The following is a 461,373-nucleotide window of genomic DNA, read 5'->3' as shown; positions in this document are numbered from 1 at the left end:
TTGATAGCTCCCGGCGCCACCGCCTGTCTTCTCGGCCGGTGCCGAGACCAGGATGGCGATAACCGCGCAGATGGCTGCGATCGGGACAAGAAGGGCGAGCACGCCTGAGCGGAGGAAGAGTATTCCGCACACGATGGCGCCGCTCAGGTAGACCACCCAGATGAGGCCGTTGCGCCAGGGTAGGCGGTCAGGCGGATGTTTTGCGTCGGACTCGGCCGGCCGGGTCCGGGGACGGCGGTGTCGAGCGGCGCGGATCCAGCGGACATATCCGGTACTGAAGGTGGCCAGCATTCCGGTAATGTAGGTGGTCGAGGGACCCTGCAGCCGGAGTACGGCCGCGCTTTGGACCCCCATGGCCAATGCGCCAAGCGCGACCACGGCGATTGCGGAGCGGCCGGTGACGGGCTCGGCCGGCAACCAAAGCATGAGGAGGGAGATCAGGAGGAGGATCTCGATCAGCAGCGCCGGAAGGATGCCAGGTTCGCGCCGATGGCCCGATGTGGACCAACCACAGAGAACCTCCCCTGCAACCGCACCCGCAACGAAGGCAGCGACCGAGACGGCGGCACTCAAGCCCGTCTCGGCATCTCCGCGCGCAACGGCAACCGCCAGCAGGACGGTGTTTCCCGTCTGGGCCGCGGTGAGGACATTGAAGCCGAGGATGACCATGGCGTCCACGCCGGCTGCGGCCAGGGTCAGCAACAGGGGGGAGATCTCGGAGCGCCAATTCATGTGCATTCCAAATCCTGTGCGCCTAAACCGCGTCCTGAGCGACAGGCGTCGTTTTCATTGTGCGTTTGGCTTCGGAGATATCCTCGACTCCAGTTAGACGCGGTTTAGACTTTTATATTTTTTAATACATTAAACCGCGTCCAGAGCGAGACGCGTATTTTCGAGTGAGTTGGACGTCTGGTGCTTCCACGGCCCTTAGCGGGGACGCGGTTTAAAATGACATATTTTTCGATATCTTAAACCGCGCCAACTCCACTGGCCGTCAAGTCTGCCGGGGCCGATCCCATCCGAAAAGATCGCATACCGCGCTGGGCGCGGTTTATCTCGGCGATCCGATCGAGCTGTTGCTTCTGAAGCCCGACGGAACCCACGATCGCGTCGTGATCGGCCCGGCCCTGGCCGACGGACAGCACATGCAGTTTCCGATTCCGGGGGACGCCTTTCACACGGCCCGGCTCCTGGGCAACGGTCATTGGTTTCTCGGCGGCAGCACCGAGTGGCTTGGGGTGATCCCGTCCGATGTCGAGATCGGCGACGTGGAGCAGCTTGCTCGGACCTATCCCGATGCGGCAGACATGATCCGATCCATCGCCCGGTCCGTTGTCTAGGCAACGCCGCGCGTTTCCCGAGGCCATTCGAGCTTGGGTCGACGACGGACTGAAGTCCGCCTCCCCCAGGTGCCGACTGAAGTCGGCGTACTCGGGAGGCGGTATCGAGACTTCCGCGGTGCTGCACTCGCCCCGTTCCGGCTCAGGCTCCTTCGGGTTCACCCATCAAGCACGACGTCTTCGTAAAGATCGGCCACGGACAGGCGCACCTCGAGTCCGCCGCAGGTGAAGGTCAGCTCACCCTCCTCGAGGATCTCGTGGCGCCAATCCCCCGCCTCCGTACGCCGAAACCGTTCCACGCGGCGGCTGTCCTGTGCCACCAGCAGATAATCGCGCAGAGACGGCAGGGTCCGGTAGGCGATCAGCTTCTCGCGACGGTCGATGATCTCGGTCGAGGGCGAGAGCACCTCGGCGATCAGACAGGGCGATGTCTTGTAGAGCGATTCCCGGTCGTGCGGGTCGCAGGTCAAGAGCACGTCGGGGTAATAGAATGCCTCGTGTGCCGCCACCCGCACCTTCATGTCGCTGATGAAGACGCCGCAGGGCGTGCCGCGGGTGGATGCACGCAAGTGAAAAAACAGGTTTCCGGCGATGCGATTATGCGACTCGCCGGCTCCGGCCATGGCGAAGACCTGACCGGCGACATACTCGTGGCGGACGTCGCTGGCCAGCTCGCCTTGCAGATAGTCGTCGAGACCGATGTGAAGAAGCGCCGCGGGTTGGGTCATGAGGATTGTCCTGTGCCGGGATGTGCTTGCTCACCGTGAGCTTACGCCACCGCGCCCGCGGCGTCTCGCAGCAAGGCCCCTTGCGTGGCTTCCGGGATGACGTTGGAATCGCCGCGTGCGACCTCGCGCCCGTTGTCGAGAACGAGGACGCTATCCACCCAGTCCAGCCCGGCGGGCCGGTGGGTGATGAGCAGCACGGTACGCCCGACCATGAGCCGGTCGAGCGCCTGCATGAGACTGCATTCGGTCTCGGCATCGAGGCCCTCGGTGGGCTCGTCCAGCAGCAGGATGGGGGCATCTTTGAGCAGGGCGCGGGCGACGGCGATGCGCCGCGCCTGTCCACCGGAGAGACGCACGCCGGTCTCCCCCACCCAGGTGCCGTAGCCGTCGGGCAGCTCGCTGATGAAGTCGTGGATCTGGGCAACGCGGCAGGCGGCCTCGATCGCCTCCTGCGTGGCCTCGGGCGCGGCGATCTGCAGGTTCTCGCGGATGGTGGTGTCGAAGAGATAGGTCTGCTGGCTGACCACCGCGATATGGCTGCGCAGGTCGTCCCCGCGGAAGGTGGTGATGGAGTGACCGCCGATACTGATGTCTCCGGCATCCGGCTCCCAGAAGCGCAGCAGCAGGTTGAAGAGCGTGCTCTTGCCCGAGCCGGTAGCGCCGACGACCGCGGCGCGGGTGCCTTGCGGGACATCGAGATGGATGTCGGCGACCGCCGGTGTTGCGGCCCCCGGATAGCTGAATCCGACACCGCTGAAGCGGATGTCGAAACGCTCCGGGCGAGGCGAAGGTGCGGTCGGCTCGACGACGGGCGGATCGGTATCGACGATGGCGAAGATCCGCCGCGCCGCGGCCAGGGTCCGCCCAAGGAGCTGGAAGGCATGGGGCAAGGGGGCGACGGCCTCGAAGCTCGCCAGCGTGAAGAGTGCGAGCATGGCCAGCTGCGGGGGCATCAGGGTGCCGTCGTGCACCATGGGAATGCCCAACCAGAGCAGCACCCAGAGGCTCAGGCTCGCACTCAGACCGACCGCCGCTTGGGTGACGCCGTGATCGCTGCTCAAACGGGCCTGATCGGCGATCAGGCGCCGCCCCAGGGCGTCGACGCGCTCGGCCTGGCGCGCGTTCGCTCCGTAGATCGTCAGCTCGGCCATGCCCTGAACACCGTCGATGACAGCCGCACGCAGTTCGGCCTCGTCCTCGGCAAGCCGACGCCCGGGGGCCCGACCACGCCCTTGCGACCAGACAGGCAAGACGACGCCGGCGATCAGCAGGAAGGCGAGCCCGGAAAGCGCCAGCAGCGGGTCGTGCAGCAGCAGGAAGACAAAGAAAAGCACCGTGCTGATGGCGGCGACCGCAACGGGCACGATGACCCGAACATAGAGGTTGTCCAAGGCGTCGATGTCGGCACGGATACGGCTCAGCAGGTCGCCGCTGTGATACTGCTGCAGACCCGCGGGGGCCAGCGGCTCGAGATGGCGGTAGAACCAGACCCGCAGCTCGGCGATCAGCCGGAAGGTGGCCTCGTGGTTGACCAGGCGCTCGGCGTAGCGGCCGGCGGTGCGCACGATGGCGCTGAGCCGAATGAGCGCGGCCGGCGCGAAGTAGTTGATGGCGACCCCGGCGACACCGGCCACCGCCATGGCGGTGATGAACCAGCCCGCCAAGGCCATGAGCGCGACGTTGGCGATCAGGGTCAGCAGGGCGATCAGGGTGCCGGCGATCATCCATCCGCGATAGGGCCGAAACAGGCTCCACAGACGCAACAGCTCCTTCATCGGTCGTTCTCCTGCCCCGGATTCCAAGGGTCGGCCTGACCGGGGGCGGTCCGGCCGTAGGCCGCGATCATACGCGCGTAGATCCCGTTCGATGCGGAGAGGGTCTCGTGCGTCCCGGACTCGGCCACCCGGCCCGACGCGAGCACCAGGATTCGATCCGCCCGGCGCACGGTCGCGAGCCGGTGGGCGACCACCAAGAGGGTGCGACCCTTGGCCAGCTCCTCGATGCCCTCCTGCACCAAGCGCTCGCTCTGGGGGTCGAGGTTGGCGGTCGCCTCGTCCAGGATGACCAGCGGGGCGTCGCGCAGGAAGGCGCGGGCGAGTGCGATGCGTTGGATCTGACCGCCCGAGAGACCGGCGCCGCGCTCGCCGACCAGGTTGTCGTAGCCCGCGGGCAACGCCTCGATGAACTCGGCGGCACGGGCGCGACGGGCCGCCGCGCGGACCGACTCGAGATCCGCATCCGGGCGACCGAGCCGGATATTGTCGCCGATCGTCCCCTGAAAGAGACGCGGCTGCTGCGGAACCCAGGCAAGGTGGCTGCGCCATTCCTCGAGATCGAGGTCGGCGAGCGCCTGCTCGCCGATCAGGATCCGCCCCGAGGTCGGCGAGAGAAAGCCCAGCAGGAGGTTGATCACGGTCGTCTTGCCGGCCCCGCTGGTCCCGACCAACGCGACGCGGGCACCGGCCGGAACCTCGAAGTCCATGCCGCGCAGTGCATCGCGGCCCGCCTCGTAGCTGAAATGCACGTCTTGAAAACGCAGACCGAAGGGGCGCGGGGCCTGCAGCAGGGCATGACCGGACGCGGACCGATCGGGCGCGTTCGCATCGGGTGCGGATCGCGCCTCCGGCTCGGCATCCAGCACCCGGATCATCTGCTCGGCGGCAGCGGAGGCCGCCATGCGCGCGTGATACTGGACCCCCATATTGCGCAAGGGGGCATAGAACTCGGGCGCCAGCATCAGGATGAAGAGTCCCTGCAGATAGGTGATCTCGGGGAGCGCCGTCAGCCAATCCGGCAGCGGCATCACCAACCCGTAGAGCCGAAAGCCGACGAACACCGCGATGATGGCGATGCCGATGGCGGCGAAGAACTCCAGCACGGCGGAGGAGAGAAAGGCGACCCGCAAGACCTGCATGGTGCTGGTGCGGTAGGCGTTGGAGATGCGTGCGACCTCGTCCGCCTCGCGAGCACTCGCCCCGAAGAGCTTCAGTGTAGTCAGGCCCTGGATGACGTCGAGGAAGTGCGAGCTCATGCGCGCGAGCTCCTTCCATTGGCGCTGATTCTTGGACTGAGCGCTCGATCCGATGAGGATCATGAAGAGCGGAATCAAAGGCGCGGTGACCAGCATGACCACACCCGCAACCCAGTCCGCCGGAAAGACCACGACCAGGATCACCACGGGCAGTATCATCGTCAGGGTCATGGCCGGAAGAAAGCGCGCGTAATAGCCCTCCAGGTCATCGATCCCCTTGGTAAGCATTTCGACCAAGGCACCGCTGCGCTCGTTGGCCAGATAGCGCGGGCCGAGTCGTTGCAGGTGGCGGAACACCTGATCGCGCAACCCGGCGCGGACCAGTGCAGCGGCTTCGAAGGCCGAGCACTCGCCCAGCCAGACGGTGAAGCCGCGCAGCAAGAAGAGCCCCAGCAGGACCGCCATCAAGAGCCCGATCTCGATCAGGCCCGCCCCCTCGAAGATCACGGCGTTCAGGATCAAGGCAAGCAACCAGGCTTGTGCGATGGCGAGCAGGCCCTGCCCCACCCCGAGCCCGATTGTGCGCTTCAGCGCCGCACCGGCGAGCGGACGATGAGACTTGAGCCAAACGTTGACGGACATGATGCGATCTGCCTGGAGGCGGGTCGGTCGACCCGAATCGAGGGAGGATAAGGAAGGGACGACCGGCAGGGCAACGAAAAAACTCACATGACAGTTAAACCGCGCCCAGCGGGGTATGGGATGTTGCTGAATGGGATCGGCCCCGGCAGACTTGGCGACCGTTGGAGCCGGCGCGGTTTAAGCATGCGTCAGTTGTGGAGAAGGCTCGAATTTTTGCGCCGGCCCACACGTTAAACCGCGCCCGGTGCGGTATGCGTCATGTGTTGGAATGGCTTGGCCGCGCCAGCTCCGACGACTGTCGGAGCTGGCGCGGTTTAAAGGATTAAAAAAATTAAATTTTAAGCCGCGTCTCGCCGAGATCGAGGAAACCTCCGACGCCGAACACAAAGTGAAAATCACCCATTTCGCTCTGGACGCGGTTTAGCACTCATCCGCGAGCCGGATTGAGCCGTCAAGCGCATTGCCGGAAAGCGGTGTGCGGGAGGTCGCAACAATCCCCCGCACGTGTCTCACTCGCCAGGCATCTCACCCACCAGGACGCTGCGGCACCTTCTCGATCTTGGTCGTGTCGTAGCCGAGCCCCCCGAGGAAGGCGACGATCTCGTCGTATTTGTCCTGCGGGATCTCGGGCTCGCGGGCCATGACCCAGACATAGTCGCGCTTGGCCCGGCCGATAACGGTGATGCTGTAATCGGGCTCCAGCCAGACGATGCGGAAGTCCGCCTTGAAAGGCCAGATGAACTGCATCCACCAGAGGGCGTTGGTGTCGGTATCGCGCACGAAGCCTTTCGGATTGTGCGTCTTCAACGGCCCGTCGAAGCCGTCTTTGTTGAAGGTGAAGGTGGTGGCGATGGTGCCGTCCGGGTTCAGGGCATAGGACTCCACCGCGTTGTGGGCGCCCTTCTCCACAAAGGTCGGGATGTTGGCGATCACGTACCACTTGCCCATGAAGCGTTCGAGATCGACCTGCTTGACGGTATCCATTGGCGCGCCTCCTTCTTCGGTGCAGCCGCTCGCAAAGGCGAGCACGAGTGTGGTGAGCAAAATTGCCGAGAGTCTTTTCATGTCGGCGCCACCCGCTGGTAACGCAGCGTCTTACCCCTGCCGGTATCGCTTTCCAGCCCGATCCATCCGTGCTCGTCCGAGTACCAGAGGATCAGTTCGAGCTCGTCGGTACTGAGCTTGTAGCGCGCCGCAGCGACCTCTTCGCTGCCGAAACTGACCGAGTCCGTTCCTTGCGGCTGAACACGCACCGGCACCAGCTCGCCGGTTTGAGGGTTCAGGAGACGGTCCTGCTCCAGAAAATCTCGGTCCCAATAGGCGAAGGTCATGACGCAGCCGGGCAGACGACGCGACTCGCCGTTGACCGACAGGGCAAGCGCCTCCCCGCTTCCCTCACCCCGAACACGATAGTCCTTGCCGTTGTCGTCCGTGCTGGCCTCGATCCTCTGCAGACAGCCGTTGCGCCAGGTCTCGCGACTCTCGTGACGGTAGCTGTAGGCGGTGAAGATCCAAAAATTGATATCGAAGCTGGCGCGGCTCGACACCTGCGCCTCCTCGCCGAGCGCGCGGATATCGAAGCTGTGCTCGCCGATGGGATCCTGATCGAGGAAGACCTTGAACCTCAGATTCTCCGACTCGGTACTGGCGGAGACCCACGGTGCGGCTCCGACCATCAGGGCCACCGCGGCAGCCGGCCACCAGCGACGGCGGGCGGGCACCTGCGGCTCCGTCGCGGGTCGCGACCGCAACCGGCGTTGTTCTGTTTTCATCTTCATCTCTCCCGATAGACCTTGTTCAAAAAGCAGGCCGGTAGGGTGGATAAGCGCAGCGCAGTCTACCAGCGACGGCGCTGAACTCGGTGGACTTCGCTGTCGCTCGTCTACCCTACGACGCTTGTCCACCCGGCCCTTGACGTTCTAAACCGCGCCAGGTGCGTTATGCGTCATTTGTTGGAATTACTTGGAATTACTTGGCCGAGCCAGCTCCGACAGTTGTCGGATCTGGCGCGGTTTAAGGAATTGAAAAAATTAATTTTTTAAACCGCGTCTCGCCGAGATCGAGGAAGCCTCCGACGCTGAACACAACGTGAAAATGACGCATTTCGCTCTGGACGCGGTTTAAATATTCGAATCACTCCCGGTCCGCCGCGGCGGCCCCGGAAAGAAGGCGTTGGTGCGCGCGATGTAGTCGCGGTAAGCCGGGCGGCGCTCGCCGATATCCTTCTCCAACAAGGCCACGCCGGACACGCGCAGCAGCAGGAAGGTCATGAGCACCGGGGAGACGATCGTCCACCAGCCGCCGGCCGCGAGCGCGAACAGGAAGTAGCCCCACCAGATGCACGCCTCGCCGAAATAATTGGGATGACGGGTGTAGCGCCAAAGCCCCTGATCCATGACCTTGCCCTTGTTCTCGGGCCGGGCCTTGAAGTCGGCCAGTTGTTGATCGCCGACGGCTTCGAAAAAGAGCCCGACCAGCCAAAACGACAGTGCCGCGTAGTCGAGCCATCCGAGCGGGCTGGTGCCGAGTGTCGCCGCCAACAGCGGAAGCGCAATGATCCAGGCCAGGATCGCCTGCAGACCGAAGACGATGTACAGGCTCTTCCAGCGGAAACCCGGCTCGTTCTCCGCCCGAATGGCCTGGTAGCGCCGGTCCTCGCCGTGGCCCCAGTTGCGTTTGGTGATGAAGACGCTCAGCCGCACCGCCCAGAGGGTCACCAGGAAGAAGACAAGATAGGCGCGCTCACCCACCTCGGGCGCCCCGAGCAGGAAGACCGCGGCCATGAGCAGGAAGAAGAGCGACCAGAGCGAGTCGACGATGCTCACGTCGTTCAGCTTCAAGCTGACGAGCCAGGCGCCGAGACCCATGCCGAGCGCGGCGCCCAAGCCGGTGAGATAGAGATCGAGATCAAACACCTGCGCTGTTCTCCGTGAGTGTGGTCAAGGCAGCCGTCTTGGGAAAGCCGGCGCCGTCGAATCGCTGCGCCAGCCAAGCGCTCAGCGGCATCAGGAACGACCAGCCGCCCGCAAGCACGGCCATCGCCACAAAGGTGTCCGGGAAGGCGACTGCGCCGAGCTTGTGCCCGCCGTAGAAGGCGAGCGGCCCGCCGATCGCGCCGAGCACGACCGCCAAGGTCCAACGCCCCTTCAGCCAGCTCAACGCGACGTTCAGGGTCGTCGCAAACGCCACCCACATGGCGATGATCCAGATCGGGGCAAGCCAGGGCAGAAGCATGCCGGATGAATACTCAAGAAACCCGAAGCGCACCAGGAAGCCGTCCCATACGGCGCCGATGGCGCCGACGAGCGTCAACAACATCGCCTCGCGACGCGGCGCGGCGGACATCCGAAGGTGCAAGACAACGACCAGCGCGGCCACGCCGACCCCGAGCCAAGGCCATCCGTGCGCACCGCCCAGCACGCAGGCAAACCAGGCAATCTGGAACGCGACAAGGTTGACGACAAGTCTGAGCATGGTTCGCGTGTCCCGCGATTGGCGTTTCGTTCGGGAACATGTTGTGTCGCTCCGTCCCGAGACAAGCGTAGCCACCGATTCACACCCATTCGCAGCGTGTGAAGGATCACATGAGCGATGAGCGCCGACACGCTGACGACGCAGCATGAAAAGAGGCCATTTCAGCCATGCCTCCCCGACACGAGCCGCACGCGTCTCTGTTATGATCGCCTGTTGGAATCTTCGACCCCTAAACCGCGCCGACTCCAGCGGCCGTCACGTCTGCCGGGGCCGATCCCATCCAAAAACATCGCATACCGCGCTGGGCGCGGTTTAAATTCGAATCGCCTCGGGAGACCCCAGATGACAGCACGTCCGTTGAACCGCCTCGCCGCGTCCGCCCTTGCCGCCGTTCTCGTCGTGGGCTGCGCCGCCGACGGCTCCGGCCTGACCGAGACCGGCGCGGGAGCGGCGCTCGGCACCGCCGGAGGGGCAGCCGCGGGTGCGATCATCGGCTCGCTCAGCGCCAACGCTGGACGCGGCGCCCTGATCGGCGCGGTCGGCGGTGCTCTAGTCGGAACCGCCGTCGGCGCCTACATGGAAAACCAACGCAAGGACTTCGAGGCGGCCCTCGCCGACGAGATCGCCAGCGGCATGATCAGCGTGCAGAAACTGCCGAACGATCAACTGCTGGTGCGCATGACCGGGGCCACCACCTTCGAGATCGATTCCGACCGCATCCAGCCCGGCTTCTACAGCACGATGGATAAGATCTCCGCCATCGTCAAAAAATACGGCAAGACCGAGCTCTTGATCTCCGGACACACCGACAGCACTGGCTCCGCGCAGCACAACCAACTCCTCTCCCAACGGCGCGCCGGTGCCGTTCAGTACTATATGGAGGGCGACGGCGTGTTGCCGCAGCGCATCATCGCCACCGGCTACGGCAAGAATCAGCCGATCGCTTCGAACGAGACGGAAGCGGGCCGACGGCTCAACCGCCGGGTCGATATCACCATCGTGCCCATTACGGCCTGATCCGAGCAGTCAGTATCCGAGCAGTCAATCCGGCAAGTCGCTCGATCGGCCGATTCACGATCCCCGCAGGCCGGTCGAGCGGAGCAACCCCTGAGCCATCGAGCCGGAAGGATCGGGCCGAGACTCGGCTTTCGGCGTGGTCCATTCGAAGGACGCAGGATCGCGGGAGCCGAGATCCGACACGGCGCCTCGCACGATGACGCGATGACGCGATGACCGAGGTGGGCCGGTCCTTACTCGCGGCGCGGAACACACCGACATGGCCGACAAGCCGACGATCCTGATCGTCGATGACGCCCCGGAGAACCTGAGCGTCCTGAGCGGGTTGCTGTTGCCGGATTAGTCGGGTGCGGGTCGCCAACTCAGGCGCGCGCGCACTGAAGGTCGCCGCAAGTGCGCCGATCCCGGACCTCATCCTGCTCGATGTCATGATGCCGGACCTCGACGGATACGAGGTCATCAAACACCTCAAGGCGGACCCGCAGACCCACGACATCCCGGTCATCTTCGTCACGGCCCTGAGCGCGAACGAGGACGAGCACCGTGGTCTTGCACTCGGTGCCGTGGACTACATCGGCAAGCCGGTGAATCCCGCCACCGTACTCGCGCGGGTCCGCACGCATCTCGAACTCAAGCAGGCACGCGACAGAATGCGCGACGAGAACGTCCGACTCGAAGCCGAGGTCGAGCGTCGCGGCGGGAGATGGCCCGCACGGTGCTCGCGACCATCAGCCTGCCGGTGATGATCATCCATCCATTGTTCACTGTGGTGCTGGGTCTGCTGCTGGTCGAGCGTTTACGCCGCCGCCGCGATCTGGACGCCCTGCGTGCGAGCGAAGAGCGCTTTCATGGAACCTTCGAGCAAGCGGCGGTCGGCATCGCCATGGTCGCCCCGGATGGACGCTGGATCAAGGTCAACGCGCGCCTCTGTCACATCCTCGGCTACGACGTCGGGAGCCTGCTCGGATCGAGTCGGGAAAGTTGATCCTCGAATCTGCCCCGTTCGCTCTCGGCGCGCTGCTGCGCGATTCAGCGGCGCTGATGGCCGAGCGCGCGCGGGTGCGTGGACTCGCGCTGGCGGTCGAGCAGGATCCCCTGCTGCAGCGCGAGCCGATCGTCATCGGGGATGCCACACGGCATGCGGGTCGATGTCGTCGACGACGGAGCGCAGACAGGTCTTCCATGACTGGGCGGGCGTGATATTTGTTCACGGACATCGCCATCAAGCAGCAGCGCTCGGCCGAATGACGGGCGGCGCACCAAACTCCGAGCGCTGCAGTCCTGCTACGCGGCTGCCGCAAGCGGCTCGTGCGAGAGACACTTCTTGGGACAGACCCGCGAGCACGCCTGACAGCCGATACAGTCGAGCGCGTCTTTGAGATTCATCACCATCCCGGGCGCCTCGTCGAAATCGTCGTCGCCCTCGTCGTCGAGCTCTTCCAGATCGAGATCCTCGCGGTCGACCAGCTCGAAGACATCGCGCGGACAGACCTTATAACAGCGGCCGCAGCCGATGCAGTTGTTCTGGTTGATGCTCTCGATGAACGCAGGCGTCCATTCGACGCCTCCGCGGGTAATGCCGGTGACGATACTCATGGGTGTTTCTCCAGGTTCGGAAAGTGGGTTTGTTCAGGCGCTTTCGGCCTGAGCCGCCTTGAGCGCGGCATTGGCCTGCGCCCAGGCAAGGCAAGCGTCGTAAGTCGCCTGAGCGATGCCCGGAATCTCCTCGTAACCTGCAGGCAATCGGTCCTCGACCAGGTCATGCAGCTCACCCGCCCGCTCGGTAGCGATCCGTTTCGCCTTGCTCACGGCCTTCTCCAAGGCGCGAATCTCATCACCTGTCATGCCCCCGACCTCCTACGTACGCCTGAATGTTTTGAATCACCTCAATCGCGCCCGCGAAGGTCGAGGACAACCAGGAGTCCCAAGTCCTACGCGGACAACGCAGATCACAGCCGCGCGATTTAGAGGCCGGCCACCTTGGAATGCTCGCCGATCAGCTCGAGCGCGACCGACAGCACCTTGTCGGCCTCGTCCTTCATCTTCGAAAGGGTCGGAAAGCCGAAGCGGTGCACGTCGCGCAGCGAGCGGTCCAGCACGACCAGCTTGCCGACCGTGATGACGACACGCCCGAACCCTTCGTGGCTCAGGTGGACCAGCGGCACGGCCATCAGTCCGCATTCGGATTCGATCATGGCCGAGATAGCGTTGTAGTACGCCTTGATCCGCGCCACGACGGTCTCGTCGGGATCACCCACCAAGGGGATCTGCTGGCGCTTCTCCTTGGTCAAGATGAAGGGCTCCAGGAGCTGCTCGGAGGAGAGTGCGTCGAATTCGCCGTAGGGATCGATCGCGCGCATCTGGCGGTCCATCTCAAGCACGAATTGGGACTGCATCAGGCCCTCGTTGTTGGCGATTCCGGCAAGTGCCTCGGTCATGGTGATTTCCTCTTCTAAGTGACTGTCCATCTTGGACATGTGGTGTGTGCAGCGTGTGATTCAGAACGGCATCGGAACATCGGCGGAGGCCCCGCGGCGCACCAGGACCGGGCTGTAGCGCTCGCGGGCGGATTGCCCGCCGGTCAATCGGCCGCTCAGCCAGAGGCCGATCCCGAGACCGGCGATACCGAGCAGGGCCACGCTCCCCTCGCCCGCGCCGAGGTGCGTCGCCACGCCGGCGACCGCGATTAGGAACACCAGCGGCAGCAGGTAGGCGACGAACGACGCGCGCACGAGAGTCCCGTCGGGGATGCCGATCACGACCTGCTCGCCGACCCACAGCCCCTGCGCGTCGTCGATCCGCAAGCGACTCCGAGGCGCACCGAACACCTTTGCAAGCACCGAGGTGCCGCAACTGCCGGCACTTTCGCAGTGTCCGCAGGCGCTCTGCCGAACGGTTTCGACCCAGGCAACGCCCGGCTTCACATCGACGACGGTCGCGGGCGTCTCGATCATTCGCTCCAGCCCTCCGACTCCATCGCATCGAAGCGCCGGTTGCGCCCCGGGGCCCGGCCGGCGAGCGCGCGCGCAAGCCAGGCGCTCGGGCCGTCGCGCAGCTCGCCCTGCAGGTCGCGGATCAAACGGCTGACCGAGGTCCCCGGACTGACCTTCATCGGCTGGATTCCCTTGGCGCGAAGCTGGCTCACGGCCGATGCCCCGACCGCCTCGCAATAGACGACGTCGCAGCCCTCGAGCGCCGCGATCTTGGCGGCGAGCTTGTCCTCGTTGCCGTCCATCGCAAGGCGTGCGAACTGGATCGCCTCGAGCAAGTGATACTCGCGCGGGTCGATCGAGTAGACGACGAAGGACTCGGCCGCGCCGAAGTGCTGGTCGATCTGCTTCATGTCCGAGGAGGCGAAGGCCGCCTTGATGCGTGTCTCGGTCTCCATCGATGTCGCCTCGTCGCTCATGCACAGGACCTTCAGTCGTCGTTCCATTCCCACAAGGAACCTCCCTTAAAGCGCTTTTTTGGCCGCAGCTTGCGTGTCTTTCATGGGCTGTGGTCCGGTTGCCGACGTCGCGGTCCATGACTGCCGCGCTTTAAGATGAATGAATCGAGACCGCTTCATGCCAAGACCATCGTTTCGAAACGCGGCTTGGACTCGCGACGCCATGACGCTGCGTCAGTGCGGGCGTGGTTCCGCGCAGACGTCGTCCGGGCGCTGCTTGAGCGTCGAGCGATAGGGATGGATTTCCCCGCGCTCCTCGCCGAGCAGCAGATTGGCCAGATCGAAAATGGCGTCGCGCGTGCCGCGATAACCGATCCAGGTCCGCCGAAAGCCGCCGACCCGGTCGTACTGCGGGAAACCGGCGCGCAACATGGGGATGCCCAGTCGCTCCGCGGAGTGGACCGCATGCGAGTTGCCGATCAGGATCTCGGCGCCGCGCTCGCGCGCGGCGATCTCGAGATCTTCCAGATCGCCGATCTTCACCTGCTCGGCGACAACATCCTGCAAGGCCGGGGCGTTGGCCGGGGCCACGGCGGCGACCACCTCGGCCCCCACGCTTGCGAGCATCCGACTGAAGCCGACCAAGAAATCCGGCTCCGCGGCGATCGCAAAGCGCGACATGCCGAGCATGAAGTGGCAGTCGAGCAGAGCGTCCTGGAGCTGTGCGCGCTGGCGCTCGATCTTAGCCGGGACCGGGCGCTCGGCGATCTGCGCAAGCGTCATCACGAGCCCGTCGACGGCATCGATGTCCATCAGATGCGCGAAGCGATAATCCGGAACGCCGGTGCGCTCCGCCAAGGCATCGGCCGCCGCGTCCATCGAGGCGCCGATCACCAGGGTCGCCAGGGCATCGCCGACGCTCGCCAAATCACTCACGCGGGTCCCGCCGATGGTCAGGGGGTTGTAGTCGGTCTCGGGCAGATGGCCGTCGAGCGAGTCCGAGAGATCGGGAAGCACCATCGGGGACAGACCGAACGCCTCGATCAGATCCTTCAGATACTCGATGTCGCCGGGCGTCAGATGCGATCCAGGCAGGACATTCACCTGACGCTCGCGACGCCCCGGCCGAGTGCCGGCCTCGGCGCGGGTCGGGACGAGCGTCTCGATGATCGCCTTGGTCGTCTGCGCGTAGCCGGACTCCATGCAGCCGGTGAAGTCCGGCGTGGACACCGGCACGACGGCGATCCCCGCGAACTGCGGCCAGGTCTCGCGAAAGACCCGCACCGCCATCGCGATGTCTGCGCCCTGGGTCTCGACCAGGCCCGTGGTCGGCAGACCGATCAGGTCCGGCGCACTTTTCTCGCAGATGGTCTTCAGCCCTTCGACGACCTGCGCCTCGCTGCCCATGATGGCGCTGACCTGATCGATCGCCGTGGTCTGCAAGGGGATCGGCTCGCGGAAATGACGCACGAAGAAGATCTTCCCGAAGGCCGTACAGCCTTGGGATCCGTGCAACATCGGGATGGTCCGGTTGAAGCCGAGGAAGGCGAGCGCCGCGCCGACGGTCGAGCTGGCCTTCAGCGGGCTGACCGAAAGGGCCTTGTTGCGTTTGATAATCTCAGGCATGGGACTGCACCTCGACAGGGGCGCTTTCGCTTGCGGCAAGCCCTAGGGACTTCGCCGGCATCGGATGGGTTTGCCCCTCTGCCGCCGCCCAGGGCGCCGGACGCCGCACCGCATCCCAGATCGGACTCTCGACCGTCAAACAGAGCTGGCGCGCCAGCTCGACCATGCCGACATAGCCGGCATAGCCGAATTCGCGCTCCTGATTGATGTCGAGGAAGGGGATACGGGCCTTGAGCGCCGTGTAGAGGTTGCGCCCCCCGGCGATCAGGATGTCGACGTCGTTTTCTCTGACCCGATCGATTAGGCCGCGCGGGTTGCCGTCCTCGATCATGACCGCGTCCTCGCCCATCAGCGCACGGATGCGCGCCTTGTCCTCCTCCGTGGACTTGCGGGTGCCGGTCGCGACCACCGTCATGCCCAGATCCTGCAGGGCCGAGATGATCGACCAAGACTTGACCCCGCCGGTGTAGAGCAGGACCTTGCGGCCCTGGAGACGCGCCCGATAGGGCTCGAGTGCCGCGTGGATCTTGGCCTCCTCGCGGGCGACGAGCGCTTCGGTACGGCGGGTGAGATCCGGGTCGTCGATGATCCGCGCGAAATCACGCAGCGCCTGCGAGACGTCCGCGACCCCGTAGAAGCTGCCCTCAAACCAAGGGGTGCCGTAGGACTCCTTGAGCTTGCGCGCGACGTTGATCATGGCCTTGGAGCAGACCATCATGTTGACCTCCGCGCGGTGCATGGTCTGCACCTCGTGGAAGCGAGCGTCCCCGGACAGGCTGCAGAGCACACGCAGACCCAGCTCGTCGAGCAGGGGCAAGACGTTCCAGAACTCGCCGGCGATGTTGTACTCGGCGACCAGATTCACATCGTGGACCTTGAAACCCTCGTGCTCGATCCCCGGCGGGACCGGATCGGGCTCGCGGGTGCCGCAGACCTGGGCGACCATGGTCTCGCCGGCGATCCGGTTGCCGAGATTCTTGGTGCCGTAGAAGCCGGCGGCGTCGACCGACACCACGGGCGTGCCCCACCGCTTCTGCGCCTCCCGACAGACCGCACCGACATCGTCGCCGGTCAGGGCGGGCACGCAGGTGTTGTAAACGAAGACCGCCGCGGGCTTGTAGCTGTCGATCGCCTGCTTGATCCCGAGGAACAGCCGCTTCTCGCTGCGGCCCATGATGACGTCCTGCTCGGTGAGGTCCGTCGTCATGCCGATCTTGTAGAGGCTCGGACCGCTCGAACGCGCACCGCGGTTGTCCCAGGAGTTGCCCGCACAGGCGATGGAGCCATGCACGATGTGCGCGACATCCGCGATCGGTAGAAGCGCGATCTGCGCCCCGTCGAAGGAGCAGCCGCCGGCCGTCGCGCCGGGCTTGAGCTTGGCGCAACCCGACTTTTCCTTCGTGTTGTGCGCACACGCCGGCTCGTCGAGCAGCGCGGCGATCTCTTTTTGTTTCATGAAGGCTCCAAGGGCGTTCGCTTTGGAGCTTCTTAAGCAGGCGCTATGCCAATCGCTATACTTTTGTTTTAATGAGAGAAGAGCATGTGTCTGTCGGTTTCCCGACACGATGGATGTCTGAAATCCCCGCAATCCTTTATGGTGATTTCACGGGCACGGAGCAGCCATTACGCACGTGAACGAAAACGCCGGGGTTACACCATGCCGGGATGGGACACCGGCCACGTGTGTCGCGATCAGCCGGGGAACTCGGGTCAGCGATCGCCACCGGCCATCGCGCAGGCAACGATGCGCCGGAGCAGATCGGCTGCGAAGGCGTGTTCGTCCGGGCTTCCGCTGCCCTCGCGGGCGATATACACCTCGACACCGACATAGCGGGGCGTGGCACGGTCCCACACCATCGGCGGCAGATCCGGTCGCGCGAGCGGGAACGGGAACGGGCGAACACCGGCCAAATCGGCGAATGCGCCGCCGGTGTCGGCCACGAGCTGGATGCCTCTGACCGGGTCGCCGTCGAGGGGACCCGCGGAGGCGATGCGCGCAAGCAGGCTCTGGGCGGCGCAGAAGACGTCGGCCGAGCGACGCAGCTCATCGATCCCGGTATGCAGGTCGATGATCAGCTGCTGGCCGGGCTTTACGCGTTCGAGGATCTGCAAATACAGCTCGCCGTGGCGTCGCCGCCAGCTCGCCAGCTCGTCGGGCAGCGGGCGCTGGCCGGACAGACCGAGCGGGATTCGCAGCACGGCGAAGGTGGCCGGATCGAGACGCGCAGCAACCTGCTCGCCGAAACCCAGCTCGCCGCGGTGCGCGCCGATGACGAGCAGCACCGGCGGAGCCCCGCGACCCGGACGGGGATGACTGTGGTCGGTGGCCCGTGCACGTGTGTTGGGCATCGCCGGGTTGAATACGCGTTAAGCCCGACCGCCCGGAGGCCGGACCGCCGGCTTCGCGACAAGGTGCCGCTCGGACGAAGTCCCGCACTGCACCTGCGGATCCCGCGCGGCGAGCATCCCCGCGGCCCGGAGACACACCTTCATCGGGCCTCGCGAGTCGGAGGCTTTCGAGGAATTGCCACCGGTACCGCATGCGACGACCGGGACTTGTCCGCCACCCGATCGACGACGCCGCACGCACCCTTGCCGCAGCCGTCGCAGCGACCGCCACGGCGCCACAGCTTTCCGTAGAGATAGACCAGCGCGACGGCGACCACCGCTGCGACAACGGCCAGATCGAGCCAGCCGACGGGCTGCTCGGCCGAGATGTCGATCGCAGGCGTGCGATCGACCGCCATCTCGGAGGCCATGGACTGGAGCTGCGCGGATGCCTTCACCTCCCCTGTAACCGATGGCGCGGCGGAATCGGCCGGATGCCCGAGCTGCTCGGTGATCTGATCGGTCATCGGATACTCGTCGGGTTGACCATGAGGGTGGTAGGGAACGGCAAGAAAATAAGTCAAACAACTCGACGATGGAAGACCTTTCCCGCCCTTGTCGTTGTCGTAATCGATCGCCGCCACGCCCACGGATCGGAGACGCAGTCCAGTCATCGCCTCGTGACCCGAGTCTCCCTCAGGCGGGCAGGCCTCGGCGGATGGTGCGCCGCCCGCCGATCAAGCCGACCACGATCAGCAGGGCCAACGCGCCAAGGTAGACTGCGGTCATCACCTGGATGCCGCTCGCCCCGATCGCAGTGCCGATACCGTAGACCAGGCTGGCGACGGCGAGCCCGAGCAGCGTCGGGAAGACGATCGAGAACAGCATCCATTTGTACGAGCCGGTCTGGACCTTGACCATGATGGTGGTCGCGAGACACGGGGGATAGAGCGCGAAGAACAGGATGAGCGCGACGGCCATCAGCGCGGTCGCCCCGCCGGCCGCGGTCTCGGCGCCCATGCGCTGCTCCAGGGTCTGGTTGGTGTCGTCGTCCTGCTGAAACAGCACGCCCAGCGTTGCGACGCTGCTCTCGCGCGCGGCGAACGACGCCAAGAGCGCGACATTGATCTTCCAGTCGAAGCCCGCGAACTGCGTGACCGGCTCGAGCCCGCGACCGATGCTGCCGAGCACGGAGTGGGTGATGCGCTCCTCGCGCATCTCGCGTCGCAGCGTCTGGCGCACCCTGGCGAGATCGCGCAGGGCGCGGCTGGCCTGCCTCGCGTCCTGGTCGGCGGAGGGCGGCCTGACCAGCGCATAGAAGCTCGGGTTGCGTGTTTCGAAGCGCTCGGCCACCGCCTTGGAGCCGGCCTCGCCCTTGGCGTTGAGCCGTGCCCGCTTGTAGTCGGTCTCGAAGTTCAGCAGGTCGACCAGCGACTCGGCACCGCCGCCGAGGACGGCTTCATGATAGGCGTTGCCGGCCAGCGCCTGCTCGAAACGCGCGACCGCCGCCTGCCCTTGCTGCTCGAAATGGGCGCTGCGCTCCGCCGGCAAACCCGGCACATGCAGCAAAGTGAACACGACCACGGCGACCGCAAGCACGACGGTGCCGACCTTCTTCACGTACTGCCAGGTGCGCTCCAACGAGCGGCGCAGCACACCCCACAGGGTCGGCAGGTGGTAGTGCGGCAGCTCCATGACGAACGGCGAGGTCTCCTGCCCGCGCAGCAGGGTGACCGTCAGGAGCTTCGACACCAGGAGCGCAAAGATGATGGTCATCGTCGAGATGTAGAACATCATCAAGGTCTTATCCTCGACGAAGAAGATACCGAGCAGGAGCGTATAGAGCGGAACCTTGGCCAGGCAGTTCATGTAGGGCACGGCAAAGATGGTCGCCATCCGCGCCCGGTGGTCCGGGATCCCCTTGGTCGCCATGACGCCGGGCACCGCACAGCCGCCGGCAAACACGCCGCCTAAGATCAGCGGCAGCGTACTTTGCCCGTGCAGCCCGAAGCGATGCAGGATCTTATCGAGAATGAAGGCGATGCGGGCCATGTAGCCCGTGTCCTCGATGATGGCGATGGCCGCGAACAGGATCAGGAAGATCGGCACGTAGTTGAGCAGCGTATTGGCCGAGTCCACGAGCCAGAGCCCCATAGCGCGCGTGTAGGGATCGTTCAGGAACCCGGCGGCCGGCAGCAGCCCGGCGATCAGCTCGCGCAGGCCGGCCAGGAGCGGCCAGGTGTAGGTGGTCAGCTCGTAGCCCCAAACGATCGAGACCTGGTAGATCATGAAGACCGTCAGGACCAGAAAGAAGGGCGCCGCAGCGCGATTCAGCACCACGCGGTCGATCCGCTCGGTCAGCGTCGGACGACCGCCGGCCGCACCGCTCAGCACGCCGGCGAGCAGCGCGGTGACGGCGCGGTCGCGACAGGCGACGACGTGGTCCCCGACCGAGCGCCCTTGCGCCGCCGCGAAGGCCGTGCGCAGGTCCGTGGCGCGCGTGAGCAACGGCTGCGCGATCGCATCGCCGACGCTGCTCGCGAGCAGGCGGTCGGCCTGGAGGTCGCCCTCCAGAAGCTTCAGCGCCAGCCAGCGGCGAGGCGTGTCGCCGAGGCTATCGAGCGCGTCGAGCGCGGTGCGAAGCTCGGTGATCGCCGGCTCCAGCGCCCCGTAGTCCACCGGAGGCGCCGTGCCGACGGCGGGCTCGTTCGCCGCGGCCCGCTCCCGGATGGCCTGTCGCAGCGGCTCGCGGCCCTGATTCTTGCGCCCGACCGTCGGCACCACCGGCAACCCGAGCCGCCGCGCGAGTGCGTCCTGGTCGATGCGGATGTCGCGCCCTGCGGCCACGTCCATCATGTTCAGGGCCAAGACCGTCGGCAGGCCCATCTCCAGCAATTGAAGCGTCAGGTGCAGCGAACGCTGAAGATTCGACGCATCCACGACATTCACGGTCACGTCCGGGCGCTCGGCGAGCAGGAAGTCTCGTGCGACCCGCTCCTCCAACGAGAACGAGGTGAGGCTGTAGGTCCCGGGCAAGTCCACCGTCCGGACCGCGCCTTCGGCATCCGCGTACTGGCCGTACTTCTTGTCGACGGTCACGCCCGGATAGTTCGCAACGTGCTGCCGCGCCCCGGTCAAGAGGTTGAAGAGTGTGGACTTTCCGGCGTTCTGCTGACCCGCGAGGGCCACCAGCAGGGGTTTGCTCGCGCTCATCGGCGAGACCCCTCGGCGGGCGGGCTTGCAGATGGACCGGCGTCGGTGCCTTCCGGCCGCGGGTCATCGCCCGCGTCGGGTTCCTCGACCTCGACGGTCGCCGCCTCCTGTCGGCGCAAGGTGATGCTGCCGGCCGCAAGCCGAATCTCGATCGGATCGTTGAGGGGGGCGCTGCGCACCATCGTCACCACCGTGTTCGGCATCAACCCCAGGTCGAGGAGGCGCTGGCGCACCGCCCCGGCGGAGCGGTGGCCACGGATGCGCACGCGCTGCCCCGGTGGGATGTCGTTCAGCGTGCGGGACGGGGGATCGGGGATGCGGGACATGGGAGGACTCGAGTTGAGAGTAGACGCACGAACTGAAAGGTGTTGTCAGTGTAAGCGCGGCCGACTGCAAACGGCAACAAGAATGATTGTTATTTATTCTCTGGCGATGGCTCCGCAGGCGGAAACAGCGCAAGGGCAAGGAGCCCGTAAAAGCCCGTGAACGCGACCAATGCGAGGGCCGGGAGCATCCCCGGGCGTGTCGGACCGCGGCGTCGCACGAGCCGAATTGCGATCCACATCGCGGCGGCGATGCCGAGCAGCGCCGTCGGTCCGTGCAGGTGCAGATCGAGTGTCAGGTCACGACGGTTCGGGTCATGCAGATCGATCCCGAAGGGGACGAATGCGCGCCAAAACCGATCGATAGGCCGGGACACCGCCATACCCATCTCCCGCTCATAGAGGTCGATCGGCTGGAATGCGGGGTCCATGACAACGGACTTGATCTGCACGTCGTCGGAATAGACCGCGGTGCGATGGAGGGGGTCGAACAGGACCTTGAGCGCCATGCGATCCGGGTCGTAGCCGGGCAGGTCGAGCGGCGTCAAGCGGAAGTCCGTCTGGCCCAGCAGGAACAGCCGGCCGTCCTCGCCGAGCAGCAGACCCAGATGCTCGCCGCGCTTGTTCTCGGCCACCTTCAGATGACGCACGGCGAGCCCGTCCGGCAGCGCTACCGGATCGACGGCGGGCTCGCCCCGGACGCGTCGGAGCCGGAACAGCGCCCCATCGGCATCGAGCAGGAACAGACCGGCGTCGAAAGGCTTCAGAATCGAGACGCGGCCGAAGATGGCCCGCACCGGAAAGGCAAAGCCGGCGTCCGCGAGCGCCGTCGTAAAGAGATCGGTCAATGCCGGATCGAGGCGGTTGGCGTCACTACCGATGAACGTCAGCCGCTCGCCCGCACGCAGGATGTCCTCCGGGAAGGTCAAGCCGGCGCGGCCCGGCGCGGACTCCAACAGGGGAAACAGCGGGATGCGCGGGGCATGGCCGGGCAGTTCGGCGGGCGTCAGCTCCAGCACCTGGCGCTCGGCTTGGATCGCGGCCTTGTCGAAGCTCCGGCCCGCGAGCGTAAGCGGCAGCTTGCCCCAGAGTTCCATGTTCTTGTAGTAAATGAAGGGGAGCAGGCTCTCGAACTCCTCGCGCGCGTAATCCTTGCCGTCTTGATCGCGGTAGACGAATTGGTGGCCCTCGCCGATCAGCTCGGTATAGACGAAGCGCTCGATGACCGGGCTGTAGAACAGCGCCGTCTTGCCGTAGCGATGGGGGAACAGCAGGTCCTTGGCGAGCGGCAGCCAGACCGCGAGCAGAAAGACGGTCAGCAGCATCAGCGACCAGCGGGCAACGCGGGCGGTCATCATCCTAAACCGCGTCCAGGGCGATATGCGTCATTGTCACTTTGCATTTGGTTTCGGGGATATCCTCGATCTCGGTGAGACGCGGTTTAGATCCGGTGGCGATAGCGATGCGCCGGCAGGATCACGGCCGGCACGAACAAGAGCGCAACGCCGATCAGCACGGGCATGATCCCGTCGTACTCCTGATAGCCGCGGTGCCGGTACAGCAGCGCCAGAAAGGCGACGGCGAGGCCGAGGTAGAGCAATCGCCGCAACGGCACCGGCTCCAACAGCGCCAGCGTCGCGCCGAAATAGGCAACCCATCCGCCCAACAGCCAGGGCAGCGCCGTGAGCACCGCACTGACTGCCGCCTCGGCCGGAAAAAAGCGCGTGACGATCCAATAGAGTCCGGCCAGGTCCAGCGCCGCGAGCACCGCCCCCAGCGCGGCCCCGAAGCCGACCCAGCCGAGCAACAGCAGGTCGCCGCGCACCGGCAGGTGCAGCGAGAGCCGTAGGCGTCCACCGATCATCTCGGGGCCGAATTGCGCAGCGGCGAGGACCGTGCCGCTCAGCAGCGGCAGGAACAGGATCGACTCGTAGAGCAAGCGCCGCAGCTCGAAGGCCCAGTACCAGATCATCTCCGAGTGCTCGACCTGGAACTGGTGGCGCAGACTCAGGAACAGAAAAGCCAGAACGAGAAGGTGCAGCACCAACAGCCCGAGCCAGGCCCAGCGCAGCTTGAGCCATTCCTTCAGGACGATGGCCCCGATCAACCCGGCACGCATCAGTACTTCCCGGTCAGGCCGATGAAGGCGTCTTCAAGCGTCATCGTCCGCTCGGCGCCGAGGCGGACCTGCGGCCAATGGCGGGCCAGGTGCCCGGCGAGCACCTCGGGGTCGGCGAAGGTATAGAGCAGCGGCTCGCGCCCGTGCAGGTCAACGTTCTCGATGACGCCATCGGGCCGCGGCGACTCGCCGCGCTCGAGCGCGAACGCGTAGCAGCGGAAGCGGGCGCGCAACTCGGCGAGCGGCATCTGCACCAAGTCGCCGCCACGTTGCAGCACGATCACCTCGTCCACCAGCGTCTCCATGTCCTGCACCACGTGTGAGGTGAGGAAGACGGTCTTACCGCCCTGGTCGAGGAAGCCCTTCAGATAGTCCAGAAACAGCCTCCGGTAGCCCGCGTCCAGCCCCATCGAATAGTCGTCCAGGATCATCAGGTCCGGGTCTTGCGCAAAGATCAGCCCGAGCACCACCTGCGAGCGCTGGCCGCAGGACATCCGGCCAATCCGGTGGTTGTGGGGCAGCTCAAGGCGGTCCACCAGCTCGTAGTACAGCTCGCGGCGCCAGCGTGGGTAAAAGGGGCGATAGAAGCGCTCGATGCCGGCGATGGACATGAAGTCATAGGCAAGATGACCCTCGAACAGCAACCCGATGCGCGCACGGGTGGCCGGCGACAGATCGTGCGAATCCCCCCCGAGCACCCGGCAACAGCCGCCGGCCGGGCGAAGATAGCCCATCAGCAGGCGAATCAACGTGGTCTTGCCCACACCGTTCTTGCCGAGCAGCGCGACGACCTTGCCCTCCGGTACCGCGAAATTGAGGTCCCGATAGAGATAGCGCCCGCCATAACGGTGGGACAGATGGCGGACTTCGATGGCCGGCGCGGCTGCGGTCATCGGAGTACCGGGGTGCGTTTGCGGCACCGTCTCATGACTCACGATCGGTCTCCGCTGAAGGTTAAACCGCGCCGGCTCCGACGGTTGTCGGAGCCGGCGCGGCCAAGCCAATCCAATCCAAGCGGCAGTCTACGCCGATGGAACCTCGAATACAAACGCGAACGATTGCTATTTACTTGCCTGTCCAAAGCCTGATAACCTGTCCGTGAATTGCACGTTGCCCGGGCAAGACACGCGGTCCCTTGCGGGCCGCGGGGACCTGCGAGCCACGGCGACGCGCCCTGATCCGCCCCGATTTCAATAGGAGAAACCTGTGCTCAAGTCCCCGATGCTCGCGGTCCCCGCCGCCGCCCTCCTGCTCATCGGCTCCGTCGCTCTCGCCCACACCCCGCTCTGTTCCTGCTACGACAACGGCGACGGCACCGTGCTGTGCGAAGGCGGGTTCTCCGACGGCTCGTCCGCATCCGGGGTCGCGATCCGCGTGCTCGACGCCTCCGGCAACGTCGTGCTCGACGGCGCGATGAGCGAGGACAGCGAGTACGAGTTCCAGAAACCCGACGGCGGCTACAAGGTCGTCTTCGACGCCGGCCCGGGCCACCAAATCGAGATCGCGGGCACGGACATCGTCGAGTAGCGACCCGCGTCCTGCGATCACGCATCGGTCCATCGCCGACGAGCGACCGATGCGGGCCACCCGACCACATCGGTCCGGTGGTCGGCCGTCGACATTCCCCGACCCCCTGTTGTTAAGGAGTAAGACCAACATGACGCAAATCACCCGGGGCGCCGCGCTCGCCCCGCTCGCAGCCCTCATTGCCGCCGGACTGACCGCGCCGGTCCACGCGCATTTCCAGCTCGTCTACACCCCCGAGGTCATGCTCGCGGATCCAGCCGACGTCGCGTTGAAGCTGGTCTTCGGCCACCCGATGGAGAACGGCCATGTCATGGACATGGGCGAGCCGGAGCGGTTCGTCGTCGTCTTCAGAGGCGAGGAGACCGATCTGAAGGGCAGCCTCACACCCATCACCTGGAAAGGTCCGCACAACGAGGCTAAGGCTTACGAAACGACCTACAAGGTCAGGCGCAACGGCGACTATGTCTTCGCATTGGTTCCGGCGCCTTACCTGGAAGAGGCCGAAGACGCCTATATTCAGCAGATCACCAAGGCGGTCGTGAACAAAGGCAGCATGCCGACCGGCTGGGGCGAGCCATTGGGCCTGCCGACCGAGATCGTGCCGCTGAACAAGCCCTACCAGGTCTTCGCCGGCGGCACCTTCAGCGGTCAACTGCTCAGCGAGGGTACGCCCGCCGCCGGCGTCGAGTGCGAAATCGAGTACATCAACACGGATATCGACATGGCCGCGAACGCCTTCGGCAAGGACAACCAGGGTCCGGTGCCGGAGACCGCCGTCGTCGCCGTCACCGATCCCAACGGTGTCTTCACCTTCGGTATCCCGCGCCCCGGTGTCTGGGGCTTCGCCTGCCTCGGCTCCGGCCCGGTCAAGGAGCACGAGGGCAAGGAGCTGTCGCAGGACGCGGTGCTCTGGATCAACGCGACCGAGCTGAAGTAGGACCGGCATCGGTGCAGGCGCCGGCACCGCCGGGTGCCGGCGCTCGGCTAGTGGAGCAGAGATTCAGAGAACGTCCGAGATCGTTGTCGTTGTCGTTGTCGTTGTCGTTGTCGAATCGATGGTCGATTACGATGACGACAACGACAACGACAACGAACGGGCTCGACACCTCTGACGTGCTGCACGATACGCGGTTTAAACCGCGTCCCCGCGAAGGGCCGTGGATGCACCGAACATCGAACTCACTCGAAAGTGAGCATCTCGCTCTGGACGCGGTTTAGGCGGTCAAGACCCTTCGGTCGCAACCTCGCCCGAGTCGGCCACGACCTGCCAGCGGTCATCGAGACGCAGTCTAAGCGGACCTGAGACGGCCTCGTTGCTTGCGATCGGCCGTGTCCGCCCGTGCTCGATCAGGTCACGGATGTCCGTCTCATCCAGATCCCGGCCGTCGTAGGTCTTCCAGACCACGAAGTCGCATCCCTCCCGAAAGCGGTTGCAGCCGAAGCCGCGTCGGCCTTCGATGATCTTGCCTTGGCCGCATTTCGGGCAGACGGGGGGTTGGTCGCGCATCGAGGGGGTCCGCGCGCGGCTGTCCGTCGCATGTTCCAGGGTTGCCGGGGCCGTCGGTCTGCCTCGGTTGGATCGAGTGGCCCCGCGAGTCCCCTGCCCGCTCTCGACGGCCGCCTCCGCTGACCCGGTGTCGGTCGCCTCGGCCTCGGCCCCGAAATCGAACACGACTTTGCCGGCCGTATCCAGCCGCAACCCGGCGCTGAAGGGTTTGCCCGCCTTCGAGGTGAAGCCCTCTAGACGCGGAAGTCGACCCTGCGCGATGAGGCGGCGCACCTGATCCTGCGCCAGCGTCAAACCCGCGACCGTCTTCCAGACGGTGAAGCCGCAGCCCTCGCGATAGCGGCTGCAGCCGTAGGCGCGGGCGTTCTCGGTCACCTCGCCCTCGCCACAGATCGGACAGGCGCCGAGTCCGCCCGCTGCCGCTTCGCCCGCTCCACCGGAGGCTCCAGCGGAGGCTCCACCCCGGCGCGACCGCCCGGTCTTGCGCACACCCCCTGCCCGCCCGGCCTTCGCACCCTTTCCCGTCGGGCGTTCGGCACGCTCCGCCGCGACCTGCTCAGCCGACATCGCCGGGCCTTGTGCGATCTGCGGCACCAGCTCGCGCAGGAAGGCGACGATGTCGCGATCGAAGACCTCGACGGGCAGCTCGCCGTGCTCCACGTCCTTGAGGCGCTGCTCCCACTCGGCGGTGAGTTCCGGGCTGCGCAGCGCCGGGGCGACCAGACCGATCAGCGCCGTCCCCTTCGGCGTGGCATGCAACTGCTTGCGTCGACGCTCGACATAACGGGTGCGGATCAGCTTCTCGATGATCTCGGCACGCGTCGCCGGCGTGCCCAGACCGGATTGCTTCATCGCCGCAGCCAAGGCATCGTCCTCGATCTCGCGACCGGCGTTCTTCATGGCGGCCAAGAGGGTCGAATCGTCGTAGTGGCGCGGCGGCTGGGTCTCCTTCTCCTGCACCTCCAGGCTGTCGACCTGGAGCTGCTGGCCCTCGACGAGCCGCGGCAGGACCTTGGGCTCGCCCGTCTGGTCCAAGCCGGACTCGTCGGTGCCGCTCGATTCGGCACGCCCGCCGGTCTCGGCACGCTTCCAGCCCGACTCCAGCACCACCGCACCCCGCGCGAGGAAGGTCCCATCCCCGATCGCGATCTCCACGCGTGTCTCCTCGATGCGCTGATCCGGCAGGAAGACCGCGACGAAGCGCATGACCGCCAGATCGTAGATCTTGCGCAGCGCGGGGGGCAGATCGGGAGAGGGTGTCTTGCCGGTCGGCAGGATGGCGTGATGGTCGGTCAGCTTGGTGCGGTCCACGTACGCCTTGCTCAGCCGATGGCCCGCCTGAAGCCGGTCCAATGCCTCGGCGGCGAGCGGATGCTGCAGCCCCTTCAGGATGCCCGGCAGCTCGGGCAGCATGTCCTCGGAGATGTGGCGGCTCTCGGTGCGCGGATAGCTGATGAGCTTGTGAGTCTCGTAGAGCGACTGGGCGTGCTCGAGCACCTGCGCGGCGGTAAACCCGAACCGCCGGTTGGCATCGCGCTGCAGATTGGTCAGGTCATAGAGCGGCGGCGGGCGGACGGTGCGGATCTTCTTCTCGACCTTGGTCACCGTGCCGGTGCGCTGCGGGCTCAGCTCGCGATGCAGCCGCTCGGCCTCCTCCTTCTTCTCGATTCGGGTCTCGCCGTCGCGGATATAACGGGCGTCGAAGTGCGCCGCATCGGCGGTCGTCAGATGCGCGACCAGCTCATAGAAGAATGCCTTGGTGAAGCTCGCGATCACCTGATCGCGTGCGACGATCATCGCCAGGGTCGGGGTCTGCACCCGTCCGATCGTGCAGAGGACCCGATTGTGCACCGTGTAGGCCCGCGTGAGATTCATACCGATCAGCCAATCCGCCTGCGCACGGGCACGCGCCGCATCGGCGAGATAATCGTAGGCTTGGCCCGGACGCAGCGCGCGAAAGCCCTCGCGGATCGCCTCGTCGGTCAGGCTGGAGATCCAGAGCCGGTCGAACGGCTTTCTGCAGCGGGCGTGCTGATAGACGAGACGAAAGATATGCTCGCCTTCGCGGCCGGCATCCGTCGCGCACACCAGACGCTCGGTGTCGGGTGCCGTGATGAGCGCCCTGACCAGCTTGAACTGGGCGGCGGTCTGCTTCGCGGTTTTGAGCTTCCAGGCTTCGGGGATCATCGGGAGCTGATCCGCCGACCACCGCCCGGCCCAGTCGACACCTTGCACCTCGCCGTACTCGTCCGGCTCGGCGAAATGGATCAGATGCCCGATCGCCCAGGTCACCCGATAGCCGTTGCCCTCCAGAAACCCCTCGCCCTTGCGGCGCGCACCCAACACCCGCGCGATATCGCGGGCGACGCTCGGCTTTTCCGCAACCACCACGATCGTCATCCCGATCTCCCTTCCAACCCGCCACGTAGGTCGGATAAGCGCAGCGTAATCCGACAACCGGCCTCGCGGCAAACCGCCGAACGTCGGGTTAAACCGCGTCCAGACGGAGATGCTAACGTTCGAATGAGTTCGACGTTTGGTGCATCCACAACCCTTAGCGGGGACGCGGTTTAAAATGATATATTTTTTAATACCTTAAACCGCGCAGGCTCCAACGGTCGTCAAGTCTGCCGGGGCCGATCCCATCCAAAAACAGCGCATACCGCGTCAGGCGCGGTTTAGCCTACTTCTGCGTCAACGCCACCACCCCGAGCAGCATAACGGCGGCCCCGATCAGCTTGATGACGACATGTCTCTCGTTGAAGAACCAACGCCCGAGGACGACTGAGAAGATCCCGGCGGTGCGCTTCACGGCCATGGCGTAGGAGGCCAACGTGAGGCTGAGCGCGATCTGATCGGCGACCCGCATGAGCGCGAACAGCGCCCCGAGGACCAGCAGCGGCCGGATTCGCCGACGGGCCTGCGACGTGAAGATCTGCCGATAAAAACCCCGGTCGCGGAAGCTGAAGAGTACGAAGATGACCAGCGGGTTGACGATGGCGACGATTACCGCGAACGAGAGCGGATCGCTCAGCTGAATGCCGATCCGCCCGACCACGCTCGCGGCGCCGAAACAGGCGGCAGCGGCGAGTCCGAGCACGCTGCCCGGGTCCGTCACCAGCCGCTTGAAGGGAAGATACCAGCGCACCTCGTGGTCGCCGAGACTCAGGATATAGCCCCCGCCCACCAGCAGGAGAACGCCGATCAGCCCGACCGATGCGGGCAAGGCGCCGGTGAGCAGCCATTCCATGAGGATTGCGAAGCCGGGGGTGAGGGTCATCAAGGGCCCGACGAGAGAAACCTCGGTCTTGTGCAGGGCCGCATTCAACGCCCAGCCGCCGAAGGCCGACAAGATGCCCCCGCTGAGGACGGCCATGAGGTAGGCCGGCTCATGGAAAGGGAAATCGCGATACCAGAGGATCAGCGGCAGGGTGATGAGCAGGCTGCTGAGGTTGACGTAAAACGTCAGGACCTCTGTCGAGAAGTCGAGGCTCAGATGTTTGGTGACCGCCAGGCGAGAGGCGTGAAAGAAGGCCGACGCCAGCGAGAAGAGGATCCAGAGGTGGGCGAAATCGGAGAAATCCATACGCGATCACGCCCAACCGGTGCTCGGGTCGACGAACCGCTTGAGCGGCCCGAAACGGATGTCCGGATCATCGCCCTGGAGGCACTGGTTGAACTCGGCGAATTCGCGTTGAAAGTCGCCACGACGATGCCAGCTCTCGACGCTCAAGCGACCCTCGCCGCGCAGGATGCGCACGCTGGGGACACCGCCAAGCCCGAGCAGACCGGCCCCGCCGATGCCCGAGAAGAGCTTCGGCTGGATGGTCAGGTGCACGACCCCGGCGTCGTTGAGCACCGCCCCGAGGCGGTTGCGCGCGGGGGCATGGAGATTCAGTGCGTAGCAGGGCTGATTCAGCGTCATGAGATCCATGCGGCGACGTGCATCGCTCCGTTCCAAGCGGCGGGCGGTCGACACGGGAAGGTCTCGGAGCGCCAGGGACAGCTCGCGCAGCCCGGCCCGAATCCGGGCGGACACCGGCAGCGCGCCGAGACCGCGCGCGATGTCGGCATGAGGGCGCAGCGCATGGCGATGCCAGGGCGACGGCGCGCGGCGCTGCCCGGTGAAGACCTCGAGCAGATCCGCCGCGATCGCCTCCAGGCGCAGATGCAGGCGCCGGATCAGATCCTCGAACGCGGGATCGCCGAGCACCTGCCAGCCGGGCAGCTCGATCAGGCAACCGAGCGGCCGTTCGCCTCGGATCGTCAAGCGGTCGTCCGGCGTCGCCAGCCGGGCACCCGGGATGCCCAGGTCGAATCCTGCCAGCGACGCGTGAATCAGTTGCGCACCTAGGAAGGCGAGCGGATCGATGGCTTGACGGCGCAGCCGGGCATCCGCGACGGCACCGAATCGCCCCGCGCTCTCCAACGGCTTCAACGCCTCGCCGCCCCAATAGAGCAGATGGAGATGAAACTGTTTGGCCGCCTGCACGCTCTCGCGGTCGTGCGTATTGGGGTCGCAGTTGAGCGCGAGATGCAGCTCGCCGTCGGCCAGATCGAAACGACGCATGACCTGCGGGTCGGAGACGAAGCGCACGAAGGCGAGCCCGGTCCGCCAGAGGACGCCGCCGGTGACGGGCGCGACCGCACAGGGTGTCGCCTTCGGAGGATCCGAGATCTCCGACACCATGAGGTCGAAGAGACTGTGGGGCGACGCCTTGTCGATCAGGGCCAGTCGATCGCCGTCGCAGAGGATCTCTCCAATCGTGCGGCGGGCGAAGCGTCGCTCCGGGTCGGGGTGCTCGACCTCGGTCCGGGTCAGGGCATACTCGGCCGGCGGCCCCGGGATACGCAGATGCTCCCAGGCGACGCGCATCCGATCCAGACCGCGGGGATAGAGGGCCGCAAACCGATCAGGTCGCATCGACACCGTCCGGGGAGACACACAAGACCAATCCCATCGCGCCGATCATGGGGTCACCGAGGAGCGCGTGGCTCCGGGCAGCGTTCGAAGGTCGCGCACCACATCGGCGACCAGCAGTGCCGCCAATCGGTTGAATGCCTCGGCCATGGCGTCGGGCGTGTCGCCCTGCACCTCGACCTCGCGCCGATAGCTGCGGTCCCAGACGGAGCGACGGTCGTCGGCGCGCACCAGCGCCAGGTTGAGCGCGCCGCCCACCCGCGGCGGCGTCGCTGTCGGCAGATGCTCGAAACGTTCCACCTCGCCGCCGAGCAGGTAGTCCGCAAGGGCACGGTCGGCCGGGATCAAGGCGAACTCGAAGACCTGCGCATGCCGTAAGGCACGGACCAGGTTACTTGAGAGGGCGCGCGGTACAGGGTCGGCCCAGAGGAGGTCGTCGTAACGCTGCACCTGCAGAGGCTCGGCCTCGGTGCGGAAGACGATCTGCCGCCCGCCGAGGAAGCCGCGGGCGGCCAGATCCGAGACCAGCAAGGTGCCCGGCAGCGGCGCGCCGACCGGAGCCTCCAACGGCTCGGGATCGAGCGAATAGAAGAGGTCGGGCCGCATGGGCGCGGACGAGCCGCAACCGCCCGCGAGCAGCACGACAATCAGCGCGGGAAGGACAGGGGGCAAGCGGCGGATAGCGGTCTTATCGGACATAGAGCCTTGAAATAACAACAAACGATGACTCCGGGATCAGGCGAGAGACACAAGACATCAGGTGAGGCGTAACCATCTTTGGACTATTCTTTGGATCGTTTCAGCGACCGGCTCGAGCGCGTCGAAAGGCGGCTCGAGATCGTCGACGCCTGACACGAGCCACCGACCCTCAACGGAACCATGGCGTCTGCTCCTCTTGCTCTCGACCCTTGATGATCAAGGCGGGATTCCCGCGCAGGTCCCGCGCGAGGGCCGAGAGGTTGCGGCTCGCGTCTTCGATGTTGGTCAAGATGGGGGTCAATGCCGCGGATAGAGACTGCAGGAGGAACTGGGTGTCGTCGAGCGAGCGCTGAATGGCCGGCCGGTTCTCGTTGACCAAGCCCCGGATGTCCACCGCCAGATCGCCGTAATCCGCCACCGCGCGCCGGATGTCCTCGGTGCTGCCGGTCATGTCGCCGGTGATGAGCGCAAGACTGGCCGACATCTCCTCCACCGAGCCGAGGATGGCGCCGATCGCATCCGGATCGACCGCAGTGACGAGGTTCTCGGACAGCAGCCGGAGATTCTCGAAGGCGCCCGCAAGCCGATCGCGATTCTCGCCCTGGTCTTCCCCGGTACCGATCAGCAGCTCGATGGTCTTGACCTGGTCACGGATGCTCGCGAGCGTCGGGGCGATGCTGTCCTCGACCACGCGGCGAACCGTCTCGGTGAGCACCGCGAGCCGTTCGGTCAAGTCGGCATCGGGTGCCTTGCCCTCGATCACGGCACCGTCGGCATAGAGTTCCGCGGAGCTGCCGGGACGGATGCTGATGGCCTGGCCCTTGAGCAGACCCAATGGCGCCAACTGCGCCTGACTGCCCTGCGGAATCGGCCAGTTGTCGCGGATCCGCAGGGTCGCTCGGAAACAGGGCAGGGCCGGCGAGCGCGCCGGCATGTCGGCAGACGGCGCCGGGCAAAGCCGATGGGCATCGGCGCTCGGAAAAACCGGCTCGACCCGCTCGACCAGACCGATGACATAACCTTCCTGCACGACTTGGAGCCCGGCATCGAGCCCGTCGGCGTCGGGGAAATAGGCCTGCAGCCGGTAGGTCTTTCCGAACAGACCGGGTAGCACCAGTGTGAACGCCGCCACGGCGAAGGCCGCCATCGCAATGACGAAGATGCCGGCAAACAGCAGGTCACGACGCTCGGCCCGCGCGCGACGCTTGCCCGGCGCACCGATCTCGGGCGGAGAGTAGAGCCGATCCAGCCGGCGATCAGCAGGACCCGAGGGCTCGGTCATGGATGTCCCCACAGGGCTGCGCGCAGATCCAGACGGGTCGCGCCGGCGGATTCGAGCTCCTGCGGCGTGCCCTCGAACAGCAGTTGGCCGCGCTCCATCACGGCAACCCGATCGGCGGCTCCGGCCAAGGCATCCGGGACGTTGTCGGTGGCGATCAGGCTCAGGTTGCCGTTCTCCCTCAAAGTGCGCAGGACCCCCAAGGTCTCGCGGGCGACGGTCGGGTCGAGCCCGTCGGAAAGGCCGTCCCAGACCAGCAGCTTCGGGCGATGGATCAGAGCACGTGCCAGCTCCACGCGTCTTTGTTGGCCCAAGGAGAGTCCGCGCGGCATATGATTCTCCAGTCCGTCCAGCCCCAACAAGGTCATCACCAAGCGCGCGGCCCGTGCCATGTCGTATCGGGTCATGGGGGCGTTGCGCAGTGGCAGCAGGAGGTTGTCGAGCACGCTGTAGTCGGAGAGCAGCGAGCCGCGCTGCAGCACCGCCCCGATGTCGCCGCGCAGACGCACCATCGCGGCCTCGCCGAGCCGACTCAGATCTTGTCCCAGAACCTCGATTGTACCCGCCGAGGGTCGGTCCAGTCCCAAGATCAATCGGGTCAAGAGGCTCTTGCCCGCGCCGTTCGGACCGCAGATCAGCAACCAAGCACCTTCGGGCAACGCGAGCCGGATATCGTCGAGCGCCATGCGCCCGCCGACATGCTGGTAGACCCCGTCGAGCACCAGAGCCGCAGTCATGGCGCCCACCGAGGCCGCCGGCGGCGCGCAAGGCCACGGCCGGTGTTGTCGGCACAGCGCAGGATCCGGCTGCAGACCGGAGGCCTGAGGCTGGTCGCTGGAGGCCGCTGCATCACACCCGCAAGAACACGATATACAGAAGGTCCATCACCAAGATCGCCGAGACCGCCCCGATCATGGTCCGCGTCGCGGCGCCCGCGATACCCTCCGGGTTGCGCCCTGCGCGGGTCCCGTTGACGGTGGCAATGAGGGCGATCAAGAGCGCGAACAGCAAGGGCTTGATCAACGCCTCGATCAGGGCACCGACGCTGAGCGCTCGGATCAACGACTCGAAGAGCAGCGCCGGCGAGATCCCGGCCATTGTCCACAACCAGGCGCCGGCTGCGGCGAAGGTGACCAAGGTCCCCCAGACCATGAAGGCGAAGCTCATCAGCAGCATCGCAAGGAGCACCGGACCGACGGTGAACTGAATCGGGTGGATCCCGCTTGCGAGCAGGCCGTCCATCTCGCCGGTCACCGTCAACGTCGCCTGTCGGACCGCGAGCGCGACACCGGCTCGACCGGCCACCAGGATCCCGACCAGGATCGGCACGATCTCCATGACGGTCGCATAGGTCAGCGACAAGACCACGAGCCCGGGCAGATCGAGGTCCGTCAGGACGGCATCGATCTGGTGGCCGAGGATCAGACCGAGTGAGGCGGTGACCAAGGTGATCGCCGGTAGAATGGAGAGCCCGGCCTGACGCAACGATGCGGTGAAGGCCGGCATGTCCAGGCGTGCTCGCCCGAGCACGATCTTCAGATACAACGCCAGACAGCTTGCGAGGGCCATCGCGGCGAAGCCGATCTCCTCGATCCAACCGGTCGGCCCGCTGAAGGGACCTCTGTGTCTGTCGTCGACTCCCATCACGCCTGACCGTGTCCCCCTGCAGATTGGTCGCAGATTGGTCGCAGATTGGTCGTTCATCTTAAACCGCCGGCGCCGCAGCGCTCCATTCCAGACGCGCCCCGCAAGCGCCGGGCGCCTTCGGTATATACTCGCGGCTTCATTTGAACGCGCTTCGCAGACGGCGACACCATCATGCTGGATAAGAACTACGACCCCCAAACCCTCGAGAAAAACTGGTATCGCCTCTGGGAAGAAAAGGGCTATTTCGTCCCGGCCGACCAGACCGGGAGCACCCGGGACGAAGGCACGGGGGGCGGAGCCTATTGCATCATGATCCCGCCGCCGAACGTGACCGGCAGCCTGCACATGGGTCATGGGTTCAACAACACCATCATGGATACGATGGTGCGCTATCACCGCATGAAAGGCGATCGCACGCTCTGGCAGCCGGGAACGGACCACGCCGGGATCGCGACCCAGATGGTGGTCGAGCGCCAACTGGAGGCCGCCGGCCAAACCCGTCACGATCTGGGACGTGACGCCTTCATCGAGCGCGTCTGGGCGTGGAAGCAGGAATCCGGCGGCAACATCACAACCCAGTTGCGCCGTCTGGGCTCCTCGCTCGACTGGCAGCACGAGCGTTTCACCATGGACGCGGGTCTGTCGAACGCGGTGCGCGAGGTCTTCGTGCGGTTGTTCGAGGAGGGGTTGATCTATCGCGGGAAACGCCTGGTCAACTGGGACCCGGCACTGCACACGGCGGTCTCCGATCTGGAAGTCATCTCGGAGGAAGAGTCCGGCCACATGTGGGACATCCGCTACCCATTGGCGCTACCGCCGGGCGCCACGGGACCGGCGCATCTGGTCGTCTCCACCACCCGTCCCGAGACCCTGCTCGGGGACTGCGCCGTGGCCGTCAACCCGGAGGACGAACGCTACAGACATCTGATCGGCGAATTCGTCGAGCTGCCCCTGACCGGCCGGCGCATCCCCGTCATCGCCGACGAGCATGCCGACCCGGAGTTCGGGACCGGCTGCGTGAAGATCACGCCCGCGCACGATTTCAACGACCATCAGGTCTGGCTGCGCCACCGCGACGAGAACGCGATCGCCGATCAGCCGCACGGCGGTCTGATCAACATCCTCACCCCGGATGCCGCGATCCGCGACAACCAGTCCGAGGAGGGCGCACTGCTGCCCGCGGCCTACGTCGGGCTCGACCGTTACGAGGCCCGCAAGCTGATCGTTGCCGATCTCGACTCGCTCGGCCTGCTTGCCGCGGTGAAGGAGCACCGGCTTCAGCAGCCGCGCGGCGATCGTTCGGGTGCGGTCATCGAGCCCTATCTGACCGATCAGTGGTACGTGCGGGTCGCCCCGCTGGCGGAGCCGGCCATCGCCGCGGTCGAGGACGGGCGGATCCGCTTCGTCCCGGACAACTGGAAGAACACCTACTACGACTGGATGCGCAACATCCAGGACTGGTGCATCAGCCGTCAGATCTGGTGGGGGCACCGGATCCCGGCTTGGTACGACGTGGAAGGAAACGTCTATGTCGGCCGCTCGGAAGACGAGGTCCGCGCGCGCCACGGCTTCGGCCCCGAGGTCGTCCTGCTCCAGGACCCGGACGTGCTCGACACCTGGTTTAGCTCCGCACTCTGGCCCTTCAGCACGCTCGGCTGGCCCGAGCAGACCGATCGCCTGAACGCCTTCTATCCGACCTCTGTGCTGGTCACCGGATTCGACATCATCTTCTTCTGGGTCGCCCGGATGATCATGATGGGGCTCAAGTTCATGGGCGATGTCCCCTTTAAGGACGTCTACATCCACGGCCTGGTGCGCGACGCCCACGGCGACAAGATGTCCAAGTCCAAGGGTAACGTACTCGACCCCATCGATCTGATCGACGGGATCGAGCTCGAAGCCCTGGTCGAGAAGCGCACCAAGGGCATGATGCAGCCGCATCTGGCCGAGAAGATCGCCAAACAGACCCGCAAGGACTTTCCCGACGGCATCCCCGGCTTCGGCACCGACGCGCTGCGCTTCACCTTCGCCGCACTCGCCACCACCGGCCGCGACGTCAAATTCGACCTGGGTCGGATCGAAGGCTACCGCAACTTCTGCAACAAGCTGTGGAACGCCTCGCGCTACGTGCTCATGAACACGGAGGATCAGGATTGCGGCCAACACGGCGGCGAGTTGGAGCTGTCCGCGGCAGATCGCTGGATCCGCGCCCGTCTCAACGCCACCACCGCCACGGTCACCGACGCCATCGAGGGCTACCGCTTCGACCTCGCCGCCCAGGCGATCTATGACTTCACCTGGAACGCATTCTGCGACTGGTACCTGGAGCTGTCCAAGCCGGTGCTGACCGGATCGAGCGCCAGCGAGGCCGCCAAGCGCGGCACCCGCCGCACCCTGGTCGAGACGCTGGAGACCCTGCTGCGGCTCGCCCACCCGATCATGCCCTTCATCACGGAGGAGATCTGGCAGAAGGTCGCGCCTCTGGCCGGCGTCCAGGGCGAGACCATCATGCTGGCGCCCTACCCCGTCGCCGACGCGGGCGCGGATGATCCCGAGGCCGTCGCCGAGATCGAGTGGGTCCAGCAGGTCATCCTCGGGGTACGTCGCATCAAGGGCGAGATGAACATCGCGCCCGGCAAACCGCTGCCGGTGCTGGTCGCCAACGCCTCCGAGCAAGACAAGACCTGGCTCGCCATCGCCCGGCCCTACCTGGATTTTCTCGCCCGCATCGAATCCGTCACCCTACTCGACGACGAATCGACCGCGCCCGAATCCGCGATTGCACTCGTCGGCACCATGAAGCTCCTCATCCCGATGGCCGGCCTGATCGACAAGGACGCCGAGCTCAAACGTCTCGACAAGGAGATCGGCCGCCTGACCGACGAGATCGCCCGCATCGGGCATAAGCTCGCCAACCCGAGCTTCGTCGACAAGGCCCCGGCAGCCGTCGTCGACAAGGAGCGCGCACGTCTGGCCGAGCAGTCGACGGCGATCGGCAACCTGCAGGCGCAGCGGGAGAAGATTGCGGCGCTGTGATCGGTTCGGTTGTCACAACGAGGAATGCAAACGTGCCGATGACGCCATCGTCGCTGCTTCGGAGCCCGAAGATTTCATGAAGATCGACTGGCCCGGAACGCTGGAGTTCAGTCACTTGGTAGGCGGGTAGGATCAGCGACTCGATGAAATCCGACGCCTCCGCGACAGATCACCGCTTGACCCGGCTCGCCTCAAACGGAGCAGCATGACGTGAATGCATCGGGCTTTCTCACCCGCGTGGTGCTGCGCAACTACAAGAGCATCGCCACCTGCGATGCCCGCCTCGGCCCGTTGACCTACCTGGTCGGGGCCAACGGATCGGGCAAGAGCAACTTCATTGACGCCTTGCATCTGGTGCGGGACGCCTTGACGGGCTCGCTGGACAATGCCTTGAGCGAACGTGGCGGACTGTCGGAGGTGCGCCGCCGATCGAGTGGCCATCCAACACATTTCGGACTGCGACTGGAGTTTCGCTTGCGCGACGGCCGCTCAGGCCACTATGCGTTCAATGTCGGTGCGCTCTCCGGGCGCGGATACGAGGTACAGACCGAGGAGTGCGTGCTCGATGGTGTCGGCAAGGGGCCTTACTTCCGACTCGAACGCGGTGAGCTGAAGGCCAGCAGCGAGGCCACTTTCCCCTCGGTGACGTCGGATCGCTTGGCACTGGTCAGTGCATCGGGGCTCTCGGTATTTCGCCCGGTCTTCGACGCATTGACGGCAATGGGGTTCTACAACCTGAATCCGAAGCTGATCCGTGAGCTACAGAAACCCCAGGATGGACGATTGCTCAAACCCGCGGGAGAGAACATCGCCAGTGTCATCGGCCATCTCGAGCGCACGGCACCGGATGCCCTCGGCGTCATCCAGGAATACCTCCAGACCGTCGTGCCGATGGTGCACGGTGTCGAGCGAAAGGCCATCGGTCCGATGGAGACCTTGGAGTTCCGCCAGGACATGGCCGGCGCCAAGCACCCTTGGCGGTTTCTTGCCCAGAACATGTCGGACGGGACACTCCGCGCACTGGGCGTCTTGACGGCGCTGTTTCAGGGGAATCGGGACTACTCGCCAACGGTGATCGGCATCGAAGAGCCCGAGACGGCACTCCATCCCGCTGCTTCGGCCGCGCTGCGGGAGGCGCTGCAGCGGGCTTCGGAGAAGACCCAGGTGATCGTCACCAGTCATAGCCCGGACCTGCTCGATGACTTGAGTCTGTCGGCAGACGCCTTGCTGGCCGTCGTCTCTAGAGCCGGCGAGACACGCATCGCCTCGCTCGACGCGGCGTCACGTTCCGCATTGAGGGATCGGCTGTTCACCGCCGGAGAACTTCTTCGGCTTAACCAACTGATGCCGGATGATGAGGTCCTCGCGGCCGAGGATCGGCGCCAGGCCGATCTGTTCGGCGATCCACAGACATGACGACCGTCGTCTCGATTGTCGAAGGGGACGGAGAAGTTGCAGCCCTGCCGATTCTGCTGCGCCGCATCTGCGCTTGGCTGACACCCGACGTTCACGCCGCCGTTTCCCAGCCGATCCGCGTCCGGCGCGATCGATTCTTGAACCGAGACGACGAGTTTCGTCGCCACCTGCTGTTGGCTGCCGCCAAATCGGGCGAAAAAGGCTGGATATTGGTGCTGCTGGACGCCGACGACGACTGTCCGGCAGAGTTGGCAGCGCAGGTTCTGGAGCGCGCTCGCGCGGTTGTTCCGCACCGGGCCGTCTCGGTCGTGCGCCGGGCAATCTGTCGACCGCGGCGCTCCATCCTGAATCTCGCAGATCACCCGGTAGTCTCCGACGCGATAGCGCCACAAATCACTCAGGGGGCCGGTCAATGCCTTGCCGGTGCTCCGCGGGTTCTCGCGTGTCGCGATGCGCCTATCCATGTAATCGACGATGCGCCGAGCCATTTGTCGATCAAGCTTCCTTAACTGCTCCTTGGCCGTGTCGGTGTACTCAATCGTCCAGGCCAAGGTCTCTCCTCACGTCGGCGGAGGAATGCACCGCTTCTTCCCCCTTGCGCACGCGTTCCAGAACAGACGCAGCCAGGTAGTAGTCCTCTGCCTCGTCCAGTCCATTTCTGATGAATTCCTGCAGATATTCGGTCTTGGTGCGACCGGTCTTGGCGGCGAGGAGATCCAGCCGTTGCTCGGTATCTCGTGGAAGATGGATTGCAATTGTCATGGGTTGGAGTCCGCCTTCATGCTGCGTTACGTGTCATCCTATACTCGGCTCCCGAGTAAAAGGAAGTCAGGGGCTGTCCGCGCGATCCACGATGCCTTCGGCTTCGACGGCTTGCTCACCCACCGATCCTGATCCCCGAGAGTTGATGTTCTTCATCGGTCGATGCGATCCAGCCTCAAACTCCAAACATTCGCGACCTTGCTCGGCGAGCAGCGCATATGGTCCCGCGCGCCCTCGACGGAACCTCAAGCGTTGGATAACAAGACCGGACCCGCGCGCTTCCCCTGCACTTCGGACATAGCCGTCACGGCTCCCCCGCCCGACTTTTATGCACCTGCCGAATCTCGTCGTTGCGCCGCTCGATCTCGCGCCGGAACTCCCGCCGCAGGGCCGCGCTTTCGTAGCGGCGACGCTCGTTGGGGGTTTCGATCTGCAGCGCGGGCACCTTCACCGGGCGGCCCTGGTCGTCGACCGCGACCATCGTGAAGTAGGAGGTCATGGCGTGGCGGGTGGTCTTGTGGATGATGTCCTCGGCGATGACCCGGATCCCGATCTCCATCGAGGTGTTGCCGGTGTAGTTGACCGAGGCCAGGCAGGTGACCAGCTCGCCCACGCGCAGCGGCTGACGAAAGAAGACCTGATCCACCGAAAGCGTGACCACGTAGTGGTTCGAATAGCGCGCGGCGCAGGCATAGGCGACCTGGTCGAGCAACCGCAGGGTCGCCCCGCCGTGAACATGACCCGAAAAGTTGGCCATGTCGGGCGTCATCAGAAGGGTCATGGTTAGGGTCTTGTGTTGTTGTTCCATGTAAAACCCTCTTGGCGCTTGATGAATCCGCTAGTATCGTGTGCAGCGCCGTCGGCGCTCGGAGGTTTGCAGCCTGTCGTATCTGGCGACGGCGCTTGCGGCGCAGGACGGCCGACGCAGACGCTCTGAGGATAAACCGCGCGGTCGACTTTAACACCGACGCGCTCGCCCGCGGCTCCGACACCTTACCCCAGCAGGATTCATGATGACGCGTGCCTTTCGACGCCTTTCGCTTGTGCCCTTCATGGGGCTTTCTGCACTGCTCGTGCCGGGCCTTGCGCTCGCGGCCGAATCGGGGCAGTGGATCGACCTGACCGCGCATACCGTCGGCTACGCGGCCCTGATCATCTTCGTCCTCGCCTACTTGCTGGTGATGGCCGAGGAGTTCCTGCACCTGCGCAAGTCCAAGCCGGTCATCATCGCGGCCGGACTCATCTGGGCGCTGATCGCTTACGTCTATTCCCAGAACGGTCTCACCCACGAGGCCGAGCAGGCGGTGCGGCACAACCTGCTCGAATACTCGGAGCTGATGCTCTTCCTGCTCGTGGCGATGACCTACATCAACGCCATGCAGGAGCGTCAGGTGTTCGATGCCTTACGCTCCTGGTTGATCCGCAAGGGCTTCGGTCTGCGTGCGCTCTTCTGGTTGACGGGCGGACTGGCGTTCGTCATCTCGCCGGTGGCGGACAACCTGACCACGGCGCTCTTGATGTGCGCGGTCGTGATGGCGGTCGGCGGCGACAACACCCGTTTCGTGACCCTGGCGTGCATCAACATCGTGGTCGCGGCGAACGCGGGCGGGGCCTTCAGCCCCTTCGGCGACATCACGACCCTGATGGTCTGGCAGAAGGGGATCATCGATTTCTTCGGATTTTTCGATCTCTTTATCCCGGCGCTGGTCAATTTCCTGGTACCCGCTCTCTTCATGCACCACGCCGTACCCGACATCAAGCCCAACGTCAAGCCCGAAACGGCGCCGACGAAACCGACTCGACGGGTCTCCTTCTCGTACCACAGAGCCGCCGAGGACAAGGCCGAAAACGCGCCGGTGGATGTTCATATGCGGCGCGGCGCCAGACGCATCATCCTGCTGTTCCTGCTGACCATCGCAACAGCGGTCTCCTTCCACAACTTCCTGCACCTACCGCCGGTCATCGGCATGCTGACCGGGCTCGGGTATCTGCAATTCTTCGGCTTTTATCTTCGGATGAGCCACCACGGCTGGCAACAGCGCAACGGCGAGCGCGCGAATCAGATCGGCGACATCACGCCCTTCGATGTCTTCAACAAGATCGCGCGGGCCGAGTGGGACACACTGCTGTTCTTCTACGGCGTGGTGCTCTGTGTCGGCGGACTCGGGTTCATCGGCTATCTCGGCATGGCCTCGGATGTCATGTATGAGCAATGGGGACCGATCGCAGCCAACGTCGCCGTCGGTCTTCTATCGGCCGTGGTCGACAACATTCCGGTCATGTTCGCCGTCCTGACCATGAATCCGGACATGGACCAGGCGCAGTGGCTCCTGGTCACCCTGACCGCCGGGGTCGGCGGTTCGCTGCTCTCGATCGGGTCGGCGGCCGGCGTTGCGCTGATGGGACAAGCCCGCGGTACCTATACCTTCTTCGCGCATCTGCGATGGACGCCCGAGATCGCCTTGGGGTATTTCGCGAGCATCGTCGTGCATTTGTGGCTCAATGGCTGACGGCGGGATCCCGCGGCGGGCGCGCCGATGAGGCGATGGCGGCGCGGGCGGCGTTCAGCCGTCTCGAGCCTTTTGATCGCGCTGGCCGTGACCGGCGCTTGGATGATCGAACGCTGGGGACCGGGCCTGATCCCGATCGACTGGTCATTCGCCGGGGCGGGTCGACTCTGCACCATGGATCAGGTGCTGGATGGAGATTCGCTGCGGCTGACCTGCGGCGGCACGTCCGTCGAGGTCCGCCTGTACTGCATCGACGCGCCCGAGAAGGGCCAAAAGCCCTGGGGCAACCGATCCCGAGCACACCTGAAGCGGATCGCCACGGACACGGTCGAGATGCGGCCCATCGAGACCGACCGCTTCGGACGGACGGTGGCGGAGGTGTACACCGCCAACGGCGAGCGAGTCTCGCTGAATCTCGAGCAAGTCAAGCAGGGGCAGGCTGCGGTCTATCCTCGCTTTTGCGACGAGTCGCGATTCTTCCGCGCCGAGCGCAAGGCGCGGGCAGCTTCGGTGGGGATCTGGGCGACGCCGGGGGACCACCAAACACCTTGGACCTTCCGACAGCGACGTTGAGGCTTCTCACTCGCGGGTTGCCTCGCCTTCGGCGCGACTCCGGCCTGCGTCTCGCTGCCGTCGTCGGACCGGCGGCCTCTTTTTGGATGCTGTCCGCAGGGCCATCGCGCCTGCCCTTGGCCGATCAGGCCCTCAGCATTCGCCCCGTCCGACCGTCGCGGATACAGGACGGCTGATTCGAGCCCACACAGGCCCCGGCCAGGATCATATCCGGAGGCTCGTCGAGCGCCAAACGGACCTGCAAGGCCGTCCGGGCCGGTCGTCGGCTGGCTTGATTCGCACTCGTTGAGACAATGGCGCCGCCGTAGATGCGGCACAGCGCGGCGGCGAGCGGATGTCGCGTGACCCGGACGGCCAGGGTGTCGAAACGCCCGGTGAGCCAACGCGGCGTCTCGGACCGCGCCGGCAGCAACCAGGTGTTCGGACCCGGCCAGCTGGCTCGGATCTCCGCCATCCGGTCGGCGGCGAGCGGCAGGACGAAGGGTTCGAGCTGGCTGGGATCCGCGGCGATCAGGATCAACCCCTTGGCGACATCACGGCGCTTCATGCCCAGAATCCGCGCGACTGCGTCGCCGTTGAGGGGATCGCAACCCAGACCGTACACGGCCTCGGTCGGATAGGCGACCACGCCACCCCCTGCCATGATGCGGGCGGCACGCCGAAGCCGCTGGCTCGGAGGAGACGCCGAGGTCATCGGGGAACCAAGCACTGCGCCGAGGATCCCACAAAGGCATCGTAAGCTTGCGCAAGACCACGACCGCAGGGCGATCGTCGGCAGCTATTGCCGGATCGCAACGAATCCCGCGGCCGGGAATAGGTATACTGTATCGGTTCCCGCCGAAGGTACCCGATGCAGGAGCGGCCGAGCCACACGGGCGAAACCATCGGGAACAGCCTCGGAATTCCCGCACCATCGGCGAAGCCCGGCGCACGCTCGCTCTCTTTTTCCCTTTTACAGAATGGAGTTGACTTCATGACCCTGATCAAAAATGTTGGTAAGACCGATCGTAACATCCGACTGGCTGCCGGCGGCGTGCTGGTGTTCCTGGGCATCGTCACCAACACGGTGCTCTTCTCGATTATCGGCTTGGTCGTGCTCGCGACCGGCGCGGTCGGCACCTGCCCCGCCTACATGCCGCTGAAAATCAACACCAACAAGGACGACAAGGCCTGATCGAGGCCGCAGTCGCCGGCCCGCCGATCACACGCCTTTCAAGGGCGGTGACCGGCGGGCCGGTCTCAGGCCGGACGCTCGAACAAGTAGTGGCTCACGTACCACTCCTGCCCCTTTCGATACCCGAACAACTCAGCGCAGGCCATGAAGAAGAGCCGCCAGCGCATCCACCAGACCCCTGCTTGATCCTTCCCGTAGGTCTCTTCCAGGATTGGCCAGATACGATCGCGCGCGGCATCCATCCGCTCCAGCCAGGCATTGAGCGTACGCTCGTAATGCCGGCCATCCCAGCGCCAGCGTGTCACCAGCTTGAGATCCTCCTGAAAGTGCAGCGGTAGATCGTCGCTCGGCATGATACCGCCTGCGAAGAAATAGTGACTCATCCAGTCGCTCGGGCCGACGTCCTCGAAGGGATAGGGATGCTCTCGATGGACGAAGATGTGCATCAGGAAGCGTCCGCCCGGCTTGAGCCAGTCATGCACCCGCGCGTACAGCTTGCGATGATTGCGCATGTGCTCGAACATCTCCAGCGAGACGATTCGATCGTACGGGCCGTCGGCCTGAAAATCATTCATGTCCGCGGTCACGATCTCCAGATTGGTCAGGCCCCGTCGATCGCGCTCCGCCTCGATGAAGGCACGTTGCCCGCTTGAGTTCGAGACCCCGGTGATCCGGGAGCTCGGGAACCGCTCGGCCAGGTACAGGCTCAAGGCGCCCCATCCGCAACCCAACTCCAGCACCCGATCGCCGTCTTGGATCCCGGCCCGCTCCGCCGTGATCCGCAAGGATGCCTCTTCCGCCTCTTCCAGCGACCTGATGCTCTCGGGCCAGTAACAAGAGCTGTATTTGCGACGCGGCCCCAACACCAGATCGAAAAAGGATGCCGGCAGCTCGTAGTGCTGCTCGTTCGCACGTTCGGGCACCTGGGCGATCGGCGAGGCATCCATCATGGCGATGAAGTCGCGCTTCTCGCGCATCGCCGCCTCGCAATCCTCCGTCGGCAAGGTCGCCAGACGTCCGCGCAGCAAGGCACGAATGCCGCTGCGCGTCACGCTGTCGGGAACCTTGCCTTGCTCCACCCAGCGGATCGCCGTCTCTGTTGCACGCACCATCGTTGTTTTCCTCGTTCGTCCCGTGATACCGCGTTGACACGGAGGTATTGGCGACGAACCCCGAGGGCAAGACGGCCCGGAGCACAAATCGCGACGGGCATTCTCGTCGCTACCCTGGCGACAATTGCTCCAACGCGAGCTTCAGGGCAGACTCGCGATCCTCCACCCAGCGATCCTCGCGCATGGCCCCGCGCAAACCCAGGTGCTCCAGACGCTCGCGCGGCTGGCCGTGCACACCGGCCATGTAGACCGCGTGACCTTGCGCGAGCGCATCGCGGACCGTGGACTCCACCGCAACCGCAGTGGTCACCCCCATGTGCGGGACCTGACTGAGATCGATGACAATCGACTGTGCGCCTTCGAGTTTCGGGCTCTGCCGACTGATGGCGGCCGCGGCACCGAAGACCAGCGGGCCGCTGAGATAGAGGATCTTCACCCGACCGCGCCCTTGAGCCAGCAACGAGCGCTCCTCGCACGACAGACCGGCACAGGGCGCCTCGTCTTGCTTGCGCCGTGCCGGGAGTACACACACCGACTCTTCCTGTACGTCGGCAAGCCGTCGAATGGTCAGGACATTGGCGACGAAGAGGCCGATCGCCACGGCGGTAATCAGATCGACGAACACCGTCATCACGATCACGCCGTAGGTGATCAAGGCGCCTTTCATCGACACGCGATGGGCGCGGGCGAGGAAGCTCCAGTCGATGATGTCGATACCGACCTTTACGGCGATACCCGCAAGCACCGCCAGAGGGATGTTCGCGGTCAGTGCACCCGCCCAGATCACCACCACGGCCAGGATCGCCGCCCGAGTCAGACCCGAAAGCGCGGTCCGTCCGCCGGCTTGGATGTTCACCACCGTCCCCATGGTCGCCCCGGCACCCGGAAGACCGCCGAACAACCCGGAGGCCAGATTGCCGATACCCTGCCCCACCAGCTCCTTGTCCGAGTTGACCTGTTTGCGGGTCAAGCTGCCTGCGATCACCGAAGTCAGCAGGGCGTCCACCGAGCCGAGCATCGCCAGGACGAGCGCATCGATCAGAATGGTCTGCCATTGCGCAGCGCTGAACACCGGCATCTGCAAGGAGGGCAGGCCGCTCGGGATCTCACCGATGCGCCGAATGTCTTGATCGCCCAACCAGTAGACCGCGATCAGGGTCCCCACGACCAACACCACCAGTTGCGGCGGCAGGATCCGTTTGACGCGCGCCGGCATGAGGAAGAGGACAGCGAGCGTCATCCCGGCCAAGGCGGCCTCCCGCGGATCGATCGATGCGATCAGATCGGGTAGCGCCCGCAAGGTTCCGATTACCCCGCCGCCCGGCGTCGGCTGTCCGAGCAGTCCGGGAAGCTGAAGAATGACGAGAATGATGCCGATCCCCGACATGAAGCCGGAGATGACGGTGAAGGGCATCATGGTGACATAGCGCCCGAGCTTCATCGCCCCGAACGCGATCTGGAAGAGACCCGCAAGCATCACGACGGTAAAGGCCATCGCCATGCCTTGCTCGGGATTGGCTGCGATCAGCGAGGCAATCACCGCGGTAAACACGACGGTCATGGGTCCGGTCGGCTCGGAAATGAGTGTAGGTGTGCCCCCGAACAGCGCGGCGAACAGACCGATCAGCACCGCGCCGTAAAGTCCGGCTTCGGCGCCCGCCCCGGAGGCGACCCCGAACGCGAGCGCCATCGGCAGGGCGATGACGGCGGCGGTGACGCCGCCGAAAAGATCACCGCGAAGATTGTCGAAACGGATCTCGTTGAGTACGCGCATGCACTACTCCGAAGTCATCTACTGTAGACGCAGCCTTAGTATCCGGCCCGAGTCAGGTAAGCGATAATCGAAGTTTCTCAAGCGCGACATCGAGAAAGATCTATGATTCGCGGAGGACGAATCGATTACCCTATCGGCAACAGGTAATACACTGCATTTCGCATCGCGGTGACGGCATTGGGAAACACATAGACGATCGTCGATGTCACCGATAGAGACAATTGAATATTTTCTATACCTCGCCCTAGAGTAAGGTTACATCCAGAGTTCGAAACGGCCTCCGCAGGCGAGGCGGATCAGGCACAGACCACAGGAGCTGACGATGAGCGTGAAGACCTACGATGCCGGTGTCAAAGAATACCGGGCCATGTACTGGACGCCGGACTATGTCCCCCTCGACACCGACCTCTTGGCCTGTTTCAAATGCACCGGACAGCCCGGCGTGCCGCGCGAAGAGGTCGCCGCCGCCGTGGCCGCGGAGTCCTCGACCGGGACTTGGAGTACGGTGTGGTCGGAGCTCCTGACCGATCTCGAGTTCTATAAGGGTCGCGCCTATCGCATCGAAGACGTGCCCGGCGACAAAGAATCCTTTTACGCCTTCATCGCCTATCCGATCGATCTGTTCGAAGAAGGCTCGGTCGTCAACGTCCTCACCTCGCTCGTCGGCAACGTGTTCGGATTCAAGGCGCTGCGTCATCTGCGCTTGGAAGACATCCGCTTCCCCATCGCTTACGTCAAGACGTGCATGGGACCGCCGAGCGGCATCCAGGTCGAGCGCGACAAGCTCAACAAGTACGGTCGTCCGCTCCTGGGCGCAACCATCAAGCCCAAGCTCGGTCTGTCGGCCAAGAACTACGGTCGCGCGGTCTACGAGTGCTTGCGCGGCGGTCTGGATCTGACCAAGGACGACGAGAACGTCAACTCCCAGCCCTTCATGCGCTGGCAGAATCGCTTCGAATTTGTCGCCGAGGCCGTCTCCGCGGCGCAGGCCGAGACCGGCGAGCGCAAGGGCCACTATCTGAACGTGACCGCCCCGGATCCGGAGCAGATGTACGAGCGCGCCGAGTTCGCCAAGGAGCTCGGTCAGCCGATCATCATGCACGACTTCCTGACCGGCGGTTTCACCGCCAACACCGGTCTTGCCAAGTGGTGCCGCAAGAATGGCATGCTGCTGCACATCCACCGCGCCATGCATGCCGTCATCGACCGTCACCCCAAGCACGGTATCCACTTCCGCGTGCTGGCCAAGTGCCTGCGTCTGTCGGGCGGCGACCATCTGCATACCGGCACGGTCGTGGGTAAGCTCGAAGGCGATCGCGGCTCCACGCTCGGCTTCGTCGACCTGCTTCGCGAGTCCTTCATCCCGGAAGACCGCGCTCGCGGCATCTTCTTCGACCAGGACTGGGGCTCCATGCCCGGCGTCTTCGCCGTCGCCTCCGGCGGTATCCACGTCTGGCACATGCCGGCGCTGGTGACGATCTTCGGCGACGACTCGGTCCTGCAGTTCGGCGGCGGTACTCAGGGTCATCCCTGGGGCAACGCGGCCGGCGCCGCGGCCAACCGCGTCGCCCTCGAGGCCTGCGTGAAGGCCCGCAACGAGGGTCGCGAGCTCGAGAAGGAGGCCCGAGAGATCATGACCGGCGCGGCCAAGCACAGCCCGGAGCTGGCGATCGCGATGGAAACCTGGAAAGAGATCAAGTTCGAGTTCGATACGGTCGACAAGCTCGACGTGGGTTGAACAAAGCCTCCTGCCGCCTGCCTCCGGCCTCCTGCTCGAGCCGGCCGGGGCCGTGAGATCCAAGTCTCCCAAAGCGATGTCGTCAATCGACTCCCGGCGCGGCGGGAAGGACTCAACCCCGCCAGCAGCTAATCGCTGGAGGCAGGAGGCTGGAGGCCGGAAGCTCTGACACTCGAACCCAACGCATTCGCACAACGAGGACCGAAACCATGCCTTTCCAAAGCACCACGGGCGACTACCAGACCAAGCACACCCTGGAGACCTTCGGGTTTCTGCCGCCGATGACCCAGGAGGAGATCTTCGATCAGATCGCCTACATCATCGCGCAGGGCTGGACCCCGGGTATCGAGCATATTCACCCCAGCAAGTCCATGAACCACTACTGGACCATGTGGAAGCTGCCCTTCTTCGGGGTAACCGACCTGGCCCAGGTGGTGAGCGAACTCGAGGCGTGCCACCGCTCCTATCCGGATCACCATGTCCGTGTCACCGGCTACGACAACTACACCCAGAGCCAGGGCTCCTGCTTCGTGGTGTTCGAGGGCCGCGGCTGATCGCAAGGCTCACGGCAGCGAGGTCGAGCGTTGCTTCCAGGCACCGCCCGACCGAACGGTGCCGAGCACCCGAGATCCAGTGTTTCAACACCGAGCGAGCGGCGCGATCGCCGAGCCGGTGATGCGAGCGGAGTCAGGGATCCGTCCCTGCGTCGCGGTCACTGCTCAAGCGCTCCACGTCCAAGGGAACGACCATGCCCAGCAAAGCGAATCTGAGATCGAGCGGCCGCGAGGCGGCCCTGGCACGACGCCGTGCCTTGTCCACTCAGGGCAAGCGAACCAGCGCCGCCGCAGGGGCGGCCGAGCGCAGCCGCGCAGTCGAGGTCGGCACAGCCCGGCGTCAGGCGGCTCCGCAGGCCGCTCCGGCAGCCGCGGCCGAGTCGATGTCGAGCACGATGTCGATCGGCGCTGCCTCGCCTCTCTCGACATCCAGGGTCGTCTCCCCTGCTCGGCGCGTTCAGGCGCCGGTGTCGCCCTCCGGCTCCAGCCGGGCGGAGGCTAGGGCTCGGCGCGAAGCACTGTCGAAGGCCGGCAAACGGGCGGACCGCAGGGCGGACCGCACGCGCGTCCCGACACCGAAAACGCAGCCCCAGGCCGCTCGCAAAGACGGATCCGACTGCGGCTGTGGTTGCGGCGGACACCCCGAGACGACGGAGGAAGGCGGCTCGATGACAGATGCGGCGCGCCTCTCGTCGGATCGCCGGGGCGCATCGTCTCTCGGCTACTCGACCCATCCATCGACCAACGGGTCGCGACGCAACGGCAAGCGCATCACCGCCATCAAGCCCACGGGGCGGATGCTGGCGCTCGCCCGACGCTCCGCCACCTCGGGGCGCGGCAAGGCCGCGGTCAATACGCCGGCCACCACGGCGAGTCTCGCACGGCAGGCCAACCCACAGCTGTCCGGGCGCGATCTAGCCCAGACCGTCCGCGCCCATCGCAGCGCCGCGGGCTCGGCCGGAACGCGCAAGGTCCAAGCCACGGGCCGGGTCAGACCGGGGCGCGAGCGTCCGGTCGGCGGGGCGGAAGATCAGCCCTGGAAGGTCGGTTTGAGCGAAACCGCGCAAGGGCAATTCGTGACCGGCACCCGGGTCGGGCGCAGTCGCTCCGTGACGGGCGACGAGCCGAGCGTGTGTCGCGAGGTCACGGGTACCGAATACATGGGAGCGGAGATCTTCCGCGAGTTCTGCCAGACCGAACCGCCAAAACAGGCGCCGAAGGTCCACGTCACCACCACGAGCCACGGTAATTCAGTGACCGGCAACGAGGTGGGGCGCTCAAGCCGGGTGACGGGCGACGAGCCCGGGACCTGCAAGAGCGTGACCGGCACGGAGTATCTGTCGGCCGAGCAGGCAAGCGCATTCTGCGGGACCCAGTTGACGCCGAACCCGCGTCAGACCGGGCGCACCCAAACCACCGGCGGTCGTGCCGTCTCGGGTGTCCTGCCGGGACTCTCGTCCAAGGTCACGGGCAACGAGCACGGCGCGGGGATCCAGCCGACCGGTAGCCAGTACATGTCCTCGGCCAACGGCGATCTGCCCGATCTGAAAAAGGCGCCGCCGAAGGTCAACCTGACGCAGACGCTCGGCGGCGGCGCCGTGACCGGCACCCGGGTCGGGCGCAGTGCGAAGCTGACCGGCGACGAACCCGGCAGCTGTCGGATGGTGACCGGCGACGAGTATGTCGGCGCCGAGCAATACAAGGAGTTCTGCGGCATCCAGCCGGCCCCGATGGAGGCGCCCAAGGTCGGGCTGTCGTCGACGCCGAAGGGGTTGATGGTCTCCGGCACCCAGACCGGGCGCTCGGGTCGGGTCACGGGTGACGAACCCGGCACCTGCAAGGTGGTGACCGGCACGCCCTATGCGGGACTGGAGCAGACGGCGACCTATTGCGCCCCGGAGCAGCAGCGCCTGATCGCCGAGCGGATGCGCCCGATGGCATCGGCCATGGCGGCGCGCATGACCGGCATCCAGCCGGGGATCGGCGGGGCCATGACGGGTGCGTCCAGGGGCGCTTGCGAGGGGATCAGCGGGACGCCCTACATCGGAGTCGACCAGCTCGAGGATGCCTGCGGAAGCGGTGCTCTGCCCGGGCACAGCGATTTCCCACAGCCGCTCCCCCAGCCAATCGAAGCCGCGCCCTGGCAAAGCTTCAGCGTCGCCTCGCCGGCACGGCAGGCGTTTCAGGCGAATCAAGGAAGCGGCGTGACGGGCACGCTCTATGAGCAGGAGGGGAGGATTACCGGCCCTTTCGGGATGGGCACGGGCAAGATCACGGGCACTGAGCAGTTTCGCTTTGACCGTGGCTCGTCCGTGCCGGGAAACCTCCTGCAGATGGAACCTGCCGAGACGACAGCAGCCGACATGGCTCCGGCCGCGGTCCGCTCCCGTGTGACGGGCGAGGGTCAAACCGCCGGAACCAAGGTCACGGGTGACGATTGGGAGCGTGGCGAGCGTGTCACCGGGACCGAGGGTCCCTCGGCACGGCGCCGCAACCCGACCCGCCCGGGTCCGACGGCTGCGATGGCGACCGTCAAGCCGAAGCGCAACGAGGAGCTTCCTGCGCCGGTGAGTCGTGTGACCGGGGCCAGCGGAAACACGGACCGCGGGTCACTCATCACCTACTCGGGCGGCGCGCGGGGCTGAGCCCCGCGCGAGCGACCGGCACCAGGGATCGGGCCTGCCCGACCGAACCGAATGAAAGCCAACACCGGAATCTGACGAGACAACGAGGTCATGTCGAGCCAACGCCGTCCAACCCGAGCGAGCCTGATCTGGGCATCCGCACCCGCGACCGCCGCGCCGCCCTACCGGCCGCGTTCGCGAGGCGAGTCCGGTTCCGGTGCGCCCGCAGCGACGCCGGAGCCGGTGACGGCCGAATCGGCTAAGCCCACACCGGCCACGACCGAGCCGTCGACGCAGGCTCGGGGTCAACGGATGCGTCCGCGGCCTCCGTCTCGCACAGCCGGCGCCGATGCCGCCAAGCGCTCGGCACGCCAGCCCAAGCGGGCCGTCGTTCCGGCAGCGGAACCCCGACAGGCTCGGGATCCGAGCGGGCAACACCCGCTGACCGACCGCGACGGCAACGCGAGGTTGCAGCGCTACGAGGAGCGGATCAAGACGGCGTTCGATCGGATCGTACCCGTGCTCAAGCGGATCTCGGCACTCCAGCACGCGTCCGACTTCGAGCGGCAGGCCCAGTCGATCGCCCGGGACGCGTTGGGCTTCGACCTGCCCGAGCACATGCTCGCGGATGCTTGGGTCACCCAGCTCGATCTGCGGCGTCTGTTCGCCTGGTGCGTGTTCGAGACCTACCGTCGGATGACGGATGACTTCTTCGCGAACGACCCGCTCGGCGGGCACGAGATCCGAGACTTCGACCGTTTCCTCCAGGACTGCGGCTTCCATCAGCTGGATGTCACGCCCTGTGCAGACGGGCGCTTGGCCCACGCGATCAGCTACGTGCTGCGTTTGCCCTGCGGCGCGGTGCGGCGCAAGCCCTACGCCGGCGGATTGTTCGATGTCGAGAACACGGTCTCCAAGTGGGGCGAGGTCGAGCTCGGGCGATTCCGTGAAGGGATACCGAACACCGCGGATGCACCGACCCGCTATCTCAAGTCGGTGATCTATCACTACAGCTCGGTCGATCCGCATCATCAGGGCTGCGCGGCCCACGGATCGGACGATGCGGCGGCGGCGCAGGGCGCCTTGGATCGGCTTCTGGCGTTCCGCCAATCGGTCGAGAACGGTTTCTGCTGCGGTGCCTCGGTGGCGCTGCTGCTGATCGGCTTGGACACGGACACGGACGCGATCCGGGTCCACGTGCCCGACGGCGAGGGCCACATGGACCTGACGCAGTCGGTCGATGCGCTCAAGGTCCACGCGATCACGCGTGACCTGGAGCCGACCGCGGCGCGCGCTCGGGTCGCCGAGCTGGTCAAGGCGCACGCACCGGCAAGCGCCGATCCGGGCATGCTCCGGCTGGTCGCACGGCTGATCGAGAACAACCTGTCGCAGATCGACTATGTGCGCCAGGTGCACGGCGGCCACTATGCGGATGTGGGTCACGCCGAGCATTTCATGGGTGTCGGCATCGGGTTCGAGGAGATCCAGCTGCGCAACCTGACCTACTTCGCCTACCTGTACACGGTCGAGGAAGGGGCCGCGGATCTGGACGTCGGGCGCAAGATCTTCAGCGGACTGAATGTCTCGCGCGGTCTGCCGATCCCGATCGTCATCCGCTTTGATTATCACGGCGGTGTACCGGGTGCGCGCGAGCGCGCGGTGACACGCTGCCGGCGGCTCGATGCCGCGCTCGCCGGCCGATTTGCCGATCTGGCAGACCGGGGCCTGCTTCACCGATTGCTCGTCGTGCGCGACAGCGACGCGGGCGCCGGCATCGAGGTCGTCGGATGCTCGCTGACCGCCCCGACGGCGGGAGGCCACTGATGAAGATCTGTCAGGTGGAGCGCCCGCTGGTCTCGACCAACCGGATCCCGGGATTCGAGCACAAGCATCTCTTGGTGGTGCGCGACGGGAGCACACAACAGGTTGCGGTCGATGCGGTCGGCTGCGTACCGGGTGACTGGGTGATCTGTGTCGGCAGCTCCGCGGCGCGCGAGGCGGCCGGCAGCAAGGAGTATCCGAGCGATCTGACCATCGTCGGCATTATCGATCATTGGCCGCCCGAGACGGAGGCCGCCGGGCCGCGAGGTGCAGGCTGATGGAGATCAGGCAGGTGATCGGATCGCTGGTCTGCACGCACCGGATCACCGGGCTCGGGCACTGGGATCTGCGGCTGCTGCAGGACACGAAAGGCAAGCAGTACGTCGCCACCGACCCGGTGGACGCCCGACCCGGCGACTGGGTCTTCGTGGTCAGCGGCTCGGCGGCGCGTTATGCGATGGGCAACGCCGCCATCCTGACCGATTTGACGATCGGCGGGATTATCGATCACTGGGAGGCGCATGACGTAGCGGCGGCTCGGCCGACCGCGGCCCTCGCCGCGAAGGCGGCCTGAGTGCATCCGCCGGCCCTTTGAGCGACAGCGGATCCGCTGTCGCTGTCCGCACCGGCGGACGGCCTTGAATCCGGATTGAAGATGATCGGGCAGCATCGCCCGCGGCGACTTGGTACACAGAGGAGACACGAACGATGGCAAACGAAAAATTCGGAATCGCGCTCGGGATGATCGAGACCCGTGGACTGGTCCCCGCCATCGAAGCGGCGGACGCCATGACCAAGGCCGCCGAGGTGCGCCTGATCGGGCGCGAGTTCGTCGGCGGGGGCTACGTGACCGTGCTGGTACGCGGCGAGACGGGCGCGGTGAACGCCGCGGTGCGTGCCGGTGCGGATGCCTGCGAGCGCGTCGGCGACGGCCTGGTCGCGGCCCACATCATCGCCCGCCCGCACCGCGAGGTCGAGCCGATCCTCCCCGTCGGCGGCCCGGCCGTCGACTAATTCAAGGTCAGCAATACGCGAGGAGCAATCAGCTGGAGGCTGAAAGCTGGGGGCTGAAGGCTGAAAGCTGGAGGCTGGAGGCTGGAGGCTGGAGGCTGGAGGCTGGAGGCTGATAGCTGATAGCTGATAGCTGACAGCTGACAGCCGATAACCACCCGCCGAGAGCAAATCGCGACACACTTAATCAACGATCAACACGACACTTAAGATTGGAGAGCACAGATGGCCAGTGAAAGCTACGGGATTGCATTGGGGATGATCGAGACGCGCGGACTGGTGCCCGCAATCGAAGCGGCGGATGCCATGACCAAGGCCGCCGAGGTGCGCCTGATCGGACGCGAGTTCGTCGGCGGCGGCTACGTGACCGTGCTGGTGCGCGGCGAGACGGGTGCGGTGAACGCCGCGGTGCGTGCCGGTGCGGATGCCTGCGAGCGTGTCGGCGACGGTCTGGTCGCCGCGCACATCATTGCCCGTCCGCACCGCGAGGTCGAGCCGATCCTGAACCGCACCCTGCCGGCGGCCGCCGACTGATCAAGCGGCGTTCAGCCATGAGCCGCTCGATACCGGCGGCAAGGGGTTGAATCTAGGTTGAAGCATGAGACACGCACGCATTCATCCTCGTACCCTTGGCTATCTCGGTCGCGCCTTGAGCTTGGAGCTGTCCGCAGTCCAGCAGTACATGACCCAGGCCTCACTCGCCGAGGCCTGGGGCTTGCCGGAGGCGGCGGTCCGTCTACGCGAGGAAACGGTCGAAGAGATGCAGCATGCCGAGCGCATCATCCAGCGGATGTTGGCGTTGGGCGTTGCGCCGAACGGATCGCAACTGCGTCCGGCCGGCGTCGCGCGCACTCTGGTCGAACTGCTTCTTCAAGACGCGGTGCTCGAATCCGAGATCGTCGCCCTCTATCGCGAGGCGGTGATCTTCTGTCGACGCGTCGGGGATCGGGAGAACGGTGACTTCTTCGAGGCACTCCTGAACGAGGAGTCCGCTCACGCTCGCGAGATCGATGACTGGCTGGCCTCGCTCGGAGTCCCGCGCTATCGTGACCCCTCGGAACGTGCCTACTTTTAAGGGATCCCCGTCATGAATCAAGGCTGGACCGAGCGTCAGCGTCCCGTACGCCTCGAACGCCGCCTGGAGTTTGCCGATTACGAGGCTACCCGCGATTTCCTGGATCGGGCGGCGAGCCTCTCGGAGCGCGTCGGCATCTATCCGGACATGAGCTTCGGGCGAACCTACGTGAACATCACCCTACATGCCGAGGACGATGCGACCGCGTTGGGAGAGCCGCTCCGGCACTTCGCGCGCGAGATCGATGCGCTGCTCGCAACCGAGAAGACCCTCGATGAGTGATCAGCCCACCAAAGACAACACGCCCGAAGGCGTCAAGATACCGACCGGCGCAGCGCCTGTGCCGGCAGCGCCGCGACGCGCATCCGCCAAGCCAAAATCGGCACCTCGATCGACCACGGACGTCGCCGCATCCGCATCGACCGCCGGCAAACGCGCGGGGAAGAGCCCGTCCGGGCCCCGCTCCGCGATCGTCTCCGACACACGAGCCACCTCTCGAAACCCCGCCCAAACGACTGCACAGCCGACAATCACGGCACCGCGATCCCGCAGAGTCTGGCCGGACTAAGCCGTCACCAGCCCATCACGCTAAGACCCGGCCGCTGACCGCTTCGTGGTCCATTCAAGGGTTCCACAGTGCTGACGATCGCATTCGTCCGATCGCTCACCGGTCGGGTGAAGGCGGTTTCGGCTGCCTGATCCGGGTTCAATCGCAAGCAGGACAAAAGGATGAACACGTCGAGCCAGACCCCGAAAGGGTTGCCCCAAAGCGAGGCAACCGGTCGTTTCGTGCGACATGCCACCTTGCGTCAGCTTCAACTTCTCGAGGCCATCGTGCGTCTCGGCAGCTTCACGCGTGCCGCCGAGGAGATGTTTTTGACCCAGCCCACCGTCTCGATGCAGATCAAGAAGCTGACCGACACGGTCGGAACACCCCTATTCCAGCACGTGGGACGCAACGTCGAACCGACCGATGCCGGACGCGAGGTCTATGCCGCGTGTCGCACCATCCTGCGCTCGCTCACCGATCTCGAAATCAAGCTCGCCGACCTCAAGGGCCTGAAGAGCGGGCACTTTCGCCTCGGCGTCATTACGACCGCAAAATACTTCGCGCCCGAGATACTCGGTGCCTTCTGCGACCAGTTTCCCGGCATCGACGTCTCGCTGAAGGTCACCAATCGCACGCGAATCATCGAGCGGATGGCCGCTCACGACGATGATCTCTACATTTTCGGCGAGCCCGCCCGCGCCGGACTCGATGTCGAGGCGACCTTTCTCGCACCCAATCCACTGATCGTCCTCGCGCGAACCGATCACCCCCTGGTCGGTCAATCCGGGATCACCATGGAACGTCTGGCACAGGAGCGCTTCCTTCTGCGCGAGCCCGGCTCGGGCATCCGCGACTCGGTCGTGCGCCGCTTCGCCGAGCGGGGCCTACGCCCGAACGTGCGCATGGAGCTCGGCAGCAACGAGGCGATCAAGCACGCCATCATCGCCGGCCTCGGGATCTCCGCACTCTCGCTGCATACCCTCACGCTCGACGGGGGTGCGGGACGTCTGGCGATGCTGGACGTCGAGGGCTTCCCGATCGAGCGCACCTGGTATCTGGTCCACCCGAAGGGGCGCGATCTTTCGACCATCGCCAAGGCATTCCTGGCCTTTGCCGTCGACCGCGAGCGCGAGATCACCGCCTCGCTCGAGCGAACCTACGACATCTTGCGCGCTCGGTCGGCAGGCTAAACCGCGTCCAGAGCGAAATGCGTCATTTTCATGTTGTGTTTAGCGTCGGAGACGTCCTTGATCTCAGCGAGACGCAGTTTAAAATTTAACGTTTTAATGCTTTAAACCGCGCCAGCTCCGACAGTCGTCGGGAGCTGGCGCGGCCAAGCCATTCCAACAAATGACGCATACCGCACCGGGCGCGGTTTAGTACCCCGTTCCACCTGAGTTTGCATGCTCAGAGCCCCCCAAAGGGCGATAGACAACCAGACGTCGCCCCAGCCGCATGCGCAGCTCAGGATCGACCCTCGCGCGCGTGACCCAGAGATAAGCAGCGGCCTCGCCCGCTTGAGCCCAGGATTTAACCGGGTGGAGGTTGACGGGAAGCGCTCGCTCCGACGGCCACCACTCGCGCCCGCACGCCTCCTCGATGACGACGACACGCTCGCCGTTCACGACAGCCGCCGCGGCATGCAGAAGGGCCTCGCGATCGGCCTCGACCCGCCAACCCAAGTCACGCCCCAGGAGATCGACGGCGATTGTGCCCTGGACATCGGACGACGTGGTCAGCACGGCCGTCGCTCCGAGCAGGTCGGCGATCCACTGCGCGCTCGCATTGGCACCGCCGAGATGACCTGACAGGAGAGGGATGACGAAGCGCCCCGCCTCGTCGATCACCAGGACGGCCGGATCGCGTGTCTTGTCCACCAGCAAAGGCGCGATGAGCCGCACCACGACACCGGCCGAGGCGATGAACACGAACTCGGCGCGGTCGACGAAAAGCCGAGACACGAGCGCGGAAAGCGGTTCGTCGATCGATTCGATGCGTACGGCATCGTTCGGACCGAGCGCCTCTCGGAACCTCTCGGGAACATGCATCTCGACCAAACCGGAGCCGACCTCGCAGACCGCCATCCGAGACGCAAGACGCCCCGCCAGCACAGTGCCGCCCCGGGTCAGCGCCAGAATCACAGTTCCGCTCCGATGCAACGCCGGCCTCCTTATGGGCAAGAGTGACTCACAAAGAAGCACTTAGAAACACAGGGAGATACCCTCCGAGTGGCGATTCAACAACCACCGAAACGCGTAGGATGGGTAGAGCGCAGCGAAACCCATCCTCACAGCTCAAACGCCCAATCCTAGCGGCACCACCCGTGAATCGTTGCCCGCCGGACGGGATTCAACCGGACCCGACCCGACAGAGCATCTCGCCCCTGGCATCCTGAAACCAAGCCCCCTCGCCGCTCGGCAGACCGACACGATAGGCCCCTGCAAACGCCGCCCGGGGCAGCACGACGCGCCAGCCCGAGCCTTCGATCGCAATGCTGTCCGGATCGGCCTGGACCCGAGCATTCGCGAGACTCAGCTCGGCGACCCCGCCGCCCGGCGATTGCATGCGCAGTGTCGTGTTGTGCCAGCCGAGCGCCTCGTCCAACAGCACTTCGGGCGCTTGGTGAGCGACGACACGCCAGGGCGCGATCTGCGCCTCGGACAAGGCATCCAGGATCTGGCTCGGGTTCGCATCCAGCACCCGACAGGCCGCCTCGATCCCCTCGCTCAGCGCGGTCTCGACCAAGGCGCGACGCCAACCCTCGAGCCCGCTCGACAAGGAGACCCGCGCCGTCTCGCCGGGATGCGCCGCCCCGTCGGCCAACCGATATTTGAGCCCGTAACCCCGCGGCGTGACCATGAGGCCCGCGCGCACGAAGGTGCTCGCATTGCCGATGATGAGGTTGGTCAACATGCTGACCTCACCCTCGGCGATCTCGGCCAAGGTGGTCAGACGCACGTCCTGGCGTTGGCGATAAGCGGCGCGCACGACCGCAACCGGCGTCTGCGGATCGCGATGGCGCAGAAACAGATCACGCGCCTCTTGAAGCTGGTCCGGTCGGCGGCTGCTCTTGGGGTTATAAAGCGCCGTGACGAAGTCGGCCCGCGCCGCAGCCTCCAGACGCCGGGCGATCACCGGCCAAGGGGTCAGCATGTCCGAGAGCGAGATGGCGCAGAAGTCATGCGTCAGGGGCGCACCGACCAGGGAGGCGCAGGAGGACGCTGCCGTCACGCCCGGTACCACCTCGACCTCGATCCCGGTGTCCGGCGTCCATCCCTGCTCGAACAGCAGCTCGAACAGTGGGCCGGCCATCCCGAACACGCCCACGTCGCCGGACGACACCAGGGCGACGGTCTGCCCCGCCTGCGCCAACGCCACGGCCTCGCCGCAACGGTCCAGCTCCTCGGCCATCTCTCGCGCGATGACCTGCTTGTCCTTCACCAGATCGGCGATAAGCCGGACATAGGTCCGATAGCCGACGACCACGTCTGACGCCGCGATGGCCGCGCGCGCGCGGCCCGTCATCTCGGCGATATCGCCGGGACCCAAGCCCACCAGGTAGATCTTTCCGTTGCTCATCGTCGTTTCTTCGCCGCCTTCTCGGCCGGGGTGCGCTTGCGTTTTTGTTTGGCCATCGCAGTTCGTCGGATGCTTCGACAGGGTCCGGCCATCCTATCCGATCACCGATCCTTCTACCCGCCGCACGGCTGTGCTCGGATCAAGGCCGCACGCACCGGCGCGGAGACCCACTCGCTGACGATCACGGTGGCGAAGGCCAGCACCTGTGCCGGCCCCGCCCCGGTCGCCCGGATCACCTCGACCTGCCGCAGGTCGATCTCCGCCTAAACCGCGTCCGGAGCGACATGCGTCATTATGTTGCGTTTGGCTTCTGAGATGTCCTCGATCTCGGCGAGACGCGGTTTAAAATTTAAAATTTTTCAATTCTTTAAACCGCGCCGACTCCGACGGCCGTCGGAGCCGGCGCGGCCAAGCCAATCCCACAAACGACGCATACCGCACCGGGCGCGGTTTCGAGGAGTTTAACGCCGAGTGCCAGGTGATTTCCGGAAAAGGATCTACCGGAAGCGCCGCAACCAGGAAAAGTGGTCGAACGCTCTACCCGTTGTCGTTGTCGTTGTCGTATCAAGCTGAGAGCCGAGGCGATGTCCCGGAAAGAAACGAACAGCGTGTAGGTGCGAATCTATTTGTACGCACGTCCGGATAGAAAAAGGCGGACGCCGCCTCCACCAACAGCATCATGGGGGCGATATAGGCCCGGCATGGACTGGCGCTCTCATGCGCGCGCACCAAAACAGCCACGTTTAAACCGCGTCCAGAGCGAAATACGTCATTTTCATGTTGTGTTTAGCGTCGGAGACGTCCTTGATCTTGGCGAGACGTGGTTTAATTTTAATTTTAATTTTATTAATACCTTAAACCGCGCCAGCTCCGACAGTGGTCGGAGCCGGCGCGTCCAAGCCATTCCAACAAATGACGCATACCGCACCGGGCGCGGTTTAGCGCAATCGAAGAACCAACTGAGCGACAACCATGCCGACACGACTTTTCCTGGTTCGCCACGGTGCGACTGAGCTGACCGCCGAGGATCGCTTCTCGGGTGCGACCGACGTACCGCTCTCCGAGGAGGGACGCAAGCAGGTCGAAAATCTTGCGAGCCGCCTCGCCGGCGAGCCGCTTGATGCCATCTATGCGAGCCCGATGGGGCGCACGGTGGAGACCGCGCGAATCCTGGCCAAGCCTCATGGCGCTGGGGTTCGCGTCGAGACGGAGTCGGCGCTGCGCGAGATCGATTACGGACACTGGGAAGGAAAGACCCGAGCCGAGGTCGAGGCCCAGTACGGCGACGAGTACGAAAATTGGCAGGAAGACCCGCTCACGATCGCGCCGCGAGATGGTGAATCCGGCGTGCAGGTGCTCGCGCGGGCGTTACCGGTGGTGCGCCGAATCGTGGAGCAGCACCATCAAGGCTCGGTGCTGGTCGTCTGTCACAAGGGCACGAACCGCCTTCTGATCAGTAGCCTGCTGGGATTCGACGCGCGCGGCTACCGCGATCGGTTGGATCAGAGTCCGGCGGCGTTGAATATCCTCGATTTCGTCAGCCCGGTGCGAGCACGCCTCAGGCTCTTCAACGACGTCTCGCACTACGAAGGCGTCCCCGATCGCACCTTCTCACAACGCCTGTCGCGTTGGTGGTCGCCGCGCAGTTGATCCTTGCCCACTCTGGCGGACAAGTCGACGGCTGCAGGACATCGTAAGCGTTGGGGATCAAAAGGAACCAAGGTGCTCGTAAAAGCCGCAATGTCCCCCTAAACCGCGTCCAGAGCGACATGCGTCATCTTCATGTTGCGTTTGGCTTCGGAGATGTCCTCGATGTCGGTGAGACACGGTTTAGAATTTAATCTCTTTTAATACATTAAACTGCGCCGGCTCCGACAGTCGTCGGAGCCGGCGCGGCCAATCCGTTCCAACACATGACACAGACCGCACCGGGCGCGGTTTAATTCCGAGGACGATATGACTGAGGCTGACGCAGACACCGGTGAATTCATCCGCTGGGAATCCGGCTTCCGGAACTGGGTGACGCCGGACGGCAGCCCGGGTCCGTGTGGCGAGGGCGGCTTCAAGGCCGAGCCCGGACGGTATCACCTTTACGTGTCCTACGCCTGCCCATGGGCCCATCGCACGCTGATCTTCCGAGCGCTGAAGGGCCTGGAGGATGCGATCTCGGTATCGGTCGTGCATCCGCTGATGCCGCCGGAGAGCTGGGTGTTCGGCGACTATCCCGGCGCCACGCCGGACCAGGTGCACGGCTTCGACACGCTGCACCAGCTCTATGCGCACAGCGCGCCGGACTTCGATGGCGTCGTCACCGTGCCGGTGCTGTACGACACGCAACGTGACGTCATCGTCAACAACGAATCGGCAGAGATCATCCGCATGCTGAACAGCGCCTTCAACGCTTGGGGACGCGCCGACCTGGACTTCTATCCGGCGGAACTGCATGAGGAGATCGACGCCGTCAACGCGTTGGTCTACGAGAACGTCAACAACGGCGTCTACCGGACCGGCTTCGCAACAACGCAAAGCGCCTACGAGGCGGCCTTCGATCGGCTATTCGAGACGCTCGACGAGCTCGAAGCCCGGCTCGCACGGCAGCGCTATCTGGTCGGAGACCGGATCACAGAGGCGGACTGGCGCCTGTTCACGACCCTGGTGCGCTTTGACCCCGTCTACCACGGCCACTTCAAATGCAATCAGCGGCGCCTGGTGGACTACCCGAACCTCTGGGCCTACACGCGCGAGTTCTATCAGGTGCCCGACGTTGCGCAGACGGTGAACATGGACCACATCAAGCGGCACTACTACGGCAGCCACAAGCAGATCAACCCGAACGGCATCCTGCCCAAGGGTCCGGCCCTCGACTTCGCGGCGCCCCACGGGCGCGACCGGCTCGGCGCCGGAGGCAAACCGGATGGGGAAAAAGGGGGAACGTGAAAAGACGGGAAAGGGATGCGTGTGCGGGCGGGGCATGGGGAAAAGCATCGCGGCAGAAATTGAGCGCCATTTTCGCCGTCATTCTGCTGCGGCTCCAGCCCTTGACGACATTGAACAGTCCGACTGCTATCCTGTCCGCTCAAAGATCTTCGCGAGCCAAATGTCGAGGTCAGCCATGGACATTGACCGAATCACCTTGGATCCGGCTGTCATGGGTGGTAAGCCCTGCATCCGAGGCCTGCGGGTCACGGTCGGAACGGTGCTCGGACTCATGGCCGAGGGTGTCAGCAGGGAGAGCATCCTTTCCGCGTACCCCTATCTTGAGCCCGAGGACCTGGATGCAGCGCTGGCCTACGCCGCCTGGCGTCTGGAGGAACGTGAAGAGGACCTCACGGCGGCATGACCCTGCGGCTGGTCATCGATGTCAGTCTCTCGCCGGAGTGGGTACCTGTTCTGACCGAAGCGGGATTTGCGGGCAGCGCCACCGTGCAGTTCAGCTTCACTGCCCATGAAGACCACGACACGGCACCGCTGTAATAGAGCCGCCGGTAACCCAACGGTCCGACCCGTCGCTTAAGACCCTCAGGTCGCGGCCGCCCAGGGGAAATGGCGTCAGGTTCCATTGATCTGAAATTGAGCCTGGCCGCTGCCGGCGTGCACACGCCGTTGAGCTGGCGCATGCCCTCGGAGAGGTTGGCATCCGGCGTCTCCAACAACAGATGGTAGTGGTTCGTCATCAGGCAATCGGCGCGACAGATCCAGTTGAATCGGTCGCAGGTCTGTCCCAGGATGCCGAGAAACGCTGCCCGGTCACCATCGCTGCGCCGCTCGTGACCGCGTGCCGTCACGTGATAGAGTGCGCCGGCAAATTCCAGCCGGAGGTGTAATCTAAGGCCTATGGCTCGCCCCGGGAGGACACCACCCATGATTGCAACCGCCAAGATCCGCTCCACAGAGCACCAACAGACAGTGCAGCTTCCTCCAGGGTTCGAGCTCGCCGCGGACGAGGTATGGGTCCGCAAGGATGAGGCAACCGGCGAGATCATCCTGACCCCCAAGGCCCCAGGGCCCAATTCCGACGGGCTGCAATCGCTGTTCATGCTGCTGGACGAGGCGCCCCTGCCCGCAGATTTTCTGTCGGAACGGTCGAATCCGGTCAAGGTGCCCCGCAACCCGCTGGAAGACTGGTCGGCATGATCCGTTACCTCATCGATACGGACATCTCGAGCTATTTCCTCAAAAAGCGCTATCCGTCGCTTGATCGGCGGATGCGGGCGGCCTTGATGGCAAACGCGGTCGCGATCTCCGCCATCACCCGGGCCGAGCTGCGCTACGGACAAGCCTTGCTGCCGAGCGATGCCGCAAGCGCCACGCGCTGATCGATGCCTTCATCGCGGAGGCCTCCAGTCCTCGACTGGGGCAGTCGGGCCGCTGACCGTTACGGTGCGGTCGCTGCCGACCTGCGCCGCAGGGGCCTGCCGATCGGCTGCATGGACACCAAGATCGCGGCCCATGCTTTGGCGGAAGGGCTGATTCTCGTCACCAATAACGCCGACGATTTCGGGCGGGTTCCCGGACTTACCTTGGAGAATTGGATCGAGGCGGCGGCAGGGGTATGACTGGCTACTGAACCGCGTCCAATCGATCCGGTTCGTGGGCCGCAGCCTGCGGAGGACCGAGCCTAGCTCCTGGCTACAGCGGGACCAGGAAAGCAGAGCTTCTCGAACCGAGTTACCAAGCTCCGCTTGGAAACCAAGGACGAGAAAGGAAGACGGCGGCGAAGCGAAAAACGTGGAAAAACGGACCAGACTCGAATGGCACGACTGCTACCGCTAAGACATACCCATTAGGAAGGAACAGGGTCGGGTCTTGGCAAGAGTCAAGACCCGACCCCGAATCCGCTGAAGGCAAGGCGCTGGCGTTTCGGGATCTCGCACAGCGGTCGCTTCGGGTCGATCAGCGCCTGCATGCGCTCGACAAATTGCTCGGATCCCAGGTAGATCTGGCCCTTCAGCCCCGACCAGGGACCGGCGGCGCCGATGCCTTCGGCGACGAACCGCCGGTAGCCGGCCATCGCTTCGGCCCTGCGCTCGGCGAACGCCCGCAACACCCAATCCGTCTCCAGGAATGCCGGCACGGCGATTTCCTCTCCGACCGTCGCACGGTAACTGCTCCACGGCCAGTCGCCCGGCGCTCCCACCATCCCGGCGCGGACGGGATTCAGCACCACATAGCGGGCCAGCTCCAGCAGGTCACGCTCACTCCACCAGGATAGCCTCGAAACGGCCCTGAAACAGGTGCCCGACGTGCCCGGGGGCGCGGTTGACATACTGCGTGTAGACACCGTTGATCTCGCGCATCCCCTTGGAGAGATTGCCATCCGTCGTTTCCAACAACAGGTGGTCGTGGTTCGTCATCAGGCAGTAGGCGTGACAGATCCAGTTGAATCGCTCGCGGGTTTGCCCCAGGACGCCGAGAAACGCCACCCAGTCGCCATCGGCGTCGCCGAGAAAGATGCTGCGCCGCTCGTTGCCGCGTGCCGTAACGTGATAGAGCGCACCGGCAAATTCCAGCCGGAGGGGCCGCGCCATCGTTTTCCTCGTCGCCGCGAAAACCTACGGCACACCATAAGATCAAGCCCGCAGGATGTTCAATGTGGTGATCCGGGCTTCCCGGCCCTCTCAACGAGCCTAGTGCTGCAGAGTGAAAATCCTGATACCGCTCGTGAGGTGTACACGGTGACATAACGGCCATGTTCATCATCTCTCGTGTCGACGCGTTCGCCATGGTTCGCTGTTGTGTCGCTGCCCCCATTGACGTGACGAACAAGCCCCGCCGCCGTCTCGAGGCCATCGTGCGCCGGCATAGCGCGCCGCAGAGCCTCGTGATGCGGGCGCGGATCATTCTGCTCGGCGCGGCCGGCGCGGGTGTGCGCGAAACCGCCGAGCAATTGGGCCTCGGGCGTGCCACTGTCCAGCGTTGGCGCGCACGCTGGATGGCCACCGCGGGCCGGCCGTTCCAGTCACGCACTGGACCCACGCCGCCCTCGCCGAGGAGGTGATCGCGCGCGGCATCGTCACGGAGATCTCCGCCCACTCGATCGGTCGCTTCCTTCGCGAGGTCGATCTGAAGCCGCATCGCACCCGCGGCTGGATCAACAGCCCGCGCGATGCGCAGTTCGAGGACAAATGCCGCGATGTCTGCGAGACCTACTGTTTGGCGCCCGAGCGTGCGGCCGCCGGGATCCAGACGCGCAACATCGATGAAATGACCGGGGTGCAGGCCCTCGAGCGGGCAGCCCCGACCCTGCCGATGCGCCCGGGTCGGACGGAACGACGCGAGTTCGAAGACATCCGTCACGGCACCTTGACCCTCATCGCCTCCTTCGATGTCGCCACCGGCCGGGTCACCTATCGGCTCGGGCCGACCCGCACCGAGGCCGATTTCGCCGAGTGGCTCGTCGAGCTGCTCGCCAGCCGCGATGCCGCCACACACCGGCACCTGATCATGGACAACCTTGGACGGTGCGGGCGTCGTTTAGGCACGCTCGAACAGACATCCCACGCTGGCCCCCATCTGCGGGAACATGTCGGAGCATCGCTCAGGGTCGAGCTTGTGACCGAGGTCAGGGTTCGTGATGGGTAGAGAATGACCGACAATGCTACCCTCGCGACAGTGTTCGAGTTCCATTAACAGCTGACGCGCACCATTGGACGGCCGCGCGCCATGAGCGGATAGTCATGGATCTGGGCGGGCAGGTCGAGCCGGATACCTCTTCAAGTCGCGCCCATATCGAACACCCGATGAAGACGGCAATACACCTCGACCGTCTTCGCTCCAATGCATCGCCCGCAACAACCGGTACACATAGAGGATTTCAGTGAGCAGTAACGCATGCCCCGAGTGCAGTACTCCGAAGCATCCACTCTTGCGCTGTCCCGAGTGCGGATTCACTCACCGGTTGGCCGCTCAAAGCGCCGTGCCGGACGCCATTGATTCGAGTCCGGCGGTAGCATGGCGACCACCAACAATCGCCGATCAGACCAAGGCCAGTTCAGCACCGATCATCAGACACAAGCGTCGTCGCCTCACCGCCGTGGCCGGTTCATCGGTCCCCCGTTGCGCGGTCTGCGACAGCCCGGCCGTGCCCGGCGAGGCGCTGTGTGCGCAGCATAGCGAGGATGTGGGCTTGGTCGACTAGCCGACCCGGCGATACGGTCGCGGATCCGTTGCTGTGCACAAAAAACGGGGCACGCGGCCCCGTTTGAAATGATTGGGCGCGGCCGGAGCCGCGCCGCAGAGGCATCAGGAACCGCCGAAGATGGCGTATGGAACAAGGGGCACCAGACAAATCGCCACAGCCGTCCAAAAGGCCCAGCGGTTACCCGAACGCAGTGCTTCATCGCTCATCGTTGGTGCGCAAGGGAATGCCGATTACCGCAACCAGCGTGGCCCGCGACGAGCGAAGGAACAGAAGCATGCGTGACACCGCAGACCGGGCATCGCGAGCCCCTTTATCCTAGGTTTATGGTTTAGTTGGCCGGTCGAATGAGCAGGACTCGTTTAGGGTGGCGGCCAAGGCGTCCATCAACGCGGATGATCCGCCGTCGCGTGCGTCGAGCTTGGCGTTCAGTCGTGCGCAGCGCCGCTGTTTCAGCGGGCCCGGCGGAAGCTCGCGGGCGAGCGCGAGGGCGCAGTGCAGATCGCGGGTGCGGTGCTCGTGATACTTCGCCAGTTCCGTGCGCGCCTCGGCATCACCTTGCGCCGCGAGTTGCTCCCAGATCGCACGGGCCTGATCCCAATCGCCACGTCGACGATGCAGGCGGGCCAGATCCAGCAGGCCAGCCGGATCCAGGCGGCAACGCTCGGACCGAAGCAGCTCGAACGCGCGATCGGATCGACCCTGCGCCTGATGGTAGGCGGCGACCGCTCGGACATCCGCATCGAACGCACCCGGATCCGCGAAGACCTCGCCCAGACGCGGGATCAAAGCCGCGAGCGAGAGCAGATCCCAGCGGTTGTGCCGCAGCACGCCGGCCAACGGGGTCACCTCTCCTGCGCGCAACCAGGCGAGCCAAGCCGCCGGGGCTTCTGAGCCCGGCAGGTCGTCCTTGCGCTTGAACCCCAAGAGGCGCTGCTCGACGCTCGCGAGTCGGCAATCGGGCCAGACCCGACCGTAGGCACGTCGCACCGGCTTCAACAGATCCAGATGCGGCAACGCCGGGAGCGGATCGGCTTGGCCGGACAGGCGAAAGCGCGTGGTGAGCAGCGGGATGTCGAAGGACAGGCCGTTGTAGCTGACGAGCAGGCCGGCGCTCACCAACTCGGCGGCGATCGCCTCCAGATAGGCGGACTCCGAGTCGAGACGGGTCAGCAGGAACTGGCGGAGCGTCCAACCGTCGTCCCGTGCGCGCAGCAGGCCGGTCATGAAGGCCCAGGTCCCCGTGCCGCCGGCCAAACCGCTGGTTTCGGTGTCCAGGCAGATGAGATCGGCCACCGTCGGGAAGGGTGCCACAGGTTCGGATTCGGGCCGAGGGGCGAGATGCGAGGCCGCGGTTACCCAGCCGCGATCGATCGATGCGTCAATGCAGGCGTCGCCGCACGGCCCCATCGACACTTGGCCGTGTCGGCGGTGTCCGACAAACCTCCGCTCGAGGCAGAGGACGCCGGGCGCGATCTCGACCGCTCCGACCGCTTCGGCCAAGACATGGGTTTGCGGTCCAAGGGCACTGGCTGCGTGCGACTGTCCAACCGACATCCGCCGGAGCCTCTCGGCAAGCGAAGGGCGATCGACCGACGCGGACGAGCCGGCGTCCGCTCCCTCCGCAGCGGGAGCCGGACCACGCAAGCGTCGAAGGCGCTCGTTCAGCTGCATCCCGCGCGACACCACCATTCAGCTTTGTAATCGAATGTCAGGCACACCATTGCAGCTCCGGGTCCGCCAGGTTTCGCTCCGACGTTAATCTCGAACTGACGCGGGGTCAACGCAACAGCTCGACACCGCGCCGCGAGCCTAACCCGACCTACCGATGAACCCCGAAACGCTCAATAGATCAAGCACCGCCAAGGCCGCCTGACGCGGCGTGACAGCAAGATCTTCATCGCCGCGCAAGACCGGCCCGACACAGGCGGGACAGCCGGCGGTACAGCCGCAACTTGCGACCAGATCGCGTGCATCGCTCACCAGCAGCGGGGCATCGTCGTAGAGCGGCGCGGAGAGCCCGACGCCACCCGGATAGTTGTCGTAGAGAAAGAGCGTCGGCTCGAAGCGCTGGCCCGACATGGGATCCAAGGGCGTGTTGTCGGGTCCGCGCATCTGACCGCGACCCTCGGCGCCGACGATGGCGAACCAGGTCCCCTGCCCGTCTCCGACCGAGCGGCCCAGGTCATGGATCTCGGCCATCGAGCGCAGCGCGGCGACATGGTGCAGGGCGTAGGCGGCGCCGAGAAAGCCGTCGATCGCCTGTTGGCGATCCGGCAGCGCGGCTTCCAGCGCGGCCGGCTCGACCTGCCACCAGAGGGCAGTGGTATGCATCTCCTGATCCGGCAGGTCGATGTTGCCGTAGCCGATATTGTCGTGGCTGTAGTAGCGGATCTTCTTGTAGCCGGGATAGCGTCGGACCAGGTGGACCTCGCCTTGCGCCGTCGCGCCCTGGCCTTGAGCGCGGCCGTCGAACCGGGCGAGGATTTTCAGCCGGGTGTAGTCGATGGCGTCCGTGTAATAGTCGGCGCGGGTGCGGGTCACGAACGCCTTGCGGCCGGTCCAGTCCAGACGCTCCACCTGATAGGGCTGGGACTGGATCATGTAGATGGCGCCTTCGTAAAGCGTGCCGGGGGCGCTGCTGTAGTCGACCTCGGCGATGACCGTTTGGGCGCCGCCGGTGGTGTCGATCACCACGAAGTTGCCCTCGGCGACCGAGCGCAGGGAGACGGCGTTGGCGGGATAGCTGTCGGCGACCCAGAACCAGCGGTCTCCCTGATGCTGCAGGACGCCCTCGTCGCGCAGATAGCTCAGCATCTCGCCGAGATCCTCCGCGCCGAAGGACTCGCCGTCGCGAAACGGCAGCTCGAAAGCGGCGCAGCGCACATGGTCCATGAGGATCAAGAGCTGGTCCGGATGGATGCGCGCGTGCTCGGGGGATGCGCCGAAGAAGAACTCGGGATGGCGCATCATGTATTGATCGAGCGCGTCACTGGTCGCGACCATGACTCCCAGGCTGGGCTTGAGCCGCCGCCCCGCCCGCCCGAGGCGCTGCCAGGTCGCGGCCACGGTTCCCGGATAGCCGTTCAGGATGGCGACATCCAAGGCACCGATGTCGACCCCGAGCTCCAAGGCCGAGGTGCTGACCACCAGATCCACGGCACCGGCGCGCATGGTCTGCTCGGCACGGCGGCGCTCGCTCGGCAGATAGCCGCCGCGATAGGCCAAGACACGGGCAGGCTTGCGCGGGTCGCGATCAAAGACATCCTTCAGATATTTGGTGATGACCTCGACCATCAGGCGCGAGCGGGCGAAGACGATACTTTTCAGCCCCAGCTTGGCCGCCGTTCGCGCGATGCGCGTGGTCTGGGAGCGGGCCGATGCACGGATGCCGAGATCCGGGTTGATGACCGGCGGGTTCCACAGCAGGAGATGACGCTCGCCTTGCGGCGCGCCGGACTCGGTGATGGCCGCGACCGGCGCGCCGCAGAGACGCTCGGCCAGCTCGGCGGGATTGGCGATAGTCGCCGAGGCGAAGATGAAGGTCGGCTCCACACCGTAGAAGCGACAGACCCGCAACAGGCGCCGAAAGACATTGGCGACATGCGAACCGAAGACGCCGCGGTAGGTGTGCAGCTCGTCGACAACGATGTAAGCCAGCCCCTCGAAGAACTGCGCCCACTTGGTGTGATGCGGCAGGATCGCCTGATGCAGCATGTCCGGATTGCTGAGCACGATGTCGCCACGCGTGCGCACCGCCTTGCGCGCATCGCCCGGCGTGTCGCCGTCGAAGGTGAATGCCTTCACACCCGGCCCGCCGGCCGCCTGGATGGCGCGACTCAGTTCCATCAGCTCGGCGGCTTGGTCCTGAGCGAGCGCCTTGGTCGGGAAGAGATAGAGCGCCTTGCGGCCTTGCGCCAGCACCGCATCGAGCACGGGCAAGTTGTAGCAGAGCGTCTTGCCCGAAGCGGTCGGCGTGGCGACCACGAAGTGCCGCTTGGCGCGGGCCAGATCCCAGGCCGCGCGTTGATGGCTGTAGAGGCGCGCGCGACCTCCCGACCTCAGCGCCTCGGCCAGCGACGGTGCGAGGTTGTCCGGAAGTTCAAGCCAGCGCGCGGGCCGCGCGGCCTGAGTCGACTCGCCGGCGATCCGTCCCCGATAGCCCTTGAGTAGATGGGCCTTCAGACGTGTGACGGGCTGAGACGCGTTCGGCGCGGTCTCGATGATCGTCTCTTCGCGGGCAGCGCGGGTCAGTGGATCAGAAAGAGGCACGCTGTGGATTCCGCTCACGGGGTGTTGGCTGATGGGATGAGTCGGTCTTGTTCGTAAGACCGACAAGTAGGGTGGACGAGCGAGAGCGAAGTCCACCGAGTGCTGCGCGGGCGCTGGTGGACTGCGCTGCGCTTGTCCACCCTACGGCGCTTGTCCATTACCCGACTGCGCTGCTCCACCCGCTCCGTCCAACCGGGATGGTTCGGATAGGGCGCGGGATGCAATGAGCCGCGATCATCACCCGGACATCCTGATCCTGCAACCTCGCTGTTCGGGTCGCTGGCGATGCAGACACGGCGACCATGGAAACTGCTAACCTGTTGGACATGCGAAGATGATCGCTTTGGCAGAGGTCGATGTCACCATGTCCACGCGCGCAGCCGCTCGAGCCGAGCAGCACACACCGACAACTGAAACAGACAGCGTTCAACCCGTCTCGCAGGCGGGTCGCTTGGTCACGGAGGAGGAGTACTGGCGCGACTACTACTTCGAATCGGACATCCATTACGAATGGAACAACGGTCGCTTGGAGGAGAAACCCGTGTCCGATTACGGCACCTATCTGGTCTATGCCTGGTTCACGCTACTCCTGCAACACTTCCTGCGCGCCCGGCCAATCGCGAAGATGGTCGCACTGGAGATGGGGTTCAGGTTGCCGCTGCCGACCGGGACGGTGATCCGCAAGCCGGACTTCGGCGTCGTGCGCAATGACAACCCACAGCCGCTGTTGTATTTCGACGCCTCCTATCACGGCGTCTTCGATCTCTGCGTGGAGGCACTGTCCGAGAGAAAGCCCGCAGGTATCGTGCGCGACACGGTGACCAAGAAGGCCGAATATGCCGCAGGCGGTGTCAAGGAATACATCATTCTGCACCGCGAACCCGAGCGTCAGGCCTTTTACACACTGACGACTGCGGGTGTCTACGTCCCCATTGCACCCGAGGAGGGCGTGATCCACTCCCGCGTCCTGCCCGGCCTTGGGTTCCGGTTGGACGATCTGATCGCGCAGCCTTCGCTTGAGGAGATGCGTCGAGATCCGGTCTACGCCGCATTCGTGCTGCCGGGCTGGCGCGAGGCCGAGGAACGAGCCGAGGCGGAGGCTCGACGTGCCGAGTCCGAAAGCCAGGCACGCATGGCGCTCGAGCAGCGTCTGGATGAAGAGATTCGGGCGCGCCAAGAGGCCGAGGAGGCGCTCGCGCAACTCCGCGCGCAACGGCCCGGGCGCTGACCGTCCGAACCGGCCATTTCGCAACCCCGCGCTGGGTTTATGGCAAGACCGGAAAACCCTATACTGCCGATTGCTTAAAAGCGCTCGACGCAACTCAACCGCGTCCAGAGCGGGAGGCTAGATTTTCGAGTGAGCTCGACGTTTAGTGCATCCACAGCCCTTAGCGGAGACGCGGGTTAAAATGATATATTTTTTAAAACCTTAAGCCGCGCCGGCTCCAGCGGTCGTCAAGGCGGCCGGGGCCGATCCCATCCAAAAACATCGCATACCGCGCTGGCGCGGTTTAAAACCCAGAGGACACCCATGCACAACGGCACGACCATCACCCAGTTCATCATCGAGGAGCAGCGTCACGTGGCCGGCGCCACGGGCGATTTCACTTCCCTGCTCAACGATATCGTCACGGCCTGCAAGGTCATCAGCAACATGGTGAACCATGGTGCGCTGGTCGGCGTGCTCGGGAGCGCCGAGAGCGAGAACATCCAAGGCGAGACTCAGAAGAAGCTCGACATCCTCACCAACGAGGTCTTCATCAAGTCCAACGAATGGGCCGGTCATCTGGCGGCCATGGCGTCCGAAGAGATGGACACCATCTACGACATCCCGGCCAAGTACCCTCGCGGCAAGTATCTACTGACCTTCGACCCGCTCGACGGCTCCTCGAACATCGACGTGAACGTCTCGGTGGGCACCATCTTCTCGATCCTGCGCATTCAGGGCGGCGACGGCGCGCCGACCGAGCGTGATTTCCTCCAGGCCGGCACCCAACAGATCGCCGCCGGATATGCGCTCTATGGACCCTCGACCATGATGGTCCTGACCACCGGCAACGGCGTGAACGGCTTCACCCTGGATCAGAACATCGGCGAGTTCATCCTCACCCACCCGAACATGACGATTCCGGCCGACACGCGTGAGTTCGCGATCAACGCCTCGAACATGCGTTTTTGGGAACCGCCGGTCAAACGCTATGTCCAGGAGTGCCTGGACGGCAAAGAAGGCCCGCGCGGGGAGGACTTCAACATGCGCTGGATCGCCTCCATGGTCGCCGAGGTGCATCGCATCCTCACGCGCGGCGGCGTCTTCATGTACCCCATCGACAGCAAGATGAAGGACAAGGGTCAAGGCGGCAAGCTGCGTCTGCTCTACGAGGCCAACCCTATGTCCTTCATCGTCGAGCAGGCCGGCGGCGGGTCCATCACGGGCACCCAGCGCATCATGGATCTGCAGCCCGAGTCCTTGCATCAGCGGGTCCCGGTCATCCTGGGTTCCAAGAACGAGGTCGAGCGCATCCTGGGTTACCACGACCAAGCCTAAAGGCCCGTTTGCCGGATCCTGTTTGCAGTCCTCGACGCGACTCAGTACGGCGATCCGGCAACACGCGCCTTAGCACTTCACCGCAGATTCGCCGAGACCGCTCGTTGTCGTTGTCGTGATCGTAATCGATTGTCGACAACGACAACGATTCCGGATGGTCCCGGAATCTCGACACAGCAACGCTTGCCTCAAGCCAGCTCGATTTCGACCGCCCCCGCAACACGCCGAGCCTTCTCCCGAGCCTCCTCCAGCGTCTCTCCGCGCGCCAGCGCCACACCCACGCGACGCTTGCCGTCGACCTCAGGTTTACCGAACAGGCGCATGGCGGTGTCCGGCTCCGCGAGTGCACGATCCAGACCGCCGAAGCGCAGATCCTGCGACCGCCCCTCCGCCAAGAGCGCCACCGATGCCGAAGGGCCGAGCTGCCTGATCTGCGGCACCGGCAGACCCAGGATAGCGCGCACATGCAGCGCGAACTCCGAGAGATCCTGCGAGATCAGCGTCACCAACCCGGTGTCGTGCGGGCGCGGCGAGACCTCGCTGAACCAGACCTGATCGTCGCGCACGAACAGCTCCACGCCGAAGATGCCGGTGCCACCCAACGCATCGGTCACCGCACCGGCGATCTCCTGCGCACGGGCCAGCGCGCATGCCGACATCGGGTGCGGCTGCCAAGATTCGCGGTAGTCGCCGTCGATCTGCAGATGGCCGATCGGCGCGCAGAAGCTGGTCCGGTCCCCGTGACGCAGGGTCAGCAAGGTAATCTCGTAGTCGAAGGCGACGAAGCCCTCCACGATCACGCGGCCCGACCCCGTGCGCCCGCCCTGCTGCGAGTAATCCCACGCACCCTGCACCTGCTCCGGACTGCGCACGGTGCTCTGACCCTTGCCCGAAGAGCTCATGACCGGCTTGACCACGCAGGGCAGACCGATCGCCTCGACGGCGGCACGGTAGCCGGCGTCGTCATCGGCAAACCGATAGGGCGAGGTTGGCAGGCCCAACTCCTCCGCGGCCAGCCGACGGATGCCCTCGCGGTTCATCGTCAGATGCGCAGCCCGCGCGGTGGGCACGACATGACGGCCCCCGGCTTCCAACTCCAGGAGCGTCGCCGTGGCGATCGCCTCGATCTCGGGGACGATCAGTGCCGGATCCTCTTCGGCAACCAGTGCCGCCAGTGCGTCGGCATCCAGCATGTTCATGACATGGCTGCGATGCGCGACCTGCATCGCCGGCGCGCCCGGGTAGCGATCCACGGCGATCACCTCCACCCCGAAGCGCTGCGCCTCGATGGCGACCTCCTTACCGAGCTCGCCCGAGCCGAGCAACATCATGCGGGTCGCGCCTGCGGCGCCGGGTGTTCCGATCCTGGTCATGCGGGTGCTCCGGGTTTGGCTTCGGCGGGATGATATACCGAGGGGACCTGAAATTTAGCCGCATGGAACAAAACACCCGGAGGATCGGGGCACGCGCGGCAGGCGACCCGGCGATCGCTGCATCCACAACCCTTAGCAGAGACGCGGTTTGAAACGATATATTTTTTAATATCTTAAACCGCGCTGACTCCAGCGCTCGTCAAGTCTGCCGGGGCCGATCCCATCCAAAAACATCGCATACCGCGCTGGGCGCGGTTTAAGCGGACACGTCGACGAGCTGCAACGGCCGGCTCACGACCAAGCGAAAACGCCCTCGGCCGGTCTTCTCGATGGCCAGCAATGGACAGCGCTCGGCGAGCCTTCGCTGCAGCAGGATCAGGCGCGCGTCCAGGTTGTCGGTGACCTCGGGCAGGCGCAGCGACGTATCCAGGCGCAACTCGCGGTTGGTGAAATCCGCCCGCCCGGACGCGGTGTGCTCGCGCAGCAGCTTCCAGCAGATCGCCCCGGCGACGCCTTTGATCAGGTATTCGTTGTCGACGAACAGACTGTGGTCGTGGGGGAAGTGCCGGATCTGGATCGGCCCGCCCGGCGTCCCGCCCGTGGTCCCTGCAGCGGACGCAGCTATCGATTGAGTACCCGGCGGGGTTGCGGGCGCACGGGGCATGATCGACGCCGAGACGGACACGGGTGGCTCGCAGGCCTGGTCCACGGCCCGCGCGAGCCCATCGATGGAAAGGGCCAGATGGGACGCCAGGACCACGAAGGCGTCCTCGTCATGATAGGTAAAGCGTTCCTCGACGGGGCTCTCGACATACAGTACGCCGAGCAGCCGATCGCCGCTGAGCAAAGGCACGGCCAACTGGCTGCCGGCATCCGCGAGACCGGGGAACGGGATCTCGGTCTCCAGCACACCGCCGTCGGCGCTGTCGGCGAAGTGTCGGCGGGTCGCCTGGCTGTAGCGGTATTCCTGGACCACGTAGCCGATGCGAATCGGGGTTCGGGCCCCGGCGGCGACGCCGACGATGCCCTCGCCGACGCGCACCTCGGAGCCGACGCCCGACTCCGGGTAGCCGCGGCTGGCGACGGTATAGAGACGCCGCTGATCCGGGTCGAGCATCAGCAACATGGCATGGTGGACATCCCAGTGCTGCGCGAGGCCCGCCAGCGTGACCTCGAGCAATTGGGCCAAGTCGGTACAGCGGGCCAGGGAGGCGACACAGGCCCGCAGTCCGGCCAGCAGATCTGCCGGCGGGGACGGCTGCAGGAGCGCATCGCCGGGCATGGCATCGACGCGCAGCACCCGAAACAGGTCCGCACCGAGCAGGCGGAACACCTTGCTCATACCGGTGTGGGAGGCGATGGCGGCGAGCCGCGCCTTCATGTATTCGAACAGCGGCCCTTCGGTCTCGGTGCGCAGATACTCGAGGTGCAGGTGGTAGATGGCGGCACTCAAGGGGTCGATCACCTCCACCGTCGCCCGGCGCCCATGCAGCAGGTTCTCGCGGGTCTTATTGAAGAACTGGTAGGACAGGGCGACGTGCCGGTCGTCGACGAAATGAACCTGCGACAGCTTGGCGACATTGGGCGTGCCGTCCGCGGCACAGGTGGCAATGGTCGCCGGCACGGCGCCTTCGAAGCAGGCCCGCAGTGCGCTCAGCGGCACTGTCATGACTGCGGCTCCAGGCGCCTGCCGGCTCGCGGCCCGGGAGTTTGGTCGAAGAGCAGGGTCGGGGAGAAGGCCACAGCCACCGCGTCCTCGTTACTCGGCGCCACCAGGGCATGGGAAAAGACCGCCGAATATCCCAGGGCGATGAGTTCGGCGGCGAAGGCACTGCCGCTCGCGCGCATGCGCTGCCGATCGGTCGGTCCGAGCGGTTCGAGACGCGCCGCCGGGGCCTTGAGCTGGAGGGTCTCGTGGGTCTTGGGGCGACTGAACACCACCGCGATCGGTGCGCCGGCGGTCACATCACGCAACAAGGCTTCGGCCGTCCGCGTCGGCACGAGCACGGCGACCTCCAGGCGATCCGCGGTGACCCGGCAACCAAAGGCGCGGGCGAGGGACGGCACCCCGGCTGCATCGCGTGACGCCAGACAGATCGAAACCGGGCCGAGCAGGAACTCGACCCGGGCCTGATCGAGCAGCGGGCAGTCGGACGACGACGGAGCAGTCACCATCTGGGACATCGACATGGGCCGGTCACCAAACGCGGCGGGTATTCCGGGATTCTACAAGCTTGGCGATGACTTGCCAGCGCCTGCCTCGCAGCCCGTCTCCGGGCCATCTCCCGAACCCCGGATCCGCGAGCATCCGCGGGTTAAGGAACTTTTAGCAATCCGTTAGCGAAGACTTAGCAACGCGCCGCGGGCCTGGGGACTAGCCTCTCATTGTCCCTATTCCCCGCCATTCACCGCTGGAGATAATCACGATGAACGCTCGCAGCATCGCCCTGCCCATCCTCGCCCTGATTGCCCACGCAGTCACCGCCGACCCGCGGGGCGTCAACGCCGAGCCATTCGCCGATTCGACGGCTTCGCTCATCGAGCCCGCTGCGAGTCCGTTTACCGACTCGGGCATGTCGGACCTGAACGACCCGGCTTCGCTCATCGAACGCGGCCGCTACCTGGTCAAAGTAAGCGGCTGCAACGACTGCCATACCGAAGGTTACATGCAAGGCAACGGCGAGATCCCGACCGAGCAGTGGCTCACCGGCAGCGCGGTCGGCTTCCAAGGCCCCTGGGGCACGACCTACCCGACCAATCTGCGGCTCCTGCTCAATGAGCTGACCGAGGCCGACTGGCTGGTGCGGGCGCGGGAGCCGAAGCGTCCGCCGATGCCTTGGTTCAACCTGAGCGCGATGACGGACGCGGACCTGGTCGCGATACATCGGTTCGTGCGATCTCTGGGGCCAGCCGGCGAGCCGGTACCCGTCGCGGCGGCCCCCGGCGAGGTGGTGGCCACACCCTACTTCGACTTCGTCCCGAAGGCCCACTCCCTGGTCGTTACACGGTAAGTCCAACCTGCAGGGCACCCATAGCCAAGAAACCCTGACCGATGAGCCATCCTCGGCTGGACCCGCGGCCTCGGGCCGCCCTGCGGGGCAAGTGAACGCTTGCACGGTCTCTGAAGCGCGGGTGCTGGAGGAACGCGTCTGCGACATCGCGATCCGCTCGGCTATGACCTATGCTCGAAGCTCCAAGGCATCCATTCGCGATGCGTCCGGCGGAGGGGCCATGACCACCACGACCCTGAGCTTTACCCCCAATTTGTCGCGCCACCTGGAGTGTTCGCCGATCTGCGTCGAGGGGAGCAACCTGCGAGACGCACTGGAGCATTGCTTTCGCACGCGTCCCGACATGCGCGGTTTTGTCCTGGACGACCAGGGTGCGGTACGCCGACATGTCGCCATTTTCATCAACGAGACACTGATCCGGGATCGTCGTGGCTTGTCGGACCCGATCCAGGACGGCGACACGATCTTCGTCGCTCAAGCCCTATCCGGAGGTTGAGATGAGCGAACGTCTGCTGGTCGGAACCCATAAGGGCCTGTTTCGGATCGAGCGGAGCGATCGAGGGCGCTGGAGTATCGCGCGAAGCTGGTTCCTCGGCGACCCGGTATCCATGTTGCTCGTGGAGCCCGGCGGGCGTCGTCTGCATGCCGCGCTCGACCTGGGGCACTTCGGGGTCAAGCTTCAGCGCTCCGAGGATGCGGGCGAGACCTGGACGCTGGCTCCGGTGCCCGTGTTCCCGCCCAAACCCGAGGGACTGGAGGACAAGGATCCGATGCGCGGGGTTGAAGTCCCGTGGAGTACCCTGTTGATCTGGGCCTTGGAGTGCGGGGCGCCGGGCGAGCTCTGGTGCGGCGTGATTCCCGGGGCCTTATTCCACTCGCGCGACGAAGGCGACACCTGGGAGATCGCCCGCACGCTCTGGGAGGATCCGCGTCGCAGCCAATGGACGGGCGGAGGGTACGACTTCGCCGGGATTCACTCGATCCTGGTGGATCCGCGCGACCCGCGTCATGTCACCGTCGGCGTCTCGGTCGGAGGCGTCTGGACCACCCGAGATGCGGGCGCGACTTGGTCGCTGATCGGGTCGGGTTTGCGCAACGCCTATCTGCCGGCAGCGCTGGCCGACGATCCCATCACCCAGGATGCGCACCTCATCGTCCAGTGTCCGGCGCACCCCGAGCGGCTCTGGATGCAGCACCACAACGGCATCTTCCGCAGCGACGACGCCGGGGCGGCTTGGACGGAGATCACCGAGGTCGCGCCTTCCAGCTTCGGTTTCGCCGTGGCCGTCCATCCGCGTGACCCCGACACGGCCTGGTTCGTACCCGCCACCAAGGACGAGCAGCGGTTTCCGGTCGACGCGCGTCTGGTGGTCACACGCACGCGCGACGCCGGTGCGAGCTTCGAGGTCCTGAGCCGGGGGCTGCCGGACGAGCCGGCCTACGACCTGGTCTACCGCCACGCCTTGGCCTGCGCCGAGGACGGCGAGCGACTCGCGTTCGGCAGCACGACAGGCTCGCTCTGGGTCAGCGAAGACCAGGGCGACTCCTGGCAGAGCGTCAGCCATCATCTGCCGCCGGTACTCTGCGTGCGGTTCGAGCATTAAGGTGATTTCCGGGAATCGTCATCCTGACAGCGAGTGCCTGGAAGGCATCGAGTCCCTGATGCCGTCAGACGTAAGCAAAGCGTCGCAGAATTTTTCGTTGTCGTTGTCGTTGTCGTTGTCGTTGTCGTTGTCGTGTTCGTCCGGAATCCGATGACGACAACGAGTAGTAACCGTTCAAAAACAAGTTAAACATCTTAACAAGCGAACCCATTCGGATCGACGAGGTAGTTCCATTGTCCGTTCACGCAGTCATGGCGAATGAACCGATCCTTGACGTCGCGGAACGTGTCGGAGCACGTGCGCCCGATCTCGTAAGTTGCATCGAGGATCCGCGCGGTCACGCTCAGACCGGTCTGGGTGCGTGTCTGTTCGACGGTGCGCAGTGCCGTCTCCGGGCTGTCGAGCATGACCCCGCGCCAGGCGCGCTCGACCTGGCTGAACAGGCGGTGCTCGATGGGGTTCCACTTGGAGGTATAGGGCGGATAGTGGGCGATGCGCAGACGCACGCCCAAGCGCCGGGCCAGGTCGATCAGGTCCTCCTTGAAGCGCAGCGAGCGCGCGGCATTGGCCCCGCCGCAGTCCAACAGCAACAGCAGTTCGGTCGCGTTGGGATACATCGCCCGGAACAGCACCGTCCAGGCCAAGGCGATGGCGTCGCAGACGAAGGCGCTGGTCTCGCGCGAGGTGCCGAGCGTGATGAAGCCGACGTTGGCGCGCACGTCGTAGACGCCATGCGGCACCAGCACGCCGTCGGCGAGGTGGCGAAAGTCGTGATCGAAGACCGTTTGCGGTGCGGTGCTGTAGGACTGTCCCGGCCGATGCAGGGTGCCGAGCAACTCCTTCTTCTTGGTGTCGATACTGAACACGGGAATACCGCGCCGACGCGCCAGACGGCGCAGCGCGGCGATGTGGCGGAACTGCTCGTCGCGCGCCTTCGGGTCGACCACGCCGGTGATCAACTCCTTGCGCAGGGCGCGGCGACGAAAGCCGGCCCGATCCAGCAACGCGGCGGCCGTATTGCGACTGATCTCGAACCCGTGCTCGAGCAGGCGATGGGCCAACTGCAGCGGTTTGAGATCGGTCCAGCGCACCCGCTCGTCGGTCGGACTGCCGGCGCTGTGGGCATCGAGCACCTCGTGCAGCGTCGACTCCAGTTGCGGTTTGCGTTCGGTGATCGGCGGACGGCCGCCGCCGGGGCGGCGCACCCGCTTGGCATCGCCGCTCGGGCGCCGCGGGTGGTTCGGGTCGCCTTCGCGCAACTGCTCCAACTCGCGAATCCCGGTGTAGAGCGTGCGTCGACTCATGCCCAGCACGCGCGCCACATAGGTGATGCCGCCGAAACCGATCTTCAGCGCCTCGATCGCCGCGTAGCGGCGGCGATGGTCCTCGTCCAGAGTGCGCGAGAACATCCGCATCGTCTCCTCGTGCGCTGCGCCGTAACCCGGAAATGCGTTCATGGTGCGATCGCTCCCGTTCGGATCATCGCCAGCGATGCTCGCAGCAGGTCGATTGTTTTTCAAGTGGGTGACGCTCTTCGTATACAAATGGCCCGAGATGAAATGCGTTACTTGTTAGTGAATCGTTCCGTAGAGCGTTCGACCCCTTTTTCTGGTTGCGGCGCTTCCGGTAGATCCTTTTCCGGAAATCACCTAAGCGGGCGGGTCATGCTCCGGCGTCCGACACCTTCGCGATGAGTTCCTGACCCTCGTTGCGGACATTTCCCACCGCTCGGGTGACCGGGTGCATCGCAAGTTGCTCCTCTGGAGAGGGCACCAGCAGCCCCGAGAGCCGAGCCGGACTGGCCGTGCGATCGAGCCAGAGGTCCACAACCTCGGGCGCCAGGATCACCGGCATCCGGTCGTGCAGCGGTTGGAGTCGGGAACTGGCCTCGGTCGTTACGATGGTGAAGCTGTCGATCACCTCTGCGTCGTCGGGGCGGGTCCAGCGCTCCCAGAGGCCGGCGAAGGCAAGGACGGTACCGTCCGCTGCATGGATGAAATAGGGCTGCTTGCCGTCCGGGCGTTTTGCCCATTCGTAGAAGCCGTCGGCGGGAACGATGCAGCGCCGCGTCCGGTAAGCCGCCCGAAAGGCCGGCTTCTCGGCCAAGGTCTCGGCGCGGGCATTGATCAATCGGGCGGCCATTGTTTCGTCCTTCGCCCAACTCGGGAGCAGGCCCCAACGCAGGGTGTGGAGGACGCGCTCCCCGCTCGGGCGCTGCCGAATGACCGGCAGCCATTGCATCGGGGCTGCGTTGTAGCGCGGCGCGAGATCCGCGCTTTCGAGGATGGCACCGAAGAGGTCAGCGATGGCGTCGGCCGGGGTGAACTGCGCGTAGCGTCCGCACATGGACGGGGCCTCCTCCGATCGGGTATCGGGTATCGGGTTTTCGGACGACCGCGCTGCCGACCGGTCGTTCGAGATATTCGGTCGACTGCCCTTCTCCCGACGACAGTCTCCGAAGAGGATTCGGCGGCCGGAGCAGGTCGGCGTTCTCGGGTGATGTCCGGCCAAGGCACAACCACGGTGTAGGGGCGACTTTAGTCGCCCATACCTGTCCGAGAGGCGCGTCAGGACCGAAGCAACTCCCGTGCACGCACAACGGCAGCGTTGTACGGCGTCCCCGGTCCATTCAGATCATAGACGCTGACCGCGAGATACCGGGCTTGCCAGGGCGCCTCGAGATGGCGGGCGTTCTCGAGCATCGCTTCGATGAGCTTGTAGTCGTGATACCCGAGGTTGCGGTCCACGGTGTAATGCCGCGCGAGATCGCGGAAGGCGGCCTGCTCCCCCGTGCCTTGGAAATAGGCCAGCGCCTCGCGTGCGGCAACGTCTCGGTCAACGCCGATGGCGGCAAAGATCTCCCCGAGCTGCTGATCCGGCTCGGCCGCGGAGTCCGCGGGCTCCAATCCGTCGATCGTCAAGGCGCGCATCCCGCGGCCGAGTTGATCGCGAAACAGGGGCATGAAGGCGGCCGCCTGTAGCATCAGCATCCTGCGCGTGTGGTCGTCCCCGCTGCGGCGGTAGCCTTGGTGCAAGGCTTCGGCGGTCGTATTGGCGTGGATCGCGACGATGCCCGGTCGCCGCAGGAGCAGCTCGCCGGCGGCGAGGATGATCACCGTCCAGAGGGTCTGCGGGTCGACGCCCTGCCGAAACGCCGCGGCGGTCGCCCGCGACGTGTCCGTGGCGGAACCCTCTCGAAAGATCGCGAGCAGATCCGGGATCGCCGCCGGCGTTGGCGTTCCCGTCTGCCAGTCCGACGGGAGATCCTCGGCCAGCGCGAGATTCTCCCGCCAAGGCCGATCGGCGGCCAAATCGTTCTGCGCGGGGTTGGGCTCGTCGGCGTGGTTCTGCAGGGCGTAGGTCAAGGATCGCAAGAGGGGCTCGGCACCCGACCAACCCGGGGTTTGCAGCAACCGATGGCAGTTGGTCGCCGTGATCGCCTTGTGTCCGATGCTGCGAAAATCGCGTGCGGAATAGCGAAACAGCAGATCGAACAGACGTTCCTTCGGAACCGCTCGGTACAGTCCGATGACGGCCCGGTCCGCCGCCTCGGGATCCCAGCGCTCCATCGCCGCGACGAATGCGTCCTCGGCCTGCCCCGGCGCCGGCACGCGATCCATGTCGACCATTTCCATTCGCCAGCCGTTTTGACGCACTTCGGTCGCTTGGCTGGCCTTGAGCACGTCGGCCGCCCACAGCAGGGACGGCCAACGATCCTCGTCGCGACCCTGCGTGACGGTGCGCTGAACGGCATGCAGCATCATGAAGGCGTGGTACTTGAATCCCACCACCGGATAGGGTGAGACGGCGCGGGCTGCCGCCTCGGCGATGGCACCGAGCAGCGCCTGATCTTCGAGCCCGGCATGGATGTGCTTCACCAGGTGTTCGGGCAACCGCTCGCGATCGGAGTCCAGGAGCAGCGCGACCAGCTCATCATGCCGAAGACCGGCGCTCGGTCCGGCGCTGGCGGTCGTCTCAATGGCCCGGGCAACGCGACCGGACGTCAAGGTTGTCGCCAAGGTGCCGATCAGGAATGTCCGTCGATTGGTCGTCATATAGGATCACCTCGCGTCTGAGGGTGCTGACGACGGATGTCGTCTCGGGCCTCGTCGCGCCGATTTGGATCGCCGATGGGCTCCGATCACGCCGTCGGGCGTGACGCTCGACGGCAAGACGGGCCATCCGGTCGCGCCTTGGTCGGGCGGGGCATGGCGAGGCGTTCTCTGTGTCATCCATATCCGACAACGGTCGGCGGATTTGGATCGTTGCCGTTGCGGTTCAAACCGAAAAGGGTCCATTCTCGGGCCGAACCGACCGGAACGGAGGAGACGCCCCGATGCCATTGCAATCCATCAACCCCTACACCGGCGAGCCCCTGGAGAAGATCGAGACGATCGACGAGACCGCGCTGGAGGCCGCCCTCGATGCGGCGGCGCGGGCCGCATCGGCTTGGGGCGCCCAAACCGTCGCCGAACGCGCGCGCCTCCTGCACCAGGTCGCCGAGCTGCTCCGGGCCAGAACACGGGAGTTGGCACGTTGCATGACGTTGGAGATGGGCAAGTTGATCGGCGAGGCCGAGGCCGAAATCGGCAAATGCGCGCTGGTCTGCGACTACTATGCCGAGAACGCCGAACGACTGCTTGCCGATGTGCCGATCGCCTCGGATGCATCGCGCAGCATGGTCATCCATCAGCCGCTGGGGCCGTTGCTTGCCGTGATGCCGTGGAACTTCCCCTTCTGGCAGGTGTTTCGCTGCGCCGCACCCGCACTCGCGGCGGGTAATCCGGTCCTGCTCAAACATGCCTCGAATGTCCCGCGCTGCGCCCTGAAGATCGAACGACTGTTCGAGGACGCGGGCGCCCCGGACGGTGTCTTCAGCACGCTGCTGATCGACGCCCATCGCGCGGAGGCTGTCGTCGCCGACCCGCGCGTGCGCGGCGTGAGCCTCACGGGCAGCGACGCGGCGGGCCGACGCGTCGCGTCCATCGCCGGCGAGCACCTGAAGCGGACGGTGCTCGAGCTCGGCGGCTCCGACGCCTTCGTCGTGCTGGAAGACGCCGACCTCGACGAGGCCGTCGCAACCGCCGTGCGCTCGCGTTTCACAAATGCCGGCCAGAGCTGCATCGCGGCCAAGCGGTTCATCGTCGTGGATGCGATCGCGGAGACGTTCGTCGCACGCCTACGCACCGCAATCGAGGCACTGGTACCGGGCGATCCCCTCGACCCGAAGACGACCTTGGCACCGCTTGCGCGTAAGGATCTTCGCCACTCCCTCCATGAGCAGGTGCTTGCGAGCCTCGACGCCGGGGCACGCCTGGTCCTCGGCGGACAGCCTTTGGATTGCCCCGGCTGGTTCTACGCGGCGACCTTGCTCGACGCCGTCGGCCCCGGCATGCCGGCCTACGACGACGAGCTGTTCGGTCCCGTAGCGGCCGTCCTGCGCGCGGCCGACGAGGGCGAGGCGCTCGAGATCGCCAACGACACCCGATTCGGGCTCGGCGGCAGCGTCTGGACCCGCGACAGCGATCGCGGCGAACGCTTTGCACGCCGGATGGCATGCGGATGCACCTTCGTCAACGGATTGGTGAAAAGCGACCCCCGCCTGCCCTTCGGCGGGATCAAGGAGTCGGGCTACGGACGCGAGCTCGGCGCGCTCGGCATCCTCGAGTTCGTCAACGCCAAGACCTTGTGGATTCGCTAAACCGCGTCTCACCGAGATCCAGGAAGTCTCCGACGCTGAACACAAAACAAAAATGACGCATGTCGCTCTGGACGCGGTTTAGAAGCCGCAGGCAGAAACCACGACGCCCGTCTGCGCTTAGAGCCGAAAATATAGGATAACAAGATCGGACCTCGAGGTCGTGACCCCGAGGTCCGGGCTCTAGGGCGGCTGGCGGCGCGCAGCGGTGATGCTCGGCCGCCGCCCACCCGAGATGCGATGCCCGAAGCGTCGTCCTCAGGGCATCATTGTGCCTCGGCACTCGCCGTCATCACCGCGTGGAACTGCTCGGGCTTGAGGATGGCGCGGAACCGATTCAGGGCCTCGATACGAATGTCGGTGGCCTCGCGCTTCAGTTGCACTAACTCGTCGAGCTGCTCCGCGACTGCGGCGCTGTCTTTTCCTTGTTCGAGCACGGCACGCCGAATCGCTCGCTCGAGCGACCAAGCCGCTTGCACGCGCTCATGCAGCTGGGGCGGATAGACGTCCATCACTTCGCGGCGCAGGCTCTCCATCTGCTCGGGACTGACCCCGAAGCGCTGCGGGTTCTCACGGATCAGCCGCATCGGGTGTGGCAGCGTCACCAGCTCACTGACAAGGAAGCCCGGACGCTTGGATGCGGGACCGGGACTGGCCGTAGGCTCGGCCTGAGTCGTGCCGATGGTCAGGAGCAGCGGGAGTGCGAGCAGGGGTGTCGAACGAATACGCATGGTGCGAGATGCCTCCAATCGAGATGTTGCGGGGAAGGATCGACGGCGCGGGTTGGCCGCCGTGTTTTGGACTGGCGCTCAATACCGGTAGCGGACGCCGAGATAACCAAAGGGGCCAGGGTTGGAGCCGATGCCGGTGTCGACGGCTTCGTTGAGCAGGTTGTCGATGCCCGCATACAGCTCAAGTCCTGCGACGGCGGTGGGCTGGTAGCTTGCCTTGAGGTTGACGAGCGTGTAGCCGGCGGCGGTCTCAATGCCGTCGGTGCTGGAATACCGCTGCTCGCCGGTGTAGGTGGTGATGAGCTGCAGCAGCCACTCGCGGCCGGGGCTGAAATAGAGCGTCAGATTGGCGAGTGTTTCCGGCGTCCGCAGCAATGGTTCATCGGTGTCTAGGTTCTCGGTCGAGAAGCGCGTGGCCGAAGCGCGCACGCGCAAGGTGTCAGTCAATTGCACGGAGCCTTCGGCCTCGATGCCTTGGATGCGCGTCTCGCCGACGTTGCGGAAGGTGTTGTAGCTTTGCAGTCCTTGCCCCTCACGGACCATCTGGATGCGGTCTTCGACCTGGGTGTGGAAGAGCGAGACTTGGTAGCCCAGGATCGCGGTGTCGCCGGCAAGGCCGAACTCGATCGTCTCGCTTTTCTCTGGATCGAGATTCTGCGCGCTGGTCTTACCGAATTCGGGCGCGATGACCTCGGAACCGAGCATTGGGAAGCCTTGCGGATTGACCTGATTCACAACGAGGTCACGATCCTGCGGCGCCTTGAAGCCCTGCGCGTAGTTGGCGCGCAGGCGCGCAAGCGGGGCGAGGCGGTAGACACCGCCCGCCTGGAGCGAGAGGTTCGAGCCGCCCACCGAGTCATCGTCGTAGCGGCCACCGTAGACCAGATTCAGCTTTGGCAAAATTTGCCATTGATGCTGCAGGAAGGCCGAGCTGAAGCTGCGGTCGGCAAAGAAGGCTGTTGAGTCGATATCGTTGTCTCGGTGCTCCAGGCCGGCCGTGACAGTTTGCCCGTCGCTTGGCCGCCAAACGGCGAGGAGATCGTTGACCCATTGCGTCTTACGGGTCTTATTGATCGAACTGACCGACTCACTTCGAGTCGCGTAGCCGAGGTCCGCGTAGGGTATGGCGAAGATCTGACGATCCTTGTCATAGTAGCTATAGTGCAGGCGATAGCTGAATTCGAGGCGCGCGCTCGGCGACCAGTCCAGAGTGGTAGCGGCATCGATGCGATAGTTGTCGTTCTCCTGTTGCGCCGGCACGTTGGCGACCATGACGGGCCTGCCTTGCTGCTGGAAGTTGCTCTGATAACGACTGTTGATGAAGTCGTCCTTGCGCGTTTCCTGCATGTAGTTGAGGGTCAGGCCGAGTGCGATCGCGTCGTTGACCTGCCAATCCAGCGTGCCGTCGAGAGTGTCGATGCGTGCCTGATCGCGGTAGTCGACATTGGCCTGGTAGCTGTCGGTGCGTATTCCGGCGAAAGTGGCCACCCGGTCCGAAGGAAAGTGGCCACTGGTTCTGATTCAATCCAGCCAGTCAGTCCGAAGGAAAGCGGCCGGTCCGAAGCGGCCCCGCGACACGGGATGGGTGTAGTTACGCGAGGGCGGGATCGTCTGTCAACCCGGTGGAGTGTTTGCGCATCGAGTCTCCGGTCAAATTGATCTTGTAGGCGCAGTGCACGAGGCGATCGAGGATGGCGTCGGCGAGGGTCGGATCGCCGAGGTAGTCATGCCAAAGGGCGACCGGGAGTTGGCTGGTGACCAGGGTGGCGCGCGTCTTGAAGCGGTCGTCGAGGATTTCGAGCAGATCGCGCCGCTGCTCGTCGTTCAAAGGGGCCAATCCCCAGTCATCCAGGACCAGCAGCTCAGTGCGCGCCAGTTCGGCGAGCAGCTTGGTGTAGCGGCCCTCGGCGCGGGCCATCGCCAGATCCTGCAGCAGCCGGGGCAGGCGCAGATAGCGCACGGTGAAGCCGTCGCGGCAGGCCTTGTGGGCCAGTGCGCACGCGATCCACGTTTTTCCGACGCCGGTCGGCCCGGTGAGGATGACGTTGAGGTGCTCGCCGATCCACTGACCGGTCGCCAGGCGGCTCATCAGGGCTTTGTCCAGGCCGCGGTGCGTGCGGTAGTCGAGATCTTCGATGGCGGCCGGCTCACGCAGCTTGGCCTGTTTCAGCCGGGTCTTGAGGCGTCGATTCTCGCGCGTGCTCAGCTCGCGATCGAGCAGCAGGCCGAGGCGCTCCTCGAAGCTCAGGGTTTGAATCTCCGGCATCTCGAGTTGTTCCTGCAGAGCCTTGAGCATGCCGTCGAGGCGCAGTTGCGCGAGGGTCTCCAGGGTGGGGTGAAGCAACATGGCGCTGGTCTCCGTAACGGGTGAGGACCCCGTCGTTCGACGGGGTCATGGTGACGGTTAGTGGTAGTAGTCGGCGCCGCGCAGATTGGCGTGATCCAGCGGCAAACTCTGCTGATCGGGGGTCGGCAAGGGCCGCTGATCAAGCCCTTTCTCCAGGATCGTGGCGAGGCTTTTGTAGCTGACGGTGCCGAGGGTGAGCGCGCGTGCACAGGCCGCCTCCAGGCGGGCCTCGCTGTAGGCCGTGCTCAGGCGCAGCACCCCGAAACAGGCATTGAAGGCCTGTTGTGGATGGCGCCGCGCGCCGAGCAGTTGCGTGGTGACGGCAGCGGTGGCCGGGCCGATGGTGTGCGCCCAGCGCTGCAGGCGTTCCGGGGTCCACTCCAGGGCGCGTTGATGGCGCTCCGGCATGTGGTCGGTCACCGTGGTATAGCCGCCCCGACGGGCGCTGCGGACATGGCTGGCGACCCGCTGGCCTTGGTGCATGACCTCCACTGTGGTGGTGGTCATGCGCACGTCGACCTGGCGCTTGACCAGGGCGTGCGGGACCGAATAGTGGTGCCCGTCGACCTCGATGTGAATGTTCGGCGCCACCCGTGCCTTGCGCCATTCGGCGTACTCGTAGGGAGTTGCCGGCAGCGCGCGCAGGGCCGGGCGATCGATCGCCTCGAATTGGCTCAGGCGCGAGCCGTCGAGCTTTTTGAAGGGACGGGTATTGAGCGCCTGCAGGTGGGTGGCAATGACCCCGTTGAGCTCGGCAAGGGAGAAGAACTCCTGATGGCGCAGGCGCGCCAGGATCCAACGTTCGACCAACAGCACGCCGCCCTCGGCCTTGGCCTTATCCCGAGGTTTGCGCACCCGTGCCGGGATCACCGCCAGCCCGTAATGGGCGGCGAAATCCTGGTAGGTCGGATTCAGATCCGGCTCGTAACGGTGGGCCTTGCTGACGGCGCTTTTCAGATTGTCGGGAACGATGATGTCCGGGCAACCGCCGAGAAAGTTCAGCGCGCGCACCTGCGCGCCGATCCAGTCGGGGAGCGTCTGCGTCCAGGTCGCCTCGGCATAGGTGTAGTTGGAGGCCCCGAGCACCGCCACGAAGATCTGCGCGGTGCGGATCTCCCCGCTGTCGGGGTCGATCACCGCCGCCGTCTGCCCGGCGTAGTCGACGAAGAGCTTCTCCCCGGCCCGATGGGTTTGGCGCATGACCACATCCACCCGACCCTTCCAGACGCTGTAGCGGGCGCAGAATTGGCTGTAGGAATAGCCCTCGGGATGGCGCTCGCGGTACTCCTGCCAGAGCAGGAACAGCGTGACGCCTTTGCGCCGCAGCTCCCGGTGAACGACATCGAAGTCGGGCTCGACCAGCCCGCGCTCGGCGGGGCGCCCGCCCGGCTTGAACAGCCGCCGCTCCAACTCGCCCGCACTCAGACCCTCGGGCAACGGCCAGGACAGCCCTGCCGCCTCGGCCCGATCCAAGTACTCCGACACCGTTGTTCGCCCGATACCGAGCGCACGGGCGATCTCCCGCACCGACCGCCCGGAACCCCATTTCAACCGCAACACCTCTTCGACTTTTCGCATGGATAACCTCTGTCTTGGCATCTGAGCACCTCCTGAAAAGAGGAGGCACCCTACGCAGGGTTATCCCGTGTGGCGAGACCCCGGCCGGGGTGGCCGGATCAACCGGAATCGGTGGCCGGATTCAGCCGGAATCGGTGGCCGGTTTGAACCAGAATGGGTGGCCGCTTTCAATCAGAATGGGTGGCCGGATTGGGCCGGAATACGCACTGTCGGGCAACGAGCGCCGGATCTCCGGATCCGAAGACCTGGACGGTGGCGTGAGAACGCCGGCCCGCGGAACCCCCACGACCGCGATCTCCTGCTCGCTATAGGGCTGACTTTGGATATGGCTGGCAGAGAGACTGTAGCCAAAGATCCCATCACCACCGCGCAGATTGCCGGCGATCATGCCGCGCTCGGCCCGGCCCCGGTCGTTGGCGCCGTACTGAACGTCCAAATCGACCTCGAAGCCGTCGACGGGCTGCTTGGTGATGATGTTGACGACGCCGCCGAGCGCATCCGAGCCATAAAGCAGACTGGCCGGGCCACGGATGATCTCGATGCGCTCGATCATCGCCGCCGAGAGGCGATTGAGCTCGAAGGCGTTACTGGACTCGCTGGTGATGCGGCGGCCGTCGAGCAAGAAGAGGGTATCTTCCTGCCCGAGCCCGCGGATTTGCAGGGTGCGGCCGTCTGGGCTGACGTAGAGGTTCGGTGCGATATCGAGGATGTCACGCAGGGTGGTGGCCTGCGCGGCCTCGACCTCGGCCTCGTCGATCAGTTGGATCGGGGCCGGGGAATTCATGATGTTCTCTCGGGTGCGCGTGGCGGTGGTGACATAAATCGGCTGCAGCTCGACCACAGTGCGGATGTCAGCTCCCATCGCATTGGGAACACTGGCATCTGCCTGGTCGGCACGCGCGGCGCTGATGCAGGTGCTCATCACTGCCAACAGGGTCAGCGTTGGTGACAAGCAATGGTGGTTGGGTGGCCGTTTGGCTGGATTCATAGTCAGGTTTCTCAGTCAAGCTTGCATAACGACGACGATTGAGCCGAGCCCGCCGTGGCTGCCGATGCACTGAGGTCACCTGGTCGCTGGACGAATTCAGCGAGAGGGGTTCGGGACGCTGCGCAACACGGTTTGTCGCTGACATTCGAGCGGAGCTCATCGGCGTTTGGCCAGCCGGAATCACAGCAATCACAACGATAATGATAATACGAACGATTCGTGTTTGCAAATTTGCGCTGTTGCGCCGGACACGAAGTGGCCGTGTCGCGTAGTCACACGTCGCTTCCGGCGGGCACGGCAAGCTCTCGATTCTAAAGTTCGGTTCGGGTGATCAGCGGGCGCTCGGGCACGCTCACGCTCACGCTCACGCTCACGCCCGGGCCCAGGATGTGCTCGCCGGTTCGGCACACGCCGAAATGGTCGTCGGAGCATTATTCGTAACTTCGGCCATCGCGGCACTTGGTGCAGAGCGCCTCGCGCATGCGTGACACCGCAAAGCGGTGTCACGCGTTCTTGGGTGTCACGCGTTCTTGAGGGTTCTTGGTCAGGGTGAACACGCCCTCGAAGGCGAACGCATAGACCACGACGCCCATATGCGCTCCGAGCCGAGAATGCGGGATGAGAAGACCTGACGCTGCGCGCTCTCAACTCCTTGTTTACTCGTCAATTCGTCAGCGCTTTTCACTCCCGTTCGGTCATCGCGGCAGCATGGGTTATATCAATGAAATGTCACTCGTATGCGATGCGCACATATTAGGAGTTGCCTATATCATGATATTCCCATGTGCAAGTGAGAAACGTCAGCGCCTTGTCATCCCGCGCGTCAGTTTTCACCCCAACACTTGACCAAGGCCACTTTAACGCTTCGCATGACGCGTAATAGTCTTCACTATCGTGAGGTCAACGCCTACTCGGCGCGGAACCCCAAAACCTGGTCCGTTGGCAAAACGCCAGTGGCGCACGCGGGTCGACAACAAGAGAACAGGAGGAGTGCGATGAGAAGTTCCATGCTGTGGCTGGTACTGGCCCATGTGGTGGGTTGGTCCGGGCTGGCCCAGGCCCTTACCGGTGATGTCGAGGTCGGTGAGGCATTGGCGAACCAGCACTGCGTGGCCTGTCATGGCCCCGGTGGGGTGGGGCTCGGACCGATCCCATCACTCGCCGGGATGCAGGCGGAGAGCTTCCAGGAGACCATGAAGCTACTGCGTTCGGGGAAACGCGAGAGCACCACCATGGGTCAACTGAGCGCGGAGATGACGGATCAGCAATTTGCCGATCTCGCCGCCTACTTCAGCGGACTCGAGCCGGTCACCGACCCGCTTGAGGTACAACGTCTGCATCATGTCTCCGCCGCAGCCTGTCAATGGTGTCACGAGGACATCTATCGGCAATGGGCCGGTTCGATGCACGCGAAGAGCACGGCATTGCGCGATCCGATCCACGAGATGATGTATCGCCAAGAAGTGGGTGATCCGCGCGAGGAGGGTCAACTGCATCAGCGCTCGCAACGCTACCCGGTTTGTCTGCAATGCCATGCGCCGAACGCAGCGAAGGACGGATCCACCAAGCTCGATGCCATGGCCGCCTACTCCGAAGGCGTGAACTGCGTCGCCTGCCATCAGATCTCGGGCTACAAGGGGGTGCGCGGCGAAGGCGGTGCACTGCGCCTGGGGCTGCCGGCTTACGAGACATCCAGCGTCCTTCAGGGACCGACGGGGTATCCGTTCGACAAGGTCAGAGCCTTCGAGGGGTCGGACGACGCAGGCAACCCCCATTTCGACAAGCTCGACGCCTTCGGCCAGCGCGTCTCGGCAACCCTGCCGTTGCAGGGCAACCCAAGCATGTTGCGCGGAAACGACCTCTGTCTGGGCTGCCATCACTTGCGGCCCAATCCGCAAGGTGTGCCGCTGTGCGCCACCGGCGACGAGTTCGAGGCGAGCGGCGCTCAGGTCACCTGTCAGTCTTGTCACATGCCGATCGCCGACGGGGTCGCGCACCACGGGATGGCTGGCGGCCATGATGTCGCCCAGCTCGCGCGCGCGGTGCAACTCATCGTCGATCTTGAGCCGATCGAAAACGGCGTGCGCGCAAACGTCGTGATGCAGAATCAACTGCCACACAAGATGCCCACCGGCGCACCCTTCCGGAATGTCCAGGTCAAGGTGACCGCGCTCGACGAGAACGGCAAGGTCCTCTGGGAGAACTATACCGATGACCCCCAGAAAGAGGCGCCCGACGCCTACCTCTTCTATCAACTCGCCGATGACGAGGGCAAACCGGCGATGCCGCCGGTTGCAACTCAGGTTGGGGTCGATTCACGTCTCGGGCCGCACGAACGGCGCGTGCTGACCTATGAGATTCCGGTCAAGCCCGCCGTGGTTCGCGCCGAGATGTTTTATAACCTCGTCTTCAAGGGGATGAAGCCAAACGTCATGAAATATACCGACGACGAGACCTTGCTGGAGCCGAAGCGCATGGCCTTCTTCGAGGCGCGTGTCACGCCCTGAGTTTATCGCCTGAACCCATTGCACGGCTTAAAGAACGCCTGGAGAGACGGCCCGATCCGGGTCCTCCCAGGCGCGATCGGGCAGGACCAGCGGATCGGTCAATCCGGAAACAGAAATGCGCTCGATCGCTTTTCCATCCACTGCCACATCAGCGCGGGAATCTGAGCAAAAAAAGGCCCGGGAGGACCGGGCCGAAATGTCTCCCTAAGGAGGAAACGAGGAGGACTCAGGGGGCCGAGTCAGCCGTGCAGCGTTCGCGCGGGGCGTTTGCCGGACAGGGACCGACTCGGCGTTGTTGGGGCGTCGATGCTGCTCACTTGGCCGTCACGCCTGCGACGAGCGTGGGCTTGAGGATCAGCAAGGCAACCGTCGTCAGAATCGTTCCGACGGCGAAGGTGTAGGCGGCCTTGTTGACCGGGCCGCCCATGTCCACGGCCATCATGCCGCTGAGGATGAGGCCGGGGGATACCAGGGACAGACCACGGCATTAAGTGCCCACACCGGGCTGGGGTCGAGTCAAGGAATAAAAGGGGACATCACCGGTAACTCAGTCACAAGGTCGGCTTGAGGCACATGTTAGGGCCTATTTGATTGGCTTTACGCCAAGGTCTTTGCAGATTTTGACCGCAAGAATGTCCTTGATCTCGCTGTGCCGTGGTATGGATGAGCGCTTGTTCTGAGCGGGATTGACCCACCAAGAATGACTCCCGCCTTCTCGGAGTAGCTCGCAGCCTTGCAAGCGCAAATATTTCAGAAAAGCGCTCCGCTTCATACCGCTATTTTTTCTTCTATGTAGTTCGAGCCCGCGGCAGAAATCGCATCATCACGGTTGAACTGCAAAGCTTCTTGAAGAGTGATACGAAGAGAGCTCAGCAGTTCTTCGTGCGTCCTTTCTTGGCAATTCACGCCGGGGACTTCTTCTATCCAGCCGACCCACCAATCATCATCTTGCTTCACGATGGCAGTGTAAACGGGGTTCATTTCTACCTCATTATGAAGCAAAAGGGAGAGAGATACTTCCCAAATGATCCGACCTAGACCGGGCAGCCTGGCGCCTTGGCGATGAGAGGAAAGCTCTCCGGCGTGCGGATCGACTCAACCAAGAGATCAACATCGCGTGCCGGCCAATAAAGATGGTTCTCGGTTGGTCGTTCAACGTCGGAAAGTTCTTCGATCGTCGCAGACGTGAGCCACGGGAAGTCCGAAGCCGGCACCACAAGCTTACTGCGAATCCAAGAACGGCGACACCGATACCGCAAAGCCAACGCATTCGACTCCCGCCCCCAAAAAAGGCCCGGGAGGACCGGGCCGAAATGTCTCCCTAAGGAGAAGACGAGGAGGACTCAGGGGGCCGAGTCAGCCGTGCAGCGTTCGCACGGGGCGTTCGGCGGACAGGGACCGACTCGGCGTTGTTGGGACGTCGATGCTGCTCACTTGGCCGTCACGCCTGCGACGAGCGTGGGCTTGGGTTCATTCAGCGAGGGCTTGAGGATCAGCAAGGCAACCGTCGTCAGAATCGTTCCGACGGCGATGGCGAACGCATACCAGGCCAGGTGGCTGACGGCGTTCGGGATGGCGAGGACGAAGACGCCGCCGTGGGGTGCGCGCAGCCCGACGCTGAAGTACATGGAGAGTGCCCCGGCGGCGGCGGAGCCGAGGACGGCGGCGGGGATGACGCGCAGCGGATCCTTGGCGGCGAAGGGGATAGCGCCTTCGGTAATGAAGGAGAGTCCAAGCACGCCGGCGGCCTTGCCTGCTTCGCGCTCGGCCTGGGTGAAGCGGTTGCGGCCGACGAGGGTGGCGATCGCGATCCCGAGCGGCGGGGTCATGCCGGCGGCCATCACGGCGGCCATGGGCATGAAGCTGTCGCTGGTCAGCAATCCGACCGCGAAGGTGTAGGCGGCCTTGTTGACCGGGCCGCCCATGTCCACGGCCATCATGCCGCCGAGGATGAGGCCGAGGATGACGGCGTTGGTGGTGCCCATGCCCTGCAGGAAGGCGGTCAGGCCGTCCATGATCAGCTTCACCGGGCCGCCGACGACATAGATCATCAGCAGGCCCACGGCCAACGTGGACAGCAGCGGGATCACCAGCACCGGCTTCAGCCCTTCGAAGTTCTTGGGCAGGTTGACGTGGTCGCGGATCACGAGCGCGATGTAGCCGGCCAGGAAGCCGGAGACGATGCCGCCGAGGAAGCCGGCCTCGAGGTTCATGGCGAGCATGCCGCCGACCAGTCCCGGGGTCAGGCCGGGCCGGTCGGCGATGGAGTAGGCGATGAAGCCGGAGAGGATCGGGATCATCAGCTTGAAGGCGGCACCGCCGCCGATCTCCATCAGGGCCGCGGCCAACGAGCCTTCGACCTTGAACGCCTCGATGCCGAAGACGAAGGAGAGCGCGATGCAGAGTCCGCCGGCAACCACGATGGGCAGCATGTAGGAAACGCCGGTCAGCAGGTGCTTGTAGACGCTTTCGAAGTGACGCTTGCCGGTGCCCGATCCGGCGCCCGATCCGGCTCCGGCGCTCGGCGCGGCAGCGACCGGTGCGGTCCCGCCGGCGACGGTCGCCTCGGCCTTGGCGCGATCGATCAGGGCCGCCGCGCCCTTCACCGCGGCGCCGACCGAGGTCGTGTAGACCGGCTTGCCGGCAAAGCGACCCGCGTCGACATGGGTATCGGCGGCGATGATGACCAGGTCCGCCGCGGCGATCTGCTCGGCGCTGAGCTGGTTCTTCGCACCCACCGAGCCCTGGGTCTCGACATCGATGCTGTCCCCGGCGGCGACTGCCGCCTTCTTCAGCGCGTCCGCGGCCATGAAGGTGTGGGCGATTCCCGTGGGGCAGGCGGTGATGGCGACGATGCGCCGACCGGCCTTGGCCGCCGGCGGGGCTTCAGCGGTTGGTGCCTTCGGCGGTGCCGTCGCCACTTTCGAGTCGGGACTCGGAGCCAGCCCCGGCACCAGCGCCAACAGCTCCTCGATGACGGCTCGGCTGTCGCGAATCGCACGGCCGGTGGAGACCGTCAGCGTCGGCTTGTCGCCGAAAGGCTCGAGCTCGACATGGATGTCCGCGGCGATCAGCAACGCATCGGCGGCAGCGATGGTCTCCTCAGAGAGCCGATTGGTGGTGCCTTCGGCGCCGTGGATCTCGACCTGGATCTCGTGACCCATGAGGGCCGCGGTCTTCTTGATGGCCTCCGCCGCCATCAGGCTGTGGGCGATGCCCGTCGGGCAGGATGTCACTGCAATGAGTCTGGCCATGGTGTGCTCCGGAATCGGCTGGTCGGCTTGCGTAGGGTTGGCATCTCAGGCCCTAGGGCACTGTTAAAAATGAGAAAAACTCAACGAGAGAATGCCTTTGCCACGGTTGCCGTCATCGTTGTCGTTGTCGTTGTCGTTGTCGTAATCGAAGAACGACAACGAAAGTTTCGGTGCTCGACTTGTTTCCGACGCGTTACGAGGATGCCTCGAATGCGCTCACCTGCACCTGAGCGGCGAAGGATTCGACGACCTCCGCGCCGGGCAGGTTGGGACCCAGCTCGCCGAGCGCGCCGAGCGAGAAGGCGGTCGCCAGGCGCGCGCGTCCGGCCAGGTCCAAGGCGTGCAGCGTGCCGATGACAAGCCCGGCCACCATCGCATCGCCGGCCCCCACGGTGCTCTTGACCTTGACGGCCGGCGGGGTCGCAACGACCGCCCCGTCGCGCTCGACGAAGAGCGCACCGGCGGCCCCCATCGAGACGGCGACCAGACCCACGCCCTGCTCGACCAACAATCGGGCGGCGGCCAGCACCTCGGCGCGTCCCTTCAACGGCCGACCGACCAGCTCGCTCAGCTCCTCGATATTCGGCTTGATGATGTCCGGGCCGCAGCCGACGGCCTCGGCGAAGGGCGCGCCGCTCGCGTCGAGCACCACGCGCTTGCCACGCGCCTTGAGCCGTGTCACCAGGTCTGCGTAGAGGGTCTCGGGCACCCCGGCCGGAACACTGCCCGAGAGCACGAACCAGTCGGTATCCGCACAGAGGCTGTCGATCGTCTCGGTCAGACGCAGCAGATCCTCCGGGTGCGGCTCCAAGCCGGGAAAGTTGATGTCGGTGACCTGATCCAGGATCGGATCGACAATCTTCACGTTGACTCGGGTGCGTCCGGGCAGCCGCACGAAGCGATCCTCGATCCCCTTGCGGGCGAAGAGCGCGACGAAGGGCTCGGCGTTGGCGGCGCCGAGCAAGCCGGTGACGGCGACCTGCCCGCCGAAGTCGGCCAGAAAGGAGGCCACGTTGACCCCTTTGCCGCCGGCATCGGACTGTTCCTGCTCGACACGGTTGACGCGCCCGGCAGTGAATTCGGGCACCCGTGCGGTCTGGTCGATAGCCGGGTTCAGGCTGAGCGTGGCGATCTTGATGCGGTTGGTCATGGTCCGGGTCTCCATCAGCGCAGTCCGCGCACGGCGGCGGAGGTGGAGCAGGCCAGGGCACGACGGGCGAGACCGCGTGCCTGCTCCATCGAGAGGCCCCGGATCTGCGCCTTCACGGCCGCGATGCTCGGGATGCTGACCGAGAGCTCGCGCACGCCCAGACCGGTCAGGATGATCACGCCGCGCGGGTCGCCGGCGATGCCCCCGCAGACCCCGACCCAGATCCCGGCCTTGTCCGCAGCGCGCACGGTCGCGTCGATCATGCGCAGCACGGCCGGGTGTAGACCGTCGGCTTGACGCGACAGCACAGGGTGCATGCGGTCCACCGCCAGGCAGTATTGGGTGAGATCGTTGGAGCCGACCGAGAAGAAGTCCGACTCGGCGGCCAGCTCCTCCGCCATCATCACCGCGGAGGGGACCTCGATCATGATGCCGATCTCGACCGGGGCGGCGCCGACCTCCAGACGGACCTCCTCGGTCAGGGCCTTGGCGCGCTTGAGCTCCTCCAAGGTCGAGATCATGGGGTACATGATGCGCACCGGGCCGTGTGCTGCGGCCCGGAAGATGGCCCGCAACTGGGTGCGGAACAGCTCGGGGCGGTTCAGACAGAGCCGGATCCCGCGCTCGCCGAGGAAGGGGTTCTCCTCCGCCGGCATGGACATGTAGGGCACGGCCTTGTCGCCGCCGATATCCAGGGTGCGGATGATGATGGGCAGTCCGTTCAGGGCGCGGACCATCTCGGTATAGGCCGCGGTCTGCTCGTCCTCGGTCGGGGCCTGATCGCGGCCCAGGAAGAGGAACTCGGTGCGCAGCAGGCCGACGCCCTCCCCGCCCGCCTCGACCGCTCGACCGGCCTCCTCGGGTGCGGCGATGTTGGCGACGACCTCGATGCGTGCCCCGTCGGTCGTGATGGCGGGCTGATAGCAAGCGCGACGCTCGGCCTCGCGCTGGGTCGCCATGTCGGCGCGGGCGCGCTCGGCGTTGGCCCGGTCCGCGTCGGTCGGGATCAGGACCAGGGTGCCGCTGTTGCCGTCGAGCACGATCGGGCTGCCGTCCGCGATGTCGAGCACAGAGTCACCCGCCCCGACCACGGCCGGAATGCCGAGCGACCGGGCGATGATGGCGGTGTGCGAGGTCGGCCCTCCGGCGGCGGTGCAGATTCCGAGCGCCAAGGCCGGGTCCAGCCGGGCGGTATCGGATGGACTCAGATCGTCGGCGATCAGGATCACCGGCGTGTCCGGCAGCTTCGGCTCGTCCTCGATGCGCTCGGCCAGCATGCGCAGCACGCGCCGACCAACGTCGCGTAGATCCAAGGCGCGGGCGGCGAGGAGCGCGTCCTGCTGAGCGGCCAGCGTCTTGGCCTGCTCGCCGATACTCTGCTCCCAGGCATAGCCCGCGGAGCGCGCGTCCTCGCGAATCAGCACCTTGGCGCGATCGGTCAGACCCTGATCCGCCAGGAACTCGGCATGAGCGAGGAAGATGGCGGCCTTGCCGGCGCCGGTGCGGGCCTTGACCTCGAGGTAGAGTTCGGCAAGCTCGCGCTTGGATGCCTCGATGGCCCTGTCCAGGCGCGTCAGCTCCGCGGCAGGATCCCGCGCGGTCGCAGCCACTACGATCTTGCCGCGTTGATACTGCCAGACCGGCCCGAGCGCCAACCCGGGCGACGCGGCCACCGCGGCGATGCTCGGTCCTTCCCAGTCGATCCGCGGCAGCTCGGCGGAGCCGGCCGCGCTCGCGGTCTCCTCTTCTTCCTCGAGCCCGGTGTCGATCGCCTCGCGCAGGGCGGCGAGTGCGGCATCCGCATCGGCGCCTTCGGCCATCACGCGAATGGTCGCGCCGGACTCGACCCCGAGGTTCAAGAGCGCGATCAGACTCTTGGCATCACCCGCACGGTTGCCGTGACGCACCCGGACAGTCGCCCCGAAGCCCTTGGCGATATCGACCAGTGCCGTCGCCGGACGCGCATGCAGGCCGTGCGGGGAGGTGATGACGGCATCGAAGTGATTCGGCAGATCATCCGGCAGGGGCTCCGGAGCCGGTTTGGCCGGTGCGGCTCCGGTGGACAGCCGTGTGCCGATGTCCGCCGGATTGGTGGTGTGGGCAAGACGCGCGGCCTCGGCCGGATCGCCGAGGACATCGGTCAGGTTGGTCAGGATCTGAAGATGCTCGTCGGACTTGGCCGCGATCCCCACCACCAGATGCACGCGATCGCCCGGGTTCCACTCCACCCCGTCCGGCACCTGCAGCACGGCCACGCCGGTCTGCTTGATCATCCCGCGGTCCTTGGGCACCCCGTGGGGGATGGCGATGCCGTTGCCAAGGAAGGTGTTGGCCACCCGTTCACGCGCCAACAGGCTGTCGACATAGCCCGGCTCGATGTAGCCCGCCTCGACCAAGATCCGGCCGACCTGACGGATGGCGTCGGTCTTGTCGACTGCGGTCGCGCCGAGACGCACCGCGGAGAGGTCTAAAGAGATCATGTCGGTCCTCCTCAGTGTTTTTATGAGAGCCTCCTGCCTCCTGCCTCCTGCCTCCTGCCTCCTGCCTCCTGCCTCCTGCTCCCTGCCTCCTGCCTCCTGCCTCCTGCCTCCTGCTCCCTGCCTCCTGCCTCCTGCCTCCTGCTCCCTGCCTCCTGCTGCGGGGCCATGGTCGACGCCATTCGGGAGATCAGGAACCGATCAGCGCTGATGGCTGGTGGCTGATGGCTGATGGCTGGTGGCTGATGGCTGGTGGCTGATGGCTGATGGCTGGTGGCTGATGGCTGATGGCTGATGGCTGATGGCTGGTGGCTGATGGCTGATGGCTGATGGCTGGTGGCTGATGGCTGATGGCTGATGGCTGATGGCTGATGGCTGATGGCTGATGGCTGGTGGCTGATGGCTGATGGCTGATGGCTGATGGCTGGTGGCTGGCGGCTGGCGGCTGGCGGCCGGCGGCGGGCGGCTTCCCCTACAACGAAACGCCGAACTGCATGCCGATCACCGTGGCATCCGGGATGTCGCCCGTCCCTCCGGGCTGTACGATGTATTGAATATCGGGTTGGATGTAGGCGAACTTGGTGAGCTGGATGCGATAGCCCAGCTCAAAGACCCATTCGTAATCCGGGTCGCCTTTGCCGAGCGACACCTGCTCGGCGGCGTAGTCGTCGCCCAGCTTGCCGAATGTCGTCCCGAAGATCAGACGATCTTGGTTGCGCCCGGCGAAGGGGCCGACGTATTGGGCGCCGAAGCTGGTCTGGAAGGGCACGAGCGCCGGTTGCTGTTGGTTGGTATAGGCGAGTGTGCCGAAGAGATAGAGTCCCTGCTCGGAACCTGCGCGCTCCTGCGTGACCTGCTGATCGAGTTGGGCGTAATAGCGAATGAAGGTGTCCGTGGTGGTGTCCGAATTGAAATCAGGCATATCGAAATAGACGTTGTTCAGGCCGAGCGCGAAGTGACCGGGTTTGGAGCCCCAGCGCCAATCCCACTCGAGCTGAGCCATGATCGAGACACCGTCGCTGGAGCGGAAGGTAAAGTCCGTGCCGTGCAGATCCGGATCCCACATCCGCTCGGTCAACTGGTAGACGCCGATCTTGGCGCGGAAATCATCGGTCGGCGCGTATTGGAAGCGGGTCCCCCACACGGCGAAGGGATAGGAGGTCATGACGCCGTCGAGCAGCACGGCCCGGATTTGGCCATTGAAGCTGTTGGAGAGGTAATAGCCGTAGAAGGGCGACCCGGCGAAATCATCGGTCGCCGTGATGCGGCCGAACTTGAGTGCGTACTGTCCGTCGGCCCAGCTCTTTTCCAGGCTGAGGTTGTAGAGGAAATAGGTCTGGCCGCCGACGAGTTGCATGACGCTGTAGATGCTGCCCACGTCCTCGTCGATGCTGGCGCCGGCCCGGTCGATACCGCTCAGATTGAAGGTCCAGCCGTCCAAACCGGCCGCTTTCTGAAGGTCGACCGTCATTCCCATGTAGAGATCCCCGGCCAGGGCCGTGCCTTGCTGGATCCCGCCGCCGACGTTGCTCGCGACGATGGCGTTGTAGTAGGCGAAGAAGTCGAAGCCCTTGGCCGCAAGCTCGTTGCGTTTGCCGCCCCAATCGCCGGTAAGATAATTGCCGTTCAACCAACCGCCCGATGCGTCCGAAGGGCTACTCGGCGGCAGAGGCACTTCGTCGCCCACGTTGCCGTCTTCGGCCATAGCCGTGTTGGCGGCGATCATCGCAAGGGTCAGGGCGGCGAGACCCAAAGTGGTGTTGGTGGTTTTCATCGTTGTCCTCTCGTAGGGTCGGGTTTCGGCATCGACGGGTCCCTCCGATTCGCTTCGATCGAGCGCTTGGCCTGTCGCGTATCACAACTCTGCGGGATGAACGAACGATGACACGACTCCATGGCCTTTTTGTCATCTTTGTCATAATTGCCCTGCCGTCTGTCGCGCTGTGGGCGACGGATGCCGACGGAGATGACCGGAGCGCGCGGAACAGGAGCGGGGCGAGTCTGCAGGTGATCACCCGCGATACCACCGCCATCGGCGGTCCGGCCGAGCGGCACGGGCGAGCCTTCGAGAGCGCGACCGGAATCGCCGTGGAGGTGACTCGGGTCCCCTTCGCAGACCTCTACGAGCGGATCATGCTCGGCTTCGTCACCGGCGACTTGCCCTTCGATGCCCTCATGATCCCCTCCGCCTGGCTGCCGGATTTCGCGCCCTATCTGTCGCCGGTCCCGGACCGGATCATCGCCGGCCCCATCGCCGGCGACATCCATCCGCTCTATCGCGACGCCTTGATGCGCTGGGACAACCGCTGGATGGCATTAACTATAGATGGCGATCTGCACATGGGGGCCTATCGCCGGGATCTATTCGAGGACTCGCCTACCCGCGCCGCCTTCGCCGAGGAATACGGTCGTCCCTTGCAGCCGCCACAGACGTGGTCGCAATACCGGGACATCGCCGCATTCTTCAGCGGCCGTCGCCAAGCCGACGGCAGCGCACTGGCCGGCACGCTGGAGGCCTATGCCCGTGACGGGCAGCGCATCTGGACGCTCTTCAGTCACGCCGCGGCCTACACCAATCACCCGGACCATCCCGGTGCCATGTTCTTCGACCCGGACACCATGGTTCCGGCCATCGACAATCCCGGCTGGGTGCGTGCATTGAATGAGATGCTGGAGCTGCGTCGATTCGGTCCAGCCGATGCGGACCGGCTGGACAGCGAGGCCGTGCGCACCCGTTTCGCCGCAGGACAGGCCGCGATGAATATCGACTGGGCCGATACAGGCGTGCTGGCGGGTGCGCTGGGCGGGGGGCAAGACGGCGCGGCCGGGCCATCCGCCATCGCCGGCGATGTCGGCTTCTTCGTTCTGCCCGGCAGCCGCGAGGTCTGGAACCCCGCGGGCGGTGCTTGGGAGACACTGCCGGCCGTCCGCTCGGTGAGCTTCCTGGCCTTCGGCGGCTGGATCGCCGTGGTCCCCGCCGCCAGCGCCGAGCGCGAGCGGGCCTGGGCCTACGTCGCCCGGTATGCGAGCCCGGAGCACAGCGCGCGCGACATGCTGGACGGCAGCTCCGGGATCAACCCCTACCGTCTGTCGCACCTCGAAGACCCGGCACCCTGGCGGGGCCTGCTCGGAGAACGGCAGGCCGAGGACTACCTGCACGTGCTGCGCGCCAGTCTCTCGGCACCCCAGATCGCACGCGACCTGCGTCTGCCCGGCTATCGTGCCTACATCGCCGCCCTCGAAGACCAGCTCGACCGCGTCATGACCGGCAGCGCGACGCCCGAGGAAGGCCTGCGCGCCGCCGCCGCGGACTGGGAGGCCCTCACCGACCGCCTGGGTCGCAACAGCCAGCGACGACATTATCGGGAGGCGATGGGGTTGGCCGAGAAGTGCGAATGATCCTGCCTGGGTGTTGCCTCACCGGTACGATCCCGGCGGTCGGAAGGGATCTGCACGACCCCAAATCCTGGTTGACCTGGAGCGTTGCGGTAGACTACAGATGGTTGGCGGTGGCTTCGGCGAGGGATTCACCATGGATGATCGAGCTGCCGCCATTCAATCGATCGCAAATCGAAAACGACCGTAGACTAAACATCTAAACATTTAGCACACCACGGCGGAGGAGGAAGCCAACGATGCCGACATTACCGGAAGCCATTTACGAGCACAGTCTGAGGTTGCCGGAATCCGCTGCTCGGGAAGCCTTGGCCTTTATTCAGCAGCTGGAGAAGCGCTATCACAATGAACAGGTTGCGCCGGCGCGCTCATCCAAGGAAACCGAATCCTTCTTGGCAGCGGTGGCCGGCACCCTCGGCAATGATTTCCCGGACGACATCGACAATGCCGACCTTGGCATCGATGCGCCGCGGGAGTCACTCGACTAATGGCCTACCTGCTCGATACCAACACCGTCATCGCTTTGATGAAGAACAATGCGGACGTCGTGACCCGGGTTCGCGAGACCGGGCTCGCCGAGCTGCGGATATGCGTCCCTGTCGAGGCGGAGCTTTGGTTTGGTGTCGCCAAAAGCGCCCGGCCCGATGAAAACCGCCAACGCCTGCTGGTTCTGCTGTCCTGGTTGCCCAGTCTGCCGTTCACCAGCGACGCTGCGCCGTATTTCGGGGATATTCGGGCGTACCTCGCAAAAAAAGGTACGCCGATCGGGCCCTATGACCTGCAGATCGCAGCGATCGCACGTGCGCGGGGATTGGTTCTCGTCACTCACAACACGGATGAGTTTTCCCGCGTACCACTGCTGGCCCTAGAGGATTGGATCGGGTGAGGGACGCGGGATCGTCGAGTTGAACTCGATCCGCTGGTCGCCCGGTGAGCGCAAGAAGACGACTACACGTCGGCGATCCCGAGATAGCAGCGCTCCCCTTTCCAGCCCTTCTTGTATGTTTTCGCACACCGTGCACCCACCCCGATGTTGTCCGGCATCCAAGCCCGCCTATTGCTGATCCTAGGCCTCGCGGCCCTGGCGATCACGCTCGCGAGCGCCATGGCCCTGATGGCGCTGCTGCAGACCCGTGCCGGGGTGGCGACGGTCATGGAGCGCGAGCTGCCGGCGTCCAACGCTGCCCTGGTGCTGGCGCGTGTCGGCGAGCGGCTGGAGGATCGCGCGCCTGCGCTGCTGGCCGCGAAGGACGCCGAGGCGCGTCAACGCCAGACCGCACTGATCAACCGTGACCTGCGCTCCCTGGCCAGCGAGACCGAGCGGCTGCGCGACCTGCATCCGGCCGGCAGCGACGGGGTCGCCGACATCGCCCGACTGGCGCCGCAGCTGGCGGCGAACCTGCGTGATCTGGCCCTGGCGCTGGAGCAACAAGCAATGCTCGGTGTCGCCCTGCAGGACCAGCGCGAGCGGCTGCTCGCCCTACGCGAGCGCGTGCAGCAGACCCTGGTGCCGTCGATCCTGCTGGTAAGCGATGTGGTGGGACGGGATACGGACGTCGACCCGGGACTCTTTCGCCGCGCGGCCGGTGCCCAGGGACCCCTGCTGGATGCGGAGCGGCTGGCGGGCTCGGCCTTCAGCGATCTGCTGCTCGCGGCCGAGTCGCCGAGCCTCGACCAGGTACGGGTGTTCCGTGGCGCCTTCGAGCGCACCCGCGGTCAGCTTGCGGGCCTAATCCCGAGGATTCCGTCGGGACTGCGCCCGGAGCTGGCACAGGCGATCGCCGACCTGGAGGTCCAACTTCAGGCCGACGGCGTCTTCCGATTGCGCGAGCAGGAGATCGCGACCATCGAGGGCGCGGAGTCCCTGGTGACGGCGAGCCGCGACATCGCCGCCGCGCTCAAGACGCGAGTGGATGCGCTGGTGCACTCGGCCAGCGAGACCATCGCCCGAGCCGCGGGCGCCATGGGCGACACCCTGCTGACCAATACGCTGATCTTCGTCGCCGTCAGTATCGCAGTGGTGCTGCTCGCAACCCTCGTCTCCTACCGGTTCCTGGTGCGCGACATCAGCCTGAACCTGCGCGCGGTCACCCGTGCCATGCAGCGGCTGGCCGGCGGCGAGCGCGACGCGCGGGTGCCGGCGATGGATCGGCGCGACGAGATCGGCGACCTGGCCCGCGTCTTCAACGTCTTCAAAGACAACGCCTTTCGCATGGAAACGGTGGAGGGTCAACTGCGCCAAGCCCAGAAGATGGAGCTGGTCGGGCAGCTCACCGGCGGTATCGCCCACGACTTCAACAACATCCTCGCCGCCATCCTCGGCAATCTGACCTATCTGGAGCCCAAGCCGGAAGACGACCCCATGCTTCGCGAGCGCTGGCAGCGGGCGATGGGAGCGACGGATCGCGCGGTGCGCCAGGTGGAGCGATTGCTTGCCTTCTCCCGGCGCCAACGGCTCGCACCCGAGGTCGTGGACATCAACGCGCTGGTCGACGGCATGCTGGATCTGCTCGAGGTGAGTGTCGCGGAGGGCACCGAGCTGAGTGCCGTGCTCGCTCCCGATCTGCCGCGGGTGCGGGTCGACCCGGGGCAGCTCGAAAACGCGCTGATGAATCTGGTCATCAACGCCCGCGATGCCTTGGACGGCGACGGTCGGATCAGCATTAAGACCGCGGCTGCCGGTGACGACGCCGTCGAGGTCTCGGTCGAGGACACGGGTCGCGGCATCCCCGCGGATGTCCTCGAACGCGTCTGTGAACCCTTCTTCACCACCAAGGCGCCCGGCAAAGGCAGCGGACTCGGGCTCAGTATGGTGTATGGCTTCGCCCGCCAGTCCGGGGGCGAGATGCGGATCGAGAGCCGCGTCGGTGGAGGCACGACCGTGCGCATCCGGCTTCCGGTCGCCGCGCCCTCCGCGACGCTGGTCGAGCCGATCGCAGAGCCCGTCCGGGACGCGCCGACGCCGCGGGGCCAGGGCGAGTGGGTGCTGGCGGTCGACGACGACAGCGAGGTGCTGGCGACCACGGCCGACCAGCTCCGAGGTCTCGGCTACCGCGTCCTGACCGCGGGCGACGGGGCGACGGCGTTGGCCCTGCTGGAGCAAGAGCCGGCCATCCGCCTGCTCTACACGGACGTCGCGATGCCGGCCCCGTGGGACGGGGTCACCCTGGCCCGCGAGGCGCGCTCACGCCGACCGGGCCTGGCGCTTTTGTTCACGTCCGGCGAGACGCGCGAGATCCGGGATCCGGCCGCCGCGCTGCTCCGCAAGCCGGTCACCATCGAGCATCTGGCACACGCGGTGCGGCAGGCGCTCGATGGCGAATAGCGGCGTAGGTCGGGTTAGGCGCGCCCGGTATACGTTCTCGTGCTTGCTCCGAGGCTTGCGGCGCGCCGTAACCCGACGTGACGGCGGAGAGCGTCGGATTACGCTGCGCTAATCCGACCTACGCTGCCCCGTCCGTTCCACATCGGCATCGAAGACATAGCCTGCGCCGCGCTCGGTTCGGATGAGCCTCGGGGCGTGGCTGTTGGATTCGATCTTTCGTCGCAGGCGCATGATGAGGACGTCGATGGTGCGATCGAAGACATCGGCCTCGAACGAATGGGTGCGCTCGAGGAGGTGCTCCCGACTCAAGACCCGCCGCGGAGCATCCAGGAAGGCTTCGAGCAGCAGAAACTCGGCGTTGGTCAGGGACACCGGATTGCCGTCGGGGTCGGTCAGGAGACGGGCGGAGAGGTCCAGCATCCAACCGGCGAAACGCCTGCAATCGTGTCGGGGAGATGACGTCGGCGCGGGCATCATCGCGCCGGCGGAGGTGCGTCGCAGCACCGCCTTGATACGGGCGATCAGCTCGCGCGGGTTGAAGGGCTTGACCACATAGTCATCGGCGCCGATCTCCAGCCCGACAATCCGGTCCACATCCGAGCCCATACCCGTCAGCATGATGATCGGGATCGTCGAGGCGGCACGCAGACGCCGCGCAATCGTCAGACCGTCCTGATCGGGCAAGCGGATGTCGAGCAGGATGATGTGGGGCGTGTGCTGCCGCAGCAGCACCGTCAGCTCCTCGTCGCTGCCGGCCTGGAGCACATTCCAGCCTTGCTGGCGCACCTCATGGGAGACCAAGTCCCGGATATCCGAATCATCGTCGACGATGAGCACCTGGATCATGCGAGCACAAAGGCGCAGACAAAGATCAACGGCGTATCACGGCATCGGCAGGTGCTGGACGAAGCGATGCTCGAACCCGAACGCAGCAACGGATCAAGACCGTCGTGCGGCAGCGGTTTCTGCCGCCGTCTCGGGATCAATAGCGCCCGCCGGTCTTGTGCATGTAGTTCGCCAGCTCGGTGCGCTCGAGGTTGACCCGCATCAGGTTCGTGTGGGTGATGCGGAAGATCGCACGCATGACCTTGTAGACCAGCCGCGGATGGGTGTCGACCAGTGCCTCGAAATCATCGGGCTCCAGGGTCAGAACGCTGCTGTTGTCCTCCGAGCGCAAGGCCGCCTTGCGCGAGGAGCCATCGACGAAGGCGCGGGTCCCGGCGCACTCGCCCGGACGCATCCGATAGAGAGACTCCTCGACCCCGCCGACCGTCTTGCAGACGCACAGACGCCCCTCCGCAAGGAGGAACAGGGTGCGCCGCTGCTCGTCCTCCGAGACCAGCAACTCGCCGTTGGTCAGCCTGACGAGACCCATGCACTCCGCCAGAATCGACGCTTCCTTCTCGTCCAGCTCGGTGCCGAGCACCGAGCTGCTCACGATTGCCGCCCGATCCATCTGTTTCATCGACCGATCTCCCGTTTCTTTCCGACACGAAGGACAGTGTGCAGTCATCGTCCGCGAGCGCAACCGGTGCGCACGCGGATGAATGTCCCGTCAGTTTAGCGCGTCGGGTCGGGATGCGCCCCATCGGCGAAGCACACAGGGGCGCGGTCACGGGGCGTCGAAATCATTTCCAACCAGCAAATTGACCTCTGTCTGCGGGACGTGGCACTGGGTACAGAAATAGCGTGCCCCGATGATCTTTTTCTCGATCGTTTCCGGATCTCTGCGCAGGCTCACGTAGTGACTTTCCGGCATCGGGGATGGCTCGGCCGCGTCCTTTTCCTGATCCCAGAGATCCTGGTCGTGATGACATTTCAGACACTTGTTGCTCCTCAGCGTAATCAGGCCGGACTCCTCGATGCTGTGCGGGATCAAGGGCGGCGCATCCTCGAACGCCGTCGGCAGGGTCGAGTCGGCATCCTCGGGATCGATCGAAAGGTAGTCGAAGCTCACCGGGTCGGGGGAATCGAAGACGGTCCCGGCAAGATCTTCGTCGATCCAGGACAGATCTTGTCCAAGCGCAAAGCCGCCGGCCATCACAACCCCGACGACGACCGCGAGGAAACGGGGAAGCATGATCATGGGTTATCCTCCTTCATTATGAGCTTAGGATGCACCGGGACCGAGCCGGAATCCGGTTTCTGCAGACGCCACCCGAATGCCAAGCTCTTCTCCGGGCAGATCGGGATACAACGCGCGCAATTGGTGCATTCACCCGACAGGACCTGGCCATCCTGTACCAGACGTTTGAGGTTCAAGACCTGAGGCTCCGGGCAAATCGCTTGGCAGGCCCCGCAGCCGGTGCAGGTGGATTGATCGAACTTGACCCTGATCTGGGCCGTATGACGCCCGACCAATGAATAAAAGGCGCCGAGTGGACAGAGGTGGCCGCACCAACCTTGCTTGACAACCAACCAATCGAATAAAAAGAGCCCGACCAATGCGGTCCAGCCCAAACCCAAACCCAAACCAAAGATGATCTCGCGGTGCATGGCCCCGATCGGGCTCACCCATTCGAATGCCGGCAGCCCGATCAACACCGACAGGAGAAGTGCGAGTGCCAGCACCGCGTAACGCAGGTGACGGGGAATCCCGAAGAGGTTCTTGCGCCAGGTCTTGCGATGCAGAAAGCCCGCAAAATCGGTGACCGGATTCACCGGACAGACCCAGGAGCACCAGACCCTGCCGCCCAAGACCAGGAAAACGCCCAGGACGAGCGCAGCGCCAAAGAGCACCTCGGACTGAAGGACGTGTCCGGTCAGCAGGATCTGAAGCGTCGCGAAGGGATCGGCGAGCGTCACCTCGCCGAGGACCTCCGACGCGCTGAGGTTTCCGCTCAACAAGGGGAGACCGAACAAGGACCAGCCCCAGTGCAGCGTACCGAAGAACAGCAACAAGACCCCGATCTGAACGACCCGCCGCAGGATCAAATAGCGCCAGTTCCAGAGTCGAGTCGACGTTGAGTTATTCATCGGGTTGCCGAACCGAGACGTGGCGCGGAGCGCCGGGAGATGCGTGACACCGCCGGAGCGGTGTCACGAGTAAGCGCGCCTCGGCGAATCGGGTAACGCGTTTTACCGTATTGTTCGACGGATCGGCCGGTTGAGTGGACGAGCGCGAGCACAGTCCACCGAGCCCTGCGCCGGCCCTTCAGTCGCTCGTGACACCCGCTCTGCGGTGTCACGCATGCCCCGTGGCGCTCTGCGCCACGCGCCACGATCGCCGCAGTGACGAGCGAGGCCGGCGTTGGTTGTCGATTTCTCGGCATCTAATACTCCGGCTCATTCAGATAATCCAACCCAGGCGCCTGACCCTGCGCCGGTGCGGAATCCAGTTGTCCCTGCCAAGTGTCGCCTGGTCCCAAGCCGGGCGTCGCGCCGTCTGCTTGTTTCCAGCCCATCCTGAAATGATCCCCGATCTTGCCTTGAATCAACTCGGAGGGGAGCACCTTGATAGCAGCAATCTCGGTCGGACAGGCATTCTCGCAGATGCCGCAACCCGTGCAGCCCTCGCTTAGGACCATGGGCAGGAGCATCGCGTGCTTGCTCAATTCACGCCGTCGTGTTTCGACGCGAATCGCCGTGTCCCGAAGCGGGCAGACCCGATAACAGATCTCGCAACGCAGGCCCTGCCAGGAGAGACAATGCTCGGTGTCGATAATGGCGAGACCCATCCGCGAGTCCATGACATCCTCCAGTGCCGGGGAAAGCGCACCCGTCGGACAGGCGACCTTGCATGGGATGTCGTGACACAGGTAGCAGGGGATCTGCCGCGGCTCGAAATAGGGCGTGCCCAGCGGGGCACGGTCGGCCAATGCGGCCAGGGTCAAGGTGTCGTAGGGACAGGCGACGACGCAACGTCCGCATTTGATGCAGAGCGCATTGAAGTCCGCATCCGGGAGCGCACCGGGCGGGCGCAGAGCCAATGGCTCGGCGCGGGCGTTCTGAATGACGAGATACGACCAGAGCATGCCGCCGCTGGTGGCGACGGCCGCGCCTTGGATGCTCTTCTGTATGAAACCGCGCCGCGTGGTCATGATCGTTGTGTCGCCGGACGTGATGAAAGCACTCGGCTCGCTCGGATGCATGCGACACATCCGAGCACTGTCGATGATGCCGATGAGGGCGCTTTACACCTTGTAGATCTTGATGGCGGTCTTTTTGAAATCCTCCTCCTTGGAGATCGGACAGGTGGCGTCAATGCAGAGCTTATTGACGAACACCGACTCGTCGAAAAAGGCCATGAAGCTATAGCCGCGCGGCGGACGATTACGGCCCGTCGTCTCGATCACCGCCTTGATCTTGCCGCGGCGCGATTCGATCCAGACCGCATCCTGACGTTTGAGACCGCGCTCCTCGGCATCCTTCTCGTTCATATCCAGGACCGCGGCCGGCATGGCCCGGTGCAGCTCGGGAACACGTCGCGTCATGGTTCCGGTATGCCAGTGCTCGAGCAGCCGCCCGGTGCAGAGCCAGAGGTCGTAGTTCCCGTCGGGCGATTCCACCGGTGCGGCATAAGGCCGGAAGAAGATCTTCGCCTTGCCTGGGAATTTGGTTTTCTCCTCGGTGGTTGGCCCCGTCAAATTGCCGGTCACCAATTCCTTCATGGCACCGCCGTAGAACTCGATCTCGCCGTTCTTGACATAGGGATCGTATTTGGCGTTGAAGCGCCACGGCGTCTCTTTGCCGTCGACGACCGGCCACCGCAGGCCGCGAACGTCGTCTTGATAATAGACATCGAAAGGCGCCAGATCGTGGTGATGACCGCGCCCGAAGGCGGCGTATTCTTCAAATAGCGCCTTCTCGACAAACCAATCGACACCGAGATGCTTGACCGTGTGATTGTCGTGCCCCTTGGCGACCGGATCGGGCCAGGCGAACGCCTTGTTTTCCGGTGTCTCGAAGAGCGCCTCGTAGAGGGTCATCTCGGGTTGGTAGCCCATCTCCTGCGCAGCCGCCATCACGTCCGGGAGCTTCCCGTCCTCGAATCCCTCGTCCTTGAGACCGGGAATCGACTGCTCCTTCCAGACCTCCGCCAGGGTGATGTGTTTGGAAAATTCCAGAATCTGCCAAAGGTCGCTGCGTGCGTCACCCGGCGGCGCCACCTGCTCGCGCCAGACCTGGGTACGACGCTCGGCGTTCCCGTAGCCGCCCCATTTCTCGAAGATCATGGCCACCGGCAGGATCAGATCGGCCACCTTGGCCGAGATGCTCGGATAGGCATCGGAGACAACAATGAAGTTGTCCTGCTCGCGTGCCGCCTTCAGCCAATGGTTGGCATTGGCGACATGCTGGAAGGGATTATTGACCTGCACCCAAACCCACGACATGGAGCCGTCTTCCAGATCACGCATGATCTTGGTGATGTGGCTCCCGGGCTTCGGGTTGAGCGTCTTGGGAGGCAACTTCCAGGTCTGCTCGGTGATGTCCCGATGCTTGGGGATGTTGACGACCATGTCGGCCGGCAGACGGTGGCTGAAGGTGCCGACCTCGCGCGCGGTCCCGCAGGCTGAGGGCTGGCCGGTCAGGGAGAAGGGGCTGTTTCCGGGCTCGGCGATCTTCCCCAGAAGCAGATGCACGCTGTAGATCTGCTCGTTGACCCAGGTCCCGCGCACATGTTGATTGAAGCCCATGGTCCAGAAGCTGACCATTTTTCGATTCGGGTCGGCGTAGAGATCCGACAGCCTTACGAGCTTGGTCTTGAAGGCATCCAAGGACTCTTCGGCGTCGCCTTTGGCCAGCTCCGCGACAAAATCCAGGGTGTAGGGCTCGACCCCGGCCTTGAAGTCCTCGAAGCCGACCAGCCAGTGTCGGTCGGCCGTGGCCGCGTTGTCCTGCTTGACCTTATGAACCTGCTCGGGATCAAGCCCGAGCCCGATCGCCTCGTCCCGAGTCAAGGTCACCTCGATCTCGCGGGCCTGGATATCCTTCTCGGCCTCGAAGGCGAACTTGTCCGTCGCACGCATCCCGTAACCGATATCGGTCGGGCCGGCGCAGAAGACACAGTGCGCGTCGACGAAGGCTTGATTGACCGCATCGCGGTGAATGATCTCGCGCGCCAGGTAATTCAGCAGCGCCGTGTCGGTATTCGGCTTGATGATGATCTCGAGATCGGACCCCTCGGAGGTCATGTTCCGCAGGGTCGTGATATTGACGATCTTCATCTCGGGGTGGCTGAGGCGCCGGTCGATCACGCGTTGCCAGAGGACCGGATGGGCCTCGGCCATATTCGCGCCCCAGGCGACGGCCGTATCCGTGTATTCGATGTCGTCGTAATTGCCGGGCGGCTCGTCGATGCCGAAGACCTGCATGAATGCAGCCACTGCGGATGCCATGCAATTGCGCGCATTGGGATCGATGTTGTTGCTGCGAAACCCGGCCTTCATCAGTTTGGTCATGGCGTAGCCTTCCTGGATCAGCCATTGACCCGAGCCGATGACGCCGATTCCGGTCGGCCCTTTTTCTTCGTATGCCTTCTTGAACTGGCTCGCCATCTCGTCGAAGGCCTGATCCCAGGTGACCGGGGTGAACTTGCCCTTCTTGTCGAATCGGCCGTCGGTCATCCGCATCAAGGGCTGAGTCAGGCGGTCTTTGCCGTAGAGGATCTTGCTGTTGAAATAGCCCTTCACACAGTTCAGACCTCGATTGACCGGGGCGTCGGGATCGCCCTTGGTCGCGACGATCTTGCCGTCTCGGGTGGCGATCATGATCCCGCAGCCCACGCCGCAGAAGCGGCAGACGCCTTTATCCCATCGCCAGTCCTGCTCGGTCTCGGCCGCCGCCACGCTGGCGACGCGGCTCACGGGGATTCCGACGGCCATGGCTGTCGCGGCGGCGACGCCCGATTTCAGAAAGTTGCGGCGGCTGAGCTCCATGATTCCTCCTCGGTCTCGTTGTATTTTTCGAGCGCTCACCCGCACGGGTCGGGTGAGGTTGTGGCCTAGGATTCGGCCATCTCCGCGGGGATCGCATCCCATTCGGGCGGCGTCTCGTCGAAGACGTGGTAGACCATCTCGGCCAGCATCACGCCGGACAACGCCTTGATGCGGCAGAGCGCGGCGACCTCCTGGTCGACCGTTTCGGCCTCCTGCACGACCACGATCCGCCCGGTCGCAGGCTCGGTGTGATGGACCTCCACACCGGGGAGCGCGTTGAGCGCGAGCGTCGCGTCTTCGATTCGGGCGGGTGGGACGACGACCAGGATTCCTGAGATATTCATCGGTGAGTGTCCGGGGTCGGATCGGCTTTGTCAGTCCCGACGCTAGCGCCGCCGTTGTCGAGGAACCTTGATTCTCATCAAGAATCGCGAGCGATTGGTCCGAGCGTCCGGAAGCGGACACGGCGAGGGCAATCGGAATAGAATCTGCGTAGATGTGAGCCCGTGACGGCGGCACCTCGATCGTCCGGCCGGACTCAGCGCCTTGATAAGGAGAGATCAGTGTCCGAAGTGCAAGAAACCGCGGCTCAACCCGCCATCGTACAAGCCGTGCTGCGTCTTCCCCCGGCCGAGCAACAACGGCTTCTGAGTTGGTCCCGCGGACTGGGAGAGATTCGTTACGGAACCTTGCGCGGCTTCAAGAAGGCGGCTGCCATGCTGGCGCTAACCCGCGATCGCAAGGCCGCGTGGCCACTCCTGAAGGTATTGGCTCTGGCCTTGAAGCATATCGTCTGGGACGCGCGCTCCTGGACATTCCGACTTGGCGTGGGCGCAGTCATTGCCACCTTTGTCGCGGCCGAGAACGGGGGCGCCGGTATCGTGGCTCTGGGAGGCGGGATCGGGCTCCCGCTCTGGATGTTGATCGGCGCCGGCGGCGTCTTGATCGGTCTGGTGGCGGACAAGATCAAGGCGCATAGGACGACGCGTCGCAAGGGCTAGCTCGACCGGCAATCCCGGTCGCCGACTACCTGGCGATACGCGAGCGTCCGGTTACGGGCCTCGGGGGCAGCTAAGCGGAGACCCTGACACCCCTCAACCCCGCCGACCCGAAGGTCGTGAAAATCACCGAGGCGAACCTGACCCATGTCGCGATGGACCTTGAGGGCAAGCCCCGAACCTTGCCGCCGCGCTGAACCCCACCCACGCAACCGCAGGAGGAATCATGGTCACGCATCCCGATCACGTCACCGTTGCCGTGCACGACCCGATCGCCGCGCTGCAATTCTTCGCACTGCTGGGCTTCAAGGAGGTCAAGTCGGTCGTCATCGCCGGCCAGACCTTCGCCGACTACATGGGTGTGCCCGGCATCGAAGCCGAGCACCGCACGCTGGTCCTGGCCAATGCCTCGCCGCGCTTCGAGATGCAGCTGCTCACCTACAGACATCCCGCCGCCCGCAGCGATCCGCAGGCCGGCGATCTGTGCCGACTGGGCTTCAACCACATCTGCTTCGCAGTCGAGGATCTGGATGCCGAAGTCGCGCGGCTCACCGCCGCCGGAGTGCAGCTGCGCAACCGGGTCATGGAGTTCCACGACCGCAAGCTGGTGTTCGTGGCCGGACCCGAAGGCCTGGTCGTCGAGCTGGCGCAGTGGCTGTAGCTGCCGCCGCTCGGTCGACGAAAAAGTCGGGGATCGGATCTTGGGTGCCTGGCGCGACGCTCGTCCTCTCGATCCCAAACGGACGCCGATATGGGCGTCGTATCACAGGGATGTCGGGCGAGACCACTTAGGCGACAACGCAACTCCACCGACTGCCGAATCTTGGGCGATCCGCAACAATGCGGACCGTTTTCCGCTGCTGATGAGGCGAATTTTGGCGGGGTTATTTGACACCAAAAAGCTACCGCTCGTCGGATTAAGCCATTGATGCTTTAAGTTGTTTCAGCTCGAGAGCCGTTCGGGAGTCGCGAATGCCGGCGTTGCCCTTTGCAAATGCGAGACATGTGCTATTTTCGCACTTGTAGGTTGACCGAAGGTGATGAAGCCGCGCGATCGATCAAGTCATCGGCGCATGGGCCGGCCGAGCACCTTTGTACTTGTCGGTATCTTTCCAGGGGGAGATATTGCATGAAGACCCTATCACTCGCCGCGCTCTCGGCCGTGCTGGTCGCAAGCCCGATCGTCGTAACCGCCCAGGGATATGGAATATAGAACGGACCAGGTCCTTCCAAGCTTTGATGACCGTTGGTACATCGCCCCATTCGCCGCTTACACCTGGGCCGATCAGGGCCGGGGGACAGACGATGGCGTCGGGTATGGACTCTCTGTCGGTAAGCCCATCAACGAATGGTTCAACCTGGAGCTGCGCGGAACCTTCACCAAGCTGGTCAGCGAGAATCTGCAGGAGCTCAGCGAAAGCGAGCTCAACGAGCTCGCCAACGCGGAGCGTACGCGCGGATACCAGGGCACGGGAGACTTCGAGGTTGGGGACCTCGCCATCGATGGCCTGTTCTTTTTCAACCGCGGTAAAGTCCAGCCGTTTCTGCTCGGCGGTCTCGGTGTCATCAGCGATGATTTCAGCTGTGATCGAACCGAGGCAAACACCGTCGGCGGATGCGAGAACGCCAGCAGCAAGCTCAGCTTCATGGCCGGGGCCGGTGCGGGTGTCCTGGTTCCCGTCAGCGAGTACGTCTCGCTTCGTGTCGACGGGCGCTACCGCTATGACGACAACTCCGCCGACATCAGGAACGAGTCCGACTTCGGCGACTGGATCGTGACCGCGGGCGTCTCCATCGCGATCGGTACCGGGGGACGGCCAAGCCGGTAACGCGTAAGTACGATCTGTCGGCCGATGCGCTGTTCGGATTCAACAAGGATACCCTGTCCCCGACCGGCGTCAGCAATGTCGACAACCTGGCGCGGGAGCTGGGCCTTGATCATCGGTTGGTCCAAAACCGCGTGTTTCGGTAGGCGATCAAGCATCCTGAAGGAGTGGCAGGAGCGCCGGGGAGGCGTACCCTTGGAAGTGCAAACTGACCGAGGGAAACGCCGTTGTCCGATGCTCCTGCCTGTGTCGACTCTAGTGCAGATCGACGCCCCACGCCAATCCACGATCGCTTGGATCGCGCCAAGCACCTGCATGCGGTGGCGCAAGCCCAGCAGGATGGGCAGAGTCAACGCGCGGCGGTCAGCGGCGCCGGCGTGGCGCGCAGCACCCTGCGTCACTGGAACGCGTCCCCTGCGCCATCGGCGCCGGCGGCGCTGTCGGCCTTCGTCGAGACGCCCGAGGGCGTGGTGTGGCTGCGCCGGATCCTGGTTGCCGCGCACTGGAGCATCGGCGAGCAGGGCGGCGCGGGCGTGCGCGTGGTCTGCGATTTTCTCGAGCGCAGTGGGCTGTCGGCATTCATCGGCGCCTCCTACGGTGCGCAGCAGGCGTTCCATGCCGGCTTGGAGGAGCAGATCGTCACCGCCGCCACCGAACTGCGCGGGACGCTGGCCCAAGCCATGCCCCATCGCACACTGAGCATCGCCGAAGATGAGACGTGGAAAGACGGCATGCGTTTGGTGGGCATCGATGCGGTCTCGAACTTCATCCTGCTCGAGCACAGGAGCGATGAGCGCTCGGCGGCGGCCTGGACACGGGCGCTCGAGGGTGGACTCGAGGGGCTGAATGTCACGGTGGTGCAAGGCACCAGCGATGAGGCCAAGGGGCTGTTGGCGCATGTCGAGCGTGATCTGGGCGCACACCATGCCACGGACCTGTTTCATCTGCAGCATGAGGTCAGCCAGGCGATGAGTCTGTCGCTGAAGCGCGCCGAGCAACAGGCCGAGACGGCGGAGACCGAGGCGAAGGCGCGCTGGCAAGACGAATGCGCCGCCGAGCAGGCCTATCATCGGCGCCGCCACGGCCCCGGGCGCCCGCCGGCGTTCGCCGCGCGCATCGACGAGGCGCTGAGCGCTTACGTCCAAGCCAGCCTTGCGCGCGAGCAGGCCCACGCGCACCGCGCCGAGGCCAAAGCCCTGATCGGTGCGTTCAGCGAGGTCGATCATCCCTACGAGATCCAACAGGGACAGGCGCAAACCCCCGAGCAGTTGGAGGCGCGTCTGGGAACGCTGTTTGCGCGCCTGGAGGCGATCGCCGAGGAAGCGGATCTTTCCGAGCGTCTCTGCGCACATCTGGCCAAGGCGAAGCGCCTGACTCAAAGCCTCGTCGCCACGCTGACCTTCTTCTTCATGATGGTCAACACCCGGGTGCAGGCGCTGGACCTGGCACCGGCCATCGAGCAGGCGATGCTCGACGATCTGATCCCGGCGCTTTATCTGGAGCGCGTCGCCGCACGCAGCACCCGCGCCGAGCCCCGTCATCGACTCCGAGCACTGAGTGCGCAGCGTCTCGCCCCGCTGAGGCAGCCCTCGCACCCGATCCAGTCGCTGGATCCGCAGACCCGTCACCATCTCGAGCAGGTCGCCGGGGAGTGTGCCGATCTGTTCCAGCGCAGCAGCTCCTGTGTCGAGGGACGCAACGGCTTCCTCGCGCTCTATCAGCACGGGCATCACCGACTCAGTCCGCGCAAGCAGCAGGTCTTGACCGCCCTGCACAACTTTGCGATCAAGCGGCCCGACGGCACCACGGCCGCCGAGCGCTTCTTCGCTCAACCCCACCCATCCTTGTTCGAGCAGGTGCTCGAGCGCATGCCCTGGCCCGCCCGACCGGCCCGACGACGACCGCGCCCGGCAAGGCAGCCTTACCTCGTTCCTGTGGCGGCTTAGCAACAGTGGACCAATCGATGATCAAGGCCGGGAGCTGGATACGGTGAATTACACCGGTGTTCAGGTCGACGGCCATACCGACCCGATCGGCTCGGTTCCCTTCAACCAGGATCTGTCGGAGCGACGCGCCAACTCGGTCGCGAATCAACTCGTTTCCGATGGCGTCCCGAGCGACCGGATTCGTGCCCAGGGCTTCGGCAAGACCAACCTGAAGGTCACCGAGGCTGATTGCGCCGGCTCCCCGAACAGAGGAGCGCTCATCGAGTGTTTTCAGCCGAACCGCCGGGTCGAGGTCACGGTCGATGGCGTGACCCCCAGGTAATCGGTCGGGCGAATTCGCGCTCGGGTTCGAGGCCGGGCGACCTGCGGGTCGTCTCGGCCTCGTCGGTTCTTGGGCTCCGCGAACGTCGCTCAATGCTTTTTGCACAGGCTTTCGCGACTGAGGCCGGCATCCCGCACGACCTGTGATATGCCTTTGGACTGGGAAAGAGCCGTCCTCGGACCTCACGACCATTGTCCGCGAGACCTTCCCATGCTCGGGCGGCGGGTCTGCTACCCATTCCACCAATAGTCCCAATCGACTCCTTTGCCGGCGGGCACATGGGACAGGTCAACCAACAACAAGCGCAAGGCATCGACAGTCCGACTCACCTGCCACTCGACCAGGTCCAAACGGCTGGACGTGCGTCCCAGGCAATCCGTGATCTGGTCCGCCGTCGGCACCGACAAGCTCGCCGGTTTCAGGTCCTTCAGGAAATCCTCGGCCCGTCGGACGCACCATTGACGGGACTTCGCCGGAACCTGACGCGGGATCAGGAGATCCGGGTAATGATCCCAGTTCGACGGCGAACCGTCCTCACGGCGTGGCTTGGCGGTGTTGACTTGTGGCATTCTTAGGGTACCTTTGCGCTAGACTGCATGCAGTCTAGTACACGAGACGATGCATGCAACCTAGAACACGCTGGTTTCACGGAACGTGATAGGCATGGAGCAATGCGCGAGCGTTTATTGCGGCGAAATCGAAGGAAGCTGACAAATCTCAAGATCTGTGCTATTCAGAGAGCCAAAAACATTTCAGTATAACGAAGTTGATACTGAAATGTTTTTGGCTCTCTGAACGGAAAGAGCTTTCTCCGCTGCTCTTGGGCGCCGCAAACCGGTATGCAGCCATTGGAGCGGCCTGACAGACCTCGAAACCAGCGGGTCGCTAAAGCGGAAATCAGCCTCGCTACCGCTCGGCTGATTCCGCTTAGCTCCAACGCTGGTTTCACGGAACGTGATAGGCATGGAGCAATGCGCGAGCGTTTATTGCGGCGAAATCGAAGGAAGCTGACAAATCTCAAGATCTGTGCTATTCAGAGAGCCAAAAACATTTCAGTATAACGAAGTTGATACTGAAATGTTTTTGGCTCTCTGAACGGAAAGAGCTTTCTCCGCTGCTCTTGGGCGCCGCAAACCGGTATGCAGCCATTGGAGCGGCCTGACAGACCTCGAAACCAGCGGGTCGCTAAAGCGGAAATCAGCCTCGCTACCGCTCGGCTGATTCCGCTTAGCTCCAACGTTATGCTCAAAAAATGGCAATGGAACAGCATTTCCTGAACTCCACATTCAGAGAAAAGCTTATCGAGCATCTTGGCCTTGATCATCGGTTGGTCCAAAACCGCGTGTTTCGGTAGGCGATCAAGCATCCTGAAGGAGTGGCAGGAGCGCCGGGGAGGCGTACCCTTGGAAGTGCAAACTGACCGAGGGAAACGCCGTTGTCCGATGCTCCTGCCTGTGTCGACTCTAGTGCAGATCGACGCCCCACGCCAATCCACGATCGCTTGGATCGCGCCAAGCACCTGCATGCGGTGGCGCAAGCCCAGCAGGATGGGCAGAGTCAACGCGCGGCGGTCAGCGGCGCCGGCGTGGCGCGCAGCACCCTGCGTCACTGGAACGCGTCCCCTGCGCCATCGGCGCCGGCGGCGCTGTCGGCCTTCGTCGAGACGCCCGAGGGCGTGGTGTGGCTGCGCCGGATCCTGGTTGCCGCGCACTGGAGCATCGGCGAGCAGGGCGGCGCGGGCGTGCGCGTGGTCTGCGATTTTCTCGAGCGCAGTGGGCTGTCGGCATTCATCGGCGCCTCCTACGGTGCGCAGCAGGCGTTCCATGCCGGCTTGGAGGAGCAGATCGTCACCGCCGCCACCGAACTGCGCGGGACGCTGGCCCAAGCCATGCCCCATCGCACACTGAGCATCGCCGAAGATGAGACGTGGAAAGACGGCATGCGTTTGGTGGGCATCGATGCGGTCTCGAACTTCATCCTGCTCGAGCACAGGAGCGATGAGCGCTCGGCGGCGGCCTGGACACGGGCGCTCGAGGGTGGACTCGAGGGGCTGAATGTCACGGTGGTGCAAGGCACCAGCGATGAGGCCAAGGGGCTGTTGGCGCATGTCGAGCGTGATCTGGGCGCACACCATGCCACGGACCTGTTTCATCTGCAGCATGAGGTCAGCCAGGCGATGAGTCTGTCGCTGAAGCGCGCCGAGCAACAGGCCGAGACGGCGGAGACCGAGGCGAAGGCGCGCTGGCAAGACGAATGCGCCGCCGAGCAGGCCTATCATCGGCGCCGCCACGGCCCCGGGCGCCCGCCGGCGTTCGCCGCGCGCATCGACGAGGCGCTGAGCGCTTACGTCCAAGCCAGCCTTGCGCGCGAGCAGGCCCACGCGCACCGCGCCGAGGCCAAAGCCCTGATCGGTGCGTTCAGCGAGGTCGATCATCCCTACGAGATCCAACAGGGACAGGCGCAAACCCCCGAGCAGTTGGAGGCGCGTCTGGGAACGCTGTTTGCGCGCCTGGAGGCGATCGCCGAGGAAGCGGATCTTTCCGAGCGTCTCTGCGCACATCTGGCCAAGGCGAAGCGCCTGACTCAAAGCCTCGTCGCCACGCTGACCTTCTTCTTCATGATGGTCAACACCCGGGTGCAGGCGCTGGACCTGGCACCGGCCATCGAGCAGGCGATGCTCGACGATCTGATCCCGGCGCTTTATCTGGAGCGCGTCGCCGCACGCAGCACCCGCGCCGAGCCCCGTCATCGACTCCGAGCACTGAGTGCGCAGCGTCTCGCCCCGCTGAGGCAGCCCTCGCACCCGATCCAGTCGCTGGATCCGCAGACCCGTCACCATCTCGAGCAGGTCGCCGGGGAGTGTGCCGATCTGTTCCAGCGCAGCAGCTCCTGTGTCGAGGGACGCAACGGCTTCCTCGCGCTCTATCAGCACGGGCATCACCGACTCAGTCCGCGCAAGCAGCAGGTCTTGACCGCCCTGCACAACTTTGCGATCAAGCGGCCCGACGGCACCACGGCCGCCGAGCGCTTCTTCGCTCAACCCCACCCATCCTTGTTCGAGCAGGTGCTCGAGCGCATGCCCTGGCCCGCCCGACCGGCCCGACGACGACCGCGCCCGGCAAGGCAGCCTTACCTCGTTCCTGTGGCGGCTTAGCAACAGTGGACCAATCGATGATCAAGGCCAGCATCTTCTTCTTGGTGAGCTGCTAAAGATATCGTGGGCGAGCGGACGGTGTACTTTGGAGATCGCCAAACCAGAGGTTGATAGTCAAGGCTATGACGTGATTGCCGAGGAGAACGGCGTAGTCCGGCATATTCAACTAAAAGCAGCCAAGGTTGGCGCGACAACGCCGAGTCAGAAAATCCATGTTGGGCTTGCGAGTAAGCCTTCAGGCTGCGTGGTGTGGGTCTACTTTGACGAAACCACTTTGCGACTTGGACCGTTTTTGTTTTTCGGATCGGCTCCTGGAGACCCACTCCCGAGTATCGAGAAGCTCAAGATCGCGAAACATACCAAGGCGAACGCAGAAGGGAGAAAAACCGAAAGACCGGCGATTCGCATCGTAACCAAAGGCGACTTTGAAACATACGGAACGATCGATGAATTGTATCACGCACTATTCGTTCGGGCATAACAAAAGTCTCAAGGCGACCCCAAACCGCGCATCAAGCTTTGAGGTTTTTTAAGGCTGTTGGGCTTGCGCGGTTTGGGTCGCCTTAGCCATACGTTATAAATCACAGGTAAAACCATGCTAAACATTCTGCAAAGGGTTTGCTGGAATACTAGAGGATGGCAGCTTCCATCTGGCTCTACGAGTGAGAGCGGATTTCCTGGAGAGAATGGATTTGGACATGAAGAATGGAATTTTCAGCTTTCTGATACATGGAATAAGTTTGTTTTTCCTTATACCTACCTTATCCCTCAAAAAAAGATACTTGACGAGCATCAAGGGAAATTTAATATTGGCTTTTTCGCCCGCCACCAAGAACAACACCAATGGCTTTTCCTTGGTGTTCATCATAATGCTTGCTTAATCGCAGATAGCGATTATCCTCAAATAATTAAGTTGTTTGACAAAGACGGAGTATTTGATCGCAGAGCCGATGAATTGCTGTCTGCAACTAACCGCTTCAAAACAAAAAAAGCAGCACTTAAAGAAGTAACTGATGCATTTAAGACGCCATTCATCAGGGTCAAGAGCCCCATTTCTGATGTTGAGTATTTTGCACAGCCGATATTGATAGACAAGCCATCAAATCATAGATTCAAATCTTTTACTTATGTTGACAGCTTTCCCTCATCATCAACCAACATCCCTGTAAGCCAAAGTATTAGATCAGCCTTGGCTGAGGATGGTTACTATAGAGAGACTGCTGCCAAACTTAAATTAATAATACCAAAGCACAATAAACTGTCTAACGATTTTTGCCAGTGGCTAAACAAGAAAGGAATACCAGTCAAGCAGGAAGAAAATTTCATAGATGTATTATTTGAAGTTAACAACGTAAGCTATATAGCAGAATTGAAAGTTGTTTATGGAATTGGGACCACAAAAGCAATTCGCGAAGCTCTAGGACAACTCCTAGAATATAATTATTATCCTGGCAGAAATACAAACAAAGAATGGATGATCATTCTTGATCAAACCCCCTTAGCATCTGATCAAAGTTACGTAGAAAAACTGATAACAGAAATCAAATTTCCTTTAAGAATCGGATGGCAAACAACTAAAGGGTTTGAATTCTATCCAGTATGGAAAATAAAGTTATAACAAGCGGTTAAAGCGCGGACCCCGCAGACGCGACGGAGCTTTTTCTGCAAGGTTGTGCCAGCGGGGCCGCTTAACCTTGGCGTTGGGCAGCGATAGATGAGACATCGAGACTTAAATGGAAGAAATCAGCGGCATTCCGATAGTTCAACTAGCTGATGTAATCAAGCCCGTTCTTGATCGCTATGGTCGCCCTGCAAACGATCTGGCGATCCGGAATGACATTTTGGCCGATATTCGCCGCGCTCTTGTCAGTGGAGATAAAGACAGGATCCGGCTTTTTCTTTCCCAAGACGAAGCGTATTGGATCGGTACCCTGCAATGGGCGTACTTTCAGCGATTCGAGGGAGTAAACCCGCTTGAGGGCTACAAGGACTGGGCGCGTGCCAAGTGTGATCTCCTATTGGCTATTGCCAGTAGAACCAGAGAGGACGATGGAATCATTCAGCATCTGCTCAACTATGAAGATTTTCATGTGGAAGTGCTTCCGTTCCCATTTGGTCCCTCGTTTATCGTTCGGCTGTATGAAATGCGGGGGCTAGATTTCTTTCTCTTCCATTACATGGGGGGAGAGACTTCCGCGGCCTTGATCATCGATTGGTCCACTGTTGCTAAGCCGCCACAGGAACGAGGTAAGGCTGCCTTGCCGGGCGCGGTCGTCGTCGGGCCGGTCGGGCGGGCCAGGGCATGCGCTCGAGCACCTGCTCGAACAAGGATGGGTGGGGTTGAGCGAAGAAGCGCTCGGCGGCCGTGGTGCCGTCGGGCCGCTTGATCGCAAAGTTGTGCAGGGCGGTCAAGACCTGCTGCTTGCGCGGACTGAGTCGGTGATGCCCGTGCTGATAGAGCGCGAGGAAGCCGTTGCGTCCCTCGACACAGGAGCTGCTGCGCTGGAACAGATCGGCACACTCCCCGGCGACCTGCTCGAGATGGTGACGGGTCTGCGGATCCAGCGACTGGATCGGGTGCGAGGGCTGCCTCAGCGGGGCGAGACGCTGCGCACTCAGTGCTCGGAGTCGATGACGGGGCTCGGCGCGGGTGCTGCGTGCGGCGACGCGCTCCAGATAAAGCGCCGGGATCAGATCGTCGAGCATCGCCTGCTCGATGGCCGGTGCCAGGTCCAGCGCCTGCACCCGGGTGTTGACCATCATGAAGAAGAAGGTCAGCGTGGCGACGAGGCTTTGAGTCAGGCGCTTCGCCTTGGCCAGATGTGCGCAGAGACGCTCGGAAAGATCCGCTTCCTCGGCGATCGCCTCCAGGCGCGCAAACAGCGTTCCCAGACGCGCCTCCAACTGCTCGGGGGTTTGCGCCTGTCCCTGTTGGATCTCGTAGGGATGATCGACCTCGCTGAACGCACCGATCAGGGCTTTGGCCTCGGCGCGGTGCGCGTGGGCCTGCTCGCGCGCAAGGCTGGCTTGGACGTAAGCGCTCAGCGCCTCGTCGATGCGCGCGGCGAACGCCGGCGGGCGCCCGGGGCCGTGGCGGCGCCGATGATAGGCCTGCTCGGCGGCGCATTCGTCTTGCCAGCGCGCCTTCGCCTCGGTCTCCGCCGTCTCGGCCTGTTGCTCGGCGCGCTTCAGCGACAGACTCATCGCCTGGCTGACCTCATGCTGCAGATGAAACAGGTCCGTGGCATGGTGTGCGCCCAGATCACGCTCGACATGCGCCAACAGCCCCTTGGCCTCATCGCTGGTGCCTTGCACCACCGTGACATTCAGCCCCTCGAGTCCACCCTCGAGCGCCCGTGTCCAGGCCGCCGCCGAGCGCTCATCGCTCCTGTGCTCGAGCAGGATGAAGTTCGAGACCGCATCGATGCCCACCAAACGCATGCCGTCTTTCCACGTCTCATCTTCGGCGATGCTCAGTGTGCGATGGGGCATGGCTTGGGCCAGCGTCCCGCGCAGTTCGGTGGCGGCGGTGACGATCTGCTCCTCCAAGCCGGCATGGAACGCCTGCTGCGCACCGTAGGAGGCGCCGATGAATGCCGACAGCCCACTGCGCTCGAGAAAATCGCAGACCACGCGCACGCCCGCGCCGCCCTGCTCGCCGATGCTCCAGTGCGCGGCAACCAGGATCCGGCGCAGCCACACCACGCCCTCGGGCGTCTCGACGAAGGCCGACAGCGCCGCCGGCGCCGATGGCGCAGGGGACGCGTTCCAGTGACGCAGGGTGCTGCGCGCCACGCCGGCGCCGCTGACCGCCGCGCGTTGACTCTGCCCATCCTGCCGGGCTTGCGCCACCGCATGCAGGTGCTTGGCGCGATCCAAGCGATCGTGGATTGGCGTGGGGCGTCGATCTGCACTAGAGTCGACACAGGCAGGAGCATCGGACAACGGCGTTTCCCTCGGTCAGTTTGCACTTCCAAGGGTACGCCTCCCCGGCGCTCCTGCCACTCCTTCAGGATGCTTGATCGCCTACCGAAACACGCGGTTTTGGACCAACCGATGATCAAGGCCGACTTCCGCACACGAAGATGATGTGCTTTTCGAACATGCAACAAGCGTAGCTAAGTCCCTTACGCGGCTCGGCCGCACCGCCGAAGCAGCGTTGGTCGAACGCGAACTAGGGGAACGAAAGGAGCGGCTCGCCGCAATTCGACGGGACTTCAAAGGTCCAGAGTATGACCCGTCAGCGCATCTCATCGCACGTATTCGTATCGCCGGCGAACGGTTTTGGTCCGAATATTTGACAGCCGAGGTGTGGACCAAGGTTGACCGGCAATCTTCCTCTGAATTGGTGGACGCATTTTCGACTGAATATCTGCTCAAACAAGAGGTGCTTTCAACTTGGAGCACGGTAGCCTTGGCCCTGTGTAAAGTCGTTGAACGTGAGACTGCAAGAGCTATTTGCACGCCTTGGAAGGAGCATTTCCAAAGGGCCGCATGGAAAACACCACAAGCGGAGTCTGAGACGGCTCGCAAGCGGATTGAATCTCGCCTGATGACATTCAAAACGCTTCAGTCTTGCTCCTCAGATAATGGGCACTCACCAACGCTCGGACAGTTAGTTTTCATCGCTAAGTTCTGGAATGATCCCATGATGGACCGATGTACGGACCTATTCAAGAATATCCGTAGTCGGGTGAATCGAGCCTCACCAGACTTTTCTGACCGAGTCGCAAAACTCGCACGCGTTCTAGAACAGCCACTCAAAACGGATGGCGCGGCATTGACCATACCAGAAGTCCGCAACCGTTCCGCGCACCCGCGGGAGGACGAAGATGTTGACTGGACTTCATTTATTGACCAGATCAGGGAAACACTTGGTAAACCGCCAGTCGAACTACTCAAGCTAGTGGTGCACCTGACTGTTGCGGGTAAATCTGCCCAACAAGGCGCTGCACCGGACGCTGATTCCGCTGCGCTCCATCAGCGCCAGTGAGCTTGGTCGCTGGGGCTCCGTTCCCTACGTCCTTCCGAGAGGTCGGACCCACCTCGGCGGCAGTGGCCACAAAGTCCGCATCGAGACCCCGGTCCGATTGATGAAGTACGCGTTTCGGACTTGGTAGCCTGCCAGCGGACCCGCAGGAGGCCAGATGCAACGCATCGGCGAAATCGGTTCCCTGCTCGGTGCTCGACCGATCCAACGCATGCACGGTGACTGCGGCTCGCGTCCGAGGGTTTGTGACCGCTGCCCGACGCCCTTACCCTTGCCGACACGAAGACCGCTCGAGCGGCCCATCGACACCACCCGAGGATGCCCGACCCATGCCCCGATTGCTCCGTTGCACGACCGCCCTTGCCCTGGCCGGACTTGTCTCCGGCCCCGCGCTCGCGATGGCCGAGGCGTCCTCCGGTCACGAGGCGCGGTTGCTGTCGAACCCCCGCCAGCTCATCTTCGAAGGCAGGCGCTCGGGCGAGGGCTACTTCAGCGCCGATGGCCGCCTCATGGTCTTCCAGAGCGAGCGCGAGGCCGGGAATCCCTTCTACCAGATTTATTTGCTCGACCTGGAGACCGGCGACACGCGCCGCATCTCGACCGGTATCGGCAAGACCACCTGTGCCTGGATTCATCCGCAGGGCGATCGTGTCCTTTATGCCTCCACGCATGCGGATCCCGGCGCCGAGGCGGCGCAACGCGAGGAGTTGGAGAAGCGCGCCACCGGACAGGGCAGCCGCTACTCCTGGAGCTTCGATCCGGCTTACGAGATGTACGAGGCGGACACCCGGGGCAACCTCCTGCGCCGTCTCACCACCGCCGAGGGCTATGATGCCGAGGGCTCCTGGTCGCCGGACGGCAAGACCATCGTGTTCGCCTCGAATCGTCATGCCTATGCCGGCGATCTCTCCGAAGACGCACGCGCCGCCTTGGAGCAGGATGCCTCGCGTTCCATGGAGATCTACATCATGGACGCCGACGGTGGCCAGGTGCGCCGACTCACCGACTCGCCCGGCTACGACGGTGGCCCCTTCTTCAGCGCCGACGGCAGCCGTATCGTCTGGCGGCGCTTCGACGAGGCCGGCAAGGTCGCCGAGATCTGGACCATGCGGCCCGACGGCAGCGACCAAAGGCAGATCACCCGGCTCGGCGTCATGTCCTGGGCGCCCTTCTTCCACCCGAGCGGGGACTACATCGTCTTCGCCAACAACGCGCACGGCTACGACAACTTCGAGCTCTACATCGTCGACAGCGACGGACAACGCCCCCCGGTACGCGTGACCGACACACCCGGCTTCGACGGTCTGCCCGTCTTCACGCCCGACGGCAAACAGCTCGCCTGGGCGAGCAGCCGCACTGCCGACAAGCAGGCACAGATCTTCATCGCGGACTGGGACGATGCCGCCGCGCGCACCCTGCTCGGGCTGAACACGCCCGAGGACGCCGCAACATCGCCGGACCCGGCATCCGGCATGAGGATGCCCGCTCCGACCCGCGCCGAGATCGCCGCCGAGGATCTGCGAACCCATGTGGACGCGCTCACGGCCGAGCCCATGGCCGGCCGCATGACGGGGACCGAGGGCAGCCGTCTCGCAACCGCCTATGTCGCGGAGGCGATGGCCCGCATCGGGCTCCGACCCGCCGGCGATGACGGCGCCTGGTTCCAGCCCTACGGGTTCATCTCGGGCGTCACGCTTGCCGAAGGCAATCGTCTGACGCTCGCCGACCCGGATGGCCCAGCCGCCGAGCTCGCGGTCGACCGGGATTGGCGGCCGCTTGCCTTTTCGGGCAGCGGGGCGGTCGAGCCGGCCGAGACCGTTTTCGCGGGCTACGGCATCGTCGCGCCCGCCGCCGAGGGCCAGCCGGCCTACGACAGCTATCGGGATCTCGATGTCTCCGGCCGCTGGGTACTGGCCTTTCGCGGTCTGCCCGAGGACGTCTCGCCCGAGCGTCGTCAACATCTGAGCGAATACGCGGATCTGCGCTTCAAGGCGATGGTCGCGCGCGAGCAGGGCGCGCGCGGCCTCATCCTGGTCAGCGGCCCGAGCGCACGGGTCAAGGATCAGCTCGTCGCGCTCGAGAACGAGGCGGGCGCGGGGCCCGGCAGTTTGCCGGTCATCTCGGTGACGGATGCCGTCGGACAGCAGTTGCTCGCCCCGGCGGGGAAGGATCTCGCCGCGGTCCAGCAGGCGCTCGACGGCGGCGAGGCCGTGTCGGGTTTTGTCCTGCCGAATCTTCGACTGGCCGCCGACATCCGTCTGCAACGCGAGGAATCGGTCGATCGCAACGTCCTCGGGCGCCTGCTCGCGGGCGATCGGCCGAGCGAGCAGGTCGTGATCGTCGGCGCCCATGTCGACCACATCGGCGACGGCACGGGGCTCGACTCGCGCGACGAGATGCCGGGGCGCATCCATCCCGGCGCCGACGACAATGCCTCGGGCGTGGCCGCCTTGCTCGAAATCGCCGAGGATCTGGCGAGCCGCAAGGCCCGCGGTGCGCTCGATCTGCGTCATGACCTGATCTTCGCGGCCTGGACCGGCGAGGAGATGGGCCGGCTCGGCTCGGCCGCGTTCGTCGAGGCACGCACCTCGGGCGATGCGGGTCTCGGCGGGCAGGTGCTGGCGTATCTCAACCTCGACATGATCGGTCGCCTGGATTCGCATCTCAGCATCCAAGGCGCCGGATCGAGCAGCCTCTGGCGCGGCGAAATCGAACGGCGCAATGTCCCCGTCGGCCTGCCGCTCCAAGTCCAGGACGATGCCTATCTGCCGACCGACTCGACCTCCTTCTATCTCGCCGGCGTGCCGATCCTGAACTTCGTCACCGGCGTGCACCAGGATTACAACACCTCGCGCGACACGGCCGATCGGCTGAACTACGAGGGTCTGACCCGCGTCGCCCGTCTCGCCGGTCTCCTCGCCGGGGCCGTCGCGGTCCGCGAGGCGGCCCCGGACTATATTGCGCAGGAGAAACCGAGCACGGGCGCAAGCCGCGCCAACCTCCGCGCCTATCTCGGCACCATCCCGGCCTACGACAAGACGGACCTGAAGGGCGTGCTGGTCGACGGGGTCGCCAAGGACGGACCGGCCGAGCGCGGCGGCATGCGTGCCGGCGACCTGATCGTGTCGGTCGCCGGTCGCCGGATCGAGAACATCTACGACTACACCTATGCGCTCAATGCGCTGAAGGCCGAGGAGCCCGTGACCGTCACGGTCGAGCGCGACGGCACCGAGCAGCCGCTGTCCATCGTACCGGCGGCGCGGGAATAGTGTTGCGCCGCCGGCTCTGCCGAGACCGCCCGAGACCCGAAGCCCGACGTCGAGGGCTTTGGTCCCGCACCGCCGTGCGGCAACGTTTCTAAACCCTAGGCAGAGTGAAGCGCACCTACTCGATCATCACCTTGACCGACGCCTTGCCGACCGTCTTGGGCAACGTCGGCGGTGCGACCGTGAGGGCATCGATCTCCGCCTGATCGAGCTGCTCTTTGCCGCCGCCGCAGGCCATGATCTGGGCCTGGACGTCGCCCTTGATCTTGCGGCTGTGCTTGGCCTTCCAGTCGGTGCCGCCCTCGGCGACGCGGGTACGTTTGGGGTCGAAATGGAAGTCGACCTTCTTCTTGGACTGCGGACCCCAGTAGTTGACCTTGCCCAGATCGTAGAACTTGCGCTCGAAACCGGCCTTGAGAAACGCCTTCAGACAACCGAGCAGATAACGCCGCCGCTCGCCGCTGCCGGCCCAGGGATAGGAGAAGAGCGCCTTGTGCATGTAGAAACGGCGATAGTTGTGCATCACGCGGTCGAGCAGCTCGGCGCGATCCATGGCGGCCGGCTTGATGATGGGCGTGACGAAGTTGTACTTCTCGTAGTCGAAGATCTCGACCTTGTCGCCCAGCTCGCGGAACAGATCCGTGAAGGGCCAGGGGGTGTACATGGCCCAGTTGGCGAGGTCCGGTTTCCAGTCGCGCGCCATCTGATAGGTCTCTTCGAGCGTCTCGGCGGTCTCGTTCTCGAGTCCGACGATGAACTGCGCCTCGGTGAGGATGCCGGCGTCGCGCAGCAGGCCGATCGCTCGTTTGTTGTCGGCGACCGTGGTCTCCTTGTTGAAACGGTCAAGCTTCAATTGGGCCGCGGCCTCGGTGCCGAGCGAGACATGGATCAGGCCGGCCTTGCGGTAGAGCGGCAGCACGTCTTCGTCGCGCAGGATGTCGGTGACCCGGGTGTTGATGCCCCAGAGGATCCCGAGATCGCGCTCGATCAGCTCCTCGCAGAAGGCGATGAACTTCTTGCGATTGATGGTCGGCTCCTCGTCGGCGAGGATGAAGAAACCGACATCGTGGTCGCGCACCAGGGTCTCGATCTCGTCGACCACCTTCTTGGGATCCCGGATGCGGTAGTCGCGCCAGAACTTCCACTGGGAGCAAAACGAACAGGTATAGGGACAACCGCGGGCCATGTTCGGGATAGCGACGCGTTTGTTGAGCGGAATGTAGTTGTACTTGTCCCATTCCAGCACGCCCCAGTCGGGGGTGATGGCGTCCAGGTCCTTCACGGTCGGGGCGGCCGGGGTGGCGATGATCTTGCCGTCGACGGCGTAGGCGAGACCCTTGACCTTGCCGCGCTCCTCGGGCCAGCGGCCTTCGTCGACGGTGCGCACCAGATCGACGACGATCTCCTCGCCCTCGCCGCGCACGATGGCATCGATCCAGGGCGCCTCGCCGAGGACCTGCTGGTACATGAAGGTGGCATGCACGCCGCCGAGGACGGTGACGATCTTGGGGTCGACCTCCTTGACGATCTCGAGCAGACGCTGGGCCTTGTAGATGGAGGGCGTGATGGCCGTGCAGCCGACGATGTCGGGGCGATAGGCGACGATGGCGGCGCGGACCTGCTCCTCGGACAGATCGTTGGTCATGGCGTCGACGAAGCGCACCTCGGTGAAGCCCGCGGTCTTGAGCGCACCGGTGAGATAGGCCACCCACGCCGGCGGCCAATTGCCGGCGATCTCGGCGCCGCCCGAGTGGTAGTTTGGGTGGATGAAGAGAATGCGCATGCGTCGAGCCCCCGGCCTGTGGTGAGTGTCAATGAAGATTGACAGTCGACCTCATTGTCGTCCTTGACACAGGTCAAATCCGCGCGGGCCGCTCGGGTTTGCGGGCCTTACCCGCGCGATCGCGTGCGATGGGATCTGACCTAGGTCAAGGACGACCCGCGCGATGCCGGGAGAATGCCGGGCCAGTCAACCGGAGGATTCGCCATGACCGACTCGATCGCCACCTATATGACCGACGACCACCAGCGATGCGACCATCTGCTTGCCGCCTGCGAGCGAGCGATCTCGAACGGCAATTGGACGCGACTCGCCGAGCAGGCAACGGAGTTTTCCAAGGCCCTGATCGACCATTTCGACATGGAGGAACAGATCCTCTTTCCCGAGCTGGTCGCCGTCAGCCCTTGGGCGTCCGGGCCGACCGGCATGATGACCATGGAGCACGGGCAGATGCGCAGTCTCGTCGAGGAGTTCAGCGAGGCGGTCGGCGCGCAGGATGCAGATGCCTGTCTCGGGATCCTGGAAACACTCCATCTGCTGATCCAACAGCACAACTCGAAGGAAGAAGGCATCCTCTACCCGATGGCCGAGGAGAACCTGGCCGACCAGACCCCGGACATCCTGACTCGGCTGCAGGCAGCGTAAGACCATGGACAGAACACTCGACGTCAGCGATCTTCCCGCCCCGGAGCCGATGGAGCGGATCCTCGATGCACTCGCCGACCTGCCGCCCGGCGATCGTCTGCGCGTGCTCCACCGTCGCGAGCCCTATCCGCTCTACGACATGTTGCGACGCATGGGTTACCGCTGGGAGATCAGCTCGGACGGCGATCGGTATCGCATCCTGATCTCGGCCGTGGCCGCGCGTCAGCGTCCGGTCAGTCGATTACGGCAACAGGGCGCGAGCCGTTTTTAAACCGCGCTGCTCGTTGGGCCACACGGTGCTCATAGCTCGGATTCCAGGTCTTTCCCTGCTCGCCAGCGTCGGCGCCGCGCAGTTTAAAAAGATCAATTTATTCATTTTTCTGAACCGCGTCGCGCCAATGGCTTCAAGTGTCCACGACGCTCCAACCAAACGACAAAGCGACCTCACGCACTCCGAACGCGGTTCAAAAAAATGATGGGCACCGGCGGACTTTCGCTCGATCAGGCCCCGCCGATCGACGTCCCCGCGCGCTTCTTCCTCACCGCGCCGCTGTTCGCGATCGCCGCCGGCCTGCTCTTGGCCTGGCAAGGCCCGACCCTCCTGATCTCGCGCTGGATGCCCGGCGCACTCGCCGCGACCCACCTGATCGCCATCGGCTATCTCGGTTTGATCATGTGCGGTGCGCTGCTTCAGATGTTGCCGGTGGTCGCCGGCGCGCCGGTCCCGGCGGTGCGCCTGGTCGGCACGGCGACACATCTCTTGCTCACCCTCGGCGCCGCCGGGCTGGCTTGGGGGCTTGCGGGAGGCGGCCCAACCCTACTTTGGATGGGGGCCGGCGCCGCTGCGCTGGGGTTCCTGGTCTTTGTGGTCCCGCTCGCGATCGCCCTCGTGCGTGCGCGTGGTGCGCCGGGGACCTTGCTGGCGCTGCGAACGGCCGCCTTGGCCCTGGCGCTCACGGTCGCCCTGGGGTTGTTGCTGGTCGCCGTCCTCCAGGGGTGGATCCGGGTTGCCGAGCACACCCGCTGGGTCGATACGCACGCCGCTTGGGGGTTGATGGGTTGGGTCGGGTTGCTGGTGGTCGGCGTGGCGATCCAGGTGCTGCCCATGTTCTATGTCACCCCGGCCTTTCCGGCGCCGATGCGGCGCTGGTTTGCACCGGCCGTCCTGGTCGGGATCGGCGTGGCGAGTGCTGCCTGGATACTGGGGGCCGACCTCGTCGGGCAGTCCGTCTTCGGTGCGATCACGCTGGGCTTCTTCGGCTTTGCCCTGATCACACTGCGCTTGATCAAACGCCGCGAGCGACCACGACTCGACCCGACCCTGCTGCACTGGTGGGCGGCCATGCTGAGCCTCTGCGGCGCTGCGCTCGCTTGGGCCTTCGCGGCGCCGCCGACCCTGATCGGCGTGCTGCTGTTGGTGGGGGTCGGCGTCGGACTACCGGCCGGTATGCTGTTTAAGATCCTGCCGTTCTTGACCTGGTTTCACCTCCAGCATCGCCAGCTCGCGAGCGGACGGTTCGACCTGCGCATCCCGCACATGGGCAGCCTGCTGTCGACGCGGTGGGCACGGGTTCAGTTCGGCTTACATCTCGCCGCCCTGGTGCTGCTCGTGTGCAGCCTGTGGGTTCCGGTCTTGGCCCGACCTGCAGGCATCGCGCTCGCACTGGCCTCGTTGGTCTTGCTCGTGTTGCTCATCGGGGTGGCGCGCACCTATCGACGGTTCGCTGCCCTGCTCCGGTCCGCGCCTTCAAAAGCGGGACCGCAAACCTGAATCGACCTCATCCGACTGCGCCCCCTCTCCCCAGCCCTCCGCGAGGGGGGGCGGGGTGTGAACGCTTACTTCCGCTCAGTGCTCACCCTTCGTGCGCAGCAGCCCGGCCAACCGATTGCCTTGCTTCTGCGGACCGCCGCGCGGGAAGAGTCGATGCAGGTAGCGGTTGCTGCCCTTCTCGCCCCCCCAGACCTTGCGGAAGTGGGCGATCATGTCGCGCACCATGGCCTGGGTGCCATGCTTGGCATAGCTCGCTCTCAGGAAGCGGATGATCTCCCAATGCTCCGCGTTCAGCTCCAGCCCGTCATGAGCCGCCAAGGCGCGGGCAAACTCCTCCGACCAATCCGACGGATCCACGAGGTAGCCTTCGCTGTCGGTGAGGATCGCGCGGTCACCGACCTGGATGCTGCGCGTGGTCATGCTCGGGTAGGCGTTGCTGCCGGAGGGAAACTCGCCGGGTAAGCCCTTCGAGTCCCGCTCGGATTGCGTGATCGACCAAAGCTCGATCGGGATCTCGCCGTCGAGACGACCGTCGAAACGCTCCACACCGGACACCAGAATCTTCCCGCTGGTCGGCGGCAGATCAAAGTGCGCCACACCCGCGCGGTCGGTGAAGACCGGCGCGGTCTCCGAGCCGTCCGCATCCAGCTTGAGCACGACTGGCGTGCGTTTGAGCGGTTCGCTCGTGACCTTCATGGACACCTTTACGTCAATCATCGTCTCGTCTCCGACTCCATCGATCTTGATCTCTATCATCAAATTAGCTGCTACTTGACCCCAAGACAAACGAATCCTTTCGGCGATAGATATCGACGTTTTCGATTCAAAACCCGACCTCATGGCGGTATGCTGCATCGGAACCCACAGCCTTGATGACCCGGGAACCTTATCCACGACGGGGTTTCAACCAAAGACATGTTCAAGCACCTAAACCGCGTCCGCTCCGACGCTGATGGATCGATACAAAGCGCATCCAACAGGAAACGGGCGCATGTCATGATGGACATGGCTTATGGACATTGACCAGGTCAGGACCTTCTTGGCGGTGGCCGCGCACGGGAGCTTCCAAGAGGCCGCCAACCGCGTGCACGTCACCCAATCCACGGTCAGCGCACGCATTCAGGGTCTCGAGCATTACCTGAACGCACGGTTGTTCGTGCGCAATCGCTCGGGGGCGACGCTGACGCCCGCAGGTCGGCGATTTCTTCGGCACGCAAAGTCACTGGTGCTGACGCTCGAGCAGGCCCGTCACGACGTCGGTCTCCCCAGCCGCTTTCGAGCCAGCATCACGATCGGCGCACGGATCGCCCTTTGGGACGGCTTTTTACCGCTCTGGGCGGGTCGGATGCGCGAGCAGGCACCGGATGTCTCGATCAGCAGCGAGATCGGTTTCGAGGAGGACCTGATGCGGCGCATGGTCGAGGGCACGCTGGATCTCGCGCTGATGTACACACCGCAGCACAGCGCCGGCCTTCAAGTCGAGCACCTGTTCGACGAGACACTGGTCCTGGTGACCAGCGATCCGAAGCGGACCGAACTGGACGACGGCTATGTTTACGTGAGCTGGGGACCGACCTTCTACGCCCAGCACAGCAAGGTCTACCCGAATCTGGAACGGCCTGCCCAGATGGCCAACATCGGCTGGCTCGGTCTGCAGTTGATCCTGGCCAACGGAGGGACCTGCTTCGTCCCGGAGCGCGTCGCCGCACCGTACGTGCGTGCGGGATGCCTGCACGTCGCACCCGAAAGCCCGCAGTTTCTGTTGCCGGCCTATGTGGTCTATCCGTTGGAGAGCGAGTCCCCCGTACTCGATGCAGCGTTGTCGACCCTGCACGCCGTCATCGCGGAACGATCGCCCGCCGACGGCGGCACCTCGACGGAATGCTCGCCCGAGCCGATCGCTGCCGGGCACTAGACGTATCGTCGCAGCGCGCGAGGACGCGGCCCAGCACCGCCTGGCTAGGGGCGGTCAGGGTTTGGATCCCGCGGCACTTGTACTCGAATTCGCTCTCCGACACCCATCCCGCAATCGCCGAACCCGGCACCCGCTGCGCCGGCAGCCTATGCCCGGGAACGAATCCCTTCCCTGATCGGCCCAGCCTAGCTCGGCGTCGCCCGCGACGGCGAAGGGCACCTCTAGCTCGGCACCGGGTGTCGTAACCGCTAAGCGCGAAACGGCTCACCGGTCGGAGCAACGCCTCGGCCGATGCCCTTCGCCGGCTGACCTGCGCCGGGCGGAAAGCGGCAACACCTTCGGCCAGCGCCAGCTGATCCACAGGCTACGCCGAGCCGACAGGGCCCTAGCGCTAAAGGGTGAGCCGGCAGGTGCGGAGCCGCCGAAGCACGTTTCGCCTGCGGAGCCCGGTTTCCCCTGGTCAGCGAAGCCCGCTTCGTTGGCGCCACGCACTGAACCCGGCAACGACGCGGCCCCATGCGTTGGCACGCTGGCTGCTCACAGACGCCATAGGGAGCGACTGGCTCCCGCCTCCACAACCCCAACACGCGAGAGTCAGGTCATGGATCATCCAAACGCCTTTGCGGAATTCTCTCCCCAGTTCGAGGCCCCGTTCGGAACCCAGCTCGAGAGCTTCGAGTTCGAGGGACCGGACTGGAGCGGCGAGGCCGAGCACGAGTTCGAGTTCGAGTTCGAGTATGAGGTCTTCGACGAGGCCGAGTTGATGGAGTTGGCCGGCGAACTGCTGGCGGTCGACTCGGAGGCGGAACTGGATCAGTTCCTCGGCAAGCTGGTGCGCCGCGTCGGCAGCGCGGTCGGGCGCGCGGTGCGCTCGCCGCTTGGCCGGCAAATCGGCGGCTTCCTGAAGGGCGCGGCCAAGCGCGCGTTGCCGCTCGCGGGCGCTGCCTTGGGCGGCATGGTCGGCGGCCCGCTCGGCGCGAAGATCGGTAGCGGCCTGGCCAACGCGGCTGGCGGCGCGCTCGGCCTCGAGGCCGAGATGTTGTCCCCGGAGGACCAAGAGTTCGAGGGCGCCAAGCAGTTCGTGCGTCTCGGCGGACAGGCGGTGCGAGCGGCGTTGCAAGCCCCAGCCGGTGCGAATACTGCCGCCGCCGCGCAGCAGGCAGTGACCAGCGCCGCCGCGCAACTCGCGCCGGGCCTGTTGCAAGGCCGCCCGTCGCGCCGGCCGCCGATGCCGGCCGGTGGTTCCGGACGCTGGGTCCGCCAGGGCCGCAACGTGCTGTTGCTGAACGTCTGAGTACCGGTCTTCCAGAGGAATCGACATGCACGATCTCGATCGGGTACGGCTCGAGTCCGGCGCGGACTTCGAGCAATGGGCTGAGCCGCCTGCGGACAACGGCGCGTCCGCACTGCAGGCCGAGGCGTTTGAATTCGAGGCCAGCGAAGAGCCCTTCGCCGCAGCTGGCGAGATGGTGTTCGACGAGGCGCAGGAGATGGAACTGGCCGGCGAACTGCTGGCGACGACCTCCGACGCCGAGCTGGACCAGTTCCTTGGCGCCCTGATCGGGCGGGCTGGCCAGGTCATCGGCCAGGCCGTCCGCTCGCCCACAGCACAGGCGCTCGGTGGCTATCTGAAGGGCGCGGCCCGGCAGGCCCTCCCGGCTGTCGGCGGCTGGGTGGGCGATCAGCTCGGCTCGGCCGCGGGCAGCTGGGCTGGTGGTCGGGTCGGGTCGGCCGCGGGGGGACTGGCCGGCAGTCGCCTCGGTGGGGTCCCCGGTGGGGCGGCCGGCCGCATAGCCGGGGGAGCGGCGGGCCGCTATGTCGGTGGCAGGGCCGGCAGCGCCGCCGGACGCTGGCTCGGCACGCAGGCCGGCACTGCGGCGGGCCGGCTGTTCGGGCTCGAACTCGAGGGTCTGAGCGGTGAAGACCAAGAGTTCGAGGTCGCGCGGCACTTTGTCCGTTTCGCCGGTGCCGCGGTGCGCAACGCTGCCACCGCTCCGGCCTCGCCGAATCCGGTTGCGGCGGCCCGTGCCGCAGCCATCGCCGCAGCCGAGCGCCATGCGCCCGGCCTGTTGCGGCCGACCGCCCCGAGGCGGCCGGGTCCGGCCGTGGCGCCGGCGATCGGCACCTCCTCTGCCCTCGGTTTGGCGGGCCGGGCGCAGAGCGGGCGCTGGATGCGCCGCGGCAATAAAATCGTCGTGCTCGGGCTGTAGCGGTCATGGACGCCGCGACTGCCGCCCATCTGCTGTTGGACCAGGAGGCCCGCGCGCTGCAGACGCGGGTCGCCCGGATCAAGCCGTTCGTGCTCAACGAGCCGATGCTGCCGGCGGCGAACCTGCTGCCGCCGGCGCAGATCGCGATTGAACAACTGCTGGCCCGGGGACGCTATGAACTGAAGTCGGGAATCGTCGCCTTTCTGCGCTGGCTGCACGGACCATCCGGCCGTGCCGCAAGTCCGGCCTTGGCGCAGCGGCGATTCATCGGGCTGCGGCTGCGGTTCAACGCCGTGCTCACACAGCTCGATCTGTTCAGCGACGTGATCACCCAGCGCAGCGAGAGCGACAATGGGGTCTGGATGTCCGGGCTCGACGTGGTGGCAAGCGATGCGCTGGCCCTACCCGGTTATCTAACCCCGCCGCCGGTGATCTGCTACCTGGACCGCGGTATCGGTGCGGCGATCCGCCGCGCCCGCACCCGACTGCCCGGCGGTGGCGAGAACCCGGTCGCGATCATCCGGGTGCCGCGGGAGCGGATGATCGGCAGCGGCATCGCCTCGTCGCTGGTGCATGAGGTGGGCCATCAGGCATCGGCATTACTTGACCTGGTGCCGTCGCTCGCCGCCGTACTGAAGGGTGAACCGCACGCCTCGGGGGACCCCGAGGTCTGGGCCCTGTTCGAGCGCTGGCTGTCGGAGATCCTCGCCGACTTCTGGTCGGTTGCACGAGTCGGGCTGGCCTCGACGCTTGGGCTGATCGGCGTCGTCAGCCTGCCGCGGGCCTTCGTGTTCCGGCTCAACCTCGACGACCCGCACCCGATGCCCTGGCTGCGAGTAAAGATCAGTTGCGCGATCGGCGCGGCGCTGTACCCGCACCCGCAATGGGCCCGGACTGCCCGACTGTGGCAGGCATTCTATCCGCTGGACCGGCTGGACCCGGTCCGGCGCGACCTGATCGGCCGCGTCGAGGCGACCCTACCGGAGTTCATCGGGCTGGTCGTGAATCACCGCCCGGCGGCCTTGCGGGGGCGTTCGCTGCGCGAGGTGCTGGACCTCGATGCGCGCCAGCCGGCCCGGCTGCTCGCCCGCTTCGAGACCTGGCGCCGGCAACCGGCGCTGTTGTACCGGGCGCCGCCGGCTCTGGCCTTCGCGGTGCTTGGGCAGGCCAAGGCGGACGGGCACCTGAGCCCGGAAGACGAGGGCGAACTGCTGGCGCGGCTGCTGACCCACTGGGCCATGCGCAGCACGCTGGAGGCCAAGGCCATCTGCGCCGCGCGGGCGGCACCGCCCGCGCGGGCGTCCCTTCACTGACCACATTCGGAGAACCCCATCATGGCAACGCTCACGGTGACACCCGCGAATGCCTACGAGGGCGGCAACATCACCTTCACGCTGGTCTTCAACCCGACCGAACTGACTCCAGAAAGCAAAGACCGGGTTTTCGACTCTTGCTTTCGCATCCGGATCAAGGACACCAGCCTGGAACCCTCAGAGGTCTCGGCGACGAGCCCGAAAAGACTGGAAGCGAACCAGAAGAGGCTGACCTGGGATCTGCCCACCGCGGGTCTGGCCGAAGGCTCCTATGAGGCAGTCGCGCAGGTGGCGACGGACGACAACTGCGATGAGGTGACCGAGAGCGATTGGACTGAGCGGACTCTTCCTGTGAAGCGCTTCAGCATCCTCGGCGCACCGATCTCCACGCGTACCTTCCTGCAGCGGGCCGCGACCAACGAGACCAACGACCAGGGCCTTTGGGCGCTGATCCGCAACCGCACCAACGCGCTGGGGTTCGAACGCTATCGCGCGTTCATCGACCGGCTGTTCTGCACCCCCGATGATATTGAACTCAAGCAGGTCCGCGACCGGCTGGGCAATCTGCCTCAACTCAGTCTGCATGGTCCCTACGCCTACTCGGTGCTGAAGCTCGCGACCCAGGTCTTCCTAACCCTGGAGGCCGGGATGATCGCCCGTGCGTCGCCGTGGGATCCGCCTGATACCACCACGGATGCCGGGATGATTCGCGACCGCAACTGGGGCGGCAAAGGCTTGCTCGATTCCGGCTCGGAGCAAAGTGAGCGCTACCGCCTCAACGACCCGGGCGCGACGTTCGCAGACCTCGAGCGCCGGCTCGGTCAATACGTCGGTGCCGGTACACCGGTGCTGCCGTATCTCGACCGCATCGTCCGCGCCCTTGGATCGTTTTCCCCCGGCAATGCTGCCGAGTTTGAGGATCACTGCCAGAGCGTGTTGCTGCACCGCTTCAGCAACCCCAGCCTGCTCGAACTAATCTGGTCCTACTGGCACGAGGAGGGGATGGTCGCACAGACGATGAACGCGATCGTGCTGCGCTTCCAGAACCAGCGCTCCGGGGCGGTGGACCCCCTCGCCGAACTGGAACTCGATCCGCTGCGACCGCTGAACAACCTGCTCTGGGGCTATGTGCAGGACGAAAACAACCGGCTCACGGTGCGCCGCCGTGCCTTCGAGTACGACCACCACTACGGGGTCAAGCTGGTCGGGCGCGCGGTGCCGGAACTGCAAACGGCCGACAGCCGTTCCAAGTTCATCGAGGCATTCCACAACCTGTTGTATCGGACAGCGATCTTCTACCGCGAGGACGCCGACACCACGATCATCGCCGACGCCTTCCCGCTGCTCAATGCGTTGAAGGACGTGCACCTGCTGCTGGCCGAGGGCGCGCACAACCAGTACGGCGACCTGCCCTGGACCTCGCGTGCCGAGATGCTCACCGAGCAATGGCTGCTGGCCCGCCCGGAGATGCGCGAATTCCTGCGCGGTCGGCACATGGTGCCGTACCAGGAGGCATGGATGGGCGCGGTAGACGCGATGAAGAAGCTCCAGGGCTGGGGCGACACCACCATCACCCATTTCAACGAGCTGGCGGTGGACGGGGAGCGCATCCTGTTGTCGATCCGCTTCGGCGACTGGAGCGATCTCGACAACACCGAGGAGCAGGCACGCAACTGGGCGCGCTACTGGAAGCCGGAGATCCAGCGCTATCTCTATGGATATCTCGCGGTGACCGGCGTCGACCTGATGGCCGACATCACCGATCACCGCGAAGCCGCGACCCGCTACCTGCAGCCCTCGACGCTGCTCGCGCAGCGCCTGGCGTCCCAGCCCCGCCGCGGGGTGCTGCCGGCGCCGGCCGGGGTCGCGATGCTGCCGGCCGGGGCGCGGCGTTCCGGTGCCTCGGTACCGGTGCTGCCGGCGGCGGTGCCGCGCCAGCGGCGGGAGGACTGAGTGCGGCGCGGCGATGCCCGACTTCACCTCGGCCCTGTATCTCGGGATGCGCCACGCCCACGCCAGCCTCTGCCCCTGGGCAGCCCTGACCACGGGTCGCCCGGCGGCGCTGCAACCGCCGCCCGCCGAGGCTGCAGTGGCCGCCCGGCTCGCGGTTTTGATGGGCTGCGAGGCGGCGGTCATGGCGCCGTCGACGCTGCACCTGGCCTTAGACCTGCTGGAACTGGTCGCGGGTGGTCGGGTAGCCCTGCTGGTGGAGGCCGGGACCTATCCGATCTTGCGATGGGGTCTGCCGCAGGTCGTCGCGTCGGGAATTCCGGTGCTCGCCCTCGCGCACCATAACCCCGGTGCGCTCGACGCGGCGATCGCCGCCGTGGCGGCGCAGGGGAGGCGGCCGATCGTGGTCGCCGATGGCCTGTGCCCGGCGACCGGCGCACCGGCCCCACTGCCGGACTACCTGGCCCTGGTCGCGGCCACTGACGGCCTGTTGATCATCGACGACACCCAGGCGCTCGGCATCCTCGGGCGCTCGCCGGACGCTGGGCAACCCTGGGGGCGGGACGGCGGCGGCACCGCCGCCTGGCACGGTCTGCGTTCGCCAGCGCTGGTGGTGATCGCGTCGCTGGCCAAGGGCCTCGGCGCACCGGTCGCGGTGCTGGCCGGCAATCGGGCGTTGATCACGGCCTTCGCCGCCCGAAGCCGGACGCGGTCCCACTGCAGCCCGCCCTCGGCCGCGCACCTGGCTGCGGCCGACCACGCCTTAGCCGAAAACCGCGCAACGGGCGAAGCTCGGCGAGCGCGGCTGCTCCGTTCCATCCGGCGCCTGCACCGCCGGCTCGACGGATACGGCATCCGGGTCCGAGGCGGCCTGTTCCCGGTACAGACCCCGGCGCTAAGCGCCAACGCCCCAGCAGTTCATGCCGGTCTCGCGGCGGGGGGGATCGCCGCCGTGCTGCACCAGCTGGAGGATGGGCACCCAACGGCGCTGAGCCTGCTCGTGACCGCCGATCATCAACCCTGGGAGATCGACCTCGCGGCCCATGCGCTGGCCGGACTCGCCTCCCGTACGCGCGCCGGACGGCCGGCCTGGAGAACCGATGATGAACGATCTGCTGCGCTTTCGCCCCGCCCCGTTTCCGGAACTTGACCCTGAGTTCGCGGCCGCTCCGGCCGGCTCCGGCATGGCCGACGCCTTCGCAGAGGTCGGCGAGACGGGTAGCTGGGACAACGAACTCGGTGAATGGGACGATGAAGCACCCGACACTTGGGCCGAAGTCGCTGGCGAACTGCCTTTCGCTGATCCCGCCGCAGATGAGATCGCGCGTCGCCGCCTGGTGCGCGGCAGCCCGTCGCCCCGGCGCACCGGGTCAAAGTTGCAACGGCCCTCGCCGCGCGCCGCTTCGACGCCGCAACGGCGGCCAGCGATCCGGCGACCGCTCCCGACGGCTGGCGCCCGCCCACGCCCGCTGCCCATGCGCCCGCTGAGGCGGTTGCCCCGCCTGCCGATGCTGCCGCTGCGACCGGTTGTCGGCGTGCGGCCGATCCTGGCGGTGCTGCCGATCGCGCCGACCCCGTCCGCGACCAAGCAGCCGGACGAGCCCCTGGCGCATGGTGCGACCAGTGGTGACGCGGCCGCATCCGCGTCGCCCGAGGCCACCCCCTCCGAGCACGTACGCTGGGTGCAGGACTGCCTGAACCGCGCGCTGGGCCTTGTGCTGCCGGTAGACGGCGTACTCGCCGCTCCGACCCGCAGCGCCGTGCGCACCTTCCAGGAGCGCCAGGGCCTGGCCGTCAGCGGGTTGATCGGGCCGGACACCGAGGCGGCGCTGCGGGTGGCCTGTGCGCCCGGACCAACCGACCCGCCAGCCACCCCTTCCGCCGACACGCCCGACACCGAATTGACCGCTCGCCCACGTCACGGCGTGGACTGCACCTGCCCCACCTGCACCCGGAGAAAGCCGATGCGCCCCGCACCCGCCTTTGCCGCCGTGCCCTTCACACCGACCGGGACCGAACCGGCAGCCGAACTGCTGACTTCGCCACCCCGGGCAGGCGAGACCCCGACGAACGCGAGCCAGGCGCAAGTGCGTTGGATTCAGTCCACGCTGAATCGCGTGCTCAGCCTGCGCCTGGCCGTCGACGGCGTCCTGGGCTCCCAGACCCGGGCTGCCATCCGCACCTTTCAACAGCGCCAAGGGCTCCCCGTCGATGGCATCGTCGGCCGCCGCACCGAGGCCGCGTTGCGGGCGGCCGGCGCGCCGCCTCCATCGGGCACCGGCAGCACGCCAGCGGGGCCTGCCTGCCGACCCTTGAGCGCCTCCGCCGTGGATTGTCGGCAACCGTCGGCGTCACCGCGCCCGCCGACCGGTTCCGGGGCGATCCAGGTCTATCCGGCGACGGACCCGGACCTGCGCGACCGCCTGCTGTACAACTTCGACATCAACGATCACCGGCTGAAGCCCGAGCACAGACGGGAGCTGACCGCACTGCTGCGGTTCATGGTTGCCGACCACCGCGCGCGCCTGACCGGCAACTGGGTGGTCAGCATCGCTGGCATGGCCAGTCGCTCCGGCACCCGGACCTTCAACGACGCCCTGTCCGGGCGCCGTGCAGCTTGCGTGGAGCGCTTCCTGCGGGACGAACTGGCCCGGGTCGCCCCGAGCCTGGCCCCGCGTGTGGTGTTCGACACTTGCTTTCAGGGCTTCCAGGGGGCGCCCACCGGTGAGAACGCCCTTTACCGGGCCGTGCGCATCGCGATTCACCGGCCCGGCCGCCGGCCACCGCCGGTTCCCATACCCGTGCCTCCGGCGCGGCCCGCCTGTGCGTTCGCGCCGTCGGCTCACGGCTTCCGCTTCTTCAACCGCTTCACGCTGCCGACGGCCCTGACGCGGGCGCTGACCTCGCCCCCGCTGGGCCCGATCCTCACGCGACTCGGCGTCTCCGTGGGCAGCGGGGCCTACGGCCTCTGTGGCGGCATGAGCACGCTGGCACTGGACCATTTCCGCTACCGAGTGCCGATCCCGACCCCAACCACCGAGCCAGCCATCGGCAGCCCGCTGTACAACCGGCTGCTCTCGCGGCAGTTGGATTCGCTGAACCTGAACCTCGCGTCGGTCGGGCCAGAACTCGGCGCGCCGGTGCTGAAGTTCGCCGACTGGATGGGGCGGCCGGATCGCGGATCCGGCGGTGTGGCGGCCTTGACCGCAGCGGAGTTCGTGCGGGTGCGGGCCAGCCTGGCGCGTGGGGACGAATTGATCCTCGGTCTGGTGCTGACCAGCCGCGCGAGCGGCGGCGCCCTGACAGACAACCACCAGGTGCTCGCCCGCTGCCTGTACCAGGTCGCGCCCGACCGCTGGGAGGTCATGATCTACGACCCGAACTTCCCCGGCTGCAACACCGCGAAGCTCGAGGTGCGCCTGATTGGCCGCGAGGCGCTGACGCGGCGGCTCGTGACCTGTCCGGGCGCGGCGACCCGGACCACGGCGGTGCGCGGGTTCTTCATCATGCCCTATCGGGCGACCCGCCCCTGACCGCGGCCCCGGCGATGATCATCGACATGCACTGCCACGCCGGCCACGGCGACGGACTGACTGGCCCTTGGGACACCGCTGCGCCGCTCGACAAATACCTGCGGCGGGCCGCCGTGGCCGGCATCGACCGCAGCGTGTTGTTCGCCGCGTTCCATTCCGACAACGCAGTGGCCAACCGGGAGGTCGCACGGATCGTCGCGAGCCGGCCGGGGCGCTTCTATGGGCTCGCCTTCGTGCATGCCGCGCGCGACCGCGGACGGGTGCATGACCTGGTACGCGAGGCGGTCGAGGAGTTCGGCTTCGTCGGCATCAAGGTGCATCGCCACGACGCGCCGATCAGCCGCGAGGTCTGCGCGGCGGCCCGCACCTTCCGGCTGCCGGTGCTCTACGACCTGACCGGCGAGGTTGCGGTCTGCGAATTGCTGGCCCAAGAGTACCCGGACGTGAACTTCATCATCCCGCATCTCGGCAGCTTCGCCGACGACTGGCGAGCGCAACTGGCCCTGACCGATCATCTGGTGCGACACCCGAACATCTACACCGACACCGCCGGGGTGCGGCGTTTCGACCTGCTGGAAGCGGCGGTGCGTCGGGCCGGTCCAGGCAAGGTGTTGTTCGGCAGCGACGGGCCGTGGCTGCACCCGGCGGTGGAACTGGCCAAGGTGCCGGCGCTTGGGTTGCCGCCGGTCGCCGAGGCATTGGTGCTGGGAGGTAACTTCCTACGACTGATCGCCAACGCCGGGCAGGCCCGTGGCTGGCTGCCGCACCCGTCCGTGCAGGCACGGACCCCGGCCTGGAGCGACGAGGTCGGCCCGCCGCGCGGAGATCCCTGGTTGACCGCCGGGGCGGACGGGCACTGAGGGGCTTCGGGTACGCCTTCGATGACGACAACAATCGTTGCGTCAACGCCCCCCTTAGCTGCTGTCAAGTCGGCGCCGAGCGAAAGCGGCAATACCCGCCTCGGATCGGTTGTTCCGCTGTCAGGTTGCGGCCTCCTGGCGCCGTTTAGCGCGCCGCTCCTGCAACGCGCGGTCGGTGATTCCCAGCACCTGCGCCGCCCGTTGCAGGTTGTTGTCGGCGTCGGTGACGGCGACCTGCTCGGCCAGGTCGTCCACCGCCCGGATCAGCGCCTTGAGCCCGATGCCGGCGGCGAGTGCGCTGCGCACCAAGGGCTCCAGGTTGGCTGCGGGCCACTCGGAGCCACCCGCGTCGTCCGCTGTCGGTCGCTCCTCCGACGGAATGCTGCCGACGGTGATCAAATCGCCACCCGGATGCCGCAACAACAGCCGGGTGACCCGCTGGCGCAGCTCGCGCGCATTGCCAGGGTAGTCGTGGCAAAGGAACCAGGCCCGCGTGGCTGCGTCGAGCTCAGGCGGCGGGTCATCGGGGCGCAGCAGGCGCAGAAAATGCTCGGCCAGCGGCAGAATGTCCTCTCTGCGCTCGCGCAGCGGTGGCAGTCGGTGGACCTGACTCGCGATGCGGTGATACAGATCCGCGCGAAAGGCGCCCGCGCGCACCAGGGCCGTGAGGTCCCGGTTGGTTGCGCAAAGCAGGCGGAACCGGGTCTGCTGCCAGGTGTTGCCACCGACCCGCTTGTAACTCCCCTCCTGGATCACGCGCAACAACTGCGCCTGCAACGGCAGTGGCAACTCCCCGACCTCGTCGAGCAGCAGGGTGCCGCCGTTGGCGAGCGCGAAGGCGCCCTCGCGTTGGGCCACGGCCCCGGTGAATGCGCCGCGCTCGTGGCCGAAGAGTTCGCTGCCGGCGAGGTCCGGCACGATGGTGGTGCAGTCGAGCACCTGGAGTTCGGGCTTGGCGGTCCGCGGGTCCAGCGTATGTATCAGGCGCGCCGCCTCTTCCTTGCCGGTGCCGCTCTCGCCGAGAAGCAACACCGGGGCCTGCGTGAACCGGGCAGTTTCGATCAGCGCACGCAACGTCTGCTGCCAGACGTCGCTGGTGCCGACCAGCGCCGCCCTGACCGCTGCCGACGCGAGCGACTCGTCAACAGCCGCCCAGCGCTCCAGCCGGGCGTGGATCCGCGCCGCGCAGTCCGGACCCGCATCCCAGGCCAGCACGTCGGCGGCGCCGGCCGCGAGGAGCCGCCAAACCTCCGGCGGCCGGGGCGCACGCCGGAGCGCCACCGCCACCACCCGTCGCCGACCACCGCCGCTGGACTGCCTCACGTGGTTCAACACTGCCGCGTCCGGCTCATCGAACAGCAGGATGCCGTGGCCGGGCGCCGCGGCCTCAGTCCTGAGAGCCCCCGCCGCAGGCGCGAGCCCGATCCCGACGGCACTCAACGCTGCCTGGTACTCGCGCACCCGGATTCCCCCTGGATCGCCGTAACACTCCAGCTGCACCGTCAACACCGCACTATCCTCCTGACGACGAAAGGTGCGCCGCCGGTCTGTCAGTGGTTTTCGGAGATGCGTGCGTCGGGCTGCGTTGTGATTGTGGTGCGCTGCGGGGCCGGTCGGGTACGCCGTTGATCACGGCGATCCCGGCCTTCAGATGATGAATGCTAGCCCCCTCTGCGTGCGGTGTCCACGAGTACCGCGGGCGTCACGGCCTGACGGTGCAGGCCGCGGGCGAGGAATGGTTGGTGGAGCATACCCTGGCCGACCATTCGAAACCGCGCCCGGCGCGGTATGCGATATTTTTGGATGGAATCGGCCCCGACCGACTTGACGACGGTTGGAGCCGGCGCGGTTCAAAAATTTGATCTGCCTCAAGGGACCGGAGTCCCGCTGGTCTATGCTGAGGATCGAGCCTGGGCCTCGCGCATTACCCGGCCACGCCGCCGATCAGGGCCGTAGGGACAAGCGTAGCGCAGTCCACCGGCATGGGCGCCGAGCTCGGTGGACTTCGCTTTCACTCGTCCACCCTACCGGTCTACCGGTCTACCGGCCGATGGTGTGCAGAAGGGCAACCCTGGCGTCGATCCCGATGATGAACAGAGAGCGCTTGTCGAGGATCCGCGTGCACCCGCAAACACACCAACCCCGCCGAAGCGTTGGAGGGCCCGCATGCGATTTCCGATTCTGACCGGTCTGTTGCTGGTGTTGACGGGGCTCGCTTTCGCCGATCCGACTGGCTCGACCGAGATCGGCTTCGCAGAGGTCCAGACGCTGGGGTCGCTCAACGGCCAAGCGCTGGCCTGTCGGCAGTTCGATGCATCCACCGAGGCGAAGGCATTGATGATCGGCTATGCCCCCAAAACCCGCCGCTACGGCATACTCTTCGAAACGGCGACCAACGCGGCCTTCCTCGCGGCGACCAAGGACGGCGCGCCCTGCCCGACCGAGACCGATTTGGAGGCGCGACTGACGGAATCGGCGGCAGCTCTGAAGGCGGTGTTCCCGGAGCAGGCGAACCCTGTACCGTCGGAGACACAACCGACCGGAGCCGAGCCGTCCCTGTCGATCGACGAGAACGGATCATGACGGTCCCGGCCGTCGCCGTCGTTGCCGCACTGTTTTTGGCTGCCGGCTCGGTGTCGGGATCGGTCCTCGCCTCCGATGCGCCAGTCGACGATGCGCGTCCGCCGAGCGGACGTTATCTCCTGATGGACGCCAACGGACGCGCCGTCACCGACGCCGACTTTCCGGGCCAATTCCAGCTCGTTGCTTTCGGCTACACCTACTGCCCCGACATCTGCCCGACCACGCTGGTCGAGACCGCGGCGATCCTGAAGCAGTTGGGCGAGCGCGCCGAGCGCGTCCAGCCGATCTTCATCACGGTCGATCCGCAGCGCGATACTCCGGAGGTGCTGACGACCTATACCGCCTACTTCCACCCGCGCATCATCGGTCTCACCGGCTCGCCCGCACTCGTCGAACGCGCCGCCCGAAACTTCAACGTCCGCTTCGAGAAGGTCACCGAGCCGGGCGCACCGGCCGATCGATACCACGTCGATCACAGCGCCGGGATGTATCTGCTTGGCCCCGACGGGAGCTATATCCGAAAGTTCGGTTACTCGACATCGGCCGCAGCGATTGCCGAGCGGATCGAGATGCTCCTGGACGAGACCCCGACAGCGCTCCTGCCCTGACGAGCATGCGGGGCCAGCGTGCGGGATATCAGGATTTTCGGGACAGGAACGACCAGCGTGTGCGTGCGAATTTATTCGCACGCACACGCCTTCAGGTCTTCCGGAGACGCACAGTCGGCATGCTTAAACCGCGCCCGGTGCGGTATGCGTCATGTGTTGGAATGGCTTGGCCGCGCCCGCTCCGACGACTGTCGGAGCCGGCGCGGCTTAAGGTATTAAAAAGATTAAATTTAAACCGCGTCTCACCAAGATCAAGGAAGTCTCCGACGCTAAACACAAAAGGAAAATGACGCATTTCGCTCTGGACGCGGTTTAAGCGGTCAGCCGCGCATAGAGCACGGGGAGCTGCTCAGGGAGCTCGGCAGGCCGGCGGATGACGACATAGCCGCCGGTGCCGAAGAGGTGGGGAAGATAGTCGTTGCCGCGCTCGTCGATGGTGACGCAGAAGCAGGTCAGGCCGAGGTCGCGGGCCTCCCGGACGGCGCGGCGGGTGTCTTCGATCCCGTAGCGACCGTCGTAGCGGTCGAGATCGTTGGGCTTGCCGTCGGAGAGGATCAGCAGGAGACGGCGTCCGCCCGGTTGCGCGGCGAGCACACGGGTCGCGTAGCGGATCGCGGCGCCCATGCGGGTGTAATAGCCGGGCTTGATGGCGGCGATGCGCCCGCGCACGGCGGCGCCGTGAGGCTCGTCGAAATCCTTAAGGTTATGGATCCGCACGGGGTCGCGGCGACGCGAGGAGAAGCCGAGCATGCCGAAGGGGTCGCCGGTCGCGGCCAAGCTCTCGGCGAAGAGGAAGAGACTGTCTCGGATGACATCGATGACCCGTGCGCGGTCGTCCACCCAGGTATCGGTCGAGAGCGAGAGATCCGAGAGCAGCAGACACACCAGATCACGCGCCCCTTTGCGCATGTCGCGATAGAGTCCGTCCCCGGGTGCGGCAGCCCCGGCACGGCGATCCGTGGCGAAACGCAGATAGGCGTCCAGGTCGATCTCCTGTCCGTCGGACTGGCCGCGCTGCCAGACGCGCGCCGGGGCAAGGGCCTGGAACTGGTGGCGCAAACGATGGGCCGTGCGGCGCAAGTGCTCGGGCAGCCCGCAGGGTGTGGCGTGCGCGGCGACCAGCGGGACCACGCGACACTGATTCGGGCGAAGTGCACCCTGTCGCCAGTCCCACTCGGGCAAGAGGATCCCTTCCGAGAGGACGAGGTCGTCCTCGGACTCGGCCGGGAGGTCCAGGTCGAATTTCAGGCGTGCACCGTGTGCCTTACGGTCGCGTGCGACCGAGATGCGGTCCAGATCGGCGGCGGCGGTGCGGGCGCGCTCCAGGTCGTCCTCCTCGTCGGTCCCGCGGTCGACCTGGACATGCTCGTCCCAGGTGAGGATGTTCTCCATGCGAATCGTGATCAGACCCTGGTCCTTCTCCGGCATGGCGACCCGCTCGGCACGTCGCCGACGGCGCTCGCCGAGCGACTCGACGGCGGCATCGCGATCGATGTCCTGCGACTCGCCGCAGGAGAGATCGGACCCCGCAATGTCTGACCAGGCGCCTGGCGGGAGTTCGGGATCGGGATGGAGCCAGAGGACGACCGGATAGGGCGGACGACGCCCCGCCGGGAGTCGCTCGACGCTGCCGGGGTCTTCGAGCGCAAGACGGATGGCCTCCTCGCGCGCACGCTCCTGTGCCGGCAGCGCGCGCGGATCCGGGCGCAGGTCGAGATGGGCGTCGAGCAGACGTCGGTAGCGCGGACGCAGGCCCGGAAAACGCGTGAGCGTCCGGCGGGCTTGGTCCTGGCTCTCGACGAGCCAATCTCGGGTTGGGCCTGTCTGTTGGGCCGCGAGCGCGGCGAGCCAGATGTAGAGATCGCGATTCAGCGCACGCTCCGCGAAGAGGTCGATCCGGGCGGGCAGACGCAACGAACGCTCGTCGCGCCAGGCCAGCTCGACCTTGTCCTCGAGACCGGCGAGTCGTTGCAGGAACCCGCGACGCGCACCGTGTGCGCTCGCCTCCGCCGCTTCGACCTGGAGTCCGCCGTCGCCGCCGAGCGCACGGAAGAAGATCCCGATGGGACCGGCGACCTCGTCCAGCGTCACCGCAGCAAAGGGGTGCCGCCGTTCCGAGAGACGGGTGATGGCGCGATGCCAGAGTGCTCCGACCTGTTCTTCCATCGATTTGCGGACAACCGTTGCGTTGAAGGATTCTCGCTTCGCGCGGTGGACGTCGTGGCCGGGCGACCGGTCACGACCGGGAACGCCTCCGCACCCTCCACCCAGCGCAGCAGGCTCTGCCGCGGGTCGCCGTGCTGGACCTGTGTGCAGGCCGCGATGCACTCGGCGCACTCGGTACAGGTGAACATCTTGCGCTTGAGCGTGCGCGGCTTCAGACGCATCGGACAGGCATGGTCGCAGGCGTTGTCGCAATCGGCGCAGGCGGCGGCGCGGCGGGTGTCGAAGCCGACCACCGCAAGCAGGGTCGGGATCCAGTACCGGCGTTTCCAATACGGGGCCGATGCCGTGGGCTTTGGGCTCGGATCCCACGCGTCGGTCCTGTCGCCGGTCACGCACGCACTCGCCGAGCCTCCAGACGATGCGTCACTCGGCGCGGAGCGTCGGGAGATGCGCGGTACCGCAAGAGCGGTGTCACGAGCGCCTTGCGGAATGGGACCGCGCAGCGGCGGCGGCAGGGTGCGGCGCTCCCAGAGGTTGGGTTTCCCGGATGCGCGGCGCATCAGTGCATTGATCGTCTCGACGACGGAGAAATGCGGGCACAGCCAACCGCAGTAGAGACGCCCGTATCGCCAAGCAATGATCAAGAAGAGCCCAGCCCCGCCGAAGATGGGCAAAAAGCCGCGTACGAAGAGGTTGAGCGTCGCATCGCCGATGCCGGTGCGGCCGGCGAGAAAGTCCTCGATCCCGAGCGTCCAGTGCTGCCCGAACAGGATCGCGTGTCCGAGCGTGAGATCGATCCGAAAGAGATCGAGCGGAGGCGCCAGCAGGAAGAGCGAAAAGAAGCCGACCTGAAACCAGGCACGCCGTTGTTGCAGCCGGGTTCTAGACATGGCGTTTTGCCCGAGGGCACCCGGCCGGCAGCGGCGGCCCGAGGAAGGGGTAACGCCAGCAGTGGCCCGCCAACGCCTTGGCTAAGCCGAAGACGCCGAGCAGGACCAGCGTGGTGTGGCAGACGATGAAATAGAGGATCACCAGCGTCCAGACATACATGGCCCCTGCACCGGCAAGCGCCATCACTGCGGAGATCACGATGATCAGGAGCAACCCTGCCCAGAGACTCGCCCGGACCGTTTGATCCAGATGCGCAGCCGCCAGCGGTGCGCGACCCTCCCGGCCCCAAAACGCGAGCGCCAGCAGGAGCAGGAAGCCGATACCGGGCAGGATGAGCAGGTTGGCGAGATACAGCGACTCGGCGGCAATGGCGATCCGCTGACCTTCAGGCCGGGTACTCTTCATGAGGATTCAACCGCGTTTGATGGGCTAAACCGCGTCCAGAGCGACATGCGTCATTCTTGTTTTATGTTCAGCATCGGAGACTTCCTTGATCTTGGCGAGACGCGGCTTTAACGTAAAATTCTTATACTTTAAACCGCGCCGACTCCAACGGTCGTCACGTCTACCGGGGCCGATCCCATCCAAAAACATCGCATACCGCGCCGGGCGCGGTTTAAACGCGTGTTGCATCGATCACCTCCGCAAGTGCCGCGATGGTCTCGGCATCGTCGGTCAAGGGCTCGACCAGCGCGGCGAGACAGGCATCGCGTGGGTCCATACCGGCCTGGATCAGGGTCGCCGCGTAGACGAGCAGGCGGGTCGAGACGCCTTCCTCGAGGTCGTGGTCCTTGAGCGCCCGCAACGCGCCGGCGATCCGCACCAGCACCTCGGCCCATGCGCTGTCGATCCCGGTCTCGCCGATGAGGATCGCGGCCTCCAGGCGTGGCGCGGGAAAGCCGAGTGTGACGGCGACGAAGCGCTGGCGCGTGCTCGGCTTCATTCCCTTGAGCAGAGTCTGATAGCCGGGATTGTAAGAAACGACCAGCATGAATCCCGGCGGCGCCTGCAACGTCTCGCCGGTGCGCTCCAAGGGCAGGATGCGTCGATCGTCGGTCAGCGGATGCAGCACCACCGTGGTGTCCTTGCGCGCCTCCACCACCTCGTCGAGATAGCAGACGGCGCCCTCGCGCACCGCACGCGTAAGCGGACCATCGCTCCAGAAGGTCCCTTCAGTGCCGATCAGATGACGACCCACCAGGTCAGCCGCGGTGAGGTCGTCATGACAGGCGACGGTGTAGAGCGCGCGCTCCAGGCGCTCGGCCATATAGCGCACGAAGCGGGTCTTACCGCACCCCGTCGGCCCCTTAATCATCACCGGCAGGCGGTTGTGGAAGGCGTATTCGAAGAGCGCGACCTCGCGGCCTTGCGGCTTGTAAAAGATGGACGGGCGCTCCGGCTCGGCGGAGACCTGAGCCGCGTGGCCGGTCATCGCGCCGGAGATCGGAATCGAGATCGGACGGACGGCGTGTCTGGATGTCATCTGTGCTCAGTCGGCAAATGTGAAGGCGATGGTGATCGGGGTTCCGGGGATGAAGATCCAGATCGCCGAATCACCCGGCGGGTAACGCACGGGCAGCACTGCGGTGAGCGTGGCGGACATCGAGGACTCCAGGTCGGGTCGGGCATCGGCGGCCCCTGATTGACCTGCATCCTAGCGGTGCGCTCGGGTATCGACTTTGATCGACATCAATTCGCGTCGTCGCGATCTGAGCGCTGCGGATATCATCCGGATGATCGTCGGGATTGCGGAAACGTTGGCGGGACGCCACCGTGACCGACGCCAACCGCCGCATAGAACGGCCCGGTCAAACTTGCACCCATCCAGGTGAGCCATGTCCATGTCCACGTCCACTGCGCGCGAGGCCGCAGCCCCCGTCGGCGACGCCCCACCCGAGCAGGTATCGCTGCCGGAGGCGTTTCGTTATTGGCTCAAACTCGGCTTCGTCAGCTTCGGCGGGCCGGCCGGGCAGATCTCGATGATGCATACGGAGCTGGTGGAGCGGCGGCGCTGGATCAGCGAGCATCGATTCCTGCATGCGCTGAACTACACCATGGTTCTGCCCGGACCGGAGGCGCAGCAACTCGCGACCTATATCGGCTGGCTGATGCACGGGACGCTCGGCGGCATCGTGGCAGGTGTCCTCTTTGTCCTGCCGTCGCTCGGGATCCTGATCGCGCTGACCTTCGTCTATCTGGCCTATGGTGACCTGCCGATCGTCGCCGGCATCCTCTACGGGATCAAGCCGGCGGTGACGGCGATCGTGGTGTTCGCGGCCTGGCGCATCGGCTCCCGAGCGCTGCGCAACGGGGCACTCTGGGCGATCGCCGTAGCGGCCTTCGTCGCTATTTTCGCGCTGAAGGTGCCGTTTCCGGCGATCGTGCTCGGCGCAGGCCTGATCGGCTATCTGGGCGGGCGGATCGCGCCGGATCGATTCAAGACGGGCGGCGGGCATGGGTCCGGCGGCGGCGACTATGGCACTGCGATCATCGACGACGACACGCCGCTGCCGGCGCGCGCTCGCTTCTCTTGGCGGCATACCTTGGGCTACGCCCTGGTCGGACTCTCGCTCTGGGGTTTGGTCGAAGGTCTACTCTGGCTCGTCTACGGCTGGCAGGGGCCGTTGACCCAGATGGGCTGGTTCTTCACCAAGGCGGCGTTCGTCACCTTCGGCGGTGCCTACGCGGTGCTGCCCTACGTCTACCAAGGCGGGGTCGAGACCCACGGCTGGCTGACCGGGACCCAGATGATCGACGGGCTGGCGCTCGGCGAGACCACGCCCGGGCCGCTCATCATGGTGGTCGCATTCGTCGGCTTCGTAGGTGCCTGGACCAAGGAGATCTTCGGCCCCGATGCACTGCTGCTCGCCGGGATCGCAGGGGCAAGCGTAGCCACCTTCTTCACCTTTCTGCCGTCGTTTCTCTTCATCCTGATCGGTGCACCGGCGATCGAGGCGACGCGGCATGATCTGAAGTTCACCGCGCCCCTGACCGGCATCACCGCGGCCGTGGTCGGTGTCATCGTCAACCTGGCGGTGTTCTTTGCCTGGCATGTGCTCTGGCCCGAGGGGAGCGAGGCGGCACCGTTCGCCGGGCCTTTCGAGTGGTTCTCGCTGTTGCTCGCCGTCTCGGCCTTCGTGGCGCTGTGGCGATTCAAGGTCGGCATCATCCCGGTGATCGCGGCGTGCGCACTGGCCGGGCTGGGCTGGGCTATTCGCACCTGACTCCACTCTAAACCGCGTCCAGAGCGACATGCGTCATTTTCATGTTGCGTTGGGCTTCGGAGACGCCCTCGATCTCGGTGATGCGCGGTTAATAATTTAATCTTTTTCAATACTTTAAACCGCGCCAGCTCCGACGGTCGTGGGAGCTGGCGCGGTCAAGTCATCCCAGCACATGACGCATACCGCACCGGGCGCGGTTTACCAGGTCAAGGTTTGAGTGTCGTCTTTGAACAGTGCGCCGCCGGTCAGCTCGGGGTTGCCGACCTGAGCACCGGGGATCAGATCCGCCTCGGCGACACCGTAGTGCTTCATGCACATGGGACACACCAGGACCAGGGCGCCCTTGTCGATCATCGCGGCCAGTTTCTCCTGGTGCTCGCCGAAGGTCGCGGCATTCGCCTTGGCCCCGATGAAGACGCCCTTGTCGTTGAGGAAGATGGTCAAGGGGTGGCCGCGCTCGAGTTGATTCTTTCCGAACGTGATGCCCATGTTCGCGCGGTGCGGGTCATCCGTTGTCAAGTTGATGAAGAGCGGGTCGTCGTCGCTCGCCAGGACGGGCGCCACGAGGCCGCCGGCAATCAAGACAAAGGCCACGAGAAAAGTGGATAGGAAACGCATAGCGGTGTCCTCGACATTATGGTGATTGGGTTTATTGGGGTGGTCGCGATCAACACGATCGTCCTATCGGCAAAAGCCCCGGACACCCTCCTGCAACGGCGACCGGGTCCACGCAGCGTAACCCGAGGGGATGCGCCCCGAAAAGGTGCAGGACGATGAAAGGTCGACATCGTCGCACCCCACGCGCACGATCGACAGGCCGTATCACACCCGGTTTAGCGCCATTGTCGGGCGCGGCCGCGACAGGATAGCCGCGACCGGGCCGGGCTCGGATCTCGCTCCTCAGACACCTGCCGGACTCGACGGCATGGGACCGGCATCCAGCGCCTGCGGGTGCTTGGCATCTCGCGCCGCGACGAAGAAGGACGCGATGTAGGTGCCCAAACCACCCAGGAAGACGAGCCCCGAGATCACACGGAGCCAGTAGAAAAGCGCCACCTTCTCCTGCACCACCATGAAGGGCAGCGGCGTCTCCGTATACCGTTGCAGGAAGATCTGCAGGATCCCCGCGGCGGTAAGGAACAGCGTGATGAACACCATGGAGACGCTCATGAGCCAAAAGGACCACATCTCCAAGACCTGCGAGCGCATGCTGTTGGCCTCCCGACCGTTCAGGAGCGGCATGGCGTAGGAGATCATGGTGATGTTGATCAGCACATAGGCCCCATAGAAGGCGAGATGCCCATGAGCGGCCGTGATTTGAGAGCCGTGGGTGTAGAAGTTCACCGGCGCCAAGGTATGCAGGAAGCCCCAGACGCCCGCGCCGAGGAATGCGAGCACCGCCGTGCCGAGCGCCCATAAGACGGCCGCCTTGTTCGGGTGATTGCGTCGACGCTGGTTGACCATGTTGAAGGCGAACACCGTCATCATGAAGAAGGGCAGAGGTTCGAGTGCCGAGAAGATGGAGCCCCACCATTGCCAGTATTCCGGGGTACCGATCCAGTAGTAATGGTGTCCGGTGCCGATGATGCCCGTGATCAAAGCCAAGGCGACGATGATATAGAGCCATTTCTCGACCACCTCGCGATCGACGCCTGTCGTCTTGATCAGCACAAAGGCCAGCATGGACGCCATAATCAGCTCCCAGACGCCTTCGACCCACAGATGCACCACCCACCACCAGTAAAACTTATCCAGCACCAGGTTGGTCGGGTTATAGAAAGCGAACAGGAACAAGAGCGCAAGACCGAGCAGACCGATCAGCATGATCAGACTCACGACCGTCTTGCGTCCCTTGAGCACCGTCATGCCGATGTTGAACAGGAAGGCGAGCGCGACGATTACGATGCCGACCTTGGTGATGGTCGGCTGCTCCAGGAACTCCCGCCCCATGGTCGGCAGGATGTCGTTGCCGGTCATCTCGGCGAGGCGTGCATAAGGAACCGCAAGATAGCCGATCACGGTCAGGGCAGCGGCGATCAGGAAGACCCAGAAGGTCAGATGCGCCAGCCAGGGCGCATACAGCTCCCGCTCGCTCTCCTCCGGGATCAGATAATAGGCCGCGCCCATGAAGCCCATCAACAGCCAGACGATCAGGGTGTTGGTGTGCACCATGCGCGCAACATTGAAGGGGATCTCCGGAAAGAGGGAATCACCGATGACATATTGGATGCCCAGGATGATTCCGAAGATCACTTGGGCGAGAAAGAGTCCGATCGCAGCAATAAAATACGGCTTGGCGACGGCTTGGGACGTGTATTTCATCACATGGGTTCTCCGGTGCAGCGACTCAGCCTTGGATGTTCGGCGGCCAGCCTGCCGCATCGATCTCGGAGCTGTATTTCAGGAACTCGGCGATCGCATCGAGCTCCTCGTCGGTGAAGTTGAACTGGGGCATGCTGCGCCGACCGGGGATGCCCATCGGGGGGCGACTCTGGATATAGGCCTTGATCGCCTCCTTGCTGTTGCCGAAACGGGTATAGACGTTTCCCAGCTCGGGCGCGAAATAGGCCCCTTCACCGAGCAGCGTATGGCAACCGATACAGTTGTTGTTCTCCCAGAGCACTTTGCCCTTGGCGATGCGTTGGCCCACCTCGGTCGAAAGGTCCAGTTGATGGCGTTGATCGCGCTCGGGCAAGGCGAAAGAGGTGTCGAGCGTCAGGGCGAGAAACAGCAGGATGAAGAACACGGAGCCACCGTAAAAGATGTTCCGCGCCATGGATTTCGTAAAGACTTGCGCCACGGATAAGGCCCTCGGTGATGGATCGAACCCTGGCCGCATTGCACGTTCCCGAGGCATGATCTGCCTTGATGCAAATCAAGCCGATCCGGTCGCCGATCGTGGCTCTCCGGCTTGACACAGCCGTCACGCTCCCGTAGATCGACGCGAGATCTCAACCACCGGCGACCCCGCTACAAGGCATCCGATGATCGACGAGTTGAAGACCGCACCCCTGCTCGCCGGACTCAGCCACGACCAACTCGAGCGCGTGAGCCAGCACGCGACGCGTGTCACCCTCGGCGCCGAGCAGCTTCTGTTCAGTCAGGGGGATCCCGCGGAGCGCTTCTACCTCGTTCTCAAGGGCCGGATCCAGCTCTTTCGGCTCTCGCCGGGCGGGGCGGAGAAGGTCATCGAGCTGGTTTCTCCCGGCCAAACCTTCGCCGAGGCGCTGATGTTTCTCAACGCCCCGCGCTATCCGGTCTGCGCAGGCGCATTGGCGCCGTCCGAGCTGCTGAGCTTGGACGCGCGGGACTTCGCACTGATGCTGCGCGAGTCGGTCGACACCTGCTTTCTGATGCTCGGCTCGCTCAGTCAGCGCCTGCGCGGTCTGATCGGCGAGATCGACAACCTGACCATGCACACGGCAAGCAGCCGAGTCGCGCGCTATCTGCTCACGAAGGTCTCGCCCGAGAGTCGTTCGGTCAAGCTGGACGTGCGCAAGGGCGTGCTGGCCTCGCGTCTGTCGATCCAGCCGGAGACCTTCTCGCGCGTGATGAAAGAGCTTGCCGGGCGGGGCACCATCGAGGTCCACGGAGCCCAGGTCACCATCCTCGACCGTCCCGCACTCGGCGAGGTTGCGGAGCTACAGGACAATATCGAGCTGGGTCCGCCGAGCAGCGGGCCGCCGGGGCTGTGATTCACGGCTGATCAAGGAACATTCGAGAAGACGCCTTCACGCCGTGCGCCGCATAAACCGCGCCCGCTCCGGCGGTCGTCGGAGCAGGCGCGGCCAAGCCAATCCAAAAAACGACGCATACCGCACCGGGCGCGGTTTAAGACGAATCGGTTGAAATCTTTGCAGCAATCTGCTGCGCCGCAGCATAATAACCGGGACATAACGGCCGGACCGACCGAGTCGGTCAAGCACGCCGCACACCACCCAACGGAGACCCAGATGCCGGACTCATTCGACCAGAACGCGCTCGACTATCACCGCTATCCCAAGCCCGGCAAGCTGGAGATCAAACCGACCAAGCCCATGGGCAACCAGCGCGATCTGGCGCTGGCCTATTCGCCGGGGGTCGCGGCGGCCTGCCGCGAGATCGAGAAGGACTCGATGAACGCGTCGCTCTACACCGCGCGCAGCAACCTGGTCGCGGTCATCACCAACGGCACGGCGGTGCTGGGTCTCGGCGCCATCGGCGCCCTCGCCTCCAAGCCGGTGATGGAAGGAAAAGCTGTTCTGTTCAAGCAGTTCGCGGACATCGATGTGTTCGACATCGAGATCGAGGAGCGCGACCCGGAGAAGTTCATCGAGACGGTCGCGCGCATGGAGCCCAGCTTCGGCGGCATCAACCTCGAGGACATCAAGGCGCCGGAGTGCTTCATCATCGAGCGCGCCCTCAAAGAGCGGATGGGCATCCCGGTCTTCCACGACGACCAGCACGGGACCGCAATCGTCGTCTCCGCGGCCATCTTCAACGGCTTGCGCGTGGTGGGCAAGGACATCGGCAAGGCCCGATTGGTCACGGCCGGCGCGGGCGCTGCCGCGCTGGCCTGTGTCGACCTGCTGGTGAGCATGGGTCTGCCGAAGGAGAACGTCACCCTCACCGACATCGCCGGCGTGGTCTACAGCGGCCGCACCGAGGAGATGGACCCCTACAAAGGCCGCTACGCGATCGAGACCGAGCAGCGTACCCTTCAGGAGGCCATCGAGGGCGCCGACATCTTCCTGGGTCTTTCAGCCGCCGGCATTCTCAAGCCCGAGTGGCTGGCCAAGATGGCGGACGCGCCCATCATCATGGCGCTGGCCAACCCGGTCCCCGAGATCATGCCGGAGCTGGCCCGCGCCGCCAGACCGGACGCCATCATCGCCACCGGACGGTCGGATTTTCCGAATCAGGTCAACAACGTTCTCTGCTTCCCCTTCATCTTCCGCGGCGCGCTCGATTGCGGTGCCACCGAGATCAACGAAGCGATGAAGATCGCCTGCGTCAAGGCGATCGCCGATCTCGCCATGGCCGAGCCGTCGGATATCGTACGCGCCGCTTATGGCGGGGGCGAGTTGACCTTCGGGCCAGAGTACCTGATCCCCAAACCCTTCGACCGGCGTCTCATGGAGAATCTGGCCCCGGCGGTGGCGCGTGCCGCGATGGAGAGCGGTGTCGCCACCCGACCCATCGCCGACCTGGACGCCTATCGAACCGCCATGCATCTGCGGGCCTATCGCACCGGGATGACCATGAAGCCGGTGTTCGATCAGGCGCGAGCCGCGCCGAAACGGGTGATCTACGCCGAAGGCGAAAACGAGCGGGTTCTCCAGGTGGCTCAGCAGGCCATCCTCGAGGGGATCGCCCGCCCGATGTTGATCGGCCGCCCGGAGGTCATCGGAAACCGCCTGAAAGAGCTGAGCCTGACCATGCGTCCGGGTCGCGATTTCGATCTGATCGTGCCCTGCGAGAACACCAATTTCGACACACACTGGCGGACCTTCTACGAGCGCGTCCAGCGACGAGGCTACGCGCCGGACGAGGCGCAGGAGTACATCCGCAACGACCCCACCGTACTGGCCGCGACCATGGTCCGATGCGGGGATGCCGATGCCATGATCTGCGGCGTGGTCGGACGTTATGCACGACACCTGAAGCATGTCGAGGAGGTGATCGGCACTGCGCCTGGCGTGCGTCACCTCACCGCTATGAACGCCATCGTCCTCCCGGCAGGGCCGCTCTTCATCGCCGACACCTACGTGCAGGCGGACCCGAGCGCGGAGGATCTCGCCGAGATCACCTTCCTGTGCGCGGCGCAGGTCCAGCGCTTCGGGTTGAGGCCCAAGATCGCGCTGCTCTCGCACTCCAACTTCGGCAGTCACGAGTCCCCGGCCGCGCGCAAGATGCAGGAAACGATGCGACTGCTGCGCACCCGCGCCCCGAACCTCGAGGTCGAAGGCGAGATGCACGCCAACCTGGCCCTGGACGCCGCCGTGCGCGAGGCGCGTTTCCCCGACTCGAAGCTGAGCGGTCGCGCGAATCTTCTGATCATGCCCAACCAGGACGCGGCCAACATCGCCTTCAACCTGCTGCGGACCATCAACGAGGGCGGCGCCTTCGGCCCGATGCTGCTCGGGGCGGACCGCGCGGCCCACATCGTGACGCCGAGCACCTCCGTGCGGGGACTGCTCAATATGACCGCTTTGGCCGCGGTGCAGGCCGAGTGACCCAAACGCGTCAGCAGATGACGGCCTAGGTCATCGTCGGCGGGGCTCCGGGGTCATGCCTCGGAACGCGCAGCCCCCTTCCCCGGCGACTCCGATGGCTGCCAAACGTAAGACCGCCCGCCAACGGGCGGTTTTATTGTTTTAGATTTCAAATTTTTATATTCCCGAAGCGCTGTTCAGCAAGCGATCTGCGGTTCCGAATGGTCCTCGGGTCCGACCTCTCCCTGCGCCCATTCGTACTTTGGCACGCCCTCTGCGTAGATAACGGCGAAAGCAGAAACGACGAGTCGAGAACATCACAAATCGTGATCGATCGGAGATGTGGTCCGAATCCACGCCGAACAGCGATATTCAGCCATGCCAAGCAAGCCCTCGGGGTCGGGTCCCCTCCTCCGCCCGACTCCGAACTTAGGCCATCGTGATTCGCCAAGGCGAGCGCGATGGCCTTTTTATTTTCCGATCATTGCATTAGAAAAATGACCGACGACAAACGGACGCAACCTCGGAGCTGCGCCGGAAACCGTCACCTGATGACAGGCTGGGTCAGAGTTGGTCATACGAGTCGCCGCCGGAACCCTACAAAGCTGCGGATCACCGCCTGGCACGAAAACTGATATTCACGAAATGTGGGCACCCTAGAGGAGATGTATCTGCCCCTTCAACGTTCGGGCTCGTGAGCGGGGAGACCCAAGGCGGTTCTGCCGAGGACGCACAGCTCCACGCGCACGGGTCCGGCGTAGGCCACTGCAGCCGTCGGTTGCAGTGGCCGCCTCTTACCCGACCATGCACATGTGGCGGCGGGCAGATACCGAGCACACGTGGATGTTTCGCCGCATTGCACGCCCCACGCGCACCGAGCCGGCGTTTCGCCTCCTCTTATACTAAGGGGTCACCCTAGGAGTGCCCTAGGCGCTCGCCTTGTCGACCGCAACGCCTCGTCCCGCGCGCCTTGCCCCGACGCGCGCGGGACGCAGTCTGCTATCCCAGAAACCCGCGTGCGCTCGGCCTCCCTCAGTCGGCCGATTTTCCGCCCGCAAATTTCTGCCACAGGATCAATCCCACCATCACCGCGACGGCAAGCACGGACATCATGAGCGCCGCATCGTCGAGAAAAGCGACGACGATTCCGCTGACGATCAGAAAGACACCGATAACCGACATCCGCGGATTGCCGTGAACCCCCGACAGGAACGCCGTCAGGCCGAGCAGGAAGATGATCTGCAGTCCTGTGAGCTCGGCGTTGAGAACATCCTTGAGCTGCGGCAGATAGAGGATCCAAACCAAGACAAACAGGGCCCCCCAGTGCATGATCGTCTTGAGCGCAAACGCGGTCCGCGCCTTGGCGTCTTCGCCCGCGGAGTTCCAGCCGATCGCCAAGGCAACGAGGCCGAAGACCGGGATCAAGATCTGCCAGTAAAGCAGCGCGAACTCCAACCGCATGTCGGTGAAGGCGACGCCCGCAATGACGGCGACGAAGAGTAGAACATAGGGCCATTGCTCCAGCATGAGACGAGCGAAGCCGCTGCGCTGGCCGGCATCGGGTTGGGTCAGGCTGGGTTGGTTTGCGTTCGACACGTTTGAGTCTCCTATTGGTTGTCCGTCACTCGAGTCGCGGTTTGCATTGTACGAGCACAACCCACCGGCCGGCTCACCACGCCCGGGCCGTCGGTTCCCGTACGGGAGCCATGGTAGTACGTCCGCGGCTCGGCGTCAGGCGAAGTCTGTTCGTTCGGCCTTGAGCGAAGGACTCGCCGAACGGTATCCTCCCCCTTGTTTTTGTCCATTTGCAGTCGCCGCTTCTCCGGCTCCGGCCGGTGTAGCGACATCGAGAGGTCCATGACGCCAGTCGATACAAACACCAACGGGGGATGGAAGTCGACGGCGCGCGAACTCTCCAATCCGAGAGTGCTTTCGATGCTCTTTCTCGGCTTCTCCGCCGGGATCCCGCTCCTGCTGATCTTCTCCTCGCTGTCGCTGTGGCTGCGCGAGGCCGGTGTCGAGCGTCAGGCGGTCACCTTTTTCAGTTGGGCGGCACTGGGCTATTCGTTCAAGTTTGTCTGGGCGCCTCTGATCGACAAGCTGCCCTTGCCGTACCTGACGCGTCGATTCGGTCGGCGACGCGCCTGGCTCCTCGTCTCGCAGCTCGCCATCATCGCCGCCATCGTCGGGATGGCGCTGGTGGATCCCGCGACCGGCACCGGACATGTCACGCGCATGGCGATCGCGGCCGTGCTGCTCGGCTTCTCGGCGGCGACCCAAGACATCGTGATCGACGCCTACCGGATCGAATCCGCCGCGCCGCGCCTGCAGGGGCTCATGTCCTCGACCTATATCGCGGGTTATCGGATCGGGATGGTGGTCGCCGGTGCAGGTGCGCTCTACTTGGCCGCGCTGTTCGGATCCGAGGCCGGCGACTACAGCTTCCGCGCCTGGCAGCTGACCTATCTGGTCATGGCATCGACCATGCTGATCGGGGTGGCGACAACGCTGCTGATCTCCGAGCCCGAGACGCGGCGTCCCGACGCCCATGTCTACGGCGCATCGGACTATCTGCGATTGGTCGGCGTCTTCCTGGTGGCCGCGGCAGCCTTTGCCGGCGGGTTCTTCATCTCGGGCGGGGCCTTCTCCGGGCTCAAGGCGTGGGCGGGGGGCGGGCCGATCACCGGCTTTCTCTTGGAGACCCTGCATTTTGCCGTTGCCGTGTCCGCGGCGGTCGCTGTCGGATGGCTGTTGGTCGCCGCCGGGGCCGTGAACGCCGTGATGGCGCGCGAGACCTGGATCGAGCCGGCATTGGATTTCTTTCGCCGCTACGGGCTGAAGACCGCCCTGCTCTTGTTGGCCTTGATCGGGCTCTATCGGATCTCGGACATCGTGCTCGGCGTCATCTCCAATGTCTTCTATCAAGACATCGGTTTCTCCAAGCCGCAGATCGCGACCGCCGTGAAGACCTTCGGGGTCATCGTGAGCATCCTCGGCGGACTCCTCGGCGGACTGATGGCGACCCGTTACGGGGTCATGCGGATCCTGATGCTCGGCGCTATCCTGTCCGCGGCCACCAACCTCATCTTCGTCGTCTTGGCGCTGGCCGGGCCTGACCTGACCTGGCTCTACGTTGCGGTCGCAGCGGACAACCTGGCGGCCGGACTCGCGAGCGCGGCCTTCGTCGCCTTTCTATCGAGCCTGACCAGCGTCTCCTTCACCGCCGTGCAGTACGCCATCTTCAGCTCGCTCATGACGTTGGTGCCCAAGGTCTTGGGCGGTTATTCCGGCTCGATCGTCGACGCGATCGGCTATCCCGGCTTCTTCGTCTTCACGACCTTGATCGGCGTCCCGGTGGTCCTTCTGGTCTGGCTGGCCGGACGTAGCCTCGCGATCGACGATCGTGCACGAGAGGCCGCCGCCGCAGCGGCGGTCGCGTGAGACCGAGAGGCACCGTGCACGACCGGAGCGGCTCGGACCACAGGGTCCTGCGATCCGGCTGCATGTCGGTGAATGCCCGCAGATTCCGGTATCCGCGGGTGGAGTGACCCCGAAATGGTGGTGTCGAGACGATCCCAGCCTCATATAGGGCACTTACGGGACAGGTGTCCGTCAACGGGAGCCCGCGCAACTCATGGTTTTCTTGCTCCGGATCTTACCCTTGCTCATCGCGACCGCCTTGATTGTCGGCTGCGCTCAATCCCCGACCAGGCCCGCGCCCGAGCGCCAGGCGGTCGCGGCATCCGAGAGCGCCGACAGCACGCGCACATTGGACCCGGAAACGGAAACGGACCCGGAAACGGACCTTGGAGCGGATGAGACGGCCGGGGATACCGTCTCCGAGCCGACCGCCGAACAGGCGAAGCGCGCCTTGACGATCCAGATCGGCAGCCAGTCGTTCGTCTACGCGGAGGGCGATCAGGTCGTCCGCACCGGCCCCATCTCCTCCGGACGCGAGGGACACCGCACGCCGCGCGGCACCTTCTCGGTGCTCAGCAAACAGAAGGACAAGGTCTCCTCGCGCTACACCAACCAGCTCGGCTGGCAGGCCTGGATGCCCTACGCCATCCAATTCTACGGCCACTATTTTCTGCACGAGGGCTGGCTCCCGGGTTATCCGGATTCAGCCGGCTGCGTGCGCGTCGGCGAGAAGGATGCCCGGTTCTTGTTCGAGCGCATGAAGATCGGCGATCTCGTCAGCGTCGTCGATTAAACCGCGTCCAGAGCGAGATGCTAAATTTCCCAGTAAGCTCGACGTTTGGTGCATCCACGGCTCTTAGCGGGCACGCGGTTTAAAATGATATATTTTTTAATACCTTAAACCGCGCCTGCTCCAGCGACTGTCAAGTCTGCCGGGGTCGATCCCATCCAAAAAAACATCGCATACCGCACCAGGCATGGTTTAAGCGCACCGACACCCCGAGACGCGGGGCCGCCATGCCGAGGTTGCCCTCGCAAATAAGAGTCGATATCATTCATACAACATTCGCGAAGAAGCCCTGAAGCATGGGTTTCGGAGCACTGCCTGCCGGGTAGGGACGCATCGGCTCGCTAATCCACGAGCCAGCTAGATCGTCCGTTCGGGCCTCCAGCCAGCCAGTCCAATGAACCAGACCTCTGGAGACTGAGCTGTGCCTGCGACCCACAAGAACGAACGCCCGCCCAATCGTTTCGCGACTCTTCTTCGTCCAACCGCCGGGGCCATTCGCGTCGCCGTCGGGGCCGTCGCGTTCGCGCCACTGGCAGGTCTCGGGGCGGAATCAGACGAGCTTCGCACGCTTGTGGTCACGGCCGGTGGTTTCGAGCAGGAGATCGTCAACGCCCCGGCAAGTATTACGGTGGTGACGCGAGAGGAACTCGAGCGGCAACGCGTCCGCAACCTTGCCGATGCCTTACGAAACCTCGAAGGTGTCGATGTCGACGGCCTGGACGCCCGGAGCAACAAGACCGGCAACCGCAGCATCAGTCTGCGCGGTCTTCCGAGCGAATACACCCTCGTGCTCATCGACGGCCGTCGCCAGAATGTCGCCGGCACCGTCGCACCGAACGCCTTCGGCGATGCGGCCTCGGTGTTCCTGCCGCCCGTCGCGGCCATCGACCGCATCGAGGTCATCCGCGGCCCGATGTCGACCCTCTACGGCGCGGACGCACTCGGCGGCGTGGTCAATATCATCACCCGCAAGCCCGGCGACGAATGGGTCGGGAGCGCGATCCTGGACAGTACCTTCCCGTCCGACTCCGCTTTCGGCTCGACGACGGGTTTCGAGCTCTACGGCGCCGGTCCGATCGTGAGCGAGACCCTCTCGGCGCAGCTCTACGGCCGTCTGATGGATCGCGCGGAATCGCGCATCACCTTCCCCGGCCAGGACACCAGTCTCGATCGGCGCCGCACCATGGGCCAAAGCCCGGTTGCTGCCGACATCCAGACCGCCGGCGGCAAGCTGCTCTTCACACCCGATGCCCGCAACGAGATCTATCTCGGCGCGGACTACACCGATCAGACCTACAACAACGATCGCGGTCAGATGGGCAGCATTCGGCCGGGAGACGGGTACAGCCCGGAGCTCGGTTTCGAGCGCGAGCAGTACTATCTTGGCTACACCGGGCGATTCGATCTCGGTCTCTGGGAGACCACGCTGACGCACAACATCACCCGCACCACCGGGCGCACCATCCCCAATGCCGCAGCGACAGCCGCATCGGGACGACGCGGCACCGACCGCACGCTCGAATCGGAAAACACCGTATTGGATTCGAAGTTCCTCAGCCCGATCGGCGATCACATGCTCACTCTGGGCGCTCAATATTGGGAGGCCGACCTCACCGACGGCATCCCCGATACCACCTTCCGCAACAGCCAATGGGGCATCTACATCGAGGATGAATGGACCATCACCGATACGGTCGCCTTGACCGGCGGATTACGCTATGACGACCATGATGCCTTCGGCGGGCGAGTGACACCCCGTGCCTATGCGGTTTGGAATCCCACGAGCGAATTCACGCTGAAGGGCGGTGTCGGACAGGGTTACAAGGCGCCCTTTCTCGAACAGCTTTACGACGGCGTCGTCGGCTTCGGCAACCAAGGGCAGGATCCACTCTACGGCAATCCAGACCTCGAACCGGAAACCAGCACCAATTACGAGATCTCCGGAATCTTCAACAGCACCGCAGGACTCTTCGCACAACTGACGTTCTTCTATACCGAGATCAGCGACAAGATCGAGCGTCCGACGGCCGCATCCGGCGTGACCGACGAGTTTGCGAACATCGGCGAAGCGCGGGTCCAGGGTCTCGAATTCGTCGCCAGCTACCAAATCGCGCCGGATTGGGTCATCGGTGGAAACTACACCTATACCGACAGCGAAGTAACGACATCCGACGTGGCCGGAATCAATCGCGGCGACCCGCTCTTCGGCGTTCCGGAGCACGCCCTGAATGCCCGCCTGACCTGGCAGGCAACACCGAAATTGAGCACCTATCTCGCCAACGAATACCGCAGCAGTCGCTATCGACCCGATAGCTTCCATGAGCCGCACCTCGGCGGCAACGCCCAGGGCGCAAGCGAAGCCCTCGGATCATTCAAAGGCTACAACGTCTTCAATCTCGGCGGCTCCTATAACTTCACCGACAAGATCAGCATCAACGCCGTCGTCTACAACCTGGAGAACCGCAATTTCAACGACTACAGGCCCTATCCACTGCGCAACAACCCGGATGTCATCGCCTACAGCAACGTCTACAACAACATCTACGAGCCTCGTCAGCTCTGGGTCTCGCTGAATGTCGATTTCTGATCGGCGCCGATTGACCGGTGCCCGCGCGTCCAGCGAAGATGCCGGATTCGACATCTCGAGGACGCTATGGATGAATCACCGCAACCCGATCCAGGTACTGCTGTTCCTAACCTTCTTGACGCTCGCCGGAGCGACAGGCGCGCAAGAGATCAAGCTCGAGCTCAACAAGCTTGAGCCGCAGCCCGAGTCGAATGCCTGTCGCGCGTATTTGGTCTTCGACAACAGCGCCGGACCGGCGATCGAGGCGCTGCAGTTGGACCTGATCCTGTTCGATCAAGAGGGCGTGATCGCCCGACGGCTCGCGGTCGACACGGCACCCTTGCGGGCGGCGAAAACGACCGTGAAGCTGTTCGATATCCCGGATCTCGCCTGCACCGACATCCGCCGGATCCTGATCAACGAGGTGCTCGAATGTCGCGACGCCGAGGGTCCACACACCGATTGCATCGAGCGCCTGACACTCTCGACGCGCGCCGAAACGCCGCTGGTGAAATAACCGATGACGCCGCACTGCGCCGAGCCCTGCCCCGAGGCCAGCCCCGTGGAGAAACCAAATGCCTGAAAACGAGACTGCCGCCGCACTCGCTTCGCTGAACGTCGCGGCTTCCGACATGCCGGATCCGACGACGGCAGCGGAGTCCTGGTTCGGCATCATCGTCCCGTCGCCGATGGCGATCACGATCCCCGAGCCGCTGCGTGCCCTGCTCGACGCCGGAGGTCCGGTGATGCTGATCCTGGCGGGGATGTCGGTCCTCGCCTTGACCATCGTCCTGATGAAGCTCTGGCAGTTCGCCCGGTTGAGAAACGGCGGCTCCGAGCGCATCGAGAGCGCGCTGAACGACTGGCAGGCCGGTCGATGTGGCGAGGCCGTGGAGCGGCTCGCGCAGGCACGCAGCCCGCTCGCCGGAGTGGTTCGGACCGCCATGCTCGGGAGCCTCCACACGAATGATCCGGCGGCGCTGCGCGAAGAGGTCGAGCGACGTGCCCAGGGGCTGCTGACGGCTTTGCGGAGTTATCTGCGCGGGCTCGAGGTGATCGCGAGCTTGAGTCCGCTCCTGGGTCTGCTGGGAACCGTGATCGGGATGATCGATGCCTTCCGCGCCCTCGAGGCGGCCGGCAATCAGGTCGATCCATCGGTGCTCTCCGGCGGGATCTGGGTCGCCCTGCTGACCACGGCCGCGGGGCTGTCGGTCGCCATCCCGACCGTCGTGGCGCTGAATTGGCTGGAGCGTCTTCTCGAAGGCGTGACGCGTCGCTTGGAGGATCAGGTGACCCGTGTCTTCACCGGAGGACTGCGGCTCGACGAGCCGGTCGTTTCGACGCATCAGCCGGTTATCGCGCCTCGGATCCCGCATGCGGTTTGAGGTACCCGCACCGCGTCGCCGGCTGATCGGCCTGACCCCGTTGATCGACGTAGTCTTCATCCTGCTCGTCTTTTTCATGCTGGCCTCCAGCCTGATCAACTGGCAGGCGATCGAGATGGGCGCGCCGGCCTCGGCGAGCGCCGGAACCCCGGTGGTCGGCTCTTGGCTGGTGCGCGTGCAGCCCGAGAGCCTGGACCTCAATGCCGAGACGATCGCCGCAGCCGAGCTCGCCGGACGGGTCGCCGCACGGATCGGCGAAGACCCGGCTCAGCGCATCCTGATCCAGCCCGCGCCCGGCGTCAGCCTCCAACGTCTGGTCGACGTGCTGGACCTCCTGCGCGACGCCGGGGCAACACACCTGACCCTCTTGCGCCTTTGAACCCCCATGCGATTGAAACGCTCCAAACCGACAGCCGACAGCGAGGCCAATCTGATTCCGCTGATCAATGTCGTCTTTCTGCTGTTGATCTTTTTCATGTTGGCGGGTCGACTCGCCCCGACCGAATCGCTCGCCCTGGATCCCCCTCGCTCGGACAGCCTGCAGAGCGCACGAGCAGCGCCGTTGGTCCTGCTGATCGACCGAACGGGACAGATCAGCCTCGACGGCGAGCTGCTCGACGAGACGACCCTCGTCGAGCAGCTCGCCGAAAGGCTCGCGGACGGCACTTCGCACCTGCAGATCAAGGCGGACGCGACCCTCGAAGCGCTTCGCCTGGTCGATCTGCTCGAGCGGTTGCGCGCCGCCGGGGCCGAAGACATCGACCTCCTGACCTTGGCGCGAGAGGAATGACCCCGGAATGATCGAGCCTCGACGCCATCAGTGGGTACTCGCGCTCCTCTTCGCCCTCGCCGCCCATCTCGCACTCGCGAAGCTGCTCGAGCCGCCTGCACCGATCGAATTGGACGCGCCCGGCATCCGCATCGCACTCGGAGGGGCCGGGCCTGCCGGCGGCGACGGCGCTGACGGCGCGGTCGAATCCATCGCGGCGGACACCCTGCCGTCCGCGACCTTGGAGCCGACGGCGCTCCAGGCCGTCAGCAGCGCCGCCCTCGCCGCCGTGTCGGCAACGGCCACCGAGACCATCCGGGCCACCGAGCCCGCACCGCCTCGGCCGATCGCTGCCGCGGAACCCGTGACTCCGAAGCCGAAGACCGAGACGGTCAAAAGCCGCGAGACACCGCCGCCACGGACCGCTCGAGACACGCCCAAGCCCAAGCAGCCAGCCGAAACGGAGCCGCAACCCACGAAGCCCCGACCAAATGCAGCCAAGGCGGCATCGGGCGACACCGCCGGCACAGCGATCGGCAGACAGAGCGCTGGCGGCGCAGGTTCCCCCTCGGCGGCCGGAGCGGGCGGCGGCGGGACGTCCGGAAAGGCGGACGGGGGCAAGTCCAAAGACCGTTACTACGCAGAGCTCGCAGCCTGGCTGGAGCGACACAAACGCTACCCTCCCCAAGCCCGGAAGATGCGCCAGGAAGGCATCGTCAGGGTCCGCTTCGTCATCGACCGCAACGGAAGGGTCATCTCGCATCGCATCGAGACGAGCTCGGGCCATACCGCGCTCGATCATGCCGCCTCGGAGCTGCTCAGGCGCGCGTCCCCGATGCCCGCGATCCCGGCAAGCATGGGCCAGTCCAGGCTGGAGATCGTGGTCCCGATCGCGTACCGCTTGCGTTGACGAGGCTCGGCACGGTCACGACTCAAGCGCCGCTCAGACAATCCCGTTGGACCTCTCGCGCGCTTTCGACATAATCTCTCGGCTCCGGCATCGACCGGTCTGGACGCGTTGTCGGAGCCGATAAAGACAGGATCGATCCATGGAGACGATCTTCGGTCCGCGCGAGACAAATCCTGGCGAAGGTCCGCTCAGAGCTGTCGCATCAGCAGCTGATTCAAAGCGATCCGCTCCGAGCCCACCGCATGCCGATTAACCACCATGAGCCCGCACCCTGTCTCCTTAGCCGACGCGATGACCCCGTACCTTCCCGTCGCCGATGGCACGGCGAATCGCCCGTCGCAGTCTGGATGGCCCGTTTTCCTTTGGATTTGTCTCGTGTTCGTCGCTCTTCCGGCAGCGGCTTTTGGGCGGGCCGCTTGTGAGGCGGGAGACGCTCTGACACTGCTGCATTTCAACGACTTCCACGGCCAGCTCGAGCCCTACGAAGACCCGCGCGACGCAGTCGAGCGCGGCGGCATCGCCCGCCTTGCCGCAACCGTCGCCGAGGTTCGGGCGCAGGACCCGAGCCGCCCGGTCGTTCTCCTATTCGCGGGCGATCTCCTTCAGGGAACCCTGACCTCGAGCCTCTTCCTGGGCGTGCCCGACGTGATGCTGCTCGGGCGCATGGGTGTCGACGCCGCCGTCATGGGGAATCACGAGCTGGATTACGGGCAAGAGGTCTTTCGCCGATTGAGCGAAGAAGCCGCATTCCCTTTCCTGAGCGCCAATGTAGCGTCCGACCCGGAACCCCTGCCGGTGCTGGCTTCGGTCGTGATCGAACGACCGGGGGCACCGAAGGTCGCGGTCCTGGGACTCACAACACCGGAGCTGACCACCGCGACCCATCCGCGCAACATCGAGGGCATCAGCGTGGAGGAGCCGGTCGCCGTCGCCCGACGCCTGCTGCCGGCGCTGCGCGACAAAACCGACCTGGTGGTCGTGCTCTCGCACATGGGGATCGCCGACGACCGCCGGTTGGCCGCATCCGTGCCCGGGATCGACCTGATCATAGGCGGTCACAACCACGACCTCTACGCACAGCCGGTGCTCGTGGAAAACGTGCCCATCGTCCAAGCCGGCGAGCGCGGCGGCTGGCTGGGACGCATGGATTTCCAGTGCCGCGACGGATATTTGGCGCAGACCGACTACGCACTGATCCCCATCGACACCGCGAGTCCGGAAGATCCGGAGATCGCGGAGGAGGTCCGGCGGATCACGCTGGACGCCGAGCGGGAGCTGGGGAGGGAGGTGGGGTTCAACACCCGGGAGCTTAGCGCCTTGCGCGAGCTGATTCGCCGCGAGGAGGCCCCGTTCGGCAACTTCGTGGCCGATTTGGCGCGCGAGATCACCCTGGCGGATGTCGCCCTGTTCAACGGCGGCGGCTTTCGCGCCAGCATCCCCGCCGGAGCCGTCACCCTTAAGTCGATCTATCAAGCCTTCCCCTTCCGCAACGAGCTGGTCCTGGGCGAGTTGACCGGCGCCCGACTGCTCGCCGCGCTGGAGCGCAGTGCGGCACTGAACCCGTTGGACAACCCCGGTGGCTTTCTTCAGGTCTCCGGGCTGCGCTACATCATCGAAGACGGTCAGCTTGCAGGCGCCACCATCGGCGACATCCCCATCGATCCGACCCGCCGTTATCGGGTGGTGACCTCCGACTTTCTGGCGGCCGGCGGAGACGGCTACGACATGCTCAAGGCGATGACCAAGCCCGTCATGACCGGTCGCCTGATCTCTGACATGGTCATCGAGGGCTTTCGCACCGAAAGCCCGGTGAGCGCCGCGATCGACAGGCGGATCATGCGACGCTGACGCTCGACCGACCGCACAGCGCTGCTCCCCAACCTTTCTCATCCGACCCCGCAAACCCCATCCTGCACCATTCAACCTAGATCCGGCAGTTGACCGCTTCGTGTTTCACGCAAGGCTTTGACGGCCTTGAAGATTGCGGTCGTCCGAGAACTCACCCGCCGGATGATGGCCGCTACGACCCCTGGAGCACGCCCCTCGCTGCTTTCCAAGACCCCGGGTGTCGCGCGCAGGCGTTCATCTGCCGCTCATGTGAACGAGCGCACATTTCGCTGACCACGGCACGCCCGCCAAACGCGTTCTGCTGACTGCATCGCAGATCCGTCTCGCCGCAACGGGTTAACTCGGCACAAGGGATCCGGCGCCGCCGATGTACTCGATCGGGAACACGCCATCCGATGCGGCGCCCGAGCCCTCAAAGCCCACCCAGGCAATGCTGAGACAGAGTGATTCCGAGGACAGGTTCCGTCACTCGTACCGAAATGGTGAACGCCATGCTACGCACTCGGACGCTTCAAGATCACCCCCGGACCGACATCCACCTCGGTTTCATTCTGTTCGTGCAGATGTTCCTGCTGCTCATGTTGTTATCGGCAAGCGGTTTGTCCCAGGCTGCCGCGGGCGAGGTCCGACTGGCGTGGAATGCGGTGAACGACACCCGAGCAGCACGCTACGAGGTGCACTACGGGACTGCCAGCAAGACCTATCAATCGAAGGTCCAGGTTACAACGGCGTCGGCCACCGTCTCCGGTTTGGCGGGCGGCTCGAAATATTTCTTCGCGACGCGTGCATGCACGAGCGACGGCAAGCTCTGCAGCGCCTTCTCCAACGAGGTGAACGTCAGCATTCCGACGGCAGCGCAGTTGACGCCGACACTGACCACCCCGAGCGGCACGGCAAACCTCACGGCAGAGGGTGCGATCGACTGGATCCATTGGGGCATCGACAGGCCCACCAGCGTCAGCCGCAAGGCCAGTGCAGCCACCCGGATCGGCACCTTAACCGCGATCGGCGGGAGCCCGCTGCGCTTCACCACGACATCCCGGTTGGCGTACAGCTGGACCAACGGAACGCCCAAAACCAGTGCAACAACGCGAGCGGGTCTCTATATCAGCGGCCTAAACAAGGGATACGAGCTGCGTGTTCCGGCGGATACGAACGCACGGACCCTGACCCTCTACCTCGGCGGCTTCAAGACGCGCGGGCGGATCGAGGTACGCCTCAGCGACAACAGCGCACCGGTGTACGCGGCGACGGTCGAGAATCTCAAAGCTACGTTCGATCGGCGCCTCGTTCTGAACTATCGAGCCGCCAGTGCAGCCCAGACCTTGATCGTGCGCTACACCCAGGCCATCAGCGGCGGCAACGTCTCCATCCAGGCAGCAACCCTGCGGAACAGTGCAACAACAGCAACATCTTCGATCAAGGCCATGGCCGAGGCGCAGACCACCTCAACCGCAAACACCGGCACCCAATCCCCCCCGACCACGTCTGCCGACGCGGTCGCGGCAACCGGCCCGGCCATCGAGATCGGCGAGGTGGAGATCAATCAGGAATGGCAGCGTGTCGAGCTGCAGCGCGCGTTCAAGGACCCGGTCGTCGTGGTCAAGGCGTTGAGCAGCTACGACCCCGAGCCGGCGATCATCCGGGTCGATGCGATCGACCCCGCGGGTTTCTCGATTCGCGTGCAGGAGTGGGACTATCTCGACGGCGCGCATGACTTGGAGACCGTTTCCTATCTCGTGATGGAGCGCGGACGCCATCAGCTCCCCGACGGGGTGTGGGTCGAGGCCGATTCGCTGGTCACGGGCACGACGCAGGCATTCCAACGCCATCTCTTCAGTGCCCCCTTCGAGGACGCTCCGGTCGTCTTCGCGACCGTCGCCAGCTTCAACGAGAGCGACGCGGTCACGGCGCGGCTGCACGCCATCGAGACCGACGGCTTCGACGTCGGGCTGCGCGAGCAAGAGGCCAACGCGCAACAGCATCTGCCCGAACGCATCGACTTTATCGCCTGGGAGGCATCCTCGGGTGTCGTCGACGGGATGCGATACGAGGTCGGGCGTACCGGACGCATGGTCAACCACGAGGCGCACAACCTCGTCTACCAAACGGCCTTCGTGCGGCCCCCGGTGCTCGTCGCCGACATGCAGACGACCCATGGCGACGACACGGCAGCACTGCGGTGGCAGAATCTCAACGTCGAGTCGGTGGACCTGCGGGTGCAGGAAGAGCAGTCGCGTGATCGGGAGATGACGCACCTGCTCGAGGATGTCGGGTACTTCATCGCCGACGTCGAATAGGACTAAACCGCGTCCAGAGCGATATGCGTCGTTTTCACGTTGCGTTTGGCTTTGGAGATATCCTCAATCTCGGTGCGACGCGGTTTAGAATTTAGTTTTTTCAAAACTTTAAACTTTAAACCGCGCCAGCTCCGGCAGTCGTCGGAGCCGGCGCGGCCAAGCCATTCCAGCAAATTACGCATACCGCACCGGGCGCGGTTTTCGCTATCCGAACGCGGCGCGGAACCGCTCCAGGAAGGTGTCGTACTCGGCCTCGGGCAGCAGGTTGATCCCGGCCGCCGCCTTGCGCCCTCCACCGCTCGGAAACCCTCGACACAGCACATCCGCCCCGTCGGGACGCGCCAGCGGCGCACGGACACTGACGAGAAACCCTCCCGCGGGCAGCCGAGTCAACATGGCGTGCGCTTGCTCGGGTGCCAGTTGGGCCAGCTCGTTGGCGAAAACGCCGCTGGCACGGCGCGCCCAGGGCTCGGCCGGCAAGATGAAGAGACGGTGCCCCTCGCTCTCGTACGCGGGTGCGACGGCGCGCGCACGGGCCATGTCGTCGGCATAACCGTCGCGCAGGGCGGCGAACGCCGGATCCTCGACGATAAAGGCCAAGGGATCGGCATAGGGCTGCAAGCTGCGGAAAAGCGCATCCGGGGCAAACAAGAGGTCGTCGACGGTCTCGCCATAACCGTTGTAATTGAGATAGATACCGAGATCGTGCAGCAGGTCGAGCTCCCCTTCGGTCAGATCCAGAGGCTCGGCGGCCCGACGGGCGGACGCATCGAAGTTGTCCCCGAAGGTCCCCACCACGGCCCATGCGCGTTGCGAGCCCCGAAGATAGTCATCGACAAGAAGACTGGTCCCCTTGTCGGGCAGCGTCTCGATGTGGACATCGAGCGCCGGGTGGGCCGGGATCTCGCCGGCGAAGTGGTGATCGAAATAGCGGATGCGCGCACCCTGCTCCAGCAAACGCTCGACCGCGCCGCGATTCTTGTCGAACGAGATATCCAGCGCGGTGACCTGATCGCCATCGACCGCATCGACCCGCTCGAGCAGGGCGATGTCGCGTTTCACACCGGTGACCAGGATGCTCTCGATCGGCTCGGCCAAGCGCAGTTGCTGCAGGGCACAGAGACCGTCGGCGTCGCCGTTGAAGACATCGTAATGACTCATCTGGAAAACCGTTTGCGGGCAGATGGATGTCGGCCGATTATCCGCCCAACCGCCCGGCCGGTCCAAGTCCGCATCCGCTCTCGTCGATGCGCGACGGCGCCGTTCACGCCGGACACGGCTTAGCCGGCGTTGCTCGCGGCGTTCGCGATCGGTAGACTTTGCAATCCACTCAAGTCTCCGACGGGGACGGGCCGCGCGACGAGCCGACGGGCACATAGCCCGGAGAACCCCAACTCGCGATTCCGGCGATCCGACCCAACCTCTTTCCGCATCCTCTATTTGGAACCATCATGGCCATTGAGCAGACGCTATCCATCATCAAGCCCAACGCGGTGGCGAAGAACGCCATCGGCGCCATCCTGGGCCGTTTCGAAGCCGCCGGGTTGCGCATCGTCGCTGCGCGGATGCTCCATATGAGCAAGGAGCAGGCATCGGCCTTCTACGGGATCCACCAGGGCAAGCCCTTCTTCGATGAGCTGGTCGCGTTCATGACCTCCGGTCCGGTGATGGTCCAGGTGCTCGAAGGCGAAGACGCCGTGGCGAAGAACCGCGACATCATGGGCGCCACCAATCCGGCCAATGCCGCGCCGGGCACCATCCGCGCGGACTTTGCCGATTCCTTCACCGAAAACGCGGCGCACGGCTCGGATGCTGCGGATACCGCGGCCGTGGAGATCGCCTTCTTTTTCCCGGAAGGCGTCTGCCCGCGCACCCGCTGAGAATCCCGTGACCAACACCGAGCTCAAGCCCAACCTCCTCGACCTGAATCTTGCCGACTGCGAGAGACTGGTGCTCGGGCTCGGCTTCAAGGCGTTTCATGGACGCAGCCTCTTCAAATGGATCCACAAGCACGGCGTTGTCGATTACGACGCCATGACGGATCTGTCCAGGGGGTTGCGCGACGCGCTGCGCGAGACCGTCGAGATCCGCCTGCCGCGCATCATCCACGATCAGCCCTCGGCGGACGGAACCATCAAGTGGATCATGGAGCTCGAAGACGGCCAGCGCATCGAGACCGTCTTCATCCCGGAGGGGCGCCGCACGACCATCTGCGTCTCCTCGCAGGTGGGTTGCGCGCTCAACTGCTCCTTTTGCGCGACCGCCACCCAGGGGTTCAACCGCAACCTGACGGTCGGAGAGATCGCCGGGCAGATCTGGCATGCCACCCGGCAGATGGGGTCGGCACCGTCCAACGTGGTCATGATGGGCATGGGCGAGCCACTCGCCAACTTCGACGCGGTGGTCAAGGCGATGGACATCATGCAGGACGATTTCGCCTACATGATCGCCAAAACGCGCCTCACACTCAGCACCTCGGGTATCGTCCCGAACATCTACCGGCTGCGCGAGGTGAGCGACGTCTCGCTGGCCGTCTCGCTGCATGCGCCCAACGATGCCCTGCGCGACCAACTCGTGCCGATCAACCGCAAGTACCCGCTCGCCGAGCTGCTGCCGGCCTGCAAGGCGTACGTGGGCACCGACAAGCGCCGCCGCATCACCTGGGAATACGTGATGCTCGACGGCATCAACGACAGCCTCGCGCATGCCAAGCAGATGATCCGCCTGCTCGAGGGGATCCCGTCGAAGGTTAACCTGATCCCCTTCAACCCCTTCCCCGGCAACCAGTACGGCACCTCGCCGCCCGAGCGCATCGAGGCGTTTCGCGCGCGCCTCGCCGGCGCCGGCATCTTCACCATGACCCGCAAGACGCGCGGCGACGAGATCGCCGCCGCGTGCGGACAGCTCGTCGGTCGGGTCGAGGATCGCACCCGCCGGCTCGGGCGCGTCGCGGTCGCGATTCCGGCGGAGATGGCGCCTGACGGCAGGATCCGGACCGGGAGGGCGGCGACACCATGAGGGGTCATCTCGCCGGCCGACTCCTGAGCCCCGGGGTTCTGGTGCCGACCGCACTCTGTCTCGGCTTGGTCGGCTGCGCGAGCAAGACAACACAGGGGAACGATCCGCTCGGGCTCGATCCGCAGGACAGCCCGGCGTCGCTCTACGTGGAGATGGCCGAGGAGTACTACACCCGCGGCCAGACCGAGGTCGCCTTCCGTCGCGCCCAACAGGCGATCGAGGCCGACAGGAATTATCCCAAAGCCCACGTGTGGCTCGCCTTCATGTACGAAGAGATGGGCAAGCCCGACCTCGCAGCCACGCATTACGAGCGCGCCCTGAAGCTCGCGCCCAACAACTCCGATGTTCTCTATGCGTTCGGTGCCTATCAGTGTCGACAAAAGCGCTATACCGAGGCGGACGTCTACTTCAAGAAGGCGTTGGACAATCCGCTCTATGCAACGCCCTGGGTCGCGATGACCAACGCGGGCACCTGTGCGGGCAGCGCCGGTGATGCGGTCAAGGCGGAGAGCTACTATCGCGCTGCCGTGGCAGCCAACCCCGGCTTCGGCCCGGCCTTGGTCAAGCTCGCGGAGAGCGAGCTCAAGCGCGGCAACGCCCAAGGCGCAAAGACCTATCTGGATCGCTATTTCGAGCCGACGACCTTGCGAACCCCGGCGACCGCCCACGCCGCACTCGTCGCGGGGGTGACAACCGAACGTGCGCTCGGCAACCGAGCCCGCGCAGCCGAGTACGAGAATGCATTGCGGGCGAACTTCCCGCATGTACCCGCGACCCGTGATCTGTAGGGACCTCAAGAGTGACAAACCTGACACAATCGACCGACCCGAACGACCAGAACGTGGTCGAGTTCGGCGATAGCCCGGGGCGACGCCTGCGGGTGCAACGCCAATCGCGTGGCCTGGCGATCGAGCGGATCGCCTCGCAACTGCACCTCAAGCCCGAGATCATCGAGGCGCTCGAGCAGGACCGCTTCGACCTCTTGCCCGATCCGGTCTTCATCACCGGCTATCTGCGCAACTATGCGCGCGCGCTCGGTCTTGACCCGATGCCGCTGGTTGCCGCCTATCAGGCCCACCCCGGGACACCGAAGAACATCGAGCCGACCCGCCCGATCCCCGGATCGGACCGCGATTCGGGCGGCACCCGCATCCTGGTGCGCCTCGTCAGCCTCGCCTTGGCCGCGGCGGTCGTCGCGATGATTGCTCTATGGTGGCACGATCGCCCCGAGTTCTCCCCGGAACTCGGCCTCGACACGTCAGACCCGGATCCGCTGGCGATCGAGGCCGAGGGCGTCGATACGGTGGTCCCGGAGATCGCCGAGCAGACACCCGGAGAGACGATAGAATCGACCCCAACGGATGGCTTCGCAACACCGCAGACGCCCGAGCCACCCGCGCCGTCGGTCGCCGAGCGTTCCGAGGCCGACCCCGCCTCCATACCCGAGCCGACAGCCGACCCGGTCACCGAGGGCACGAGCGCGCCGATCCAAACGGTCGCAACGCCCGATGTCGACACCCCGACACCCGCCTCCGAGCCCGCGGCAACGGCGTCGAAGGGCATCGTCCTCGAGTTTACCGGCCCCTCCTGGCTCGAGGTCCGCGATGCCTCCGGACAACGACTCATCGTCGGCGAGATGAAGGCCGGGGATCGACGCGAAGTCACGGGGCAAGCGCCTTTCCGGTTCACCGTCGGGCGGGTCAACAACAGCAGCATGACGGTCGACGGCAAGCCCTTCGATCTGGAAGGTCGTTCGCGCGGCAACGTGGCGCGCTTCTCGTTCGACCCCGCATCGCCGGAGTGACGGTGCGCTCAGGCCGAACCCATCCGAGCGTCGTCAGCAGACATCGAGCCGTCGAACATGAGTAAATACATCCAGGCCATCCGCGGGATGCACGACATCCTGCCCGAGGCCGTCGCCACCTGGCATCGCATCGAGGACACCGCTCGCAGCATCCTTGCGAGCTACGGCTATGCCGAGATCCGCACGCCGATCCTCGAGGTCACGGATCTGTTCAAACGCTCCATCGGCGAGGTCACCGACATCGTCGAGAAGGAGATGTACAGCTTCGAGGATCGCAACGGCGACAGCCTGAGTCTGCGCCCGGAGGGAACCGCGAGCTGCGTGCGCGCTGCGATCGAGCACGGGCTGCTCGTCGTGCCCCAGCGGCTTTGGTATCGTGGCCCGATGTTTCGCCACGAGCGGCCGCAGCGCGGGCGCTATCGACAGTTCAATCAGATCGGCGCAGAGGTCTTCGGCCTTGCGGGTCCGGATATCGATCTCGAGCTGATCCTGCTCACCGCGCGTCTGTGGCGCGCGCTCGGGCTGAAGGGCTTGCGCTTGGAGATCAACAGTCTCGGCGACCCCGAAGAGCGTCGGCTGTATCGCGAGCAGTTGGTGACCTATCTCGAGGCGCGTCACGCGCATCTGGATGCCGAGAGTCTGCGGCGCCTGCACACCAACCCCCTGCGGGTCCTGGACTCCAAACACCCGGAGACACAGAAGGTCGTCGCCGATGCGCCGACCCTGATGGACCACCTCGGCGAGGAGAGCCTGGCGCATCTACACAGCATCCGCCACGGTCTCGACCAGGCGGGCATCCCCTATCGCATCAATCCACGGTTGGTGCGGGGTCTGGACTATTACAACCGGACCGTCTTCGAGTGGATCACCGAGGATCTGGGTGCCCAAGGCACCGTCTGCGCGGGCGGCCGCTACGACGGATTGGTCGAGCAGCTCGGTGGCCGCCCAACGCCGGCTGTCGGGTTCGCCTTGGGCCTCGAGCGCTTGGTCGAGCTGCTCGCGCTTGCGGGGCACGCGGGCGAGCCTGCGGTGCATGCCTACCTGGTCGCGGTCGGCGATCAGGCCCAGCTCGAGGCCCCGATCATGGCCGAGCGTCTGCGCGATGCCCTGCCCCGTCTGCGACTCATGGCCCACTGCGGCGGCGGCAGCTTCAAGAGCCAGTTCAAGAAGGCCGACAAGAGCGGTGCAGCCTTCGCGCTTATCCTCGGCGAGTCGGAGCTGGCGCAGGGCATCGTCGGCGTCAAACCCTTGCGGGACCAAAGCGGCCAGCAAGAGCTGGGGTTCGACGATTTGGTCGATGTCCTGGCCCGAGAGATCGAGACCCCGGGTTGACGGCGGCGGGCGAAGACGCCGGCCAAGCCGCACGGGAATCCATGTCACCACGGAGAGCGAAGTGAGTTACGAGACCGACGACGAAAAAGTCGAAGCCATCAAGACCTGGTGGAAAGAGAACGGCGTGGCGATCATCATGGGCATCGCCATCGGACTGGGCGCCATCGTCGGCTGGCGCTACTGGGGCGATTATCGCGACAGCGTCGCCGGTCAGGGTTCTGCGGTCTTCGATCAGGTGCTCGCAAACGCCGCGACCGGTCAAACCGAGGCGGTCGTGACCCAGGTGCGCATGCTCAACGACGAGTTTGCCTCGACGCCCTACGCGGCACTCGGCTCGCTGGCCGAGGCGAAGGCGCTTTACGAGTCCGGCCAAGCCGAGGCCGCCATGACCGCCTTGACGGGCGTGATCGCCGCTGCTCCGGATCCGGCGTTGGCCCGCATCGCGGCGCTTCGCCTGGCGCGGATCCAGGTTGCGGAAGGCCGCTTGGACGAGGCGGCCAAGACCGTTGCGGATCACGACAGCAGTCCCGAATTCGCCGGCGACTTCGCTGCAGTGCGGGGCGACATCGCAGCGGCACGCGGGGATACGGTCGCGGCACGCGCGGCCTACGAGCAGGCGATCGCCGAAGGGACCGGGTTCTCGCAGTTGATCCGTCTCAAGCTCGACAACCTTCCCGCCGCCGGATAGTGGTCGGAGAGCCGTCTATGGTCACGCAATCGAAAGCGGGCGCCGCCCGACTCGGGGTAATGCTGCTCGCCGGCCTGCTGAGCGGTTGCGGGATGTTCCCCTGGCTCGGCGCGGACAAGGACCCCACGCCTCCGACCAAGCTCACCGAGATCGTGCAGACGGCCGGATTGACGACCCTCTGGTCGGCGCGGGTGACGCGCGGCACGGCCGGACGTCGGCTCTACTTGGTTCCGATGGTCGCTGCAGACCGACTCTATGTCGCCGATTCACGCGGTCGGTTGGTCGCCGTTGCCGCGGACAGCGGACGCGTCCTCTGGGAGCGTGACACGGACCTGCAGTTCAGCGGCGGACCCGACGTGAAGGGCGACCGTTTGGTCATCGGCACCAGCCGAGGCGAGCTCCTCGCGTTCTCGAGCAGCGACGGTAAGGAACTCTGGCGCACGCAGCTCGGAAGCGAGGTCCTCTCTGTCCCGCGCCTGACCGACACGGCCCAAGTGATCGTCCACACCCTGGACGACAGCGTCTACGGGATCGACGCCAACACCGGCGCCCAGCAATGGCGTGTCAACTATCCGGCCCCCGTGCTCACCTTGCGCGGCAGCAGCAGTCCGGTCATCACATCCGCCGGGATCCTTGTCGGACTCTCGGGCGGCAAGCTCGTGAACCTCGACCCGGCCGACGGCACCCCGCTCTGGGAGGTCGCCATCACCCGCCCGAGCGGGCGCTCCGAGCTTTCGCGCATCGCCGACATCGATGCCGATCCGGTCGTGATCGGGACCATTGCCTTCGTGGGCTCCTACAACGGCGATCTGGCCGCCGTCGACATTACGACCGGCACCGTCATCTGGCGACGCGAACTCTCTGCACATGCCGGGCTGGCCGCCGATGCGTCCGACCTCTTCGTCACCGACTCGAGCGATCAGATCTGGGGCGCGGACCCGAGCGACGGCGCCGGACGCTGGCGCCAAGAAGGTCTGCGCTACCGTCAGGTGACCGCTCCCGCGTTGGTGGGCAATCTGATCGCGGTCGGCGACCTGGACGGCTATGTCCATCTGCTCACACGCACCGACGGCCGTCTGGTCGGGCGCACCCGCATCACGGGGAAAGGCGCAATTACGGCACGGCCCTTGGTCGTCGGCAACCGTCTCTATGTCTACGCCGACGACGGCACCCTGGCTGCATTGAGTATCGGCGGTGCGCCCGCAGCCACGTTGGGCCTGCGCGGCAGCGCGCCCGCCGACGCAGGCGCCGCCTCGCGCGACGTCGACACCGCACCGGCCGATTCGCCGGGATCCGCACCACCGGAGTCCAGCCCCTGAACGGCATGCTGCCCGTCATTACCCTGCTCGGCCGGCCCAACGTGGGCAAGTCGACGCTCTTTAATCGCCTGACGCACACGCGGGATGCGCTGGTTGCGGACTTTCCCGGCCTGACCCGCGATCGCCAGTACGGGATCGGCGTCGTGGGGCCGAGCCGCTACGTCATCGTCGACACCGGCGGCATCAGCCAGGCCGTCGACGGGGTCGAGGCCCTGATGGAGCGCCAGGTCCAGCTCGCGATCGACGAGGCCGATCATCTGCTCTTCCTTGTCGACGCGCGCGACGGCTGCACCCCGGGCGACATCGAGATCGCCGCACGGCTTCGCCGCATGGGCAAGCCGGTGAGCCTGGTGGTCAACAAGAGCGACACCATGGACCCGGTGTTGGCCACCGCGGACTTCCACCGACTCGGTCTCGGCGAGCCGATGGCGGTCTCGGCCACCCATGGCCGCGGCGTGCAGGACCTCATCGACGCGGTCTTCGCCGGCTTCCCGGCGACCGACGAGGAGGGCCTCGGCGCCGCGCCGACCGAGGAAGGTATCCGAGTCGCGATCGTCGGGCGCCCGAACGCGGGCAAATCGACACTCATCAACCGCATCCTCGGCGACGACCGGCTGGTCACCTTCGACAGCCCGGGCACCACCCGCGACAGCATCTTCGTCCCCTTCGAGCAACAGGGTCGCCATTACACCCTGATCGACACCGCGGGCATGCGCCGACGCGCCCGGATCGACGACGTGATCGAGAAGTTCAGTGTCATCAAGACACTCCAGGCGATCGATGCGGCCAATGTCGTCATCCTGGTGCTCGATGCCCACGAGGGTGTGGGCGAGCAGGACGCCACGCTCGCGGGTCACATCATCGAGCGCGGACGGGCACTCGTGGTCGCGATCAACAAATGGGACGGGCTGGCTCCCGACCAACGCGAGCAGATCAAAACCCAATTCGCGCGCAAGCTCGCCTTCCTGGACTTCGCCAAGATGCACCTGGTCTCCGCCCTGCATGGCAGCGGTGTCGGCCTGCTGCTCGACGAGGTCGAGAAGGCCTACGCCAACGCCACACGCAACCTCTCGACACCCGAGCTGACGCGACTGCTCGAGGACGCCGTTCAGGAGCATCAACCGCCCTTGGTGCATGGACGACGCATCAAGCTGCGCTATGCCCACCAGGGCGGACGCAACCCGCCTATCATCATCATCCACGGCAACCAGACCGAGTCGGTCCCGGACACCTACCGGCGCTATCTGATCAATCGCTTCAGGCGCGAGCTCAAGCTCCTCGGCACCCCCTTGCGGATCGAGTTCAAAAGCGGCACCAACCCCTTCGCGGGTCGTCGCAACACGCTCACGCCAAGCCAGATCAAGCATCGCCAGCGGCTGAAGACGTTCGTGAATCGCAAGCGATAAGGCACTGCTCCCCAGCCCTGCTGGTAGGCGCCGATTCGACCCCGCTGTCGACCACCTAAATCACGTCCAGAGCAACATGCGTCATTTACATTTCACGTTTGGCTTTGGGGGTGTCCTCGCTCTCGGTGAGACGCGATTTGAAACGTCATTTTTATTAACACCCTAAACCGCGCCAGCTCCGACAGCCATCGGAGCTGGCGCAGCCAAGCCACTCGACACATGTTGCATACCGCACCGGGCGCGGTTTAACGCTCGACCGAGGATCGACGTGATTCAGGAATCCCCCATCACCGACATCGCGCAGATCATCCAACTCGCGGTTGCGCCTGTATTTCTGCTTTCGGGCATCGGCGCCATGCTCGCGGTGATGACGAATCGTCTTTCGCGCATCGTAGATCGAGCTCGGCGGGTTGAAGCAGAGGCCACGGCACATCTCGACGATGCCACGGATCCGGAACCCGAGCTAAAACTCTTGTCGCGTCGCGCCAAGCTGATCGGACTCTCGATCGGACTGTGCACCATCACCGCCTTGCTGGTCTCGGCAGTGATTGCGATCCTCTTCCTCGGCGCCTTTCTGACCTTCGACGCGGCCGTCTTGGTGGCACTCGTCTTCATTGCCGCGATGCTCGCGTTCATCGCCGCACTGGTCTTTTTCCTGCGCGAGGTTTTGCTCGCCACCGCCGGGTTGCGGTTCCTGCGTCGATAGGGCGCCCATCGGGGACTCACATGCCTCAGCCGGAGGACCATCATGCTCTACCTGCTTCTCTTGCCGCCGCTGATCATCATCGCGGCGGTGATCGTCCATCTCGCAACACTGCCCGCGACCTTTGCTGTAGAACGCTCCCGGTTGATGATGGTCGACCGGCAGAGGCTGTTCGACGCGGTCCGTGATCTCGGCAGCTGGAAGGCTTGGAGTCCTTGGCTCCTGCATGAGCCCGAAGCCGAGCTGACCTTCAGCGACGCGCCAGACCATGAGGGCGGGTCTTCTCGCTGGGACGGCAAGCACATCGGCGCCGGCTCCCTCACGCAGATGCGCTTCCAAGCGCCGGATCGAATCGATCAACGCCTCGTCTTCAGGCGCCCCTTCAAGGCCCGGTGTGATGTCTGGTGGGAGTTCAAGGAACAGGATGGCTGCACCCTGGTCACCTGGGGCATGCAGGGGCGGATGCCCTTCGGGCTGCGATTCATGGTGCCGACAATGTCCCATGCCATCGCCAAGGATTACGAGCTGGGTCTCGCGCTGCTGAACGGTTATTTGGACCCGAGCGCATCGCATCCCGAGATTCGGTTCGTCGGCCCCTGCGAGCGTGCGCCTCGAAAGGCCGTCACCATCCCCTTCAGCGGCAGCATGGAGGCCATGGTCGCGGCCATGGAGGAGGGTTTCCCGAGTTTGGCGGCACAGCTCGAGGATCTCGGGATTACGCCCGCAGGGGCGCCCTTCACCGTGTATCACAAGGTCGATGCCAAGGCGGGCCTCTTCGTCTGCGATCTCGCAATGCCGATCCCGGACGGAGCCGCCCCGGGCGAACTCGTCGTCAAGGAATTCCCCGGCGGGCGCTACTTTCTGACCGAGCTGCGGGGCAGTTACGATTTCCTGGAATCCACCTGGCACAGCCTGATGGCGCACCTACGGATGTGCCGGATCAAGCAGGATCCCTCACGGCCGTCGCTCGAGGTCTATGCGGAAGATCCGCGCTCGGTCGGGCACGAGAACGAGATCCTGACGCAGATCTTCATACCCATTCATGCAACCTAAACCGCGTCCAGAGCGAGATACTGATTTTCGAGTGAGTTCGACGGCCTGTGCCGGGTTGGGATTCAAGATCGGTCCCAAAGCTGGCACACTTGCCGACGGACGACAAAGACCGGCAGCGAAGATGGCCGGTCGCCATACCCACTACCGAGGTTCGACCACAGCATGAGCGACTCAGTCAAGTATCTGCTCGACGAGCAGCATCTCCCGCGCACTTGGTACAACATCAACGCCGATCTCCCCACCCCGCTCGACCCGGTCCTGCATCCGGGCACCCAACAGCCGATTACGGCGGACGATCTGGCGGTGATCTTCCCCCGTGCCGTGATCGAGCAGGAAATGAGCACCGAGCGCGAGATCGAGATCCCCGAGCCCGTACGCGAGGTCTATCGGCAGTGGCGCCCGGCGCCACTCTACCGAGCCCGTCGACTGGAGAAGGCGCTCAAGACGCCGGCGAAGATCTACTACAAGTACGAGGGCGTGAGCCCGGCCGGCAGTCACAAGCCCAATACCGCCATCCCGCAGGCCTTCTACAACAAACAGGAAGGCGTGAAGCGAATCACCACCGAGACCGGCGCCGGCCAATGGGGCTCCTCGCTCGCCTTGGCAGGGTCCATGTTCGGCCTCGAGATCGTCGTCTACATGGTCAAGGTGAGCTTCCACCACAAACCGTATCGACGTGCCTTCATGGAGACCTTCGGGGCCCAGTGCATCGCCAGCCCGAGCGACACGACCGCGTCCGGGCGTGCCATCCTCGCGGAGCATCCCGACAGCACCGGCAGTCTCGGCATCGCCATCAGCGAGGCCGTCGAGTTGGCCGCCCAGCGCGACGACACCAAATACGCGCTCGGCAGCGTGCTGAACCATGTCCTGCTGCACCAGACGGTCACCGGTCTGGAGGCGCAAAAGCAGCTGGAGATGGCCGGCGACTACCCGGACATGATCATCGGTTGCACCGGCGGCGGCAGCAATTTCGCCGGCATCGCCTTCCCCTTCCTGGGCGAGAAGCTGCGCGGGGGTCGCGACATCGAACTGATCGCCGTCGAGCCCTCGGCCTGCCCGACGCTGACGAAGGGTCTCTTCGCGTACGACTACGGCGATACCGCCAAGCTGACCCCGCTGGTGAAGATGTATACGCTCGGTTCCAGCTTCGTGCCGCCGGGCTTCCACGCCGGGGGGCTGCGTTATCACGGCATGGCGCCTCAGATCAGCCATCTGACCAAGCTCGGCTACATCAAGCCGACCTCATACAACCAGCTGGACTGCTTCGCCGCCGGCATCCAGTTTGCCAAGGCCGAGGGCATCGTGCCCGCGCCCGAGGCCAACCACGCCGTGAAGGCCGCGATCGTCGAGGCCGAGAAGTGCCGCGAGTCCGGCGAGGCCAAGACCATCCTCTTCAATCTCTGCGGACACGGCAACTTCGACATGCAGGCCTACACCGATTACCTGGCCGGCAAGCTGAAGGATCTAACCTATGCCGAGGACGAGGTCGCCATGGCCCTCTCGGGGCTTCCGAGCGTTGCTTAAACCGCGCCCGGCGCGGTATGCGATGTTTTTTGGATGGGATCGGCCCCGGCAGACGTGACGACCGCTGGAGTCGGCGCGGTTTAAGATATTAAAAAATATATTATTTTAAACCGCGCCCCCGCTAAAGACTGTGGATGCACCGAACGTCGAGCTCACTCGAGAATTTCGCATCTCGCTCTGGACGCGGTTTAGATCCCAGGCAACACACCCCGAGCCGAGGCGACGCCAGGAGAATCATGATGACCCCGGATCGTTCTCGGCGAGCAGGCCCGTTGGCGCTCTTGATGCTCTTCGTCTCGGCTATAGCCTGCGGTGCCGACGATCCGGCGGGAGTTCAGGAACCGGCGGTCGCGCCGGAGGTGAAGCTGGAAGAGCTGACCCTGCGTCTACTCGGGATGGAGGGAAAGCTCAAGGAATCCGCGCATGCGCGCAAGAGCGCCGACCAAGCCCGCATGGAGGCGGAGCGCCGGCTTGCGGAGGGAAGCCAGGAGATCGAGCGCCTGAACGGCGAGATACAGCGCCTGAAGGAGGCGCTGCTCGACCTGGAGCGAACCCTCAGCGAGCGCGACCGGCGACTCTCCGAGCTCGATGCCAGCAGGCTTTCGCTCACGACGGCCCACGAGGCACTCGAGCGCCGGTTCGAGGCACTCCGGGCACGGGTCCCGCCGCAGGACGGCGGCACTCTCGATGTGGAGCAGGCGCGACAGGCCTCCCGCGATGCCTACACGGAACTGCGCAGGACACTCCTGGATCCGAATGTGAAGCGGGAAGCAAGCGCGGAGCCTGCTGTGACTGCCGCCGAGAAGGTTCTGCACCAGCGTCAACTCACCCTGGCTCGCGTGTTGGACGCACAAGGCGCCTATCGGATTCGTCCCAGCGACTCTTTGGCCCTGATCAGCAGCCGTTGCTACGGCGACAGCAGTCAATGGCGTGCGCTGTTCGAGGCCAATCGCCATGTCCTCGAAGACCCCAATCAACTGATGCCCGGGGTCACCTTGGTCATCCCTTGACTCCCGCCGCTTGCGAAACGCCGAATCACACCGACACCCAATCCTTCGATGACGAGTTCTTGCGTGCGCAGATCGACCAGGATCGGATCGAAGCTTGGATTCTCCGGCAACAGGTAGGCCCGGCCGGTCCCGTGCCGATGCAGGCGTTTGACCGTCACCTCGTCGCCCAACCGTGCCACTACGATCTGGCCGTCGAAAACCTCGGAGGTGGTATGAACCGCCAGAAGATCGCCGTCGAGGATGCCGGCATCGCACATGCTGCTGCCGAGAACCCGCAACAGATAGTCCGCGCGGGGGTAAAAGAGGTCCGGATTAACCGGACAGGAGTCCTCGATATGCGCGGCCGCAAGGATGGGACTGCCGGCGGCGACACGCCCGATGATCGGCAGCTCGACCTCACCGGCGGCGGCGTGATCGATGAGCCGGATGCCGCGCGAACGACCCCGCGTCAGCTCGATCGCACCGTGCCGGGCCAAGGCGCGCAGATGATCCTCGGCCGCGTTGGCGGAACGAAAACCAAAGGTCCGGGCGATCTCCGCGCGTGTCGGCGGCACCCCGGTTTCGCGGATATGCGACCTGATCAGCTCCAGGATCTGCCGCTGCCGAGGGGTCAGGCCATCGCTCATGTCGGAGAATCGCTCAACGAAGTGGGCTGTCATTTTAGACAGTCCTGAGGGATTATCCATCGATGAACAAGGAAAAGCGCAATCGAATCTTCGAGCGTCTTCGCACCGCCAATCCGGCGCCGACGACGGAGCTGGTGTATCGCACGTCCTTCGAGCTTCTGGTGGCGGTGATCTTGTCGGCACAGGCGACCGACAAAGGGGTCAATAAAGCCACGGCGCGTCTGTTCGCGGTTGCCGATACGCCCGAGAAGATGCTCGCGCTCGGCGAAGAAGGCCTTAAAGCGCATATCCGGACCATCGGACTCTTCAACAGCAAGGCCGCCAATATCATCAAGACCTGCGCGATCCTGGTCGCGGAGCACGGGGGTCAGGTCCCGCGCGCGCGCAAGGCCCTGGAGGCACTCCCCGGCGTCGGACGCAAGACGGCCAACGTGGTTCTCAATACCGCCTTCGGCGAGCCGACGATGGCCGTCGACACCCATATCTTCCGTGTGGCCAACCGCACCGGGCTGGCGCCCGGAAAGACCCCGCTCGCGGTCGAGCAGGCATTGCTGCGCCATGTCCCCAAGGTCTTTCTGAAAGACGCCCATCACTGGCTGATCCTGCACGGACGCTATGTCTGCGTCGCACGTAAGCCGCGCTGCCCCGAATGTCCGATCGCCGATCTCTGCGACTATCGCGACAAGACGCCGCCGCCGTGACGCAAGATCGAACGCAAGCAGCACCGAGCCCGAATCCTCTAAACCGCGCCAGCGCCGACAGTCGCCGGAGCTGGCGCGGCCAAGCCGTTCCAACACATGACGCATACCGCACCGGGCGCGGTTTAACCCCTTCAAGAGCCTCGACTCCATGTTCGCAAAAGACCGTGAAAGCCATCGTCGCACCTTCATCACCGCCTGGGAGAAGGCTCAAACCGGACAACCCTTGGAGCCCGTCGAGGCACAGATTGTCCAGATCCTGCGCCAGCATCCCGAATATCATCGTCTCATGACCGAGATCGAAACCACCCTGGAGCGCGACTATCTCCCGGAGCAGGGTGAGTCCAACCCTTTCCTGCACATGGGGCTGCACATCGCCATCCTCGATCAGCTGAACACCGATCAGCCCGCTGGCATCCGTCGGCTCTACGGCCGCATCCTGCAGATCACCGGCGATCCGCACGAGACCGACCACCGCATCATGGAATGCCTCGCCGAGGCGCTTTGGACGCTGCAACGCAACCAAGCGCCCTTCGACGCCGCGGGCTACCTCGCGTGCATCGAACGCGCTGCCGGCGTGCGTCGACCGGGCCACTGAATTCCGTGACGGGCCTGTTACACTGAAAGGGACGGGAACCGACCGACACGGATCGGGGCGCAGCGACGCATGACCCTACATCGCAAGGGCGATCGTCCCGTCTCAGCCAAAGCCCCGACCGCATCGCGGCCGGGCTCAGTACGGGAGGAAAGTGACACCATGTTGACTTGGATACTAGCCGCCGACAACAGCCGCGCACGCATCTTCACCACCGACAAATCGGCAGGCGCGCTGCGCGAGATCCACACGCTGGCCTTCCCGGAAGGACGGCTCCACGAGGGCGATCTGACAACCGACAAGGGCGGTCGCGGTCACGACCCCATGTCGGGTGCGCACGGCATCAACGGCGAGGAGGCGCACAAGCAGGAGAATGCCGAACGCTTCGCCGGCCTGGTCTGCGAGACGCTGGAGAGCGCGCGCAACAAAGGGGAGCTTCAAAAGCTTTACGTCATCGCGGCCCCGGCTTTCCTGGGGATGCTGCGCAAACATCAGTCCCCGTCGCTCAAACAGCTGATCGCCGGTGAGATCGACAAAAACCTGACGACCCAGAGCCCCGAGGCGATCCGCAAGAGCCTGCCGGATTTTCTCTAAACCGCGCCCGGTGCGCGGTATGCGGTGTTTTTGGATGGGATCGGCCCCGGCAGTTTTGACGACCGCTGGAGTCGACGCGGTTTAAGATGCTAAACAGCGTCCAGATGACAGCGCCACGCTCAGTCTCGTCCCGCTGCCTCGTCCAGCGCATTTAGACGATCCAGCTTCTCGCGGATGCGGATCTCCAGACCACGCTCGACGGGCTTGTAATAGCGTCGCCCCGACAAGGCATCCGGGAGATAGGTCTCCCCGGCCGCATATCCCTCGGGCTCGTCGTGGGCGTAGCGATAGGCACGGCCGTGTCCCAGCTCTTTGAGGAGCTTGGTCGGGGCATTGCGCAGATGGACGGGCACGTCCAGGGAGCCCGACGCGCGTGCGTCCGCGAGTGCCCCGTTCCAGGCCAGATAGACCGCATTGCTCTTGGCGGCACAGGAGAGATAGACGACCGCCTGGGCAAGTGCCAGCTCGCCTTCCGGGGAGCCGAGCCGCTCTTGCGCCTCCCAGGCACTGAGCGCCAGATCAAGTGCACGCGGATCGGCGTTGCCGATGTCCTCGCTGGCCATCCGCACGATGCGCCGTGCCACATAGAGCGGATCACAGCCGCCGTCGATCATCCGCGCCAGCCAATACAGCGCGGCGTCCGGGTCAGATCCACGTACCGACTTATGCAACGCCGAGATCTGATCGTAGAAGATGTCCCCGCCCTTATCGAAGCGTCGCACGCTGCCGGCGATCACCTCCGCGACGGTCGCCGACGTGATCTCCTCGCCCGCTGTCATCCGGACCGCCAATTCAAGCAGATTCAGCGCGCGGCGGGCATCGCCGTCGGCGCTGCGTGCAAGCAGGGTCGCGGCCTCGTCGGACAGACGCAATCCACGCTCGCCGAGCCCCTGAACCGGATCGGCAAGGGCACGACCCAGGACGCGCTCGATATCGTCGGCCTCCAAGGCTTGAAGGAGATAGACGCGCGCACGCGAGAGCAGTGCGTTGTTCAACGCGAAGGACGGATTCTCGGTCGTGGCCCCGATAAAGGTCAGGGTGCCATCTTCGACATGCGGCAAAAAAGCATCCTGCTGGGCCTTGTTGAAACGGTGCACCTCGTCGATGAAGAGCAATGTGGGTCGCTGCTCCAGATCACGCACCGTCCGCGCCGTGGAAACCGCATCGCGGATGTCCTTCACACCCGCGAGGACGGCGGACAGGCTCAGGAAGCGAGCACCCGAGACCCGCGAGATGAGGCGCGCGAGCGTGGTCTTGCCGGAGCCGGGCGGCCCCCAGAAGATCATCGAATGGAGTTGTCCCGACTCGATCGCCCCACGCAACGGCTTGCCCGGCGCAAGCAGGTGCTGCTGCCCGAAGAATCCATCCAACGTCGTCGGGCGCATCCGCTCGGCGAGCGGCGCATCAGTCATTCTGAACCGCGCCCGAAGCGGTCACGACCGGTTTGCCGAAACCCGATCCCCGGCAGTACTCAAGACATTCGCGGCCGACGCGGTTCAGAATCAAAAAATAATCTCCTGAAGCGCGCCTGCGCCGACAACCGTTGAGAACCGCAAGGGCGACGTAGACAGCAAACGGCACATGTCGAACAGAGGCGCGCTTCAGTCGAAGGAGAGAAAGTCGTCCATCGCCCCCTGGTCCATCTTGAATAGATTCGGACTCAGCTTGGCGTTGCGCTCCGCCCCCGTGAAGTTCAGCCGGGTCGTCTGTCCGAAGGTGTCCTCCATGATGAGGCTCTCCAGATTGTCTTTGCCGAATCCGAGCTCGATCCGAAGGACGTCGGTGTCTTGCGCCTTGGGGATCAGCTCCACCCAGGTCCGTCCGTCCGTGCTGTCGATCGGCGACGCCTCGAAGTGCGTTTCGATCGGCCCGCCATCGGCCAAAAGCAGGGCAGGCGTTCCGCTCAGCGCCCGGTTCTGGCTCTGATGCGAGACTTGCTTGAGCTCCAGATCATGGAGATAGACCCGGCTGCCGTCGGCGATGATGACCTGGCGGTTCGGCGTGCTGTACTCCCAACGAAAACGGCCCGGGCGCTGCAGATAGAGGGTCCCGCGGGACTCCATCATCCGGGTGCGCTCGGCATTGAAGGTGAACTGCTCGAAATCGGCGCGCAGGCTGCTGAGTCCGGCCAGATAGTCGTTGACCCGCTTTGCGCCCTCGGCTGCGTTTGCGGTCGCAATCCCTGACAGAAGGATCAGCGGCAAGAGCATCGCGAGCACGACAACGCGCAAGCGCGATGATTGAACGCGTTCGTCAAGGCGCTCCGGGCGCTGCCCGAACGAATCAACTGAGGGTACGAAATCTGTCATATGAAATCCTGTATACGGCGACTGTAATCACGAGAGACACGAAAAAACGCCAAAGATTCAGATTAAACCGCGTCCAGAGCGACATGCATCCTTTTCACGCTGAGTTCAGCGTCGGGGGCTTACTCGATCTTGGCGAGACGCGGTTTAAAATTTAATCTTTCTATTACTTTAAACCGCGCCGGATCCGACAGTCGTCAGAGCCAGCGCGGCCAGTCCATTCCACCAAATGACGCATACTGCACCGGGCGCGGTTTAATCCTCGATCGGCGGCGGCGCCAAGACCTCGCGGTTTCCGTTGGTCTCCGCCGGACCTACGATCCCGATGCGCTCCATCTCTTCGATCATGCGTGCGGCGCGGTTGTAGCCGATCTTCAGACGCCGTTGTACCCCGGAGATGGAGGCACGCCGGCTTTCAACAACGATCTGCACGGCCTCGTCGAACAGCGGATCCGTGTCCTCGGTGTCGCCGCGCGGCTCGGGATCGATGCCCGGGAGCACTTCGGTCGGCTCGCGCAGCACGTCTTGCAGATACCGAGGCTCGCCGAACTGCTTGAGGTGCTCGACGATCCGATGCACCTCGTGATCGTCGACGAAGGCGCCGTGCACACGCTGCGGGATGTTGCCGCCCGGCGGCAGATAAAGCATGTCGCCGTTGCCCAACAATTGCTCGGCGCCCATCTGGTCCAGAACGGTGCGTGAGTCGATCCGCGAAGACACTTGGAAGGCGATCCGGGTCGGGATATTGGCCTTGATGAGCCCGGTCAGGACATCGACCGAGGGGCGTTGGGTGGCGAGCAGGAGATGGATGCCGGAGGCCCGCGCCTTCTGCGCCAGCCGCGCGATCAGCTCTTCGACCTTCTTTCCGACCACCATCATCATGTCCGCCAGCTCGTCGATCACCACGACGATGTAGGGCAGGTGCTCCAGGGCCGGCACCTCGATACCCTGCTCGGCGGCGAAATCCGCGGCGATGGTGGGATCCGGGATGGTGCGGCCCTGTGCAGCAGCGTCGGCGATCTGACGGTTGTAGCCGCCGATATTGCGCACCCCGAGCTTCGCCATCAGGCGATAGCGACGTTCCATCTCCCCGACGCACCAGCGCAGCGCGTTGGCCGCCTCCTTCATGTCGGTCACCACGGGGGTGAGTAGATGCGGGATGCCCTCGTAGACCGAGAGCTCGAGCATCTTCGGATCGACCATGATGAGGCGCACGTCCTGCGGCCCTGCCTTGTAGAGCAGGCTCAGGATCATGGCGTTGATGGCGACCGATTTACCCGAGCCGGTGGTGCCGGCGATCAGCACATGCGGCATCTTGGCTAGATCCACGACCACCGGCAGACCGGAGATGTCGCTGCCCAGGCCCAAGGTCAGCGGCGACTTAGCGTCCTGATAGGTCGCCGAGCCGAAGGTTTGGCGCAGAAAGACCGTCTCGCGCTGCTGATTGGGGATCTCGATGCCGATCACCGACTTGCCCGGGATCACCTCCACCACACGCACGCTGATGGTCGAGAGCGCGCGGGCCAGATCCTTCGCCAGTCCGGTGATCTTGCTGACCTTGATGCCGGGTGCGAGCTCCAGCTCGAAGAGCGTGACGACTGGGCCGGGGTAGACAGCGACGACCTGGACCTGGACGCCGAAGTCGGCAAGCTTGAGTTCGACCTGTCGCGACAGATCCTCGATCTGCTCGTCCGAGTAGGCTCGGCCGCTCGGACGCGGCTGATCCAGTAGGTCGAGCGGCGGGAGACTGACCTCGTCGGTCAAAGCGGTTGCGCTATGGGCGGCAGAAGCAGCCTGTACCGACGGAGCCTGTGTAGCCGGGAGCGGCGGCTCGGGCCGGGTCACCGGACGCGGCGGCGTCTTGATCCGCGGTGCCGCCGCCGGCACGGGCTTCTGACCGCGCTTGAGATCATCGAGCGACAGGGTCTCTGGCTCGGCCATGGCCTCCCGCACACGCCGCGGAAGCCCCTCGAAACGACGCCCGAGCCGCTCCCCCGGCTCGTGCCCCGACGCTTCGGAGCCTGTTGCGTCCGAACCGACCGCTTCACGCAAGCGCGAACGCATCGATGGTCCGTCGGATTGCGTCGGATCGTCGATGAGGTTCAACGCCTCGGGAAGCCCGGTCGACTCCCCCGCTGCGGCAGCCTGCCGACGCATCACCAAGGCCGTCGCCGCACCCTGCACGACATTCGCGACCCAGCCTGCGGCCTGCAGAACGGCAGCGCCCGTATTGTCGACCACCTTCAGCCAGGAGATCCCGGAGAAGAGCGTGAACCCGACCAAAAGGGCACCCCCGAGCAGCAGATCGGTCCCCCTGGTATTGAAGGCGGCGCGCATGTTGTCGCTGACGAGCATGCCCAGACCGCCGCCTGCCCCGTTCGGTAGATGGGCGCCGAGCTCGGCGAGATGAATCGCGGCATATCCACAGCCGGCAACGATGGTGATGAAGAACCCGATCCAGCGCAGCGCCAGGATCCAGGTCCGCGGCGCCGGCTCCTCGCCGCGACCGCGGAACACCAGCCAGGCGCTCCAGCCGACCATCACGGGGAGCAGATAGGCGAAGAACCCGAACAGAAAGAGCGTGACATCGGCAAACCAGGCGCCGGCCCGTCCGGCCGAGTTGCTGACCTGCGAGACGTCGCCGACGTAGGACCAACCCGGGTCATCCGGAGAGTAGCTGGCCAAGGCGAGCACCAGATAGAGCGCCACGACCATGAGGGTCCACATGGCGCCCTCGCGGAGCGCGCGCTCCACGTAGTCGCTGAACGTCAACTGCCCGTATCGTGTCGCCTGCGCCATGACTCTCTCCGAAATTTTGGCTCCCCATGATACCGTTGCCGGCGCTTCTTAGGGTAGTTTCGATGGCTGAATTCGCCTGAATCCCGCCTGAATCAGAGCGATAGGCGCACCGGTGATGCGCTCAGCCGGGCGATGTCTCGTCCAATGCGCCCGCCAACCACTCCTGAACGGAATCGGCCGGCGGCTGCGCGGCGAGGACCGGCCCCAAGGAGGCGATCTGCTCGTTGGCCTTGCGCATCCAGACCTTGAGACGCTGACGATCCATCAGACCCAGCCCACCCGGTCGACTCTGGCCGGCGGCCCAGAAGCTCGCAGCCAGGTGGTCGACCTTGCGCATCGTGGCCGCGTGCAGCTCGGGCAGCTCGATGAAGCGGGCGCCGACGGCCTCGGCGGCGACACGGGCCGGAGAGTTCCGGAACGCGGAAAAATCCTTTCCGCGACCGTAGTTCTGCACCACGACATAGGAGGCCGCCTCACCGTAGCGGTCGATAAGTCGCTGGAGCAGACCGATGCCGTCGGCGCCGTCGTCCATGACATGCCAGAAGACCACCCCGACCCCTTCGTCGGCGGCAAGCGTCAGGAAGTCGTTTTGATCGATCCAGCGAAACAAGGGTGCCGAGGTCTGGGCGGCCAGGTCCACCAGCACATTCTGCGGCGCTGCGAGCGCGGCCTCCATCAATTGATCGGCATCCTCGAAGGCGTCGAGCAAGACGGATCTGGAGTAGTCGCCGTAGAAGCGGAGCATGGCCCCATGGGATTGGTCGGTGTCGAAGACCGTAAAGGGTCGGTTGTTGTCGATATGATGCTGCGCGAGCAGGCGGGCCAGCACCGACTTGCCGACGCCCCCCTTCTCGCCGCCGATGAAATGGATCTTGCTCATGCGTGGTTGCTCCGGGTGTGTGCTTTGATGGGCCGGGAGCATGCACCGTGGGCGATGCTCTCGCAAGGGCCGGCCGAGCGCCGAAGGCTGCCCCCTGGATGCGATGCCGCGCCGCGAATACGATTCGGGTTCGCCGCGCAGGTCGGAGGAGCCTGGGCGCGCGCGCCGCGCCGCGGGATCGGAAGCAACCCCGGGCCAAAAGCCGACCGTTTTCCCCGTTTTTGCGATGGTCGGGGTTGACGAGAGGTGGTACTACGAAGGTGAGATCGTCAACTACCATCGAGAACCGAGACCACACGCACCGTGAACAACCGCAGATCCCACATCGGCGTCGTCGACCGCCTTCTGTTCGTCCGTCAGTTCCTCCGGCACCCGATGCAGGTCGCATCCTTGGTGCCCAGCTCCCGTTTCCTGATGCGCCGGGTTCTGGCCGCTGCGGCGGTGGATCGGGGGGGCCTGGTGGTGGAGCTCGGCCCCGGCACCGGCGGCACCACCCGGGCCATCCTGGATGCACTGCCGCCGGACGGGCGGCTGCTCTCCATCGAGCTGAATTCCCACTTGCACCGCTTGGTGGAAGCCATCCCGGATCGACGCCTCATCGCCCACCGCGGCAGCGCCTGCGAACTCCCGGCCGTACTCGCGGCCCACGGGTTCGCCGCCGCGGACGCCGTTGTCTCCGGCATTCCCTTCTCCACCATGCCGCGGGCCGTGGGCGCACGCACCGCAGCCGCCATCGCCGAGTGCCTGGCCGCCGACGGCCGCTTCGTCGCCTACCAGGCCAGCGCCCGGGTGGCCGAGTTGTGCCGTCCCCACCTCGGCCCCCCCCGGGTCGACACCGAGCTGCTGAATTTCCCGCCGATGCGGGTGTTCCGCTGGGAGCGGACGGGTGGTTGATCCCCGGAAGCGGCGGCGGGCGCGGTTTAGTCGCAGCGGCGAACCCGCCGATGGTTGCGGCGAAGGCCAACCAGACGCCGAGCTGCGCGGCAAGGCGCAACGCAACGCCGGGGCATCTCGTCGCGGCTCTGCAACGAGAAAACCGAGGTATCGTCAACGGGCGATCGAGCCGTCGGCGGAACGCACCAGCCGTTGAACACGCTGCCCTTCGGCGTCGAGCAGCTCGAGCGCCAAAGGCATCTTGCCGAGCGCATGGGTGGCGCAAGACAGACAGGGGTCATAGGCCCGGATCGCCACCTCGATGCGGTTGAGCAACGGCTCGGTAAGCTCGTGACCCTTTAAATCGTCGGCGGCAACGCGGCGGATGGATTCGTTCATCGCCTGGTTGTTGTTCGTGGTGGAGACGATGAGGTTGGCACGGGTCACCAGTCCGTCCGAATCGATCTCGTAGTGGTGGAAGAGTGTCCCGCGCGGGGCCTCCAACACGCCGATACCGGTGGTGTGCAGCGTGCCGTCGCGACGCAGCTCGGTGCCCTGCAGATCGGGGTCGGCGAGCAGCTCGCGGATCGCCTCGGCGCAGTGCAGCAGCTCGATCATCCGCGCCCAATGGGTCGCAAGTGCAGCCTGCAGCGGACGGCCCTCCCCGGCGGCGGCGAAGTCCTGTCGCTCCTGCTCGGCGAGCGGAGTCTGAAAACGCGCGCAGTTGTTGACACGCGCGAGCGGGCCGACCCGATACCAGCCCTGCTCCGGCCCCAGCGCCACGATGAAGGGGAACTTCATGTAGCTCCAGGGCTTGATCTCCTCGTGGATCAGCTCCGCGTAACCCTGATCGTCCGCATGATCGAAGATCGTCTCGCCCTGCGGGTCGTGTGCGCGCAGCCCACCGTCGTAAAGTTCGAAGCCGCCGTCGGGCGCGACCAGGCTGAGTGTGTTGGCATCGACGATGGCAAAGCGATAGTGAAACTCGGGGCGCGTCAGGATGATGCGCTTGATGAGCTGGACCCCTTGCTCGGCCCAGGCGAGGATTCGGTCGATGTCGGCCAGGAGGAGGTCCCGCTCCTCAAGGCTCACATTCTTGTTGACCCCGCCAGGCAGCGCGCCCGTGCCGTGGACCCGCTTGCCCGAGGTCACGCGAATGACCTCCTGTCCGAACTTGCGCAGCAGCACGCCCTGCATCGCGATCTCGGGATGATCCTGGATGACGCCGACGATGTTGCGGTGGGCCACGGCGTCGTCGATGCCGAACAGCAGATCGGGCGAGGAGAGATGGAAGAAATGCAGCGCGTGCGACTGGAGCACCTGCCCCAGATGCATCAACCGGCGCACCTTCTCGGCCGTCGGTGTGAGCCGATCCACACCGATGAGACGATCGCACGCCTTGGCCGCGGCCAAATGGTGGCTGACCGGGCAGATCCCGCAGAGACGCTGGACCAACACCGGCAGCTCCCAATAGGGCCGCCCCTGGATGAATTTCTCGAAGCCCCGAAACTCGACGATATGCAGCCGCGCCTGCTTGACGTGGTTGTCCTCGTCGAGCAACAGAGTCACCTTTCCGTGCCCCTCGACGCGGGTCAGCGGCTCGATGCAGACCCGCTTGAGGGTCTCGGGGTGCCGGGCGGTTTCCAGATTCGTGGTCATGGTAGACACCTCGGGCGGGTTCGGGGTTCGGCGCTGAAGAACCGTTCAAAATAAGCAAAACAACTCGACGAAAGAACACCTGTGCCCCTCAGGTCGTTGTCGTTGTCGTTGTCGTTGTCGTTGTCGTTGTCGATTCCGCCCATGCTCGTAATCCGGCCATCGTCGCACGTGGCGCAGAGCGCCACGGGGCATGCGTGACACCGCAGAGCGGATGTCACGAGCGTCTATCCGTTGGGTGGCCGGTTTGACGAACGACGCCTCGATTACGACAACGACAACGACAACGACAACGATTGGATTCGATGCTCGACTTATTTCCGACACTTGGCTGAGATGACGTGCACCCTGAACCCTCTAATCAAAACGAATCTCCGTATAGGGAAACGCGATCGGCCTCCCCTCCAAAAACGCGGTCAAAAAGGTCCAGATCGCATCGGCCGAGGGCGGACATCCGGGCAAAAAATAGTCGATCGCAACCACCTCGTGGATCGGATGCACCTGGTTGAGGAGCAACGGGATCTCGGGGTCGTTCGGGATGCCCGGGTTGTGCACCCCGATACCGCCGCAGTAGGACTCGTGCAGGCACTCGGCGAGACTGAACTGGTTGCGCATCGCCGGAATCCCGCCGTTGAGCGCGCAGGCGCCGACGGCGACCAGGGTCTTGCAGCGACGCCGAAACTCGCGCAGCACCTCGACATTCTCCGCATTGGCGACCCCGCCCTCGATCAGACCCAGGTCGCAATCGCCGAGTGTCTTGATGTCGGTCAAGGGGGTGCGATCGAAGGTCACCAGATCGACCAGCTGCAGGATGCGCTCGTCGATGTCCAAAAGGGACATATGGCAGCCAAAGCAGCCGCAGAGCGACGCGGTTGCGACACGGGGCTTCTCGGCCATCAGACCACCTCCTCCTCGTGTGCACGCACGTCGCCGACGATGCTGATGGGCTCGCGGTCGTAGAGACGCTCGCCGATCGGGGTCTCGTAGCCGCGGCCCTTCGGCAGGATGGCGCCGGTCGGACACACATGGGCGGCCTTGTCGCCCGCGGCAAAGCTGGAATCGCCCAGCAGACCGCTGGGGGAGTCGATCACCAAATGGCTCTCCAGACCCCGCCCGCTGATGGCGAAGACCCGCTTGCCGTCGTGGTCGCGGCTGGCACGCACGCACAGCTCGCAGAGGATGCAGCGGTTGAAGTCGATGATGACATCCGGGTGCGAGGCATCGACCGGCCGGCGCGGGAAGAAGTGGGTGAAGTGCGGTGCCAACATCCCGGTGTAGTAGGCCACCGCCTGGAGCTGACAGGCCCCGCTCTTCTCGCAGGCGGGGCAGACGTGATTGCCTTCCACGAAAAGCATCTGCAGGATGGCCCGGCGCGTCGCCTGGATGGCCTCCGAGCTGCTGTCGACCACCAGACCCTCGCTCGCCGCGGCGGTGCAGGCCGAGACCTGACGCCCGCCGATATCGACCACGCAGACACGGCAACTGCCGTGCGGTGCGAACTCCGGGTTGTGGCATAGGTGCGGGATATAGACAGCGGCGGCGAGTGCCGCATCCATGATGGTCTGACCGGTCTCGAAGGGGATCTCGCGACCGTCGAGCGTGAAGGTCTTGCTCATGCCGACACCTCCGATCCATCTGGCATCTGGACCCGGATATGGGCTCCGACGTCGTCTCTCCCCGTCAGTGCGCGTGCTTCCGAAAGGGCCGCGTCCAGGTCGAAGGACGGGGTGTGAGACGCGCGCGCCAAGCGCCGACGATAGATCTGCGGGAATTTATCCAGCGTGTTGAGCACATGGTTGGGTGCCGTATGACCCAACCCACAATAGCTCGCCTGTCGCATCACCGCGCCGATACGGCGCATCTCGCTCAGGTCGTATTCCGAGCCCTGACCGGCGGCGACCTTCTCGATCAGGTTGCGCAGGAGCGCCCCGCCGACCCGACAGGGTGTGCAGAAGCCGCAGCTCTCGTGCGCAAAGAAGGCGGCGAAATTGCGGACCATGTCGAGCAGGTCGCGGCTGTCGTCGAAGACCATGAAGGACCCTGCGGTCGGGAGATCCTCGAAGGCGATGATGCGATCGAAGTCCGCCGGCGAGAGGGTCGCGCCCGCGGCACCCGAGATCTGGACCGCTTGGGTATTCTCCGCCCCGCAGTCGGAGAGAACCCGATGGACCGGCGTGCCGAACGGATACTCATAGATGCCGGGCCGTGCGCAGTCTCCGCTGACCGAAAGGATCTTGCTGCCGGCGGACTGATCCGTGCCCTCGCCGCGAAACCAGTAGCCGCCCCATCGGACCACCCGTGCGGCGGCAAGGAAGGTCTCGACATTGTTGACCACCGTCGGCTGATCGTCGAAGCCGCTGGTCACCGGGAAAGGCGGGCGCTTGCGCGTGACACCGCGCTTGCCTTCAAGTGACTCGATCAGCGCAGACTCCTCCCCACAGATGTAGGCGCCGGCACCCAGGTGGATCTCGATGTCGAAGTCGAAGCCGTCGGCACCCAGGATGCTCATGCCCAGCAACCCTTCGGCACGGCGGCGCTGCAGCACCGACTCGAGATGCGGCAAGAGGTAGCGATACTCGCCGCGCAGATAGAGGAAACCCCGACGGGCACCGATGACCCCGGCGCAGACCGTCATGCCCTCGATGACCAAATCGGCATAGTCAGTCAGCAGGACGCGATCCTTGAAGGTCCCGGGCTCGCCCTCGTCCGCGTTGCAGACGACATAGCGCTCGGTCCCCGGAGCCTCGCGACAGAAGCGCCATTTGAGTGCAGTGGTAAAGCCTGCGCCGCCGCGCCCGCGCAGTCCCGAACGCTCGACCTCAGCAAGCGCGACGTCCGCTCCCTCGTCGACAAGCCGATGCAGTGCAGCGCTGTCGGTCGCCGGGTTGCCGAGGAGAAGTCCTCGCCGACGGATGTTGTTCCCGACCCGGAAGAACTCGCCGGGCCACCGTTCGAGCAGGATACCCTCCTGCACCAGATCGGCGATCCGATCGACCCGTTGCGCATCCAGGTGGGTCACGGCATAGCCGTTGACCAGGAGTGCGGGGCCTTGGTCGCACATCCCGGTGCAGGAGGCGAGCCCGATGCTCACGCGTCCGTCGTCTCGGATCAGGTCATGACCCCACGCCGGTAGCCCCGTCAACCCCAGACGCTCGACCAACAGACGGATCAGACGCCGGCTGCCCAGCATTCGGTCGGTGATGTTGTCGCTGAACCGGATCTCGAAGGCGCCGCGCGGGCGGTTATGCAGGAAGGCGTAGAAAGCGATGGCTGCGCGTACCTGAGTGCGGGTGACATCCAGTGCGGCGGACAAGGCTTCCACCGCCGCGTCGGGAACATAGGAGAAACGCTGCTGGACGCGGATCAGATGCTGAAGCAGGTGCCGCGGATCTCGGCCATGGGTTGCAAGCGACTCCGTCACGAACCCCTCGACCGTGACGGCTGTGGACGCGTTCATCGGCACCTCCCGCAGGTCATGCATCGGGCCGGAAATCGTGTTACCTCATCGCAGTATAGAACATGGCGGCAGGTGCCTCGGCCAAACAGCGCGGCAGCGCCCTGCGGGTAGCGGGCAGATCGGAGCCAGGCACCCCGCCCCGCTAGAGCTTGCGGGCCCAAACCGCAACGCATCTTGCGCAGCGCCCTTTCCCCCGTCGAAGATCACGCCTCCGCATTCACATAGAACCACCGACCGTCCTCATGCACGAACCGGCTGGTTTCATGGAGCCGATGTGCCCGCCCGCCGATCTTGTAGCGTGCGACGAACTCGACGATCCCGTCCCGGTCACCGATGCCGCCCGCCTCGACCCGACGCACCTGCAGACCGATCCAGCGCACCGGCTCGGCCTCGAGCTCAAGCGTCCGAGGCCGCGTGGAGGGATGCCAGGTGCACAACAGATAATCCGTCCGCCCCCGGACATAGGCGACATAGCGCGAGCGCATCAGCACCTCGGCGGTGTCGGCAAACAGCCCACTGTCCAGATAGCGACCGCAACAGGCCGCATAGTCGACAGTGGCGCCGCACGGACACCGATCCAGAAGGCTCATAGGGTCTCTCCATCCGGCGACCGCGGCCTGCGGGTCCGGAATCTAAATCGCGCTCAGCGCGGTATGCGTCATTTGTTGGAACGGCTTGGCTGCGACAGCTTCGACGGCTGTCGGAACCGGCGCGGGTTAGAATATTGTAAAAATTAAATTTTAAACCGCGTCTCACCAAGAGCGAGGATATCTCCAGAGTCAAACGCAACGTGAAAACGACGCATCTCGCTCTGGACGCGGTTTAAGTTGACATAATATTTTTCTCGTCACCCCTTGACATCGGTCACCCTGGATTCTACTCTACATAAGGCAGACGCTCGCAAGAGGTCTGCAGAGACCGCGGTTCACACGAACGCGCAACTTCCATATTGCTCAACTGAGGATATGTCAATGACAAACATCGACTTTTCGCCACTCTTCCGCTCCATGATCGGCTTCGATCGGATGTCGTCCGCATTGGAGACGGCCTACCGCTCCGAGCCCGGCGGCTACCCTCCTTATAATATCGAGGTCAGCGGCGAGAACGACTACCGCATCACCATGGCGGTGGCCGGCTTCACGGATAAAGATCTCACCATGGAGGTCAAGGAAAACATCCTGACCGTCTCGGGATCCCGTGCGGACGACGAGGAGAAGGGTCAGGCCAGATATCTCTATCGCGGGATCGCCAACCGCAACTTCGAGCGCAAATTCCAGCTTGCCGACTATGTCCGGGTGCTGGATGCGCGGCTCGAAAACGGGCTCCTGCATGTCGACCTGCGTCGCGAGATCCCGGAGGCGATGAAGCCCCGCAAGATCGAGATTCGCGGCGAAACGGGCCGATATCTCGAGGGCGAGACCCAAAGGACCCAGGCCGCTGCCTGATGCGCAGGCAAGGCGTCACGCGGCTCGAACGCGTGACGCCCCGGGTCGATGAGTCTCGTCGACCTTCAAACAAGCCGGGCGATCGCCCGGCTTGCTCGTGTGTGGGCTCATGCCGGTCAGTCGATCCGCGTCACCTGCGCGAGCAGGATGCCCGCCCGAGCCGGGATCACGCAACCGATTCAAAGGCTTTGCGTCTCTCGCGACTTTGCGGTTCAAATAGACCCCTCGATCAACACCCGAAAGACACCCCCTCGCACCCATGCGCATCTCCTCCTCGATCCGCTTGTGCTGGATCCTGCTCGCCTTGGCGAGCGGCAGTGCCCGCGCGGCCTTGCCTCTGCAGGTCGCGGGTCAGCCCTTGCCGAGCCTCGCCCCCATGCTCGAGCAGGCCGTGCCGGCCGTCGTCAACATCTCCACCGTCACGCGCATCGAAGCGGCCGAGCATCCACTCATGCGCGACCCCTTCTTTCGTCGCTTCTTCGAGATGCCGCCCGAGCATCGAAAGCGCGAGGGCAACAGCCTGGGCTCGGGGATCATCGTCGATGCCGAGCGTGGTCTGGTCCTGACCAATCAGCACGTCATCGCCAAGGCAAGCGAGATCCGGGTCACCCTGCACGACGGGCGCACCCTGGTCGCCGAGCTGGTCGGGGCAGACCCCGAGACCGACATCGCGGTCCTGCGCATCCCCGCCGAAGACCTAGCCGCCCTGCCGGTGGTGGACTCGGATGCGCTCAAGGTCGGCGACTTCGTGGTCGCGATCGGCAACCCCTTCGGCCTGAGCCAGACCGTGACCTCCGGCATCGTCAGCGGGCTGGGTCGCTCGGGACTCGGGATCGAGGGCTACGAGAGCTTCATACAGACCGACGCATCCATTAATCCGGGCAACTCGGGCGGTCCGCTGGTGAACCTGCGTGGCGAGCTGGTCGGCGTCAATACGGCGATTCTCGCACCGGGCGGCGGGAACATCGGGATCGGTTTCGCCATCCCGGCGAATATGGCGCGGACGGTCATGGAGCAGCTCGTCGAGCACGGAGCCATGCGACGCGGCCTCTTCGGCGTCGCCATCCAGGATCTGACGCCCGAGCTGGCCGCTGCACTCGGTATCGCGCGGCGCGACGGGGCCGTGGTCAACGCGGTTGAGCCCGACTCGGCCGCAGCGGCAGCCGGCCTTCAGGAAGGCGATGTGATTCTCGCGATCAACGGCGCCGCCGTGAAAGGGGCCGACGATCTGCGCACCCGATTCGGTTTGCTGCCGGTCGGCGCACGCGTCGAGCTCGATGTCTCGCGCGGAGGCAAGACGCGGCGGCTCGAAGGACGCATCGCCGATCCCTATCAATCCTTCGTCGAGGGTCGTCGCGTCGCGCCCGGTCTGGCGGGTGCCATGATCGGCGAACTCGATCGTCGCAGCGGCGTTCCGGCCCTTCCCGTCGGGACCGTCGAGCCCGGCAGCCCTGCTTGGAACGCCGGTCTTCGCGAGGGTGATCGCCTGCTCCAGGTCAACGGCCAACGGGTCGCGAGCCTGCGCGACGTCGCACAGGTGCTGCACCAAACCGGAGACATCCTGAGCCTGCGCATCCAACGCGGCGATGATCTGCTCGTCCTGGCGCGCCGTTGACCGAGCGATTCGGATCGAAATCCGACCTCCCGTTGATCTGGATCCGGTTGCATCTGCCGGATTTCGGTCCATGATTAGGCGAAATTGCATTGACAATTGTCTAGTCGGACAGGGTACAGATCCGACACGACCCCGAACACGGACCGAAAGCCATCGGACAGGCATAAAACCACCAAAGCAGTACCAGACCACCCGCAGGGTGGAGGAGCACGCGATGTCAGCCATGCAGATCGCCGGACGGCAGCTCGAGGTCAACAAGCAAGGCCATTTGGCCTATTTCGACGATTGGGAGCCGTCGGTCGCGACGGCCTTGGCGGAAGAGGAGGGTCTGAGCCTGACCGAATGTCACTGGGCGGTGATCAATTTCCTTCGCGACTATTACGCAACCCACGAGATGCCGCCGTCCCCGAAGGTCGTCATCAAGACCATCGGCGCGCATGTTTCACCACATACGCCCTGCACGCGTAAGCACCTGGAAGGGCTCTTTCCGAACGGGGGCTGCAAGCAGGCCTGTCGTCTTGCCGGATTGCCGCGGTATTACTGCCATTCCTGCTAAACCGCGCCCGGTGCGGCATGCGTAATGTGTTGGAACGGCTTAGCCGCGCCAGCTCCAACGAGTGTCGGAGCTGGCGCGGTTTAGAGCATTAAAAGAGCTTAAATTTTAAACCGCGTCTCGCCGAGGTCGAGGACATCTCCGAAGCCAAACCCAACATGAACATGACGCATGTCGCTCTGGACGCGGTTTAAAGGGAGACACCTTCAGGTCGAATAGGGCAACCGACCGTAAATCCGACTCAGGACGCGCAGCCGCTCGGCTGCGTGCTCCGTCAACATCTCCTCGCGATACCGCCAGAGCCAATTGCCTTCGGAGGTGCCGGGTCGGTTCATGCACGCCTCGGCACCGAGACCCAGGACATCCTGCATGGGGAAGAGCGCGAGCGCGGCGACCGAGCCGAGCGCGCTTCGAATGAAATCCCAGTGAATCTCGCTGCCGTCGCTGTTGAGATAGAGCAGCGCATTGTGTCGGGTTGCCGGGTCGCGCAGCGCCCACCATCCGAGCAGGGTGTTGTTGTCGTGAGTACCGGTGTAGACGGCGAGACTGGAACGATGATTGTGGGGCAGGAAGGATGAGCGTCCGAATCCGCCCTCGGTGTCCTCGAACCCGAACTGCAGGATCGCCATTCCGGGCAGATCGAGTCCGTCGCGCAGGGCCTCGACGTCCTCGGTAATCACACCGAGGTCCTCGGCGATCAGCGGCAGACCCTCGCCGAGTGCCGCACGCAAGGCGTCGAAGAGCGCCATCCCGGGACCCGGCATCCAGCGGCCGTTGACGGCGGTCTCCTCCTGCGCCGGGATCTCCCAGTAGCCGGCGAATCCCCGGAAGTGATCGATCCGCACCAGGTCGACCAGCTCCAGAACCCGCCGCAGGCGTTGTACCCAGAAGCTGTAGCCGTCCGCCGCCACCTTCTGCCAATCGTAGAGCGGATTGCCCCAACGCTGTCCGGTCGCGCTGAAATAATCCGGCGGAACACCGGCGATGACCGTCGGGTGACCCGCCTCGTCGAGCTGAAACCACTCCCGATGCGTCCAGACCTCGCTCGAATCATGGGCGACGAAGATCGGCATGTCGCCGATGAGGCGCACACCGCGGCTGTTGGCGTAGGCGCGCAGCCCGGACCACTGGGTGAAGAAGAAGTATTGGATCAGGCGTTGGGCATCGAGTTCGCGTGCATGCGCCTTGCTCCAGCGCGCCAGGGCATCCGGCTCGCGCCGCGCCAGATCGGCGCGCCACTCGGTCCAGGGACGATGACCGTGATGGACCTTCAGCGCATGATAGAGGGCAAAGTCGTCCAACCAGTCGGCGTGCGCCTGACGAAACGCCTGATAGTCCTCGCGATCGGTCTCGCTTGCATGCTCCTGAAACGCATGCACCGCGCGGGCGATCAGCGCCCGCTTCCACGGGATGACGGCACGGAAATCCACTTGATCGGGGGGGAAATCCGGGGGCTCGAGATCCTCCGGCCCGAGCCACCCCCCGTCGACCAGGAGCTCCGGGCTGATCAACAACGGATTACCCGCAAAGGCGGAGGTGCACTGATAAGGCGACTCCCCGTAACCGGTCGGCCCCAGCGGCAACATCTGCCACAGCCCCTGCCCCGCTGACGCGAGAAAATCCACGAAACGCCGGGCCGAGTGCCCGAGATCGCCGATCCCGAAGGGGCCGGGCAGCGATGTCGGGTGAAGCAAAATGCCGCTGGTGCGGTGCATGCCGTGACTCCAAAGTCTGGGCGAGGAATAAAACCCGCGAGTCTACCCAAAGCGCGGCCGAAAAACCGCGCGGGATTGCTCGCGGGTTCTCACCGTCGCCGATCTGAATTCAGCTAAACTCGCTACGTATTTTCCGCGGCGGACCGACGTCGGGCGCCCACTTCCACATGAGAGACGCGTCCAGATGTTCAAGCAAATCCGTCTGTGGGCCAACATCCTCCTCGTGATCGGCGCCGCGATCGTCCTGGCCATCACCACGCTCACGCTCGTGAGCCTGCACAATCTAAAGACCGTGAGCCGCACGGCAGAGGAGTCCGAGCTGCGTCAGTTCGCGGCAATGGTGCAGACGCAGATCCGCGACGAGGTCCGCTTGGCGGAGGCGCTCGGTGTCCTGGTCGCCGAGATGCCGGAGGTGCAGGCGCGTTTCGCAGCGGGCGATCGCGACTGGCTCGCCGAGCAGTTTCACCCGCCGTTCGAGGCCCTCGCGCGCGACTTCGGCGCGGTTCAGTTCCAGTTCCATACGGCGCCTGCCATGTCCTTTCTGCGTCTGCACATGCTGGAGAAGTTCGGCGACGATCTGTCGAGCTTTCGCCAGTCGGTGGTGGATACCAACCGCGATCGCACGCCGCACCGCGGGTTGGAGCTCGGCGTCGCGGGTCTCGGTGCCCGTGGCGTGGTACCGGTGCTCCGAGATGGACGGCACATCGGCTCGGTCGAATTCGGCATGTCGTTCGGTCAGACCTTCTTCGACGACTTCAAAGCAAGCTACGGTGTGGAGGCCGCGCTCTTTATCCTGCGCGACGGCGAGGTGGAGACCTTTGCAAGCACCCATGAAGGTCAGCCCTTCCTCGGTCCGGATGCACTGAGAGCCGCCTTTGCAGGCGAGCCCCAGGTCGCCGAGATCGAGATCGGCACGACTCCCATGGCGGCCTATGCGGAGATGATTCCGGATTATTCGGGCACACCGCTCGGCGTCGTCGAGGTCGCAATGGATCGTACCCCGTACGTCACGGTCCTCGGCAAGACCCGCATGCAGGCCATGCTCATCGGCGTATTGGTTGCACTCTTCAGTATCGGTATCTCGCTGATCACCGCCCGTGCCATCACCAAACGGATCCGCAGCCTGGCCGACGAGATCGATCGTGTGACCAACGGCGATCTGAGCGGCGGCGGCGCAATCGACGGCAAGGACGAGCTGGCCGACCTCGCGCGCACGCTCGACGGCATGCGCGAGCATCTCAACGCGTTGGTGACGGGCGTGGAGACGACCGCCTTCTCGGTCCACGCGGCATCGCGCGAGATCGCGCAGGCGGTCGACGGACAGGCGGCGACATCCAGTCAGATGTCGGCCTCGGTGGCCGAGATCACCTCGACGATGGAGGAGCTCTCCGCCTCATCGACCCAGATCGCGGAATACTCCGAGTCCGTCGTGACCATCGCCGGTCGGACCTACGACGACAGCCTGCGCGGCTCGGATGCCATGCAGAGCCTGGTGGAGAAGATGCGACGGATCGGCGAGGACAATCAGAGCGCGCTGAACGAGATCCTCGCGCTCGGCACCCGCTCCAAGGAGATCTCCAAGATCATGCAGATCATCGATACGGTGGCGGATCAGACCAAGCTGATCGCCTTCAACGCCGCCTTGGAGGCATCCTCGGCGGGCGAGGCGGGAAAACGCTTCGGCGTCGTCGCCGCCGAGATCCGCAGGCTGGCCGATTCGGTGACCGAATCCACAGGAGAGATCACCGGCAAGGTCGCCGAGATCCAGGAATCGATCAACCGGCTCGTGATCAGCTCGGAGAAAGGCTCCACCGGGATCCATGAGGGGATCGCGGACTCGGCCAGCACGGCGGATATCCTCCAGGCCATCGTCGAGGCGGCGAGCGAGACCTCGACCTCCGCCCAGCAGATCAGTCTCTCCACGCAACAACAGCGCACTGCCAGCGGTCAGGTCGTGGTCGCCTTGCGCGAGATCGTCACCGCCAGCTCGGAGACCGCAGGCGCCGTGCGCCGGATCGCCGATATCGCGCGGGATATGAACGATCTCTCGGGTGCCCTGAAGGGCAGCCTGGATCAGTTTGTACTCGACGGAGCACGCACGCCGTCGGCCGATCCCGGCGTCTCGAGCCGGTCCTGATGACGGAGTGATCAATGCAACCTGTACGGGTCTTGGTGGTCGACGACAGCCGCTCGGCGCGAAGCCTGATCCGGGCGCTCATCGAGGCGGCGCCGGGTCTGGTCGTCTGCGGCGAGGCCGCGGATGGCCGGGAGGCGGTCGAAAGGACCCTGGCGCTCAAGCCAGACGTCGTCACCATGGATCTTCAGATGCCCGAGATGGACGGAATGCAGGCGATCGAGGAGATCATGGCCCGCTACGCCGTCCCAATCCTGGTTCTCTCCGACCTGGCCGACGCACCCAACGCCATGGCCGCGGTCGCGCGCGGTGCGCTCGAGGCCGCGCGCAAGCCGACCTTCGACGAGGGACCCGGACTGGCGTTGCGCCTGCGTATCCTGGCGCGCATCCCCGTCATCCGCCATATCCGCCGCAACGGCGCGCTCACCCTCAAGCCCGACCCGGCCTCGCCGGCTCGGCGTGAAGAGCGGATACAAACCGACCCGCCCCGATCCGGCTCGCCCGTCGTCGCCATCGCCTCCTCGACCGGCGGGCCTCAGGCCCTGGCTCGGATCCTCCCCGACCTTCCCGCCGATTTTGCGGCCCCGGTTCTGATCGCCCAGCACATCTCCGACGGGTTCGCCGGGGCGATGGCCGACTGGTTGAGCCGACTCTGCGCGCTGCCCGTGACCATCCCCTCCGAGGGGGAGCCGATCGTGGCCGGCCACGTCTATCTGGCCGATTCGGTGACCCACATGACACTCGGTGCCGGACGACGGATCCGACTGGTAGCGCGTCTGGATTCGGACATGTATCGCCCGAGCTGCGATCGGTTGCTCACCAGCGTGGCGGCCGAGGTCGGCCTCGATGCCATCGGCGTCGTCCTCACCGGCATGGGACGCGACGGAGCACAGGGGATGCTCGCGCTCGCAAAGGCAGGCGGGGCGACCATCGCTCAAGACGAGGCCACTTCGGTGATCTTCGGAATGAACCGCGAGGCGATCCTCGCCGGCGGCGTGCAGATGACGCTGCCGCTCGATCTCATCGCAGGCAAGCTCTGCATGCTGGCGGGGCGTCGTGCAGCACTCGGCGCCGGGATTGTATGATGCCGATCCACTCCTTCAAGTCCTTCGTCAAGGATCGCCTCGGGCTGCACTTCGGCTCGGAGGCGGACGGGCGACTCCAGTCCATCCTGGCGGGTAGGATCGCGGCAACCGCCGCGGGATCGATCGACGCCTATCTGAAATCCGTCGCTGCCGATCCGGTCGAGTTTGGGCGTCTGACCAGTCTGCTGACGGTCAACGAAACCTACTTTTACCGTGAGCCCGACCATCTGAATCTGCTCGTGGAGCGGCTCGTGCCCGCGCGCCTGGCGCAAGCCGAGAAGGGCAATCCGATCCGAATACTCTCCTTGGGGTGCTCCACCGGCGAGGAACCCTATTCGATCGCCATCGCCTTGCGCGAGCGTTACGGCGATCTCGCCGAGCGCCTGTTCCGCATCACTGCGGGCGATGTCGACGACGCCGCACTCGAGCGTGCCCACGCGGCGGAATACGGCCCGCTCGCCTTTCGGACGCTGCCTGCGGAGCTTCGCGATCGCTGGTTCTCGCCGCTCGACGGAACGCATCGCCGCATCGATGCGACGATCCGGCGACAGGTCGATTTCATGTCCTGGAACCTGCTTGCGCCTGACTTCCCAAAGGCGATGCAGGGGCAAGACGTCATCTTCTTCCGCAACGTCTCCATCTATTTCGATCCGGCGACCCGCAAGGCGGTCATGGCGCGGTTACGCGACCTACTCGTGCCGAAAGGTCATCTGATCGTCGGCGCCTCGGAGACGCTCGCCAACGACTTCGGCTTGATGCGCCTGATCGCGCTGGACGGCGTCTTCCTGTTCGAGAAGGCCCCGGTCGAGCCCTCGCCGGGGCGTGTGAAGCCGGGACAAGGCGTACGCGCGGACACGACGGCGCAGACGGGCCCGAGCACCCGCGCGCCGCGAGCCGCCGCCGTGCGGTCCGCCTCGACGGGCCGAGGCGATTCGGGCTCGATCGACGCTCGCCCGGATCCACCCCGACCGAGCGCGCCGGCCGGGAACCCGGTCGATCGAGAGCCTTACGAGCAGGCCCTGAGCTCGGCCCGCTCCGAGCGTTTCGAGGAGGCGCTTCGCCGTCTCGCCCCGCTCTGCGATCGCGAGGATGCCGCCGCCGAGCATCTCGCACTCCAGGCCCATCTGCTGCTCGAGCGCGGCGACACGGCCGGTGCCGAAACCGCCGCGCAGCGCGCGCTGGGGCAAGACCCCTGGTCGTCGGACGCGCTCCTTCTGCTCGGGCGCTGCGCGCGTCTGCGCGGCGACTCACAGGAAGCGATCGGCGCCTTGCGTCGGGTGGTCTACGACAAGCCGAGCTGCTGGCGGGCCCATTATCAGCTCGCCGAAACCTACCGCCAGCAAGGCGAGACCGGTCCGGCCGAACGGGAATATCGCATCGTGCTGCGCCAGTTGCAGAACGAGACACTCGCGATGCAAAGCACGGGCGCGCTGCCCTCGCTCCTGTCGGTGAAGGATCTGCGCTTCCTCTGCGAGACGCGTCTGGCCCGTCTCGCCGACGCCGTGGCCTGAGATCCGCGTCATGGCACTCGACATCACCAAATTCATCGGCCGTTTCGTCGACGAGGCGCGCGAGCATATCGCCCGACTGGAGACCGGACTCGCCACGCTCGGTACGACGGACGGCGGCGGCCGGGACGGGATCGACGCCCTGTTCCGCTCCGCCCACACCATCAAGGGATCCTCGCGGATGCTCAAGCTCGCGAGCATCGCCGAGACCGCCCACCATCTCGAGGACGTGCTCGGCGTTCTGCGTGAAGGTAAGATCCAGCCCGATCCGGCGCTCGCCGCACTCCTGATGCGCGCCGTCGATACGATCGGCGCAATGATCGAAGAGGTCGCCGCATCGGGAGCAGGCGCAGCCTCCGGACCACCGGATCAAGCCCTGTGCGAGCGGCTCGCCAGGGCCGCCGCGGGCGATTGGTCGGAGCCGGGCCCGAGGTCCGTTCCCGACCATTCGGCCGCTGCCGATGCAAGCTCGCTCCCTGACTCGATCCCGGCCGCGATTCAGAGCGACATTCCGCCCGAAAACCCGAGGCCGTCCTCACCCGCGCCAGACCCGGCGCCCACGGCCCCGCAACCGACAGGCACCGAGGCCGCGACACGCATCCGCGCACCCGAGAGCGTGCGCGTGCGGATGGACAAGCTCGACGCCCTGGTCAAACTGATGGGCGAGATGGTCTCCAACCAGGCGCGGCTGCGTCACATCCTAGGCGAGGCACGCCTGCTCGATGCCTCGGCGCGCACGCGCGCCGCACGCACCGTTGCCGACCCGGGGGCCGAGTCGGCCGAGCTTGCGCGCGCACTGCACAGGTTCACGCTCGATCTGCGCGACCTGACGCTCGATCAGGAGCGGCTCATCGGCGAGCTCAACGACCGCGCACTCGGTATGCGGATGCTGCCTCTGGGTACGGTTCTGGACCCGATCGCCCGGATTGCGCGCGAGCTTGGACGCTCGCTCGGCAAGGAGATCCGATGCGAGGTGAGCGGCAGCGAGATCGAGCTCGACCGCCAGATCATCGACCACCTCAGCGACGCGCTGGTCCACCTGCTGCGCAACGCCATCGACCACGGCATCGAGTCGACCGAGGAGCGTCTAACGGCGGGCAAGCCGACGCTCGGGGAGATCCGAGTCTCGGCACGTCAGGAGGGCGGCGCCGTGATGATCGCCATCGTCGACGACGGTCGCGGACTCGACCGCGCACGTATCCTCGAGAAGGCCATGCAAAAGGGTCTGATCGATGCCGGCGCCAGCCAAGAGATCACCGACGAGCAGGTCGCCGACCTTATCTTCCAACCCGGTTTCAGCACCAGCCCCATCATCACCGAGGTCTCGGGTCGCGGTGTCGGGTTGGACGTGGTCAAGCGCGCCATCACCGACGACCTGCAGGGCTCGGTCTCGATCAAGAGTCGACCGGGCGCCGGAACCACCTTGACGCTCAAGCTCCCGCTCTCGCTGGCGGTGATGCGCATCTTGCTGCTCGAAGCCGGCGGGCACTGTTTCGGAATCAGCGCGGCTCACGTCTCCGAGCTGATCCGCACCTCCCGCTCCGAGACGATTCAGGTCGCCGGACGCCCGGCGGTCGTGCTCCGCAACGAACTGGTCCCCCTGATTCCTCTCGTCGATCTCCTGGGTCTGCCCGAATCGGCCGCGTCATCCGGGCGGCAGCGACACGGACTCGACGAGGAGACCCTCTTGGTCGTCATCATCGGGGTGCGGCAGGCGAAGCTTGGGCTGGTGGTGGATCAGCTCGTCGACGAGCGCGACATGGTTCTCAAGCCGCTGCCCGAGCACATGCGCGGCCGGGGTGTCCTCGGCGGCCTGGTCGGCGGCGTGGTCGTCACGGGCACCAACGCGCTGGTCAGCCTGCTCCAGGCCCCTGCCCTGCTGGACGCGGCACGACGCATCCGCGGCGAGGCAATCAAGGCGGCAGTGAAGGACTCGGCACGCCGGCACGACGGACAACAGGGCCAGCACATCCTGGTGGTGGACGACTCGCTGAACACGCGGGAGATCGAAAAAGAGGTGCTCGAGGCATCCGGCTACCGCGTCACCCTGGCCGAGGACGGTCTCGACGGCTGGCAGAAGGCGGTGGGCGGGCGCTTCGATGCGGTCCTCACCGACGTGGAGATGCCCGGTCTGGATGGCTTCTCGCTCACCGCCAAGCTGCGCGAGAATGACAAGTACCGCTCCACGCCGATCATCATCGTCACCTCGCGTCAGACCCGCGAGGACAAACAGCGGGGCATTCAGGTCGGCGCCGACGCCTATATCGTCAAAGGCGATTTCGACCAATCCAATCTCGTCGACACCTTACGGAATCTGCTCGGCTGATCACACAAAGCCTATAGCGAACGGTTCAAGAATAAGTAGGACAAAGCAACGAGAAAATCCCTTTGCCACCGTTGTCGTTGTCGTTGTCGTTGTCGTAATCGAGATCGAAATCCAGATCGACAACAATTCGTTTCCCTACTCAACCGATTTCCAACACGTGACTAAGGACCCATTGCGATGCGTATCTTGATCGTCGACGATGACCCTTTCGCCGGAGCGATGGCAGAGGCCATTCTGGATGCGGAGGGTCACGACTGTCTGCTCGTGGAGAGCGGCGTGGAGGCACTCGACGCCCTCGGCGAGGAACACGAGGCATTCGACCTGGTCATTTCGGATATGCACATGCCGCTCTTGAGCGGTTTGGACCTGTTCCGGGAGATGCGCGATCGGGGCATTCCCACCCCCTTCGTCCTCCTGACCGGGGACGACCCGGAGCCGCTCCACGCACAAGCGCCGGGGATCGCTGCCTGCCTGATGAAGGATGCGTCGCTCGAGGCTACGTTGCCGGCGGCTGTCGCCCGACTCTAAAAGAGGTCACCATGGTCGCCGAACGGGGAAATGCCTCCAGTCCCGCCGAGCCGCACAAGGGCGAATCCTTTCAGATCCGCAAGGCGCGTCTGCGCACATCATTTCTGTCGCAGCTGCCCGGGCGTCTTGCCGACGCGCGCCGTGCCGTCGCCGAGCTGCACCCGGGCGAGGTCGATCATGCCCGGCTCGACGCCCTCTACGTCCTCTTCCACACCCTGAAGGGATCGGGCGCCACCTTCGGCTTCCGACAGATCAGCGATGCCGCCAAGAACGCCGAGCAGGCGGTGCGCCACGCCATGGACGCGGGCGGGAGCGTCGAGGCCGTACTGCCGACCGAGCTCGCGCGGCTGATGGACGACCTGGACGCGCTCGCACTCGCCGCCCATGTGCAGGTGGACCCCGATGTGGCTCCCGGATTCGAGCTTCCCGAGCCGGAGACGCAGCCCGAGCCGCCATCCGGACAAGCACCCGACGCACGCCCGGGACAACCCGCGGACCGCAGCCAACGGATGGTCTATCTCTGCGACGACGACCCGGATCTTGCCGCGCAACTGGCCGGTCAGCTCGGTTGTTTCGGCTATCGCGTGCGTGCCTTCACAAACCTCGCCGACCTGCGCGAGGCAGTCGGCATCGAACGCCCCTCGGCGATGATCCTCGACGTGGTCTTTCCCGAGGACGAGAACGCGGGGCCGAAGATGCTGGCCGAACTCACGGCCGAAGCGGACGAGGCGATCCCCTGCATCTTCATCTCCTGTCGCGACGACTTCGGCGGGCGCCTCCAGGCGGTACGTGCCGGCGGCAGCGCTTACTGCACCAAGCCGATCAAGACGGTCGAGCTGCTGGAATTCCTCGATCGACTCACCAACCCGCATCCTCCCGAGCCGATCAACGTCCTGGTGGTGGACGACGATCGCGAGCTGGCTCAGTTCCACGCGACGGTGCTGGAAGAAGCCGGGATGGTCGCCAAGGCGGTGAGTGATCCGGAGCAGGTGCTCAGTCTGCTCGACACCTTCGATGCCGATCTGGTGCTGATGGACATGTACATGCCGGACTGCTCCGGCCCGGAGCTATCCCGGATCCTGCGCCAGATCCCGGGCCATGTGAGCCTTCCGATCATCTACGTCTCCTCCGAGACCGACCTGAAGCGCCAACATCAGGCGCTGGCAGTCGGGGCCGACGGCTTTCTGACGAAACCGATCGAGCCGGCCAGATTGATCGCCGAGGTCGGTCTGCGGGCCGAGCGCATGCGCATCCTGCACTCGCTGATGGTCCGCGACGGCCTGACCGGACTCTTCAACCACAACGCCATCATGCAGTTCCTGGAGGTCGCCGTGGCAAACGCGCGCCGTGCCGGGACGTCCTTGTGCTTCGCCATGATCGACGTCGATCACTTCAAGTCGGTCAACGACACCTACGGTCATCCGACCGGAGATCAGGTGCTGATGGCGCTGAGCCGCACACTTCGCCTGCGCCTGCGCGAGGACGATCTGGTCGGACGTTACGGCGGCGAGGAGTTCGCGGTGGTCTTGAGCGGCGTGGACGTCGAGCAAGCCAAGCACATCCTCGATGCCTTGCGCATCAGCTTCGCGGGGGTGACCTTCTTCTCGGACGGACAGGAGTTCCGCTGCACCTTCAGCGTCGGGGTATCGGACTTTCCGACCTTCGACAGCCCGGACGCCATGACCGAGGCCGCGGACCGAGCGCTCTATCGGGCCAAGAAAGGCGGCCGCAACCGGGTGGAGGTCGCCGCACCGGAAGACGCCTTGCCCGAGCCTTCATCCGAATCGACGGGGACGTCCGATGACTCTTGAGCGAACCGTATCGGAAACCGACGCTTCCGATCGCGACGAGCTCGACATGATCCTCGATCGGCGGCGCCAAGCCGGTGCACAGGTCGTCGAGGTCGAGACCGCCAAGGTCAAGCTCGTGATCTTTGTGGTCGGCGAGGCCCTGCTCGCCTTCCCTGCGCGCGGGCTGGTGGAGATCCTGCCGCTCACGACCATCCATGTCGTCCCGGGCTGCCCGCCGGCCTTGGAGGGCGTCATCAATGTCCGCGGCGACATCGCCTCGGTGGTCCGTCTCGGCGATCTGTTGGGCATGACGCATGCCCCGTCCGACCGTCGCTCGGCCATCTTGCTCGGCCAGGGCACGCAGATGCGCAGCGGGTTGCGGGTCGACCGCGTAGTCGACGTGCTGGACGTGCCGGAAGAGTCCATCCAGGCGCCGCCGCAGAGCTTGCCCGAGCCCTTGCGCGGACCCGCAACCGGGGTGTTCGAGCATGAGGGACAGATCGTGATCCTGCTCGATCTGGATCGGGTGTTTCAGGCCCTCTTGCGCGAGTAGCGGTGACGCGAATGAAGCGCAAACACGAGGCCCCGGAGGAGCGCGACGACGGCGGGATCGATCTGATCCTCTTCAGCGTCGGCGCGCTGAGGTTTGCGGTTGCCTCCGAACATATCCTGGGCATCGCCGATCTCGCCGAAACCTCGGAGGCTCAAGTGCCCGCATTGACCGATCTGCTCGGCCTCCCGCGCCACCCATCCGGCCCTGCCTCGGCCCAAGCGCATGGAGCGCGCGAGCGTCTGCTCCGGTTCAGGCACACCTCGCAGGATGGAGCATCGGACGGGGCACAGCGCCCGGGCGTGCGCATCGAGGAGCCGATCGCGCTGCGGCGCACACAGGTAGACGCGATCCATCCACTGCCGGCACTGATGGAGGCACTGTCCGAACTGGCCTGCGTGCGCGGGCTCGTCGCGCTCTCGGCGACAAACACGGATGACCTCGCCATCCTGCTCGACCCCCGGCGGCTCCCGGAAGAGGCCTGCACGGCCGCTCTCGGCGCACGCAACACGACGCCGGCACGGATGAGCGACCAACAGCGACAGGGATCATGACGGACACCCGCAACAGCAACCGGGGAAGCCCGCACGAACACAGCCGACCACCAAGCGGACAGGAGACCGTCGATCGTTTGCGCGTGCGGGCTGCCGAAGCGCTCGAAAGCGGGCGCTTCGACCTCGCGGACGAGATCCTGGCCGGCATCGACGGCCAAGAGCTTCAATTGGCCAAGTTGGTCGAGAACCTGCGCGTCTACCAGGCGGAGCTGGAGATCCAGAACGAGGAGCTGCAACGCAGCCAACAGCACGCCCAAGACGCAGCCGCACGCTTCTCGGCCTTCTTCAACAGCCTGCCCTTGGCCGGACTCGTCATCGATCGACAGGGTCTGATCAAGGAGTCGAACCAAGGCGCGCGCACGCTCTTCGGCCTACGTGACCGCCCCGGACACCAGCACTTCTTCGCACGCCTGATCGCGGACAGCGACCGCGGCGAGGTCATCCACGCCTGGTCGAACCTCTCCGGCGATCAACCGCGCGAGCTCGCCGAGCTGCGGTTTCTGACACTGAAAGGCGAGCGCTTCGTCGGGGATCTACATCTCGCCAAGCTCCCCTGCGCCCTCGACGAGGAACCCAGGACGATCTGCGCGATCGTGGATCGCACCGAGACCGTGCGCCAACGTCGCGCCCTCGCCGAGGCGACCGAGCGATTGCGCCGCAGCGAACGCTTTCTCGACGCCACCGGAAGGATCGCAAAGGTCGGCGGCTGGGAGATGGACGTGTCGACCGGCCAGGTGCGCTGGACCGACATGACCTATCGCATCCACGACCTGTCCCCGTCGGATGATCCGTCCCTGACCGAGGCGTTGGCCTTCTTCAGTCCCGAGGACCGCCAATTGCTCGAGCATCGCATCGACCGGGCGATCGCCCATGCCGAGCCCTATGACCTGCAACTGCGCATGACCACCGCCAAGGGCCGTGCGATCTGGGTCCAGGCGACCTGTCAACCCATCTGCGAGGGGGGGCGCGTGACCAAGCTCCAGGGTACGATTCAGGACATCAGCCACCTCAAACGCTCCGAGGAGCAACTGGAGTTCCTGGCCCACCACGACCCTTTGACGGGTCTGGCAAACCGGAGCCTCTTTCGCGCACGCCTGGAGCTGTGTCTGCAACGCGCGGCGCGCAGCGGCGCGCATGTCGCCCTGCTGTTCCTGGATCTGGACCGTTTCAAATACGTCAACGACAGCCTCGGTCATTCGGTGGGCGACCAGCTGCTCGAACGGGTTGCCGCAGCACTCGCCACGCAGGTCCGTTCCTCCGACACCATCGCGCGCCTCGGCGGAGACGAATTCGTGGTCATCATGGACGATGTGGGCAATCCGCGCTTCGCGGCCAGATTCGCGCGGCGTCTCCTCGGGACGCTGGATCAGCCGTTCGCGACCGAGACCCGCGAACTCTATGTCACCGCCAGTATCGGGATCAGCCTCTATCCGGAGGACGGCGCGGACATAGACACACTCCTGCGCCATGCCGATATCGCCATGTATCGGGCCAAGGAAAACGGCCGCAACGGCTTTAATTTCTACGAACCCGCCATGTCGGCGGGCGCCGCGGAGCGTCTGCGTATGGAGCACGAGCTGCGCGGGGCCTTGGCGCGCAACGAGATGCTGCTCCACTACCAGCCGCAGGTCGCCCTGAGCGACTGCAGTCTGCGCGGTGTGGAGGCGCTGTGCCGCTGGCAGCACCCGCGTTTGGGTCTGGTCGCCCCCGATCAATTCATCCCGGTGGCCGAAGACAGCGGCCTGATCGGCGATCTCACCGCCTGGGTCCTCGAGCAGGCCTGCCGTCAGCTCATTCTCTGGGATCAGGCCGGCTTCCGGGTACCGCGTCTCGCCGTGAATCTGCCGATGCGCGAGATCGAGCGCACCGACCTGGTGAACCGGGTCCGCCGCACGCTTGAACGCACCGGCTTGGCGCCGGATCGTCTGGAGCTGGAGGTCACCGAGTCCATGATCATGCGACGCCTGGATCTCGCCGTGACCACACTCGATGCCTTGCGCGCACTCGGCGTGATCCTGGCGCTGGACGACTTCGGCACGGGACATTCATCCCTGGCTCACCTGAAACGGCTTCCCCTCAACCGCCTGAAGATGGACAAGTCCTTCATCGAGCGACTCGGCGAGGATCGCGACGACGAGGCAATCGCCCGCGCAGTGATCGCGTTGGGGCGCAGTCTCGGACTCGGGGTCATCGCCGAGGGCATCGAGACCCGCGCACAGCATGATTTCCTGCGCGATGAATTCTGCGACGAAGGGCAGGGTTACCTGTATGGTCGACCCTTGGCGGCAGCGGCCTTCCTGGAGAGTTGGTCCATGATGGAGGGGGGCGTGCGTCTGTCGGCCGATCGAACGGCATCCGCGCCCGAGCCAGGCTCCTGATCGTGTTATTCAACCACGTCCGGAGCGAGAGGCTCCTTTTCGAGTGGGCTCGACGTTTGGTGCCTCCACGGCCACTAAACCGCGTCCAGAGCGAGATGCTCACTTTCGCGTGAGTTCGACGTTGGGTGCATCCACGGCCCATAGCGGGGACGCGGTTTAGAATTTTATATTTTTTAATCTCTTAAACCGCGCCGGCTGCAGCGACCGTCAAGTCTTCCGAGGCCGATCCCATCCAAAAACAGCGCATACCGCGCCGGACGCGGCTTAACATCGCTACGACAAGAGACACGAAGGTCGCCATGACCACACCGCCGAGCAACGCCCGCGTTCCAGCATCGGACTTGGCCGAAGAATCCATGGGCAAGCACCCGATCCCCACCGGCATCGAAGGGCTCGATTTCGTCCTTCAAGGCGGTCTCCCGGCCGGGCGCCCCACCCTGCTGCGCGGCGCTGCCGGCACCGGCAAGACCGTCATCGCACTGACCTTTCTCTGCAAGGGGATCGCCGCCGGAGACAAGGGCGTGCTGGTGACCTTCGACGAGTCGCCCGATGCCTTGTTGGAGCACGCCGAGGGCTTCGGCTTTCCCGCCCGGCGTCATCGTGCCGAGGGGCACCTGCGAATCCTCGACATGCGCCCGGATCGCAACGAGGTGCAGGTCGGCGACACCATCGAGCTGACCGCGATCCTCGCCCGAATCGGCCATGCCTTGGATAGCACGGGCGCAACGCGTCTGGTCGTGGATGCGATCGACGCCATGGAGGCCGGCTTCGAAAGCTCGCAGAGCCTGCGCGCCGAGCTGACCCGGGTGTTCGACTGGATTCGCGACCGCGGAGTCACCAGTCTCATCACCACCGGCGAGCACGCGCAGTTCAGCGCGCGCTATGGCCTCGAAGACTACATCGCCGATTGCGTGATCGCCCTGAAGCAAGAGGTGAGTCACCGCGTGATGACACGCGTCCTGCGGGTCGTCAAGCGACGCGGCCGGGGACATGGAACCAACGAATATCCCTTCCTACTGAACACCGACGGACTCTTCCTGGTACCGGTCACCGGCTCGGTCCTCGGGGCTCCGGTTTCGGAGCAACGCCTGTCGACCGGGATTCCCGGCCTGGATGCCATGCTCGGCGGACAAGGCCTGTATCAGGGCTCTACCATCCTGCTCTCCGGCCAAGCCGGAACCGGCAAGACCAGCATTGCCTGCAGCCTGACCCAAGCGGCCTGCGCGGCCGGAATACCCGTGCTCTATCTCAGTTTCGAGGAGAGCGTGGCCGAGCTCACCCGCAACCAGCGCAGTCTCGGGATCGACATTGGGCGGTATCTCGCCGACGACGACCGGGGAACCTTGGTCATGCTGCCGATCCGGGCTGTCGAGCTGGGGCTGGAGGAGCATCTGATGCGCGTGATGCATCTGATCAAACGTCATCGCCCGGCGCTCGTCGTGCTCGACCCGGTCAGCAGCCTCGCCGGGCGAGGCGATGAGCTGGGTGCGAAGGAGATCCTGCTGCGTCTGCTGCACCTCATCAAGGAAGAAGGCATCACGGCCGTGGCCACGGAGCTGCTCAGCGACGACAGCCAAGGGGTCAGTCATCTGGACGTCTCATCGATGATCGATGTCTGGATCAAATTGCGCCGCCACGAGCATAACGGCGAGATGAACCGGCTGATCCACGTCGTCAAGGCACGGGGCCTACCGATCTCGGATCAAGTCAAGGAGTTCCGCATCACCGGCACGGGGCTGCGGATCGAAGACCCCTATATCGGCGAGGGCGGGATCGTCTACGGAACCGCACGCCTGGCCCGTCAGACGGAGGATGAGGAGACGATCGGGCAACTGCACTTGGAGCTCGATCGGGCACGCCGGTTGCGCACGGATCTGGACGAGCTCCAGGCTGCAAGCGAGCGACTGATGCGCGCGGAGCAGGAGGCCAAGGCGGCGGATCTCGACCGGCAGGTCGCTCGGATCGAGCAACGGCTGGCCGCCAGCGAGCGGGCCCGCGCAGCCATCGGTCGAGGACGCGCATGACCGTACAAGTGCTAAGGCTCTATATCGCGGGCCACACGGCTGCCGCCGATCGTGCCATCCACAACCTGGAGCGCATTGTCCTGGACATCGGCCGCGAGGATCTGCAGCTCGAGATCGAGGTCATCGACATCCTGGAGCATCCGCAAGTGGCCGAGGATGAGCGCATCCTGGCCACGCCTGTCGTGATCAAGAAGTTGCCCCCGCCGGTCAGGCGCGTCGTCGGTGACCTCTGCGAACGCGAGAAGGTCTTGGTGGGTCTGGATCTTCGGGAGATCAGATGAGTCGGGATTGGGTTCAGTTCGAGCAGATCGTGGCCCTGGCCTCGGACGCCATCTTGGTGCTGGACCATCAGGGCGTGATTGGCTACGCGAATGCAGCAGCTGAACGCCTCTTCGAGCTCCCGACCGAGGCGCTCGTGGGCGCGGATTTCGGCTTCGTCGTGATCCCGGACGAGCCGACCGAGATCGAGATTCCGCGCGCCGGCGGGATCGTGTCGGCGGACATGCGCTGCGTCGAGATGGCGATGGACGGACAGGATGTGTCCGTGGTCTATCTGCGCGACGTCACCGTGCACAAGCTCGCGGAGGCCAAGCTCAATGACCGCGAACGTCTCATCCGAATGGCCGCGAACCTCGCGCGGATCGGCGGATGGGATGTCGACCTCCTCGCCAACCGGGTGACTTGGTCGGACGAGGTCTGCCGCATTCACGAGGACCCGCCGGGCACGGTGGTCCGCGTGGAGGACGGCATTTCTTATTATGCCCCCGAATGGCGCGAGCGCATCACACACGTCTTCACGGCCTGCGCACGCGAGGGTATCGGCTACGACGAGGAACTGCAGATCATCACGGCGAAGGGTCGGCGGGTCTGGGTGCGGACCATCGGTGCCGCGGTTCGCGACATCTCGGGCCGCATCACGCACGTGCAAGGCGCCTTTCAGGATATCACCGATCGCAAGGCCGCCGAGGAGCGCCTGCGCCTCTCGGCGGCCGTCTTCGAAAATACCAGCGAGGGCGTGATCATCACGGACACGACCCCGACGATCATCGCGGTCAATCCGGCCTTCACCGAGATCAACGGCTACAGCACAGAGGAGGCGTTGGGTCGCAACCCGAGCCTGCTCAAGTCCGGAAAGCACGAGCAACCCTTCTACGAGGAGATGTGGCGGGCACTGCTCGACCGAGGCCACTGGCGCGGCGAGGTCTGGAACCGCCGCAAAGACGGAGAGATCTATCCGCAGTGGGTCAACATCAATGCCGTGCGCTCGGAGCTGGGCCAAACGACGCACTATGTCGGCGTCTTCTCGGATCTGAGCGACGTCAAACGCTCCGAGGCACAGATCGAGCGCCTGGCGCACCGCGATCCGCTCACCGACCTTCCCAACCGGCTGCTGTTCCGCACCCGCTTGGAACAGGCGCTGCTGCGCGCAAGCACGAGCCGAGCCCGTGTCGGCATGCTCTTGGTCGACATCGACGGTTTCAGGCACATCAACGACAGCCTCGGGCACGCGGTCGGCGACCTTGCGCTGCGCGAGGTGGCCAAGCGCCTGACCGCGCTGGTGCGCATCGACGAAACCGTCGCACGGCTGAGCGGCGACGAGCTCGCCCTGTTGATCGAGTGCGACGAGGACATCGACACCCGTGCCGCGCTGATGGCGGAGCGCATCCGCGAGAGCCTGAACAAACCCTTCACGGTCAAGGGCGCAGAGCTCTTCATGAGTGCGAGCATCGGGATCGCCATCTATCCCGAGGACGGCACCGACGTCTCCGAGCTCCTGCAGAACTGCGACGCCGCCCTCTACCAGGCCCGCGAGGCCGGCGGCAACGGCTATCGCCACTATGCGCGCGGCCTGACGGACTATGCGCGTGAGCGCGTGACCTTGACCTCGGAGCTTAACCGCGCGATCGAGCGCAACGAGTTGCGCCTGCATTACCAGCCGTTGGTCGACACCGCAAGCCGACGGGTAAGCGGCCTCGAGGTTTTGGTGCGTTGGCAGCATCCCGAGCGCGGCATGGTCTTTCCGGACAGCTTCATTCGGTTGGCCGAAGAGACCGGACTCATCATCCCTCTCGGCGCATGGGTGTTGCGACGGGCTTGCCTCCAGGCACGCGAGTGGGAGACCGCGGGGATCCCGTTCGGACGCATCGCCGTGAACGTCTCCGGTATTCAGATCCAGCGCAGCGATTTCGCACAAACGCTCGCCTCCATCCTGCACGACACCGGACTGGACGCCGCACGTCTCGAACTGGAGCTGACCGAGACCTTCGTCATGGATCTGCGCGAGGACGCGCCACGGCTGCTCGGCGCTCTCAAGCAGTTGGGGATCGCCTTGGCGATGGATGATTTCGGGACGGGGTATTCCTCGCTCGCCTATCTCAAGGGCCTGCCATTCGATACACTCAAGATCGACCGAAGCTTCATCAGCGGACTTCCGGACGACCCCGCCAGCGCGGCCATCGTCACCGCCGTCACCACGCTCGGCAACAGTCTCGGATTCGATGTCCTCGCGGAGGGCGTCGAGACCGAAGCACAGCGACGGTTTCTGCTCGGGGTCGGCTGCCGCCGTGCGCAAGGCTATCTTTTCAGCCCGCCGGTACCGCCGGAAGCGGTTTTGCGGCTTTTGTCTTGACTCGGCCGGCCCGGAAGATCACGGACAGTTCATGAATCGTTCACGATGGGCCTATCATTGCGCATACCACGCCGGCTCGGACCGGCGAGCCGGCCTCGCTCGATAACCGGTAGGGTGGACGAGCGAGAGCGACGTCCATCGAGCCCGGCGCCGGGGCTGGTGGACTGCGCTGCGCTTGTCCATACGGCGCTAAACCGCGCCGGCTCCGACAGTCGTCGGAACCGGCGCGGCCAAGCCATTCCAACGAATGACGCATACCGCAGCGGGCGCGGTTTAATCCACCGTGGGGCTCGGATCAGCGACGAGGCGGGGCTTAAGAGCAAGGCCGGAGGGCCTATCGCGGCATGCGACCGTCCGAGGGCGGGCGAAGAGCCGCAGCATCCTGTTACGAGGGCCACGGGGGCGCTCGGCGAGGCGTGACGACGAGATGACGACACATAAATTCGGCGCCGCCGAGATGACGGATCTGCGCGAACGTGCGCGCCGGATCCTGCACGACCATTCGTTCGACGAGTCCATCGATGCCTTCGAGCAGGGCACTCTGGATTTCGAGCGGCTCCTCGAAGAGCTGCATATCTACCATGCCGAGCTGTACATCCAGCAACAGGCGCTGAACGACAGCCGGCAGTTCACCGAGCGTGCACTCGCACGCTTCACCCGGCTCTATCGCGAGCTGCCCTTCCCGGTCCTGCTGATCAACGCCCAAGGGCGCGTGAAGGAAGGCAACGCGGCGGCGCAACGCATGCTGCCGTTCGATCGTCGGCTTTTCATCCATCTCGCCGTCGAGGGTCAGACGAGACTGCTCGAAAACGCCATGCTCGATGCCCTCAAGACCGGCCGCGCGGATTGCAGGGAGATTCCCCTGCGGGGTCAGGGGGACAACATCCTGACGGCCGATCTGCGTCTGATCCGTCTACCGGAGATGGAAGGCAACGAAGCCGAGATCATCTGCAACCTTGTCGATCAAACCGAGCAGGTCGCGCAGCGCGAGGATCTGGTCGCCGCCAACCGGCGCCTGCGCATTCAGGAAGAGCGCTATCACATCGTCGCCGATTTCGCACCGGACTGGGCCTACTGGATGGGCGAGGACGGACGCTTTCGCTATGTCTCCCCGGCCTGCGCGCGGATCACCGGCTACCCGGCAGCCGCCTTCCTGAAGGACGCGGATCTCTTGTCGCGGATCATCCATCCGGACGACCGCCAAACCTATCTCACGCATCTCCACGGCACGCAGACGACCCATCGGTTCAAACCGCTGCGGTTTCGCATCTACACCCGCACGGGCGAGCTGCGTTGGATCGAGCATCTATGCGTCCCGGTCAGCGGCGACGGCGGACGCGCGCTCGGACACCGCGGCTCGAATCTGGACGTGACCGACAAGGTCGCGCTCGAAACGGACCTCGGCATGGCCTCCGAGGTCATCGATGCAAGCTCGACGATCGCATTTCATTGGGCGCCGGAGCCGGGTTGGCCGGTCATCTACGCCTCGCCGAACGTTCGCCGTTGGGGCTATCCGTTCGAGCAGCTTCTCGCACGGCGATTGACCTACCTGGATCTCGTTCATCCGCAAGACTGCGACCGCTTGGTCGCGGCCTTCGAGACCTTTGCCCAAGAGCAGCGCGACGTCTTCCGGCAGACCTACCGGGTCTGTTGGGCGGATGGCTCCGAGCATTGGGTCGAGGAGGAGACGCGCGGCGTCTTCGGCCCGGACGGGACCCTCGTCTATTTTCACGGGATCGTAACCGATGTCACCGAGCGCGAGCTGGCAGAACGGGGGCTGAAACGCCAATTGGATTTGCAGGTTCTGGTCGCTCAGGTCTCGTCACGCTTCATCGACGCCACCGGCGATACGCTCGAGCCCATCGTCGGCTGGGTACTCGAACGGATCGGCACCGTGTTCGACGTCGATCGCTGCTACCTATTCCGATTGGAGGACGAATACGCGAGCGTGGAGATGACCCATGAGTGGTGTGCAGCGGGTATCGAACCCTTCATCCAGGACTTCCAGGGGATCTCCCTCAAGCGGTTTCCCTGGTGGGCCGAGCAGCTGCGCACCCGCACACCCGTCTCGATCCCGGATGTCTCGGCGCTCCCGGACGAGGCTGCGAGGGAACGCGCGGAGCTCGAGCGTGAATCCGTCCGGTCGGCCGTGAGCGTGCCCATGTCCAGCCATGGCCATGTCTGGGGTGCGCTCGGGATCGAAACGGTCAGGCAGCTGCACGACTGGAACGCCGATGAAATTCGGGTGTTGCAGGTGATCGGCGAGGTGGTCGCCGCAGCCTTGCTCAGGACTGCGTCCGAGGTCGGTCTGGCGGCCAGCGAGAACCTCTATCGGCGCGTCACGGCCATGATGAGCGACGTCGCCTACTCTTGTGTGGAGCATCCAGGCGATGGATTCCGGATCGACTGGATGACCGATTCGGTCGAAGCACTGACTGGCTACGCCTTGGCCGAGGTGCTGGAGATGGGATGCTGGCGCCGTTTAGTCATCGACGAGGATGTCGGGATCTTCAACGACAAGGTTGCCGGACTCGTCCCGGGGACCAGGGCCGATTGCGAGCTGCGTCTGCGTCGGAAGGACGGGGCGGTACGCTGGCTCCGCGCCACGACCGAATGCGTCGCCGAAGACACCGATCCGACGGCGCGTCGACTCTACGGCGGCCTCCTGGATGTCACCGAGCACAAGTCGCGCAAGGCCGAGATCGAGCGGCTTGCCTTGGTGGTCGAGCAAAGCCCGAGCATCGTGCTGATCACCGACATCGCGGGGACGATCGAGTACGTCAACGCACGCTTCTGCGAGAGCACCGGGTATCGGCCGCAGGAGGTCCTCGGTCAACCGGTGGATATGCTTGAACCGGCGACGCTGACCGCGAACGCGGATTCGGAGATTTGGAGCGCGCTGCAACACGGCGAGGTCTGGACCGGAGAAATCCAGAATCGCAAGAAGTCCGGCGACTCCTATTGGGAGTACGCCCACATCACGCCGTTGCGCAACGAGCAGGGCCTGATCACTCACTACGTCAAGCTGGCCGAGGATATCAGCGACCGCAAGGCACTCTCGCAGCAGGTCAGCTATCTGGCCCAGTACGATCCGCTGACCGGCCTGCCCAATCGGACATCGATGCGCGAGCGCGTCGAGCAGGCCCTGATCGCCGCGCGACATTCCGACAGGATTCTCGCGCTCCTCTCGATCGACGTCGACGACCTGAGGTCCGTGAACGACTCGCTCGGTCACCCGGCGGGCGATGAGCTGTTGCGCGCAGTGGCCGAACGCTGGCAGCCGCTCCTGCGCGACGAGGATACCCTGGCCCGATTCAGCGGCGACAACTTCATCGCCCTGGCCACCGGGTTGCGGCGGGCCGATGACGCCGCACTGCTTGCCGATCGCATTCGCGACGCGCTGGCCCAACCGATCGCCCTCGGCGAGCAGGGCGTCGTGGTGAGCTGCAGCATCGGCATCGCACTCTATCCGGAGGACGCGAGCACGGCCGAAGAGCTGATCAGTCATGCCGACACCGCGCTGCACGGCGCAAAAATGGAAGGCCGCGGGCTCCATCGGTTCTTTACCTCGGCCTTGAACGATGATCTGCAGGAACAGTTTCGGCTCGAGCAGGCCCTGCGCCGTGCGATCGATCGTGATGAGCTGCTGCTTCATTACCAGCCGCGTGTCGACATCGTCACCGGCCGCATTCGGGGCTTGGAAGCCTTGGTGCGATGGAATCACCCGGAGCTCGGGTTGATTCCGCCGGATCGCTTCATCCCGATCGCCGAGTCCAGTGGATTGATCCTGTTCATCGGACCCATCGTCGTACGGCTCGCCTGCGAGCAGATCGCCGCTTGGCGCAGGGCCGGGATTTCCCCGGTGCCGATGGCGCTGAATCTCAGCGCCGCCGAGTTGTATCAGGATGGGCTTGCCGAGCGGGTCTCGAAGACAGCAGCCGAGGTCGGGATCGATCCGGGCCTCTTGGAGATCGAGGTCACGGAGAGCGCAGCCATGCGCTCGATCGACCGAGCGGTGGAGGTTTTGTCGCAGTTGCACGACCACGGATTTACACTCGCGATCGATGATTTCGGGACCGGCTACGCCTCCTTGAGCTACCTGAACCGCCTGCCGGTGCAGACGCTGAAGATCGACCGCTCGTTCCTCGCCGAGATCGGCAGAGGAGGACCCGGGGAGCCTCAAGCCGAGACGATCGTCAAGGCGATCATCGGCCTGGGTGCGAACCTCGGTCTCAAGGTCATCGCCGAAGGGGTCGAGACCGAGGCTCAGAGAGCCTTTCTTATCGATCACGGCTGCCGGGAGGGTCAGGGCTACCTGTTCTGCCGACCCGAACCGGCCGATCACATCGAGGCCCTGCTCCGAAGACAGGTCATCGAGCCGGGGGCCGATCCGCAGGAGTCCGCCTTGACCAAGCCGGCGTCTCTGAAGTCGCGGGCTCGATCATCCTAAACCGCACCGCGCGCGGTTGAGGTGCAACAAAAAGGGCGCACCGCGCAGTCCATACCGCGTCGGCACGCCCTTCGAGGTCACACGGGCGGCTGACCCGCCCGATCCGATTAGAGCATCACGCGATCAATCACATGGACGATACCGTTCTTGGCGACGATCGACTGCGACACGGTCGCATCACCCACCTTCAGATTGCCCTTCACGCCGACCGGTACCATCTCTCCGGCGAGATTGGTGGTCGTCAGACCCTGCATCATCTGGGTCGCGCTCAGGCGACCCGGGGCGATGTGTGCGGAGATCAGCGACTGGAGTGCCACGGGATCCGACATCAGGGCTTCGAGCTGCTCCCTCGGTACCCGCGCGAACGCCTCGTTGCTGGGTGCGAAGACCGTGTAGGGGCCTTCGCCCTCGAGCATGGCCTCGGAACCCGCCGCCTTGATGGCCGCCTGCAGCTGACTGAAGATCGCCGAGCCACCGGTGATGTCGCCGAGCGTCTTCTCCGAGACGTAACCGGGCGCACGCGTCGCGTCATATGCATTGAGTGAATCGGTCGGCGTCGCGTTGACCAGTCCGGCGCGCGCCCGTTCGCGGGTCTCCTCGTCCGCGTACTTGCTCCCGAGTGCGAGGGCGGTCAGCGGCCCCAGGGCCACGGCCAGAACGACGGCGATGGTCCAGGGATTCGTCTCGGGTGCCTTTTCGTTGCTCATGGTCGAATTCCTCTGCGTTGTTTGAACGAGTTGAAGGACTGCGTCGGTAGCGAACGCGACGTCGAGATCGCGCAGCTACCACATTTACCTACCGACGCGGTCAAGTATTAGGGCGACCTGAACAGAGACAAGAAATACTATTTTCAGAACATGGTCATTTTGCCCTTTCGGGCTTGACGGCCCGGGATTGAAACCGCGCCAGAGGCACCGCGGGTCTTTTATCTTATGCACAGTTCTTGATTTTGTTCGGTATCCGCAAACTTAGCGGATAAGACCGAAGCCGGTCTTGCCCAGTGTTTGCACACCCAACCAATACCGACAGGAGACGCACGAATGTCAGCCGGAGCCGTTAAGGGAATCGAGGTTGTGTTGATCGCAGGCGGCCTCTTCTGGTTTGCCTACTCCCAGATGAAGGCGCTGAAGCAGCCGACCCCCGGCGCCGAGAAGCCGGAGGCCGAGCACGAAGACGACTCGGCGGCGCAGACCGCTGCCGAGGAGCCGAAGCGAGACAAGGGCTAAACCGCGTCCAGAGTGAAATACGCCATTTTCATTTCGTGTCGGGCTTAAGGATTTCTCCGAACTTTGTGGTGACGCGGTTTAAAATCTAATATTTTTTAATACCTTAAACCGCGCCAACTCCGACCGTTGTCGGAGCTGGCGCGGCCAAGCCAATCCGACAAACGACGCATACCGCACCGGGCGCGGTTTAAGATCGCCTCAGCGCGAGAGATAGGCCCGGACGGACTCTTTCAGGGTGTCGAAATTGCGTCTGATCTCGGCCATGGCGTCCTGAACCTCCGGGGTCACCCCCTTGGAGAGCCGACGGATCGTTGCAGCGTGCTCGTTTCGCCACTGCTCCATCCGCTCGCTTAGACGTTTCAGGGCCTCGTCCGCTCCACCGGCCTTGTCCTTTTCCTCGTAGCCGAAACCGTAGTCGACGATATCTTCGGTGACCTCGCCCTTGAAGAGGCGGTACAGCTCGACCTGAACACACTTGGCGCTGTAGCTGAAGCGCCCGTCCTTGTTCAAGCGGCGCACGCTCATCCTGATCCGGGTCGACTCGAGCATGTGCAGGGACGCATGCCGGGCAGCACGCTTGACGAAGTCGTGATCCTCGGCGAGACGCAGCGACTCGTCGAATCCCCCGACGCGGTCGAAGAGCTCGCGATCGACGAAGATCGCGAATCCGCCGGCATGCGGATCCGTCTTGAGATTGAGCTTGACAAAATAGTTGGCGAGCTCGAAGAGCAGCTCGTCGAGCGGATTCTCCGAATCCGGCTCGAACCAACAGGTGGCAAGCCGCATGCTTTCGGCGTCCATTTCCTTGAGCGCCTTCTGCATAAAGTCATCCGGAGGCAGGACATCGGCGTCGAAAAAGAACAGACGCGCGCCTTGTGCGACGGCCGCGCCACGGTTGCGGCCGACCGCCGGCATCCCCCCGTCGACGAGGGTCACGCCGCGCGAGCGACAGATCTCGCGCGTGCCGTCGGTCGAGCCGGCGTCCGCGACGATGATCTCGAAGTCGCGAAAGGTCTGCCGGTCGAGCCGATCGAGCAGCTTGGGCAGCAGGCTGGACTCGTTCAACGCGGGAATGATGACGCTTGCCTTCATGGTGTTGCCCTCGCGAGGTCATGCTCTTCGATGAGATCGAGCGAGTCGTCGAGCGCCGTGGTGAGCAAGGAGCGGTACATGGGCTCGGGGAGATCGAACCCGCCCGTGCTGCAGACCGATGCGTACCAGTAGGCACTGGACTTGGGTGTGCGTTTCAGGGTGTCGTAGTCGACATGGACGAGCCCGAAGCGCTTGGAGAGGCCCAAGGCCCATTCGAAATTGTCCAGCAGACTCCACACGAAATAGCCGCGGACATCGCTGCCGGCATCCAGCGCCTTGCGCAGCATGAAGAGATAGGCCTCCAGATAATCGCGCCGCGCCGTGTCCTGCACGCTGCCGTCGTCCTCGACCCGGTCTGCGAAGGCCGCGCCGTTCTCGGTGATGTAGACCGGCGGATTGTCGTAACGCTCGCGCAGCCAGGTGAGCGTATCGAGAAAGCTGCGCGGGAAGATCTCCCAGTCCATATCGGTATGCACCGCGTTCGGATCCGGACTGCGTGCCAGTCTAAAACCGAGCCAGGGCAGCCGGCTACGCTCGATGATGATGCGCGAATAATGGTTCACGCCGACGAAGTCGACCGGCTGGCCGATCAGGTCCAAGTCGCCCGGGCGCAAGGTCCAATTGAAGGCCGAGAGCAGACGCCGAACCGGGTTCGGGTACCTGCCGACCAGGATGGGATCGGCGAAGAGTCGGTTCGCCAGCGCATCGATACGCTCGGCGATCCGGACATCGCCGCGCCGTCGCGGGATCACCGGGAAGAGGTTCAGTGCAGGTCCGACATGCGCATCCGGCACCACACCGCGCAGGCGCTGCAACGCGGCACCGTGGGCCAGCAGAAGATGATGCGCGACGCGAAACGCCATCAAAGGGTTACGCCGGCCGGGCGCATGGTCGCCGGACACATAACCCGCGGCGACCACCGTCAACGGCTCGTTCACGGTCACCCAGTGCTTGACGCGATCCCCGAGACGGCGTGCAACGACCTCGGCGTAATCGGCGAAACGCCAGGCCGTCGCACGCGCCTCCCAGCCGCCGCGCTGCTCCTCGAACCAGGGGAGATCCCAGTGATACAGGGTCGCGAACGGCCGAATCTCGCGCTCGAGAAGCCCGTCGACCAGCCGATCGTAGAAATCCAGGCCACGCCGGTTCACCTGCGCATGCGGCCCGCTCATGACCCGCGGCCAGGAGATCGAGAAGCGATAGGCCCCCAGGCCAAGCGTCGCCATCAGATCCAAATCGTCGGCGTAGCGGCGATAATGATCGCAGGCGACGCCCGCGTGGCTGCCGTCCTGGACGCGCCCCGGTCGCGCCGTGAAGCGATCCCAGATCGAGGGCGCCTTACCGTCGACATCGGGAGCGCCTTCGATCTGAAAGGCCGCCGTGGCGGCACCCCAGATCAGGTTCTCGGGAAATTGGATTCGCATCGTCCTGAAGCCTCTCCGCCCGGATCCGCTGCGGGACGGCGTAAGGCACCGCCCGCGCGTAGGATGCGGGTCACGTTTTCGCGGCCTGCCTTATGATATACCGAGCGCAAACAGGTTGAACCCAGACCCGGACAGGACACCTCTCAACCCCGTCTTTCCACGACCGTCAAGCCATCGAGCACTGCATGGACACCGAAGACACGACCCGAGATCTCGAGGGTATCGACCTCACCGGCTTGACGGCACGCATCGGCCGCACCCACCTGCGCCAACGTCTGGGGCTGGAGGGCGACCACGAGGTCTTCGTGCTGCGCCGCCCCGGCGCACACTTCTTCTACCCCGAGAATTGGTACTCGGTTCACGGCGCAATTCGCACCTGCTTGCGGATCAGCGGACTCTACGGACGCGCTCAGCGCAACGCCCGCAACCTCCAGGTGAAACACCACCGCGTCGCCGTCGCGAACCTTCCCTCGGCTTTCGAAGGCTTTCGCATCCTGCATCTCACCGATCTGCACGTGGACATGGAGGACCGCAACACCCACGCCATCAGCGAATGCGTCCGCGCCTTGCATTACGACCTATGCGTTCTGACCGGCGACTATCGCGCCCGCACCTTCGGGCCGATCGACCGCGTTCTTTCAGGCATGGCGACGATCCGACTCCAGCTCAAGGGGCCGGTCTACGGCGTGCTCGGCAACCACGACACCCTGCGTCTGGTACCGGGCTTGGAGGCGCTCGGGATTCGATTGCTGCTGAACGAGGCGGTCGTCATCGAACGCGATGGCCAGTTGATCCACCTCGCCGGCGTGGACGATGCCCATTACTATCAGGTCCACAACATCGACCGCGCCTCCGCCGAGATCCCGGACGAGGCCGTCTCCATCCTCCTCTCGCACACCCCCGAGATCTACCGTCTGGCCGCACATGCCGGGTTCGACCTGATGCTGAGCGGTCATACTCACGGCGGCCAGATCTGTCTTCCCGGCGGCATCCCCGTCGTCTGGGACGCCCGGTGTCCCCGCGCCATGGCGTCGGGATCCTGGCGCTACGGCCCGCTGACCGGCTACACGTCGGTCGGTGCCGGCACCTCGGTGGTCAACGCCAGACTCAACTGCCTACCCGAGGTCACCGTGCATGAGCTGCGGCGCGCGCCCCTCTAATCGAGCAGTGTCGTTGTCGTTGTCGTTGTCGTAATCGATCATCGATACGACTACGATTACGACAACGACAACGACAACGATCGGTCTCGACACAGCTGCCGTGCCGCACTAGTCGCCGAAGGCGACAACGCAGTTGCGCCCGCGAGCCTTCGCTCGGTAAAGGGCCAGATCGGCACGGCGGATCAGATCGGTCGCTTCCGACTCATGCGGCTCGGCCACCGCCGATCCGATCGAGACCGTAATCCCCGGCAACTCGACGCCGTTGCAGTGCATCCGCAGGCGCGTGACCGCCGATCGCAGCTCCTCGAGACGACCGCGAGCACCGTCCGGGGTCGTAGCGGGCAGGATCAGCATCAACTCCTCCCCGCCATAGCGACAAACGATATCGCTGCCGCGCACCCACTCACCCAGAAGGTTTCCCACCGCCGACAGGGCAAGATCGCCGGCCTCGTGGCCGTAGGTATCGTTGAACCGCTTGAAATGATCCAGATCGAGCATCGCGACGGTCAACGGCTCGCCCACCCGGTTGCACCGCGCAAGTTCGCGCGGCAAGGTCTCTTCCAGATAACGGCGATTGAACAGGCCGGTCAGCCCGTCTCGGATCGCCTGCTCGCGCAGCGCCTCGCGAAGTGCCAGGTTCGACAAGGTCAGCTTGATGGATTCGCCGACCGTCATGGCCAGCATGCGAAGCTCGGCGAAACCGCCTTCGCACAAGGTATCGGCCGCGACGATCTGCAGCAATCCCAGCGGCTGATCCTGAATCGCCAGCGGGACGCAGAGATAGCGACTCTCGGGCGGGCCTTGAAAGCGCCTGCAACCACGGCAGCTCAGCGGATCGGGGACGGCAAAGATCCCGCCCTGCCGGAAGGCCGAGCAGTCGGATGCCGCGAACTGAGGGCGCAGACCATGACGCTCCCCCCAGGATGCGACAAGCTCGAGGGCATCGTCCTGCTCATGCACGACAACCAAACCGCCTCCGTTCGGGCCGAAAAGACCCTCTGCGCTTTCGGCGAAGATCCCGTAGGCCGAGGCGCGCCCATCGCAGGACAGGAGCCGCTCGTTCATCCGATTAAGCGCGACCATTTGGGCATCGTGGCGTTGCAGCTCCCTGAGACTGCGTCGCAGCGCCTCCTCGGCCTGCCTGCGCTCGCTGATGTCTTGCACTTGGGAGATGAAGTAAAGCGGCTGTCCACGTGGATCGCGCACCAAGGAGGAGGAGACCTGTCCGTAAACGACATGTCCCAGGCGATGCCGGTAGCGTTTCTCGAAGGTCGCGCTCTCGGTCTCGCCTCGAACCGCGCGCGCAATGAAGCCGGGGCTGACGGCGGCGTCTTCGGATAGCGTCAGGGCATTGACCGACATCCCCTCGAGCTCCGCGCTCGTGTAGCCGAAGATGTCGCTCATGCGTTCGTTCACCTTCAGAAACCGCCCCTGCAGATCGACCAGCGCCATCCCGGTATTGGCGTTGTCGAACGCCAAACGGAATCGGGTCTCGCTCTCGCTCAGCGCCTCCGCCGCGCGCTCGCGCCCCGCGATATCCTCCTCGAGGCGCCGCTGAGCCCGTCGATAGTCGTACTCGATGCGCTGCGCGTTCATGATGATCTGGCTCAACGCGAGCAGCAGGATCGCCATGATCCCCACGAGGATGAGCGGACCGTGATGCGGGGGCGAGGCAAGAAAATCCGTGATCGGTGCGGCCAGGACCCCGGAATAGACCGCACGCGTCAGCTCGGCCAGGGTCAAAACGGCGATGGTGAAGACCTGCAGGCGGTCTCCTGAGCCGAAGTCATCGGGACGGTGCGTCAGGAGCACGTGCAGCGCCCAAATCTGTACGACACAGGAATAGATGCCGAACACGACGATCCGCGCATTGACACTCGGCACGATGAAGGTCAACCAGGCCAGCAACGCCCCGAACGAGAGCAAGAGTCCGAACTCCGCCCAGCCGTGCGTCGGTCGATTTCGGAAGAGCTGCAAGCCACGCAGATAACAGGTGAGATCGGCCAGCAACAGGACATTGGCCAGCACGACCGTCAACCAGGGGGAAAGCTCGCCGCGCGACAGGATGAGAATCCCGCCGAGCGTTCGGCAAAAGGTCCCGAGCACCCAGTATCCGAATCCCGGATAAGTGCGGCGGGTCAAAAGAACCGTCGCCATGCCGATGTTGGTGGCGACCGAAACCGCCAACCCGGCAACCAAAAGGGTCGTCATCTCCATCCATGGGTCCTCTTGAGCATGCGACGCAGCCGCGCCGCGACCGGCGTCAGCAGCAGATCGATGAACGCGAAGGCGATCACGACGATGACGACACCGGTTGCCGAGACGTTCAAGGGCGTCATCAGCAGGAGCGCCGGAATCAGCGCCTCCGGGATCTCGTCCAAGAAAAGAACGGATTCACTCGGCCGCCGCCCCAGACGTCGTTTGAGGAAACTGGCGAGGAGATCCCCCGACATGGCGCCCAACGCGGCGATCAGGCCAAGGAGCCAGGGCAGCCCGAGCAGGACGGCGAGCAGCGGCGTCGTCAGCACAGCCGCGCCGAGACCGCGCCAGGTCTTGGAGGCGCCCAGCCAAGGACGACCGTCGCGAAAGAGGCGTCCGGCATCGAGCGGATGCCCGAAGCGATGCCCGAGAAGCAAACGCAACAAAACCGGAACGCCGTTCGCCCAGACGACCAACGCCAGCATCTGTAGGGTTGGAGTCATCGGCGCGGCATGATGTCCGAACGGTCGCCCCGCAATAAAGCCGCTCGCACCCGAGCGGCATCCCGAGAGTCGTCAAAGATGCCGACCGACGTCGACAACTTCGGCTGCACGCATGAGGTCGGAAAATCCTGCTCCCGAGATCTTGATCAGGTGCTCATGGTCGCCGGATTCGAAGTAGACCTCCGGCAGGCCCATAAGATGACGATCAACGAGAGTGCGCAGCTCGTAGGCCGCACCGATCGGCGGCACGGCACCGGGCTCGCAATCCGGAAACAACCCCGCCAACTCGGACTCGGTCGCCAGGCCCACCGGCTCGCCGAGGTGCTGTTGCAGTCGCCCGAGGTGGACATGATAGTCCGCCGGGACGACAACCAGGAGATAGCGCCCGTCTTGGTTGACGACGACCCCTTTCGCCAGATGGTCGCCCGGGACATGCGCCGCCTGCGCCGTATGCATACTCGCACCCGTGTGTGGATGACGCACCAAGGTGAAGTCGATGCATTGCTCCTTGAGGTAAGACTCGAGCGTGCACGGGATAGACATGATGACCTCCTCCGCTGGATTGACCCACCGGGAAGTCTAGACCCTCCAGCCGAGGTTCGTCGGTTCAAGCCTTCAACTGCTCGGTAAGATGCGGTGTCAGCAGATCCAGCATCGCGCGATGCACCTTGAGGTTTCCGGCGATCAGATTGCCGGTCTCGAGAAAGGTCTTCCCGCCGGCGAGATCCGTGACGGTGCCGCCGGCCTCCGCGATGAGGAGCGCGCCCGCCGCGCAATCCCATTCTGAGAGACCGATCTCCCAGAATCCATCGGTGCGTCCGGCCGCGACATAGGCGAGATCAAGCGCCGCCGAGCCCGGCCGGCGCAGACCTGCGGTCGCCAGGGTCATGTCCTTGAACATGCGCAGATAGACGTCGATGTGGCGCTGATCGCGGAAGGGGAAGCCGGTCCCGATCAGGGCGCCTTCGAGCGAGGGGCGATTGGCGACGCGGATCTTGCGATCGTTCAGCTGCGCGCCCTGGCCGCGGGCGGCACTGTACATCTCCTCGCGCAGCGGATCATAGACCACGCCGCACTCGAGCTGCCCCTTGTGCTTGAGCGCGATCGAGACCGAGAACTGCGGGAATCCGTGCAGATAGTTGGTCGTGCCGTCGAGCGGATCGATGACCCACTGGAAATCGCCGCGACCCTGTGCGCCGCTTTCCTCGGCGAGGATCGCATGATCCGGGAAGCGCGCCCGCAGCTCTTGGATGATGATCGCCTCCGCACCGCGATCGATGTCGCTCACGAAGTCGTTGCGGCTCTTGGACTCGATCTTCAGCGAGTCGACGCGGTCCATGTAGCGCAGCAGCAGCTTGCCGGCACTGCGTGCGGCGCGAATGGCGATATTGAGGCTTGGATGTTGCATAGTGTGCAAGATAACCGATGCGCGTTACCGATCAAAGATTGACAATCTACTGATGTTCTGAAGAACTTGCATCCATGATGACAGAGAATCCCGACAACGCGCTCGCGCGCATCCGTTTCGTCCTGGTCGAGCCCACCCTCAGCGGGAACATCGGGGCCGTCGCCAGGGCCATGAAGACCATGGGCCTCTCGCGCCTGGAGCTGGTCGCACCCAAGCAGCGTCCGGATGCCGAGGCCCTGGCCCGCGCCTGCGGAGCGGACGACCTGCTCCAGCACGCAGGGATCCATGCGGACCTGCCTGCGGCCATCGCCAAGTGTCGGCTCGTCATCGGCACGAGCGCACGCAGGCGCACGCTCGACTGGGAGAACCTGGAGCCACCCGAGGCGGCCCGGAAACTCCTCGCCGAGGCGACCGAGGGCGAGGTCGCGCTGCTGCTCGGACGCGAGAGCTCCGGCCTGACCAATGCGGAGCTGGCGCGCTGCCAGTTTCTGGTTCACATCCCGACGAACCCGGACTTCAGCTCGCTGAATTTGGCGGCCGCGGCACAGGTCTTCGCCTACGAGATCCGGCATTGTTGGCGCGAGGACCTCCCCGAGCCGACGCGCGCGGCGACGCATGCGCCGTCGGGTGAGGAGGCCCCGCGCGATCTCGCCACGGCGCAGGAGCTCGAGGGTCTGCACGCTCACCTCGCCGACACCCTGCGCGACATCGGCTTCGGCGATCCAGACAGCTCCAAGAAACTGCTGCTGCGCCTACGCCATCTCTTCAATCGCGCGCGCCCGGATCGTGTCGAGATCAACATCCTGCGCGGCATCCTGAGCGCCGCGCAAGGGCGCAAGAGCGGCAAACGCCCAACGCGTCCGACTGACTGACTCTTGCAGCACGGCCGATGTGTCGAAACCGTTCGTTGTCGTTGTCGTTGTCGTCGTATCGATAGTCGATTACGACAACGACAACGAAAATGATCGCGGACGGTCTCGGAATCTCTGCACTGCTCCACCCAATGTTTCAAAGGCTTGCCTTATGTTCGAACGATTGAAGGAAGACATCGCCTGCGTCTTCGAGCGCGATCCGGCAGCGCGCACCGCGTTCGAGGTCTTCACCACCTACCCGGGGCTGCACGCCGTGCTGGCGCATCGCCTGACGCACCGGCTGTGGAAACGCAACCTCAAGTGGCTCGCCCGCGTCATCTCCAATCTGGCACGACTCTTTACCGGGATCGAGATCCATCCGGGGGCCGTGATCGGCCGGCGCTTCTTCATCGATCACGGCATGGGCGTGGTGATCGGCGAAACGGCGGTGATCGGCGAGGACTGCACCCTCTATCACGGGGTGACCTTGGGCGGGACCACCTGGCAGAAAGGCAAACGCCATCCGACCTTGGGGCGCGACGTCGTCGTCGGCGCCGGGGCCAAGGTCTTGGGGCCGCTCCTGATCGGCGACGGCGTGCGGATCGGCTCCAATGCCGTGGTCGTGAAATCGGTTCCGGCCGGCGCGACGGTGGTCGGCGTCCCGGGCCGCATCATCGAGCCGGCGAAGGACGCGACCGCCCGCCGGCGCGCCGACACCGCCAAGCGCATCGGCTTCGACGCTTACGGCGCCACACGCGATGCGCCGGACCCGATCGCCAACGCCATCAACCGCATGCTCGATCACATCCACCACATGGACCAGCGCGTCGAGCAGATGTCCCGAGCACTCGAAAGCCGCGGCATCATGCAGCACTTCGAGCACGATCCCACGCTCGACGAGATCGAGATCCCGCCCGCAACCGACTCGGACGTTTAATCGCAAATTCGATAGGGATTAATTGATCGCCGTGGTCGGGTACCGTATCATTCTGTGAAATATCGAATCACCGAGCGAGGCGCACGTGAGACTGACGACGAAGGGCCGCTATGCGGTCACGGCAATGCTCGATCTAGCCATCCATCAAGGCCAAGGCCCCATCGCGTTGGCCGACATTGCCCAACGCCAAGGCATTTCGCTGTCCTACCTCGAGCAGCTGTTCGCCAAGCTTCGGCGGCGCGCACTCGTCACCAGCGTCCGGGGGCCGGGCGGCGGGTATAACCTGTCCCGCCAGGCAGCCGACATCCATATCGCCGAGGTGATCGCTGCGGTCGACGAGAACGTCGACACCACCCGGTGCGGCGGCGCGCACAACTGCCAGAACAACGGTCCCTGCCTGACCCACGATCTCTGGCACGACCTCAGCGACCGCATCTACGATTATCTCAACAACATCAGCCTGCAGCAGCTCGTGGACCGCCGCGACGACACCGGTAACCGCCCCGGGACGACATGCACGGCCGTCGACGTCAAGCTCGGCGTTCAGCGCATCGTCGCGAACGCCTGAAACGGGCCTTGGCGTCCGCTGCCTCGTTGTGCCGGACCTGTGTCTTGCGAGCCGACGGCGCGTTTCGACTACGCCGAAACGACGCGCTGCGCTTGCCTTCGGTCACCCGCACGCACTAGGATTCGATCTCGGTTGTCGGATTCCGGGTCGAGGCGCGCCGCAGGTGGCAACGATCTCCGCCGTTGTGGACGGCTCCAAAAACTATTTCGATCTCTTCGATCTGCCGATCGGGTTTGTCGTCGACCAATCCCGTCTCTCCGAGCGCTATCGCGCACTGCTCGGCGGGGACGCCGCGACGTCCTACGGCAATTCGCGATCGGCGAACAGCTCGGCGCAGGAACAGTCGCCGATCGAGATCGAGCTGGCGTACCGGACCTTGCTCGATCCCTTGGCACGCGCTGCCTACCTTCTCGATCTGCTGGATTGCCGCAGCGAAGGCCGCGCGAGCGCCGCCGAATACGCCGCCCTCGGGGGCTTCCTGATGGCCGAGATCGAGCTGCGGGAGAGCCTCGACGAGGCGACCAGCCGGCCCGATCCGGCTGCAGCCGTGGCCGGGATGTTGACCCATCTCGCAGAGGAGGGTGCGTCTTTGGAGAAGGATCTGCAGCGCATGCTCGCCGATCCGTCGCCCCAGAACCTAGCCGCGGCGCGCGAGATCCTGCGCCGGCTCGAACTCCTCGGGACCTGTCGACGCGATGCGGAGGACCGTCGAGCGGCCTTGGCGTCCAGGGCCTGAGCCATCCCTCGGTCGCCCGGTCCGGGACAGATCGGGCCGAGCGACGTCCGAAGCCTATCGGCTCAACACTGCTCCCATGGCAGACCACGAAAGCGCCAACCCCCTTGGGTGCTTCTGTGGTGCTGCTCGTCGAGATCGCCCTCGAAGCCCTCGTCGACGTGATAGACGGCCTTGAGCCCGTCCTGGACCAGCGCTTTGCCGGCTTCGAGCGAGCGCTTGCCGCTGCGACAGATCAGGATGACCGGCGCACATGACCCGCCCGGCTCGCAGACGGCACCGCCAAGCAACAGCTTGCGGATCTCGGTGACGAAGTGGGGATTGACCACCCAATCCGGCTCGTCGATCCAGGGAACATGCACGGCCCCCTTGGGATGGCCCACGAACAGAAACTCCATTGAGGAGCGGATATCCACCAGGACGGCCTGGGGATGTTCTTCGAGCATTTCGAACGCCTCTTGAGGCGTCAGTGGTCTCGGATGATCATCGTTCACGCGGGTGTACCTCGTTTGGTGGTTAAACCGCGCCAGGCGCGGCATGAGATGTTTTTGGATGGGATCGGCCGCGGCAGACGTCACGACCGTTGGAGTCGGCGCGGTTTAATCATTGTCGTTGTCGTCGCGCCGGCCCCGGTTCATACAGGCCCGTGGAGACAGGCGGCGTTCGGCAGTTTATCAAGCGATTCGGATCTGTCATCCGAATCCGCGAGGCGACGCAGTGTCGCATCCGACCGGGATCGGCCGGCCGCGAAGAATGAAAGGAGATGGGTTTGGAACACAAGGCGCAATCCGTCGAACGACCGAACAGCGCAGGCCTGAAGGATGCCTTGGTGCGCAACCTCATGCATCTGCTGGCCCGATTGCCGCTCGGCGCGCTGCACCGCCTCGGCTCGGGCATCGGGCTGCTGATCGGGTCATGGCCGAACAAGCAACGACGCAACGCCCTGATCAATATCGCTCTCTGCTTCCCGGAGCTCGACGCGAAGGAACAGGTCCGGTTGCGCAACCGGAATCTGCGTGAGTTCGGCAAGACCTATGTCGAGATCGCACATCTGTGGCTGCGCCCGGCGCATGAGGTGCTCGCGCTGGTCCGCGAGGTCAGAGGGGGCGAGCTGTTGGAGCGGCGCGACGGCAAGGGCTTGATCGTACTCTCGCCGCACTTGGGCGCCTGGGAGCTGGCTGGGTTACACCTCGCGGCACAGGGTCCGACGGCGATCTTCTACAAGCCGCAGAAATATCTCGACGACATGATCCTGGCCTCGCGCGCCCGCAGCGGCGCCGAGCTGGCGCCGATCACGGCGAAGGGCATCCGGGTACTGGTCCAAGCGCTGGAACGCGGCGATTACGTCGGCATCCTACCCGATCAGGAGCCCAAGGCCGACAAAGGTGCTGTCTTCGCACCCTTCTTCGGGATTCCGGCCTTTACCATGCTCTTGGTGAACCGACTGTCGCGCCGCACGGGCGCGCCCGTGATCTTCATGTTCGCGGAACGGTTGAAGGGGGGAAAGGGCTTCAGGATGCACTGCATCCCGGCACCTGTCGGAATCGACAGCGAGGACGATATCGAGGCAGCAACCGCGCTGAACAAAGGCATCGAGCAGTGCGTCTCGATCTGCCCGGAGCAATACGTTTGGCCCTACAAGCGCTTTCGACGCCGCCCGAACGGCGCACCGGGGATCTACAACGGACCCCTGACAGATGGGCAGTCACTCGCGCAAGTGTCGCGGTTACAGCGGGGAGTGTGTGACGTGACGTGAGCACCTCCCTGTGCTCGCTCGGACGACCCCGAGATCAGGTGATCTTGTCGGTCGCGGTTTGAGTCTCGCCCATGTTGTCCGTCCAGGCGATCTCGATCGGATCACCGACCTCGCCGCCTTTGAACTTGAACGCCAGATAGGGGTTCTTGGACACGCCGCCGCTCCAATTGGCGGTCATCACGACCTGATCCTTGGATTTGCAGACGACTTCCTGGATGAAGTGCGCAGGAACCAGCTCGCCGGTCTTGCTGTCTTTACGCAGCCCGGTCTCCATCGGGTGACTCATCAAACACTTGACTTCGGTTTCTCCGTCTTTGAGCTTGGCGCGGATCTTGATGTCTGACATCTCTGTATACCTCGAATTTGGTGTCTGTGCCGTGTCCTACGGGGATCGACTCGATCAGCCGCCGCAGCCGCCGATGGTGACCTTCACTTCCTTGGCATTGCTGTAGAGCTTGTCGCCACTTTGGACCACGGCGACGACGTTGGATGTCTTGGCCATCTTGATCCGGGTGGAAACGAAAGGAACGGCGCCCTCGCCGAGATCGAACGAGGCAATCAGGGGTGTCTGGTTCGCATCGGCGACGATCGCGATCGACGTGACACCGTCCATATCCGTCTCGACGGTCACCGGCACCACGGCGCCGTTTTCGGCGATATCCGGGGCCTTGATCTTGATCGCCTCGTTGGTCTCGGTGGCATCCGATCCCATCAGGCTCGTCAAGGCTGCCGGCAGATCCTTCGCATGGAAGGCCGCCTCGTTCCAGCTCGCAAGGACCAAGCTAGGGGACAGCAGACCGGCGCCGACAGCGACTCCGACGGTACCGGCGGCGAGTGAACCCTTCAGCAGGATTCGACGTTTTGCATCGATCATGGGACATCTCCTATGGAGCAGGGGTGGGTGTACTGGGATGCATTGAGCATCGCGCGCGTCGGGAGAGGGTGCGGCCGAAGCCAGACCCACGCCCCCGATAGACCGGTTCGACAAGCATGCAAGCACTCGGGAGGGTTGCCGAACTCGATCGACCCGGGTGCCGGCGCTCGTCCGAGAATCGGATACGACGGCGCGGACGTTCGAGTCCTCACGGCCCGATCCGACTCGCGTGGGGCATGAACGGTGATCTCCTCCACATCTTTTCGATCTTAAACCGCGTCCAGAGCGAGATGCGCACTTTCGAATGAACTCGACGTTTGCTGCATGACAACTCTTAGCGGGACGCGGCTTAAAATGATATATTTTTTAGTATCTTAAACGGCGCCGGCTCCAACGGGCGTCAAGCCCGCCGGGGCCGCTCCCATCCGAAAACATCCTATACCGCTTTGGGCGCGGTTTAATATGCGCTGAGTCGACGGACGCCGTTTCAACGGGCCTACCGATCCAACGTGCCTCCCGATCCAACGGGATTGACGTCCGCTCGCTCGAGTGCTTTCCCGACATCAACACCCGGACAATGTTACCTCAGTCCTACCGGACTTGGAACGCACTTCATCGCCCGTTCGAGGTCGCCGCGCGCAGGGGGTTCCCGCCCCGCCGCTTCTCGTCGCGCTGCTCTTCGCGCCACGCATCGAGGCGAACCTGGATCTGTGCCGCCTCGTGATACGGGACATCGGGCCGACGCAAGGCCAGCTCGAGGTGCCGAATGGCGGGCTCGAGATCCCCCTCGACATAGAGCTTCTCCGCGCGATAGCGATCGACGGTCGTGCGATCGCCCGCCTTGGTCGCCGCCTGTACGAGCGCAGCGTACAGCATGGCGTTGGACGGCCGCACACGGGCGACGGCCTTGAGCTCGTCCACCGCACGGGCGGGCTGACCCGCGGACATGAGGGCCTCCGCGTAGGCGACCCGTAAAGGCCACTGACCGGGGAAGAGGCTCACCGCCTGTTTCAGATGCGCCAAGGCATCGGCGCTGTTGCCGAGCGCGAGATCGAGCTCGGCATCCAGGACAACGAACTCGGCCTGGCTCGGATGGAGTGCGATCAGCTTATCGCTCTCGCGCTTCGCCTCGGTGAACCGTCGCGCGCGCTGCAGCGCGAGGGCATAGCCGTAACGCTCGGCAATCTCTTCGCGAAAACGCCCGCCGCGCAAGGTGTCCTCGAAATGGGCGACGGACTGCTCGGCACGCCGGTAGGAGCGTTCGCGCAGCTTGGCGCGCGTCAATTGAAACCGCAGACTATCCGGACGCTGACGCACGCCGAACGCCTCGGCACGCCCGAGCGAGTCGGCGATGCGGTCGGCCGTCACGGGATGCGTGCGCAGATACTCCGGGGCGCTGGACTCGTAGACACGCGTCGCCTTGGCGAGGCGCTCGAAGAAGCCGGCCATCGCAAAGGGGTCGTGACCGGCGCCGGCCAGGGTCTGGATCCCGATGCGATCCGCCTCCTTCTCGTTGTCGCGGGTGAAGTTGATGCGTCGCTGGAGTGCGGCGGCCTGCACGCCGGCGATGGCCGCGGCCCCGGCATCGGGCGAGACTTGGGCACCGAGAACGGCCGCGGCGATCAGCAGGGCCGTCGTCGGCAGACTGAGCTTGCTCTGGTCCTCGAACGCGCGCATCAGATGGCGCTGGGTGACATGGGCGATCTCGTGCGCCACGACGGCGGCAAGCTCACTCTCGGTCTCCGCCGCCAAGACGAGACCGCCGTAGATGCCGATATAGCCGCCCGGCCCTGCGAAGGCGTTCACGACAGGCTCGTCGATCAGGAAAAAAGTGAAGCTCCCGCCGGCCGTCCGGTCGGCCTCGACCAATGCCGTGCCGAGCGACTCGATATAGCTGGTCGCCAGCGGATCATCCATGACCGGCAGCGCCTTGCGCACGCTGCGCATGAAGAGCTTGCCGAGCCGCGCCTCGGCGGACCGGGTCATCATGTTGTCCGAAGAGCTACCCATATCGGGCAGACTGAAGGGATCGGCGGACACCGCCGTGGATACCGACGTCGCTACAACGGCCAAGAGTGCGAGCCCGCACAACGTCAACCGCCGACACCGATCGATAAACATGCGGATCATCATGGTTAAACCGCGCCCGGTGCGGTATGTGATGTTTTTGGATGGGATCGGCCCCGGCAGACTTGACGACCGTTGGAGCCGGCGCGGTTTAAGATATTAAAAAATATAAACTTCTGAATCGCGCCCCCCGCTAAGGGTCATGGATTAACAAACGTCGAACTCACTCGAAAGTTAGCATCTCACTCTGGAGGCGCTTTAGGTGAGACGCATTGCACACCTCGTAGTTCCTCGAATCGCACGCCGGGCGAACCCCTCGCCGGCTGCGACGACCTCCATTCTTCGCGATCCGCGATCCGCGAGCTTCGTGGCGGAGGCGCTTCTTGGGGAGAGAAATCTCCTGAATCGCGTCGCTCCGAGGGTCTTAATTCCTGCAATGGCAAAAACCGACTCGAAACAACCCACAGCCCTCCGGACGCGATTCAGTTTTAGTTGAGCTGAATCCGCTGCCCCCAAGGCACCTTTCCCTGCCCCTTCACCAGCCAGATCACCGGAAACGCCGGCTCGACCGGAGGAAAGTCGCCTTGAGCATCGGTGAAGTACACCAGGAGGTCCGGACGGATGCCCTCGCGGTCGATCCACTGAAAGACGGGTCGGAAGCTCGTACCCCCGCCGCCGTTGATCGCCTCGGGCAGCCGCAAGCCCTCCCAGGGCTCGAACCGAAAGGGTGCACCTTCACACAAGGCCGCATCGCAGGGCAAGAGGGTCACGCGTGCGCGCACCTGGCCCTTGAGCGCGTCGATCTCGCCGATAAACTCCTCCAGCTCAGCCGCCTTGATCGAACCCGAGGTATCGACGGCGACCACCACATCCGTCTGATGACTGCGCAGGCTCGGCATGATGAAGTCGCCTGCGCGACGCGAGGGGCGCGCATAGCTGTAGTCCTCTCGCGAGACGGCCGTCATGTAGCGCGCCAGCAGCATCCGCCAGGGCAGGCGCGGCTGCAGGAGATGGTCGATGATGCGGGCCATCTCGCCGCCGAGCTTGCCGGCCTGCTGCGCCTGTTGAGCCGCCCCGGCGAGACGCTGCTGCCACTGGACCGAGAGGGTTTCCTGCTCGTCCGGGGTCAGGGGTTCGGGCTCGGGTTGGCCGGGGCCGCCGTCGGCCCCGTCGGCTTGGCCCGGTTGCGCCGAGCGTGTCGCCCCTTGCTCTGCATCGGACTCGCCCTGCTGCGATTGCGTCTGCTTGTGCTGGCGATCGAGGTCCTTCTCGCTCGTGCCGGACCGGCTGCCGCCCTGTTGGTTGTCGCGGTCGTAGGCGTGCGTATCCAGGGTCTCGGACGCATCGTTGTCGTCGATGAGCGGATAGATCTCCTCGGCGGTCATGCCCTTGTAGGCCGGCATCGCCAAGGCGTTCGGCGGGGGCTTCAGACCCTCGCCGATCAAGAGCGGGTTGATGGCGTAATCGCAGGCGAGATCCCACTTGTGCTTCACGCGATGCTGTCGCCGTGCGAAATGCGACAGCGCGCAATGCAGGGCCTCGTGCGCGAGCATGAACTGGGTCTGGTCCAGGCTCAGGCTCGCGATGTATTCGGGGTTGTAGTAGAAGGCGCGCGCATCGGTGGCCGTGGTCGGGCACCACTCGGGGTTCGATGCATGCATGGGCAGGCGAAGCACCAAGGCCCCGAGAAAGGGCTTGTCCAGGATCAAGCGCGTGCGGGCCGCCGCGAGCTTGGTCTCGATCGCACGCCGTTCGGCATCGGCTGCGCCTGCGCCGCCCGGACTGCCGACGTCGCTACTCATAGAGCATCACATCGGCGACAACCGCGGCCCAATCGGCGAAGGCCGGCACCTCGAAGAGGCTGTTGCCGACCGCGCGATGCAGATCCGACACCAGCATGACACCCATCTCGCGCTGCGGAAAACGACCCGCGTACGCGAGGATGTTGCCGATCACCCGGTCCTTGTCCGGCTCCCCCTGCGCGCGGATGGCGCGGCCGACCAGGGCGGCAGCGACCGCGTATTGAAGGTCGATCTCGCGCGGCACGGGCACCACCTCGCCTGCCAGGATGGCATCCAGATCGGGCATTTGGTCCAGGCTGTCGACGAAGGCCGCGACCTCGATCCCCGCCGCCGGCCCGACACACCCCTGCAAGGTGCCCTGCAGCAGCTCCGGAATGTCCTCGAACTTCTTCAGACAGCGATGCGCAAACTCCCAGGAGCGCGGCGAGGGGAAGGCGACCGGGTTATGTGCCGGGTCGAAATCGAACAGCAGCTCCGGGCGGAACCGCAGGAAGCCGATCACGCGCTCGTCGATGCCCTGCGCATAGGCCCAGGCGACCCAGTCATCGAGATGGGTCTCGACCTCGAAGTGCGAGAAGCGATTGGCCAAGGGTGCGGGCATGCTGTAGGTCACGCCCCGGTCGCCCTGGCGATTGCCGGCCGCGAAGATCGCCCACCGCTCGGGAACGCGGTACTCGCCGAGCCGCCGATCCAGGATGAGCTGATAGGCCGCCGCAGAGACCGCCGGAGGCGCCGAGGTGATTTCGTCGAGAAAGAGGACCCCGGCCGGCCCATGACGCGCGGCATCCGGCAGGATGGCGGGGATCGCCCACTCCACCAGCTCCCCGGCGCGGAAGGGGATGCCGCGCAGATCGCTCGGCTCCATCTGCGACAGACGGATATCGATCATGGGCACCCGGTGACGCTCGGCGATCTGAGCCACCATCTGCGACTTTCCGACCCCCGGAGGGCCCCAGAGCATGACGGGGGTATGGTGGCCTTCCGCTGTACTCGAAAACTCGCGTTCGAGGACGCGGAGCAACTGGGCTGGACGCATAGCGAGTCGTCTTCCTCTTCGTTCTGATCAGGAGGGTCCCGAGACATCGGGGCCTCATCTGCGGACCCCGGACCGAAGGCGGTCCGATATCCGGTTGATACCTCAATGGGGTTGTGATGAGAGTGGGTTTTAGCACTCGCCTTCACAAGGCAACACCTGGACAGGATGCAGTGCGTGCTCGGTCGGGTGCGCGATCGCCTTGTCACACATAAGAAAAACGCTGTATTCTTATAGCCCTTCTCGCCCCATCATGACCATGTGGATCGTGCGGGCAAGGCTCCATACGAGACTCGAGAGAGGACCCGAGGATCCGGGTCGACGCACCCGAATCCACGTCGCCAATAAGATCAAGGTTTTTGAAGGCAAGGCGTTTCCAAGCCGACCCTTCCTCAACGACAAGAGCCCGGAGAGCGGACATGAACCAGTTCTATTACGACGCTGTCACCAAGATGGAACAACTCGGCGTCGACGACGAGTACATCCAAGGCTGGCAATGCGGTTTCCTCCAGAATCCGAAGCGCGAAGAGCAGCGCCTCACGGAGGCGTACGAGGCCGGCTACGGCGACGGCGAAGAGAAGAATACCGATAACTTCGGGGACTGGGTAAAAGCCTGAACCCGATTCGGGCGAACAAAGAAGGCGGGGTGACCCGCCTTTTTTTGTGTCTGCTCTTTTGTGTCTGCTCGACGACGATCCGCGGGGTGCGCGCCCGCACGGGACGAGCCGCGCAGACACCGAGTGGAGACCTCTCGCCTGCAGCCTACTGTTGATCCGCGTAAAACTGAGCAAGCGCCTGCAGATCCGCATCCGCAAGGCCGACCAATGCCTCGCGCATCTTGGTCGGCTGCGGGATCGAATCGGGCCGGTCGCGATAGGTCAGGAGTTGAAACACCAGATAGTCCGGCCACTGACCGGCGATCCGCGGGGTGTCGCGGTCCTGGTATCGCCCCTCTTCCTCGTGACACTCGGCGCACGCCTCGTCATGCAGACGTTTGCCGGCGGCGACGGCCACCGGATCCAACAGCACGTCGGCACTCCGCCAGGGTTGCTCGGCATAGTAGGTGGCCAACTGGCGGATCTGTCCGGCGGTGTAGCCCTTCATGATGCGATCCATGATGGTGGGTACACGCTCGCCGTTGCGAAACTCTTGGAGGACGCGGATCAGGAATTGGCGGTCGAAGCCGGCAAAGCTTGGCGATGCAGGCCCGGCGCTGACGCCGTTCATGCCGTGACAACCGTTGCAGTGCGCGGCCAACGCCTGCCGTTCGGCAGATGCGGCGAGTACCGCACCCACGCCGAAACAGCAGAGCACGATCGCAAATGCAAGGCGGCAAACCCGCAACCGGGGTCCGGAGCACCTTGCGCGGAGGGTCACTTCTGAAGCGCCAGCCAGGTCGCGATCTTTTGGAGCTCGGGCTGGGTCGGCGGTGCGTCGCAGGACTGACTGTAGGCAACGGCCGAATGCATCAGCTTCGCCTCCTCGGATTCACCCTCGCCACGCAGGATCTTCTGGGCCTTGGCCAGGATATCGTCCGCCTCCAAGCCACCGATCTTGGGGACCAGCTTACTGCTGGGATCCTTCCCTGAAGCGCCGTGACAGTTCACACAACCATGGTAGGTGAACAATTGCTCGCCCTGCAGCTCGGGGCGATCCGTCGACCAAGCGAGGGTCGGGGCCGTGATCAGGGTGACGGCAAATGCCGCCGGCAGCAAGACATTCTGTGACATGGATGCGGCTCCTCTCTGTATTGATCCTCTGTTTCGATTCGCGCTACTAGGAACGGCCCGAGCCGTACCGTACAAAAAGGAACGGCCTGAGCCTTACCACACTAAAAGCGTAGACGAAAGCAAAAAGAAACCAACGCCGTCCGTCGGGAATAGTGCACGCGACGGGGACTGCCCGCCGACACTGAAACCGCGCCCGGTGTGTTATGCGTCATTTGTTGGATTGGCTTGGCCGCGCCAGCTCCGACGACTGTCGGATCTGGCGCGGTAAGGTATTAAAAAGATTAAATTTTAAACCGCGCCTCGCCAAGATCGAGGAAGCCCTCGACGCTGAACACAACCTGAAAATTACGCATCTCGCTCTGGACGCGGTTTAACCCGCCTGCCGCAACGTCTGCAGCGGCGGGCGAATCAGCAGCGGATAGGTCGCCAGTGTCCCGGCGATTCCGATCAATGCCCCGGAGCCGAAGACCCCGATCAGCCAGAGCGTCGGGTTGAAGCTGAAGGTCAGGCCGAAAAGCTGCTCGGCCAGCAGCCAGCCGGTCAACTGGGCGAAGACGGACGCGAGCGCGCCGGCCAGGATGCCGGCTGCGGTGAACTCCACGGCCAGACTGGTCAGCAGTGCCCGGCGCCCGGTGCCCAGTGTGCGCAGGATGCCGTGCTCGAGTCGGCGCTCTTCCAGGCTGGCTTGGATGCCGGCGTACATGACCAGGATCCCGGCCGCGAGCGTGAAGAGGAAGACATATTCCACAGCCATCACGCCGCGGTCGACGACCTGACGGACCTGCGTGAGCAAGGCGTCGACGTCGAGCAGGGTCACGCTCGGGAAGCCCTTCACCAGCGCCGGGACCACCGTCTCGCGCTCCTCGGGCAGATAGAAGCTGGTGATGTAGGTCGCAGGCTCGGACCCGAGGAGCGCGGGCGAGGAGATGACGAAGAAGTTGACGTTGAAGCTGTCCCACTGGACCTCGCGCAGGCTGGTCACGGGCGCACTCACCTCGCGCCCTGACACCAGGAAGGCGATCTCGTCGCCCAAGGCGATGCCGAGCGTCTCGGCGATGCCCTCCTCCACCGAGAACTCCGGGGGCGCATCCGCGTCGGGCCACCAGGCGCCGGCGACGATGCGGTTGTCGGATTGAAGGTCGGCGCCCTGACTCAGGTTGAACTCGCGCGAAGCGAGCTGTTCGGCCCGCGGATTCTCGAAGTCGGACGGAACGACCGTGCGATCGTTGATCCGCACCAGTCGGCCGCGGATCATCGGGTAGATGGCCGACTCGCCCAACCCCGCCTCGCGCAGGAACAGCCCCAGCGGCTCGACATCCTGTGGCTGGATGTTGATCAGAAAGTGGTTCGGCGCGCCCTCGGGCAGCGTCTCCTGCCAGGCCGCGAGCAGATCGACGCGCACCACGGCGAGCAGCAGCAAGGCCAGGATCCCGAGCCCCAGGCCGGAGATCTGCAGGACCGCTGCGGAGGGTCGTCGCGCCAAGGCCGCGAGCCCAAGTCGCCAGACCCCACGGGCGCGCCCGGCGAGTCCGCCTGCGAGCCACACCAGCACGAGGACCGTGATGACCAGGCTCGCCACCGCGCCGAGGACGCCGGCCATCAGCTTCCAAGCAAGCTGGAAATCATCCGCTTGCCAGACGATCAGGAGGGCGAGGGCCGACGCGGCACCGACCACCGTCAGGATGGCCGAGCCGCGCGGAGCACCCAGGTCGCGACGCAGCGCACGCAAGGGCGAGACCTGCGCCAATTGGAACAGGGGCGGGAGCGCAAAACCCAAGAGCGCGACCAGGCCCGTTGCCACGCCGACGACGACCGGTGCAAGGGAAGGCGTCGGGAGATCCATCGCGAACCAGTCCGACAGCAGGCTCATTAGCCCGAGCTGTCCCAGCCACCCGAGCAGACAGCCGACTAGGCTGGCGATCAGACCGAAGAGCACCAGTCGCATCATGAAGACCCGCATCAGCAGGTGATTGGGTGCCCCCAGACAGCGCATCACGGCGACGGCGTCGGTCTGGCGCTCGACGAAGCGACGGCTGGCCAACGCGATGGCCGCTCCGGCGACCAGCAGGGTGACGAGTGTGGCGAGATGCAGGAAACGCGACGCGCGATCGACCGCGGACTCGAACTCCGGCCGGGCGGTGCTGCCGTCGATCAGATCGACGTTGACCGGCAGAACCGGCTTGACGGCCCGCTTGAACCGCTCGACGGCCGCAGCGTCCCCGGCGACCAAGAGGCGATGCTCGGCCCGGCTCGCCTCGGTGATCAGGCCGGTGGCCGCGAGGTCCGACTGGCTCAGCATGACCCGCGGGGCCAGAGCGAAGAGTGCACCGCCGCGGTCCGGCTCGTTGCTCAGGATGGCGCCCATGCGCGGACGCGATTCGCCGAGACCGACCTCGTCGCCGAGCGCCGCACCGAGCAAGGGCAAGAGCCGCGACTCGACCCAGACCTCGCCGGGCGGCGGACCCGTCTCGACCTCGCGAACCGGCGCGTCGGAGGCATCGCGGACGCTTAATTTTCCGCGCAACGGATAGGCGGTATCGACAGCCTTCACCTGGACGAGCTGCGGACCGTCATCGCCCGTCACGACACTGCGAAACTCGATGATCCCGGCGGTAGCGAGTCCCATACGCTCCGCCTGCTCACGGTATTCGGTCGACAGCGGTGTGGCCGACTCCAGGGCGAGATCCGCCGCAATCAGCTCCCCGCCTTGACGGGCCATGGCGCTTTCGACACGATCAGTGAAGAAGCCCACCGCCGTGATGGCAGCAACGGTCAGGATCAGGGCCGAGGCGAGCAGATAGAGTTCGCCGCTGCGCCAGTCCTGACCGAGCAGTCGCAGGGTGATGCGCCAGGTCTTCACGCGCCTTGCTCCAAGTGGCCGGCCGCCATGTGCAGACGCCGATCGCAGCGCTCGGCGAGACGCGCGTCATGGGTGACCAGCACCAGAGCCGCACCGGCGTCGCTGCGCAGCTCCAACAGGAGATCGATGATGTGCTCACCGGTGACTTGGTCGAGGTTGCCGGTCGGCTCGTCGGCGAACAGCACCTCGGGACGCGGGGCGTAGGCGCGGGCAATGGCCACACGCTGCTGTTCTCCGCCCGAGAGCTGGCGCGGATAGTGTCGGGCACGCGGGGTCAGACCGACCCGATCCAGTGCCTCGTCGGCGCGGCGCGCGGCATCGCGCGTCCCGGTCAGCTCGAGCGGAAGCAGCACGTTCTCGCGCGCGGTCAGGGTCGGCAGGAGCTGAAAGTTCTGGAAGACGAAGCCGACCCGACCGCTGCGCAGGGCCGCGCGCCCGTCCTCGTCGAGATCGTCGACGCGCTGGCCGCACAGCCACACCTCGCCCGAGGTGGCACTGTCGAGACCGGCCAAGAGCCCCAATAGTGTGGACTTGCCGGATCCGGAGGCACCGAGGATGGCAACCGCCTCGCCGGCCTGGATCTCCAGGTCGAGACGCTCCAGGATGGTCAAGCCGCCGGCCGGCCCCGTAACATGCTTCCCCACTGCGACCGCTTTCGACACGGCCCGAGGTCTTTGCCCTGACATGATCCGTCTACTCCTACTGACCTGTATGTTGTTGCCCGCCATGACGCTCGGGAGAACCGCGACCGACGCGCCGGCCAGCCCGTCGCTCAGCCCGCCGGTCATTTTGATCCTCGGCGACAGCCTGAGTGCGAGCTACGGTTTGGATCGCGAGAGCGGCTGGGTGTCGCTCCTCGAGGAGCGTCTGCGCGAGCGTGGACTGGACTACCGTGTCGTCAATGCGAGCATCTCGGGCGATACGACGGCCGGGGGGCTGACACGACTCGGTGCGCTGCTCGACGACCATGCACCCGCTTTGGTTCTGATCGAACTCGGTGCGAACGACGGCTTACGCGGCCTGGGATTCGAGGTCATCCGCAACAACCTCGCGCAAATGATCCAGCGTAGTCGAGACGCCGGCAGCGGTATCCTGTTGGCCGGATTACGCCTCCCGCCCAACTACGGTGCGGCTTACACCGACGGCTTTCAAGCCGTCTTCCGGGAGGTCGCCGAGACCGAATCCATCCCCTTGGTGCCGGATCTGCTCGCCGGAGTCGCCGAGAATTGGGATCTGATGCAGGCCGACGGACTGCACCCGACGGCCGAGGCGCAGCCGCGCATCCTGGACAACGTCTGGCCGGTTCTGGAGCCGCTGCTGGAGTCGAGCCGATAGGTCGCGGCGGCGCGCCCGACCCGAAGCCCAAACCCTGTGCGTGTTAAACCGCGCCAACTCCGACAGTCGTCGGTGCTGGCGCGGCGAAGCCATTCCAACACATGACGCATACCGCACCGAGCGCGGTTTAAAATGATATATTTCTTAATCGATTAAACCGTGTCGGCTTCAACGGTCGTCAAGTCGGCCGAGGCCGATCCCATCCAAGAACATCGCATACCGCGCTAGGCGCGGTTTAAGGGTCACCGGAGTCATTCATGCATCGCATCACCATCGTCGGTTCCGGATTCGCCGGCCTCACCGCCGTCCAAAGCATCCGACGCACCGCACCCGACGCCGAGATCACGCTCGTCAGCGCGAAGCCCGAATTCATCTACTATCCCGGCCTGATTTGGGTCCCCTGCGGCATCCGCAGCGGCGAGGATCTGCGCATCGACCTGCGCCCCTTCTTCAAACGGATGCGCGTGCACCATCTCCCCGGGGAGGCGACCGGACTGAGTGCGGACGGGCGGACGCTCGAAACCACCGCCGGTCCGGTCGAGAACGACGGGCTCCTCATCGGCAGCGGCGGGCGCTTTATCAAGAAGCTCCCGGGCATCGAGCACGCCATCACGCCATGCGAGGGCATCGCCGCCGTCGAGGCGATCCGCGATCGGGTCAAGGCGATGGACGGCGGCAGCATCGCCATGGGCTTCGCCGGCAACCCCAACGAGCCGAGCTCCATGCGCGGCGGACCCATCTTCGAGTTCATCTTCGGGATGGACAGCCAACTGCGCAAGGAACGTCGTCGCGATCGCTTCCGCCTGCATTTCTTCACCCCGGCCGAACGCCCCGGCGCTCGGCTCGGCCCAAAGGCGGTCGACGGTATCCTCGCGGAAATGAAGCGCCGCGGCATCGAGACCCATCTGGGCCATAAGCTCAAATCCTTCTCGGAGACAAAGGTGACGACCGAGGGCGGGGAGTTCGACGCCGATCTCATCCTCTTCATGCCCGGCATGACGGGCAATGCCTGGTTCGACAATACCGACCTGCCGCGCTCGCCGGGCGGATTGCTGCAGGCCGATGCACACTGCCGGGTCGCCGGCTACGAGCGGGTCTATGTCGCGGGCGACTCGGGCAGCTTTCCGGGTCCGGACTGGATGCCGAAGCAGGCCCACATGGCGGACCTGCAGGCCCGTGCAGCCGTCAAGAACCTGCTCGGTGAGCTCGAAGGCCAAGCGCCGAGCGAGACCTTCAAGGTCGAGCTGGTGTGCATCGTGGACGCGAACGACACGGGCATGCTGGTCGCACGCACCGAAAAGAGCAACTGGGTACTGCCTTCGACACGGCTCTTCCATTGGATGAAGCTCGGCTTCGAATGGTGGTATCTGCGCCCCTACCGTTAGTCAGGACACGACATGAGCACGCGACCCAACATCATTCTTTCGACAACGGATGCCGAGCGGCTGGAGCGGCTTCTGGACTCCGTCGACGCGGCCGACTTCCCCGGCAAAGCCGATCTGGAGGCGGAGCTCTCTCGGGCAATCGTCGTGGATGCGAAGGATATCCCGCCCAAGGTCGTCACCATGCGATCGACCGTTCGATTCCACATCCTGTCGTCTTCGGAAGAGCGTTGTTTAACGCTGGTCTATCCGAAGGACGTCGATGAAAGCGGACAGACCGTCTCGATACTCGCCCCCGTGGGAAGCGCCCTGCTGGGCCTCTCCGAGGGCGACGAGATCGACTGGCCGAAACCGGGCGGAGGCACGCTGCGGGTATACATCGACGAGGTCACTTACCAACCCGAGCGCTCGGGCGAGTACTTCCGCTGAGCCTGCCGGAGGGCCGCCGAGCCGCAATGCGCGCAGCCGTTTGATCGACCTAAACCGCGTCCGGAGCGAGATGCTCACTGTCGATTGAGTTCGACATTTGTAACTGTTCAGGTTGGCTTGCCAAACAACACCCTGGGGCGGTAAGTTTGCGACATGCCTAAGCCGCCACCGACAACCGACCGCCCCGACAGCAAAGATGCCGAGCTGACGCGGTTGCGGGCGCAGAACGCCGAGCAGGCGAAACAGATCGCCGAACTGCTCCAGCGCATCCGCGAGCTGGAAGCGCGCTTGGGCAAGGATAGCCACAACTCCAGCAAGCCCCCGACCTCGGACCCGCCGTTCAAGAAACCGCCGCCGCGCTCGCGCCGCGTGCGCAGCGGCATGAAGCCCGGTGGTCAGAAGGATCATCCCGGTGCCACCCGAGCCCTGGTCGAGGATCCCGAGCACCGCATCGTTGTGCCCCTGGAGGGGCTTTGCGGCTGCGGGCGCGACTGCGCCGAGCTGGCTGTCGAGGTCTTGCCCGAGCGCCGTCAGGTCATCGATTTGGTCGTGCGCCGCGAGGTCACCGAGTATCGGACCGTGACCGGCGTGTGTAGCTGCGACCAAGTGCATTGCAGCGCCTTCCCGGACGCGCTCGGTGCGCCGGTGCAGTATGGCCCCGGGTTGTCGGCCTTGGCGGTGTATTTGACGCATTATCAGCTCTTACCCTATCGGCGCAGCGCCGAGCTGCTCGGTGTCTTGGCGGGCATCACGCTCTCCCCGGCCACCCTCGTCGGGATGGGTCGCGAGGCGGCGGCGCGCTTGGCGGCACCCGTGGCGGCGATCGGTCAATCCATCGTGCGCAGCGTCGTGGCCCATGCCGATGAAACGGGGATGCGCGTCGCCGGCGCCCTGCAGTGGCTGCATGTGCTGTGCACCTCGGTCCTGACGTTCTATGCCGTGCACGCCAAGCGCGGCGCCGAGGCGTTGACCGGCATCGGTCTGCTCGACGGCTTTCGCGGCATCCTGGTCCACGACCACTGGCGGGCGTACTTGAGCACCCCGGCACAGCACGCCTTCTGCAATGCCCATCACCTGCGCGAGCTTATCGCCCTGGCCGAAGCCGACCCCGTGCTGTCCTGGCCCAAGCAGCTGATCGCCTTGCTGTGCGAGGCCAACGACGCCACGATCGCCGCCCGCGCGGCCGGCCTCGAAACCCTCCCCGGCCCGGTGGTGGAGGGCTTCTTCACCCGTTACGACACCATCCTCGCCGAGGGGGCCTTCTTTCATCCCCAACGCCTCCCGCCACCGGGCAGTCGACGACGGGTCAAACAGACGCCGGCCTACAACCTGGTCGCACGCCTGCGCACCCACCGCGACGAGGTCATGCGGTTTGTCACGGACCTGCGCGTCCCCTTCGACAATAACCAAGCCGAGCGCGACCTGCGCATGCCCAAGCTCAAGCAAAAGGTCTCGGGCTGCTTCCGCGCGCCCGAAGGTGCCGCGGCCTTCGCCACGGTACGCTCCTATCTGTCCACCCTGCGCAAGCAGTCGATCGATCTCTATCCCGCCCTGGTGATGACCTTCCGGGGTCAGCCTCCGATGCCGCACTTGCCGTAAGGCAGTTGGCTACCTGAACAGTTACCGACATTTGATCCATCCACGGCCCTTAGCGGGGACGCGGTTTAAAATAATATATTTTTGAATGCGTTACACTGCCTAGGCTCCAGCGGACGTCAAGTCTGCCGGGGCCGACCCGATCCAAAAACATCGCAAATCGTGCTGGGCTCGGTTCAGGTCCATATCGGATACATCTTTTTTATCGATGTCATGTATCACAACCATCGATTATTACCACGGCCTGCGCAGGGTTAAGCTAAACCGTGTCCAGACCTCTCCGAGATCATCGCATACCGCGCTGGGCGCGGTTTAGAGTGAGAGAGTGTGGGTTTTTCGGAGAGCAGGGTGCGTCCCGCGCGCATCGGGACGCAAGGCACGCCGACACGGTGTAGCGGCCCCAACGGCGAGGAGGTGCTACACAGGCCCTGCATGAGCGGGGCGTGCAATGCGGCGAAGAACCCATGTGCGCTCGGTATACATCCCGAGTCCCCATCATCCAAGCCCCGTCCGGGACCCGAGAGGCATGATGTCCGCGTTTTCCAACCTGCTGATCCCGGCCGTGCTCTTCTTCGCGCTCGGCTTCATCGCACGTCTGATCAAGTCTGACCTGCGCTTTCCGCCCGATCTGGCGAAGATCCTCTCCATCTACCTGCTGGTCTCGATCGGCCTACACGGCGGTGTGGAACTGGCGAATGCAGACCTCGGCGAGGCCCTTGCGGCAGTCATCTGGGCTCTGGTGCTCGGGTTCCTGCTGCCGATCATCGCCTTCGGTCTCTTGCTTGCCATGCGGCGCGTCGAACCGCTCGACGCCGCCGCAATCGCCGCCCACTACGGCTCGGTCAGCGCCGGCACCTTCCTGACCGCGATCGCCTTCCTGTCGAGTCAAGGGATCGAGTACGAACGCTATCCCTTGATCATGCTCGCGGTGATGGAGTCCCCGGCGATCGTCGTCGGCCTCTTGCTCGCGAGCTGGAGCCGCAGTCGCGCCGCCAAGGCCAACGCAAGCCGTACGACCGGGACCGAACGCGGCCAAAGCCATCTGGGGGACATCCTCCGCGAGGCATTTACGAACGGCAGCGTGGTCCTCCTGATCGGGTCGATGCTGATCGGTGCGATCGCCAACCCGACGGCCATGGAGTCGCTACACCCCTTCACGACGGACATCTTCATGGGCATGCTGTGCCTGTTCCTCTTGGAGATGGGACTCGAGGCGGGGCGACGCTTCGGCGACTTTCGACGCGTCGGGTTTGCTCTCGTGTCATTCGGGCTGGTGATGCCGCTGATCGGCGGCGTGATCGGCGTGGCGGTCGGACACCTAATGCTCGGTTTCGGGGTGGGCGGCACGACGCTGGTCGGGGTGCTCGGTGCAAGCGCCTCCTATATCGCCGTCCCGCCCGCGATGCGCTTGGCGGTGCCGGAGGCCAATCCGTCGCTTTATCTGACCCTGTCGCTCGGCGTGACCTTCCCGTTCAACGTCGTCGTCGGCATCCCGATCTATCACTATCTGGCCCAGCTGTTGGTCGGCTGGACCTGGTCATGACAGACGACGCGGCGACCCTCGCGCCCGGTCGGCCCGTCCTATCTCAATCCGCAGGAGCCCACCCAGATGCACCGCCTTGTCCCCGAGAAGCTCGTCACCGTCATCACCACCGATGTGCTCGAGCAACGGCTGATCGCCGCGGTGCGGCGCTGCGGCTTGAGCGGCTATACCCTGCTGCGCGCCCGCGGCGCCGGCTCCGACGGTTTGCAGTCGGGCAATCTGGAGATCGACACCAACCTGCTTCTGAAGGTCATTGTGCCGCCGGAGCGCTTGTCGGGCCTGCTCGATAACCTGGATGCCTTGATCGGTCAGGGCTACCACCTGACCGTATTCGTGGCCGATGTCGAGGTGCTCGGACATGAGAAGTTCGAGCGACCGATGGATGCCTGAGAGGGCCGAGAAAACGGCCTGCATAGAGGGCTGTCGCTCCACGGCCGAGGGGCACTCGCGGCGACCTTCGTGCTGATCTTGTGACCTGACCGACCGCGTGTCATGATCCGCGCCCACGCAGAGAGCCACCGCGAGGGCAATCGATATGTTATTGACGATACTGACGTTGGCGGTTGGTTTGGTCCTTCTGACGGCGGGCGCAGAGTCACTGGTCCGCGGGGCATCCAACATCGCCGCGCGCCTCGGTATCCCGTCGCTGATCGTCGGCCTCACCATCGTCGCCTTCGGGACCAGCGCGCCCGAGATGGCGGTCAGCGTGGCGGCCGCCTGGTCCGATCAGGCCGACATCGCGCTCGGCAACGTGGTCGGCAGCAACATCTTCAACGTCCTCTTTATCCTGGGTCTCTCTGCGCTGGTCGTACCGCTCGCCATCGGCAGTCAACTGATCCGGGTCGACGTGCCGCTGATGATCGGCGCATCCATACTGGTGCTCCTGCTCGCCTTGGACGGTCACATCGGCCGGCTCGACGGGGCGATCCTCTTCTCCGGGATCATCCTCTACACCGGGTTCCAGATCCGTCAGGGTTTGCGCGAGCGCACCTCCCTCGCCGACAGGGTGAACCCGGGTGATGATCGGAGCCTGTCGAGCACACACTGGTGGATCGATCCGCTGTGGGTGCTGGGCGGCCTGGTGATCCTGGTGATCGGCTCGCGCCTCTTGGTCACGAGCGCGGTCAGCATCGCTCAGGCGTTGGGCGTGAGCGAACTCGTCATCGGACTGACCATCGTCGCCGCAGGCACCTCGCTGCCGGAGTTGGCTACATCTGTCGTTGCCAGCATCCGCGGAGAGCGCGATATCGCGGTCGGCAACGTGGTCGGGAGCAACGTCTTCAACCTGCTTGCGGTACTAGGGCTCGCCAGCCTGGTCTCGCCCTCGGGAATCGCGGTCGCAGAACAGGCGCTCCGGTTCGACCTCCCGGTGATGGTAGCGGTGGCGATTGCCTGTTTGCCGATCTTCGTGACCGGACGCGAGATCGCCCGCTGGGAAGGCGGGCTCTTCTTCGCCTATTACCTGGCCTATACGGCGTACGTGGTGATGGCGGCCATGCACCACGCCGCGCTTGACGTCTACGGCGCGGCGATGCTCTGGTTCGTGCTGCCGCTCACCGGAGTCACCCTCGCGGTTCTCTTCGCCAGGGATCACGTCAGCAGCCGGCGCAAGGCCAACGGCGGTTAGGATCCCGATTCGGCACAGCGCCGATCCCAATAGGCGGCCAAGCGCTTACGCGCATCGTCCAGACCGAACACCACCGGGATGCCTAGCCAAGCGAGCGCATAGATCTCCGGGGCAACCGGGCCGGTGTGCAGAATCGACCGGTGCCGCGTCGAATCGCATTGGCGCGCCGCGGGTGGGAGGTCGAGCGGCGGCAGAGATGATTGCGGGGGGTCTCCTGCGACGGTGACTGGAACCGTGGCGACCCGTTTGCCTTACTTGCGCCAAAACCGCGGCGTAAAGAGGATCAGGAGCGAGAAGATCTCCAGCCTTCCGAGCAGCATGGTGAAGCTCAGGACCCAGATTTCGTAGTCGGTGAGGCTTTGGTAATTGGTGGCGGGACCGACCTGACCGAGGCCGGGGCCGGCGTTGTTGATACAGGCGATGACGGCGGTGAAGGCGGAGATGAAGTCCAGGCCGCCAAGGATCAGCAGAAAGGTTAGCCCGACAATGCTCATGGCATAAAGAAAGATAAAGCCTAGGATGGCGAAGACCACCTGGTTCGGGATCTGAACGCAGCCGACCGTGACGGGTGCCGCCATCGTGGGATGGATCAAACGGCTGAACTCGCGCGAACTCTGACGTGTCAGGATCAGGGTGCGGATCATTTTGATACCGCCGCCGGTGGAGCCCGAGCTGGCGGTCACGGAGGAGAGGAAGAGCATCCAGAAGGGCACGAAGATCGGCCATTGCGCATAGTCGACACTGACGAAGCCGCAGTCGGTGGCAATGCTGATGAGATTAAAGCTCACATCGCGCAGCGCGGTCAGCACATCGCTATAGGTGCCGACGATCAAGAGATAGAGCGTGCAGCCCAGGGTGCTGACCAGCAAAACAACCACTACGCCCTTAGCCTCGGCGTCACGCCAATAGGCGCGCAGGCTGCGCGCCCGCCAGGCGGTATAGTGGGTTGCGAAGTTGAGCGCGGCGATCACCATGAAGGCAATGATCACCACCTCAATGAGCGACGAGTGGAACGCGCGAGATCAGCAGGATCAACACCAGTCACCGACCGTGGCCAGAATCCAGTCGACCGAGGCATGCAACATGGCGGATTGTTCTTATGAATGCTGCGCCGCAAGCGCGCTGTGGTGACGAGAGTAATAGACGTAGATCGCAAGCCCCGCCGCCAACCAAAGCCCGAACCGCAGCCAGGTCACCCAGGGCAGACTCAGTGCGAGATAAAGACAGGAGGCGGCGCCAAGCAACGGAACCAAGGGGGACCAGGGGGTGCGAAACGGCCGAGGCAGGTCCGGTTGCGTGACACGCAGCACGATCACGCCAACGCAGACCAGAAAGAAGGCCGCGAGTGTGCCGATGTTGACCAGCTCGGCGACCTCCCCGATGGGGGTCAGCCCGGCGACCGCAGCCATGGCGAGGCCGACGATCAGGATCACCCGGAGCGGGGTCTGCGTCCGTCGATTCACCCGCGCGAAGACCGGCGGCAAGAGCCCGTCGCGGGACATGGCAAGGACGATGCGGCTCAGCCCGTAATACAGGACCAGCATCACGGTCGTGAGACCCGCGATGGCTCCGGCGGCCACCAGACCGGCCGCCCAGGAGTGACCGAGACGCAACATGACATCGGCGACCGGCGAGCCGACATTGAGGCTCGGGTATGGCACAACCCCCGTCAGCACGGCGGCGACCAGGATATAGATCAGGGTACAGACGGCCAGCGAAACCAAGATCCCGATGGGTAGATCGCGCTGCGGATGACGGGCCTCCTCCGCGGCGGTGGAGACGGCATCGAAGCCGATGTAGGCGAAGAAGATGAGCGCAGCGCCCCCCATGACCCCGTTCCAGCCGAAGGGCATGAAGGGCACCCAGTTGGCGGGGTCGACCCGACCCACTGCGACGGCGAGGAAGACGCCGATGGCCAAGAGCTTGATCAAGACCATGACGCCGTTGACCCGGACACTCTCGCGGATGCCCACCCCGAGGAGGAGCGCAAGCGTCAGCACGATTGCGGCGGCAGGCAGATTGACCAGACCACCCTCCGCGGGTCCATGCAGCCAAACGGCCGGAAGGCCCAAGCCGACCGCCTCGAGCGCGTTGTTGGCATACCCCGACCAGCCGATCGCCACCGCCGAAACGGCCACGCCGTACTCCAGGATGAGGTCCCAGCCAATGATCCAGGCAACGAGCTCGCCGAGCCCGGCGTAGCAGTACCCGTAAGCACTGCCGCAGCCCCCGATTGCTGCGGCGAGCTCGGCATAGGCGAGTGCGGCGAAGGCACAGGCCGTCCCTGCGACCATATAGGACAACACGATGGCGGGCCCCGCCTGAGTGGCCGCCGCCACGCCGGTGAGCACGAAGATCCCGGCACCGATGATGGCCCCGATCCCGAGCAAAGTCAGATCAAGCGGACCCAATACGCGGCTCAAGCCGGTGTCGCCGAGAGGGTGATCGGCGTTGATGGCTTTCGTTCGGAAGATCGTAGATGTCCAGGTCATTTGGGCTGTTCCGATGTACCGGTTGCACCGTACGTCCTACTGGGCTTCCCGGCCAACGTCGTGCGTGGTCCGGGCAAGGTATTCCTCGAAGGCCGGGCTCGCAACACCCCGCAGCTCCTCCCGGTCGCGAACGATGAAGTAGGCTGCAAGCCCCTCTGACGTCGCAAGCGCCGGACCGCGCAGCTCGCCGAGAACCATAAACGCAGTCGCGAGCCCGTCGACGACGGTCGCGCGCTCGCCCACGACCGTCGCCGACCCCAGGTTGCGTTCGATCGGAACACCCGTCGCGGGATCGATCTCGTGTGAATAGCGCTTGCCGTCCTTCTCGAAGACGTTGCGATAGTCACCCGAGGTCGAGATGGCCCGGTTGGAAACCGGGACGATCCGGTGCACGGCGCGCCGGTCCGGCAGCGGCTCCTCGATCGCGATGGCCCAGGGTCGACCCTTGGCGTTAAGCCCCTTCGCACGGATGGTGCCGGCCACCGCAACCATATAATCGGCCGCGCCGCGCGCATCAAGATCCGCCGCGACCCGGTCCGCACCGTACCCTTCCCCGAGCGCGGACAGATCGATGTAGACATCGCCCCGGGTCTTGCGGATGGCCGGCACGCTCACCGCAGGCGGCCAGCAGCAAAGCACACAAGGCCACCAGCGATGGAAAGGGATCCATGCGTCTCGCGTCTCTCTCGGGATCGACAGCATGCGGACCGCGCCGCGCACACCGGGACGAGCACATCGATGCCTCCTTCACGGCCGTCGAGGGGACGCCGAATCCCGGTCGTCGGCCTTCGCCGATACGCTAGAAGCAGCAACGCCGTCGCCCGAGACGGAGCGCCGGAAATCCCGAATGGCCAAGCCGGGTCCGACGTGATGCCCGGAAGGCGCTTGGATCTCGACGGGAGCACCACCGCGACCAGCACCATAAGACGCTCCCAGACGCTCATGCCGGAAAGAACCATCTCAGATCACCGCGTAAAGGAAGAACTGCTCATGACGACGGGCGCGAGCGCCCGGCCTCGAAACGGCGGCGCGATTGTAGCACCCGCTCCGAAACACGTGCCGACTCTCGCAGCGGGGCACGCCCCGGCTGCAAATAACGCGACTGCGCTGCGAACGGGATCTGTTCCACTGCTCCGCATCGAGTATCTTTGGCGACCACGACCATTTTCTCCGCGCAGTGAGGGCATCCTCCTAACATGACCGACAAAGGGTTTACCGGGGCACTCGGCGGGCGAATCGCCCTCACCGCGTTCTTGATCGGCCTTCTGATCCTGAGCTACCGGGTGCTGCACCTCTTTCTCGTGCCGGTTGCTTGGGGCCTGATCCTCGTCTATCTCACCTGGCCCCTACATCTTCGGCTGAGAGAACTCCTGAACCCCTACGTCGGCGTGAGCGCCTTCGTCATGAGCGTGCTGCTCACCCTGGTCTTCGTCTTGCCCGTGCTGTGGGTCCTCCTCATGCTTCAGTCGGAGGTTCCGGCGTTCTACTCGCAGGCCGCCGCTCTCCTCACACAGGGGCCGGAGATCCTTCCGCCCGGCGTCGCGAAGCTCCCGTGGATCGGAGCCGAGCTCGAGCGCCTGCTGGCCATGGCCGCCGACGACCCCACGGCGCTGCGCCACCAGATCCTCGAGTGGCTCAAGCCCCTCGTAAACGACTCGCTGAGACTGGTCGGCGACATCGGGGCGACTGCCTTCAAGTTCAGCTTTGCCGTACTGACCGCCTTCTTTCTGTATCGCGACGGGGACCGATTGCTCGAGCAGACGCGCCGGCTCTTGATGGGGTTGCTCGGCGGTCGCGCCGAGTCTTATCTGAAGGCGATCGGCGACACGACGCGGGGTGTCCTATACGGATTGGTCCTGACGGCCCTGCTTCAGGGAACGCTGGCGGGACTCGGGTATTGGGTGGCAGGGATCGATACGCCGATCCTGCTCAGCGTGGTCACCACTTTCCTGGCGCTGATCCCCTTCGGCACACCGCTGGTCATCGCGTTGGTGTGTCTGTGGTTGTTCCTGACGGGGGAGGTTTGGGCGGCCGCCGGCCTTGCGGCCTGGGGAATCCTGGTCGTCGGCCAGATCGACAATCTTCTTCGACCGCTGGTGATCAGCAGTGCCGCGCGGATTCCCTTTGTCCTGGTTCTGTTTGCGGTGCTCGGCGGGATTGCAGCCTTCGGTTTGGTCGGACTCTTCATTGGCCCCATCGTTATCGCCATTCTGCTTGCCGTCTGGCGCGAATGGATCGCCGAGCCGACACCCCGAGGCTGAGCTTCGGCCAGCGTCCGTATCACCACTGCACCAGCCCCGTATAGGCCGTCGCCAGCACCATGGCGGGCAGGAAGGCGATCAGGATGTTGTACGCGAAACGCCGCTCCGGGGTGGGCAACTACATACGGCGCACCACGCGCACGATCCGCTCGCGACAAAGCCAACAGACCGCCAGGATGGCCCCGAATTGAATGACGATCTTGAAGACCTTGCTCTGCTCGTCGGTATAGCCGAGTAGGCAGCCGACGATGATCAGATGCCCGGTCGAGGAGATCGGCAAGAACTCGGTCAGTCCCTCGACGATGCCGGGGATGAGTGCTTTGAGGACGAGGATCATATCCATCAAGAGAACCTCATCCACGCCGTCGACGGCTTGCCTAAGGCAGGGTATTGCCGGCCTCGGCGCCCTCCTTGGGAACCGGAAGGAGATCGGCGCGACTCACCCCGAGCATGATCACCGTGGCGGTGGCGATGAAAACGGTGGAGTAGGTCCCGACAAAGACCCCGATGATCAGCGCAAGCGAGAAGCCGCTGAGCGCCTCGCCGCCGAAGATGTACAGTGAAAGGAGAACAAGCAGGGTCGTGCCGGAGGTAATGATGGTCCTCGACATGGTCTGGTTGATCGCTAGGTTGGTGATCTCAAGCACCGTTCCCTTGCGGATCCTGCGAAAACTCTCACGGACGCGATCGAATATGACGATGGTATCGTTCAGCGAGTACCCGATGACCGCGAGAACCGCCGCCAGGACCGTCAGATCAAACTGGATCTGCAAGAGGGAAAAAACCCCGACAACAAAAAGTGCATCGTGCATGGTGGCCGCGATGGCGCCGACGGCGAAGCGCCACTCGAAGCGCAAGGCCACGTAGATCAGGATGCCGATGAGCGCGAAGAGAACCGCCAGGCCACCTTGCTCACGAAGCTCCTCGCCGACTTGCGGGCCGACGAACTCGACGCGACGCAGCTCGACCTGTCCCCCGACAGCTTCGCTGAGCGCCGTGAAGACCTCCTCGCTCAATTGCGCGCTGGCCTCTTCGCCCTCCTGCGGTGCGAGCCGGATCAGAACGTCGGTGAGGGCACCGAAATGCTGAATGGTTGCCCCTGTAAAACCTTTGGCTTCGAGGGCGGCGCGCACATCGCTCAGCTCGGCAGGGTTTTGGTAGCCCACCTCGAGAACGGTACCGCCGGTGAAGTCCAGACCGAGGTTGAACCCGCGTATCAGCATCGACAGGATAAAGATCACCATCAACACACCGGACACGATGACCCATGGTCGGCGCATGCCCATGAAGTCGATATTCAGCTCGTTGATGACACTCAGGTCTCTCATCGGAATCGCCCTTGATTTCGGACGTTCGTGTTATCGAACGCCCTGGATTGTGATCGTCTTTGGTTAAATCGCGCTCGGCGCGGCATGCAGAGTTTCAGCATGCAATCGGCTTGGCAGCCATCGACACGCCTCGGAGCAGAACGCGATTGAAACCATGGACGTACCTTCGCTTGAACCACGTCGACGCCGAGACCTCGTGCGGACTCGGCGGCACACCCCGGCACCGGGGCAACAAGCCCCGGCCGAGTACGCTGTTCAAATGGCCAACTTCTTCACGCGCCGTCCGCCGTAGATCAGATTGATCAGTGCACGCGAGCCGTAGAGGGCGGTAAACAGCGAGGTCAAGATGCCGATGACCAGCGTCACGGCAAATCCCTTGATCGGCCCCGTCCCGAAACTGAACAACACGATAGCGGCAATGAGAGTCGTCACGTTCGCGTCGACGATACTCGAGAGTGCCTTGTCATACCCCGCATGGATACTTGCCTGCGGGGTGCTTCCGTTACGGATCTCCTCGCGTATTCGCTCGTAGATGAGCACGTTGGCATCGACCGCCATACCGACGGTCAAGACGATTCCGGCGATTCCGGGCAAGGTCAGGGTCGCCTGCAACATGGACAGAACCGCGACGATCATGATCACGTTGGCGACCAGGACAACGTTTGCCACCAAACCGAAGACGCGGTAATAGAGCGCCATGAAGAGCAGGACCAGCGCCAAACCCACCATGACGGACGTGAAGCCCTGGTCAATATTGTCCTGGCCGAGGCTGGGACCGATGGTGCGCTCCTCGACGATCTGGATCGGGGCCGCCAAGGCTCCGGAGCGCAGCAAGAGCGCGAGGTTATGCGCCTCGTTGCTGCTGTCCAATCCGGTGGTCTGGAAACGGCGTCCGAAGGGCTCACGGATGGTCGCCACACTGATCACCTCTTCGACCTTGCGGGTGCGCTTCACGGCCTCCCCGTCGACGATCTCGGTGGTGGTGACGTTCTCGATGAAGACCACGGCCATCGGCTTGCCCACGTTCTCGGTCGTCATGGTCCGCATCCGCCGCGCGCCCTGACCGTCGAGATTCACGAAGACTGCGGGACTGCCGCTCTGGCTGTCGAAACCGGCGGAGGCATCGGTGATCTGGTCGCCCGTGACGATCACGCGCCGGTTGAGGAGGATCGGCTTGCCGTCACGCTCGCGGTAGAGCCGGCTGCCGACGGGAACACGGCCGTCGAGGGCATCGGCGACGCTGTGCTCGGTGTCGACGAGGCGATATTCGAGGGTCGCGGTTGCACCGAGCAGCTCCTTCAGGCGCCCCGGATCCTGCGCACCGGGCAGCTGGACCACGATACGGCGATCACCTTGGCGCGCGATGCTGGGCTCGGCCACGCCGAGTGCATTGACACGGTTGCGCAGGGTGGTGATGTTCTGCTGCAGCGCGAAGGAGCGGATCTGCTCCTGCTGGGCCGGCGGGAGGCTCGCCGCGATGACGAAATGGCCTCCTTCATCGAGGGGCTGGATGGCGAGATCGCGGAACTCACTTTTCAACGCCCGTTCGGCATCGTCGCGCATCGCAGCATCGTTGAACTTGATCAGGATGCGCGAGCCCTCGCGTGCGACGGTCAGGTAGCGGATCTTGCGATCGCGCAGCTCTGTGCGGATGTCGCCGACATAGCGCTCGAGCGCCTGGTCGAGTGCAGCCTCCATATCCACGTCGATCACGACATGGATGCCGCCGCGCAGATCGAGACCCATCGACATGGGGTTGAGACCGAGAAACCGCACCCAGCCGGGCAGATCCGCCGAGAGTGTCAGCGCGGTGCGGTATCGCTCGGAGAGGGCCCGTTCGATCGCATCCTGCCCGGCCAACTGATCGGCCGAGGAGGGGAAACGCACCAACAGCTTACCGCCTTCGCGCGGCTCGACATCCTTCACGGGGACACCGGCGGTTTCCAGTGCCGCTCGCACCTCGGCAAGACTGGCCTCGGTCACCTCGGAGCCGCGCGCCGCGGTGATCTCGATCGACGGGTCCTGAGAGAAGAGATTCGGAACGGCAAGGAGCAAGGCGCCGAGGATGACGCCCAAGATCAGGAGATTCTTCCACAAGGGGTATTGATTCATTGCAATTCCAGTCGCAACAGCGGGCGCGATCGGGGATGGGCCGGACACCGGCCGGCGCCAAAGAGGGCGCCCGCGCCCTGATCCGGAGGAATCCGGTCAAGACGCCGCGGCGCACGAGGCACCGCGGCCGAGGTGCGGGCGAAGGGCTTACAGGTCTTTCAGCGTTCCTTTCGGCATCACGGACTCGACCGAGCTGCGCCGGATCTTCACCGCGACACCGTCGGCGATGTCGAGCAGCGCAAAGTTGTCCCCGATGTCGGCGATACGCCCGGCAATGCCGCCCATCGTCACGACCTCGTCGCCCTTCGCCAAGGACTCCACCATCTTGCGGTGCTCCTTCTGGCGCTTGGACTGCGGACGGATGAGGAGAAAATAAAAGACGACCGCAAAGAGCACCAGCGGGAGCAGTGCCAAAAAGGGGTCACCCGCACCGGCAGCGGCCTCGCCTTGAGCGACGGCATCTGAGATCAGGAAGCTCATAATTCGATTGCCTATTGGTCTGGGGATCGCTCGGTCGCGATCCGGCGGTTTGAACGAGGAGAGGGCCGGCAAAGGCCGCTCGACCTCCGGAAAACTCGGCGCCGAATTATGGCATAGCGCGGAGCAAGTTGCAGCGTCGGGCAAGACGCGTCCGTCGCGACGGGCCTAAACCGCGTCTCACCGAGATCAAGGACACGTCCAAAGCCAAACGCAACATGAAAACGACGCATGTCGCTCTGGACGCGGTTTAGGACGCGGTTTAGGACGCGTCTTGGGTCAAGCCGGAGCAGGTGTTGCCCGCAGCGCCTCGAACTCGCTCACGAAGGCGCCGTAGCGGCCTGCAGCGATGGCCTCGCGCAGCCCACGCATCAGGGTCTGATAATAGTGGAGATTGTGGATCGTCTGGAGACGCGCGCCGAGGATCTCCTTGCACTTGTCCAGGTGATGCAGGTAGGCGCGGCTGTAATGGCGGCAGCAGTAGCAGTCGCAGAGCGGATCCACCGGCCCCTCGTCGGTGCGATGCGCTGCGTTGCGGATCCGGACCTTGCCTTGGTGCGTAAAGAGGTCGCCGTTGCGCGCGTTGCGGGTCGGCATGACACAGTCGAACATGTCGATGCCGCGCCCGACCGCAGCGACGATGTCCTCCGGCGTTCCTACGCCCATCAGGTAACGCGGCCGATCCGCCGGCAGCTTGTCGGCGAGAAAATCGAGGATGCGCAGTCGCTCGGCCTCGGTTTCGCCGACCGACAACCCGCCCACGGCATACCCGTCGAAACCAATGGTCATAAGCCCGTCCAACGATTCGGCCCGCGGTCCCTCGTGCATGCCGCCCTGGACGATGCCGAAGAGGGCCGAGGGATTCTCGCCGTGTGCCTCGCGCGAGCGTGCGGCCCAGCGCAGCGAGAGCGCCATCGAGGTCCGGGCCTGCGTCTCGTCGGCCGGATAGGGCGTGCACTCGTCGAAGATCATGACGATGTCGGAGCCGAGCGTGCGCTGGACCTGCATGGAAATCTCCGGGCTCAGAAAGACCGGACTGCCGTCGACCGGCGAACGGAAGTGCACACCCTCCTCCGTGATCTTGCGCAGCTCGCCCAGGCTGAAGACCTGGAAGCCGCCCGAATCCGTCAGGATGGGCCGCTCCCAGTGCATGAAGCCGTGCAGATCGCCGCAGCGGCGGATGATCTCGGTGCCGGGACGCAGCATCAGGTGGAAGGTGTTGCCCAGGACGATCTCGGCCCCGAGATCCGTCAGCTCCTCCGGGGTCATCGCCTTGACGGTCCCGTAGGTCCCGACCGGCATGAAGGCCGGCGTCTCCACCGTCCCGCGCATGAAGCGCAAACGGCCGCGCCGGGCCAATCCGTCGTTGGCCAGGAGATCGAAATCCATGGGTGCTTACCTCGGGTCGTGCTGCGGCTCGGCGTCGAGCCAATCCAAAAGTTGATGAAGGGTCGTCACCGTCAGGGCGGGCGGCGGTAGATCGTCCGGCCAGCTCCGCCCGTAGCGATTGACCCAGACGGCGGTCATCCCGACCGCGCGTGCCCCTTCGACATCCATCCAGGGGTCGTCGCCGAGGTGCAGACACTGACTCGGCTCGCAACCGGCGTGCTCGAGTGCTCGCATGAAGAGCGCCGGATGGGGCTTGGCGGCACCCGCATCCGCGGCCGTGATGCTGCGCTCGAACAGCCCGCGCAGTGGCGTCGCCTCGGGGTTGGCGGTGCCGTTGGTGAGCGACACCAAGCGGTAACGCGCGGACAACGTCCGCAGCACCGGGGGTACGTCATCGAAGGGCTCGACACGATTGCGGTGCTCGTCGAACAGCGCCAGCGCCTCCTCGGCCAGCCCCACCGCATAGTCGAAGGACTCCAGCAGCATGGCCAACGAGCGGCGACGGATCTGCCCCAGGTCGTGCGCGATCTCGGGCATGGCATCCATGAGTTCGCGGCGGTGACGGCGCATGCTCGCCAGATCGTGGGCCTCGGCCAGACGCGGGGCGTGTCGGACCAGCCAGTCGTGAAACGCCTCCTCGGCGGCCTGAATGACGGGCACGCACGGCCAGACGGTGTCGTCCAGGTCCAGGGTGATGAGTCGAACGGATGAATCGGGCATGGCGCTATGCTGCACCGGTTGCGCCGATTCGTCGACCGTGATTGAACCGCGCCAGCTCCGACAGTCGTCGGAGCTGGCGCGGCCAAGCCATTCCAACAAATGACGCATACCGCACCTGGCGCGGTTTAATTGGACAAGAGGGCGGCATGGCGCGCACGGAGTTTGGCGAGCTTGGGCGAGATGACGACCTGGCAGTAGCCCTGGCTCGTATTGCGGCGGTAATAGTCCTGATGATACGCCTCAGCCGGGTAAAAGGTCGGGGCGGGCTGGACCTGCGTGACGATGGGGTCCGGCCAGAGGCCTTCGGCGTTCAGACGCGCGATCACCCGCTCGGCGATCTCGCGTTGCGTATCCGAATGATAAAAGATCACCGAGCGGTACTGGCTGCCGACATCCGCACCCTGCCGATTCAGGGTCGTGGGGTCGTGGATCGCGAAGAAGACCTCGAGGAGTGTCTCGAAGTCGATCCGGGTGCCGTCGAAACTGATTTCGACCACCTCGGCATGCCCGGTCGTGCCCGTGCAGACTTGATGATAGGTCGGGTGCGCGCCGGGGCCTCCGGCATATCCGGAGACCACGGACTGCACGCCCTCGACGCCCTGAAAGGCCGCCTCCAAGCACCAAAAGCATCCGCCGCCGAGTGTCGCTGTTTCAATCGCCATCGCTCTTCTCTCCCGTTGTGCTTCGCAACCGCGCCGTGGCGCACCGAGGCCACTTCACTCAGCCAAGCGTTTCGGCCTCGCCTCGCCACGACAATTGGGGGGGCGCGGCCGATCCCGCAACAGCCTTGTGCGCAAATCGACGTTTCGGACCGGATTCGAGACCATCGAGCAGGGGCTCTCACGAAGGGGTTGACAAGAGAAACAGCAAATAAGAAACTGGTGATGTACTGAAGCTTCGCGCTTCGGTGCACTCCTCCATCCTCCTTTGGTGGTAACTTCCGAGCGCGACGCCCGTCGCGCTTTTTTTGCGCATTGATCAGCGACCCGCCCTACCCCCTGCTTGGTTTCCCGGGCCCACGCACCAAAGCCGTGAGGGCCTTCATGAAGGTCGTCCCAAGCCCAACCGAACCCTGCAGATCCCTGACAAACCTCAATAATTGGCGCGCATCACCATCGGTCTGAACCATCGGTTCGAGGCCGGCGATCAGTGAATCGGCAACCTCCACGTCACCGCGCGCGCGATTCAGCAAGGCCATCGACCCGTACAGGAGGAATAAATCATGAATGTGGATCCGTGGGCGCGCCGCCAAACCTTTGAGCAACGCGTCGGCCTGGTCAAGTTTACGATCTCGGATCAATAGGTTGGCCAGATCGCAGCGTGCGCGAAGGTCATCCGGATGGTCGGCAACGACCTGCGCCAAGAGTTGCTGCGCCTCCGCGTACCGACCGTTGTAGGCACGGATCGCAGCCAGATTGCGCTTGGCGACAGCATGCTTGGGTACCCGCGCGAGCAGTTGAGCCAGCAGGGCTTCGGCGCCGGCATCATCGGCCGCCCTGAATCGCGCAATCGACTCGCCGAGGAGCTCCCGCAAATCATCGGGGAGATCGATGACCTCCGGCTCGCGGTGGACCTCGATTGCTTGCTGCGTGTAAAGGCATCCCGGGCGGCCGCGTCCTGTCGAAGCAACAGCAGTGCGTCGAGCTGAAGCAGGGCGTCGTCCAGACGCCTGGCGGTGGCCGCCGCCAAGGGAATCGTCAGACCCTGCGCACCCACCTCGTCGCCACGATACAGGCGCAGGCGGACCATCCAGCCGAGGGCGAACAGATTGCCCTGATCCGCCTCCCAACTGGCCATGAATCCGGCCATCGCCTCATCGATCCGCCCGAGATGAAACAGCGCCATCGCGCGATTGTTGCGCGCCGAGATGATCTCCACGCCATCCAGCCGAGCGACCGCACCGGAGAAATCCTGTGCGTCCAGGTAGAGCGTCCCGATGTCGAAACGTTCGATCTGCTCGACCGTCGCCAAGGTCCCCTCCGGCATTGCGAGCACGTCCGCAAGCATGGCGGGGCTCACCGGAAAGCCCGGCGTCACCAGCCCCAAGGCGCGCAGTTGCCGCGCCGCGCGATCCGCCAAGAGAACAAGCCCCAGTCGCACTGCAAAGGAGAGCAACGTCCGCTGGGCCTGGATACTGTTGGGTCGACGCTCGGCCCATTCGAACGCGGCAAGCCCCGCCGCATGGATCCCCGCGCTGCGCTCCGATGCCTCGATCAGAAGCCGTCTGAGTCCGCTGTGATCAGGATACTGGAGCGCTAGGACACCCGCCTGCCCCGGCGACGCCGAGCCGCGGTATCACCTCCGGCTGCGAGCCGGCCCGCGCGCGTGTCGAACGCGCCAGCCGACCCAGGCGCGAAGGCCCATATAGAGCAGGACGCCGACGAGGTTCGCGACCAGGTCGAGCCAGGAGAACTCGCGATAGGGCAGTGGCCACTGCACCAACTCGATGACGAGCCCGTAGCCCAGCAGCAGCCCCCAGCGCGGCAACTCACGGTCGCGACCCGGATAGCCGCCGTCCGCCAGCGCAGCCATGACGAAAAAGGCCAGCACGTGGTTGGCCTTATCCCACGAGAAGCCCGCAGGCTCGGCGAACGGCGCGAACGCAAGCCAGGCCACCACCAGGGCGCAACCCCAGAGTGCCAGCTGAAAGCCTCGCCGAAACACGCCCTCCGGCATGAAGACCAACATCAGGAGAGATCCACCGGATGGCATTGAAGGTCCGCCCGGTTGCAGACGGCGTGCGGCTCCAGCGAAGAGGTTTTCAAGGCGAAGTCCTCCGACCCGGGCCAATTCTCGGAAATCGCCTTAAACGGAGCGCGAAGAAGGTCAACCCGACAGTCCGCCGCCGAGCTTGAGCGCGTTGCGGATCCCCTCGGACACCTCCGCACGATGCACCGAGTCGCTACTGAGTCCCCGGGTGAGTCCGTGGGTGAGTCCGCCGGCGAGTCCATCCGCGATCATGGCGTCGATCGCCTTCTCGGCCCGGTGCCAGTCGGAATCCGCCTCGCCCGGGGCGAAACCCCGATGCTCGGCGAGAAAATAGGCCGCGATCTCGACCATCTTGCGGCGCTCATCCGTGGTCGGCGCGCCGGGCGCCTGAAAGTTCGTCGGGTGCATCGACCGAGACCCCTGATGTCGCCCGATCCGGGCGGTTGGTGGTGCCCTGATTATGCCATCGAGGCGGGTGCAGGTAGATCACCGGATTTCCGTGAAATCCACGGTCGAGCGACAGCGAGCGGCGCGGTACCATGCGCACCTCGGGACGGCGAGCGATCGCCCGCCGTCCGAACTGATTACACCGGCCGTCACGAGGATGCTTCCATGGGCTCAGCAACGCCTTCCTTTTTCCGGAGGGCCCTCATCGCCTTCACCAGCTTCAAACGTATCTTGAAGGATCCGGGCTTCGCCCGCGCCGTCGGGGCGCTCGCCAAAGGCGACGCCGGGCACGCCTTGGCGCGGCCCGCCGCGGTGCCCTTGGCGAGCGCGGCGCCGGATTCAGCCTTGCTCCTGCTCGGTTTGCTGCAGAGAGAGGGGCGCTTGGTGGACTTTCTGCAAGAAGACCTCAAGGGCGCCTCCGATCAGGAGATCGGCGCTGCCGCACGGATCGTCCATCAGGGCTGTCGGGGTGTCCTGAGCGCACATTTGAAGATCGCGCCGGTGCGCGAGGAGCCCGAGGGCAGCCGCGTTGTCCTGGCGCCCGGTTTCGACGCCTCGGCCAATCGACCGACCGGCAATGTCGTCGGCGATCCGCCGTTCCAGGGGACGCTGGTGCATCGCGGCTGGCGGGTTACGCAGATGGATCTCCCCAAGACCACCGGCGGACATGATCTGCGCATCCTCGCCGCCGCGGAGGTGGAGCTGTGAGCCACTATCGCTACGCCGTCGGCATCGATCTGGGCACCACCCATTGCGCCCTGTCGTTCGTGGATTCGGACAAGAGCGAGGGCGAGAACATCGTCCAGGGCCTCGTCTCCATCCCGCAGCTCATCGGCCCCGGCTCCGTCGAGGCCCGTCCTTTGCTGCCGTCCTGTCTCTATCTGCCGCATCCGGACGAGCTCAAGGCCGCGGACCTGGGCCTGCCCTGGCAGACCGACCTCACCCGCATCTGCGGCGAGATGGCCCGCAACCAGGGCACGACGACGCCGATCCGTCTGGTCTCGAGCGCGAAGAGCTGGCTCTGTCATCCGGACGTCGACCGCAAGTCCGCGATCCTGCCGGCCGGTGCACCGGACGAGATCCCGCGCATCTCGCCGTTCGATGCCACCGTGCATTACCTCGCCCATCTGCGCGATGCCTGGAACGGGCAGTTTCCTTACGACCAGCTCAGTCGTCAGGAGGTCACGGTCACGGTGCCGGCTTCCTTTGATCCGGCTGCGCGCGAGCTGACCGCGGAGGCGGCCCGTGCGATCGGTATCGAGCACTTGGTCCTGCTCGAAGAGCCACAGGCGGCGCTCTACTCCTGGGTGAACGATACCAAGGGCGCTTGGCGGCACGAGGTGCGGGTCGGCGACATCATCTTGGTGGTCGACGTCGGCGGCGGGACCACCGACCTTTCGCTGATCGCGGTCACCGAGCAGGACGGGGCACTCGAGCTGACCCGCGTCGCCGTCGGCGAGCACATCCTGCTCGGCGGCGACAACATGGACCTGACCCTCGCCCATCTGTTGAAACAAAAGCTGGCGAAGACCGGCGTGGACCTGGATCGTTGGCAGCTGCAGGCATTGACGCACGGCTGCCGCATCGCCAAGGAGTCACTGCTGGCCGATCCGGACCTGGAGAGCATGCCGGTCGTGGTCCCGAGCCGCGGCTCGCGACTGATCGGCGGCAGCATCCGCACCGAACTCACCCGCGAGGAGGTCAGCTCGACCCTGATCGAGGGCTTTTTCCCGGCGGTCGCCGCCGACAGTCGCCCGGCCGTCCGCGCGCGCGGCGCGATCACCAAGGTCGGTCTGCCCTACGCGCAGGACCCGGCCGTGACGCGTCATCTGGCTGCCTTCCTCGGCCGACAAACCGGGGCGACCGAGGACCTGCAGGGTTTCGTCGCCCAGACGCCGGGCGCGAGCTTCCTGCATCCGACCGCCGTGCTCTTCAACGGCGGCGTTTTCAAGGCACCGGTTCTGCAGGAGCGCGTCCTCGAGGTGCTCAACCAATGGTTGGCCGCCGAGGACGCAGCCCAAGCACGACTCTTGGACGCACGGGACCTGGACCTGGCCGTCGCCCGCGGGGCCGCCTTCTACGCCCATGTCCGGCGCCACGGCGGGGTGCGCATCCGCGGCGGCACGAGCCACTCCTATTATGTCGGTGTGGAGAGCGCCATGCCGGCCATCCCCGGCATGGAGCCCGAGATCCAGGCGCTCTGCCTGGTGCCGTTCGGACTCGAAGAGGGCTCGGGTCCGGTCGCCCCGCCGCAGGAGTTCGGTCTGGTGGTCGGCGAGCCGGTGCGCTTCCGTTTCTTCGGCTCGAGCGTCCGGCGCGAGGACGAGGTCGGCGAGCTGCTCGAGGAGTGGCGCGAAGAGGAGCTCGAGGAACTCGCCGAGATCCAGACCGTCTTGCCCGCGAAGGATCACAAGAAAGGCGAGGTCGTCGCGGTCCGGCTTCAGGCCACGGTGACCGAGGTCGGCACGCTGGAACTGACGGCGATCCCGGTCGACGCACCGGACGAGCATTGGAACGTGGCGTTCAACACGCGTGGTGGCGGAGTCTGACCGGACCGTCGGTGTTGCGGAAACACATCGCGCGCCGTGGCGTCGACGGGACATCCCACGTACTGCGTGCTGACCCGGAGCAGAGGCTGGCCGGCGGGCGCCGATAGTCGTCTCTCGCCTGAAGGCCCATTGCTCTCGGACCTCGTCCAAGACGATCGGGGATGATTCTATTCTGCGCCGACTCCGTCAGCTCGGCTGCGGGGATGGCGCCTGTACGCCGGCCGGACCGGCCGGCGCCGACCACAGCAACAGATGCAGCTCCTCGAGACCGTCGCGATGCGAGAGGAGCACCCGTTTTTCAGCCGCGCTCAGGCTGTCCGGCCCCTCGTCCTGGAGCTGGAAGATCAGACCCTCGAGATAATGCCTGCGCCGCCGGTTGGGGATCTCTTCCGGCAAGAGCGAGGCGTGGAGCGCATAGGCGCAGGGATCGATCACGGCGCGATACCAGAGATCGCCGACGATCTCCTCCGAGCCCTGTTCACCCGAGCCAACCTCACCCGAACCGGCGTCCGCCGAGCACAGGGCGCTTCCGGTGTTCTTCATCTGTTCGGTCAGCAGCTCAAGGACGCGCGGCGGGCGGTGCTCCTCGGGCGTCAAGAAAAGTCCGAGCGCCCTCGCCCGCTCGCCGGGCCACACCCGACTGGTCGCCATGGAAACCGGGATCGCGAGAAGGAGTCCGGCCAAAACAGGCGTAAACCACCAGAAGAAGGCCGGGACGTAAAAATAGGTCAGCAGCCCTGCCCCCACTGCGAGCAGGGTCTGGCCGCCGTGGGCGCCGACCGCCTCCGTCAGCCCAGTCCCGCGATCACCCCGCTGCTGCGGCGGCCAACCGACGACCTTGCGCAGTAGGATCGAGGCGACGAACTTACTCTGGAAGAGCATGAGCACCGGGGCATAGAGAACCGACAGCAGACTCTCGAGTACGACGCTGAGCGTGGCGCGCGGTAATCCGCCGTGGGCGGCCCCCAAGTGCGGGCGCGCGGCGAGCAGCACCAAGGCGAACAGCTTCGGCAGAAAGAGCATGGCCAGCGTCACCCAGAGGACCGTGGCCATCTCGACCACATAGGAGACGGGCCAGATCGGGAGCAGATAGTCCCCGAAGAAATACACCGGCACATCCAAGCTGTTCAGATACGCCTGCACGCCCGTGAGCAGCAGAAACAGGAGCCACAGCGGCGAGGCCATGTAGGACATCACGCCCATCGCCAGATGGACCCGATTCAAGGGCCTGAAGCCACCCGCGAAGACGAGCCGGGCGTGCTGGAGGTTACCTTGGCACCAGCGGCGGTCGCGCTTGGCATAGTCGATCAGGGTCGGGGGGATCTCCTCAAAGCTCCCGCCCAGATCGTCGGCCAGCCAGACCTTCCAACCGGCGCGCCGCAGGAGCGCGGCCTCGACGAAGTCGTGGCTCAGGATCTCGCCGCCGAACGGCTCGCGCCCCGGCAGTTCGGGCAGACCGCAATGGTCCGCGAACGCCTGGACCCGGATGATGGCGTTGTGCCCCCAGTAATTGCTGGTATCGCCTTGCCAGTAGCTCAGCCCCGCGACGAAGATACGCCCGTAGAGGCTGCTGGCGAACTGCAGGACGCGCGCAAACAGCGAGACCCGGTTGACCGGCACCGGCGGGACCTGGATCAGCGCCACATCCGGATTGCGCTCCATGCGCGCGACCATCTCCACGAGGGTCTCGGCGGACATGAGACTGTCGGCGTCGAGCACGATCATGTACCGATAACGCCCGCCCCACTGGCGACAGAAATCGGCTAGGTTGCCGCTCTTGCGGCTCGTGTTCTCGACCCGGTTGCGATAGAAGATGCGCTCGGGCAGGCCCGCCTCGACGGCCCATTTTCGCCATTGCAGCTCTTCTTCGACCCAGATGTCGGGGTCGCGCGTGTCGCTGAGCACGAAGATCTCGAAACCCTCGGCCTGTCCGATCTCCTGCAGCGATCGGTCGATGGCGCGCAGACCCGCGAAGACCCGCTCGGGGTCCTCGTTGTAGACAGGCATGACCAGGGCTGTCTTGACACCCATGCCGGGCGCCGGCACGCCGGCGCCTGCACTCGGGCGAGGGTCCTTCTCCCGGAAGAGCAGGCGGATGAAACCGATGGCGGCGGTCCAGAAGGAGGCGCTGATCCAGAGGATCAAGATCGCGTAGAGCAGCAGGAGCGCGAGTTCGAGCGGGGTGATGCCGCCATCCTGGAAGACGCCGCTGAGCAGACTCATGGCACCCAGCGTGGTCAACAGCACCAGTGAGAAGAAGAGAGCCCGACGATACGCGGGGTCGGTGCGCCCGCCCGAAGAGACGCCTTTCATACGGATTGTCCGAGATGCGCACGCCGATTGAGAGATCCGGGGGGCGATTCGGGGGGCATCCCTCGCAGCCGGCGCGCGAGCCGCCGAAAAAGACGGTAACAACAGGGATCGATGCGTTGCGTCGCCATGGCCAGCGGCGCCGGCGCCGGAACGGGCGCAAAACTGCCGGCACGGATGCGCTCGCCGATCGGCCGACTGCCGGACTGATCGCTCGCCGTGGGCATGCGCCCCGACCAAACCCCGACCCAGCCGGGCACCGCACCGCTCAGCACAACCGCGCGAGCGACACCACGCATCGACCCAGGGACGTCCGGACCGAGCTCGCTCGCCAGCCACTCGTCGAGCAGCTTGGACGCCTCCTCGATCCCGGTCTCCACGGCATCGGGCACCAGGCTTGTCGCCACCTGACGCTCGAAACGCTCGCGGATTGCCGTCAACAGGCGATCCAGATCGCTCGGGTCGCGAACCCCGAGCGCGCGCAGGTATCGAGCGACGCGCGGCAACGCCTGCTCCCAGTCGGCCGGCGACGCGGCCACCGGCTCGCCGCCTTGGAGCTGCGCATGCAATACACCAGCGAATCCCGCACTCACTGCGGAAGCCACTCGAAGCTCCAGGTCTCGGTCAGCACGTCATTGCCTTCGGACAGGAAACCACGCAGCTCGGCCGATCGACCGCGCTCCGGGGTCAGCTCGAAGAAGAGCCGCCATCCGCCGGTCTGCGGATTGTGCTGGGCGATCGGCGGAGACAACTCGCCGGAAGAGGTGGTCACGGTCGCCGTGACCGGGGTCTCGGGCGGCAGCGTCGAGAGGTTCTCGCCGACGAAATCCACGACGAACTTGCGCCGATCGGAATCCAGGACGTCGGTACCGGCGGCGCCGATACGGGTTGCGAGGGTGCGTCCGCCCGTCAGGCGCGCCTCCGGGTCGCCGGAATACCTCAGACGATAGGCAAATTCCATCTCGTCGCCGGCTTCGACGCGGCGCTCCGGCGTCCAGAAGGCAACGATATTGTCGTAGCGCTCCGAATTGCTCGGGATCTCGACCACCTCGACCACGCCCTTGCCCCAGTCGCCGATCGGCTCGACCTGCGCGCTCGGACGATTGTGGTAATGCGCCTCGAGGTCCTGGTAGTGGGCAAAATCGCGGTCGCGCTGCAGCAGACCGAACATCCGAGGGTTCTCGACCTGGAAGGTACTGATGCGCAGACCGAGCGGATTGATCAAGGGACGCCAAATGCGCTCGCCGGTTCCGGTCTCGATGATGAGTCCGTCCGAATCGTGCACCTCGGGGCGGAAATCATCCATGAACCGCTCGGTGAGCTCGCCGTGCATGAACATGCTGGTCAGGGGCGCAATGCCGACCTTCTCGACCGAGTCCCGGAAGTAGAGGTGGTTCTTGACGTCCATCGTCGTCTCTAGCCCGGGCTTGATGACGAACCGATACGCCCCTGAGACGCTCGGACTGTCCATGAGGGCATAGACCGTGATCTCGACGGCATCCTCCGCGGGTTTTTCGATCCAGAACTCGCGAAACAGCGGAAACTCCTCGCGGGTCGAGAGGCCGGTATCGATCGCCAGGCCGCGCGTCGTGATCCCGTAGTTCAGTTTCTGGGCCACCGCGCGGAAATAGCTGGCACCGAGGAAGACCGCGACCTCGTCGAAGAGATCGTCGCGATTGATGGGGTAGAGCAGACGCAGACCCGCAAATCCCAGGTCGTGCGGGATTTGCTCGGGGACAGCGTTCTTGCCGTAATCGAACAGCTCGGTCGAGAACTCGATCGGCGTGACCTCCTCCCCGTCGATGAGGTTGATGGTCACCCGGTCTTGGAACATGAATCCGCGATGAAAAAACTGGACCTGAAACGGCAGACCGTCGCCGCGCCAAAGGGAGTGATCCGGTCGAAAACGGATGTCGCGGAACCCGTCGTAATCCAGCGAGGCAAAGGCATCGGGAAGCTCGGGCGCATCGCGTTGATAAGGAGCCTGCGCCAGCTCCGCGGCACGGCGCACGACGTTGGCGAAGGTGAAGGCACCGGGCACGCCGGCATCCTCCGGCGCCGCAGCGGGCTGGGAGACGGCCTCTCCCGCGAGCGTCATCGCAAAAGCGACGAGCAGGCCGGCGGAGATGCGTTTGAGGTCGCGAGATGGATTCATAGTCGAAAGCGCCAGGTTGTCCAGTGAGAGATGCCGGTCGGAGAGCGTTGTTGTGGGCTGCGAATGGCGGAGTTGTCGATGCCGGATGCGGCGCCCGTGCGGTCAGGACAACCGCCGTGGAGTGGCTCGGTGATCGGCCGCGACCGTGCATCGGGATCGTCGAGGAGGGATTCGGATCGCTCGCCGCGGACTCGCCGTCGACGCACGGCCGCCGCGGCGCCGACCGATCGGCCGACCCGCGGTGAGCTCCGCGAAGGTGAGGATGACCCTGGCGTGCGACGCGGCATCGATCCGAAGCGCGAGGCCCCGACTCCTTCTCCACCGCCATCAAGCAGGTCAATATAGATGCACATCTTAAGTGAGCGTCGGGTCCGCGTGAAGTCCCTTGAACGACGTCGCGACGGAGCCTGCTCGGCGCTCGGATCAGACGTCGAGATCACCGCCGTCGGCGGCTCGCCGACCGATCTCGATCTCGATGCGATAGAACCCTCCCCGGGCCGGCAGGACGATCCGCGCGGTCCCCGCCGAAACCACCCCATCTTGGCCGTCCAGACGCGCAACGACGACCTCCGCGCCGCCATGCGGATTCGAGACCCGGATGTCGCAACGGGTCGCCCCGTCGGGGAGGCGGTAGAGGATTCGAAACCCGGGCCAATCGCTCGGGATACAGGGTCGGAGGAGCAGAGTGCGCCCCGCTTCGACACGCAGCCCCAGCACCGACTCGAGCGCCGCTCGATAGAGCCAACCGGCGGAGCCGGTGTACCAGCTCCAGCCGCCGCGCCCCACATGCGGCGCTGCGCCGTAAATGTCCGCTGCCACCACATAGGGTTCGAGCCCGTAGTTCGCCAACCGCTCGGGTGTGCGCGTGTGCCAGACCGGCGTGAGGCGTTCGAGCAACGGGGCCGCCCGCTCCCTATCACCAAGCTCGGCAAAGGCCATCACGGCCCAGCACGCCGCGTGGGTGTACTGGCCGCCGTTCTCGCGCACGCCGGCCACATAGCCCTTGATGTAGCCTGGATCCTGCGGCGTATCGACGAATGGCGGCGTGAGCAGGCGGATCAGGCCCAGGTCCTCGTCGACCAGCTCCGAATGCACGGCGGCCATCGCCTGCGTGGCCCGGGTGCGATCGACCGCACCCGAGAGCACGGACCAGGCTTGAGCAAGCGCATCGATCCGACATTCACTGTTGGTGTGCGAGCCGAGCGGAATGCCGTTGTCGTCGTAGGCGCGGCGATACCAGTCCCCGTCCCACCCGGCGTCTTCGAGTGCAGGGATGAGCGCGTCGCGATAGGCGCCGTAGGCGGCGACGCGCGCGGCGTCTCCGCGCCGTTCGCAGAGGGGCAGCACATCCGCGAGGATGCGATACAGGAAGAAGCCCATCCAGACGCTCTCCCCGCGCCCGAGACGCCCGACGCGGTTCATCCCGTCGTTCCAATCACCCGTGCCCATTAGCGGCAAACCGTGTGCGCCGCGCGTGAGCGAGCGGTCGATCGCCCGACAGCAATGCTCGTAGAGATCGGCCGACTCACCGCTGTCTTCGGGCCGAAGGTAGACCTCGTCCTCGCCCGGCGCGAGGAGCGGCGCCGTCAAAAACGGGATGGACTCGTCCAGGATCGCCATATCCCCCGTCGCGCGGATGTAGTCGGCCGTCACGAAGGGCAGCCAAAGCAGATCGTCCGCAAAACGGGTGCGCAGGCCCCGCTCCAGAGGCGCGGGATGCCACCAGTGCAGCACGTCGCCCTCGCTGAATTGATGGGCGGCATGCAGCAGGATCTGGGCGCGGGTCAGATCCGGGCGCAGGCCGACCAAGGCGGAAGCATCCTGCAACTGATCGCGATAGCCGAAGGCACCGCCGGACTGATAGAGGGCCGAGCGCGCCCATTGGCGGCAGGCCAGGTTTTGGTAGGTCAGCCAACCGTTGAGCATGAGATCGATCGCCGGGCTCGGCGTATCGACCCGGAGCGCGTCGGTCAGGTCGGTCCAGAATCCCGTCATCTCCGCCATGGCCTCGGCGACCGCATTCGCACCGCGATAGCGTGCGAGCAGGGCGTCCAGCTCCGCCTCGTCGAGACACTCACCGAATAGGAAGACGCATTCCGCCGTCTCGCCGGGGGCAAGTTGGATCCTTGATTGCTGCGCGAAACAGGCGTCCGTGCCGGCGGCGTCGGAATCGCTTTGGACGGCATCGCCGTGGGCGGCACCGCAGAGGTCGGCGCCGGACACGACGGCAGCCGGCGAGACAAGATCGCGATGACGGCCGATGAAGGCGGCACGATTGCAGGTCAGGCCGACCGGCTCGACTCGGCCGCTCGTGACCAGGGTCGCGGCAAAGACGATCGCGCCGGCAAAATCCCCCGCGGCCGGGTTCACTGCTCGCAGGATGTCGCGCTCCGGATCGAACGCGGTCTCGATCGCCCCGGGCGTGTTCGGTTGACTGCCCAACACCAGGTGCTGATACGAGAAGGTCGAGAGTGTGCGCGGGTGCGTCCCGCGATGGGTCAACCGCAGGCGCAGGATGCGAACCGGGTCGCGACGTGGCACGAAGAGGGTGACCTCTTGCTCCAGATCCTTGTAATCACAACGAAACGCAGAATAGCCGAAACCGTGGCGGACCTCATAGTCCACCGGTGCCGGACGTGGACCCGGCAGGGGCGACCAGACCTCCTCGCCCCGCGAAACCGCTGCCGAATCGCCCTCGGTCTCGTCGCGCAGATAAATCGCCTCGCCGTGCGGATCGCCGACCGGATCGTTGAACCAAGGGGTCAGCCGATTGGCCTGGCTGTTGCGACACCAGGTATAACCCGCGCCCGTCTCGCTGACCAGGAACCCGGCACGTTCGTTCGCGATCACGTTGATCCAGGGCTGAGGCGGACGGTGCAGCGCGGTTCCGTTCCAGGACAGGCGGATCACATAGACACGACCATCGGGCGAGAATCCACCGTGACCGTTGAAGCATCGCAGGGCCTCGCCGTCCCGGTCGATCGCATCCGTCTCGGCGCACGGCGGCACCATCGGCGTTGCCGACTCCGGAGGCTGCGGCGATCGACGCGCAGGGGAACGGGCGTCGTCGCGTCCGTCTCGAAAGGGTCGGATCAGATCCAAGGCCGCCTCGCGCCCCTCCGCCGCCCCGGTCAGGAAGAGGATCTCGTCTTCGCCCTCGGGGGCAAGCTCGACAACGACGCGCAGTGCGAGGATCGGATCCAGAACACTGCCGAGCGCATCGGACAAGGGCTCCGTGCCGAGCAAGGCCGCCGGGGCATTAGGACTGCCCCCGCGCCCGAGGAAGCGGCGACGGTCGGTCTCCCAGCCGATCGCCTGGGCGCCGGCGACGGCGTGGACCAGCCAGGGCCAACGCTCCTCGGCGGCACGCGGCCGGCGCCGGGCCAAGAGGGCGCCGGAGTCGGTGTCGCGATCGGTCTGGACGAACAGCTTGCTGAAGGCCGGGTGTGCGGCGTCCGCGTTCGGGTCGTTCAGGACGACCTCGAGATAGCTGGTCACCTCGATGCGCCGCGCACGCGCGGAGCGATTCTGCAGGGTCAGACGACGACACTCGATGTCGGATGCGGCCTCCACGCCGAGGGTCAGACGGGAGAACAGCTCCTCGGTCTCGCGTTCAAGCTCGACGCCCGCCTCCGGACCCTCGCCGACCGCGCGACAGCGGTAGAGCGGTACCGGAACGCGGGTCGGCTGATAGCCCGCGGACCAAAAACGCCCGGTCTCAAGATCACGCAGATACAGGATCGCGCCCAGGTCGTCGATCACGGGATCGGCCCGCCCGCGGGTCAGGCCGATCCCGTGCCATGACGAGACACCGCTGCCGACCTCCGAAAACGACACCGCATAGCGGCCGTTCGAGAGCCGATAGATGGCGGGAAGCGCGACCTGCGGTCGGTTGTAGCGATCGGTGTCCATCGTTGGGGTTCCTGACAAGCCTAATCTAAACCGCGCCCGGCGCGGTATGCGATGTTTTCGGATGGGATCGGCCCCGGCCGACTTGACGACCGTTGGAGTCGGCGCGGTTTAACATACTAAAAAACATTAAATTTTAAACCGCGTCTCACCGAGATCGAGGACATCTCCAAAGCCAAACGCAAAACGAAAATGTCGCATGTCGCTCTGGACGCGGTTTAAAGACAAACTCGGTCGGCGCAGACGCGGATCAGCTCACGACCACGCGCGCCGGCACGGCACGGATCAACAACTCGGCCGCCGTGACCTCGTCTGTCGGCGCGCCGTTCACGGTGATGGACCGCGACGCGAGATCGAGCGGCGGGGCGAAGCGGATCCCGCCCGGGGGGATCCGGTCGAGGCCCGCGAGGCTCAGCTCGATGGCATCCCCTGCCCCGCGCCCGAGATGCAGGTCCAGCAGGCCATACCAGGTCGGCAGACCGATCACGCTCACCGGGCCTTCATCCAACCAGTCGAGTGGAATCCCGGCGCAGACCACGAGCGACCCGTCCACCTCGCGCTCGTAGACGAACAGGTCCCGAAAGACCAGGACATACTCGGCACTGATCCAGGCATGCGGCAGGTCGCCCTGATGGCCGGGCGCGCGCGGATCGTGCCAGATGATCTCGGGCCACTGGTGCCAGGCCGGCGGGCGCAGATCGGCGAGGAGGACGCGCAGAACCTCATGGGCATCGCGGCGGCGCCCGAGTCGGATGAGGGCCCCGACCACGCGGACCTCGTAGGGGCTGTAGTTCGTCCAGTCCACGCTCCGGTCGTGCATGGCTCGAAAGCGCTTCAGAAGCTCCTCGAAGGTGCGCTGCAAGGCGGCCTCGGGCAGGCGGTGGCCCTCGTCGATCAGGGTCAAGGCCACCGCAATGGCGGTCGGGTCGGGGTCGGCCCATTCCACCGAGCCGGGGATGAAGTCGATCCCGCGCTCGGACATGGTCAGCGCGATCGAGGCGTAGAGGGTGCGGCGAAAGTCCTCGCAGAGCGCGGTCAGGCGCGCATGCTCGGCGTCCTCGCCGAGGATCTCGGCGAGCCAGGCGGCATCCTTGAGCCCGCGCACCGCCCAGAGATCGTCCCAGTAGGCATGCACCGGCTGGGCGAGATACCCCTCGTGGCTCACAGACTCGGGTAGAAGACCGAAACAGGCGCGGCGCTCGGGCGTGCGCTCCGCATCGGTCAGACGCCGGGCGCGCAACTGCTCCAAATAGGCAACGGCACGGCGCACGGCCGGCCAGAGATCCGCCGCGAGCTGTCGGTCGCCGGTGAAGCGGACCGGCTCGGCGACGGCGAAGATGAATTCGCCGAGGCTGTCGTGCTCGGGCAGCCAATCGGGGCCTTTGTGGTCGACACAGCAGGGCACCTCGCCGGCCTCGGTCTGAAACCCGGCGTACCAGCGAACAAAGTCCGCCGATTCGCTCCGGCACCCCATGCGCAGCAGCGCGGCGGACATGACCGCACCGTCGCGGATCCAGGACCGGGTGTAGCGACGCGGCCCGGGTTGAAAGGCCGGTCCGTCGCGGTTGATCAGGATGTGGGCCAGCGCCGTCTTGGCCGTCGCCGCGAGGATGCGGGCCGAGGGCGGAAGCGCGAAGGTAACCGCGCCGAGCCGCTGCGACCAGTCGTGCATCGCTTCGTCGAATCCGGCGTTCGCATCGAGCCCGTGCCCGAGCCGCAGCGCATCCACGACCGGCCCCGCGCGGTCCCGGGCGAAGGGGATCGCGATCACGACCTCCTCGACCTCGCCGGGCGGGAGCACCCGATCGAACCGCAGCGCCCCCGAGGCAAAGCCGAGCGGGTCGTCCGCCGCTTGGTCCGGCGGGAGCCGGCCGAGGGCGAGCCGATCGGTGATCGCGCCCTGATCGAAGGTCGCCGCACCGAATCCGCTCGGCGCGCTCAGCGGCACCAGAATCTCGTCGTCGTTCACCCGAACCCAGCGGTCGCAATAGGCAAGCCGATCGATCGGACTCACGCCGCCGATGTCGGCATAGCCCTGCCACGGCGGCGAGACCTGGAAGGGGCGCACCGCGACGAAGAGTGTGGCCGCGACCGGGGTGTCGCGCCGATTCTCCAGACGATACCGTGCATAGAGCACCCGCTGCCCGAGAACGCCGGCCGCAAAGGCGGTGGTCACGAGGACCAGACCGGCCCCTGCCCCGGTCACCGAGGGGATCGGCAGCTCGCCCTGCTCCAGAGCCGGCATCAGCGCCAGCTCGGCCCAGCCGAGCAGACCCTCGTCAACGAACAGGAAGGGCTCGAGCGTCCAGCCGGCGCCTTTGCCCGCGGCGGGACCGACCTCGATCAACCCGTCCTCGTTGAGCAGGGCTGGAATCCCCCCGTCGGGGATATCCACGGCCGTCCAATACGTCTGCTCACGATAGAGCCAACGCGGATAGCGCCCGCGCGGCCCGCGTTCGGCCACATGATGGAAGAACTCGTTGGGAGAGCGCGAAAAGGCATCGGGCTGAAGCGCGATCGATCCCAGTGCCGGGTAGACGCCGTCCGGCCCCGGATCGAGCGCAAGTCGCAAATAGCGCGAGGATGCGTTCGGTAGACCGACGAGGTTGCAGACGCCGCCGGCGCGTGCAGCGGTGTAGAGCAGGCGCCAAGCCTCCCCGTCGTTCGAGGCATAGAGCCGGAAGGCGCGCTCGCCCGCCGGATCGGACTCCGGGGGGAGCACGGGCTCGTTCCAGTGCAGGATCAATCCGCCGTACTCGCATTCGCGGCCAAAATCCAGAGTCAGTGTTGCCTCCCCGCAACCGGAGCCGGCACGCCAGTCGGTCGCGGATCCGGTGTCGAGAACAGCCGTGGGCGGATGTCCCGGCAGGGCGGCCGATGCTGCTAGTCCCGGCGGCCAGGGCGGCGTGCGGTCCTCCATGCGAAGCTCGGCGATGCACAGATGGCCTCGGCCACCGGAGCCGGAGCCGGAGCCGGAGCCGGCAACGATCGCGATCTCGATCGCACCGATCTCGCGCGCCACACCGCCGCCGGCCGGCCCCCAGGCGAAGTCGATCAGGCGGCTCGGGATCTCGAGGACGCGCCAATTACCGTCGGGCTCGAGCGTCTCCTGCAGATAGCGCCAGACGTTGGTCCCACCCGAATCGACCAGCTTCAGCTCGAATTGACTGGGCGGCATCGCACCGCGGACGGCGAGCCTTAGACAGTAGGCCGGCGGAAGCCTGAGCGTCGTCGGACGCCTGGCCACAACAAAGCCGCCACCACCGTGGAAATCGAAGTCGAGCCGCAGCGCGGAACCGTCGGGACCTGTGTCGGACTGCAGCCGAAGCTGCGCCCGTCCCGAGGCGTATGCCTGCCAACTCGAGGGGTCGACGAAGTCATCCAGTATCTCGCTCGTCATGGGTTGCGGATCCCGCGGGTGGCGGTTGAAGGGCGTCGATTCGGGGGTAGGCGGGATCGAGCCGAGGATCCCGCGCAACCGGTCAGGGCGTAAGGCTATACTCGCGCCCGGCCAGCGTCATCCGCGACGTTGGGCCAGGGTAGCCGGACGGCTCGTCGTGCGCTCCGTCGGCACTCGCTTCCCCGATCTCGAAGGCCCGGCCCCACCATGATTGCACTGCGCACAACCATCAGCCGCGCGACCTGGAAACGCTTTCTCGACATGCTCGTCATGCTCGGGCGCTCGGAGGTCGGCGGCAAAGCCAAGCTGCTGTTCGCCTTGCTGATCTTGCTTCTGTTCGGCATCAACGGCCTGAATGTGCTCAACAGCTACGTCGGCCGTGATTTCATGACGGCCATCGAGAACAAGAACATGAGCGGCTTCATGCACTTCGCCCTCATCTACGTCGGCGTGTTCGCGCTCTCGACCCTGGTCGCGGTCTATTTTCGCTACAGCGAGGAGCGCTTGGGTCTGGTTTGGCGCAACTGGCTGACTGCCAGGGCGGTGGAGCGTTATCTCGACGATCGGACCTATTTTCGCCTGCACGATACGGTGGATCTGGCCAACCCGGATCAACGCATCAGCGAGGATATCCGCTACCTCACGGCCACGACGCTCTCGTTCGTACTCCTCTTGCTCAACGCGACCTTCACGGTGATCGCCTTCTCGGGTGTCATGTGGAGCATCAGCCCGCTCTTGTTCGTCGTCGCCGTCTCCTATGCCGCGCTGGGCTCATTCATGACGGTGCTTCTCGGCAAGCCTCTCATCCGCTTGAATTACGACCAGCTCGACAAGGAGGCGAACTTTCGCTCGCGCCTGATCCATGTCCGAGAGAACGCCGACTCCATCGCGCTGCTGCGACGCGAGGCCAGACTGAAATTCCAGCTGCTCGAGCGTCTCGCCGATCTGACGGCGAATTACCAACGCATCATCCTGGTGAACCGCAACCTCGGATTCTTCACCACCGGCTACAACTACATGATCCAGATCATCCCGGCCTTGGTCGTCGCCCCCTTGTTCATCAAGGGGGATGCCCAGTTCGGGGTCATCGCCCAGTCCGCGATCGCCTTCGCCCATCTGCTCGGCGCCTTTTCGCTGATCGTCACCCAGTTTCAGTCGATCTCGGCCTATACGGCCGTGATCGCGCGTCTAGCGGGGCTGCGCGAGGCGATGGGGGACGACGCAACCCCGAGGACCTCGAACATCGAGATCCGCAACGACGGCGACCGCGTGGCTTTCGACGCACTCACGCTGCGCTCGCCGCGCAGCGGGCGCGACCTGGTCACGGCGTTGTCCGTCTCGGTCCCGCGCGGCAAACGTCTCTTGATCATCGCGCCGAACGAGTCGGCCAAGACGGCCCTGTTCCGCGCGACCGCCGGGCTTTGGGACGCCGGTGAAGGACGCATCCTACGCCCGAACGACCGTGCACTCATGTTCCTCCCGGAGCGGCCCTATCTGCCGCCCGGCACGCTGCGGCAGCTGGTCACGCCGAGCGACGCAAACGGATCCTTCACCGACGAGCGCATTCTCGCGAACTTGCGGGCACTCAAGCTCGAGCCCGCGCTTGTTCGGGCGGGCGGGCTCGATGTGGAGCGCAACTGGAACGAGCTGCTCTCTCTCGGCGAGCAGCAGCTTTTGGCGTTCGCGCGGGTGATCCTCGCCGAGCCCGCCTTCGTCATGCTCGACCACCCGACCCGGGCGCTGAGTGAATGCCAGATCGACGAGCTGCTCGGGATGCTGCGCGAGCGCGGGATGACCTACATCACGCTCGGCGACGAGGACGACGATCCCGGTGCCTACGACGAGGTGCTCTTGGTCGACCAGGACGGGACCTGGAGTGGGCAGACATGAACGAACAGGCTCCCGAGATGCCGACCGACTCGCCGCCGAGCGGCTTCCTGTGGGGCGCGGCGACCTCGTCCTACCAGATCGAGGGCTCCCCGCTCGCCGACGGGGCGGGGCCGAGCATCTGGCATCGCTTCGCCCACACGCCCGGGCGCGTCTTGAACGGCGACACCGGGGATATCGCCTGCGACCACTACCGGCGCTGGCGCGAGGATGTCACCCTGATGGCGTCGCTCGGTCTGAACGCCTATCGCTTCAGCGTCGCCTGGGGACGCATCCTGCCCGAAGGCACCGGGCGGGTGAATCAGCCGGGCCTGGATTTCTACCGACACTTGGTCGATGCGTTGCTGGAGCAAGGGATCGAACCCATGCTCACGCTCTACCATTGGGATCTCCCCGAGGCGCTCGACGCACGCGGAGGCTGGGCGAGCGACGCGAGTCCGGGATGGTTCGCGGACTATGCACGGATCCTGTATCGCGCCCTCGGCGATCGGGTCCGCCTCTGGATCACCCTGAACGAACCCTGGGTCATCACGGCAGGCGGCTATCTCTTCGGCGACTTGGCACCCGGACACCGCAGCCAGAGCGAAACCCCGATCGTCGCGCACAACCTGCTGCGCGCCCATGCCGCCGCCTTGGCGAGCGGTCGGGCCGAAGGGATCGAGCGCATCGGGCTCGCCGTGAATCTGGAACCGCAGTATCCGGCGAGCCCATTGGCGGACGACATCGCCGCGACGGCACGCCGCGACGCCTTCATCAATCGCTGGTTTCTCGACCCGGTCTTCTTCGGACGCTACCCCGCGGAGATGGAGGCCATCTTCGGCACGGCTTGGCCCGAGTACAGTGCAAGCGAGCTGGACGCCCTGCGCGCCCCGCCGGACTTCATCGGCGTGAACTATTACTCGCGCTCGGTCGTGCGCGCCGATCCGACCGAGCAGCCGGTCGGTGCCCGCCGCGTGCGCCAAGACGCGCGCCCGCACACGGCGATGGATTGGGAGGTCTACCCGCAGGGGCTGACCCACATCCTCGCCTGGATTCAGGGACGCTACGGCAACCCGCCCGTCTACATCACGGAGAACGGCGCGGCCTTCGACGACCCGCCGCCGGTCGCGGGGAGACTCCACGACCGGCAGCGCGTCGCCTATCTGCGCAGCCATCTGCGCGCCGCCTCCCGCGCGCTGCGCCGAGGGGTCGATCTGCGCGGCTATTTTGCCTGGTCGCTGCTGGATAATTTCGAGTGGAGCTACGGCTACGCGAAGCGCTTCGGCCTGGTGCGGGTCGACCCCGTCGATCGGCAACGCCTGATCAAGGACAGCGGTCGCTTTTATCGCGACGCGATTCGGCGTTACGAGGGCCGAGCGCGACCCGGTGATGCGGCCGCGCCGGGCTGAGTTTCACGAGGTGTCGAACGGCTGCACGCGACGACCGGTCCGAAGACGCTCGCAGGCGACGCCCGGGGTACACTAGCCCTCGGCCGCTGAGTTGTACCCGGAACGAACACCGCTGCAGGAAGAAATCAGGCATGGCGAAAAAGCCGACTGGATCCAAGCCAACCGAATCGCAAAAGGACGCCGCACGACGCGGCGCATCCAAGCACACCGCATCCAAGTCCGCGACAACGAGCCGTCCGCCACTGCCCGCGGACGAGGCGAAGGTCGCCGCGGTCGGCTCGGGCGCGTCCGTTCCGGAGCCAGGCTTATCGCCTCCGGCAGACACGCTCGTGAAGAAGGCGACCGAAACCGCGACGCCCGCTCCGGTGGTCTCGGCACCGAGCACCGCCCCCGCCTCGCAGCCTCCGATCGACTTGGCGCCGACGCCCGAGCCGGCTGCAGAACGTCCGCCCGGCGGATCGGCCGCAGGCAGCGAGATGGCCTCCGAGTCCGAACCGAAGACTGAGCCTAAACCCGTGCCCGAGGCCAAGCAGGCAACACCGCCGACCCGCAGCGCGACGCCCGCGGAATATCCGGCACCTCCCCCGACGCGACCACGTCCGACCCGCGACCCGGAGCCGGCGTCCAAGCCCGCTCCAGTGTCCCGGACGGAATCGGAGCTATTCCCGGAGCCGCTTCGGGAGCCGGAGCCCGAGAAGCCAGCAGCACCGCCGCCCGAGTCCGAGCCGCAATACGAGCAGCCACCCGAGCCCGAGCCGATCCATGAGCCCGCTCCGCCGCCGGGGCCTGCGCGCCCGAGCCTCTACGTTGTCCACATCACGCCCGAGCTGGCCTCGGTCGCCAAGGTCGGCGGGCTGGCCGACGTGGTCTTCGGTCTGAGCCGCGAGCTGGCGATCCGCGGCAATCATGTCGAGATCATCCTGCCGATGTACGCGACCCTGCGGCACGATCAGATCTTCGAGATGCACGAGGTCTACAAGGATCTCTGGGTTCCTTGGTACGACGGCGCCATCCATTGCACGGTCTTCTTCGGATTCGTGCACGGGCGCAAGTGCTTCTTCATCGAGCCGCACTCGCCGGACAACTTCTTCAACCGCGGCAGCATCTACGGTTTCAAGGACGACGTCCTGCGCTACGCCTTCTTCTCGCGTGCCGCGATGGAGTTCCTCTGGAAGGCCGGCAAACATCCGGACGTCATCCATGTGCACGACTGGCAGACCGCCTTGGTCCCGGTGTTCCTCTACGAGTTTTATCAGCCGCTCGGGATGACCCATCCGCGGGTCTGCCTGACCATCCACAACTTCGCCCATCAAGGGGTCACCGGGGTCGAGATCCTGCACGCGACCGGGCTGCATCGCCCGGAACGCTTCTTCAATCAGGATCGCATGGCGGACAACACCTATCCCAAGGCACTGAATCTACTCAAGGCCGGGATCGTCTATTCCAATTTCATCACCACGGTCTCGCCGCGCTACGCCTTCGAGACCAAGGATCAGGGCCAGGGCTTCGGCCTGGAGCCGACCCTGCACACCCATCAGATGAAATACGGCGGCGTGGTCAACGGCATCGACTACGACATCTGGAACCCCGAGGTCGACCACCAGATCCCGGTGCGCTACAGCGTCGAGAGCATCGACGGCAAGTACGACAACAAGCGCGCCTTGCGTCATCGCCTGATGCTCGCCGACAACGACAAACCGATCGTCGCCTTCATCGGCCGACTCGACCCGCAAAAGGGTCTGGACCTGGTCCGCCATGCGATCTTCTACACCCTGGAGCGGGGCGCACAGTTCGTGCTGCTCGGCTCCAGTCCGGACGATCGCATCAACGGCGATTTCTGGGGCCTCAAACGGATGCTCAACGACAGCCCGGATTGCCATCTGGAGATCGGCTTCGACGAGGATCTCTCGCACCTCATCTATGCCGGAGCGGACATGATGTTGGTGCCGAGCCGCTTCGAGCCCTGCGGCTTGACCCAGCTGATCGCCCTGCGCTACGGCACGGTGCCTGTGGTCCGGGAGGTCGGCGGGCTCGCCGATACCGTCTTCGACAAGGACTACTCGCACCGTCCGCTGCACGAGCGCAACGGCTATGTCTTCCGCGATTTCGACAACCCCGGCCTGGAGTCGGCGCTCGGACGCGCCATCGCCTGTTATCGGAACCACCCCGAGCATTTCCGGGAGTTGATGAAGAACGGCATGCGCAGCGACTATTCCTGGAACACGCCCGGCCAAGACTACCTCAACATCTACGACTATATCCGCGAAGGCTGAGGGGCCGCACGACGGCCTCGACCCAGCCCCCAATCCGCCGCGCCGAGGCGCGGCAAGGAGCGCATCGGCTCGATGAAGATCTACAATCTGTTTCCCCGGCTCGCCGGACATTTCAAGGACTGGACGCCCCACCTCAAGCGGGCCGCCGGTATGGGTTTCGACTGGATCTTCGTCAACCCGATCCAGGTTCTCGGCCAGTCCCGCTCCCTCTACTCGATCGCGGATCATTTCGCGATCAACGCCACCTTCGTCGGCCCGGATACGGGTCGGACCCCGGAGGAGCAGGTTCGCGCCATGGTCTCGGAGGCCGATCGGCTCGGTCTCGGCATGATGATCGATCTCGTGATCAACCATTGCGCCAAGGACTCGCGGTTGGTGCAGGAGCACCCGGATTGGTTCGTCCGCGACGGCGACGCCGTCGCAAGCGCCTTTTGTGTCGAGTCCGACGGGAATCGCGTCGTTTGGCACGACCTGGCGCAATTCGATCACCGCGGCTCGCCCGATCGCGCAGGACTCCTGGCCTATTGCATCAAGATGGTCGAGTACCTGATCGATCTCGGATTTCGCGGCTTCCGCTGCGACGCGGCCTACCAGATTCCCAAACCGGTCTGGGAGCATCTGATCGCGCACATCCGCAAGGCGCATCCGGATGTCGTCTTCGTCGCCGAGACACTGGGATGCTCGCCCGAGCAAACGCGCGACACGGCCGCCGCCGGGTTCGACGCCATCTTCAACAGCTCCAAATGGTGGGACTTCGAGGGCGGCTGGCTGCTGGAGCAATACGAGCAGACGCGCCGGCTGGTCCCCTCGATCAGCTTCCCGGAGAGCCACGATACCGAGCGGCTCTTCCAAGAATCCGGCGACAACCCCGACGCCATGAAGCAGCGCTATCTGTTCGCCGCACTCTTCTCGGCGGGCGTCATGATCCCGATCGGTTTCGAGTTCGGTTTCAGACGCCGGCTCGACGTCGTCAACACCCGCCCCGAGGACTGGGAAGCCGCGAACCTCGATCTCAGCGACTTCATCGCCGAGGTCAACCGCATCAAGGACCGTTTCCCGGTGTTCGGGCAGGAAGGGCCGATCGAGCGTCTCCATCATCCGAATCCGGTCATCCTCCTGCTGCGTAAAGGGTCCGATACGGGTCGTGACACGGCACTGCTCGCCTTGAACAAGGATGCCCGGAATCACCAGCACCTGCGGATCGACGACATCTGTCAGGTCGCCCGAACCGCCGACCCCATGCTGGATGTCTCGCCCGAGTCACCCATGGACCGACTGCCGACACCCTTCGAACTCGACCTCGGCCCGGGCATGGGACGCGTGTGGGTGACCCCGGCGGTGCGCTCCGACGGCGAATCCGGCAGCGCAGAGCGCCCGAACGAAGACCGGACGCGGGCGGCCTAAACCGTCTCCGGAGCGAGATGCTCACTTTCGCGTGAGTTCGACGTTGGGTGCATCCATGGTCCTTAGCGGGGGCGCGGTTGAAAACCCCTCGCGCGCTTGGTCTACTCTGTTGAGAACATAAACAAGAACCGTTACCATTCGCTCAGAATCACTTGTGACGAGCCGGCACTGGGTCGACTCGATCGAACACCGACAAGGAACACTGAGCATGAGCGATCACGGCAACGGTCAACAGGGACACACGTCGGCGGCCGGTCAGCCGGCGGCGGACGCACCGCGGCAAGGCGCAGCGGAACCGCAGAAGGGTGCGGCCGCAGCGGGTTTCGCCCTCGGCGCGGCCGACTGTCCTCCGGCCCAGACTCAAGGCGCGAACACCCCACCTCCGAACGGCCCTCACGCCGGCACCGCCGGCCCCGGGATGCCGGGCGGCTATCCCGGCCCGGGCGCCGACTACGGCCAACCCGGCTTTGGCGCAGCCCCGCCTTATCAGGCGATGTATCCCGGCATGCCCCCGGGCATGCATCCGGCAGCGGCATCGCACCCGGCCGGCTACGGCCTCCCGCCGGGCATCGACCCCTATTGGGCGGCCTATCATGCCCAAGTCCAAGCCCAAGCCGGCTATGCAGCGCCGCCGCCCTATGCCGGGATGCCGCAGCCCGGCATGCCTCACCCCGGCTACGCCCCGGGCTTCGGTGCCATGCCCGCTCAGCCGACCGTCGCCGGCAATGGTCACGGTCACGGCCAGCGAGGCCCCGGAATGTCCGAACTCGTCGACGAGATCGCCAATGGAGGCAATGGTTTGTCGAGCCTATCCAAGATGCTCAACCTGGAGGATTCGGAATTTTGGAAAGGGGCACTTCTAGGTGCCGCCGCCGTGCTCGTGTTGACGAACGAATCCGTCCAAAGCGCCCTGTTCAAGACGGGCGCCAAGGCGAAGTCTGCGGTCAAGACGGGTGTCGATCGGGCCAAGGACGGTCCTCGGCGACCGCGACCGTCAGACCCATCGGAGACGTCGGATGTCTGATACCTATCTCGTTCAGACGCCGGCTCAACCCGGGATCCCGCCCGGCGGGACCGACTGCGCGACGCTGGTCCGGCTCGCCACCCTGGGCGCGGTCGTCGGAGGCAGCCTCGCCGCCGCCGCAAACCTGCAACGCGTCCAGTCCGGTGAGGTCACCGCGGCTGCCGCGTTCGGCGAGACCGGTAAGACGGCCGTGACCGCGGCCGTCGCCACCGCTATCGGCGGAGCGGCTGCATCCGGCATCGCCGAGCAAGGGTTGTTGCGCCTCGGCGTGATGTTTGCCGCGGGCACGCTGGCGCTTTACGGCCTGCAACGATGGGCAGACGCCAGGACGGATCCCGATGAGTGATCAGCGCCAGCGTCAACGCCACGGGGTTCACAAGCATCTGGTCGAAGGGATCGGAGGTCTCCTCGCCGGTGCAGCACTCGTCTTGCTTGCCCGATCCATCCTCAAGGCTCGAGCAAGACCCGAGACCCCGGACACCCAATCCTCACCGGCTGTCGCACCGACACAGGACCAGGCGTAAGGCCCCGGAAGCACCCGTGAGTCTAGTCCCTTACCATTATCGACCGATCAGCGACAACGTTGACGGCACATCTACACGGAGACGGATCGGCATGAGCAGCTCTTATCACCCCTCCTATGGTTACCCGATGGCACCCGGCATGGGCGCAACTGCGGCGCAGGGTCAGGCGGCCGGTCAGACAGCGGCCGGCGGACAAGGTCCGCAAATGGTCGGCGCGCCCGTTTACGGGTCGACCAACACCGGCGCAGGCTATGGGCAAGGTTACGGGGCAGTGCAGGCGGGGTACGGCTACCCCCAGCAGCAAAGCTCCTTCTTGAACTTCGGCAATGATCGCTTCCTGAAGGGCTTGCTGATCGGCGCTGCCGCGACCTATCTGCTGACCAACGAGAGCGTGCAGCGCACCGCAATCAAAGGGGTTGTGCAGGTGTGGTCGGCGCTGCAGAGCGGAATCGAAGAAGCCAAGGAGCGCTTCCATGACGCAGAGGCGGAGCTGCATCACGCGGCTCAATCCAAGACCGATGCCGGTAAAGATGCCGGCTAGAACGCCTCCTCGCGCGATGGACTTCGACTCACCCGCCTTTGACCTGAGCTACCGGATCGTCCACGAGATCCCGGGGCGTTTGCGTTTGCGTATCCCCGCACTCGGCGGACCGGGCGTCGAGCCCGAAGACTTGGAAGACTGGATGGACCCGCTCGGCGTGGTGACCGCAGCGCGCGCCAATCGCAGTGCGCGTACGCTGGTCGTCGCGTATCGGGAGTCCATCGGGGCGCGCGAGACCGTCCTGCAGCGGCTTGAGTCCTACACCCCGACGCAGGAACCGAGACTCGCGGCCGGCAGATCGCGCGAGGCCGAGATCGCGCCGATGGTCACCAATCTGGCGACCATCGCCCTCCTGCCTTTCCTCAGTCGCCCGCTCCAGATCGCTCTCACGGCGGCCAACGTGGCCTCGACCCTTGGGACCGGCGCCGAAACGCTGGTCCGCAAGGGCATCAAGGTGGAGGTGCTGGACGCCCTCGCGATCGGCCTCTCGGCGGCCAGAGGCGAGCTCTACACGGCAAACATCACCGATTTCCTGCTCTCGCTGGGCAACTTTCTGGAGCGGCGTACCGAGCGGCAGTCCGACCGACTGCTGCGAAAACTGCTCCGACCGGAGCCCGCGATGGCTTGGGTCGAGCGCGAGGGCGAGCTGATACAGGTACCGGGGGATCAAGTCATCGCCGGCGAGGTCGTCCAGGTCGGCCCCGGCGAGACCATTCCGGTCGACGGCCGGGTGGTCGGCGGCAGCGCACTGGTGAATCAAGCCGCGGTCACCGGGGAGGATGTCCCGGTCCGCAAAGAGGCGCCCTTGCGTGCGGTCTCCGGCTCGGTCCTGATCGAGGGTCGCCTGCACATCGAGGCTACCCAGGTCGGCGAGGAGACCACGACCGCACGCATTTCGCGTTTCATCCAGGAATCGCTCGACAAGCGCTCCGACACCCAGCGCGAGGCCGACCGGCTCGCCGATCAGCGGGTCTATCTGACGCTGGGTACAGGCGCGGCCGTCTATGGGTTGACCCGCAACCTGACCCGATTGCAGTCGGTCTTTCTGGTCGATTACTCCTGCGCCCTGAAGCTGGGCACGCCGGTGGCCTTCAAATCCGGGATGTATCAGGCGGCCGCTCACGGTGTGCTCATGAAGGGCGGCGAGGCGATCGAGCACCTCGCAGGTGTCGACACCATCGTCTTCGACAAGACCGGCACGCTGACCCACAGCGAGCTCGCGGTCACGGATGTCGTGGTGCTGAACGCACAGGCGAGCTGCACCGAGACTGCACTCCTCGCGCTCGTCGCCTCGGTCGAGGAGCATGCTTCGCATCCGGTGGCCAACGCTGTCGTGGAGGCGGCGCGCTCGCGCGATCTGCAGCATATCTCGCACGGCGAGGTCGATTACCTGGTCGCGCACGGTCTGTCCGCAGAGGTGCAGGGCAAGCAGATCCTGGTCGGCAGTCGTCACTATCTGGAAGAGCATCGCGGCATCGCGTTCGACGACCATGCCGAGGAAATCGCCCGGCTCGAAGAGGAAGGCAAGATCCTGCTCTTCGTCGGCAACGCGCACGGGCCAGTCGGGCTGATCGCCCTACGCGACACCTTGCGGGCGGAGACACGCGAGACGCTTGAGCGTCTGCGGACCCAAGGGATTCGTCGCCTGGTGATGATCACGGGCGACCGCCGCCAGAAGGCCGAAGCCCTCGCCCGCGAGCTGGGTCTCGACGCCTTCTACGCGGAGGTCGCACCGGAGGAGAAGGCCGATCTGATCACCCGTTTCCAGGCGGACGGCAGCCGGGTCGCCTTCGTCGGCGACGGTGTGAACGACGGCCCTGCACTGGTCGCCGCCGATGTCGGCATCGCCATGCCGCGCGGCGCGGACATCGCCCGCGCCACCGCCGACATCCTGCTGATGGACGACCGACTCGGCGCCGTGGCCGACGCCCGCGAGATCGCCACCAAGACCATGACCCTGATCCGCGGCAACTTCCGCGCGGCCATCGGGATCAACACCGGCATCCTGGCCGGCGCGATCGGCGGCGTCCTCTCGCCGGTCGCGAGCGCCCTCCTGCACAACGGCACCACCATCGGAATCCTTTTCAATGCGCTCAAGGGTGTGCGGCTCGAAGGGGAAACCGACGTGGCGGTGAGTGCCCGGCTCGAGCAGATCAAAGGCATCGCCAGTCATTGAACCGCGTCCGGCGGGATATGCGTTCTTGTTACTCGTACGCGATCTCGCGCGCATCTACGCGCGCCGGAGGGGACGCGGTTCAAGTGATGAATTTAAAGGCTTAAACCGCGCCAACTCCAAGACACATGTATTGCCCCGGAATACCGGCATCAGTCAACGTCCTCATCGGTGCTCCCGGCACGCTTTAGGCGGACCGGCGCACCGAAAAAGACCAGGACGGTCAGATCCTCCTCGACGTCGAAAAAGGTGTGGTCACAGGCTGCATGCACGTACATCAGCGTGCCTTCGCGGACCGCGTGCTCGCTCTCCCCGACCCGCAGTCGCCCGCGCCCCCCGAGCACCAGATAAAGCTCGTCCTCCTCGTGCGCGCTCGCCATGTCGCGCGATCCGACGGGGAGGTGGTAGACGGAGCAGCTGAGCGAAGGGGTGCGCAGAAACTCCTTGAGCGACAGGGTTCCCGGCTCGACGCGCGCCATCAGGTCTTCGAGCTGAAAGACCAACCAATCATCGTCGTTTTTCATCGTTCTCAATCTCACCTTCGAAGCTGATGTCATGGCCCGGCCAAGCGCTGCTGCCCCTGCTCAGGGCCGACCGCCGGAAGCGATCGGCGCGAGACGCCCGGTCGAGAACCTGTCTCGGGAAGCCGAAGACCCCGCAAGCATACCGGGAATGCGAAGGATTTGCATTTGCCTGAAACCGGTCATACCATGCGTGTGTCGTCATCTGGTCTTCCATCGCGAGGCATGCGTCCATGAGCCACTATATCCATCACGTCCCCGGCCGCCTACGGATCCGTTCCGGCTCGTTTCGTTGCGACCCGGTGAGCGCACGCTTGGCCGAAGGTGAGCTGCTCGCCACCGAGGGCGTCCGCGAGGTCCGCGTGAATCCGCGCGCGGGCAGCATCACCGTCCACTATGAGCCCGAACGCCTGACCCAGGTGCAGATCCTGGAGAGGCTCGAGCAGGTGGGCTGCCTCGGTGCCACCATCCGAACCGATACGGGGAAGACTCGCGTGCATGAGGCTTTCGGCAAGGCCCTCGTCGGCGCCGTCATGCAGAAGGCCGTCGAGCGCTCGGCCGTGCGACTGGTGAGCGTGCTGCTTTAAACCGCGTCCAGAGCGAAATGCGTAATTTTCATTTCGTATCCAGCGTCGGAGACTTCCTTGATCTTGGCGAGACGCGGTTTAGAATTTGAGCTTTTTAAACCGCGCCCGGTGCGGTATGCATAGTTTGTCGGATTGGCTTGGCCGCGCAGGATCCGATAATTGCCGGAGCCTGCGCAGCTTAAGATATTAAAAAATATACAATTCTAAACCGCGTCGCGGCTCTCCCGGAATTCAGGGAAAGCGCTAAAATATTTAAAAACATGACGTTGTAGTCATTTTGACCGAACACGTTGGTTGAAAATATCGCTGGACGCACCCCGTCCAAGCCATTTTTAAGCGGTTGTTTTTCATTGATCAGCGCGCGAAAACCCGATAACCGCACAGATCGAGGTACACCCTCTGGTAGAGCCGGCGCAGGTTGCTCAAGCCATAGCACCGCCGTTTTAATACTTTGATCTTGTTGTTGAGACCTTCGACGAAACCGCTCGTGTGTCGTTCGGTAAAATAATTGGTGATCTCGTCCCAATGACGGCGCAACGTTTTCAGGAAGGATTGAAAACACGTCATCTCGGCGTTCTTGACCCGTCGCATCCAGCCACTGAGTTTGCGCTTGGCCTGACCTTTGGACAGGGGCATGTCGTAGACCTCGGTGAGGGCTTGGCTGAGGGCATGAGCTTGCGCGAGTTGCGGGGAATAGGCGAACAACCGGGCGCGGATCCGCCGTTCCTCGGCGCTCAAGTCGGATTCGCGCTTGCGCAGGATCCAATGGACGTTCTTGAGCCCGCCGTACTCGGTTTTCGACAGGTCGCGCTTGAGCCGGCGCAGTTCTGTCTTGCGCAACGTCTCCACGGCGTCGCGATACAAACGCGCGACATGGAAGCGATCGGCGCAGATGGCGACGTGCGTGCCGAAGACGGCCTTGGCCGCACCGATGAAGCCGCTGTACAGGTCGGTGCACACGACGCGAACGGTGCGCCGCAAGGATTTTGGGATCGTGCGCAAAAACGCCTCGATGGTCGCGCGCTTACGGTCCTTGAGCACGGCGAGGATGCTCAGGGTGTCCTCGACCCTGGCGCTGACGATCACCACGAAATTGCCGTGGCCTTTGGTCAAGGCGATCTCGTCGAGCCCGAGCACGGGCAGCGCCGTGAGCGTCGTCCAGTCGATCTGGCTCGGGACGCACCGATCGAGAATACCGTCGAGGTGCTCCGGGGTGACGGCCTCCTTGTGCGCGACGTCTTCCAGGGTGCTGTTGATCAGGGCGCGCATCAGGCTGTGTTCGAACGCACGGGTGAAGCCGCTGCGCGGGTCGTACCAGTCCACCCGTTGGGTGGTGGTGGGATGATCCCGGCAATCGGGGCAGCGATACCGTTTGGGACGAATGAGAATTTCGGTGCGATGCTCGAAGATCGACAGATGGCGCAACCGCCGTTCTTCACCGAGTCCATGCGGCTCAGTGATGCGTCGGCCGCAGCTCCGGCACTGCGTGCCCTCCTCGGTGCTGTGCACATGAATTTCCAGCACAGCGGCGTCCGTGATCTCGACGCGGTCGATGGCGATCTGCGGCAGTCCGAGCAGGCGCAGGAGTTGGCTCTGGTCAATCATCGGTTTTCCATTGAGTTAAAAGCGTTCGAATGGAAGTTTACCAAGATTGGCTGCGTAGAACACTGATTTTACTAAACTTGGCGTTCCCTGAGATCCGGGAGAGCCCGCGTCGCCGCTAAGGGCCGTGGATGCACCGAACGTCGAACTCACGCGAAAATGAACATCTCGCTCTAGGCGCGGTTTAAATCAACCGATATGCGTTGATATCGGCCGCATAGGACAACCGATCCTCCGCCCGCCCGCCTTCGAAGGCATCGCTGAACACGGCCTTGAGCGCCGGGTTACGCGCTACCGGCTCGCCCGCGAAGTAACCGTGCGCATTGCCCACGCCATCGGCACGGGTGATATCGATATAGCGTGCATTCGCCGCAAACAGGTTCTTGAGGTAATGGCCGAGCCGCGCCCGCTGCGCATCACCCGGCTTGCGACGCGACCAGGCAAGGGCAGAGTCGTTCTCATTGATGACGATATAGAGACGATTGCGGGCCTGGATGCGCTGAACCCAGGTCTCGTGTGCCGCATTGTTCGTATCGGCAGCCACCAGCGAGACATTGTCGAAAATCAATCGTGCGGCGGCTGCAGCAGTGGGTTGCAGGGCGTATTTCAGAACATAGCTGCCCATGCTGTGGCACATCAAATTGAGCGTCACCTTGCAATCCTCGGCCAACAATTGGGTGAAGCGCGCATGAACCGCCTCCCGATTGCCGCGATCGCCGTCTTCCGCCATCGCCTGTTGCCACAAGGCATCACGACGTGCCTCGGTCAGCTTTTCATGGTAGAGCTGCACCTTCTCGAAGAAGCGGTTCAACGCGTCCATCGAGACCCGCGCATCCTGCTTGTCGTCGAGGTAGGCCGCCGTCCCGCTGACCGGTCCACCGCCGTTCGCCGGCCAACTGAAGGGCAGAACAAGAACATCGTAGAGCGCCTCGAGCGTCTCGGCCGTGCTCAGCACGTCCTTCATGTCGTTGTTGTAACCGTGGACAAAGACCAGCAGATGACGCTTCTCGCGTGCCGCCTGCTCCATGAGATCGCAGGCGACCCGCAGGCTCGCGTACCAATCCGCCCGCTCGTCGATGTCGAGCGCGTGTCGTCGCTTCAGCTCCCGCACCTCGGCCTGCGTCAGCTTGTCGGTGAGCAGCTCGGTGGCGTAGTGAGAACCCTGCTTGGTGACCTTGACGAGCCGCAGCTCATTGGGGCCGACCGTGTTCGGCGTATTGCCGAAGACATCCAAACCTTCCTTGCGAGCGTTGACCTTGCGGTTGGTGACGACGTACATGGCATCTCCTCCGGGTCGGTTTGCACCTCGATCGTACACTGTAGGATAGGATCGACCAGGAAACCGACTCTTTCAAGGATGGGATCGCGCGGTCGACGCCGATGATGCTGCAGGCCGTCGGCGAAATATTAGCTCCGATCTGCCGTACCGAGGCGTCACCTACGCCCGCGGGTGCTCCCTCCGGTTAGCGAACCCATGATCCCGCGCACCAACTGTCGACCGATCTGGCTGCCGAGCGAGCGCATGGCGCTGGTCGCGAAGGCCTCGACCGGGGTCTGGCGTGTGCTCGCGCGTCGGGCGGGGGCCTTGCCGGTCGATGATGTCTGGACGGTCTTGCCGCCGCGGCCGAGATACTCGGACAGATCCGGGATATCGGGCGCGGCCGAGGCCGCGGCGGCCTGCTCGGCACGTTGCTCCAGGATCTCGTAGGCGGAGACGCGGTCGATCGTGACGTCGTAGACGCCCTTCACCAGCGACTGATCCATGACGGCCTTGCGAACCCCGGGCGCGATGGGGCCGAGATGGCTTCCGGGCGGCGCGACATTCACCCGCTGGACGATCCCGGGAATCCCCTGCTCGTCGAGGGTCGAGACGAGCGCCTCGCCGACGCCGAGTGCGGTGATGGTGGCCTCGGTATTCAGCGCCGGATTTTGCCGGAAGGTCTCCGCGGCAACCCGCACCGCGCGCTGGTCGCGCGGCGTGAAGGCGCGCAAGGCGTGCTGGATACGGTTGCCGAGCTGCCCGAGAACCGTCTCCGGGACATCCATCGGATTCTGTGTCACGAAATAGACCCCGACACCCTTGGAGCGGATCAGCCGCACGACCTGCTCGATCTTGTCCAAGAGGACCTTCGGTGCGTCCTTGAAGAGCAGATGCGCCTCGTCGAAGAAGAAGACCAGCTTGGGCTTGTCCTGGTCACCCGCCTCGGGCAGCTCCTCGAACAGCTCGGAGAGGAGCCAGAGCAGGAAGGTGGAGTAGATCGCCGGGGAGTGGATCAGCGTGTCCGCGGCCAGGATGTTGATGTAGCCGTGACCCTGCTCGTCGGTCTGCATCATGTCCTGCAACGCGAGCGCGGGCTCGCCGAAGAGGAGATCTCCGCCCTGCTTCTCGATGACCAGCAGGCGGCGCTGGATTGCGCCCACGCTCGCCGAGGAGACGTTGCCGTAACGGGTCTGGAGCTCCGCGGCGTTCTCGGCCACATGCGCCAACAGTGCCCGCAGATCCTTCAGATCGAGGAGCAGCCAGCCGTTCTCGTCGGCGACATGGAAGACGATATTGATGACGCCTTCCTGTACCTCGTTGAGATTGAGCAAACGCGACAGGAGCAGAGGCCCCATCTCGGTCAAGGTGGTGCGGACGGGGTGACCCTGCTCACCCTGGATGTCCCAGAACATCACCGGATTGCCCGCAAAGACGAAACCTTCCTCCTGCTCCAGACCCATCTCGGCAACACGCTCGGCGACACGCCGATTTCCGCCGCCGGGCTGGCTGATACCCGCAAGATCGCCCTTGATGTCGGCAAGGAATACGGGCACGCCGATGCGACTGAATTGCTCGGCGAGCCGCTGCAGGGTCACCGTCTTACCCGTACCCGTCGCACCCGCGACCAGACCGTGACGGTTGGCCATGCGCGAGAGAATCGAGACCGGCTCGGGCCCTTTGCCGACGAGGATGGACTGGGTCATGAGAAGCACTCCGTTTTTGGCGAATAGCGGCCGCCGCTCAGTCCGGCTCGGCGAGCGAGTCGATGTCGATCTCCCAACGGTCGAGCATTTGGCGGTAGATCACGAGCTCGGCATCGGAGAAGAATCCATCCGAGCGCGCCAGCAGCAGGAGTATCCGCGCCAAGGTTCGACGCGCGACGCGGTCCGTGACCGGCGCCAATATGGTATCGACCCAATCCGGGTCGGCGAGCCCGATGAAGCGTGCCGTGCCTGCATGGGCGATGAGATCGTCGCAGTAACCATCGAAGATCCTGGCGAAGTCATCGCGATCGACGCCGAAGCGCTCGAACACGCCGAGCTGCTCGAGCATCTCCATCTCCTCGTCCTTCACCTCGCCATCGCTGACGATGAAGAGTGAGATGACGCGCAGCATAGCCTCGGCGCTGTTGTTCGCGTAGGGGGTGGTCTCGGGCATCCTCGTCTCGGCTCCTCGGTGATTTCGTTGTCGTGGCGGTCGAGCGATGATCGCACAAACCCGAGCAGACCGCCGCGCCCGGGGCCGGAGCCATGTCGGGCGTCGGGTTTGCGTTTCCGAGAGCAGAGGCTCCAAAATGATGCAGGCTCCGGGTGTGCTGTTCGCGCGACCCGGATCGGACGTTCCGATCGACATCTACGGACACGACAGACATGTTCTTCCCGGTCGACGACACAACCCGCCGCAAGGCCAGGACGCCGCATGAGCTGGCGATGGTCAACCTGATCGTCTTCAACCTCCTGATCGGGGTGGCACTGCTCGCGGGTTCGATGGCGGAGCCGGATTCGATGATCGGGCGCTACAAGTGGCTGGCGGTCTCGATCCCGCTCGCCCTGTCTTTGGTGCTGATCGGCGTGACCTGGATGAAGTCCCGGCGACCCGGCAAGGACGCGAGCTGGTTTGCCGCAACGCATTGGCGGTTGGCTGCAAGTCGCTATCGGCTGATCCTGATCGCGTACCTTGTGTGCGCCGCGATCCTGAGCCTCGCCCTGCTCGGCAAGCCGGACGAGACCGAGATCGCGGAGCAGCTCAAGACCCTGCCCCCGGCGATGCAGGAGATGGAGCGGCACAAGATCGAGTCGCAGGACATGGCCAGCGCCATCTGGGCGCGCATCGGCGTGGTTCCGCTGTTGCTTGCGGTGATGGTCACCGTCATGCTTGAGTCCGGCGCGCTCTACCAAGCCGGACGCGGAGAGCTGCCCGATGCGTTGGTCGCGCGACGTCCTCCCCCGGACGGGGTCATCGGGAGCGAAACCGAGCCGCCGGTCGCATAATTCGCGGCCCCTGGCCTTTTTTTCCGACGATCACTCGCAACGTTCCACACCACGACAGGAATTGACCATGTCAAAACCATCCATCTATCTCACCACGGTACTCTTAGCTGCTATGACGACACCCGCTCTTGCTGACAACCCCAAGGTCGCGTTGGACGTGACGATCGGTGGCGAGCCCGCCGGCACCATCACGATCGAGCTGTTCGCCGACGTGGTCCCGAAGACGGCCGAAAACTTCCGCGCACTCTGCACCGGCGAGAAGGGCATGGGCAAGAGCGGCAAGCCGCTCGCCTATGCCGGAAGTCCTTTCCATCGCATCATCCCGGGCTTCATGATTCAGGGCGGCGACTTTACCCGCGGCAACGGCACCGGCGGCGAGTCCATCTACGGGGAGAAGTTCGCCGACGAGAACTTCGAGCTGAAGCACACCGAGGCCGGCATGCTCTCGATGGCGAACGCCGGCCCCAACACCAACGGTTCGCAGTTCTTCATCACGGTCGACGCGACACCCTGGCTGGACGGCAAGCATGTGGTGTTCGGCAAGGTCGTCGAGGGCATGGATGTCGTCAAGGCGATGGAGGCTCAAGGCTCGCGCTCCGGCGGAACCAAGACCGAGGTCGTCCTCGCCGATTGCCGCGCACTCTGACATCGACAGGACCCTCGACCCGCTTCGGGTCGAGGACCGCACCATTTCGGGGCCGCCTCAGGCCCCGAGCCGCTGCCTGACCGACCGAACCGTCCGCATGGCAATGAGCCTGGCTGACGCGCAAGACCCGGTCGCGATCCGATTGATCCCGAAGCACAACTCCGATGGCGACACCGTCGCTCGGGATTGAATTTCCCGATGAATGGACTCAAGGTTTCCGAAAGATGACAGGCGTTGTAGGATTTTGGTGCAGTCTTTGCCTCAGGATCCGCGACTTCGACCGTTTTCACCCAGAAGCACCGAGGATCCAGCCATGTACGACACCGATCTCGATCGAGACTATCGTGATGCCCGACCCCGTTCGACGGGGCGTCTCCGCCCGGACTGCCGGCCGGAGCCTGAGCTACGGATGCAGACGTGGGCCGAGTTGCAGTGGGAAACCGAGCAGCAAAAACGGTTCGGCCCCTATGCGCGACAGATCGAGGCCGACGTCCTGCGCAGTCTCGGCTGACCCGCGCCCGGCGGGACATGCAACGTATCCCGCCGAGTTAAAACCGCGCCCCACGCAGTATGCGACGTTTTTGGGTGGGATCGGCCCCGGCAGATTTGACGACCGCGGGAGCGGGCACGGGTCAGATCGTCAGATAATGACGCTGCACCCGCACGCTAGATCAACGACGACGGGCGAAACGAGACGGCGCGCTTGACCCTGGCAAACGTGCAGCACCAAAAGGGTCTGTGGGTCGAACACCAGCACATCCTTGACGCCCTGAGAGAGATAAAAAGGCGGGCCGATCTCCAGGTCTTTCGCCTCGTATCCCTTGCTCACGACCTCGACGACCGCCTCGGGCACCATCGTCAAGACGCTGTCCTGCTCCGCCTCGCTGGGCTCACGACAGAAGATGGAGATGTCGGGTCGCTTCAACCCGTTCGGGAACTGGATGTAAACATCCAGCGCGTGAACGCAGTCGCAATCACCGCACTCCAACCGTCCGATCGAAGCGGCGATCCGCTCGACATGCTTCTGATGCCGATACAACGGCTGCGCCTCCCAGATCGCCAGCCCATTGACGACCTCCAGCCGCACCCCGAGCTCATCCGACCGCAGCACAAGCTGTTGCAGATCCATCGATACCCCCCAAGCATTCCCGCATTAAACCGCGCCCGGTGCGGTATGCGATGTTTTTGGATGGGATCGGCCCCGGCGGATTTGACGACCGCCGGAGACAGCGCGGTTTAAACAACACCCGAACATCGCACGCCTCACCCAAGCATTCGACACCCTCGAATCGCGTCCGCTCCAAACGCCTGTTGATCCAAACCAGACTGGATCCATGCGAAAACCCCGCAGAGCACTCGTAGACGCGATTTGAGCAGCATAACGACGGGCTATCAAACCATTTCAATCGCTTGCCTCTGCAGATCGACAAGGTTATCTCGGCGAATCCCGATATTCGGGCGGCCTCGCGCCTCGCATGTTTTCGGAATCCCCGGCATCGCGTTGTCCCGATCGGCGTAAAATGACACACGGACTTCTCCGATAATGCGGAAAACCCGCGGGGAGCACTCGCTAGGTCGATGTGCCGGATCTGGCCAGCTGGAGGCGCGAGCGCATGCTCAACCATCCCCGTCCATCGCATCGAAGTCGTGCCGGATTGGATCTGCGAGGTCCTATCCCCGTCCACCGAAAGCAAGGACAGAAACCTCAAGATGCCGATCTACGCGGGGTTCGGCGTGTCCTACGCCTGGTTGGTCGATCCCTTGGCACACACCTTGGAAGCCTACGCCCTGGAAGACGGAGCCTGGAGAAAGATCAGCCGTTTTGCCGGTGCTGACTCGGTCTCGGTCGCACCCTTCGATGCGGTGGCCATCAACCTCAGCGATCTCTGGGCGCCAACCGCATAGAAGAAAAGACCGACGCGACCGGCCGTACCACGCTTATGCGGAGACACGGCAAACCCGGCCCCGTTTGCATCGGAACGCGGCTGGCGTAAACTCTCGCCTCTTACCATGCAAGAGCCAGAACACACGATGTCGACCGTGACCGTATCGGACAAGGGCCAGGTGGTCATCCCCGCCGCGATCCGCCAGCGGCTCGGAATCGCACCCGGCAGCAAACTGGATTTCGAGCTCGAAGGCGACAGCATCCGGGTCCGGATTCTCCGCACCATCAAGCAGACGCGACCCGAGGACGGCTTCGGGCTGCTGAGGTGCGACCGGCCCGGAGTGCGCGACCTGTCGGACTTCGATGTGGCGACCGCGATGCGGGACGAGCGCGATGATCGCTCTTGATACGAACATCCTGGCCCGCTTCTATGTCGATGACCCCGGCGACCCGGAGGCGGCCAAACAACGCCCGATCGCCTACGAAGTTTTCACCACGAGCCTCAGCCTCTTCGTCCCGCTCACCGTCGTTTTGGAACTCGAATGGGTGCTGCGCGCCTTCTACCGCTTCGACACGGCACAGGTGATTCAGGTCATAACGCACCTGCTGGGGCTGCCGAACGTCAACGTGGAGGAGGTCGACCGGATCGCGGCCGCGCTGGAGCTTCTCGAACAGGGTCTGGATTTCGCCGATGCGCTGCATCTTGCCGGCAGCCGTCACTGCGAGGCGCTCTATACCTTTGATGACCGTCGGTTTGCGCGACGCGCGCAACGCTTGGGCGTGGGCACTCAAATTGTGGTTCCCGGCTCCGAGCCGTCTTCAAGGGTGCCGTGAACGGAACCCGTGAGGAATGCGAGGGGCATGCCGAAGACAGCCGTCTCGGCCGACGACCCGACAGCATGATGCAAACAGGAGCCTCGATGGCCAGTCAGGATTCGAACAACAACGACCTCGCCTATGCCGACACCCTGTGGAAGTCGGCCGACGCGCTGCGCGGTCAGGTGGACGCGGCCGAGTACAAGCATGTCGTGCTGGGCCTGCTGTTCCTGAAGTACATCTCAGATGCGTTCGCCGCCCGGCGCGAGGGGCTCGCGGCCGAGCTCGAAGCGGACGGCATCACCGGCGCCCAAATGGAAAGCCTGCTGGAGAGTCGCGACGAGTACACCGCCGAGCGCGTCTTCTGGGTGCCGCCCGAGGCACGTTGGCAGAACCTGCAGAACCAGGCCATCCGCCCCGACATCGCCACACTGATCGACGACGCCATCCTCGCCGTCGAGCGCGACAACCCGAATCTCAAGGGCAAGCTGCCGCGCGACTACGCCCGCCGCAGCATCGCGCCCGAAAAGCTCAAGGGCCTGATAGACCTGATCGCCGACATCGGCTTCAAAGGCGATCGCGCCAAGGCCCGCGACAGTCTCGGCCGTGTCTACGAATACTTCCTCGGCAAATTCGCCCAGGCCGAGGGCAAGCTCGGCGGCGAGTTCTTCACGCCGCGCTGCATCGTGCGGCTGCTGGTCGAGATGCTCGAGCCCTACGAGGGCCGCGTCTACGACCCCTGCTGCGGCTCCGCGGGCATGTTCGTGCAGTCCGAGCGCTTCGTCGAGGCCCACGGCGGCCAGACCACCGACATCTCCATCTTCGGCCAGGAGTCCAACCCCACCACTTGGCGACTGGCGCACATGAACCTCGCCATCCGCGGCATCGAGGCCAACCTGGGCTCTCAGCCCGCGGACACCTTCCTGCGCGACCTGCACCCGGATCTGAAGGCCGACTACATCCTCGCCAATCCGCCGTTCAACATCTCCGATTGGTCCGGCAAGCTGCTGGAGAAAGACGTGCGCTGGCGCTACGGCACGCCGCCCGCAGGCAATGCCAACTATGCCTGGATTCAGCACTTCATTCACCACCTGGCGCCGCCGAACGGTCATGGCGGCGGGGTCGCCGGCTTCGTCATGGCCAACGGCTCGCTCTCGTCCGGCTCCGGCGGCGAGGGCGAGATCCGCCAACGCATCGTCGAGGCCGACCTGGTGGACGCCATCGTCGCACTGCCGGCCCAGCTCTTCCTCACCACCGGCATCCCCGCCTGCCTCTGGTTTCTGACCCGCGACAAGACCGGCCGCAACCTCAAGCATGGCGGCCCCAATCGAAAGGAGGGACGCCGCGGCGAGACGCTCTTCATCGACGCCCGCAAGCTCGGCACCCTGCAGACCCGAACCCTGCGGGTGCTCACCGGCGGCGACGGCGGCGAGACCCTGCTCTCCGACGGGCTCGGCGACCCGCGCCCGGACTCCGACATCGGCCGCATCGTCTACGCCTTCGGCCAATGGCGCGGCGAGCCCGCGCCCGCATGGTGGGACGCCGCCGAGCACGGCGACTGGACCTACCGCGACATCCCCGGCTTCTGCAAGGCGGAGACCATCGACGCCATCCGCAAGCACGGCTTCGTGCTGACACCCGGCCGCTACGTCGGTGCCGAAGAGCAGGAAGAAGACAGCGAGCCGTTCGAGGAAAAATACCCGCGCCTGCTGGCGGAGTTGGAGGCGTGCTTCGTGGAGGGTGAGCGGTTGATGGGCGTCGTGCGCGAGCGGCTGAAGGGGGTAGGTCGTGGCTGATCGGTCGACCGCGCGCCAACCGGAGCGAATGCCATGCGCTACCTGAATCTCGACCATCTGCGTCGCTGCATCGAGACGCTGCAGCAGTCGTTGCAGCTGTATCAAGGCGCCGAGCCCGACAGCATCGAGCAGGAGGTGTTTCGCAACGCCATCGTCAAAGGATATGAGCTGACGCAGGAAATCGCTTTCAAACTTCTCAAGAAGGCCCTGAAGGCGTTCGGCCACGGCGCCCGGAAACTCGAATCCACGCCCATTAAGGACATTCTGCGCCTCGCCGCCCTACATGACCTGCTGACCCTCGAGGAGGTCGAGCGCTGGTTTAAGTATCGCGACAATCGCAACGACACCGCCCACGACTATGGCGAGGCCTTTGCGCGGGAGACACTGACGCTGATGCCCGCTTTCCTGGAGGATGTCTCGCGGCTGGCGGATCGGTTGGACGCCAAGCTCGGCAAGGATGCGACATGAATAGCGACACCGCCCGTCCGGCACTGCACCTGCCCGCGCGTTACCTGGCGATCGTCCAGGACATCCTGCGCCGTTACCTGCCGCACGCCGAGGTCTGGGCCTACGGCAGCCGCGTCAACGGCGACCATTACGACGCCAGCGATCTGGATCTCGTCGTGCGTCAGCCCGACGACCTGAGCCGCCGACAGCCGGACCTTGACGAGGTCGCAGGCGCCTTCTCCGACAGCGACCTGCCGATCCTGGTGCAGATCGTCGATTGGGCGCGCATCCCGGCCGCCTTTCGCGAGGAGATCGAGGCCGAGTATGTGGTTCTGCAGTCGACCGATGGTGGCCCTATCGCGCTTCCGCGCGAGGAGGCTGACGCGGGCGTGAATTCCGACGGTGCCGACGGACTCCCAAGCTCTGCCTGGGAATCCGGTCAAGGAAGCTCTGCTTCCCGTGCGGAGGTCCCGAAGCAGAGCTTGGGAACGAAGAAAATCCACGTCGGAGATTTATTGAACGAAACCGGCGGCGATATCCAAACCGGTCCATTTGGCACGAAGCTGAAGGCGGCACAATACACGCCTGACGGTGTTCCCGTGATCTCGGTAGGCGAGGTGGGTTATGGTCGATTACGAACTCACCCAAAAACACCCAGAGTCAATGAAACTATCACTCGCAGTATGCCTGAATATTTGCTGGAGCCAGGGGATATCGTCTTTGGCAGAAAAGGCGCCGTGGATCGCAGCGCGCTGGTACTTGAAGATCAGCGAGGTTGGTTTCTGGGATCGGATGGCATTCGTCTTCGGCTGCCGTCGTCCTGCGACGCAGGATTCATATCATATCAATTACAGGCACACACACACCGAGAGTGGATGATCCGACATGCAGCCGGCACCACGATGGCTTCGCTAAACGAATCAATAATTCGGCGTATCCCAATTCTCTTGCCATCCTTGAGCGCTCAACGCGCCATCGCCGGCGTCCTCGGCGCGCTCGACGACAAGATCGAACAGAACCGGCGGACGGCCCAGGCGCTGGAGCGGCTGGCGCGGGCGATCTTCCGCGCCTGGTTCGTGGACTTCGAGCCGGTGAAGGCCAAGGCCGCGGGCGCGACCTCGTTCCCGTCGATGCCACAGCCCGTCTTCGACGCGCTGCCTCCCCGCTTCGTCGATTCCGAGATTGGTCCCGTGCCGGAAGGGTGGGACTTGGGCATGCTCGCTGACTACTGCAAAATCAATGACCGAACGATCAGGAAAGGCGAGATTAGCGGCGAGATCGAGTATATCGATATTGCTTCGGTGACGGTTGGACGCCTCGATTGCATACAACGGCTTGTCTTTGACGAAGCGCCGAGCCGCGCTCGTCGTCGTGTTCGCCACGGGGACACGATCTGGTCTTGCGTGCGCCCAAACCGACGGTCCTTTCTGTTCATTCACTCGCCGATGGACAACTGTATCGTCAGTACCGGGTTTGCGGTGCTTTCGCCCATCAACTTTGGCCCGTCCTACCTATACCAATTGGTAACACGGCCTGAGTTTGTGGAATATCTGATCGGCAACGCGGACGGCAGCGCATATCCAGCCGTTCGACCAGAACACTTCGCCACTGCGAGAGCCTTAGTCCCAACACCCAATGCACTTGAGGCTTTTGAGTCGTTTACCATGCCGGGGCGAGACTTGATAGCTTCATTGGAACGCGAATCCCGCAAACTCTCCGAGTTCCGTGACTACCTCCTACCCAAACTCCTCTCAGGAACGGTCCGGATAAACGACGCCGAACGTTTGCTGGAGGCCGCGCAATGAATACAGCCAGCGACAGATCGAGTACCCCGGCGCGTATCGAGTATCTGAAGGTGCAGAACTTCCGTGCGCTGCGCGAGGTGGAGTTTAAGGAGCTGACCCCGCTGACGGTACTGCTCGGTCCCAACGGCAGCGGCAAGTCCACGGTGTTCGACGTCTTCGCCTTCCTGTCCGAGTGCTTCGAGTTGGGCCTGCGCCGTGCCTGGGACAAACGCGGGCGGGCGAAGGAGCTGAAGACGCGCGGTGGTGATGGGCCGGTGGTCATCGAGGTCAAGTACAAGGAGTCCGGCTATCCGCTGATCACCTATCACTTGGCCGTGGACGAGCGTAATGGTGGCCCGGTGGTGGTGGAGGAGTGGCTGCAATGGCGACGTGGTCAGCGCGGGAAGCCCTTTCGCTTCCTGGACTATCGCGAGGGACAGGGCCGCGCCGCGAGCGGCGATGCGCCGGACGAGAACGACCGGCGCATCGAGATCCCGCTGAAGTCTCCTGACCTGTTGGCTGTAAACGCGCTTGGGCAATTCGCCGAGCATCCGCGTGCGGCGGCCCTGCGGGACTTCATCACCGGCTGGTATGTGTCCTATCTGTCCGCCGACTGCGCGCGTGGCCAGCCCGAAGCGGGACCGCAGGAGCGCCTGTCCCGAACCGGCGACAATCTGGCCAACGTGATTCAGTACTTGGCAGAGCGCCACGGCGACCGGCTGGAGCGCATCTTCGAGGTGTTGCGCCGGCGGGTGCCGCGCATCGAGCGGGTGCTGGCCGATACCATGCCGGATGGTCGGCTATTACTGCAGATCAAGGATGCGCCGTTCAGCCACCCGGTCCTGGCTCGTTTCGCGTCGGACGGAACGCTGAAGATGCTGGCCTATCTGGTATTGCTTTACGACCCCAGCCCACCGCCGTTCATCGGCATCGAGGAGCCGGAGAACTTCCTGCATCCCCGGTTGCTGCCGGAGCTGGCCGAGGAGTGTCGCGCGGCCACGGCAGCCACGCAGCTTCTCGTCACCACGCATTCGCCGTTCTTCCTGAACGCGCTGCGACCGCAGGAGGTGCGGGTGCTCTGGCGCGATGAGCGCGGCTACACCCAAACGCAGCGGGCCGAGGACTTACCGGGTGTGCGTGAATTTACCGAACAAGGGGCGCTGCTCGGTCATCTGTGGATGGAAGGCCAACTTGGCGTCGGCGATCCGCTGATCAACCAAGGGGGGCCGACCCGGCCGATGAAAGGCGGGCGCTCCGCATGACGGCCACGCATCTTGAGCTGCTGGTCGAGGAGCCTTCGATGGAGGCATTTCTGCGCGCCTTTCTGCCGCGATTGTTGCCACAGGACAGGACCTTCGAAGTGCATGCCTTCCAAGGCAAGGGTGATCTGATGGGAAAGCTGGAGGCACGGCTGCGCGGCTACGCGTCCTGGCTGCCCGCCGACTGGCGCATCCTGGTCGTGGTGGATCGCGACGACGAGGATTGTCTGGGCCTGAAGCAACGGCTGGAAGCCACAGCGCAGCGGGCGGGGCTCTGTTCCAGAAGCCGTGCGGGCGGCCTGCCTTGGCAGCTCGTGAATCGTATCGCGATCGAAGAACTGGAAGCCTGGTATTTCGGCGATTGGTCAGCCGTCCGTGCAGCCTACCCGCGCCTGCCCTCGACCATTCCGAACCAACAGCGCTACCGCGATCCGGATGCCATTGCCGGCGGAACCTGGGAGGCATTCGAGCGCATCATGCAGCGGCATGGATACTTCAAAGGCGGCCTGCGCAAGATCGAGGCGGCGCGGCTCTTGGGCGGGGTGATCGAGGCACGGCGCAATCGTTCGGCGAGCTTTTGTCGTTTTCGAGATGCCGTTCTGGACGCGGTCGCATGAGCACGCCGGCGAGGGAATCCAGGAGCATGCCATCCCCGACAGAACAGCTCGTCGAGGATGTCGCCGCCGTCTACTTCGGCGTCATCGGCGCGCAGGTCCGGCGCGGCTTGGAGATCGACGACGCCGGCGAGCGCTCGGATTCGGGCCAGTGTGTGCTCCAGGGTCGTCTCTCCGCGGCATTGCATCGGCTGAATCCGGCGCTGCCCCACGAGATCATCGAAGGCGTCGTCCGCACGCTCGCGCACCCGCCGCACCCGACGCTGATCCATAACAACCGCTGGTTTCACACGCTGCTGACCGATGGCGTCGAGGTGGAATACCGCGACTCGCAGACCGGCGAGACCCGGGGCGGACGTTGTCGGCTCGTGGACTTCGACGATCCGCTCACCAACGACCTGCTGGTGGTGCGCCAGCTCGCGGTCACCGGACCCTCCGACAAGGCGATCCGGCTGGATCTGGTGGTGTTCCTGAACGGGCTGCCCGTCGCGGTGATCGAGCTGAAGGATCCGACCGACCCGCGAGCCGATCTCACGACGGCCATCGAACAGCTCGACCGCTACCAAGAAACCGCGCCGGACCTCTTCGTTGCCAACCTGGTGCGAGTGGTCTCGGACGGGATGCTCACAAGGGTCGGCTCCATCACCAGCGACCGAAGCCGCTTCATGCCTTGGCGACCGCTCGCGGACGAGGGCCGCAGCGCGCCGACGCTGGAGGCGCTGATCCGTGGGCTCTTCGAGCCGCGGGCGCTGCTCGACTATCTGCGCACTTGCGTCGTCTTTGAGGAGGAGGCGCGCGGCGAGATCGTCAAGAAAATCGCGGGCTATCACCAGTTTCGCGCTGTGAGCAAGGCGCAGGCGAGCGTGCTTGCGCATCTCAAGCCAGCCGGTGACGGGCGCGGCGGGGTGATCTGGCACACCCAAGGCTCGGGCAAATCGCTGACCATGCTGATGCTGGCAGGCGCCTTGATCCGCGCGCCGAATCTCACTAATCCGACGCTGGTGCTGATCACCGACCGCAACGACCTAGACGATCAGCTCTTCGACACGTTCGCGGCCGGCCGTGCGTTGCTGCGGCAGGACCCGGTACAGGCAACGAGCCGGGACCACCTGCGGGACCTGCTGAATCGCGCCGCGGGCGGCGTGGCGTTCACGACCATCCAGAAGTTTGCCGAGGCTCACGGCGTAATCTCCGAGCGCGCCAATGTCGTGGCGCTGGCGGACGAGGCGCACCGCAGCCAATACGGCTTCGTCGAGGGCGGCGCGCGCTGGATGCGCGAGGCACTGCCGAACGCGACCTTCGTCGGCTTCACCGGCACGCCGCTGGAGCGCGACGACAAGAACACCATCCATGTCTTCGGGGACTACGTGGATGTCTACGACATCCGCCAGGCAGTGGAGGACGGCGCCACCCGGCCGCTGTATTACGAGTCGCGCATCGTCAAGCTCAAGGTCGACGAGGACGGCGCGCGGGTGGCCGAGGAGGAGGTGGACTACGTCGTCAACGCAGATCGCAAGGGCGCCCAGCCCGATGAGCGCATTCGCGTGCGGCTGGAGTCCCTGGTCGGCGCGCCGGAGCGCTTGGAGCGCCTGGCCACGTTCATCGTCGAGCACTGGGAGAAGCGCCGCTCGGCGATGGAAGGCAAGGCGATGGTGGTGACCATGAGCCGGGACATCGCGGCGCGGCTCTACGAGCAGATCCGCCTGCTGCGACCGGCTTGGCACGATGCGGACGACGAGCTCGGGGCGATGAAGGTGGTCGTCACCGGCAGCGCCGACGACCCGGAGCCGCTGCGCGGCCATGTCCGCACCAAGGCCGCGCGCAAGCGTCTGGCCGAGCGCTTCAAAGCCCCGGCGGATGATCTGCGCCTGGTCATCGTCTGCGACATGTGGCTGACCGGCTTCGACTGCCCACCGGCGCATACGCTCTATCTCGACAAGCCGCTGGCCGGGCACAATCTGATGCAGGCCATCGCGCGGGTCAACCGGGTCTGGGGCGACAAGCCGGGCGGGCTGATCGTGGATCTGCTCGGTCTCGCCGACCAACTGGCCGATGCGCTCGCCACCTACAGCCGCGCCGGCGGCACCGGGCAGGCCGTGCGACAGGTTCAGGACGAGGCGGTGCCGGCGATGCAGTCGGCCTTCGAGACGCTGCGCGATTTCTTCCACGGCTTCGACTATACCCGGGCACTCGACGCCGCGCCGCGCGATGTCCTGCCGGTCTACCTCGGCGCCATCGACCATGTGTTGGGAGCGGACGACGGTTGGACGCGCTTTCGCACCCTGGTCAAGGCGCTGGCGACGGCATTCGCGCTCGCCGTTCCGCGCACGGAAACCGACCTGATCGCGCCGCACCTGGCCTTCTTCCAGCGGGCGGCGGCGATGATCCGCAAACGGCTGGCGGACGACGGCAAGGGTCCGGACAGTCGCGCCCGGCAGCGGGACATCGATGCCGCGGTGCGGCAGGTGATCGGCGGGGCGGTGGATGCGGACGAAGTCATCGACCTCTTCGCGGTGGCCGGCCTCGACGAGGCGCGGCTGGACATCCTGAGCGATGAGTTCCTGGAGCGCGTGGCCGCGCTTGAACAGAAGAACCTGGCCCTGGAGACGCTGCGCAAGCTGCTGAACGATCAGATCCGCAGCACCGAGCGCAGCAACCTGGTACGCAGCCGCAAATTCCGCGAGGCGTTGGAAGATGCGCTGCTGCGCTACACCAACAAGGCCATCACGACGGCGGAGATGATCGCCCGTCTGATCGACCTGGCGCGAGACCTGCGCGAGGCGCAACGGCAGGGAGATGCGCTCGGGCTGAGCACCGAGGAGATCGCGTTTTACGACGCGCTGGCCGAGAACGCCTCGGCCCGCGAGGTCATGCAAAGCGACGCGCTGCGCCTGATGGCCCGCGAGCTGACCGAGATGGTGCGTCGGATGCCGAAGCTCGACTGGACACAGCGCGAGTCGGTCCGGGCCACCCTGCGGCGCAACGTCCGGCGCCTGCTCGCGAAGTACGGCTATCCGCCCGATCTCGCCGAAGGCGCGACCCAGCTCGTGCTGCGGCAGGCGGAGTTGTCGACCGAGGATTTCGTCGAATAGGGAACATACCCTGAGGTAGAGATGCGCGACGGACTCGATCGGGTGCGTGGGGTCTTTCAGTGCGATAGGATCGAACGCAAGCCCGATGTCTGGTGTAGCCTCACTCATCGGAAAGCCGTCATCGGATGCGGATGGCGGACCACTTTGAACCGCAGCCCGCACGCGCTCTTGGGCACGTTTCGCCGAAACGAGGAAACGGAGCATGTCGAAGCCAAACTACGGGCCGTCCCCTCCATCGCCGGATCCTTGGCACGGCGCCGACTATGCGCACCACTCAGGCTTGCAGGCGGCGATGGCCGAAGAGGTGCTCGCGCAGCTGGTGCTGCGCGGCGACGAGCAGGTGCTCGACCTGGGCTGCGGCGACGGCAAGATCAGCGCGCGCATCGCCGCGCAGCTCACCCGTGGTGCCGTGCTGGGCGTGGACGCGTCGGCCGATATGGTCGTCTACGCGTGTTGTTTCCCATCCTGATCCGCAAACCACCGGCAGTTTTTGCAGGAAGTATTCCACCGGTGATGTCATTTTCCGGTGAGGCAATGCGGTAGGCGCGGAGCGCGGATGTCCCGCACGCTTCACCGGCGTGCATCCTCGCGGTCGTCCCGGCACAATCGCCTCACCCTCCTCCACATGAGAAGGCCCGCCACGGGTGCAACCGTGCGGGCCGATGGCCGGTGCAACTACGCTTCGAGTGTCATCTCACCGGCGCGGACTACGTTACGCAACAAGGCTGGTTGAGCGCAACGCTTCCGTGCTGTCCGCTGCATCCGCATGGCGATTGCGGCTTTGCGCGTCACGGCACCTATGAGCGCGTCTCCCCGCCCGGCACGCGGGTGGCGCGCTGGTACTGTCCCGAGGGGCATCGCACCTTCAGTCTGCTCCCCGACTGTCTGGCGGCGCGCCTCTCGGGCACCTTGAGCGAGGTCGAGGCGGTGGTGCGTGCGGCCGAGCAGGCGCCGAGTCTGGAAGCGCTGTGCAAGCACCAACGTCTGGACATCGAACTGCCCGGGGCGTTGCGCTGGGTCCGTCGGCGTGTGCAGGACGTGCACGGCGCGTTGCATCGTATCAAGGGTGTTCTCGGGGACACGTTCGCGAACGTGGCGCCGACGCTGACGGCGTTCGCCGACCACCTGGAGGTGGAGCCGGTTCTGGTGGCGTTGCGCGGGATCGCCGCGGCCTGGCTTGACGTGCTGCCCAAGCCGCTCGGATTCGCGCCCCGGCGCCGCCGGGGCCGCAGTGCGCTCCCCCGCCTCCAACACCGTGCGGGGCCTGACCCGCCGGGCTGCCCGGCATAGGGTCCGCGGCGCAGGCAAACCGCCTGCGTCAGCCGCGGAGTGCGTCCATGAGTGACCCGCAGACCGATCTTCAGCACGACATCGCCCTGTTTCGCTACGGGGTGATTGCCGAACTCGTGCAGTGGCCCAAGGAAGAGAAAGGCCTCTACGAGGCGATCCAGACCAAGGCCGAGCGCGACTACGCCATTCCGGGCAGCACCCGCACCCGGGTCGCCGCCGAGACCATCCGCGATTGGCTCAAGGCCTATCGGCGCGGCGGCTTCGAGGCCCTTCTGCCCAAGCCGCGTGCCGATCGCGGTCAGGTGCGCCGCCTGCCCGCGAACGTGGTCGAGGCGCTGCTCGCCGCCAAGGAGGCCAACCCGCAGCTGTCGGTGCAGTTGGTGATCCGCGCGGTGCGCCGGCGCCCCGAGGTCCCGCCCGATCTGCCGCTGCCGCCCTCCACCGTGCATCGCCTGCTCGCCCGTCATGGCCTGATGGACACGGCCAAGACGGCGAGTCAGGCGCAGGACCGGCGCCGCTTTGCCTTCGAGCAGGCCGGGGAGCTGTGGATGAGCGACGTGATGCACGGTCCGGCCGTGGTGGTCGGGGAGCGGGTCAAACGCAAGACCTATCTGATCGCCTTCATCGACGATGCGACCCGGGTGATCCCCTATGCGGCCTTTGCGCTGTCGGAGAACACCCGAACCTTTCTGCCGGTGCTCGCGCAGGCGATCCTGCGCCGCGGCTTGCCGCAGAAGCTCTATGTCGACAACGGCGCCAATTATCGCTCCAAGCAGTTGGCCCTGGTCTGCGCCAAGCTCGGCATCGCGCTGATCCATGCCCGGCCCTATCAACCGCAAGGCAAGGGCAAGATCGAGCGTTGGTTCAAAACGGTCCGTGCGCAGCTGCTGACCCGCCTGACCGAAGCGGATCTGGCGAGCCTCGCGGCACTCAACCGCCGCCTCGCCAGCTGGATCGAGGGCGAGTATCACCACACCCCGCATCGCGGCCTGGAGGGCGCCACGCCGCTCGAGCAGTGGGCGCGCACCGGGGCCGCGGTGCGCTTTCCCGAGCCCGGCCTGGACCTGGCCGATCTGTTCCTGCACGAGGCGGTGCGCAAGGTGCAGAAGGACCGCACGGTCAGCCTCCACGGGGTGGTCTACGAGGTCGACGCCGCCTTGGTCGGGGAGAACATCACCCTGCGCTACGATCCGGACGCACCGCCCGAGCGGCCGATTCAGGTCTGCTTCGAGGGCCGCGCGCACGACCCGGCCCGTCCGGTCCAGACGTATGCGAACTGTTTCGTCAAACGCGATCGTCCCTCGCGCACCTTGGCCGTGGACGGACCGGTCCCCGAGCCCGCACCCTCGGCGCTGCGCCTGCGCGAACTGCCCGAGGCGGATGCCGACACCCTGGAGGGCCGCTGATGTACCGCAAACACTTCGCCCTCACGGCCTTTCCCTTCGATCTGACCCCGCCGCCGGATGCGCTGTTCGCCGCCGCCAGCCTCACCGAGGCCGAGGCACGTCTGAAGCATCTGCTGGAGCTGCGTGCCATCGGCCTGATCACCGGCGAGGCCGGCTCGGGCAAGACCACGGTCTGCCGCAAGGTCGCCGCCGATCTGCATCCGGGCCTCTATCGGGTGTTCTACATTCCGCTGTCCACCGGCAACGTGATGGACATGTACAAGACCATCGGCTGGGAGCTCGGCCTGCCGGTGGAGCGCAACCGCGCGGCGGCCTTCCGCACCATCCGCACCGAGATCACCCGCTTGAGTCTGGAGGCCAAGCAACGCCCCGTCCTGATCATCGACGAGGCCCATCATCTGCGCAACGAGGTGCTCGAGGATCTGCGTCTGCTCACCAACTATCAGATGGATTCGGAGAATCGCCTGTGTCTGCTGTTGGTGGGACTCACGGAGCTGCGTCGCCGTCTGAGCATGGCGGTACATGAGTCGCTCGCCCAGCGCATCGTGGTGCGTCATCACGTGACCGGGCTGACCCGCGAGGAGTTGCCGGCCTATCTGACCCATCGTCTGCGCCTGGCCGGCTGCGAGCTGCCGCTGTTCGAGCCGCCCGCCGTGGAGGCGCTGTTCCAGGCCACCCGCGGCATGCCCCGCAAGGTCAATCGTCTGGCCCACTACGCACTGACCGGGGCCGCGCTGGAACAGGCCCGCCAGGTCACCGCCGAGCACGTGCAGACTGCCCGCGAGGAGGTCGCCCCATGAGCCGGCTCCCCGAACCCTTCACCATCCTCCTGCCCGAGGACTGGACGCCCGAGCAGGCCTGGGCCGTCCAGGATTGCTTGGATGAACTGCTCGTGCAGATCCAGGCGCGCTACGGAGCGGCCGTGCAGCAGTGGCTCTACGGCGAGGACACCGATCCGGATCCGGACCCGCCGCCCGACGCCGTCACCCAACTGGACCTCTTCGAGAACGACTTCGACGATCCGCTGCCCTTCTGAGCGACCCTTGCCCGGCGGGTCGCCACCCGCCGGGCACCCTCCCTACAGGCGCCCGACCCGGGCGCGTCGAACACCGCCGCGACGCACTCCACACACCGCCTTCGCGCTCCTCGGGCTCCTCGCACTCCTCCACCTGCCGACACTGCGCCACCGGGGTGATCAGTGCGGGAAAACCGCGAGCATTCCGCGCGAAACAATTCGGGAATCGGCCGGTGAAATAAAGCGAGCGACAACATACGCGCAACGGCAGTTCCCCGGCGACCAATGTCCAAACCTGAGTTTCGAGGTGGCCGACGCGCGCCACCTTGGGTTCGAAGCCCGCTTTGACCTGGTGGTCTCGTTCAACGCCCTGCACTGGGTGCCGCAGGCCGCCGATGCGTTGCGCGGCATCCGCCGGGCACTGAAGCCGGAGGGCTTGGCCCGCTTGCGCTTGGTCACGCGCGCGGCGCTCACCAGCCTGGAAGAGGTGGCCGAGGAGGTCCGCCGGGAGCCGCACTGGTCCGGCGCCTTCGCGGGTTTCAAAGATCCCTATCTGCGCCTGAGCGCCGAGGAGTACGCAGCGCTGGCGGAAAGCCTGGGCCTGAAGCGAGTGTCGCTGAGCAGTGAGTCGAAGCGCTGGGACTTCCAGACCGAAGAAGCCTTCTTCGGCTTCTGCAACGCCGGGTTCGGAGCCTGGACCCATCGGTTGCCCGAGGCACGGCGCCGTGCATTCGTCGAGGAGTCGATGCGGCGCTATCGTGCAGTGATCGATGGTGCGTTCGGCGAGCGGTTCGTCTTCCATTTCATGCAGACCGATGTGGTCCTGGCGCTGACAGGTGGAGAAACATCGGTCGACTGATGCCGGAGAAGCCGTCCCGGAGTAAGCACGCCTCATGCGCTGCGGAGGCTACGAGGCACCGGGTTGTAAGCACTCTGAGTCGGCGCAGGCAAGGCGACCAATCAGCCATCCAACCAACCAAGGTGCCGGCACAGCTATGACCAACCCGCGCCTCATCCTCCTGACCGCATTCGCGATGATCCCTCTGGCCGCGAACTCCTGGCTGCGCCGGGCGGCCTTGCGCGACAAGGCGATCGACGCGGCCAGCTTCACCTCGATCCGGTTGATCTCTGGCGCGCTGATGCTTTGGCTGCTCGTGTTGTTGACCGGCAAGGTGCGCTCGGGCGCGGGCAGTTGGCCTTCGGCGTTCGCCCTGTTCGGATACGCCGCACTCTTCTCGTTCGCCTACCTGAGCCTGACGGCGGCGACCGGCGCACTCCTTCTGTTCGGTGCCGTGCAGGTGACGATGATCGCGCTCGGACTCCGGGGCGGCGAACGCCTCGACGGCATTCAGATCGCCGGTGTCGCGCTTGCTTTCGCCGGACTCGTCGGCCTGCTGATGCCGGGGCTCTCTGCACCGCCGTTGGGCGGCGCGCTCATGATGATCGGCGCCGGCATGGCCTGGGGTGTCTACTCGGTCCGCGGCAAGGGTGCGGGTGACCCGATCCGCGTCACGGCCGGCAACTTTCTGCTGACCGTGCCGATCACGGCGCTGTTGAGCCTGCTGATGATCACGGAGGTCTCGGTCGATGCGCTCGGCGCGGGGTATGCCGTCGCCTCGGGCGCCCTGACCTCGGCACTCGGCTATGCCCTCTGGTACCGCGTGCTGCCGATGCTGCGGTCAACGAGCGCGGCCACGGTCCAGCTCAGCGTGCCGGTGATCGTCGCGATCGGCGGTGTCGCCCTGCTCGGCGAGCCCATCACGCTGCGGCTCGTGCTGGCCTCGGCGGCGGTGCTGGGCGGGATCGCCTTGGTCATCCTCGAGCGGGATCGGATCGGTGGTCGTCGTTAAACCGCGCCCGGCGCGGTATGCGTCAATGTGTTGGAATGGCTTGGCCGCGCCGGCCCCGACCACTGTCGGAGCTGGCGCGGTTTAAGGTCTTAAACAATATTAAATTCTAAACCGCGTCTCACCGGAGTCGAGGACATCTCCGAAGCCAGACGCAACATGAAAACGACGCATGTCGCTCTGGACGCGGTTTAGACGCCGAACCTTCCCGTGCGCCAAGCCTCCATGAGGGTCTCGTACTCCATGGTCTTGCCGATCCCCTCCTCGTCCGGCAATTGCGGTTTCGGGGCGCCCGGTCTGGCGAGCCAGACGGCAGGGTCTTCGGGTGCCGACACCTGCGGTGCGCAGCGTTTGTACAGGCCCAAGGCGGCAATGCGCGCCAGGGTTTGATCTTGGGCATCGGCCAGATTGTCCATGGTCTGTTGCGGATCGGTCTTGCCCTGGACCGCTTCGCCGATGCGTGTCCACCAGAGTTGCGCCAACTTCGGATAGTCCGGGACGTTCAGTCCTGTCGGGGTCCAGGCCAGGTGTGCCGGGCTGCGATAGAACTCCACCAGGCCGCCGAGGCGGGGGGCCGCCGCGGTCATGGCCTCGGAGGCGAGGTCGCTGCGGCGGATCGGGGTCAGCCCGACCAGGGTCTTTTTGAGCGACACCGTCTTGCAGACGCAGAATTGTGCGTACAGCCAGGCCGCCCGACGGCGCTCGAGCGGTGTCGTGGCGGGCAGGGTCCAGGCGCCGCAGTCCTGGTAGCCGTGCTTCATGCCGGGCTCCCAGTAGACGCCGTGGGGCGATGGGGCGACCCGCCATTTGGGCAGTCCGTCGCTGTCCATCACGGCCGAGCCGGGTTTGACCAGATCGGGCGTGAAGGCGCTGTACCAGAAGACCTGCTGGGCGATATCGCCGCGTGCGGGCACCGGGCCGGCGTCCGTGAAGGTCATGTTCAGCGCCTCCGGGGGAGCGAAGGCGCGCAGCCACTCCAGATACTTGCGCAGGGCGTAGACCGCGGCCGGGCTGTTGGTCGCGCCGCCGCGCGAAACGGAGGATCCCACCGGCCTGCAGTCCTCGACCCGGATCCCCCACTCGTCCACCGGCATTCCGTTGGGCAGACCCGGATCCCCGACACCGGCCATCGCGAGCCAGGCGTCGGTGAAGCGCCAACCGAGCGAGGGGTCGACCTTCCCGTAGTCCATGTGGCCGTAGACGCGTCGTCCGTCGATCTCGCGGACCTGGTTCGTGAAGTAATCGGCGATGTCCTCGTAGGCCTTCCAATTGAGCGGAACGCCGAGCGGATAGCCGTAGCGGGTCTCGAAACCCGCTTTCAGGTCGTCGCGCCGGAACCAGTCGTATCGAAACCAATAGAGGTTCGCGAACTGCTGGTCGGGTAACTGGTAGAGGACGCCGTCGGGACCTGTGGTGAAGGAGAGACCGATGAAGTCATCCAGATCCAGCGTCGGAAGCGTGACCTCGGCGCCCTCGCCGGCCATCCAGTCCGACAGCGGCACGACGGCGTCGCTGCGAAAATGCGTGCCGATGAAGTCCGAGTCGTTGACGTAGGCGTCGTAGAGGTTGCGCCCGGTTCGGGTCTGACGCTGGATGCGCTCGACGAGCTCGCCCTCGTGGATCAGGTCGTGCTGGACGCGGATGCCCGTGATCTCGTGGAAGGCTCGGGCTAAGAACCGTTGCTCGTAGACATGGGTCGGGATGGTCTCGGAGACGACGTGGATGCGCTGCCCCCGAAAGGGTGCCGACGCGCGAATGAAGAACTGCATCTCGGCCATCTGCGCATCCGGATCGAGGGTCGAGGGCGTGAGCTCGCTCGTCAGCCAGCGGCGCGCGGCAGCCGATCGCGCCGGATCGATGTCCGCCGGCGGCCGGGCTGACTGTTCGGCCGGCGGCTCGGCGGCACGAAGACCGGGCAGCGCCGAGCCACCGAGCAGCGCGGCTGCCGCGCCGAGAAAGCGGCGCCGGCTCGGCCGAATCGGTTGCTCTGGCGTGCGTCGACTCATCGGGGCTCTCCCATGTGCTTCGATCGCGCGGACACGGGCGTCACCGGAACTGCACGCTGGTCGGGTCCTGCAGCACCAGATACAGGAGGCCGGCCAGCCCGGCGCCGATCAGCGGACCGACCACCGGAACCCAGGCATAGCCCCAATCACTGTCGCGCTTGCCCCCCGGCATGGGCAGCAGTGCATGGACGATCCGAGGCCCGAGATCGCGCGCCGGGTTGATCGCATAACCGGTCGTGCCGCCGAGACTCAAACCGATGGCCAAGACGAGCAGACCGACCGGCAAGGCATCCAGAGCACCTAGGCCAAAGACAGACACTGCGAGGAAGAGCACGGCGAGCACCAGGACGAAGGTTCCGATGATCTCGGAGAAGAGGTTGGACGGTGCGTTGCGCACGGCGGGGGCGGTGCAGAAACAGGCGAGCTTGAGGTCGGGATTCTCGGTGCGTGCAAAATGCGGCCAGTAGGTCAGCCAGACGAGCAGGGCGCCGATCATGGCCCCGATGAACTGCGCCAGGACATAGGCTGGCACCCGTGCCCATTCGAACTTGCCGGCGACCGCGAGGCCGACCGACACCGCCGGATTCAGGTGGGCACCGCTGAAGGCGGCAACCGTGAACACGGCCACGAACACGGCCATGCCCCAACCCCAGGTGATCACGATCCAACCCGCACCTTGGCCCTTGGTCTCGCTCAGAAGAACATTGGCCACGACACCGTTGCCGAGCAGGACCAGCAGGGCGGTACCGATCAGCTCTCCGAAGAAGGGGGTCATGGCCGCTCTCCTCAGTGGATGTTGTCGTCGCGGATCCGGCGCGGATGCAGGTTCCGGATCACGCCGCATCCGACTCAAGGTGCCGGGACTGCGCCCGCGTAACGGTTCGAGACTCGCCGAAATACTCCTCGTATCGCGCCTGTGCGGCCTCGCCGAAGAGGATCTCGCAAGCCTCCATCAGACCTTCTGCCTCTTGGATCTGCCGCCGCGGAACCACCAGCGCAATCTTGGAGCGACGGCGCAGGAAATCCTCGAGCGTAACGATCATCTCCTGACGCTTGGCGAGCTGGATCTCGCAGCGCAGATAATCCGTCCCCTTGATCAAGACCTCGGCCCGACGGGGATCCTCGCGGATCTGGGCGAGCAGTTCGAACGCCTGCTGATCGTAGCGGCGCCACAGCCGGCTGGAGAGCGGCTCGATGGACTCGGGCGAGGTGTAGCTGTCCAGGTTCATCAAGCGCGCCTGATGCATGTACTCCTCGTAGACCGAGCGGTGCGGCTCGCCATACCACCGGTACCCGGCATGCGGCAGATCGATTCCGAGCCCCGCGACGATCCGCGCGACCTCGTTGCCGACGTTGACGCAGTCGGTGAGCTTGCCGCCGAAGATGGACAGGTGCGCATGCGCGCGATCCACATCGATCTCGTGCTTGCGCGAGAGGTGCATCCAGTCGCGCCCGCCGTCGCCGCCCTGGCGTTTCACCACCAACGGCCGCACCCCGCAGCGCTCGGCGATGATGTCCTCGCGCGTGAGCGGCGCGGCCAACGCGACGCGCTTATTGATATTCTCCAGCACGAAGTCGCGATCCGCGTCGGTGACCTCGGTCTGCGGTGTGTCGACCCGGTTGTCCGTGGTGCCGATGCAGGTGCGCACGCCCATCGGGATGACAAAGAACAACCGTCCGTCATCGGCGAAAAAGGTCAGGATCCGCTGATAGGGCGTGATCCGCGGCACGATCAGATGGATGCCTTTGGAGAACAGATGCTGATGCTCGGTCTGCTCCCCGGTGAGCTGATTGTGATCGTCGACGAAGGGGCCGGCGGCGTTGATCAGGACCTTGGAGCGGATCTCGAAGGTCTCGCCGGTCTCGGTATCGCGCGCACGGGTGGTCCAGAGCTCACCGTCACGGCGAGCGCCGAGCGATTCGACATAGTTCGCCGCGATGCAGCCGCGATCCATCGCCGAGCGCACGAACTGGAAGACGAAGCGCGAGTCGTTGTCGTGCAGATAAGCGTCGGAATATTCGAATCCGCCGGCCGCCTTGTCGGTCTTCACCACCGGCTCCTCGCGATGGATGCGGTCCTTGGTGAGGAAGCGCGGGATCCGGGTGAAACCGTTGCCGAACAGCCAGTACACCCAGGTGCCGAGCCACAGAAAGAAGGTTGAGAAGCGAAATCCGCGGTCGATCGTCGCGAAGAAGCGGATCTCCTTGACCCGGCTCGGGTAGCTGCGGATCAGCTCGTTGCGGCTCAGGCACAGCTTGCGCACGAGCAGGTAATCGCCGCTTTCGAGATATTTGATGCCGCCCCAGGCCAGGTTCGACGATTGCTGACTGGTGAAGCCCGCGAAATCGCGCTTGTCGATCAGGGCCACGTGAGCGCCCTTGCCGGACAGCGCAGCGGCGGAGACCGCCCCGTTGATCCCGCCGCCGATGATCAGCGCGTCATAGACGACACCTTCCCGCAGCTTGGCGATGTTGCTCTCGCGCAGAGTCATATGACTGCTCCTCTGGTGTCATGAACGATTCAAAATCAGCACGAACAGGTCGGTTGGGCAAAGCGTCGCGTGCCCAACCCGCGCCGGCATTACAGGGAGCAGTCGGGCACGCTGCGCTTTGCGCAACCGACGACCTGCTCCGTCGGATGAATCGCGTCCGGTCTCGTTGAGCGCCGACGGCCGAATCAATCGTCATCGAGCGCCCAGCCCTTGGAGAGCTCGACGGCCTTGTGCCAGCGTTTGAACAGACGATCTCGCTTGTGCGCGTCGAAGCGCGGGTGATAGCGCACATCCAGCGCCCACTTCTCGGCGATCTCCTCGCGACTGCCCCAAAAACCCACGGCGAGCCCGGCGAGATAGGCCGCGCCGAGCGCCGTGGTCTCGGTGATTCGCGGGACCTCGACATTGACGCCCAGGATATCGGCCTGAAACTGCATCAGGACGCTGTTGACCGCCGCACCGCCGTCACAGCGCAGCTCTTTGAGCCGAATCCCCGAGTCGCGCTCCATCGCCTCGATCACGTCGCGCGTCTGATAGGCCATGCTCTCGAGCACGGCGCGCGCGACATGGCCCCGCGTCGTGCCCCGCGTGATCCCGATCAGCAGGCCGCGGGCATAGGGGTCCCAGTGCGGGGCACCCAGACCCACCAGCGCCGGCACGAAGTAGACGCCTTCGTTCTCCGGTACCGATCGCGCCAGTTCGCGGGTCTCGGCGGCATTTCGAATCATACCGAGACCGTCGCGCAGCCACTGCACCGCAGAGCCGGTGACGAAGATCGCGCCCTCGAGCGCGTATTCCACGGGCTCGTCCCCTACACCCCAGGCGATGGTGGTCAGCATCCGCTCATCGCTCGCCACCGCTTCGGTGCCGGTATGCATCAGCACGAAGGAACCGGTCCCGTAGGTGTTCTTCGCCATCCCCGGACTGTGGCAGGCCTGGCCGAACAAGGCCGCCTGCTGATCCCCGGCGATGCCGGCGACCGGGATGCCGCGGGTGCCGAAGAACATCTGCGGATCGGTCTCGCCGTAGATCTGCGAGGACGGGCGCACCTCGGGCAGCATGGCCGCCGGGATTTCGAGCAGGTCCAACAGCTCCGCATCCCACTGCAGGTCGCGGATGTTGTAGAGCATGGTGCGGGAGGCGTTGGAATAGTCGGTGATATGCACGCGGCAGCCCGTCAGCCGGTACACCAGCCAGGAGTCGATGGTGCCGAAGCAGATCTCGCCGCGCTCGGCCCGCTCGCGCAGCCCAGGTTGGTTGTCCAGGATCCACTTCAGCTTGGTGCCCGAGAAGTAGGGATCGATGACCAAGCCGGTCTTGGCACGGACCATCTCCTCCAGACCGCGTGACTTGAGCTCGTCGCAATAGCGTGCGGTACGCCGATCCTGCCAAACGATGGCGCGCCCGACCGGACGGCCCGAAGCGCGCTCCCAAACGACCGTCGTCTCGCGCTGGTTGGTGATGCCGATGGCTTGGATCTCGTCGGGCGGAACGCCGCCGGCACGCAAGGCCTCGGCGATCACCTTCATCGTGATCAGCACAATCTCTTCGGCGTCGTGCTCGACCCATCCCGGCTTGGGATAATGTTGTGTGAACTCGGAGTAGGCACGCGCACGGACCAACCCGGCATGATCGAAGATCAACGCCGTCGTACCCGTAGTGCCCTCATCGATGGAGAGGATATAGCCACTGTTCATCGCTCGACGCTCGCCTCCGGTGGTGATGTGACGTCTGTTAAACCGCGTCCAGAGCGAGATGCTCACTTTCGAGTGAGTTCGACGTTTGGTCCATCCACGGCTCTTTGCGGGGACGCGGTTTAAAATGATTTATTTTTTAATCTCTTAAACCGCGCCGTCTCCAGTGGTCATCAAATCCGCCGGGGCCGATCCCATCCAAAAACATCGCATACCGCACCGGGCGCGGTTTAATCCCTGTCGTCGTTTTGTCTTCGAGGCCGATGACGCGGCCGTCCGATCGCGTCGGGCCGGATTCACGCCGATCGCCAGTCGGCGCTTGCCCTAACGATCTCGGATCGCACGAGGCCGATCATCCTACCGCACCGCCTGGTATTTGCGCTCGTTTGAGTGTAGTACGTGAGGAGGCAGGTCGCTTGCCACCAGGCCCATGAGCAGCCAACCTATAACCCGTCTCTTTTGGGAAAAGGCACGGGAAGTGGCCCTCGAGGCACGCGGGTTTCCGGTGCCGATCACACCCGGGAGCCCCGGTCTCGAGGATGTCGTCGCCCGCGCGCGTCGCGTGCCCCGCATTCCGCCGTGGGCGCAGATCGGGTGCGGAGAGACCTGAATCTCGGCCTCGTGACCGTACAGTCGGCGATCCGCAGCGGCTTGCGCCTTCTCGTGGCACGTCGCAACCCCCATGATCGAAGAAACGCGAGCGAACCAGAGGCAATCCAGTCGTGAACGCAAAGATCGTGACGGTCCGACCCGAGCTTCCCACCGACACGCTGCAACGGCTGCCCAACTTCGTGGGCATCTCCGAGGCCACGGCCGGCGCTGCGGGCCTCTCGATGAACCTGGTCGTGATCCCGCCCGCAGGCGAGGCCGAGCCCCACCTGCACCTAGGTTTCGAAACCGCCATCTATCTGCTCAAGGGCCGCGTCGAGACACGCTACGGCGAGAATCTCCGGCACTCGGTGATCAACAGCGAAGGCGATTTCATCTTCATTCCGCCGGGCGTGCCCCATCAACCCAGAAATCTGAGCGATACCGAGCCCGCGCTCGCCATCGTCGCGCGCAACAATGCCAACGAGCAGGAAACCGTTCAGCTCTATCGCCCCGACGGGAGCGAATCGGTCGACCAAGACGCGTCATCGTAAACAAGGAGGAAGCACATGCCGGGACGCTGCAAAGATAGCCTCGTGATTCTCGCCATTGCCGTCGGCGGGTTCTCGCCACCGACCACAGCTGAAATCCACAAGTGCATCAGCAAGGACGGGAAGGTCTCCTTCAGCCACATCGCCTGCCCTCACGATGCAGCCACGGAGACGCTGGACATCACCGGCAAACCGGCGGGCGCCAAGCGCGATCAGGGATCCGAAGTGATCCCGTATCCGACGGCGCAACCCCCGGCAACCCGGCTCGATCGACAGCGAACGAGAGCACCCGCCAAAGAGCAACCGCCGCAGACAAACACGTCGCTCATCTACCAAAAGTGGCTGATCCAAGAACGGAATGCGACGATCCGGGGGGCGACTCCGCCGGAGATCAAGCTGCGTCGTGAGAAGACTCGGACGGTGATCGGCAAAGATTGAGCGAGGGCGGCGTCCCGTGCTTCCTCGTCGACGCGCCGGCAGGGCTGGATTCCAGAACCGCGCGCACACCGCCAAACGATCGAGCGGACTCGGGTATGAGCCCGACTCGGCCCGCAGGGATCGCAGATCCGGGGGCTGCACAGGCAACGGGCAGACTCGGCCCAATGATGGATGGATGGATGGATGGATGGATGGATTTTCGAACGCGACGGTTCGTCCGACGACCGTTTTCGATCCGCCCTCAGGTGGGATGGTCGACAACCAGCTCGTTCTCGACACGCTCGACGCCCGTGGTGTCGGACGCGATATGGCCGGCGTCCCGTTTCTGCGCCTGTGTCGGCACCCGCCCCGTCAGCGTGACGATGCCCGAGCGGGTCTGCACACGGATGAGCGCGTGATCGATCGTGCGGTCGAAACTCAACGATGCGGTAACTCGGGTGGTCATCCACCGATCGGAGGCACCGGAGTCAGCCTCGCCCGGCATCGGATCGCCCTGCTCGACCATGCTCGCAGCCGGATCGACGCCCAAACGATTATCGACGCGGACAACACCTTCCATGCGGGAGGCGATGCGATCGGCCGTCTCTTTCTCGTCTTGGTTGCGTACGACGCCGGTCAAGACGACCATCGCGTCGTCGACCTCGACATGGATCGTTCGGCTATTGGTCGTCTCGCTCCAGAGAAGGCGCAACTTGATCTTGGTCCCGGTGTCGGCCTGCCCGACCCAGCGGTAGAAGGCGCCCTCGGTCGACGTGGTCCCCTCGGCATCGGCATCCCCTGTCATCGGCCCGCCGACCGTCCGCGGACCCGACAGCGATCCTTGCCGCGCCGCCTGCTCGGCCGGAGCCAAGCTCCACGCCGCACCGCTAGCCGACGACAATGCCGCGGCGGCGATCAAGATCGCAGCTTTGCCCGTCCAGCCATACAACATCATATGCGGACTCGCATCGGCACGATTTCGAGTTGGCACAGGCGTTGGGTCCGGCGCGCCGACCGGGACAGACGACCGCCTTGGAACAGTGACTCCAAAGGAAACGGCCTAGATCCAGATGCATCTAAACCGTTGTTTTATTGGAGCTGGCGGACGGATTCGAACCGACGACCTGCTGATTACAAAACATAGCATCGATACACGAACTATTAAATATCAACACGTTACGCCATCCAACCCCACGCAAACGTGACTCAAAATGTCACGGATGGCCAGCCCGTGACTGCTGTGCGTCACGTTTTAGTCACGGTAATCCGCGGGACACTTTTCACCCATCGCGAGACGTCGGTGGCGAACTGGTACCTCTGCTACGGAGCAACCAACGACAAGGCGGCCCGGTGCCTCATATCATCACGGCTGCTCAATTCTGCTTGAGGTAAGTCACCTCAAACGCCTTGCACGGCCGAAACTGTTGCATGCGATTCGCGAACGCAAAAGCCTCGTTCATCTCGTAGTGCTGGAAGATGTCCAAACCGCGATCGAGGGAGATTTTCCATCCCGTGTCGGTGACGATATGACGGGCATGGATCGACCTGGATTGGTCGAACTCCCACTCGAATTCGATCCCGACCGCTTCACAGGCGGCCTTGATCTTGTCGAGGTTGTCCCGCTGCTGGTCGCCTTTAAAATCGTCTTCAGTGGTGACCAACTGGATCGCCACTTCCTCGCCAGACTCCTTGTAGCGGACAACGGTCTCCACGAACTCCATGAAATTCCGGACTTGGTAGAAGAGCCGTATGTAGGGGTCCGTGACGGTGATCCGGCCAGCGCCACGCAAATAGGGGCCGAACAGCATGTCGTATGAGACGCCCTTCTGGTTCTCGCTGAAGGTTAGATGCCCCTCCTTTGGTTCCTCCCCTTTTTCGGTGACTGCGGGTGTCTCTTCCGACGCTCCAGCCCTTTCCCCTGCTTGGGTTGGCATTCCCGCGACATCCGGCTCCGCCTCCGCGATGGTCCGGTGGTAGTGGTGCGGATACTCGACCTCTTCCAGTGTGGTGACGACCTTGTCCTTACCGTCGTTGTCGCTGTAGTGGAAGGCCACATCGGCGTAGGTCGAGTCGAGGCGCATCAACTGATCCTTGACGCGTTTTCTGCCTTCCATCGCGAAGCCGAGTAACTCCTCGACTTCCTCGCTGGTTGCCCCACCTTGCGGAAACAGGATCTTCATCAACCCGGAGAATGTCTTGTGAATACCGTCGCGGTCGCGCGTCGAGATGTCGGAAGACAGGGTGAAATGGTCCTTGTAGCGGTCTGAGAAGTCGTGGTCGCGCAAGGAACGCAGGATCTCGGCGAGGTAATCGACCACGAAGCCGTATCCGTCCGAAAACATCTCGTTGCGGATGATGTCCACTTCCCAGCCGGGGATGTAGAAGTGCAGGCGGTCGAGGAAGGCAGAATCGTAGAACTTCTCCGGGAGCTCCTCGAACAGATCCGAGTGCTTCAGCATGTAAGGCACGGCGTGCCGCGTGTTGCCGACGAAGACCATCGATGCCTCCGCACCCAAGGTCTCGATACCCCGTGAGAAGGACTTGTTCGCCATGTAGTTCTTCAGAATATCCACCAGCGCCTTGTCCACACGCTTCTGCTTTCCCGCAAACTCGTCGAAGGCCACGACATCCCAATAACCAACCAGCCCGATCTTGCCGGTCGAGTTGTTGACGAAGAGTTTCGGGACTGTCACCTCGCCACCCGAGATCAGGATGCCGTGCGGGGAGAACTCCGAAAAAATGTGCGACTTGCCGGTACCCTTTGGCCCCAACTCGATCAAGTTGTAGTTGCGCTCGCAGAACGGAATCAGCCGGATAAGCTGGATCAGCTTGCTGCGCCGACCGAACATCTCCGGGTTGAAACCCATGCTCTGCACTAGCAGGTCGATCCACTCGTCGAGCGAGAACTTCCTACGCGCTTCCAGATAGGCTTCAAAGTCGAAGTGCGACAGCTGTATCGGCTTCAGCGTGGACAGAACCCAGGGCGTGGAGTTCTTATCCTCGGTGAACTGGTACTCGATGTCGCAGATACACCAGACCCCGCTCACCAGCAGTTTCGGGTGCGCCTTGACGGTATCCGAGTCCACCAGCACCTTCTTGATGCCGAGGTTCGAGAATTCGGCCTCGTAGGCGTCGGTCTTCTCATTCAGTGCAACGCTGATCTTGTCGATGACCTTGTACCGTCCCTTCTCCTTGATGTTGGAGCGGACAAGCCCGGCCTCGTTGCGGTGTACGTAATGCTTGCGCAGGATCTCCTTAACCGTCTCGATGCCCGTCTGGATCGTCGGCTCATCACTGGTGGCGCAGTACTGTCCGAGCAGGTATTCCAGTACGTAGGACGGGACAATGGCATTGCCCTTGACCGCCTTGACCAGGTCTTTGCGCACAACGAGGCCTGGAAAATGCGTGTTGATTTTTTGATCCAGTGGGTTCAATTTTTCCACCGCAAATATCCAGCGCCAAATGCGTTATCCAGTCAAATGCCGTAGGTCTTAAGAAACTCTACGAATCCGCCCAATTCAGAACTCGTGAGCGCATCTTGCTGATCAGTTTCTTCTACATCCCGATAATCTGACCGGATGCCTTCCGCGAACTCCGTGTTTCCCTCGATCAAGTCATCAAAGCCGCCCCACCACTCGATAGCGAGGAAACCCTTGGTGACAGCATTTACTTGCGCTCTTAGCTCTTCAGTAAGCCCTCCTTCTTCCAGCCCTCCGAGTATTTTTGAAAGCTTTTCGCGAATCGGAGCAACGTCTTCATCTGACCATTCGAAAACCACTGGCTCGACATCTATCAAATGCGTCGCCAGATCTCTAGCGCTGGAGAACCACTTAAACACCCGCACTGAATCCAAGACGAAAGACCCGCCCGCGAAATATCCAAGCTTCGCCTCTCTCGGATCTCTTTCCATTGCCAGTTCGCTGCTCTGAATAGCGGCATCCATATTCATCAACTTACTCCTAATTTGATCGTTATTGACCTTAAAAATCAAAGTCGCTGGTGAACGACCGGCGCATCACGTAGCGCACCGACTTGTACTCTTTGTAATGCGTTGTGCCCGCGTGCTTCTCCTCGAACCTCAACACCACCTCTTTGCCATTGGCGTCGTCAGCGGCACGCGACAGCACGAAACGCACCTGTAGCTCCCTTTCGCGTGGGTTATCCGACGTCAGATCGAAGATCAGTTCATGGCTATCCGAGATCAGCTCACCGGCTTCGGTGTAGAGCCCTGCACGAAGCACCCTCGACTGCACCTTGTCGGTGACCGGCTGGGCTTGGTAGAGCACGACGGCGAGCTGCCCGGACGTAATCACGGAACTGGAACCCCGCAGGATTTCCACCTCGACGTTGGTCACGTCGCTCTGGCGCTTTTTGTTCACCTTCAGCACCGGAATGATCACCTCCTGCAGTGAGGCGCCGCCGTGCACAAAGCGGCTGCCGGACCCCTTCAGGCGCAGGCGGTTGATGGACTTGGGCAGTTGGATTTCCAGATCCCCGCTGAGTCCGAGTTCCCGCGAGGTGAAGTGGCGCAGGCCGGGCTTCTGCTTCAATCCCTTGCCGATGACAAAGCGGCGGTCCCGGTAGCCGATACTGTCGCCTTCTGCCTCTGTGGCCGAGAAGTCACTCTCCTCGATCGGCCGGTGCTGGTAGATGAAGCCGTGATCGGCGGTGACCAGGATGTTGGACGCATTGGCTGCCGTCAGCTTCTTGACCAGGCGCAGTAGATCGTCGAGCGCCTGCTCCGCCGCCTCGAATGCCTGGCCCTCGGAGTGCATCTTGTCGCCAGTGTGGTCGATGCGGTTATGGTAGATGTACAGCACGCTGTTGGTCTTGAGCAGTTCGCGGCTATCCTCGCGATTCATCGCCATAAAGCGTTCTGCTGTCACCGCTGAACCCGACCCATCCAGCGCCAGCTTGAGGATCTTGTCCCGATTCGCCGTCCCCTGGGAACTCAGGCCATCGACCAGCACACTGGCCGTCTCGTTGTCCCCGATCGCCAGCTCACGATTGGGCAGCAGAGCGGCCATGCCCAGTTGCGTGTAACTCGGCAGCATCGCCAAGGCAGGCTCGAGTTCGGCGCTGTAGCGGTCCTCCTGGCGGATCAGGGTCAGCAACTCGTCGCCGATTTCGTAACGCATCGCATCGGAGATCACGACGCAGACCTTGACCCCCTTGTTCAGGAACGGGCGTACCCAGTGTTCGAAGAAACGCCGCTGCAGCTGGAGCGAGGGGATACTCCAGCTTGAGGCTGTATCAACCTGTGCCTGCCAGCGATCGTTGACCTTAAGCAGATAGGCCGTCGAGTACAGATTCTCGATCTGCTGGGCAAGCGCTTCCAGCAGCGAGGATTGTCCCGACTTGCGCAAATGGAAAACGAACTTGCGATAGCGCTGGTCCAGTTGGTACCAGGACCGGCAGTACCGCTGCACGCCATCGGCCAGGCTCTCCATTTCCAGGGTCGCCTCGCCCAGCAACTGCATGAAGCCGGCGGCGTCTTCGATCGCTTCATAGAGGTCGCGATATCCAGCGTACCAGTGTCCCTGCCTGCGCTGGCGTACCCACAAGGCCACGTCACCGGCACTGACGGTACGGCCGACCACCGCCTTTACCAGATCACTGAGGATCTTCCGGTCGATCAGCTCAAAGTAATCGACCTCGATCAGATCCCGAAAATCACGCTTGCCAAGATCCGCTTCGATGCCCAAGACACCCGCACACTCTTCCGAGAGCTTCTCGAAGCTCTCCTCGTACTGGCGACTGTCCTTCCAGCGCTTGAGGAAGACCAACGCGTCTGCATTGAGCCTTACCTGCCCGTCCGTGCTCATGGCAAAGCAGGACTTGAACAGTTCGATCACAAAGTCACGGATGCTCGGCTCGGATGACTCGTAACCGTAGTAACGCGTCAACTGCGCCCAGAAAAACCCTTCGAGGTCACAGCGCTCAATCAGCGAAAACCGTTCGTCGCTACCGTCCGCCAGCTCCTGCAGCAGGCTCTCCAGGATCGTGTCCATCCTGGGCTCGGCACCCGCGCAAACCGCGATCATCTTCAGCCGAATCAAACCGGCCGTATCGTCGGGCTTGAGCAGCTTCTTCAGCGCGTCCTTGCGCTTAGCCGCGTGGAAGAATTCCACTTGCTGTTGAACGACATCGGCGAATTCCAGCCCCAGATCCAGTTCCGCCAACCAGATGGCGACTTGGTCGGTTCGGAACTCCCCATGGGCCAACTGCACGTCGAGCAGCCAGTTGTCCAGATCCTCCGGCTGAGGCCCGTCGCGATACAGCAGGAACTTGTCCTCCGGCTGCTCGCGTAGAATTCGGTGCTTGATCCCGAACTCGTTGTTTGCGATCTCGACCTTATCCACGCCCTCCAGTGCTACGGCCTCGAAATCGGCACGCAGCTCGCTTTTGGCGTCGTACCAGAAGACGATCCGGTGCTTCTCGAACAGTCTGCTCAGCGCTTGGGCGATGCGGTTTTCCAACGTCACGCCCCGAACTCGACTTTCCAGATTCCCGCAGCGATCGTTGCCAATTGCTTTTGCCTTGCCTCGATCTTCGGCTCGTCCCAGGTGTCGTAGTGTTCTGCGACCGCTCGGGTAATCTCAAAGTCGCTTTGCTCGTAGACCTCTTTTTTGACCGCATAGTCCGCATTACCAAGATCGCGGTTTCGATTGCTCTCCAGCGGAGTCATATTTCCAATGCGATAAATCAGTCGGTCCTGCTTTGACTCCGCAATGTATGACCACGCCTCCGATGGATGCTCTGGAAGGATGTGTTCAAGATTATAGGTTGCACTCTCGAACTCGAAGCTCTTACCCGAGCGCTGCCGCTCGATCTCAAAGAGAATATAGCGAACCACCTTCTTGTTCCGACTATTGGTGGTGCGCAGTTCTTTCTCCGAAAAGGCCGCCTTGAACTGGCTGTCGTCCGGATAGACCTCGCGTAACGCGGAGATCACGTCCGATGCACGCGAGTACGTCCCGGCCGATACCTTCCAGGCAATGTCGTTGTAGAGACGCTCTTGCTCATGGGTCTGCAGATTGCAGATCACATTGTATCGAAACGACACAACGGCCACGGCTTTCATGATGCGAGTGAAACCGGCCCTTTCGGATTCGTAGAATGTTCCATGACAGGCCAAAAGCATGGCCAGTGGTTGGCGTACGTTGAACATCACAAGTTGCTCAAGCGTTCGCCTCTCGTCGGCAACCCAAGATGGATCTTGCGGGTCTCGAAGGGCCGCGTAGACAGCGGCTGATTGATCGAGATCCCTGAGTAGCTCGAATGCCGCATCCCGCGTGGTGACGCGCCTGCGTATGGTTTTGAACAAGTCGGACTTGCGCACAAGCTTGTTTCGGCTGTTCCAGAACACGCGCAGAAACTCCGGAAAACTTTCGCTACCCAGCAGGCCCACGATCCGCTCCCATCGCTCCTCGAGCGCCCGCAGCTCCGCTTCATGGGTTTCCTGCGTGCTGATAACGGAAAACAGATAGTTCTTCAGCAGGTCAGTGGAAGAAAGTCTGACGCCGCGCGCATTCAGCGTCTCGAAGACCTTGAACGCATTCAGCTCATCGGTCACTGTGATGACGGTAAAAAAGAGCTTGTCAACCAGCGCATCGATAAAAGCCGTCAGTGCTTTCCCGCTATCCACCAGGTTACCGGTGCGGGTCTTGATCCTGTCCTTGAACCAATTGAACGCCTTGCGCAGTTGATGTTCGGAGGCATTTAACCCACGTTGCGGCAGCTTATCCAGCGGCACAAGGTAGGTTTGATAGAAACGGTTGTTGTGTCGATTGAGCTCCAGTTTAGAGCGAGGCACCAGGCTGACGGGGTCGAGATAACCAATGTAGCTGTTCTGGAGCTGCTCCTTACGCTTCGCGTTATTTTCCGCATCGAGCTTGCTATTGATCAGATCCTGGAGGTGCCCGAGGCCCGCCAGGATCATGACACTGATGGTCGTGAGGCGCTGCTGACCGTCAATGATATCGAATTGCTTACTGTCCGATGACTGGAGCACCAGATATCCCATGTAATGAGCGGGCTCTCCGTCAGTCTCAAAAAGCGCCACCATATCCTGCCAAAGATCATCCCACTCGTCTTCGGTCCAGGAGTAGTCTCGCTGAAAAGGCGGCACCCGATAACTCAATCCATTGCCAAGCAACTGGCGGAAGGTGGAGTTGGTGGTGTTGAAGTTCATTGTCGCCATACTCATTCCTCCGGCGCATCAAGGCCAACGATCTTTTTCAGCGCGGCACCGAATTTTGGATAGTTGGCCTTCACGCCATCATCGAGGTCGATGGCGATCTGCTCGGTGGCCAGGGGATACATCATGTCGCGCTCCCAGGCATCGAGTTCGCCGATGGTCTTTTTCAGGGTCTCGATCTCTTTCAGCGCCTTGGCCTTTTCGGCCTTGGTCGTGTCGGCACTGGCTTCGACACCCCGCAGATAGTCGAGGCGGCTGCTCAGTTTTCCGCGAAACTCACGGAGGTAGTCGTTGAGCACCACGCTGACTGTATCCGGACGGTAGCGGTGCATGTAGATCAGCGCATTGAAGCTGCCCTTGGGGCTGGAGAACAGCCAGTAGATGGGCCGTTTTTTGTAGCGCCTGACATGATCGTTGTAGAACTCGCCGAGGAAGTAGTCGCGGATGCTGAAGTTGCGCTTGCCCTTGATGTTCAGCGCCTGCTCGACGAATCGGAGGTTTTCCTCATATTGCTCCTCGCCAAAGGCCACGCGCAGAAACTTGCGGAAACGCTCGGCGATGTCGTCGGTGAACCAGTCGCCGTCGAGGATCGGGATGACATTGTCGCCATCGGCCGGGAAGCTCGGCTCCGAGATCTGCTTCAGATAGTCCTCGATGGTCTCGCCCTGGTTGGCCAGGATCAGCCCCGGCTTGTCCAGCGCGTAGCGGCCGAACATGCAGCCCACGGCATAGGACACCAGCTCACGCATGGTGTCGGCCAGCAGCAGCGCCTCCAGCTCGTCTTCGCTCTTGTCGTTGCCGTAGCGGTAGTACGGATTGCAGATCAGGGTGATCTCGTTGAGCGGTACCTCAGGCTGCAGCTCATCCTGCAGGCCGTAGGCCTCGATGAAGATGCGGTTGTTCTCTTCCTCCAGCCGCTGCATCTCCAGCGTCATCTCCCGCCAGTGGGCGCGGATCTTCTGGTAGGCGGCCTTTAGGATTGGCTGGTGGTAGTCGGGGCTCAGCAGCGGCAGGCTAGTGAAGTCCCAGGAGTTTTCATAGGAATTCCAGTCCTTCCGCGACAAACCCTTCAGTCGAAGTATTGTAGTGGTAACCAGGTCCTTTTCGTCTTGGATTACCTCAGGCGAAAACGGCAAGTTGTCAATATCACCAGACTGTATATTCAATGTCGGATTCTGAGCTTTTAAAAAATTTCTGCATACTATTGAGTTAAGAAACCCAAGGTAGAGTGGAGCGCCCCACTCTTCGGGAAAAATTGATGAGCCAGCGACATCAAACAAGAAGCCCTTATCAGAAAATCTCGCATTAAATATTGCTGAAGTAATCTTTGAGTAGGTTATTCCCCTTTTAAAGTAATAACCCCTGTCCTTTACTACATAATCAATGTTTCCATTCAAGTATGGATATTTTTGGGTAACGTATTCCTTGATCTCAGCACCGTTATTCTGCCAGTTGACAATATACTCTTGATTGCCGTGCCAACGTCGAAAGTCACCTCCCTTCAGATAGGGAAACCACCTTCTTCCGCTACCAGCAGCAAGTTCAGAACTATCGAAATTAAAGCCAATTTCACCATCTGAGACCTCATGCCATATCCTTAGAAATCGCCCGTTGTTACTGGTCTGTAGCCCAGGTTGACCATAACAAAACTCTCCCAGTCTTTTCCCCGATGCGTACGCGCTTATGGCATTCTTGCCAAGCCAATACGCAATCGGACTGCCCGGTATCGTTTTGAATTCGGCAGCAGACGCGCAGTAGAACCAGCCACAATTGGGATTCCTAATGGCATGAAGCGTTCTTGGCCCTTGGTTCTCTGCACCACGAAAATCGGAAAGTCTTACATAGCCACCTTCGAAATCCGGGCCTTGATCATCGGTTGGTCCAAAACCGCGTGTTTCGGTAGGCGATCAAGCACCCTGAAGGAGTGGCAGGAGCGCCGGGGAGGCGTACCCTTGGAAGTGCAAACTGACCGAGGGAAACGCCGTTGTCCGATGCTCCTGCCTGTGTCGACTCTAGTGCAGATCGACGCCCCACGCCAATCCACGATCGCTTGGATCGCGCCAAGCATCGGCATGCGGTGGCGCAAGCCCGGCAGGATGGGCAGAGTCAACGCGCGGCGGTCAGCGGCGCCGGCGTGGCGCGCAGCACCCTGCGTCACTGGAGCGCGCCCCCTGCGCCATCGGCGCCGTCGGCGCTGTCGGCCTTCGTCGAGACGCCCGAAGGCGTGGTGTGGCTGCGCCGGATCCTGGTTGCCGCGCACTGGAGCATCGGCGAGCAGGGCGGCGCGGGCGTGCGCGTGGTCTGCGATTTTCTCGAGCGCAGTGGGCTGTCGGCATTCATCGGCGCCTCCTACGGTGCGCAGCAGGCGTTCCATGCCGGCTTGGAGGAGCAGATCGTCACCGCCGCCACCGAACTGCGCGGGACGCTGGCCCAAGCCATGCCCCATCGCACACTGAGCATCGCCGAAGATGAGACGTGGAAAGACGGCATGCGTTTGGTGGGCATCGATGCGGTCTCGAACTTCATCCTGCTCGAGCACAGGAGCGATGAGCGCTCGGCGGCGGCCTGGACACGGGCGCTCGAGGGTGGACTCGAGGGGCTGAATGTCACGGTGGTGCAAGGCACCAGCGATGAGGCCAAGGGGCTGTTGGCGCATGTCGAGCGTGATCTGGGCGCGCATCATTCCACAGACCTGTTTCATCTGCAGCATGCGGTCAGCCAGGCGATGAGTCTGTCGCTGAAGCGCGCCGAGCAACAGGCCGAGACGGCGGAGGCCGAGGCGAAGGCGCGCTGGCAAGACGAATGCGCCGCCGAGCAGGCCTATCATCGGCGCCGCCACGGCCCCGGGCGCCCGCCGGCGTTCGCCGCGCGCATCGACGAGGCGCTGAGCGCTTACGTCCAAGCCAGCCTTGCGCGCGAGCAGGCCCACGCGCACCGCGCCGAGGCCAAAGCCCTGATCGGTGCGTTCAGCGAGGTCGACCATCCCTACGAGATCCAACAGGGACAGGCGCAAACCCCCGAGCAGTTGGAGGCGCGTCTGGGAACGCTGTTTGCTCGCCTGGAGGCGATCGCCGAGGAAGCGGATCTTTCCGAGCGTCTCTGCGCACATCTGGCCAAGGCGAAGCGCCTGACTCAAAGCCTCGTCGCCACGCTGACCTTCTTCTTCATGATGGTCAACACCCGGGTGCAGGCGCTGGACTTGGCACCGGCCATCGAGCAGGCGATGCTCGACGACCTGATCCCGGCGCTTTATCTGGAGCGCGTCGCCGCACGCAGCACCCGCGCCGAGCCCCGTCATCGACTCCGGGCACTGAGTGCGCAGCGTCTCGCCCCGCTGAGGCAGCCCTCGCACCCGATCCAGTCGCTGGATCCGCAGACCCGTCACCATCTCGAGCAGGTCGCCGGGGAGTGTGCCGATCTGTTCCAGCGCAGCAGCTCCTGTGTCGAGGGACGCAACGGCTTCCTCGCGCTCTATCAGCATGGGCATCACCGACTCAGCCCGCGCAAGCAGCAGGTCTTGACCGCCCTGCACAACTTTGCGATCAAGCGGCCCGACGGCACCACGGCCGCCGAGCGCTTCTTCGCTCAACCCCACCCATCCTTGTTCGAGCAGGTGCTCGAGCGCATGCCCTGGCCCGCCCGACCGGCCCGACGACGACCGCGCCCGGCAAGGCAGCCTTACCTCGTTCCTGTGGCGGCTTAGCAACAGTGGACCAATCGATGATCAAGGCCCGAAATCCGGGTTGTGGGCATTTTCAACTGTGAAGGTACAAATAGGTACGGTAGCACCATCAAAACCCGAATATTCCAACTGCACTAGGGATGTGATGGTTTTCTGATTGATAAGAAAACTACGTAGCTTCTCGAAGGACGAGATGAACATCCACACGAACGGTGACATAAACCCTAGCTGGCCTTTCGGCAATGCCAGCTCTGTGTTTCGTACCATGAACGCGGAAAACAGATCAGACTTCACATCGGAGTAGTTATCCTTAAGCCACGCTGCCAGTCTCCCATTCATCCCCTTGCCACCCATATAAGGCGGATTGGCAATCACCACATGGTATTTCGGGCTCAGGTAATCAGCCTGCCGCAGGGCTTGCAGCACCTTTTGATGAGTCATGCTGATAAACAGCTGCCCAGAGACATTCTTTGACTCCAGAATCCTGAGCATCCCGTCCACGTCGGTGACATCCGGAGGAATCAGCGAGCCGAAGTTGTCGGCCTCTTCGAACTGACGCAGGGTGCTTCTCAACGGTGCCGTGAACAGGTCGCGCCCGACAAAATCCGTGTACTCCTTCAGCTCGTCCTCGTCGAAGCGGACATTTTCTAGCACGCAGATGTTTGGCTTGACGCCCTTGTTGAAGAACCGGCGCTGCTTGGCGCGAGCCTTCATGGTTAGGGCAAAGGCGGCTAGCTCTCCAGCGCGCTCGTCGATCTCGATACCGTAGAGGTTATTCGTGAGGATCTTCTCCGGGATCTCGGCGGGCTCGTAGCCTTCCTCCTCATAGATGGCATAGAGCAGGTCGAAGGCGTAGGTGAGCATGTGACCGGAACCGCAGGCCGGGTCGCAGATCCTGATGTCTTCCGGGCTGCCAATCTTCAGGAAGTCGGTTTCCGGCTGCTCGGGCTTGATGTAGTAGTCCATCTGCTCGATCAGCTTGGAGCCGGGACGGTTCAGCAACCACAGACGGCCGAGGGAGTTTTCCACCAGGTACCGCACGATCCAGTGCGGAGTGAAGAGCTGGGTGGCGGCGGGGATGTTCTCGGGCGTGATCTTCTTGTTCTTCTTCAGGCCGTCGAACACCTCGTCCTTCTTCTCGGAGATGTAGAACTGGTAGAGCCAGCCGATCACCTCGACATCCTCGCAGGCATCCGGCGTCATCGCCTCGCGGGTCGCTTCCAGGATCGAGTTGGCCGCCAACAATCCGTCCGGCATCAACAACTCGGTGTAGTCGTCGATGCGCTGGAACAGGAACGGCATGGCCCTGTGCCAGTCGTTGCAGGAGGCCACGAGCAGTATCCGGTATGCCTCGCCCTGCGGATCGAGGCTGGGTGCCTTGCCTGCGAGCAGGTCGAGGATGTGTTGCCTTGTCTTCTGGTCCGCCAGATCCTCGTCGATATGCCCCATCTTGGCCTCGGCCAGGATCTCGGGCTGGGACTGGCCGTCCGCCGGGGACACCACGCCAATGCGGGTGTAGCGGTTCATATCCATGAAGCGCAGGGCACAAAAGCGGTTGAACCAGATATAGGCTACCCGCTCGATGACCTGATCCTTACCGTGGTTCTTGATCGCCTCTTCGAGTTTCTTGACGGCCTCGGGGCGTTCCCGTCGTGCTGCGCTTTCCGCACCGAGGACCAACGCCAATTTCGCGGTGACCTGCTCGCGTAGCGAACGGCGTGCGGCCTGGGCGAATTTCTTCAGTTTGCTGGTTTCCATCAGACTTGCACCCGTTTTCCGGCTTGGACCTGCTCCATCAGCACCGTACGAAGCTGTACCAGGTAGTGTTCTACATCTTCCGCCGTGCTCAGCAGTGGCTTGTCGAACGGCACGCGCAGTTGCCTGGCTGCGACATACTGCGGGCGCGGCTCCTTGACCGCAGCAGGTTTTACGCCATCCGTGTCCTGCCCCGGTTCCGGCTTGGGTGTGAGCAGGTCGAACATCCTGTCGAGCAGCTTCTGATAGCCCTGCTCTTCGAAGTAGCGCAGCCGGTCGTTGATCACGGCGATCAACTTCTGTTGTGCGATATGGTGTTGCAGTTCCTTGAACGGTGCGTTCAATTCCTCGGTGCGCTCGGCTGGAAGCTTCTGGTATTCGGGCATGTTGTGCAGGCGCCGCTGCAGGTCGTCGAGAACGCCCTGCGCCTTGGTGTGTGCTTGGCTAACCTGCTGCTCCACCCGTTGCTTGAGTGCGTCGAGTTTGGCCTTGAGTTGCTGGATGCGATTGCCCTTGAAGCACTGCGGGTCGTACAGCGTGCTGCGAACCTCTTCGAGTTCCGGGGTATCGACGTAGGTGAAGTTGGCGTCCTGGTCCTTGAGGAAGGTCTTTGCCTCGTCGTAGATTGCCTTCTGGGAGCCGCCCATAAACTTGCGGACGGGGTCGATGAGCTGCTCTTTCATGTCCAGCAGCGCGTCTTCCTCGCGGGAGATCTCGGTGAGGTACCAGGTGTAGGGCTTGGACGCGAGGTCCTTGAGCTTGGCGAGGACCGGTCCGAGGCCGTTCAGGAACGGGTAGCGGTCCGCCTGGGCGTGGAGCCTGTCGAGTTCGGTCATCAGCGCCTGCACCTTGGCGTTGGTTTCCTTGCCCAGCGCCTTGGCCTCGCCGGATGACGGTGGCGCATCAAAGAAGTCCCCGAAAAATTCCTTGAGTCGTCGCACCTGGGCGGCAGTGAACTCGACGGTCGGTTCGAGCACCACGTTGTTGTAGCCGTGGGTATTGAGCAGTGCCCGTTCCAGCGCGTCGTCTTCCAGCAATGTACTGTCGGCACGCACTTCGAGCTTGCCGCGTGCGCAGAGGTTGGCGAGGTTGCACAGGATGGCGGCGTAGTACCAGCCGTAGGGTTTGCGCTCGAACTTTTCGATCAGGCTCTTGAGCGTGGTACGCACACCGCCACGGCTGTTGCTCTGGATGAACGACAGCAATTCCTGCTCGGACTCGGCCAGGCTGGTGGCATCGCCGCCGAACAGACCGTCCTTGGAGTGCCGCAGGTAGTTGCCGACATCCGCTTCGGTGACGGTAATGCCACGCAACATCCGAAGATTGGGGTAGGCACGCCCGATCAGTTCGTGAAAGCCACGGTTGATGCGGCTTTCAGGGTCTTCCGAGCTGACCTCAACATCGCTCCCGGCGACCAGCAGCTTGGCCTTGCCCAACAGCGAGCCGACCAGGTCCTTGAGCTGGTTGTAGCGGTCGCGGTTCTGGAAGCCCTTGTCGGTCAGAATCCGCTTGATGGATTCCTGCTGCGTGACCGAGACGTTCTGCTGGATGTACTTCTCGGTCTTCTTGAACATCAGGATGTCGCGCATCAGGCGGTCTTCCTGGGGCAGCACGACGAACAGCTCGTCTTGTTTGTAGGTCGAGTTCGTGCGCAGCATCGACTCGTTGTCGGCGTGCTCATGGAACGGGCTGACGATGTGGATGGCCAGCTCCTGTTCCCGACCGTGCAGCCGGTCGTCGAGCTTGCGCGAGTAGGCGTAGTCCTGACCGTTCTTGTCGAAACGGATCTTCTTAGCCCGCAACACCTGGTCGAAGATGAGTTTTTGCAGCTCATCGGCGACGTCGCTGGTCTCGACCTCCGTGTTCTTGATCTCCTGCTCGATGTCCTTTTCTTCGTCGGTCAGGTATTCGTAGAGTTCGCCGTTGCGCTGGATGTAGGTCTGCTGTTCGAGCAGGTTCAGCGCGCCCTCGACCTTCTTGGCCAGCTTGGGCAGGTCGGCATCCAGGTCTTCGAGCATCAGCACGCAGAGGTTGCGGATGGTCGGCTTGAACTCCTTGACGTACTTGACCAGGAACAGTGCCTTGAGGACGCGAATGGCGAACGCATCGTCGAGATGGTGTTCGGCCTGGAGAATGGCGCGTTGGATGTTCGCCTTTACGACCGTGCGAATGCCCTCGAACATCAGGTCGAAGGTCGCCAACCGGCCGACCGGGCGGTCACCGATCTGTACGGCAACCTGCTGGAAGACGCCGAGCATCGAGCGCTCACCTACTGAGCTGTGCTTACCCTCGAAGGCGCTGTGTTGGGACAGGTTCTGGATGGCGGCCTGGAACAGCGGGAACTGGTACGGGATGAACGGGTAGCTGTGGATGAAGTGATCGCGATCCTGGAAGTTGCGGTAGGTCTGGGAGCCGTCCGCGAAGCCGAACAGGGTTTTGAAGTTGTTGACCTCTACGTGGTAGGTGTCCGACAACTGGCCTACGCCCGCTTCGTTCTTGGCCAACAGACGCTTTTGGATGACCTCGGCGACGTCGGCACTGGTCAGCTTCATCCGGTTCTTGAAGCGATCCTGGATCTTCGAGAAGTCGTTGCCCTGCTGCTGCGTCATCTCGCCGACAACCGTATTCAAGTCTTCCTGCGCCGTGACGATGACCCAAGCCCGGCCTCGGCATTTGGTGGCAAGGCTCTCGGCGATGGTTTGCAGGTTGGTCATCAGCTTGACGTTGTCGGCGATGTACTGCCCGACCTCGTCCACGAAGAAGTTCAGCCGGAAGTCCTTTGACCGCTGATCAAGGTATGCCTGGACCTTCTGGGCGAAGTCCTCGATGGCGACGCGGTACTCACTGCGGTACTTGTCGAGGATGCCCGTGGCATCGGCTGCATCCCCTCCCGCAACCTCGGCATAGGCGTTCGCGATGTTCTTGGATTCGAGCAACGCCTGTTCACGGCCCGTCTCCCACGCGCGGCCGGCGATCTTTTCGTAGGCTTGTTTGAAACCCGCATAGAGACCGCGACCGTCGAGATCACGCTCGAACTGAGCGATGTGCCCCTGCTTGCCGTAGTAGCCGCACATCTCGTCGAAGACCTTGACGAAGACCGCCAACAAGGCATCGATCTGGGTCTTGCTGATGACATCGGCCTTCTGATCGATGTTGAACAGGACGCTCTTGGACGGGATGGCCACGGCCCGCTTGATGTCGCCGCGCAAGATCTCGTTGTCGCCGCATTTGGGGAGGAAGAGATCGAGGGTGGAGGCCCCATCGACCTCGCGGTCTTCCAACAGCAACGCCAACATCTTCAGCAAGTGCGACTTACCGGAACCGAAGAAGCCTGACACCCAGACGCCGTTCGCGCCTTCGTAATTGTTGTAGGCGTCGAGAAAGCTCTCAAGCCGCTTCTCCACCTCGTTGGTCAGGACGTACTCCTCGACCTCCAAGCGCAGGCTGGCGTCGTCATCGGCCTTGATGACCCCTTCGATAGCACGATCGATCGGCTTGGCGAAAATGTCCCTAAGTGTCGTCATAGCTGGCTATCTCTGCTGATCAGGCGTCGTAGTGGTAGATGTTGAAGGCCCGGTAATACTTGTCGTCGCGCAATCGGCCGAACAGGTCGAGCGATGCCCCGGTTTCCAGCGAGTGCGTGTAGGCGCCGGGAAAGAACATCAAAGTCGGCTTTTCTTTGGCGACGCTCTGTAAGTTGTTCAGTACGTTATGGGAACGGATGTAGGGGAACACCTCGCCCACCCCGCTGATGAACATCACATCGAATTCGGCGTCATTCATGCGCTTCGCGATCGCGGGGACCAGATGGGCCTCCGGATCGAGCACGCCCTGGAGCAGTTCCTTCAGTTCCGCTTTCGAAACAGAGGCTTCCATTTCGATGATCTGGTCCAAGATGCCGCGTTCCTTGAGTAACTCGATGGATAGATCGTAGAGATTGATGTCGAGTGTTCGCACACCTGTCTGGTCGAGCTTGTTCTGGAGTTGCCGTTGCAACCTGGCCATCGCGACCGCCTCTTCCGGCCTGAACGGGCAGATGAAGAATGGAACCTCGTTGCCCAACCCCTGCTTGTTGAGGAACCGCCTACCGGAGATGACCCCGAGGAGATGGTTAAAGCGGTCCTGCATGGGCATGGATGCAATGTCGGACGTCATTTCGCGAGACTCCTGAGATCCCTCTCGGCAATGGGAAAGTAGCGTGCTTCTGCCGCGCGCTTTGCCAAGAGCAGTGTCGCCAGTTCCGGGCTTAGCGTGGGTGTCAGGATCTGGTTGTCGTTGCTCAGCAGGTGCGCCTCGCGAAGCATTCGGAACAAGATCTGCCGCAGCTTGGCTTTGGTGGACGGCGAGATCTCGGCCAACTCAAGGTGCTGACCACTCTTGGCTTCGAGAAATGCGTCGAAATCGGGATAGGCCAGATCGTTGCGCAACGCGAGGTACCGCTCACGGACAACTTCCGCCATGAAATCGGCGATGAACGCGAACCGGCGGCAGATGGCAATCCAGACAAGACTTACTTGGTCCTGCACACCAGCCGAATCGAGCAGGTCGAGTTCTTCACGGCCAAGCTGCCGAAGGCGAAAGACGACTTCGCGGGCCAAACGCTTCGCACTACTGGCCTTGCGGGTCTGCAGAAGGTTGTCTTGGAGAACCTGAGCGCGAACGGCGTCCCAGTCACCGAGGTCACGAAAGAGCGCACCAACCCGAACAGATTCACGCAGCAAGAGACCACCTGTCGTGAACCCCATGTTGTATCTCTCCACGTCCATACACCGAGCGAGAATCCCGAAAGCCCCTACTTGCTCTTGATGTCGTCAAGCAACACCCGCGAAATCACTCAACTTACCGATTTCGTCAAAAAACGACAGAGCCGCATGATCGTTGATTTTATCCGATCTCGTTGAACAACACTGGAACTAGAGTACTTCTTATATTTCATGGCTTGCCATCAGTCGTGGGCCTAATGTGGAAAGCAAGATGATTCTGCCATTGATCCGATGTCTCGAAAAAAGAAAATGCTCATCCTTCGGCGAAATTTCGGGGTTTTTGCCGTCCATTCGCCACAACAAAAAGCGAGACCGTGATTCACGGTCTCGCGTAACCCTCGTTAAACGGTCAACATCCGACGCCACATCCAACGCCAAGGTAGCCACAGAAAACTCGTCAGAATCAGAACACCGTACAGTAACCCATCCGGTAATTTGATCAGTAGACGGGCTATCCTTTGAACGACGTCACCCCGGTAGAGAATCTTCGCACTTCTCGCCGAATACTTGACGAACCGAGTCGGTCCCACGTGATCGAGCTGACGCAGACCCTCGACGCCGTAGGTTGCCGCCAGCCGAACCCCTTCGGCATGCTGTGCACGTTGTGCACTGCGAACGAAGGTGTCGCCCCCCAGACGAAACAACGTCCGGGTCGCATTCCCGAAGGTCTCGCTGATCTGGGCGAGCCGAGACAGAGACTCGGCACCCCGAGTGCGACTCAGCAATTCCAACCCTCCCCGCACCGCAGCCAAGCGCCGAACGTTGTCCATCAGCTCGACAACAGCGTCAATATTTCCGGTCTGGCGTACCGTCTTTGCACTGGAAATCAGCGTTTCACTCAACCATCCCGGTAGATGACCGAACCGATGAGCCTGTTTCAGTGTTGTGATCGACGATTTTACCATGCTGCTGCCGACAACAGTCGGTGCCGCAGTTCCGGCCGATCCGACTGTCGCAAACGAACTTGCCAACTGACTCGCCGTTGCTACCAACCCAATAGTCGACAGTGCAACGATTACCTGGTCTACGGAATCTCCACGGACCCAGTATCCACCTTGAACTACGAGATCTCGAATGTCCCCGATCACCAGAAGATCCGTCACCACACCTGTCACCTGACCCAGTGTTTCGTCGCTGGTGCCTTGTAGAAACCCCTCGGTCACCTTTTTCGCCTGGTAGATAAGACTTCCCCGAATCGCCGCAATGTCGTCGTTCAGTTCCAACGCTGTCGGATCATTGCGAACGTAGTCATAATCCAGAAAAAACGCCAGATTATCGGCCGCTTCGGCATACCGATCTTCCGACATCATTGCCCGAGTCTCGGGCACCGGGTCGATTCGCGTCAACGCCAATATGGCCAGTTGCGAATGTTGCCAAAGTATCAGTACAACCAACACGCCCAGAAACAGGGCGAACCAACGCAGAAATCGCAGCATCGCGGTTGACTCCAGATATCCTGAAAAAGAAAGCGTTCGGAAGAACGCTTGTTGAAAACATTCGATGCGGCTGGAGAAACGGCTACAGAAGACCGCGTTCCGCCAAACTCACGATGTTGCCGTCGCCGACAATCATGTGATCAAGTACACGCACATCGATCAGCGAGAGCGCCTCACGAAGTCGTTGAGTGATTCGAAGATCCGATTGGGAGGGCTCCGCAACACCGGTGGGATGGTTGTGTGCGAAAATCACGGCGGCGGTATTGGTGGTCAGCACTTTACGTACCACTTCACGGGGATGCACACTTGAACCGTCGATGGTGCCCCGAAAGAGTTCTTCGTAACGAATGACACGGTGACGGTTATCCAGGTACATGACTGCAAAGACTTCATACGGAAGGCCGTATAGATGCAGCTTGAGATAATCGCGTGTGGCTTCAGGACTGGTCATTGCAACGCCTTTCACGCGATAGGTGCGTTCAAGGCATTGAATGGCCTTTTCGACTAGGGACTGTTCGTCTGGCGAGAGTTCGGCACGTCGAAGTGTTTGCGGTTCCAACGTAACAGAGCGGGGAACACGTTTCATTGTTGAACTCCTGGATTGAACGGCGAATGTATGCAGAGTTATATCTACATATTCGTCGCTTGAATCCACGGAGTAACGGCGATGTACTTATTCAGCGGTTTTGCATGATTGTCGATCTTACGAATCTAATACTGATCCGCCGTTTTTAGAGGGTCATGGGATACTGATAACATTCGTACCTTTGTAACCGGCTTGATCTCGAATCCGAAGAAGTACAGTAACTCTGTGACCACCCACGACATCAAAAACGTCGGAGACAATTCCGTCAGGTTCGGACCGTCTAAATATTATCGAACAAGGGGAGCAATCATGATCAATGAAGCGTGCTGTATACCAGGTTGCATGTCACGGGCGTGTAAGAGTTTTGGCGCACTAACGATACCTGGAATGCCAGCACAAGGAATTAGTGCCCACCTGACAATGGAGAGGTACAATTGGCTTTGTGCCTCGCAATAAAAGGAGGCATTGGTGTGGGAGCTATGTCAACGCCACGCGCTTTGGGTAGCTGGCGAAAGTATACCCGAGCGACTCAAGTACCTAGTCGCCCAGTTCTCCGTAGAGTACATTAACTCACGAGCGGTCTGCGATATTAGCGCTGCAAAGATCAAAACCCGCGCCTACAACTGGGATAAGACTCGAACAGGCTGCATCTTCGAAATGACTCGTCACCCAAATGCACATAAAAATGGCTACGTGACGGTACGAGAAGTACAGAAATGGGAGATTGATTTGCATGCTTCAACCATCACTAAGTTAGCGGAGCGTCCTTGGCAACAGGGAGATATCGATCCGACGTTTGAAGATTGACAGCAAGCCAACAGTACCAACGATTGCTATTTTCGTGACCAGTACGAACACGACAATGTTCTGTAGCGTCGTTCGGGAACCGTTCTGAATCGTGCGGATAGGAAGATAATGGTCCGTGATCCACACCAACAAACCGCTCACTCTCAACGCGTACCATCGCCCTAAAGAGCCACTTACTTCCGCCGTTGGAATCCCCCGCACAAACCAGGCGCCGGAAATAGTAAGGTTGATAACGACGGCGCAGTAACGATCGACCCGAGCCTACCTCATCCACAGTCAGCAGTAGTCTTTATCCGTATAGTTCTCTCGCCACGTCATGACCGGCGGGATGTGTAGTTTCGCCTTCGGTATCGCTTTAACGATTCTTCCCACTTCCAGAAAACTTAACCCGTAGGCAACGGTGAGACGATCGTAATCGTCAAGGCGAAGCCCAGGAGCCTGGAGTCTACTGGGAAGCTCAATCCTGTAAGGTGTTAAGCCAAACCAACTCAACCCCGGATCAGACCGCAGACGCTCGCGAAGCCGGTTGTAGAACTTCATGCGCGTACCCCCACCACAGTAGAAGGTAGGAACGCCTTTTAATAGCGAATTTTCCACTAAGCCAGTACCCCAGGCTCTCATATAGGTACTCGTGGAAACTTGAGTTAACACTTTCCCGAAGAACACGCTATCTGGAGCTTGTTTATCATTTGCAAAATCGGCCTTGATCATCGGTTGGTCCAAAACCGCGTGTTTCGGTAGGCGATCAAGCATCCTGAAGGAGTGGCAGGAGCGCCGGGGAGGCGTACCCTTGGAAGTGCAAACTGACCGAGGGAAACGCCGTTGTCCGATGCTCCTGCCTGTGTCGACTCTAGTGCAGATCGACGCCCCACGCCAATCCACGATCGCTTGGATCGCGCCAAGCACCTGCATGCGGTGGCGCAAGCCCAGCAGGATGGGCAGAGTCAACGCGCGGCGGTCAGCGGCGCCGGCGTGGCGCGCAGCACCCTGCGTCACTGGAACGCGTCCCCTGCGCCATCGGCGCCGGCGGCGCTGTCGGCCTTCGTCGAGACGCCCGAGGGCGTGGTGTGGCTGCGCCGGATCCTGGTTGCCGCGCACTGGAGCATCGGCGAGCAGGGCGGCGCGGGCGTGCGCGTGGTCTGCGATTTTCTCGAGCGCAGTGGGCTGTCGGCATTCATCGGCGCCTCCTACGGTGCGCAGCAGGCGTTCCATGCCGGCTTGGAGGAGCAGATCGTCACCGCCGCCACCGAACTGCGCGGGACGCTGGCCCAAGCCATGCCCCATCGCACACTGAGCATCGCCGAAGATGAGACGTGGAAAGACGGCATGCGTTTGGTGGGCATCGATGCGGTCTCGAACTTCATCCTGCTCGAGCACAGGAGCGATGAGCGCTCGGCGGCGGCCTGGACACGGGCGCTCGAGGGTGGACTCGAGGGGCTGAATGTCACGGTGGTGCAAGGCACCAGCGATGAGGCCAAGGGGCTGTTGGCGCATGTCGAGCGTGATCTGGGCGCACACCATGCCACGGACCTGTTTCATCTGCAGCATGAGGTCAGCCAGGCGATGAGTCTGTCGCTGAAGCGCGCCGAGCAACAGGCCGAGACGGCGGAGACCGAGGCGAAGGCGCGCTGGCAAGACGAATGCGCCGCCGAGCAGGCCTATCATCGGCGCCGCCACGGCCCCGGGCGCCCGCCGGCGTTCGCCGCGCGCATCGACGAGGCGCTGAGCGCTTACGTCCAAGCCAGCCTTGCGCGCGAGCAGGCCCACGCGCACCGCGCCGAGGCCAAAGCCCTGATCGGTGCGTTCAGCGAGGTCGATCATCCCTACGAGATCCAACAGGGACAGGCGCAAACCCCCGAGCAGTTGGAGGCGCGTCTGGGAACGCTGTTTGCGCGCCTGGAGGCGATCGCCGAGGAAGCGGATCTTTCCGAGCGTCTCTGCGCACATCTGGCCAAGGCGAAGCGCCTGACTCAAAGCCTCGTCGCCACGCTGACCTTCTTCTTCATGATGGTCAACACCCGGGTGCAGGCGCTGGACCTGGCACCGGCCATCGAGCAGGCGATGCTCGACGATCTGATCCCGGCGCTTTATCTGGAGCGCGTCGCCGCACGCAGCACCCGCGCCGAGCCCCGTCATCGACTCCGAGCACTGAGTGCGCAGCGTCTCGCCCCGCTGAGGCAGCCCTCGCACCCGATCCAGTCGCTGGATCCGCAGACCCGTCACCATCTCGAGCAGGTCGCCGGGGAGTGTGCCGATCTGTTCCAGCGCAGCAGCTCCTGTGTCGAGGGACGCAACGGCTTCCTCGCGCTCTATCAGCACGGGCATCACCGACTCAGTCCGCGCAAGCAGCAGGTCTTGACCGCCCTGCACAACTTTGCGATCAAGCGGCCCGACGGCACCACGGCCGCCGAGCGCTTCTTCGCTCAACCCCACCCATCCTTGTTCGAGCAGGTGCTCGAGCGCATGCCCTGGCCCGCCCGACCGGCCCGACGACGACCGCGCCCGGCAAGGCAGCCTTACCTCGTTCCTGTGGCGGCTTAGCAACAGTGGACCAATCGATGATCAAGGCCGCAAAATCAACCTTGATTCCATCAAAGTATGCTGAATACGATTCGGGAATCGCGATTTCTCGATCAGTCGGAAACTTCAGGTCATCCAAGCACGAATAAAGGGATGTGAAGTTGGAACTTTTCTGCAACGCTTCCTGCCACCAGTTGATACGATGACGGTGAAGGTTCATGACGCCATTCGGTTCAACGGCCGAAGTAAAAAACTCGAAATCCCATTTGCCACCCCGAGCGGGATTGACCCGAAAAAGCGATGAATCGATAGTGCCGGCGCCGACGTCCACAATGAGATAAATGTTACGGGCTTTGCGATCGAAACGATGGGAATTCACGAACCCATAGATCTGTGCGGCGATCTCTGGCACCACATCGACATCGACGTCCTCTTCTTCTGAAATCTGTTCGGGACACGCCCGAAGCGTCTCCTGACGCTTCACCGCCGAACGGATTCTGCCGTTCGTGATTGCCCCTGCGTTACCGGCGACCAACCAGGCGACTCGAGCGATCTTCTCAAAGATGGGTGCGAGCGTCTCGTCAAGTCGATGAGCAACTGGTAGACCAATTCTGAGTTTCCAGAAGATACGCGTGTTACAATACTTATCCAAATGTTCTCGCAATAACCAAGTCCTTGAGTATCGAATCGCGCAGGCTAGAAAGGCGATTACCGGTTCCTGAAGCTCCAATTCCGTTGGATTGGCAACTAGGGCGAGCTTCAAGTCGCGATATACTTTATTACCTGACTGCACGGAAAACACGTCGTCGGTCTGATACAGGCAACAAGGAAGTAGGTAACGCGTAATACCAGCTTCGTTCGTAAAAGGGACAGCAAAGGCACGACCCAAGGCGGAGTCACCGATGACGACTTTTACACTTGATGTGCCGAAATCTAGCCCAATGACGATCTCCCGTTCGTCGTTGGCCGTCAGTCCATGGCATTGAGCAACATTCTCTTGCATGAAGTTGTAATCGATCAATGGCGTCTGGTGACGCCGAGTCTTCTTGAATGCTAGTTTGGGCTTGTCGGTCACCTCTAAGCGATAGGCGTCTTTCATTGGGCTCGGCGGTGGTTTTGTTTGTGTCGGTTGGATCGCATGCGTTTTGAGGACAATTTGTCCCTTGGGCGGTTGTCGAGTGACTTTGCTGGTACCTTTCTTTGGCTCCGCCTTTCGGACCGCTTCTTTAAACCGATCCATATCTAGCGAGGCTTCGCCTCAGACCGACGAGTCATGGGGTGAGCCCCGGCGTTGGGCGGCCCCGGTTGAGCAACGGAAGGCTAAACTTCCGATAGTAGCCGCACGTAGCGGCGTGTGGCGCGTGGCCAAGATGTCAACCGGGGCCTGCCATCATGTTAGACCAAACCGTCGGTGAGTTGCTGAACGATCGGGTCACGCTGGATCTCGAAGGAATCGACCGGCTGTATCTCAACCTGTATCAACCGCGGCTGCAGACCGGCGGCGGGGTAGCCAACTTCTTCAAGGTCCATCGTGGTGCCAAGGTCGCCTCCACGGTGTTGATGGCCCCGATCAGTCACGCCTTCGTCAAGGCGATCGAGGGGTTTGCGCAACGCGAGGGCGTGGAGATCGTGACCTTCGCCAAGGGACAGCGCAAAGACGACATGACCCGCGAGCGGCTCCGCGACTTCGCTCAACCCGAGGGTGTCCTGTACATCGGCAAGGCTCAGGAACGGTTTGCCAGCTTCCGCATGATCAAGAAAATCAGCACCCACACCGGCCAGCCGTACCCCTGGTTCACGCGCGGGACGGTGATGTGCAACCATTTCTACTTCTATCTGGTGGATGCGGACTTCGGCCCCCTGTTCATCAAGTTCTGCTCCTACTTTCCCTACACCGCGCGGGTCTGCCTCAACGGTCATGAGTACGTCAAACGCCAGTTGGCCAAGGCGGGCATTGCCTTCGAGGCGCTGGACAACGGGTTGCTCAGCTGCGCCGAACCGGCCCGTGCGCAACGCATCCTCGATGACCTGAACGAGGCGACGATCGCCGCACTGGTGGCCAAGTGGTTGGGACGGCTCCCGGATCCCTTCACGGCGGAAGACCATGCCGCCGGCTACAATTTCCAACTCTCCATCCTGCAGGCGGAGTTCGCCCGCACGCAGGTGTTCGACCGACCGCTGTCCGGACGCCATCTGTTCGAGGAGGTCATCCGCGAGAACCTCGACTTGGGACGGCCCGAGAAGGTCAGCCTGATCTTCAACCGGAGGATCACCAAACGCACGCCGGGGAGCTTTCATACCCGCGTCATCACCCAAGGGGTTATCCCTTCGCTGCATGTCGGCTACAAGTCCTCCAAGATCAAGCAGTACTTCAAGGAAGGTCGGGCCCTGCGCACCGAGACCACGATCAACAACACCCACGACTTCGGCATCGGACGGAATTTGAACAACCTGCCCGCCCTGCGGGCCATCGGCTTTGCCGCCAACCGTCGCTTGCTCGAGGTCGAGACGCTCAGCCAGGACTGTCTGCTGGCCGAGGGGGTGTTCGATCAGGTCACCCAACCGCAGGTGGTCGGCGGGCAACGCGCCCCGGGGCTGCACCTGGACGATCCGCGGGTCTTGGCGCTGTTCACCGCCCTGTGCCTGTTCCTCACCCTGCCCGAGGGCTTCCGACACGCGGGGATGCGCACCTGGATGGCCCAAGCCTTGGGGGTGCCCGAGGACGCCTACTCACCCGGACGCATGACCTACGATCTGCGCCGACTGCGCCTGCATGGCCTCATCGAACGGATCCCGCAGAGCCATCGCTACCGGGTCACCGATGCCGGACTGCGGGTCGCCCTGTTCTTCACCAAGGTCCACAGCCGCATCCTGCGACCGGGGTTGTCCCAATTGTTCGACGGCTGCCCGAAGGCGCCCAACCGGCCCATCGCCACCGCCATGAGCCGGCTGCAACAGGCGTTCGCGGACCTGTTCGAGCAGGCCAAACTTGCGCCGGCTTAAACTTGACTCACGCGCGCAGAAAGTTGTTCGTCAAGGAACCCTAGTTTAGTCTTGGATCTCGGCACCGACTCTCTGGGAGGCACCGCGGCCGCCTTAGACTTCTGCTGGTTTGTTTCGCTCTGCGCCTTGCTCATTGCGTCTTTCATTGAGTTAGCCATCGTCCGGCTCCAGCGACATTGATTTAGATTACCCGGATTACTCCACCCGACACTAAACTATCCTGAGCTGTTGTCTTTTCCTTAAGCCGCAGTTCCTTTATCTTCGTTTCTATACGTTGTTGCAGCTTATTCAGTTGCCCGCTTAGAGCGGGAATGATACGCCGCTGCCGATCCGTCCCGAACCGCTGAAAATCGTTGATACGAGAATTGAGTGTCTGACGCTTCTGATCGAGATGGTGCTGCAAGGTATTAACCATCATATTAACGCGGTCACGGTTCTCGCGCGCCTGAGCTTCACTGAACGCCCGGAAACGCGCTTCCAGCTCGGTCCGGCACTCATCCAGCACGTCGGCGACAAGGGCGTGATCGAGGCTGTTCATGGCACCCAACCAGTCCTTGCCTTCAAGGCCGGCAATATTGACGAGAGACTCAGCCTGCTCACCGTCGATGCGTTTCCCATCGAGTCGTCGTACGAGATAGTCGAGCCGCTCGATCTCCCGAGCGCCGGAGACGGTCCAACGGGCGACGGCATAAACATAGATCCCTGCTTCGACCGGACCGAGGATCTGGGCTTGCAGCTCCACGGCTGAAACCGGGCAATACAGCGGACCACACCCTGCGAGCTTCAGACGCTCGCTGACGAACCGGGCCTCGATCATCGTTTGGTCCGCCCAGCCGACGGGAGCATGGTATCTCGGCGTAAGGCGCTGATTAGCAAGCAAAGATCGGCCCTATCTCTACGTTTGCACTGGGTTTTGGACCAAGCGATGATCAAGGCCACGAACCGCACCAGCGGATGATCCTGGGTAATGCGCTCCACTTGATGCTGAACGCGGCCGAGACGGTTCTCAAATAACAGCCGTGGTGGTGAAGATGCCAGAATGCCCGTAGCTCCCAACTGATGGGCGGACAGAAACTCGGCAAAGGCGACTCGTCCCTCGGTTGAAAGTTCGAGTGTCTGCTCCAGGTGGTTGTCATCAGCGGCGAGCATCCGGGTGCCTGGATAATCCCGCTCCAGAAAATCACGGACATAGGCCAACAGATCCTCTCCGCGCAAATAGCGCCCCAGTTCGCGAGCGGCGCGCACCTTGTTCTGGATGAACTCGCCATGCGCGATGAGTCGGGTAGCCTCCTCTTCCAGCTCCGCCTGTAAACGGTTGGTATTTTCGACCGCCTGGCAGGTTTGCTCGATGCGGTTGATTTCCTGCTCAGGCGTGAGCTTGTGGGACAACAGCTCATAGGTCAGTTTGCGGATCTCCTCGCCGAGCATCGCCTCTACGCTGCCCAGCGCCTGCTTGAATACATCCAGACGGACAAGTAATCGGTTGTAGATCCGGTCGTCGATGGTGTCTGCATAGATGAAGTTCCAAATCAGAATCCGCTCGGCTGTCTGCCCGATTCGGTCGATTCGTCCAATGCGTTGCTCGATGCGTGCCGGGTTCCACGGCAGATCGTAGTTAACCAACAAGCTGGAAAACTGAAGATCCACGCCCTCTGCGGCGACCTCAGACGACAGCAAAAGGTTTGGACCGTCGAGCGCGGCGAAACGGCGCAATGCCGCTTGTTTGTCCATGCCCCCGTGTAACACAACCGACAGTATCCCATTGGACGCAAGCCGTTTAGCTAGGTAGTGCAGGGTTTTGCGATAAAAAGAGAAGAGGATAATCTTGTGGCCCGGATAGTTCTCCCAATAGCGTTTGATGTTTGCAACCAGTTCGGCATACTTAGTGTCCCCAGCTTTTAGCACACGATCATCCCCGACCCGGCGCGCAATGCCGACCAGGGTCAACAACAGTGGCCCCAGAGTGGGTCTCTGGGCGGGTTCGTCCGAATCTCCAAACAACTCAAAGACAGACTCCTCCAGCTCCTCTTCATCAATGTCGCCCGCCCGCTCGATCCACCCCTGACAAGCTGCGGCGATGCAACTCGACATCTGCCTCTGGGGAATGGTCAGCATGAAACCCTCGGAGACGGCAAATCGGGCGCAGAAATCACGTACCGCTTCGGTCACCTGGAGGTAGAACTCGCGCTCCGTCGGGTTCATCTCCACACGTATGGTTACCGGCGTGCGTTGGACCCGCATCTCTTGCACATCACGTTTCAGTGTCCGCGTCACTACTTTCGCCAGTGGATTGATCCGGTCGAGTTGCTCACTGATCTCCGCTCGCCCACGTGGTGACAGTAACTCCTCGTCGCTTGGCGGATTCTGAAGGAGATAGTCAAGCTGCTCGTTGTCGCCGAAGATTCGGCTTTGGATCGCTTCCCGTATTGTCGACTCGAAATCGGTCTGGGTCACCTTCCCGCCTAAAATTCGATCGCGCAGGGCGACCACAGGCGCATTGGCGCGCAAGGTCTGCTCGAAGGAATTCTCATAAGGGAAGGCATCTTCATCGAGCAAGTGCAACAGCGTGTACAGATCACGGCTGCGCAGTTGGATCGGGGTCGCCGTAAGCATGACCAGGTTGTGGGTGACCGGTCGCAGGAGGCGGGCGAAACGATGTGTTAGGGTCTCCGCGTTGCGTAAATAATGAGCCTCGTCCACGACCACCAGATCGAGCAAGGCGTCATCGAGCATAGAGTCGGCAAGAAAACGCGCCAGTTGCGCGGCGGGCGTCTGAGACGTCTCTGCGTGATCGTCCGGGTTCCAGTCCCGAGGCGGGCGCATACCTTGGAGGCTGGCGATCAGCGCGAACTGTTGTTGAGGTCGACGTTTCAGCGACGCCAGTCGATCAAGTAGTACCTGCGCATTGACGATCTCGGCCTGAACACCAAAGCGATCGATCAATTCTTCTCGCCATTTCTCCCGCAACATCGCTGGACATACCACCAGCAGGCGCTGCGCATCAACACGTGCCCGTAGCTCGGTCCAGATGAGACCAGCCTCTATAGTCTTGCCGAGTCCCACCTCATCGGCGATCAGAATTCCGTTGCAAGGGGAGTCGAGAAATTGAAGCACCGGCTTGAACTGATAGGCAAGGAAATCGGTATTTGTGGTGTTGAGGCTGTAGATCAAATTGGCAAGTCGCCCACTCAGACGGTAGTAGGTGATGGCACCGCGCAGATCGGTGACCCGGCCGTAGCGGCCGGCCTGAATCATTGCATAAGCTCCGGCTGCGCCATGGATGACCTTCTCCAGTGAGCCCTGAAGAATGAACTGCTCATCACCGTCAAGGAAATGAACTAACACCCGCAACCGATGGAGGGGGCCGTCGGTCTCGTTGCCAAGAATCCCAATCCGTCCGGGGTTCGCTTTCAGCCTGATTTTATCTCCTGGTTGCATCGACATACCTTCGACCTGTCAGCAAAAACTTCACTCCGCCCCGATCATACAGATCTTGACCGACATGTCTCAACATGGGAAAGGGCATCCCAGCCACGCCATTGGTACTGCCGAACGCACTAGTGCATTTGATCGGGCACCAGCAGTATTCACGCGTAGTTTCCGCACCCGTACTTTCAGTGCTGATCCCCTAGGCACTTTTCATTTGCCTAAGTTACTTGAGTGTCTTGGCTCTCCCTTTCAGTCGAGAAGAGGACGGGAATCGGAGAGTAAGCCGGGTCCTTGCCATCGGTTAGGCTGACGTTTGTGTTCTCTGTTTGCCGCCTGGTTTCCCGGCGGTGCCACATGATCTCGGCCATACGACGGTTCGTTCCCGGCTCCTCGCAGAACCGGACTTGGAGTGTTACACCATCCGGCTCCCAGCTTGAGTCTTCCACCAAGGGACGGGGTAGAGGTCGTGAATGATCCGCGCCGTCGGGAGCATGGGCTTGATGACCGCGTAGAAGCGCTTCCAGGTCAACGAACGCCGTTGGCTGAGCCGGTTGAGCCATTTGAACAACAGGCCCGTCGCGGCGTAGAGGTAACCCGATACGCCCCGGCTATTGCCGCTCACACCGTAATACTGGATGTGTCCGCGCAGATGCCGGATCAGGTATGCCACCATCGCCCGTCCGCCTTGCGCCCGCAGCCCGCGCAAGCGCTCGTTCAAGAGCGCGAGCTTCTTGCGCACCCGCTTGCCGTCGGTCTTGCGCCCGACGACGAAACGCCCCGTCCGGCTCTTCCCGACATAATGGGTGAAGCCGAGGAAGCTGAAGGTCCGCGGTTCGGACGTCTCCGCCCGCGTCCGACCCAGCTGGTCGCTGCCGAAACGCAGCAGTGCCGTTTTGCTCGGCTCGACCTCCAGATCGAACTGCGCCAGACGTGCGGTCATCTTGGTGAGAAAGGCCCGTGCATCGCCTTCGTGCTCGAAGCAGGCCACATAGTCGTCGGCGTAGCGAATCAGGTACGCCCGTCCCGTGCACATTCCCGCAAACCGTTTCTCGAACCAGAGATCGAGCACATAGTGCAGGTAGATATTGCTGAGCACGGGCGAGACCAGACCCCCTTGCGGGGCGCCCTCTTCACTGGCCGTGAACGCGCCGTCTTCCATGATGCCGGCCTTCAGGAACCGTCGCACGATCCGCAACAGATTGGGATCGCCGATGCGGTGCTCCAGGAATTCCATGAGGTGGGAGTGTGACAAATGGTCAAAGAACCCTTTGATGTCCGCCTCCACGACCCACTGCGTGCGCCCGTTGGTGATCACTTCGGCCACCCGGCGCAGCGCATCGTGCGCACTGCGACCCGGCCGAAACCCGAACGAACAGTCCCGAAACTCCGGTTCCCAGATGGCCTGAAGAATGCGGCTGAGGCGATCTTGGACCAGGCGGTCCTCGAAGCTCGGCACCCCCAACGGCCGATAGCGGCCATCCCCTTTCGGGATATAGGTGCGCCGCACCGGCAGAGGCCGGTACCCCAGACGGCGAATCCGTGCCGACAGATCCTCCAGACGCGCGTCCAGACCCACTGCATAGTCGTCCTTCCTGACCCCGTCGACTCCGGGCGCCTTGCGTCCGTCCTGGCGCTCGAAGCTTTCGCGCAACCCCTCCGGGTCAAACAGCATGCCCATCAGGGACGTGAACCGCGTGTGCGGCTCCGCGTGCGCCTTCAGTGTGAAACGCTCAAGCTTGCTGGTCACGGTCAGAGTCCTCTCGGTGTAGGGCCGTGTTTCACTCTTGCGTTGTCTCAAACCGCCACCCCTTCGCTCCACCCGCATTACCGGGTATCAACGCTACTCCAGGTGGCTCCGACTTCCGCGCATCGCTGCCCGCGTCCTCGCTTTTGACACTTGTTCGCGGGTGCCCGCCTCCGGCGGACCGATACACGGATCTCCCTGGTTACCGCGTACTCTCGATGTCAGGCTCGATGTGGTCTCGGACCCCGGGGAGTTCCCGTGCCACTCGCCACAGCGCGTCACGGTCTGTTGCCTGCCGGGGGGACAAACCCGTCGGCACTCACCCATGTTCTTTTCGGGGCTCAATACCTTCAAGGTCGGCTCCACCCGTTACCCTTACACCTCGCCTGCTTTCGTGCCTACGCATCGACGCGCCTGTTACCAGCCGCGCCGTCCGGGTAGAGACAGCCATTACTGAGCCATCCCCCCCACAGATCCGGACGTGACCAATTCGGTCATCCGGTTCCTCGGTTATCAGGAGCGCAACACCACTCCCGACACATAACTTCGCTACCCCGCCAACGATCAGACGGCGTGGAGGATTTTGGGATTCGGCAACGGCAGACGTTCCAGCAATGCCGCGAACTTCTTCCATGGCATCGCTTTCTTGCTATTGCGCCGATGCAGCCAGTACCGCCAAGCACGACGTACGCGGTCCAGTACCGCCGCCATGGCGCGCGAGTTTCCACGCACGCCAAAGTATTGGTAGTGACCGCGCAGCTTTGAGCACAGCACGCGGTGCTGCTCCTCAATGTTGCGGTGCCGGTTCCGGCGGCACCACTCCCAGATCCCCTGGATCGTCTTCCTGACTTTCTTCCGTGCGGTCTTGCGCTTGATGACCCAAAATCCCCGCCTTGACCTCGCCCAGTAGTGGGTGAATCCGACAAAGTCGAATGTGTTGGCTCCCCGCCCGCGCATTTGTGCACGCGCCGGCCGACTGAAATCGAGGAGGCGGCTCTTCTCTGGATGCAGTTGTAGTCCGTATTTCCCGAAGCGCTTCGGCAACACTTCCATGGCGCGCCGTGCATCGTTCTCATTCTGAAAGCCGATGACGAAGTCATCGGCAAACCGTACGAGGAAGCAATGCCCTCTCATCCGTGGCTTGACTTCAGTCTCGAACCACTCATCCAGTACGTAGTGGAGATAGATATTCGCCAGCAAGGGGCTAATGACCCCGCCTTGTGGCGTTCCTTTATCGCTATAGCTGATCTCTTCTCCCTCGATGATGCCGGCATGTAACCACTGCCCGATCAGCCGAAGTATCCCACCATCATTGATCCGGCGCTGAATGAACTCCCTTAGCCAGCCCCAGTCAAGGTTGTCGAAGAATCCTGTGATGTCTCCGTCATAGATCCATCGAATACCGTGCGTCATGCACTGCTCGCGTAGGTCCGCGAGGGCGTCATGGGCGTTGCGCCCCTCCCGAAAGCCATAGGAGATCGGCAGGAAGTCTTGCTCCACGACCGCCCCCATCAGTATCGATACCGCTTTCTGGACGATCTTGTCTTCGATTTCCACGAGTCCGATCGGACGTTTCTTTCCGTTGTCCTTGTCGATCCACACGCGCTTGATCGGCGGGGCCACATAGCTCCGCGTCCTCAGCCGCCGGTGGAGGTCCTCGAGGTTGGCCTCCAGGTCCTTGGCGTAGTCCTTGACCGTGATTCCACTGAATCCCGGTGCGCCATCTCGACGCAGTTCGTAGAAGGCCTCGCGTAGAAGGTCCAAGTCCATGCGGTGGATCAGGCTTGTGAAGACCCGATCCGGATGCTCGATCGCTTGCTCTGCGATTTGCCGCAGTGGTGTTTCGATGAAGATTGACCTCTGTGTGCCGCTCATCTTTCCCCACGACAATACGTTATGCCCGGCGTCGCCTTCCCTACAGCGGGTCCCTTGGGTCTCGGTTCCCCGCCTTCTCGGCTCTCCAACTTTCAGCCTTCGGTACTATGCTCAGCTAAGACGACCGTTTCTCCATCTCGGGTTGCTTCGCCTCAAGCTCGCTTCCCGATACCTTGTGCTCGTTCGCTTGCGTTTGTGTCCCCTCGCGGGTTCGCTGCCCGGGTGCGACGATGACCCTGGCCGCGCCTGGCCCGACTCTTGACCGGCGTGCCTCACCGGTGCTCTCCACAAGGAGATGACGGTCCTCTCAAGTTCCCAGGCTACCCCTGTGTGTACATGCCCCGCTCGTCGATCCCGGTGGTGTCCTCGTCGCTCGCCCTAGCGCTCCAAGGACTACAGCCTTCCGGCGCCTTGATGCCGTCGGCTTTCCCAAGCTCGCGCTCGGTTATCCTCATGGACCACAACCATATCTTTTCGGAACTCAGTCACGCGGCCTGCACACTCGCTACACCTGGCTTCATACACACCCTTGCGGGTTATGCACGCAGGTTCGCTACAGAGTCGGTGGCTAGCCGCCTCTCATGGGAATTGGGTCACCCCTCACCCACTGGGTAACGCTATCCAATTTCACGGTCTCCGTTCCGATTCCAAGGATCTGAATTTAACTTGACACGACAAGGCTCGATACCGGGCTCGTGGCTAGCGATTACCCGGACGGGGGTCCCACCCGCTAGAATACGCAGCCTTGCCAGGCCGCACTGTCCCTCCAATCACCGACTATCGGCTTAAATCCCATCCGAATCAGCGTGTCGTGCTCCCAGCCCTGCTTGGAGTAGATGTCGTAACCCCAGAATCGAAGTTGTTCTCTGGTTACCGTACAGGCCGTTCCCTCCTTCTTCGCATTCAGCACAGCGATACTCATCGCCTGATCGACGAACAGTTCGCCGAGACCAAGATGCACACAGTCGTCACACCACGTGATAAAGTCGCCGTTGAACGGATGTGTGGCTTTGGTAAAAGTTGGCTTGCGCATGTCTCGTGCGAGATTTATTAGAATGGGATAAGGAAGTTTTTCACGAACCTTATTAGACCGTTATCTGGTTTCCCTTTTTCGTCTGCATCAATAAGGACGGCATGAGATGTCAACGGTTTGAAATAAATGCCGCTGAAAAAGATATCGACTGGATTTAGCTGGGCTTTAATTTCAAAGTGAGCACTTCTATCCCAAGCTATTATTCTTTTTATTGGAACACTTGATGAAGTATCTAGCTGTTTAGATTTTCCTTTTGATAAAAATATTAATTTACCAGGACCAGTAGCGCAGCTATGAAAAACCCTACCAAAAACAAGCGATGGGAGTCGGAAACTAACAATCGTACTCAACTTGATCGGGCCGGCGATAGCAGCCAAGCTGGGATACTGAAATATAACCTGCTCGCCTTCTTTAAGATTCCACTCTATAAATTCCGAACTTCCGGTTGCACTTAGTTGTGCACCGGAGTCGTTCTCATCACCCGAAATCTCATTCATCGTGTAACACTGCGTTAATATTCTTGACAAAATAGCGCAACTCGGCCTTGTTCATTATCCCGTCCACCGCCCTCAGGCTGCGACCGGCATCAGATAGGGCAGTTTCGGCGGGCGTGGCCGTCGGCGTCGCGGTCGCGGCGGCAAGGGCACGCGCAGGAGGATCTGCTCGAACAGCGCGAGGTGTGTCCTCCCGAAGAAGCGCTCGGCGGCGGTCGTGCCGTCGGGGCGGCGGATGTGGAAGTTGTGCACGCCCGTGAGTGCGGCGAGCCTGCGGTCGCTCAAACGATGACGCCCGTGATGATGCAGCGACAGTTGGCCGTTGCGTCCTTCTACGCAGGAACTGCTGCGTTGGAACAGATCGGCGCAGGCGCCGGCGACCTGTTCGACCCGAGCGCTGTCCTCGGGCGCGAGACGCTGCAGCGGATGATCGGGTCGACGCAGCGCGTCGAGCAACGCGGTACTCACCGCCTGCACGCGGTGTCGGGTCTCGGCCGCGGTGCTGCGGGAGGCGACGCGCTCGAGGTAGATGCCGGGGATGAGCTGCTCGAGGACCGCCGTTTCCAGCTCCGGGGACAGCCCGAGGGCATCGACCCTGGCGCTCACGGTGGCGAAGAAGAACGCAAGCGTGGCGAGCCATTGCACGGTCAGGCGCTCGGCCTTCATGATGCGTTCGCGGGCGCGCTCGGGCAGGTCGGCGGCCTCGGCCAATCCCTTCAGGCGCGTCCAGACGTCGGTGAAGCGCGCCGCCACGCGCTCCACCGGCTGCGTCTGTCCATCCACCGGATCATACGGGTGATACAGCACACCGAGTTCGCGGATCAATTCACGCGCCTCGGTCTGCCGCTCCCGTGCGCGGTCGCGTTCGGCTTCGACGGCGACCAGCGCGCTCAGGGCGGCGGCAATGCGGGTCTCGAAGGCCGGTGGACGCCCGAGCGGGCGCGGCAAGCGCGCCTCGAACGCCTGCTGCGCCGCGCGCTCGGCCTCCCATCGTATCTGCGCGGCGGCGACGCCGGCTTCAGCCTGGCGCAGATCGCGCGCCAACGCCAAGGACGTGGCTTTGGAGAGTTCGTGTTGGCCGTGAAAGAGGTCCGGGGAGTGGTGAGCACCGAAATCCGTCTCGGCATGCCGACGCAGCGCCTTGGCCTCGTCGGCGGTGCTCTGGATGACCTCCACGGCGAGCCCCGTGCAGGCGCCTTGCAGCGCGGCCGTCCAGGTCGCCGCGGTGCGATCCGCGGCGTACTGCTCCAGGACAATGAAGTTCGACACCGGCTCGATGGTGACCAAGCAGATCCCCGGATGAAAGGTTTCGTCCTCGCACACCGTCACCGCACGCGCCGGCATGCCCTCGGCAAGCGCCGTGCGCTGCTCCGCGGCCACCGCGACCACGGCCGTTTCCAAGGCGACATTGAGCGCGTGCTGCGCGCCGTCGCTGACCCCGACGAAGGCCGACAGTCCGCTCAGTTCCAGAAACTCACTCACCAGCCGGGTGCCACCCGCCGCCCGCAAGGTGATGCTGAAATGCGCCGCAAGCACCATCCGATGCAACCAAGCGATCCCGTCCGGGGTGCGCGCGAAGGCCGTCAGGCCCGTCGGCGGATCCCCGCGCGGGACGTCCCCGCACCAGTCCCGCAAGGTACTGCGCGCAATACCCATATCGGTGGCCACAGCGCGTTGCGTCTCCCCCGCCGCCAGCCGCATCTCGGCCGCCGCGAGGTGCTCGGCTTGCTCCAAGCGTGTGCGCCGCGTCATGCGCCGATGCGCCGACCGGGTCTCGAACGTCCGGGTAGCGTCGCGCTCGCGCTTGGTCTAAAGTCAATCTCGGCAGGATCTTCGAACATCTTTCCGAACCCTCGGTGAGTTTGCACTTCCAAGGGTAAGAAATTTCGGGGGTCCTGCCAAATCCCCGCACACCGACTAACAAGCTCCGGACTCGGACTTGGAACCGGGTGGCCGCGGGTGGTTACCCACCCGCGGCTCCCACAGATCCGGACGTGCGGGACTACCGCATCCGGCTCCTCGGTTGAGCGCTCGCTGCACGACAACTGTCGCACACCCGATGGACCATTCAGCCCATGTCGCGATCTCCTGTCGTTCTGTTCAGATGGTCAGGTGACTCGATGTTCACGCCATCGTCCCTTCAGAAGGTGTCTCAACCGATCGGCCGCTTCCCTCCCATGGGTCCGCTCGGGTGCGTTCCCCACGCTCAACGGTACTATCAGCCGACTCTGACTGCTCAGTCGCCATCGCGCCGCACTTCGTTGCCTTCGCTTGGCGCTACCTTGCCGTCGGTCCTGTTCGCTCCCGTCGGCCGGACCAGCGCCGTCGGGCCGGGGCGGCTTCTTACGCGGTGCCCGCGCCGCGTCTCGGGCAAGGAGCAACTGAGCGCTCCCAGGTTCCTGGACGACCCGTGCGTACATGCCCTGCTCTTAGACCCCGGCGGAGTCTCGACATCAGGCCGTTACGATGCCGAAACTGTTGCCTTCCGGTGTTCCGAATACGTCGGCTCCGCTGAACTCAGTAACGGGGCTCCATCACACGGCCTGCACGCCCCCTGTGTACGCTTCGCAGGCGGGATCGCTCCCGCACCACACAACACTCGGTTCCGGTGGATGGCCACTCCTTACCGGCTCGGGACTTGCACCCGGTGGGTCGCAAAAAGGAGTTTCCGATTGGCTTATCCGTTCGCTATCTTCCTCTCCTTCCAGGCTTTGCCTGGCGCAACGGGACTATGAACAACGCCCGCAACTCCATTGCGGCACCTTAATCATTGGAGGACAGCCGCTTGCCTCTAATGTTCTAACAACATAGAAAATTTCTGTATTCAAAGGTGGGGTTGTGTATTCTTGGCCAACCAAGTTGATATTGCTTGCTAGACTTTGGCTCGATACTCTGTATTGTTTCGCTAAAGTTGCATGCAGCCCGTATTTTTTAGAAACACCAACTCGCGCAAAAACATAGAAAAAGCTTTTGACAGCGAGAAAGATAAAGATAACATTCGATAAAAGAGCGAGATGCGACAAAATCTGGACAACAAGTTCCTTAGCATTAAAGCGCTGTTTGGATGTCTCAAGGCTTTGCCGAACTTGTTGCTTGATGCTCTCTGTCTTTTTGCATACCAGGTCGTACCATGAGCAATCCTCAAAGGCGAGAGCGGACTCAGTCACTTGTTCTGCACTGTTGAATGCATGTTCGTTGATTCTTAGCGCGAGGTCGTTGATAAAGTTTCCCATCAAAAGTCCAGCTATTATAAAGATGCTTAGGGGGCTCCATAACGCAAGTGTTTTTAGTGTCGCAGACAATAACTTGCCCGGACTCAATAATGACAGGACTTCTGCGTTATCTCGGAAAGCTTTATATAACAGGTATACAGGCAGAGAGATTGTGAGCAATAAAAGTATAGATCGTGTTAGCCAAAAAAATAGAACTACCAGGTCCAATACAACTAAAACAGAAATAGCAAGACCAGCGATCGTCCAAAAGATCTTGTTTTCAAATCTTCGGAAAAAGAATATTACCGATATCGCAACTCCGCACATCACTAAGGGTACGAATATTAAACCCGAAATACCAGTATACGGGTCATAGTTTTGGTTTATCGCACTTACAAAAAAAGCGGGCATTATAAAGATAGAAGGCGCTAATGCAACAACGCCAAACCAGTCCTTGCGATACACTAGAGTCCACAACGAAAAAGGTAGAAGCAAAAATGCTGCAAAGACCAAAATGCTGTTTTTAATTAAATATTCATCTTCGCTTGCATCATGACCAAAAAAGCGCAACGCACCCCAGAGACCAATAACCAAAAAGAATAAAAAGCTAAAGAAAAGGTTAAGGTTCACTACCTGTGAAGGGCGATCAACCCGATTAACGGCTAAGACTTCGGTATGCTCCATGACGTTATTACTCTTTTCTTGATCTGGAAATGCTGCTTGGCCTGAATATTTGTTATTGAGCAGGTGTCAAGCAATATTTTCTTCGCGTAGGCTTGTATCCTCAGAGAAATCATGCCCGATTCACCCAATCCATCGAGCGCATGACGAAACACCCTAAGTGACTGGTCAAAAACCCTTTGGGCAATGGTTTACAAGCACAGCAAAAATTCGCAATGTTCAACGTCGCGGTCTGCATGTGCTTGGATGGATCGGAAAAAAATTCAGATCGCCCGTAAGACGGGCGACAGGTCGTTGCAACCTGGAGTAAGGCTCGGAAAACTGAAGACTGCGCGAATCGGCCCACGGTTCTGGTTCCTTGTGCATCCTGTACACCCACTACATCACGCGATTTCCGGCTGGACTGTCACCTACGGTGGTTGTCCAGACCGGATGTCCTTGGTCGATGCCTCATGATCGACGAGGTGGCCACTGTTGGTCAGCATCGGGGCCACATCAACCTAGCGTAGAAGAAGATACTTCCAAGTCAACATTTGGAGTGTGGAAAAGGTCGCAAAACTGACCTAGCGCAAGCCGGGTCTGCGGATCGTCAAAGTTGGGATTTTGAAGTCATCCTGCCGATGAGGCTGACGGTTGGCGTCTCGGTCGGGAAATCGGGACGAAGAATGGTGTCGCACGGGTTGAGGTTTGGGAGCCCTCACCAGGGTGGACATTCAGGCATGTTTTTGGGTTCGTAGAGACGTTCCGGGTGGATCCTTGACGACGGTCGCCCTGGGGGGCGAACGGCGTCTTGAAGGTCTTCCGGCGATTGTGAGGAGATGCAGCGTCGAAGGTTCGGACGCAGATGGTCGCGTGAGTTCGTGGGGGATCCGGCCGCTTAGGGCTGGCGAAACGGTAACCAAACGGCAACCAGCTCGGATCTTCACGAAAAACGGCCTATGCGCTAAACACCTAAGCCGTTGTTTTATTGGAGCTGGCGGACGGATTCGAACCGACGACCTGCTGATTACAAATCAGCTGCTCTACCAACTGAGCTACGCCAGCCATGCAGGATGCGCCCGAGTCCGAAGACCGGGCGATTTAGTCATTCTACAGTCAAGCACGACGGCCGCTCAATGAGCGCGAGCCCGTGAGCCCGTGAGGGAGCGTGCGACCGGCGACCGGCCTGGTAAGACCGGCTTCGAAGGCGCTGCGACCGAGCCGCTCCCGGTGTTTACTCGGAACCCGTCTGGCCCTAGGCTCCGCCTATTCCGAGGATGAGACAACGACTAGGGTCAACGTCATGAGTCTGATTCAACCGACCCGGATCGACTTCGAAGATCCCCAGCTTTCCGCGACGCGGGCCGAGATTGTTCGCGAGCTGCGGACCTTTCTGCCGTCGGATGCGGTGCTTGAGCAACAGGAGCAGGTGCAGCCCTACGAGTGTGACGGGCTCTCGGCCTATCGGCAGTTGCCCCTGCTGGTGGTGCTGCCGCGCACCGTCGAGGAGGTGCAGCGCATCCTGCGGCTGTGTCACGCACGGGATGTGCCGGTGGTGGCGCGCGGGGCCGGGACCGGGCTCTCGGGCGGCGCCTTGCCGCGCGGCGACGGGGTGTTGCTGAGTCTGGCGCGCTTTACGCGGATCCTGGACCTGGATCCGGGCGCGCGGACCGCGCGGGTCGAGCCCGGGGTGCGGAATCTGGCGATCAGCGAGGCCGCGGCACCTCATGGACTTTATTACGCGCCGGATCCGTCGAGCCAGATCGCCTGCACCATCGGGGGCAATGTCGCGGAGAATTCGGGCGGGGTGCATTGCCTGAAGTACGGGCTGACGGTGCACAACGTCCTTGCGGTCAAACTGGTGACGATCGAGGGCGAGCTGATCGAGCTGGGATCGAGCGGGCTCGACGCACCCGGCTATGACCTGTTGGCGCTCTTCATCGGCTCCGAGGGAATGCTCGGCGTGACGGTCGAGGTGACGGTGAAGCTGCTGCCCGTGCCGGAGCGCGCCCAAGCCATCCTCGCGGCCTACGACGACGTGGAGAAGGCCGGTCAAGCGGTCGGCGACATCATCGCGGCCGGGATCATCCCGGCGGGGCTGGAGATGATGGACGGGCCGGCGATCCAGGCCGCGGAGGATTTCGTGCATGCCGGTTATCCCACGGACGCGGCGGCGATCCTCATCTGCGAGATCGACGGGACCAGTCAGGAGGTCTCCGAGGAGGTCATGCGGGTGCGCGATCTGCTCTTGGCCAGCGGCGCGACCGAGGTCCGGACCTCGCGCGACGATGCGGAGCGGCTGATGTTCTGGAAGGGGCGCAAGGCCGCCTTCCCGGCGGTGGGCCGGATCTCGCCGGACTATTACTGCATGGACGGCACCATCCCGCGCCGCGCCCTGCCCGAGGTGCTGCGGCGCACCGCCGAGATGTCGCGCGAGTACGGGCTGCGGGTCGCCAATGTCTTTCATGCCGGAGACGGCAACATGCACCCCTTGATCCTTTTCGATGCCAATAAGCCGGGCGAGCTGGAGCGAACGGAGGAACTGGGCGGGCGCATCCTGGAGCTATGTGTGGAGGTCGGCGGGACCATCACGGGCGAGCACGGTGTCGGCATCGAGAAGATCAATCAGATGTGCGTTCAGTTCAACCCGGAGGAATTGGCGCAGTTCCACGCGGTGAAGGCGGCGTTCGATCCGAAGGGATTGCTGAATCCGGGCAAGGGCGTGCCGACGCCGAAACGTTGCTCGGAGTATCGGCAGCTTCCGGATCACTCGCATCGGCACCCGCACTGATGGCGAAGCCCGAACGTCTGATCAACGCCGACCCTGCCAGCGACGAGCTGGCGCTCGACCGCGCCATCCGCCCGCGCAAGCTGGAAGACTATGTCGGGCAGCCGGTCGTGCGCGAGCAGATGGAGATCTTCATCGGCGCCGCACGCGGCCGCGGCGAGGCGTTGGATCATGTGCTCATCTTCGGCCCGCCGGGACTCGGCAAGACGACGCTCGCGCACATCATCGCGCACGAGATGCAGGTCAATCTGCGCCAGACCTCCGGGCCCGTGCTCGAGAAGCCGGGTGACCTCGCGGCCATCCTGACCAATCTCGACGCCGGGGACGTGCTCTTCGTCGACGAGATCCATCGCCTGAGCCCCGTGGTCGAGGAAGTGCTCTATCCCGCAATGGAGGACTATCAGCTCGACATCATGATCGGCGACGGCCCGGCCGCGCGCTCGATCAAGCTGGATCTGCCGTTCTTTACCCTGGTCGGCGCGACCACGCGGGCGGGGCTCTTGACATCGCCCTTGCGCGATCGGTTCGGCATCGTGCAACGCTTGGAGTTTTACACCGCGGAGGATCTGGCCTGGATCGTCCGTCGCTCGGCACGCATCCTCGACATCGAGACCGAGGCGGAGGGCGCCGCCGAGATCGCCCGGCGCTCGCGCGGGACACCGCGTATCGCCAACCGGTTGCTGCGCCGGGTGCGCGACTTCGCCCAGGTCCGTGCCGACGGGCGCATCACCGCAGAGGTTGCAGACCAGGCGCTCGGCATGCTCAAGGTCGACGCCTTGGGCTTCGACCACATGGATCGCCGGCTGCTCGATGCCGTGATCAACAAGTTCGACGGGGGGCCGGTCGGCGTGGAAAGCCTCGCGGCGGCAATCGGCGAGGAGCGCGGTACCATCGAGGACGTGCTGGAGCCTTTCCTGATTCAACAGGGCTATCTGATGCGGACCCCGCGCGGGCGTGTCGCCACGCAGGCGGCTTATCTTCACCTCGGGCTCAAACCGCCGCGGACGGCCGTCGAGCGCGCCGCCATTCCGGACATTTTCGGTGTCGTCTCGGATTAAACCGCGCCCAGCGCAGTAGGCGGTGTTTTTGGATGGGATCGGCCCCGGCAGACTTGATGGCCGCTGGAGTTGGCGCGGTTTAAGAGATTAAAGAATAGATCATTTTGAACCGCGCCCCGGCTCTCCCGGAATTCAGGGAAAGCGCTAAAATATTTAAAAACATGACGTTGTAGTCATTTTGACCGAACACGTTGGTTGAAAATATCGCTGGACGCACCCCGTCCAAGCCATTTTTAAGCGGTTGTTTTTCATTGATCAGCGCGCGAAAACCCGATAACCGCACAGATCGAGGTACACCCTCTGGTAGAGCCGGCGCAGGTTGCTCAAGCCATAGCACCGCCGTTTTAATACTTTGATCTTGTTGTTGAGACCTTCGACGAAACCGCTCGTGTGTCGTTCGGTAAAATAATTGGTGATCTCGTCCCAATGACGGCGCAACGTTTTCAGGAAGGATTGAAAACACGTCATCTCGGCGTTCTTGACCCGTCGCATCCAGCCACTGAGTTTGCGCTTGGCCTGACCTTTGGACAGGGGCATGTCGTAGACCTCGGTGAGGGCTTGGCTGAGGGCATGAGCTTGCGCGAGTTGCGGGGAATAGGCGAACAACCGGGCGCGGATCCGCCGTTCCTCGGCGCTCAAGTCGGATTCGCGCTTGCGCAGGATCCAATGGACGTTCTTGAGCCCGCCGTACTCGGTTTTCGACAGGTCGCGCTTGAGCCGGCGCAGTTCTGTCTTGCGCAACGTCTCCACGGCGTCGCGATACAAACGCGCGACATGGAAGCGATCGGCGCAGATGGCGACGTGCGTGCCGAAGACGGCCTTGGCCGCACCGATGAAGCCGCTGTACAGGTCGGTGCACACGACGCGAACGGTGCGCCGCAAGGATTTTGGGATCGTGCGCAAAAACGCCTCGATGGTCGCGCGCTTACGGTCCTTGAGCACGGCGAGGATGCTCAGGGTGTCCTCGACCCTGGCGCTGACGATCACCACGAAATTGCCGTGGCCTTTGGTCAAGGCGATCTCGTCGAGCCCGAGCACGGGCAGCGCCGTGAGCGTCGTCCAGTCGATCTGGCTCGGGACGCACCGATCGAGAATACCGTCGAGGTGCTCCGGGGTGACGGCCTCCTTGTGCGCGACGTCTTCCAGGGTGCTGTTGATCAGGGCGCGCATCAGGCTGTGTTCGAACGCACGGGTGAAGCCGCTGCGCGGGTCGTACCAGTCCACCCGTTGGGTGGTGGTGGGATGATCCCGGCAATCGGGGCAGCGATACCGTTTGGGACGAATGAGAATTTCGGTGCGATGCTCGAAGATCGACAGATGGCGCAACCGCCGTTCTTCACCGAGTCCATGCGGCTCAGTGATGCGTCGGCCGCAGCTCCGGCACTGCGTGCCCTCCTCGGTGCTGTGCACATGAATTTCCAGCACAGCGGCGTCCGTGATCTCGACGCGGTCGATGGCGATCTGCGGCAGTCCGAGCAGGCGCAGGAGTTGGCTCTGGTCAATCATCGGTTTTCCATTGAGTTAAAAGCGTTCGAATGGAAGTTTACCAAGATTGGCTGCGTAGAACACTGATTTTACTAAACTTGGCGTTCCCTGAGATCCGGGAGAGCCCGCGCCCCCGCCAAGGGCTGTGGATGCACCAAACGTCGAACTCACTTGAAAATGCGTGCCGTAGGGTGGACAAGCGTAGCGCAGTCCACCGGCGCCGGCGCGGGGTTCGGTGGACTTCGCTCTCGCTCGTCCACCCTACCGGCTCAAGCCGCCGCGGACCGTTGCCGAGCATGCCGCCCTCCCGGACCTTTTCGGCGTCGTGTCGGAGTAGGGCGATTTCCGGGGATGGGCATCCTGGCCGTACGTGCCTCCAATTGCTTACCGGGCGACTAAAGTCGCCCCTACCTCGCCCCTACATCACCCCGACCTCGCTCCTACCTCTGCGTCGATGCGTTCCCGGAAATCACCCGCCCCACGGCGAATCGGGCCGGGGAAGCGCCGACCGACCGCGTCAGGCATCCGGCAGCCAATCCTCGTCGAGGATCTCTTCAAGTCGATAGGGACAGTCGATCGGAAAGACGGAGCGATCCAGATCGGTTTCGATGACCGTCTCCCGCACCGCTTTGCTATAGATTTTGGCCAAGGTGTCGGCGACCAAGAACGTCCGCAAGCTCGGCGACTGCTCCAGCAAGCGTTCGATCGCGGTCCGCTGGTGGTTGATGGTCAGCAGCCAGCTCTTGCCGCGCCGCTCGGGTTGATATCGGTATTTCAGCAGATGGACGAGCAGGACCTGAAGGCGGCTCAAGAGCTCCCGACGTTCGCTCGCACCCATGCTTTCGAGCTCCTCCGCGATATGCTCGACGTCGAGCTCACCGAGCCTGCCGTCGCGCAGCAGCCGAGCGTTTCGAAGCGCCCAAGCATGAAAGTCGCCGTCGTAGCTGACCGACTCGTTCATAGGATCTCTCCGCTCTTGTGTCTTCAAGACATCGGGGATTCCGGCAAGAATGCCTCGTCGAGCGCCTGATCCAGCCGGTAGGGGCAGGTCTCTGCGAAGGTCGCCAGCGGTCGACCTGTCTGCATCGCCGCGCTGCGTCTTGCGCGCTGATAGCTCTGCGCGAGCACCTGGAGCGGGTATGCGCGCAGGCTCGGGCTGTCCTGGATGGCGAGCTCGATCTGGAGCCGGGCATCGGTGATCGAATCGATCCAGCTATCGGAGCGTCTTTCGGGTTGATGCTGCCATTTCAGGAGGTGCAACAGCAGGCGCACGAGCTGACTCGCGATGGCCCTTCTTTCGCTCTTGCTCAAATCCTCCAACTCCTCGGCAAGGTGCTCGACATCGACCGCCTGCCAACACCCTTCCCGAATCAGCTCGGCGGTCTCGCGAGCCCAACGGACAAGATCCTGGTCATACGTCACGCTCAAGACGGATACCTCGACAAGAAGCTTCGGTGCATCGTCATATCCTACCGATTTCGATCAGCGATCGTCCGGGTCTTTAGGCTTGTCCGCGGTCTTTTTGGTCGCGCGCCTGGCCCGTGGCTTCTTGACGGTCGTCGCGTCGTCCGCAACCGCCTTGGTCGCCGCCTTTCTCGGTGCTCGCGCCGGCTTTCGGGCGGCAGCCGTGGATCGTTTCACGGCCGCTGGCTGCTTCGCCGGGTCGGCACGGGACTCGGCCACCGAGCCACCCGAGGCCGTGTCGGCTTGAGCGGCGGCGGCGTGAAGAGCCGGCCCCGAACCCTTACCCGAGCTGCCGGATCGGCGCTGTCGCAACCAAGCGAGGAGCTTCCCGACACCTTCGATCCCGCTGAAGACGACGCCGACCAGTGCGCTCCAAAGTCGGATCAAAACCGGTGTCCCGTCCGCAAGTCGCGCGCGGGCCGCAGCGGGCGCAGGTGTATCGAGCATCGGAACACCCTCGATCTCGCAGTAGCTCGCCGAAAGCGCCCGTTCTCCGCTTGCCGTCTCCACGAGATAAAACTCGCGACACAGGCTGATGCAGCCGAGCGGGATGACGATCACCGCCATCAGGGTCGCCACGCCGGCACCGAACAGTAGGCTGACAGCCATCCCCTGAAAGATGGGATCCTCGATGATCGCCCAGGCCCCGGCCATCAGGGTCAAGGAGGTGATGAGGATTGGGCGCATCCGGATCTCGGCGCCGGCGACCGCCGCCTCCTTCACGGTCTTGCCCTTGGCGACCTCGATCTTGACGAACTCCACGATCAGGATCGACTGGCGCACGATGATGCCGCCGAGCGCGATCAGTCCGATCATGGATGTGGCGGTAAACTCGGCGCCCATGAGGAGGTGACCGGGCACGATGCCGATCAGGGTCAAGGGGATGGGCGACATGATGAGCCCGGCAATCTTGAAGTTGCGGAACTCCCAGACGATGAGCCCGTAGATCAGCACCAACGCGGCGATGAAGGCGAGCCCCATGTCGCGGAAGGTCTCATAGGTCACGGTCCACTCCCCGGACCATTCGAATCCGGATTGACGATCGGTCAAGGGCGGTCCGATCAGACCTCGCGGCATCCCGCTGATCTGCACCCCGTCGGGGGCACGATAGCGCTCGAGACGATCCTCGACTTTGAGCATTCCGTAAATCGGCGCGCCGAGGCGACCCTCCATCTCGCCCACCACGTATTCCATCGGCCGCAGATCCTTGTGGTAGATGATCGGATCTTCCTGCTGCTGGACGAAGCGTCCCAGCTCGCCGAGCGGCACCTGTCCGCCCATCTCGGACTGGATCGGCAGGCTGGCCAGGCTGCCGATCTCGGCCCGGTTGGCGAGGGGGATCTGCAGGACGATATAGGTCGGCTCCTGGACGACGCCGCGCTTGACATCGCCGAGCTTGAAGCCGCCCATCGCCATGGCGAGGTTGCGATTGATGGCGTCGACCGAGATCCCCATCCGCACCGCCTTCTCGGCATCCACCGCGAAGCGCCAATAGCTGTAGGGCTCGGCCATGTAGCTGTCCACATCGACGATGCCCTCGACCTCCTCGAAGATCTCGGTCAAATCGGCCGCGACCCGGCGCCGGGTCGCGGCATCGGGTCCGTAGACCTCGGCCACGACGGTTTGGAGCACCGGCGGGCCGGGGGGCATCTCCACCACCGCAATCCGCGCACCCAGCTCGTGCGCCAGCGGGGTCAGCATCTCGCGCGCGGCAACCGCCAGGGCATGGCTGCCGAGCTTGCGTTCGTTCTTGTCCTTGAGCATGACCAGGAGATCACCCTCCCAGGGACGCTCGCGCAAATAGTAGTGACGCACCATGCCGTTGAAGTTGAAGGGTTGGGCCGTGCCGACATAGGTCTGGACGGCGGTCACCTCCTGCATGGTGCGCACCTTCTCGGCGAGTCGGTGCACGACGTTCGCGGTGACCGGAAGCGCGGTCCCTTCGGGCATATTCACGACGACGCTGAACTCGGGCTTGTTGTCGAAGGGCAGCATCTTCACCGGGACGGTCTGGGTGTAGAAGAGCACGCAGACACCGGCCGTGGTGAGGATGGTTCCGACCAGAAAGGCGATGCCGATCGTGCGGTTGTGGATCAGCGGCATCACCAACGGGCGATAGACGGCGCTGACCCAGCGGCGCGTCTTCTCTTCGCGTCGCTCCGCCTTTTCGAGCGCAGCAAGCCGGGGACGGACGCGCAGCGCGAACCAGGGGGTGAAGACGAAGGCGGCCACCAGCGAGAAGAACATCGCCGATGAGCCGAGCACCGGGATCGGCCGCATATAAGGCCCCATCAGGCCGCTGACCCAGCCCATCGGGAGCAAGGCGGCAATGATGGTGAAGGTCGCCAGGATCGTCGGGTTGCCCACCTCGTCGACCGCCCGCACCGCGGTCTCGATGGTCGTCTTGCCGCTTTCGAGCCAATGGCGAAAGATGTTCTCCACCACCACGGTCGCATCGTCGACCAGGATCCCGATGGCGAAGATCAGCGCGAAGAGACTGACTCGATCGATGGTGTAGTCGACCATCCAGGCCCACCAGATGGTCAGCAGGATCACCACGGGGATGACCGTGATGACCACGAAGGCCGCCCGCGCACCCAGCCCGATCAGACACAGGATAGCCACGATCACCGCCGCCTCGAACATCGCCCGCAGCAGCTCGTTGACCTTGTCGTTGGCGCTCTTGCCGTAGTTGCGCGTGACCTCGATCTGCACGTTCGAGGGGATGAGTGTCGTCTTGAGCTCCTCGACCTTGCCGAGGATCTGGCGCGCGACCGTCACGCCGTTGGTCCCCTGCTTCTTGGCGATCGCCACCGTCACGGCTTGTGCCCCGTCGGCGCGATGCTCGCCCACGTAGGCCGGCCCCGTGAAATGGTTAACCATCTGCTTGGTGTCCTGCGGGACATGCTCGACCGTGGCGATATCACGCAGATAAAGCGGATAGTCGCCGCGATTGCCGATCACCAGCCGACCGACATCCTCGGCATTGCGCAGGAATGAGCCCGAATAGACGTTGAAGGCGGTGTCGCCTGATTCGCTGACCCCCGTGGTCTGCTCGGAGTTGGCGGTGCGAATGGTATTGGCGATGCGATCGAGCGTAATCCCGTGCCCGGCGAGACGCTCCATCAGGACCTCGACGCGGATCTGATCCTCTCGTCCGCCGACGACGAACCCCTTGCCGACATCGGGCAGCGATCCGACCGCCTGGAGCAGATCGAGACCCAGCTTGCGCAGCTGATGATCCTCGACATCCTCCGACCACAGCGTGAGGGTCACGACCGGGACGTCGTCCACACCGACCGGCTTGACCAGCGGCATCTGCACGTCGGGAGGCATGCGGTCCATGTTGGACTGGAGCTTGTCGTGGACCTTGACGATCGAGGCGCCCATCTCCTCGCCGACCTCGAAGCGCACGGTCACCATCGCCGCCCCGCGCTGGGTGGCCGAGTAGACGTGCCGAACACCCTTGATCTCCTTCATGATCCGTTCGAGCGGATCGGTCACCAGACGCTCGACCTGTTGCGCGGAGGCACCTGGATACTGCACGAAGATGTCGATCATCGGGACCGAGATCTGCGGATCCTCCTGTCGCGGTGTAAACAGCAGACCCAGGATCCCGAGGAAGAGCGCGCCGAACAGCAGCATCGGCGTGACCGGCGTATTGATGAAGGTACGGGCAATGCGGCCGGAGAGGCCGAGCGGTTGAGACGCGTCCGCCGAGGACGAGGGCGCGGATTCAGGAGGAGGCGAGGCGATGGGATCGGCCATGAGTCACTACTCCCGTCGTCCATGACATTTATCTATTTTCTGAATAGGTTTTGCGAATCTAGCCCACAACCTCGTTACCAACAAGCGGCGTATTGACAGTGCGTTAGTGTTTGCTAAAGTACTGAAGTAATTTCACTCGCGTCTGAATCACTTTTGATCGCCATGTACATCGACAACCTCACGCTCGTCGGCATCGCCGTCGCCTCGACCTATCTGCTGATGCCGCTCTTGTTCCGTCGCGAGATGCTGATTGTCGAAAAAGACTCGGACCCGTCGGTTTCGGAGGTCCAGGGACACGACCGGAGTGTCGCGGCTCGGCCTTGCCTGGAGACGTGATCCTCCCCCCGCAACCGCGCGCCGGCACCCCCGGGATAGACGACTTGCAGTCGTCCTCTTCCACCGCTCGAACAGCCCATGAGATCGAGCCCAACTCAACCACCGCCGGTGCTCCGGAGCCGACACCCGATGCACTCCGGGACATCGGGGTTATGATGCACACCCCGGCCGACCGAGGCATCTCCCTGCCCTGTTTGGAGCATGCTGCAACGGCCCCCACCCGGAATTGATCGCATGCGTTGGAGCCCGTCAGCACAGATCCGAGCATCGACCTGCCTGTTCATGCTCGTCGCGGTTCTACTCGCGAGCGGATGCAGTGAACCCGATGCGCTCGTCGAGATCCATGGCAGCACCATGGGGACGACCTACAGCGTCAAGCTCGTCGAGCTGCCCCCGAACCTGACAGCCGATGCGCTGAAAGCGCAGCTCGATGCACGTCTCGACACCGTCAACGCCCTAATGTCGACCTATCGCCCGGACTCGGAGCTGTCGCGGTTCAATGCAAGCCGATCGACGGATTGGTTTCCGGTCGACCCGGAGCTGGCCGGTCTCGTCGCCCGCGCCCAATCCATCAGCGTGCTGAGCGACGGGGCCTTCGACGTTACCGTCGGCCCCTTGGTGAATCTGTGGGGATTCGGGCCGGATGCCCACCCGTTTCGGGTTCCTGACCAGCAGACGATCGAGGAGACCCGCGCACGCGTAGGCCACGACAAGCTCGACGTGCGCGATCAACCGCCGGCACTGCGCAAGGATCACCCCGAGCTGTATGTCGACCTGTCCGCCATCGCCAAAGGCTACGGCGTCGACCAGATCGCAGACCTCTTGGACCGGCTCGGCGTGAGTGCCTATCTCGCCGAGATCGGCGGAGAGCTCAAGGCCAAGGGGACCAAGCCCGGCGATCAACCCTGGCGCATCGCCATCGAGCGCCCGGAGGCGACTGCGCGGACCGTTTACCGGATCGTCGCACTCGAGGACGACGCCATGGCCACCTCCGGCGACTACCGCAACTTCTACGAGCAAGACGGACAGATCTACTCGCATACCATCGATCCAGCCACCGGTCGACCGGTCGCGCACGTCCTGGCATCCGTCACCGTCATCACCGAGGACTGCGCGACCGCCGACGCCCTGGCGACAACCTTCATGGTTCTCGGGCCCGAGCGCGGTCTGAACCTGGCCGAATCGCTCGGCGTCGGCGCATTCTTCGTCAGCCGCGCCGGCGAGGACTACGCACACTCGGCGACGACCGCCTTCGAGGCATCGGTCAGCGAGAGGGGTCCGCAATGAGTCGCCGCGAGCGCTGACTGGCGTGTGACGCTCGCCGTCGCATAACGTCCTTTCCGTCATCCTTTGTCCATCCGACGCCCGTGCGACCGAATCCGGCCACGTCGCTGAGGGGAGGTTTGGGTGGACAAGTGCAGCGCAGTCCACCAGCGCCGGCGCGGGGCTCGGTGGACTTCGCTCTCGCTCGTCCACCCTACCGGCCGGCCATTTGAACCATGGGGCACATCGAGCCGGCACACGCCCGCAACCTTGGTCGCATTCTTGCTGCACTCTGGTGCGGTGTCGCGACCTACCCCACGCGCCGAGCGGCCTTCCGAAGAACCGAGATCCGGGCGACGGCGTCAGTACGGCTTCCAGACCTTGTTCATACGACCGGCCAAAGGTAGCGCTCGCGATCGTCGCGAAGCGGAGAAACCCCTGGGATCGACGACTTGCAGTCGTCTTCTTCGACCGGCCTATCGGCCAGCGAGGTCGGCTCGACTCGACGATCTCGCAAACCGCGCTGAACGTGTTTTGGCCGGACTGATCGACGATCCCTGGTTTTACGAGGAGGCGGCACGACATGCGCGGACTGAATCGAATGAGCGGCAAGACAAGGATCCGGGGCTTCACCCTGATCGAGATCATGATCGTCGTCGCCGTGATCGGCATCCTCGCCGCCATCGCGCTGCCGGCGTATCAGGACTATACGGTTCGCAGTAAGGTCAGCGAAGGGCTCGGCTTTGCGTCGGCGGCCAAGGTCGACGTCGTTTCCGCATTCAGCCACGACGGCTTGCCGGTAGATGATTCCAAGGAGGTAGATGTCGGTAGCCAGTACGTCAAATCAGTCAAGATCGAAGCGGGCGGTAATATCAGAGTCACCTTCAACGACACCATCCCGCAACTCACGGGCAAGAGCGTGATGCTGGCTGCAACGGAGCGCGGCGGTGCGATCGATTGGTGTTGTTACAGCACGGATATCGAGGCACGGTATATGCCTGCGTCCTGTCGGGATGGCGAGAAGTGCGGAAGTCCTGATCCGAACCCGAACCCAACCCCAACACCAAGCCCTCCTCCCTCTCAGGAGCCGACGGAAGTAGAGAAAGAAAAGAATTGCCGTCCATTGGATAATGGCAAATTCTGCCAACGGCAGAACAATGACATTGGTTGCCCGCTCATATATCCGAAGCAAATTGCTCAAAGTCCGAATTGCTCTCTCGAATAATGCGAGTCAGAAACTCACCCCGATCGCGACGGTTCGACGACCGCTGCGCGCCATGGAGAGCGAAGCGAAGGCGCGTAGTCCCGGGTAGGGCGTGGGCGCGAGCGTATTGCCGCAGGCCTTAGTTTGTGCCGAGCCGTGCGAGGGGCCTCGATCATCCCTTCGCCCACAGCGGCCACCGAATGCGTCGTCAGGCCATCCTGGCCTGACGGAATCAGGGCTGGAAGCCCTGACGACGCAAGGATTGCCAGCAGCTGGACCAGACGATGGTCAAGGCCGTGCGAGGCACAACCAAACGTCGCCGGAAGTTGTGCTTCCTATCGTCAGCATAACCTACGGGTATGGAGTTTTCCGGTAATCCGCTCAGGTGATTTTCGGGAAAGGAGCTTCCGGCATGTCGTGCGAATTAATTCGCACCTGCAGCTCAACGCGGTTTTCGGGATGTCGCGCCGAGCCCGACCTCCCAGACCGCCAGGACGGCGGAAGAAGACGACTGCAAGTCGTCGATCCCGGGGGTGTCGCCGCTTCGCGGCGATTGTCGGCATCGCTTCCGGTCGGTCGGATGCAATGCCCAACTTGCCGGGCCGGCTTACGGTGGATGCCGCAGCCCGGTAGGGTGGACAAGCGCAGCGCAGTCCACCGAGCCCTGCGCCGGCGTTGGTGGACTGCGCTGCGCTTGTCCACCCTACCCGATTCGATCCGATCAGGGCGTCGGTTATGCCGAGACGTGCGAAGCAAGAGCAACCGTGGGCGGACGTTGCGCTTCCCATCGTCAGCGCAACCTACCGGGCCTGCCCCACTCCAACCCGATAAACCCATACCAAATCAGTTATTTTTATCTCCTTAAACCGCGTCCGTCACAGCCCTCATGGAATCCACCAACGGTGCATCCCGCTCGACCCTGGAGGATCGCTCCGGGACGCGGTTTAAGTGCGGTTTAAGTACAGGTCGGCGACAACCGTATCCGCTGATTCTCCCGCGGCTCGGCCCAAATCACCAGGCGGCACTCGTTGAAGCCGAGTGTGTAGACCAGCAGGTACTGTCCCGGATCCACCGTGAAGGAAAACGCCTGGTCGCGCCCGATGCGATAGATCTCCTGGCCGTCGAGATCGACGCGCATGGTGGCGAACCAACCCGCCAGCGATCCGTCTCGATAGAGCGTGATGTTTGCCGCTTCGGTTGGGTTGGTCACGGTCGGCAAGTTGCCCGACTGCCCACCCGTCGCACAACCCGCGACCAGCGCGATACTCGCGACGGCGCTGATCAAACCAAGCCTGACACTGCTCATTTCGGTACCCTTTCCGTTTGCTCGTCGACGCGGGCTTCGTTCCGGTCCCGGCCCGAGATCCCGATAGATGCGTGAGGCCGAGTCGGGGTTATCCTTCGAGGGAGATCCGCCGGAAATATCCGCAGGCGCAACCCGCCGAACGAGACCCGGCGGCGATGCTCAACGGCCGCGCAACGCGTCGGGATCATGCACGCATCCCCCGCGCAAGGTCAAAACCAATCGACCGGAGTCCGCCAGATGCATTGCATGATGAACAGCACGCCGCCGGGGCACGACACGCCCCCCCTCATCATGGGCATCCTCAACGTGACGCCCGACAGTTTTTCCGACGGCGGCCTTTACTCGGAAACCGCCGTTGCCGTGCAACACGCCCTCGCGATGATCGACGAGGGCGCCGACATCATCGACATCGGCGGGGAGTCCACACGGCCCGGCTCACAGCCCGTACCCGCTCCGGAGCAAGAGCGCCGGGTGATCCCGGTGATCCAGCGCCTGCGCGAATGCGTGCCGAGCAGCACCGCGATCAGCATCGACACCACCTCGGCCCGGGTCGCCGAGGCCGCGCTCGACGCCGGTGCCGATTGGATCAACGACACCTCCGCCGGACGCGACGATCCGGCCATGCTCGCCCTGGCGGCGGGTCGGGGCGTGCCGATCGTCTTGATGCATCGTCAAGGAATGCCGGACGTCATGCAGCAGAATCCGCGCTATGCCGACGTGGTTGCAGAGGTGCGCGCCTTTCTCGCCGAGCGTATCGAAGCGGCGTTGGCCGCGGGGATCGCGCAGGAGCGGATCCTGACCGATCCGGGCATCGGATTCGGCAAGACGCTCGAGCACAACCTCGCGCTGATGGCCGGGTTGGGCGAGCTGGTCCGCCTCGGACCGCCTCTGCTGCTGGGGGCAAGCCGCAAGCGCTTCCTCAGCACCATTTGTCGGGAGCCCGATCTCACCGCACTCATGCCCGCAACCTGCGCGACCACGACCATCGGTGTTCTGGCTGGAGTGAGGGTCTTTCGGGTGCATGATGTCGCCGGCAACCGCCAAGCGGCGGACGTGGCCTGGGCCGTGCGAAGAGCCGGCAGTCAGTAAGAAACGATTCAAAAACAACCGATCCAGCCCACGCCAAGGACATCGGAGCGAAACCCGGCAGCGCAATGGTTTAGAGGATGGGTTTCGCCGACGCTCAGGAGGCGCCGCTCCCGGTAATCACCAATCGCCGACCCGCGAGGCTCGGATGCTCGAGTGTCTGCACCGGGATGCCGAAGACCGATTCCAGGTGCCCGCGATCCATGATCTCCGCCACCGAACCCGCCGCCGCCACACGGCCATCCTTCAGCAGCAGGATGCGATCGGCATAGGCACTCGCCAGGTTGAGGTCGTGGAGAATCGCAAGCACCCCCAGCTCGCCTCCGGCAAGCATCTCGCGGGCGATCTCGAGCAGTTGGTGTTGATGGGCGATATCCAGTGCCGAGGTCGGCTCGTCGAGCAAGAGATAGCGCGGACCCAAGTCGGTCGGTTCCCAGATCTGCGCGAGGACTCGGGCGAGCTGGACGCGTTGCCGCTCCCCCCCCGAGAGGCTCGGATAGAGCCGCCCGGCAAGATGCAGCACGTCGGCCCGTCGCATCGCCTCGCGGACGATCGCCTCCTGACGCACCAGGGTCACCGCACGATGCGGGCTGCGGCCCATGCGAACCACGTCCTCGACCCTAAAGGGAAAGCTCAAGGCGCTCTGCTGCGGCAGCACCGCACGTTGCCGCGCGAGCATCAGAGGGCTCCAGTTGCGAAGGCGACGCCCGTTGAGCGAGACCGCCCCGGTCGTCGGCGTCAGGTCGCCCGAGAGCACACGCAGCAGGGTACTCTTGCCTGCCCCGTTAGGTCCGAGCACGACCACCAGCTCGCCGGGCCGGACCACGCAACCGACGCCGTCGAGCAGCCGATGCGTGCCGATCCGAACCCCGATCTCTTCACCCTTCAGCATTGAACCGCGTCCCGAGTGACATGGATGGTTTGAGGTGCGTCCGGCCACGCCACACATCCGCAGCGATTGGCTGGACGCGGTTCAACAAAATACGGCAAGAATTGGTGAGTGCACGTCGGCGTCGAGCGCCCCGCATGGATCGGGGCAGACCGATCGGGTGCGTCGGCGCAACATGCGGCGACCGCCACGTTTCAGAACCCCCGTCCCCGGCGCGAAGCCAGCAGCCACAGGAAAAAGGGTCCGCCCAGCAATGCGGTCACGATGCCGATCGGCAGCTCGGCCGGTGCCACGAGCGTGCGTGCGATCAGGTCGGCGCCGAGCAGCAGGATGGCCCCGAGCAGGGCCGATCCGGGCAGGAGCCAGCGATGATCCGGCCCGATGGTCAAGCGCAGCAGATGCGGAACCACCAAGCCGATGAACCCGATGATGCCGCTCAGCGCCACCGCCGTTCCGACCGCCAGGGCGACCAGAATCACCAGCAGGGTCTTGACCCGCTCCGGCTCGAAACCCAGATGACGCGCCTCGGACTCGCCCAGCAGGATGGCGTTCAGCGCGCGGGCGTGCAGAGGGATCAAGACAATCGCCGCGAGGATCAGGGGCGCACCGACCGCGACCGTCGACCAGGTCGCTCCGCCCAGGCTTCCCATCGTCCAGAAGGTGAGGGTACGCAATTGGTTGTCGTCCGCGACGAAGGTCAAGACGCCGGTCGCCGCGCCGGCGATCGCATTAATGGCGATGCCGGCGAGCAGCAGGGTCGCGACCGCGGTATGGCCGTCGCGACTCGCCAGCCGATGCACCAGGAGGGTCGCCACCAGGCTTCCACCGAAGGCCGCGATCGGCAGGGTCGCCGTTCCCAGGATCCGGGTCAGACCGCTGAGCAGCGTCGCGCCCAGGACGATGACCGACACGGCGGCCAGTGCGGCGCCCGCCGAGACCCCGAGCAAGGCGGGATCCGCAAGCGGGTTCCGAAACAGCCCCTGCATGGCTGCACCTGAGACGGCGAGGGCCGCCCCGACCAGGATCGCGAGCAGGATGCGCGGGGCGCGGATGGCCCCGAGAACGGCGGCCTGCTCGGGCTCGAAGGCCCATGGCAGATCCAGACCGAGACCGTGCGCAAGGATGGCGATGACCCGGGTGGGTGCGATCTCGACCGCACCCACCGACAGCGCGACGATGGACATGAGCGCCAGCCCCAAGGACAGTCCGATCAAGACCAGCGGCGCGCGCCCGAAGCGCATCCGGGGATCCGTCCCGCTGCCCGTAACCAGACCGAATCGCAGGGCGAGCGCCCGCGCCTTCATCGACTCGGATCCATGCGCCCCAGTCCCAAGCGCGTCTCGGGAGCAAGCCGCGGATGCAGCTCGGCCGCAAGATCCGCGATCGCGGCCGGCAGGCGCGGGCCGAAGCCCAGGAGATAGAGATCGTCCATGGCGGCGATGCGCCGATGACGACCGGCCGGGGTCAGGGACACCCCGGGCAGGGCGAGAACGCCCTCGATCCCGCCTAGACCTTCGAGTGTCCGATCGGTCAGGAGGATCACATCGGGCGCGGCACCGATCATCGACTCGGTGTTGAGCGGCTTGTAGCCGACCATCTCGGCCGCGAGCGGATTCAATCCGGCGGCGAGACGGATCGCCGCATCGGCCGCAGTGTCGCGCCCGGCAGCCATAGGCGAGCCGCGGGCGGCGCTCAAAAGGAAGACCACGGAGGGCCTGTCCGAGACCTCGCCGAGACGGGCCTCGACCCGGCGCATTTTCTCGGCGACCTCCTCGGCCAAGGCCGCCCCGGCGGCCGGACGCCCGACGGCCTCGGCGACCGCCCGGATCTTCTCGACCAGTCCCTCGGGCGAGGGATCGCCATGGATGATCCGCACCTCGACACCGGTCGCGCGGATCTGCTCGATGACGGCCGGCGGTCCTGCCGCCTCGGTCGCCAGCACCAAATCGGGCGAGAGCGAGAGGAGGCCCTCGGCGGCCAACGCGCGTTGGTAGCCGACCTGCGGAAGTGCTTCGGCCTCGCTCGGCCATTGGCTCGTGGTATCCACCCCGACCAAGCGGTCCTGGACATCGAGCCGGAAGAGGATCTCGGTCAAGGCCCCGCCGACGGAGACAATCCGCTGCGGCTCGGCCGCGCGCGGTTGGTCGGCCAGACCCAGCAGACCGAACAACAGGGCTCCGGTCACCATGGCATGTCTAAACATCGGATTCCTCCGCAGGATCAACGAGACGTCGGGTGAAGGCCGAGCGCGTTGCGGCGTCGCCGGCGCGGTGGCCCTGATCCCGGATGTGGCGGATCTCGGCGAGTTGCACGTCGTCGATGGCGAATGCCTTGGCGAAGCCGCTGACGTAACGCGCGCTTTCGGGGCGCAGCCGAACGAGATGGAAGTCCTGCAGACCCCGCAAGGTGGCGATCAAGGCGCCGAACCGAAGCTCGAATCGCTCCAGGATGGTCTCGCAGCCGATCGAGCCGCGCGCGACCTCCTCGGCCCGACACCGATAGGTCAGGCGCCGCCGGGCAAAGAGATGCCTGGCCGATGCCTCCTCTTCGATGAAGAGGACACTGACGCGCCCGGACTCCAGCAGGTTCTTGGTGTGGACGGACAGCTCGCTGACGAAGACGTAGAAGTCGCCAGCCTCCTCGACATAGGCCGCGTAGCTCGCGTCCGGCTCACCCTCCGGATCGACGGTAGCCATCAGCAGGGTTGCGAATCCCTCGCGAAAACGCAGCACCTCCGCATAGACCTGCGCGAGATCGGGTGCAGGGGGTGCGGCTGTCGAATTGGTCATCGGATCTCTCGCCATGGACTCGACTCGGTTGGGCGCCGAACGCGGCTCAAAAGCTCACCGCCATCGTCAGTTTGACATTCCGCCCCGGCCCCTCGATGGCCGACAGGTAGGGGAGATAAGCGCGATCCATCAGGTTGTCGATGCCGAAGTCCAGGCGGAGTGCCTGATTCTTGACCCCGGGTGGCTGCCAGGTGAGATAGAGGTCATGCAGATCATACGCGGACGACTCCTCCACCCCGGCGGGCACGCGGTCCTGTGCGGCGACGAACCGACCCCGCCAACCGAACGACAGGCCATGCGAGGGGACCAGCCCCCCGGCGCCGAGGATCAGCTCGTTTGCCGGGATTCCGCCGAGCGGGTCGCCCGTATCCATGTCCTCCCCGAACGTGAGTCCATAGCCGGCACGGGCGAACCAACGGGGCGCCTCGTAAGCCAGCTCGGCCTCGAACCCTTCGAGGCGCGCATCGCGAACGTTCTCGAAATAGCTCACCCCGCCGGGGCCCGGGTTGCCGGGCATCGGGCGGGGGGCAAAGATCACCAGCTGCTCGATGAAGTCCGAGACATCGTTGCGAAACAGGTTCAGGCTCGCGCGCCCTTCGTCGCCCGGCTGGAAGAGCCCCGCCCGACGCAGCCTTACCCCGATCTCCTTGTTGTGCGCCGTCTCGGGCTTGAGGTCCGGATTCGGCACGAAGACATTGGCGCAACCGCGACCGCAGGTGAAATGGACCCCGGAGACGAACAACTGACCCAGGCTCGGCGCTCGAAACGCCTCGTTGTAGGCGGCGACCAGACTCAGCCAATCCGTGACCATAAAGGTGAGCGCCAGCTTCTTGGACAGATTGGAGTCGTTCTGATCCTCCGCGACATCGCCGCTCGAACGGCTCTCGTAGCGATCCCAGCGCAGCCCGGGCACCAGGATGACCCGCTCGCCGATGCTGATCTCGTCCTGGAGATAGAGGCCAAGGACATCCTGCTCGGCATCCGGGAAAGAAGGACGCGGCTGACCGTCGCGACGCGACTCGGCAGTGTCTTGGTAATAGTCCACCCCGGCCACGACATCATGCAGCAGGTTGGCCGGCCCCCGAATCACCGACCGATTGCGCAGGTCGAAACCCGTCGTCTGCAGCTCGGTGTCGTCGCGGCGCCGGTCTATCAAACGCCGTTCCTCGATGTCGGTCCAATTGGTGTAGACCAGCGCGGAGATGTCGACCCAAGGGTTGTCGCTCGCCGCATAGGCATAACGCAGCGAGAGGTTGCTCTGACGGGTATCGCGATCGACAAGGTTATCGGCCGTGCCTCGGATCTGCGGATTCGAGGGCACCTCGCCATGCTCGTCGAAGGTCTGAAAGGTCGCCGCCACCTCGTGATCCGGCGCCGGCGTCCAGGTCAGTTTCCCGAGACCCGACAGCGTCTCGAAGGCGGAATTCTCGAGCGTGGAGCCGTCGCCGAGTCGCACGTCCTGTCCGTGACGATAGCTGATGTCCGCCAAGAGACCCAGATTCTCGCCGACCATGCCGTAAGCGCTGCCCCCGGTCAGCCACTGGCGATCCGCACTCTGATAGCCCGCCCGCACCCGTGCGCCGACGGTCTGGCCGGGACGCAGCAGGTCCGCCGCATCGACCGTCGTCAGCGCCACCACGCCGCCGAGCGCACCGCTCCCCCAGAGCGCCGACGCGGGTCCGCGCAAGACCTCGACCTGTTTGAGCAGATCCGGATCGATGAAGACGCGCGCATTGTGGGCACGATCGAAGTTCTGACGCGCACCGTCGAGCAGGAAGAGGATGCGCTCGTCGCCCAAACCGCGGATGACGACCTGTTGTCCGGCGCCGCGCGGTCCGCCGCCGATGTCGACATTCGGAAGGTCGAGCAGCAGGTCGCCGAGCCGGGAGGGCTGCTCGGCCTCGATCTGCTCCCGGCCGATCACGCTGACCGACTCGGCGATCGTGAAGGGGTCGCGGTCGCTCTTGGCGGCCGTGACCCGGATTTGCGACAGCTCCACGGCCGAGATGCCCGTCTGGGCGTCGGCCCGATCGGTCAACGGCAGCACGATGAGGACGAGCATGGGCGCAAGGCCCAGAGGACGGGCGATTGTCGCCCGAGATATTCGATCAACCACAAGCCAGCCTCCTGAGACCATCAGTCAACAGCGCTGGCTACCTTGGCCCTCGGCCTCGGTGGCTGAAACATCGACGCCCCACCCGGGACGAGACTCGGATAGTAATGGTTCTCATTTAAAAGTCAAGGACAGGGATTGCGCGGCAATCAGGGATACGCCTCTCGAAGGACGCTTGCTACCTATCGGTGAACGCCGGACCCTGGTTCCAGCTCGAAATGTCTCTCACGGAGACGCAGAGGGCACGGAGAATCGGAAATGTTTCCTGCATGCGCTCCGTGTCTCCGTGTCTCCGTGTCTCCGTGTCTCCGTGTCTCCGTGTCTCCGTGTCTCTGTGTCTCCGTGTCTCCGTGTCTCCGTGTCTCCGTGTCTCCGTGAGAGATTTTGAATCTGATCGGTGCTGAGGGCGAAGGACCGCATGGACTTGACATCGGCATGGCGGTTTGTGCAGGCTCTTGTCGGAACACGGCAACCGATCCATCCGGTCTGCTTGCCGCGTCTAGAATCGCCAGCCTCGCGTTCGTCGCGCATCGCCAGCACGTCCTTTGAGCACATCTCGCGTCCGACCCGACTCGCCCGCAGGGCGGCGAAAGTCGAGACGCGAGATCCGATCAGGCGATAGGCGGCATGAATGCAATGATCGATGTCACGGAACACTTCGCCCGGGTGTCCGGCGATCCGATCAAAGACGCCTTCCCGGCACGACGCCCCATGATGCCCTGGGCCACCAAGACACCGGTGCCCGACGAAGAGATCGGCGGCATTTGGCAAGGCATGATCGAGGGCGTCGAGCCACCGCGTGACCGGCGTCTGGCCTACGTGCATATCCCCTTCTGCACCAATCATTGTCTCTTCTGCGGCTTCTATCGGCATCGCCTGCGCGACGGTGGCTCGCCCGCCTTCGCGGACCTCGTGATCGAGGAGATCCGGCGCGAGGCGCAGGCGCCCGGGATCGGCGCGCGCCCCATCCAGGCGGTCTATCTGGGTGGCGGGACACCGACCGCACTCGCCCCCGTCGACATCCAACGCATCCTCGAGACCCTGAGCCGGCAGCTTCCCCTCGCACCGGACTGCGAGGTCACGGTCGAGGGCCGGGTCAAGGATTTCACCCCCGAGATGATCGATGCCTGTTTGGCCGGCGGCGCGACCCGCTTCTCGATCGGGGTGCAGACCTTCGATACCGAGGTTCGCCGACGCCAGGGCCGCCAGGCATCCGGAGCGCAGGCCGAACGTGTCCTCGGCGACCTGATCGCACGCCGCGCCGCCACTGTAGTGCTCGACTTGGTCTACGGATTTCCGGACCAAACGCCTGAGATTTGGTCCGAGGATCTACGAATCTGCCATACGCTGGGTCCGGACGGGGTGGATCTGTACGCGCTTAACCTCATCCGAGGCGCCCCGCTGCAGCAGGCCATCGAGCACGGCAAGATCGCCGCGCCCGCCGACCTGTCGCAACAGGGCGAGCTCTACCGGATCGGAGCCGACGCCTTGGCCGAGTTGGGCTGGCGTCAGATCAGCAACAGCCATTGGGCACGCACGCACAGCGAGCGCAATCGTTACAACCGACTCATCAAGCGAGGGGCAGACTGCCTCGCCTACGGTGCAGGCGCAGGCGGGTCGATCGGCCGATACAGCTATAGCCTGACGGCCGACCTGGATCCTTACCGCGAGGCGATCCGGCGCGGCGACAAGCCGCTCGGCACGCTGCATGTCGCCGATGCGCTTGCGCCTCTGCGCGATCGGATCGCAGGCGGCATCGAGATCGGCTGCCTGGACCTGTCGTACATCGAGGCGGTAGAGGCGCCGGGGCTCCTGCCGACCCTCGAGCCGCTCTTCGATCAATGGGCGCAGGCCGGCCTGCTGCGGCGCGACGGGTCCTTGATCCACTTAACGACCGCGGGGCGATTCTGGAGCCCCAATCTTCTGCGTGCCTTAAACCGCGTCCAGAGCGAGATGCTCACTTTCGCGTGAGTTCGACGTAGGGTGCATCCACGGTCCTTCGCGGGGACGCGGTTTAGAATGTTCTATTTTTTAATACTTTAAACCGCGCCGGCTCCGGCAATGATCGGAGCCGGCGCGGCCAAGCCAATCCAACACACGACGCATACCGCGCTGGGCGCGGTTTAAGTTCCGAAACGAGGAGAACAGACATGACCGCAACACCCGAGCTGGCCTCCGTGCGCGAAGCCTTGGCCAAGCACCCCGGCGTGATCCTGGAGTCACTCGCGCGCCAGCATGGCGTCTCCTATCAAGGGGCGCTGACCTGCCTCCCGGACGACATGCAGACCCAATTGCCCGGGAGCTGCTTCGGGGACGCCATGGCCGACATGACCGATTGGGGTGACCTGGTCGTCATCGTCCATACCGAAGATCTGGTCATGGAGGTCAAAGGACCGCTGCCGCCCGGCCGCTTCGGCTCCGGCTTCTACAACCTGGAGGCCGAGACGGGCCTGAGCGGCCACATCCGCGCCGAGCGCTGCGGCGCCGTCGCCTTCGTGCGGCGACCCTTCATGGGCAAGGACAGCGTCTCGGTGCAGTTCCTGAATCAGGAAGGCGGATGCATGTTCAAGGTGTTCGTCGGACGCGACACCGAGGGACGCTTGAACCCCGAACAGGTCGAGCGCTGGGAGCAATTACGCTCGCGGCTCGCGGCGGCGGCATCGGCATGAGCGCACCACCCGTCGTGATCTTCGGGGCGAGCCGCGGGACCGGACTGGAGTTCGCCCGACTCCTGCGCGCGCAAGACGTGCCGGTGATCGCCCTGCTGCGCGGCGAAACGGGTCGCGCCGAGCTCGACGCGCTGGGGGTCGAGCTGGTCCACGGCGACGTCATGGATCCGGCCGCGCTGGAGGCGACACTCGCGCTGGCCCCGAGCGGCTATCGGATCGTCTCGACCTTGGCGGGGCTCGCCCCGGACGGGCGATGGATCGACGAGGCCGGGAACATCGCGCTGGTCGATGCCGCCCTGACACGACCGCCTGAGCGCTTCGTCCTGGTCACCTCCATGGGTTGCGGCGAGATGGCGCCCCATCGCTCGGAGGCCGCCATCGCCGCCTTCGGGGCGGTCGTCGATGCCAAGACCCGTGCCGAAGACCATCTCAGACGCAGCGGCTTACCCTACTGCATCCTGCGCCCCGGGGGACTGCGATCGCAGCCCGCGACCGGACGCGGCATCCTCTGCGCCGATCACGCGATCCACGGATTCATCCATCGCGCCGACTTGGCCGTACTGATCGAGCGGGTGCTGCGTGACCCGTCGATCTTGGGAGAGGCCCTCGCTGCGGTGGATGCCGATCTGGCCCACGGACCCAATCCCATACAGGCCGTTGCGCTGGTCCCCTGAGCCTATCACAGGCAAAATCGGCGACGCGGCCCGAAGGCATGAAGGCCCGAGCCGCCCGAGACAGCCCAGATCACGCCAGGGAGACCGACCATGTCCTCGATCCGCTCGCGCTTGCTCACCTTTTTCCTGTCCTGGCTCACGCTCGGGGGCGGTTTGCACACCGCAATCGCCGCCGAGACCGAGCCGAGCCTTCAAATCACGGGCGAGCTGAGCTACCTGGCCCGCATCGCCCTGCCGCCGGACGCCCTCGCGATCATCGAGCTTAGCGATCCGAGGGTGCCGGGCGGGCGCTTGGTCGCCGAGCAGCGGATCGCCCTGGACGGCCGCCAGGTCCCGATCCCCTTCGCGCTCGTCGTCGAGCGCGCGGCACTGCTCCCGGACCAGACCTATCTGGTTCGCGGCGCGGTCCTGTCCGGTGATCTGGCGGCCTGGGTCACGGACGAGGTCCCGCTCGATCCGTCGGTCGAGTCGCTCGATCTCGGCACCATCCTGATGCGTCCCTACGAGCCGATCTCCCTTGCGAGCGAGTTCATCTGCGGGGATCAGCCGATCCGTGTCGGCTTTCTGGAGGATCGCATGCGCCTTCGGGTCGGCGACCGGACCTTCGATCTGAGACAAGCGGTGTCGGCCTCCGGCGCGCGCTATGTCGCCCTCGCGGACCCGACCACCTCCTTCTGGGGCAAGGGGGATCGCGGGATGCTGGAGATCGCGGGCAGGGCCTATCCGGAATGTCTCCCGGTCGAGGCCGCGACGATGCCGTTTCGCGCCACCGGCAACGAGCCTTTTTGGAACCTGGAGGTCGGCGACAAGCGGGTCGTGCTGATCACGGATCTCGGCGAGACCCGCATCGACGTCGCGCTGACCGAGCAGGAGTTGCTCGAGGACGGGCGCCGCTATCGCAATCTGATCGAAGACGGCGACCTCGTCGTCAGCATCTTCGATCGGCCCTGTGTGGACACCATGAGCGGCATGCCGCACCCGGCGACGGTCGAGATCCGGCTTGACGATCGCAGGCTCGACGGATGCGGCGGTGACCCGGCCACACTGCTTCAAGGACCCGAATGGGTCGTCGAGGACATCGGCAGCGGCGGCATCATCGACCGTTCCCGCGTCACGCTGAACTTCGGCGCCGACGGCCGTCTGTGGGGTCAAGCCTCCTGCAATACCTATCAGGGCGACTACACCCTCACCGGCGAGACGCTGACACTCGGGCTCACGGCCACGACCATGATGGCCTGCGCGCCCGCCTTGATGGATCAGGAGCGCACGGTCCTCGATCTGCTTGCTCGGATCAGAGGCTTCGACGTGGATCCGACAGGCGCCTTGATCCTGAAGGCCGACGACGGGCGGACCCTAGTGGCGCGTCGCGGTTAGCTCATTTTCGAGAAGGGATCTGGGCCGGCATAGGTAACCTGTCGGAAATCAGTTGAGCACCGAGCCCCAATCGTTGTCGTTGTCGTTGTCGTTGTCGACCATCGATACGACCACGACAACGACTATGAACGGTCTCGACAGATCTTCCGTGCTGCACTAGGGGCGAATTTATTCGCTCCGGCAGTCCCTACAGGTCAGCGGGGCGTGGAAAGCGTGAATGCACCGCGAACGTCGCCCACCTCATAACCTCGCGCCTGATCCTCGGGGTACGCCTCCGCGAGGGCCTCGCTCACGTTGGCATTCACGATCTTGCCATGGCACGAAAGGCAGAGCTGAACGGTCGGAATTGCCTTCATGAAACGCAAGCGACTGCCGTCGTCGGATTCGACGACCTCGGCGACCGTCATGGTCGCGACATCCTCGCCGGCCGCCTTGCGCTCGTCGAACCGAACCAACACCGCGCGCTCCCACTCGTCGGGCGCGTTCAATTCGGCGTTGCGGAGCTTCAGACTGGTGCGGCCCACCGTCCAGCCCGATTCCTCTGAGAGTTCGGCCGCGATCGCGGGTGCACGCTCCCGGCAGACCTTCACCGCGTTCTGAGGGCCTCCATCCGTCATCGCGGCCTTCAGCTCCTTTTGCAGCGTTGTCCCAAAGCGCTCCGCCAGCGCCTTCGCTTCGGCGATGTCGGCGTCCTGCACGCCCTCCTGCGCAAAGCCGGCGGTTGCCGCAAGGATCAACGGAAACGACATCAATAGGCCCTTTTGCATCGCGATGCTCCCGATCAATTGAAAAGAAGATCCGCGTCCAAGTGGTCCGGAGCGACCGAGTCTATTGTGACGCGCACCTGACGACCCGACCAACCCGGTCACGCCCCCGGGATGGACGACTTGCAGTCGTCCTCTTCCACCGTCCTGACGACCGGCGAGGCCGATCTCAGCTCGATGATCCCGAACCGCGCTGAAACCTGCCTCGGCCGGACCGACGAAACGACCCGGCAATTGATCCATTCGGCTTGCTGCAGGGCAACAATGATGCGGATAATGTGGGATTGGTGACGCCCTGACTAGAGAGTAAGTCGACGATGACGACCCCAGAACGGCAATTATTGAGCGGTGACGACGCGGTGGCCCTAGCCGCCCTCCACGCGGGGGTGCGCCTCGGGACCGGCTACCCCGGCACACCCTCGACCGAGATCCTGGAGACCTTCGACCGCCTCGGCGGACGCGCGCAGTGGTCGCCGAACGAGAAGGTGGCGCTGGAGGTCGCGCTCGGGGTCGCCTTCGCCGGGGCACGGACCCTGGTCACCATGAAGCATGTCGGCCTGAACGTCGCGGCCGATCCGCTCTTCACCGCGACCTACACCGATGTCGAGGGCGGCCTGGTGATCGTCTCCGCCGACGACCCGGGCATGGCCTCCAGCCAGAACGAGCAGGACAACCGGCACTACTCGCGCGCCGCGGCCATTCCGACCCTCGAGCCCATCGATTCTCAGCAGGCGTACGATTTCACGTTGCTCGCGTTCGAGATCTCCGAGCGCTGGAAGATTCCGGTCATGCTGCGGATCACCACGCGGGTCTGTCATTCCAAGACCATCGTGGTGCCGCGTGCGCCGGTCTCGGACGTGGCCGAGCCTTCCTTCGAGCGCAAGATCCCGACACGCGTCATGATCCCCGCGTACGCCAAGCCGGCACATCATCGCCTGCGCGCCAAGCTTGCCGAGATCGCCGCCTGGAACGAGGCCGAGGGCCCGATCCGGCTGGATGTCGGCGACTCCAAGCTCGGGGTCATCTCGACCGGGATCTGTGCCGTGCATGCGCGCGAGGCCGCCCCGGAAGCAAGCCATCTGACCCTCGGCATGACCTACCCTCTGCCGCTGGAGCGCATCCGCGCCTTCGCCGCAGGGGTGGAGCGTCTCCTCGTCGTCGATGAGGGTGATCCCGTTTTGGTCGACGAGCTTCGCGCCGCCGGCATCGCGGCCGAAGGCAAGCCCGAGATGTATCGCTTCGGCGAGCTGGATGTCGCACGCGTGCGCCGTATCCTGGCCGGCGACACCAGCCCGGAGCCCGTCCCGCCCAAGGGCAAGCCGCCCGAGCTCTGTCAGGGCTGCGCGCACCGCGAGGTGTTCCAAGCGCTCGGGGAGCTCGGCTGTATCGTCTCCGGCGACATCGGCTGCTACACGCTCGGCGTTCTGCCGCCCTTCTCGGCGATGGACACCTGCGTCTGCATGGGCGCGAGCATCGGCGTCGGCTTGGGCCTGCGTCATGTGCTGCCCGAGGAGCAGGCGCGACGCGTGGTCAGCGTGATCGGGGACTCGACCTTCGTGCATTCAGGCCTCACCGGGATCGCCGAGATGGTCTACAACCCACCGGCGACGGGCCATCTGGTGATGATCCTGGATAACGGCACGACGGCGATGACCGGTCTTCAGGAGCATCCGGGCACGGGACGCCTGCTCGATCACTCCACGACCAACAAGATGAGCTTCGAGGGTATCGCGCGCGCCATGGGCGTGCAGAACGTGCAGGTCGTGGAGACGACGGACAAGAGCGTATCGCTGAAGGATGTCATTGCCGAGCTACTCGCCAAACCCGAGACCTCGCTCCTGATCACCCGTCAACCCTGCGTCCTGGCTGCACCCAAGATCCGCTTCTACGACAAGGCCGCGGCCGAGTCGGCGCGCGGGCACACCTGCTCCGCGGATGTCGCGGACTGAATTCAGATCGGAGAGACACTGATGGAGAAGGTGAAGAACATCGTCATCGCCGGACTCGGCGGCCAGGGGGTCTTGACGGCCTCCGACATGCTCGCCGAGGCGGCGTTTCGTGCCGGATTCGATGTGAAGAAGAGCGAGCTGCACGGCATGAGCCAGCGCGGCGGCTCGGTCAGCAGCGACGTGCGCTACGGCGAGCAGGTCCTGAGCCCGATGGTCCCGGCCGGGGAGGCGGACGTCCTGCTGGTCCTGGAAGCCACCCAGATCGAGATCAATCGCCCGATGCTGCGCGCCGGGGGGGTCCTGATCGATCCGAGCCTGCTGTCGGAAGGCGCCCTGAAGAACAAGAAGAGCCTCAATGTCGCCCTGCTCGGCGCCGTCTCCACGGTGCTGGACATCCCGCAGGAGCACTGGATGGCAGCCATCTACGCCAATCTGGCCGAGAAGCTCCACAAGGTCAACGACCAGGCTTTCGCACTGGGTCGCGAGGCCGCGCTCAAGGGCGCGATCGCAAAACACCCTTTAAACCGCGTCTAGAGCGCCATGCGTCATTGTCGTGTTGTATTCGGTCTTGGGGATTTCACCGACCTCGGTGGAGACGCGGTTTAAAATTTTATCTTTTTTAGAATCTTAAACCGCGCCACCTCCAATCATCGTCGAGTCTGCCAGGGCCGATCCCATCCAGAAACATCACGAACCGCGCCGGGCGCGGTTTAAGAGAGGACCAAGATGCTGACAGAGCTCTGGAACGACGCCGAGGGCGGTTTCCACCCGGCCAGCGCGCCCGATTTCCTGCCGGAGACGGCGCTGAAGCAGGTGCAGCTGCGACGGCTTCGCGCGGTCGTGTCGCTTGCCTACGAGAACGTCGCCCTCTTTCGCGCCCGGATGGAAGAGCGCGGCCTTACCCCGGACTCGATCCACCGGCTCGAGGACATCCAGCAGCTCCCCTTCACGGTCAAGGCCGACCTGCGCGACACCTATCCCTTCGGCCTCTTCGCCACGCCCATGAGCGACGTGGTCCGGCTGCATGCCTCCTCCGGCACCACCGGCAAACCCATCGTCGTCGCCTACACCCGCGAGGACGTCGGGGTCTGGTCGGAGGTCATGGCGCGCACCCTCGCCTGCTGCGGGCTGCACCGCGGGGACATCCTGCAGAACGCCTTCGGTTACGGGCTCTTCACCGGCGGACTCGGCGCCCATTACGGCGCGGAGGCGCTGGGGGCAACCGTCGTCCCCATCTCGGGCGGCAACAGCGACCGCCAGATCATGCTGATCCGCGACTTCGGCGTCTCCGCACTCTGCTGCACCCCGAGCTATTTCACCTATCTGATCGAGCGTGCCGCAGAGCTCGGCGTGGACATGCGCTCACTCCCCTTGCGCGCCGGCATCTTCGGGGCCGAGCCTTGGACCGACGGGATGCGCGATCACATCGAGGCCGCCGCCGGCATCAAGGCCTACGACATCTACGGCCTTTCCGAGATCATCGGCCCCGGCGTGGCGAGCGAATGCTCCGCCCAGCAGGGCCTGCACATCTTCGAGGATCACTTCTATCCCGAGATCATCGACCCGGAGACGGGGGATGCCCTGCCCGACGGCGAGGAAGGCGAGCTGGTGCTCACCACACTGAGCAAGAAGGCGATGCCGATGATCCGCTACCGGACACGCGACATCACCTCGCTGATCAGCGAGCCCTGTGAGTGCGGACGCACCATCCGGCGGATGCGGCGCATCGGTCGGCGTTCGGACGACATGTTCATCATCCGCGGCGTGAACGTTTTTCCCTCCCAGGTCGAGGCGGCACTGCTGGCGGTCGAGGGCACGCTCCCGCACTATCAGATCATCCTCACCCGCGATCAGGGTCTGGACCAAATGACGGTCGAGGTCGAGGTCACGCCCGAGGTCTTCAGCGACAAGATCCGCGCGCTCGAAGACGTGCGCGCACGCCTCGCCAAGGCGATCGAGCACATCCTCGGCATCCGCGTCGGGCTGCGCTTGGTGGAGCCGCGCAGCATCGCGCGCAGCGAGGGGAAGGCGAAGCGGGTCATCGACAGGCGCAACGAGGGGGCATAGCGGTCAGCTATCACCCGTCAGCCGTCAGCCGTCAGCCGTCAGCCGTCAGCCGTCAGCCGTCAGCCGTCAGCCGTCAGCCGTCAGCCGTCAGCGATTGTGCTGATCCGAATCCACTTGGCTCAACCCCCTGCAGCGGCAGAAAAACCCAGCTCAGCGCTGATAGCTGATAGCTGATAGCTGATAGCTGATAGCTGGAGGCAGGAAGCGGGCGGCAGGAGGCTGAAAGAGACCATCCGAGCACCACGAGGACTCGAAACCATGAAACTGCAACAACTCTCGCTCTTTCTCGAGAACCGTCCCGGACGCCTCGGTGCGCCGCTGGAGACGATCGCGAAGGCAGGCATCAATATCCTGACGCTCTCGCTCGCGGACACAGCCCAGTTCGGCATCCTGCGCCTGATCGTTCGTGAATGGGACAAGGCCAAGCAGGTCCTGGAGGACGCGGGTTGGGTGGTCAACCTCACCGAGGTGGTGGCGGTCGATGTGCTGGATCGACCGGGCGGTCTGGCCGAGGCGCTCGCCGTGCTGGAAGGCGCCGGCCTGAACATCGAGTACATGTATGCCTTCTCGGTGCGACGGGGCGACAAGGCGATCCTGATCTTCCGCTTCGAGGATCCCGATCGGGCGATTGCCGTGCTTCTGGAGAAAGGGCTGCATGTGGTCGACGGGGATGAGCTGCTGAGCGTGGTCTCCGCCTGAACCGCGTCCCTTTGGGATATGCACTCTTGTCGGTTGGGGTCGCGCTTGCGTGAATCTGCGGCCGCAGTTGTGGACGCGGTTCAGGATGTTCGATCGATTGCGGGAAAGGGTGGACAAGACAGGTAGGGTGGACAAGCGCAGCGCAGTCCACCAGCGCCGGCGCAGGGCTCGGTGGACTGCGCTGCGCTTGTCCACCCTACCCGGTCCTAGGTTCACGCTTCGCAATGTCATACCGAGCGTCGACGGGCAGCTTGTCCGCCGACGCAACACCCACCAACGGATCGAGGACTATGGCCGCGCAGATTCATGAGGCCCATCGGCACACCGAGCACCGCATCTGGGACCCGGATGCCGAGACCCTGCCGCGCGACGGCATCGAGGCGTTGCAGGTGGAGCGTCTGCGCGAGCTGGTGACACGGGTCGCGCGGGTGCCCTTCTACCGCGATCACTTCGCCCATCGCGAGATCGGGCCGCACAGCATCCGCTCGCTCGCCGACATACGTCGACTCCCGCTGACCACCAAAGACGATCTGCGCCGTCAGCAACCGCTCGGATTCCTGGCCGTACCGCGCAAGGATCTGGCCCGCATCCACGGCTCCTCCGGGACGACAGGCCGGCCCACTTTCGTCGCCTATACGGCGCGCGATCTGGAAACCTGGTCGAACCTCTGCGCCCGTTTCCTGGTCGCCGGCGGGCTCAGGCCCGAGCACACGGCACAGGTCGCCTTCGGCTACGGGCTTTTCACCGGCGGATTCGGATTGCACTACGGCATCGAGCGTGTCGGCGCGGCGATCATCCCCGCAGCGGCAGGGAACACGCGTCGCCAGATCGAGATCATGCGCGACCTGGACCCGGAGGTTCTGATCTGTACCCCGAGCTATGCCCTGACCATCGCGGATTCGGCGCGCGAGCTGGGCATCGATCCGCGCTCTCTGCCGATCCGCTTCGGCCACTTCGGCGGCGAGCCCTGGACCGAGGACATGCGCCGCGAGATCGAGGATCAGCTCGACATCGCCGCATTCAACAATTACGGGCTTTCCGAGGTCATCGGTCCCGGCGTCAGCGGGGAGTGCCCCGAGCGCACCGGGATGCACATCCAGGAGGATCATTTCCTGGTCGAGTGTTTGGATCCGGAGACCTTGGAGCCGGTCCCGGAAGGCGAGCCCGGCGAACTGGTGATCACCACACTCACACGCGAGGCGATGCCGCTGATCCGCTATCGCACCCGCGACATCGCCCGTCTCTATCGCGAGCCTTGTGCCTGCGGGCGCCGCACGACACGCATGAGCCGCGTCACCGGGCGCACCGACGACATGCTGATCATCCGCGGCGTCAACGTCTTCCCCTCCCAGATCGAGGAGGCGTTGCTGCGCGTGGAGGGCACCACGCCGCACTATCTCATCGAGGTCTCCCGACCCGGCACGCTCGACGAGGTGCACGTGAAGGTCGAGATCCGGCCCGAGATCTTCTCCGACCGCATGGACCGCATGCAGGCGCTCTGCGAGCGGATCAGCCGCGAGATCAATACCGTCGCCGGCATCCGTGCCCATGTCGACCTGGTCGAGCCGCGGAGCATCGAGCGCTTCCTCGGCAAGGCCAAGCGCGTGCTCGACCGACGCAATCTTAACGAATAGTCATATCCCGAGACGGGTTCAACGATTAGGCTATGCAACCATAACGCAATCACCGAGAGGAACACGCATGATGAATCCGCAAGGCTCGAGCATCGAGCGTTCGCCGATCCGAACCCGTCGCCTTGGACTCGCCCTCGCGATGGCGGCTCTGCTGCCCATGTCGGCGGCGATCGCGGACGAAGAGGGTTTCTACATCGAGACGATCAATCGCAGCTCGGGTGTCATGGGCGAGGCGGCGAGCGAAGATCTGTCCAAGACCTATCTGGCCTACGACAAGATGAAGGTCGTCAACGAGGGAGCCGACGCCACCGACATGATCATGGATCCGACCGCCGGAACCATCGTCTTCATCAATCACGCCGAGAAGGAATATCTCCCGATCGACGTCAAATCCGTCATGGAGAGCATGACCGGTCCGGCCGCCGAGCAGATGCGCGCCATGATGGGCGAGATGACCGTGACGGTCGAAGCGACGGGCGAGACCAAAAAGATCGGGGACTGGGACACCAAACAGTATCGAGTGACCAAGACCGGCATGATGGGTGTGGATCAGGAGATCTGGGCGACCGAGGACGTGGACCTCGACGTGACCCGCTACACCGACATGATGAGCCTCTCCGGCCCCGGCGGCATGCTGGCCAACTCACCGGCCGGCATCGCCCAGCGTGAAGAGATGAGCAAGATCAAGGGCTATCCCATCCTGACCAAGACCAAGATGGAGATGATGGGCACCACGATGGAGACCGAGAGCGAGGTTACCGTGATCCGCAAGGAGGCCATCCCTGCCGACGTCTTCGCGATCCCGCAGGGCTACGGCGAGCGCGACATGAGTATGCAGATGGCTCCGCCGGACAGCGGCCATCCTTGATCCGAGCGGTAGGGGCAAGCGCGGTAGGGCGGACAAGCGCAGCGCAGTCCACCAGCGTTGGTGTAGGGCTACCGGCATGTAGGGGCGAATCCATTCGCCTCTACAGCGCATAAATGCCTTCCGGGCATGCGCGCTCGGGATGACGATTCTCGGAGATCACCTAAACCGCGCCGGCTCCGACAGTCGTCGGGGCCGGCGCGGTCAAGCCAATCCAACACACGACGCATACCGCACTGGGCGCGGTTTAGTTGGTCAATGCGCGCTCGCGCTCCTCGAGCTGCTCGAAGAGCTCCAGCACCCAGATGACGCGACCGCCCAAGCCCGCAGGGGCTTCGGCATCTTCTTCACTGGAGCGATGGGCGGAGTAGACCACTGCATCGACCAGGAAGCGTGTCTCGTCGAGCGGCGGAGCACTGACATAGCGTGGCGACAGCACGGCGGTTCCGAGGATCGGCGCCAAGAGCTGCATCTTGCGACTGCCCGGCACCACGGCACGCCGAGAGATGGAGTCCAGACCTTGACGCTCGACCTGACGTCCGATCTCGGCATAGAGATAGCGCGCGGCATTGATACCGGCACGACAGCCCATCGGCAGCCCGGCGATTCCCGCATCGGAGCGCACATACAGGGTGTCGGCCGCGCGCAGCAGACGCTCGATCACACTGGCGAGTGCATCGTTGAACACGGGCTTCTCAAGCCAAGCCTCGGGATCGATCCCGGCCTCGCGCATCCAGGACATCGGCAGATAGAGACGACCGTTGCGGGCATCTTCTCCGACATCGCGCGCGATATTGGTCAACTGCATGGCCACGCCCAGATCGCAGGCACGCGCCACAAGCTGCGTGCTGCGCGCGCCCATGAGGGCCGCCATCATGGCGCCAACGGTGCCGGCGACCCGCGCCGAATAGTCGTAGACGCCCGAGAGGTCCTCGAAACGCCGACCTTCAGCATCCCACTCGAAACCTTCAAGCAAAGCCTCGAGCAGCGCCTTCGGCATCCCGAAGCAGGCGACCACGTCGGCCAAGGCGCGATCGGTGTATTCATCGATTGGCTCGCCGTCGTAGATGCGGTCGAGACGATGACGCAGCTCGGCCAGGGCGCGGGTCTGGGCGCCGGGCTCGTCGCCCGCGCAATCGATCGCATCGTCGGCGATGCGACAGAAGGCGTAGAGCGCGATGGCCGGATCACGGATGCGCTGAGGCAAGAGGAAGGAGGCCGCGTAAAATGAACGCGAGCCGGTCCGCAGCAGTTGGCGACACGCGGCGAGATCCGCCGCACTCGCGTGATAGGTCTTAAGCATAGGTTGAGGCATCGGGTACCACCGTATCGAGGACACGGGCCGACGACAGGACACCGGGCACACCTGCTCCCGGATGCGTCCCCGCACCGACCAAGTAAAGGCCATTCACCTCTTCGCTCGCGTTGTGCGGTCTGAACCAGGCACTTTGCAAGAGGATGGGCTCAAGACTGAACCCGGCCCCGTTGTAGGACAGAAGCCTGTCCTGGAAATCCCGCGGTGTCGTGACGAGCGAGGCGACGATCTCGTCTTCCAACCCCGGCAGGACGGTTTCGCTTAAATAACGGGCAATCCGTGCCCGGAACGGCTCGGCTTCCTTCTCCCAGTCAATGTCGCCTTGAAGGTGCGGAACCGGGGCCAAGACGTAGAAGGTATCGCAACCCTCCGGTGCCAAACCCGGATCCGTCGCCGTCGGGCGATGTAGATAAAGACTGAAATCGTCGGCGAGACGCTTGTTCTTGAAGATATCGTCCAGCAGCCCTTTGTAGCGCGGGCCGAGCAGGATCGTATGGTGGGCGACGTCCGAATACTGACGCTTGGTGCCGAAATACCACACGAAGAGCCCGTTGGAGTATTGGGCGCGATCGATCTTTTGATCCGTCCAATGGCTGCGATGCTCGGCCGGCAGAAGGTAGCGATAGGTCCATGCGGCGTCTGCGTTGGACACCACGACCGGGGCGTCGATCGTCTCGCCGGACTTCAGGCGTACACCGGTCGCCGTGCCGTCCTTCACCAGGATCTGCTCGACCTCTTCTCGGTAGCGGATCGTCCCGCCTTGGCCTTCGATGAGGCTGACCATCCCGTTGACGAGCGCACCCGTACCGCCGATGGCCGAGTGCACGCCCCATTTGCGCTCCAGGAAGGAGATGAGCGTGTAGATGGAGGTGACGGAGAAGGGGTTGCCGCCGATCAGCAGCGGATGGAAGGACAGGACCTGGCGGATGTAGGGGTCTTTGATGTACTTGGAGACCATCGAATAGACGCTGCGATGGCTACCGAGCGTGATCATGTCCGGCACGATCTTGAGCATGTCGGTCCAGGAGTTGAAGGGCACATGGCCCAACTGCTCGAAGCCGATCTTGAAGATCGCCTGGCTGTGTTCCATGAAGCGATCGTAGCCTTCGACGTCGCGCGGCGAGAAGGTCGCGATCTGCGCCTTCACGGCATCCGCGTCGCCGTTGTAGTTGAACACCTTGCCGTCGTCGAAACGGATCCGGTAGAAGGGATCCATCAAGCGGATGTCGATCTCCTCGGAGAAGCTGCGCCCGCACAGCCCCCACAGCTCGTCGAGCAGGAAGGGTGCGGTGATGATGGTCGGGCCGGCATCGAAGGTGAAGCCGTCGATCTTGTGAACGTAGGCACGCCCGCCGGGCGCGTCGAGACGCTCGAGCACGGTGACCTGGTAGCCCCGCGCACCCAAGCGAATCGCGGCGGCCAGCCCGCCGAAGCCACTGCCGATGATGACAGCCTGTGGTTTGGAGCCGGCCGAGGTTTGTCCGGAGGTCTTAGATGCCGCGAGTGTCAAGTCTGCATGACCTTCTGTAATGTCAATGTTGGTTGACATTATAGCAGGATTGGGCGTTTGTCAGCCCCTGTTGGATCAAGTCAACGCCAAACTCGTGATCCGAGATCCGGCAGTTGAACGCTTCGTGTTTCACGAAAGGAGTTGACGACCTTGAGGATCGCGTTCAACTGCCGGATCTCGGATGATGAAGACCGGAGAGACAAAGCACCCGCGGTGCGGTTCGCTCCGCTGGCCATGTTCAATCAGAACGGCCGGTAGGGTAGACGAGCGAGAGCGAAGTCCACCCAGCCCTGCGCCGGCGCTGGTGGACTGCGCTGCGCTTGTCCACCCTACCGATCTGCAGCGACGTGGATGGGTTTACGAGGAGGCCGCTCCGCTCATCGAGCTCTACACCGCCCTGGTCCTTCTATCCGCAAGGCCCAACCGATCCGCGAGGCCCTTGACCAGATCCGCAACCTCTTCGGGCCGCTCCTCGTGGGCGAGATGCCCCAGACCCGGCAAGGAGAGCACCTCGGCGCTCGGGAGTCGCTCGCGCACGCGGCGAGCCTCGGACGGGGACACCGTCAGGTCGCCTTCGCCGACGACCAGAAAGAGCGGCGGCTCGAGACGGCTCAGCTCGGGCGCCAGCGCGGCCAGATCCCAGTTGGCCATCATGGCGAGGCTGGCGCCGACATGCGAGGGATGACGGACGAGGCGGTGATAGAGGTCGACGCCCGCCGGCTCCAGGGTCGAGCCGGTGCTCGCGACCAGACGCTCGACCACCCGCCGGTCGGCAGCGCGCCGGGCGAAGAGACGTGCGACCAAGACATTCGCGGCCATCAGCTTGGCCGCGGGCGAGAAGATGTGCGCCGGGAGTCCGCGCCAGGGCATCAGCGCGCCGTTCAGGCTCACTAGACCGCGCGGATGGATGGATCCATCCAGCGCCATTCGGATCAGGATCGCCGCACCCGCCGAGTGCCCCAGAACGAGATCGGGCGTGCAGTCGAGCTCACGAAGAAGGGCATGAACGGCCCCGGCCATGCCGGGCAAGGACATGCGTTTCGACGGCAAGGCACCGGTGAACCCGTGGCCGGGGAGATCGGGCGCGATGACGGTGAAGCGATCGGCGAGCGCCGGGGCAAAGGCACGCCAGGAGTGGGTCGCGGCACCCGTGCCGTGGAGCATGAGGAGGGTCGGCCCCGCACCCATCTGCTGGACGTGCCAGCGCAGGCCGCCGGCCTCGACGAAGCGGCTGGCCGTGCGATTCGGCCAGTCGCGACCCTCGATGTCCCAGCGTGGCGTGTCGGCCATCACGCGGCATCCGTAAGGATGACCCGCTCACGGGACGGTGGACTGGTACGCGACGCTTTGCTGATGCCTCGCTCCCGAAGAGTCGAGTGCAACTCGACGATCCCGGGGTGTGCGCCTTTGGGGGTCATCAGCGCGTTCCCGGGGTCATCCCGCCGCGCGCACGGCATGCGACAGCGAGGTCGCATCCGCATGCGGCAAGGGCAGATAGCGCGCACCCATCTCGACGGCCAGATCACGGCCCTGCTGCTGCGGACGCGGCGAGGTGTCGATCACCAAGGAGGTGATCTCGACCGAGCGCACCAACCGCGCCGCGGAGAGCGCATCCTCGTTGGCCCGCGCCCGTCCGCCGGTGCCGTCGCGCGCCACGTTGGCGCGACCGTCGGTCATGATGATGAGGATCGGCGTGCCGCCGCGGCGTTTGACCGAATCCGCCAACATCATTCCCAGGTCGATCCCGGACGCGAGCGGTGTGCCGCCGCCGCCCGGCAGGCTGGCCAGCGAACGCTTGGCCCGGACAAGCGAGCGAGTCGGCGGCAGCAGCACCTCGGCGAACTGACCGCGAAAGGCGACCAGCGCGACCCGGTCGCGGCGCACGTAGCAGTCTGCCAGCAGCAGCTCGACCGCGCCCTTGGCCTCGGCCAGACGATGCAGCGCCGAGGAACCCGAGGCATCCACGACGAAGATGGTCGTGGTCTCGGAGCGATGCTTGAAGCGGGTGATGCGGAAGTCGTCCTGACGGATCTCGATGCGGTTGGACTCGCCGCCGAAGCGCGCGACCTCTTCGCGACGCAGACGCTGCCAAGGTGCGGCGGCCCGCAGTGTCTCGACCACGTTCAGACGCAGACCGGCACGCGGCTCGCCGCGCAGGACACCGGCCGGTCGCCCGCGCAGGGGCGCATTCTGGACGGCACCGGCCTTGCCCGTGGCACGGGCGCGCGAGCGCCGCAGCTTGCCGAGCTGGAGCTGCGCGAGCAGGTCCGCCGGGATCGCCGCCTTGGCGGCTTCGAGCACCTGATCTTCGAGCTCTTTGGGCTCCTGCTGATCCTCGCCCTTGTCCTGCTCCTGATCCGGCTCTTCGGGTTCGGGCGGAGGCGGCTCGTCCGGCGGCTGTTCCATCGGCGGCAGCATGGTCGCGCGCGGTGCGAGCACCAATCGGCCGGCGACGGCGAGATCCTCGTCGGTGACCTCGGTGCGGCCGTCGAGCGCAGCCGCCGCGCAGGCCGCTCGGGCGGCAAAGATGGATGCGCGCAACGAGGGGATGCCCAAGGCCAAGGCGGTGCTGCAGAGCGCCTCGATCTGGGCGTCGCTCACGTCGATTGCGGGGAGCAAGGCGCGCGCGGCGAGGATCTCGTCGGCGTCGTAGTCGCAGGCGACCGCCTCGTGCACGCGGATGAGGGTCAGATCCTGATGGAAGGCGAGCCGGTCGAGCAACGCGTTGAGCAGACCTTCGTCGTCGCCGACACCCTCGTCCAGCGCAACCACGGCGAACCGCGCCGGCGAGCGCATCGCAAGACCGTCACGCTCGAGCACCACCTCGCCCGAATCGAAGGCCATGGTGAGACGCGCCGCGGTGCCGGCGCCGATGCGCTCGGCCATCGCCAGCTCGACAATTCCGCCGTTGGCCTCGACCAGCAGACCACGCTCGGCGACCGGTCGGCCGGCGCTCAGGGTCGCGGCCAGATCCAGACCGCCGAGCAGGCGACCGTCGGAGACATGCAGCGGGATGCGCCGCATCGGCGTGCCGGGCGGCTGCAAATCGCGCATGATCGTCAGCCACTGATCGCGCACCGGGCCGGCGAGCGAGCGCAACGCGACCCCGCCGGTTCCGACCGGGTCCACGGACATGAGGGCGGCCGCGAGCACGGCATCCTCCCAGCGCGAAACCCCGGCCTCGCCGTGCGGACGCTCGGGCTCCGACTCAGCAGGCATCGCCGCAGGACTGCTCATTCCCCGAACAACTCCCCGACCGCGCGCTGGACGCGGCTGGTCGAGCCGGACTCGTCCAGCGGATCGCGGCGCAGACGATGCCGAAGCGCGGAGGCCGCCACCTGAACCAGATGCGCATCCAGCACCATGTCATCGCCCTTGAGTGCCGCAAAGGCGCGGGCGGCGCGGATGAGGGTCAGCTCGCCGCGCAGTCCGTCGGTACCGAGCTTGATACAGAGCCGTCCCGCCTGCTCGAGGGTCGCGTCCGGGACCTCGACGGTCGGGAGAAAATCACGCGCCTTCTGGATCTGGCTGCGGACCTTGCCGTCCTGGCGCTTCCACTTCTGCACGAAGGCCGGCGGATCGCGCTCGAACTCGTCGCGCAGCCGCACGACCTTCATGCGGGTCGGCAGATCCTGCGGGGTCTTGACCTCGACGGAAAGACCGAAGCGGTCTTGGAGCTGCGGGCGCAGCTCGCCCTCCTCCGGGTTGCCCGAGCCGACGAGCACGAAGCGGGCGGGATGACGAATACTCAGACCCTCGCGCTCGACCAGGTTCTCGCCGGAGGCGGCGACGTCGAGCAGCGAGTCGACCAGATGGTCCTCCAACAGGTTGACCTCGTCGATGTAGAGGAAACCGCGATGGGCACGGGCCAGGAGCCCGGGCTCGAACGCCTTCTCGCCCTTGGTCAGCGCGCGCTCGAGATCCAGCGCGCCGATGACCCGGTCCTCGGTCGCACCGAGCGGCAGATCCACCACCGGCACCGGCACCATCCGGCTCTTCAGCGGAGCTTTGGCGCGCTTGGTCCGACACTCGGCGCAGAGCGCATCATCGCCCGCCTCAGGGTCGCAGTTATAGACGCAATCGACCGCGCGCATCTTCGGCAGAAGCGCCGCGAGACCACGAATCGCCGTGGACTTACCCGTCCCGCGGTCACCGAAGACGAGAACGCCGCCGATCGAGGGATCGATGGCCGCAATCAACAGGGAGCGCTTCATCTCCTCCTGGGCGACGACAGCGGAAAACGGAAACGGGATGGGCATACGCAGCGAACCTGGTTGCAGTGAAATTGAATTGCAGTGTGCTTGGACCGAAGGATACGGGGCGCGACCCTAGCGCCCCGACTTCAGTCAGGTCAAGCGGAGTCGGTCAATGCGAAGGCGTTTTTGCGCAAATCGCGTGCGATTTATCTTCTTTTCGCATCGACCCAAGCGCGCCCGGGCCGGAGATCGGTGCTGGACGGGCTTCGGAACGGTTGTCACAAGCCTCGCGCATCGAGCCAATCGCCCACGACGGCCTCGAACGCCTGCGGACATTCTTCCTGCGGAACATGCCCGCAGCCCTCGATCACGGCGAAGGTCGCATCCGGCAGGGCCTCGGCCACGCGCCGACTGTCCTCGATCGGCACCAGCCGATCGGTCTCGCCGCTGACCAGCAGCACCGGGATCCTCACCTCCGCAAGGTGCGCACTCACCGTCACCGGCGCCGAGAGCGACAAGGCCAGCAGCTCGCCCCAGGCGAGATCCCAACCCGCGATCCGGGTGTGAATCCCGAACTGCGCGCGACGCGCGTCCGAGATCTTGGTTGCATCGGCGTAGGACAGGTCCATCAAGGCGCCATCTTCGCCCAACTTGCGCGCGATCAATAGACTCAGACGACGCATCTGCGGCAGACTGGCCAACCACTCGGGCAGGGTCGGACGCGTGGCATAAACCCAGGGCGCGACCAGCACCAAGGCCGACACCCGTTCGGGATGCGCCAACGCAGCCTCCAGGGCGAGCGTTCCGCCCGAGGAATTCCCGACCAGGACCGCGCGCTCCAACCCGAGGGCATCCATCACCGCGAAGAGCTGTGTGATGGCGGCATCCTTCGAGTAGGGATTCGGACCGTCCCAGTCGGCCCGCATCGGCTTGGCACTGAGACCATAGGGAAGCTGATCGTAGGCGACCGCCCGGCCCCGAGCGGCGAAGGCATCGAGCACCGGCTGCCAGGTCCAGGCGTTGAAGGTGAAGCCGTGCAGCAGTAGGAAGGCCGTCGCATCCGACGGCGCCTCGGACAACGCCGGCGACGGCGGCTCGAGATAATGGACCGCAAGCCCCGCGGTCCCCACGAACGGAATCCCGACGAAACGGCTTTCCGCCGACGCCGCCTCGGCGTTGGAGGCAAGCCCGTCGCTCGGCTTCCCCGAGATCAGAAAAGGCCCGGCGACGACCGCCAAAACGACAAGTACAACGAGACCAGCCAACACCCTGAGGAGAATTCGAAGCATGTCCGTTCCTTCAATGACGAGCCCAATCACGAGCGGGGCGCTCGTCGCCGCCCACGAACCCAGGCACAACCTCCCGGGGGCAAGCAAATGACGAGCACCGACATTGCGCCGTTGGAAGAAGGTCCTTCGAAGGGACTCGACCAGATCTCGTTGCTCAGCAGCGACGAGCGGCTCAAGGGGCGTCCGCGTCTGTGTAGCGACTGCGGCTTCTGCGACAGCAGCCTCAAGCTGCTAATGTCTCAGACCTGCACCTTCGTGCGCAACCAGACCCGCGGGATCGAGCAGCGTCTGCACGGTCGCACCCGCCAAGCCGGCGAAGAAGGCCGCTTCGGGATCTATCGCGCCATGTATGCCGCGCGGATGGCTCGCCCCAACCCCCATGCGCAATGGAGCGGGATGGTCACGACCCTGGGCGCGCGCCTGCTCGAACAGGACAAGGTCGACGCCGTCATCACCACCGCCGCCGCACCCGGGACGCGCTTCAAAGCACTGCCGGTGCTGGCCCGCACCCCGCAGGAGGTCCTGGCGACCGCAGGCAACAAACCTTGCCTCTCGCCCGCGCTCGGCCTGATCGACGCGGTGCGCGAGCAAGGCATCAAGCGTCTCGCCGTCGTCGGCACCGGCTGCCAGGTCCATCAACTGCGCGCCGCCGAGGCCGAGCTGGGTCTGGAGCGCCTCTACGTCATCGGCATCCCCTGCAGCGACAACGTCAGCTATCCGGATCTCGAATATTTCCTCGCCCAGGTCTCCAAATCGCCCGAGACCGTCGTCCATCACGAGTTCATGCAGGACTTCAGCCTCTGGATGCGCCATGAAGACGGGCATGTCGAGCGCCTGAACTACATCGACTTCCCGATGGACAAGCTGCACGGGATCTTCCCGTCGTCCTGTCTCTCCTGTTTCGACTACGCCAACACACTCAGCGACATCACCATCGGCTACATGGGCGCCCCGTTCGGCTGGCAGTGGGTGATGGTGCGCACGCCCACGGGCGAAGAGCTCTTCGAGATGCTTCGCCCGGAGCTGGAGATCGGCGAGCTGACCGAATCCGGCGACCGCAACCGCGGAATGCCCCGTTACATGGAGCGTCTGAGCCACCCGCCGGGACAGAAACGCCCGCCGATGCCGATCCGCAAACTGGTCGCCATGCTCCAGCGCACCCGCGGGCCGAAGGGCCTGGAGTTCGCCCGCGCCGTCATCGAGATGAAGCTGCTGCGCAACCTCAACTACGTGCGCAGCAAGTTCCCCAAGTTCGAGTCACGCGTGGTGCCCGATCACGTCTACGAGACCCTCAAGCCCTACTCGGAGCTTTACGAGCAGACCTTCGGGCGGCCGCTGGCACCGACAGCGGCGGAGTCTGCGTCGGAGGGATAGGCGGACGCACCGGGCCGCGGAGGGTGTCGATGCAGGAGGCTGCGGCACCCGCCCTCCAAGCAACCTGTTGGCAGACCACTTAACAGGTGCTACTGTCGCCGCCAAGCAAGCCTAAACCGCGTCCAGAGCATCATGCCTCGTTTCCATTGTGCGTTTGGCTTCGGAGATATCCTCGATCCCAGTGAGACGCGGTTTAGAATTTAATATTTCTTAGTACTTTAAACCGCGCCAACTCCAACAGTGGTCGGAGCTGGCGCGGCCAAGCCACTCCAACAAACAACGCATACCGCACCGGGCGCGGTTTGGAGATGAGGCGACGATGAGCGTGAAATTCTCCGAAGACGTGGTCCCGTTGACCGACCTCAAGGTCAACCCCGGCCGTGTGGTCAAACACGCTGTCGAGGCCCATCGGCCGGTGCTGCTTACCAGCAGAGGGCGCGGGGTTGCGGTGATTCAGTCCGTGTCCGACTACGAGCAGGCTGCGGAGGAACGCGCCTTCATGCGCGCGGTGGTCGCGGGATTGGCCGACTTGGACGCCGGCCGCGAGGTTTCCCTAGCCGAGGCCAAGGCACGATTCGGCTTGAAATAGCGGCATGGGCATCGCCGGGATCAGCTTCGCCGATTCCGCGCTCGGCGACTTGGCGGGCATCCAGGAATGGTACGGCGCGGAAGGGGTGCCGGAGATCGGCGACCGGCTCGTCGCCGAGATCTTCCAGCGGGTCGAGTTGCTCGCCGACCAGCCGGACATCGGCCGGATTGTCCCGGAGTTTGGCCAATCATTCCTGCGCGAGTTGATCCATCCGCCCTTCCGGATCGTCTATCGCCGGGAATCGAAGCGGGTTCGTGTCGTCCGCGTTTGGCGCGGCGAACGGTTGTTGCGGCTGCCCGCATCGGCCAAGTGAAATTTGCTCCATCCGGGTCGCTTTCGCGACATCGCCATCGCCATAACCGCAGCCGACGCCGTCCAGCGCATTGCTTGAGTCGCTTCGACTCGGAAGCCGTTCCGACCGCTTTTCCCCGCGGCGTCGAGCCATGATGGCGCGGCTTCCGCGCGAACCTTGCAAAACCAACCACCACCCCATTCAGCCAACCAAGCAGGATCCGGTCTACGGCACCTTGGTAATCCAGGGATCGACGGCGGTCACGCCCGCAGCAACAACATCGCCGGGATCTCGCGTCACCACGGCCAGGCCGTGTCGGTTGGTATCCAGCAGCCAACCACTCACAGCGTCACGTCCCGAACCGGCCCCTTGACCTTCGGGTTTTCGAAGACGAGCTGGGTTGCTTGCGTCCCTGCTCCCAACCCTGCAGGGTGCGAACCGAGACCCCGAGAAACTTCGCGAACTGCGCTTGGGAGAGCCTGGTTTCCTGTCCCGCGGCCAGTGCCGGGGGCCATACCACGCGTCCCTCGCCGGCCTTCATTTCGCCGATGGCCTCGATCAGGTCTGCTGTCAGATCGCGCTCGGCCTCGCAGGCATCCAGTTCTGCGCCGGTAAGGGGCTCAGTTTTCGAGTGCACGGCGAATCTCTTTAAGTTTCGGGCCAGTGAGTTGGCCGGTGCCGACGCGGCACCAAGCCAGCGATCTGTGAATCCGCGGCTCGGCAGGGGCGGGTGTCTACTCCCGACGGAGCAACTCCACCGCTTTGAAGCGGTTGCGATACCTCTCGATCGCGGTACTCAGATTGTCCTTGGCGCGATAAAATCGCACCCTTTCGAATTGGGACCATCGGCTCAATGACACATAGCGTCGAGATCTTCCTCGCAGCTCATCACGCGATGGCGTCGGGCCTTCACATGATTCCTCGGAGCGCCAACGATAAGGAGTATTTTCCGCAGGACTGGTTCGCGGAGCGGGTCACCGCGCTTGGGTTGCCATTGTCGCCGCAAGGTCGCAACAGCTATCCGGATTTCTGGGTCGGCGATGACGCAAGGTCTCCGGTCGAGGGTTACGAGATCAAATCGCTGGCCTTCAATCACGGTCGACCGGCCCGCAAGGACTACGATTCGAACAGCACGATTCCGTCCGGCCGGAAGGACTGCAAGGATGTGTTTCTCGTCTTCTTCCTCTACACGGGAATCGGCGCGAGTCCGCGCCCGGTGCATTCGCTCTGTATCGCGCATGGCGACGTCATCAACGCCGATCATCTCGTCGCGGCCGCACATGTCAACGAGGCCATCAAGGGCTTTGGATCCTATGGAGAAGGGTTCATCCGTGATCGGAAGATGTATGTTTTTCCGCATCCCTTCGCGGTGTACCCGGCCGGAATCGGCCGTTGCAGTCTTATCCTGCCGTCCGATCGCGGTGTCTCGGACTCTCGGCTGGTTCCGGTTGGCGTGCTGGAGCGAACCGTCGCGACGGAAGCACTCGAAGGCTACCAGGTCCACCTGGATGGCAAGACCAAAGCGACCAAACGGACGACAAAACGCGCTGATGCCGGACAGAGGCGTCGCTTCGACATCTTCGAAGCGCGCTGATCGGATCTCAGAAGAGAGATGCTTGCACGCCGATGTCCGTTGGGTTTGAGGCTGGAGTTTGGACCTGTTTGCCTTGCTCTTCGTGGATCTCTTGTGACATCGACGCGCAACCATCCAGGGCATGCTCGAAGGCGACCAACCCATCTGCTGCCGTTCGGCCCGCGCAAAGCTCTACGAGCGCCTGACTGTAGACGACGATCCGGACATCGTTGAGCGACAGGTGCCGTCCGGTGCTGTTGAAGCGACGGACTTTTTCCGTCGCCGCTGTCGCCGCGGCCTCCAGAGCGTTCTCGACCGCGACCAGTGGGCGGCGATCTGCTGCCACCTTCCGGCAGACCATCAGCACATCCAGATCGATCGGCGACTTAGCGGCCAGTTTCGGCATGGCAACCGACATTTCTGCCTTGACCGGTTGGGCCTGAACCAGCCGGAAACCGGCCCCGAGCACCGAGGCGGCCACCGACGTCCACCCATCCTCGCGCGAGTGATGGTAAGAGAACACCAAGAGTCCCTCGTCCTTGAGAACGCGATGGCACTCGGTGAAAACGCCTTTCAGTTTGTCCGAGAAGCGGTCTGACTCCGTGTCCTGCACCTCCCGAGGATGCCGGGTCGTGTCCGGAGTCTCCGCTTCTGCCTCGCCGAACCAGAGCCGATGCCAGACATGGAAGAAATCAGCCAGCTCGGAATAATGCACGTTGTCGTAGAAGGGCGGATCCGTGACCACGGCATCCACGCAGCGGTCGGGGAGATCCGTAGCGGCCGAGTCCCCACAGGAGAGATAGACCGCGCCAGGCGCCAATCCGGACGACGGCCAAGCGTCCAGTAGGTCGGCCCCCATGGGACGACTCTTACCGAAGAGCTTGCGCCCCGCCTGTTTTCCGGCGGATCGGTCCAGGGTGATCTCGAAGGGCGCGGCCTTGTAGTCGACGGCGCGCAGCAGCCGCGATTGAAACAGGTTCAGGTAGGAGCCGGAGCTTTTGCTCGTGCCCCACAGGTTAGCCTCGATGGGGTTGCGCTCGGGCTTGAGGACATGGTGCGAGAACATGTGTCGGACAGCCCCGGTGCCCTCGCCCTTGTAGCTCGCGAAGAGATTGTTGAACTCCAGCACCCCTGAGAGCAACATGAAGAGCGCGTCCCGCTCCGCACACGTCGGCAAATCGCCGATCGCACCGGCCAGCAGACCGATGGCTAGCAGTTGGCGGCTGTTGAAAAACTGGTCCCAACGGCGATAGCCGTAGTTCAGGACCTGGCGGGTGTTGTATCCCGATTGAATTTCGACCTGCGGGATCGGCGGCGCTAAGACATCAAATGCGTGACAGGCGTCTTGGTAGGCCGCTTCGTCCTCGGGCGTTGCCCGCAGATACTCCTTGGTGCCGTCTGCACGCAGAACCAGCTTCGCGTAGAGCCTGTGTCGAGGCGGCTCGCCTTGGGCGCGTGCGGTCTTCGCAATCGGAAACCGGCTGTCGCAATGCCCGCAGTGGGCGATCGCGCCGACCGCAGCTCCTGCGTGAGGATCGAAGGTCTTTTGGCAGGCGGGACAGCGCACCAGTTGATCGGTGAACTTCGCGGGAAACACCTCGCCGCAGTGGGCGCAGTTCACCTGAACGCCGGGATGCTTCTTCACATAGGCGTGCTTCGCGAAGATCCTGCTCGAGAACAGATCCACCGGCCTACTGCAATCCGGACAGTCGAGCTGCTTAACCCAAAACCAGTAGAGGACATCGCAGGGCTCGCCGTTGCCGTCCCGGCTGGCGTAAAGCGCCCGAATCCGTGGGGCCGCAGTCGCTTCAAGTTGGGCGAACAGATTCAGCAGGCGGGTTCGGTCGATCGGCGCCAAGGCGGTTCGAACGACTCGCCAAGCGACCGGATTGATGTCCCGCCCAATCACGGTACAACCCAGCTTGTGGGCCTCCCCGACCGTAGTTCCGCTGCCCATGAATGGATCGTAGATCACCGGTCCCGGCAGTTTGACGGCGCTCGCATAGAGATCCATGACCCCCGTCCCCTTGGGCGTCGCGCAGCCTAGGATCACCGCCCGGAACACGCTGCCGAGGCGTTGCGCCCACCACTTGTGGGTATGGTAGATCGGGCGCCAGACCTCTTTGCGCCAGCTCTCCACCTCCGCGATGTCGCTCAGATGCTCGAAGGGAAAGCCGTCCTCAATGGATCGCATGCTCGATTCGCCGAGCACTGGCTCACCGTAGGACTCACCGGACTCCGCAACCATCATTTCGGCAAGATCAGTCAGGGCGGCAGCGACCTGATGAGGGGCTTTCTCGACGAGCTGACGCAAGGAAGGCGGGAGTCGCCCTGCGATCAGGAGCAGCTCGTCGAGCGGAATTTCAAGTGCCTCGGCGAGGCGGGCAAGCAAGGTTTCCGAAGGCGGTGTTGCCCCGGATTCAACGCGGGAAAGATGGGCGGGGTCGATCCGGCAGCGCGACGCGGCCGCGCGCAGCGATAGGCCGAGTTGTTCGCGGCGGGTCTTGATGACGTCGTGGATGGTCATGGCGGTAGGGTAAGGAGTGTTGACCTATCGGTCAACGTTTGGCTGTTTCCCAAGCCCATCTCTTTCGATCGATGTCAGTTTCTTTCCTTCGCCTGTCTCCAATCCTGACGAGCGACCCCAAAGCTGGGTGTCCGCTTCTGTCGCGGTCAGTCCGGTGGACGAGATTGCAGCAACCGCAAGGCGCTGCCACAATCCCAAGGAGATTCGTCGGGCCGGAGGTATCACGAATAAGGTTAGATCGCCCGAGCGCAGCGAGCGACGATCTGAACCGGTTGTTGGACGAGCCCGGTATCGTGGCGGTTTGGGGGGATAGAAAATAGCTTTTGCAAGGCCGAGGGAGCGCCGGGCTCGGATGCCGACAAGGAAGAACCGAGGACAGACAACTATTTCCGCGTGTCAATCAAGGGTCCGCTCCCCCGGCTTATCGAACCAGCTATACCGACAGCCGCGCCAATAGGCGACGCGGTCGGTCAGGTGCGAGTCAACCGATGACACCCAGCAACCGGCTCTCGGGCAGAACGGCCCAAATCCCGGTCGGTCGAGCACGGGAAATTTCAGACCGCTCGCGCGTCGTCGTCATGGTCCGCCAAGATTCGGCTCATCGAACCCCGCGATCTCCCGATGCACTTGACGCTTTCCCACCGGGAGCAGCGCCAAGCCGTAGCGAGTCTCCCACCGGTTGACTGCCGAGAGCGCCAAGCCCTCCATACCTGCGCCATCGATCCAGGCGAGGACTGCGGGACTTGGTTCCGGACGCATCAACTCGGAGACGACATTGGTATCGAGCAGGCAGACCATGCCGCTCAATTAGAACTCGGGTTCCGAAAATCCGGAACCTTAAAGCCGAACCCCGCCCTCTCACCCAGATCGATGCCACCCTGCGGCCCAAAATAGCGCCTGACAATCTCAGAAGGGGTTGCCTGCGCCACAGACTGTTGGCGTTTCTCACAAATCAGACGCCGCACCATTTCTTCCATCGAGATGCCTTGCCGCGCGGCTTCTCTTTGCAGCCATTCTTTGTCCGCTCAATCGATCCGGCGCACTGTGATGTTGGCCATAGCCTCCTCCGGTGATTGACCCGAATGACGCATCGGGCTAATGCAAGCATCTACTGCATGCAAGATGGACTGGATCATGAACGGACCACAGTCTCCGGGTTAAACGCCTTCAGGTCAGTCGGATTCCCGTTGATCGAACCAGCTTGTCGACAAGAGGCGCAAGGCTGTCCGGCGGCTCCCCGCCGCCGAAGAGCGCCGGCCAGGCGTCCTCGCGCGGAATGGCCTCGGGAAGAAGATCGAGGCCCAGGTCGGCGATCGCGGCCGCGAAGGGTGCGAGCGCTTCGTCGCCGACTTGGTTGAAGAGGACGCTGACCGCGAGTCGCGCCCCTCGCCGATGAAGATCCGCGACGAGATCGGCGACGGACTCCAGCGCCCACACATCCGGCCAAGCCGGGCGGGTGGGGACCAAGAGCCGATCGACACCCGCGAGGATCTCCATGACCTCGGCGCTGACGGTCGGCGGGCAGTCGACGAGGACGGCATCGAAGCACCCCGCGCGCTCGGCCCAGTCGTGCCAGAGCGCAAATCCGCTGTCCGCCCGCACGGCGATTCCGAATCGGTCGGCGAAGCGCTCGCCCCAGGCTGCGGCCGTGCCTTGCGGATCGGTATCCAAGAGCAGCACCCGCGCACCGTGCGCGGGCGGGTGCCCTTCCGCGTCAAGGCCCGCTGCGGATCCGCCGGCCAGACGTACCGCGCAGCCGATGGCGAGGCTGGTCTTGCCCGTTCCGCCCTTGCGATGCCAGAAGGCGATGCGTGGCGGGGTCATGGGGACTGTGCTCATGAGTCTCCGGTGCGGTCGATGCGGCCCGGATCACGCGATCGGATCATGGTCGCCTCCCCGGTCGCGTCAGTTGACCCGGCGCAACAGATCGACCCGATGCGGCTTCCACAAGCGAACGCCTTGCGGTGTTAGATGGCGCTCGAAGGCCGCGCGAATCTCGGCCAGACGGGCGGCGTCGAGATTTCGCTCGCTGTGGGTCACGTCGATGAAGCGAGCGGCAAAGCTCGACCAGTCGGGATAGATGCCCTCGGACTCGAAGAAGACCTCCTGCACCGACTCGAACAGTCCTGCATCGACGGCATTCCGGAGGGCCTCGAACGCGGCTTCGCGGACCAGACGCTCATCGTCGATCAAGCGCATGATGGCGTTGAAGTCGCCCCAGTAAACGGGCTCGGAGACATAGAGCAGACCGCCGGGGACCAGCACGCGATGGATCTCGCGCAGTGCTTGATCCATGGCTGCGACCGGGACATGGTGGAGCGACTTGAGCATGACGACGAGGTCGTAGCTGGCGTCGGGATCCGCGATCGACTCGGCGCCGCCGTAGCGAAAGATCACCTGCGGCAGATCCGCGATCGCGAGGTTGCGCGCGTGCTGGATGCGATCGACCTCGGTCGCCGTGATCCGGGCTGCGCCGAGCCGGGTGGCCAGCGCACGCGTCATGTAGGCGGCGCCGCAACCCAGCTCCAGGACACGGCGGTCGCGCACCTGAATCAAGTCGCCGAGGAGATCGATTTCCTCGCAACGACGGTAGGCATTCGGATCGTTGATCTGCATGATGTGCAGTGACTCCTTTTGAGCGATCTGTCGATCATGTCGCGTGTCGCGGAGGCCGGCTCGACAGCCACAGCCGATCCGGCGGGATTCGCTATCCTAACCGCTCGGGCCTAACCGCTCGGGCAGCCGAGCCGTCAGGTGCGAAGCATGCCCGATGCCAGCACTCAAAGGAGCGCCGCGATCATGACCGACTTCACCCTTCATCCCCGGCTCCTTGCCGATTGCCATCTGCTGGGCCGCTTGTCCGCGAGTCGCCTGCTCCTGCATCGCAACGCGGCCGTGCCCTGGTTGATCCTGGTGCCGGAGACCGATTTGAGCAATCTGTTGGATCTGCCGATCCCACAGCGCGATGCCGTCCTCGCCGACTGCAAGCAGGTCTCGGACTATCTGACGGCCGTTCTGGGGTGCCCCAAGGTCAACGTGGCTTGGATCGGCAATCTGGTGCCGCAACTGCATGTCCATGTTATCGGCCGAAGCCCGGCCGACCCCTGCTGGCCGAAGCCCGTTTGGGGGCATCTGGTAGCGACACGGGCCTACACGCAGGACGAGGTGGACAGGTTCAAAGCCGGACTTGGGGGCGACTGAGGGACTCTCCGGGAAAGCATCAACCAACCCCGGGGCGACTCAAGTCGCCCCTGCAGTCGCCCCGGCAAGTCTTGCGGATATGTGCGGTCGGGAGGCTTGGTCCCGGAAATCACCTCAGAGCGATCGCGCGGTTCGGCGCAGCGGACCAGGGGATCCTCAAGCCTTTGACGCCCGCTGCCTTGCGCCGATCAGCTCGATCGGGTAACCGTCCGGATCCTCGACGAAGGCGATGATGGTGCTGCCGGCGTTCATGGGTCCGGCATCGCGGATGATCTTGCCGCCCTTCGCTTTGATCCGGTCCGTCGCCTCGTAAACATCGTCGACCTCGATCGCGATATGGCCGTACCCGCTGCCCAAGTCGTAGTGCTCCACGCCCCAGTTGAAGGTCAGCTCGATCACGGTCTGCTCCGACTCGTCGCCGTAGCCGAGAAACGCAAGTGTAAACTCTCCCTCCGGATAATCCTTTTGACGCAGGAGCTTCATCCCGAGGATCTCGGTGTAGAACGCGATGGAGCGCTGCAGATTGCCGGTGCGCAGCATGGTGTGGAGGATTCTCATCCGGGTGGCCTTTCGGTGGTTGTCGAGGGGGCAAATGATCTCACATCGCCGGATGCCTGCCGTACCCGACCGAGACGCCGCCGAGCGCTGCAGGATCGATCGCAAGGTTTTTCGAAGAAAGACCTTGAAAAACGATTCGGTATTGGGCATGATGTGTCGCGTGCAGTGCTACCTTGTAGTATTTCGGTTGTTCCTCCTCTCCGCGTGACGTGGCAGATCCTTCCGTAATCTCCCGACAGTCGCCTGCATATGTGCAACACGTTTCGTTAAATCAGAGAATACCGTAAATGGCTACAGGCACAGTTAAGTGGTTCAGTGACGAGAAGGGCTTCGGCTTTATCGCTCCTTCCGACGGCTCCAAGGACGTCTTCGTCCATCACAGCGCCGTCCAAGGCAGTGGCTTCAAGTCGCTGGCCGAGGGACAAAGCGTCTCGTACGACGTCGAGCAAGGCCAGAAGGGCCCGAGCGCGACCAACGTCGTACCGAAGTAAAAACAGCCTTCAGGTGCCCGTCACCTGAGCTGAAAAAGCCCCGCCAGCTGCGGGGCTTTTTGCGTTTGCGGTCCGTCGAATGTCGCCGGCCCGCCCCTCTATTTTCTCTTGCGGAACCCTGCTTTGATCTCCACAGCCAACATCACCATGCAGTTCGGCGGCAAGCCGTTGTTCGAAAACGTCTCCGTGAAATTCGGCGGAGGCAATCGCTACGGCCTGATCGGCGCCAACGGCTGTGGAAAATCCACCCTGATGAAGATCCTCGGCGGAGATCTTGAACCCAGCGCCGGCAACGTCTCCGTGGAGCCCGGCAAGCGGCTCGGCAAACTGCGCCAAGACCAGTTCGCCTTCGAGAACTACGGGGTGCTCGACACCGTCATCATGGGTCACGAGGAGTTGTGGCAGATCAAGAAGGAGCGCGATCGCATCTACGCGCTACCGGAGATGAGCGAGGAAGACGGCATGGAGGTCGCGCACCTGGAGGTGCACTTCGCCGAGCTGGACGGCTACACCGCCGAGGCGCGTGCAGGCGAGCTGCTGCTCGGCCTGGATATCCCGCTGGAGCAGCACGAAGGCCCCATGAGCGCCGTCGCACCCGGTTGGAAGCTGCGCGTGCTGCTTGCCCAGGCACTGTTCGCCGACCCGGACATCCTGCTGCTCGACGAGCCCACCAACAACCTGGATATCAACAGTATCCGCTGGCTCGAAGAGGTGCTGAATGCGCGCAACAGCACGATGATCATCATCTCGCACGACCGGCACTTTCTGAACAGTGTCTGCACCCACATGGCCGACTTGGACTACGGCGAGCTGCGGGTCTACCCCGGCAACTACGACGAGTACATGACCGCCGCCAGCCAGGCGCGCACGCGTCTCTATTCGGACAACGCCAAGAAGAAGGCCCAGATCGCCGAGCTGCAGACCTTCGTCAGCCGCTTTTCGGCGAACGCCTCCAAGGCGAAGCAGGCGACCTCGCGCCAGCGCCAGCTCGAAAAGATCAAGCTCGAGGACATCAAGCCGTCGAGCCGGGTCAACCCCTTCATCCGCTTCGGTCAAGACAAGAAGCTCTATCGTCTGGCTCTGGAGGTTGAATCACTGGTCAAAGGCTACGACGGCACGCCGCTGTTCACGGGCCTGGACCTGACGGTGGAGGTCGGCGAGCGGGTGGCCATCATCGGCCCCAACGGGATCGGCAAGACCACACTCCTGCGCAGCCTCGCCGGCGACCTCACGCCCGACGACGGCGAGATCAAATGGTCCGAGAACAGCACCTTGGGTTATTTCGCCCAGGACCATGCAGCCGATTTCGCCGACAACACCACCCTATACGACTGGATGGACCAGTGGAAACAACCCGGCGACGACGAGCAGGTCATCCGCGGCACCCTGGGGCGGCTGCTGTTTTCGCAAGACGAGATCAAGAAGCCCGTGAACGTGATCTCCGGCGGCGAGCATGGCCGCATGCTCTTCGGCAAGCTGATGCTGCAGAAGCCCAATATCCTGCTGATGGACGAGCCGACCAACCATCTCGACATGGAGTCCATCGAGTCGCTCAACACCGCGCTGGAAGACTACCCGGGCACCCTGATCTTCGTCAGCCACGACCGCGAGCTAATCTCGTCTCTTGCGACCCGGATCATCGAGCTGACGCCTCGGGGCGTGGTCGACTTCCGCGGGAACTACGAAGACTATGTAGAGCGCGAGGGCGCTGCGGCGTAGGGCGATTTGCGGCAAGACGCAACCCGCCTGCGCGACCGATTCATCCGAAATCGGAAGGGTGACGAATGCCAGCACGGCAGCAAACGATGCCCTTCGGTGCCGCGGTCGAGCGCGACGGAGCCGTGCGGTTTCGTCTGTGGGCGCCCGCCGCGCGGCAGATCGAGCTGTGCCTGAAACATCCCGCGGGCGAGCGCTGGCTTGAGATGCAAGCCACCGGCGCCGGCTGGTTCGAATTGCGGACGACCGAGGCACACCCGGGCACCCTCTACAGCTACCGCATCGATGGCGGCATCGAGGTTCCGGACCCCGCCTCGCGGTTTCAACCGCACGACGTGCACGGACCGAGCGAGGTCATCGATCCCGCGGCCTTCGACTGGGGCACGCACGCATGGGCGGGGCGGCCGTGGCACGAGGCGGTCTGCTACGAGCTGCATATCGGCACCTTCACCCCGGCGGGCACCTTCGGCGCCGCGATCGAGCGGCTGGACCATCTGGTCGCGCTCGGCATCACCGCGGTTCAAGTGATGCCCGTCGCGGATTTTCCCGGCCGGTGCAATTGGGGCTACGACGGTGCCCTGCTCTTCGCCCCCGACGCCAGCTACGGCCGCCCCGACGACCTCAAGCGGCTGGTGCTCGAGGCGCATCGACGGGGGCTGATGGTCTTCCTCGATGTCGTCTACAACCACTTCGGACCCGAGGGCAACTATCTCCATCTCTACGCCCCGCAGTTCTTCACCGGGCGCCACCATACGCCCTGGGGCGCCGCGATCAATGTCGACGGCCCCGGAAGCCGCGAGGTGCGCGCCTTCTTCATCCACAACGCGCTCTATTGGCTGAATGAATACGGTTTCGACGGCCTGCGCCTGGACGCCGTCCACGCGATCCTCGACGACTCACACCCCGACATCCTCACCGAGCTGGCCGAGACCGTACGCGCCGGTCCCGGTCGGCACAGACACATCCATCTGATCCTGGAGAACGACAGCAACGCAGCGGCCTACCTCACCCGAGACGACAGCGGCGTGCCGCGTTGTTACACCGCGCAGTGGAACGACGACTTCCATCATGTCGCGCACCTGATCGCGACCGGCGAGCGCGACGGTTACTACGCCGACTATGCCGATCGCCCCCTCTATTATCTGGCGCGCAGCCTCGCCGAGGGCTTTGCATTTCAAGGCGAGCCCTCGGCGTTTCGTCACGGCGAGCCGCGCGGCGAGCCGAGTGCCGCGTTGCCGCCGGACGCCTTCGTCAACTGGCTGCAGACGCACGATCAGGTCGGTAACCGCGCCTTCGGCGAACGTCTCCATACTTTGACGAGCCCCGAAGCACTCAAGGCCATGCTGGCGATTCTGCTGTTGGCCCCCTCCCCGCCGCTGCTCTTCATGGGCGAAGAGTGGATGGCACAGACCCCCTTCCTGTTTTTCTGCGATTTCGGCGAGGAGCTCGCCCGGTCCGTCACCGAAGGACGCCGGCAGGAATTTGCGAAGTTCGCCGCCTTCGCCGATCCCGCGGTACGCCGGTCCATTCCGGACCCAAACGATCCGGAGACCTTCGCTCGCTGCAAAATCGACTGGGCCAGCTCGCGCGAGCCCCGACAGCAAGAATGGCTCGCTTTCCACCGAAAGCTGCTCGAGCTGCGACGACGCGAGATCGTTCCGCGCATGGAACGCATTCGCGCGGGTACAGCCGACTTCATCCTGCTCGGTGACCAAGGACTTTCGGTGAGTTGGGTGCTGAACGACGGCACCCGACTCATGTTCGGCGCCAATCTGAGCGACACCGAGCTTCGGCTCCCCGAGCCTTCACGGCTAGTCGGCGCCACCCTTCTGCATCTGGAGCCCCCCGATGCCGGCCCGGCCTTGAACGCAAACCGACTGCCGCCCTGGTCGGTCGCCTGGCATCTGAAGGATGAAGGGCAGTGATGGACGCCGCCTGATAAGTGCCTGATGAGTCCTTGCACTCGCTCCAGGGTCTTCCGGGCACACGCCTGGAACGCAAACGTCAGCACGGTCGTGACGAGAGGGCTCCGACGAACGGCATCCGGATATGCGCTCCGCTGCGCTATGCACTCCACCCTCGCCGCATCAGGTCATCGAGATCCCGTCGTGCCAGCACGGCGGCGCAATCCCGCCAGGCGTCATCCGCCGGCTTGATGCTGTCGTTGTAGCGCAGGTCGAACCCGGTCGCCTGACGGCGCTCCTCGATGTAGCGATCCATCTTCTCGCCCAAGGTCTCCAGATCGTCGATCCAGGTATCCTTGATGGTGTCGGGCAGACCGCCGAAGAGGTCGTAGCGGTTGCGCATGCGCTCGGACAGGCGCGCGTAGACCGTCTCGTCGACCGTGCCCTGATGCACGAGATTGAGCATGTCCACGGTGGCGCGCGCCTGCCCGAAGCGCTTGATGCGCCCGATGCGCTGCTCCAAGCGGGTCGGATTCCAGGGGAGATCCACGTTGATCAGCGTGCCGAGGGTTTGCAGGTTCAGTCCCTCGCAGGCGGCGTCGGTGGCAACCATGATGCGGATGTCGTGGTCGGCGACCATCCGCTTGAGCTCCTCGCGGACGATGCCGACCGCCTGGCCCTCGCGATAGAGTCGGCTGCGATCGGCCCCGGCATACAGCCCGATGGTCTCGGCCGGATGCTCGGCGGCCAGGGCATCGGCGACCCAGCGGGCAGTGTCGTAATACTGGCTGAAGATGATGCAGCCGAGATCCAGCCAACCCTCCTCGTTGAGGTAGTAGCGGACGGCGCACAGCTTCGGATCATCGCCCATGCCGGCCAAGGCGGCGAGCAGCGATTCGAGCGCGGCACGCTCCGCGTCGGTCTGCACGGCCAGCTCCTCCTCGCCATCTTCGGTCTGCTCGATGACCTTGCGCCCCGCCAGGAGCTTGGTTGCGGTGTTGATCCCGGCCACGACGCTGGAGCAAACGCGTTGTTGCATCAGGTTCTTCATGAAGCCGCCGCCCTTGCCGCGTTTGGCCAGAACAGCGCCGAATTCCAGAGCCTCGGCGTAGGCCCGATCGAAATCCGGCGTGGTGCGCAGGGCGATGTCCTGGAACAGGGCGTTGAAGCGATGCGGATCCTTCACCAACCCCTGCTCCGGATGGACATTGACGGCGATTTTGTCCAGCAGCCCGCGCGCTTCGAGGGTCGTGCGTTTGCGCAGGACGACATGACGGACCAACGGATTCTCGCGCTGGAAGAAACTCGCCCCGTCGATCACCCGATCCAGTTCGGTTTCCAGGTCGTCGCGCAACTCCGGGGGGAGATCGGTCAGTGCCCCGGCCAGGTGCTCGTTCGCGCGCAGTCCGAGGTCTTCGCGCAGGTTGTGGAACAGGCGCCGGGCGTTGGGCTCGTTGGTCGAATCACGGGTCGGCAGCGGCGAGCGCAGCAACTGCCAGCCGTAGTCGATGTCCTCGACCCGCTGCGCGCCGCCGAGCAGCGGCAACACCCGTTCCGGGTAGTGCCAATCGGCCAGCGCATGCCCGAGCACGAAGCCCTGGCTGCCGCGGTGCAGCACGCGCACCAGGTCCCACAGATCCTCGGCCTTGGTCTGGATCGGAGTCGCGGTGCCGAGCAGCAGATGATCGGTGCGGTCGGCGATGGCGTGCATGAAGGCAAGCAGCGCGTTCGGTTCGCCGGCGTCCGCTCCGTAGCCCTGGCGCGAGCGCGCCTTATGGGCCTCGTCGAGGATCACCAGCGCGTAGCCGATCCCGACCAGGATCGCCTTCTCGCGCGAGGGTTGCACCATCAGCCCGGTGGAGACGATGCCGATGCGCAGCGGACAGCGGGCGATGTGCTCCGCGCCGCTCGGGGAGATCGCCCGCGCCTCGGTGTCGAGCCAGACCTTGCGCATGGAATGCCACCGGGCGCAGGGAATACCGAGCTTGTCGATCATCTCGGTCTGCCACTGCTCGCAGAGCGTGGCGGGGGCGAAGATCACGATCGGCTTGCGACGTCGACGCGTCTTCTCGGCAAGCAGACACAACGTCAGGGCGGCGGTACCGAGCGACAGTGTCTTGCCGAGACCCACCTCGTCGGCCAACAACAGCCGGACCTGGCCGTGGTCGTTGGAGTGCTGCAAACACTCAGTCACGAAACCCTGCTGCCAGGGTTGCAGCGACATGCCCTCGCGGTACAGCGGGGACTCGATCAGCGCCGCCGGGGCGAGGGTCTCCTCGGTCGTGATCTCGCCGAGCTCGACCTCGAAGCGTCGCCCGCGCCGGCGAACCTCCCGGCAGACCGCCTCGGGCAGTGGTTTCGCCGCGTTCCACAGGTGCTCGAACTCGGCCTCGATCCAGGCCACGCCCTCGGGCGAATCGTCCTCCCAGAGGATCTCGTAGTGCTTCTGCCAACCGTGTCGGGTCTCGTTCATCGAGCCGATGAAGCCGACCTTGCGCCCGTCGGCCCGTTCGATCACGCCGGCCTTGCCGTGCAGAAAGCCGCAGAGGCTGTCGGGCGCGACCCGGATCACCTGGCCGCGCCGGGCCAGAAAGGCATCGAGACGCCGATAACGCTCGCGGTTGAGCAGCGATTCGGCCTCGATCGAGCGCTCGTTCCAGCGTCCCAGCATGCGCGCCTCGCGCAGTTGCGCGACCTTCAGATCCTCGGGCGAGAGATCGACGTTGCAGACGATGCGCACGTCCGCCACCGACTCCAGCCATTCGTGGGCGATCTCGAACAGGGAACTGGTGAAGTAGCCGGCGATGCGCCGGTAACTGCGCGCGCCTTGGAGTTGCTCGGCCAGAAAGCTCTGGTCAAGACGCTGAGTGCGGGAAGAAAAGCGGCGGATGCTCATGGATTCTCACGGAGACACGGAGACACGGAGAAGGGGAGAAAACAAGAGAAAGGGGAATATAGAAAAGTTCTCTCAGTGTCTCCGCGTCTCCGTGTCTCCATGAGATGACATCGTTAGGCGGCTTCGGAGATCACCCGCTCGATCTGCAACGGGTAAACGCCGCTTTTCTGTGCGTCCAGGATGGTCATCTCGCCGATTCCGGCCGCCGTATAACCGATGTTCAGGTTCCAGCTCAGGGTCTCGTCACGCACGATGGGATCCTTTGAGAACTCGATGAACAGGGTGTCGTCCTCTTCGTGGTAGACGATCTTCATGGATCTTCCTCCCGGCGTGTCCAGTATTGGTCTCGATCAGGAAGCCCATTCTGGATCACCCCGACCGAAGTCCCGAGCGCGGTGCAGATCCTCGGCGGTGAGACCCTCCGTCAAGCCCGCCAACAGGCTCTTCAGATCGCCGCCGTCATTGGCGAGGCGAGGTGGATCATCCATCGGCAACAGCACGCCGAGAAGGGTTTCTTCCAGATTGGACATCAGGCAATACCTCTACCCATATCTCGATAAGAGCATTTCTCTCACGGAGACACGGAGACACGGAGAAAATGCACCGAACAACAGCGCCGGAAAGCTCCGAGACCAAGGTCGGAAGCCTGTCAGACCGGCGGTCGTCGATGGCACGATTCAGAAATGACGCCGCGTCACGGGTCTGAGTTTCTGTTTTCTCAATTTTTTTTCTCCGTGCCTCCGTGTCTCCGTGAGAGAATTCTTCACTGCAACCGCTGGTTTCGCATCCGGCTGGCGATCGCCTCCGCGGCGCGCCGGATCTCCGGTCCGCGGGCCTTGGCGGCGATGAAGGCGGTCATGTCGATCAGCAGCGGACGACGGTGGAGATAATCCGGGATCGCGTCGCGCAGATTGGCCATGACGACCTCGGGATCCTTGTCGGCCAGGAACTCCTGCACGGCGCTGACCAGCGCCGCGAGCGGGGTGGCGCCGAGCTCGGTCCGGTCAGTGAGATCGCGCGGCTTGAACTCGGTGACGGCTTTGAGCCGCGCCGCGTTGGGTTTGGTGCTCGCCATCACCGCCGCATAGTCGTCGACCCGGAACGCCTTGGCGAAGTTCTGGTAGTTGTCGAGCTTGGACGCCCCGGTGGTCTCCATGTCGAGCATGCGCAGATAGAAGCGCTGGATGCCGCCGATGGCCTGCCAAGTCTCGCGGTCGAGTCCTTCGGGAACGAGCAAACCGTTGGCGGTCTCGGCGGCCTGCTCGACGATCTCGTCGACCACCGTGGTCTCGCCCTTGCGACGCGGACGGAAGGCAAAGGCGGTCACATCCTCGCCGCCGAGACTGGTGTAACCGGTCAGGACCTTCAGCGCCGCCGCGTAGCCGGCCATCTGGAGGTCCGAGTCGTTGAAGACCGGCGCGCCCATGCGGGCCTCGGTCTCGGTGTTGAGATGCAGCATCTGTTTGATCTGGGCATCGACCTCGCGCTTCACCTCGGGGAGGATGCGCTGCTTGAAACAGGGGCGCTCGCCGGCGGGGCGCTTGCGCAGCATCAGGATCACGGTGCCCTGGACTTAGCCTCCTTTCTTGAGCTCCGAGGTCGTCTCGGTGGCGATATACCAGGCCCCGACCACTTGCAGACCCGCGGCCCAGAAGATGCTCACCATGTCGGACCAGACGCAGGTGTCCTGGTGGGTGAACATGACACATTGCATGCCGTTGTCCGGCATGTGCTCGGTCATCGCCTTGTAGGCGTCGACCATGCCGCGGCGGAAGTCGTCGCCCGAACCCTTGATGGCGAGGTCGCGACGGGAGTCCCAGGTCCATTCATCGAAGGGCGGCGGCGGGTTCTTGCGGAGCCAGGCGATGAAGTATTCGGTGATTTCGTGGTACATCACCGCATTGGCATAAGGGGGATCTGTTACCCAAATATCACTTTCAGCCGCAAGAGCAAGCACGGGACTACACAAAACAATCGAACGTGTTTCTAAAGGAAACAAAGGAATTTCTAGCCGAACGTAGGATTTCAAATCCATGAAACCCCTAGAACCCCAATTATAAATAGTGTTAAGCGCCTGGTTTGAGAAAGTATTCTGCAGCCCTCCTTTCCTTCCATCATTGTGCCATGAACATAATTTGGACTGCAAATTCAGGATTCCACCCAATCCCACCCATAGATTCTCACTATAGCCCAGCCTCATCATATAACTCACCATCAAAATCTGGCGGCTATTAAATAAATGATGCCAGTATGACCAACCCCTTGCAACAACGAGATCTCGCCCCTGATAGCGCGGAGCACCGCCAATTTCGAGCGGCATATCCGGCACCAATCCCTCATCCTGCCAGCGCGCGAGGTTCTGGGCGACGATTGATTCAACCTGTCGCTCGCGTTCCAGATCCTCCTCGTTTACCGCGGCAAAGAACGTCGTCGAACGAGGCACGTCCCACGTTTCGCGCGTGATCCACTGGATGCAGTAAAGCCGCTCCTGAAAGATGTCGTCCGAGCGGGGCTTGAAGTCGTACTTCTCCCAGCTGCGAAGCTTGTTTGCGATATTGCCGTCAGCATCGCGATAGTCACCGCGAAGTGTCTTGATGGGCGTCCGATAGGTCTTCCCATCAAGCTCATAAACAAGATTTCCTTCACGCACCGTGCCCTGCTCAGCGGCCGTTACCTCGGCAGCCGAAACACCGGTTAGAATTTCAATATCAAATCGCTGGTTGGAGAAGTTCGGAACCAGCTTGGCAATAACGCCTCGAATCCTCGAAACCACCCAGCTCGGCGCCATCGGTACCATCCAGCCGGTCTCCGGGCAGCGGGTCTCAAGGCAGTACAGATAGGCCTTGGCCCGATTGCCCTGGCTGTCGTGCTCGATGCCCAGCGCCGTGATCTCCCGATCGACCGCCTCGGCGATCTCGCGTTGAGCCTGGTCAATCTCTGCGCGCTTCTCGGGCGACGCTCCGATGATATTGAGCGCCCCCCAGGTCAGCATGCAGGCGATGGGGTTGAGGTCCGAGGCATAGACATCGCAGCCCAACCGGGCGGCCTCGAAGGGGATGGAACCCCCGCCGCAGAAGGTGTCGCCCACCTTCGGACGATGACCGAAGCGCAGGATGCCGAGCTGCTCGACCAGCTCCTGATGCGAGCGAGCCTCGATCCCGAAGCGACCCAGATGGGCGTTCACCGCCGGCCAGATCGGCGCGTAGAGAGCCGCCTGGTCCAGCTCCTCCGGACGCTTGCAGAGCCCGGCGCGCTCCTCGTAGGTGGCGAAGGTCGCGAGTGTGCGGGCCAGTAGCTCCAGCTTCTCGGCCGGGTCGATATCGCGTCGCCAACGCAGGGCGAGACCTGGGTAGTCGTCCGGATCGAACGGGAACCGGATGCCCTCGATCTCCTGCGCGTCCGCGACATTGCCTTTGAAGACAGTGCTGAAGTGGCGCCAGGGATTCTCCAAGGTGATCCGTCGCGCGACGTCGGCCGGGGCAAGTCTGGGCTCGCGCCGGGCGAGTCCGGCGGTGTCGAAGGCCATCAGCTGCTCGAAGATCTCCAGGTCCTGCTCGGGATCATCCGTCTGGGGCAACAGGCTGCCGAGCAGGATGGCCCTCACCAGGATGAGCGGCTTGCGACCCTTCCAGTAGGAGCCGAGCGCGGTCAGCGTCTGCCCTGCGCCGGCCTTGCGCTCGCGCTGGGCCTCGAACGAGATCTTCTGTGCCGGAAAGACCGCCTCGATCAGCGCCGGCGCATCTCTTAACGCAAAAGGCTCTAGCCGCACTTCTCTGACTGCTGTATCCGTATCTGCTTCAATCATCATCGCGGTGCGAGTCCAAAGGCTTTATATCTCTCACGGAGACACGGAGTCACGGAGAAGAAGGAGAAGGAGAAGGAGAAGGAGAAGAAGAAAGAGCAAAACCGAGAAAGCAAAGAATAATAGACGAGAGAATAAATGCGACGTTCTGATTCAACATTAAACACCCTCTCCATCTCCGTGTCTCCGTGTCTCCGTGTCTCCGTGAGAGCACTCTCTTCATTTCCGAGACTCCGTGAGAGGATGAAACAAGCTCTATAGATCATGGTGTCCGGATGATCCAGTCTTCGAGCCTCAACGCCTCGAACCGCTCGTAGTGCCGGGTATTGCCGGTCACCAGGGTGGCGCCGTGCGCGAGGGCGATGGCGGCGATCATCAGGTCCGCATCGGCTACCGTCGTGCCTGCCGCGCGCAGGCGCGCCTTGTGCTGTCCGAAGAGCAACGCCGCGGGCAGCGTGAAATCGAGGATCGGCAAGGTCGACAGGAATTCGGTCACCAGGGTTTGGTTCGGCTCCGGTGCGCGTGAATTGGCGGCTCCGCAGGCCAGCTCGCAGGCGGTGATCCAGGTCGTCGCCACCCGATCGAGGGTGGACCGGCGCCGCTGCAAAACCTGCGCGTTGCCGCGCAGGATCTCGATGCAGACATCCGTATCCAACAGCTTCACAGCGTGTGCTCGCGACCCAGCGTGCGGGAGAGGTAGATGTCCGCGATCAAATCATCGGTGTCACGTTCGCTGCCCTCCCAGCGTCCGCTCAGCGCCTCCCAGGCTCCGAGCTGGGCGTCGCTCTCCTGGCGAAGCCGACTCGCGGGATCGGCCGTCGATTCAAGTGCCTGCTCGAGCAGCCAGATGGCTTCGCGGTTGAGGCTGCGTTGATCTTGGGCGGCCCGGCTGCGCAGACGCTCCATCAAGGGAACGGGGATGTCTTTCAACGTGAGTGAAGGCATTGAACGGGTGTTGTCGACGATCTGAGATGCAACCAGTTTGGTTGCGGCTCGGGCGAACGTCAATCCGCGGCACGCGGTTCGGATCGGCCCTCGCCCGATCAGTCGTGGAAAACCGGCAGCGTTCCCTGCTCTTGCGGTCCGGCCTGCTCCGGGAGCATCCGGGTCTTCAACTGGGCATTCTGGGCGACATCCCCCAAGGCGAAACGCAGCGCGACGCGCCATCCCTTCTCCGCATCCTGTGGGCCGCCGGTCGCGACCGCGGTCATCCCGAACAACCACCAGCGTTCCTCGGGGCGCAGTGCGAGCCAGTTGCGCACCGCCACCCGGATCTTCTCGGGATCCAGACGCTCGACCGCCCAGGCCAGAATGCACAGCTCCTTGCCGAGCAGCCGGTCGACCGGGGTCTCGCCGACCTTCCAGGTTCCGCCGGCGAGGTTGTGCTCCGCGAGCCGGGCATTGAAGGCGCGCTGCACCTCGGCACGGATCGCGCTCCAGCGCGCACGCTCCAGGAGCACACGGTCGATGACCTGCTCGCGCGCACTCTCCGAGCCCATACCGAGGTGCTCGCGAATCAGGATCGGCGCGGTATTGCCGCGGGGAATCGCGACCACGAAATGATGCGGGTCGGAGGTTGCCGGCACGCCGAAGCCGCGTGTGGGATGGGCGTAGGTCGTTCGCTCGGCCAATTTATGCTCTCACGGAGACACGGAGACACGGAGATGAAGACGCGGAGATGGAGATCATTTCGTTGTTCTCTCACGGAGACACTGAGACGAAATAAGGGCGTGGAATTTTGATTCAGAACATCGCATGCGATTTCTCGCTCTTGTCCTTTCTCTATTTATCTCTTTCTTTCTCTTTTTCTCCGTGTCTCCGTGTCTCCGTGAGAGTCTTCTGTCTTTTCCCTAGATCTCTCCGTGAGCGTCATTCCCCACCCAACTTCCCATTGATCGTTCGCGTGATGCCGTCCTTCATCAACGCCTCGCCGAAATTCAGAAGATAGCCGACAGTCAGCCCCGTCAGACGAAGATACGTGAGTAGCTGCTTCTTGTGTGCATTCGTGACATGCTCGACCGACTTCAGCTCCAGGATCACCTTACCGCCGACAATCAGGTCGGCACGAAAACCCTCCTCAAACCGAAGATTATCGTAAACGATCGGAACCACGACCTGCCTCTCGACCAACAGGCCACGTTTGACAAGCTCATAAGTCAAGACGGTCTCATAGACACTTTCCAGTAAACCAGGCCCAAGACGCATATGAACCTTCACCGCGCAGTCGACGACAATCGTACCGATCTCGTTCTCATCCATTTTACGATTCCCTGGCGAAGTTTTTTCTCACGGAGACATGGAGATGAAAGCACTGTAATCATGTCATTATTCTCTCACGGAGACACGGAGACACGGAGACACGGAGATAGGAGGTGAGTAGGGTTCTGGATTTTGATTCATAACTTTACATGCGCTTTCTCTTCTCTTCGTATTTCTCTTTCTCTTTCTCTTTCTCTTTCTTCTCCGTGTCTCCGTGTCTCCGTGAGAGTCCCGATCATTTTCTCTCGGTATCTCGGTGTCTCCGTGAGAGACCGGATCATTCCCCCTGAATCACATCGCCGGCGGCAAGGCCGATCCCGGCGATCTCGACGAACTCCTTGAGCGCATAGCCGTCGCCGAAGCGGATGCCGCCCTTGATCAGCACCTGCACGGCGGCTTGCGGATCGCCGAGTGCGGCGCGAATGCCGTTGATGGCGGCCTCGATCGCGGCGGCGGTCAGCTCGCGGTCGTTGAAGCGGATCTGGGCCGCGGTCTCTCCCTCGCCGATGAGGATCTGCACCCCGCGCAGCAGGGTCTCGGGGCGATCCTTGAAGCGCTGAATTACCGCGAAGGCCTTGTCGGTGGTGTCGATGGAGATCTTCGGCTTCACCAGGTGGGCCGCTTTGGTGTCGTCGATGATGACCCGGTCGTCGCCGTCGGCCGGGACCTGGATCTTGGCGCTCTTCTCGACCTCGTCGGCCTTGGCCGCAACCAGGATGGTGCAGCCCTTGGCGGGGACGGCGAACGGCTCGGCGTAACGGGTGCCCTCTTTGGGATTGGTGCCGTCGAGGGTATAGCGCATCTCGGCCGGCGGGGTGCAACGCAGCTCGACCTTGCGGGTATCGGCGAGCGCATGGATCTCGTGGCGGATGACCAGGTCGGCGGTCCAGCGGGTCGGCTCCCCGATGCGGTATTTGCCGGTGCTGTCGACCGCCAAAAAGTAGAGGGTCGCCGCGGTGGTGCGGTAGTCCTCGAGATCCTGCACCTGCTCGTCCTGCTCCGACACGGCGGCGGTTTTGGCGACATGGACGCGCGGACTGTCGCCGGCATTGCGCGGGGTCAGCACCAGAGTGGTCTCGCCGGTCTCGCGAAGGGTCCCGGCGGGGGTGACGTTGACCGAGGTCTGCTCGGGCGGGAAAGGTCCCTTCTCGATGTGACCCTCGGGGGTTTGGCGCCAACGCCCCTGCTTGAGTGCCTCGTCGCGCAGGACATCCAGGCCGCGTGCACCCGGCATCCAGGGCCAGGTGGGATCGGTCTTGGCGCGCATGACCAGATCGCGCCAGGGCACGCGCCGGTCTTTCCCCGGCCAGAGATAGGTCTCGGCCATCGCCCAGTAGCTGAGCAGGTCATCGGCCATGTCGAGCGCGAGCTTGTTGTCGCAGCGCCCGCTTGCCAGCAGCCTCTCGATCTGGGCCTCGGCGGCATGCTCGCCGGTGCCGAAGCTCAGACCGTTGTCGATGGTCGCCATCACCAGCTCGCCGTCGCCACCCGGATAGAACAACCGGTTGTAGGCGCCGGAGACGGCCTTGGTGAAGCGCTCGGCGAGCTCTTCGTACTTGTCCCGTGCCTCCTCGAACAGGGTGTCGCCCGGTTTGAGGTTGGCATGGATGCGCTCGACCGCGTAGAGCTCGCGCAGGCGCGCCTCGACCTCGTTGGCGAGATGGCTGTCGTGGCCGGACAGGATGAGGACGTTGTTCTTCTCTTGCTGGAATTCGTAGAAGCCACGGATCGCCTCCGGCGGGGTGCGCCCGTCCGGTTGCACGACGAGCAGGATGCGCGCACCCGAGAGCTTCACGTCGTCGAGCCGCGGCATGATCTGCACGTCCTGGTAGGCCGCGCGGGTCTTGCTCTGGGCCTGAAACAGCCCCTCCAGCCGGTTGATCAGCGCCTGCTCGAGCTTCGGCAGCGGGATCTGTTTGGCGTCGCGCTCGATGCGCCGACCGAGGTTCTCGGTTTCCTTGAAGTAGAAGGCTTCGCCCTCGCGATGCAGATACCAGGCGCGATCGCGCAGGCGCTCCAGGCCGGCGAGGAACTCGTCGGCCTTGCGATTGGGTGCGGCGAGATACTCGATGATCTCGGCTTGGGTGAGGCCGGTGTGGGCACCGACGGCGCGCGAGAGCGAGGCCGAGAGCAGCAGTTTGGCGACCTGCCCGGCCGCATCGCTGCCCAGGTCCCCGTCGATCTCCTCGGCGCGCGCATTGCCGTGGTCGGCGATGTCGTTGACCACCGCCGGCAGCAGCGCCGGGTTGACGCGCTGGATCTCGTCGCGCACCTGGGTGTCGTTGAGATCCAGGTGTTGGGTGCCGATGAGGAAGACATCGTTGGCTTTGCGGTTCCACACGCTGCGCAGCAGCCGGGCGGTGAACTGCATCAGCCCGCGGGTCTGGCGGAAGCCCTCGTTCTCCTTGAACAGGGCCACCAGGTTCTTGAACGAGGGATGGAAGGGATAGGTCTCGCGGACCTCCTCGGCGACCTCTTCCATCGCGCGGGCGGTGATGTAACCGCCGTCCTCGGCGGCCTTGACCTGCTCGGCGAAGGCCTCCGCGACGGCGTCGACCAGCGACGCGTCGGGAAGCTCGGTGAAGAGGCGCTTCTTGAGGATCGCGTAGATCTCGTTGCCGGCCAGCTGGACCGGGGTGATGGTCTGGGCCTGACGGCGGGTTTCCTGCTGCAGGTTGGACATGACCCGCGCGAGATCGCGGCTCTGGACGTCGTAGCTGCCCGAGAGGTTGGCGATGACGACGCAGCAGCGTGGCCGTTTGATGGCGGCGCTCAGCAGATTGCCGAGGCTGTAGGTCACCAGATCGGCGAGCGAACCTTTGCCGACGGCGCGGGTGTCGGCGTTGAGCAGATACGGCGGCAGCTCGTCGAGCAGGATCAGCGTCGGCTCGTCGCCGAGGATCTGCAGCCACTTGGCCTCGTCGACCCCGCGGGGACCGTCGATCCAGTAGGGACGGATCAGGTCGTGCTGGCCCAACTGCTCGGCGATCTCGCCCCAGATGTAGTGGTCGGGATCGTTGCGGCCGTTGAAGGCGGCGATGCGGGCGGGACCGAAGTCCAGGCGCTCCGCGAGCTCGGCGGGGAGGACAAGGGCACGGAGCGCCGGGTATCTCGCCAGGAGTCCGATGGCGACCATCAGGTGCGTTTTGCCGCCGCCCATGGCCTGAGCCAGCTCGAAGGCGGCCTGATCGGACAGTCCGGCAAGGCGCAGCAGGCCTTCGCGGAACAGGGTCTCCATCCCCTGCGTGATGTGGTTGCGGGCGAAAAATTCGCTGCCGTCACCTTGATCATGGATGAGGTCAGAGAGGTTCTCGATCGTTTCCGTCATCCGGTAGTCCTGGACCATCGGATGGATCTTGCAGGTGTCACGGACAGTTCCGAGCACGTTACCCCCTGTCTGCCCGCTAGTGATCCTGCAGCGCGGCGAACGCGCCCCTGGAATCCGGGTGACGGTCCCCGATGATGCCCGACGACGACGTCGGTCTATTGGCGAATCATGGTACAGGAGTCATGGGCGGGACAACACGATTCGTCCCGATCGCGCCGCCGATCGGTTGACGCCGGCATTTTGGTGCCGGATCGAGATGCCTCTCACGGATGATCCTTTCGACGATTCCGGGCGACGCGGCTCCGCAGACTGATCAGGTCATGCAGATCGCACAGCATGAAGTGGCGATTGGCGGGATGGCTCAAATGCTTCACGGTGGCCGGGTCGCCGTCGTGATAGCGCCGCGCGGAGACACGGAAGGGCTCGGGCAGCGACCGATTGAACGGCGAGGGCTTGACGAGCAGCCGAACGACCTGCTCGAACAGGAGCGCATAGCGGTCGTCGTCGGGCTCGCGATAGAGCGAGCCGAGATCGTCCCCGTAGATGCGAAAGAGGCTTAGATAGTCTTGCTCGTCGGGCTGAGTGCGGCTCATCGGCGGCCTCCGTCGGAGCTTGCATCGGTTCGCGAGGTATCGCGGAGTCGGGATTTCAATCGCATCGGGTGGGGTTGAAGTTCGGGCTTTCGCCATTTAGCCTCGGCTTGATTTTAGACCTGTTCTCCAACTCCGCCGGAGGCGATCGCATGAGCATGTATGCGTCTTTGACATCCGTTCTCGATCGAACCCTCGTCCGGACCCCGCCGGTGACCGGCGACCGTCCGCTTATCCGCAGGGCTGCACTCCTCTTTACGATTGCAGCGACCGCCGCGGTGGCGACGATCGTGACGGCGCCCTTCTCGGCCGCGGGCGGGATGGATCCGGATCTGGTGCGACTCCTACACGCGATGGTCGGGATCAAAGGGATCATTGCCTTGGCCGCCGCGGCACTGGTGTATTGGCGGCTCGGTCATCCGATCGCGACGCCGGTCGCGATCGGCTATGGCACCATGATCTGTGTCTCGGTGGCGGCGCTCGCCTGGCTGTGGACGCTTGCCGGCATTCCGCTCGGCTCACTTTGCTTCTACGGTGGCTTGGCGGGTTTGATCCTGGTCGGGCGTTTCGATTCGGGCCTTTCGGCTGGGCTCGGACGCTGAGCGATCCAGGCGTCACCCGCCGGCCCATCGATCCGCCTGTTTCGCCTGCGACGGAGGCGCGACCAAGGAAACAACCGCGTCGGTGGCTGCCGCAATGATGTCCCGACGCGGCGATGCCTCCTCGGGCGCATCGCGTTTGCAGACCAGTCGGCAGAGCCAGTCGGTAGGGGACTCGAAATCGCAGTGCTCCGCGCCCGTCACCCGCTCCACGGAGGAGCGATCGGTCGCGGAGAAGACGGCGAGACCGTTGTTCTCGGCGTTGCAGGGCGAGGGATCGCCGACCAATCCGATCAGCGGACGATCGAGGCCGGCGGCCATCCCCTCGCCGAGCCGACCGGCGTCAACCAGGTCGAGCGCGACGACGCCGAGGGTGCGCGGATCGTTGCGACCCGCGACCAGGGCCGCCAATCCGCCTGCCGAAAATCCGGCATAGACGACTCGATTTGCGTCCAGCGCATCGGCTACGCGGATCATATCCAGTCCATTGCGGACATGCCGTCCGTCCCAGAACCGCGCGTTGCAGAAGTCCAGGGTCACGGTCGGGATCCCTGCATCTGAAAATGCTCTCGCCAGATCGGCCATCCGCTCCTGGCTGCGAAGAAAGCCATGCCCGAGGACGACCAGGTCCTCGGTCCGCGCTGCTTCCGGTCGATACAGGCGATAGTGCAATGCACAACCGGTCGCCGAATCAACCACGCCGGTCTCGACGTGCCGATCGAAACCATTCCCGCCCGAGGAAAGCGACGCGGTGAGCAACGCCTCGGCAACTTCCTTGTCCAATGCCGAGGTGTGTGAGTCATCCCGTGCGACCAGCCCGAAACAGCCCGCCAAGACCAGACAAACACACAAAATCGCTGTAAACTTCACTTGACACTCGGCCCGTCATACTGAATTGACATTCGTTGCGCCGCATCAACGCGAAACCGCGGAGACTGGCGGAGGATAAGCACCGACGCGGTGCTCGGTTCGATGCCGGGGCGTTTCGCCCCTAAACCGCGTCCACTGCGACATGCGTAGTTTTCATTTTGCGTTTGGCTTTGGAGATGTCCTCGACCCCGGTGAGACGCGGTTTAGAATTTAATATTTTTTAAGACTTTAAACCGCGCCAGCTCCGACAGTCGTCGGAGCTGGCGCGGCCAAGCCATTCCAACACATGACGCATACCGCACCGGGCGCGGTTTAGATGCGAGATGCGGCTGACTGACGACGGAAAAAACCTCCGACGCCTGCGGCAATGACCGCCGGAGAAGGGTCCTGATGGGAACAACGACGGCAGTGAGCACACGCGAGGCCCAGACGCCTGCGCAAGCGCAAACGAAGCCCGCTCCGCAAGGTGCGGGAGGGCTGTGTCTGGTCTTCGGCGCCAGCGGCTACATCGGCGGCCATTTGGTACCGCGCCTGCTCGCCGAAGGACGGCGCGTGCGGGCGAGTTCGCGCAGCCGAGAGACGCTCGAGGCGCGCGGCTGGCCCGGTGTAGAGATCGTACCGGCGGACGCACTTGCACCCGAAACCCTGCCCGCAGCGCTGCAGGACATCGAAGTCGCCTATTATCTGGTGCATTCCATGGCGGCGGGACGCGATTTCGGGCGTCTCGACCTGGAGGCGGCCCGCAACTTTGCCGATGCCGCCGCACAGGCCGGCGTGCGACGCATCGTCTATCTCGGCGGACTCGTCCCGGACGATGCCGTGAGCGAGCACATCGTCTCGCGACGCGACACGGGCGTGGTGCTTCGCCAAGGCTCGGTTCCCGTCACCGAAGTCCGCGCCGGGATCATCGTGGGTCCGGGCTCGGCGGCGTTCGAGGTCATGCGCGACCTGGTTTATCATCTCCCGGTCATGGTCACGCCGCGCTGGGTGCGCGCCAAGTCGCCGCCCATCGCGCTCGAGAATCTGCTGGTCTATCTTGTCCGGCTGCCTTGGGTGGACGAGGCCGCGTCGCTGAGCCTGGATACCGCCGGCCCCGAGACCCTGACCTACACGCAGATGATGTACATCCTGGCCGACGCGGCGGACAAACGCCGCCCCTGGATCATCCCGGTCCCCGTGCTGACACCGGGGCTCTCGGCCCACTGGCTGCGCTTCATCACATCGGTGCCGACGAACGTAGCGCGCGCCCTGATCGAGGGTCTGCGCCATGACTTCGATGCCGACGATGCCGAGACCCGCCGGCTGGTCCCCCAGCGCCTACTGGGGTTTCGCGAGGCCGTCGATGCCGCGTTTGCGCTGGAGCGCAGCGGCGAGCCCATTACGCGCTGGACCGAGGGGGCCTTCGCCGTGCGCAATCAACGTATCGATTACGCCTACTATGCCAAGCGTGCCTCGGGTACGTCCGAGACCCGCGCGGATCCGGCGGCGGTCTGGCGACTGGTGTCCGCGATCGGCGGAGACAACCGCTATTACTACCTGGATACGCTCTGGTCCATCCGCGAGTGGATGGACTGGGCCATCGGCGGCCCCGGACGCTTACGCGGCCGGCGCCATCCGCAAGAGGTGCGCAAGGGCGACCGCATCGACCATTGGAAGGTGCTCGGCGCAGAGCCCGAGAAACGTCTCAGCCTGGCCTTCGGCATGCGCGCGCCCGGGGCCGGCGTGATGGAATTCGACTTGGCCCCACTGCCCGACGGCGGCACGCGCCTCACGGCGACGGCCTACTGGCACCCGGCCGGGGTCTGGGGACTGCTGTACTGGTATTCGCTGGAACCCATTCACCGCTTCGTCTTCAAAGGACTCACGCGTGAGATCTGTCGCCGCGCCGAGCGGGATCAACGCAGACCACGCCCGATCGAAAGCAGTACATAACGAGGTTTTATCGACATGGATACAGGTAAGGATTCGGCACTCTCGCATCCGCGAGCCGCCGCCAAGACCGGCAAGGTCGCGCTTCCGGCCGCGCTCGACGCACCGCGGCACGATCTCGCGACCGAGCACGGCGGACGCATTCATTACTATGCGGACACCTCGGCCACCGGCCGGCCGCTGGTCCTGGTGCACAGCATCAATGCCGCGCCCAGCGCCTTCGAGATGAAGCCGCTGTTCCAGCAGTATCGCTCGCAGCGGCCCGTCTATGCGCTCGATCTGCCGGGGTTCGGCCATTCCGATCGCAGCAACCGGCGGTACTCGCCGAGCCTCTTCGCCAACGCCATCGTCGACTTTCTGGAGAAGGTGGTCGGCAAGCCCTGCGATCTGGTCGCCTTCTCGCTCGGCTGCGAGTTTGCCGCGCAGGCGGCGCTGATCAAGCCGGAGCTGGTCGAGTCCTTGGTGCTGATCTCTCCGACCGGTTTCAGCGCACGCCGACTGCCGACCGGCCAGGCCGCCGAGCGCGCCCACAAGGTGCTGAGCGTACCGGTCGTGAACGACGGGCTCTTTGCCCTCTTGACCTCGCGGCCGAGCATCCGCTTCTTCTACAAGCAGGCCTTCCACGGCGCCATCCCGCCCGAGATGATCGAGTACGCCTACGCAACATCGCATCAGCCGGGTGCGAAGTACGCGCCGCTGTACTTCCTGTCCGGTCAGTTGTTTACCCCGAACGCACGCGAAAGCGTCTACGCAAACGTGGCGCAACCCGTGCTTGTGCTCTACGATCGCGATCCGAACATCGACTTTCACGAGCTTCCGGACTTCCTGAGCCACCATTCGAACTGGCGGGCCGAACGCATCGCGCCGACACGCGGACTGCTCCAGTGGGAGCAGCCGGCCCAAACGGCGGCTGCGATCGATCGCTTCTGGTCGATCCCTCAGGCCGCCTGAGCTTTTCGAGGATGCCTTTTGTCCCGGTGCGGCGTGTGTCGCCATGCCGGGGCCGAGACACCAGACCGCCGGTTGCTCAAACTCACCCATGCTTGCACCGCTCAAGACCCTCGAGCAGATCCTCGCGCGCCTCGCCGAGACGATGGACAGCCTCCCGATCACGCGCTCGGAGGGATTCGTCTCTCTTGTCCTGGAGCTGCCTCAAGCCCTGGCGATCGCGCCCGAGATCCCCGGCCCGCAGTTTCAATTCGCCCACAATCATCGCGGCGAGGTCCGGGCCGGCTACGGGATCGCCGGCGAATGGACCGCGCAGGGCGAGGCGCGTCTCCAAACCTTGCGTACGCATGCGAAGCGGGTGTCGGCGCACTGGGAGCATCTTGACCCGGACGAGACCGGCTTCGCGGGGTTTGCGATGCTCGGCTTCGCGTCCTCGCCCGTGCCCGACGCACCGACCGAACCCGACACCTTGCCCAACGCGCTGCTCTGGCTTCCGGAGCTTGCGCTCTCCTCGCGCGCCGGTCAGGCGGCGGTCATCCTCTCCACCGCGCTGCCGGTCGCACGCGAGGAGGTCTTCGCGCGCTGGAAGGCCCGCTTGGAACAGGTCATCCCGCGGCTGAATCAGCCGGCACTCGATCCACTCACACCGGCACGCCTCGATCAGGGGCCGACGGAGCCGGATGCGGCACGTTGGCAGGATCTCGTCTTGTCCGCCCTCGAGCAGATCGAGCAGGCGCATCTGGAGAAGGTCGTCGTCTGTCGGCGACTCAGGCTCAAGGGCCATCGGCGCTTCGATCTGACCCGGTTGAACGCCGCGCTGGCCTATCTCTTTCCGTCCTGTCAGGTGGTGACGATCCGCCGCCACGCGACCAGCTTCGTCGCGGCCACGCCCGAGCGTCTCTTCACCCAACAGCACGACCGCATCGAGGTGGACGCGATCGCCGGGACGGTCTGCCGCGCCGCGAGTGCCGATCGCGATGCCGAGCTCACGAGCGCATTGCGGACCAGCCACAAGAACCTGCATGAGCATATGGTCGTGGTCGATGCCGTGACCGATGCGCTCGGACATTGCAGCCGTCACGTCGAGCCGCCGGACGGACCTCGCGTGATGCAGCTCAACAACGCGCAACATCTCTGGAGCCTGGTGCGCGCCGAGCTGGATCCCGGCATGGACGTCTTTCAGCTCGCCGAGCTGCTGCATCCCACACCGGCGACCAACGGTCACCCCTGCGAGTTGGCACGCGCCTGGCTGCAACGCTCCGAGCCGATCCGACGCGGTTGGTATACCGGTGCGGCCGGGATCATCGCGCCGGATCTCACCGGCGAACTCTGGGTCCTGCTGCGCTGCGCCGAGATCCACGACAGCACGGCGGACCTCTACGCCGGGGCGGGGATCGTCGCGGGCTCCGATCCGGACTCCGAGTGGCAGGAGACCGAGCACAAGCTCGCGGCCATGTCCACGGCACTCCAGTTCGCATGAGCGACACCGAGACGCCCGATCAGGGTTGTCGCAATCTACGCTGGGCGCTGGCGCTCTTCGATGGCCTGGTGCGCGGTGGTGTGCGTCGGGTCGTGCTCTCGCCCGGCTCGCGCTCGACGCCGCTCGTTCTTGCAGCTCAACGGCAACCATCGATCGAGCTGACGCCCATCCTCGACGAGCGCAGCGCCGCCTTCTTCGCATTGGGACTGGCGCAGGCATCGGCGCGGCCTGTGGCGCTCGTGTGCACCTCGGGCAGCGCCCTCGCCCATTGGTTTCCGGCCGTCATCGAATCCTCCGAATCCGGCGTCCCGCTGATCCTGCTCTCGGCGGATCGCCCGCCCGAGCTGCGTGGCTGGGGTGCGAACCAGACGATCGATCAGACGCGTCTCTTCGGCGGCTTTACACGCGAGTATCACGATCCGGGTCCGGCCGAAGAAGGCACGGCCGCGCTCAAGGCAATACGGGCACTCGGGCTGCGCGCCGCGCTGGTGAGTCGGGGTCCGCGGCCCGGCCCCGTGCATCTGAATCTGCCGTTTCGCGAGCCACTGGTGCCGGGGCCATCCTGCACGGCCGAGCCGCTCGGATCCTTCGAGTCGGCGGCGACCGGCCCGCACGACGGACCGGAGGCGCGTTCCTCGGCGTCGGATCAAGTGCGTTGCTTCGACACACCGCAGTGGCCGCAAGGGCTGACGACCCTCCGCGGCGGGCGCGGGATCATCTGTTGCGGCCCGATGACGCCCTCGGACGCGGCGGCCGAGGCCATCTTCGCCTGTGCCGAGCGGCTCGACGCACCGGTCTTGGCCGACCCGCTGTCCGGCCTTCGCTTCCGCCCGGCGCCGACCGCTCGGATCACGCGCTACGACAGCCTCCTGCGCAACCCCGAGGCAGCGGCGGCCTTGAGACCGGACTGGGTCATCCGATTCGGCGGGACTCCGGTCTCAAAGACGCTTTCAGGTTGGCTCGAGGACATCCCGTCGATCCTGGTCGATGCGTCCGAGCGCTGGTCGGACCCGACTCATGACGTCATTGTCCGGATCGCCGCCGATCCGACCGCGTTTTGCCGGCTGTTGCAGACGCGTATCGACCGCGACGCGCACGGGCTCTGGATCCGGCGCTGGACCGACGCGGAGCAGACGCTCGACCGGCTCGCCCACGCCTTCCTGGAGCACTCGCCCTGGTGCGAGGGCCATCTCATCGCCGGTCTGCTGGAAGGTCTCCCCGCGGGGGACGGCCTCTTCTGCGCCAACTCGCTGCCGATCCGTCAGCTCGACACCTGGTCGGGGCAGTCGGAGACGCCGCTGCGGGTCTTCGGCCATCGCGGCGCCAGCGGGATCGACGGACAGAGCTCGACACTGGCCGGTTTGAACGCGGGCCGGACGGAGCCGACGCGCGGCGTCACCGGACTCTTGGGCGATCTGTCCTTCATCCACGACCTCAGCGGCCTGTTGCTGATGGAGAGGCTCGACCGCCCGTGCATTGTCTTGAATAATGGCGGCGGCCGTATCTTCGACTTTCTGCCGCAGCGCGGACTGGCGGGGTTCGAGCCGCTTTGGCGAACGCCGCAGCGCGTGCAGCCGGATGCCCTCGCGCGGGCCTTCGGGCTCGCGCATCGATCGGTCGACGACGCCGCGGGCTTCGCGCAAGCCTGGGCCGAGGCGATCGACGCCGGAATGCGCGGAGAGCCGGCCGGACTCATCGAGGTCCGTCTGGATGCGGATCTGAGCCTCCGCACGCACCGCGCGTTCTGGAACGGCGTTCGCGAGCAATCCATCATCGAGAGTGAATGAGGTCCCAAGGTGTCGTCAGCGTCTAGTCAGCAGGCCGGTCAAATCGAAAGCCAGGGACCGAGCCCCGTCGTTTGGGAGACGCCCACCGGCGACCTCTACAACGATATCCTCTACCAGCAGGCGGAGCAGATCGCGAAGATCACCATCAACCGGCCCGAGGTGCGCAACGCCTTTCGGCCGCAGACGGTGCGCGAGCTGATCGACGCCTTCCGTCGCGCACATCTCGACCCGCGTGTCGGCGTCATCATCCTCACCGGCGCGGGCGATCTGGCCTTCTGCTCGGGCGGCGACCAGCGCATCCGCGGCGACGAGGGGTATCGCGACGAGGCCGGGGTTGAGCACCTGAACGTGCTCGAGCTGCAGCGCCAGATCCGCACGCTCCCCAAACCGGTCGTGGCCATGGTCGCGGGCTACGCAATCGGCGGGGGGCATGTACTGCACCTGATCTGCGATCTGACGATCGCCGCCGACAATGCGCGCTTCGGCCAAACCGGGCCGCGTGTCGGCAGCTTCGACGGCGGTTTCGGGGCCGGACTCATGGCAAGGACCGTGGGTCTCAAAAAAGCCAAGGAGATCTGGTTCCTGTGCCGTCAGTACGATGCGCAGGAGGCGCTCGCGATGGGGCTCGTGAACACCGTCGTGCCGCTGCGCGAGCTGGAGTCCGTCACGCTCGATTGGTGCCGTGAGATGAACCGGCTCTCCCCGACCGCGCTGCGTGTACTCAAGGCGTCCTTCAACGCGGAGACGGACGGACTGGCCGGCATCCAGGAGCTGGCCGGGAATGCCACCGCGCTCTTCTACACCACGGCCGAGGGACAGGAAGGACGCGATGCCTTCCTCGAAAAACGCGAACCCGATTTCGGCAAGTTCCCGCGGCGTCCCTGACGTGTCGGGCTCCGGATCGAATCTCGCGCTCTGGATCGCGGCGGCGCGCCCGAAGACATTGGTCCTTGCAGTGGCCCCGGTCGTGGCGGGGATCGGGCTGGCCGTCTTTCAGACCGGAGCGCTTGCCGCCGTCACGGCCTTGCTCACGTTGATCGCGGCGGTGTCGATCCAGATCGGCACCAACCTGCACAACGATGCCTCCGACTATGAGCGGGGGACGGACACCGCCGATCGTCTCGGACCGCCGAGGGCGACGGCGCAGGGCTGGTTCAGCGTCGAGCAGGTCAAGCGGGCGGCACACCTGGCGTTCGGGCTCGCCTTCGTCATCGGGCTGGCCTTGGTCGTGCGCGGCGGCTGGCCGATCCTCGCCATCGGGGTCGCCTCCCTGGTCGCGGGCTACGCCTACACCGGCGGACCGCGTCCGATCGCCTACGGCCCGTTCGGCGAACTCTATGTGCTGCTGTTCTTCGGCCTCGCGGCCGTGGGCGGGACCTATTACCTGCAGACCTTGAGCTTCGATTGGCCGGCACTCATGGTCGGCATCGCCCTGGGTCTGCCGGCTGCTGCTGTCTTGCTGCTGAACAACTACCGGGATCTCGAGACCGACCGCATCGCTGGACGGCGCACACTATGCCACTACCTGAGCCGACCGCATGGGCGTGTTCTTTACGGCCTGTTGCTGCTGGCATCGATCGCGATCCTCGTTTTCACCTTCGGCCCGGCCATCGCATGGCCTCTGCTGGCGGCCGTCCCGCTCGGCGGTCTTCTGACCCTCAAGCTCGTTCGCGGCGCCACCGGCAAGCAGATCAATCCACTTTTGGGACAAACGGGGCTCTTTCAGGCGGCCGTGACGATCTTGCTCCTCGTCGGATTCGGTCTGAGCCGGATCTAAACCGCGCCCGGTGAGGTATAGGTCGTTTGTTGGATTGGTTTGACCGCGCCAGCTCCGACAACTGTCGGAGCTGGCGCGGTTTAGACTATCGAATTGCGAACCGCCTCTCCAAGTAGGTCGGAATAACCCTTGAAACCGACACAAATGTAAATGACGCATTTCACTCCGGACGCGCTTTAGGGTAATGGATCATCTGCGGATCGATCGACTTCGGATCCGTCCGTATGATCTTCCGCTGCGTCGCGACTGGCACAGTGCGCGCGGCGGATTTCAACGACGACGCGGCTGGCTGGTCTGCGCGGAGACGGATGGGGCGGTCGGTTTCGGAGATTGTGCGCCGATTCCGGCGGCGGGAACGGAGGATCACGAATCGGCGAAATCCGCATTGTCGGCTGCCCAAGCCTGCGCGTCGGGCAGATCGGTGGGGGAGTTCCTGCAGATTCTGGACGATCGATTCGCCGTGACGCCGGCCGCGCGCTTCGCGCTCGAATGCGCCTTGCTCGACCTCCTGAGCCAAGTAGAAGGGGTTCCCCTGCGCCGGTTGCTGGCCCGCGATGCTTCAAACGAGGTTCCGGTCAACGGGATCCTCGGCGCACTCGCGACCCTGACGGCGGCTGATCTTCAACAGGCGGCAGAGGCGGGTTTCAGAGTGGTGAAGATTAAGGTGGGCGTCGAGGATTCGACCTCGGAGATCGCCCGACTGACGGCGCTTGCTCGCTTCGTGCCAACCGGCATGCGCCTTCGGCTCGATGCCAACGGGGCTTGGGACGATGACGAGGCGTGCCGCATCCTCGATGGGCTCTCGGAGCTACCGATCGAATCGCTGGAGGAACCGCTGCGCATCCCCGACCCGAGCCGCCTTCGCGCGCTTCAGGAGCGAGCAGGCTTTCCGCTGGCCCGGGACGAAAGCCTGGCGGGTCGGGCTGCCGATGTGGATCTCGGCGGGCTGGGTGTGAGGCGCATCGTCATCAAGCCCGCTGTTGTCGGCGGGCTTCGATCCGCGCTCGACCTATCGCGACGTGCCGCCACTGCCGGCGTCGAGGTCGTGGTCACCAGTGTCGTCGAGAGCGCGGCCGGACTCTGGCCGACCGCTCAACTGGCCGCGGCCACGGGCAGTAGGCTCCCCCACGGACTCGCCACCGCGGACTGGCTGGCCGAGGATCTCGGGGTCCCGCCGCGCTTGAACGGCGCATATCTATTGCTCTCCGACCAACCTGGCTCCGGATTCAAACCGCATGCGGACCCGCCACCGAACCCTGAGTAAGACAGAGCCCGAGAAGGTTTCGATCGACGTGCCCGCATGACGTATTCCCTGGACCCGGAGCTCTGGCCGCTCATTCGCGTGGCGCTGCATGTCGGCTTCTTTTTTACTGCTGCCTATCTGCTCCGGTCGATCTTCAACGCCCGCCAGGCCACCGAGCTGCGACATCTGCCGCGCGCCAAATGGTCCGCGCGGGTTCCGATCGTGCTCTTGGCGCTCCTGTTCACAGGGATCCTGGTCTATCAAGCGACATGGCAGCTGATCGGCGCCTCTCGCCCGCAATTCATCGCCTTTATGCAGCTTCACGACAGGCGTGAGCTGAACCCGGCCCATCGGATCATGCGCGGGCGGATCCTCGATCATCGCGGCGAGGTACTCGCCTACAGCGAGGAGATTCTCGGGCAGGTGTATCGCCTCTATCCCGACGGGCCTGCCTTCGCGCATGTGGTGGGATATAGCCACCCCTGGTTCGGGGCTTCGGGGATGGAGTCGGTGGCGAACGTGCGACTCAACGGCGGAGCGCCGGATGGACTCGGCGACTGGCGGAAGCTCGGTCGCCAGCTCGTGACGCAGGACAAGCGCCCGCGCGGACAAGACCTGACACTCACGCTCGATGCCGAGCTCCAGCGAACGGCCTTCGGTCTCCTCGAGGGAAAGAAGGGGGCGATCGTGCTTTTGCAGCCCGACAACGGGGCAATCCGCACGCTCGTCAGCGCCCCCTCCTACGATCCGAACCGGATCACACCGGCGCTCTTCCAGGATTCCGGCCCAAGCGCAGCCTTGTTGAACCGCGCCACTCAGGGTCTCTATCCACCGGGCTCGAGCTTCAAGATCCTGCTGGCCGCCTTAGCGCTGGAGAAGGGTTTCTCCGGGACGCTCGAATGTCCTGCGGACGGCTTCACGACCTCAACGCGCTATCGAAAGATCCGAGACCATGACTACTATACGGCCAGGAAAAGCGGCTCGACTTGGGCGGGTCACGGGCGCATCGATCTCGGCACAGCGTTCGCCCGATCCTCAAACGTCTTTTTCGCGCAGCTCGGCGTGCGTTACGGCCACGACGCCTTTTATGCCATGACCGAGCGGATGCAGCTCAATCGCCGGATTGTCCTGCACGAGACGCCCTACGGCGCCTGGTCGATGCGCACGGGCGAGATCCGGCGACTCGATCCCTCCGACCAGTATGGACTCGCCCAGATGTCGATCGGTCAGGGCGCCGCCCTCGTGACACCGGCACACATGGCGCTCATTGCCTCCGCGGTCGGCAACCGGGGCCTCGCCGTCAGACCGCGGTTGATCGAGACGGACGAACCCGCGCCTTTGGCCTATTTCATGAGCACGTCGGTTGCCGAACGCATATCGGTCATGCTGCGACAGGTGGTGATCAGCGGGACCGGTCGCGGGATCGATACCCCTCGACTCGCGATCGCGGGAAAAACCGGCACCGCCGAGAACCCGCACGGCGCATCGCACAGCTGGTTTGTGGGCTTTGCACCCGCCCATCGGCCTCAGCTTGCGGTGGCCGTGTTGGTCGAGCATGGAGGCTATGGATCCGCAACTGCTGCGCCGATTGCACGGGATCTCCTGTTGCGGGCGGTCGATTTGGGGTTGATCGAGTGAGTCGGGCGAACGGACCGATCGACATCGCGGACGCCTGGGATCTACGCGCGCCCGAGCGCGCGCTCTTGGCCTGGTGCGTCGTCTGTATCGCGCTTGGATTCGTCATGCTCTGGGGCTCGACGCACGTCGGCGGCGGCGTGATCGACGGACTCGACCTCCTGCCGCTCGGGCTCTACGCCCTTTCGCTGCTGACGCTGCATCTGCTCCTGGTGGCGGCTCGATTCAGGGGTGACCAGCTTATCCTAGTCGCCGTCGCCTTTCTGTCTGGATTCGGGATGCTTGCCCAATACCGGATGGGGTCCTTCGAAACCGAGGGAACGATCTCGCTCAATCTGCTCCTCTTTCCGATTGGACTGATCTTGATGGGAGCAATCGCTATCGTCCTCATGCGCGGTCGTTATCAGATGCTCGCGCAGGGGCATTGGATCTGGGTCTGGGCCGTGCTCTCGCTCGGGCTTCTGGCCGTCTTGCTGATGTTCGGCCAGCGCTTTCGCGGCGGCGTCTATGCTGCCGGTCTGGTCACGCCGAGCGAGATCCTAAAGGTGACGATCGTGCTTTTCGTAGCGGGCTTTGTCGCGCGCAACGCGAAATCCCTCGGCGCATGGGGAAAGGGTTTGCCGCTGCCGCCATGGCGTGCCTTGCTGCCGCTTGCCGGTTTCTGGTTGGTGCTGGCCGGCCTTTTGGTCGTCCAACGCGATCTCGGGCTCTTCATCATTCTGAGCATCGCCATGCTGACGATGCTCTTCGTCGGAACGGGGCGCGCGGGCTATCTGTTTTTCGGTGGAATCGGCGCAGTCGCACTCGCCGGAGCTGTCTTAAAGGTTCTGCCCCACGGCGAACGCCGCGTGACCGCTTGGCTCGAGCCCTTCCGTGACCCCACGGGAGGAAGCTGGCAGATCCTACAGGGATTGTCGGGAATGTACTCCGGGGGACTCTGGGGAGAAGGATTCGGGCGCGGAAGCCCGCAATATACCCCTATTGCCCAATCCGACTTCATCTATTCGGTGATTGGCGAGGAATTGGGGTTCGCGGGATGCACGATCGTGATCGTCTTCTTCCTGATCTTGTTCGGCCGGAGCCTCCTGGTCGCATCCCGAGCACGTGACGCCGATGGGCGCTTGGTCGGTATCGGACTCGTGACCGTCCTCGCAACCCAGACCTTCCTCAATATCGGAGGCGTCACCAAGTTCGTACCACTCACCGGCCTACCCTTGCCCTTCATCAGTCACGGCGGAAGTAGTCTGATCACTGGATTCATCGCGGTAGGCATACTCCTCGCCATCTCCGACGGCCAACCCGCAGCGCCGCCGAGGAATCGGATGTCTACGCAGACAAAAGGGGTTCCGGGGAAAGGGGCTCGGAGGAGTCGAGGGTCTGCGGCAGAGTGAGTTTATTGAGGGTGCCGGAGAGATCGCGCTGCGCTGCCGGTCAGGGCCTTGATCATCGTCCTGCAACGGATGGATGGAATTGAGGATCAACATGAGCATCTCGCTCTCGACGCAGTTTAAACCGCGCTAGCTCCAGCGCTCGTCAAGTCTGCCGCGGCCGATCCTATCCAAAAACTTTTCCGCGCGCATAAAAAAACCCCCGTCGTGGGACGGGGGTTTCGGGGTAAGGCCCTGGCGGTGACCTACGTTCGCATGGGGAGGCCCCACACTATCATCGGCGAGACACCGTTTCACGTCTGAGTTCGGGATGGGATCAGGTGGTTCCAGTGTTCTATGGCCGCCAGGAAAACGGGCGGTCGCGCCCCGCTCGGGGACGCGTCCTGTTCGGTGAGATCGTTGCTGTGCGAGGTGTCGACACCCGGCGCAACGCGCTTGGGTGTTATATGGTCAAGCCACACGGTCAATTAGTACAGGTTAGCTTCACCCATTACTGGACGTCCACATCCTGCCTATCAACGTCGTCGTCTTCAACGGACCTTCAGAGGCATCAAGTGCCTAGGGAGACCTCATCTCGGGAGGGGCTTCCCGCTTAGATGCTTTCAGCGGTTATCCCGTCCGAACATAGCTACCCGGCAGTGCCACTGGCGTGACAACCGGAACACCAGGGGTTCGTCCACTCCGGTCCTCTCGTACTAGGAGCAGCTTCCCTCAAGTCTCCAACGCCCACGGCAGATAGGGACCGAACTGTCTCACGACGTTCTAAACCCAGCTCGCGTACCACTTTAAATGGCGAACAGCCATACCCTTGGGACCGACTTCAGCCCCAGGATGTGATGAGCCGACATCGAGGTGCCAAACACCGCCGTCGATATGAACTCTTGGGCGGTATCAGCCTGTTATCCCCGGAGTACCTTTTATCCGTTGAGCGATGGCCCTTCCATACAGAACCACCGGATCACTAAGACCTACTTTCGTACCTGCTCGACGTGTGCGTCTCGCAGTCAAGCACCCTTATGCCTTTGCACTAAACTCCCGATTTCCGACCGGGATTAGGGTACCTTCGTGCTCCTCCGTTACGCTTTGGGAGGAGACCGCCCCAGTCAAACTACCCACCATGCACTGTCCCTGACCCGGATCACGGGTCGAGGTTAGAACGTCAAACAGACCAGGGTGGTATTTCAAGGTCGGCTCCACGGCAACTGGCGTCACCGCTTCAAAGCCTCCCACCTATCCTACACAAGTCGGTTCAACGTCCAGTGCAAAGCTGTAGTAAAGGTTCACGGGGTCTTTCCGTCTAGCCGCGGGTACTCGGCATCTTAACCGAGATTTCAATTTCACTGAGTCTCTGGTGGAGACAGCGCCGCCATCGTTACGCCATTCGTGCAGGTCGGAACTTACCCGACAAGGAATTTCGCTACCTTAGGACCGTTATAGTTACGGCCGCCGTTTACCGGGGCTTCGATCAAGAGCTTCTCCGAAGATGACCCCATCACTTAACCTTCCGGCACCGGGCAGGCGTCACACCCTATACGTCCGCTTACGCGTTTGCAGAGTGCTGTGTTTTTAATAAACAGTCGCAGCGGCCTGGTCACTGCAACCCCTCTCGGCTCCGGCCGCAAGGACCTTCACCTGACAGGGGCGTACCTTCTCCCGAAGTTACGGTACTATTTTGCCTAGTTCCTTCACCAGAGTTCTCTCAAGCGCCTTGGGATTCTCACCCTGCCCACCTGTGTCGGTTTGGGGTACGGTCACACCGAACCTGAAGCTTAGAGGCTTTTCCTGGAAGCATGGCATCAACCACTTCGTCCCCGTAGGAACTCGTCGTCACGTCTCGACATTGAACCCCCGGATTTGCCTAAGGGTCCTGCCTACACGCTTAAACCGGACACCAACTGCCGGCTGGCCTAGCCTTCTCCGTCCCCCCATCGCAGTTCGGTCTGGTGCAGGAATATTAACCTGCTTCCCATCGACTACGCCTCTCGGCCTCGCCTTAGGGGCCGACTCACCCTGCGCCGATGAACGTTGCGCAGGAAACCTTGGGCTTTCGGCGAGGGGGATTTTCACCCCCTTGGTCGTTACTCATGTCAGCATTCGCACTTCCGATACCTCCAGCATGCCTTGCAGCACACCTTCAACGGCCTACGGAACGCTCCCCTACCATGCGCATAAATGCGCATCCGCAGCTTCGGTACATGGCTTAAGCCCCGTTACATCTTCCGCGCAGGCCGACTCGACCAGTGAGCTATTACGCTTTCTTTAAAGGATGGCTGCTTCTAAGCCAACCTCCTGGCTGTCTGGGCCTTCCCACATCGTTTCCCACTGAGCCATGATTTAGGGACCTTAGCTGGCGGTCTGGGTTGTTTCCCTTTTGACGACGGACGTTAGCACCCGCCGTCTGTCTCCCGTGATTGCACTTGCCGGTATTCGGAGTTTGCATCGGTTTGGTAAGCCGGGATGGCCCCCTAGCCGAAACAGTGCTCTACCCCCGGCAGTGATACACGAGGCGCTACCTAAATAGCTTTCGGGGAGAACCAGCTATCTCCGGGCTTGATTAGCCTTT

At 64.2% G+C, this 461,373-nt stretch carries 390 protein-coding genes, 1 tRNA gene, 2 rRNA genes and 5 pseudogenes (2 of these 398 cut by a window edge); 198 read left to right on the top strand and 200 right to left on the bottom strand.

Translation table 11 applies throughout. The features are described from left to right. Positions 1-732: the 5' portion of a DUF1275 family protein gene (locus BDD21_RS11835; protein WP_170164742.1), read on the bottom strand. The gene continues 3 nt to the left of window position 1, outside the view; only the first 732 of its 735 coding nucleotides appear in the window; its start codon is at positions 730-732; the stop codon falls past the left edge of the window. Positions 733-953: 221 nt separating this feature from the next. Here BDD21_RS11835 and BDD21_RS11830 point away from each other — a divergent pair, with 221 nt between their 5' ends. Continuing rightward, a complete protein-coding gene (locus BDD21_RS11830) occupies positions 954-1,340 on the top strand; it encodes a cupin domain-containing protein (RefSeq protein ID WP_342769622.1) in 387 nt (128 codons plus the stop codon). A 158-nt stretch (positions 1,341-1,498) separates the two neighbouring features. Here BDD21_RS11830 and BDD21_RS11825 read toward each other — a convergent pair whose 3' ends face one another. The 7 genes from BDD21_RS11825 to BDD21_RS11795 all read right to left on the bottom strand — a co-directional run bounded on the left by BDD21_RS11825 (position 1,499) and on the right by BDD21_RS11795 (position 9,155). Further along, the gene (locus tag BDD21_RS11825; RefSeq protein ID WP_120797344.1) at positions 1,499-2,068 is read right to left on the bottom strand and encodes a Uma2 family endonuclease; all 570 of its coding nucleotides are present in this window, start codon (positions 2,066-2,068) and stop codon (positions 1,499-1,501) included. 41 nt (positions 2,069-2,109) lie between these two features. After that, entirely contained in the window at positions 2,110-3,843 is a 1,734-nt protein-coding gene (cydC, locus tag BDD21_RS11820) for a thiol reductant ABC exporter subunit CydC (protein ID WP_120797343.1), read from the bottom strand. Continuing rightward, positions 3,840-5,681 carry a thiol reductant ABC exporter subunit CydD gene (gene cydD, locus BDD21_RS11815; protein WP_120797342.1) on the bottom strand — a complete coding sequence of 614 codons (1,842 nt, stop codon included), beginning with the start codon at positions 5,679-5,681 and terminating at the stop codon, positions 3,840-3,842. The genes cydC and cydD overlap by 4 nt, the downstream gene beginning before the upstream one ends. Before the next feature lie 525 nt (positions 5,682-6,206). Beyond that, entirely contained in the window at positions 6,207-6,746 is a 540-nt protein-coding gene (locus tag BDD21_RS11810; protein WP_120797341.1) for a lipocalin family protein, read from the bottom strand. Beyond that, positions 6,743-7,453, bottom strand: a complete 711-nt coding sequence (locus BDD21_RS11805; protein WP_211335036.1) for a DUF6134 family protein — start codon at positions 7,451-7,453, stop codon at positions 6,743-6,745. Before BDD21_RS11805 ends, BDD21_RS11810 begins: the two co-directional genes overlap by 4 nt. A 348-nt stretch (positions 7,454-7,801) precedes the next feature. After that, a complete protein-coding gene (locus BDD21_RS11800) occupies positions 7,802-8,596 on the bottom strand; it encodes a DUF1295 domain-containing protein (RefSeq protein WP_120797340.1) in 795 nt (264 codons plus the stop codon). Further along, positions 8,589-9,155 (bottom strand): DUF2878 domain-containing protein, encoded by a 567-nt coding sequence (locus tag BDD21_RS11795; RefSeq protein ID WP_120797339.1) that lies wholly within the window; start codon positions 9,153-9,155, stop codon positions 8,589-8,591. Before BDD21_RS11795 ends, BDD21_RS11800 begins: the two co-directional genes overlap by 8 nt. Before the next feature lie 342 nt (positions 9,156-9,497). Here BDD21_RS11795 and BDD21_RS11790 point away from each other — a divergent pair, with 342 nt between their 5' ends. The 3 genes from BDD21_RS11790 to BDD21_RS11780 all read left to right on the top strand — a co-directional run bounded on the left by BDD21_RS11790 (position 9,498) and on the right by BDD21_RS11780 (position 11,157). Next, positions 9,498-10,172, top strand: a complete 675-nt coding sequence (locus BDD21_RS11790; protein ID WP_120797338.1) for a YiaD family glycine zipper/OmpA-like lipoprotein — start codon at positions 9,498-9,500, stop codon at positions 10,170-10,172. 347 nt (positions 10,173-10,519) lie between these two features. After that, positions 10,520-10,915: a response regulator gene (locus BDD21_RS11785; RefSeq protein WP_245969550.1), complete on the top strand. Its 396-nt coding sequence runs from the start codon at positions 10,520-10,522 to the stop codon at positions 10,913-10,915. Then, positions 10,888-11,157, top strand: coding sequence for a PAS domain S-box protein (locus tag BDD21_RS11780; RefSeq protein ID WP_211335035.1), 270 nt, complete (start codon positions 10,888-10,890; stop codon positions 11,155-11,157). The genes BDD21_RS11785 and BDD21_RS11780 overlap by 28 nt, the downstream gene beginning before the upstream one ends. 299 nt (positions 11,158-11,456) lie before the next feature. Here BDD21_RS11780 and fdxB read toward each other — a convergent pair whose 3' ends face one another. From fdxB to BDD21_RS11705, 14 genes are all read right to left on the bottom strand, one after another. After that, on the bottom strand, positions 11,457-11,768 hold the full coding sequence (fdxB, locus tag BDD21_RS11770) for a ferredoxin III, nif-specific (protein WP_120797335.1): 312 nt from the start codon (positions 11,766-11,768) through the stop codon (positions 11,457-11,459). A 33-nt stretch (positions 11,769-11,801) separates the two neighbouring features. Next, entirely contained in the window at positions 11,802-12,017 is a 216-nt protein-coding gene (locus BDD21_RS11765; RefSeq protein WP_007195531.1) for a CCE_0567 family metalloprotein, read from the bottom strand. Positions 12,018-12,136: 119 nt separating this feature from the next. Further along, positions 12,137-12,610: a NifX-associated nitrogen fixation protein gene (locus BDD21_RS11760; protein ID WP_120799880.1), complete on the bottom strand. Its 474-nt coding sequence runs from the start codon at positions 12,608-12,610 to the stop codon at positions 12,137-12,139. 60 nt (positions 12,611-12,670) lie between these two features. Further along, on the bottom strand, positions 12,671-13,126 hold the full coding sequence (locus tag BDD21_RS11755; RefSeq protein WP_120797334.1) for a SoxR reducing system RseC family protein: 456 nt from the start codon (positions 13,124-13,126) through the stop codon (positions 12,671-12,673). Continuing rightward, on the bottom strand, positions 13,123-13,614 hold the full coding sequence (locus BDD21_RS11750) for a NifB/NifX family molybdenum-iron cluster-binding protein (protein WP_120797333.1): 492 nt from the start codon (positions 13,612-13,614) through the stop codon (positions 13,123-13,125). The genes BDD21_RS11755 and BDD21_RS11750 overlap by 4 nt, the downstream gene beginning before the upstream one ends. Before the next feature lie 180 nt (positions 13,615-13,794). Then, positions 13,795-15,186 (bottom strand): nitrogenase iron-molybdenum cofactor biosynthesis protein NifN, encoded by a 1,392-nt coding sequence (gene nifN / locus BDD21_RS11745; RefSeq protein WP_120797332.1) that lies wholly within the window; start codon positions 15,184-15,186, stop codon positions 13,795-13,797. Further along, entirely contained in the window at positions 15,179-16,642 is a 1,464-nt protein-coding gene (nifE, locus tag BDD21_RS11740) for a nitrogenase iron-molybdenum cofactor biosynthesis protein NifE (RefSeq protein WP_120797331.1), read from the bottom strand. Before nifE ends, nifN begins: the two co-directional genes overlap by 8 nt. Before the next feature lie 254 nt (positions 16,643-16,896). Then, the gene (locus BDD21_RS11735; RefSeq protein ID WP_120797330.1) at positions 16,897-17,535 is read right to left on the bottom strand and encodes a hypothetical protein; all 639 of its coding nucleotides are present in this window, start codon (positions 17,533-17,535) and stop codon (positions 16,897-16,899) included. Between the two features lie 140 nt (positions 17,536-17,675). Then, positions 17,676-18,041 carry a hypothetical protein gene (locus BDD21_RS11730; RefSeq protein WP_147431064.1) on the bottom strand — a complete coding sequence of 122 codons (366 nt, stop codon included), beginning with the start codon at positions 18,039-18,041 and terminating at the stop codon, positions 17,676-17,678. A 169-nt stretch (positions 18,042-18,210) separates the two neighbouring features. Beyond that, positions 18,211-20,727, bottom strand: a complete 2,517-nt coding sequence (feoB, locus tag BDD21_RS11725; protein WP_120797328.1) for a ferrous iron transport protein B — start codon at positions 20,725-20,727, stop codon at positions 18,211-18,213. Then, complete coding sequence (locus tag BDD21_RS11720) at positions 20,724-21,053, bottom strand: FeoA family protein (protein ID WP_120797327.1); 330 nt, start codon at positions 21,051-21,053, stop codon at positions 20,724-20,726. Before BDD21_RS11720 ends, feoB begins: the two co-directional genes overlap by 4 nt. Positions 21,054-21,142: 89 nt before the next feature. Then, positions 21,143-22,408, bottom strand: coding sequence for a DUF4857 domain-containing protein (locus BDD21_RS11715; protein ID WP_245969548.1), 1,266 nt, complete (start codon positions 22,406-22,408; stop codon positions 21,143-21,145). Positions 22,409-22,491: 83 nt separating this feature from the next. Continuing rightward, complete coding sequence (locus BDD21_RS11710) at positions 22,492-23,169, bottom strand: hypothetical protein (RefSeq protein WP_245969546.1); 678 nt, start codon at positions 23,167-23,169, stop codon at positions 22,492-22,494. Further along, positions 23,169-24,104: an ABC transporter ATP-binding protein gene (locus BDD21_RS11705; protein WP_245969545.1), complete on the bottom strand. Its 936-nt coding sequence runs from the start codon at positions 24,102-24,104 to the stop codon at positions 23,169-23,171. Before BDD21_RS11705 ends, BDD21_RS11710 begins: the two co-directional genes overlap by 1 nt. A 271-nt stretch (positions 24,105-24,375) precedes the next feature. Here BDD21_RS11705 and BDD21_RS11700 point away from each other — a divergent pair, with 271 nt between their 5' ends. Then, positions 24,376-24,696 carry a hypothetical protein gene (locus BDD21_RS11700; protein ID WP_342769605.1) on the top strand — a complete coding sequence of 107 codons (321 nt, stop codon included), beginning with the start codon at positions 24,376-24,378 and terminating at the stop codon, positions 24,694-24,696. A 130-nt stretch (positions 24,697-24,826) separates the two neighbouring features. Next, the gene (locus tag BDD21_RS11695; protein WP_120797325.1) at positions 24,827-25,633 is read left to right on the top strand and encodes a DUF4198 domain-containing protein; all 807 of its coding nucleotides are present in this window, start codon (positions 24,827-24,829) and stop codon (positions 25,631-25,633) included. A 285-nt stretch (positions 25,634-25,918) separates the two neighbouring features. Here the strand turns inward: BDD21_RS11695 and BDD21_RS11690 are convergent, their stop codons facing one another. From BDD21_RS11690 to BDD21_RS11660, 7 genes are all read right to left on the bottom strand, one after another. Continuing rightward, positions 25,919-28,603 (bottom strand): type IA DNA topoisomerase, encoded by a 2,685-nt coding sequence (locus BDD21_RS11690; protein ID WP_120797324.1) that lies wholly within the window; start codon positions 28,601-28,603, stop codon positions 25,919-25,921. Positions 28,604-28,886: 283 nt separating this feature from the next. Next, positions 28,887-29,789 (bottom strand): DMT family transporter, encoded by a 903-nt coding sequence (locus BDD21_RS11685; protein ID WP_120797323.1) that lies wholly within the window; start codon positions 29,787-29,789, stop codon positions 28,887-28,889. 6 nt (positions 29,790-29,795) lie between these two features. Further along, positions 29,796-31,127, bottom strand: coding sequence for a hypothetical protein (locus BDD21_RS11680; RefSeq protein ID WP_120797322.1), 1,332 nt, complete (start codon positions 31,125-31,127; stop codon positions 29,796-29,798). Positions 31,128-31,172: 45 nt separating this feature from the next. Further along, positions 31,173-31,823, bottom strand: a complete 651-nt coding sequence (locus BDD21_RS11675) for an ABC-type transport auxiliary lipoprotein family protein (protein ID WP_120797321.1) — start codon at positions 31,821-31,823, stop codon at positions 31,173-31,175. Between the two features lie 169 nt (positions 31,824-31,992). Beyond that, complete coding sequence (locus BDD21_RS11670) at positions 31,993-33,105, bottom strand: MlaD family protein (protein WP_120797320.1); 1,113 nt, start codon at positions 33,103-33,105, stop codon at positions 31,993-31,995. Next, complete coding sequence (locus BDD21_RS11665) at positions 33,102-33,839, bottom strand: ABC transporter ATP-binding protein (RefSeq protein ID WP_120797319.1); 738 nt, start codon at positions 33,837-33,839, stop codon at positions 33,102-33,104. Before BDD21_RS11665 ends, BDD21_RS11670 begins: the two co-directional genes overlap by 4 nt. A 112-nt stretch (positions 33,840-33,951) precedes the next feature. Next, positions 33,952-34,746: an MlaE family ABC transporter permease gene (locus BDD21_RS11660; protein WP_120797318.1), complete on the bottom strand. Its 795-nt coding sequence runs from the start codon at positions 34,744-34,746 to the stop codon at positions 33,952-33,954. 174 nt (positions 34,747-34,920) lie between these two features. Here BDD21_RS11660 and BDD21_RS11655 point away from each other — a divergent pair, with 174 nt between their 5' ends. Beyond that, complete coding sequence (locus BDD21_RS11655) at positions 34,921-37,785, top strand: valine--tRNA ligase (RefSeq protein WP_120797317.1); 2,865 nt, start codon at positions 34,921-34,923, stop codon at positions 37,783-37,785. Positions 37,786-37,995: 210 nt separating this feature from the next. Continuing rightward, on the top strand, positions 37,996-39,201 hold the full coding sequence (locus tag BDD21_RS11650) for an AAA family ATPase (RefSeq protein ID WP_120797316.1): 1,206 nt from the start codon (positions 37,996-37,998) through the stop codon (positions 39,199-39,201). 398 nt (positions 39,202-39,599) lie between these two features. On the opposite strand, the pseudogene BDD21_RS28600 reads toward BDD21_RS11650, so the two are convergent. From BDD21_RS28600 to BDD21_RS11630, 3 genes and pseudogenes are all read right to left on the bottom strand, one after another. Next, positions 39,600-39,689: pseudogene (locus BDD21_RS28600) on the bottom strand (type II toxin-antitoxin system mRNA interferase toxin, RelE/StbE family); the annotation flags it as partial. A 46-nt stretch (positions 39,690-39,735) separates the two neighbouring features. Further along, the gene (gene relB, locus BDD21_RS11635) at positions 39,736-39,963 is read right to left on the bottom strand and encodes a type II toxin-antitoxin system RelB family antitoxin (RefSeq protein WP_120797315.1); all 228 of its coding nucleotides are present in this window, start codon (positions 39,961-39,963) and stop codon (positions 39,736-39,738) included. 304 nt (positions 39,964-40,267) lie between these two features. After that, complete coding sequence (locus tag BDD21_RS11630; RefSeq protein ID WP_120797314.1) at positions 40,268-40,771, bottom strand: acyl-CoA thioesterase; 504 nt, start codon at positions 40,769-40,771, stop codon at positions 40,268-40,270. A gap of 205 nt (positions 40,772-40,976) precedes the next feature. Here BDD21_RS11630 and nhaD point away from each other — a divergent pair, with 205 nt between their 5' ends. After that, positions 40,977-42,473 carry a sodium:proton antiporter NhaD gene (nhaD, locus tag BDD21_RS11625; protein WP_120797313.1) on the top strand — a complete coding sequence of 499 codons (1,497 nt, stop codon included), beginning with the start codon at positions 40,977-40,979 and terminating at the stop codon, positions 42,471-42,473. Between the two features lie 27 nt (positions 42,474-42,500). Beyond that, on the top strand, positions 42,501-43,046 hold the full coding sequence (locus tag BDD21_RS11620; RefSeq protein WP_120797312.1) for a thermonuclease family protein: 546 nt from the start codon (positions 42,501-42,503) through the stop codon (positions 43,044-43,046). 124 nt (positions 43,047-43,170) lie between these two features. Here the strand turns inward: BDD21_RS11620 and tsaC are convergent, their stop codons facing one another. Beyond that, the gene (tsaC, locus tag BDD21_RS11615; protein WP_120797311.1) at positions 43,171-43,740 is read right to left on the bottom strand and encodes an L-threonylcarbamoyladenylate synthase type 1 TsaC; all 570 of its coding nucleotides are present in this window, start codon (positions 43,738-43,740) and stop codon (positions 43,171-43,173) included. A 279-nt stretch (positions 43,741-44,019) separates the two neighbouring features. On the opposite strand from tsaC, the gene BDD21_RS11610 reads away from it, so the two are divergent. After that, a complete protein-coding gene (locus BDD21_RS11610) occupies positions 44,020-44,220 on the top strand; it encodes a YgaP family membrane protein (protein ID WP_120797310.1) in 201 nt (66 codons plus the stop codon). 65 nt (positions 44,221-44,285) lie between these two features. On the opposite strand, the gene BDD21_RS11605 is transcribed toward BDD21_RS11610, so the two are convergent. Then, positions 44,286-45,332, bottom strand: coding sequence for an SAM-dependent methyltransferase (locus BDD21_RS11605; protein WP_120797309.1), 1,047 nt, complete (start codon positions 45,330-45,332; stop codon positions 44,286-44,288). Between the two features lie 109 nt (positions 45,333-45,441). Then, positions 45,442-47,106 carry a SulP family inorganic anion transporter gene (locus tag BDD21_RS11600; RefSeq protein ID WP_120797308.1) on the bottom strand — a complete coding sequence of 555 codons (1,665 nt, stop codon included), beginning with the start codon at positions 47,104-47,106 and terminating at the stop codon, positions 45,442-45,444. Between the two features lie 322 nt (positions 47,107-47,428). Between BDD21_RS11600 and BDD21_RS11595 the strand changes: the two genes are divergently transcribed. The 10 genes from BDD21_RS11595 to BDD21_RS11550 all read left to right on the top strand — a co-directional run bounded on the left by BDD21_RS11595 (position 47,429) and on the right by BDD21_RS11550 (position 56,211). Further along, positions 47,429-48,844 (top strand): form I ribulose bisphosphate carboxylase large subunit, encoded by a 1,416-nt coding sequence (locus BDD21_RS11595; protein WP_120797307.1) that lies wholly within the window; start codon positions 47,429-47,431, stop codon positions 48,842-48,844. 209 nt (positions 48,845-49,053) lie between these two features. Beyond that, the gene (locus tag BDD21_RS11590; protein WP_120797306.1) at positions 49,054-49,398 is read left to right on the top strand and encodes a ribulose bisphosphate carboxylase small subunit; all 345 of its coding nucleotides are present in this window, start codon (positions 49,054-49,056) and stop codon (positions 49,396-49,398) included. Positions 49,399-49,592: 194 nt separating this feature from the next. Then, positions 49,593-52,043 carry an alpha-carboxysome scaffolding protein CsoS2 gene (locus BDD21_RS11585; protein ID WP_170164741.1) on the top strand — a complete coding sequence of 817 codons (2,451 nt, stop codon included), beginning with the start codon at positions 49,593-49,595 and terminating at the stop codon, positions 52,041-52,043. Positions 52,044-52,133: 90 nt separating this feature from the next. Beyond that, complete coding sequence (locus BDD21_RS11580; protein ID WP_120797304.1) at positions 52,134-53,846, top strand: carboxysome shell carbonic anhydrase; 1,713 nt, start codon at positions 52,134-52,136, stop codon at positions 53,844-53,846. Beyond that, complete coding sequence (gene csoS4 / locus BDD21_RS11575; RefSeq protein ID WP_120797303.1) at positions 53,846-54,121, top strand: alpha-carboxysome shell vertex protein CsoS4; 276 nt, start codon at positions 53,846-53,848, stop codon at positions 54,119-54,121. The genes BDD21_RS11580 and csoS4 overlap by 1 nt, the downstream gene beginning before the upstream one ends. After that, positions 54,121-54,417 carry a carboxysome peptide B gene (locus BDD21_RS11570; protein WP_120797302.1) on the top strand — a complete coding sequence of 99 codons (297 nt, stop codon included), beginning with the start codon at positions 54,121-54,123 and terminating at the stop codon, positions 54,415-54,417. The genes csoS4 and BDD21_RS11570 overlap by 1 nt, the downstream gene beginning before the upstream one ends. Positions 54,418-54,551: 134 nt before the next feature. Then, complete coding sequence (csoS1, locus tag BDD21_RS11565; RefSeq protein ID WP_093036074.1) at positions 54,552-54,857, top strand: alpha-carboxysome major shell protein CsoS1; 306 nt, start codon at positions 54,552-54,554, stop codon at positions 54,855-54,857. 222 nt (positions 54,858-55,079) lie between these two features. Next, on the top strand, positions 55,080-55,388 hold the full coding sequence (gene csoS1 / locus BDD21_RS11560; protein ID WP_093036077.1) for an alpha-carboxysome major shell protein CsoS1: 309 nt from the start codon (positions 55,080-55,082) through the stop codon (positions 55,386-55,388). Between the two features lie 64 nt (positions 55,389-55,452). Then, positions 55,453-55,929: a ferritin-like domain-containing protein gene (locus tag BDD21_RS11555; RefSeq protein ID WP_120797301.1), complete on the top strand. Its 477-nt coding sequence runs from the start codon at positions 55,453-55,455 to the stop codon at positions 55,927-55,929. 12 nt (positions 55,930-55,941) lie between these two features. Next, positions 55,942-56,211 carry a 4a-hydroxytetrahydrobiopterin dehydratase gene (locus tag BDD21_RS11550; RefSeq protein ID WP_120797300.1) on the top strand — a complete coding sequence of 90 codons (270 nt, stop codon included), beginning with the start codon at positions 55,942-55,944 and terminating at the stop codon, positions 56,209-56,211. Here BDD21_RS11550 and BDD21_RS11545 read toward each other — a convergent pair whose 3' ends face one another. Further along, positions 56,212-56,412 carry a hypothetical protein gene (locus BDD21_RS11545; RefSeq protein ID WP_120797299.1) on the bottom strand — a complete coding sequence of 67 codons (201 nt, stop codon included), beginning with the start codon at positions 56,410-56,412 and terminating at the stop codon, positions 56,212-56,214. Between the two features lie 246 nt (positions 56,413-56,658). Here BDD21_RS11545 and BDD21_RS11540 point away from each other — a divergent pair, with 246 nt between their 5' ends. After that, positions 56,659-57,669, top strand: a complete 1,011-nt coding sequence (locus BDD21_RS11540) for a LysR family transcriptional regulator (protein WP_120797298.1) — start codon at positions 56,659-56,661, stop codon at positions 57,667-57,669. A 186-nt stretch (positions 57,670-57,855) separates the two neighbouring features. On the opposite strand, the gene BDD21_RS11535 is transcribed toward BDD21_RS11540, so the two are convergent. Both BDD21_RS11535 and cobJ read right to left on the bottom strand, forming a co-directional pair. Beyond that, the gene (locus BDD21_RS11535) at positions 57,856-58,620 is read right to left on the bottom strand and encodes a cobalamin biosynthesis central domain-containing protein (protein ID WP_120797297.1); all 765 of its coding nucleotides are present in this window, start codon (positions 58,618-58,620) and stop codon (positions 57,856-57,858) included. A 208-nt stretch (positions 58,621-58,828) separates the two neighbouring features. Beyond that, complete coding sequence (gene cobJ / locus BDD21_RS11530; RefSeq protein ID WP_120797296.1) at positions 58,829-60,058, bottom strand: precorrin-3B C(17)-methyltransferase; 1,230 nt, start codon at positions 60,056-60,058, stop codon at positions 58,829-58,831. Between the two features lie 69 nt (positions 60,059-60,127). Between cobJ and BDD21_RS11525 the strand changes: the two genes are divergently transcribed. The 5 genes from BDD21_RS11525 to BDD21_RS27805 all read left to right on the top strand — a co-directional run bounded on the left by BDD21_RS11525 (position 60,128) and on the right by BDD21_RS27805 (position 63,532). Next, on the top strand, positions 60,128-60,325 hold the full coding sequence (locus BDD21_RS11525; protein ID WP_120797295.1) for a hypothetical protein: 198 nt from the start codon (positions 60,128-60,130) through the stop codon (positions 60,323-60,325). 705 nt (positions 60,326-61,030) lie between these two features. Next, positions 61,031-61,708 carry a histidine phosphatase family protein gene (locus BDD21_RS11520; RefSeq protein WP_120797294.1) on the top strand — a complete coding sequence of 226 codons (678 nt, stop codon included), beginning with the start codon at positions 61,031-61,033 and terminating at the stop codon, positions 61,706-61,708. Between the two features lie 306 nt (positions 61,709-62,014). Beyond that, positions 62,015-62,995, top strand: a complete 981-nt coding sequence (locus BDD21_RS11515; RefSeq protein WP_120797293.1) for a glutathione S-transferase family protein — start codon at positions 62,015-62,017, stop codon at positions 62,993-62,995. A 175-nt stretch (positions 62,996-63,170) separates the two neighbouring features. Continuing rightward, the gene (locus BDD21_RS11510; RefSeq protein ID WP_120799876.1) at positions 63,171-63,398 is read left to right on the top strand and encodes a DUF433 domain-containing protein; all 228 of its coding nucleotides are present in this window, start codon (positions 63,171-63,173) and stop codon (positions 63,396-63,398) included. Beyond that, a complete protein-coding gene (locus tag BDD21_RS27805) occupies positions 63,395-63,532 on the top strand; it encodes a hypothetical protein (protein ID WP_170164740.1) in 138 nt (45 codons plus the stop codon). The genes BDD21_RS11510 and BDD21_RS27805 overlap by 4 nt, the downstream gene beginning before the upstream one ends. Positions 63,533-63,621: 89 nt before the next feature. On the opposite strand, the pseudogene BDD21_RS28595 reads toward BDD21_RS27805, so the two are convergent. Further along, positions 63,622-63,921 (bottom strand): annotated as a pseudogene (locus tag BDD21_RS28595) (transposase); the annotation flags it as partial. On the opposite strand from BDD21_RS28595, the gene BDD21_RS11500 reads away from it, so the two are divergent. The 3 genes from BDD21_RS11500 to BDD21_RS29125 are packed head-to-tail and all read left to right on the top strand — an operon-like array spanning position 63,920 to position 64,614. After that, the gene (locus tag BDD21_RS11500) at positions 63,920-64,192 is read left to right on the top strand and encodes an antitoxin (protein WP_120797292.1); all 273 of its coding nucleotides are present in this window, start codon (positions 63,920-63,922) and stop codon (positions 64,190-64,192) included. The pseudogene BDD21_RS28595 and the gene BDD21_RS11500 overlap by 2 nt on opposite strands. Further along, a complete protein-coding gene (locus BDD21_RS11495; protein WP_120797291.1) occupies positions 64,189-64,374 on the top strand; it encodes a PIN domain-containing protein in 186 nt (61 codons plus the stop codon). The genes BDD21_RS11500 and BDD21_RS11495 overlap by 4 nt, the downstream gene beginning before the upstream one ends. A 3-nt stretch (positions 64,375-64,377) precedes the next feature. Continuing rightward, entirely contained in the window at positions 64,378-64,614 is a 237-nt protein-coding gene (locus BDD21_RS29125) for a type II toxin-antitoxin system VapC family toxin (protein ID WP_342769604.1), read from the top strand. Positions 64,615-64,874: 260 nt separating this feature from the next. On the opposite strand, the gene BDD21_RS29195 is transcribed toward BDD21_RS29125, so the two are convergent. Together BDD21_RS29195 and BDD21_RS29190 are read right to left on the bottom strand one after the other, a co-directional pair. Continuing rightward, on the bottom strand, positions 64,875-65,324 hold the full coding sequence (locus BDD21_RS29195; RefSeq protein WP_425470238.1) for a hypothetical protein: 450 nt from the start codon (positions 65,322-65,324) through the stop codon (positions 64,875-64,877). Then, positions 65,254-65,586 (bottom strand): transposase, encoded by a 333-nt coding sequence (locus BDD21_RS29190; protein ID WP_425470237.1) that lies wholly within the window; start codon positions 65,584-65,586, stop codon positions 65,254-65,256. The genes BDD21_RS29195 and BDD21_RS29190 overlap by 71 nt, the downstream gene beginning before the upstream one ends. 161 nt (positions 65,587-65,747) lie before the next feature. On the opposite strand from BDD21_RS29190, the gene BDD21_RS29185 reads away from it, so the two are divergent. Next, complete coding sequence (locus tag BDD21_RS29185) at positions 65,748-66,056, top strand: helix-turn-helix domain-containing protein (RefSeq protein WP_120797290.1); 309 nt, start codon at positions 65,748-65,750, stop codon at positions 66,054-66,056. After that, on the top strand, positions 65,975-66,640 hold the full coding sequence (locus BDD21_RS28590) for a transposase (RefSeq protein ID WP_245969543.1): 666 nt from the start codon (positions 65,975-65,977) through the stop codon (positions 66,638-66,640). Before BDD21_RS29185 ends, BDD21_RS28590 begins: the two co-directional genes overlap by 82 nt. An 880-nt stretch (positions 66,641-67,520) precedes the next feature. Here BDD21_RS28590 and BDD21_RS11475 read toward each other — a convergent pair. Together BDD21_RS11475 and BDD21_RS11470 are read right to left on the bottom strand one after the other, a co-directional pair. Continuing rightward, complete coding sequence (locus BDD21_RS11475; RefSeq protein WP_170164739.1) at positions 67,521-68,753, bottom strand: ribonuclease H-like domain-containing protein; 1,233 nt, start codon at positions 68,751-68,753, stop codon at positions 67,521-67,523. Positions 68,754-69,008: 255 nt separating this feature from the next. After that, complete coding sequence (locus BDD21_RS11470) at positions 69,009-71,468, bottom strand: DEAD/DEAH box helicase (protein WP_120799875.1); 2,460 nt, start codon at positions 71,466-71,468, stop codon at positions 69,009-69,011. Positions 71,469-71,802: 334 nt separating this feature from the next. Between BDD21_RS11470 and BDD21_RS11465 the strand changes: the two genes are divergently transcribed. Together BDD21_RS11465 and BDD21_RS11460 are read left to right on the top strand one after the other, a co-directional pair. Beyond that, on the top strand, positions 71,803-72,696 hold the full coding sequence (locus BDD21_RS11465) for a Uma2 family endonuclease (RefSeq protein ID WP_245969540.1): 894 nt from the start codon (positions 71,803-71,805) through the stop codon (positions 72,694-72,696). Positions 72,697-72,999: 303 nt separating this feature from the next. After that, positions 73,000-74,013 carry a class 1 fructose-bisphosphatase gene (locus tag BDD21_RS11460; protein ID WP_120797288.1) on the top strand — a complete coding sequence of 338 codons (1,014 nt, stop codon included), beginning with the start codon at positions 73,000-73,002 and terminating at the stop codon, positions 74,011-74,013. A 188-nt stretch (positions 74,014-74,201) separates the two neighbouring features. Here the strand turns inward: BDD21_RS11460 and purT are convergent, their stop codons facing one another. From purT to BDD21_RS11445, 3 genes are all read right to left on the bottom strand, one after another. Then, entirely contained in the window at positions 74,202-75,386 is a 1,185-nt protein-coding gene (gene purT / locus BDD21_RS11455) for a formate-dependent phosphoribosylglycinamide formyltransferase (RefSeq protein WP_120797287.1), read from the bottom strand. A gap of 256 nt (positions 75,387-75,642) precedes the next feature. Then, positions 75,643-77,055 (bottom strand): GAF domain-containing protein, encoded by a 1,413-nt coding sequence (locus BDD21_RS11450; protein ID WP_120797286.1) that lies wholly within the window; start codon positions 77,053-77,055, stop codon positions 75,643-75,645. Continuing rightward, entirely contained in the window at positions 77,052-77,576 is a 525-nt protein-coding gene (locus tag BDD21_RS11445; RefSeq protein ID WP_147431061.1) for a hypothetical protein, read from the bottom strand. The genes BDD21_RS11450 and BDD21_RS11445 overlap by 4 nt, the downstream gene beginning before the upstream one ends. 236 nt (positions 77,577-77,812) lie before the next feature. Here BDD21_RS11445 and BDD21_RS11440 point away from each other — a divergent pair, with 236 nt between their 5' ends. The 3 genes from BDD21_RS11440 to BDD21_RS11430 all read left to right on the top strand — a co-directional run bounded on the left by BDD21_RS11440 (position 77,813) and on the right by BDD21_RS11430 (position 80,001). Beyond that, complete coding sequence (locus tag BDD21_RS11440; protein ID WP_120797284.1) at positions 77,813-78,397, top strand: hypothetical protein; 585 nt, start codon at positions 77,813-77,815, stop codon at positions 78,395-78,397. Between the two features lie 220 nt (positions 78,398-78,617). After that, entirely contained in the window at positions 78,618-78,893 is a 276-nt protein-coding gene (locus BDD21_RS11435) for a MoaD/ThiS family protein (RefSeq protein WP_120799873.1), read from the top strand. 1 nt (position 78,894) lies between these two features. Continuing rightward, complete coding sequence (locus tag BDD21_RS11430; protein ID WP_120797283.1) at positions 78,895-80,001, top strand: WD40/YVTN/BNR-like repeat-containing protein; 1,107 nt, start codon at positions 78,895-78,897, stop codon at positions 79,999-80,001. 194 nt (positions 80,002-80,195) lie between these two features. Here BDD21_RS11430 and BDD21_RS11425 read toward each other — a convergent pair whose 3' ends face one another. The 3 genes from BDD21_RS11425 to BDD21_RS11415 all read right to left on the bottom strand — a co-directional run bounded on the left by BDD21_RS11425 (position 80,196) and on the right by BDD21_RS11415 (position 84,056). Beyond that, a complete protein-coding gene (locus BDD21_RS11425; RefSeq protein ID WP_120799872.1) occupies positions 80,196-81,458 on the bottom strand; it encodes an ISAzo13 family transposase in 1,263 nt (420 codons plus the stop codon). A 205-nt stretch (positions 81,459-81,663) separates the two neighbouring features. Next, complete coding sequence (locus BDD21_RS11420; protein ID WP_120797282.1) at positions 81,664-82,347, bottom strand: SOS response-associated peptidase; 684 nt, start codon at positions 82,345-82,347, stop codon at positions 81,664-81,666. Positions 82,348-82,568: 221 nt separating this feature from the next. Further along, a complete protein-coding gene (locus BDD21_RS11415) occupies positions 82,569-84,056 on the bottom strand; it encodes a hypothetical protein (RefSeq protein ID WP_120797281.1) in 1,488 nt (495 codons plus the stop codon). Positions 84,057-84,337: 281 nt separating this feature from the next. Here BDD21_RS11415 and BDD21_RS11410 point away from each other — a divergent pair, with 281 nt between their 5' ends. Next, positions 84,338-85,702, top strand: a complete 1,365-nt coding sequence (locus BDD21_RS11410; protein ID WP_120797280.1) for an NAD-dependent succinate-semialdehyde dehydrogenase — start codon at positions 84,338-84,340, stop codon at positions 85,700-85,702. 263 nt (positions 85,703-85,965) lie between these two features. Here BDD21_RS11410 and BDD21_RS11405 read toward each other — a convergent pair whose 3' ends face one another. The 5 genes from BDD21_RS11405 to BDD21_RS11385 form a co-directional block, all read right to left on the bottom strand. Continuing rightward, positions 85,966-86,430 (bottom strand): periplasmic heavy metal sensor, encoded by a 465-nt coding sequence (locus BDD21_RS11405; RefSeq protein ID WP_120797279.1) that lies wholly within the window; start codon positions 86,428-86,430, stop codon positions 85,966-85,968. A gap of 78 nt (positions 86,431-86,508) precedes the next feature. Then, positions 86,509-87,918, bottom strand: coding sequence for a TonB-dependent receptor plug domain-containing protein (locus BDD21_RS11400; RefSeq protein ID WP_245969538.1), 1,410 nt, complete (start codon positions 87,916-87,918; stop codon positions 86,509-86,511). 103 nt (positions 87,919-88,021) lie between these two features. Further along, on the bottom strand, positions 88,022-88,777 hold the full coding sequence (gene istB / locus BDD21_RS11395; RefSeq protein WP_120795810.1) for an IS21-like element helper ATPase IstB: 756 nt from the start codon (positions 88,775-88,777) through the stop codon (positions 88,022-88,024). A gap of 57 nt (positions 88,778-88,834) precedes the next feature. Continuing rightward, entirely contained in the window at positions 88,835-90,376 is a 1,542-nt protein-coding gene (gene istA, locus BDD21_RS11390; RefSeq protein ID WP_120795811.1) for an IS21 family transposase, read from the bottom strand. Between the two features lie 100 nt (positions 90,377-90,476). After that, positions 90,477-91,343, bottom strand: coding sequence for a TonB-dependent receptor plug domain-containing protein (locus BDD21_RS11385; RefSeq protein WP_245969536.1), 867 nt, complete (start codon positions 91,341-91,343; stop codon positions 90,477-90,479). A 995-nt stretch (positions 91,344-92,338) separates the two neighbouring features. Between BDD21_RS11385 and BDD21_RS11380 the strand changes: the two genes are divergently transcribed. Further along, the gene (locus BDD21_RS11380; protein ID WP_120797276.1) at positions 92,339-93,850 is read left to right on the top strand and encodes a multiheme c-type cytochrome; all 1,512 of its coding nucleotides are present in this window, start codon (positions 92,339-92,341) and stop codon (positions 93,848-93,850) included. Between the two features lie 313 nt (positions 93,851-94,163). Here the strand turns inward: BDD21_RS11380 and BDD21_RS29035 are convergent, their stop codons facing one another. From BDD21_RS29035 to BDD21_RS11340, 8 genes are all read right to left on the bottom strand, one after another. Beyond that, positions 94,164-94,292, bottom strand: a complete 129-nt coding sequence (locus tag BDD21_RS29035) for a hypothetical protein (RefSeq protein WP_281269154.1) — start codon at positions 94,290-94,292, stop codon at positions 94,164-94,166. Positions 94,293-94,433: 141 nt separating this feature from the next. Then, positions 94,434-94,622 (bottom strand): type II toxin-antitoxin system HicA family toxin, encoded by a 189-nt coding sequence (locus tag BDD21_RS11375; protein WP_120797275.1) that lies wholly within the window; start codon positions 94,620-94,622, stop codon positions 94,434-94,436. Further along, entirely contained in the window at positions 94,619-94,831 is a 213-nt protein-coding gene (locus tag BDD21_RS11370; RefSeq protein WP_120797274.1) for a type II toxin-antitoxin system HicB family antitoxin, read from the bottom strand. The genes BDD21_RS11375 and BDD21_RS11370 overlap by 4 nt, the downstream gene beginning before the upstream one ends. Before the next feature lie 53 nt (positions 94,832-94,884). Then, positions 94,885-95,064, bottom strand: a complete 180-nt coding sequence (locus BDD21_RS11365; protein ID WP_211335034.1) for a DUF2442 domain-containing protein — start codon at positions 95,062-95,064, stop codon at positions 94,885-94,887. A 216-nt stretch (positions 95,065-95,280) separates the two neighbouring features. Then, positions 95,281-97,104, bottom strand: a complete 1,824-nt coding sequence (locus BDD21_RS11360) for a PTS fructose-like transporter subunit IIB (protein ID WP_120797272.1) — start codon at positions 97,102-97,104, stop codon at positions 95,281-95,283. A gap of 193 nt (positions 97,105-97,297) precedes the next feature. Further along, positions 97,298-98,254, bottom strand: coding sequence for a 1-phosphofructokinase (gene pfkB, locus BDD21_RS11355; protein WP_120799871.1), 957 nt, complete (start codon positions 98,252-98,254; stop codon positions 97,298-97,300). Positions 98,255-98,268: 14 nt separating this feature from the next. Next, positions 98,269-100,734 (bottom strand): phosphoenolpyruvate--protein phosphotransferase, encoded by a 2,466-nt coding sequence (gene ptsP, locus BDD21_RS11350; RefSeq protein WP_120797271.1) that lies wholly within the window; start codon positions 100,732-100,734, stop codon positions 98,269-98,271. A gap of 469 nt (positions 100,735-101,203) precedes the next feature. Continuing rightward, positions 101,204-102,505 (bottom strand): carbohydrate porin, encoded by a 1,302-nt coding sequence (locus BDD21_RS11340; protein WP_120797270.1) that lies wholly within the window; start codon positions 102,503-102,505, stop codon positions 101,204-101,206. 107 nt (positions 102,506-102,612) lie between these two features. Here BDD21_RS11340 and BDD21_RS11335 point away from each other — a divergent pair, with 107 nt between their 5' ends. The 4 genes from BDD21_RS11335 to BDD21_RS11320 all read left to right on the top strand — a co-directional run bounded on the left by BDD21_RS11335 (position 102,613) and on the right by BDD21_RS11320 (position 107,452). Continuing rightward, on the top strand, positions 102,613-104,130 hold the full coding sequence (locus BDD21_RS11335) for an ABC transporter substrate-binding protein (protein WP_120797269.1): 1,518 nt from the start codon (positions 102,613-102,615) through the stop codon (positions 104,128-104,130). 236 nt (positions 104,131-104,366) lie between these two features. After that, entirely contained in the window at positions 104,367-104,615 is a 249-nt protein-coding gene (locus BDD21_RS11330; RefSeq protein ID WP_120797268.1) for a DUF2281 domain-containing protein, read from the top strand. Then, positions 104,615-105,013 carry a type II toxin-antitoxin system VapC family toxin gene (locus BDD21_RS11325; protein WP_120797267.1) on the top strand — a complete coding sequence of 133 codons (399 nt, stop codon included), beginning with the start codon at positions 104,615-104,617 and terminating at the stop codon, positions 105,011-105,013. Before BDD21_RS11330 ends, BDD21_RS11325 begins: the two co-directional genes overlap by 1 nt. 144 nt (positions 105,014-105,157) lie before the next feature. After that, complete coding sequence (locus BDD21_RS11320; RefSeq protein WP_120799869.1) at positions 105,158-107,452, top strand: ATP-binding protein; 2,295 nt, start codon at positions 105,158-105,160, stop codon at positions 107,450-107,452. Between the two features lie 108 nt (positions 107,453-107,560). On the opposite strand, the gene BDD21_RS11315 is transcribed toward BDD21_RS11320, so the two are convergent. The 7 genes from BDD21_RS11315 to BDD21_RS11285 all read right to left on the bottom strand — a co-directional run bounded on the left by BDD21_RS11315 (position 107,561) and on the right by BDD21_RS11285 (position 114,674). Further along, positions 107,561-108,298 carry a response regulator gene (locus BDD21_RS11315; RefSeq protein ID WP_120797266.1) on the bottom strand — a complete coding sequence of 246 codons (738 nt, stop codon included), beginning with the start codon at positions 108,296-108,298 and terminating at the stop codon, positions 107,561-107,563. A gap of 136 nt (positions 108,299-108,434) precedes the next feature. Beyond that, positions 108,435-108,917: a Crp/Fnr family transcriptional regulator gene (locus BDD21_RS11310; protein ID WP_120797265.1), complete on the bottom strand. Its 483-nt coding sequence runs from the start codon at positions 108,915-108,917 to the stop codon at positions 108,435-108,437. Positions 108,918-109,064: 147 nt separating this feature from the next. After that, positions 109,065-109,538: a nitrate reductase cytochrome c-type subunit gene (locus tag BDD21_RS11305; RefSeq protein ID WP_120797264.1), complete on the bottom strand. Its 474-nt coding sequence runs from the start codon at positions 109,536-109,538 to the stop codon at positions 109,065-109,067. Further along, complete coding sequence (gene napH, locus BDD21_RS11300) at positions 109,535-110,428, bottom strand: quinol dehydrogenase ferredoxin subunit NapH (RefSeq protein ID WP_120797263.1); 894 nt, start codon at positions 110,426-110,428, stop codon at positions 109,535-109,537. The genes BDD21_RS11305 and napH overlap by 4 nt, the downstream gene beginning before the upstream one ends. 296 nt (positions 110,429-110,724) lie before the next feature. Next, on the bottom strand, positions 110,725-111,543 hold the full coding sequence (gene napG, locus BDD21_RS11295; RefSeq protein ID WP_245969534.1) for a ferredoxin-type protein NapG: 819 nt from the start codon (positions 111,541-111,543) through the stop codon (positions 110,725-110,727). A 42-nt stretch (positions 111,544-111,585) separates the two neighbouring features. Then, a complete protein-coding gene (gene napA, locus BDD21_RS11290) occupies positions 111,586-114,330 on the bottom strand; it encodes a nitrate reductase catalytic subunit NapA (protein ID WP_120797262.1) in 2,745 nt (914 codons plus the stop codon). 65 nt (positions 114,331-114,395) lie between these two features. After that, on the bottom strand, positions 114,396-114,674 hold the full coding sequence (locus BDD21_RS11285; protein WP_120797261.1) for a chaperone NapD: 279 nt from the start codon (positions 114,672-114,674) through the stop codon (positions 114,396-114,398). A 219-nt stretch (positions 114,675-114,893) separates the two neighbouring features. Between BDD21_RS11285 and BDD21_RS11280 the strand changes: the two genes are divergently transcribed. The 5 genes from BDD21_RS11280 (at position 114,894) to BDD21_RS27795 (ending at position 119,422) form a co-directional block, all read left to right on the top strand. Further along, positions 114,894-115,331, top strand: coding sequence for a hypothetical protein (locus BDD21_RS11280; RefSeq protein WP_120797260.1), 438 nt, complete (start codon positions 114,894-114,896; stop codon positions 115,329-115,331). A gap of 223 nt (positions 115,332-115,554) precedes the next feature. Continuing rightward, positions 115,555-115,989, top strand: coding sequence for a VOC family protein (locus tag BDD21_RS11270; RefSeq protein WP_120797259.1), 435 nt, complete (start codon positions 115,555-115,557; stop codon positions 115,987-115,989). 541 nt (positions 115,990-116,530) lie between these two features. After that, positions 116,531-117,157, top strand: a complete 627-nt coding sequence (locus BDD21_RS11265) for an outer membrane beta-barrel protein (RefSeq protein ID WP_120797258.1) — start codon at positions 116,531-116,533, stop codon at positions 117,155-117,157. A gap of 290 nt (positions 117,158-117,447) precedes the next feature. After that, positions 117,448-119,100 carry a DUF6399 domain-containing protein gene (locus BDD21_RS27800; protein ID WP_120795595.1) on the top strand — a complete coding sequence of 551 codons (1,653 nt, stop codon included), beginning with the start codon at positions 117,448-117,450 and terminating at the stop codon, positions 119,098-119,100. Positions 119,101-119,143: 43 nt separating this feature from the next. Beyond that, a complete protein-coding gene (locus BDD21_RS27795) occupies positions 119,144-119,422 on the top strand; it encodes an OmpA family protein (RefSeq protein WP_170164738.1) in 279 nt (92 codons plus the stop codon). 230 nt (positions 119,423-119,652) lie between these two features. Here BDD21_RS27795 and BDD21_RS11255 read toward each other — a convergent pair whose 3' ends face one another. Then, positions 119,653-119,991, bottom strand: a complete 339-nt coding sequence (locus BDD21_RS11255; protein ID WP_120797256.1) for a hypothetical protein — start codon at positions 119,989-119,991, stop codon at positions 119,653-119,655. Between the two features lie 464 nt (positions 119,992-120,455). Further along, the gene (locus BDD21_RS27440) at positions 120,456-120,746 is read right to left on the bottom strand and encodes a hypothetical protein (protein WP_147431059.1); all 291 of its coding nucleotides are present in this window, start codon (positions 120,744-120,746) and stop codon (positions 120,456-120,458) included. 177 nt (positions 120,747-120,923) lie between these two features. On the opposite strand from BDD21_RS27440, the gene BDD21_RS11250 reads away from it, so the two are divergent. The 3 genes from BDD21_RS11250 to BDD21_RS27435 all read left to right on the top strand — a co-directional run bounded on the left by BDD21_RS11250 (position 120,924) and on the right by BDD21_RS27435 (position 124,194). Beyond that, positions 120,924-122,576 carry a DUF6399 domain-containing protein gene (locus BDD21_RS11250; RefSeq protein ID WP_120795595.1) on the top strand — a complete coding sequence of 551 codons (1,653 nt, stop codon included), beginning with the start codon at positions 120,924-120,926 and terminating at the stop codon, positions 122,574-122,576. Between the two features lie 85 nt (positions 122,577-122,661). Continuing rightward, positions 122,662-123,057 carry a hypothetical protein gene (locus tag BDD21_RS11245; RefSeq protein ID WP_211335033.1) on the top strand — a complete coding sequence of 132 codons (396 nt, stop codon included), beginning with the start codon at positions 122,662-122,664 and terminating at the stop codon, positions 123,055-123,057. A gap of 114 nt (positions 123,058-123,171) precedes the next feature. Next, positions 123,172-124,194: a hypothetical protein gene (locus BDD21_RS27435; RefSeq protein WP_147431058.1), complete on the top strand. Its 1,023-nt coding sequence runs from the start codon at positions 123,172-123,174 to the stop codon at positions 124,192-124,194. 608 nt (positions 124,195-124,802) lie between these two features. Here the strand turns inward: BDD21_RS27435 and BDD21_RS11235 are convergent. Continuing rightward, positions 124,803-126,455, bottom strand: coding sequence for a DUF6399 domain-containing protein (locus BDD21_RS11235; protein WP_120797254.1), 1,653 nt, complete (start codon positions 126,453-126,455; stop codon positions 124,803-124,805). 280 nt (positions 126,456-126,735) lie between these two features. Between BDD21_RS11235 and BDD21_RS27430 the strand changes: the two genes are divergently transcribed. Beyond that, positions 126,736-127,569, top strand: coding sequence for a hypothetical protein (locus BDD21_RS27430; protein ID WP_147431056.1), 834 nt, complete (start codon positions 126,736-126,738; stop codon positions 127,567-127,569). A gap of 326 nt (positions 127,570-127,895) precedes the next feature. After that, entirely contained in the window at positions 127,896-130,835 is a 2,940-nt protein-coding gene (locus tag BDD21_RS11225; RefSeq protein WP_120797252.1) for a M28 family peptidase, read from the top strand. Positions 130,836-130,950: 115 nt separating this feature from the next. On the opposite strand, the gene bchE is transcribed toward BDD21_RS11225, so the two are convergent. After that, positions 130,951-132,615, bottom strand: a complete 1,665-nt coding sequence (bchE, locus tag BDD21_RS11220; RefSeq protein WP_120797251.1) for a magnesium-protoporphyrin IX monomethyl ester anaerobic oxidative cyclase — start codon at positions 132,613-132,615, stop codon at positions 130,951-130,953. Positions 132,616-132,819: 204 nt separating this feature from the next. On the opposite strand from bchE, the gene BDD21_RS11215 reads away from it, so the two are divergent. From BDD21_RS11215 to BDD21_RS11205, 3 genes are all read left to right on the top strand, one after another. Further along, entirely contained in the window at positions 132,820-133,257 is a 438-nt protein-coding gene (locus tag BDD21_RS11215; protein ID WP_120797250.1) for a hemerythrin domain-containing protein, read from the top strand. 4 nt (positions 133,258-133,261) lie between these two features. Then, on the top strand, positions 133,262-133,528 hold the full coding sequence (locus BDD21_RS11210; RefSeq protein ID WP_120797249.1) for a DUF2249 domain-containing protein: 267 nt from the start codon (positions 133,262-133,264) through the stop codon (positions 133,526-133,528). Positions 133,529-133,729: 201 nt separating this feature from the next. Continuing rightward, positions 133,730-135,028: a hypothetical protein gene (locus tag BDD21_RS11205; RefSeq protein WP_120797248.1), complete on the top strand. Its 1,299-nt coding sequence runs from the start codon at positions 133,730-133,732 to the stop codon at positions 135,026-135,028. Positions 135,029-135,103: 75 nt separating this feature from the next. On the opposite strand, the gene BDD21_RS11200 is transcribed toward BDD21_RS11205, so the two are convergent. Next, positions 135,104-135,745 carry a TusE/DsrC/DsvC family sulfur relay protein gene (locus BDD21_RS11200; protein ID WP_120799866.1) on the bottom strand — a complete coding sequence of 214 codons (642 nt, stop codon included), beginning with the start codon at positions 135,743-135,745 and terminating at the stop codon, positions 135,104-135,106. Between the two features lie 295 nt (positions 135,746-136,040). On the opposite strand from BDD21_RS11200, the gene BDD21_RS11195 reads away from it, so the two are divergent. The 8 genes from BDD21_RS11195 (at position 136,041) to BDD21_RS11160 (ending at position 146,809) form a co-directional block, all read left to right on the top strand. Next, the gene (locus BDD21_RS11195) at positions 136,041-136,943 is read left to right on the top strand and encodes a LysR family transcriptional regulator (protein ID WP_120797247.1); all 903 of its coding nucleotides are present in this window, start codon (positions 136,041-136,043) and stop codon (positions 136,941-136,943) included. Positions 136,944-137,544: 601 nt separating this feature from the next. Beyond that, positions 137,545-138,237, top strand: a complete 693-nt coding sequence (locus tag BDD21_RS11190) for a hypothetical protein (RefSeq protein ID WP_120797246.1) — start codon at positions 137,545-137,547, stop codon at positions 138,235-138,237. Positions 138,238-138,262: 25 nt separating this feature from the next. Then, a complete protein-coding gene (locus BDD21_RS29030; RefSeq protein ID WP_120797245.1) occupies positions 138,263-139,153 on the top strand; it encodes a hypothetical protein in 891 nt (296 codons plus the stop codon). Between the two features lie 5 nt (positions 139,154-139,158). Beyond that, positions 139,159-140,466 carry a hypothetical protein gene (locus BDD21_RS11180; RefSeq protein WP_170164737.1) on the top strand — a complete coding sequence of 436 codons (1,308 nt, stop codon included), beginning with the start codon at positions 139,159-139,161 and terminating at the stop codon, positions 140,464-140,466. Between the two features lie 21 nt (positions 140,467-140,487). Beyond that, entirely contained in the window at positions 140,488-142,419 is a 1,932-nt protein-coding gene (locus tag BDD21_RS11175; protein WP_120797243.1) for a hypothetical protein, read from the top strand. A gap of 13 nt (positions 142,420-142,432) precedes the next feature. Beyond that, positions 142,433-143,566 carry an aminotransferase class I/II-fold pyridoxal phosphate-dependent enzyme gene (locus tag BDD21_RS11170; protein WP_120797242.1) on the top strand — a complete coding sequence of 378 codons (1,134 nt, stop codon included), beginning with the start codon at positions 142,433-142,435 and terminating at the stop codon, positions 143,564-143,566. Beyond that, positions 143,517-145,949, top strand: coding sequence for a peptidoglycan-binding protein (locus BDD21_RS11165; RefSeq protein ID WP_211335032.1), 2,433 nt, complete (start codon positions 143,517-143,519; stop codon positions 145,947-145,949). The genes BDD21_RS11170 and BDD21_RS11165 overlap by 50 nt, the downstream gene beginning before the upstream one ends. Positions 145,950-145,963: 14 nt before the next feature. Beyond that, the gene (locus tag BDD21_RS11160; RefSeq protein ID WP_120797240.1) at positions 145,964-146,809 is read left to right on the top strand and encodes an amidohydrolase family protein; all 846 of its coding nucleotides are present in this window, start codon (positions 145,964-145,966) and stop codon (positions 146,807-146,809) included. Positions 146,810-146,929: 120 nt separating this feature from the next. Here BDD21_RS11160 and BDD21_RS11155 read toward each other — a convergent pair whose 3' ends face one another. Beyond that, positions 146,930-148,309: a sigma-54-dependent transcriptional regulator gene (locus BDD21_RS11155; protein ID WP_245969906.1), complete on the bottom strand. Its 1,380-nt coding sequence runs from the start codon at positions 148,307-148,309 to the stop codon at positions 146,930-146,932. 666 nt (positions 148,310-148,975) lie between these two features. On the opposite strand from BDD21_RS11155, the gene BDD21_RS11150 reads away from it, so the two are divergent. Both BDD21_RS11150 and BDD21_RS11145 read left to right on the top strand, forming a co-directional pair. Beyond that, positions 148,976-149,392, top strand: coding sequence for a hypothetical protein (locus BDD21_RS11150; RefSeq protein ID WP_120797238.1), 417 nt, complete (start codon positions 148,976-148,978; stop codon positions 149,390-149,392). Beyond that, a complete protein-coding gene (locus BDD21_RS11145) occupies positions 149,389-150,000 on the top strand; it encodes an SCO family protein (RefSeq protein WP_120797237.1) in 612 nt (203 codons plus the stop codon). The genes BDD21_RS11150 and BDD21_RS11145 overlap by 4 nt, the downstream gene beginning before the upstream one ends. A gap of 312 nt (positions 150,001-150,312) precedes the next feature. On the opposite strand, the gene BDD21_RS11140 is transcribed toward BDD21_RS11145, so the two are convergent. The 4 genes from BDD21_RS11140 to BDD21_RS11125 all read right to left on the bottom strand — a co-directional run bounded on the left by BDD21_RS11140 (position 150,313) and on the right by BDD21_RS11125 (position 154,489). Continuing rightward, entirely contained in the window at positions 150,313-152,166 is a 1,854-nt protein-coding gene (locus BDD21_RS11140; protein WP_120797236.1) for a nitric oxide reductase activation protein NorD, read from the bottom strand. After that, positions 152,088-153,056, bottom strand: a complete 969-nt coding sequence (locus BDD21_RS11135) for a 4Fe-4S binding protein (RefSeq protein ID WP_245969533.1) — start codon at positions 153,054-153,056, stop codon at positions 152,088-152,090. Before BDD21_RS11135 ends, BDD21_RS11140 begins: the two co-directional genes overlap by 79 nt. Beyond that, positions 153,049-153,462, bottom strand: a complete 414-nt coding sequence (locus BDD21_RS11130) for a hypothetical protein (RefSeq protein ID WP_120797235.1) — start codon at positions 153,460-153,462, stop codon at positions 153,049-153,051. The genes BDD21_RS11135 and BDD21_RS11130 overlap by 8 nt, the downstream gene beginning before the upstream one ends. A 211-nt stretch (positions 153,463-153,673) precedes the next feature. Further along, positions 153,674-154,489, bottom strand: a complete 816-nt coding sequence (locus BDD21_RS11125; protein WP_120799865.1) for a CbbQ/NirQ/NorQ/GpvN family protein — start codon at positions 154,487-154,489, stop codon at positions 153,674-153,676. A gap of 409 nt (positions 154,490-154,898) precedes the next feature. On the opposite strand from BDD21_RS11125, the gene chrA reads away from it, so the two are divergent. After that, positions 154,899-156,281 carry a chromate efflux transporter gene (gene chrA / locus BDD21_RS11115; RefSeq protein WP_211335030.1) on the top strand — a complete coding sequence of 461 codons (1,383 nt, stop codon included), beginning with the start codon at positions 154,899-154,901 and terminating at the stop codon, positions 156,279-156,281. A gap of 198 nt (positions 156,282-156,479) precedes the next feature. Here chrA and BDD21_RS11110 read toward each other — a convergent pair whose 3' ends face one another. The 3 genes from BDD21_RS11110 to BDD21_RS11100 form a co-directional block, all read right to left on the bottom strand. Further along, positions 156,480-156,899 carry a DsrE family protein gene (locus BDD21_RS11110; protein WP_120797233.1) on the bottom strand — a complete coding sequence of 140 codons (420 nt, stop codon included), beginning with the start codon at positions 156,897-156,899 and terminating at the stop codon, positions 156,480-156,482. Positions 156,900-157,181: 282 nt separating this feature from the next. After that, positions 157,182-158,603, bottom strand: coding sequence for a cbb3-type cytochrome c oxidase subunit I (locus BDD21_RS11105; RefSeq protein WP_120797232.1), 1,422 nt, complete (start codon positions 158,601-158,603; stop codon positions 157,182-157,184). A 25-nt stretch (positions 158,604-158,628) separates the two neighbouring features. After that, positions 158,629-159,081 (bottom strand): c-type cytochrome, encoded by a 453-nt coding sequence (locus BDD21_RS11100; protein ID WP_120797231.1) that lies wholly within the window; start codon positions 159,079-159,081, stop codon positions 158,629-158,631. Between the two features lie 184 nt (positions 159,082-159,265). Between BDD21_RS11100 and BDD21_RS11095 the strand changes: the two genes are divergently transcribed. Together BDD21_RS11095 and BDD21_RS11090 are read left to right on the top strand one after the other, a co-directional pair. Further along, positions 159,266-159,976 carry a Crp/Fnr family transcriptional regulator gene (locus BDD21_RS11095; RefSeq protein ID WP_120797230.1) on the top strand — a complete coding sequence of 237 codons (711 nt, stop codon included), beginning with the start codon at positions 159,266-159,268 and terminating at the stop codon, positions 159,974-159,976. Between the two features lie 258 nt (positions 159,977-160,234). After that, positions 160,235-162,496, top strand: a complete 2,262-nt coding sequence (locus BDD21_RS11090) for an NADP-dependent malic enzyme (RefSeq protein WP_120797229.1) — start codon at positions 160,235-160,237, stop codon at positions 162,494-162,496. 1,011 nt (positions 162,497-163,507) lie between these two features. On the opposite strand, the gene BDD21_RS11085 is transcribed toward BDD21_RS11090, so the two are convergent. Then, complete coding sequence (locus BDD21_RS11085) at positions 163,508-164,071, bottom strand: hypothetical protein (protein WP_120797228.1); 564 nt, start codon at positions 164,069-164,071, stop codon at positions 163,508-163,510. Positions 164,072-164,332: 261 nt separating this feature from the next. Here BDD21_RS11085 and BDD21_RS11080 point away from each other — a divergent pair, with 261 nt between their 5' ends. From BDD21_RS11080 to BDD21_RS11035, 10 genes are all read left to right on the top strand, one after another. Continuing rightward, positions 164,333-165,916 carry an AmpG family muropeptide MFS transporter gene (locus BDD21_RS11080; protein ID WP_170164735.1) on the top strand — a complete coding sequence of 528 codons (1,584 nt, stop codon included), beginning with the start codon at positions 164,333-164,335 and terminating at the stop codon, positions 165,914-165,916. 193 nt (positions 165,917-166,109) lie between these two features. Beyond that, positions 166,110-166,688, top strand: a complete 579-nt coding sequence (locus tag BDD21_RS11075; RefSeq protein WP_120797226.1) for a L,D-transpeptidase — start codon at positions 166,110-166,112, stop codon at positions 166,686-166,688. Positions 166,689-167,106: 418 nt separating this feature from the next. Further along, positions 167,107-169,272: a TonB-dependent receptor domain-containing protein gene (locus tag BDD21_RS11070; protein WP_245969532.1), complete on the top strand. Its 2,166-nt coding sequence runs from the start codon at positions 167,107-167,109 to the stop codon at positions 169,270-169,272. Positions 169,273-169,342: 70 nt separating this feature from the next. After that, positions 169,343-169,768: a Tat pathway signal sequence domain protein gene (locus BDD21_RS11065; RefSeq protein WP_120797225.1), complete on the top strand. Its 426-nt coding sequence runs from the start codon at positions 169,343-169,345 to the stop codon at positions 169,766-169,768. A gap of 58 nt (positions 169,769-169,826) precedes the next feature. Continuing rightward, entirely contained in the window at positions 169,827-170,636 is an 810-nt protein-coding gene (locus BDD21_RS11060; protein ID WP_120797224.1) for a MotA/TolQ/ExbB proton channel family protein, read from the top strand. Next, entirely contained in the window at positions 170,626-171,015 is a 390-nt protein-coding gene (locus BDD21_RS11055; RefSeq protein WP_120797223.1) for an ExbD/TolR family protein, read from the top strand. The genes BDD21_RS11060 and BDD21_RS11055 overlap by 11 nt, the downstream gene beginning before the upstream one ends. A gap of 6 nt (positions 171,016-171,021) precedes the next feature. Continuing rightward, positions 171,022-171,426 (top strand): ExbD/TolR family protein, encoded by a 405-nt coding sequence (locus BDD21_RS11050; protein ID WP_120797222.1) that lies wholly within the window; start codon positions 171,022-171,024, stop codon positions 171,424-171,426. A gap of 7 nt (positions 171,427-171,433) precedes the next feature. Further along, positions 171,434-172,315 carry an energy transducer TonB gene (locus BDD21_RS11045; RefSeq protein WP_120797221.1) on the top strand — a complete coding sequence of 294 codons (882 nt, stop codon included), beginning with the start codon at positions 171,434-171,436 and terminating at the stop codon, positions 172,313-172,315. A 375-nt stretch (positions 172,316-172,690) separates the two neighbouring features. Next, positions 172,691-174,163 (top strand): bifunctional metallophosphatase/5'-nucleotidase, encoded by a 1,473-nt coding sequence (locus BDD21_RS11040; RefSeq protein ID WP_245969530.1) that lies wholly within the window; start codon positions 172,691-172,693, stop codon positions 174,161-174,163. 491 nt (positions 174,164-174,654) lie between these two features. Continuing rightward, the gene (locus tag BDD21_RS11035) at positions 174,655-176,463 is read left to right on the top strand and encodes a phage tail protein (protein WP_147431054.1); all 1,809 of its coding nucleotides are present in this window, start codon (positions 174,655-174,657) and stop codon (positions 176,461-176,463) included. Between the two features lie 204 nt (positions 176,464-176,667). On the opposite strand, the gene BDD21_RS11030 is transcribed toward BDD21_RS11035, so the two are convergent. Beyond that, positions 176,668-177,624, bottom strand: a complete 957-nt coding sequence (locus BDD21_RS11030; protein WP_120799862.1) for an acetyltransferase — start codon at positions 177,622-177,624, stop codon at positions 176,668-176,670. A gap of 290 nt (positions 177,625-177,914) precedes the next feature. On the opposite strand from BDD21_RS11030, the gene ndk reads away from it, so the two are divergent. The 12 genes from ndk to BDD21_RS10970 all read left to right on the top strand — a co-directional run bounded on the left by ndk (position 177,915) and on the right by BDD21_RS10970 (position 190,320). Further along, entirely contained in the window at positions 177,915-178,343 is a 429-nt protein-coding gene (ndk, locus tag BDD21_RS11025; protein ID WP_120797219.1) for a nucleoside-diphosphate kinase, read from the top strand. Between the two features lie 7 nt (positions 178,344-178,350). Next, positions 178,351-179,481 carry a dual-specificity RNA methyltransferase RlmN gene (gene rlmN, locus BDD21_RS11020; protein ID WP_120797218.1) on the top strand — a complete coding sequence of 377 codons (1,131 nt, stop codon included), beginning with the start codon at positions 178,351-178,353 and terminating at the stop codon, positions 179,479-179,481. Beyond that, on the top strand, positions 179,478-180,269 hold the full coding sequence (gene pilW / locus BDD21_RS11015) for a type IV pilus biogenesis/stability protein PilW (RefSeq protein WP_120797217.1): 792 nt from the start codon (positions 179,478-179,480) through the stop codon (positions 180,267-180,269). Before rlmN ends, pilW begins: the two co-directional genes overlap by 4 nt. Before the next feature lie 11 nt (positions 180,270-180,280). Beyond that, positions 180,281-181,285, top strand: coding sequence for a RodZ domain-containing protein (locus tag BDD21_RS11010; protein ID WP_120797216.1), 1,005 nt, complete (start codon positions 180,281-180,283; stop codon positions 181,283-181,285). Positions 181,286-181,342: 57 nt separating this feature from the next. Further along, positions 181,343-182,617: a histidine--tRNA ligase gene (gene hisS, locus BDD21_RS11005; RefSeq protein ID WP_120797215.1), complete on the top strand. Its 1,275-nt coding sequence runs from the start codon at positions 181,343-181,345 to the stop codon at positions 182,615-182,617. Between the two features lie 61 nt (positions 182,618-182,678). Then, positions 182,679-183,305 (top strand): YfgM family protein, encoded by a 627-nt coding sequence (locus BDD21_RS11000; protein ID WP_120797214.1) that lies wholly within the window; start codon positions 182,679-182,681, stop codon positions 183,303-183,305. Positions 183,306-183,322: 17 nt separating this feature from the next. Continuing rightward, on the top strand, positions 183,323-184,624 hold the full coding sequence (gene bamB / locus BDD21_RS10995; protein WP_120797213.1) for an outer membrane protein assembly factor BamB: 1,302 nt from the start codon (positions 183,323-183,325) through the stop codon (positions 184,622-184,624). 5 nt (positions 184,625-184,629) lie between these two features. After that, positions 184,630-186,030 carry a ribosome biogenesis GTPase Der gene (gene der / locus BDD21_RS10990; RefSeq protein WP_120797212.1) on the top strand — a complete coding sequence of 467 codons (1,401 nt, stop codon included), beginning with the start codon at positions 184,630-184,632 and terminating at the stop codon, positions 186,028-186,030. A gap of 268 nt (positions 186,031-186,298) precedes the next feature. Beyond that, positions 186,299-186,736 carry a DUF2721 domain-containing protein gene (locus BDD21_RS10985; RefSeq protein ID WP_120797211.1) on the top strand — a complete coding sequence of 146 codons (438 nt, stop codon included), beginning with the start codon at positions 186,299-186,301 and terminating at the stop codon, positions 186,734-186,736. Positions 186,737-186,778: 42 nt separating this feature from the next. Then, positions 186,779-187,786, top strand: a complete 1,008-nt coding sequence (locus BDD21_RS10980; RefSeq protein WP_120797210.1) for an SRPBCC family protein — start codon at positions 186,779-186,781, stop codon at positions 187,784-187,786. Between the two features lie 162 nt (positions 187,787-187,948). Then, positions 187,949-189,310, top strand: coding sequence for a TrpB-like pyridoxal phosphate-dependent enzyme (locus BDD21_RS10975; protein ID WP_120797209.1), 1,362 nt, complete (start codon positions 187,949-187,951; stop codon positions 189,308-189,310). A 239-nt stretch (positions 189,311-189,549) separates the two neighbouring features. Continuing rightward, positions 189,550-190,320, top strand: a complete 771-nt coding sequence (locus BDD21_RS10970; RefSeq protein WP_147431053.1) for a LysM peptidoglycan-binding domain-containing protein — start codon at positions 189,550-189,552, stop codon at positions 190,318-190,320. Here BDD21_RS10970 and lexA read toward each other — a convergent pair. After that, on the bottom strand, positions 190,284-190,979 hold the full coding sequence (gene lexA / locus BDD21_RS10965) for a transcriptional repressor LexA (RefSeq protein WP_245969529.1): 696 nt from the start codon (positions 190,977-190,979) through the stop codon (positions 190,284-190,286). The genes BDD21_RS10970 and lexA overlap by 37 nt on opposite strands. 29 nt (positions 190,980-191,008) lie before the next feature. On the opposite strand from lexA, the gene nth reads away from it, so the two are divergent. The 3 genes from nth (at position 191,009) to BDD21_RS10950 (ending at position 192,833) form a co-directional block, all read left to right on the top strand. Then, positions 191,009-191,647 carry an endonuclease III gene (gene nth, locus BDD21_RS10960; protein ID WP_120797207.1) on the top strand — a complete coding sequence of 213 codons (639 nt, stop codon included), beginning with the start codon at positions 191,009-191,011 and terminating at the stop codon, positions 191,645-191,647. A gap of 148 nt (positions 191,648-191,795) precedes the next feature. Continuing rightward, positions 191,796-192,242, top strand: coding sequence for a DUF1841 family protein (locus tag BDD21_RS10955; RefSeq protein WP_120797206.1), 447 nt, complete (start codon positions 191,796-191,798; stop codon positions 192,240-192,242). Between the two features lie 159 nt (positions 192,243-192,401). After that, entirely contained in the window at positions 192,402-192,833 is a 432-nt protein-coding gene (locus BDD21_RS10950; RefSeq protein ID WP_120797205.1) for a host attachment protein, read from the top strand. Positions 192,834-192,952: 119 nt separating this feature from the next. On the opposite strand, the gene BDD21_RS10945 is transcribed toward BDD21_RS10950, so the two are convergent. From BDD21_RS10945 to BDD21_RS10930, 4 genes are all read right to left on the bottom strand, one after another. After that, a complete protein-coding gene (locus BDD21_RS10945; RefSeq protein WP_120797204.1) occupies positions 192,953-194,245 on the bottom strand; it encodes a replication-associated recombination protein A in 1,293 nt (430 codons plus the stop codon). A 189-nt stretch (positions 194,246-194,434) separates the two neighbouring features. Continuing rightward, entirely contained in the window at positions 194,435-195,142 is a 708-nt protein-coding gene (lolA, locus tag BDD21_RS10940) for an outer membrane lipoprotein periplasmic chaperone LolA (RefSeq protein WP_120797203.1), read from the bottom strand. Positions 195,143-195,394: 252 nt separating this feature from the next. Further along, complete coding sequence (locus tag BDD21_RS10935; RefSeq protein ID WP_120797202.1) at positions 195,395-197,938, bottom strand: DNA translocase FtsK; 2,544 nt, start codon at positions 197,936-197,938, stop codon at positions 195,395-195,397. Positions 197,939-198,059: 121 nt separating this feature from the next. Next, positions 198,060-198,818, bottom strand: a complete 759-nt coding sequence (locus BDD21_RS10930; RefSeq protein WP_120797201.1) for a P-loop NTPase family protein — start codon at positions 198,816-198,818, stop codon at positions 198,060-198,062. Between the two features lie 303 nt (positions 198,819-199,121). Here BDD21_RS10930 and BDD21_RS10925 point away from each other — a divergent pair, with 303 nt between their 5' ends. Next, the gene (locus BDD21_RS10925; RefSeq protein ID WP_120797200.1) at positions 199,122-199,712 is read left to right on the top strand and encodes a class I SAM-dependent methyltransferase; all 591 of its coding nucleotides are present in this window, start codon (positions 199,122-199,124) and stop codon (positions 199,710-199,712) included. 153 nt (positions 199,713-199,865) lie between these two features. Here BDD21_RS10925 and BDD21_RS10920 read toward each other — a convergent pair whose 3' ends face one another. The 5 genes from BDD21_RS10920 to BDD21_RS10900 all read right to left on the bottom strand — a co-directional run bounded on the left by BDD21_RS10920 (position 199,866) and on the right by BDD21_RS10900 (position 205,394). After that, positions 199,866-201,350 (bottom strand): Ni/Fe hydrogenase subunit alpha, encoded by a 1,485-nt coding sequence (locus BDD21_RS10920; protein ID WP_120797199.1) that lies wholly within the window; start codon positions 201,348-201,350, stop codon positions 199,866-199,868. A gap of 354 nt (positions 201,351-201,704) precedes the next feature. After that, positions 201,705-202,244 (bottom strand): NADH-quinone oxidoreductase subunit B family protein, encoded by a 540-nt coding sequence (locus tag BDD21_RS10915; RefSeq protein WP_120797198.1) that lies wholly within the window; start codon positions 202,242-202,244, stop codon positions 201,705-201,707. Beyond that, on the bottom strand, positions 202,244-202,963 hold the full coding sequence (locus BDD21_RS10910) for a 2Fe-2S iron-sulfur cluster-binding protein (RefSeq protein ID WP_120797197.1): 720 nt from the start codon (positions 202,961-202,963) through the stop codon (positions 202,244-202,246). The genes BDD21_RS10915 and BDD21_RS10910 overlap by 1 nt, the downstream gene beginning before the upstream one ends. Continuing rightward, positions 202,960-204,804, bottom strand: a complete 1,845-nt coding sequence (locus BDD21_RS10905; RefSeq protein ID WP_120799860.1) for an NADH-ubiquinone oxidoreductase-F iron-sulfur binding region domain-containing protein — start codon at positions 204,802-204,804, stop codon at positions 202,960-202,962. Before BDD21_RS10905 ends, BDD21_RS10910 begins: the two co-directional genes overlap by 4 nt. Before the next feature lie 203 nt (positions 204,805-205,007). Beyond that, entirely contained in the window at positions 205,008-205,394 is a 387-nt protein-coding gene (locus BDD21_RS10900; protein ID WP_120797196.1) for a YchJ family protein, read from the bottom strand. A gap of 381 nt (positions 205,395-205,775) precedes the next feature. On the opposite strand from BDD21_RS10900, the gene BDD21_RS10895 reads away from it, so the two are divergent. From BDD21_RS10895 to BDD21_RS10885, 3 genes are all read left to right on the top strand, one after another. Continuing rightward, positions 205,776-206,249 carry an Hsp20 family protein gene (locus BDD21_RS10895; protein ID WP_120797195.1) on the top strand — a complete coding sequence of 158 codons (474 nt, stop codon included), beginning with the start codon at positions 205,776-205,778 and terminating at the stop codon, positions 206,247-206,249. Positions 206,250-206,508: 259 nt separating this feature from the next. Further along, positions 206,509-207,864, top strand: coding sequence for a DegQ family serine endoprotease (locus BDD21_RS10890; RefSeq protein WP_120797194.1), 1,356 nt, complete (start codon positions 206,509-206,511; stop codon positions 207,862-207,864). Positions 207,865-208,078: 214 nt separating this feature from the next. Then, on the top strand, positions 208,079-208,420 hold the full coding sequence (locus BDD21_RS10885) for a TusE/DsrC/DsvC family sulfur relay protein (RefSeq protein WP_120797193.1): 342 nt from the start codon (positions 208,079-208,081) through the stop codon (positions 208,418-208,420). 203 nt (positions 208,421-208,623) lie between these two features. Here BDD21_RS10885 and malQ read toward each other — a convergent pair whose 3' ends face one another. Continuing rightward, on the bottom strand, positions 208,624-210,132 hold the full coding sequence (gene malQ, locus BDD21_RS10880; RefSeq protein ID WP_120797192.1) for a 4-alpha-glucanotransferase: 1,509 nt from the start codon (positions 210,130-210,132) through the stop codon (positions 208,624-208,626). Between the two features lie 184 nt (positions 210,133-210,316). Here malQ and BDD21_RS10875 point away from each other — a divergent pair, with 184 nt between their 5' ends. The 13 genes from BDD21_RS10875 (at position 210,317) to BDD21_RS10815 (ending at position 232,088) form a co-directional block, all read left to right on the top strand. Beyond that, positions 210,317-212,269 (top strand): methyl-accepting chemotaxis protein, encoded by a 1,953-nt coding sequence (locus BDD21_RS10875; RefSeq protein ID WP_120797191.1) that lies wholly within the window; start codon positions 210,317-210,319, stop codon positions 212,267-212,269. A gap of 14 nt (positions 212,270-212,283) precedes the next feature. Continuing rightward, entirely contained in the window at positions 212,284-213,351 is a 1,068-nt protein-coding gene (cheB, locus tag BDD21_RS10870; RefSeq protein WP_120797190.1) for a chemotaxis-specific protein-glutamate methyltransferase CheB, read from the top strand. After that, positions 213,351-214,862 (top strand): CheR family methyltransferase, encoded by a 1,512-nt coding sequence (locus BDD21_RS10865; RefSeq protein WP_170164734.1) that lies wholly within the window; start codon positions 213,351-213,353, stop codon positions 214,860-214,862. Before cheB ends, BDD21_RS10865 begins: the two co-directional genes overlap by 1 nt. A 10-nt stretch (positions 214,863-214,872) precedes the next feature. Further along, a complete protein-coding gene (locus BDD21_RS10860; protein ID WP_120797188.1) occupies positions 214,873-217,185 on the top strand; it encodes a hybrid sensor histidine kinase/response regulator in 2,313 nt (770 codons plus the stop codon). Positions 217,186-217,362: 177 nt separating this feature from the next. Then, positions 217,363-217,713 (top strand): response regulator, encoded by a 351-nt coding sequence (locus BDD21_RS10855; protein WP_120797187.1) that lies wholly within the window; start codon positions 217,363-217,365, stop codon positions 217,711-217,713. Positions 217,714-217,724: 11 nt separating this feature from the next. Then, complete coding sequence (locus tag BDD21_RS10850) at positions 217,725-219,524, top strand: diguanylate cyclase (RefSeq protein ID WP_120797186.1); 1,800 nt, start codon at positions 217,725-217,727, stop codon at positions 219,522-219,524. Next, a complete protein-coding gene (locus tag BDD21_RS10845) occupies positions 219,514-220,056 on the top strand; it encodes a chemotaxis protein CheW (protein ID WP_120797185.1) in 543 nt (180 codons plus the stop codon). Before BDD21_RS10850 ends, BDD21_RS10845 begins: the two co-directional genes overlap by 11 nt. Before the next feature lie 11 nt (positions 220,057-220,067). Next, positions 220,068-220,607 carry a hypothetical protein gene (locus BDD21_RS10840; RefSeq protein ID WP_120797184.1) on the top strand — a complete coding sequence of 180 codons (540 nt, stop codon included), beginning with the start codon at positions 220,068-220,070 and terminating at the stop codon, positions 220,605-220,607. Further along, a complete protein-coding gene (locus BDD21_RS10835) occupies positions 220,604-222,985 on the top strand; it encodes a putative bifunctional diguanylate cyclase/phosphodiesterase (RefSeq protein WP_120797183.1) in 2,382 nt (793 codons plus the stop codon). Before BDD21_RS10840 ends, BDD21_RS10835 begins: the two co-directional genes overlap by 4 nt. Before the next feature lie 299 nt (positions 222,986-223,284). Then, positions 223,285-225,009 (top strand): circadian clock protein KaiC, encoded by a 1,725-nt coding sequence (kaiC, locus tag BDD21_RS10830; protein WP_120797182.1) that lies wholly within the window; start codon positions 223,285-223,287, stop codon positions 225,007-225,009. Further along, on the top strand, positions 225,006-225,290 hold the full coding sequence (locus BDD21_RS10825) for a circadian clock KaiB family protein (RefSeq protein WP_120797181.1): 285 nt from the start codon (positions 225,006-225,008) through the stop codon (positions 225,288-225,290). Before kaiC ends, BDD21_RS10825 begins: the two co-directional genes overlap by 4 nt. Then, the gene (locus BDD21_RS10820) at positions 225,287-227,638 is read left to right on the top strand and encodes a sensor domain-containing protein (protein ID WP_120797180.1); all 2,352 of its coding nucleotides are present in this window, start codon (positions 225,287-225,289) and stop codon (positions 227,636-227,638) included. Before BDD21_RS10825 ends, BDD21_RS10820 begins: the two co-directional genes overlap by 4 nt. Positions 227,639-228,065: 427 nt before the next feature. Continuing rightward, the gene (locus BDD21_RS10815; RefSeq protein ID WP_120797179.1) at positions 228,066-232,088 is read left to right on the top strand and encodes an EAL domain-containing protein; all 4,023 of its coding nucleotides are present in this window, start codon (positions 228,066-228,068) and stop codon (positions 232,086-232,088) included. A 107-nt stretch (positions 232,089-232,195) separates the two neighbouring features. Here the strand turns inward: BDD21_RS10815 and BDD21_RS10810 are convergent, their stop codons facing one another. Then, positions 232,196-232,795, bottom strand: coding sequence for a fasciclin domain-containing protein (locus BDD21_RS10810; protein WP_120797178.1), 600 nt, complete (start codon positions 232,793-232,795; stop codon positions 232,196-232,198). A gap of 333 nt (positions 232,796-233,128) precedes the next feature. Between BDD21_RS10810 and BDD21_RS27425 the strand changes: the two genes are divergently transcribed. Continuing rightward, entirely contained in the window at positions 233,129-233,314 is a 186-nt protein-coding gene (locus BDD21_RS27425) for a hypothetical protein (protein ID WP_147431052.1), read from the top strand. A 198-nt stretch (positions 233,315-233,512) separates the two neighbouring features. On the opposite strand, the gene BDD21_RS10805 is transcribed toward BDD21_RS27425, so the two are convergent. Together BDD21_RS10805 and BDD21_RS10800 are read right to left on the bottom strand one after the other, a co-directional pair. Next, positions 233,513-234,406 (bottom strand): glycosyltransferase, encoded by an 894-nt coding sequence (locus BDD21_RS10805; RefSeq protein WP_120797177.1) that lies wholly within the window; start codon positions 234,404-234,406, stop codon positions 233,513-233,515. Continuing rightward, positions 234,403-235,830 carry a GH1 family beta-glucosidase gene (locus tag BDD21_RS10800; protein ID WP_120797176.1) on the bottom strand — a complete coding sequence of 476 codons (1,428 nt, stop codon included), beginning with the start codon at positions 235,828-235,830 and terminating at the stop codon, positions 234,403-234,405. Before BDD21_RS10800 ends, BDD21_RS10805 begins: the two co-directional genes overlap by 4 nt. 185 nt (positions 235,831-236,015) lie before the next feature. Here BDD21_RS10800 and BDD21_RS10795 point away from each other — a divergent pair, with 185 nt between their 5' ends. Next, positions 236,016-236,990 (top strand): metallophosphoesterase, encoded by a 975-nt coding sequence (locus BDD21_RS10795; protein WP_120797175.1) that lies wholly within the window; start codon positions 236,016-236,018, stop codon positions 236,988-236,990. Positions 236,991-237,098: 108 nt separating this feature from the next. On the opposite strand, the gene BDD21_RS10790 is transcribed toward BDD21_RS10795, so the two are convergent. From BDD21_RS10790 to BDD21_RS10775, 4 genes are all read right to left on the bottom strand, one after another. Further along, positions 237,099-239,207: a GGDEF domain-containing protein gene (locus BDD21_RS10790; RefSeq protein ID WP_120797174.1), complete on the bottom strand. Its 2,109-nt coding sequence runs from the start codon at positions 239,205-239,207 to the stop codon at positions 237,099-237,101. Then, positions 239,198-239,692, bottom strand: coding sequence for a CDP-archaeol synthase (locus BDD21_RS10785; RefSeq protein ID WP_120797173.1), 495 nt, complete (start codon positions 239,690-239,692; stop codon positions 239,198-239,200). Before BDD21_RS10785 ends, BDD21_RS10790 begins: the two co-directional genes overlap by 10 nt. Before the next feature lie 72 nt (positions 239,693-239,764). Then, a complete protein-coding gene (locus BDD21_RS10780; protein WP_120797172.1) occupies positions 239,765-240,235 on the bottom strand; it encodes an aminoacyl-tRNA deacylase in 471 nt (156 codons plus the stop codon). Between the two features lie 64 nt (positions 240,236-240,299). Continuing rightward, positions 240,300-241,100 carry an inositol monophosphatase family protein gene (locus BDD21_RS10775; protein WP_120797171.1) on the bottom strand — a complete coding sequence of 267 codons (801 nt, stop codon included), beginning with the start codon at positions 241,098-241,100 and terminating at the stop codon, positions 240,300-240,302. Between the two features lie 77 nt (positions 241,101-241,177). On the opposite strand from BDD21_RS10775, the gene BDD21_RS10770 reads away from it, so the two are divergent. From BDD21_RS10770 to BDD21_RS10755, 4 genes are all read left to right on the top strand, one after another. After that, a complete protein-coding gene (locus BDD21_RS10770) occupies positions 241,178-241,972 on the top strand; it encodes an RNA methyltransferase (RefSeq protein ID WP_425470281.1) in 795 nt (264 codons plus the stop codon). A 151-nt stretch (positions 241,973-242,123) separates the two neighbouring features. Further along, on the top strand, positions 242,124-242,888 hold the full coding sequence (cysE, locus tag BDD21_RS10765) for a serine O-acetyltransferase (RefSeq protein WP_120797169.1): 765 nt from the start codon (positions 242,124-242,126) through the stop codon (positions 242,886-242,888). 85 nt (positions 242,889-242,973) lie between these two features. Beyond that, complete coding sequence (gene iscR / locus BDD21_RS10760; protein WP_120797168.1) at positions 242,974-243,456, top strand: Fe-S cluster assembly transcriptional regulator IscR; 483 nt, start codon at positions 242,974-242,976, stop codon at positions 243,454-243,456. A gap of 163 nt (positions 243,457-243,619) precedes the next feature. After that, the gene (locus tag BDD21_RS10755; RefSeq protein WP_245969527.1) at positions 243,620-244,192 is read left to right on the top strand and encodes an iron-sulfur cluster co-chaperone HscB C-terminal domain-containing protein; all 573 of its coding nucleotides are present in this window, start codon (positions 243,620-243,622) and stop codon (positions 244,190-244,192) included. A gap of 62 nt (positions 244,193-244,254) precedes the next feature. Here the strand turns inward: BDD21_RS10755 and BDD21_RS10750 are convergent, their stop codons facing one another. Continuing rightward, positions 244,255-244,683 carry a rhodanese-like domain-containing protein gene (locus BDD21_RS10750; RefSeq protein ID WP_120797167.1) on the bottom strand — a complete coding sequence of 143 codons (429 nt, stop codon included), beginning with the start codon at positions 244,681-244,683 and terminating at the stop codon, positions 244,255-244,257. A gap of 320 nt (positions 244,684-245,003) precedes the next feature. Here BDD21_RS10750 and BDD21_RS10745 point away from each other — a divergent pair, with 320 nt between their 5' ends. Next, positions 245,004-245,945 carry a lysophospholipid acyltransferase family protein gene (locus BDD21_RS10745; RefSeq protein ID WP_120799858.1) on the top strand — a complete coding sequence of 314 codons (942 nt, stop codon included), beginning with the start codon at positions 245,004-245,006 and terminating at the stop codon, positions 245,943-245,945. 34 nt (positions 245,946-245,979) lie between these two features. Here the strand turns inward: BDD21_RS10745 and soxZ are convergent, their stop codons facing one another. The 5 genes from soxZ to BDD21_RS10720 all read right to left on the bottom strand — a co-directional run bounded on the left by soxZ (position 245,980) and on the right by BDD21_RS10720 (position 251,724). Further along, positions 245,980-246,291, bottom strand: a complete 312-nt coding sequence (gene soxZ, locus BDD21_RS10740; protein ID WP_120797166.1) for a thiosulfate oxidation carrier complex protein SoxZ — start codon at positions 246,289-246,291, stop codon at positions 245,980-245,982. A 54-nt stretch (positions 246,292-246,345) separates the two neighbouring features. Further along, positions 246,346-246,819 (bottom strand): thiosulfate oxidation carrier protein SoxY, encoded by a 474-nt coding sequence (gene soxY / locus BDD21_RS10735; protein WP_120797165.1) that lies wholly within the window; start codon positions 246,817-246,819, stop codon positions 246,346-246,348. Positions 246,820-247,431: 612 nt separating this feature from the next. Continuing rightward, on the bottom strand, positions 247,432-248,952 hold the full coding sequence (locus tag BDD21_RS10730; RefSeq protein ID WP_245969524.1) for a M48 family metalloprotease: 1,521 nt from the start codon (positions 248,950-248,952) through the stop codon (positions 247,432-247,434). Positions 248,953-249,374: 422 nt separating this feature from the next. Continuing rightward, positions 249,375-250,688, bottom strand: a complete 1,314-nt coding sequence (locus BDD21_RS10725) for a vWA domain-containing protein (RefSeq protein ID WP_120797164.1) — start codon at positions 250,686-250,688, stop codon at positions 249,375-249,377. Beyond that, entirely contained in the window at positions 250,681-251,724 is a 1,044-nt protein-coding gene (locus BDD21_RS10720) for an AAA family ATPase (protein WP_120797163.1), read from the bottom strand. The genes BDD21_RS10725 and BDD21_RS10720 overlap by 8 nt, the downstream gene beginning before the upstream one ends. Positions 251,725-252,140: 416 nt before the next feature. Here BDD21_RS10720 and BDD21_RS10715 point away from each other — a divergent pair, with 416 nt between their 5' ends. Then, a complete protein-coding gene (locus BDD21_RS10715; RefSeq protein WP_093031698.1) occupies positions 252,141-252,338 on the top strand; it encodes an Alvin_2107 family globule sulfur oxidation protein in 198 nt (65 codons plus the stop codon). 145 nt (positions 252,339-252,483) lie between these two features. Here the strand turns inward: BDD21_RS10715 and BDD21_RS10710 are convergent, their stop codons facing one another. The 4 genes from BDD21_RS10710 to BDD21_RS10695 all read right to left on the bottom strand — a co-directional run bounded on the left by BDD21_RS10710 (position 252,484) and on the right by BDD21_RS10695 (position 256,997). Beyond that, positions 252,484-252,948: a c-type cytochrome gene (locus tag BDD21_RS10710; RefSeq protein ID WP_245969523.1), complete on the bottom strand. Its 465-nt coding sequence runs from the start codon at positions 252,946-252,948 to the stop codon at positions 252,484-252,486. A gap of 146 nt (positions 252,949-253,094) precedes the next feature. Further along, on the bottom strand, positions 253,095-253,451 hold the full coding sequence (locus tag BDD21_RS10705) for a c-type cytochrome (protein WP_120797162.1): 357 nt from the start codon (positions 253,449-253,451) through the stop codon (positions 253,095-253,097). A gap of 370 nt (positions 253,452-253,821) precedes the next feature. Beyond that, complete coding sequence (locus tag BDD21_RS10700; protein WP_120797161.1) at positions 253,822-256,311, bottom strand: ABC transporter permease; 2,490 nt, start codon at positions 256,309-256,311, stop codon at positions 253,822-253,824. Then, positions 256,308-256,997: an ABC transporter ATP-binding protein gene (locus BDD21_RS10695; RefSeq protein WP_120797160.1), complete on the bottom strand. Its 690-nt coding sequence runs from the start codon at positions 256,995-256,997 to the stop codon at positions 256,308-256,310. The genes BDD21_RS10700 and BDD21_RS10695 overlap by 4 nt, the downstream gene beginning before the upstream one ends. Here BDD21_RS10695 and BDD21_RS10690 point away from each other — a divergent pair. From BDD21_RS10690 to BDD21_RS10660, 7 genes are all read left to right on the top strand, one after another. Further along, entirely contained in the window at positions 256,996-257,646 is a 651-nt protein-coding gene (locus BDD21_RS10690) for an arylesterase (RefSeq protein WP_170164733.1), read from the top strand. The two genes, BDD21_RS10695 and BDD21_RS10690, sit on opposite strands and share 2 nt — an antisense overlap. 257 nt (positions 257,647-257,903) lie before the next feature. Then, a complete protein-coding gene (locus BDD21_RS10685; RefSeq protein WP_120797159.1) occupies positions 257,904-259,031 on the top strand; it encodes an NAD(P)/FAD-dependent oxidoreductase in 1,128 nt (375 codons plus the stop codon). Positions 259,032-259,043: 12 nt separating this feature from the next. Next, positions 259,044-259,457 carry a nucleoside diphosphate kinase regulator gene (rnk, locus tag BDD21_RS10680; protein ID WP_120797158.1) on the top strand — a complete coding sequence of 138 codons (414 nt, stop codon included), beginning with the start codon at positions 259,044-259,046 and terminating at the stop codon, positions 259,455-259,457. A 153-nt stretch (positions 259,458-259,610) separates the two neighbouring features. Further along, positions 259,611-261,056, top strand: a complete 1,446-nt coding sequence (tnpC, locus tag BDD21_RS10675; RefSeq protein ID WP_120797157.1) for an IS66 family transposase — start codon at positions 259,611-259,613, stop codon at positions 261,054-261,056. Positions 261,057-261,579: 523 nt separating this feature from the next. Continuing rightward, on the top strand, positions 261,580-262,596 hold the full coding sequence (locus tag BDD21_RS10670; protein ID WP_245969522.1) for a sodium-dependent bicarbonate transport family permease: 1,017 nt from the start codon (positions 261,580-261,582) through the stop codon (positions 262,594-262,596). A gap of 66 nt (positions 262,597-262,662) precedes the next feature. Continuing rightward, positions 262,663-262,986: a P-II family nitrogen regulator gene (locus tag BDD21_RS10665; RefSeq protein ID WP_120797155.1), complete on the top strand. Its 324-nt coding sequence runs from the start codon at positions 262,663-262,665 to the stop codon at positions 262,984-262,986. Between the two features lie 145 nt (positions 262,987-263,131). Then, positions 263,132-264,223: a calcium/sodium antiporter gene (locus tag BDD21_RS10660; protein ID WP_120797154.1), complete on the top strand. Its 1,092-nt coding sequence runs from the start codon at positions 263,132-263,134 to the stop codon at positions 264,221-264,223. 251 nt (positions 264,224-264,474) lie between these two features. Here the strand turns inward: BDD21_RS10660 and BDD21_RS10655 are convergent. The 3 genes and pseudogenes from BDD21_RS10655 to BDD21_RS10645 all read right to left on the bottom strand — a co-directional run. Continuing rightward, positions 264,475-265,224 (bottom strand): annotated as a pseudogene (locus tag BDD21_RS10655) (TrkH family potassium uptake protein); the annotation flags it as partial. A 96-nt stretch (positions 265,225-265,320) separates the two neighbouring features. Next, positions 265,321-266,715, bottom strand: a complete 1,395-nt coding sequence (locus BDD21_RS10650) for an APC family permease (protein ID WP_120797153.1) — start codon at positions 266,713-266,715, stop codon at positions 265,321-265,323. A 36-nt stretch (positions 266,716-266,751) separates the two neighbouring features. Beyond that, positions 266,752-267,324, bottom strand: coding sequence for an FAD:protein FMN transferase (locus BDD21_RS10645; RefSeq protein ID WP_342769603.1), 573 nt, complete (start codon positions 267,322-267,324; stop codon positions 266,752-266,754). A gap of 587 nt (positions 267,325-267,911) precedes the next feature. Here BDD21_RS10645 and BDD21_RS10640 point away from each other — a divergent pair. Continuing rightward, positions 267,912-268,976, top strand: coding sequence for an AI-2E family transporter (locus BDD21_RS10640; RefSeq protein WP_120797152.1), 1,065 nt, complete (start codon positions 267,912-267,914; stop codon positions 268,974-268,976). A gap of 118 nt (positions 268,977-269,094) precedes the next feature. Here the strand turns inward: BDD21_RS10640 and BDD21_RS10635 are convergent, their stop codons facing one another. From BDD21_RS10635 to BDD21_RS10585, 11 genes are all read right to left on the bottom strand, one after another. Further along, a complete protein-coding gene (locus BDD21_RS10635; RefSeq protein WP_245969520.1) occupies positions 269,095-269,319 on the bottom strand; it encodes an undecaprenyl-diphosphate phosphatase in 225 nt (74 codons plus the stop codon). Positions 269,320-269,353: 34 nt separating this feature from the next. Next, positions 269,354-270,304: a protein translocase subunit SecF gene (gene secF, locus BDD21_RS10630; RefSeq protein WP_120797151.1), complete on the bottom strand. Its 951-nt coding sequence runs from the start codon at positions 270,302-270,304 to the stop codon at positions 269,354-269,356. Between the two features lie 255 nt (positions 270,305-270,559). Then, entirely contained in the window at positions 270,560-272,416 is a 1,857-nt protein-coding gene (secD, locus tag BDD21_RS10625) for a protein translocase subunit SecD (protein ID WP_120797150.1), read from the bottom strand. Between the two features lie 147 nt (positions 272,417-272,563). Then, on the bottom strand, positions 272,564-272,896 hold the full coding sequence (gene yajC, locus BDD21_RS10620; RefSeq protein ID WP_120797149.1) for a preprotein translocase subunit YajC: 333 nt from the start codon (positions 272,894-272,896) through the stop codon (positions 272,564-272,566). Positions 272,897-273,172: 276 nt separating this feature from the next. Continuing rightward, positions 273,173-274,282, bottom strand: a complete 1,110-nt coding sequence (gene tgt, locus BDD21_RS10615; RefSeq protein WP_120797148.1) for a tRNA guanosine(34) transglycosylase Tgt — start codon at positions 274,280-274,282, stop codon at positions 273,173-273,175. Between the two features lie 6 nt (positions 274,283-274,288). Next, entirely contained in the window at positions 274,289-275,002 is a 714-nt protein-coding gene (locus BDD21_RS10610) for an HAD family hydrolase (RefSeq protein WP_120799854.1), read from the bottom strand. A 125-nt stretch (positions 275,003-275,127) separates the two neighbouring features. Continuing rightward, entirely contained in the window at positions 275,128-275,664 is a 537-nt protein-coding gene (msrA, locus tag BDD21_RS10605; RefSeq protein WP_120797147.1) for a peptide-methionine (S)-S-oxide reductase MsrA, read from the bottom strand. A gap of 329 nt (positions 275,665-275,993) precedes the next feature. Continuing rightward, positions 275,994-276,365, bottom strand: a complete 372-nt coding sequence (locus tag BDD21_RS29180) for a hypothetical protein (RefSeq protein ID WP_170164732.1) — start codon at positions 276,363-276,365, stop codon at positions 275,994-275,996. After that, positions 276,299-277,117 (bottom strand): tetratricopeptide repeat protein, encoded by an 819-nt coding sequence (locus tag BDD21_RS27785; RefSeq protein ID WP_170164731.1) that lies wholly within the window; start codon positions 277,115-277,117, stop codon positions 276,299-276,301. The genes BDD21_RS29180 and BDD21_RS27785 overlap by 67 nt, the downstream gene beginning before the upstream one ends. Before the next feature lie 180 nt (positions 277,118-277,297). Then, on the bottom strand, positions 277,298-277,690 hold the full coding sequence (locus tag BDD21_RS10590) for a VanZ family protein (protein ID WP_211335029.1): 393 nt from the start codon (positions 277,688-277,690) through the stop codon (positions 277,298-277,300). Between the two features lie 138 nt (positions 277,691-277,828). Beyond that, positions 277,829-278,119, bottom strand: a complete 291-nt coding sequence (locus tag BDD21_RS10585; protein WP_120797144.1) for a DUF2934 domain-containing protein — start codon at positions 278,117-278,119, stop codon at positions 277,829-277,831. 204 nt (positions 278,120-278,323) lie between these two features. Between BDD21_RS10585 and BDD21_RS10580 the strand changes: the two genes are divergently transcribed. After that, a complete protein-coding gene (locus tag BDD21_RS10580; protein WP_120797143.1) occupies positions 278,324-278,866 on the top strand; it encodes a DUF2760 domain-containing protein in 543 nt (180 codons plus the stop codon). Beyond that, complete coding sequence (locus BDD21_RS10575; RefSeq protein WP_120797142.1) at positions 278,863-280,707, top strand: Hsp70 family protein; 1,845 nt, start codon at positions 278,863-278,865, stop codon at positions 280,705-280,707. Before BDD21_RS10580 ends, BDD21_RS10575 begins: the two co-directional genes overlap by 4 nt. Before the next feature lie 186 nt (positions 280,708-280,893). Here BDD21_RS10575 and mdoH read toward each other — a convergent pair whose 3' ends face one another. The 5 genes from mdoH to BDD21_RS10550 form a co-directional block, all read right to left on the bottom strand. Beyond that, positions 280,894-283,020 (bottom strand): glucans biosynthesis glucosyltransferase MdoH, encoded by a 2,127-nt coding sequence (gene mdoH, locus BDD21_RS10570; protein WP_120797141.1) that lies wholly within the window; start codon positions 283,018-283,020, stop codon positions 280,894-280,896. After that, the gene (locus tag BDD21_RS10565) at positions 283,017-283,622 is read right to left on the bottom strand and encodes a hypothetical protein (protein WP_147431051.1); all 606 of its coding nucleotides are present in this window, start codon (positions 283,620-283,622) and stop codon (positions 283,017-283,019) included. Before BDD21_RS10565 ends, mdoH begins: the two co-directional genes overlap by 4 nt. Next, on the bottom strand, positions 283,607-285,172 hold the full coding sequence (locus tag BDD21_RS10560) for an OpgD/OpgG family glucan biosynthesis protein (RefSeq protein WP_120797139.1): 1,566 nt from the start codon (positions 285,170-285,172) through the stop codon (positions 283,607-283,609). The genes BDD21_RS10565 and BDD21_RS10560 overlap by 16 nt, the downstream gene beginning before the upstream one ends. Positions 285,173-285,595: 423 nt before the next feature. After that, positions 285,596-289,084: a GH36-type glycosyl hydrolase domain-containing protein gene (locus BDD21_RS10555; RefSeq protein WP_120797138.1), complete on the bottom strand. Its 3,489-nt coding sequence runs from the start codon at positions 289,082-289,084 to the stop codon at positions 285,596-285,598. A gap of 247 nt (positions 289,085-289,331) precedes the next feature. Then, positions 289,332-292,481 (bottom strand): discoidin domain-containing protein, encoded by a 3,150-nt coding sequence (locus tag BDD21_RS10550; protein ID WP_120797137.1) that lies wholly within the window; start codon positions 292,479-292,481, stop codon positions 289,332-289,334. Positions 292,482-292,688: 207 nt separating this feature from the next. Between BDD21_RS10550 and BDD21_RS10545 the strand changes: the two genes are divergently transcribed. The 9 genes from BDD21_RS10545 to BDD21_RS10505 all read left to right on the top strand — a co-directional run bounded on the left by BDD21_RS10545 (position 292,689) and on the right by BDD21_RS10505 (position 303,698). Then, positions 292,689-294,371 carry an ABC transporter ATP-binding protein/permease gene (locus BDD21_RS10545; protein ID WP_120797136.1) on the top strand — a complete coding sequence of 561 codons (1,683 nt, stop codon included), beginning with the start codon at positions 292,689-292,691 and terminating at the stop codon, positions 294,369-294,371. Then, complete coding sequence (locus BDD21_RS10540) at positions 294,368-295,756, top strand: GH1 family beta-glucosidase (protein ID WP_120797135.1); 1,389 nt, start codon at positions 294,368-294,370, stop codon at positions 295,754-295,756. Before BDD21_RS10545 ends, BDD21_RS10540 begins: the two co-directional genes overlap by 4 nt. Before the next feature lie 131 nt (positions 295,757-295,887). After that, a complete protein-coding gene (locus BDD21_RS10535; protein ID WP_170164730.1) occupies positions 295,888-298,029 on the top strand; it encodes a glycogen synthase in 2,142 nt (713 codons plus the stop codon). 72 nt (positions 298,030-298,101) lie between these two features. Next, on the top strand, positions 298,102-299,433 hold the full coding sequence (locus tag BDD21_RS10530; protein ID WP_120797134.1) for an alpha-amylase family glycosyl hydrolase: 1,332 nt from the start codon (positions 298,102-298,104) through the stop codon (positions 299,431-299,433). Positions 299,434-299,641: 208 nt separating this feature from the next. Beyond that, entirely contained in the window at positions 299,642-300,457 is an 816-nt protein-coding gene (locus BDD21_RS10525; protein ID WP_120797133.1) for a hypothetical protein, read from the top strand. Then, positions 300,450-300,803, top strand: a complete 354-nt coding sequence (locus BDD21_RS10520) for a magnetosome protein MamC family protein (RefSeq protein WP_120797132.1) — start codon at positions 300,450-300,452, stop codon at positions 300,801-300,803. The genes BDD21_RS10525 and BDD21_RS10520 overlap by 8 nt, the downstream gene beginning before the upstream one ends. Continuing rightward, positions 300,796-300,981 carry a carbon monoxide dehydrogenase gene (locus BDD21_RS10515; RefSeq protein ID WP_120797131.1) on the top strand — a complete coding sequence of 62 codons (186 nt, stop codon included), beginning with the start codon at positions 300,796-300,798 and terminating at the stop codon, positions 300,979-300,981. The genes BDD21_RS10520 and BDD21_RS10515 overlap by 8 nt, the downstream gene beginning before the upstream one ends. 91 nt (positions 300,982-301,072) lie before the next feature. Further along, on the top strand, positions 301,073-301,522 hold the full coding sequence (locus BDD21_RS28580) for a YtxH domain-containing protein (RefSeq protein WP_245969519.1): 450 nt from the start codon (positions 301,073-301,075) through the stop codon (positions 301,520-301,522). Next, the gene (locus BDD21_RS10505; protein ID WP_245969517.1) at positions 301,512-303,698 is read left to right on the top strand and encodes a heavy metal translocating P-type ATPase; all 2,187 of its coding nucleotides are present in this window, start codon (positions 301,512-301,514) and stop codon (positions 303,696-303,698) included. Before BDD21_RS28580 ends, BDD21_RS10505 begins: the two co-directional genes overlap by 11 nt. 149 nt (positions 303,699-303,847) lie before the next feature. Here the strand turns inward: BDD21_RS10505 and BDD21_RS10500 are convergent, their stop codons facing one another. Continuing rightward, entirely contained in the window at positions 303,848-304,219 is a 372-nt protein-coding gene (locus tag BDD21_RS10500) for a cupin domain-containing protein (protein WP_120797129.1), read from the bottom strand. A gap of 230 nt (positions 304,220-304,449) precedes the next feature. On the opposite strand from BDD21_RS10500, the gene BDD21_RS10495 reads away from it, so the two are divergent. After that, the gene (locus BDD21_RS10495; RefSeq protein WP_120797128.1) at positions 304,450-304,803 is read left to right on the top strand and encodes an HMA2 domain-containing protein; all 354 of its coding nucleotides are present in this window, start codon (positions 304,450-304,452) and stop codon (positions 304,801-304,803) included. A 354-nt stretch (positions 304,804-305,157) separates the two neighbouring features. On the opposite strand, the gene BDD21_RS10490 is transcribed toward BDD21_RS10495, so the two are convergent. The 4 genes from BDD21_RS10490 to BDD21_RS10475 form a co-directional block, all read right to left on the bottom strand. After that, the gene (locus BDD21_RS10490; RefSeq protein ID WP_120795416.1) at positions 305,158-306,408 is read right to left on the bottom strand and encodes an ISL3 family transposase; all 1,251 of its coding nucleotides are present in this window, start codon (positions 306,406-306,408) and stop codon (positions 305,158-305,160) included. Positions 306,409-306,589: 181 nt separating this feature from the next. After that, positions 306,590-307,684 carry an alpha/beta hydrolase gene (locus tag BDD21_RS10485; protein WP_120797127.1) on the bottom strand — a complete coding sequence of 365 codons (1,095 nt, stop codon included), beginning with the start codon at positions 307,682-307,684 and terminating at the stop codon, positions 306,590-306,592. A gap of 155 nt (positions 307,685-307,839) precedes the next feature. Next, positions 307,840-309,369, bottom strand: coding sequence for a helicase HerA-like domain-containing protein (locus BDD21_RS10480; RefSeq protein WP_120797126.1), 1,530 nt, complete (start codon positions 309,367-309,369; stop codon positions 307,840-307,842). 37 nt (positions 309,370-309,406) lie between these two features. Further along, positions 309,407-309,823: a TerB family tellurite resistance protein gene (locus tag BDD21_RS10475; RefSeq protein ID WP_120797125.1), complete on the bottom strand. Its 417-nt coding sequence runs from the start codon at positions 309,821-309,823 to the stop codon at positions 309,407-309,409. Between the two features lie 212 nt (positions 309,824-310,035). On the opposite strand from BDD21_RS10475, the gene BDD21_RS10470 reads away from it, so the two are divergent. The 3 genes from BDD21_RS10470 to BDD21_RS10460 all read left to right on the top strand — a co-directional run bounded on the left by BDD21_RS10470 (position 310,036) and on the right by BDD21_RS10460 (position 311,813). After that, on the top strand, positions 310,036-310,656 hold the full coding sequence (locus BDD21_RS10470) for a hypothetical protein (protein WP_120797124.1): 621 nt from the start codon (positions 310,036-310,038) through the stop codon (positions 310,654-310,656). A gap of 67 nt (positions 310,657-310,723) precedes the next feature. Then, complete coding sequence (locus BDD21_RS10465; protein WP_120797123.1) at positions 310,724-311,302, top strand: peptidylprolyl isomerase; 579 nt, start codon at positions 310,724-310,726, stop codon at positions 311,300-311,302. A 313-nt stretch (positions 311,303-311,615) separates the two neighbouring features. Beyond that, on the top strand, positions 311,616-311,813 hold the full coding sequence (locus BDD21_RS10460) for a hypothetical protein (protein WP_120797122.1): 198 nt from the start codon (positions 311,616-311,618) through the stop codon (positions 311,811-311,813). A gap of 129 nt (positions 311,814-311,942) precedes the next feature. Here BDD21_RS10460 and BDD21_RS10455 read toward each other — a convergent pair whose 3' ends face one another. Beyond that, a complete protein-coding gene (locus BDD21_RS10455; protein WP_211335028.1) occupies positions 311,943-312,431 on the bottom strand; it encodes a Uma2 family endonuclease in 489 nt (162 codons plus the stop codon). A gap of 449 nt (positions 312,432-312,880) precedes the next feature. On the opposite strand from BDD21_RS10455, the gene BDD21_RS10450 reads away from it, so the two are divergent. The 16 genes from BDD21_RS10450 (at position 312,881) to BDD21_RS10370 (ending at position 328,556) form a co-directional block, all read left to right on the top strand. Beyond that, positions 312,881-313,207, top strand: coding sequence for a Uma2 family endonuclease (locus tag BDD21_RS10450; protein WP_342769602.1), 327 nt, complete (start codon positions 312,881-312,883; stop codon positions 313,205-313,207). Between the two features lie 126 nt (positions 313,208-313,333). Then, positions 313,334-313,594 (top strand): AbrB/MazE/SpoVT family DNA-binding domain-containing protein, encoded by a 261-nt coding sequence (locus tag BDD21_RS10445; protein WP_120799851.1) that lies wholly within the window; start codon positions 313,334-313,336, stop codon positions 313,592-313,594. Then, positions 313,581-314,021 (top strand): type II toxin-antitoxin system VapC family toxin, encoded by a 441-nt coding sequence (locus tag BDD21_RS10440; protein WP_120797121.1) that lies wholly within the window; start codon positions 313,581-313,583, stop codon positions 314,019-314,021. Before BDD21_RS10445 ends, BDD21_RS10440 begins: the two co-directional genes overlap by 14 nt. Before the next feature lie 65 nt (positions 314,022-314,086). After that, on the top strand, positions 314,087-315,799 hold the full coding sequence (locus tag BDD21_RS10435; RefSeq protein WP_342769601.1) for a type I restriction-modification system subunit M: 1,713 nt from the start codon (positions 314,087-314,089) through the stop codon (positions 315,797-315,799). A 33-nt stretch (positions 315,800-315,832) separates the two neighbouring features. Further along, entirely contained in the window at positions 315,833-316,267 is a 435-nt protein-coding gene (locus BDD21_RS10430) for a nucleotidyltransferase substrate binding protein (protein WP_120797120.1), read from the top strand. Beyond that, the gene (locus tag BDD21_RS10420) at positions 316,264-318,051 is read left to right on the top strand and encodes a restriction endonuclease subunit S (RefSeq protein ID WP_211335027.1); all 1,788 of its coding nucleotides are present in this window, start codon (positions 316,264-316,266) and stop codon (positions 318,049-318,051) included. The genes BDD21_RS10430 and BDD21_RS10420 overlap by 4 nt, the downstream gene beginning before the upstream one ends. Further along, a complete protein-coding gene (locus BDD21_RS10415; RefSeq protein WP_120797119.1) occupies positions 318,048-319,292 on the top strand; it encodes an AAA family ATPase in 1,245 nt (414 codons plus the stop codon). The genes BDD21_RS10420 and BDD21_RS10415 overlap by 4 nt, the downstream gene beginning before the upstream one ends. Beyond that, positions 319,289-319,906, top strand: a complete 618-nt coding sequence (locus BDD21_RS10410) for a DUF4276 family protein (protein WP_120797118.1) — start codon at positions 319,289-319,291, stop codon at positions 319,904-319,906. The genes BDD21_RS10415 and BDD21_RS10410 overlap by 4 nt, the downstream gene beginning before the upstream one ends. A 26-nt stretch (positions 319,907-319,932) precedes the next feature. Further along, positions 319,933-322,995 (top strand): type I restriction endonuclease subunit R, encoded by a 3,063-nt coding sequence (locus BDD21_RS10405; RefSeq protein WP_120797117.1) that lies wholly within the window; start codon positions 319,933-319,935, stop codon positions 322,993-322,995. A gap of 202 nt (positions 322,996-323,197) precedes the next feature. After that, positions 323,198-323,464: a class I SAM-dependent methyltransferase gene (locus BDD21_RS10400; protein WP_120797116.1), complete on the top strand. Its 267-nt coding sequence runs from the start codon at positions 323,198-323,200 to the stop codon at positions 323,462-323,464. Positions 323,465-323,664: 200 nt separating this feature from the next. Next, positions 323,665-324,285 (top strand): hypothetical protein, encoded by a 621-nt coding sequence (locus tag BDD21_RS10395; protein ID WP_120796895.1) that lies wholly within the window; start codon positions 323,665-323,667, stop codon positions 324,283-324,285. Between the two features lie 47 nt (positions 324,286-324,332). Continuing rightward, on the top strand, positions 324,333-325,691 hold the full coding sequence (locus BDD21_RS10390) for a DDE-type integrase/transposase/recombinase (RefSeq protein ID WP_120797115.1): 1,359 nt from the start codon (positions 324,333-324,335) through the stop codon (positions 325,689-325,691). Then, positions 325,691-326,491 carry an ExeA family protein gene (locus tag BDD21_RS10385; RefSeq protein WP_120797114.1) on the top strand — a complete coding sequence of 267 codons (801 nt, stop codon included), beginning with the start codon at positions 325,691-325,693 and terminating at the stop codon, positions 326,489-326,491. Before BDD21_RS10390 ends, BDD21_RS10385 begins: the two co-directional genes overlap by 1 nt. Further along, the gene (locus tag BDD21_RS10380) at positions 326,488-326,727 is read left to right on the top strand and encodes a hypothetical protein (RefSeq protein ID WP_120796898.1); all 240 of its coding nucleotides are present in this window, start codon (positions 326,488-326,490) and stop codon (positions 326,725-326,727) included. Before BDD21_RS10385 ends, BDD21_RS10380 begins: the two co-directional genes overlap by 4 nt. A gap of 7 nt (positions 326,728-326,734) precedes the next feature. After that, positions 326,735-327,565, top strand: coding sequence for a methyltransferase domain-containing protein (locus BDD21_RS10375; protein ID WP_170164729.1), 831 nt, complete (start codon positions 326,735-326,737; stop codon positions 327,563-327,565). Between the two features lie 136 nt (positions 327,566-327,701). Then, positions 327,702-328,556, top strand: a complete 855-nt coding sequence (locus tag BDD21_RS10370; RefSeq protein WP_120797112.1) for a DMT family transporter — start codon at positions 327,702-327,704, stop codon at positions 328,554-328,556. Positions 328,557-328,744: 188 nt separating this feature from the next. Here the strand turns inward: BDD21_RS10370 and BDD21_RS10365 are convergent, their stop codons facing one another. The 4 genes from BDD21_RS10365 to glpK all read right to left on the bottom strand — a co-directional run bounded on the left by BDD21_RS10365 (position 328,745) and on the right by glpK (position 334,748). Next, the gene (locus BDD21_RS10365; protein WP_120797111.1) at positions 328,745-330,559 is read right to left on the bottom strand and encodes an ABC transporter substrate-binding protein; all 1,815 of its coding nucleotides are present in this window, start codon (positions 330,557-330,559) and stop codon (positions 328,745-328,747) included. 40 nt (positions 330,560-330,599) lie between these two features. Then, positions 330,600-331,334 (bottom strand): MIP/aquaporin family protein, encoded by a 735-nt coding sequence (locus BDD21_RS10360; RefSeq protein WP_120797110.1) that lies wholly within the window; start codon positions 331,332-331,334, stop codon positions 330,600-330,602. A 58-nt stretch (positions 331,335-331,392) separates the two neighbouring features. Then, positions 331,393-333,051 (bottom strand): glycerol-3-phosphate dehydrogenase/oxidase, encoded by a 1,659-nt coding sequence (locus tag BDD21_RS10355; protein WP_120797109.1) that lies wholly within the window; start codon positions 333,049-333,051, stop codon positions 331,393-331,395. Positions 333,052-333,236: 185 nt separating this feature from the next. Beyond that, complete coding sequence (gene glpK / locus BDD21_RS10350) at positions 333,237-334,748, bottom strand: glycerol kinase GlpK (RefSeq protein WP_120797108.1); 1,512 nt, start codon at positions 334,746-334,748, stop codon at positions 333,237-333,239. A gap of 719 nt (positions 334,749-335,467) precedes the next feature. Between glpK and BDD21_RS10340 the strand changes: the two genes are divergently transcribed. Further along, entirely contained in the window at positions 335,468-335,887 is a 420-nt protein-coding gene (locus BDD21_RS10340; RefSeq protein WP_120797107.1) for a cupin domain-containing protein, read from the top strand. Between the two features lie 42 nt (positions 335,888-335,929). Continuing rightward, positions 335,930-336,322 (top strand): hypothetical protein, encoded by a 393-nt coding sequence (locus BDD21_RS10335; RefSeq protein WP_147431050.1) that lies wholly within the window; start codon positions 335,930-335,932, stop codon positions 336,320-336,322. Between the two features lie 241 nt (positions 336,323-336,563). On the opposite strand, the gene BDD21_RS10330 is transcribed toward BDD21_RS10335, so the two are convergent. The 6 genes and pseudogenes from BDD21_RS10330 to pglX (BDD21_RS10305) form a co-directional block, all read right to left on the bottom strand. Continuing rightward, positions 336,564-337,106, bottom strand: coding sequence for a BON domain-containing protein (locus tag BDD21_RS10330; RefSeq protein ID WP_211335026.1), 543 nt, complete (start codon positions 337,104-337,106; stop codon positions 336,564-336,566). A gap of 568 nt (positions 337,107-337,674) precedes the next feature. Further along, complete coding sequence (gene brxL / locus BDD21_RS10325) at positions 337,675-339,744, bottom strand: BREX system Lon protease-like protein BrxL (RefSeq protein WP_211335025.1); 2,070 nt, start codon at positions 339,742-339,744, stop codon at positions 337,675-337,677. A gap of 32 nt (positions 339,745-339,776) precedes the next feature. Then, a complete protein-coding gene (locus tag BDD21_RS10320; RefSeq protein WP_120797104.1) occupies positions 339,777-340,250 on the bottom strand; it encodes a hypothetical protein in 474 nt (157 codons plus the stop codon). 31 nt (positions 340,251-340,281) lie between these two features. Then, entirely contained in the window at positions 340,282-342,786 is a 2,505-nt protein-coding gene (pglZ, locus tag BDD21_RS10315; RefSeq protein ID WP_211335024.1) for a BREX-1 system phosphatase PglZ type A, read from the bottom strand. Beyond that, on the bottom strand, positions 342,783-344,504 hold the full coding sequence (locus BDD21_RS10310) for a DUF262 domain-containing protein (RefSeq protein ID WP_120797102.1): 1,722 nt from the start codon (positions 344,502-344,504) through the stop codon (positions 342,783-342,785). The genes pglZ and BDD21_RS10310 overlap by 4 nt, the downstream gene beginning before the upstream one ends. A 2-nt stretch (positions 344,505-344,506) precedes the next feature. Next, positions 344,507-346,357: pseudogene (gene pglX / locus BDD21_RS10305) on the bottom strand (BREX-1 system adenine-specific DNA-methyltransferase PglX); the annotation flags it as partial. Positions 346,358-346,551: 194 nt separating this feature from the next. On the opposite strand from pglX (BDD21_RS10305), the gene BDD21_RS10300 reads away from it, so the two are divergent. After that, positions 346,552-348,204, top strand: coding sequence for a DUF6399 domain-containing protein (locus BDD21_RS10300; RefSeq protein ID WP_120797101.1), 1,653 nt, complete (start codon positions 346,552-346,554; stop codon positions 348,202-348,204). Positions 348,205-348,225: 21 nt separating this feature from the next. Here BDD21_RS10300 and pglX (BDD21_RS10295) read toward each other — a convergent pair whose 3' ends face one another. The 6 genes from pglX (BDD21_RS10295) to radC form a co-directional block, all read right to left on the bottom strand. Next, positions 348,226-349,941, bottom strand: coding sequence for a BREX-1 system adenine-specific DNA-methyltransferase PglX (gene pglX, locus BDD21_RS10295; protein ID WP_120797100.1), 1,716 nt, complete (start codon positions 349,939-349,941; stop codon positions 348,226-348,228). Then, the gene (brxC, locus tag BDD21_RS10290; protein ID WP_120797099.1) at positions 349,941-353,462 is read right to left on the bottom strand and encodes a BREX system P-loop protein BrxC; all 3,522 of its coding nucleotides are present in this window, start codon (positions 353,460-353,462) and stop codon (positions 349,941-349,943) included. Before brxC ends, pglX (BDD21_RS10295) begins: the two co-directional genes overlap by 1 nt. Positions 353,463-353,481: 19 nt before the next feature. Further along, entirely contained in the window at positions 353,482-354,093 is a 612-nt protein-coding gene (locus tag BDD21_RS10285) for a DUF1788 domain-containing protein (protein ID WP_170164727.1), read from the bottom strand. After that, positions 354,090-354,683 carry a DUF1819 family protein gene (locus tag BDD21_RS10280; protein ID WP_211335023.1) on the bottom strand — a complete coding sequence of 198 codons (594 nt, stop codon included), beginning with the start codon at positions 354,681-354,683 and terminating at the stop codon, positions 354,090-354,092. The genes BDD21_RS10285 and BDD21_RS10280 overlap by 4 nt, the downstream gene beginning before the upstream one ends. A gap of 359 nt (positions 354,684-355,042) precedes the next feature. Continuing rightward, positions 355,043-356,137: a hypothetical protein gene (locus tag BDD21_RS10275; RefSeq protein ID WP_120797097.1), complete on the bottom strand. Its 1,095-nt coding sequence runs from the start codon at positions 356,135-356,137 to the stop codon at positions 355,043-355,045. 82 nt (positions 356,138-356,219) lie between these two features. Next, positions 356,220-356,723 carry a RadC family protein gene (radC, locus tag BDD21_RS10270; protein ID WP_120797096.1) on the bottom strand — a complete coding sequence of 168 codons (504 nt, stop codon included), beginning with the start codon at positions 356,721-356,723 and terminating at the stop codon, positions 356,220-356,222. Positions 356,724-357,191: 468 nt separating this feature from the next. Here radC and BDD21_RS27420 point away from each other — a divergent pair, with 468 nt between their 5' ends. Further along, on the top strand, positions 357,192-357,530 hold the full coding sequence (locus BDD21_RS27420; RefSeq protein WP_147431047.1) for a hypothetical protein: 339 nt from the start codon (positions 357,192-357,194) through the stop codon (positions 357,528-357,530). Between the two features lie 276 nt (positions 357,531-357,806). Here the strand turns inward: BDD21_RS27420 and BDD21_RS27415 are convergent, their stop codons facing one another. Next, on the bottom strand, positions 357,807-358,241 hold the full coding sequence (locus BDD21_RS27415) for a hypothetical protein (RefSeq protein ID WP_147431046.1): 435 nt from the start codon (positions 358,239-358,241) through the stop codon (positions 357,807-357,809). 177 nt (positions 358,242-358,418) lie between these two features. Here BDD21_RS27415 and BDD21_RS10265 point away from each other — a divergent pair, with 177 nt between their 5' ends. Then, entirely contained in the window at positions 358,419-360,071 is a 1,653-nt protein-coding gene (locus tag BDD21_RS10265; RefSeq protein ID WP_120795595.1) for a DUF6399 domain-containing protein, read from the top strand. A gap of 1,371 nt (positions 360,072-361,442) precedes the next feature. Further along, positions 361,443-363,053 (top strand): hypothetical protein, encoded by a 1,611-nt coding sequence (locus BDD21_RS28575; protein ID WP_245969410.1) that lies wholly within the window; start codon positions 361,443-361,445, stop codon positions 363,051-363,053. 181 nt (positions 363,054-363,234) lie between these two features. Here the strand turns inward: BDD21_RS28575 and BDD21_RS10255 are convergent, their stop codons facing one another. From BDD21_RS10255 to BDD21_RS10210, 10 genes are all read right to left on the bottom strand, one after another. Continuing rightward, positions 363,235-363,870, bottom strand: a complete 636-nt coding sequence (locus tag BDD21_RS10255; RefSeq protein ID WP_211335022.1) for a hypothetical protein — start codon at positions 363,868-363,870, stop codon at positions 363,235-363,237. Beyond that, positions 363,867-366,497 (bottom strand): SNF2-related protein, encoded by a 2,631-nt coding sequence (locus BDD21_RS10250; RefSeq protein ID WP_245969515.1) that lies wholly within the window; start codon positions 366,495-366,497, stop codon positions 363,867-363,869. Before BDD21_RS10250 ends, BDD21_RS10255 begins: the two co-directional genes overlap by 4 nt. Positions 366,498-366,894: 397 nt before the next feature. Beyond that, entirely contained in the window at positions 366,895-368,229 is a 1,335-nt protein-coding gene (gene ltrA / locus BDD21_RS10240) for a group II intron reverse transcriptase/maturase (RefSeq protein WP_120797095.1), read from the bottom strand. A 561-nt stretch (positions 368,230-368,790) separates the two neighbouring features. Next, positions 368,791-370,101, bottom strand: a complete 1,311-nt coding sequence (ltrA, locus tag BDD21_RS10230; RefSeq protein ID WP_120797094.1) for a group II intron reverse transcriptase/maturase — start codon at positions 370,099-370,101, stop codon at positions 368,791-368,793. Between the two features lie 320 nt (positions 370,102-370,421). Then, positions 370,422-370,556, bottom strand: a complete 135-nt coding sequence (locus BDD21_RS29025; protein WP_281269124.1) for a hypothetical protein — start codon at positions 370,554-370,556, stop codon at positions 370,422-370,424. A gap of 275 nt (positions 370,557-370,831) precedes the next feature. After that, positions 370,832-371,134 carry a hypothetical protein gene (locus tag BDD21_RS10225; RefSeq protein WP_120797093.1) on the bottom strand — a complete coding sequence of 101 codons (303 nt, stop codon included), beginning with the start codon at positions 371,132-371,134 and terminating at the stop codon, positions 370,832-370,834. A 17-nt stretch (positions 371,135-371,151) separates the two neighbouring features. Next, on the bottom strand, positions 371,152-371,661 hold the full coding sequence (locus BDD21_RS10220) for an AIM24 family protein (protein WP_342769600.1): 510 nt from the start codon (positions 371,659-371,661) through the stop codon (positions 371,152-371,154). A gap of 42 nt (positions 371,662-371,703) precedes the next feature. Then, positions 371,704-373,380, bottom strand: a complete 1,677-nt coding sequence (locus BDD21_RS10215; protein WP_120797091.1) for a DUF6399 domain-containing protein — start codon at positions 373,378-373,380, stop codon at positions 371,704-371,706. A gap of 977 nt (positions 373,381-374,357) precedes the next feature. Continuing rightward, positions 374,358-375,524 carry a hypothetical protein gene (locus tag BDD21_RS27410; RefSeq protein ID WP_147431044.1) on the bottom strand — a complete coding sequence of 389 codons (1,167 nt, stop codon included), beginning with the start codon at positions 375,522-375,524 and terminating at the stop codon, positions 374,358-374,360. A gap of 965 nt (positions 375,525-376,489) precedes the next feature. Next, a tRNA-Thr gene (locus BDD21_RS10210) sits at positions 376,490-376,565 on the bottom strand. Between the two features lie 238 nt (positions 376,566-376,803). On the opposite strand from BDD21_RS10210, the gene BDD21_RS10205 reads away from it, so the two are divergent. After that, on the top strand, positions 376,804-378,291 hold the full coding sequence (locus BDD21_RS10205; protein ID WP_120797090.1) for an FAD-linked oxidase C-terminal domain-containing protein: 1,488 nt from the start codon (positions 376,804-376,806) through the stop codon (positions 378,289-378,291). Continuing rightward, positions 378,291-379,346: a Holliday junction branch migration DNA helicase RuvB gene (ruvB, locus tag BDD21_RS10200; protein WP_120797089.1), complete on the top strand. Its 1,056-nt coding sequence runs from the start codon at positions 378,291-378,293 to the stop codon at positions 379,344-379,346. The genes BDD21_RS10205 and ruvB overlap by 1 nt, the downstream gene beginning before the upstream one ends. Positions 379,347-379,601: 255 nt before the next feature. Here the strand turns inward: ruvB and BDD21_RS10195 are convergent, their stop codons facing one another. The 4 genes from BDD21_RS10195 to BDD21_RS10175 form a co-directional block, all read right to left on the bottom strand. Continuing rightward, complete coding sequence (locus BDD21_RS10195; RefSeq protein WP_120795416.1) at positions 379,602-380,852, bottom strand: ISL3 family transposase; 1,251 nt, start codon at positions 380,850-380,852, stop codon at positions 379,602-379,604. 496 nt (positions 380,853-381,348) lie between these two features. Then, a complete protein-coding gene (locus BDD21_RS10185; protein WP_120797087.1) occupies positions 381,349-381,792 on the bottom strand; it encodes a DUF29 domain-containing protein in 444 nt (147 codons plus the stop codon). Between the two features lie 23 nt (positions 381,793-381,815). Further along, entirely contained in the window at positions 381,816-382,253 is a 438-nt protein-coding gene (locus BDD21_RS10180; protein WP_245969899.1) for a DUF29 domain-containing protein, read from the bottom strand. Between the two features lie 60 nt (positions 382,254-382,313). Continuing rightward, positions 382,314-386,063 carry an efflux RND transporter permease subunit gene (locus BDD21_RS10175; protein WP_120797085.1) on the bottom strand — a complete coding sequence of 1,250 codons (3,750 nt, stop codon included), beginning with the start codon at positions 386,061-386,063 and terminating at the stop codon, positions 382,314-382,316. A gap of 153 nt (positions 386,064-386,216) precedes the next feature. On the opposite strand from BDD21_RS10175, the gene BDD21_RS27405 reads away from it, so the two are divergent. The 3 genes from BDD21_RS27405 to BDD21_RS10165 all read left to right on the top strand — a co-directional run bounded on the left by BDD21_RS27405 (position 386,217) and on the right by BDD21_RS10165 (position 388,887). Beyond that, positions 386,217-386,399: a hypothetical protein gene (locus BDD21_RS27405; RefSeq protein WP_147431041.1), complete on the top strand. Its 183-nt coding sequence runs from the start codon at positions 386,217-386,219 to the stop codon at positions 386,397-386,399. A gap of 234 nt (positions 386,400-386,633) precedes the next feature. After that, positions 386,634-387,686 (top strand): FAD:protein FMN transferase, encoded by a 1,053-nt coding sequence (locus BDD21_RS10170; protein WP_120797084.1) that lies wholly within the window; start codon positions 386,634-386,636, stop codon positions 387,684-387,686. 559 nt (positions 387,687-388,245) lie between these two features. Then, positions 388,246-388,887: a pilin gene (locus BDD21_RS10165; protein WP_281269150.1), complete on the top strand. Its 642-nt coding sequence runs from the start codon at positions 388,246-388,248 to the stop codon at positions 388,885-388,887. Between the two features lie 934 nt (positions 388,888-389,821). On the opposite strand, the gene BDD21_RS10155 is transcribed toward BDD21_RS10165, so the two are convergent. Then, the gene (locus BDD21_RS10155) at positions 389,822-390,172 is read right to left on the bottom strand and encodes a hypothetical protein (protein WP_120797081.1); all 351 of its coding nucleotides are present in this window, start codon (positions 390,170-390,172) and stop codon (positions 389,822-389,824) included. A 246-nt stretch (positions 390,173-390,418) separates the two neighbouring features. On the opposite strand from BDD21_RS10155, the gene folP reads away from it, so the two are divergent. Continuing rightward, positions 390,419-391,261, top strand: coding sequence for a dihydropteroate synthase (gene folP / locus BDD21_RS10150; RefSeq protein WP_425470280.1), 843 nt, complete (start codon positions 390,419-390,421; stop codon positions 391,259-391,261). Positions 391,262-391,355: 94 nt separating this feature from the next. Here folP and BDD21_RS10145 read toward each other — a convergent pair whose 3' ends face one another. The 5 genes from BDD21_RS10145 to BDD21_RS10125 form a co-directional block, all read right to left on the bottom strand. Beyond that, positions 391,356-392,150 (bottom strand): heme ABC transporter ATP-binding protein, encoded by a 795-nt coding sequence (locus tag BDD21_RS10145; protein ID WP_120797080.1) that lies wholly within the window; start codon positions 392,148-392,150, stop codon positions 391,356-391,358. Positions 392,151-392,341: 191 nt separating this feature from the next. Further along, a complete protein-coding gene (locus BDD21_RS10140; RefSeq protein WP_120797079.1) occupies positions 392,342-393,451 on the bottom strand; it encodes a FecCD family ABC transporter permease in 1,110 nt (369 codons plus the stop codon). After that, complete coding sequence (locus BDD21_RS10135) at positions 393,448-394,350, bottom strand: heme/hemin ABC transporter substrate-binding protein (RefSeq protein WP_120797078.1); 903 nt, start codon at positions 394,348-394,350, stop codon at positions 393,448-393,450. The genes BDD21_RS10140 and BDD21_RS10135 overlap by 4 nt, the downstream gene beginning before the upstream one ends. Next, positions 394,343-394,936: a HugZ family pyridoxamine 5'-phosphate oxidase gene (locus BDD21_RS10130; RefSeq protein ID WP_245969512.1), complete on the bottom strand. Its 594-nt coding sequence runs from the start codon at positions 394,934-394,936 to the stop codon at positions 394,343-394,345. The genes BDD21_RS10135 and BDD21_RS10130 overlap by 8 nt, the downstream gene beginning before the upstream one ends. Positions 394,937-394,982: 46 nt before the next feature. Next, complete coding sequence (locus BDD21_RS10125; RefSeq protein WP_170164726.1) at positions 394,983-396,998, bottom strand: TonB-dependent hemoglobin/transferrin/lactoferrin family receptor; 2,016 nt, start codon at positions 396,996-396,998, stop codon at positions 394,983-394,985. A 678-nt stretch (positions 396,999-397,676) separates the two neighbouring features. On the opposite strand from BDD21_RS10125, the gene hutW reads away from it, so the two are divergent. The 4 genes from hutW (at position 397,677) to BDD21_RS10100 (ending at position 401,766) form a co-directional block, all read left to right on the top strand. Next, positions 397,677-399,020, top strand: coding sequence for a heme anaerobic degradation radical SAM methyltransferase ChuW/HutW (hutW, locus tag BDD21_RS10115; protein ID WP_120797074.1), 1,344 nt, complete (start codon positions 397,677-397,679; stop codon positions 399,018-399,020). Between the two features lie 179 nt (positions 399,021-399,199). Then, positions 399,200-399,718 (top strand): heme utilization cystosolic carrier protein HutX, encoded by a 519-nt coding sequence (gene hutX, locus BDD21_RS10110; protein WP_120797073.1) that lies wholly within the window; start codon positions 399,200-399,202, stop codon positions 399,716-399,718. Then, positions 399,715-400,392, top strand: coding sequence for an SDR family oxidoreductase (locus BDD21_RS10105; RefSeq protein ID WP_120797072.1), 678 nt, complete (start codon positions 399,715-399,717; stop codon positions 400,390-400,392). The genes hutX and BDD21_RS10105 overlap by 4 nt, the downstream gene beginning before the upstream one ends. A gap of 90 nt (positions 400,393-400,482) precedes the next feature. Continuing rightward, a complete protein-coding gene (locus tag BDD21_RS10100; protein WP_120797071.1) occupies positions 400,483-401,766 on the top strand; it encodes an META domain-containing protein in 1,284 nt (427 codons plus the stop codon). A gap of 194 nt (positions 401,767-401,960) precedes the next feature. On the opposite strand, the gene BDD21_RS10095 is transcribed toward BDD21_RS10100, so the two are convergent. Beyond that, positions 401,961-402,503 (bottom strand): Tll0287-like domain-containing protein, encoded by a 543-nt coding sequence (locus BDD21_RS10095; protein WP_342769599.1) that lies wholly within the window; start codon positions 402,501-402,503, stop codon positions 401,961-401,963. A gap of 344 nt (positions 402,504-402,847) precedes the next feature. Between BDD21_RS10095 and BDD21_RS10090 the strand changes: the two genes are divergently transcribed. The 6 genes from BDD21_RS10090 to BDD21_RS10060 all read left to right on the top strand — a co-directional run bounded on the left by BDD21_RS10090 (position 402,848) and on the right by BDD21_RS10060 (position 409,747). Next, complete coding sequence (locus BDD21_RS10090; protein ID WP_120797070.1) at positions 402,848-404,479, top strand: thiamine pyrophosphate-dependent enzyme; 1,632 nt, start codon at positions 402,848-402,850, stop codon at positions 404,477-404,479. A 21-nt stretch (positions 404,480-404,500) separates the two neighbouring features. Beyond that, positions 404,501-405,013 carry an indolepyruvate oxidoreductase subunit beta gene (locus BDD21_RS10085; protein ID WP_120797069.1) on the top strand — a complete coding sequence of 171 codons (513 nt, stop codon included), beginning with the start codon at positions 404,501-404,503 and terminating at the stop codon, positions 405,011-405,013. Positions 405,014-405,205: 192 nt separating this feature from the next. Further along, positions 405,206-406,546, top strand: a complete 1,341-nt coding sequence (locus BDD21_RS10080) for a phenylacetate--CoA ligase family protein (RefSeq protein WP_120797068.1) — start codon at positions 405,206-405,208, stop codon at positions 406,544-406,546. Positions 406,547-406,804: 258 nt separating this feature from the next. Continuing rightward, positions 406,805-407,245: an ACT domain-containing protein gene (locus BDD21_RS10070; protein ID WP_120797067.1), complete on the top strand. Its 441-nt coding sequence runs from the start codon at positions 406,805-406,807 to the stop codon at positions 407,243-407,245. A gap of 290 nt (positions 407,246-407,535) precedes the next feature. Further along, positions 407,536-408,879 carry a phenylacetate--CoA ligase family protein gene (locus BDD21_RS10065; protein ID WP_120797066.1) on the top strand — a complete coding sequence of 448 codons (1,344 nt, stop codon included), beginning with the start codon at positions 407,536-407,538 and terminating at the stop codon, positions 408,877-408,879. Positions 408,880-408,946: 67 nt separating this feature from the next. Further along, positions 408,947-409,747 (top strand): DUF4412 domain-containing protein, encoded by an 801-nt coding sequence (locus tag BDD21_RS10060; protein WP_120797065.1) that lies wholly within the window; start codon positions 408,947-408,949, stop codon positions 409,745-409,747. A gap of 244 nt (positions 409,748-409,991) precedes the next feature. Here the strand turns inward: BDD21_RS10060 and BDD21_RS10055 are convergent, their stop codons facing one another. From BDD21_RS10055 to BDD21_RS10030, 6 genes are all read right to left on the bottom strand, one after another. Next, positions 409,992-411,059: a phytoene/squalene synthase family protein gene (locus BDD21_RS10055; protein WP_120797064.1), complete on the bottom strand. Its 1,068-nt coding sequence runs from the start codon at positions 411,057-411,059 to the stop codon at positions 409,992-409,994. Further along, on the bottom strand, positions 411,040-412,569 hold the full coding sequence (locus BDD21_RS10050; RefSeq protein WP_120797063.1) for a phytoene desaturase: 1,530 nt from the start codon (positions 412,567-412,569) through the stop codon (positions 411,040-411,042). Before BDD21_RS10050 ends, BDD21_RS10055 begins: the two co-directional genes overlap by 20 nt. Before the next feature lie 387 nt (positions 412,570-412,956). Further along, positions 412,957-413,859 (bottom strand): alpha/beta fold hydrolase BchO, encoded by a 903-nt coding sequence (bchO, locus tag BDD21_RS10045; RefSeq protein WP_120797062.1) that lies wholly within the window; start codon positions 413,857-413,859, stop codon positions 412,957-412,959. 144 nt (positions 413,860-414,003) lie between these two features. After that, positions 414,004-415,806 (bottom strand): magnesium chelatase subunit D, encoded by a 1,803-nt coding sequence (locus tag BDD21_RS10040; protein ID WP_120797061.1) that lies wholly within the window; start codon positions 415,804-415,806, stop codon positions 414,004-414,006. Further along, complete coding sequence (gene bchI / locus BDD21_RS10035) at positions 415,803-416,828, bottom strand: magnesium chelatase ATPase subunit I (RefSeq protein ID WP_120797060.1); 1,026 nt, start codon at positions 416,826-416,828, stop codon at positions 415,803-415,805. Before bchI ends, BDD21_RS10040 begins: the two co-directional genes overlap by 4 nt. A gap of 215 nt (positions 416,829-417,043) precedes the next feature. Next, positions 417,044-418,054 (bottom strand): alpha/beta fold hydrolase, encoded by a 1,011-nt coding sequence (locus BDD21_RS10030; protein WP_120797059.1) that lies wholly within the window; start codon positions 418,052-418,054, stop codon positions 417,044-417,046. An 87-nt stretch (positions 418,055-418,141) separates the two neighbouring features. Here BDD21_RS10030 and BDD21_RS10025 point away from each other — a divergent pair, with 87 nt between their 5' ends. From BDD21_RS10025 to BDD21_RS10015, 3 genes are all read left to right on the top strand, one after another. After that, entirely contained in the window at positions 418,142-419,428 is a 1,287-nt protein-coding gene (locus BDD21_RS10025) for a Coenzyme F420 hydrogenase/dehydrogenase, beta subunit C-terminal domain (protein ID WP_120797058.1), read from the top strand. A 319-nt stretch (positions 419,429-419,747) separates the two neighbouring features. Beyond that, on the top strand, positions 419,748-420,017 hold the full coding sequence (locus BDD21_RS10020) for a type II toxin-antitoxin system Phd/YefM family antitoxin (RefSeq protein ID WP_120797057.1): 270 nt from the start codon (positions 419,748-419,750) through the stop codon (positions 420,015-420,017). Between the two features lie 4 nt (positions 420,018-420,021). Further along, the gene (locus BDD21_RS10015) at positions 420,022-420,330 is read left to right on the top strand and encodes a type II toxin-antitoxin system RelE/ParE family toxin (protein WP_120797056.1); all 309 of its coding nucleotides are present in this window, start codon (positions 420,022-420,024) and stop codon (positions 420,328-420,330) included. Between the two features lie 328 nt (positions 420,331-420,658). On the opposite strand, the gene BDD21_RS10005 is transcribed toward BDD21_RS10015, so the two are convergent. Then, positions 420,659-420,946, bottom strand: coding sequence for a helix-turn-helix domain-containing protein (locus tag BDD21_RS10005; RefSeq protein WP_120797055.1), 288 nt, complete (start codon positions 420,944-420,946; stop codon positions 420,659-420,661). Positions 420,947-421,162: 216 nt separating this feature from the next. On the opposite strand from BDD21_RS10005, the gene BDD21_RS10000 reads away from it, so the two are divergent. Next, on the top strand, positions 421,163-421,903 hold the full coding sequence (locus BDD21_RS10000; RefSeq protein ID WP_120797054.1) for a hypothetical protein: 741 nt from the start codon (positions 421,163-421,165) through the stop codon (positions 421,901-421,903). A gap of 7 nt (positions 421,904-421,910) precedes the next feature. Here BDD21_RS10000 and BDD21_RS09995 read toward each other — a convergent pair whose 3' ends face one another. The 4 genes from BDD21_RS09995 to BDD21_RS09980 all read right to left on the bottom strand — a co-directional run bounded on the left by BDD21_RS09995 (position 421,911) and on the right by BDD21_RS09980 (position 427,025). Next, a complete protein-coding gene (locus BDD21_RS09995; RefSeq protein WP_120797053.1) occupies positions 421,911-424,409 on the bottom strand; it encodes a DNA methyltransferase in 2,499 nt (832 codons plus the stop codon). A 576-nt stretch (positions 424,410-424,985) separates the two neighbouring features. After that, positions 424,986-425,207, bottom strand: coding sequence for a PIN domain-containing protein (locus BDD21_RS09990; protein ID WP_120797052.1), 222 nt, complete (start codon positions 425,205-425,207; stop codon positions 424,986-424,988). Positions 425,208-425,576: 369 nt separating this feature from the next. Next, complete coding sequence (locus tag BDD21_RS09985) at positions 425,577-426,248, bottom strand: ParA family protein (RefSeq protein ID WP_120797051.1); 672 nt, start codon at positions 426,246-426,248, stop codon at positions 425,577-425,579. A gap of 66 nt (positions 426,249-426,314) precedes the next feature. Further along, positions 426,315-427,025 (bottom strand): class I SAM-dependent methyltransferase, encoded by a 711-nt coding sequence (locus BDD21_RS09980; RefSeq protein WP_120797050.1) that lies wholly within the window; start codon positions 427,023-427,025, stop codon positions 426,315-426,317. A 183-nt stretch (positions 427,026-427,208) separates the two neighbouring features. On the opposite strand from BDD21_RS09980, the gene BDD21_RS09975 reads away from it, so the two are divergent. Further along, the gene (locus BDD21_RS09975; RefSeq protein ID WP_120797049.1) at positions 427,209-427,610 is read left to right on the top strand and encodes an HIT family protein; all 402 of its coding nucleotides are present in this window, start codon (positions 427,209-427,211) and stop codon (positions 427,608-427,610) included. A 156-nt stretch (positions 427,611-427,766) separates the two neighbouring features. Here BDD21_RS09975 and gloA read toward each other — a convergent pair whose 3' ends face one another. After that, positions 427,767-428,168 (bottom strand): lactoylglutathione lyase, encoded by a 402-nt coding sequence (gene gloA, locus BDD21_RS09970; protein ID WP_120799844.1) that lies wholly within the window; start codon positions 428,166-428,168, stop codon positions 427,767-427,769. A gap of 287 nt (positions 428,169-428,455) precedes the next feature. Here gloA and BDD21_RS09965 point away from each other — a divergent pair, with 287 nt between their 5' ends. From BDD21_RS09965 to treZ, 3 genes are all read left to right on the top strand, one after another. Next, a complete protein-coding gene (locus tag BDD21_RS09965) occupies positions 428,456-428,659 on the top strand; it encodes a cold-shock protein (protein ID WP_007191453.1) in 204 nt (67 codons plus the stop codon). Between the two features lie 123 nt (positions 428,660-428,782). Continuing rightward, positions 428,783-430,378, top strand: a complete 1,596-nt coding sequence (locus BDD21_RS09960) for an ABC-F family ATPase (protein WP_120797048.1) — start codon at positions 428,783-428,785, stop codon at positions 430,376-430,378. A gap of 65 nt (positions 430,379-430,443) precedes the next feature. Beyond that, positions 430,444-432,300 (top strand): malto-oligosyltrehalose trehalohydrolase, encoded by a 1,857-nt coding sequence (treZ, locus tag BDD21_RS09955; RefSeq protein ID WP_120797047.1) that lies wholly within the window; start codon positions 430,444-430,446, stop codon positions 432,298-432,300. Positions 432,301-432,439: 139 nt separating this feature from the next. Here treZ and BDD21_RS09950 read toward each other — a convergent pair whose 3' ends face one another. The 10 genes and pseudogenes from BDD21_RS09950 to BDD21_RS09905 form a co-directional block, all read right to left on the bottom strand. After that, on the bottom strand, positions 432,440-435,175 hold the full coding sequence (locus BDD21_RS09950; RefSeq protein WP_120797046.1) for a phospholipase D-like domain-containing anti-phage protein: 2,736 nt from the start codon (positions 435,173-435,175) through the stop codon (positions 432,440-432,442). A gap of 113 nt (positions 435,176-435,288) precedes the next feature. Further along, complete coding sequence (locus BDD21_RS09945; protein WP_120797045.1) at positions 435,289-435,489, bottom strand: DUF2283 domain-containing protein; 201 nt, start codon at positions 435,487-435,489, stop codon at positions 435,289-435,291. A 36-nt stretch (positions 435,490-435,525) separates the two neighbouring features. Beyond that, positions 435,526-435,705: a hypothetical protein gene (locus BDD21_RS09940; RefSeq protein WP_120797044.1), complete on the bottom strand. Its 180-nt coding sequence runs from the start codon at positions 435,703-435,705 to the stop codon at positions 435,526-435,528. Between the two features lie 233 nt (positions 435,706-435,938). Further along, positions 435,939-438,980, bottom strand: a pseudogene (locus tag BDD21_RS09935) (anti-phage-associated DUF1156 domain-containing protein). Between the two features lie 259 nt (positions 438,981-439,239). Beyond that, the gene (locus BDD21_RS09930) at positions 439,240-439,641 is read right to left on the bottom strand and encodes a type II toxin-antitoxin system VapC family toxin (protein WP_120797043.1); all 402 of its coding nucleotides are present in this window, start codon (positions 439,639-439,641) and stop codon (positions 439,240-439,242) included. Then, a complete protein-coding gene (locus BDD21_RS09925) occupies positions 439,638-439,922 on the bottom strand; it encodes a FitA-like ribbon-helix-helix domain-containing protein (RefSeq protein WP_147431038.1) in 285 nt (94 codons plus the stop codon). The genes BDD21_RS09930 and BDD21_RS09925 overlap by 4 nt, the downstream gene beginning before the upstream one ends. Before the next feature lie 98 nt (positions 439,923-440,020). After that, the gene (locus BDD21_RS09920; protein WP_120797041.1) at positions 440,021-440,608 is read right to left on the bottom strand and encodes an anti-phage-associated DUF3780 domain-containing protein; all 588 of its coding nucleotides are present in this window, start codon (positions 440,606-440,608) and stop codon (positions 440,021-440,023) included. A 238-nt stretch (positions 440,609-440,846) separates the two neighbouring features. Further along, a complete protein-coding gene (locus BDD21_RS09915; RefSeq protein WP_120797040.1) occupies positions 440,847-441,236 on the bottom strand; it encodes a GxxExxY protein in 390 nt (129 codons plus the stop codon). Between the two features lie 277 nt (positions 441,237-441,513). Then, entirely contained in the window at positions 441,514-444,621 is a 3,108-nt protein-coding gene (locus tag BDD21_RS09910) for an anti-phage-associated DUF499 domain-containing protein (RefSeq protein WP_342769598.1), read from the bottom strand. 206 nt (positions 444,622-444,827) lie between these two features. Further along, positions 444,828-445,157 (bottom strand): hypothetical protein, encoded by a 330-nt coding sequence (locus BDD21_RS09905; RefSeq protein WP_120797038.1) that lies wholly within the window; start codon positions 445,155-445,157, stop codon positions 444,828-444,830. A gap of 149 nt (positions 445,158-445,306) precedes the next feature. On the opposite strand from BDD21_RS09905, the gene BDD21_RS09900 reads away from it, so the two are divergent. Further along, positions 445,307-445,756: a hypothetical protein gene (locus tag BDD21_RS09900; RefSeq protein WP_120797037.1), complete on the top strand. Its 450-nt coding sequence runs from the start codon at positions 445,307-445,309 to the stop codon at positions 445,754-445,756. A gap of 12 nt (positions 445,757-445,768) precedes the next feature. Here BDD21_RS09900 and BDD21_RS09895 read toward each other — a convergent pair whose 3' ends face one another. Beyond that, positions 445,769-446,623, bottom strand: a complete 855-nt coding sequence (locus BDD21_RS09895; RefSeq protein ID WP_120797036.1) for an alpha/beta hydrolase family protein — start codon at positions 446,621-446,623, stop codon at positions 445,769-445,771. 390 nt (positions 446,624-447,013) lie between these two features. Between BDD21_RS09895 and BDD21_RS09890 the strand changes: the two genes are divergently transcribed. The 9 genes from BDD21_RS09890 to BDD21_RS09850 all read left to right on the top strand — a co-directional run bounded on the left by BDD21_RS09890 (position 447,014) and on the right by BDD21_RS09850 (position 458,813). After that, positions 447,014-448,555 carry a DUF2867 domain-containing protein gene (locus BDD21_RS09890; protein WP_245969508.1) on the top strand — a complete coding sequence of 514 codons (1,542 nt, stop codon included), beginning with the start codon at positions 447,014-447,016 and terminating at the stop codon, positions 448,553-448,555. A 15-nt stretch (positions 448,556-448,570) separates the two neighbouring features. After that, entirely contained in the window at positions 448,571-449,503 is a 933-nt protein-coding gene (locus tag BDD21_RS09885; RefSeq protein WP_120797035.1) for an alpha/beta fold hydrolase, read from the top strand. Positions 449,504-449,591: 88 nt separating this feature from the next. Continuing rightward, complete coding sequence (locus tag BDD21_RS09880) at positions 449,592-450,980, top strand: isochorismate synthase (protein WP_120797034.1); 1,389 nt, start codon at positions 449,592-449,594, stop codon at positions 450,978-450,980. Beyond that, positions 450,977-452,767: a 2-succinyl-5-enolpyruvyl-6-hydroxy-3-cyclohexene-1-carboxylic-acid synthase gene (menD, locus tag BDD21_RS09875; protein WP_120797033.1), complete on the top strand. Its 1,791-nt coding sequence runs from the start codon at positions 450,977-450,979 to the stop codon at positions 452,765-452,767. The genes BDD21_RS09880 and menD overlap by 4 nt, the downstream gene beginning before the upstream one ends. Positions 452,768-452,809: 42 nt before the next feature. Then, positions 452,810-453,652 (top strand): 1,4-dihydroxy-2-naphthoyl-CoA synthase, encoded by an 843-nt coding sequence (gene menB / locus BDD21_RS09870; RefSeq protein WP_120799842.1) that lies wholly within the window; start codon positions 452,810-452,812, stop codon positions 453,650-453,652. Then, the gene (locus BDD21_RS09865) at positions 453,597-454,544 is read left to right on the top strand and encodes a 1,4-dihydroxy-2-naphthoate polyprenyltransferase (protein WP_120797032.1); all 948 of its coding nucleotides are present in this window, start codon (positions 453,597-453,599) and stop codon (positions 454,542-454,544) included. The genes menB and BDD21_RS09865 overlap by 56 nt, the downstream gene beginning before the upstream one ends. A 184-nt stretch (positions 454,545-454,728) precedes the next feature. After that, on the top strand, positions 454,729-455,808 hold the full coding sequence (gene menC / locus BDD21_RS09860; protein WP_120797031.1) for an o-succinylbenzoate synthase: 1,080 nt from the start codon (positions 454,729-454,731) through the stop codon (positions 455,806-455,808). Positions 455,809-455,844: 36 nt separating this feature from the next. Beyond that, positions 455,845-457,425 carry a peptidoglycan D,D-transpeptidase FtsI family protein gene (locus tag BDD21_RS09855; protein ID WP_120797030.1) on the top strand — a complete coding sequence of 527 codons (1,581 nt, stop codon included), beginning with the start codon at positions 455,845-455,847 and terminating at the stop codon, positions 457,423-457,425. Beyond that, positions 457,422-458,813: an FtsW/RodA/SpoVE family cell cycle protein gene (locus BDD21_RS09850; RefSeq protein WP_245969505.1), complete on the top strand. Its 1,392-nt coding sequence runs from the start codon at positions 457,422-457,424 to the stop codon at positions 458,811-458,813. The genes BDD21_RS09855 and BDD21_RS09850 overlap by 4 nt, the downstream gene beginning before the upstream one ends. A gap of 229 nt (positions 458,814-459,042) precedes the next feature. On the opposite strand, the gene rrf is transcribed toward BDD21_RS09850, so the two are convergent. Both rrf and BDD21_RS09840 read right to left on the bottom strand, forming a co-directional pair. Then, positions 459,043-459,158: ribosomal RNA gene (rrf, locus tag BDD21_RS09845) — 5S ribosomal RNA — on the bottom strand. A gap of 98 nt (positions 459,159-459,256) precedes the next feature. Then, a 23S ribosomal RNA gene (locus BDD21_RS09840) occupies positions 459,257-461,373 on the bottom strand; it runs 771 nt beyond the window's last position.

The organism is Thiocapsa rosea (assembly GCF_003634315.1).
Lineage (GTDB): Bacteria > Pseudomonadota > Gammaproteobacteria > Chromatiales > Chromatiaceae > Thiocapsa > Thiocapsa rosea.
This window is presented reverse-complemented; position numbering and strand designations above follow the sequence as displayed.

Excerpts from the sequence above, each read along its gene's own strand:
- nifE (WP_120797331.1), bottom strand. The coding sequence starts at position 16,642 with ATGAAACAAAAAGAGATCGCCGCGCTGCTCGACGAGCCGGCGTGTGCG.
- BDD21_RS10085 (WP_120797069.1), top strand. The coding sequence starts at position 404,501 with ATGGAGAAGGTGAAGAACATCGTCATCGCCGGACTCGGCGGCCAGGGG.
- BDD21_RS11080 (WP_170164735.1), top strand. The coding sequence starts at position 164,333 with ATGACGCCAGTCGATACAAACACCAACGGGGGATGGAAGTCGACGGCG.
- BDD21_RS11335 (WP_120797269.1), top strand. The coding sequence starts at position 102,613 with ATGACACGACTCCATGGCCTTTTTGTCATCTTTGTCATAATTGCCCTG.
- BDD21_RS10795 (WP_120797175.1), top strand. The coding sequence starts at position 236,016 with ATGGACACCGAAGACACGACCCGAGATCTCGAGGGTATCGACCTCACC.
- BDD21_RS11710 (WP_245969546.1), bottom strand. The coding sequence starts at position 23,169 with ATGCGTGCCGGGTTGATCGGGGCCATCGTCCTGAAGGAATGGCTCAAG.
- BDD21_RS09940 (WP_120797044.1), bottom strand. The coding sequence starts at position 435,705 with ATGTCCAATCTGGAAGAAACCCTTCTCGGCGTGCTGTTGCCGATGGAT.
- BDD21_RS09985 (WP_120797051.1), bottom strand. The coding sequence starts at position 426,248 with ATGAGCACAGTCCCCATGACCCCGCCACGCATCGCCTTCTGGCATCGC.
- tnpC (WP_120797157.1), top strand. The coding sequence starts at position 259,611 with ATGCCTAAGCCGCCACCGACAACCGACCGCCCCGACAGCAAAGATGCC.
- BDD21_RS10945 (WP_120797204.1), bottom strand. The coding sequence starts at position 194,245 with ATGACTGATGCGCCGCTCGCCGAGCGGATGCGCCCGACGACGTTGGAT.
- BDD21_RS10665 (WP_120797155.1), top strand. The coding sequence starts at position 262,663 with ATGCACCGCCTTGTCCCCGAGAAGCTCGTCACCGTCATCACCACCGAT.
- BDD21_RS29190 (WP_425470237.1), bottom strand. The coding sequence starts at position 65,586 with ATGGCGCGGCCCCTCCGGCTGGAATTTGCCGGTGCGCTCTATCACGTT.
- secF (WP_120797151.1), bottom strand. The coding sequence starts at position 270,304 with ATGAGAGACCTGAGTGTCATCAACGAGCTGAATATCGACTTCATGGGC.
- BDD21_RS10825 (WP_120797181.1), top strand. The coding sequence starts at position 225,006 with ATGACCGTACAAGTGCTAAGGCTCTATATCGCGGGCCACACGGCTGCC.
- BDD21_RS10770 (WP_425470281.1), top strand. The coding sequence starts at position 241,178 with ATGACAGAGAATCCCGACAACGCGCTCGCGCGCATCCGTTTCGTCCTG.
- BDD21_RS10185 (WP_120797087.1), bottom strand. The coding sequence starts at position 381,792 with ATGAACGAGTCGGTCAGCTACGACGGCGACTTTCATGCTTGGGCGCTT.
- BDD21_RS11665 (WP_120797319.1), bottom strand. The coding sequence starts at position 33,839 with ATGACTGCGGCTCTGGTGCTCGACGGGGTCTACCAGCATGTCGGCGGG.
- napG (WP_245969534.1), bottom strand. The coding sequence starts at position 111,543 with ATGCATCCGAGCGAGCCGAGTGCTTTCATCACGTCCGGCGACACAACG.
- ptsP (WP_120797271.1), bottom strand. The coding sequence starts at position 100,734 with ATGATCTCTTTAGACCTCTCCGCGGTGCGTCTCGGCGCGACCGCAGTC.
- BDD21_RS11195 (WP_120797247.1), top strand. The coding sequence starts at position 136,041 with ATGGACATTGACCAGGTCAGGACCTTCTTGGCGGTGGCCGCGCACGGG.
- BDD21_RS10355 (WP_120797109.1), bottom strand. The coding sequence starts at position 333,051 with ATGACTCTGCGCGAGAGCAACATCGCCAAGCTGCGGGAAGGTGTCGTC.
- BDD21_RS11050 (WP_120797222.1), top strand. The coding sequence starts at position 171,022 with ATGCGATTGAAACGCTCCAAACCGACAGCCGACAGCGAGGCCAATCTG.
- BDD21_RS11795 (WP_120797339.1), bottom strand. The coding sequence starts at position 9,155 with ATGCTCAGACTTGTCGTCAACCTTGTCGCGTTCCAGATTGCCTGGTTT.
- BDD21_RS10015 (WP_120797056.1), top strand. The coding sequence starts at position 420,022 with ATGGGCATCGCCGGGATCAGCTTCGCCGATTCCGCGCTCGGCGACTTG.
- hutW (WP_120797074.1), top strand. The coding sequence starts at position 397,677 with ATGAATGCAATGATCGATGTCACGGAACACTTCGCCCGGGTGTCCGGC.
- BDD21_RS11670 (WP_120797320.1), bottom strand. The coding sequence starts at position 33,105 with ATGACCGAGCCCTCGGGTCCTGCTGATCGCCGGCTGGATCGGCTCTAC.
- ltrA (WP_120797094.1), bottom strand. The coding sequence starts at position 370,101 with ATGAGCGGCACACAGAGGTCAATCTTCATCGAAACACCACTGCGGCAA.
- BDD21_RS11495 (WP_120797291.1), top strand. The coding sequence starts at position 64,189 with ATGATCCGTTACCTCATCGATACGGACATCTCGAGCTATTTCCTCAAA.
- BDD21_RS11045 (WP_120797221.1), top strand. The coding sequence starts at position 171,434 with ATGATCGAGCCTCGACGCCATCAGTGGGTACTCGCGCTCCTCTTCGCC.
- der (WP_120797212.1), top strand. The coding sequence starts at position 184,630 with ATGCTGCCCGTCATTACCCTGCTCGGCCGGCCCAACGTGGGCAAGTCG.
- BDD21_RS11580 (WP_120797304.1), top strand. The coding sequence starts at position 52,134 with ATGTCGAGCCAACGCCGTCCAACCCGAGCGAGCCTGATCTGGGCATCC.
- BDD21_RS27440 (WP_147431059.1), bottom strand. The coding sequence starts at position 120,746 with ATGATCAAGGCCAAGATGCTCGATAAGCTTTTCTCTGAATGTGGAGTT.
- BDD21_RS11790 (WP_120797338.1), top strand. The coding sequence starts at position 9,498 with ATGACAGCACGTCCGTTGAACCGCCTCGCCGCGTCCGCCCTTGCCGCC.
- BDD21_RS10855 (WP_120797187.1), top strand. The coding sequence starts at position 217,363 with ATGCGTATCTTGATCGTCGACGATGACCCTTTCGCCGGAGCGATGGCA.
- BDD21_RS09975 (WP_120797049.1), top strand. The coding sequence starts at position 427,209 with ATGACCGACTTCACCCTTCATCCCCGGCTCCTTGCCGATTGCCATCTG.
- cydC (WP_120797343.1), bottom strand. The coding sequence starts at position 3,843 with ATGAAGGAGCTGTTGCGTCTGTGGAGCCTGTTTCGGCCCTATCGCGGA.
- yajC (WP_120797149.1), bottom strand. The coding sequence starts at position 272,896 with ATGAGCTTCCTGATCTCAGATGCCGTCGCTCAAGGCGAGGCCGCTGCC.
- BDD21_RS10535 (WP_170164730.1), top strand. The coding sequence starts at position 295,888 with ATGGCGAAAAAGCCGACTGGATCCAAGCCAACCGAATCGCAAAAGGAC.
- BDD21_RS09890 (WP_245969508.1), top strand. The coding sequence starts at position 447,014 with ATGGGAACAACGACGGCAGTGAGCACACGCGAGGCCCAGACGCCTGCG.
- BDD21_RS10930 (WP_120797201.1), bottom strand. The coding sequence starts at position 198,818 with ATGAGCAAGATCCATTTCATCGGCGGCGAGAAGGGGGGCGTCGGCAAG.
- BDD21_RS10550 (WP_120797137.1), bottom strand. The coding sequence starts at position 292,481 with ATGACGAGCGAGATACTGGATGACTTCGTCGACCCCTCGAGTTGGCAG.
- BDD21_RS11200 (WP_120799866.1), bottom strand. The coding sequence starts at position 135,745 with ATGATTGACGTAAAGGTGTCCATGAAGGTCACGAGCGAACCGCTCAAA.
- cheB (WP_120797190.1), top strand. The coding sequence starts at position 212,284 with ATGCAACCTGTACGGGTCTTGGTGGTCGACGACAGCCGCTCGGCGCGA.
- BDD21_RS11525 (WP_120797295.1), top strand. The coding sequence starts at position 60,128 with ATGCTTCGACAGGGTCCGGCCATCCTATCCGATCACCGATCCTTCTAC.
- BDD21_RS10465 (WP_120797123.1), top strand. The coding sequence starts at position 310,724 with ATGTCAAAACCATCCATCTATCTCACCACGGTACTCTTAGCTGCTATG.
- nth (WP_120797207.1), top strand. The coding sequence starts at position 191,009 with ATGAACAAGGAAAAGCGCAATCGAATCTTCGAGCGTCTTCGCACCGCC.
- istA (WP_120795811.1), bottom strand. The coding sequence starts at position 90,376 with ATGCCAAGACAGAGGTTATCCATGCGAAAAGTCGAAGAGGTGTTGCGG.
- BDD21_RS29025 (WP_281269124.1), bottom strand. The coding sequence starts at position 370,556 with ATGAGGATAACCGAGCGCGAGCTTGGGAAAGCCGACGGCATCAAGGCG.
- lolA (WP_120797203.1), bottom strand. The coding sequence starts at position 195,142 with ATGACAGATTTCGTACCCTCAGTTGATTCGTTCGGGCAGCGCCCGGAG.
- chrA (WP_211335030.1), top strand. The coding sequence starts at position 154,899 with ATGTCCACGTCCACTGCGCGCGAGGCCGCAGCCCCCGTCGGCGACGCC.
- BDD21_RS10475 (WP_120797125.1), bottom strand. The coding sequence starts at position 309,823 with ATGCCCGAGACCACCCCCTACGCGAACAACAGCGCCGAGGCTATGCTG.
- BDD21_RS09915 (WP_120797040.1), bottom strand. The coding sequence starts at position 441,236 with ATGGATGAGAACGAGATCGGTACGATTGTCGTCGACTGCGCGGTGAAG.
- BDD21_RS09880 (WP_120797034.1), top strand. The coding sequence starts at position 449,592 with ATGCTTGCACCGCTCAAGACCCTCGAGCAGATCCTCGCGCGCCTCGCC.
- BDD21_RS11145 (WP_120797237.1), top strand. The coding sequence starts at position 149,389 with ATGACGGTCCCGGCCGTCGCCGTCGTTGCCGCACTGTTTTTGGCTGCC.
- BDD21_RS10650 (WP_120797153.1), bottom strand. The coding sequence starts at position 266,715 with ATGACCTGGACATCTACGATCTTCCGAACGAAAGCCATCAACGCCGAT.
- BDD21_RS10980 (WP_120797210.1), top strand. The coding sequence starts at position 186,779 with ATGCTCTACCTGCTTCTCTTGCCGCCGCTGATCATCATCGCGGCGGTG.
- BDD21_RS28575 (WP_245969410.1), top strand. The coding sequence starts at position 361,443 with ATGTTAGACCAAACCGTCGGTGAGTTGCTGAACGATCGGGTCACGCTG.
- napH (WP_120797263.1), bottom strand. The coding sequence starts at position 110,428 with ATGAATAACTCAACGTCGACTCGACTCTGGAACTGGCGCTATTTGATC.
- radC (WP_120797096.1), bottom strand. The coding sequence starts at position 356,723 with ATGAAACGTGTTCCCCGCTCTGTTACGTTGGAACCGCAAACACTTCGA.
- BDD21_RS10480 (WP_120797126.1), bottom strand. The coding sequence starts at position 309,369 with ATGACCCAGTCCATCCTCGTCGGCAAAGGGCCCGAGCCGGTCTCGATT.
- BDD21_RS11075 (WP_120797226.1), top strand. The coding sequence starts at position 166,110 with ATGGTTTTCTTGCTCCGGATCTTACCCTTGCTCATCGCGACCGCCTTG.
- BDD21_RS11285 (WP_120797261.1), bottom strand. The coding sequence starts at position 114,674 with ATGAATATCTCAGGAATCCTGGTCGTCGTCCCACCCGCCCGAATCGAA.
- BDD21_RS10130 (WP_245969512.1), bottom strand. The coding sequence starts at position 394,936 with ATGACCAATTCGACAGCCGCACCCCCTGCACCCGATCTCGCGCAGGTC.
- BDD21_RS11585 (WP_170164741.1), top strand. The coding sequence starts at position 49,593 with ATGCCCAGCAAAGCGAATCTGAGATCGAGCGGCCGCGAGGCGGCCCTG.
- BDD21_RS10225 (WP_120797093.1), bottom strand. The coding sequence starts at position 371,134 with ATGCGCAAGCCAACTTTTACCAAAGCCACACATCCGTTCAACGGCGAC.
- BDD21_RS10970 (WP_147431053.1), top strand. The coding sequence starts at position 189,550 with ATGACCCCGGATCGTTCTCGGCGAGCAGGCCCGTTGGCGCTCTTGATG.
- BDD21_RS10330 (WP_211335026.1), bottom strand. The coding sequence starts at position 337,106 with ATGACAGGGGATGCCGATGCCGAGGGGACCACGTCGACCGAGGGCGCC.
- BDD21_RS10135 (WP_120797078.1), bottom strand. The coding sequence starts at position 394,350 with ATGTTTAGACATGCCATGGTGACCGGAGCCCTGTTGTTCGGTCTGCTG.
- fdxB (WP_120797335.1), bottom strand. The coding sequence starts at position 11,768 with ATGAGTATCGTCACCGGCATTACCCGCGGAGGCGTCGAATGGACGCCT.
- BDD21_RS11435 (WP_120799873.1), top strand. The coding sequence starts at position 78,618 with ATGACCACCACGACCCTGAGCTTTACCCCCAATTTGTCGCGCCACCTG.
- ndk (WP_120797219.1), top strand. The coding sequence starts at position 177,915 with ATGGCCATTGAGCAGACGCTATCCATCATCAAGCCCAACGCGGTGGCG.
- BDD21_RS11315 (WP_120797266.1), bottom strand. The coding sequence starts at position 108,298 with ATGATCCAGGTGCTCATCGTCGACGATGATTCGGATATCCGGGACTTG.
- BDD21_RS11415 (WP_120797281.1), bottom strand. The coding sequence starts at position 84,056 with ATGACGACCAATCGACGGACATTCCTGATCGGCACCTTGGCGACAACC.
- BDD21_RS10890 (WP_120797194.1), top strand. The coding sequence starts at position 206,509 with ATGCGCATCTCCTCCTCGATCCGCTTGTGCTGGATCCTGCTCGCCTTG.
- BDD21_RS10440 (WP_120797121.1), top strand. The coding sequence starts at position 313,581 with ATGATCGCTCTTGATACGAACATCCTGGCCCGCTTCTATGTCGATGAC.
- BDD21_RS11215 (WP_120797250.1), top strand. The coding sequence starts at position 132,820 with ATGACCGACTCGATCGCCACCTATATGACCGACGACCACCAGCGATGC.
- BDD21_RS11475 (WP_170164739.1), bottom strand. The coding sequence starts at position 68,753 with ATGTCGGTTGGACAGTCGCACGCAGCCAGTGCCCTTGGACCGCAAACC.
- BDD21_RS11540 (WP_120797298.1), top strand. The coding sequence starts at position 56,659 with ATGAACACGTCGAGCCAGACCCCGAAAGGGTTGCCCCAAAGCGAGGCA.
- BDD21_RS10495 (WP_120797128.1), top strand. The coding sequence starts at position 304,450 with ATGAGCCACTATATCCATCACGTCCCCGGCCGCCTACGGATCCGTTCC.
- BDD21_RS10380 (WP_120796898.1), top strand. The coding sequence starts at position 326,488 with ATGAGCCGGCTCCCCGAACCCTTCACCATCCTCCTGCCCGAGGACTGG.
- BDD21_RS11680 (WP_120797322.1), bottom strand. The coding sequence starts at position 31,127 with ATGCGACCTGATCGGTTTGCGGCCCTCTATCCCCGCGGTCTGGATCGG.
- BDD21_RS09990 (WP_120797052.1), bottom strand. The coding sequence starts at position 425,207 with ATGGTCTGCCTGCTCGATACCAATGTCGTCTCCGAGTTGATGCGTCCG.
- BDD21_RS10555 (WP_120797138.1), bottom strand. The coding sequence starts at position 289,084 with ATGGACACCGATCGCTACAACCGACCGCAGGTCGCGCTTCCCGCCATC.
- BDD21_RS10040 (WP_120797061.1), bottom strand. The coding sequence starts at position 415,806 with ATGAGCAGTCCTGCGGCGATGCCTGCTGAGTCGGAGCCCGAGCGTCCG.
- BDD21_RS10800 (WP_120797176.1), bottom strand. The coding sequence starts at position 235,830 with ATGCGAATCCAATTTCCCGAGAACCTGATCTGGGGTGCCGCCACGGCG.
- ruvB (WP_120797089.1), top strand. The coding sequence starts at position 378,291 with ATGGCGAAGCCCGAACGTCTGATCAACGCCGACCCTGCCAGCGACGAG.
- BDD21_RS11310 (WP_120797265.1), bottom strand. The coding sequence starts at position 108,917 with ATGAAACAGATGGATCGGGCGGCAATCGTGAGCAGCTCGGTGCTCGGC.
- glpK (WP_120797108.1), bottom strand. The coding sequence starts at position 334,748 with ATGAACAGTGGCTATATCCTCTCCATCGATGAGGGCACTACGGGTACG.
- BDD21_RS10275 (WP_120797097.1), bottom strand. The coding sequence starts at position 356,137 with ATGCTGCGATTTCTGCGTTGGTTCGCCCTGTTTCTGGGCGTGTTGGTT.
- BDD21_RS10865 (WP_170164734.1), top strand. The coding sequence starts at position 213,351 with ATGCCGATCCACTCCTTCAAGTCCTTCGTCAAGGATCGCCTCGGGCTG.
- soxY (WP_120797165.1), bottom strand. The coding sequence starts at position 246,819 with ATGATCGATGCAAAACGTCGAATCCTGCTGAAGGGTTCACTCGCCGCC.
- BDD21_RS10455 (WP_211335028.1), bottom strand. The coding sequence starts at position 312,431 with ATGGATCTGCAACAGCTTGTGCTGCGGTCGGATGAGCTCGGGGTGCGG.
- BDD21_RS11175 (WP_120797243.1), top strand. The coding sequence starts at position 140,488 with ATGGCAACGCTCACGGTGACACCCGCGAATGCCTACGAGGGCGGCAAC.
- cydD (WP_120797342.1), bottom strand. The coding sequence starts at position 5,681 with ATGTCCGTCAACGTTTGGCTCAAGTCTCATCGTCCGCTCGCCGGTGCG.
- BDD21_RS10515 (WP_120797131.1), top strand. The coding sequence starts at position 300,796 with ATGAGTGATCAGCGCCAGCGTCAACGCCACGGGGTTCACAAGCATCTG.
- BDD21_RS10590 (WP_211335029.1), bottom strand. The coding sequence starts at position 277,690 with ATGTTGGTCTTCATGCCGGAGGGCGTGTTTCGGCGAGGCTTTCAGCTG.
- BDD21_RS11135 (WP_245969533.1), bottom strand. The coding sequence starts at position 153,056 with ATGTCTAGAACCCGGCTGCAACAACGGCGTGCCTGGTTTCAGGTCGGC.
- BDD21_RS11555 (WP_120797301.1), top strand. The coding sequence starts at position 55,453 with ATGAGACACGCACGCATTCATCCTCGTACCCTTGGCTATCTCGGTCGC.
- BDD21_RS11375 (WP_120797275.1), bottom strand. The coding sequence starts at position 94,622 with ATGAAGCGGAGCGCTTTTCTGAAATATTTGCGCTTGCAAGGCTGCGAG.
- BDD21_RS10730 (WP_245969524.1), bottom strand. The coding sequence starts at position 248,952 with ATGATGATCCGCATGTTTATCGATCGGTGTCGGCGGTTGACGTTGTGC.
- BDD21_RS10365 (WP_120797111.1), bottom strand. The coding sequence starts at position 330,559 with ATGAGTCGACGCACGCCAGAGCAACCGATTCGGCCGAGCCGGCGCCGC.
- BDD21_RS10580 (WP_120797143.1), top strand. The coding sequence starts at position 278,324 with ATGGGCTCAGCAACGCCTTCCTTTTTCCGGAGGGCCCTCATCGCCTTC.
- BDD21_RS11810 (WP_120797341.1), bottom strand. The coding sequence starts at position 6,746 with ATGAAAAGACTCTCGGCAATTTTGCTCACCACACTCGTGCTCGCCTTT.
- BDD21_RS10780 (WP_120797172.1), bottom strand. The coding sequence starts at position 240,235 with ATGTCTATCCCGTGCACGCTCGAGTCTTACCTCAAGGAGCAATGCATC.
- malQ (WP_120797192.1), bottom strand. The coding sequence starts at position 210,132 with ATGCACCGCACCAGCGGCATTTTGCTTCACCCGACATCGCTGCCCGGC.
- BDD21_RS11765 (WP_007195531.1), bottom strand. The coding sequence starts at position 12,017 with ATGACAGGTGATGAGATTCGCGCCTTGGAGAAGGCCGTGAGCAAGGCG.
- BDD21_RS10310 (WP_120797102.1), bottom strand. The coding sequence starts at position 344,504 with ATGGCGACAATGAACTTCAACACCACCAACTCCACCTTCCGCCAGTTG.
- BDD21_RS11170 (WP_120797242.1), top strand. The coding sequence starts at position 142,433 with ATGCCCGACTTCACCTCGGCCCTGTATCTCGGGATGCGCCACGCCCAC.
- BDD21_RS10250 (WP_245969515.1), bottom strand. The coding sequence starts at position 366,497 with ATGTCGATGCAACCAGGAGATAAAATCAGGCTGAAAGCGAACCCCGGA.
- BDD21_RS10490 (WP_120795416.1), bottom strand. The coding sequence starts at position 306,408 with ATGATTGACCAGAGCCAACTCCTGCGCCTGCTCGGACTGCCGCAGATC.
- BDD21_RS11150 (WP_120797238.1), top strand. The coding sequence starts at position 148,976 with ATGCGATTTCCGATTCTGACCGGTCTGTTGCTGGTGTTGACGGGGCTC.
- BDD21_RS10405 (WP_120797117.1), top strand. The coding sequence starts at position 319,933 with ATGCCATCCCCGACAGAACAGCTCGTCGAGGATGTCGCCGCCGTCTAC.
- menC (WP_120797031.1), top strand. The coding sequence starts at position 454,729 with ATGGATCATCTGCGGATCGATCGACTTCGGATCCGTCCGTATGATCTT.
- BDD21_RS10775 (WP_120797171.1), bottom strand. The coding sequence starts at position 241,100 with ATGCAACATCCAAGCCTCAATATCGCCATTCGCGCCGCACGCAGTGCC.
- BDD21_RS11105 (WP_120797232.1), bottom strand. The coding sequence starts at position 158,603 with ATGAAATACACGTCCCAAGCCGTCGCCAAGCCGTATTTTATTGCTGCG.
- BDD21_RS10140 (WP_120797079.1), bottom strand. The coding sequence starts at position 393,451 with ATGAAGGCGCGGGCGCTCGCCCTGCGATTCGGTCTGGTTACGGGCAGC.
- BDD21_RS28580 (WP_245969519.1), top strand. The coding sequence starts at position 301,073 with ATGAGCAGCTCTTATCACCCCTCCTATGGTTACCCGATGGCACCCGGC.
- BDD21_RS10385 (WP_120797114.1), top strand. The coding sequence starts at position 325,691 with ATGTACCGCAAACACTTCGCCCTCACGGCCTTTCCCTTCGATCTGACC.
- BDD21_RS11690 (WP_120797324.1), bottom strand. The coding sequence starts at position 28,603 with ATGACGATCGTGGTGGTTGCGGAAAAGCCGAGCGTCGCCCGCGATATC.
- BDD21_RS11660 (WP_120797318.1), bottom strand. The coding sequence starts at position 34,746 with ATGGGAGTCGACGACAGACACAGAGGTCCCTTCAGCGGGCCGACCGGT.
- BDD21_RS11465 (WP_245969540.1), top strand. The coding sequence starts at position 71,803 with ATGATCGCTTTGGCAGAGGTCGATGTCACCATGTCCACGCGCGCAGCC.
- pglX (WP_120797100.1), bottom strand. The coding sequence starts at position 349,941 with ATGGAAACCAGCAAACTGAAGAAATTCGCCCAGGCCGCACGCCGTTCG.
- BDD21_RS11450 (WP_120797286.1), bottom strand. The coding sequence starts at position 77,055 with ATGACAGTGCCGCTGAGCGCACTGCGGGCCTGCTTCGAAGGCGCCGTG.
- BDD21_RS11460 (WP_120797288.1), top strand. The coding sequence starts at position 73,000 with ATGCACAACGGCACGACCATCACCCAGTTCATCATCGAGGAGCAGCGT.
- BDD21_RS11190 (WP_120797246.1), top strand. The coding sequence starts at position 137,545 with ATGGATCATCCAAACGCCTTTGCGGAATTCTCTCCCCAGTTCGAGGCC.
- BDD21_RS10070 (WP_120797067.1), top strand. The coding sequence starts at position 406,805 with ATGAAACTGCAACAACTCTCGCTCTTTCTCGAGAACCGTCCCGGACGC.
- kaiC (WP_120797182.1), top strand. The coding sequence starts at position 223,285 with ATGACCACACCGCCGAGCAACGCCCGCGTTCCAGCATCGGACTTGGCC.
- gloA (WP_120799844.1), bottom strand. The coding sequence starts at position 428,168 with ATGAGAATCCTCCACACCATGCTGCGCACCGGCAATCTGCAGCGCTCC.
- BDD21_RS10840 (WP_120797184.1), top strand. The coding sequence starts at position 220,068 with ATGAAGCGCAAACACGAGGCCCCGGAGGAGCGCGACGACGGCGGGATC.
- BDD21_RS09995 (WP_120797053.1), bottom strand. The coding sequence starts at position 424,409 with ATGACCATCCACGACGTCATCAAGACCCGCCGCGAACAACTCGGCCTA.
- BDD21_RS10080 (WP_120797068.1), top strand. The coding sequence starts at position 405,206 with ATGCTGACAGAGCTCTGGAACGACGCCGAGGGCGGTTTCCACCCGGCC.
- BDD21_RS10835 (WP_120797183.1), top strand. The coding sequence starts at position 220,604 with ATGACGGACACCCGCAACAGCAACCGGGGAAGCCCGCACGAACACAGC.
- BDD21_RS09900 (WP_120797037.1), top strand. The coding sequence starts at position 445,307 with ATGAGCATGTATGCGTCTTTGACATCCGTTCTCGATCGAACCCTCGTC.
- BDD21_RS11095 (WP_120797230.1), top strand. The coding sequence starts at position 159,266 with ATGATCGACGAGTTGAAGACCGCACCCCTGCTCGCCGGACTCAGCCAC.
- BDD21_RS11605 (WP_120797309.1), bottom strand. The coding sequence starts at position 45,332 with ATGGTGCGTGCAACAGAGACGGCGATCCGCTGGGTGGAGCAAGGCAAG.
- BDD21_RS11550 (WP_120797300.1), top strand. The coding sequence starts at position 55,942 with ATGAATCAAGGCTGGACCGAGCGTCAGCGTCCCGTACGCCTCGAACGC.
- lexA (WP_245969529.1), bottom strand. The coding sequence starts at position 190,979 with ATGACAGCCCACTTCGTTGAGCGATTCTCCGACATGAGCGATGGCCTG.
- BDD21_RS11210 (WP_120797249.1), top strand. The coding sequence starts at position 133,262 with ATGGACAGAACACTCGACGTCAGCGATCTTCCCGCCCCGGAGCCGATG.
- BDD21_RS11160 (WP_120797240.1), top strand. The coding sequence starts at position 145,964 with ATGATCATCGACATGCACTGCCACGCCGGCCACGGCGACGGACTGACT.
- brxC (WP_120797099.1), bottom strand. The coding sequence starts at position 353,462 with ATGACGACACTTAGGGACATTTTCGCCAAGCCGATCGATCGTGCTATC.
- BDD21_RS11720 (WP_120797327.1), bottom strand. The coding sequence starts at position 21,053 with ATGTCCCGCATCCCCGATCCCCCGTCCCGCACGCTGAACGACATCCCA.
- BDD21_RS11110 (WP_120797233.1), bottom strand. The coding sequence starts at position 156,899 with ATGCGTTTCCTATCCACTTTTCTCGTGGCCTTTGTCTTGATTGCCGGC.
- BDD21_RS11320 (WP_120799869.1), top strand. The coding sequence starts at position 105,158 with ATGTTGTCCGGCATCCAAGCCCGCCTATTGCTGATCCTAGGCCTCGCG.
- BDD21_RS11125 (WP_120799865.1), bottom strand. The coding sequence starts at position 154,489 with ATGACCGGCCACGCGGCTCAGGTCTCCGCCGAGCCGGAGCGCCCGTCC.
- menD (WP_120797033.1), top strand. The coding sequence starts at position 450,977 with ATGAGCGACACCGAGACGCCCGATCAGGGTTGTCGCAATCTACGCTGG.
- BDD21_RS11500 (WP_120797292.1), top strand. The coding sequence starts at position 63,920 with ATGATTGCAACCGCCAAGATCCGCTCCACAGAGCACCAACAGACAGTG.
- BDD21_RS10370 (WP_120797112.1), top strand. The coding sequence starts at position 327,702 with ATGACCAACCCGCGCCTCATCCTCCTGACCGCATTCGCGATGATCCCT.
- BDD21_RS10155 (WP_120797081.1), bottom strand. The coding sequence starts at position 390,172 with ATGAGCAGTGTCAGGCTTGGTTTGATCAGCGCCGTCGCGAGTATCGCG.
- BDD21_RS11695 (WP_120797325.1), top strand. The coding sequence starts at position 24,827 with ATGACGCAAATCACCCGGGGCGCCGCGCTCGCCCCGCTCGCAGCCCTC.
- BDD21_RS11610 (WP_120797310.1), top strand. The coding sequence starts at position 44,020 with ATGACCCTGATCAAAAATGTTGGTAAGACCGATCGTAACATCCGACTG.
- BDD21_RS10845 (WP_120797185.1), top strand. The coding sequence starts at position 219,514 with ATGACTCTTGAGCGAACCGTATCGGAAACCGACGCTTCCGATCGCGAC.
- tsaC (WP_120797311.1), bottom strand. The coding sequence starts at position 43,740 with ATGACCTCGGCGTCTCCTCCGAGCCAGCGGCTTCGGCGTGCCGCCCGC.
- BDD21_RS11330 (WP_120797268.1), top strand. The coding sequence starts at position 104,367 with ATGCCGACATTACCGGAAGCCATTTACGAGCACAGTCTGAGGTTGCCG.
- BDD21_RS10125 (WP_170164726.1), bottom strand. The coding sequence starts at position 396,998 with ATGCTCGTCCTCATCGTGCTGCCGTTGACCGATCGGGCCGACGCCCAG.
- secD (WP_120797150.1), bottom strand. The coding sequence starts at position 272,416 with ATGAATCAATACCCCTTGTGGAAGAATCTCCTGATCTTGGGCGTCATC.
- pfkB (WP_120799871.1), bottom strand. The coding sequence starts at position 98,254 with ATGACCAACCGCATCAAGATCGCCACGCTCAGCCTGAACCCGGCTATC.
- BDD21_RS11270 (WP_120797259.1), top strand. The coding sequence starts at position 115,555 with ATGGTCACGCATCCCGATCACGTCACCGTTGCCGTGCACGACCCGATC.
- BDD21_RS10790 (WP_120797174.1), bottom strand. The coding sequence starts at position 239,207 with ATGGAGATGACGACCCTTTTGGTTGCCGGGTTGGCGGTTTCGGTCGCC.
- hutX (WP_120797073.1), top strand. The coding sequence starts at position 399,200 with ATGACCGCAACACCCGAGCTGGCCTCCGTGCGCGAAGCCTTGGCCAAG.
- BDD21_RS10900 (WP_120797196.1), bottom strand. The coding sequence starts at position 205,394 with ATGAGCCTTCTGGATCGGTGTCCGTGCGGCGCCACTGTCGACTATGCG.
- BDD21_RS10105 (WP_120797072.1), top strand. The coding sequence starts at position 399,715 with ATGAGCGCACCACCCGTCGTGATCTTCGGGGCGAGCCGCGGGACCGGA.
- BDD21_RS10460 (WP_120797122.1), top strand. The coding sequence starts at position 311,616 with ATGTACGACACCGATCTCGATCGAGACTATCGTGATGCCCGACCCCGT.
- BDD21_RS10810 (WP_120797178.1), bottom strand. The coding sequence starts at position 232,795 with ATGAGCAACGAAAAGGCACCCGAGACGAATCCCTGGACCATCGCCGTC.
- BDD21_RS09945 (WP_120797045.1), bottom strand. The coding sequence starts at position 435,489 with ATGAAGATCGTCTACCACGAAGAGGACGACACCCTGTTCATCGAGTTC.
- BDD21_RS10975 (WP_120797209.1), top strand. The coding sequence starts at position 187,949 with ATGAGCGACTCAGTCAAGTATCTGCTCGACGAGCAGCATCTCCCGCGC.
- BDD21_RS11715 (WP_245969548.1), bottom strand. The coding sequence starts at position 22,408 with ATGATGACCGCCCGCGTTGCCCGCTGGTCGCTGATGCTGCTGACCGTC.
- BDD21_RS11595 (WP_120797307.1), top strand. The coding sequence starts at position 47,429 with ATGAGCGTGAAGACCTACGATGCCGGTGTCAAAGAATACCGGGCCATG.
- BDD21_RS27410 (WP_147431044.1), bottom strand. The coding sequence starts at position 375,524 with ATGGAGCATACCGAAGTCTTAGCCGTTAATCGGGTTGATCGCCCTTCA.
- purT (WP_120797287.1), bottom strand. The coding sequence starts at position 75,386 with ATGACCAGGATCGGAACACCCGGCGCCGCAGGCGCGACCCGCATGATG.
- BDD21_RS10485 (WP_120797127.1), bottom strand. The coding sequence starts at position 307,684 with ATGTACGTCGTCACCAACCGCAAGGTCAACGCTCGCAAGGAAGGTTTG.
- BDD21_RS10815 (WP_120797179.1), top strand. The coding sequence starts at position 228,066 with ATGACGACACATAAATTCGGCGCCGCCGAGATGACGGATCTGCGCGAA.
- BDD21_RS10935 (WP_120797202.1), bottom strand. The coding sequence starts at position 197,938 with ATGGCGCAGGCGACACGATACGGGCAGTTGACGTTCAGCGACTACGTG.
- BDD21_RS10710 (WP_245969523.1), bottom strand. The coding sequence starts at position 252,948 with ATGAACGGCGTCAGCGCCGGGCCTGCATCGCCAAGCTTTGCCGGCTTC.
- BDD21_RS10805 (WP_120797177.1), bottom strand. The coding sequence starts at position 234,406 with ATGAAGGCAAGCGTCATCATTCCCGCGTTGAACGAGTCCAGCCTGCTG.
- feoB (WP_120797328.1), bottom strand. The coding sequence starts at position 20,727 with ATGAGCGCGAGCAAACCCCTGCTGGTGGCCCTCGCGGGTCAGCAGAAC.
- BDD21_RS10000 (WP_120797054.1), top strand. The coding sequence starts at position 421,163 with ATGACACATAGCGTCGAGATCTTCCTCGCAGCTCATCACGCGATGGCG.
- BDD21_RS10255 (WP_211335022.1), bottom strand. The coding sequence starts at position 363,870 with ATGATCGAGGCCCGGTTCGTCAGCGAGCGTCTGAAGCTCGCAGGGTGT.
- bchO (WP_120797062.1), bottom strand. The coding sequence starts at position 413,859 with ATGGCCGACACGCCACGCTGGGACATCGAGGGTCGCGACTGGCCGAAT.
- BDD21_RS11430 (WP_120797283.1), top strand. The coding sequence starts at position 78,895 with ATGAGCGAACGTCTGCTGGTCGGAACCCATAAGGGCCTGTTTCGGATC.
- BDD21_RS10030 (WP_120797059.1), bottom strand. The coding sequence starts at position 418,054 with ATGCTTCGAATTCTCCTCAGGGTGTTGGCTGGTCTCGTTGTACTTGTC.
- BDD21_RS10320 (WP_120797104.1), bottom strand. The coding sequence starts at position 340,250 with ATGAATATGGATGCCGCTATTCAGAGCAGCGAACTGGCAATGGAAAGA.
- BDD21_RS11440 (WP_120797284.1), top strand. The coding sequence starts at position 77,813 with ATGAACGCTCGCAGCATCGCCCTGCCCATCCTCGCCCTGATTGCCCAC.
- BDD21_RS10420 (WP_211335027.1), top strand. The coding sequence starts at position 316,264 with ATGAATAGCGACACCGCCCGTCCGGCACTGCACCTGCCCGCGCGTTAC.
- BDD21_RS10860 (WP_120797188.1), top strand. The coding sequence starts at position 214,873 with ATGGCACTCGACATCACCAAATTCATCGGCCGTTTCGTCGACGAGGCG.
- csoS4 (WP_120797303.1), top strand. The coding sequence starts at position 53,846 with ATGAAGATCTGTCAGGTGGAGCGCCCGCTGGTCTCGACCAACCGGATC.
- BDD21_RS10785 (WP_120797173.1), bottom strand. The coding sequence starts at position 239,692 with ATGACTCCAACCCTACAGATGCTGGCGTTGGTCGTCTGGGCGAACGGC.
- BDD21_RS10410 (WP_120797118.1), top strand. The coding sequence starts at position 319,289 with ATGACGGCCACGCATCTTGAGCTGCTGGTCGAGGAGCCTTCGATGGAG.
- BDD21_RS10215 (WP_120797091.1), bottom strand. The coding sequence starts at position 373,380 with ATGACGCGGCGCACACGCTTGGAGCAAGCCGAGCACCTCGCGGCGGCC.
- BDD21_RS10065 (WP_120797066.1), top strand. The coding sequence starts at position 407,536 with ATGGCCGCGCAGATTCATGAGGCCCATCGGCACACCGAGCACCGCATC.
- BDD21_RS09865 (WP_120797032.1), top strand. The coding sequence starts at position 453,597 with ATGCCTTCCTCGAAAAACGCGAACCCGATTTCGGCAAGTTCCCGCGGC.
- BDD21_RS10090 (WP_120797070.1), top strand. The coding sequence starts at position 402,848 with ATGACGACCCCAGAACGGCAATTATTGAGCGGTGACGACGCGGTGGCC.
- BDD21_RS11620 (WP_120797312.1), top strand. The coding sequence starts at position 42,501 with ATGAGGCGATGGCGGCGCGGGCGGCGTTCAGCCGTCTCGAGCCTTTTG.
- BDD21_RS11255 (WP_120797256.1), bottom strand. The coding sequence starts at position 119,991 with ATGCCACAAGTCAACACCGCCAAGCCACGCCGTGAGGACGGTTCGCCG.
- BDD21_RS29195 (WP_425470238.1), bottom strand. The coding sequence starts at position 65,324 with ATGTCAACCGCGCCCCCGGGCACGTCGGGCACCTGTTTCAGGGCCGTT.
- cobJ (WP_120797296.1), bottom strand. The coding sequence starts at position 60,058 with ATGAGCAACGGAAAGATCTACCTGGTGGGCTTGGGTCCCGGCGATATC.
- BDD21_RS10165 (WP_281269150.1), top strand. The coding sequence starts at position 388,246 with ATGCGCGGACTGAATCGAATGAGCGGCAAGACAAGGATCCGGGGCTTC.
- BDD21_RS10390 (WP_120797115.1), top strand. The coding sequence starts at position 324,333 with ATGAGTGACCCGCAGACCGATCTTCAGCACGACATCGCCCTGTTTCGC.
- BDD21_RS11405 (WP_120797279.1), bottom strand. The coding sequence starts at position 86,430 with ATGCGTATTCGTTCGACACCCCTGCTCGCACTCCCGCTGCTCCTGACC.
- rnk (WP_120797158.1), top strand. The coding sequence starts at position 259,044 with ATGAGCACGCGACCCAACATCATTCTTTCGACAACGGATGCCGAGCGG.
- tgt (WP_120797148.1), bottom strand. The coding sequence starts at position 274,282 with ATGGATTTCGATCTCCTGGCCAACGACGGATTGGCCCGGCGCGGCCGT.
- nhaD (WP_120797313.1), top strand. The coding sequence starts at position 40,977 with ATGACGCGTGCCTTTCGACGCCTTTCGCTTGTGCCCTTCATGGGGCTT.
- BDD21_RS11065 (WP_120797225.1), top strand. The coding sequence starts at position 169,343 with ATGAATCACCGCAACCCGATCCAGGTACTGCTGTTCCTAACCTTCTTG.
- BDD21_RS11205 (WP_120797248.1), top strand. The coding sequence starts at position 133,730 with ATGATGGGCACCGGCGGACTTTCGCTCGATCAGGCCCCGCCGATCGAC.
- csoS1 (WP_093036077.1), top strand. The coding sequence starts at position 55,080 with ATGGCCAGTGAAAGCTACGGGATTGCATTGGGGATGATCGAGACGCGC.
- BDD21_RS10660 (WP_120797154.1), top strand. The coding sequence starts at position 263,132 with ATGTTATTGACGATACTGACGTTGGCGGTTGGTTTGGTCCTTCTGACG.
- BDD21_RS10100 (WP_120797071.1), top strand. The coding sequence starts at position 400,483 with ATGTCCTCGATCCGCTCGCGCTTGCTCACCTTTTTCCTGTCCTGGCTC.
- BDD21_RS10920 (WP_120797199.1), bottom strand. The coding sequence starts at position 201,350 with ATGACCACGAATCTGGAAACCGCCCGGCACCCCGAGACCCTCAAGCGG.
- BDD21_RS29185 (WP_120797290.1), top strand. The coding sequence starts at position 65,748 with ATGTTCATCATCTCTCGTGTCGACGCGTTCGCCATGGTTCGCTGTTGT.
- BDD21_RS10205 (WP_120797090.1), top strand. The coding sequence starts at position 376,804 with ATGAGTCTGATTCAACCGACCCGGATCGACTTCGAAGATCCCCAGCTT.
- BDD21_RS11225 (WP_120797252.1), top strand. The coding sequence starts at position 127,896 with ATGCCCCGATTGCTCCGTTGCACGACCGCCCTTGCCCTGGCCGGACTT.
- BDD21_RS10610 (WP_120799854.1), bottom strand. The coding sequence starts at position 275,002 with ATGCCCGATTCATCCGTTCGACTCATCACCCTGGACCTGGACGACACC.
- BDD21_RS10685 (WP_120797159.1), top strand. The coding sequence starts at position 257,904 with ATGCATCGCATCACCATCGTCGGTTCCGGATTCGCCGGCCTCACCGCC.
- BDD21_RS10360 (WP_120797110.1), bottom strand. The coding sequence starts at position 331,334 with ATGACCCCCTTCTTCGGAGAGCTGATCGGTACCGCCCTGCTGGTCCTG.
- BDD21_RS11755 (WP_120797334.1), bottom strand. The coding sequence starts at position 13,126 with ATGATCGAGACGCCCGCGACCGTCGTCGATGTGAAGCCGGGCGTTGCC.
- BDD21_RS10640 (WP_120797152.1), top strand. The coding sequence starts at position 267,912 with ATGACCGACAAAGGGTTTACCGGGGCACTCGGCGGGCGAATCGCCCTC.
- BDD21_RS09950 (WP_120797046.1), bottom strand. The coding sequence starts at position 435,175 with ATGAGCATCCGCCGCTTTTCTTCCCGCACTCAGCGTCTTGACCAGAGC.
- mdoH (WP_120797141.1), bottom strand. The coding sequence starts at position 283,020 with ATGAAAGGCGTCTCTTCGGGCGGGCGCACCGACCCCGCGTATCGTCGG.
- BDD21_RS11340 (WP_120797270.1), bottom strand. The coding sequence starts at position 102,505 with ATGAAAACCACCAACACCACTTTGGGTCTCGCCGCCCTGACCCTTGCG.
- BDD21_RS10560 (WP_120797139.1), bottom strand. The coding sequence starts at position 285,172 with ATGAATCCATCTCGCGACCTCAAACGCATCTCCGCCGGCCTGCTCGTC.
- BDD21_RS27425 (WP_147431052.1), top strand. The coding sequence starts at position 233,129 with ATGTCAGCCGGAGCCGTTAAGGGAATCGAGGTTGTGTTGATCGCAGGC.
- BDD21_RS10885 (WP_120797193.1), top strand. The coding sequence starts at position 208,079 with ATGTCAGCCATGCAGATCGCCGGACGGCAGCTCGAGGTCAACAAGCAA.
- BDD21_RS10285 (WP_170164727.1), bottom strand. The coding sequence starts at position 354,093 with ATGACGTCCGACATTGCATCCATGCCCATGCAGGACCGCTTTAACCAT.
- bchI (WP_120797060.1), bottom strand. The coding sequence starts at position 416,828 with ATGCCCATCCCGTTTCCGTTTTCCGCTGTCGTCGCCCAGGAGGAGATG.
- BDD21_RS11055 (WP_120797223.1), top strand. The coding sequence starts at position 170,626 with ATGCGGTTTGAGGTACCCGCACCGCGTCGCCGGCTGATCGGCCTGACC.
- nifN (WP_120797332.1), bottom strand. The coding sequence starts at position 15,186 with ATGCCTGAGATTATCAAACGCAACAAGGCCCTTTCGGTCAGCCCGCTG.
- BDD21_RS10545 (WP_120797136.1), top strand. The coding sequence starts at position 292,689 with ATGATTGCACTGCGCACAACCATCAGCCGCGCGACCTGGAAACGCTTT.
- BDD21_RS29125 (WP_342769604.1), top strand. The coding sequence starts at position 64,378 with ATGCCTTCATCGCGGAGGCCTCCAGTCCTCGACTGGGGCAGTCGGGCC.
- BDD21_RS11600 (WP_120797308.1), bottom strand. The coding sequence starts at position 47,106 with ATGCGCGTACTCAACGAGATCCGTTTCGACAATCTTCGCGGTGATCTT.
- BDD21_RS10175 (WP_120797085.1), bottom strand. The coding sequence starts at position 386,063 with ATGGCCGATCCCATCGCCTCGCCTCCTCCTGAATCCGCGCCCTCGTCC.
- BDD21_RS10020 (WP_120797057.1), top strand. The coding sequence starts at position 419,748 with ATGAGCGTGAAATTCTCCGAAGACGTGGTCCCGTTGACCGACCTCAAG.
- BDD21_RS11730 (WP_147431064.1), bottom strand. The coding sequence starts at position 18,041 with ATGACCGATCAGATCACCGAGCAGCTCGGGCATCCGGCCGATTCCGCC.
- BDD21_RS10025 (WP_120797058.1), top strand. The coding sequence starts at position 418,142 with ATGACGAGCACCGACATTGCGCCGTTGGAAGAAGGTCCTTCGAAGGGA.
- BDD21_RS10195 (WP_120795416.1), bottom strand. The coding sequence starts at position 380,852 with ATGATTGACCAGAGCCAACTCCTGCGCCTGCTCGGACTGCCGCAGATC.
- BDD21_RS09925 (WP_147431038.1), bottom strand. The coding sequence starts at position 439,922 with ATGCCTTCACTCACGTTGAAAGACATCCCCGTTCCCTTGATGGAGCGT.
- BDD21_RS11445 (WP_147431061.1), bottom strand. The coding sequence starts at position 77,576 with ATGTCGATGTCCCAGATGGTGACTGCTCCGTCGTCGTCCGACTGCCCG.
- BDD21_RS10690 (WP_170164733.1), top strand. The coding sequence starts at position 256,996 with ATGATCCGTCTACTCCTACTGACCTGTATGTTGTTGCCCGCCATGACG.
- BDD21_RS11165 (WP_211335032.1), top strand. The coding sequence starts at position 143,517 with ATGATGAACGATCTGCTGCGCTTTCGCCCCGCCCCGTTTCCGGAACTT.
- BDD21_RS10875 (WP_120797191.1), top strand. The coding sequence starts at position 210,317 with ATGTTCAAGCAAATCCGTCTGTGGGCCAACATCCTCCTCGTGATCGGC.
- BDD21_RS10725 (WP_120797164.1), bottom strand. The coding sequence starts at position 250,688 with ATGAGTAGCGACGTCGGCAGTCCGGGCGGCGCAGGCGCAGCCGATGCC.
- BDD21_RS11760 (WP_120799880.1), bottom strand. The coding sequence starts at position 12,610 with ATGACCGAGGCACTTGCCGGAATCGCCAACAACGAGGGCCTGATGCAG.
- BDD21_RS11035 (WP_147431054.1), top strand. The coding sequence starts at position 174,655 with ATGCTACGCACTCGGACGCTTCAAGATCACCCCCGGACCGACATCCAC.
- BDD21_RS11265 (WP_120797258.1), top strand. The coding sequence starts at position 116,531 with ATGGAATATAGAACGGACCAGGTCCTTCCAAGCTTTGATGACCGTTGG.
- BDD21_RS11675 (WP_120797321.1), bottom strand. The coding sequence starts at position 31,823 with ATGTCCGATAAGACCGCTATCCGCCGCTTGCCCCCTGTCCTTCCCGCG.
- napA (WP_120797262.1), bottom strand. The coding sequence starts at position 114,330 with ATGGAGCTCAGCCGCCGCAACTTTCTGAAATCGGGCGTCGCCGCCGCG.
- BDD21_RS11060 (WP_120797224.1), top strand. The coding sequence starts at position 169,827 with ATGCCTGAAAACGAGACTGCCGCCGCACTCGCTTCGCTGAACGTCGCG.
- BDD21_RS10145 (WP_120797080.1), bottom strand. The coding sequence starts at position 392,150 with ATGCTGAAGGGTGAAGAGATCGGGGTTCGGATCGGCACGCATCGGCTG.
- BDD21_RS10895 (WP_120797195.1), top strand. The coding sequence starts at position 205,776 with ATGACAAACATCGACTTTTCGCCACTCTTCCGCTCCATGATCGGCTTC.
- BDD21_RS09855 (WP_120797030.1), top strand. The coding sequence starts at position 455,845 with ATGACGTATTCCCTGGACCCGGAGCTCTGGCCGCTCATTCGCGTGGCG.
- BDD21_RS11515 (WP_120797293.1), top strand. The coding sequence starts at position 62,015 with ATGACTGAGGCTGACGCAGACACCGGTGAATTCATCCGCTGGGAATCC.
- csoS1 (WP_093036074.1), top strand. The coding sequence starts at position 54,552 with ATGGCAAACGAAAAATTCGGAATCGCGCTCGGGATGATCGAGACCCGT.
- BDD21_RS10435 (WP_342769601.1), top strand. The coding sequence starts at position 314,087 with ATGATGCAAACAGGAGCCTCGATGGCCAGTCAGGATTCGAACAACAAC.
- cysE (WP_120797169.1), top strand. The coding sequence starts at position 242,124 with ATGTTCGAACGATTGAAGGAAGACATCGCCTGCGTCTTCGAGCGCGAT.
- BDD21_RS10055 (WP_120797064.1), bottom strand. The coding sequence starts at position 411,059 with ATGCCTCAACCTATGCTTAAGACCTATCACGCGAGTGCGGCGGATCTC.
- BDD21_RS10950 (WP_120797205.1), top strand. The coding sequence starts at position 192,402 with ATGTTGACTTGGATACTAGCCGCCGACAACAGCCGCGCACGCATCTTC.
- BDD21_RS10430 (WP_120797120.1), top strand. The coding sequence starts at position 315,833 with ATGCGCTACCTGAATCTCGACCATCTGCGTCGCTGCATCGAGACGCTG.
- msrA (WP_120797147.1), bottom strand. The coding sequence starts at position 275,664 with ATGGCGATTGAAACAGCGACACTCGGCGGCGGATGCTTTTGGTGCTTG.
- folP (WP_425470280.1), top strand. The coding sequence starts at position 390,419 with ATGATGAACAGCACGCCGCCGGGGCACGACACGCCCCCCCTCATCATG.
- BDD21_RS11510 (WP_120799876.1), top strand. The coding sequence starts at position 63,171 with ATGGACATTGACCGAATCACCTTGGATCCGGCTGTCATGGGTGGTAAG.
- BDD21_RS11410 (WP_120797280.1), top strand. The coding sequence starts at position 84,338 with ATGCCATTGCAATCCATCAACCCCTACACCGGCGAGCCCCTGGAGAAG.
- BDD21_RS10715 (WP_093031698.1), top strand. The coding sequence starts at position 252,141 with ATGAACCAGTTCTATTACGACGCTGTCACCAAGATGGAACAACTCGGC.
- BDD21_RS10705 (WP_120797162.1), bottom strand. The coding sequence starts at position 253,451 with ATGTCACAGAATGTCTTGCTGCCGGCGGCATTTGCCGTCACCCTGATC.
- BDD21_RS27435 (WP_147431058.1), top strand. The coding sequence starts at position 123,172 with ATGCTAAACATTCTGCAAAGGGTTTGCTGGAATACTAGAGGATGGCAG.
- BDD21_RS09885 (WP_120797035.1), top strand. The coding sequence starts at position 448,571 with ATGGATACAGGTAAGGATTCGGCACTCTCGCATCCGCGAGCCGCCGCC.
- BDD21_RS11630 (WP_120797314.1), bottom strand. The coding sequence starts at position 40,771 with ATGGAACAACAACACAAGACCCTAACCATGACCCTTCTGATGACGCCC.
- BDD21_RS11685 (WP_120797323.1), bottom strand. The coding sequence starts at position 29,789 with ATGGATTTCTCCGATTTCGCCCACCTCTGGATCCTCTTCTCGCTGGCG.
- BDD21_RS10060 (WP_120797065.1), top strand. The coding sequence starts at position 408,947 with ATGATGAATCCGCAAGGCTCGAGCATCGAGCGTTCGCCGATCCGAACC.
- BDD21_RS11305 (WP_120797264.1), bottom strand. The coding sequence starts at position 109,538 with ATGATCATGCTTCCCCGTTTCCTCGCGGTCGTCGTCGGGGTTGTGATG.
- bamB (WP_120797213.1), top strand. The coding sequence starts at position 183,323 with ATGGTCACGCAATCGAAAGCGGGCGCCGCCCGACTCGGGGTAATGCTG.
- hisS (WP_120797215.1), top strand. The coding sequence starts at position 181,343 with ATGAGTAAATACATCCAGGCCATCCGCGGGATGCACGACATCCTGCCC.
- BDD21_RS11090 (WP_120797229.1), top strand. The coding sequence starts at position 160,235 with ATGCCGGACTCATTCGACCAGAACGCGCTCGACTATCACCGCTATCCC.
- relB (WP_120797315.1), bottom strand. The coding sequence starts at position 39,963 with ATGACAATTGCAATCCATCTTCCACGAGATACCGAGCAACGGCTGGAT.
- BDD21_RS10470 (WP_120797124.1), top strand. The coding sequence starts at position 310,036 with ATGTTCTTCCCGGTCGACGACACAACCCGCCGCAAGGCCAGGACGCCG.
- BDD21_RS11360 (WP_120797272.1), bottom strand. The coding sequence starts at position 97,104 with ATGGCCAGACTCATTGCAGTGACATCCTGCCCGACGGGCATCGCCCAC.
- soxZ (WP_120797166.1), bottom strand. The coding sequence starts at position 246,291 with ATGTCAGACATCAAGATCCGCGCCAAGCTCAAAGACGGAGAAACCGAA.
- BDD21_RS10520 (WP_120797132.1), top strand. The coding sequence starts at position 300,450 with ATGTCTGATACCTATCTCGTTCAGACGCCGGCTCAACCCGGGATCCCG.
- BDD21_RS11420 (WP_120797282.1), bottom strand. The coding sequence starts at position 82,347 with ATGTGCGGACGCTACGCGCAGTTCACCCCGGCCGACGCCATCGCTGAC.
- BDD21_RS10400 (WP_120797116.1), top strand. The coding sequence starts at position 323,198 with ATGTCGAAGCCAAACTACGGGCCGTCCCCTCCATCGCCGGATCCTTGG.
- BDD21_RS11735 (WP_120797330.1), bottom strand. The coding sequence starts at position 17,535 with ATGCCCAACACACGTGCACGGGCCACCGACCACAGTCATCCCCGTCCG.
- BDD21_RS10530 (WP_120797134.1), top strand. The coding sequence starts at position 298,102 with ATGAAGATCTACAATCTGTTTCCCCGGCTCGCCGGACATTTCAAGGAC.
- BDD21_RS10170 (WP_120797084.1), top strand. The coding sequence starts at position 386,634 with ATGCGTTGGAGCCCGTCAGCACAGATCCGAGCATCGACCTGCCTGTTC.
- BDD21_RS11570 (WP_120797302.1), top strand. The coding sequence starts at position 54,121 with ATGGAGATCAGGCAGGTGATCGGATCGCTGGTCTGCACGCACCGGATC.
- BDD21_RS09965 (WP_007191453.1), top strand. The coding sequence starts at position 428,456 with ATGGCTACAGGCACAGTTAAGTGGTTCAGTGACGAGAAGGGCTTCGGC.
- pilW (WP_120797217.1), top strand. The coding sequence starts at position 179,478 with ATGAGGGGTCATCTCGCCGGCCGACTCCTGAGCCCCGGGGTTCTGGTG.
- BDD21_RS09905 (WP_120797038.1), bottom strand. The coding sequence starts at position 445,157 with ATGAGCCGCACTCAGCCCGACGAGCAAGACTATCTAAGCCTCTTTCGC.
- BDD21_RS29035 (WP_281269154.1), bottom strand. The coding sequence starts at position 94,292 with ATGATGGCCGTGGACATGGGCGGCCCGGTCAACAAGGCCGCCTACACC.
- BDD21_RS10720 (WP_120797163.1), bottom strand. The coding sequence starts at position 251,724 with ATGCGTCCAGCCCAGTTGCTCCGCGTCCTCGAACGCGAGTTTTCGAGT.
- BDD21_RS10450 (WP_342769602.1), top strand. The coding sequence starts at position 312,881 with ATGTGCCGGATCTGGCCAGCTGGAGGCGCGAGCGCATGCTCAACCATC.
- BDD21_RS11825 (WP_120797344.1), bottom strand. The coding sequence starts at position 2,068 with ATGACCCAACCCGCGGCGCTTCTTCACATCGGTCTCGACGACTATCTG.
- BDD21_RS10955 (WP_120797206.1), top strand. The coding sequence starts at position 191,796 with ATGTTCGCAAAAGACCGTGAAAGCCATCGTCGCACCTTCATCACCGCC.
- BDD21_RS11520 (WP_120797294.1), top strand. The coding sequence starts at position 61,031 with ATGCCGACACGACTTTTCCTGGTTCGCCACGGTGCGACTGAGCTGACC.
- BDD21_RS11655 (WP_120797317.1), top strand. The coding sequence starts at position 34,921 with ATGCTGGATAAGAACTACGACCCCCAAACCCTCGAGAAAAACTGGTAT.
- BDD21_RS10445 (WP_120799851.1), top strand. The coding sequence starts at position 313,334 with ATGTCGACCGTGACCGTATCGGACAAGGGCCAGGTGGTCATCCCCGCC.
- BDD21_RS10280 (WP_211335023.1), bottom strand. The coding sequence starts at position 354,683 with ATGGGGTTCACGACAGGTGGTCTCTTGCTGCGTGAATCTGTTCGGGTT.
- BDD21_RS10585 (WP_120797144.1), bottom strand. The coding sequence starts at position 278,119 with ATGCACCCGACGAACTTTCAGGCGCCCGGCGCGCCGACCACGGATGAG.
- BDD21_RS10500 (WP_120797129.1), bottom strand. The coding sequence starts at position 304,219 with ATGAAAAACGACGATGATTGGTTGGTCTTTCAGCTCGAAGACCTGATG.
- treZ (WP_120797047.1), top strand. The coding sequence starts at position 430,444 with ATGCCAGCACGGCAGCAAACGATGCCCTTCGGTGCCGCGGTCGAGCGC.
- BDD21_RS11380 (WP_120797276.1), top strand. The coding sequence starts at position 92,339 with ATGAGAAGTTCCATGCTGTGGCTGGTACTGGCCCATGTGGTGGGTTGG.
- BDD21_RS11385 (WP_245969536.1), bottom strand. The coding sequence starts at position 91,343 with ATGAATCCAGCCAAACGGCCACCCAACCACCATTGCTTGTCACCAACG.
- BDD21_RS11180 (WP_170164737.1), top strand. The coding sequence starts at position 139,159 with ATGGACGCCGCGACTGCCGCCCATCTGCTGTTGGACCAGGAGGCCCGC.
- BDD21_RS10905 (WP_120799860.1), bottom strand. The coding sequence starts at position 204,804 with ATGAACGCGTCCACAGCCGTCACGGTCGAGGGGTTCGTGACGGAGTCG.
- BDD21_RS10820 (WP_120797180.1), top strand. The coding sequence starts at position 225,287 with ATGAGTCGGGATTGGGTTCAGTTCGAGCAGATCGTGGCCCTGGCCTCG.
- istB (WP_120795810.1), bottom strand. The coding sequence starts at position 88,777 with ATGTTGCTTCACCCCACCCTGGAGACCCTCGCGCAACTGCGCCTCGAC.
- BDD21_RS11370 (WP_120797274.1), bottom strand. The coding sequence starts at position 94,831 with ATGAACCCCGTTTACACTGCCATCGTGAAGCAAGATGATGATTGGTGG.
- BDD21_RS27805 (WP_170164740.1), top strand. The coding sequence starts at position 63,395 with ATGACCCTGCGGCTGGTCATCGATGTCAGTCTCTCGCCGGAGTGGGTA.
- BDD21_RS11130 (WP_120797235.1), bottom strand. The coding sequence starts at position 153,462 with ATGAAGAGTACCCGGCCTGAAGGTCAGCGGATCGCCATTGCCGCCGAG.
- BDD21_RS11805 (WP_211335036.1), bottom strand. The coding sequence starts at position 7,453 with ATGAAAACAGAACAACGCCGGTTGCGGTCGCGACCCGCGACGGAGCCG.
- BDD21_RS10540 (WP_120797135.1), top strand. The coding sequence starts at position 294,368 with ATGAACGAACAGGCTCCCGAGATGCCGACCGACTCGCCGCCGAGCGGC.
- BDD21_RS27415 (WP_147431046.1), bottom strand. The coding sequence starts at position 358,241 with ATGATCAAGGCCGATTTTGCAAATGATAAACAAGCTCCAGATAGCGTG.
- BDD21_RS10915 (WP_120797198.1), bottom strand. The coding sequence starts at position 202,244 with ATGGCCGAGAAGCCCCGTGTCGCAACCGCGTCGCTCTGCGGCTGCTTT.
- BDD21_RS10635 (WP_245969520.1), bottom strand. The coding sequence starts at position 269,319 with ATGGATATGATCCTCGTCCTCAAAGCACTCATCCCCGGCATCGTCGAG.
- BDD21_RS11590 (WP_120797306.1), top strand. The coding sequence starts at position 49,054 with ATGCCTTTCCAAAGCACCACGGGCGACTACCAGACCAAGCACACCCTG.
- BDD21_RS10910 (WP_120797197.1), bottom strand. The coding sequence starts at position 202,963 with ATGAGCAAGACCTTCACGCTCGACGGTCGCGAGATCCCCTTCGAGACC.
- BDD21_RS10850 (WP_120797186.1), top strand. The coding sequence starts at position 217,725 with ATGGTCGCCGAACGGGGAAATGCCTCCAGTCCCGCCGAGCCGCACAAG.
- BDD21_RS10415 (WP_120797119.1), top strand. The coding sequence starts at position 318,048 with ATGAATACAGCCAGCGACAGATCGAGTACCCCGGCGCGTATCGAGTAT.
- BDD21_RS11030 (WP_120799862.1), bottom strand. The coding sequence starts at position 177,624 with ATGAGTCATTACGATGTCTTCAACGGCGACGCCGACGGTCTCTGTGCC.
- BDD21_RS11325 (WP_120797267.1), top strand. The coding sequence starts at position 104,615 with ATGGCCTACCTGCTCGATACCAACACCGTCATCGCTTTGATGAAGAAC.
- BDD21_RS10525 (WP_120797133.1), top strand. The coding sequence starts at position 299,642 with ATGAGCGATCACGGCAACGGTCAACAGGGACACACGTCGGCGGCCGGT.
- bchE (WP_120797251.1), bottom strand. The coding sequence starts at position 132,615 with ATGCGCATTCTCTTCATCCACCCAAACTACCACTCGGGCGGCGCCGAG.
- BDD21_RS29030 (WP_120797245.1), top strand. The coding sequence starts at position 138,263 with ATGCACGATCTCGATCGGGTACGGCTCGAGTCCGGCGCGGACTTCGAG.
- BDD21_RS10670 (WP_245969522.1), top strand. The coding sequence starts at position 261,580 with ATGATGTCCGCGTTTTCCAACCTGCTGATCCCGGCCGTGCTCTTCTTC.
- BDD21_RS11425 (WP_120799872.1), bottom strand. The coding sequence starts at position 81,458 with ATGAACGCATTTCCGGGTTACGGCGCAGCGCACGAGGAGACGATGCGG.
- BDD21_RS11140 (WP_120797236.1), bottom strand. The coding sequence starts at position 152,166 with ATGGAAGAACAGGTCGGAGCACTCTGGCATCGCGCCATCACCCGTCTC.
- BDD21_RS09980 (WP_120797050.1), bottom strand. The coding sequence starts at position 427,025 with ATGCAGATCAACGATCCGAATGCCTACCGTCGTTGCGAGGAAATCGAT.
- BDD21_RS10695 (WP_120797160.1), bottom strand. The coding sequence starts at position 256,997 with ATGTCAGGGCAAAGACCTCGGGCCGTGTCGAAAGCGGTCGCAGTGGGG.
- BDD21_RS10505 (WP_245969517.1), top strand. The coding sequence starts at position 301,512 with ATGCCGGCTAGAACGCCTCCTCGCGCGATGGACTTCGACTCACCCGCC.